The organism is Vibrio sp. D3 (assembly GCF_043995865.1).
GTDB lineage: Bacteria > Pseudomonadota > Gammaproteobacteria > Enterobacterales > Vibrionaceae > Vibrio > Vibrio diabolicus.
In genome coordinates, this window is record NZ_CP171887.1 from 1,153,175 (window position 1) to 1,614,547 (window position 461,373).

The 461,373-nt window shown below is 44.4% G+C and carries 398 protein-coding genes, 3 tRNA genes, 2 pseudogenes, 2 riboswitches and 1 other annotated feature (1 of these 406 running past the window's edge); of the genes and pseudogenes, 217 read left to right on the forward strand and 186 right to left on the reverse strand.

All coding sequences use genetic code 11. The annotated features are described in order from the left end of the window. The 6 genes from ACHFJ9_RS13400 to ACHFJ9_RS13425 form a co-directional block, all read left to right on the forward strand. A protein-coding gene (locus tag ACHFJ9_RS13400; protein WP_047008566.1) for an L-alanine exporter AlaE crosses the window boundary here: on the forward strand, positions 1 to 281 show its 3' portion. It extends 169 nt beyond the left edge of the window; the window shows 281 of its 450 coding nt (coding positions 170–450); its start codon lies off the left edge, out of view; its stop codon occupies positions 279 to 281. 143 nt (positions 282 to 424) lie between these two features. Next, positions 425 to 512, forward strand: a tRNA-Ser gene (locus ACHFJ9_RS13405). Between the two features lie 358 nt (positions 513 to 870). Continuing rightward, positions 871 to 2,508, forward strand: a complete 1,638-nt coding sequence (locus tag ACHFJ9_RS13410) for a methyl-accepting chemotaxis protein (protein ID WP_395357095.1) — start codon at positions 871 to 873, stop codon at positions 2,506 to 2,508. A gap of 463 nt (positions 2,509 to 2,971) precedes the next feature. Next, positions 2,972 to 4,111, forward strand: coding sequence for an efflux RND transporter periplasmic adaptor subunit (locus tag ACHFJ9_RS13415; protein WP_258627679.1), 1,140 nt, complete (start codon positions 2,972 to 2,974; stop codon positions 4,109 to 4,111). A gap of 2 nt (positions 4,112 to 4,113) precedes the next feature. Beyond that, entirely contained in the window at positions 4,114 to 7,275 is a 3,162-nt protein-coding gene (locus tag ACHFJ9_RS13420; RefSeq protein ID WP_395357098.1) for an efflux RND transporter permease subunit, read from the forward strand. Positions 7,276 to 7,467: 192 nt separating this feature from the next. Further along, the gene (locus ACHFJ9_RS13425) at positions 7,468 to 7,923 is read left to right on the forward strand and encodes a MarR family winged helix-turn-helix transcriptional regulator (RefSeq protein WP_012841967.1); all 456 of its coding nucleotides are present in this window, start codon (positions 7,468 to 7,470) and stop codon (positions 7,921 to 7,923) included. A gap of 46 nt (positions 7,924 to 7,969) precedes the next feature. Here the strand turns inward: ACHFJ9_RS13425 and ACHFJ9_RS13430 are convergent, their stop codons facing one another. Further along, positions 7,970 to 8,926 (reverse strand): AEC family transporter, encoded by a 957-nt coding sequence (locus tag ACHFJ9_RS13430; RefSeq protein ID WP_395357100.1) that lies wholly within the window; start codon positions 8,924 to 8,926, stop codon positions 7,970 to 7,972. 599 nt (positions 8,927 to 9,525) lie between these two features. Here ACHFJ9_RS13430 and trpS point away from each other — a divergent pair. After that, positions 9,526 to 10,548 (forward strand): tryptophan--tRNA ligase, encoded by a 1,023-nt coding sequence (gene trpS, locus ACHFJ9_RS13435; protein WP_395357102.1) that lies wholly within the window; start codon positions 9,526 to 9,528, stop codon positions 10,546 to 10,548. A gap of 90 nt (positions 10,549 to 10,638) precedes the next feature. On the opposite strand, the gene ACHFJ9_RS13440 is transcribed toward trpS, so the two are convergent. Together ACHFJ9_RS13440 and ACHFJ9_RS13445 are read right to left on the reverse strand one after the other, a co-directional pair. After that, the gene (locus tag ACHFJ9_RS13440) at positions 10,639 to 11,595 is read right to left on the reverse strand and encodes an ATP-dependent dsDNA exonuclease (protein ID WP_395357104.1); all 957 of its coding nucleotides are present in this window, start codon (positions 11,593 to 11,595) and stop codon (positions 10,639 to 10,641) included. After that, positions 11,592 to 12,920, reverse strand: coding sequence for a sphingomyelin phosphodiesterase (locus ACHFJ9_RS13445; protein ID WP_258685155.1), 1,329 nt, complete (start codon positions 12,918 to 12,920; stop codon positions 11,592 to 11,594). The genes ACHFJ9_RS13440 and ACHFJ9_RS13445 overlap by 4 nt, the downstream gene beginning before the upstream one ends. Positions 12,921 to 13,212: 292 nt before the next feature. Here ACHFJ9_RS13445 and ACHFJ9_RS13450 point away from each other — a divergent pair, with 292 nt between their 5' ends. Together ACHFJ9_RS13450 and ACHFJ9_RS13455 are read left to right on the forward strand one after the other, a co-directional pair. Next, complete coding sequence (locus ACHFJ9_RS13450; RefSeq protein WP_012841963.1) at positions 13,213 to 13,479, forward strand: hypothetical protein; 267 nt, start codon at positions 13,213 to 13,215, stop codon at positions 13,477 to 13,479. 155 nt (positions 13,480 to 13,634) lie between these two features. Then, complete coding sequence (locus tag ACHFJ9_RS13455) at positions 13,635 to 15,263, forward strand: methyl-accepting chemotaxis protein (RefSeq protein ID WP_395357106.1); 1,629 nt, start codon at positions 13,635 to 13,637, stop codon at positions 15,261 to 15,263. A gap of 129 nt (positions 15,264 to 15,392) precedes the next feature. Here ACHFJ9_RS13455 and miaE read toward each other — a convergent pair whose 3' ends face one another. Beyond that, positions 15,393 to 16,163, reverse strand: coding sequence for a tRNA isopentenyl-2-thiomethyl-A-37 hydroxylase MiaE (gene miaE / locus ACHFJ9_RS13460; RefSeq protein ID WP_395357108.1), 771 nt, complete (start codon positions 16,161 to 16,163; stop codon positions 15,393 to 15,395). Between the two features lie 97 nt (positions 16,164 to 16,260). Continuing rightward, on the reverse strand, positions 16,261 to 17,025 hold the full coding sequence (locus tag ACHFJ9_RS13465; RefSeq protein WP_006742886.1) for a hypothetical protein: 765 nt from the start codon (positions 17,023 to 17,025) through the stop codon (positions 16,261 to 16,263). Between the two features lie 313 nt (positions 17,026 to 17,338). On the opposite strand from ACHFJ9_RS13465, the gene cysB reads away from it, so the two are divergent. Then, positions 17,339 to 18,313: an HTH-type transcriptional regulator CysB gene (gene cysB / locus ACHFJ9_RS13470; protein WP_006742885.1), complete on the forward strand. Its 975-nt coding sequence runs from the start codon at positions 17,339 to 17,341 to the stop codon at positions 18,311 to 18,313. Between the two features lie 53 nt (positions 18,314 to 18,366). Further along, positions 18,367 to 19,563, forward strand: a complete 1,197-nt coding sequence (locus tag ACHFJ9_RS13475) for a methyltransferase (protein WP_301582752.1) — start codon at positions 18,367 to 18,369, stop codon at positions 19,561 to 19,563. A 93-nt stretch (positions 19,564 to 19,656) separates the two neighbouring features. On the opposite strand, the gene ald is transcribed toward ACHFJ9_RS13475, so the two are convergent. After that, on the reverse strand, positions 19,657 to 20,781 hold the full coding sequence (ald, locus tag ACHFJ9_RS13480; protein ID WP_005378241.1) for an alanine dehydrogenase: 1,125 nt from the start codon (positions 20,779 to 20,781) through the stop codon (positions 19,657 to 19,659). Positions 20,782 to 20,937: 156 nt separating this feature from the next. Between ald and lrp the strand changes: the two genes are divergently transcribed. From lrp to ACHFJ9_RS13520, 8 genes are all read left to right on the forward strand, one after another. Then, positions 20,938 to 21,432, forward strand: coding sequence for a leucine-responsive transcriptional regulator Lrp (lrp, locus tag ACHFJ9_RS13485; protein WP_005378234.1), 495 nt, complete (start codon positions 20,938 to 20,940; stop codon positions 21,430 to 21,432). 152 nt (positions 21,433 to 21,584) lie between these two features. Then, positions 21,585 to 24,617, forward strand: a complete 3,033-nt coding sequence (locus tag ACHFJ9_RS13490) for a DNA translocase FtsK 4TM domain-containing protein (RefSeq protein WP_301582754.1) — start codon at positions 21,585 to 21,587, stop codon at positions 24,615 to 24,617. Between the two features lie 61 nt (positions 24,618 to 24,678). After that, the gene (lolA, locus tag ACHFJ9_RS13495; RefSeq protein ID WP_005388103.1) at positions 24,679 to 25,305 is read left to right on the forward strand and encodes an outer membrane lipoprotein chaperone LolA; all 627 of its coding nucleotides are present in this window, start codon (positions 24,679 to 24,681) and stop codon (positions 25,303 to 25,305) included. Further along, positions 25,306 to 26,661, forward strand: coding sequence for a replication-associated recombination protein A (locus ACHFJ9_RS13500; RefSeq protein WP_395357113.1), 1,356 nt, complete (start codon positions 25,306 to 25,308; stop codon positions 26,659 to 26,661). A 91-nt stretch (positions 26,662 to 26,752) separates the two neighbouring features. Next, positions 26,753 to 28,060, forward strand: a complete 1,308-nt coding sequence (serS, locus tag ACHFJ9_RS13505) for a serine--tRNA ligase (RefSeq protein WP_167426732.1) — start codon at positions 26,753 to 26,755, stop codon at positions 28,058 to 28,060. Positions 28,061 to 28,266: 206 nt separating this feature from the next. Then, positions 28,267 to 28,998 (forward strand): ATPase, encoded by a 732-nt coding sequence (locus ACHFJ9_RS13510; RefSeq protein WP_395357115.1) that lies wholly within the window; start codon positions 28,267 to 28,269, stop codon positions 28,996 to 28,998. After that, on the forward strand, positions 28,992 to 29,432 hold the full coding sequence (locus tag ACHFJ9_RS13515) for a hypothetical protein (RefSeq protein ID WP_085343596.1): 441 nt from the start codon (positions 28,992 to 28,994) through the stop codon (positions 29,430 to 29,432). Before ACHFJ9_RS13510 ends, ACHFJ9_RS13515 begins: the two co-directional genes overlap by 7 nt. Before the next feature lie 137 nt (positions 29,433 to 29,569). After that, complete coding sequence (locus ACHFJ9_RS13520) at positions 29,570 to 29,836, forward strand: DksA/TraR family C4-type zinc finger protein (RefSeq protein WP_395357117.1); 267 nt, start codon at positions 29,570 to 29,572, stop codon at positions 29,834 to 29,836. A 69-nt stretch (positions 29,837 to 29,905) separates the two neighbouring features. Here the strand turns inward: ACHFJ9_RS13520 and bioA are convergent, their stop codons facing one another. After that, the gene (gene bioA, locus ACHFJ9_RS13525; protein WP_395357119.1) at positions 29,906 to 31,186 is read right to left on the reverse strand and encodes an adenosylmethionine--8-amino-7-oxononanoate transaminase; all 1,281 of its coding nucleotides are present in this window, start codon (positions 31,184 to 31,186) and stop codon (positions 29,906 to 29,908) included. A gap of 130 nt (positions 31,187 to 31,316) precedes the next feature. Here bioA and bioB point away from each other — a divergent pair, with 130 nt between their 5' ends. The 4 genes from bioB to bioD are packed head-to-tail and all read left to right on the forward strand — an operon-like array spanning position 31,317 to position 34,996. Then, positions 31,317 to 32,369: a biotin synthase BioB gene (gene bioB, locus ACHFJ9_RS13530; protein ID WP_167426728.1), complete on the forward strand. Its 1,053-nt coding sequence runs from the start codon at positions 31,317 to 31,319 to the stop codon at positions 32,367 to 32,369. Next, positions 32,356 to 33,507 (forward strand): 8-amino-7-oxononanoate synthase, encoded by a 1,152-nt coding sequence (gene bioF, locus ACHFJ9_RS13535; protein WP_167426727.1) that lies wholly within the window; start codon positions 32,356 to 32,358, stop codon positions 33,505 to 33,507. Before bioB ends, bioF begins: the two co-directional genes overlap by 14 nt. Continuing rightward, positions 33,507 to 34,313 carry a malonyl-ACP O-methyltransferase BioC gene (gene bioC / locus ACHFJ9_RS13540; RefSeq protein WP_258693150.1) on the forward strand — a complete coding sequence of 269 codons (807 nt, stop codon included), beginning with the start codon at positions 33,507 to 33,509 and terminating at the stop codon, positions 34,311 to 34,313. Before bioF ends, bioC begins: the two co-directional genes overlap by 1 nt. Further along, positions 34,310 to 34,996 carry a dethiobiotin synthase gene (gene bioD / locus ACHFJ9_RS13545; RefSeq protein WP_005390831.1) on the forward strand — a complete coding sequence of 229 codons (687 nt, stop codon included), beginning with the start codon at positions 34,310 to 34,312 and terminating at the stop codon, positions 34,994 to 34,996. The genes bioC and bioD overlap by 4 nt, the downstream gene beginning before the upstream one ends. Before the next feature lie 75 nt (positions 34,997 to 35,071). On the opposite strand, the gene ACHFJ9_RS13550 is transcribed toward bioD, so the two are convergent. Next, positions 35,072 to 35,275, reverse strand: coding sequence for a hypothetical protein (locus ACHFJ9_RS13550; RefSeq protein ID WP_162860661.1), 204 nt, complete (start codon positions 35,273 to 35,275; stop codon positions 35,072 to 35,074). A gap of 472 nt (positions 35,276 to 35,747) precedes the next feature. Between ACHFJ9_RS13550 and htpX the strand changes: the two genes are divergently transcribed. The 9 genes from htpX to ACHFJ9_RS13595 all read left to right on the forward strand — a co-directional run bounded on the left by htpX (position 35,748) and on the right by ACHFJ9_RS13595 (position 42,981). Further along, positions 35,748 to 36,617, forward strand: a complete 870-nt coding sequence (htpX, locus tag ACHFJ9_RS13555; RefSeq protein WP_005390832.1) for a protease HtpX — start codon at positions 35,748 to 35,750, stop codon at positions 36,615 to 36,617. A 224-nt stretch (positions 36,618 to 36,841) separates the two neighbouring features. After that, positions 36,842 to 37,261 carry a nuclear transport factor 2 family protein gene (locus ACHFJ9_RS13560; RefSeq protein ID WP_005390833.1) on the forward strand — a complete coding sequence of 140 codons (420 nt, stop codon included), beginning with the start codon at positions 36,842 to 36,844 and terminating at the stop codon, positions 37,259 to 37,261. Beyond that, on the forward strand, positions 37,258 to 37,983 hold the full coding sequence (locus tag ACHFJ9_RS13565) for an SDR family oxidoreductase (protein WP_046874765.1): 726 nt from the start codon (positions 37,258 to 37,260) through the stop codon (positions 37,981 to 37,983). Before ACHFJ9_RS13560 ends, ACHFJ9_RS13565 begins: the two co-directional genes overlap by 4 nt. Positions 37,984 to 37,995: 12 nt before the next feature. After that, on the forward strand, positions 37,996 to 39,306 hold the full coding sequence (locus tag ACHFJ9_RS13570; RefSeq protein ID WP_074191108.1) for an NAD(P)/FAD-dependent oxidoreductase: 1,311 nt from the start codon (positions 37,996 to 37,998) through the stop codon (positions 39,304 to 39,306). A 1-nt stretch (position 39,307) separates the two neighbouring features. Continuing rightward, a complete protein-coding gene (locus ACHFJ9_RS13575; RefSeq protein WP_395357123.1) occupies positions 39,308 to 40,126 on the forward strand; it encodes a DUF1365 domain-containing protein in 819 nt (272 codons plus the stop codon). After that, on the forward strand, positions 40,120 to 41,376 hold the full coding sequence (locus tag ACHFJ9_RS13580) for an SAM-dependent methyltransferase (protein WP_046874768.1): 1,257 nt from the start codon (positions 40,120 to 40,122) through the stop codon (positions 41,374 to 41,376). The genes ACHFJ9_RS13575 and ACHFJ9_RS13580 overlap by 7 nt, the downstream gene beginning before the upstream one ends. Before the next feature lie 6 nt (positions 41,377 to 41,382). Beyond that, positions 41,383 to 41,895: a DUF2878 domain-containing protein gene (locus ACHFJ9_RS13585; RefSeq protein ID WP_395357126.1), complete on the forward strand. Its 513-nt coding sequence runs from the start codon at positions 41,383 to 41,385 to the stop codon at positions 41,893 to 41,895. Continuing rightward, positions 41,855 to 42,448 carry a chalcone isomerase family protein gene (locus ACHFJ9_RS13590; RefSeq protein ID WP_046874770.1) on the forward strand — a complete coding sequence of 198 codons (594 nt, stop codon included), beginning with the start codon at positions 41,855 to 41,857 and terminating at the stop codon, positions 42,446 to 42,448. Before ACHFJ9_RS13585 ends, ACHFJ9_RS13590 begins: the two co-directional genes overlap by 41 nt. Continuing rightward, the gene (locus ACHFJ9_RS13595) at positions 42,448 to 42,981 is read left to right on the forward strand and encodes a DUF3833 domain-containing protein (protein WP_374042708.1); all 534 of its coding nucleotides are present in this window, start codon (positions 42,448 to 42,450) and stop codon (positions 42,979 to 42,981) included. The genes ACHFJ9_RS13590 and ACHFJ9_RS13595 overlap by 1 nt, the downstream gene beginning before the upstream one ends. A gap of 115 nt (positions 42,982 to 43,096) precedes the next feature. Here the strand turns inward: ACHFJ9_RS13595 and purB are convergent, their stop codons facing one another. The 3 genes from purB to mnmA form a co-directional block, all read right to left on the reverse strand. Continuing rightward, positions 43,097 to 44,467 (reverse strand): adenylosuccinate lyase, encoded by a 1,371-nt coding sequence (gene purB / locus ACHFJ9_RS13600; RefSeq protein WP_005390853.1) that lies wholly within the window; start codon positions 44,465 to 44,467, stop codon positions 43,097 to 43,099. Between the two features lie 147 nt (positions 44,468 to 44,614). Beyond that, a complete protein-coding gene (gene hflD / locus ACHFJ9_RS13605) occupies positions 44,615 to 45,232 on the reverse strand; it encodes a high frequency lysogenization protein HflD (protein WP_006743048.1) in 618 nt (205 codons plus the stop codon). Between the two features lie 10 nt (positions 45,233 to 45,242). Next, on the reverse strand, positions 45,243 to 46,367 hold the full coding sequence (gene mnmA, locus ACHFJ9_RS13610; RefSeq protein WP_005390857.1) for a tRNA 2-thiouridine(34) synthase MnmA: 1,125 nt from the start codon (positions 46,365 to 46,367) through the stop codon (positions 45,243 to 45,245). 188 nt (positions 46,368 to 46,555) lie between these two features. Between mnmA and ACHFJ9_RS13615 the strand changes: the two genes are divergently transcribed. Both ACHFJ9_RS13615 and ACHFJ9_RS13620 read left to right on the forward strand, forming a co-directional pair. Then, the gene (locus ACHFJ9_RS13615) at positions 46,556 to 46,825 is read left to right on the forward strand and encodes a hypothetical protein (protein ID WP_258666455.1); all 270 of its coding nucleotides are present in this window, start codon (positions 46,556 to 46,558) and stop codon (positions 46,823 to 46,825) included. A gap of 117 nt (positions 46,826 to 46,942) precedes the next feature. Further along, a complete protein-coding gene (locus ACHFJ9_RS13620; protein ID WP_395357130.1) occupies positions 46,943 to 48,247 on the forward strand; it encodes an inosine/guanosine kinase in 1,305 nt (434 codons plus the stop codon). Positions 48,248 to 48,375: 128 nt separating this feature from the next. Here the strand turns inward: ACHFJ9_RS13620 and ACHFJ9_RS13625 are convergent, their stop codons facing one another. Next, positions 48,376 to 48,783 carry an H-NS family nucleoid-associated regulatory protein gene (locus ACHFJ9_RS13625; protein WP_005390863.1) on the reverse strand — a complete coding sequence of 136 codons (408 nt, stop codon included), beginning with the start codon at positions 48,781 to 48,783 and terminating at the stop codon, positions 48,376 to 48,378. A 582-nt stretch (positions 48,784 to 49,365) separates the two neighbouring features. After that, a riboswitch (Lysine riboswitch) is annotated at positions 49,366 to 49,548 on the forward strand. 109 nt (positions 49,549 to 49,657) lie between these two features. Between ACHFJ9_RS13625 and tet(35) the strand changes: the two genes are divergently transcribed. Next, positions 49,658 to 51,259, forward strand: coding sequence for a tetracycline efflux Na+/H+ antiporter family transporter Tet(35) (gene tet(35) / locus ACHFJ9_RS13630; protein ID WP_005390865.1), 1,602 nt, complete (start codon positions 49,658 to 49,660; stop codon positions 51,257 to 51,259). A 326-nt stretch (positions 51,260 to 51,585) separates the two neighbouring features. Here the strand turns inward: tet(35) and ACHFJ9_RS13635 are convergent, their stop codons facing one another. Beyond that, complete coding sequence (locus ACHFJ9_RS13635) at positions 51,586 to 52,539, reverse strand: sigma-54-dependent Fis family transcriptional regulator (protein WP_237308458.1); 954 nt, start codon at positions 52,537 to 52,539, stop codon at positions 51,586 to 51,588. 365 nt (positions 52,540 to 52,904) lie between these two features. Then, positions 52,905 to 53,042: a sequence feature (His leader region), on the forward strand. A 53-nt stretch (positions 53,043 to 53,095) separates the two neighbouring features. On the opposite strand from ACHFJ9_RS13635, the gene hisG reads away from it, so the two are divergent. The 8 genes from hisG (at position 53,096) to hisIE (ending at position 60,266) form a co-directional block, all read left to right on the forward strand. Then, positions 53,096 to 53,992, forward strand: a complete 897-nt coding sequence (gene hisG, locus ACHFJ9_RS13640) for an ATP phosphoribosyltransferase (protein ID WP_005390869.1) — start codon at positions 53,096 to 53,098, stop codon at positions 53,990 to 53,992. A 5-nt stretch (positions 53,993 to 53,997) separates the two neighbouring features. Next, positions 53,998 to 55,290, forward strand: a complete 1,293-nt coding sequence (hisD, locus tag ACHFJ9_RS13645; RefSeq protein ID WP_005390871.1) for a histidinol dehydrogenase — start codon at positions 53,998 to 54,000, stop codon at positions 55,288 to 55,290. Positions 55,291 to 55,308: 18 nt separating this feature from the next. Continuing rightward, positions 55,309 to 56,349, forward strand: coding sequence for a histidinol-phosphate transaminase (gene hisC / locus ACHFJ9_RS13650; RefSeq protein ID WP_053807212.1), 1,041 nt, complete (start codon positions 55,309 to 55,311; stop codon positions 56,347 to 56,349). A 65-nt stretch (positions 56,350 to 56,414) separates the two neighbouring features. Next, the gene (hisB, locus tag ACHFJ9_RS13655; RefSeq protein WP_395357134.1) at positions 56,415 to 57,488 is read left to right on the forward strand and encodes a bifunctional histidinol-phosphatase/imidazoleglycerol-phosphate dehydratase HisB; all 1,074 of its coding nucleotides are present in this window, start codon (positions 56,415 to 56,417) and stop codon (positions 57,486 to 57,488) included. A gap of 26 nt (positions 57,489 to 57,514) precedes the next feature. Beyond that, positions 57,515 to 58,129, forward strand: coding sequence for an imidazole glycerol phosphate synthase subunit HisH (hisH, locus tag ACHFJ9_RS13660; RefSeq protein ID WP_006743042.1), 615 nt, complete (start codon positions 57,515 to 57,517; stop codon positions 58,127 to 58,129). Between the two features lie 12 nt (positions 58,130 to 58,141). Beyond that, a complete protein-coding gene (gene hisA, locus ACHFJ9_RS13665) occupies positions 58,142 to 58,879 on the forward strand; it encodes a 1-(5-phosphoribosyl)-5-[(5-phosphoribosylamino)methylideneamino]imidazole-4-carboxamide isomerase (RefSeq protein ID WP_005470302.1) in 738 nt (245 codons plus the stop codon). After that, positions 58,861 to 59,634: an imidazole glycerol phosphate synthase subunit HisF gene (gene hisF / locus ACHFJ9_RS13670; RefSeq protein WP_004749837.1), complete on the forward strand. Its 774-nt coding sequence runs from the start codon at positions 58,861 to 58,863 to the stop codon at positions 59,632 to 59,634. The genes hisA and hisF overlap by 19 nt, the downstream gene beginning before the upstream one ends. After that, positions 59,631 to 60,266: a bifunctional phosphoribosyl-AMP cyclohydrolase/phosphoribosyl-ATP diphosphatase HisIE gene (gene hisIE, locus ACHFJ9_RS13675; protein ID WP_005533681.1), complete on the forward strand. Its 636-nt coding sequence runs from the start codon at positions 59,631 to 59,633 to the stop codon at positions 60,264 to 60,266. Before hisF ends, hisIE begins: the two co-directional genes overlap by 4 nt. A 283-nt stretch (positions 60,267 to 60,549) precedes the next feature. Here the strand turns inward: hisIE and ACHFJ9_RS13680 are convergent, their stop codons facing one another. The 4 genes from ACHFJ9_RS13680 to ACHFJ9_RS13695 form a co-directional block, all read right to left on the reverse strand. Continuing rightward, on the reverse strand, positions 60,550 to 61,068 hold the full coding sequence (locus tag ACHFJ9_RS13680) for a YchJ family protein (protein ID WP_317395021.1): 519 nt from the start codon (positions 61,066 to 61,068) through the stop codon (positions 60,550 to 60,552). 80 nt (positions 61,069 to 61,148) lie between these two features. Next, on the reverse strand, positions 61,149 to 62,363 hold the full coding sequence (locus ACHFJ9_RS13685) for an EAL and HDOD domain-containing protein (RefSeq protein WP_005378158.1): 1,215 nt from the start codon (positions 62,361 to 62,363) through the stop codon (positions 61,149 to 61,151). A gap of 98 nt (positions 62,364 to 62,461) precedes the next feature. Further along, positions 62,462 to 63,199 (reverse strand): UDP-2,3-diacylglucosamine diphosphatase, encoded by a 738-nt coding sequence (gene lpxH / locus ACHFJ9_RS13690; RefSeq protein ID WP_006743038.1) that lies wholly within the window; start codon positions 63,197 to 63,199, stop codon positions 62,462 to 62,464. A 60-nt stretch (positions 63,200 to 63,259) separates the two neighbouring features. Beyond that, positions 63,260 to 63,754, reverse strand: coding sequence for a peptidylprolyl isomerase (locus ACHFJ9_RS13695; protein WP_005390900.1), 495 nt, complete (start codon positions 63,752 to 63,754; stop codon positions 63,260 to 63,262). A gap of 203 nt (positions 63,755 to 63,957) precedes the next feature. Between ACHFJ9_RS13695 and cysS the strand changes: the two genes are divergently transcribed. Further along, a complete protein-coding gene (cysS, locus tag ACHFJ9_RS13700) occupies positions 63,958 to 65,340 on the forward strand; it encodes a cysteine--tRNA ligase (protein ID WP_005390902.1) in 1,383 nt (460 codons plus the stop codon). Positions 65,341 to 65,427: 87 nt separating this feature from the next. After that, positions 65,428 to 66,006, forward strand: coding sequence for a thymidine kinase (locus tag ACHFJ9_RS13705; RefSeq protein WP_005378154.1), 579 nt, complete (start codon positions 65,428 to 65,430; stop codon positions 66,004 to 66,006). 62 nt (positions 66,007 to 66,068) lie between these two features. Here the strand turns inward: ACHFJ9_RS13705 and ACHFJ9_RS13710 are convergent, their stop codons facing one another. From ACHFJ9_RS13710 to ACHFJ9_RS13720, 3 genes are read right to left on the reverse strand one after another with little or no spacing between them, the layout of a single operon-like run. Then, positions 66,069 to 66,707 (reverse strand): YdcF family protein, encoded by a 639-nt coding sequence (locus ACHFJ9_RS13710; protein WP_394623293.1) that lies wholly within the window; start codon positions 66,705 to 66,707, stop codon positions 66,069 to 66,071. Continuing rightward, complete coding sequence (locus ACHFJ9_RS13715; protein ID WP_170891304.1) at positions 66,704 to 67,531, reverse strand: NAD-dependent epimerase/dehydratase family protein; 828 nt, start codon at positions 67,529 to 67,531, stop codon at positions 66,704 to 66,706. Before ACHFJ9_RS13715 ends, ACHFJ9_RS13710 begins: the two co-directional genes overlap by 4 nt. A 22-nt stretch (positions 67,532 to 67,553) precedes the next feature. Then, a complete protein-coding gene (locus ACHFJ9_RS13720) occupies positions 67,554 to 68,432 on the reverse strand; it encodes a LysR family transcriptional regulator (RefSeq protein WP_005390908.1) in 879 nt (292 codons plus the stop codon). Between the two features lie 89 nt (positions 68,433 to 68,521). On the opposite strand from ACHFJ9_RS13720, the gene ACHFJ9_RS13725 reads away from it, so the two are divergent. Then, entirely contained in the window at positions 68,522 to 68,980 is a 459-nt protein-coding gene (locus ACHFJ9_RS13725; protein ID WP_074191120.1) for a PACE efflux transporter, read from the forward strand. A gap of 36 nt (positions 68,981 to 69,016) precedes the next feature. Here ACHFJ9_RS13725 and ACHFJ9_RS13730 read toward each other — a convergent pair whose 3' ends face one another. After that, on the reverse strand, positions 69,017 to 69,250 hold the full coding sequence (locus ACHFJ9_RS13730) for a TIGR02647 family protein (RefSeq protein ID WP_005378148.1): 234 nt from the start codon (positions 69,248 to 69,250) through the stop codon (positions 69,017 to 69,019). A gap of 299 nt (positions 69,251 to 69,549) precedes the next feature. Here ACHFJ9_RS13730 and focA point away from each other — a divergent pair, with 299 nt between their 5' ends. Next, entirely contained in the window at positions 69,550 to 70,410 is an 861-nt protein-coding gene (gene focA / locus ACHFJ9_RS13735) for a formate transporter FocA (protein WP_005393324.1), read from the forward strand. An 83-nt stretch (positions 70,411 to 70,493) separates the two neighbouring features. On the opposite strand, the gene ACHFJ9_RS13740 is transcribed toward focA, so the two are convergent. Next, the gene (locus tag ACHFJ9_RS13740) at positions 70,494 to 70,619 is read right to left on the reverse strand and encodes a hypothetical protein (protein WP_254903806.1); all 126 of its coding nucleotides are present in this window, start codon (positions 70,617 to 70,619) and stop codon (positions 70,494 to 70,496) included. Between the two features lie 366 nt (positions 70,620 to 70,985). Next, entirely contained in the window at positions 70,986 to 71,798 is an 813-nt protein-coding gene (locus ACHFJ9_RS13745; RefSeq protein WP_065645351.1) for an ABC transporter permease, read from the reverse strand. 462 nt (positions 71,799 to 72,260) lie between these two features. On the opposite strand from ACHFJ9_RS13745, the gene torE reads away from it, so the two are divergent. The 4 genes from torE to ACHFJ9_RS13765 all read left to right on the forward strand — a co-directional run bounded on the left by torE (position 72,261) and on the right by ACHFJ9_RS13765 (position 78,102). Then, entirely contained in the window at positions 72,261 to 72,440 is a 180-nt protein-coding gene (torE, locus tag ACHFJ9_RS13750) for a trimethylamine N-oxide reductase system protein TorE (RefSeq protein WP_005378141.1), read from the forward strand. Positions 72,441 to 72,490: 50 nt separating this feature from the next. Then, entirely contained in the window at positions 72,491 to 73,675 is a 1,185-nt protein-coding gene (gene torC, locus ACHFJ9_RS13755) for a pentaheme c-type cytochrome TorC (RefSeq protein WP_031780338.1), read from the forward strand. A gap of 25 nt (positions 73,676 to 73,700) precedes the next feature. Next, positions 73,701 to 76,163 (forward strand): trimethylamine-N-oxide reductase TorA, encoded by a 2,463-nt coding sequence (torA, locus tag ACHFJ9_RS13760; RefSeq protein WP_041156583.1) that lies wholly within the window; start codon positions 73,701 to 73,703, stop codon positions 76,161 to 76,163. 199 nt (positions 76,164 to 76,362) lie between these two features. Beyond that, positions 76,363 to 78,102 carry a glycoside hydrolase family 36 protein gene (locus ACHFJ9_RS13765; RefSeq protein WP_395357144.1) on the forward strand — a complete coding sequence of 580 codons (1,740 nt, stop codon included), beginning with the start codon at positions 76,363 to 76,365 and terminating at the stop codon, positions 78,100 to 78,102. 77 nt (positions 78,103 to 78,179) lie between these two features. On the opposite strand, the gene ACHFJ9_RS13770 is transcribed toward ACHFJ9_RS13765, so the two are convergent. Continuing rightward, on the reverse strand, positions 78,180 to 79,394 hold the full coding sequence (locus ACHFJ9_RS13770) for a putative manganese transporter (RefSeq protein ID WP_006742849.1): 1,215 nt from the start codon (positions 79,392 to 79,394) through the stop codon (positions 78,180 to 78,182). Positions 79,395 to 79,580: 186 nt separating this feature from the next. Between ACHFJ9_RS13770 and ACHFJ9_RS13775 the strand changes: the two genes are divergently transcribed. Further along, on the forward strand, positions 79,581 to 80,486 hold the full coding sequence (locus ACHFJ9_RS13775; RefSeq protein ID WP_145532263.1) for a manganese-dependent inorganic pyrophosphatase: 906 nt from the start codon (positions 79,581 to 79,583) through the stop codon (positions 80,484 to 80,486). Between the two features lie 68 nt (positions 80,487 to 80,554). Beyond that, on the forward strand, positions 80,555 to 80,944 hold the full coding sequence (locus tag ACHFJ9_RS13780; protein ID WP_005378129.1) for a DUF2750 domain-containing protein: 390 nt from the start codon (positions 80,555 to 80,557) through the stop codon (positions 80,942 to 80,944). 82 nt (positions 80,945 to 81,026) lie between these two features. Here ACHFJ9_RS13780 and ACHFJ9_RS13785 read toward each other — a convergent pair whose 3' ends face one another. The 6 genes from ACHFJ9_RS13785 to pspF all read right to left on the reverse strand — a co-directional run bounded on the left by ACHFJ9_RS13785 (position 81,027) and on the right by pspF (position 87,481). Continuing rightward, a complete protein-coding gene (locus tag ACHFJ9_RS13785) occupies positions 81,027 to 81,818 on the reverse strand; it encodes an ATP-binding cassette domain-containing protein (protein ID WP_006742848.1) in 792 nt (263 codons plus the stop codon). After that, entirely contained in the window at positions 81,815 to 82,810 is a 996-nt protein-coding gene (locus ACHFJ9_RS13790) for an oligopeptide/dipeptide ABC transporter ATP-binding protein (RefSeq protein ID WP_005378126.1), read from the reverse strand. Before ACHFJ9_RS13790 ends, ACHFJ9_RS13785 begins: the two co-directional genes overlap by 4 nt. Beyond that, a complete protein-coding gene (locus tag ACHFJ9_RS13795; RefSeq protein ID WP_005378123.1) occupies positions 82,810 to 83,697 on the reverse strand; it encodes an ABC transporter permease subunit in 888 nt (295 codons plus the stop codon). The genes ACHFJ9_RS13790 and ACHFJ9_RS13795 overlap by 1 nt, the downstream gene beginning before the upstream one ends. Then, entirely contained in the window at positions 83,684 to 84,646 is a 963-nt protein-coding gene (locus ACHFJ9_RS13800; protein ID WP_046874787.1) for an ABC transporter permease subunit, read from the reverse strand. The genes ACHFJ9_RS13795 and ACHFJ9_RS13800 overlap by 14 nt, the downstream gene beginning before the upstream one ends. Further along, a complete protein-coding gene (gene sapA, locus ACHFJ9_RS13805) occupies positions 84,646 to 86,265 on the reverse strand; it encodes an ABC transporter substrate-binding protein SapA (protein WP_395357148.1) in 1,620 nt (539 codons plus the stop codon). Before sapA ends, ACHFJ9_RS13800 begins: the two co-directional genes overlap by 1 nt. 205 nt (positions 86,266 to 86,470) lie before the next feature. Beyond that, the gene (pspF, locus tag ACHFJ9_RS13810) at positions 86,471 to 87,481 is read right to left on the reverse strand and encodes a phage shock protein operon transcriptional activator (protein ID WP_046874789.1); all 1,011 of its coding nucleotides are present in this window, start codon (positions 87,479 to 87,481) and stop codon (positions 86,471 to 86,473) included. 232 nt (positions 87,482 to 87,713) lie between these two features. Here pspF and pspA point away from each other — a divergent pair, with 232 nt between their 5' ends. The 7 genes from pspA (at position 87,714) to ACHFJ9_RS13845 (ending at position 95,054) form a co-directional block, all read left to right on the forward strand. Continuing rightward, entirely contained in the window at positions 87,714 to 88,385 is a 672-nt protein-coding gene (pspA, locus tag ACHFJ9_RS13815; protein ID WP_005393294.1) for a phage shock protein PspA, read from the forward strand. 14 nt (positions 88,386 to 88,399) lie between these two features. After that, positions 88,400 to 88,633, forward strand: coding sequence for an envelope stress response membrane protein PspB (gene pspB, locus ACHFJ9_RS13820; RefSeq protein WP_005393293.1), 234 nt, complete (start codon positions 88,400 to 88,402; stop codon positions 88,631 to 88,633). Continuing rightward, positions 88,626 to 89,015 (forward strand): envelope stress response membrane protein PspC, encoded by a 390-nt coding sequence (gene pspC / locus ACHFJ9_RS13825; protein ID WP_012841944.1) that lies wholly within the window; start codon positions 88,626 to 88,628, stop codon positions 89,013 to 89,015. Before pspB ends, pspC begins: the two co-directional genes overlap by 8 nt. 162 nt (positions 89,016 to 89,177) lie before the next feature. Beyond that, entirely contained in the window at positions 89,178 to 90,209 is a 1,032-nt protein-coding gene (locus ACHFJ9_RS13830) for an efflux RND transporter periplasmic adaptor subunit (RefSeq protein ID WP_005393290.1), read from the forward strand. Between the two features lies 1 nt (position 90,210). Further along, entirely contained in the window at positions 90,211 to 91,308 is a 1,098-nt protein-coding gene (locus ACHFJ9_RS13835; protein WP_237283778.1) for an efflux RND transporter periplasmic adaptor subunit, read from the forward strand. After that, positions 91,305 to 94,415 carry an efflux RND transporter permease subunit VmeI gene (vmeI, locus tag ACHFJ9_RS13840; RefSeq protein WP_046874793.1) on the forward strand — a complete coding sequence of 1,037 codons (3,111 nt, stop codon included), beginning with the start codon at positions 91,305 to 91,307 and terminating at the stop codon, positions 94,413 to 94,415. The genes ACHFJ9_RS13835 and vmeI overlap by 4 nt, the downstream gene beginning before the upstream one ends. Positions 94,416 to 94,487: 72 nt before the next feature. Further along, positions 94,488 to 95,054, forward strand: a complete 567-nt coding sequence (locus ACHFJ9_RS13845; RefSeq protein WP_053807226.1) for a DNA-3-methyladenine glycosylase I — start codon at positions 94,488 to 94,490, stop codon at positions 95,052 to 95,054. Positions 95,055 to 95,079: 25 nt separating this feature from the next. Here the strand turns inward: ACHFJ9_RS13845 and ACHFJ9_RS13850 are convergent, their stop codons facing one another. From ACHFJ9_RS13850 to cls, 4 genes are all read right to left on the reverse strand, one after another. Continuing rightward, on the reverse strand, positions 95,080 to 95,940 hold the full coding sequence (locus ACHFJ9_RS13850) for a lipase secretion chaperone (protein ID WP_395357153.1): 861 nt from the start codon (positions 95,938 to 95,940) through the stop codon (positions 95,080 to 95,082). 12 nt (positions 95,941 to 95,952) lie between these two features. After that, positions 95,953 to 96,858, reverse strand: a complete 906-nt coding sequence (locus tag ACHFJ9_RS13855; RefSeq protein WP_395357443.1) for an esterase/lipase family protein — start codon at positions 96,856 to 96,858, stop codon at positions 95,953 to 95,955. Positions 96,859 to 97,103: 245 nt separating this feature from the next. Then, positions 97,104 to 98,312, reverse strand: coding sequence for a cystathionine beta-lyase (locus ACHFJ9_RS13860; protein WP_005393279.1), 1,209 nt, complete (start codon positions 98,310 to 98,312; stop codon positions 97,104 to 97,106). Positions 98,313 to 98,524: 212 nt separating this feature from the next. Further along, a complete protein-coding gene (cls, locus tag ACHFJ9_RS13865) occupies positions 98,525 to 99,979 on the reverse strand; it encodes a cardiolipin synthase (RefSeq protein WP_005393277.1) in 1,455 nt (484 codons plus the stop codon). Between the two features lie 430 nt (positions 99,980 to 100,409). Between cls and ACHFJ9_RS13870 the strand changes: the two genes are divergently transcribed. The 3 genes from ACHFJ9_RS13870 (at position 100,410) to ACHFJ9_RS13880 (ending at position 103,524) form a co-directional block, all read left to right on the forward strand. Further along, the gene (locus tag ACHFJ9_RS13870) at positions 100,410 to 101,780 is read left to right on the forward strand and encodes a sodium-dependent transporter (RefSeq protein WP_043884644.1); all 1,371 of its coding nucleotides are present in this window, start codon (positions 100,410 to 100,412) and stop codon (positions 101,778 to 101,780) included. Positions 101,781 to 101,861: 81 nt separating this feature from the next. Then, positions 101,862 to 102,554, forward strand: a complete 693-nt coding sequence (locus tag ACHFJ9_RS13875) for a TIGR01621 family pseudouridine synthase (protein ID WP_069521402.1) — start codon at positions 101,862 to 101,864, stop codon at positions 102,552 to 102,554. Positions 102,555 to 102,585: 31 nt separating this feature from the next. Next, complete coding sequence (locus ACHFJ9_RS13880; protein WP_395357156.1) at positions 102,586 to 103,524, forward strand: class I SAM-dependent methyltransferase; 939 nt, start codon at positions 102,586 to 102,588, stop codon at positions 103,522 to 103,524. A gap of 216 nt (positions 103,525 to 103,740) precedes the next feature. On the opposite strand, the gene ACHFJ9_RS13885 is transcribed toward ACHFJ9_RS13880, so the two are convergent. The 9 genes from ACHFJ9_RS13885 to ACHFJ9_RS13925 all read right to left on the reverse strand — a co-directional run bounded on the left by ACHFJ9_RS13885 (position 103,741) and on the right by ACHFJ9_RS13925 (position 114,067). Next, positions 103,741 to 104,796: an FAD-binding oxidoreductase gene (locus ACHFJ9_RS13885; RefSeq protein WP_395357158.1), complete on the reverse strand. Its 1,056-nt coding sequence runs from the start codon at positions 104,794 to 104,796 to the stop codon at positions 103,741 to 103,743. 81 nt (positions 104,797 to 104,877) lie between these two features. Beyond that, positions 104,878 to 106,539: a hydroxylamine reductase gene (hcp, locus tag ACHFJ9_RS13890; RefSeq protein WP_395357160.1), complete on the reverse strand. Its 1,662-nt coding sequence runs from the start codon at positions 106,537 to 106,539 to the stop codon at positions 104,878 to 104,880. Positions 106,540 to 106,713: 174 nt separating this feature from the next. After that, on the reverse strand, positions 106,714 to 108,243 hold the full coding sequence (norR, locus tag ACHFJ9_RS13895; RefSeq protein WP_237308441.1) for a nitric oxide reductase transcriptional regulator NorR: 1,530 nt from the start codon (positions 108,241 to 108,243) through the stop codon (positions 106,714 to 106,716). Positions 108,244 to 108,455: 212 nt separating this feature from the next. Continuing rightward, a complete protein-coding gene (locus ACHFJ9_RS13900; RefSeq protein WP_395357162.1) occupies positions 108,456 to 108,935 on the reverse strand; it encodes a glycine zipper 2TM domain-containing protein in 480 nt (159 codons plus the stop codon). Positions 108,936 to 109,059: 124 nt separating this feature from the next. After that, positions 109,060 to 109,671, reverse strand: coding sequence for a CDP-alcohol phosphatidyltransferase family protein (locus ACHFJ9_RS13905; RefSeq protein WP_074191131.1), 612 nt, complete (start codon positions 109,669 to 109,671; stop codon positions 109,060 to 109,062). After that, on the reverse strand, positions 109,664 to 110,311 hold the full coding sequence (locus ACHFJ9_RS13910; RefSeq protein ID WP_395357165.1) for an ATP-binding cassette domain-containing protein: 648 nt from the start codon (positions 110,309 to 110,311) through the stop codon (positions 109,664 to 109,666). The genes ACHFJ9_RS13905 and ACHFJ9_RS13910 overlap by 8 nt, the downstream gene beginning before the upstream one ends. Then, positions 110,277 to 111,986: an ABC transporter permease gene (locus ACHFJ9_RS13915; protein WP_395357167.1), complete on the reverse strand. Its 1,710-nt coding sequence runs from the start codon at positions 111,984 to 111,986 to the stop codon at positions 110,277 to 110,279. Before ACHFJ9_RS13915 ends, ACHFJ9_RS13910 begins: the two co-directional genes overlap by 35 nt. Positions 111,987 to 111,995: 9 nt before the next feature. Further along, positions 111,996 to 113,156, reverse strand: a complete 1,161-nt coding sequence (locus tag ACHFJ9_RS13920) for an ABC transporter substrate-binding protein (protein WP_167426705.1) — start codon at positions 113,154 to 113,156, stop codon at positions 111,996 to 111,998. A gap of 464 nt (positions 113,157 to 113,620) precedes the next feature. After that, positions 113,621 to 114,067 (reverse strand): META domain-containing protein, encoded by a 447-nt coding sequence (locus ACHFJ9_RS13925; protein ID WP_005393252.1) that lies wholly within the window; start codon positions 114,065 to 114,067, stop codon positions 113,621 to 113,623. Between the two features lie 210 nt (positions 114,068 to 114,277). Here ACHFJ9_RS13925 and ACHFJ9_RS13930 point away from each other — a divergent pair, with 210 nt between their 5' ends. Then, positions 114,278 to 114,526 carry a DUF1289 domain-containing protein gene (locus tag ACHFJ9_RS13930; RefSeq protein ID WP_048626242.1) on the forward strand — a complete coding sequence of 83 codons (249 nt, stop codon included), beginning with the start codon at positions 114,278 to 114,280 and terminating at the stop codon, positions 114,524 to 114,526. Positions 114,527 to 114,624: 98 nt separating this feature from the next. On the opposite strand, the gene ACHFJ9_RS13935 is transcribed toward ACHFJ9_RS13930, so the two are convergent. Then, positions 114,625 to 114,846 (reverse strand): hypothetical protein, encoded by a 222-nt coding sequence (locus ACHFJ9_RS13935; RefSeq protein ID WP_005393249.1) that lies wholly within the window; start codon positions 114,844 to 114,846, stop codon positions 114,625 to 114,627. Between the two features lie 414 nt (positions 114,847 to 115,260). Further along, positions 115,261 to 116,949 (reverse strand): bifunctional UDP-sugar hydrolase/5'-nucleotidase UshA, encoded by a 1,689-nt coding sequence (gene ushA / locus ACHFJ9_RS13940; protein WP_041852973.1) that lies wholly within the window; start codon positions 116,947 to 116,949, stop codon positions 115,261 to 115,263. 749 nt (positions 116,950 to 117,698) lie between these two features. Between ushA and ACHFJ9_RS13945 the strand changes: the two genes are divergently transcribed. Then, a complete protein-coding gene (locus ACHFJ9_RS13945) occupies positions 117,699 to 118,214 on the forward strand; it encodes a GNAT family N-acetyltransferase (protein WP_317420035.1) in 516 nt (171 codons plus the stop codon). 147 nt (positions 118,215 to 118,361) lie between these two features. On the opposite strand, the gene rplY is transcribed toward ACHFJ9_RS13945, so the two are convergent. The 5 genes from rplY to ACHFJ9_RS13970 form a co-directional block, all read right to left on the reverse strand. Next, the gene (gene rplY / locus ACHFJ9_RS13950) at positions 118,362 to 118,640 is read right to left on the reverse strand and encodes a 50S ribosomal protein L25 (protein ID WP_005393245.1); all 279 of its coding nucleotides are present in this window, start codon (positions 118,638 to 118,640) and stop codon (positions 118,362 to 118,364) included. A gap of 284 nt (positions 118,641 to 118,924) precedes the next feature. Beyond that, positions 118,925 to 120,274, reverse strand: coding sequence for an ATP-binding protein (locus tag ACHFJ9_RS13955; RefSeq protein WP_031780334.1), 1,350 nt, complete (start codon positions 120,272 to 120,274; stop codon positions 118,925 to 118,927). Continuing rightward, positions 120,264 to 120,923 carry a response regulator transcription factor gene (locus ACHFJ9_RS13960; protein WP_005378073.1) on the reverse strand — a complete coding sequence of 220 codons (660 nt, stop codon included), beginning with the start codon at positions 120,921 to 120,923 and terminating at the stop codon, positions 120,264 to 120,266. Before ACHFJ9_RS13960 ends, ACHFJ9_RS13955 begins: the two co-directional genes overlap by 11 nt. 76 nt (positions 120,924 to 120,999) lie before the next feature. After that, a complete protein-coding gene (locus ACHFJ9_RS13965; protein ID WP_012841930.1) occupies positions 121,000 to 121,425 on the reverse strand; it encodes a PepSY domain-containing protein in 426 nt (141 codons plus the stop codon). A gap of 95 nt (positions 121,426 to 121,520) precedes the next feature. Then, positions 121,521 to 123,272, reverse strand: coding sequence for a DEAD/DEAH box helicase family protein (locus ACHFJ9_RS13970; RefSeq protein ID WP_395357172.1), 1,752 nt, complete (start codon positions 123,270 to 123,272; stop codon positions 121,521 to 121,523). Positions 123,273 to 123,393: 121 nt separating this feature from the next. On the opposite strand from ACHFJ9_RS13970, the gene rsuA reads away from it, so the two are divergent. The 3 genes from rsuA to ACHFJ9_RS13985 all read left to right on the forward strand — a co-directional run bounded on the left by rsuA (position 123,394) and on the right by ACHFJ9_RS13985 (position 126,393). Beyond that, positions 123,394 to 124,095, forward strand: a complete 702-nt coding sequence (gene rsuA, locus ACHFJ9_RS13975) for a 16S rRNA pseudouridine(516) synthase RsuA (RefSeq protein WP_145474222.1) — start codon at positions 123,394 to 123,396, stop codon at positions 124,093 to 124,095. A gap of 436 nt (positions 124,096 to 124,531) precedes the next feature. Continuing rightward, entirely contained in the window at positions 124,532 to 125,734 is a 1,203-nt protein-coding gene (locus ACHFJ9_RS13980; RefSeq protein ID WP_182018946.1) for a Bcr/CflA family multidrug efflux MFS transporter, read from the forward strand. Further along, entirely contained in the window at positions 125,734 to 126,393 is a 660-nt protein-coding gene (locus ACHFJ9_RS13985) for a DUF2913 family protein (RefSeq protein WP_301581515.1), read from the forward strand. Before ACHFJ9_RS13980 ends, ACHFJ9_RS13985 begins: the two co-directional genes overlap by 1 nt. 86 nt (positions 126,394 to 126,479) lie before the next feature. Here the strand turns inward: ACHFJ9_RS13985 and ACHFJ9_RS13990 are convergent, their stop codons facing one another. From ACHFJ9_RS13990 to ACHFJ9_RS14000, 3 genes are read right to left on the reverse strand one after another with little or no spacing between them, the layout of a single operon-like run. Then, positions 126,480 to 128,462 carry an MtrB/PioB family decaheme-associated outer membrane protein gene (locus ACHFJ9_RS13990; RefSeq protein ID WP_395357175.1) on the reverse strand — a complete coding sequence of 661 codons (1,983 nt, stop codon included), beginning with the start codon at positions 128,460 to 128,462 and terminating at the stop codon, positions 126,480 to 126,482. A 9-nt stretch (positions 128,463 to 128,471) separates the two neighbouring features. Beyond that, a complete protein-coding gene (locus ACHFJ9_RS13995; protein WP_025540705.1) occupies positions 128,472 to 129,452 on the reverse strand; it encodes a DmsE family decaheme c-type cytochrome in 981 nt (326 codons plus the stop codon). Positions 129,453 to 129,505: 53 nt separating this feature from the next. Further along, entirely contained in the window at positions 129,506 to 131,770 is a 2,265-nt protein-coding gene (locus ACHFJ9_RS14000) for an OmcA/MtrC family decaheme c-type cytochrome (protein WP_395357178.1), read from the reverse strand. A gap of 451 nt (positions 131,771 to 132,221) precedes the next feature. On the opposite strand from ACHFJ9_RS14000, the gene ACHFJ9_RS14005 reads away from it, so the two are divergent. Both ACHFJ9_RS14005 and ACHFJ9_RS14010 read left to right on the forward strand, forming a co-directional pair. After that, complete coding sequence (locus tag ACHFJ9_RS14005; RefSeq protein WP_395357180.1) at positions 132,222 to 132,779, forward strand: c-type cytochrome; 558 nt, start codon at positions 132,222 to 132,224, stop codon at positions 132,777 to 132,779. Between the two features lie 89 nt (positions 132,780 to 132,868). Beyond that, entirely contained in the window at positions 132,869 to 133,453 is a 585-nt protein-coding gene (locus ACHFJ9_RS14010) for a NapC/NirT family cytochrome c (RefSeq protein ID WP_065645324.1), read from the forward strand. Here the strand turns inward: ACHFJ9_RS14010 and ACHFJ9_RS14015 are convergent. Further along, positions 133,410 to 134,888 carry a DUF2867 domain-containing protein gene (locus ACHFJ9_RS14015; protein WP_394623310.1) on the reverse strand — a complete coding sequence of 493 codons (1,479 nt, stop codon included), beginning with the start codon at positions 134,886 to 134,888 and terminating at the stop codon, positions 133,410 to 133,412. The two genes, ACHFJ9_RS14010 and ACHFJ9_RS14015, sit on opposite strands and share 44 nt — an antisense overlap. A gap of 95 nt (positions 134,889 to 134,983) precedes the next feature. Here ACHFJ9_RS14015 and ACHFJ9_RS14020 point away from each other — a divergent pair, with 95 nt between their 5' ends. From ACHFJ9_RS14020 to fabV, 8 genes are all read left to right on the forward strand, one after another. Beyond that, positions 134,984 to 136,360 carry an MATE family efflux transporter gene (locus ACHFJ9_RS14020; protein ID WP_395357182.1) on the forward strand — a complete coding sequence of 459 codons (1,377 nt, stop codon included), beginning with the start codon at positions 134,984 to 134,986 and terminating at the stop codon, positions 136,358 to 136,360. A gap of 187 nt (positions 136,361 to 136,547) precedes the next feature. Next, positions 136,548 to 137,219: an ABC transporter ATP-binding protein gene (locus ACHFJ9_RS14025; protein ID WP_395357184.1), complete on the forward strand. Its 672-nt coding sequence runs from the start codon at positions 136,548 to 136,550 to the stop codon at positions 137,217 to 137,219. Continuing rightward, the gene (locus ACHFJ9_RS14030) at positions 137,200 to 139,653 is read left to right on the forward strand and encodes an FtsX-like permease family protein (protein ID WP_368848875.1); all 2,454 of its coding nucleotides are present in this window, start codon (positions 137,200 to 137,202) and stop codon (positions 139,651 to 139,653) included. The genes ACHFJ9_RS14025 and ACHFJ9_RS14030 overlap by 20 nt, the downstream gene beginning before the upstream one ends. After that, positions 139,653 to 140,777 carry a lipocalin-like domain-containing protein gene (locus ACHFJ9_RS14035; protein WP_258680832.1) on the forward strand — a complete coding sequence of 375 codons (1,125 nt, stop codon included), beginning with the start codon at positions 139,653 to 139,655 and terminating at the stop codon, positions 140,775 to 140,777. The genes ACHFJ9_RS14030 and ACHFJ9_RS14035 overlap by 1 nt, the downstream gene beginning before the upstream one ends. Positions 140,778 to 141,106: 329 nt before the next feature. Then, positions 141,107 to 142,258 carry a Na+/H+ antiporter NhaA gene (gene nhaA, locus ACHFJ9_RS14040; protein WP_395357187.1) on the forward strand — a complete coding sequence of 384 codons (1,152 nt, stop codon included), beginning with the start codon at positions 141,107 to 141,109 and terminating at the stop codon, positions 142,256 to 142,258. 725 nt (positions 142,259 to 142,983) lie between these two features. Next, entirely contained in the window at positions 142,984 to 143,628 is a 645-nt protein-coding gene (locus ACHFJ9_RS14045) for a TetR/AcrR family transcriptional regulator (protein ID WP_005393225.1), read from the forward strand. Positions 143,629 to 143,690: 62 nt separating this feature from the next. After that, the gene (locus ACHFJ9_RS14050; RefSeq protein WP_199803878.1) at positions 143,691 to 145,973 is read left to right on the forward strand and encodes an acyl-CoA dehydrogenase; all 2,283 of its coding nucleotides are present in this window, start codon (positions 143,691 to 143,693) and stop codon (positions 145,971 to 145,973) included. A 174-nt stretch (positions 145,974 to 146,147) separates the two neighbouring features. Continuing rightward, a complete protein-coding gene (gene fabV / locus ACHFJ9_RS14055) occupies positions 146,148 to 147,350 on the forward strand; it encodes an enoyl-ACP reductase FabV (RefSeq protein WP_006742624.1) in 1,203 nt (400 codons plus the stop codon). Positions 147,351 to 147,426: 76 nt separating this feature from the next. On the opposite strand, the gene ACHFJ9_RS14060 is transcribed toward fabV, so the two are convergent. After that, positions 147,427 to 149,109: an aspartate:alanine antiporter gene (locus tag ACHFJ9_RS14060; RefSeq protein WP_006742623.1), complete on the reverse strand. Its 1,683-nt coding sequence runs from the start codon at positions 149,107 to 149,109 to the stop codon at positions 147,427 to 147,429. Positions 149,110 to 149,283: 174 nt separating this feature from the next. Continuing rightward, on the reverse strand, positions 149,284 to 149,550 hold the full coding sequence (locus tag ACHFJ9_RS14065; RefSeq protein ID WP_005378026.1) for a GrxA family glutaredoxin: 267 nt from the start codon (positions 149,548 to 149,550) through the stop codon (positions 149,284 to 149,286). A gap of 377 nt (positions 149,551 to 149,927) precedes the next feature. Between ACHFJ9_RS14065 and ACHFJ9_RS14070 the strand changes: the two genes are divergently transcribed. After that, positions 149,928 to 151,172, forward strand: coding sequence for an iron-containing alcohol dehydrogenase (locus ACHFJ9_RS14070; protein WP_065645318.1), 1,245 nt, complete (start codon positions 149,928 to 149,930; stop codon positions 151,170 to 151,172). Between the two features lie 77 nt (positions 151,173 to 151,249). Here ACHFJ9_RS14070 and ACHFJ9_RS14075 read toward each other — a convergent pair whose 3' ends face one another. The 5 genes from ACHFJ9_RS14075 to ACHFJ9_RS14095 all read right to left on the reverse strand — a co-directional run bounded on the left by ACHFJ9_RS14075 (position 151,250) and on the right by ACHFJ9_RS14095 (position 156,959). Further along, positions 151,250 to 152,104, reverse strand: a complete 855-nt coding sequence (locus tag ACHFJ9_RS14075) for a MurR/RpiR family transcriptional regulator (RefSeq protein ID WP_005378021.1) — start codon at positions 152,102 to 152,104, stop codon at positions 151,250 to 151,252. A 311-nt stretch (positions 152,105 to 152,415) separates the two neighbouring features. Beyond that, complete coding sequence (panP, locus tag ACHFJ9_RS14080; RefSeq protein ID WP_006742621.1) at positions 152,416 to 154,062, reverse strand: pyridoxal-dependent aspartate 1-decarboxylase PanP; 1,647 nt, start codon at positions 154,060 to 154,062, stop codon at positions 152,416 to 152,418. Between the two features lie 199 nt (positions 154,063 to 154,261). After that, positions 154,262 to 154,774: a hypothetical protein gene (locus ACHFJ9_RS14085; RefSeq protein ID WP_012841922.1), complete on the reverse strand. Its 513-nt coding sequence runs from the start codon at positions 154,772 to 154,774 to the stop codon at positions 154,262 to 154,264. Positions 154,775 to 154,980: 206 nt separating this feature from the next. Then, positions 154,981 to 155,886 (reverse strand): lysine exporter LysO family protein, encoded by a 906-nt coding sequence (locus ACHFJ9_RS14090; RefSeq protein ID WP_006742620.1) that lies wholly within the window; start codon positions 155,884 to 155,886, stop codon positions 154,981 to 154,983. Between the two features lie 152 nt (positions 155,887 to 156,038). Then, positions 156,039 to 156,959 (reverse strand): HDOD domain-containing protein, encoded by a 921-nt coding sequence (locus ACHFJ9_RS14095; protein ID WP_005393212.1) that lies wholly within the window; start codon positions 156,957 to 156,959, stop codon positions 156,039 to 156,041. A 369-nt stretch (positions 156,960 to 157,328) separates the two neighbouring features. Here ACHFJ9_RS14095 and ACHFJ9_RS14100 point away from each other — a divergent pair, with 369 nt between their 5' ends. Beyond that, the gene (locus ACHFJ9_RS14100) at positions 157,329 to 157,916 is read left to right on the forward strand and encodes a TfoX/Sxy family DNA transformation protein (RefSeq protein WP_048626254.1); all 588 of its coding nucleotides are present in this window, start codon (positions 157,329 to 157,331) and stop codon (positions 157,914 to 157,916) included. 190 nt (positions 157,917 to 158,106) lie between these two features. Here the strand turns inward: ACHFJ9_RS14100 and ACHFJ9_RS14105 are convergent, their stop codons facing one another. The 3 genes from ACHFJ9_RS14105 to ACHFJ9_RS14115 all read right to left on the reverse strand — a co-directional run bounded on the left by ACHFJ9_RS14105 (position 158,107) and on the right by ACHFJ9_RS14115 (position 161,379). Further along, positions 158,107 to 158,655, reverse strand: a complete 549-nt coding sequence (locus ACHFJ9_RS14105) for a hypothetical protein (RefSeq protein ID WP_395357193.1) — start codon at positions 158,653 to 158,655, stop codon at positions 158,107 to 158,109. Positions 158,656 to 158,944: 289 nt separating this feature from the next. Next, positions 158,945 to 159,442 carry a response regulator gene (locus tag ACHFJ9_RS14110; protein ID WP_012841921.1) on the reverse strand — a complete coding sequence of 166 codons (498 nt, stop codon included), beginning with the start codon at positions 159,440 to 159,442 and terminating at the stop codon, positions 158,945 to 158,947. After that, positions 159,439 to 161,379, reverse strand: a complete 1,941-nt coding sequence (locus ACHFJ9_RS14115; protein ID WP_395357195.1) for an ATP-binding protein — start codon at positions 161,377 to 161,379, stop codon at positions 159,439 to 159,441. Before ACHFJ9_RS14115 ends, ACHFJ9_RS14110 begins: the two co-directional genes overlap by 4 nt. Positions 161,380 to 161,565: 186 nt before the next feature. On the opposite strand from ACHFJ9_RS14115, the gene ACHFJ9_RS14120 reads away from it, so the two are divergent. The 3 genes from ACHFJ9_RS14120 (at position 161,566) to ACHFJ9_RS14130 (ending at position 165,482) form a co-directional block, all read left to right on the forward strand. Further along, positions 161,566 to 162,834, forward strand: coding sequence for a DUF945 family protein (locus ACHFJ9_RS14120; protein ID WP_395357197.1), 1,269 nt, complete (start codon positions 161,566 to 161,568; stop codon positions 162,832 to 162,834). 138 nt (positions 162,835 to 162,972) lie between these two features. Beyond that, on the forward strand, positions 162,973 to 164,067 hold the full coding sequence (serC, locus tag ACHFJ9_RS14125) for a 3-phosphoserine/phosphohydroxythreonine transaminase (RefSeq protein ID WP_074191151.1): 1,095 nt from the start codon (positions 162,973 to 162,975) through the stop codon (positions 164,065 to 164,067). 83 nt (positions 164,068 to 164,150) lie between these two features. Further along, positions 164,151 to 165,482, forward strand: coding sequence for a D-serine ammonia-lyase (locus tag ACHFJ9_RS14130; protein WP_395357199.1), 1,332 nt, complete (start codon positions 164,151 to 164,153; stop codon positions 165,480 to 165,482). Positions 165,483 to 165,579: 97 nt separating this feature from the next. On the opposite strand, the gene cydC is transcribed toward ACHFJ9_RS14130, so the two are convergent. From cydC to trxB, 3 genes are all read right to left on the reverse strand, one after another. Beyond that, positions 165,580 to 167,301, reverse strand: a complete 1,722-nt coding sequence (gene cydC, locus ACHFJ9_RS14135; RefSeq protein WP_395357201.1) for a heme ABC transporter ATP-binding protein/permease CydC — start codon at positions 167,299 to 167,301, stop codon at positions 165,580 to 165,582. Further along, the gene (cydD, locus tag ACHFJ9_RS14140) at positions 167,294 to 169,081 is read right to left on the reverse strand and encodes a heme ABC transporter permease/ATP-binding protein CydD (protein WP_395357203.1); all 1,788 of its coding nucleotides are present in this window, start codon (positions 169,079 to 169,081) and stop codon (positions 167,294 to 167,296) included. Before cydD ends, cydC begins: the two co-directional genes overlap by 8 nt. Before the next feature lie 103 nt (positions 169,082 to 169,184). Beyond that, positions 169,185 to 170,144 carry a thioredoxin-disulfide reductase gene (trxB, locus tag ACHFJ9_RS14145; protein WP_005393195.1) on the reverse strand — a complete coding sequence of 320 codons (960 nt, stop codon included), beginning with the start codon at positions 170,142 to 170,144 and terminating at the stop codon, positions 169,185 to 169,187. A 359-nt stretch (positions 170,145 to 170,503) separates the two neighbouring features. Between trxB and ACHFJ9_RS14150 the strand changes: the two genes are divergently transcribed. Further along, positions 170,504 to 171,160, forward strand: a complete 657-nt coding sequence (locus ACHFJ9_RS14150; RefSeq protein ID WP_074191154.1) for a 2OG-Fe dioxygenase family protein — start codon at positions 170,504 to 170,506, stop codon at positions 171,158 to 171,160. Continuing rightward, the gene (locus ACHFJ9_RS14155; RefSeq protein ID WP_395357206.1) at positions 171,144 to 172,379 is read left to right on the forward strand and encodes a cysteine desulfurase-like protein; all 1,236 of its coding nucleotides are present in this window, start codon (positions 171,144 to 171,146) and stop codon (positions 172,377 to 172,379) included. The genes ACHFJ9_RS14150 and ACHFJ9_RS14155 overlap by 17 nt, the downstream gene beginning before the upstream one ends. Positions 172,380 to 172,468: 89 nt before the next feature. Here the strand turns inward: ACHFJ9_RS14155 and ACHFJ9_RS14160 are convergent, their stop codons facing one another. Next, positions 172,469 to 173,293 carry a DUF2797 domain-containing protein gene (locus ACHFJ9_RS14160; protein WP_005393189.1) on the reverse strand — a complete coding sequence of 275 codons (825 nt, stop codon included), beginning with the start codon at positions 173,291 to 173,293 and terminating at the stop codon, positions 172,469 to 172,471. A 336-nt stretch (positions 173,294 to 173,629) separates the two neighbouring features. Between ACHFJ9_RS14160 and ACHFJ9_RS14165 the strand changes: the two genes are divergently transcribed. Next, entirely contained in the window at positions 173,630 to 174,967 is a 1,338-nt protein-coding gene (locus tag ACHFJ9_RS14165; protein WP_203346439.1) for a GGDEF domain-containing protein, read from the forward strand. A gap of 141 nt (positions 174,968 to 175,108) precedes the next feature. Here the strand turns inward: ACHFJ9_RS14165 and ACHFJ9_RS14170 are convergent, their stop codons facing one another. The 3 genes from ACHFJ9_RS14170 to ACHFJ9_RS14180 form a co-directional block, all read right to left on the reverse strand. Continuing rightward, a complete protein-coding gene (locus ACHFJ9_RS14170) occupies positions 175,109 to 176,479 on the reverse strand; it encodes an SLC13 family permease (protein WP_005395853.1) in 1,371 nt (456 codons plus the stop codon). 219 nt (positions 176,480 to 176,698) lie between these two features. Beyond that, positions 176,699 to 177,433: a vancomycin high temperature exclusion protein gene (locus ACHFJ9_RS14175; RefSeq protein WP_031780501.1), complete on the reverse strand. Its 735-nt coding sequence runs from the start codon at positions 177,431 to 177,433 to the stop codon at positions 176,699 to 176,701. Between the two features lie 154 nt (positions 177,434 to 177,587). Then, positions 177,588 to 179,276 (reverse strand): NAD-dependent malic enzyme, encoded by a 1,689-nt coding sequence (locus tag ACHFJ9_RS14180; protein ID WP_005395857.1) that lies wholly within the window; start codon positions 179,274 to 179,276, stop codon positions 177,588 to 177,590. 213 nt (positions 179,277 to 179,489) lie between these two features. Here ACHFJ9_RS14180 and ACHFJ9_RS14185 point away from each other — a divergent pair, with 213 nt between their 5' ends. From ACHFJ9_RS14185 to ACHFJ9_RS14195, 3 genes are all read left to right on the forward strand, one after another. After that, on the forward strand, positions 179,490 to 181,844 hold the full coding sequence (locus ACHFJ9_RS14185; RefSeq protein WP_395357446.1) for a helicase-related protein: 2,355 nt from the start codon (positions 179,490 to 179,492) through the stop codon (positions 181,842 to 181,844). Between the two features lie 288 nt (positions 181,845 to 182,132). Then, positions 182,133 to 182,510, forward strand: coding sequence for a hypothetical protein (locus ACHFJ9_RS14190; RefSeq protein WP_005377965.1), 378 nt, complete (start codon positions 182,133 to 182,135; stop codon positions 182,508 to 182,510). Between the two features lie 329 nt (positions 182,511 to 182,839). Then, positions 182,840 to 184,513, forward strand: a complete 1,674-nt coding sequence (locus tag ACHFJ9_RS14195) for an alkaline phosphatase D family protein (protein WP_395357210.1) — start codon at positions 182,840 to 182,842, stop codon at positions 184,511 to 184,513. Positions 184,514 to 184,592: 79 nt separating this feature from the next. On the opposite strand, the gene ACHFJ9_RS14200 is transcribed toward ACHFJ9_RS14195, so the two are convergent. The 7 genes from ACHFJ9_RS14200 to ACHFJ9_RS14230 all read right to left on the reverse strand — a co-directional run bounded on the left by ACHFJ9_RS14200 (position 184,593) and on the right by ACHFJ9_RS14230 (position 190,580). Then, complete coding sequence (locus tag ACHFJ9_RS14200; RefSeq protein ID WP_395357212.1) at positions 184,593 to 185,696, reverse strand: phosphoribosylaminoimidazolesuccinocarboxamide synthase; 1,104 nt, start codon at positions 185,694 to 185,696, stop codon at positions 184,593 to 184,595. A gap of 204 nt (positions 185,697 to 185,900) precedes the next feature. Continuing rightward, positions 185,901 to 186,293: a SulA-like leucine-rich domain-containing protein gene (locus ACHFJ9_RS14205; RefSeq protein ID WP_048626264.1), complete on the reverse strand. Its 393-nt coding sequence runs from the start codon at positions 186,291 to 186,293 to the stop codon at positions 185,901 to 185,903. Between the two features lie 413 nt (positions 186,294 to 186,706). Continuing rightward, positions 186,707 to 186,889 carry a hypothetical protein gene (locus tag ACHFJ9_RS14210; RefSeq protein WP_005377960.1) on the reverse strand — a complete coding sequence of 61 codons (183 nt, stop codon included), beginning with the start codon at positions 186,887 to 186,889 and terminating at the stop codon, positions 186,707 to 186,709. A gap of 177 nt (positions 186,890 to 187,066) precedes the next feature. After that, complete coding sequence (locus ACHFJ9_RS14215) at positions 187,067 to 188,041, reverse strand: J domain-containing protein (RefSeq protein ID WP_395357215.1); 975 nt, start codon at positions 188,039 to 188,041, stop codon at positions 187,067 to 187,069. Between the two features lie 76 nt (positions 188,042 to 188,117). Continuing rightward, positions 188,118 to 188,777 carry an OmpA family protein gene (locus ACHFJ9_RS14220; RefSeq protein ID WP_005377956.1) on the reverse strand — a complete coding sequence of 220 codons (660 nt, stop codon included), beginning with the start codon at positions 188,775 to 188,777 and terminating at the stop codon, positions 188,118 to 188,120. Between the two features lie 217 nt (positions 188,778 to 188,994). Then, complete coding sequence (locus ACHFJ9_RS14225; protein WP_005395879.1) at positions 188,995 to 189,690, reverse strand: DUF2786 domain-containing protein; 696 nt, start codon at positions 189,688 to 189,690, stop codon at positions 188,995 to 188,997. Between the two features lie 209 nt (positions 189,691 to 189,899). Beyond that, complete coding sequence (locus tag ACHFJ9_RS14230; protein ID WP_005395880.1) at positions 189,900 to 190,580, reverse strand: DUF3334 family protein; 681 nt, start codon at positions 190,578 to 190,580, stop codon at positions 189,900 to 189,902. A 264-nt stretch (positions 190,581 to 190,844) separates the two neighbouring features. On the opposite strand from ACHFJ9_RS14230, the gene ACHFJ9_RS14235 reads away from it, so the two are divergent. Together ACHFJ9_RS14235 and ACHFJ9_RS14240 are read left to right on the forward strand one after the other, a co-directional pair. Next, positions 190,845 to 193,880: an FAD-binding and (Fe-S)-binding domain-containing protein gene (locus tag ACHFJ9_RS14235; protein ID WP_395357217.1), complete on the forward strand. Its 3,036-nt coding sequence runs from the start codon at positions 190,845 to 190,847 to the stop codon at positions 193,878 to 193,880. 73 nt (positions 193,881 to 193,953) lie between these two features. Next, the gene (locus ACHFJ9_RS14240) at positions 193,954 to 194,415 is read left to right on the forward strand and encodes an isoprenylcysteine carboxylmethyltransferase family protein (RefSeq protein WP_114322445.1); all 462 of its coding nucleotides are present in this window, start codon (positions 193,954 to 193,956) and stop codon (positions 194,413 to 194,415) included. A 110-nt stretch (positions 194,416 to 194,525) separates the two neighbouring features. Here ACHFJ9_RS14240 and ACHFJ9_RS14245 read toward each other — a convergent pair whose 3' ends face one another. The 6 genes from ACHFJ9_RS14245 to hutC form a co-directional block, all read right to left on the reverse strand. Then, positions 194,526 to 195,251 (reverse strand): DUF3581 domain-containing protein, encoded by a 726-nt coding sequence (locus ACHFJ9_RS14245; RefSeq protein ID WP_005395883.1) that lies wholly within the window; start codon positions 195,249 to 195,251, stop codon positions 194,526 to 194,528. Positions 195,252 to 195,588: 337 nt separating this feature from the next. Next, entirely contained in the window at positions 195,589 to 197,124 is a 1,536-nt protein-coding gene (gene hutH / locus ACHFJ9_RS14250) for a histidine ammonia-lyase (protein WP_012841910.1), read from the reverse strand. A gap of 11 nt (positions 197,125 to 197,135) precedes the next feature. Beyond that, on the reverse strand, positions 197,136 to 198,833 hold the full coding sequence (gene hutU / locus ACHFJ9_RS14255; RefSeq protein ID WP_395357220.1) for a urocanate hydratase: 1,698 nt from the start codon (positions 198,831 to 198,833) through the stop codon (positions 197,136 to 197,138). Positions 198,834 to 198,906: 73 nt separating this feature from the next. After that, entirely contained in the window at positions 198,907 to 199,917 is a 1,011-nt protein-coding gene (hutG, locus tag ACHFJ9_RS14260; protein ID WP_253643692.1) for a formimidoylglutamase, read from the reverse strand. Between the two features lies 1 nt (position 199,918). Continuing rightward, positions 199,919 to 201,169, reverse strand: coding sequence for an imidazolonepropionase (gene hutI, locus ACHFJ9_RS14265; protein ID WP_395357222.1), 1,251 nt, complete (start codon positions 201,167 to 201,169; stop codon positions 199,919 to 199,921). 129 nt (positions 201,170 to 201,298) lie between these two features. Beyond that, positions 201,299 to 202,006 (reverse strand): histidine utilization repressor, encoded by a 708-nt coding sequence (hutC, locus tag ACHFJ9_RS14270; RefSeq protein WP_046874833.1) that lies wholly within the window; start codon positions 202,004 to 202,006, stop codon positions 201,299 to 201,301. 247 nt (positions 202,007 to 202,253) lie between these two features. Between hutC and ACHFJ9_RS14275 the strand changes: the two genes are divergently transcribed. Then, a complete protein-coding gene (locus ACHFJ9_RS14275) occupies positions 202,254 to 202,997 on the forward strand; it encodes a sporulation protein (RefSeq protein WP_046874834.1) in 744 nt (247 codons plus the stop codon). A 6-nt stretch (positions 202,998 to 203,003) separates the two neighbouring features. Here the strand turns inward: ACHFJ9_RS14275 and ACHFJ9_RS14280 are convergent, their stop codons facing one another. Further along, the gene (locus tag ACHFJ9_RS14280) at positions 203,004 to 203,981 is read right to left on the reverse strand and encodes a DUF3187 family protein (RefSeq protein WP_256898979.1); all 978 of its coding nucleotides are present in this window, start codon (positions 203,979 to 203,981) and stop codon (positions 203,004 to 203,006) included. A 410-nt stretch (positions 203,982 to 204,391) separates the two neighbouring features. On the opposite strand from ACHFJ9_RS14280, the gene thrS reads away from it, so the two are divergent. The 12 genes and pseudogenes from thrS to pheT all read left to right on the forward strand — a co-directional run bounded on the left by thrS (position 204,392) and on the right by pheT (position 218,767). Continuing rightward, a complete protein-coding gene (gene thrS / locus ACHFJ9_RS14285; protein ID WP_395357225.1) occupies positions 204,392 to 206,320 on the forward strand; it encodes a threonine--tRNA ligase in 1,929 nt (642 codons plus the stop codon). Between the two features lie 54 nt (positions 206,321 to 206,374). Then, positions 206,375 to 206,875 carry a translation initiation factor IF-3 gene (gene infC / locus ACHFJ9_RS14290; protein WP_302470007.1) on the forward strand — a complete coding sequence of 167 codons (501 nt, stop codon included), beginning with the start codon at positions 206,375 to 206,377 and terminating at the stop codon, positions 206,873 to 206,875. 121 nt (positions 206,876 to 206,996) lie between these two features. Next, a complete protein-coding gene (gene rpmI, locus ACHFJ9_RS14295) occupies positions 206,997 to 207,191 on the forward strand; it encodes a 50S ribosomal protein L35 (protein WP_005377932.1) in 195 nt (64 codons plus the stop codon). A 40-nt stretch (positions 207,192 to 207,231) separates the two neighbouring features. Next, the gene (gene rplT / locus ACHFJ9_RS14300) at positions 207,232 to 207,585 is read left to right on the forward strand and encodes a 50S ribosomal protein L20 (protein ID WP_004727974.1); all 354 of its coding nucleotides are present in this window, start codon (positions 207,232 to 207,234) and stop codon (positions 207,583 to 207,585) included. Between the two features lie 190 nt (positions 207,586 to 207,775). Further along, positions 207,776 to 208,093 carry a heavy metal-binding domain-containing protein gene (locus ACHFJ9_RS14305; protein ID WP_005377919.1) on the forward strand — a complete coding sequence of 106 codons (318 nt, stop codon included), beginning with the start codon at positions 207,776 to 207,778 and terminating at the stop codon, positions 208,091 to 208,093. A 366-nt stretch (positions 208,094 to 208,459) separates the two neighbouring features. Beyond that, positions 208,460 to 209,269: a helix-turn-helix domain-containing protein gene (locus tag ACHFJ9_RS14310; RefSeq protein ID WP_006741660.1), complete on the forward strand. Its 810-nt coding sequence runs from the start codon at positions 208,460 to 208,462 to the stop codon at positions 209,267 to 209,269. A gap of 488 nt (positions 209,270 to 209,757) precedes the next feature. After that, positions 209,758 to 210,546 (forward strand): TetR/AcrR family transcriptional regulator, encoded by a 789-nt coding sequence (locus tag ACHFJ9_RS14315; RefSeq protein ID WP_005395898.1) that lies wholly within the window; start codon positions 209,758 to 209,760, stop codon positions 210,544 to 210,546. Positions 210,547 to 210,793: 247 nt separating this feature from the next. Further along, positions 210,794 to 213,172, forward strand: a pseudogene (locus tag ACHFJ9_RS14320) (efflux RND transporter permease subunit). Positions 213,173 to 213,190: 18 nt separating this feature from the next. Further along, on the forward strand, positions 213,191 to 213,982 hold the full coding sequence (locus tag ACHFJ9_RS14325) for an outer membrane lipoprotein-sorting protein (RefSeq protein WP_005395903.1): 792 nt from the start codon (positions 213,191 to 213,193) through the stop codon (positions 213,980 to 213,982). Between the two features lie 10 nt (positions 213,983 to 213,992). After that, positions 213,993 to 215,168 (forward strand): hypothetical protein, encoded by a 1,176-nt coding sequence (locus ACHFJ9_RS14330; RefSeq protein ID WP_152812307.1) that lies wholly within the window; start codon positions 213,993 to 213,995, stop codon positions 215,166 to 215,168. 191 nt (positions 215,169 to 215,359) lie between these two features. Continuing rightward, entirely contained in the window at positions 215,360 to 216,343 is a 984-nt protein-coding gene (gene pheS, locus ACHFJ9_RS14335) for a phenylalanine--tRNA ligase subunit alpha (RefSeq protein ID WP_395357228.1), read from the forward strand. A gap of 18 nt (positions 216,344 to 216,361) precedes the next feature. Beyond that, the gene (pheT, locus tag ACHFJ9_RS14340) at positions 216,362 to 218,767 is read left to right on the forward strand and encodes a phenylalanine--tRNA ligase subunit beta (RefSeq protein WP_395357229.1); all 2,406 of its coding nucleotides are present in this window, start codon (positions 216,362 to 216,364) and stop codon (positions 218,765 to 218,767) included. Positions 218,768 to 218,984: 217 nt separating this feature from the next. On the opposite strand, the gene ACHFJ9_RS14345 is transcribed toward pheT, so the two are convergent. Then, positions 218,985 to 219,866, reverse strand: coding sequence for an AEC family transporter (locus ACHFJ9_RS14345; protein ID WP_006741656.1), 882 nt, complete (start codon positions 219,864 to 219,866; stop codon positions 218,985 to 218,987). Between the two features lie 533 nt (positions 219,867 to 220,399). Between ACHFJ9_RS14345 and ihfA the strand changes: the two genes are divergently transcribed. Beyond that, the gene (gene ihfA, locus ACHFJ9_RS14350; RefSeq protein ID WP_005377899.1) at positions 220,400 to 220,696 is read left to right on the forward strand and encodes an integration host factor subunit alpha; all 297 of its coding nucleotides are present in this window, start codon (positions 220,400 to 220,402) and stop codon (positions 220,694 to 220,696) included. Positions 220,697 to 220,819: 123 nt separating this feature from the next. Here ihfA and ACHFJ9_RS14355 read toward each other — a convergent pair whose 3' ends face one another. Beyond that, complete coding sequence (locus ACHFJ9_RS14355) at positions 220,820 to 221,599, reverse strand: RelA/SpoT domain-containing protein (protein ID WP_006741655.1); 780 nt, start codon at positions 221,597 to 221,599, stop codon at positions 220,820 to 220,822. A 316-nt stretch (positions 221,600 to 221,915) separates the two neighbouring features. On the opposite strand from ACHFJ9_RS14355, the gene ACHFJ9_RS14360 reads away from it, so the two are divergent. Then, entirely contained in the window at positions 221,916 to 222,566 is a 651-nt protein-coding gene (locus ACHFJ9_RS14360) for a thiopurine S-methyltransferase (RefSeq protein WP_046874957.1), read from the forward strand. A 71-nt stretch (positions 222,567 to 222,637) separates the two neighbouring features. On the opposite strand, the gene purT is transcribed toward ACHFJ9_RS14360, so the two are convergent. From purT to ACHFJ9_RS14395, 7 genes are all read right to left on the reverse strand, one after another. Then, positions 222,638 to 223,813, reverse strand: a complete 1,176-nt coding sequence (gene purT, locus ACHFJ9_RS14365; RefSeq protein WP_104974217.1) for a formate-dependent phosphoribosylglycinamide formyltransferase — start codon at positions 223,811 to 223,813, stop codon at positions 222,638 to 222,640. 145 nt (positions 223,814 to 223,958) lie between these two features. Next, positions 223,959 to 224,846: a cytidine deaminase gene (gene cdd / locus ACHFJ9_RS14370; protein ID WP_005397788.1), complete on the reverse strand. Its 888-nt coding sequence runs from the start codon at positions 224,844 to 224,846 to the stop codon at positions 223,959 to 223,961. Between the two features lie 443 nt (positions 224,847 to 225,289). Beyond that, the gene (locus ACHFJ9_RS14375) at positions 225,290 to 225,967 is read right to left on the reverse strand and encodes an LrgB family protein (RefSeq protein WP_330943593.1); all 678 of its coding nucleotides are present in this window, start codon (positions 225,965 to 225,967) and stop codon (positions 225,290 to 225,292) included. Between the two features lies 1 nt (position 225,968). Beyond that, positions 225,969 to 226,343, reverse strand: a complete 375-nt coding sequence (locus tag ACHFJ9_RS14380; RefSeq protein ID WP_395357233.1) for a CidA/LrgA family protein — start codon at positions 226,341 to 226,343, stop codon at positions 225,969 to 225,971. Positions 226,344 to 226,398: 55 nt separating this feature from the next. Beyond that, positions 226,399 to 227,820 carry an exodeoxyribonuclease I gene (sbcB, locus tag ACHFJ9_RS14385; protein ID WP_005397785.1) on the reverse strand — a complete coding sequence of 474 codons (1,422 nt, stop codon included), beginning with the start codon at positions 227,818 to 227,820 and terminating at the stop codon, positions 226,399 to 226,401. Between the two features lie 156 nt (positions 227,821 to 227,976). Continuing rightward, entirely contained in the window at positions 227,977 to 229,350 is a 1,374-nt protein-coding gene (locus ACHFJ9_RS14390; protein ID WP_005377885.1) for an L-cystine transporter, read from the reverse strand. A gap of 200 nt (positions 229,351 to 229,550) precedes the next feature. After that, positions 229,551 to 230,240, reverse strand: coding sequence for an NAD(P)H-binding protein (locus tag ACHFJ9_RS14395; protein ID WP_395357235.1), 690 nt, complete (start codon positions 230,238 to 230,240; stop codon positions 229,551 to 229,553). A gap of 247 nt (positions 230,241 to 230,487) precedes the next feature. Between ACHFJ9_RS14395 and cobT the strand changes: the two genes are divergently transcribed. From cobT to btuD, 8 genes are all read left to right on the forward strand, one after another. Then, positions 230,488 to 231,531, forward strand: a complete 1,044-nt coding sequence (gene cobT / locus ACHFJ9_RS14400; RefSeq protein WP_193447164.1) for a nicotinate-nucleotide--dimethylbenzimidazole phosphoribosyltransferase — start codon at positions 230,488 to 230,490, stop codon at positions 231,529 to 231,531. Further along, positions 231,531 to 232,337 carry an adenosylcobinamide-GDP ribazoletransferase gene (locus ACHFJ9_RS14405; RefSeq protein ID WP_176320413.1) on the forward strand — a complete coding sequence of 269 codons (807 nt, stop codon included), beginning with the start codon at positions 231,531 to 231,533 and terminating at the stop codon, positions 232,335 to 232,337. The genes cobT and ACHFJ9_RS14405 overlap by 1 nt, the downstream gene beginning before the upstream one ends. Next, positions 232,334 to 232,867, forward strand: coding sequence for a bifunctional adenosylcobinamide kinase/adenosylcobinamide-phosphate guanylyltransferase (gene cobU / locus ACHFJ9_RS14410; protein ID WP_258693198.1), 534 nt, complete (start codon positions 232,334 to 232,336; stop codon positions 232,865 to 232,867). The genes ACHFJ9_RS14405 and cobU overlap by 4 nt, the downstream gene beginning before the upstream one ends. Positions 232,868 to 232,877: 10 nt before the next feature. Next, complete coding sequence (gene cobC, locus ACHFJ9_RS14415; RefSeq protein ID WP_074191208.1) at positions 232,878 to 233,492, forward strand: alpha-ribazole phosphatase; 615 nt, start codon at positions 232,878 to 232,880, stop codon at positions 233,490 to 233,492. Positions 233,493 to 233,620: 128 nt separating this feature from the next. Further along, a complete protein-coding gene (locus ACHFJ9_RS14420; RefSeq protein ID WP_395357238.1) occupies positions 233,621 to 235,417 on the forward strand; it encodes a M3 family oligoendopeptidase in 1,797 nt (598 codons plus the stop codon). A gap of 274 nt (positions 235,418 to 235,691) precedes the next feature. Continuing rightward, positions 235,692 to 236,720: a succinylglutamate desuccinylase gene (locus ACHFJ9_RS14425; protein WP_005377878.1), complete on the forward strand. Its 1,029-nt coding sequence runs from the start codon at positions 235,692 to 235,694 to the stop codon at positions 236,718 to 236,720. An 82-nt stretch (positions 236,721 to 236,802) separates the two neighbouring features. Beyond that, positions 236,803 to 237,798, forward strand: coding sequence for a vitamin B12 ABC transporter permease BtuC (gene btuC, locus ACHFJ9_RS14430; RefSeq protein WP_395357240.1), 996 nt, complete (start codon positions 236,803 to 236,805; stop codon positions 237,796 to 237,798). Then, on the forward strand, positions 237,785 to 238,552 hold the full coding sequence (gene btuD / locus ACHFJ9_RS14435; RefSeq protein ID WP_258487575.1) for a vitamin B12 ABC transporter ATP-binding protein BtuD: 768 nt from the start codon (positions 237,785 to 237,787) through the stop codon (positions 238,550 to 238,552). The genes btuC and btuD overlap by 14 nt, the downstream gene beginning before the upstream one ends. A 69-nt stretch (positions 238,553 to 238,621) precedes the next feature. Here the strand turns inward: btuD and ACHFJ9_RS14440 are convergent, their stop codons facing one another. The 3 genes from ACHFJ9_RS14440 to ACHFJ9_RS14450 all read right to left on the reverse strand — a co-directional run bounded on the left by ACHFJ9_RS14440 (position 238,622) and on the right by ACHFJ9_RS14450 (position 241,193). Next, complete coding sequence (locus tag ACHFJ9_RS14440; protein WP_005397767.1) at positions 238,622 to 239,197, reverse strand: nucleoside triphosphate pyrophosphohydrolase family protein; 576 nt, start codon at positions 239,195 to 239,197, stop codon at positions 238,622 to 238,624. Between the two features lie 110 nt (positions 239,198 to 239,307). Next, positions 239,308 to 239,880, reverse strand: a complete 573-nt coding sequence (locus ACHFJ9_RS14445) for a DUF1415 domain-containing protein (protein WP_053807305.1) — start codon at positions 239,878 to 239,880, stop codon at positions 239,308 to 239,310. An 89-nt stretch (positions 239,881 to 239,969) separates the two neighbouring features. Then, a complete protein-coding gene (locus ACHFJ9_RS14450; protein WP_395357243.1) occupies positions 239,970 to 241,193 on the reverse strand; it encodes an MFS transporter in 1,224 nt (407 codons plus the stop codon). 106 nt (positions 241,194 to 241,299) lie between these two features. Here ACHFJ9_RS14450 and ACHFJ9_RS14455 point away from each other — a divergent pair, with 106 nt between their 5' ends. Continuing rightward, a complete protein-coding gene (locus ACHFJ9_RS14455) occupies positions 241,300 to 242,169 on the forward strand; it encodes a LysR family transcriptional regulator (protein WP_395357245.1) in 870 nt (289 codons plus the stop codon). Between the two features lie 27 nt (positions 242,170 to 242,196). On the opposite strand, the gene ACHFJ9_RS14460 is transcribed toward ACHFJ9_RS14455, so the two are convergent. Beyond that, entirely contained in the window at positions 242,197 to 242,427 is a 231-nt protein-coding gene (locus ACHFJ9_RS14460) for a glutaredoxin family protein (protein ID WP_005377871.1), read from the reverse strand. Between the two features lie 138 nt (positions 242,428 to 242,565). Between ACHFJ9_RS14460 and ACHFJ9_RS14465 the strand changes: the two genes are divergently transcribed. Together ACHFJ9_RS14465 and rlmF are read left to right on the forward strand one after the other, a co-directional pair. Next, positions 242,566 to 243,081, forward strand: coding sequence for a M48 family metallopeptidase (locus tag ACHFJ9_RS14465; RefSeq protein WP_394452456.1), 516 nt, complete (start codon positions 242,566 to 242,568; stop codon positions 243,079 to 243,081). Further along, on the forward strand, positions 243,068 to 244,195 hold the full coding sequence (gene rlmF / locus ACHFJ9_RS14470; RefSeq protein ID WP_395357248.1) for a 23S rRNA (adenine(1618)-N(6))-methyltransferase RlmF: 1,128 nt from the start codon (positions 243,068 to 243,070) through the stop codon (positions 244,193 to 244,195). Before ACHFJ9_RS14465 ends, rlmF begins: the two co-directional genes overlap by 14 nt. Positions 244,196 to 244,266: 71 nt before the next feature. Here the strand turns inward: rlmF and ACHFJ9_RS14475 are convergent, their stop codons facing one another. The 6 genes from ACHFJ9_RS14475 to ACHFJ9_RS14500 form a co-directional block, all read right to left on the reverse strand. Continuing rightward, a complete protein-coding gene (locus tag ACHFJ9_RS14475; protein WP_005397755.1) occupies positions 244,267 to 244,587 on the reverse strand; it encodes a hypothetical protein in 321 nt (106 codons plus the stop codon). A gap of 70 nt (positions 244,588 to 244,657) precedes the next feature. Further along, positions 244,658 to 246,250: a S41 family peptidase gene (locus ACHFJ9_RS14480; RefSeq protein ID WP_395357250.1), complete on the reverse strand. Its 1,593-nt coding sequence runs from the start codon at positions 246,248 to 246,250 to the stop codon at positions 244,658 to 244,660. A 363-nt stretch (positions 246,251 to 246,613) separates the two neighbouring features. Next, positions 246,614 to 247,378 (reverse strand): transcriptional regulator, encoded by a 765-nt coding sequence (locus ACHFJ9_RS14485; RefSeq protein WP_395357252.1) that lies wholly within the window; start codon positions 247,376 to 247,378, stop codon positions 246,614 to 246,616. A 30-nt stretch (positions 247,379 to 247,408) separates the two neighbouring features. Further along, complete coding sequence (locus ACHFJ9_RS14490; protein ID WP_258693204.1) at positions 247,409 to 248,083, reverse strand: GntR family transcriptional regulator; 675 nt, start codon at positions 248,081 to 248,083, stop codon at positions 247,409 to 247,411. Positions 248,084 to 248,235: 152 nt separating this feature from the next. Beyond that, positions 248,236 to 249,768, reverse strand: a complete 1,533-nt coding sequence (locus ACHFJ9_RS14495) for an aldehyde dehydrogenase (NADP(+)) (RefSeq protein ID WP_395357449.1) — start codon at positions 249,766 to 249,768, stop codon at positions 248,236 to 248,238. A gap of 21 nt (positions 249,769 to 249,789) precedes the next feature. Beyond that, entirely contained in the window at positions 249,790 to 250,791 is a 1,002-nt protein-coding gene (locus tag ACHFJ9_RS14500) for a 4-hydroxyproline epimerase (RefSeq protein WP_005389764.1), read from the reverse strand. A 109-nt stretch (positions 250,792 to 250,900) separates the two neighbouring features. Here ACHFJ9_RS14500 and ACHFJ9_RS14505 point away from each other — a divergent pair, with 109 nt between their 5' ends. From ACHFJ9_RS14505 to ACHFJ9_RS14535, 7 genes are all read left to right on the forward strand, one after another. After that, a complete protein-coding gene (locus ACHFJ9_RS14505) occupies positions 250,901 to 252,157 on the forward strand; it encodes an NAD(P)/FAD-dependent oxidoreductase (protein WP_395357255.1) in 1,257 nt (418 codons plus the stop codon). A gap of 125 nt (positions 252,158 to 252,282) precedes the next feature. Next, positions 252,283 to 253,356, forward strand: a complete 1,074-nt coding sequence (locus tag ACHFJ9_RS14510; protein ID WP_104974200.1) for a polyamine ABC transporter substrate-binding protein — start codon at positions 252,283 to 252,285, stop codon at positions 253,354 to 253,356. An 87-nt stretch (positions 253,357 to 253,443) separates the two neighbouring features. Then, a complete protein-coding gene (locus tag ACHFJ9_RS14515) occupies positions 253,444 to 254,418 on the forward strand; it encodes an ornithine cyclodeaminase family protein (RefSeq protein WP_395357451.1) in 975 nt (324 codons plus the stop codon). Between the two features lie 56 nt (positions 254,419 to 254,474). Beyond that, positions 254,475 to 255,389, forward strand: coding sequence for a dihydrodipicolinate synthase family protein (locus ACHFJ9_RS14520; RefSeq protein ID WP_047008681.1), 915 nt, complete (start codon positions 254,475 to 254,477; stop codon positions 255,387 to 255,389). Between the two features lie 73 nt (positions 255,390 to 255,462). Further along, positions 255,463 to 256,584, forward strand: coding sequence for an ABC transporter ATP-binding protein (locus tag ACHFJ9_RS14525; protein WP_395357257.1), 1,122 nt, complete (start codon positions 255,463 to 255,465; stop codon positions 256,582 to 256,584). Continuing rightward, positions 256,581 to 257,852, forward strand: a complete 1,272-nt coding sequence (locus ACHFJ9_RS14530) for an ABC transporter permease (protein WP_395357259.1) — start codon at positions 256,581 to 256,583, stop codon at positions 257,850 to 257,852. The genes ACHFJ9_RS14525 and ACHFJ9_RS14530 overlap by 4 nt, the downstream gene beginning before the upstream one ends. A 2-nt stretch (positions 257,853 to 257,854) precedes the next feature. Next, positions 257,855 to 258,703: an ABC transporter permease gene (locus ACHFJ9_RS14535; RefSeq protein ID WP_005393492.1), complete on the forward strand. Its 849-nt coding sequence runs from the start codon at positions 257,855 to 257,857 to the stop codon at positions 258,701 to 258,703. Between the two features lie 120 nt (positions 258,704 to 258,823). Here ACHFJ9_RS14535 and ACHFJ9_RS14540 read toward each other — a convergent pair whose 3' ends face one another. After that, positions 258,824 to 259,258 (reverse strand): hypothetical protein, encoded by a 435-nt coding sequence (locus ACHFJ9_RS14540; RefSeq protein WP_395357261.1) that lies wholly within the window; start codon positions 259,256 to 259,258, stop codon positions 258,824 to 258,826. Positions 259,259 to 259,560: 302 nt separating this feature from the next. On the opposite strand from ACHFJ9_RS14540, the gene ACHFJ9_RS14545 reads away from it, so the two are divergent. Continuing rightward, on the forward strand, positions 259,561 to 262,005 hold the full coding sequence (locus ACHFJ9_RS14545; RefSeq protein ID WP_256949757.1) for a collagenase: 2,445 nt from the start codon (positions 259,561 to 259,563) through the stop codon (positions 262,003 to 262,005). Between the two features lie 160 nt (positions 262,006 to 262,165). Here ACHFJ9_RS14545 and ACHFJ9_RS14550 read toward each other — a convergent pair whose 3' ends face one another. The 7 genes from ACHFJ9_RS14550 to ACHFJ9_RS14580 form a co-directional block, all read right to left on the reverse strand. Next, a complete protein-coding gene (locus tag ACHFJ9_RS14550) occupies positions 262,166 to 263,962 on the reverse strand; it encodes an aminopeptidase P family protein (RefSeq protein ID WP_395357263.1) in 1,797 nt (598 codons plus the stop codon). After that, complete coding sequence (locus ACHFJ9_RS14555; RefSeq protein ID WP_053306923.1) at positions 263,962 to 264,954, reverse strand: ABC transporter ATP-binding protein; 993 nt, start codon at positions 264,952 to 264,954, stop codon at positions 263,962 to 263,964. The genes ACHFJ9_RS14550 and ACHFJ9_RS14555 overlap by 1 nt, the downstream gene beginning before the upstream one ends. 9 nt (positions 264,955 to 264,963) lie before the next feature. Beyond that, the gene (locus tag ACHFJ9_RS14560) at positions 264,964 to 265,947 is read right to left on the reverse strand and encodes an ABC transporter ATP-binding protein (RefSeq protein ID WP_109168417.1); all 984 of its coding nucleotides are present in this window, start codon (positions 265,945 to 265,947) and stop codon (positions 264,964 to 264,966) included. A 10-nt stretch (positions 265,948 to 265,957) separates the two neighbouring features. Then, positions 265,958 to 266,890, reverse strand: coding sequence for an ABC transporter permease subunit (locus ACHFJ9_RS14565; protein WP_005377839.1), 933 nt, complete (start codon positions 266,888 to 266,890; stop codon positions 265,958 to 265,960). Between the two features lie 9 nt (positions 266,891 to 266,899). After that, entirely contained in the window at positions 266,900 to 267,820 is a 921-nt protein-coding gene (gene oppB, locus ACHFJ9_RS14570) for an oligopeptide ABC transporter permease OppB (RefSeq protein WP_005377838.1), read from the reverse strand. A 144-nt stretch (positions 267,821 to 267,964) separates the two neighbouring features. Next, entirely contained in the window at positions 267,965 to 269,575 is a 1,611-nt protein-coding gene (locus tag ACHFJ9_RS14575; RefSeq protein WP_395357267.1) for a peptide ABC transporter substrate-binding protein, read from the reverse strand. Positions 269,576 to 269,835: 260 nt separating this feature from the next. Further along, positions 269,836 to 270,942, reverse strand: coding sequence for a M20/M25/M40 family metallo-hydrolase (locus ACHFJ9_RS14580; protein ID WP_170891377.1), 1,107 nt, complete (start codon positions 270,940 to 270,942; stop codon positions 269,836 to 269,838). Between the two features lie 539 nt (positions 270,943 to 271,481). Between ACHFJ9_RS14580 and hppD the strand changes: the two genes are divergently transcribed. The 8 genes from hppD to ACHFJ9_RS14620 all read left to right on the forward strand — a co-directional run bounded on the left by hppD (position 271,482) and on the right by ACHFJ9_RS14620 (position 277,092). Beyond that, a complete protein-coding gene (gene hppD / locus ACHFJ9_RS14585) occupies positions 271,482 to 272,555 on the forward strand; it encodes a 4-hydroxyphenylpyruvate dioxygenase (RefSeq protein ID WP_005377835.1) in 1,074 nt (357 codons plus the stop codon). Beyond that, complete coding sequence (locus ACHFJ9_RS14590) at positions 272,548 to 273,678, forward strand: homogentisate 1,2-dioxygenase (RefSeq protein ID WP_005388948.1); 1,131 nt, start codon at positions 272,548 to 272,550, stop codon at positions 273,676 to 273,678. Before hppD ends, ACHFJ9_RS14590 begins: the two co-directional genes overlap by 8 nt. Before the next feature lie 9 nt (positions 273,679 to 273,687). Continuing rightward, positions 273,688 to 274,725, forward strand: a complete 1,038-nt coding sequence (locus ACHFJ9_RS14595; RefSeq protein WP_395357270.1) for a fumarylacetoacetate hydrolase family protein — start codon at positions 273,688 to 273,690, stop codon at positions 274,723 to 274,725. A gap of 21 nt (positions 274,726 to 274,746) precedes the next feature. Beyond that, complete coding sequence (gene maiA / locus ACHFJ9_RS14600; RefSeq protein ID WP_395357272.1) at positions 274,747 to 275,415, forward strand: maleylacetoacetate isomerase; 669 nt, start codon at positions 274,747 to 274,749, stop codon at positions 275,413 to 275,415. Between the two features lie 194 nt (positions 275,416 to 275,609). Then, positions 275,610 to 276,269: a DUF2726 domain-containing protein gene (locus ACHFJ9_RS14605; protein WP_256894944.1), complete on the forward strand. Its 660-nt coding sequence runs from the start codon at positions 275,610 to 275,612 to the stop codon at positions 276,267 to 276,269. A 119-nt stretch (positions 276,270 to 276,388) separates the two neighbouring features. Continuing rightward, a complete protein-coding gene (locus ACHFJ9_RS14610; RefSeq protein WP_005377830.1) occupies positions 276,389 to 276,727 on the forward strand; it encodes a hypothetical protein in 339 nt (112 codons plus the stop codon). A gap of 179 nt (positions 276,728 to 276,906) precedes the next feature. Next, positions 276,907 to 276,983 (forward strand) — tRNA-Val (locus tag ACHFJ9_RS14615). Between the two features lie 32 nt (positions 276,984 to 277,015). Then, a tRNA-Val gene (locus ACHFJ9_RS14620) sits at positions 277,016 to 277,092 on the forward strand. A 138-nt stretch (positions 277,093 to 277,230) separates the two neighbouring features. Here the strand turns inward: ACHFJ9_RS14620 and ACHFJ9_RS14625 are convergent. Next, positions 277,231 to 277,527, reverse strand: coding sequence for a YkgJ family cysteine cluster protein (locus ACHFJ9_RS14625; RefSeq protein WP_074191235.1), 297 nt, complete (start codon positions 277,525 to 277,527; stop codon positions 277,231 to 277,233). Positions 277,528 to 277,758: 231 nt separating this feature from the next. After that, positions 277,759 to 278,196: pseudogene (locus tag ACHFJ9_RS14630) on the reverse strand (DUF3291 domain-containing protein); the annotation flags it as partial. 388 nt (positions 278,197 to 278,584) lie between these two features. Here ACHFJ9_RS14630 and ACHFJ9_RS14635 point away from each other — a divergent pair. Next, positions 278,585 to 280,081 carry an EAL domain-containing protein gene (locus ACHFJ9_RS14635; protein WP_395357275.1) on the forward strand — a complete coding sequence of 499 codons (1,497 nt, stop codon included), beginning with the start codon at positions 278,585 to 278,587 and terminating at the stop codon, positions 280,079 to 280,081. A 173-nt stretch (positions 280,082 to 280,254) separates the two neighbouring features. Here the strand turns inward: ACHFJ9_RS14635 and ACHFJ9_RS14640 are convergent, their stop codons facing one another. Continuing rightward, positions 280,255 to 281,142 carry a DMT family transporter gene (locus tag ACHFJ9_RS14640; protein WP_005393452.1) on the reverse strand — a complete coding sequence of 296 codons (888 nt, stop codon included), beginning with the start codon at positions 281,140 to 281,142 and terminating at the stop codon, positions 280,255 to 280,257. 110 nt (positions 281,143 to 281,252) lie between these two features. Here ACHFJ9_RS14640 and ACHFJ9_RS14645 point away from each other — a divergent pair, with 110 nt between their 5' ends. The 5 genes from ACHFJ9_RS14645 (at position 281,253) to ACHFJ9_RS14665 (ending at position 283,966) form a co-directional block, all read left to right on the forward strand. Next, the gene (locus tag ACHFJ9_RS14645) at positions 281,253 to 281,735 is read left to right on the forward strand and encodes a MarR family winged helix-turn-helix transcriptional regulator (protein WP_395357277.1); all 483 of its coding nucleotides are present in this window, start codon (positions 281,253 to 281,255) and stop codon (positions 281,733 to 281,735) included. A gap of 24 nt (positions 281,736 to 281,759) precedes the next feature. Further along, positions 281,760 to 282,113: an MmcQ/YjbR family DNA-binding protein gene (locus ACHFJ9_RS14650; protein ID WP_005393450.1), complete on the forward strand. Its 354-nt coding sequence runs from the start codon at positions 281,760 to 281,762 to the stop codon at positions 282,111 to 282,113. Positions 282,114 to 282,190: 77 nt separating this feature from the next. Further along, positions 282,191 to 282,625 carry a DUF962 domain-containing protein gene (locus tag ACHFJ9_RS14655; protein WP_301656766.1) on the forward strand — a complete coding sequence of 145 codons (435 nt, stop codon included), beginning with the start codon at positions 282,191 to 282,193 and terminating at the stop codon, positions 282,623 to 282,625. 209 nt (positions 282,626 to 282,834) lie between these two features. Next, on the forward strand, positions 282,835 to 283,146 hold the full coding sequence (locus tag ACHFJ9_RS14660; protein WP_046874879.1) for a hypothetical protein: 312 nt from the start codon (positions 282,835 to 282,837) through the stop codon (positions 283,144 to 283,146). 205 nt (positions 283,147 to 283,351) lie between these two features. Beyond that, a complete protein-coding gene (locus ACHFJ9_RS14665) occupies positions 283,352 to 283,966 on the forward strand; it encodes a sugar O-acetyltransferase (RefSeq protein WP_114322405.1) in 615 nt (204 codons plus the stop codon). Between the two features lie 44 nt (positions 283,967 to 284,010). On the opposite strand, the gene ACHFJ9_RS14670 is transcribed toward ACHFJ9_RS14665, so the two are convergent. From ACHFJ9_RS14670 to metA, 7 genes are all read right to left on the reverse strand, one after another. After that, entirely contained in the window at positions 284,011 to 285,102 is a 1,092-nt protein-coding gene (locus ACHFJ9_RS14670; protein WP_395357280.1) for an outer membrane protein, read from the reverse strand. Position 285,103: 1 nt separating this feature from the next. Beyond that, positions 285,104 to 285,580, reverse strand: coding sequence for a hypothetical protein (locus tag ACHFJ9_RS14675; RefSeq protein WP_005393443.1), 477 nt, complete (start codon positions 285,578 to 285,580; stop codon positions 285,104 to 285,106). Positions 285,581 to 285,589: 9 nt separating this feature from the next. Further along, positions 285,590 to 288,757: a response regulator gene (locus ACHFJ9_RS14680; RefSeq protein ID WP_395357281.1), complete on the reverse strand. Its 3,168-nt coding sequence runs from the start codon at positions 288,755 to 288,757 to the stop codon at positions 285,590 to 285,592. A gap of 157 nt (positions 288,758 to 288,914) precedes the next feature. Then, the gene (locus ACHFJ9_RS14685) at positions 288,915 to 291,074 is read right to left on the reverse strand and encodes a GGDEF domain-containing phosphodiesterase (protein ID WP_301948856.1); all 2,160 of its coding nucleotides are present in this window, start codon (positions 291,072 to 291,074) and stop codon (positions 288,915 to 288,917) included. Further along, entirely contained in the window at positions 291,074 to 292,003 is a 930-nt protein-coding gene (locus ACHFJ9_RS14690; protein WP_065646792.1) for a phosphate/phosphite/phosphonate ABC transporter substrate-binding protein, read from the reverse strand. The genes ACHFJ9_RS14685 and ACHFJ9_RS14690 overlap by 1 nt, the downstream gene beginning before the upstream one ends. A 269-nt stretch (positions 292,004 to 292,272) precedes the next feature. Beyond that, positions 292,273 to 292,998: a type IV pilus biogenesis/stability protein PilW gene (gene pilW / locus ACHFJ9_RS14695; RefSeq protein WP_053807335.1), complete on the reverse strand. Its 726-nt coding sequence runs from the start codon at positions 292,996 to 292,998 to the stop codon at positions 292,273 to 292,275. A 178-nt stretch (positions 292,999 to 293,176) separates the two neighbouring features. Then, positions 293,177 to 294,118: a homoserine O-succinyltransferase gene (gene metA / locus ACHFJ9_RS14700; RefSeq protein ID WP_006741610.1), complete on the reverse strand. Its 942-nt coding sequence runs from the start codon at positions 294,116 to 294,118 to the stop codon at positions 293,177 to 293,179. Positions 294,119 to 294,458: 340 nt separating this feature from the next. On the opposite strand from metA, the gene ACHFJ9_RS14705 reads away from it, so the two are divergent. Further along, positions 294,459 to 294,845 (forward strand): hypothetical protein, encoded by a 387-nt coding sequence (locus tag ACHFJ9_RS14705; RefSeq protein ID WP_301948855.1) that lies wholly within the window; start codon positions 294,459 to 294,461, stop codon positions 294,843 to 294,845. Positions 294,846 to 295,018: 173 nt separating this feature from the next. Further along, complete coding sequence (locus ACHFJ9_RS14710; RefSeq protein ID WP_395357453.1) at positions 295,019 to 295,354, forward strand: DMT family transporter; 336 nt, start codon at positions 295,019 to 295,021, stop codon at positions 295,352 to 295,354. A 74-nt stretch (positions 295,355 to 295,428) separates the two neighbouring features. Here ACHFJ9_RS14710 and ACHFJ9_RS14715 read toward each other — a convergent pair whose 3' ends face one another. Continuing rightward, positions 295,429 to 296,856 (reverse strand): APC family permease, encoded by a 1,428-nt coding sequence (locus ACHFJ9_RS14715; protein WP_395357285.1) that lies wholly within the window; start codon positions 296,854 to 296,856, stop codon positions 295,429 to 295,431. Between the two features lie 696 nt (positions 296,857 to 297,552). On the opposite strand from ACHFJ9_RS14715, the gene ACHFJ9_RS14720 reads away from it, so the two are divergent. Next, entirely contained in the window at positions 297,553 to 298,503 is a 951-nt protein-coding gene (locus tag ACHFJ9_RS14720) for an LpxL/LpxP family Kdo(2)-lipid IV(A) lauroyl/palmitoleoyl acyltransferase (RefSeq protein ID WP_041853039.1), read from the forward strand. A gap of 69 nt (positions 298,504 to 298,572) precedes the next feature. Here the strand turns inward: ACHFJ9_RS14720 and ACHFJ9_RS14725 are convergent, their stop codons facing one another. After that, positions 298,573 to 300,045, reverse strand: coding sequence for a carboxypeptidase M32 (locus tag ACHFJ9_RS14725; protein WP_395357287.1), 1,473 nt, complete (start codon positions 300,043 to 300,045; stop codon positions 298,573 to 298,575). Between the two features lie 223 nt (positions 300,046 to 300,268). On the opposite strand from ACHFJ9_RS14725, the gene ACHFJ9_RS14730 reads away from it, so the two are divergent. Together ACHFJ9_RS14730 and ACHFJ9_RS14735 are read left to right on the forward strand one after the other, a co-directional pair. After that, positions 300,269 to 300,904, forward strand: a complete 636-nt coding sequence (locus ACHFJ9_RS14730) for a LysE family translocator (RefSeq protein ID WP_005393419.1) — start codon at positions 300,269 to 300,271, stop codon at positions 300,902 to 300,904. After that, positions 300,904 to 301,470: a hypothetical protein gene (locus ACHFJ9_RS14735; RefSeq protein WP_005393418.1), complete on the forward strand. Its 567-nt coding sequence runs from the start codon at positions 300,904 to 300,906 to the stop codon at positions 301,468 to 301,470. The genes ACHFJ9_RS14730 and ACHFJ9_RS14735 overlap by 1 nt, the downstream gene beginning before the upstream one ends. A gap of 115 nt (positions 301,471 to 301,585) precedes the next feature. Here the strand turns inward: ACHFJ9_RS14735 and ACHFJ9_RS14740 are convergent, their stop codons facing one another. Continuing rightward, positions 301,586 to 302,962, reverse strand: a complete 1,377-nt coding sequence (locus ACHFJ9_RS14740; protein WP_006741605.1) for an alanine/glycine:cation symporter family protein — start codon at positions 302,960 to 302,962, stop codon at positions 301,586 to 301,588. Positions 302,963 to 303,084: 122 nt separating this feature from the next. Next, positions 303,085 to 303,184, reverse strand: a riboswitch (glycine riboswitch). A gap of 528 nt (positions 303,185 to 303,712) precedes the next feature. Between ACHFJ9_RS14740 and ACHFJ9_RS14745 the strand changes: the two genes are divergently transcribed. Next, complete coding sequence (locus ACHFJ9_RS14745) at positions 303,713 to 303,871, forward strand: hypothetical protein (protein WP_005377784.1); 159 nt, start codon at positions 303,713 to 303,715, stop codon at positions 303,869 to 303,871. Positions 303,872 to 303,902: 31 nt separating this feature from the next. Next, the gene (locus tag ACHFJ9_RS14750; RefSeq protein WP_046874891.1) at positions 303,903 to 304,637 is read left to right on the forward strand and encodes a hypothetical protein; all 735 of its coding nucleotides are present in this window, start codon (positions 303,903 to 303,905) and stop codon (positions 304,635 to 304,637) included. Positions 304,638 to 304,728: 91 nt separating this feature from the next. Here the strand turns inward: ACHFJ9_RS14750 and ACHFJ9_RS14755 are convergent, their stop codons facing one another. Beyond that, positions 304,729 to 305,112, reverse strand: coding sequence for a hypothetical protein (locus ACHFJ9_RS14755; RefSeq protein ID WP_005393414.1), 384 nt, complete (start codon positions 305,110 to 305,112; stop codon positions 304,729 to 304,731). 100 nt (positions 305,113 to 305,212) lie between these two features. Then, positions 305,213 to 305,578 (reverse strand): VOC family protein, encoded by a 366-nt coding sequence (locus ACHFJ9_RS14760; RefSeq protein ID WP_258620322.1) that lies wholly within the window; start codon positions 305,576 to 305,578, stop codon positions 305,213 to 305,215. A gap of 219 nt (positions 305,579 to 305,797) precedes the next feature. On the opposite strand from ACHFJ9_RS14760, the gene ACHFJ9_RS14765 reads away from it, so the two are divergent. Beyond that, a complete protein-coding gene (locus ACHFJ9_RS14765; protein WP_258623284.1) occupies positions 305,798 to 307,054 on the forward strand; it encodes an MFS transporter permease in 1,257 nt (418 codons plus the stop codon). A gap of 113 nt (positions 307,055 to 307,167) precedes the next feature. On the opposite strand, the gene ACHFJ9_RS14770 is transcribed toward ACHFJ9_RS14765, so the two are convergent. The 11 genes from ACHFJ9_RS14770 to proV form a co-directional block, all read right to left on the reverse strand. After that, the gene (locus ACHFJ9_RS14770) at positions 307,168 to 309,117 is read right to left on the reverse strand and encodes an LTA synthase family protein (RefSeq protein ID WP_258620318.1); all 1,950 of its coding nucleotides are present in this window, start codon (positions 309,115 to 309,117) and stop codon (positions 307,168 to 307,170) included. 186 nt (positions 309,118 to 309,303) lie between these two features. Then, a complete protein-coding gene (locus ACHFJ9_RS14775) occupies positions 309,304 to 310,716 on the reverse strand; it encodes a HAMP domain-containing sensor histidine kinase (RefSeq protein WP_258620316.1) in 1,413 nt (470 codons plus the stop codon). After that, on the reverse strand, positions 310,706 to 311,362 hold the full coding sequence (locus ACHFJ9_RS14780) for a response regulator (RefSeq protein ID WP_109168399.1): 657 nt from the start codon (positions 311,360 to 311,362) through the stop codon (positions 310,706 to 310,708). The genes ACHFJ9_RS14775 and ACHFJ9_RS14780 overlap by 11 nt, the downstream gene beginning before the upstream one ends. A 3-nt stretch (positions 311,363 to 311,365) precedes the next feature. Then, on the reverse strand, positions 311,366 to 312,001 hold the full coding sequence (locus tag ACHFJ9_RS14785) for a hypothetical protein (protein WP_193447129.1): 636 nt from the start codon (positions 311,999 to 312,001) through the stop codon (positions 311,366 to 311,368). Positions 312,002 to 312,015: 14 nt separating this feature from the next. Continuing rightward, positions 312,016 to 312,810 carry an SDR family oxidoreductase gene (locus tag ACHFJ9_RS14790; protein WP_258623285.1) on the reverse strand — a complete coding sequence of 265 codons (795 nt, stop codon included), beginning with the start codon at positions 312,808 to 312,810 and terminating at the stop codon, positions 312,016 to 312,018. An 8-nt stretch (positions 312,811 to 312,818) separates the two neighbouring features. Next, positions 312,819 to 313,502, reverse strand: a complete 684-nt coding sequence (locus tag ACHFJ9_RS14795) for a TenA family transcriptional regulator (RefSeq protein ID WP_065646781.1) — start codon at positions 313,500 to 313,502, stop codon at positions 312,819 to 312,821. A gap of 25 nt (positions 313,503 to 313,527) precedes the next feature. After that, on the reverse strand, positions 313,528 to 315,087 hold the full coding sequence (locus ACHFJ9_RS14800) for an AMP-binding protein (RefSeq protein WP_256899022.1): 1,560 nt from the start codon (positions 315,085 to 315,087) through the stop codon (positions 313,528 to 313,530). Between the two features lie 62 nt (positions 315,088 to 315,149). Beyond that, positions 315,150 to 315,761: a thermostable hemolysin gene (locus ACHFJ9_RS14805; protein ID WP_124008934.1), complete on the reverse strand. Its 612-nt coding sequence runs from the start codon at positions 315,759 to 315,761 to the stop codon at positions 315,150 to 315,152. Positions 315,762 to 315,977: 216 nt separating this feature from the next. Continuing rightward, positions 315,978 to 316,985, reverse strand: a complete 1,008-nt coding sequence (gene proX, locus ACHFJ9_RS14810; RefSeq protein WP_005393392.1) for a glycine betaine/L-proline ABC transporter substrate-binding protein ProX — start codon at positions 316,983 to 316,985, stop codon at positions 315,978 to 315,980. Next, the gene (proW, locus tag ACHFJ9_RS14815) at positions 316,978 to 318,069 is read right to left on the reverse strand and encodes a glycine betaine/L-proline ABC transporter permease ProW (RefSeq protein ID WP_046874899.1); all 1,092 of its coding nucleotides are present in this window, start codon (positions 318,067 to 318,069) and stop codon (positions 316,978 to 316,980) included. Before proW ends, proX begins: the two co-directional genes overlap by 8 nt. A 4-nt stretch (positions 318,070 to 318,073) precedes the next feature. Further along, complete coding sequence (gene proV / locus ACHFJ9_RS14820) at positions 318,074 to 319,261, reverse strand: glycine betaine/L-proline ABC transporter ATP-binding protein ProV (protein WP_005393388.1); 1,188 nt, start codon at positions 319,259 to 319,261, stop codon at positions 318,074 to 318,076. A 438-nt stretch (positions 319,262 to 319,699) separates the two neighbouring features. Between proV and ACHFJ9_RS14825 the strand changes: the two genes are divergently transcribed. From ACHFJ9_RS14825 to ACHFJ9_RS14855, 7 genes are all read left to right on the forward strand, one after another. Then, the gene (locus ACHFJ9_RS14825) at positions 319,700 to 321,580 is read left to right on the forward strand and encodes a DUF294 nucleotidyltransferase-like domain-containing protein (protein ID WP_006741594.1); all 1,881 of its coding nucleotides are present in this window, start codon (positions 319,700 to 319,702) and stop codon (positions 321,578 to 321,580) included. Beyond that, entirely contained in the window at positions 321,580 to 322,326 is a 747-nt protein-coding gene (locus ACHFJ9_RS14830) for a 3'-5' exonuclease (RefSeq protein ID WP_114322387.1), read from the forward strand. Before ACHFJ9_RS14825 ends, ACHFJ9_RS14830 begins: the two co-directional genes overlap by 1 nt. A 191-nt stretch (positions 322,327 to 322,517) precedes the next feature. Beyond that, positions 322,518 to 324,179: a BCCT family transporter gene (locus tag ACHFJ9_RS14835; RefSeq protein WP_005393381.1), complete on the forward strand. Its 1,662-nt coding sequence runs from the start codon at positions 322,518 to 322,520 to the stop codon at positions 324,177 to 324,179. A gap of 312 nt (positions 324,180 to 324,491) precedes the next feature. Further along, positions 324,492 to 325,025, forward strand: a complete 534-nt coding sequence (gene ectA, locus ACHFJ9_RS14840) for a diaminobutyrate acetyltransferase (RefSeq protein ID WP_005393379.1) — start codon at positions 324,492 to 324,494, stop codon at positions 325,023 to 325,025. Between the two features lie 34 nt (positions 325,026 to 325,059). Continuing rightward, on the forward strand, positions 325,060 to 326,325 hold the full coding sequence (gene ectB, locus ACHFJ9_RS14845) for a diaminobutyrate--2-oxoglutarate transaminase (protein ID WP_005393371.1): 1,266 nt from the start codon (positions 325,060 to 325,062) through the stop codon (positions 326,323 to 326,325). Between the two features lie 15 nt (positions 326,326 to 326,340). Continuing rightward, entirely contained in the window at positions 326,341 to 326,727 is a 387-nt protein-coding gene (locus ACHFJ9_RS14850) for an ectoine synthase (RefSeq protein ID WP_005393369.1), read from the forward strand. Between the two features lie 84 nt (positions 326,728 to 326,811). Beyond that, positions 326,812 to 328,233, forward strand: a complete 1,422-nt coding sequence (locus tag ACHFJ9_RS14855) for an aspartate kinase (protein ID WP_005393366.1) — start codon at positions 326,812 to 326,814, stop codon at positions 328,231 to 328,233. Between the two features lie 184 nt (positions 328,234 to 328,417). Here ACHFJ9_RS14855 and ACHFJ9_RS14860 read toward each other — a convergent pair whose 3' ends face one another. After that, positions 328,418 to 329,983, reverse strand: coding sequence for an arylsulfatase (locus ACHFJ9_RS14860; RefSeq protein ID WP_012841879.1), 1,566 nt, complete (start codon positions 329,981 to 329,983; stop codon positions 328,418 to 328,420). Positions 329,984 to 330,376: 393 nt separating this feature from the next. Here ACHFJ9_RS14860 and ACHFJ9_RS14865 point away from each other — a divergent pair, with 393 nt between their 5' ends. Then, positions 330,377 to 332,698 (forward strand): multiheme c-type cytochrome, encoded by a 2,322-nt coding sequence (locus ACHFJ9_RS14865; protein ID WP_395357298.1) that lies wholly within the window; start codon positions 330,377 to 330,379, stop codon positions 332,696 to 332,698. Between the two features lie 58 nt (positions 332,699 to 332,756). Here ACHFJ9_RS14865 and ACHFJ9_RS14870 read toward each other — a convergent pair whose 3' ends face one another. Then, positions 332,757 to 333,545 carry a formylglycine-generating enzyme family protein gene (locus ACHFJ9_RS14870; RefSeq protein WP_395357302.1) on the reverse strand — a complete coding sequence of 263 codons (789 nt, stop codon included), beginning with the start codon at positions 333,543 to 333,545 and terminating at the stop codon, positions 332,757 to 332,759. 177 nt (positions 333,546 to 333,722) lie between these two features. On the opposite strand from ACHFJ9_RS14870, the gene ACHFJ9_RS14875 reads away from it, so the two are divergent. From ACHFJ9_RS14875 to ACHFJ9_RS14905, 7 genes are all read left to right on the forward strand, one after another. Next, positions 333,723 to 335,045: an anaerobic sulfatase maturase gene (locus ACHFJ9_RS14875; RefSeq protein ID WP_395357304.1), complete on the forward strand. Its 1,323-nt coding sequence runs from the start codon at positions 333,723 to 333,725 to the stop codon at positions 335,043 to 335,045. A 40-nt stretch (positions 335,046 to 335,085) separates the two neighbouring features. Further along, positions 335,086 to 336,168, forward strand: a complete 1,083-nt coding sequence (locus ACHFJ9_RS14880) for a hypothetical protein (RefSeq protein ID WP_395357306.1) — start codon at positions 335,086 to 335,088, stop codon at positions 336,166 to 336,168. 158 nt (positions 336,169 to 336,326) lie between these two features. Continuing rightward, the gene (locus tag ACHFJ9_RS14885) at positions 336,327 to 337,328 is read left to right on the forward strand and encodes an HAD family hydrolase (RefSeq protein WP_395357308.1); all 1,002 of its coding nucleotides are present in this window, start codon (positions 336,327 to 336,329) and stop codon (positions 337,326 to 337,328) included. Between the two features lie 187 nt (positions 337,329 to 337,515). Next, positions 337,516 to 338,289 carry a DeoR/GlpR family DNA-binding transcription regulator gene (locus tag ACHFJ9_RS14890; RefSeq protein ID WP_395357310.1) on the forward strand — a complete coding sequence of 258 codons (774 nt, stop codon included), beginning with the start codon at positions 337,516 to 337,518 and terminating at the stop codon, positions 338,287 to 338,289. An 11-nt stretch (positions 338,290 to 338,300) separates the two neighbouring features. Next, positions 338,301 to 339,341 (forward strand): oxidoreductase, encoded by a 1,041-nt coding sequence (locus tag ACHFJ9_RS14895; protein ID WP_395357312.1) that lies wholly within the window; start codon positions 338,301 to 338,303, stop codon positions 339,339 to 339,341. Beyond that, positions 339,338 to 339,814 (forward strand): heme-degrading domain-containing protein, encoded by a 477-nt coding sequence (locus ACHFJ9_RS14900; protein ID WP_005393342.1) that lies wholly within the window; start codon positions 339,338 to 339,340, stop codon positions 339,812 to 339,814. The genes ACHFJ9_RS14895 and ACHFJ9_RS14900 overlap by 4 nt, the downstream gene beginning before the upstream one ends. A 189-nt stretch (positions 339,815 to 340,003) precedes the next feature. Beyond that, a complete protein-coding gene (locus ACHFJ9_RS14905) occupies positions 340,004 to 341,581 on the forward strand; it encodes a diguanylate cyclase (RefSeq protein WP_395357314.1) in 1,578 nt (525 codons plus the stop codon). 51 nt (positions 341,582 to 341,632) lie between these two features. Here ACHFJ9_RS14905 and ACHFJ9_RS14910 read toward each other — a convergent pair whose 3' ends face one another. Continuing rightward, positions 341,633 to 342,190, reverse strand: a complete 558-nt coding sequence (locus ACHFJ9_RS14910; protein WP_012841873.1) for a DUF3750 domain-containing protein — start codon at positions 342,188 to 342,190, stop codon at positions 341,633 to 341,635. Positions 342,191 to 342,670: 480 nt separating this feature from the next. On the opposite strand from ACHFJ9_RS14910, the gene ACHFJ9_RS14915 reads away from it, so the two are divergent. The 5 genes from ACHFJ9_RS14915 to ACHFJ9_RS14935 all read left to right on the forward strand — a co-directional run bounded on the left by ACHFJ9_RS14915 (position 342,671) and on the right by ACHFJ9_RS14935 (position 347,005). Further along, a complete protein-coding gene (locus ACHFJ9_RS14915) occupies positions 342,671 to 343,033 on the forward strand; it encodes a hypothetical protein (protein ID WP_226421637.1) in 363 nt (120 codons plus the stop codon). 35 nt (positions 343,034 to 343,068) lie between these two features. Then, positions 343,069 to 343,545 (forward strand): GNAT family N-acetyltransferase, encoded by a 477-nt coding sequence (locus ACHFJ9_RS14920; protein ID WP_258586876.1) that lies wholly within the window; start codon positions 343,069 to 343,071, stop codon positions 343,543 to 343,545. 240 nt (positions 343,546 to 343,785) lie between these two features. Further along, positions 343,786 to 345,204, forward strand: coding sequence for an SLC13 family permease (locus ACHFJ9_RS14925; protein ID WP_005394158.1), 1,419 nt, complete (start codon positions 343,786 to 343,788; stop codon positions 345,202 to 345,204). Between the two features lie 3 nt (positions 345,205 to 345,207). Next, entirely contained in the window at positions 345,208 to 346,545 is a 1,338-nt protein-coding gene (locus tag ACHFJ9_RS14930) for a sensor histidine kinase (protein ID WP_395357317.1), read from the forward strand. Further along, positions 346,532 to 347,005 (forward strand): response regulator, encoded by a 474-nt coding sequence (locus ACHFJ9_RS14935; RefSeq protein ID WP_047008729.1) that lies wholly within the window; start codon positions 346,532 to 346,534, stop codon positions 347,003 to 347,005. Before ACHFJ9_RS14930 ends, ACHFJ9_RS14935 begins: the two co-directional genes overlap by 14 nt. A gap of 128 nt (positions 347,006 to 347,133) precedes the next feature. On the opposite strand, the gene ACHFJ9_RS14940 is transcribed toward ACHFJ9_RS14935, so the two are convergent. Beyond that, complete coding sequence (locus ACHFJ9_RS14940) at positions 347,134 to 348,837, reverse strand: putative bifunctional diguanylate cyclase/phosphodiesterase (RefSeq protein WP_006741581.1); 1,704 nt, start codon at positions 348,835 to 348,837, stop codon at positions 347,134 to 347,136. 486 nt (positions 348,838 to 349,323) lie between these two features. Here ACHFJ9_RS14940 and ACHFJ9_RS14945 point away from each other — a divergent pair, with 486 nt between their 5' ends. From ACHFJ9_RS14945 to ACHFJ9_RS14960, 4 genes are all read left to right on the forward strand, one after another. Next, on the forward strand, positions 349,324 to 350,541 hold the full coding sequence (locus ACHFJ9_RS14945; RefSeq protein ID WP_005394162.1) for an HD-GYP domain-containing protein: 1,218 nt from the start codon (positions 349,324 to 349,326) through the stop codon (positions 350,539 to 350,541). 192 nt (positions 350,542 to 350,733) lie between these two features. Further along, positions 350,734 to 351,357 (forward strand): LysE family translocator, encoded by a 624-nt coding sequence (locus ACHFJ9_RS14950; RefSeq protein ID WP_053807364.1) that lies wholly within the window; start codon positions 350,734 to 350,736, stop codon positions 351,355 to 351,357. Between the two features lie 214 nt (positions 351,358 to 351,571). After that, entirely contained in the window at positions 351,572 to 353,116 is a 1,545-nt protein-coding gene (locus ACHFJ9_RS14955) for a YjjI family glycine radical enzyme (RefSeq protein ID WP_203346376.1), read from the forward strand. A gap of 23 nt (positions 353,117 to 353,139) precedes the next feature. Continuing rightward, on the forward strand, positions 353,140 to 354,021 hold the full coding sequence (locus ACHFJ9_RS14960; RefSeq protein WP_395357320.1) for a YjjW family glycine radical enzyme activase: 882 nt from the start codon (positions 353,140 to 353,142) through the stop codon (positions 354,019 to 354,021). Between the two features lie 24 nt (positions 354,022 to 354,045). Here the strand turns inward: ACHFJ9_RS14960 and ACHFJ9_RS14965 are convergent, their stop codons facing one another. Next, positions 354,046 to 354,984, reverse strand: coding sequence for a LysR family transcriptional regulator (locus tag ACHFJ9_RS14965; RefSeq protein WP_048626349.1), 939 nt, complete (start codon positions 354,982 to 354,984; stop codon positions 354,046 to 354,048). Positions 354,985 to 355,398: 414 nt separating this feature from the next. Between ACHFJ9_RS14965 and ACHFJ9_RS14970 the strand changes: the two genes are divergently transcribed. Then, positions 355,399 to 356,169, forward strand: coding sequence for a TerC family protein (locus ACHFJ9_RS14970; RefSeq protein WP_170902060.1), 771 nt, complete (start codon positions 355,399 to 355,401; stop codon positions 356,167 to 356,169). A gap of 160 nt (positions 356,170 to 356,329) precedes the next feature. Next, positions 356,330 to 356,932 carry a 2OG-Fe(II) oxygenase gene (locus ACHFJ9_RS14975; protein ID WP_395357323.1) on the forward strand — a complete coding sequence of 201 codons (603 nt, stop codon included), beginning with the start codon at positions 356,330 to 356,332 and terminating at the stop codon, positions 356,930 to 356,932. A 60-nt stretch (positions 356,933 to 356,992) separates the two neighbouring features. Here the strand turns inward: ACHFJ9_RS14975 and ACHFJ9_RS14980 are convergent, their stop codons facing one another. Next, positions 356,993 to 358,258, reverse strand: a complete 1,266-nt coding sequence (locus tag ACHFJ9_RS14980; RefSeq protein ID WP_053807368.1) for an HD domain-containing phosphohydrolase — start codon at positions 358,256 to 358,258, stop codon at positions 356,993 to 356,995. Positions 358,259 to 358,883: 625 nt separating this feature from the next. Between ACHFJ9_RS14980 and ACHFJ9_RS14985 the strand changes: the two genes are divergently transcribed. The 8 genes from ACHFJ9_RS14985 to ACHFJ9_RS15020 all read left to right on the forward strand — a co-directional run bounded on the left by ACHFJ9_RS14985 (position 358,884) and on the right by ACHFJ9_RS15020 (position 369,534). Continuing rightward, positions 358,884 to 360,077, forward strand: a complete 1,194-nt coding sequence (locus tag ACHFJ9_RS14985) for an iron-containing alcohol dehydrogenase (protein WP_395357325.1) — start codon at positions 358,884 to 358,886, stop codon at positions 360,075 to 360,077. Positions 360,078 to 360,238: 161 nt separating this feature from the next. Then, positions 360,239 to 361,444, forward strand: coding sequence for an aromatic amino acid transport family protein (locus ACHFJ9_RS14990; protein WP_109168378.1), 1,206 nt, complete (start codon positions 360,239 to 360,241; stop codon positions 361,442 to 361,444). Positions 361,445 to 361,718: 274 nt separating this feature from the next. Then, complete coding sequence (locus ACHFJ9_RS14995) at positions 361,719 to 362,843, forward strand: HD-GYP domain-containing protein (RefSeq protein ID WP_104971656.1); 1,125 nt, start codon at positions 361,719 to 361,721, stop codon at positions 362,841 to 362,843. Between the two features lie 87 nt (positions 362,844 to 362,930). Continuing rightward, complete coding sequence (locus ACHFJ9_RS15000; protein ID WP_005377723.1) at positions 362,931 to 363,149, forward strand: hypothetical protein; 219 nt, start codon at positions 362,931 to 362,933, stop codon at positions 363,147 to 363,149. A gap of 325 nt (positions 363,150 to 363,474) precedes the next feature. Further along, on the forward strand, positions 363,475 to 364,239 hold the full coding sequence (locus tag ACHFJ9_RS15005; RefSeq protein WP_005394180.1) for an ABC transporter ATP-binding protein: 765 nt from the start codon (positions 363,475 to 363,477) through the stop codon (positions 364,237 to 364,239). A 10-nt stretch (positions 364,240 to 364,249) separates the two neighbouring features. Further along, positions 364,250 to 365,134: an ABC transporter substrate-binding protein gene (locus tag ACHFJ9_RS15010; protein WP_104969484.1), complete on the forward strand. Its 885-nt coding sequence runs from the start codon at positions 364,250 to 364,252 to the stop codon at positions 365,132 to 365,134. Further along, positions 365,131 to 367,107, forward strand: coding sequence for a Fe(3+)-hydroxamate ABC transporter permease FhuB (gene fhuB, locus ACHFJ9_RS15015; RefSeq protein WP_395357329.1), 1,977 nt, complete (start codon positions 365,131 to 365,133; stop codon positions 367,105 to 367,107). The genes ACHFJ9_RS15010 and fhuB overlap by 4 nt, the downstream gene beginning before the upstream one ends. A gap of 204 nt (positions 367,108 to 367,311) precedes the next feature. Continuing rightward, positions 367,312 to 369,534, forward strand: coding sequence for a TonB-dependent siderophore receptor (locus ACHFJ9_RS15020; protein ID WP_395357331.1), 2,223 nt, complete (start codon positions 367,312 to 367,314; stop codon positions 369,532 to 369,534). A gap of 41 nt (positions 369,535 to 369,575) precedes the next feature. Here the strand turns inward: ACHFJ9_RS15020 and ACHFJ9_RS15025 are convergent, their stop codons facing one another. The 6 genes from ACHFJ9_RS15025 to ACHFJ9_RS15050 all read right to left on the reverse strand — a co-directional run bounded on the left by ACHFJ9_RS15025 (position 369,576) and on the right by ACHFJ9_RS15050 (position 377,480). Then, on the reverse strand, positions 369,576 to 370,124 hold the full coding sequence (locus ACHFJ9_RS15025; protein WP_012841863.1) for a hypothetical protein: 549 nt from the start codon (positions 370,122 to 370,124) through the stop codon (positions 369,576 to 369,578). 251 nt (positions 370,125 to 370,375) lie between these two features. Next, a complete protein-coding gene (locus ACHFJ9_RS15030; protein WP_395357333.1) occupies positions 370,376 to 372,151 on the reverse strand; it encodes an ABC transporter transmembrane domain-containing protein in 1,776 nt (591 codons plus the stop codon). 3 nt (positions 372,152 to 372,154) lie between these two features. After that, positions 372,155 to 373,894 carry an ABC transporter transmembrane domain-containing protein gene (locus ACHFJ9_RS15035; RefSeq protein ID WP_047008746.1) on the reverse strand — a complete coding sequence of 580 codons (1,740 nt, stop codon included), beginning with the start codon at positions 373,892 to 373,894 and terminating at the stop codon, positions 372,155 to 372,157. A 273-nt stretch (positions 373,895 to 374,167) separates the two neighbouring features. Next, positions 374,168 to 374,680, reverse strand: a complete 513-nt coding sequence (locus ACHFJ9_RS15040; RefSeq protein WP_395357336.1) for a type II secretion system protein — start codon at positions 374,678 to 374,680, stop codon at positions 374,168 to 374,170. 193 nt (positions 374,681 to 374,873) lie between these two features. Continuing rightward, on the reverse strand, positions 374,874 to 376,217 hold the full coding sequence (locus ACHFJ9_RS15045) for a sodium/glutamate symporter (RefSeq protein WP_395357455.1): 1,344 nt from the start codon (positions 376,215 to 376,217) through the stop codon (positions 374,874 to 374,876). Between the two features lie 576 nt (positions 376,218 to 376,793). After that, positions 376,794 to 377,480 carry a DNA-3-methyladenine glycosylase I gene (locus ACHFJ9_RS15050; protein WP_395357338.1) on the reverse strand — a complete coding sequence of 229 codons (687 nt, stop codon included), beginning with the start codon at positions 377,478 to 377,480 and terminating at the stop codon, positions 376,794 to 376,796. 86 nt (positions 377,481 to 377,566) lie between these two features. Between ACHFJ9_RS15050 and ACHFJ9_RS15055 the strand changes: the two genes are divergently transcribed. Then, positions 377,567 to 377,761, forward strand: a complete 195-nt coding sequence (locus ACHFJ9_RS15055; protein ID WP_005394200.1) for a hypothetical protein — start codon at positions 377,567 to 377,569, stop codon at positions 377,759 to 377,761. Between the two features lie 98 nt (positions 377,762 to 377,859). Here the strand turns inward: ACHFJ9_RS15055 and ACHFJ9_RS15060 are convergent, their stop codons facing one another. The 3 genes from ACHFJ9_RS15060 to ACHFJ9_RS15070 all read right to left on the reverse strand — a co-directional run bounded on the left by ACHFJ9_RS15060 (position 377,860) and on the right by ACHFJ9_RS15070 (position 383,319). Next, positions 377,860 to 380,670: an Hsp70 family protein gene (locus ACHFJ9_RS15060; protein WP_395357340.1), complete on the reverse strand. Its 2,811-nt coding sequence runs from the start codon at positions 380,668 to 380,670 to the stop codon at positions 377,860 to 377,862. 61 nt (positions 380,671 to 380,731) lie between these two features. Further along, complete coding sequence (locus ACHFJ9_RS15065; RefSeq protein ID WP_046875235.1) at positions 380,732 to 382,687, reverse strand: Hsp70 family protein; 1,956 nt, start codon at positions 382,685 to 382,687, stop codon at positions 380,732 to 380,734. Beyond that, positions 382,687 to 383,319 carry a DUF2760 domain-containing protein gene (locus ACHFJ9_RS15070; protein ID WP_005394205.1) on the reverse strand — a complete coding sequence of 211 codons (633 nt, stop codon included), beginning with the start codon at positions 383,317 to 383,319 and terminating at the stop codon, positions 382,687 to 382,689. The genes ACHFJ9_RS15065 and ACHFJ9_RS15070 overlap by 1 nt, the downstream gene beginning before the upstream one ends. A gap of 289 nt (positions 383,320 to 383,608) precedes the next feature. Between ACHFJ9_RS15070 and ACHFJ9_RS15075 the strand changes: the two genes are divergently transcribed. Then, positions 383,609 to 385,150: a diguanylate cyclase domain-containing protein gene (locus ACHFJ9_RS15075; protein ID WP_395357343.1), complete on the forward strand. Its 1,542-nt coding sequence runs from the start codon at positions 383,609 to 383,611 to the stop codon at positions 385,148 to 385,150. 83 nt (positions 385,151 to 385,233) lie between these two features. Further along, positions 385,234 to 385,764 carry a 3'-5' exonuclease gene (locus ACHFJ9_RS15080; protein ID WP_005394213.1) on the forward strand — a complete coding sequence of 177 codons (531 nt, stop codon included), beginning with the start codon at positions 385,234 to 385,236 and terminating at the stop codon, positions 385,762 to 385,764. A 252-nt stretch (positions 385,765 to 386,016) separates the two neighbouring features. On the opposite strand, the gene ACHFJ9_RS15085 is transcribed toward ACHFJ9_RS15080, so the two are convergent. From ACHFJ9_RS15085 to ACHFJ9_RS15095, 3 genes are all read right to left on the reverse strand, one after another. After that, positions 386,017 to 386,457 carry a TerB family tellurite resistance protein gene (locus tag ACHFJ9_RS15085; RefSeq protein ID WP_053807382.1) on the reverse strand — a complete coding sequence of 147 codons (441 nt, stop codon included), beginning with the start codon at positions 386,455 to 386,457 and terminating at the stop codon, positions 386,017 to 386,019. A 189-nt stretch (positions 386,458 to 386,646) separates the two neighbouring features. Further along, the gene (locus ACHFJ9_RS15090) at positions 386,647 to 388,587 is read right to left on the reverse strand and encodes an alkaline phosphatase D family protein (RefSeq protein ID WP_395357345.1); all 1,941 of its coding nucleotides are present in this window, start codon (positions 388,585 to 388,587) and stop codon (positions 386,647 to 386,649) included. Positions 388,588 to 388,596: 9 nt separating this feature from the next. Next, the gene (locus ACHFJ9_RS15095; RefSeq protein WP_074191431.1) at positions 388,597 to 388,947 is read right to left on the reverse strand and encodes a hypothetical protein; all 351 of its coding nucleotides are present in this window, start codon (positions 388,945 to 388,947) and stop codon (positions 388,597 to 388,599) included. 237 nt (positions 388,948 to 389,184) lie between these two features. Between ACHFJ9_RS15095 and ACHFJ9_RS15100 the strand changes: the two genes are divergently transcribed. After that, positions 389,185 to 390,489 (forward strand): MipA/OmpV family protein, encoded by a 1,305-nt coding sequence (locus ACHFJ9_RS15100; protein WP_109168367.1) that lies wholly within the window; start codon positions 389,185 to 389,187, stop codon positions 390,487 to 390,489. 62 nt (positions 390,490 to 390,551) lie between these two features. Beyond that, entirely contained in the window at positions 390,552 to 390,971 is a 420-nt protein-coding gene (locus ACHFJ9_RS15105; RefSeq protein WP_225480717.1) for a hypothetical protein, read from the forward strand. A 79-nt stretch (positions 390,972 to 391,050) separates the two neighbouring features. Here ACHFJ9_RS15105 and ACHFJ9_RS15110 read toward each other — a convergent pair whose 3' ends face one another. Continuing rightward, the gene (locus tag ACHFJ9_RS15110; protein ID WP_046875241.1) at positions 391,051 to 391,635 is read right to left on the reverse strand and encodes an FMN-dependent NADH-azoreductase; all 585 of its coding nucleotides are present in this window, start codon (positions 391,633 to 391,635) and stop codon (positions 391,051 to 391,053) included. Positions 391,636 to 391,820: 185 nt separating this feature from the next. Here ACHFJ9_RS15110 and hrpA point away from each other — a divergent pair, with 185 nt between their 5' ends. From hrpA to ACHFJ9_RS15135, 5 genes are all read left to right on the forward strand, one after another. Next, the gene (gene hrpA, locus ACHFJ9_RS15115) at positions 391,821 to 395,807 is read left to right on the forward strand and encodes an ATP-dependent RNA helicase HrpA (RefSeq protein WP_395357348.1); all 3,987 of its coding nucleotides are present in this window, start codon (positions 391,821 to 391,823) and stop codon (positions 395,805 to 395,807) included. Positions 395,808 to 395,989: 182 nt separating this feature from the next. After that, positions 395,990 to 396,469, forward strand: a complete 480-nt coding sequence (locus ACHFJ9_RS15120) for an outer membrane beta-barrel protein (protein ID WP_005394221.1) — start codon at positions 395,990 to 395,992, stop codon at positions 396,467 to 396,469. A gap of 199 nt (positions 396,470 to 396,668) precedes the next feature. After that, complete coding sequence (locus ACHFJ9_RS15125) at positions 396,669 to 397,184, forward strand: outer membrane beta-barrel protein (protein WP_395357350.1); 516 nt, start codon at positions 396,669 to 396,671, stop codon at positions 397,182 to 397,184. A 372-nt stretch (positions 397,185 to 397,556) separates the two neighbouring features. Continuing rightward, positions 397,557 to 399,137 (forward strand): BCCT family transporter, encoded by a 1,581-nt coding sequence (locus tag ACHFJ9_RS15130; protein ID WP_005394224.1) that lies wholly within the window; start codon positions 397,557 to 397,559, stop codon positions 399,135 to 399,137. A 121-nt stretch (positions 399,138 to 399,258) separates the two neighbouring features. Beyond that, positions 399,259 to 399,648: an ATP-binding protein gene (locus tag ACHFJ9_RS15135; protein WP_005394226.1), complete on the forward strand. Its 390-nt coding sequence runs from the start codon at positions 399,259 to 399,261 to the stop codon at positions 399,646 to 399,648. A gap of 20 nt (positions 399,649 to 399,668) precedes the next feature. Here the strand turns inward: ACHFJ9_RS15135 and ACHFJ9_RS15140 are convergent, their stop codons facing one another. The 16 genes from ACHFJ9_RS15140 to ACHFJ9_RS15215 all read right to left on the reverse strand — a co-directional run bounded on the left by ACHFJ9_RS15140 (position 399,669) and on the right by ACHFJ9_RS15215 (position 418,050). Further along, the gene (locus ACHFJ9_RS15140; RefSeq protein WP_005394228.1) at positions 399,669 to 400,307 is read right to left on the reverse strand and encodes a sugar transferase; all 639 of its coding nucleotides are present in this window, start codon (positions 400,305 to 400,307) and stop codon (positions 399,669 to 399,671) included. Positions 400,308 to 400,317: 10 nt separating this feature from the next. Continuing rightward, complete coding sequence (locus tag ACHFJ9_RS15145; RefSeq protein ID WP_395357353.1) at positions 400,318 to 401,505, reverse strand: glycosyltransferase family 2 protein; 1,188 nt, start codon at positions 401,503 to 401,505, stop codon at positions 400,318 to 400,320. Further along, complete coding sequence (locus tag ACHFJ9_RS15150) at positions 401,498 to 402,616, reverse strand: glycosyltransferase (protein ID WP_046875244.1); 1,119 nt, start codon at positions 402,614 to 402,616, stop codon at positions 401,498 to 401,500. The genes ACHFJ9_RS15145 and ACHFJ9_RS15150 overlap by 8 nt, the downstream gene beginning before the upstream one ends. Before the next feature lie 220 nt (positions 402,617 to 402,836). Continuing rightward, on the reverse strand, positions 402,837 to 404,270 hold the full coding sequence (locus ACHFJ9_RS15155) for a GumC family protein (protein WP_395357355.1): 1,434 nt from the start codon (positions 404,268 to 404,270) through the stop codon (positions 402,837 to 402,839). Further along, positions 404,267 to 405,391: a glycosyltransferase gene (locus tag ACHFJ9_RS15160; protein ID WP_395357357.1), complete on the reverse strand. Its 1,125-nt coding sequence runs from the start codon at positions 405,389 to 405,391 to the stop codon at positions 404,267 to 404,269. Before ACHFJ9_RS15160 ends, ACHFJ9_RS15155 begins: the two co-directional genes overlap by 4 nt. Positions 405,392 to 405,506: 115 nt before the next feature. Then, the gene (locus tag ACHFJ9_RS15165) at positions 405,507 to 406,871 is read right to left on the reverse strand and encodes an O-antigen ligase family protein (protein ID WP_395357359.1); all 1,365 of its coding nucleotides are present in this window, start codon (positions 406,869 to 406,871) and stop codon (positions 405,507 to 405,509) included. Beyond that, on the reverse strand, positions 406,868 to 408,298 hold the full coding sequence (locus ACHFJ9_RS15170; RefSeq protein ID WP_395357361.1) for a lipopolysaccharide biosynthesis protein: 1,431 nt from the start codon (positions 408,296 to 408,298) through the stop codon (positions 406,868 to 406,870). Before ACHFJ9_RS15170 ends, ACHFJ9_RS15165 begins: the two co-directional genes overlap by 4 nt. Beyond that, complete coding sequence (locus ACHFJ9_RS15175) at positions 408,291 to 409,463, reverse strand: glycosyltransferase family 4 protein (protein ID WP_395357363.1); 1,173 nt, start codon at positions 409,461 to 409,463, stop codon at positions 408,291 to 408,293. The genes ACHFJ9_RS15170 and ACHFJ9_RS15175 overlap by 8 nt, the downstream gene beginning before the upstream one ends. Positions 409,464 to 409,474: 11 nt before the next feature. Continuing rightward, positions 409,475 to 410,659, reverse strand: a complete 1,185-nt coding sequence (locus ACHFJ9_RS15180) for a glycosyltransferase (protein WP_395357365.1) — start codon at positions 410,657 to 410,659, stop codon at positions 409,475 to 409,477. A 155-nt stretch (positions 410,660 to 410,814) separates the two neighbouring features. Beyond that, the gene (locus ACHFJ9_RS15185) at positions 410,815 to 411,885 is read right to left on the reverse strand and encodes a glycosyltransferase family 4 protein (RefSeq protein WP_395357367.1); all 1,071 of its coding nucleotides are present in this window, start codon (positions 411,883 to 411,885) and stop codon (positions 410,815 to 410,817) included. Next, entirely contained in the window at positions 411,860 to 413,383 is a 1,524-nt protein-coding gene (locus tag ACHFJ9_RS15190; RefSeq protein WP_395357369.1) for a sigma-54-dependent transcriptional regulator, read from the reverse strand. Before ACHFJ9_RS15190 ends, ACHFJ9_RS15185 begins: the two co-directional genes overlap by 26 nt. 276 nt (positions 413,384 to 413,659) lie before the next feature. Then, positions 413,660 to 414,040 (reverse strand): Hpt domain-containing protein, encoded by a 381-nt coding sequence (locus tag ACHFJ9_RS15195; RefSeq protein WP_256965217.1) that lies wholly within the window; start codon positions 414,038 to 414,040, stop codon positions 413,660 to 413,662. An 11-nt stretch (positions 414,041 to 414,051) separates the two neighbouring features. Next, positions 414,052 to 414,738: an AAA family ATPase gene (locus tag ACHFJ9_RS15200; RefSeq protein WP_047008761.1), complete on the reverse strand. Its 687-nt coding sequence runs from the start codon at positions 414,736 to 414,738 to the stop codon at positions 414,052 to 414,054. Then, positions 414,738 to 416,840 (reverse strand): SLBB domain-containing protein, encoded by a 2,103-nt coding sequence (locus ACHFJ9_RS15205; protein WP_104974121.1) that lies wholly within the window; start codon positions 416,838 to 416,840, stop codon positions 414,738 to 414,740. Before ACHFJ9_RS15205 ends, ACHFJ9_RS15200 begins: the two co-directional genes overlap by 1 nt. Continuing rightward, positions 416,837 to 417,703, reverse strand: a complete 867-nt coding sequence (locus ACHFJ9_RS15210; RefSeq protein WP_046875254.1) for an OmpA family protein — start codon at positions 417,701 to 417,703, stop codon at positions 416,837 to 416,839. Before ACHFJ9_RS15210 ends, ACHFJ9_RS15205 begins: the two co-directional genes overlap by 4 nt. 26 nt (positions 417,704 to 417,729) lie before the next feature. Next, positions 417,730 to 418,050 (reverse strand): STAS domain-containing protein, encoded by a 321-nt coding sequence (locus ACHFJ9_RS15215; RefSeq protein WP_005394270.1) that lies wholly within the window; start codon positions 418,048 to 418,050, stop codon positions 417,730 to 417,732. A gap of 423 nt (positions 418,051 to 418,473) precedes the next feature. Between ACHFJ9_RS15215 and ACHFJ9_RS15220 the strand changes: the two genes are divergently transcribed. Beyond that, entirely contained in the window at positions 418,474 to 419,319 is an 846-nt protein-coding gene (locus tag ACHFJ9_RS15220) for a DNA ligase (RefSeq protein ID WP_048626372.1), read from the forward strand. Between the two features lie 15 nt (positions 419,320 to 419,334). Here ACHFJ9_RS15220 and ACHFJ9_RS15225 read toward each other — a convergent pair whose 3' ends face one another. Both ACHFJ9_RS15225 and ACHFJ9_RS15230 read right to left on the reverse strand, forming a co-directional pair. Continuing rightward, complete coding sequence (locus tag ACHFJ9_RS15225) at positions 419,335 to 420,333, reverse strand: DUF3080 domain-containing protein (RefSeq protein WP_395357373.1); 999 nt, start codon at positions 420,331 to 420,333, stop codon at positions 419,335 to 419,337. Between the two features lie 133 nt (positions 420,334 to 420,466). Then, positions 420,467 to 421,837, reverse strand: a complete 1,371-nt coding sequence (locus tag ACHFJ9_RS15230) for an MATE family efflux transporter (protein WP_124008853.1) — start codon at positions 421,835 to 421,837, stop codon at positions 420,467 to 420,469. 394 nt (positions 421,838 to 422,231) lie between these two features. Between ACHFJ9_RS15230 and ACHFJ9_RS15235 the strand changes: the two genes are divergently transcribed. Next, positions 422,232 to 422,843: a riboflavin synthase gene (locus ACHFJ9_RS15235; RefSeq protein ID WP_054867079.1), complete on the forward strand. Its 612-nt coding sequence runs from the start codon at positions 422,232 to 422,234 to the stop codon at positions 422,841 to 422,843. A gap of 75 nt (positions 422,844 to 422,918) precedes the next feature. Here ACHFJ9_RS15235 and ACHFJ9_RS15240 read toward each other — a convergent pair whose 3' ends face one another. Then, a complete protein-coding gene (locus ACHFJ9_RS15240) occupies positions 422,919 to 423,113 on the reverse strand; it encodes a CPXCG motif-containing cysteine-rich protein (RefSeq protein WP_005396219.1) in 195 nt (64 codons plus the stop codon). A 253-nt stretch (positions 423,114 to 423,366) separates the two neighbouring features. Continuing rightward, positions 423,367 to 424,233 carry a fructosamine kinase family protein gene (locus ACHFJ9_RS15245; protein WP_005396217.1) on the reverse strand — a complete coding sequence of 289 codons (867 nt, stop codon included), beginning with the start codon at positions 424,231 to 424,233 and terminating at the stop codon, positions 423,367 to 423,369. A gap of 224 nt (positions 424,234 to 424,457) precedes the next feature. Between ACHFJ9_RS15245 and ACHFJ9_RS15250 the strand changes: the two genes are divergently transcribed. From ACHFJ9_RS15250 to ACHFJ9_RS15260, 3 genes are all read left to right on the forward strand, one after another. Then, complete coding sequence (locus ACHFJ9_RS15250; protein ID WP_395357377.1) at positions 424,458 to 425,432, forward strand: response regulator; 975 nt, start codon at positions 424,458 to 424,460, stop codon at positions 425,430 to 425,432. Further along, positions 425,432 to 426,394 (forward strand): GGDEF domain-containing protein, encoded by a 963-nt coding sequence (locus tag ACHFJ9_RS15255; RefSeq protein ID WP_005396213.1) that lies wholly within the window; start codon positions 425,432 to 425,434, stop codon positions 426,392 to 426,394. The genes ACHFJ9_RS15250 and ACHFJ9_RS15255 overlap by 1 nt, the downstream gene beginning before the upstream one ends. 190 nt (positions 426,395 to 426,584) lie before the next feature. Beyond that, a complete protein-coding gene (locus ACHFJ9_RS15260) occupies positions 426,585 to 426,929 on the forward strand; it encodes a DUF3802 family protein (RefSeq protein ID WP_005396212.1) in 345 nt (114 codons plus the stop codon). A gap of 44 nt (positions 426,930 to 426,973) precedes the next feature. Here the strand turns inward: ACHFJ9_RS15260 and ACHFJ9_RS15265 are convergent, their stop codons facing one another. Then, positions 426,974 to 427,468, reverse strand: coding sequence for an NlpC/P60 family protein (locus ACHFJ9_RS15265; protein ID WP_005396208.1), 495 nt, complete (start codon positions 427,466 to 427,468; stop codon positions 426,974 to 426,976). A 134-nt stretch (positions 427,469 to 427,602) separates the two neighbouring features. Between ACHFJ9_RS15265 and ACHFJ9_RS15270 the strand changes: the two genes are divergently transcribed. From ACHFJ9_RS15270 to ACHFJ9_RS15290, 5 genes are all read left to right on the forward strand, one after another. Further along, complete coding sequence (locus tag ACHFJ9_RS15270; RefSeq protein ID WP_395357380.1) at positions 427,603 to 429,621, forward strand: methyl-accepting chemotaxis protein; 2,019 nt, start codon at positions 427,603 to 427,605, stop codon at positions 429,619 to 429,621. 207 nt (positions 429,622 to 429,828) lie between these two features. Next, complete coding sequence (locus tag ACHFJ9_RS15275) at positions 429,829 to 430,248, forward strand: NUDIX domain-containing protein (RefSeq protein WP_395357382.1); 420 nt, start codon at positions 429,829 to 429,831, stop codon at positions 430,246 to 430,248. Beyond that, positions 430,238 to 430,651 carry an NUDIX hydrolase gene (locus tag ACHFJ9_RS15280; protein WP_065646733.1) on the forward strand — a complete coding sequence of 138 codons (414 nt, stop codon included), beginning with the start codon at positions 430,238 to 430,240 and terminating at the stop codon, positions 430,649 to 430,651. Before ACHFJ9_RS15275 ends, ACHFJ9_RS15280 begins: the two co-directional genes overlap by 11 nt. A 201-nt stretch (positions 430,652 to 430,852) precedes the next feature. Then, entirely contained in the window at positions 430,853 to 431,233 is a 381-nt protein-coding gene (locus ACHFJ9_RS15285) for a hypothetical protein (RefSeq protein ID WP_258627417.1), read from the forward strand. A gap of 47 nt (positions 431,234 to 431,280) precedes the next feature. Further along, positions 431,281 to 431,511, forward strand: a complete 231-nt coding sequence (locus tag ACHFJ9_RS15290; protein WP_395357385.1) for a hypothetical protein — start codon at positions 431,281 to 431,283, stop codon at positions 431,509 to 431,511. Positions 431,512 to 431,601: 90 nt separating this feature from the next. On the opposite strand, the gene ACHFJ9_RS15295 is transcribed toward ACHFJ9_RS15290, so the two are convergent. After that, positions 431,602 to 432,423 (reverse strand): sterol desaturase family protein, encoded by an 822-nt coding sequence (locus tag ACHFJ9_RS15295; protein ID WP_012841839.1) that lies wholly within the window; start codon positions 432,421 to 432,423, stop codon positions 431,602 to 431,604. A 149-nt stretch (positions 432,424 to 432,572) separates the two neighbouring features. Here ACHFJ9_RS15295 and ACHFJ9_RS15300 point away from each other — a divergent pair, with 149 nt between their 5' ends. Then, a complete protein-coding gene (locus tag ACHFJ9_RS15300; RefSeq protein ID WP_256951844.1) occupies positions 432,573 to 433,322 on the forward strand; it encodes a tRNA-uridine aminocarboxypropyltransferase in 750 nt (249 codons plus the stop codon). 173 nt (positions 433,323 to 433,495) lie between these two features. Next, positions 433,496 to 434,404: an N-acetylglucosamine kinase gene (gene nagK / locus ACHFJ9_RS15305; protein ID WP_395357387.1), complete on the forward strand. Its 909-nt coding sequence runs from the start codon at positions 433,496 to 433,498 to the stop codon at positions 434,402 to 434,404. Positions 434,405 to 434,608: 204 nt separating this feature from the next. On the opposite strand, the gene ACHFJ9_RS15310 is transcribed toward nagK, so the two are convergent. From ACHFJ9_RS15310 to ACHFJ9_RS15335, 6 genes are all read right to left on the reverse strand, one after another. Continuing rightward, positions 434,609 to 434,875 (reverse strand): DUF2960 domain-containing protein, encoded by a 267-nt coding sequence (locus ACHFJ9_RS15310; protein ID WP_005377584.1) that lies wholly within the window; start codon positions 434,873 to 434,875, stop codon positions 434,609 to 434,611. A gap of 74 nt (positions 434,876 to 434,949) precedes the next feature. Then, entirely contained in the window at positions 434,950 to 436,728 is a 1,779-nt protein-coding gene (locus tag ACHFJ9_RS15315) for a bifunctional molybdopterin-guanine dinucleotide biosynthesis adaptor protein MobB/molybdopterin molybdotransferase MoeA (protein ID WP_104969466.1), read from the reverse strand. Then, positions 436,725 to 437,312, reverse strand: a complete 588-nt coding sequence (gene mobA / locus ACHFJ9_RS15320) for a molybdenum cofactor guanylyltransferase MobA (protein WP_395357390.1) — start codon at positions 437,310 to 437,312, stop codon at positions 436,725 to 436,727. The genes ACHFJ9_RS15315 and mobA overlap by 4 nt, the downstream gene beginning before the upstream one ends. After that, a complete protein-coding gene (locus ACHFJ9_RS15325; RefSeq protein ID WP_025796368.1) occupies positions 437,290 to 438,009 on the reverse strand; it encodes an energy-coupling factor ABC transporter ATP-binding protein in 720 nt (239 codons plus the stop codon). The genes mobA and ACHFJ9_RS15325 overlap by 23 nt, the downstream gene beginning before the upstream one ends. Before the next feature lie 50 nt (positions 438,010 to 438,059). Beyond that, positions 438,060 to 438,758, reverse strand: a complete 699-nt coding sequence (locus ACHFJ9_RS15330) for an ABC transporter permease (protein ID WP_005396188.1) — start codon at positions 438,756 to 438,758, stop codon at positions 438,060 to 438,062. Between the two features lie 6 nt (positions 438,759 to 438,764). Beyond that, on the reverse strand, positions 438,765 to 439,583 hold the full coding sequence (locus ACHFJ9_RS15335) for a substrate-binding domain-containing protein (RefSeq protein ID WP_258640067.1): 819 nt from the start codon (positions 439,581 to 439,583) through the stop codon (positions 438,765 to 438,767). Positions 439,584 to 439,916: 333 nt separating this feature from the next. Between ACHFJ9_RS15335 and ACHFJ9_RS15340 the strand changes: the two genes are divergently transcribed. The 3 genes from ACHFJ9_RS15340 (at position 439,917) to ACHFJ9_RS15350 (ending at position 445,207) form a co-directional block, all read left to right on the forward strand. Next, positions 439,917 to 441,368 carry a sigma-54-dependent transcriptional regulator gene (locus ACHFJ9_RS15340; protein WP_005396186.1) on the forward strand — a complete coding sequence of 484 codons (1,452 nt, stop codon included), beginning with the start codon at positions 439,917 to 439,919 and terminating at the stop codon, positions 441,366 to 441,368. Continuing rightward, positions 441,358 to 443,397: a cache domain-containing protein gene (locus ACHFJ9_RS15345; protein ID WP_269042942.1), complete on the forward strand. Its 2,040-nt coding sequence runs from the start codon at positions 441,358 to 441,360 to the stop codon at positions 443,395 to 443,397. Before ACHFJ9_RS15340 ends, ACHFJ9_RS15345 begins: the two co-directional genes overlap by 11 nt. Before the next feature lie 217 nt (positions 443,398 to 443,614). Continuing rightward, positions 443,615 to 445,207, forward strand: a complete 1,593-nt coding sequence (locus tag ACHFJ9_RS15350) for an ABC-F family ATPase (RefSeq protein WP_012841837.1) — start codon at positions 443,615 to 443,617, stop codon at positions 445,205 to 445,207. A gap of 362 nt (positions 445,208 to 445,569) precedes the next feature. On the opposite strand, the gene ACHFJ9_RS15355 is transcribed toward ACHFJ9_RS15350, so the two are convergent. After that, on the reverse strand, positions 445,570 to 446,403 hold the full coding sequence (locus ACHFJ9_RS15355; RefSeq protein WP_395357394.1) for a formate dehydrogenase accessory sulfurtransferase FdhD: 834 nt from the start codon (positions 446,401 to 446,403) through the stop codon (positions 445,570 to 445,572). Between the two features lie 325 nt (positions 446,404 to 446,728). Here ACHFJ9_RS15355 and ACHFJ9_RS15360 point away from each other — a divergent pair, with 325 nt between their 5' ends. From ACHFJ9_RS15360 to ACHFJ9_RS15410, 11 genes are all read left to right on the forward strand, one after another. Next, positions 446,729 to 447,193, forward strand: coding sequence for a DUF3305 domain-containing protein (locus tag ACHFJ9_RS15360; protein WP_005396177.1), 465 nt, complete (start codon positions 446,729 to 446,731; stop codon positions 447,191 to 447,193). Then, the gene (locus ACHFJ9_RS15365) at positions 447,183 to 447,812 is read left to right on the forward strand and encodes a DUF3306 domain-containing protein (RefSeq protein WP_176319466.1); all 630 of its coding nucleotides are present in this window, start codon (positions 447,183 to 447,185) and stop codon (positions 447,810 to 447,812) included. The genes ACHFJ9_RS15360 and ACHFJ9_RS15365 overlap by 11 nt, the downstream gene beginning before the upstream one ends. A gap of 308 nt (positions 447,813 to 448,120) precedes the next feature. Continuing rightward, entirely contained in the window at positions 448,121 to 449,782 is a 1,662-nt protein-coding gene (locus tag ACHFJ9_RS15370) for a 4Fe-4S dicluster domain-containing protein (protein WP_301639350.1), read from the forward strand. 9 nt (positions 449,783 to 449,791) lie between these two features. Further along, a complete protein-coding gene (locus tag ACHFJ9_RS15375; RefSeq protein ID WP_005495048.1) occupies positions 449,792 to 450,418 on the forward strand; it encodes a molecular chaperone in 627 nt (208 codons plus the stop codon). A 73-nt stretch (positions 450,419 to 450,491) separates the two neighbouring features. After that, a complete protein-coding gene (locus ACHFJ9_RS15380) occupies positions 450,492 to 450,692 on the forward strand; it encodes a twin-arginine translocation signal domain-containing protein (RefSeq protein WP_005396171.1) in 201 nt (66 codons plus the stop codon). A 10-nt stretch (positions 450,693 to 450,702) separates the two neighbouring features. Beyond that, on the forward strand, positions 450,703 to 453,558 hold the full coding sequence (locus tag ACHFJ9_RS15385) for a formate dehydrogenase subunit alpha (protein WP_005453899.1): 2,856 nt from the start codon (positions 450,703 to 450,705) through the stop codon (positions 453,556 to 453,558). Between the two features lie 11 nt (positions 453,559 to 453,569). Further along, a complete protein-coding gene (gene fdh3B / locus ACHFJ9_RS15390) occupies positions 453,570 to 454,178 on the forward strand; it encodes a formate dehydrogenase FDH3 subunit beta (protein WP_005377536.1) in 609 nt (202 codons plus the stop codon). A gap of 14 nt (positions 454,179 to 454,192) precedes the next feature. Further along, positions 454,193 to 455,245: a formate dehydrogenase subunit gamma gene (locus tag ACHFJ9_RS15395; protein WP_395357398.1), complete on the forward strand. Its 1,053-nt coding sequence runs from the start codon at positions 454,193 to 454,195 to the stop codon at positions 455,243 to 455,245. Continuing rightward, positions 455,229 to 455,645, forward strand: a complete 417-nt coding sequence (locus ACHFJ9_RS15400; RefSeq protein ID WP_012841836.1) for a membrane protein — start codon at positions 455,229 to 455,231, stop codon at positions 455,643 to 455,645. Before ACHFJ9_RS15395 ends, ACHFJ9_RS15400 begins: the two co-directional genes overlap by 17 nt. A 423-nt stretch (positions 455,646 to 456,068) precedes the next feature. Then, a complete protein-coding gene (locus tag ACHFJ9_RS15405; protein ID WP_395357400.1) occupies positions 456,069 to 460,445 on the forward strand; it encodes an RHS repeat-associated core domain-containing protein in 4,377 nt (1,458 codons plus the stop codon). Position 460,446: 1 nt separating this feature from the next. After that, entirely contained in the window at positions 460,447 to 461,340 is an 894-nt protein-coding gene (locus tag ACHFJ9_RS15410) for an immunity 49 family protein (protein ID WP_145532124.1), read from the forward strand. Positions 461,341 to 461,373 lie beyond the last annotated feature (33 nt).

Genomic DNA, 461,373 nt, shown 5'->3' on the forward strand with positions numbered 1-461,373 from the left:
CTTGGCCGTATGGCGTTTTTCGTGATTGGGTACTACGTCAGGGTAACAAGGTATCGCCGTCTTCATTTATGAAAAACGTATCTGATCTGGTCGCTTATGTGCTATTTCAGTCTCCAGTTTATGCAGGAATTTTATTCGCAGTTGGTGCGTCTACAGACCAAATAGTGACCGCGGTGACAAGTAACGCCATTATTTCTTGCGGTATGGGTGTGTTGTATGGGTACTTCTTGGACATGTGCCGCCGTTGGTTCCGTGTTCCCGGCTATTCTCAAGGCATCTAAATGACCCAGTTTTGCTCAATTTAGTTACTTAGTGAGCAATCGAGTGGAAAAGGGCGCTTTTTTTTATGTTTAGCCTTGACCATCAGGCACATAATCATTAAATTAGCGCCTCGTTAGCCAATGATGCTAACAAAAATTGATTCGGTGAGTTGTCCGAGTGGCTGAAGGAGCACGCCTGGAAAGTGTGTATACGGCAACGTATCGAGAGTTCGAATCTCTCACTCACCGCCACATTTGAGCCCTAGCAGAAATGCTGGGGCTTTTTCGTATTACGCGACAAGTTCAATCCCAGAGCTGTATATCGTATTGATTCTCAATTACTCATTGAGTCGGCAAGCCCTTCAAAAAGCCTCCTTTTTATTCATCTTTTGTTACACATTTTCCGTACAGGTAGTGCGTTTTTATTCGCATGTTGTGATGAGCGTTCCTTATTAAATTTTCCACAAAATCAATTAATTGTTGAAATTAGAACGCTTGTCAAAAAGTCATCAGATATCATGTTTAATAGAGTCTTTTACCTAATGGGATACTCTATTTGTTTGATATAATTTCTGGCAGTTTGTATACCATAATTAAAGAGAGTCTATTCATGTTCCAGAACTTAACGATCAAGCAGAAGATAGTGATTCCGCTGTCACTGATTATTGGATTGTTTATTGTGAGCTCTGTATTAAACGTTATGACAAGTTGGAAACAATCTGAGTTGAGTGAAACACTTAACGAACAGATAGTGCCAAACTTGTTAACGATTGAGGATGCTTACCGCGATCTTTACCAAGCTACATCTGCAATCCAAGGTGTTGCTCTTTCTGATACTCAAACCGATATTGACCACCACATCGGTGAATACAAAGACAACGCATACAAAGCGCTGCCACGTATGGAGAAAATGATTGAGCTATCGCAAGCTGGCGTGATGTCTTCTTCACACGGTAATGAAGTGAGAAAGCTTGTCTCCCTAGGTGAAAAATGGTTGGCGAGTTATGAAGCGATGTTGCGTTTACCTCAATCACAATGGCTTGGTTACTACAACGAACACAAACACACCTTTGAAAATCAGTTTATCGAGGTAAGAGCGCAACTTAATGTTGTGAAAGATGCGATAGAAGAAAAACAAAGCCTATTGAAAGATGAAATCTCAGCAGCCGCAACAAGAGCTCAGGTAATTCTTGAAGCGGGCATTGTGATTGTTATTCTGGCCGCTATTGCGATGGTGTTTTTGTTGTTGCAAACCGTCGTGAAGCCTATCAACGATATCAAAAATGCGATGACAGAAATTGCTTCTGGTGAAGGTGATTTAAGCCAGCGAATCGATGTGAAAACACAAGACGAAATTGGCAATTTAGCGAACGCGTTTAATCAGTTTGTGTCTAAAATCCAAGCGACAGTTTCTCAAGTAATTAAAAGTTCGAATACCTTGCGTAATGAGATGGAAAATCTTAGCTCGTTGACCACGACCATCGCGAACTCGACCGTTTCACAGCAAAAAGACAGCGAGGCGGTAGCGGCGGCAGTGCATGAAATGCAAGTCACCAGCAGAAATGTCAGCGATAGCGCTAACGAAGCTGCGGTTGCGAGCCAAACAGCGAATGATGAACTTACCAATACCAATGTTATTTTGGATCAAACCGTTAGCTCAATTCGTAGCCTCGCAAGTGAAATCGAAAGTGCAAGCCACGTCATTAACACATTGGACCATGATGTGAGTAACATTGCTTCTGTATTGGATGTCATTCGTGGTATCGCAGATCAAACGAACTTATTGGCGCTTAACGCAGCGATTGAAGCGGCTCGTGCAGGAGAGCAAGGGCGAGGCTTTGCTGTTGTCGCAGATGAGGTCCGCTCGTTAGCCAGTCGCACACAACAGAGTACGGGTGAAATCCAAACCATGATTGAAAAGCTACAATCTGGTGCGGGACAAGCCGTAGAAGTGATGCGTGGTAGCCAAAATAGCAGTGATGAAACAATTCAATCGGCAGGGAGAGCGAGTCAATCCCTTTCTGAAATCTTGAACGCGATTTCACGTATGAACGAGATGAACACACACATTGCAACGGCTGCAAGCCAGCAAAGTACGGTAAGTGACGAAGTAAATAGCAACGTACAAGGCATTGCAGATAGCAGTACATCTATTGTGGAAATCGTCAACCAAGCGCAAGTATCTTTAGCCATGTTATCAGAGCAAACCCAGCGCTTAGATCATCAGGTTAGTCAGTTCAAAGTATAAGCTTGAGAACTGCAGTATCACTGACGAAATAACCCGCTTCTTAGCGGGTTATTTTTTAGATAAGGGTCGAACCTGACTTGTTAAGGCTCGACTATATTTACATTCCTCTTTTACTTAACTTTGTATACCAGAGGTGCAAATAATCCTAGACAGCGGTGACAAACTCTGTACAGCGTGATGATGCTTTTATCATCACTTTTGCTGCTTTTTAACCATTGCAATTGCTCACAGGAAAGTGTGATTTCCAACCCAAAATCTTCAAATTTGAGAACTTCATTACACCTTTACCATAAACGTTTTTCGTAAGCGTATAGAACTGTAAATTTTGTTGTATGTACAACACTGGGTAATTATCATCCTAATTAATTTGTTCTGGATATACATCCGTTAGTCATCATTAAGTCATTCTAGAAGTTTTTAGCAAGGAATCTTGAAGGCTTGTAGGTAAAAGAGAGAAAAATTCATGAGACGTAAAACCACGCTATCTCTGCTGATTGCGTCGAGCCTTTTTGTGGTTGGATGTCAACCTAGCGAAGAAGGATCGAGCCAAGGTAGTGGTCCTGCGCCCGCAACCGAAGTTGAAGTGTTAACGGTGGAACCAACTCGCCAAGCGTTAACTGTCGAGTTGCCAGGTCGTAGCCGTGCATTCAAAGAAGCGGAAGTTCGTCCGCAAGTTACAGGCATTATTTCAGAGCGAAATTTTGTTGAAGGGGGCCTTGTTGAACAAGGACAGTCCTTATATCAAATTGATGATTCATCATTTCAAGCGGATTTGCTGAGCGCTGAAGCGGAATTAATCCGAGCTCAAGCAGCGGCAGAATCGACCCATGCCACAGTGAAGCGTTACAGAACCTTGATCACCAAAAAGTCCATCAGCCAACAAGATTTGGATGAAGCAGAAGCAGCATACAAGGAAGCGCAAGCACAGGTCCTAGTCGCAAAAGCGAAGATCAATACGGCAAAAATCAATTTAGATTACACGCAAGTGAAAGCTCCGATTAGCGGTGTGATCGGTAAATCGAGTGTGACGGCGGGTGCGTTGGTTACGGCTAACCAAGCAGCCAAATTAGCGACCATTCAGCAGCTTGATCCTATCAACGTTGATATTGTGCAATCATCCGTGCAACTGCTGCGTTTAAAAGCGGCTCTTTCCCAAGGTCATATGCAAGAAGATGATTCTGCGCAAGTTACATTGATGCTTGAAGATGGCAGCACGTACGAACATAAAGGCACGATGAAATTTACCGAGGTCAATGTGAACGAAAGCACGGGTAGCGTGACGCTTCGTGCTGAATTCCCAAACCCTGACGGTTTGTTGCTACCAGGAATGTTTGTTCGTGCGACGGTTATTACTGGTGTTGACCCTGACGCGATTCTGATACCACAAAATACCGTTTCTCGCGATGCGACAGGCAAAGCGACAGTGATGATGGTGAATGGTGAGAACAAAGTGGAAGCGAGACCAGTGAAGACAGCCGAAGCGATCAATAATCAATGGCGTATTATTGATGGTTTGAAAGCGGGCGATAAAGTCATTACTGCTGGGTTACAAAAGGTAGGTCCAGGTAGTCCTGTAACTATCCAAAACGGTGAACAGGAGTAATCATGGCACGATTTTTTATCGATCGTCCGGTATTTGCTTGGGTTCTCGCGATTCTAACGATGTTGGCGGGGGTAATGTCATTATTCAATTTACCCGTCTCGCAATACCCAACGATTTCACCGACAACGATCACCATCAGTGCACGTTATCCAGGTGCATCAGCGCAAACCGTTGAAGACTCGGTAACGCAGGTTATCGAGCAAAATATGACGGGATTAGATTATCTTCGCTACCTATCATCGAGCAGTGATGCATTCGGTAATGCGACAATTACCCTGACGTTTGATAGCGAAGCTGATCCTGATATCGCGCAAGTACAGGTGCAGAACAAGCTGCAATTGGCCTTGACGTCATTGCCGATGGAAGTACAAAACCAAGGTATCGTCGTGAATAAATCCAACACGGCGTTTCTCATGGTGGTGGCAGTTTATTCTGAAGATCCTGACTTTACAGAAAACGATATCGGCGACTTTGTTGTAACGAATATTCAAGACCCGATAAGTCGTGTAACTGGCGTAGGACAAGTTCAGGCGTTTGGTGCGCAGTATGCGATGCGAGTTTGGCTGGATCCATTTAAGCTTACGCAGTTCAACTTGACCGCAATCGATGTAGCAAATGCTATCAGTGAACAGAACGCGCAAGTTTCTTCAGGTCAACTTGGTGCAGCACCTGCGCAGGAAGGTCAGCTGTTGAATGCAACGATTTCGTCTGCAAGTCGTTTGAGCAGTGTGGAAGAGTTCCAAAACATCATTCTTAAGTCTGATGCCAATGGTTCGAATGTTTATTTGAAAGATGTAGCTCGTGTTGAACGTGGTGCAGAAAGTTACGATATTCGAGGCCAATATAATGGCTTCCCAGCATCGGGGTTAGGTATTTCATTAGGTACTGGCGCAAACGCGCTTGAGACAGCTAATGCGGTAAAAGAGCGTTTAGACCAACTGAGTGCAACGTTCCCAGAAGGGTTACAGATTGCTTACCCATTTGAAACAACGCCATTCGTCAAAGCCTCGATTCAAGAAGTGGTTAAAACGCTATTAGAAGCCATTCTTCTTGTGTTCTTAATCATGTACCTGTTCTTGCAGAACTTCCGTGCGACGATCATTCCAACGATCGCAGTGCCTGTCGTACTGCTCGGCACCTTCGCTATTTTGTACGCGACTGGATTTAGCGTAAACACGTTAACCATGTTCGCGATGGTTCTGGCTATCGGTTTGCTGGTGGACGATGCCATCGTTGTGGTGGAAAACGTCGAGCGTGTGATGCATGAGGATGGGTTAGAGCCCAAAGAAGCGACCAAAAAATCGATGGGGCAGATCACTGGTGCTCTGATTGGTGTGGGTCTGACGCTTTCTGCGGTATTCGTCCCTATGGCGTTTATGTCTGGTTCTACAGGGGTTATTTACCGTCAGTTCTCGATAACGATTGTGGCGGCGATGACACTTTCAGTTTTGGTAGCGATAATTCTGACTCCAGCATTATGTGCAACATTACTGAAAAAAGGCGATGCTGAGCTTCTAGAAAAGAAAGGCTTCTTTGGCTGGTTTAACCGCAAGTTTGATGCGATGACAGCTGGCTATGAAACCGGCGTTGCTAAACTCCTAAAGCGCACAGGTCGTATGTTGGTTGTATTCTTGGCAATGAGTGTAGGTGCGGGCTGGCTGTTTATGAACCTTCCGACGTCATTCTTGCCGGATGAAGACCAAGGCACGGTATTCTCAATGGCCATTTTGCCGCCTAACTCAACGCAAGAGCAGACGGAAAAAACACTTGAGAAAATGCGCGACTTTTACCTTGTGGATGAGAAAGACAACGTGAAATCCGTCTTCTCCGTTGCGGGCTTTAGTTTTGCAGGCCAAGGCCAAAACATGGGGATGGCATTTATCGGTCTGAAAGATTGGTCAGAGCGTGAAGCGCCGGGTGCTGATGCAGCTTCCATTACGGGTCGAGCGATGGGGTACTTCTCAACCATCAAAGAAGCACTGGTGTTTGCATTTGCACCTCCTGCGATTCAAGAATTGGGTAACTCGACAGGCTTTGATTTCTATCTTCAAGATTCGTTGAACAAAGGTCACGACGCATTAGTCGCTGCGCAAGGTCAACTGCTTGGCATGGCTGCACAAAACCCGAAACTTGTCGGTGTTCGTCCGAACGGCCAAGCAGATGCGCCAATGTACAAAGTGAACATTGACCACGTTAAACTGCGTGCTCTGGATGTTAGCATTAATGACGTCAACCAAATCCTGTCAGCTGCATGGGGCGGGGCGTACATTAACGACTATATTGATCGCGGTCGGGTGAAAAAAGTCATGATGCAAAGTGATGCGGAATACCGTATGCAGCCAAAAGACTTCGATTCGTGGTACGTGCGTAACTCAAAAGGTGAGATGGTGCCTTTCTCTGCATTTGCGAGCGGAGAGTGGACGTATGGTTCACCTCTTTTGCAGCGTTTTGATGGTTTGCCAGCGATGAATATCCAAGGCGGCGCAGCTCCTGGCGTCAGTACTGGTGAAGCTATGGCAGAAATTGAAGCAATGGTAGAAAAGCTACCAGAAGGCTTTACGGTGAACTGGAATGGTATTTCGTATGAAGAGCGCCTTTCCGGAAACCAAGCACCAATGTTATATGCGCTGTCTATCCTCGTCGTATTCTTAGTTCTCGCCGCTTTGTATGAAAGTTGGTCAGTACCTTTCGCCGTGGTGTTAGTTGTGCCTCTTGGTGTGCTTGGTGCTGTGCTCGCGGTAATGACGCGAAGTATGGACAACGATGTGTTCTTCCAGGTGAGTTTATTAACGACGGTCGGCTTGGCAACTAAAAACGCCATTCTGATCGTTGAGTTTGCGAAAGATTACTACGAGAAAGGCGCTGGCCTTATCGAAGCAACCCTGCATGCCGTTCGTGTTCGTCTGCGCCCAATTATTATGACATCGCTTGCCTTTGGTCTGGGTGTCGTACCGCTTGCTATCAGTTCAGGTGTGGGATCAGCCGGTCAAAATGCAGTAGGTACTGGTGTACTTGGGGGCATGATCAGTGCGACGCTCTTAGGTATATTCTTTGTGCCAATTTTCTTTGTGGTGGTTGAGCGATTGTTTGATCGACGTGCGAGAAAAGAATCAGAGGCAGAGTTGTCTGAGACTAATCCTAAACCAGCTCAGCAAAGCGAGTAAGACTTGGTTGCTGTAACTGAGTTATACTGGTGATAATAAACACGATAAAAGGGCGCTTCGGCGCTCTTTATTTTATGTTTTCACTTGGTGGTTACCGTCTTTGACGCAAACTTGAAGGGGGAGCGTTTTGCCTTATGCAGAATCTGTTTATTCCTTCCGACCGAATGAAAGCCTAAAGAAGAACAAACGACGATGAAAGATCAGAAAATCTCCCCAATTTCCGTTTTGGATCAAAGCCCTATGTTTGTCTGCGGTGTGATGCAGCGAATGTATCGCAACCGTGCTCAAGCTGAGCTCTCTCGGCAAAATTTAATGACACTCGAGATGGCAAGTGCACTGGCCGCTTTGGAAGAGTTTCAACCCATGAGTCAGCAAGCGCTGGCTGACGCGGTTCGAACTGAGCGAAGTGTAGCAAAGCGAATGGTGGATAATTTGGAAAAGCGAGGGTTTGTTCAAGTTTCTAAAAGTAAATCGAATCAGCGTCTCAAAATGCTAAGCATGACAAAAGAGGGGGCAAATGCTTTAAAGCAAGTGCATCAAATCATGACGAATTTACAGAAAGAATTTTTTGCTTGTTTGTCTGAATCAGAAGCGAGTGAGTTTTTTCGTCTGGTAAGAAAACTCACTTTTGCGAATCACGACCAGTAGCTTATCTTAATGCTATCTAACGCGCCTTTACTTTATCGGTGATCAATTATATTAAGTCGTAAAACTTAAGAAATAGAATGCCCAACGTACACGTGACGGTAGAAAGTACCGTAGTGAGTGCGATGATATTTGCGGCTAATGTGGCATTGCCTCCCATCGAACGTGCCATGACATAACTGGCGGCTGCCACTGGGGAAGCGTTCATAAAGAAAAGAATACCTAACTCAATTCCTCGAAAACCTACTAAGTAAGCACCAGTAGTGATCATTACGGGTGCCACGATGAGCTTGTAACTGCTTGCAAACCAAGATGGACCTTTCTCTTTTCTCATCAAGCTAAAATCGAGTGAGCCGCCCGTACACAACAGCGCTAAAGGCAGTGTCATTTTGGACAAGTAGTCCCCTGCATCAATAACAACATTCGGTACTGGAATAGAGAGCAAATAGAAAGCCATCCCTAGGACGATTGAGATTATCAGTGGATTCCTCGTCAGTGTTCGGCCCATCATTTTTGCGGCTTGTGGGACAGAAGTTGCGCCTTTGGGAGATAAGCAAATTACCGCTTGGACGTTGTAAATAAACGTGGTGACCGCGACATAAAGCGCTGCTAACGCCACACCTTGAGAACCATACGCATTGGCAACGTACGCGATGCCAATAATACCTGTATTTGCTCGGAACCCACCTTGGATAAGAACACCTTGGTCAGGCGATGCTCTGAACAGAAGCTTGACCGAAAGGTAGGTAAAAATGAAAAACGAAATGCTAGCGATGACGCCGAAATTGACAAAGCCACTCGCCGCGGAAAAATCGTGTTCTGAAGCCACAATACTGACAAATAACATCGCAGGTAGCGTAACTTGAAACACCAGTTTGGAGCCTACTTCGATAAAATTATCGTTGATCAGTCCGATGCGTTTGAACACCACGCCAAGTATTAACATTAAGCAGATAGGGCCGGTTATCGACAAAGAGAATTGCAACTGATGTAGAACAGCTTCCATGTAAGTACCCGCAGCAAAAGAAAAATATTCCTGCTGTCTATTAAGCCATAAACTCTGGGAGACAGGACAGAAAAGTGATGAAATTTTCCTCTTTTGTTGTTTCCAGAACCATTTGCATTCCAAGTTATGGACGAGGTCCCAGTTTAACAAAGTTGCACTGGTTCTATGCGCGATATGTTGGTTTACTACTTATCGTGATGCATCCACATGCGTATTAAATAAAAGAGTTGGTCATTGTGGTTATGGATAGGAGTTCATCGATGAAAAGGAAACACAACAAAACCGTACTTTGTGCATTTGTCTCAGGTTCGGTGTTTGGTGCAGCTTTAGTCATTGCGATGTCTTTACCAATGTAATCGTTTCTGTAGGCTCTTTGAATACTTACGCTAATTCAATACAAAACAGATTGAGTTCAGCTTGATGTACTGTTAGTTTGAAAACATGAAAATACACGTTAGCCCTTCATCAACAACCTTCTTTTGGTGGCGCTCTAAATAGAGCGGCACGGAATACTCACATTCTTAAGCTGCTGGATGGTAGCTAAGAGTGTTTGATCTTTTTATCTCCAGTAGCGATCTATTAAATACTTGGAGATAAATATGAACACCATTCAAAGTACATCACAGCGTGAAATTATCCTGACCGGCGATCGAGCGACAGGTCCGTTACACCTCGGGCACTATGTCGGTTCATTGCAACAACGAGTCAAATTGCAAACGGAGCATGAGCAAACGATCTTAGTCGCAGACATGCAAGGGTTGACGGATAACGCCCACAATCCATCAAAAGTATCCTCCAATATTCTCAATGTCGTTGCGGATTATTTGGCCGTTGGTATCGACCCCACACAAACCACGATCACGTTGCAGTCTCAAATTCCAGCGTTAGCAGAGTTAACGATGTATTACAGCAATCTTGTCTCTATTGCGCGTTTAGAGCGTAATCCCACGGTTAAAAATGAGATACAGAGTAAAGGCTTTGAACGCTCTATTCCTGCTGGCTTTTTAACGTATCCAATTTCTCAAGCTGCCGATATTACGGGGTTCCACGCGACGTTGGTTCCGGTAGGTGATGACCAACTGCCGATGTTGGAGCAAACTAATGAAATCGTAAGAAAAATAAACCACCTGGGCGGAAAAGAGGTTCTTAGAGAATGCCGTCCATTACTTAGTGATGCCCCTCGGTTGGCGAGTACCGACGGTAAAAATAAGATGTCTAAAAGCATGGGGAATGCAATCAACCTAGGGGCGTCTGAAAAGGAGATTTCTGTGGCAGTGAAATCTATGTATACCGATCCCAATCACCTGAAAATTGAGGACCCTGGCCAAGTCGAAGGTAATATCGTATTTACCTACCTCGATGCCTTTCACCCTGATAAAGATTACGTCGAACAGCTAAAAGAGCATTATCGACGAGGTGGGGTAGGTGATGGTTTGACCAAGAAAGTGTTAGAAGAATGCCTACAAGAGATGCTTCGACCTATTCGAGAAAAGCGCACTATGTATTTGAATGATAAAGCACAGCTGATTGATATTTTAAAACAAGGTAGTCAGCGTTCTCGCGAGAAAACCGAAAAAGTGCTATTTGATGTGAAAGATGTATTTGGTTTGAATTTGTTCTGAATTAAAAAACAAGGTTCTGAATAAAAGGCACGGCTGTTTATTCGTAACGTGCCTTTTGGACTTTCAATTCCCATCAATGAAAGCTGACATTTAAGAAGAAAAGAACTCGCGGCGAAAATCCGCTATTTCTTGTTGGTAATAACTGTGCCATTCCGGTTCTGATAAACTAGCATGGCTGGTGGCTCTCTCTTTTCTGAGTCTGGACTCAAGTTGTTGCAATGCTTGTTGGTAATCTCTGACTTGCTCTTTTTGCTGGGCAATTTGTTGCTGACGATCGTGAATCTCTTCGCTTTCGTCCTTCGTTAAGTAAGTTCTTTCCAGCTCTGCGATGATGGTTTGGCGATCTGGAAAGCTCATGCTATTGGGTATTAGGGCGACTGCACGCTCATATTTTGCTTGGTCGTTTGTAAGCCCGATAGCCTCTGCATTTTCTTGCCAGTCTATGATGAGTTGCTCGAAAGCTTGCAAAAAGCTTTCTGGACTTTGCGTGTTGAGCTGTTGGGCCTCTAAATTGAAATCGTATAGGGCGAACTCATCCGCGAAAATAACATCAGCCAACTCGCCCCAAATGCCTCTTGCCTCGGCTTTAAGTTGTGCAATACGTGAGGCTAGTGGTTGTTGCTCATCAAACAACAAATTACCCACACTTTCTTGCCATTGACTGTTGAGTTGATGGTAGCTCGCCAAAAGTTGAAATCGTGCTGAAGATAAATAAGGCTCGAGCAAGGCTAACTGTTCCTCACAGTCGCGGTTCGACATGCACTCATGCCAAAATGACTCAAGCTCTGCGACGAGTTCTCTCCCTTTGAGCAGAGTTAGTCTCTCAGTCGTTATTTGAGTCGCAGAAGGGAGCTCTGCGGTCTGTGGTGAAGCATCTGCACTGGGAGCGATATTGCTTGTTTTTAGTGATGTAATAGGGCCGTTCTTATTTTTTGCCTTTGGAGCAGAAGCGGACACGGCCGCTTCTTGCTGCCCATCTTGACTGAAAGTTAAAAACATCATGCCCGCCATAATGGCGGACATGATTATCAACGCGATTTTCTTCATGGCTTGATTGTTGCGCTAACTGGGAAATGGTCAGAAAGATTGTAGTGTTTCCATAAACTCTCTGCGGTTGTACGCGGCACGTCAACACGGTTGTCATTGAATGATTTCACCCCGTATTCACTACTCACCATAACATAGTCAAGGTATTCCACGTTTTCGCCACCTGATAACGCTTCACCTGCGAAGTTATTGATGCGGGGATCAAAGGTTGACTCCGTGTATCCAGAATACTGAGGTTCGATGGCGCTTAAGTTAGCGATCATTTGTTGGTAGTCACCAGGGAACTTTCTTTTGTTTACGTTAAAGTCGCCGCTGTATACCACAGTTTCGCTTGAAGGAATGTTGAGAGATTTAGCGAGTGCGCGGATTTGTTTGAACTGGCGCTGACGATACTCGCGAGCGGTGTCTGTATCGAAAGATGCGGTATGGGTAGCAAACACATGGTAAGCCTGACCACCTTTAATAATTTCCGCATAATTCACGCCTTTGTCGGCAAAGCAGTCTGTGCCAGAGCAGTCGGGGAAGACATATTGCGCTTCATTCACGATAGGATAGCGACTGACAATGATCACCCCACCATCATGAATATTAACGCCTTCTTTATCTAACATCTTAGTTTGGTACGGATATTCCTTAGCTAACTCACGTAGGAATGCTTCACGACCGCTTGCAAACACTTCTTGCAGCGCTAATACATCATAACCTTTGACGTATTGAGGAATCAGTTCGTAACGATCACCGATGTGCGATGCAATAGCCGTAAGAGCCCAGATGTTGTATGTCATCAACTTAAGGTTTTGTTCTTCGTTATCGACGGATTCATTTACTTTGCTTGGTGTGATGGTGTAATAAAGATCGTCGTATCGAGCGGTACTGTCTGACTTAAATGCCAGTTCGGTTTCTCGGATGCCAAAAGCGTTAGTGTTGGCACGATGAATATTACGATCATCTTTAAGAGATAAATCTACATCGGCCGCCGATAAGCCATATTCAATGGTTGAATTATACCAATGACCTTCCATGACCTGATTGAGTGTTATGCTTTCACCTTTAGGGCTAGAAACCACAGTTTCAAAACGGTAAGTTTGGTTGGATTTCACGCCTTCCCAACGATTGAAGCTCAATACAGGTTTGGTTTCCCACGGACCAAGTACTTGTACATGTTGCTGCCACTCTTCTCCGTATTCAAGTAAATCACTGCCTTCGTGCTTTACTTGAATAGTTAAAGGCTGATCAGAATTATTGGTTAGATAAACATCTGTATCTGCAATGCTTGGCAATGTCACCAAGCCACTTAATAAAAGACCCCACTGCGATAATTTCATCTTATTTTTCCATCATTTGAACTAGAGCAATCATTCTTGTTTATAAATATTACTTGCACGTTAAATATGGATGACATCGAAGCCAGTACTGAAAATTGTTATCAGAATGTGATCTTTATTCAATGGTGAGGAGTCGGGGTAGAGAGTTAATGGCTGCCTAAGCGGCTTTAAATAATAGCGATGGTTAACGAATCGTACTCACTGCAATCAAGTTGTCATCTTTGCTCTATAAGTTGTGCGGCGTCATTCATCCAGCCACATGGCTAGAACTTAAATTGATAGATGGAGCACCATGGCTAGAGCAGTAAATCCAATCGATGAAACCATCATTAAATTACTACAAGACCAAGGTTTGATTAGAAGCGAAGCAGAAGCTCGTTTAAAGAAAGAGGTATACCGCTTACAGCCTAATGAGATTGAAAAAGTCAAAAATTATGCCCAGCACTTTGGCATCAACGCTAAAGAAAAACTCATCGATGAGATCTTAGAGTTGCGCCGGGAAGCGCTCATAAAAAAATGTAGACACAATACGGAGCATGCGAGCCTATCTCTAAAATAGCACGTGATAAAAATATCAATTACTGGTCAAGATTTGATCTCTCAGGCCGATGTATATAAGAGCGCTCAATGATATCGAGCGCAAAAAACAGTGTGTTTTAGAGGTTAAGCTTTCACTTAAGTGAGAGGTTTGGAAAGGCTGCAGGGAGAAAGTGCATGCGTATTAAAGACTTAAGTGTCGTAAAGAAAATATCGGTTAGTTATTTAACCGTTTTTGCCGTGTTTGGTTTAGTGTCAGTAATGTTGGTACAAGGTTTGTTAACACTGAATAAAGACATCTCAGTGCTAACAGATAAAAGCTTACCTTCTGTTGCGATTTTGAAAGGTATCCAAGTTGATATTACTAAAGTGCGCAAAGATGAGTTCTCTTTATTGCCAAACGCAAATCACCCCAAAATTGGTGAGTGGTTAAAAGGCCTCGACCAATGGCGTTCTGATGTGCAGGCTGGTATTGCAGAATACGAAAAGCTCGACCTTAATCAGCGTGAAACGCAGTCTTTTAACGTTTTTAAAGAAACTTGGAATCAATACATCAAAGAAACGAAAACTTACAACACACTGCTAAGCCAAGGTGATGCTGAAAGTGCAAATGATGTGATTTTATCGAGTTTCGATACCTACTCAAAAGCGTTGAGCAGCTTGGATGATACCCTCGCGTTGAACGATGAGTTGGTGAATTTGATTGGCGAAGAAGTACAAAATGAAGCGGCATTTACACAATACAGCGCTGCTGTTGGTGCGCTCGTCGTCGCATTGGTCATGGTAATGTCTGCCATGTTGCTTTCTCGAGTCATTTGCGGGCCTGTTGATCGAGCATTGGAATTCGCTTCTAAAATCGCCAAGGGTCAATTGAATAATCAAATCGACGAAAGTGAATTGAGCAAAGACGAGTTAGGAACGTTGCTCAAAGAGCTTGTCGGTATGCAAACAAACTTACATTCGCTGGTTTCTGAGATTAATGACTCAACGATTCAGCTAACGGCAGCAGTAGAGGAGGTGAGTGCTATTTCTTCTCAGACCGCTTCTGGTATGCAAAATCAACAAATTGAACTTAGCTCGGTGGCTTCTGCGATGACAGAAATGCAAGCTGCTGTAAGTGAAGTGGCACAAAATACCGAAGTTGGCGCGACCTCCGCTTACTCGGCAACGGAAGTGGCAAAGCAAGGAACGGCGACGTTACAACAAACTATTGCAGTAATTGAGCGTGTATCACATACGATCCAAGAGTCAGATGAACTGGCACGTGAGCTTGAATCTAGCTCAAACAATATCAATGTGGTCGTAGATGTGATCCGCGGGATTGCGGAGCAAACAAACTTGTTAGCACTGAACGCCGCAATTGAAGCTGCTCGGGCCGGTGAACAAGGACGTGGGTTTGCTGTTGTGGCAGATGAGGTTCGTTCTCTGGCGCAACGCACTCAAGACTCCACTTCACAAATTGTGGAAATTGTTAATCAACTACAAGAGAGCAGCAGCAAAATAGGGCATTCAAGCCGTGATTGTCAGGAGGGTATTTCTCAGTGTGTTGAGCAAGTCAATGACGCTGATAACCAGATAAAAGAAATTGAACATTCTGTCGATAACATAGCGCAAATGAGCACACAAATCGCAACGGCGTGCAGCGAGCAGAATTCTGTATCCGAAGAACTGAATCGAAGTGTGGAGCATATTAATAGTGCTTCAACAGAGATGGCTGAGGGAGCTTCGCAAACGGCTGTAGCTTGCCAGCAGATCAGTAGCCTAGCGCACAACTTGAAAACTCGAATGGGTTCATTCCAGCTCTAGTTATTTTGTTTCAGCTTTATTCCTAACCTCATTGCTACAAAAAATAAGCCGGACGAAATGTCCGGCTTATTTATTCTCTGTCTATATAAATAAGTTCAGAGCATGCTCAATCTTGGGAGAATATGCTCGCTAGGCTGGAATACCACTATGGAACTTAAAATCTGTATCTGGCGTAGAAATTAAATCCGCCTCAACTCGGCCAAAATAGGTTATGCGTTCGCTGATGTCTTTGCCCGCGATTTGCTCTGCCAATACTAGATAATCTTGATAGTGGCGTGCTTCTGAGCGCAGTAAAGAAACGTAGAATTTTGCGATATCGTCATCCATATGTGGTGCTAGTTTGGCAAAACGCTCACAAGATCGGGCTTCGATGTACGCACCAATGATGAGCTTATCGATCAGTGTTTCCGGTTCATGAGTCTTCATATGCGAAATGAGCCCTTTAGCATAGCGACTTGCTGGAATATTTTTATACTCAATTCCACGACTTTCCATGATCTCTAAAACTTGATAAAAGTGGTGCAATTCCTCTTTAATCAAAAGCACCATTTTATCGATCAAATCTTGGCTGTACGGTGAGTTGGACTTAGCCATGATCGCTTTGGAAATATTGCTCTTACCTTTTAAAGTTTCTAGTGAGCCTACATTGCGATAAGCAAAGTCTTCATAGGGTTTAAACCAGTCAAGCAGAGCATGTGAACTGGATTGGTCAACGGCATACTTACGAATTAAAAACATCGCAGATTGGCCAGCTTTTAGCTCACACATTAGGTGGTCTAATAAAATGGTTTGAAGGTTTTCTGGTTTCTTTGCTTCCTCTACCCATTCATCAGGTGTGCTGCATTGCAGAAATTGGTTAATGGGAGCAAGAAGATCTTGATAGGCGTCTAGATTCATCATTTTAATTTTAGTACTTCACATTCTAATTGGGCATATCCGCTATCTTACGGATAGAAAAAAGGCTGCGATTGCAGCCTTTATTGACCTTAAGTGAATGTTACCACTTTTTCTTCTCGCCGAAGAGTGCTTCCATGTCATTGTCGCGCTCTTTATCGGCGATCTGCTGCATTTCAGCATCACTTTTATCTTGGCGTTTTTTATCTAGGTCGCCCAGCATGTCTTCAAGCTTCTGTTTCGCTTGAATAGAGTAGGGATCGCTCTTTGTACTCAATGCATCGATACCTTTGCGTAGCAGTTGAAGTGCTGTACCAGGTTGACCTCGAGCGATTGAGTCGTTTGCTCTTTTAATGACGTTTTCGATGTTGATACGAATCTGCATCGTTTCTAAACGCGCATTTTCAGCGACATAAGTCTGGGTGTCGATACGGCCTTTATTATGTTCGTTACGGATAGTATCGCGGAGGCGTTTCACCAACTTAAGCATGACGATGGCTTGTTTATCACTGCTCGGCATTTTGAACGTGGTACTCTCGCCAGTGGGACCATTCTCTTTCAGTTGCTCAATCTGTTGCTTCATGTTTTCGATACGTTGAGCAAGCTGCTTATTCTTCGGGTCAAGCTCATGCATGCTTTCTAGCGCGTCAAGAATACGATTGTTTAGACACAGCAACAGCTCCTTGCTAAAAGGGATATGGTGCGCATGACCAATCAACTCTTCAGTGCCATCAATCAAGGCAACATAGCGTGCGGACTCCTGTCTTTTCGCAGTCTCTACCTTGACCTTATACTGCAACATAATGTTATAGCCTAGGATCAACACCAGTAGGATGGCTACCAAAGCGATTATTAAACCAATATTCATATCTTTGCGTCTGCTTTACTTTTCTACGGCTAGCGTTAAAGAATACATGAATCTTATCTTACTCGGCACCCTATTTGTTTGATTATTTTGTCTCTCCCACGTTTTAGCTACTGATAGAAGTCACATCATAGAACTTCAGTCATTTATTGGCTCAACTTTGTGCATATTGTTTCTATGTTGAGGATTATCAGTATGTGATTGAGGTATAAGTTAGAAATTACTGTTCATTTCGATTTGAACGCGTTATAACTAATTATTATATCGCTCGTCCGAGTGGCCAATAAATTATCTCATGAACAAGTAAGGGATTACGATGAAACTGCAGCAGCTGAAGTATATTGTTGAGGTTGTAAACCATAATCTGAATGTATCCGCGACGGCAGAAAGCTTGTATACCTCTCAGCCAGGTATCAGTAAGCAGGTTCGGTTGCTGGAAGATGAGTTAGGCATTCAGATTTTTGAACGTAGCGGTAAGCACTTAACACAGGTGACACCTGCTGGTGAAGAAATTGTACGTATCTCTCAAGAAATTCTCGCTCGTGTAGAAAGTATCAAAGCTGTAGCAGGGGAGCACACCCACCCAGAAATGGGGACGCTGAATATCACCACGACACACACGCAAGCGCGTTATGCTTTGCCGGATGTCATCAAAGGTTTTACTTCTCGCTACCCAAAAGTGTCATTACACATGCATCAAGGTACGCCGTCACAAATGTCTGAGGCGATTGCCAAAGGTACGGCGAACTTTGCGATTGCGACAGAAGCACTTCATTTATATCAAGATGCCATCATGCTGCCTTGTTATCACTGGAACCGTTCAATTGTCGTGCCTAAAGATCATCCATTAGCGAAGAAAGATAAGGTAACGATCAGCGATCTTGCCGCTTATCCATTGGTCACTTATGTGTTTGGTTTTACGGGCCGTTCAGAGTTAGATACCGCATTTAATCGTGAGGGTTTAACCCCGAGAGTGGTGTTCACTGCAACTGATGCGGACGTTATTAAAACGTATGTTCGCATGGGTATTGGTGTTGGTGTGATTGCGAGCATGGCTGTGGATGAAGAGCAGGACAGCGATTTAGTCGCAATAGATGCGAGCCATTTATTCGGGGCTAGTACGACAAGTATTGGCTTCCGTCGCGGCACATTCCTGCGCTCATACATGTTCGATTTTATGGAACGCTTTGCTCCTCATTTAACTCGCCCAGTGGTAGAGCAGGCGATTTCGTTGAAATCTAATGCAGAAATCGAAGAGATGTTTAAAGACATCGAGCTCCCGGTGAGATAACACTTCATTGATGTTTCGATTCCCTCTACAATGCGCTCGTTGTAGGGGGAGTTATGAAAACGCAATTTCAATTTATTAATGACTGCTTATTGGAAAACGAATCGCTATGGCGGTTTGAACCATTTAAAAGTAGCATCCACACCTCATTACCTTGGCAAGAGCAACACCCTCAGTTGTGCAAGTGGTTAGTGTCTCTTTCTCCCTCTCAAATCGAAGAGTATAAAGCGGAACCTGAACTCGCCTTAAAAGCGATAAGCGCGTTCGTGCCTCAACTCGAACAACTCGCTTATCACACGCGTTTAGAGTCTTTAACCTTAAATGGTTTGGCACTCGCTCGTGGTTTAGACAACGGCATTCCCGGACGTAAGCTGGAGCAAATCAGCTCGATGGGTGAAGCTGCAATTCAACAACACTGTGGCGAAGAATGGTTAGAGTGGTGTTCAGGGAAAGGTTATTTAGGACGAATCCTGGCAACACAAACCGATCAGCCTGTGACCAGTTTCGAATATCAACAAGCACTGTGTGATTCAGGGCAACAAGCTGCGAATGAACACCATTGGAAAATGACGTTTATTCAAGGTGACGCGTTTGATAGCAAAGCAAAAGCGGTATTCAAGCCAACGCAACACGCGGTGGCACTGCATGCGTGTGGTGACCTCCATGTTCGTCTAATGCAGTACGGCAGTGAGAATGGGATTGCTGCGATGACCATCTCACCTTGTTGTTATCACTTGATTCAGTCGGAACAATACCAGCCGATGTCGAAACCGGGGAGGGTTTCTTCTCTCTCATTGTCTAAGCAAGAACTGCGTATCCCGTTACAGCAAACGGTGACAGGGGGAGAGCGTGTACGTCGCCATCGTCAGCAGGAAATGGTGTTTCGTCTTGGCTTCGATTTGATTACTCGACGAGCGTTAGGCATGGCAGAATATCAACCTGTCCCCAGTATTCGTAAGTCGCAATTAAGTGAAGGCTTTGAATCTTTGTGTCGCTGGGCGGCGGATCAGAAAGGTATCGTTCTTTCTCAAGAAATCGATTTCGATCATTTTGAAAAGTTAAGCGAACAACGCTTCTGGCAAATGGAGAGAATGAGCTTAGTGCAACTGGTTTTTCAACGTCCATTGGAGATCTGGCTCGCATTGGACAAAGCACTTTATCTTGAAGAACGTGGTTATCGTGTTAGATTGTCAGAGTTTTGCCCTAAATCAGTTACACCTAGAAATATTTTAATTTGCGCATATAAGAATTAGTTATTTTTTATAGCTAAACGCTCTATATAAAAAAGCCCACTTATGCGTGGGCTTTTGTAAACAAAACGTGACAAATTGTGTTTTATTTTGTCATTAATTGAACATAGCGATAGCTTGAGTTGGTTCAACGTATTCCAAGTCAAAGCTTTCTGCTACTTCTTTACATGTTACTTTCCCGTGAATAACGTTTAGACCTTCAAGGAAGCCTTTGTCTTCTAGAAGTGCCTCACGGTAGCCTTTGTTTGCGAGTTTCACAATGTAAGGGAGTGTTGCATTGTTCAATGCGAAAGTTGAAGTACGTGCAACCGCACCAGGCATATTTGCTACGCAGTAGTGAACCACTTCATCAACGATGTAAGTTGGATCTGCGTGGGTTGTTGCGTGAGATGTCTCGAAACAGCCACCTTGGTCAATAGCCACGTCAACCACTGCCGCACCAGGTTTCATCTTAGCAATGTGCTCTTTTGTTACCAGCTTAGGCGCTGCTGCTCCAGGAATTAGAACGGCACCGATAACAAGGTCAGCTTCTAGAACATGCTTCTCGATAGCGTCTTCAGTAGAATAAACCACTTTAGCGCGACCTTGGAATTCTTCGTCAAGCTTACGAAGTGTATCTACGTTACGGTCTAGAATGGTTACGTCAGCGCGAAGACCAACAGCCATACGAGCTGCGTTTGCACCAACAACACCACCACCAACGATGACGACTTTCGCTGGCTCAACACCAGGTACGCCACCTAGTAGCAGACCACGACCGCCGTGTGATTTTTCCAATGTTTGCGCGCCAGCTTGGATAGACATCCGACCTGCCACTTCTGACATTGGTGCTAACAGTGGCAAACGACCCATATTATCTGTTACAGTCTCATAGGCTATACAGACAGCTTTGCTCTTGATTAGCTCATCAGTTTGTGGAAAATCTGGTGCTAGGTGTAAATAAGTAAATAAAATTTGCCCTTCGCGGAGCATTGCTCTCTCTACTGCTTGGGGTTCTTTTACTTTTACAATCATGTCTGCTTGCGCGAATACGTCTGCAGCATGAGGGAGAATGGATGCGCCGACAGCGATGTAATCATCGTCTGAAAAACCAATGCCGGCACCTGCATTGGTCTCAACTAAAACTTGGTGACCATGTGAGATGAGTTCTCTCACGCTTGCTGGGATCATACCAACACGATATTCGTGGTTCTTGATTTCCTTAGGTACGCCAATGATCATCCTGTATCCTCTTTCTATAATGGTTGTATTAACTGTTTGTAGGGTGTTATTGTCGAATTAATAACTAGTATAGTTATAGATTTGTAAAATTTGGCACCAAATATTAAAAAGTTGTAGTATATTTTTTTGCAAGGAAGTAATAAGGTGGAATAAAAAATGGCAGACAACTATAAAAAGCCGTCCAAGGAACTAGACCGTATCGACCGCAACATTCTTAATGAACTGCAGAAAGACGGTCGTATTTCAAACGTTGAGCTTTCAAAACGTGTGGGACTTTCTCCAACGCCATGTTTGGAGCGTGTACGTCGCTTAGAGCGTCAGGGTTACATCACAGGATACACTGCATTATTGAATCCGCAGTTCCTGGATGCGTCACTATTAGTATTCGTTGAGATTACATTAAACCGTGGTGCGCCGGATGTATTTGAGCAGTTTAACTCAGCTGTTCAAAAGCTAGACGACATACAAGAGTGTCATCTTGTATCAGGTGACTTTGACTATCTTCTTAAAACCCGTGTATCAGATATGGGTGCTTACCGCCGACTATTGGGCGATACGTTACTACGCCTACCCGGCGTAAATGACACTCGCACATACGTTGTAATGGAAGAAGTGAAACAATCTAACCAGCTTGTGATCAAAACTCGTTAATTTCTTGCAAAGAAAGCGGTATATGCTTCCGCTTTCGCCAGAGAGTAATTGGGTTTTTCTCTTTGATATGGTTAAATCAATTTACCGAGCGGCTTGATGCCGCTCGGAATGTTTTGCAATTTCCTATTTCATTTCCATATTCAAGTTGATTTATGTTCAAAGAGAACGCAAAGAAAGTCGAAACCATTATCAAAACCAGTGAAGAGCCCCAGTCTTCACGCTTAAATGGCTTCCAACGCTTAAAAGAGTGCTGCTTTATCGTTGGCGTTCTTAGCTCGGTATTGCTTGCGGTTGCACTATTTACCTTCAGTCCGGCCGATCCTTCCTGGTCCCAAACCGCATGGGGAGGGGAGATCGACAATGCTGGTGGCCTTTTCGGCGCTTGGCTTGCGGACACACTATTCTTCACATTTGGCTCTCTCGCTTATCCCATCCCTTTCTTGCTAGCTGCGGCTGCATGGGTGATTTGCCGTAAACGAGGAGAAGATGAGCCAATTGATTTCATGTTATGGGGTACGAGGTTACTCGGCCTTGTCGTCCTTATAATGACTAGCTGTGGTCTAGCCGATATTAATTTTGATGATATTTGGTATTTCTCGTCCGGTGGTGTCGTCGGGGACGTGTTGTCTAGCCTAGCTTTACCTACATTGAATGTACTTGGCACGACATTGGTACTGCTGTTCTTATGGGGAGCGGGTTTTACTCTCTTTACTGGCATCTCATGGCTTAATATTGTGGAGTGGCTTGGTGATCGTGCATTAGCGCTAATTGCGGCGCTTGCAAATAAGATAAGAGGCTCTGAGCAAGAAGTTTTAGAACCTCAGTTAGATGAGTTCGTGGAAGATAAAGTCTCTACGCCTAGACATAACGTAGACCATGACATTGATGATGAACCGCTTCCTCATTTAACGGCGTTCGATGTCGATGAGCCGAAAGAATCGGCGCCTGCGCATGAGTATCCTATTTATATGCCGCAAGCTAAACCTGAGAAACCAGCGGAACAAATGATGGTGGAACCGACGCCACCACAACACAAGGCTACGGTTAATGCTGCGCCAGTTTATGCTCAACCTGAGCACCAAACGCAACCTGTCCATGCGGTGAATACTGATAACGTTGATCCGCTTCTGGAGCGTACCAAGCAGCTGAATGTCACGATAGAAGAGCTTGAAGCTGCAGCGCAACAAGCAGATGACTGGGGAACTGAAGAACAGGTAGCCCCATCATTTGCAGACACTTACTCTTCCTATGTAGAGCAACATACAGCTACAGAAGAACCGAACAGTGTTGAACCAGATTATGCGGAGTACGAACAATTTGAAGCAGAGCAAGTACAGCAGCCAAGTATTGAGCATCCTGTGCATGAAGAGCCTGTAATTGATTCCGCTGCGCTAGATAGCATCACGGAGCAAACAGAATCGAGTCAACACATTGAACCTACGATCTCTGATTTTGACGTGTTAGACGATGAAGACGAAGTGGAGTCACAGTCTGTACAACAACTACAGCCAGCTCCAGCAACACCTTCAACAACATTTGAACCTGCACTTCAAAAAGCGGAGGTTGAAGAGGTTCAAGACGGCGACGAAGATGTAGCGGCATTCCAAGACATGGTTTCTAGTGCGCAAGCCAAAGTAGCAGCGACACAGAACCCATTTTTGGTACAGAAAGAAGAAAACTTGCCTGTTCCGGAAGAACCACTTCCAACGCTCGAGTTGCTTTACCATCCAGAAAAACGCGAAAACTTTATCGACCGTGATGCGCTAGAGCAGGTCGCTCGATTGGTTGAGAGCAAGCTAGCGGACTACAAAATTAAAGCCGACGTGGTGGGGATTTATCCTGGTCCAGTGATCACTCGTTTTGAGCTTGATTTGGCGCCGGGGGTAAAAGTAAGCCGTATTTCTGGTCTTTCAACTGACTTAGCGCGTGCATTGTCTGCAATGGCTGTACGTGTTGTAGAAGTAATCCCTGGCAAGCCTTACATCGGTTTGGAACTGCCAAACATGAGCCGTCAGACGGTCTATTTATCTGATGTAATCAGTAGTCCTCAGTTTGAGCAAGCAACGTCACCCACAACGGTTGTGTTAGGTCAAGACATTGCGGGCGAAGCTGTTGTGGCCGATCTTGCGAAGATGCCTCACGTGCTAGTAGCAGGTACAACTGGTTCTGGTAAGTCGGTGGGTGTGAACGTGATGATTTTGAGCATGCTATATAAAGCTGGCCCAGAAGATGTACGCTTCATCATGATTGACCCGAAAATGCTAGAGCTTTCTATTTACGAAGGTATCCCTCATCTTCTTTCTGAAGTTGTGACTGATATGAAAGACGCATCAAACGCTCTACGTTGGTGTGTGGGTGAGATGGAACGTCGTTACAAGTTGATGTCGGCATTGGGCGTTCGTAATGTGAAAGGCTTTAACGAGAAGTTGAAGATGGCAGCAGAAGCAGGCCACCCAATTCATGACCCATTCTGGCAAGAAGGCGACAGTATGGATACGGAACCGCCATTGCTAGAAAAACTGCCGTATATCGTTGTTGTTGTCGATGAATTTGCTGACCTGATGATGGTGGTGGGTAAGAAGGTAGAAGAACTGATTGCACGCTTGGCACAAAAGGCGCGTGCGGCAGGTATTCATCTAATTCTTGCGACTCAACGTCCATCGGTGGATGTTATCACGGGTCTGATTAAAGCGAATATTCCAACTCGTGTTGCGTTTACGGTATCGACTAAAACAGACTCCCGTACGATTCTAGACCAAGGTGGTGCAGAATCACTGCTTGGTATGGGTGATATGTTGTATCTACCGCCGGGTTCAAGTCATACAACTCGTGTCCACGGTGCATTTGCATCAGATGATGATGTTCATGCTGTTGTAAACAACTGGAAAGCGCGTGGTAAACCGAACTACATTGAAGAGATCATCAGCGGAGATCAAAGTCCAGAAAGCTTATTGCCAGGTGAGCAAATGGAAGCGGATGAAGATGTGGATCCACTCTTTGATCAAGTCGTTGAGCACGTAGTTCAGTCACGTCGAGGTTCGGTTTCCGGTGTTCAGCGCCGATTTAAGATAGGTTACAACCGTGCCGCTCGTATTGTAGAGCAGCTTGAAGCGCAGGGCATCGTAAGTGCTCCGGGTCATAACGGTAACCGTGAAGTACTGGCACCTGCGCCACCAAAAGATTAATGAACTTGTGTTACTCACCTCAGTCCAACTGAGGTGAGTGGTTCTAATAATAGGTATCTGAATGAAAAAACTATTTTCAGCGAAACTTTTCTCCGCGCTTGTTTTAAGCTTTTCCCTCTTCTCTACTGCACACGCAGCGTCTCCTAAAGATGAATTAAACAAACGCCTTTCTATGAATGATGGCTTTAGTGCAGATTTCTCTCAGCAGGTTATCAGCCCTGAAGGCGAAACGGTGATGGAAGGAGAAGGTACGGTTGAAATTGCCCGCCCAAGCCTGTTCCGTTGGAGTACAACATTCCCTGATGAGAACCTATTGGTCTCTGACGGTAAGACATTGTGGTACTACAGCCCATTCATCGAGCAAGTGAGCATCTACTGGCAAGAGCAAGCAACAGAGCAAACGCCATTTGTTTTGCTAACGCGTAACCGAGCAAGTGATTGGAATAACTACAAAATATCTCAAAAAGGTGACCAGTTCACTCTCATTCCTACTGCAGTAGACTCCACACAAGGTCAATTCCAGATTAATATTGATGCCAAAGGTGTGGTGAAAGGCTTCAATGTGGTTGAGCAAGACGGCCAAAAAGGTTTGTTCACCTTTAACAACGTGAAGCTGGGTAAACCGAAAGCAGACAGATTCACATTCACAATTCCAAAAGGTGTGGAAGTGGATGACCAAAGGAATTAATTGGTAGTGAGTAATTACACATTAGATTTCTCGGGGGACGAAGATTTTCGTCCCCTTGCTGCTCGTATGAGACCGGAAACGATCGAACAATACATCGGACAGCAGCACATTTTAGGCCCCGGCAAGCCACTGCGCCGTGCGCTAGAGGCGGGTCACATTCACTCTATGATCCTTTGGGGACCACCAGGCACAGGCAAAACGACATTAGCGGAAGTGGCTGCAAACTATGCCAATGCTGAAGTAGAGCGTGTGTCTGCGGTAACGTCTGGTGTGAAAGAAATCCGTGCTGCGATCGACAAAGCGCGTGAGAACAAAATGGCTGGTCGCCGCACTATCTTATTCGTGGATGAGGTGCATCGCTTTAACAAATCACAGCAAGATGCGTTTTTACCGCATATTGAAGACGGTACGGTTACGTTTATCGGTGCGACCACAGAGAACCCTTCGTTTGAGTTAAACAACGCATTACTCTCGCGTGCTCGCGTTTACAAGTTGACTTCTCTTGCCCAGAGCGAAATATCGCTGGCGCTTGATCAAGCGATTAACGACAAAGAGCGCGGCTTGGGGAATATACCAGCACATTTCGCCGATAACGTACTAGATCGCCTAGCAGAGCTAGTTAACGGTGATGCTCGCATGTCTCTTAACTACCTTGAGCTGCTATACGATATGGCAGAAGACAATGCGCAGGGTGAAAAAGAAATCACGCTTAAGTTGCTTGCGGAAGTGGCGGGAGAAAAGGTCTCTCGCTTCGATAACAAAGGTGATATCTGGTACGACTTAATCTCTGCGGTTCACAAATCCATTCGTGGTTCAAATCCAGACGCCGCTTTGTATTGGGCTGCACGTATGATCGCTGCAGGTTGTGATCCGCTCTATATCGCTCGCCGATTACTTGCGATAGCATCGGAAGATGTTGGCAATGCGGACCCTAGAGCCATGCAAGTTGCACTTTCTGCTTGGGACTGTTTTACCCGTGTTGGTCCGGCAGAAGGTGAACGCGCGATTGCACAGGCGATCGTTTACTTAGCGTGCGCGCCAAAGAGTAATGCGGTGTACGTGGCATGGAAACAAGCGCTCACAGATGCTCATAACTTACCTGAATATGAAGTGCCTCATCACCTTCGAAATGCACCTACCAGTTTGATGAAAGAAATGGGGTATGGGGCAGAGTATCGTTATGCTCACGATGAGCCGGGTGCCTATGCAGCCGGTGAGCAATATTTGCCACCAGAAATGGCAGATCGTAAGTATTACCAGCCAACAAATCGCGGTCTAGAAACCAAAATCGGCGAAAAGTTAGATTACTTGGCTAAATTAGACGCAAATAGCCAACAAAAGCGCTATGAAAAGTAGGCGTTTTTGGATACATTTGTTCAGTAAATTTTTTTAACGCGTACGCTTGGAAAGTGCGCGTGATTTCACAACAAAAAGCATAGGATTAACAATGCTGGATTCTAAATTACTTCGTACAGAGCTGGATGAAACAGCTGCTAAACTGGCGCGTCGTGGCTTTAAGCTAGACGTAGAGACTATTCGTAAACTTGAAGAACAACGTAAGTCCATTCAAGTAGAAGTAGAAAATTTACAATCCACGCGTAACTCCATCTCCAAACAAATCGGCCAAAAAATGGCGGCTGGCGACAAAGAAGGCGCAGAAGAGATCAAGAAACAAATCGGTACTCTAGGTAGCGATCTTGATGCGAAGAAAGTTGAACTTGAGCAAGTAATGGCTCAACTAGACGAATTCACGCTTTCTGTACCAAACATCCCTGCTGATGAAGTGCCAGATGGCAAAGACGAGAACGACAACGTTGAAATCTCTCGTTGGGGTGAGCCTAAGACTTACGACTTCGATTTGAAAGACCATGTTGACCTAGGTGAAATGGGTGGCGGTCTAGACTTCGCAAGCGCAGTTAAGATCACTGGCGCACGTTTCATCGTGATGAAAGGCCAATTTGCTCGTCTACACCGTGCAATTGCTCAGTTCATGCTAGATCTTCACACAGAAGAACATGGCTACACTGAAATGTACGTACCTTACCTAGTGAACTCTGACAGCCTATTCGGTACTGGTCAGCTTCCTAAGTTCGGTAAAGACCTTTTCCACACAGAGCCTCTAGCGGAAAAAGTAAACGACGAAGAGCCACGTAAACTGTCTCTAATCCCTACGGCAGAAGTACCTGTAACGAACCTAGTTCGTGACACGATTTCTGACGAAGCGGATCTACCAATCAAGATGACAGCTCACACGCCATGTTTCCGTTCAGAAGCAGGTTCTTACGGTCGTGACACTCGTGGTCTGATTCGTATGCACCAGTTCGACAAAGTTGAGCTAGTACAAATCACTAAGCCAGAAGATTCAATGAATGCACTAGAAGAGCTAACAGGTCACGCTGAGAAAGTTCTACAACTTCTAGAGCTTCCTTACCGTAAAGTGGTTCTTTGTACAGGTGACATGGGCTTCGGCGCTCGTAAAACTTACGACCTAGAAGTTTGGGTTCCAGCTCAAGAAACTTACCGTGAAATCTCTTCATGTTCTAACATGTGGGACTTCCAAGCTCGTCGTATGCAAGCGCGTTTCCGTCGTAAAGGCGAGAAGAAACCTGAGCTTGTACACACGCTAAACGGTTCTGGTCTAGCTGTAGGTCGTACCATGGTCGCTATCCTAGAAAACAACCAAGAAGCAGACGGTCGCATTGCAATCCCTACAGTACTTCAGAAGTACATGGGCGGCGCAACGCACATCGGTTAATTCATTAACCACTAGAACACCAAAACCCAGCTTCAGTGCTGGGTTTTTTGTTATTTGCGTCGAGTGAAAATACGTTGTTATGTAATTAGCACACGCAATAGTGAAGAGCTCGCCCAGAATCTGGCAGTACGAGACAAATGATATTTTTCTAAACGGTTTTTCACGTGACAAGCTAATGGCATCATTTGCCCTTGTTGTTAAACGTTATGCCAGTAAATCATCTTTCATTGCTTATTATTTTTGCGCTTACTTTGCTCATTAGTAAGAGTGTTATCGCAAGTGAACTTATTCAGCCTCAATACTTAGATAGTGAGCGAACCGATCGCTTTTTCGCGCGCGAAATAGCGCAACCTTCCAAAGAAAATATGCAACTTCGTAACTCACTCGATTGGGGCTATGAACTTGAATTGAAACGTGCATCTGATGAAGAAAAACTAGTATCTAATTGCCAAGACTTAGCTACGGCAAACTCTACGGGCTTTACTGCGGCAAAAGCCTATGAATACGGCGCGTTTAAAGCATATTTAACTCAGTGCCAAACATGGAGTGAGATGGCAAAGTTAGCTGCCTCTAAGCGTTCATTTATATCAGACTTTAAGTTAGACGATACCTTTCCTAATTTCGCTCCAAGTGCACTTGCTTTTGTTATTTCTGACGAAAGTGCAGAGAAAGCAAAGACACTATCAACGTGGGATGAAGAAGACCATATCCAAAGAACTCAGGTCATCAGTGAAGTCAGAGCAGAGTATTACGATTCGACTGATGGCTTTCAGGTTATTACCGTTATCGCAAAAGGTGATTACAACGCTGACGGCATCGAGGATATCGTTATTGAGAAAGAGAATAGTGTACTCAGTGGCTCGTATTCATCTTCACACGGATATGTATTAACCCGTATGTCTGAACAAGCGCTATTTACAGTGTTGGCTGAATGGTAATGAAACGATTGGCAGTCACTTTGGGTTTAAGTGTTGCGATGATGAGCACGTTTGCTGTTGCTAACACCTCGCCCAGAAAAGTCTTTGAATGCTCAGTGAACCAAACTATGAACTTTAGTATTTTTATAGAGCAAGGCAAAGGCGGGATTATCTTTAATGAGTCCATTGAGAATCAAAGCTCTGTTTTACAGCGGATAAAACCTCAAGATTATCGTGTTGAACATTATCATCGAGCGTTGGTAGATGAGAAGTCACTGGAATTTAGTATTGGTGAGCGCGTCATATTAGTCAGTGAGTACTTTAGCGAGGAGTTTGGTGAGGTAGAGAAGATACTCAGTGTTACTTTGAGAGAGCCTGAGCAAACGCAGTACTTTGAATGTGAGGAAGGGAGTATGAGTAACCTTGCATTGCTTTTCCATGAGAGTGCCGAATAATCGATTGCAGAGTAATTATTACCAAAGCGTAATAGTGTTTTCGAATTTACCCTAATTATCTTGTTATTTGTAATCGATATAATCATCCACCTTACCACGGTAAGTAGATTTTCTCATTCAAGTAACGAGGAGGGCTTATGGCCGTAGGGTGGGCAAACGACGATAGCGTCAGCCAACAAATTCAAAACACAATAGGCGACGAAATTTCCCGTGTTCGTGGCAGTATCACAAAAGGTGAGAGCGCCCATTACTGCGATGAGTGTGGTGATGAGATTCCGGAAGCGCGTCGTCTTGCAATGAAAGGCGTTCGTTTGTGTATCGAATGTAAGTCAACTATCGAACTGGTCTCTCAACGCCAAGTATTATTTAATCGACGAGCGAGTAAAGACAGTCAACTTCGATAGCTTTACTGCTCTAATAAATAACGAGACGGTTTGAGTCTCATACTCAAACCGTTTTCATGTTGAATTGAACTATGAAGCGAAGCAGTCTTTGCGTTGTAACGCAGCATCAATCGCATTCACTAACTTTTCAATATCTTCCGGCTTGCTGATGAACGGCGGCATCATATAAATCAGTTTGCCAAATGGACGAATCCAAACACCGTGCTCAACAAAGAGAGCCTGGATGGTTTCCATATTCACAGGGCGATGCGTCTCCACTACGCCAATAGCACCCAACCAACGGGTGTTTTTCACCAAGTCGTATTCTTCAAGTTTTGGTAGTAACTCAGAAAACAGCGTTTCAATTTGTTGGGTTTGTTGCTTCCAATCACCTTGCTCGATCAATTCCAAACTTGCAGTAGCTACAGCACAAGCGAGTGGATTCCCCATAAAGGTTGGACCGTGCATAAAACAACCAGCATCACCACCACAAACAGTGTCTGCTACGTGTTTGCTCGCTAGGGTCGCAGAGAGCGTCATGTAGCCGCCAGTGAGTGCTTTCCCGACACACAGAATGTCTGGTTGAATATCTGCATGTTCGCAGGCAAACAATTTGCCTGTGCGTCCAAAACCGGTAGCGATCTCATCTGCAATCAATAACAAACCGTATTTGTCGCAAAGTCTACGCACGCCTTTGAGAAATTCGGGATGGTAGATACGCATGCCACCTGCGCCTTGAACGATAGGCTCAAGGATCACCGCAGCAAGTTCTTGATGGTGCGTTTCAATCTTGTGCTCGAAGTCGGTAAGGTCTTCTGGCTTCCATTTATCCCAATAACCACAAGTTGGTGACTCCGCAAAGATATGCTCAGGCAGAAAGCCTTTGTAGAGAGAGTGCATGGAGTTATCAGGATCGGTTACCGACATGGCCGCAAAGGTGTCACCGTGATAACCGTGTCGTAAAGTAAGAAACTTCGGTCGGCGTTCACCTTTTGCATGCCAATATTGCAGTGCCATTTTTAAGCTGACTTCTACGGCAACGGAGCCTGAATCGGCAAGGAATACATGTTCAAGATTACTTGGCGCTAGGGGTAGCAACTTCTTACACAAACTGATTGCTGGCTGGTGGGTAATCCCGCCAAACATCACGTGAGAGACTTGATCGATTTGCTGGTGAGCCGCTTGATTTAAGTGCGGATGGTTATAGCCGTGGATCGTCGACCACCAAGAAGACATGCCATCGATAAGCTCAGTACCGTCTTCCAATTTAATGTGAACACCACTTGCTGATTCTACTGGGTAGCAGGTCAGAGGTGTTAATGTCGAAGTGTAAGGATGCCAGATATGCTGGCGGTCGAAGGCGAGATCCATGTGCGATTCCAATAACAAATGAGATTAAAAAACAAACAGATGTAAACTTTGTTGTTTTGTGTTGTGTTGACAGTTTATCGAGACTCAGTAGACTGTCAACACAACAAAAAAAGTGATTAAAGGAATACACGTGGAAGTTCGTCATAACTGGACGCATGCTGAAGTGCGCGATCTCATGGAAAAACCATTCATGGATCTCCTATTCGAAGCGCAGCTTGTTCATCGTCAATACCAACAAACCAACCATGTTCAAGTAAGCACGCTTTTGTCGATTAAGACAGGTGCTTGTCCAGAAGATTGTAAGTACTGTCCTCAGAGTGCTCGTTACACCACAGACATCGAGAAAGAGCGTCTGATGGAAGTAGAACGCGTACTCGATGCTGCGCAAAAAGCCAAAAATGCTGGTTCTACTCGATTCTGTATGGGTGCCGCATGGAAAAACCCCAAAGAGCGTGACATGCCGCATTTGACCGACATGATCAAAGGCGTGAAGGGCATGGGTTTAGAAACGTGTATGACATTGGGCATGTTGACGCCAGATCAAGCAAAGCAATTGGCAACAGCAGGTCTGGACTACTACAACCATAACCTCGATACCTCACCTGAGTTCTACGGCAACATCATTACCACCCGTACTTACCAAGACCGTTTAGATACGCTTTCTCACGTTCGTGATGCTGGTATGAAGATTTGTTCCGGTGGCATAATCGGCATGGGTGAAAGTGCTAACGACCGAGCAGGTTTGTTGGTTGAATTGGCTAACTTGCCGGTACACCCTGAAAGCGTTCCAATCAACATGCTCGTGAAGGTAAAGGGCACACCATTGGAAGAAGTGGACGACGTTGAGCCGTTCGACTTTATTCGTCTGATTGCAATAGCACGAATCATGATGCCTCAATCAGCCGTTCGTTTATCCGCTGGCCGTGAAAACATGAACGAACAAATGCAAGCGCTGTGTTTTATGGCGGGTGCCAACTCCGTCTTCTATGGCTGCAAACTTCTGACCACGCCAAACCCTTCTGAAGACAAAGACATGATGCTGTTTAACAAGCTCGGCATTAACAGCCAAGAGGTGTCTCAAAAACCTGATGAAGTCGAAGAAAACGAGTTGCTAGATCGCGTCGTAGAGCGCGTTGCTGCCCGTCCGACAAAAGACGACCTTTTCTACGATGCCAGCGTTTAAATCTCGTATCGAGTCCGCCCTTGCCGATCGTAAAGCGCAGGGGCTGAATCGTTCTATGAATGTGGTGTTTGCCGGTAACCAGTCCGTTTTGGAACACGAAGGCAGACGCTACATTAATTTCTCAAGTAATGATTATTTGGGATTGGCCAATGACCAAGCGCTTGTTCGGGCTTGGCAGCAAGGTTTAAGCGTATACGGCAGCGGTAGCGGCGCGTCTCCAATGGTCACCGGTTTTAGTGCAGCGCACAGCAATTTAGAAGCAGCACTAACTGAATGGCTGGGTTACGAAAGGGCAGTCCTGTTTGGCTCTGGATTCAGTGCCAATCAAGCTTTGTTATTCACCTTGCTAGAAAAATCAGACTTACTCATTCAAGACCGTTTGAACCATGCCTCGTTGATGGAAGCGGGGGCGTTGTCACCAGCTAAAATGAAGCGCTTCAAGCACAATGACATCGAGCACCTAAAGTCGCTGCTGAATAGCGAAGACAATCACTTAGTCGTGACTGAAGGGGTGTTTAGTATGGACGGGGATTGTGCACCACTTGCTGATATAGCTGACGTCACCAGTAATCATGATGCATGGCTTGCTGTAGACGACGCTCATGGTATCGGTGTTCTAGGGGAATCTGGCGGTGGCTCATGTGAATTAGCGGCGGTTAAGCCTGAGATACTGATCGTTACTTTCGGCAAAGCGTTTGGTATGTCTGGCGCGGCTATTTTATGTGACCACACAACGGGGGACTTTTTAACTCAGTTTGCTCGTCACCATGTGTATTCCACGGCGATGCCTCCTGCACAAGCCTATGCGCTCACGCATGCTGTCTCGATGGTTCAAGAGCAGTCTTGGCGACGTGAAAAGCTCACAGAGTTAAGTGAAGTGTATCGAGATAGCCTCAGCGACGTTGAGGGCTTTGTTGAGACTCAAACTTCGATTAAGCCGTTTGTGATTGGTGAATCTGATTTGGCTTTGCGAGTGGCAGGTGCTTGTCGCCAAAACGGTATTTGGGTTACTGCTATTCGCCCTCCAACAGTACCGAAAGGGACGTCTCGTCTTCGAATCACACTAACTGCTAATCACACTAACGAACAAGTTAAAACGCTTTCAATGGCGTTGAAGCAAGCATTAGGAACGCAGTAATGGATAATGCAGAGCAAATGAAGTTGGATTGCTTACTGCCTAATAAACAAGCGATCGCCGCTTCCTTTAGTAAGGCAGCTAACACGTACGACAAACATGCCGCTTTCCAGCGTGATGTCGGCCATCGCTTACTAGACAAATTTCCGAATGACTTAACTCATAAACGTGTTTTGGATTTAGGATGTGGTACTGGCTATTTTTCTCAACTTCTTCAAGAGCGTGGCGCTGAAGTGTTTTGTGTGGACATCTCTCAAGAGATGTTAAGCAAAGCTATGGTGCGCTGTGGCCATGAACGAATGAATTATGTGCTAGCCGACGCAGAAAACTTGCCTTTCGACGATACAAGCTTCGACTACGTATTCTCTAGCTTGGCTTTGCAATGGTGTGCCGATTTAAGTTATCCCCTGAGAGAAGTTCGTCGTGTACTAAAAGCTAATGGGAAGGCGGCTTTTTCTACCCTAGCTGAAGGGTCACTGTGCGAGTTGCGTGCATCATGGAAAAAAATTGATGCATATCAACACGTCAATAACTTTCTATCGCTCAATCAGGTAAAAATTGCGTTAGCGCAATCTCGATGTGACAACCATCAACTAGACTTGACCACCATCACAGTTTGGTACGACTCAGCATTTTCAGTTATGCGTGACCTCAAAGGTATAGGTGCAAATCACGTAAGCGGGCGCTCACATGGTTTAACCAGTCGAGAGACTTTGTTGCAAGTTGAGCATGAGTACCAAGCGTTTAAAAATGATCAAGGTCTTCTACCTGCAAGTTATCAGGTTTGTTTTGGAGTAATACATCTATGATTGATGCTTTTTTTATTGCTGGTACGGATACTGATGTAGGAAAAACGGTAGCGTCTAAAGCCATTTTGCAAGCGTTGGCAGCAAAAGGACTAAATACTATTGGTTATAAACCAGTGGCAGCAGGGAGTGATAAGACTGAAGCTGGATGGCGTAACTCTGACGCCTTACATTTACAAGCGGCCGCGACACTCGATGTCGCTTATGATGATGTGAATCCATACGCTTTAGAATTGCCTGCTTCTCCTCACATCGCGGCAAAACATGAACATGTCGAAATAAAATACGAACTCCTCAGTGAAAAGTTGGCTCAACACAAGCAGCAAGCTGATGTCGTTCTCGTTGAGGGCGCTGGTGGTTGGCGTGTGCCTGTGTCAGATACCGACTGTTTATCTACTTGGGTACAAGCAGAGCAGTTACCCGTGGTCTTGGTGGTTGGTATTAAATTAGGTTGTTTGAGCCATGCTTTACTCACGGCAGAGAGTATTAAAGCAGATGGCTTGAATCTTGTTGGTTGGGTGGCAAACCGAGTGAACCCTGGCACCGAGCACTATGCTGATATTATCGAGATGCTTGAAGCGCGTATTGGTGCGCCTAAGCTTGGCGAAATCCCATACATTCCAAGTGCTAAGCGCAAAGAGCTAGGCAAGTACATTAATGTCGAGCCTTTGCTAAATACTGACTGATTGTGTTTAAAATACTAAAAACCAAAGGGCTGCGTAATGCAGCCCTTTTTTATTGGTGTAATCTATAACATCAGATTACTTATCTTGGCTAAGCCCCATCAATGCTTGCTGTGTTTCTGCAACACGCTGAGACATATGATGATCGGTTGAAATACCAAGTTGTTGCTTCGCCTCATCCTCTGAGATGCCTAGATGACAACGTAGTAAATCAATAGCCATTTGATAATCGTTAGTTTCTACCATGGTTTTTCCCTCAATACATGGAAGTTTTGAGCTCACCTAATGTACCTTTTTAATGTACTTAGAGTGGCTCTGTTTTGTTCATCTCACCTGAATCTAGCATGTCCATGTCGCCGCACAATAAGACCAAAGTCTATAGCGGGGCTAACATACTGTTTTTGGTCTAGTAAAATATTTCTAGCTAAGTTGCCCAGAGGTGATAGATTTAACATCAAGGTCATCCATTGATAGATGAGGTGCGATTCAAAGTACTTTTCATTACGGAAAGGAATGAATATGAATGGAGGTAATGACTTTTATCAGAACGTGCCTAGAAATCGCTTGAACATAATCTTTCAGTCTCGAAAACAAATGTTGCAATTTATTGCTTAACCTTGTTTTTATCGCGGATAGACTATATCTATAACGCACGGAGCATGAAACTTAGCGGAATTGGCTTTTACAGCGATTACCACCTGTTCCTTATAACAATCCGTTTTAAAAAAACGATAAGCTTCCTCGGAGAAAAGTAATGAAGCGAATTATGTTATTCCTAGCAACTAACCTAGCTGTCGTGCTAGTGCTTAGTGTTGTTCTGAATATTGTTTACGCTACCACTGGAATGCAACCTGGCAGTCTTTCTGGTTTGCTAGTTATGGCCGCCATATTTGGTTTTGGTGGTGCACTTATTTCGTTGATGATGTCAAAGGGCATGGCACTGCGCTCGGTTGGCGGTATGGTCATTGAAAGTCCGCGTAACGAAACTGAGCATTGGTTAGTCGAAACTGTGGGTCGTCAAGCTCAGCAAGCGGGTATTGGTATGCCAACGGTGGCTATTTATGACTCACCAGATATCAATGCATTCGCGACGGGGGCAAAGCGAGATGACTCTCTTGTCGCGGTTTCCACTGGCCTTTTACACAATATGACTCGTGATGAAGCAGAAGCGGTACTGGCCCACGAAGTGAGCCATATTGCAAATGGTGACATGGTCACGATGACATTGATGCAAGGCGTTGTGAACACGTTTGTTATCTTCCTATCCCGTTTTATCGCCAATATTGTGGCATCGAACGATGATGAAGAAGGTCAAGGTACAAACATGATGGTTTACTTCGGTGTATCTATGGTGCTTGAGCTAGTGTTTGGTTTCTTAGCAAGCTTTATTACCATGTGGTACAGCCGTCATCGCGAATTCCATGCCGACGCAGGTGCTGCTCACTTAGTTGGTAAAGAGAAAATGATCGCGGCATTGGAACGTTTGAAGATGAGTCACGAATCTCAACTTGATGGAACAATGATGGCATTCGGTATCAATGGCAAGCAGTCATTGACTGAGCTACTGATGAGCCACCCTCCGCTAGATAAACGTATTGCAGCGTTACGTAGTCAGCAATACTAGTTGTAAAAACTGACAGCGCACGCGAAAGTAATCGTTAATTTCCTGAAAAGGCTTGGTTTTGACCAAGCCTTTTTTTTGATCGATTGATCGCTTGCGAGATCCATCACGTATCTACCTACAGAAACAAAGTTATACAAAATTATTTTTGTACAACTTTTAAAGAATGAACTATCTTGTACATATAATAATTTTGTATAACTTGATGGGCATGTAGGAGTAAACACATGGACATACAGTCTGTTGGCAATATCTATCAAAAGCTGAATAAAGCGAATTTACATCTGCTTAAAGACGTATATCACCAAGATGTCGTCTTTGAAGATGCTGCTCATCGTTTAGAGGGGTGGCCTGCACTTTCAGATTACTTCACATCATTATATGCCAACGTCATAAGCTGTGACTTTGTTATCCACGAACATCAACAAGTCGGAGATACTGGCTTCCTAACGTGGACCATGGATCTTCAGCATCCCAAACTTCAAAAAGGTGCACCTATTCTCGTTAATGGTGTGTCGCATCTTAAGTTCAGCGAAGGCCAAGTTATTTATCACCGAGATTACTTTGATCTCGGAGAAATGCTTTACGAAAACTTACCTTTACTTGGCTCAGTCGTAAAAACCATCAAGCAGAGGTTAGGACAATGAACAATACTATCTTAATCACTGGCGCTACCTCCGGAATAGGAAAGCAATTGGCTTTAGATTACGCGAACTCTGATTGGAGCGTTATTGCTTGTGGGCGAAACAAAGACGTTCTCGCTGAATTGGGGGCTGCTTCTTCTAATATCCATACATTGCAGTTTGACGTGACAAACCATGAACAAACTCAGCAGGCGCTGTCCAGTTTGCCTTTCACGCCGAGTACCTGGGTTTTTAATGCAGGGGATTGTGAGTATATGGACAACGGTGTGGTTGACGCGAAACTCATGGCGCGTGTGATGAATGTAAACGTCGTTGGTGTTGCCAACTGCGTAGAAGGTTGCCAACCACACTTAGATAAAGGGCATCGCATCGTTATCGTGGGTTCTATTGCTTCAGAAGTCGCGTTGCCAAGGGCTGAAGCCTACGGCGCTTCTAAGGCCGCTGTGAGCTACTTTGCTCGCACATTAGCTGTTGATTTGAAGAAGAAGGGCATTCAAGTGGTGACCGTGTTCCCAGGCTTTGTTGAAACCCCGTTAACTGACAAAAATGACTTCGAAATGCCGATGATTATTTCTACGCAGCAAGCCTCGAACTCTATCAGAAAACAGTTGGCTGCCAACAAGACTCACATCTATTTCCCCGCGAGGTTTACCAGTATTTTACGTTTTATCTCGTTACTTCCATACAGTTGGCAAGCTCGCCTAACTGCTAAACTCGTGTCATAAGAAGGAATAAAAATGAAAACAGCAGGAAGAAAGAAGATAGCGATTGTGGGGACCGGAATTTCTGGCCTTACGTGTGGTTACTATCTACATAAAGAGCACGATGTCACCGTATTTGAAGCTAACGATTACATTGGCGGGCACACCGCGACGGTGGATGTAAAACTCGATGGTAAAGAATATGCGATTGATACGGGCTTTATCGTTTACAACGATCGCACTTATCCTAATTTCATCAAAATGATGAACGAGATTGGTGTCGAAGGATTGCCAACCCAGATGAGTTTCAGCGTAAGAAACGACGGCAATGGCTTGGAATATAACGGTCATACCGTGTCGACATTATTTGCTCAAAAGCGCAATTGGGTAAATCCTAAGTTCTATCGTTTTATCTTCGAGATCCTTCGTTTCAACAAACTTGCCAAAAGCGTCGCTAGCAAACAATCGAGTCATTCTCAGACGCTAGGTGAGTTTCTTGATGAGCACAACTTCAGTACTTTCTTTTCAGATAACTACATTTTGCCGATGGGCGCTGCAATTTGGTCTTCGACTTTAGCGGACATGCGCGCATTTCCGCTGATGTTTTTCCTTCGCTTTTTCTTAAATCACGGATTGCTTGATGTCACTAACAGGCCGCAATGGTATGTAATTAAAGGTGGCTCTCGTGAGTACATTCCACCTTTGACTCAAGGTTTTATCGATAAAATTCGACTCAATAGTCCGGTAGAAAAAGTGCTCCGTAGTGAGAATGGTGTGGGTTTAAAAGTTAACGGTGAAATGCACTGGTTTGATGATGTCATCTTTGCTTGTCACAGTGATCAAGCGATGAACATGTTAGGTGACATTAGCCCAGTCGAGCAAGAGGTGCTGGGTAATATGGCTTATCAAGCGAATGAAGTGGTGCTTCACACTGATACGAGTTTACTTCCAAAGCGTAAAGCGGCGTGGGCTTCGTGGAACTACCTACTGGAGGGCAGTGAAGACGAACAGCAACGCCTCCCTTCGCTTACTTACAACATGAATATTCTCCAACATGTTCAATCTGAACACACATTCTGTGTCACGCTAAATAGCACTGAGCAGATCGAACCGAGCAAAGTATTACGGACGTTTACCTATCACCATCCAGTGTTCTCCACCGACTCTATCGCTGCACAGCAACGTAAAGAAGAGGTGCAAGGGCTGAACAATACTTGGTTCTGCGGCGCTTATTGGTACAACGGTTTCCATGAGGATGGCGTTCGCAGTGCGTTGGACGTAGTGAAAGGGCTTGAAGAGAAATATCGCGTTCAAACGGCTGTCAACTTAGAAAAAGGTGCTGCGTGATATGGATAGCCAAATGAACAGCCAGTTGTTTGTTGGCAACGTTCGACATCGCAGGTTCACGCCGATAAAACATGAATTGAACTACTCATTGTTTATGCCAGCTATTGACGTCGATGAGCTAAAAAAACTAGAGGAAAAAGTTTGGGGATTTGGCACTCGTTGGTGGCATTGGGCACGCTTTAAACGCAGTGACTATGTTGGTGAGGGCTGTTTAAAGGTGGCCGTACACGACAAAATTGAAGAGTTAACAGGTGTTCGTTGTACCGGCAAAGTCATCGCTGTTTGTCATTTGCGCTATTTAGGACTTTATTTTAGTCCGGTGAATTTCTACTACGTTTATAACAAAGAAGGGGAATGGAAATACCTCTTAGCTGAAGTCAGCAATACACCTTGGAACGAGCGTCATTACTACGCAGTCGCTGCTGAGCAAAACGATGAAAACTTTGGATGGGAACAAGAGAAAGCCTTTCATGTTTCTCCGTTTAATCCAATTGACCAACAGTATCACTGGAAGATTAAACCACTGACGGACAAGTTAAGGATTCATCTTGAATGCCACAAAAGCGAAAAGCACTTTGATGCGACGATGACAATGAAAGCTCAAGTGTTTTCGAGCAAAAGCTTATCGAAGTGTTTGATCGTTACGCCAATACAGACGGTAAAAGTAATGGTTGGTATTTATTGGCACGCATTAAAACTTTGGGTGAAAGGCGCGCCTTTTTATTCTCATCCTAAATATTCAACACACGACGAAATAGAAGCCGACACTAAAAAAACAGACAAAAAAAATAAAAAGCACAAGGAGAATTCTGCATGTTAAATACCAGTTCTATGACATTGCCGCGCAAATTGACGACAACACAAAAGGCGGCTCGCGGAGTTATTTTTCAATGTCTGCAAAAAATGGAAATCGGCTGCTTAACTGTTATTGAAAGCTTTAAGACGGAAACGAAAGAAAGAAGCGAGCGCTTTAATGCGCCCAACGGTGAATACAGCGGTCAGCCTGTTGTGGCGACGATTGAGGTAAAGCATCCTGGCTTTTACTCGCGAATCTTGCAAGGTGGCAGCATTGCAGCGGGTGAGGCTTATATGGATGGTTGGTGGGACAGCCCAGATCTAACCTCGTTAATGAAACTTATGGCTCTCAATATGCGCGCGCTAGATAAACTTGAAGAGAAAGGAAGTTGGCTGACTAAAATACTGTACAAGTTCAGTCATTGGACCAACCGCAATTCTCAAGAGAACTCTCGTAAAAACATTCATGCGCATTACGACTTGGGCAACAATTTGTACGAGTCATTTTTAGACGACAACATGCTGTACTCATCGGCCTTATATGTGCAAGACAACGATACTTTGGAACAAGCGCAAATCAACAAAATGGATCGTTTGTGCCAGCAACTTGAGCTTCAACCATCCGATCGAGTGATTGAGATCGGTACAGGGTGGGGGGCTATGGCCATTTACATGGCAGAGCAATATGGTTGTCATGTAACGACAACGACGATTTCTGAAGAGCAGCATGCTTACGCTGAACAAAAAATTAGAGAGCGAAATTTGGGTGACAAGATCACTCTATTAAAACAAGACTATCGAGACCTTTCGGGTCACTACGATAAGCTAGTCTCGATAGAAATGATCGAAGCGGTTGGAAAACAATTTTTGCCTTCCTACATCAAGCAATGCCAATCATTACTCAAGCCGGGTGGTTTAATGGCAATTCAAGCCATCACTATCGCTGACCAGCGTTATGATTACTACAGTAACAACGTTGACTTTATCCAGAAATACATCTTTCCAGGTGGTTTTTTACCTTCGGTTACATCTTTAACTCAAGCTGCGACCAAAAACAGTGACTTGGTGGTGAGAGACTTATTTGATATTGGCTTGGACTATGCGAAAACCTTGAGCGAGTGGCACTCTAGATTTAATCAAGCTGAAGAGCACGTACGCTCTCTCGGTTATGACGACCGCTTTGTCCGCATGTGGCGCTATTACCTGAGCTATTGTGAAGGCGGCTTTTTAGCTCGAAGTATCAGTGCCGTTCACATGACATTCCAGCGACCTTAAACCGTTATGAAGTTGCTGATTGCCTCTACATGGTTCCAGCTCTGTTGGTTCTCTGCAGTGCTTGGGACCTATCAATGGCAGTGGCTAACACTGATCTTAACATTTATTACTCTTGTCTATTGTTGGAGGACGGACGCTTCTGCCTTGAAGCACATCGCGAGTATCGTTTTGGCGGGTGTAGTGCTCGATACGCTCAATCAACAGTTTTCTGTTTTTGTGTTTCCAACACAATGGCTACCCATTTGGTTGTTGTGCCTTTGGATTTTGTTCTCTTGGTATGCCTATCAGCTCAAGCCTGTTTTGTACCGTTTCCCAAAAATCTACGTATCAATTGTAGGTGGTGTTGGAGGAACCGTCAGTTACTACGCCGGATACAAGCTCCAAGTCGTTGAATATGGATTTAATACCAGCGTTACGTTGGTCATTCTATTTGCTGAATGGTTTGCCATGACGCTTTTGATACTCAAGGTATACGGATATGAAAAGCTTGAAGAGAGATTTAACCCAGAGGCTGATTAAGGTAGTTGCTTCTCTAGTAGTTATGGGCTCCTTTGCTCTACAAGCTCAGCCAGTTGGAAACAGTGAAAACGCAGATAAGATGTCGAGTTGGGAGGGGTGGAAAACTGTCGGTGAGGCACAACTCACATGGTTCATCTTCGATATATATCAGTCTCGACTAAAAGCACCCGATGGAAAGTTCATTGTAAATGGCGATGTATCACCACACCCTCTGGCATTGGAAATTAACTATCAAAGAGACATCAGCAAGCAGCAGTTGCTTGATGTAACTGATGAGCAATGGGCAAAACTTGGTTTTACTGAATCATATCGAAAAAGTTGGATCAGTGAACTAAACCGTATGTTCCCTGATATAAAAAAAGGGGATGAGCTTACTTACTTAACCGATGGTAAAACTGGTCAGCTTCTTTACCGACAAGCTGGCATTGCACAAATCAAGACAGTCGGCTTCGTTCAAGATGAGCGAATGAACGATGCGTTTTTGTCTATATGGTTGTCACCTAATACAGAGTTCCCAAAACTTCGAAAACAATTAATAGGGCAGGTTAGATAGTGCTTAAACGAATTTTAAAATCAGTCGCCTTGGCTGCTGCGGCCTTACTTTCAGCATGCTCAGCAGGTATCGATAATTATCAATCATCTACACCGACTTTTGATTTATTCGGCTATTTTGAAGGCGAAACAAAGGCGTGGGGGATGGTCCAAGATTACACTGAACAACAAACTCGTCGTTTTGAAGTCGACATCGTGGGTACTGTGGAAGGTAACACGTTGACGCTGGTGGAAGACTTTGTGTTTGATGATGGAGAAGTTGACCAGCGAATTTGGGTTATTACCAAATTAGAAGATGGACGCTATGAAGGTAAAGCAGAGGATATTATTGGTGTAGCAACAGGGGCTGAGCAAGGCAATGCGTTGCAGTGGCGGTATGACTTTGAGTTGCAAATGGATGACTCAACAGTAACGGTCGCTTTTGATGATTGGCTTTATCGTCAGGACGAGAAGCATGTTTTCAACCTCACCAAAATTAAAAAGTTTGGTATAGAGGTCGGGACAATAACCTTATTCTTCCAAAAACAGCCATAATAGTTGAGGGGTTTATCCTCTGCATTACTACCAAATAACCGAAATTATTTCTTCCTAACTAAAAAGGTTGACGCTTTCACGTCAACCTTTTCAATTGCAGATCATCAAGGTGTGATTACAGCTTATCTGTCAGCTCAACCGCTTGACCAATGTAGTTCGCTGGCGTCATCTCTTTCAGACGTGCTTTCTCGTGTTCTGGAAGCTCAAGACCGTCGATGAAGTTGCGCATTGCTTCGCCGTCTACACGCTTACCACGAGTTAGCTCTTTTAGTTTCTCGTATGGCTTCTCGATGCCGTAACGACGCATAACTGTTTGTACTGGCTCAGCTAGTACTTCCCAGTTCTTGTCTAGTTCAGCAAGAAGTGCTTCACGGTTTACTTCTAGCTTGCTGATACCTTTTAGCGTAGAAGTGTAAGCGATGATTGCGTAGCCAACACCAACACCAAGGTTACGTAGAACCGTTGAGTCAGTTAGGTCACGTTGCCAACGAGAGATAGGCAGCTTTTGTGCTAGGTGGCCGAATACTGCGTTCGCAAGACCTAGGTTACCTTCAGAGTTTTCAAAGTCGATTGGGTTAACTTTGTGCGGCATTGTTGAAGAACCGATCTCACCAGCAATGGTTTTTTGCTTAAAGTGGCCTAATGCAATGTAACCCCAAACGTCACGATCGAAGTCAATCAGGATAGTGTTGAAACGAGCGATAGCGTCGAACAGCTCAGCGATGTAATCATGCGGCTCGATTTGTGTTGTGTAAGGGTTCCAAGTTACGCCTAGAGACTCTGTAATGAATTCTTCAGAGAACTTGTGCCAATCTAGCTCTGGGTAAGCAGAAAGGTGTGCGTTGTAGTTACCTACTGCACCGTTGATTTTCGCTAGGATCTCAACGTTTTCGATTTGCTTGAATTGACGCTCCATACGGTACGCCACGTTTGCCATTTCTTTACCCATTGTAGATGGAGAAGCAGGCTGGCCGTGTGTACGAGATAGAAGAGGAATGTCGCGGTATTCAACTGCGAGTGCTTTGATAGCGTCAATTAGGTTACGGATTTCTGGAAGAATCACTTGCTCACGTGCTTCTTTTAGCATTAACGCATGAGAGGTGTTATTGATGTCTTCAGAAGTACATGCAAAGTGGAAGAACTCATTAACAGCGTGCAGTTCAGGAACGTCTGCTACTTTCTCTTTTAAGAAGTACTCAACCGCTTTAACGTCGTGGTTAGTTGTACGCTCGATTTCTTTAATACGGCGTGCATCTTCTTCAGAGAAGTTAGCAGCAAGGTCGTCTAGGAATTGGTTAGCTTCTGCGCTGAATGCTGGCACTTCTGCAATTTCAGCAGTAGCCGCTAGCTTCTGTAGCCAACGAATTTCTACGATAGTACGGTATTTTAGTAGACCGTACTCGCTGAAAATTTCGCGTAACGCAATCGTCTTACTTCCGTAACGGCCGTCTACTGGTGAAACAGCAGTCAATGCTGACAGTTCCATGATGTTCTCCTGAATTGGGTTTCTAAATTTCGTGAGCGTTATACCAATAACTGTGGCAATTGTCACGAATATTGCGCAAACGTTTGCGCGGGATTTGTTTTATTCGAAAAAAAGTAGCTCGCGATAAACGCGAGCTAGCAGAGTATTCTATATTCTGGCTAACAGGATTTGAGCCTGTTCGACCATTTTCTTTCGGCCAAAAATTAGATGACGACGTTTACCGCCTACTTGGCGCCACAGAACGGCACTACGAATACCAGATAGCAGTAGAGCACGGACTTTGTGTTGGCTTGCCGTTTGTTGCAGTACAGAAGGCGTGCCTGTTACTTGAATGCGTGGTCCAATAGGGCTAACAACATCCAAGTAGATGCTTGCTAAATTGCTGATCATTTGATCATCTAGCAGCTCAAAATGCTCTGACTGACGTTTGGCCATTTGGATACGGTCACCAAGCTGGGACATGGCATCGTTGCGAGCGCTTAACTTACGCTCTAGCGCCATTAAGCTAATGATGTAACGAGTGATCTCACTGCCTGATGGGGTGCTATCAATCCCTTTAACCAGACACTCCAGACCGAGCTTTAGATCGGCTTCGCGACCGAATACGCCAACGGTGTTAGCAGGGTTTGTGTTCAAAATAGCGTTAATTGATGTTTCAAAAGCATCTTGATCACAATGCCCGTTTCTCGCAACTTGTTGAACCAAAGCGACAGCTTGGCAAATACCAGCGAAAGCGATAGTACGGTCATAAAGTGTATTCGCCACGTAACGACTCCTAAGCTTGAGAATATTTAATGCGTTGCTCGATGATGCCGCCACCTAGACATACGTCATCTTTATAAAACACTGCTGATTGACCAGGCGTTACTGCAATTTGTGGTTCATCAAAGATCACTTTAATGTTTTCATCATCGATCGGGATGATTGTACAAGGAATATCTTCCTGACGGTAACGAGTTTTCACGGTGCACTTCATAACATCGCGAATTGGCTCACGATCTACCCAGTGAAGTTGTGACGCAAGTAGACCTTCTGATTTTAGCATCGGGTGGTCTTTACCTTGGACTGCGATTAGCACGTTACGCTCTAGGTCTTTTTCACCAACAAACCACGGCTCTTCGTTACCACCGCCGCCTTTACGGCCACCGATGTGTAGACCTTTACGCTGACCTAGTGTGTGGTACATCAAACCTTGGTGTTGACCGATCACTTCGCCTTCTGGCGTTTCGATATTACCAGGCTGAGCAGGAAGGTAACGACCTAGGAAGTCGGTAAATTTACGCTCACCGATGAAACAAATACCTGTCGAGTCTTTCTTCTTCGCTGTTACTAAACCTTGCTCTTCCGCAATACGGCGTACTTCAGGTTTCTCTAAATCACCAACAGGGAAGAGGCTACGGCCAATTTGTTCGTGGCTTAGTGTATATAGAAAGTAGCTCTGGTCTTTGTTGCCATCTAGGCCACGCAACATCGCTGGTTTCTCACCGTTATCCGGGAAAGAGCGACGTACGTAGTGACCCATTGCAATGTAGTCAGCATCAAGCACTTCATCAGCGAATTCTAGGAACGCTTTGAACTTGATTTCTTTGTTACAAAGAATGTCAGGGTTCGGTGTACGACCCGCTTTGTATTCAGCAAGGAAGTACTCAAATACGTTATCCCAGTATTCGGCAGCAAAGTTGATGGTGTGTAGATGAATGCCTAGCTTGTCACATACTGCCTGAGCATCAGCAAGATCTTCTGCTGCTGTACAATATTCTTCGTTGTCATCTTCTTCCCAGTTCTTCATGAACAGGCCTTCTACTTGGTAGCCTTGTTGCTTGAGAAGATACGCAGAAACAGATGAATCAACGCCGCCGGACATACCGACGATGACTTTCTTTTGGCTGTTATCAGACATTACTAAACACCACTTAAATAAACGGGATGCAGATTCTATCAGAATCCACAGACCGGTGACAGATCCGAGATCGAAATCACAATTCGTTTCGCTGCATTTTTCTTCAACAGAAATTCGAACGGGCAATTTCGCAAGTATAGAAGAGGTATATATGGCATAGTTTGCAAAAATCCAAGAGGAAAGTCCAAATGAACGAAGAAAACCAGTTTATGCAAGAAGCCGAGTTGATTGAAATTGTTGAAAACCAACTTGAGGACGGCAATCCATTAAAAGTTAAAGAGACGCTAATGCGCTTAATGATGACAGGGACACCTAGAGAAGAAGCGGTTGCAATGATGGCATGTGCCATGTCGATTGAAATTTTCGATGTGATGAAAAATGAAGGTGAGTTCAACCTAAAGCGTTACTGCGAGCACCTTGAGCAACTGCCAGATCTAAGTTTTATGGAAGGTGAATAAGGAGTCTAGAAGAAAAAAGTGGCTAGCAAACGTTTGCTATAATTGCTTTTATTGCCGCTTTATTATTAGCGGTATAGAATCCGTTCTCCTTTTCATCCCCTTACTCAGACTGACAATATGAAATTTCCTGGACAACGCAAATCGAAGCACTATTTTCCTGTTCATGCTCGTGACCCGCTGGTGAGCCAAGCACAAGAAAGCAAGAAGATGACGCGCACTCACATCATTGGTATTGACCAAACTTTGGTTGATATTGAAGTTAAAGTTACAACGGATGTGATTGAAAAGTACGGTCTGAGTAAAGGTCACTCTTTGGTTATTGATGACGAAAGAGCAGAAGAGTTGTACCAGCAACTTAAAGAAGAGAACTTAATTACCAATGAGTATGCAGGTGGCACAATTGGTAACACGCTACACAACTACTCTGTGCTAGCAGATGATCGCTCTACGCTGCTTGGAGTGATGAGCCAGGATATCAAAATTGGCAGCTATGGCTACCGTTACCTTTGTAATACATCAAGCCGCATGGACTTGAACTACCTACAAGGTGTTGATGGCGCTATCGGTCGTTGTTTCGCTCTTATTACAGAAGATGGTGAACGTACTTTTGCGATCAGTGAAGGGCAAATGAACCAACTGCATCCTGATAGCATTCCAGAAAAAATCTTTAAAAATGCATCGGCGCTTGTACTAACGTCATACTTAGTACGTTGTAAAGAAGGCGACCCAATGCCTGAAGCAACAATGAAAGCGATTGAGTACGCGAAAAAGAATGATGTACCTGTTGTTCTGACTCTTGGGACTAAGTTCGTTATTCAAGATGACCCGAAATATTGGCAAGAATTCATTCGAGATAACGTTTCAGTCGTTGCGATGAATGAAGATGAAGCAGAAGCACTGACGGGTGAGTCAGACCCACTTGCTGCATCTGATAAAACACTGGAGTGGGCAGATCTAGTATTGTGCACCGCGGGGCCTGTAGGCCTATTTATGGCGGGTTATACGGAAGACAGCGCGAAGCGCGAAACTTCTTTACCATTACTTCCGGGGTCAATCGCTGAATTTAATCGCTATGAATTTAGTCGTCCGGCGAAAAAAGATACATGTGAAACACCAATAAAAGTGTACTCACATATCTCGCCATATATGGGTGGTCCAGAAAAAATCAAGAATACCAATGGTGCAGGTGATGCTGCGTTATCTGCTGTTCTTCATGATATGGCGGCAAACAAATACCATAAAGAAAATGTGCCTAATTCAAGCAAGCACAGTAACGAATATTTAACTTACTCTTCTTTTTCTCAAGTATGTAAATACGCAAACCGTGCGAGCTACGAAGTTCTCGTGCAACATTCTCCACGTTTGTCACGTGGGCTTCCTGAGCGAGAAGATAGCCTAGAAGAAGCATACTGGGAACGTTAATACACAGTAGTTTAATTAACCATTCTATAACTAAAGTAAAAGGCGCATTAAAAAATGCGCCTTTTTTATTTGGATCATTACAAATAAAAAAGGCTCCCAATAGGAGCCTTTTAAAAAATAGCGCGAATTTAGATCAGGAAATCATCCAGAGATTTACCTGCATCAAGTTGCTCTTGAATTGCAGAAGGTGTACGACCTTGGCCTGTCCAAGTCTTCTCATTACCGTTTGAGTCTGTGTATTTGTATTTAGCTGGACGAGGTGCACGCTTCGCTTTGCCTTTCGTCTTAGTTTCGCCAGATAGCGCAGTAATAAGCGCTTCTACGTCAATACCGTCTTGAGCAATTTTCTCTGCGATCTCTGCTAGCTTAGCTTCTTGCTCAGCTTGTGCTGCACGTTCTGCTTCTTCTGCTTCACGACGCTCTTCTACGACAGTAGTTAGTTTATCTAGAGCTTCTTCCAATTGTTCTAGAGTCAGCTCACGAGAAAATGCACGAAGGCTACGGATATTTAGAAGGGTTTTAGTCAGCTCTGACATAACGATTCCTATTAAAAGGTTAATGTGTTGGGCACTTTTTATCGTTACGATTAAATAATGCCAATCTATAAATAAACAAAGAGTCCTTATATTTAACTTTATCTTTTCCTTATGTGCAAATACTAAATCAAGATTTTGTTTAAATTTAGCTATTTTTTTAAAGCAATAAATATTATTACACTCGAAATAAATCTTATTAGATGAGAATTGAAATCAACACTCGTTATTGTATAGAGATAGAGCCAGCTTGGTTTTTATAAAAAAAGTTGAGTTATTACTTAAAAATATGAAGCGTCCATCTTTGATGGAGTGTCATATATCCTTAATTTATTGATACAAGATAAACCATGATATTTTTAAGGTAGTAATAATGTTTCATAAATAACAAAATTGATGTGATTTCAGTTGCACAAAACTAACTTGAAGTAGACAAGGTTTATAAATTATCTCAGTCATTATTTATTTGTTTAATTTAGTTTGATGTGTTGCATTGACTCTCATCATAAGTACAATGGCTGCTACCTGATGCAATATTGCAGACAATTTGTTGTTAATTTGTACAGTTAGTGGTTAATTGTTTGTTGTTGCCGTAGAGGCGCGGTCTCGAAGAGTAGCTATTATTGGGGTGATGCCAATGAATAATAGTGGAAGGCGAAGATTGCCGAAGTAAGTAACTCATCAAAGTTACTTGCTGGGGTTGTATCTGAAAGGAACAACACTGCCATAGTATATATTCACATTAAACTATGGAGCGCTACTGTAGGGTTGGGTGGAGTGTTCGCTTCCCTGTCGCTAAGTTCAACATGAGCACGTATCGTATGCTACGTGACTTGTCTGCAGTAGATCTCTAGCCAAACTTTGGTTTTTGAAGATCATGAATTTAATAGATTTTTCTAGTTCTCCTGTTTCATTATTGCCACCTATTGTCGCTTTGACTTTGGCGATTCTGACTCGACGTGTATTAGTTTCCTTAGGTGTAGGTATCGTGCTGGGTGCGGTTCTACTTAATAGCTGGTCTATCGGTGATACCGTTAGTTACGTGAGTTCTCAAGTTTCTTCTGTCTTTATTGAAGATGGCGGAATTAACACTTGGAACATGAGCATTGTTGGTTTCCTAATCTTATTAGGTATGACAACTGCATTATTAACGCTATCTGGTGGTACTCGTGCATTTGCCGAATGGGCACAATCTCGAGTGAAGAGTAAACGCGGCTCCAAACTTCTTGCTGCCTTTTTAGGCGTATTCATTTTTGTCGACGATTACTTTAACAGTCTTGCTGTTGGTGCCATTTCTCGTCCAGTAACCGATCGTTTTTATGTGTCTCGCGCGAAGCTTGCATACATTCTAGACTCAACTGCTGCACCAATGTGTGTGATCATGCCTGCTTCTAGCTGGGGTGCTTACATTATTACGATCATCGGCGGTATCTTAGTCTCACATGGGATCACTGAGTATTCGGCTCTTGGCGCGTACGTTCGTCTTATTCCAATGAACTTCTACGCAGTTTTTGCACTGCTTATGGTGTTTGCTGTGGCGTGGTTTGGCCTCGATATCGGTAAGATGCGTGAGCATGAAATCTCTGCATCTCAAGGCCGCGGCTTTGATAAAGACAAAGAAAACGACTCGCAAGAAGCGCATGATCTAAACGAAGAGCTAGATATCCGTGAAAGCGAAAAGGGTAAAGTGTCAGACTTGGTACTTCCTATCGTGACGCTGATTATTGCGACTATCGCTTCTATGCTTTACACGGGTGGCCAAGCATTGGCGGCTGACGGCAAAGAGTTTGCGCTTCTAGGTGCGTTTGAAAATACAGATGTAGGCACATCACTAATCTACGGTAGCTTGCTTGGCTTAGCTGTCGCATTATTTACTGTTGTGAAGCAAGGTCTTCCAATGGGTGAAATTGCACGCACACTTTGGATTGGTGCTAAGTCTATGTTTGGAGCGATTCTAATCCTAGTATTTGCTTGGACTATCGGTTCGGTTATCGGTGACATGAAGACGGGTTCTTACCTTTCTACAATGGCTCAGGGCAATATCAATCCACATTGGCTACCAGTTATCCTATTCTTGTTGTCTGGTCTAATGGCATTTTCAACAGGTACTTCTTGGGGTACGTTCGGCATTATGCTTCCAATCGCGGGTGATATGGCTGGTGCAACCGATCTTGCGCTAATGCTCCCAATGCTAAGTGCAGTTTTAGCCGGTGCCGTTTTTGGTGACCATTGTTCACCTATCTCCGATACCACTATTCTGTCGTCGACTGGTGCACGTTGTAATCATATTGATCATGTATCGACCCAGTTGCCTTATGCATTGTCCGTGGCGCTAGTTTCCTGTGTTGGCTTCATTACTTTGGGGATGACTGCGTCAATTGCATTCTCATTCATCGCTGCATCAATCACATTTATTATTGTATGTGGAGCACTTTCTTGGTTGTCGAAGTCTAAAATGGCATCGTGCCAAAATGTCTAGTACAGCTCAGTATTTTTAATAAAGAGGAAGCTCCGCTAAATTTAGCGGAGCTTTTTTTTAACGCGATTTAGGTGAGGGGGGCAATCGCGTTTTTGGGGATAATCGTTTCGTGTTAAAAGCGAGCTATTTGTGTTCTGAGCACTCCTTTCTGTGCTGTGATAGAAAATCTATCAACCGACTTCTTCTTAGCTCTAAGCAAAGACTATGCCTAGTTTAAGTTGTTGATTTTAAAGGCGGTAATATCAAGAGGTTTATGATGAGGGGCTAAGTAAATGATATATGATGAGTTGTCTGTTACACAGTGTCACGTTACACCTGTACAGCAACTAAACATTTAAGTTGTATTTCTTTATTAGACGATAAAGCGTTGTTCTTGAAATACCAAGGTGACGTGCAGCCGCACTCATATTGTGCTTATTTTCTTCGATAGCTTGCAGTAGGTAGTCGAGATCAATTTGGTCCACTGAAGGGAGTAATTGCCTTTCATTATTATCAAGGCCCAAATCAGCGACGAGAAGCGTGTGATCTTCACACATGACAATCGCTCGTTGAATTACATTTCGCAGTTCTCTTACGTTACCTGGCCAACGATGCTTGAGGAGCTTGGCTTTCACTTTATCCGACATTTTTTGTACCTGACCATGAGACAAATCTGTTAAGAAGTGTTCTGATAACATAAGGATATCTTTCCCACGCTTTCTCAGTGGAGGAATGGTTAATGGCAAGATATTAAGCCGATAGAATAAATCTTCACGGAATCCACCTTGTACAACCTCATTTTTCAAATCCACGTGGCTCGCAGCAATGACTCTACAGTCCACGTCAATGAATTTATCAGCGCCGACTTTATGGATTTGCTTACTCTCTAAAAAGTGCAGAAGGTGGATTTGTAGATCCGGCGGCATATCACCAATCTCATCTAGGAATAGGGTACCTTTATGCGCTTTTTGAATAAAACCGATACGATCTGAAATCGCTCCTGTAAATGCTCCTTTTTCGTGACCGAAAAGTTCGGACGCAATAAGACCACTTGGAATTGCGCCGCAGTTAACTTCAACAAAAGGTGCCGAGTGTCTGTTCGACAACTGATGAATAAGACGAGCACAGAGACCTTTGCCCACCCCTGTTTCACCCTGAATGAGTACTTCAGCATCACATTGAGCGTACTTTTGGATTGCCGTGCGAAGTTCTTGGATACATGCACTATTGCCGATTAATGGGTATAGTGCTGTATCGCTGAAATCCACAGCTTGTTTGTTACTACCGTTACGCAGTTTCATGGTTAATCACTATTTTTTGCCCCACTAAAATAATAGTTTTGAATGAGTCGTCTCAAACGTGAGTGGATGTCTCTCTATTGAGAATTATGTCAATTACTAAGGGCGGTGAGATCTAAATAGTTGTTTTGATGAAAATTCATACTATTCTTCTTTTTCTTTAAGAATAGGGTTGAATAGAAACCTAATTTCTACCCAGATACTCAACTGAAAGTAAATTTAAATCCTTTAAAATCAAGTAATTATAAAAAATAGTTAGAAAATGCTAAATTCAGTATTGAAAAATATAGAATCCTTGGTTAGTGTGGTTACTAACAAAGCAACTCAATAGAGCCTTAAATAAGTATGCGTAATTTTGTAATGAACATTCATCACCATCATCACCCAATCTAGTCTTTCGGGCGATGTGCGCATACCCGGGAGGCAGGAAACTCCCGGAGGTGAAATCAAAGTAAAAGCAGATTTTAAACCCTCGGGAGACTCCAATCTCTCGAGGGTTTTTTAGTTTTATTAATCCAAAAATTACTTAGATATCAAAATCTTGCACAGGGAAAAAGCAATGCAAACACAACGCTTAAGAATCGCAATTCAGAAAAAAGGTCGCCTTAGCAAAGAGAGCCAAGCTCTGCTAAAACAGTGCGGCGTAAAATTTAATGTAATGGGTGAGCGTTTAGTGGTTCACTCGGAGAACATGCCAATTGATTTGCTTTTGGTTCGTGACGATGACATCCCTGGCTTGATCATGGATGGTGTTGTTGACTTAGGTTTCATTGGTGAAAATGAATTGGAAGAAGTTCGTCTAGATCGTAAAGCTCTGGGTGAACCATGTGAGTTTGTACAACTTCGTCGACTTGACTTTGGCGGTTGTCGCTTGTCTATCGCTATCGACAAGGATGAAGAGTACAACGGTCCACAAGACTTAGCCGGTAAGCGTATTGCCACAACTTACCCTCAACTCCTAAAAGCTTACATGGATGAAGCAGGCGTTCCATTCTCCACATGTATGCTAACTGGCTCTGTAGAAGTTGCACCTCGCGCAGGTCTAGCTGACGCTATTGCTGATTTGGTATCGACTGGCGCAACGTTAGAAGCGAATGGCTTAAAAGAAGCGGAAGTGATCTTTAAATCTAAAGCGACGCTGATTCAACGTATCGGTGAGTTTGATGCAGACAAAACAGCACTGATTGAAAAACTACTGACTCGCATGCAAGGCGTACAACAAGCGAAAGAGTCTAAGTACATCATGCTTCACGCGCCAGCTGAAAAGCTCGATCAAATCAAAGCACTACTTCCTGGTGCTGAGGATCCTACGGTTCTTCCTCTTTCTGCAGATAAGCAGAAAATGGCTGTTCACTTAGTGAGTTCTGAGAACCTGTTCTGGGAAACCATGGAACAGCTAAAAGAGTTAGGTGCTAGCTCAATCCTAGTGCTACCAATTGAAAAAATGATGGAGTAAACATCATGAGAACAGTCGTTTGGCAATCTTTAAGTGAAGAGCAGCAAGATTCGATCTTAGAACGTCCTGCTATTGCAGAAGGTGCAAATATCACTGCAGCAGTGTCTGAGGTTATCGCTAAAGTTAGAAATGAAGGCGACTCTGCTCTCAACGAGCTGACAGAAAAGTTTGATCGCGTTAAACCTGAGTCCATTCGTGTTTCTTCTCAGGAAATTAAAGCCGCTTCAGAGCGCTTGTCTGAATCAATGAAAAACGCATTAGAGCAAGCTTATGCCAATATTTCTAAATTCCACAAAGCGCAAAAGCCACAGCCAATTAAAGTCGAAACTCAACCGGGTGTGCTTTGTGAACAAGTAACACGTCCAATTCAAAAAGTGGGTTTGTACATTCCTGGTGGTAGCGCGCCATTGCCATCGACGGTTTTGATGCTTGGCGTGCCTGCGAAAATTGCTGGCTGTCGTAAAGTTGTGCTTTGCTCTCCGCCTCCAATCGCTGACGAGATCCTTTACGTAGCAAAATTGTGTGGCATTGATGAAGTGTACAACGTCGGTGGTGGTCAAGCTGTTGCTGCAATGGCATATGGTACAGAGACCGTATCAAAAGTTGATAAGATTTTTGGCCCGGGTAACGCTTACGTGACGGAAGCAAAGCGTCAGGTGAGCAATGATTTCCGTGGCGCAGCGATTGATATGCCAGCGGGTCCTTCGGAAGTTCTTGTGATTGCGGATGAAACAGCGGACCCAGATTTTATTGCGGCGGACCTTCTAAGTCAGGCAGAGCATGGACCTGACTCTCAAGTTGTACTTGTGACGCCATCAGCCATTATTGCAGATCAGGTGACAGATGCCGTTCGTCGTCAATTGAAAGAGTTGTCTCGTTCAGAGATTGCAGAAAAAGCGCTCGCATCGAGTTTAATCATTATTGCTGAATCGATCACCCAAGCAATCTCTATTTCTAATTATTATGGTCCTGAGCACTTAATTGTTCAGACTAAGAACCCTCGCGAGCTTCTTCCTCTATTAGATAACGCAGGTTCGATCTTCCTTGGTGATTGGTCGCCTGAATCTGCAGGTGATTACGCATCGGGCACTAACCACGTTCTTCCTACTTACGGTTATACACGGACATATTCAAGCTTAGGTTTGGCTGATTTTTCTAAACGAATGACGGTTCAAGAGCTTTCAGCTGACGGTCTTAAAAATCTTGCGCCAACGGTTGTCACCATGGCTGAAGCAGAAGGTCTGGACGCCCACAAACGTGCTGTTACTATCCGTGTAGAAAAATTAGCAAGTAAGTAAGAATAAGAGAGTAATGAGATGGAAAAGCTAGCGCGTAAACAAGTCCAACAACTAACACCTTATCTTTCGGCTCGCCGAATTGGTGGAACAGGTGACGTATGGCTGAACGCCAACGAATCGCCATTCAACAATGAATACAAAACAGACTTTGCTCGTCTTAATCGTTACAGCGAATGCCAGCCGAAAGAACTGATTTCTGCTTACGCCGCGTATGCTGGAGTGAAGCCAGAACAAACGCTGACTTCTCGCGGAGCAGATGAAGGTATTGAGTTATTGATTCGTGCTTTCTGTGAACCGGGTGAAGACGCGATTTTATACTGCCCACCGACTTACGGTATGTACGCCATCAGTGCAGAAACCATCGGTGTAGAGCGCAAAACGGTGCCGCTAACGTCAGATTGGCAACTAGACCTTGCAGGCATCGAAGCGAATCTAGATAACGTGAAACTGGTTTTCGTATGCTCGCCAAACAACCCAACGGGTAACTTAGTTAAGCGTGACGATATTGTCTCTCTGCTTGAGATGACAAAAGACCGCGCAATCGTGGTCATGGACGAAGCGTACATTGATTTTTGTCCAGAAGCGTCAACAGTAGATTTACTGGCAGAATATCCAAATCTAGCGATTCTGCGTACTCTGTCGAAAGCTTTCGCGCTTGCAGGTCTGCGTTGTGGATTTACGCTTGCGAACGAAGAGCTGATTAATGTACTTCTTAAAGTTATCGCACCTTACCCAGTCCCAGTTCCAGTGGCAGAAATTGCTACTCAAGCGCTCTCAGAAGCAGGATTAGCGCGAGCGAAGTTCCAAGTTCTCGATTTGAACGCGAACCGAGCTTACTTACAAGTTGGTTTGTCGATGATTCCGGGTCTGGAGGTCTTTGAAGGGTGGGGTAACTACTTATTGGTGAAATTCCCAGATGGCGATGCTCTTTTCAAAGCCGCTTGGGATACGGGCATTATCCTGCGTAACTCGCCAATTGAGAACTGCGTGCGTATCAGTGTTGGTAACCGCGACGAGTGTGAAAAGACACTGGGTTTCATTAGAAACTACTATTCATAAATAGAATTCTCAACGTTCTCGGTTTATGCCGAGAACGAAACAAGATTAGTAATAAGGAAGTTCGAGTGAGCAAGCAACAAAAAATCCTATTTATCGACCGAGATGGCACGCTGATTGTTGAGCCACCGATTGATTTCCAAGTTGACTGCTTGGATAAGTTAAAACTAGAGCCATTTGTTATCCCAAGCCTGTTGTCGTTGCAGGATGCTGGATACCGTCTAGTGATGGTCACTAACCAAGATGGTTTGGGTACTGACAGCTACCCACAAGCTGATTTTGATGCACCGCACAACATGATGATGGAGATCTTCGAGTCTCAAGGTGTGAAGTTCGATGACGTGTTGATTTGTCCTCACTTTGAAGAAGATAACTGCTCTTGCCGTAAGCCTAAGCTAGGCATGGTGAAAGAGTACCTTCAAGGTGGCAAAGTTGATTTCCAAAACTCTGTCGTGATTGGCGATCGTCAAACCGATCTTCAACTTGCAGAAAACATGGCAATTCGTGGTATTCAATACAACCCAGAAACCATGGGTTGGAAACAGATCCTGAAAGATCTGACGGTGAAAGCTCGTGTTGCTGAAGTTATTCGTACCACGAAAGAAACGGACATCAAAGTTGCGGTTAATCTTGATGAGCAAGGCGGTAACGATATCTCAACGGGTCTTGGTTTCTTCGACCACATGTTGGATCAAATTGCGACGCACGGTGGATTCCAGATGGTGTGCAAAGTAGAAGGTGATCTACACATTGATGATCACCACACGGTCGAAGATACCGCTCTTGCGTTAGGTCAAGCATTGAAAGAAGCACTGGGTGACAAACGTGGTATTGGTCGCTTTGGCTTTAGCCTGCCAATGGATGAGTGCTTGGCACAATGTGCACTAGATCTATCTGGTCGTCCTTACCTTAAGTTCGACGCGCAGTTTAGTCGTGAGCAAGTGGGGGACCTTTCAACAGAGATGGTAGTTCACTTCTTCCGTTCTTTAACTGACACACTAGCGTGTACACTGCACCTTTCTTCTGCGGGCAACAATGATCACCACATCATTGAGAGCCTATTTAAAGCGTTTGGTCGTACTCTGCGCCAAGCAATCAAAGTAGAAGGCACTGAGCTACCGAGTAGTAAAGGCGTACTTTAAGGCTAACGTTAGCAAGGAGAAAAACAGTGACAGAACAGAAAGTTGTCATTATCGATACTGGCTGTGCCAACGTTTCTTCGGTGAAGTTTGCCATTGAACGCCTAGGCTATGACGTAACGATTTCAAAAGATCCACAAGTTGTATTGTCGGCAGATAAGTTATTCCTACCGGGAGTGGGAACCGCCAGCGAAGCGATGAAAAACCTAGAAGAGCGTGACCTTATCAGCTTGGTAAAACAGGTAGAAAAGCCGCTATTAGGTATCTGTTTAGGCATGCAGCTGTTGGGCAAAGTGTCTCAAGAAAAAGGCCAGAAAGCCGACGAGTTAGTTGAGTGTCTTGGACTTTGCGATGGCGAAGTAAAGCTGCTTCAAACCGGCGATTTGCCACTGCCGCATATGGGTTGGAATACCGTTTCTGCAAAAGCAGGCAATCCGTTGTTCAAAGGCATTGAAGAGGGTGAGTACTTCTATTTTGTGCACAGCTTTGCGATGCCAGTTGGAGACTACACCATTGCTGAATGTGATTACGGAAATCCATTCACTGCTGCGGTTCAAAGCGGTAACTATTATGGTGTGCAATTCCACCCAGAGCGTTCTTCAAAAGCGGGCGCGAAGCTTATTCAAAACTTCTTAGAATTATAAAAGGGATTTAGTGTGATTATTCCAGCTCTTGATTTAATTGAAGGACAGGTGGTTCGCCTTTATCAAGGTGATTACGGCCAAGTAACCGAGTACAAAGTCGACCCAGCAGAGCAGTTCAACTTGTACCACCAAGCAGGTGCCAACTGGCTGCACTTGGTGGATTTAACTGGCGCGAAAGACACGACAGCACGTCAACTTGATTTGATTGCAAAGCTACTCGCAAGCACGCCAGCGAACATCCAAATCGGTGGTGGAGTGCGTACAGAGCAAGACGTGATTGATCTGTTAGAAGCCGGTGCTCAACGTGTTGTGGTTGGTTCTACAGCAGTAAAACAACCAGAGCTTGTGAAAGGTTGGATGGAAAAATACGGCGCAGAGAAAATCGTTCTCGCGCTAGACATCAACATCGATCAAGACGGCACGCGTAAAGTGGCGATCTCTGGTTGGCAAGAAGACTCAGGCGTGACTATCGAAGCTCTAATCAACGATTACCTGACGGTAGGTCTACAACACGTGCTTTGCACGGACATTTCTCGTGACGGTACGTTAGCGGGTTCAAACGTTGAGCTTTACGTCGACCTATGTAAACAGTACCCACAAGTGCAGTTCCAATCTTCAGGCGGCATCGGCTCATTAGCGGATATCGAAGCGCTAAAAGGCAGCGGTGTTGCTGGTGTGATTGTTGGTCGTGCATTGTTAGATGGTAAGTTCACAGCAGAGGAGGCGTTTGCATGTTGGCAAAGCGAATAATTCCATGTCTTGATGTTCGTGATGGACAAGTGGTGAAGGGCGTCCAGTTCCGCAACCACGAAATCATTGGTGACATCGTTCCTCTGGCGCAGCGTTATGCTGAAGAAGGCGCTGACGAGCTTGTGTTCTACGATATTACCGCTTCAAGTGATGGGCGTGTCGTTGATAAAAGTTGGGTCGCTCGCGTTGCAGAAGTGATTGATATTCCGTTCTGTGTGGCTGGTGGCATTAAATCAGCAGAGGACGCGGCGCGCATTCTTGAGTTTGGTGCAGATAAGGTATCTATTAACTCTCCTGCCTTGGCGAACCCTCAGTTGATTACTGACCTTGCTGATAAGTTTGGTGTGCAATGTATCGTCGTTGGTATAGATTCATACTACGACAAAGAGACAGGTAAGTATCAGGTTTACCAGTTTACTGGTGATGAAGAACGCACCAAAGCGACCCAATGGGAAACGCGTGATTGGGTGCAAGAAGTACAAAAACGCGGCGCTGGTGAAATCGTACTTAACATGATGAACCAAGACGGCGTGCGTAACGGCTACGATATTGAACAACTTAATATGGTGCGTGAAGTGTGTAACGTGCCATTGATTGCATCGGGTGGTGCAGGTGCCATGGAGCACTTCGCAGAAGCCTACCAAAAAGCAAATGTGGATGGCGCGCTTGCCGCATCGGTATTCCACAAGCAAGTCATCAATATTGGTGAACTAAAGCAGTATTTGAAACAACAAGGCATTGAGGTACGACTATGAGTGTGAAAGCCGCCGAAGTAAGTTCGCTAGCTGAGCGAATCAACTGGGAAAAGGTGGATGGTCTGGTACCTGCCATCGTACAAGATTTCCAATCAAGCCAAGTGCTGATGATGGGTTACATGAACCAAGATGCGTTGGCAAAAACGGGCGAAACAGGTCAAGTGACGTTTTTTTCTCGTACCAAGCAACGTCTTTGGACGAAAGGTGAGACTTCTGGCAACGTATTGCAATTGGTGAACATGCAGCTCGATTGCGACAACGATACGCTACTGGTGAAAGTGAATCCCATTGGTCCTACGTGTCACTTGGGTAACACAACTTGCTGGGATGTGGACCCTCAAGAGGAGTCACAAATGGTGTGGCTTCATCAACTTGAGCAGCTATTGGCTGCCCGCAAGAGTGCCGACCCAGATTCCTCTTATACTGCCAGTCTTTATGCCCGTGGCACCAAGCGTATTTCGCAAAAAGTTGGCGAAGAAGGCGTTGAAGTCGCGCTTGCGGCGACGTCGGGCGATAAGGCGGAGTTAGTGTGTGAATCTGCAGATTTGATTTATCACTTAATGGTATTGCTTCAAGACCAAGGCTTATCGATGAATGACGTAGTGAACAAACTGAAAGAGCGTCATAAGTAAGCTTGCGATAGATAAGTGAAAGTCCCTATGCTCTCGAGCCTAGGGGCTTTTTTAATTTAGTGTTCTTGATTCGGGGCAAAAACCGGCAACAGTGCTGGTGGCGATTAGATTCCGAATCACACTCGTCCCTCGCTGTTCAGAATGACGGTATATTTTCTAATGGTGCTTGCAGTAGAGTTATTTACTTCAAGCCAGTACATATATTCACGTCACTCCAACGAGCCTAGGCGAGATCAGGAATCTCATTAAAGAGAGCTCAATAAGCTAGGAGTGGATGGGATGCCTACCCACAACACTTTTTAAACTTTTTACCGCTTCCACAGATACACGGGTCGTTGCGACCTACTTTTAGGCTATTCACTGGCTGGCTCAAGCGTGGATCCTGTTCTGGTTCTTCTTCTTCTGGCTCTTCTTCAGGAAATGTGCCGTCAATGTAGTACCAAAGCCCATTTTCTTTTACGAAGCGAGAACGTTCTGTCATACAGTAGCGTTTGCCGTCTTCATCAAAATAAGCGCTAAACTCGACAAAGCCTTCATTGTCATTACTGCCAGCTTCTGTTTTTAATACTTCAAGCTTGCACCAATCGCTGTCGATAGATTGGGCAATGCCTTCTCGTTGTTCTTCTGCATTACAGCTTGGGTGGTACGTGTTTACCACGTAATCTACTAGATCTAACACATGCGCACTGTAACGAGAGCGCATTAACTGCTCCGGAGTGGTAACGTCAGCATGGTTATTGTGGGCAATTTCACAACACTGTTGGTAGGTGCGGTTAGAGCAGCAAGGACAAGAAGAAGCCATAAAATGAAATCTCGATTAATTAAGCGGTAAAAACAAACAACCTCACAATTGCGAGGCTGGAGGTGAGGCATTATAGCGGTTTAGGGCGTTTGAGACAGCAGTTCTTGAGCCCACTCGGTAGATTGATTAAAAGCGTCTGCTAATTGAGGCTCGGTTAATTTAAGAACGGTGCAATACCGCTCAGCTAATTCCCAGTCTGCTTGTTCGTAGGCGATCGTCATTGAAAGTAAGTGGCCAAGTACGCCTTTTCGACTGGTTAATGCGAGTTTTATATCTTCGTCAACGGGGATATCTTCAATGACATCCGAGAGCGGTTGATCGAGCAAAGATCCGAGTAAAGAAAACATGCCTGTCAAAAAAGCCTGCCCAGGGTCATACCTAGTGTTCATTTGACTAAGTAACAGTTCACACATTCTTGCACGCTGAATCGCTAAAGAGTAAAGAGAGTCAGGTTTATCTTCTTGAACGGACGCAATGGCAACTAAGGAAATAAAGCGTCGTAGTCGCTCTTCACCCAGATAAATAAGCGCTTGTCTGAACGACTTAATCTTAGTCGTTAATGTATATCCTGAATTTACGTAAGTAAGCAGCTTGTATGACAGCGTCACATCAATCGAAAACAGACGTTCAACCTCATTGAAGTCGATGGGCTTATCTGCAATCTCTTTACACAGCTGGATGACGGTAAGAAACGCGGGGTTCAACCGTTTTTTCTGGATCATCTCAGGTTTGCTAAAAAAATACCCCTGAAAGTAGTTAAAGCCGGCTTCTAAAGCTTGCTCAAACTCTTCGTAGGTCTCTACTTTTTCCGCAAGAAAGTCGATTTTAAATGGGCTTAATGCCTGAATAAAAATAGCGGCTTTCTTAATCGGTACGAGTCGAATGTCAAACTTGATCATGGAAACGTATGGAAGAAAACGTTTCCAAGCCTTCGTCGGCACAAAATCATCTAAAGCAATTTTGTATCCGCATTCATGAAGGTGCTTGATTGCTTCTAGCAACTCTTCTGTCGGTTCACAATCTTCAAGGACTTCAATGACGAGAGACTCTTTGGGAAACAGAGTTGGGACCAGATTCACCAAGCTTTGATGCGGAAAGTTAACAAAGCCAAGTTTGTTCCCTAATGTGTTGTAATGCGTCGACAAAAAATGATCGGATAGCAGTCGACTAGTAGCCAGCTCTGGTTCTACTTCAGGGAAGGTATTTTTAGGACCGTCTCGAAAGAGAAGTTCGTAACCTATGGTTCGTTTTTCTCTATCCAGAATCGGTTGGCGAGCTACGTAAGAATACTTCAATTAGGTACTTCGTTCTGTTTAACTTAGTATTATGATAATAGCGATTTTTTACAAAATATCTACGACTTGAGCGTGAATCTTCTACACGCTCTACATGCTTAACGCAAATTCTGTATGAATGGTCTCGTTTGTAGGTCAAAGCCATCAGAATTTACTTGTAAAACTGAGCCTTGCGTATACCAATCCCCTAAAACTATCCGGGTCTTTTTAACGCCATCGACGTCAAAAAAATGTGTATTCGGGCGATGAGTGTGACCATGAATCATTAAGTTGACGCAATTCTGAGACATCACTTTCTCGACTTCATTTTGATTGACGTCCATGATGTCTAAAGGCTTGCTCATTTTATCATCGCGAATATCGGATTGAACTTTTGAGACAATTTTCTTCTTAATAAACCAAGGAATGTGATTAAACAGCCACTGCAACCAAGGTTGATGAACAGTCTTACGGAATTTTTGATAATCAATGTCGTCAGTACACAGGGTGTCACCGTGGAGAATAACCGCTTTAGTACCATAAAGGTCTATGAGGCTAACTTCATCCAGTAATGTAATGCCTGTCTCTTTACAGAAGCGTTTTCCCAATAGGAAGTCGCGATTGCCCTGAATGAAATAAACAGGAACGCCAGTCTTTGTTAGTTGCTGGAACTCAGTACGGATTTGATTGGCAAAAGGAGTTTTGTCATCGTCTCCAACCCAAAACTCGAACAGATCGCCTAATACATAAAGTGCATCGGCTTTCGTTGCTTCTGTTCGCATGAACGTCACAAAACATTCCGTAATATCCGGACGCGATGGGGTGAGGTGAAGATCGGAAATAAATAATGTTGTCATAGAAATAAGGGGAAGCGATGCCTCCCCATTAACTTATCTCTTAGAAATAATTCTTACGAATTATTCTTCAATTGTTGTACCAGTGATTACTACGTCCTCTAGAGGTACGTCTTGGTGCATGCCGTAAGAACCAGTGCTAACGCCTTTGATCTTATTTACGATGTCCATGCCTTCTACAACTTCACCGAATACACAGTAACCCCAACCATCTAGGCTTTCGCTACGGAAATCTAGGAATGTGTTGTTGTTTACGTTGATAAAGAACTGAGAGCTTGCTGAATGCGGCTCCATAGTACGCGCCATAGCAAGTGTACCCACTTTGTTGCTTAGGCCGTTGTTTGCTTCGTTCTTGATAGGTGCACGTGATGCTTTTTCACGTAGACCAGGTTCCATGCCACCACCTTGGATCATGAAACCGTCAATAACACGGTGGAAAAGAGTGTTGTCGTAAAAGCCATCGCGGCAGTACTGAAGGAAGTTTGCGCTAGTCTCTGGCGCTTTCTCTTCGTTTAGTTGAATCTTGATGTCACCAAAATTAGTGTGAAGGGTGATCATGCTACTTTCCTTTACTGTGTTGTGTTGAGCCCGAGATTCTAGCCTAAGTTCTAGTGCTTTAAAAACTCAGGAAGAGGAAATTCTTCGTTTTGTGCTTGAAGTTTAGCCGATTATCGTTTTATCGGTTAATTGCTATTACCTAACCAGGTCGGAGTTGATATACTCGACCTTCTTTTATTCATTCACAATCATAGATAGAGATCATGTTAAAGATATATAACACACTCACAAGACAGAAAGAGGAATTCAAACCAATTACAGCTGGCAAAGTCGGCATGTATGTCTGTGGAGTTACCATCTACGATCTCTGTCACATCGGTCACGGTCGCACTTTTGTCTCCTTTGACGTGGTATCACGTTACCTTCGTTACCTAGGTTACGATCTAACGTTTGTACGCAACATCACAGACATCGATGATAAGATCATTAAACGTGCGGCTGAAAATGGCGAGTCTTGTGACTCATTGACCGAGCGCTTGATCGGTGAAATGCACGCAGACTTCGACGCATTAAACATGAAGCGCCCAGATATTGAGCCTCGTGCAACCCAGTTTATTCCAGAAATCATCGAACTTGTTCAAAAACTGATTGAACGTGGCTTTGCTTACGTTGCGGATAATGGCGATGTAATGTTTGAGGTTCGCAAGTTTGACGAATACGGCAAACTGTCTAAACAAGATTTGGATCAGCTGCAAGCGGGCGCGCGCGTTGATGTCGAAACAGCCAAACGCAGCCCACTAGACTTCGTTCTTTGGAAGATGTCTAAACCAGGTGAACCTACGTGGGAATCACCATGGGGCCCTGGTCGTCCAGGCTGGCACATTGAATGTTCTGCTATGAACTCTTCAATCCTAGGTGATCACTTTGATATTCACGGTGGCGGCTCTGATCTTCAGTTCCCACACCACGAAAACGAAATCGCGCAATCATGCTGTGCACACGACACTAAGTACGTAAATACTTGGATGCACAGTGGCATGGTGATGGTAGATCGCGAGAAGATGTCTAAGTCTCTAGGCAACTTCTTTACTATCCGTGACGTACTTGGTCACTACGATGCAGAAACGGTTCGTTATTTCCTTATGTCTGGTCACTACCGTAGCCAGTTAAACTACAGCGAAGAGAACCTAAACCAAGCACGCGCTTCGCTTGAGCGTCTATACACTTCTCTACGTGGTTTGGATCTAAATGCTGCTCCTGCTGGTGGTGAAGAGTATGTATCTCGCTTTACAGCAGCGATGAACGATGACTTCAATACGCCAGAAGCGTACTCAGTTCTGTTCGACATGGCGCGCGAAGTTAACCGTTTGAAAACAGAAAACCTAGAGAAAGCGAGCGAGCTAGGTGCGCTAATGCGTGAACTAGCAGATGTGATCGGTATTCTTCACCAAGATCCAGAAGCCTTCCTAAAAGGTGATGCAGGTAACGATGATGAAGTGGCTGAAATCGAAGCTCTTATCAAGCTGCGTAACGACTCTCGCGCTGCGAAAGATTGGGCGAATGCAGATATGGCTCGTGACAAACTGACCGAAATGGGCATTGTTCTGGAAGATGGTCCAGAAGGCACAACGTGGCGTCGTAAGTAATTGAATTTTCAATTTTAAAGGGCTGATAATTCAGCCCTTTTATTTTCCATTTCCATAAATTAAAACTTTAACTTTAGGTAATGCTCTGTGGCTCAGATGTATTTCTATTACTCAGCAATGAATGCGGGTAAATCAACAACGCTTCTTCAATCCTCTTTCAACTATCAAGAACGCGGCATGACGCCAGTTATTTTTACGGCGGCACTAGATGATCGCTTTGGTGTCGGTAAAGTGAGCTCTCGTATTGGTCTTCAATCTGACGCACACTTGTTTCGTCAGGATACCAATTTATATCAAGAGATAGCAGCTCTGAATGAGGTTGAGAAACGTCACTGTATTCTTGTTGATGAGTGTCAGTTCTTGTCGAAAGAGCAGGTTTACCAACTTACTGAAGTTGTTGATAAACTGCATATTCCAGTATTGTGTTACGGCCTTCGCACCGATTTTCTAGGCGAACTTTTTGAAGGCAGTAAGTACCTGTTATCTTGGGCAGACAAGTTGGTTGAGCTCAAAACGATCTGCCACTGCGGTCGCAAAGCGAATATGGTTATTCGTACTGATGAACATGGCGTGGCGATTAAAGAGGGCGATCAAGTTGCGATCGGCGGTAACGACAAATATGTCTCCGTGTGCCGTCAGCATTACAAAGAAGCACTCGGTAAATAATCCGTATTAATACAGAAAAGCCACCGTAATCGGTGGCTTTTTGTTGTCTGCTAGAAAGGGCTTTAGACTAAGTCAAAACCAAATCTCTCTAGCAAAAACTGATAAGATGATTCTACCTGCGGAGGGATGTTTTGCTCGGTTTGAAACCCTTTCTCTGGATAGCTTTTTACGCGAGAGAAATCTTCCATTAGTGCTTCTAGCACCATCATTAATGGCATGTCTTCATTAATATATTCAAAAAACGGATGAGCCGTAGAGCTTACCTGGAGCTGGGAGTAGGGTGACTGCCACTGTTTTTCAAATGTCGCTATGGCTCTGCGTTCCATAAATGGTTTTTGCACCAGAATAAACGATGAGCAATGTTTTCCTTCTTTTTTCAATCGTTGCTCAGTAAAGCGAACGTTTTCTCCACTATTGGTGGATTCAGTTTCGAGCAAAATTGCTTCACTGGGCACACCTGACATCTTGGCAATCTCGGCAAAAGTTTCCGCTTCGCTTTTTTCAAACAGTCCATCGGTAAAACGGCCTTCTCCCCCTGAAAATACAATCAAAGGCGCTAACTTTTGGTGGTACAGATTTGCTGCATGCTCCGCTACACGCACATCGTTACTGCACATCACAAACAAACAGTCTGCGGGTTTCAGCTCATGTTTGAGTTGCATGTAATCCCAAAGTGTTTCTATGTGTCGATAGAGTTTCATAGCGCGTCCAAAGTTGAGTTGAAATGAAATTGATAGCCAAGTGAGAGTAGTTTGTCTGCGAGAATGCGCTTATCTGTTTGTTCTGTGACTGGTGGAAGAGGTATCTCACTTTCGCTCTTATTTATAGCGGCTTGGTAGAACTCCGCCTTGCTGACGGTATGCGGTGTGGTCACGTTAATGACTTGGTTACTTAAATTATCTAAAGCAAATTTGACCGCCGATACTGCATCATCTTGATGAAGCATATTAGCAGGCGCTTTACGACTGACTTGTTTTAGTCTCAGTGCAAAGCGAGAAGGGTGCCTGTCTGGCCCAATTAGCCCGCTACAACGCATAATGACGAAGCTAATATTAGAGTCGATAACATGCTGCTCGGCTTGCAGCATAATACGTGCATTGTCAGAGAAATAAGGGCTGTCGGCTGCTAAAGAGAGTGACGCATCTGCTTCCTCCATATCAGAAGCCAGGTTGGGATACACCGTTGTAGAGCTAATCATAACGAGCTTTTCAACGTTGTTTTGCTTTGCTGCGTTTGCGAGCATTTGCCATTGTTGGGCGTATTCTTGTCCGCGTCCTTTACGAAAACCAGGGGGAAAAGCACCGACAACGTGAGTAATTTGATGTTGCTTAAGCAACTCATCTAGCCGTTTCGCCGCGTTAAGTTGATTAAAATCGAATAATGCGGAGTGAGTTAATGAAGCGGGTAACTCGTTTAACCGAGCTTGGTTACGACGAGTAACGACAACGTGGTGTCCGTCTTTCATCAAAGTTTCTGCTAGCGGAGTTCCGAGCCAGCCTGCACCTACGATCAATGTATTTGCCATTTGGGTCTTCCTACTTACTTATTTATGTCTGCTCGAATAGATTGAGCAGCTCTGCTTTGGCTTGTTGATGGAGGGGATCTGAATGCCATTTCTGATGTTGAATAAGGTCAACATTGACTTGCCAAGCCAGCTTTGTGAAATCATCCCCAACTCTTTTCAGTGTGTTCGGTGAATACGCGACTAAATGCTCTGGAAGAAAGCACCAACCAAACCCTTTATTCGCTAATTCCAACAAAATATAGTAGTTATCAGCGTACCAGATATCCGGGCTGAATGCTTGATTGAGACCACATGGCTCTGCGTTTTTGGAGCGTATGACCAGTTGACGATGTTGTTTGAGTTGATCAATGTGAGTGACGCGTTGCTGTGCCAGAGCGTGTGTTGAAGAGACATAGACATCGAACGCAATGTTACCAAGATTAGTGAAGTCGATATGTCTTGGCATTTGTAAGTCACTCAAAATAATCCCAGTAGTGGCGCGCTCCGATTTGACCAATTCAATGATATCCGGACTTGAAGCTGTTAAGCATTCAACTTGCAAATGTGGAAAGCGTTGCTCTAAATTTTTTAGCACGTCGGGCAAGCGAGTCAGAGGAATCCCTTCATCAATGGCTAAGACCAATTTATTCGTTGGTGTTGAAAAAAGCTGTGATGCTCTGTTGTTCAATCGGTCTAGTTGGCTGATTGCCGCTTGTGCATAAGGTATGAGCGCGAGGCCACTCTCGGTTAATTTCGGATATCGACCAGAGCGATCAAATAGATCAACACCACAGTCGACCTCCATATTTATGATGTGTTGGCTGACTACGGATTGAGCTCTCCCCAGTTTTCTTGCCGCGCCTGAAAATGATCCGGTTTCTGATGTAGCAATGAAAGCTTGCAGTTGTTCGATGGTAAACATATCGCTTTTGCCGATGGTATCTAACTTTTTGTTATCTGAATAATAGATAAAATTCTAAGCATTGAGTAGAACTATTTGGACAGAGAAATATGACTCGTAACGAACGAATTTTTCATGCAGTACTTTTTGAGTTAATCGCACTCGCGATCATTGTGCCAGCGGCTTCATTGATCACCGGAAAGGGATCGAGTGATCTCGCGTTGGTTGGGATTGGGTTGAGCATGTATACCGTCGTGTGGAATTACATCTACAACTTGTACTTTGATAAGTGTTTTGGCAGCAATCGAACTGAGCGAAGTTTAGCGATGCGTTTTGGGCATACAATTGGATTCGAGGGAGGGTTGATCTTTATCTCTATACCCGTCATTGCTTGGTTCTTAGAAATTACGCTTCTTCAAGCTCTGGTGTTGGAAGCTGGCTTCCTAGTGTTCTTCCTATTTTATGCCACGGGCTTTAATTGGTTGTACGACAAGGTTCAGCCATTTAGCAAAATGAAAAAACGATTAGCACCGCAGGTTTCGGCAGGAACAAAATGCAGGGACCAATAAAAAACGCCACCGAATTCGGTGGCGTTTTTGTTCAAATTACACAGAAAGGACTCTTAAAATCTTATCCGCATGCTCTGCGACTTCAATACCTTCATCTGTTAAATAACCACCATCAGGCTGTGTACAAAGTTGCTTCTCGTATAGACGAGCAACGGCTGCCTGCATTTCTTCTGACGCGTCTGTATGAACTTTAATACCAGTTGCAGCACTACTTAAGTCGAACTGAAGAAGTAGGTTCAATTCGGCGATATGTTCAGCTGAATATTTCATAAATGATTCCTTTACGCTTTTTTTACCAAGCTAGTCTGAAAAGAAGAGTTGAGCAACATTAAACGATAAGAAGTGTTAAGTATGGCGCTATCAGGCTGATATAACGCAGGATCTTTGTTCGAAAGGCAGAATACTTGTTAAGTATCAATGATAGTTACGATTGCGAATGATAGTTGACCTTTATCGGTTGATCTCTCGATAACAACATTTTTAGTAAACATGTCAAATAGCGCTTGAAAAAGTAGGGAAATGGAGCGATTATCCGCGCCTCTTTAATTGTTTCTAAATGTTACACCACAATGAACTTCAATCAGTTTGACTCACTATTACCGCCTCAGGCTGCGGAACGCGCGGCTGAAGTGGGGGTAGGTAAAGCAACTAAAGCACCGATCAAATCTTTTTTATTGGCAATTTCTGCCGGACTTCATATTGGTATTGCGTTCATCTTTTACACCACGGTGACAACAGGTGCAGGCGACCTTCCATGGGGTATTACCAGGCTAATCGGTGGCCTAGCCTTCAGCCTTGGTTTGATTCTTGTTGTCGTTACAGGTGGTGAGCTTTTCACTAGCTCAGTATTAACATTGGTAGCGCGAGCGAGTGGAAAGATCTCGTGGCAAGCGCTCATCAAAAACTGGTTTGTGGTTTATTTTGGCAACATGGTTGGTGCTCTTTTGTTGGTAGCATGCATGTTGGTCACCAAGCAGTATATGTTTGATCACGGCCAAGTTGGCCTCAACGCGATGGCGATCTCTCAACACAAATTGCACCATGGTTTCTTTGCTGCTGTTGCGCTTGGCATCATGTGTAACGTGCTGGTGTGTATTGCTGTTTGGATGACGTTTAGTGGACGTACATTAACTGACAAAATAGCGGTCATGATTCTGCCAGTAGCTATGTTCGTGTCGGCAGGTTTCGAGCACTGTATTGCGAACATGTTCCAAGTACCCATGGCGATTGGAATCAAATATTTTGCACCGGAAGCATTTTGGCAAATGACAGGGGCGGATATTGCAAACTATGCGGACTTAAACATGATGGGGTTCATCGTAAATAACCTTATCCCTGTAACGATAGGGAACATCATTGGTGGCGGTGTATTCGTTGGTATGTGGTATTGGATGATTTATCTACGTGATGAAGACAAGCATTTACGATAAATCTAAAAGAATAAAAGAAAGGCGAGCCAAATGGTTCGCCTTTCTTTTATTCGTGTCGATAAGTTTCACACAAATCGAGTGAGTTAAATCAGCTCTTCATTGATGCCAAAATCGGTTGGGAGCCAATGAGAAGTCACTTCCTTTGGTTCTTGAACGAGCCAGTCCAGAGGTGCATCGGATAGGAGTTCATCGTAATTTTCTTTGATCATTAAGACATCCATGTACGTCTCTCCAAGTTTGTGGTCACTATCTTTACTCTAAAATTAGAATATGTCAGGCAAATGATCAAAGCATGACGATTAGATTGATCACTTATGTTGCTATGTTTCTGGTTGCGTATGGGTTTAGGGTGTTTATCCACATTTTCTGTGGATAACCTGTCTCAAAGGCCGTGCGTATCTAAACTTGCAAAGAAAATTTCATAAAATTAGAGGCTTATACTCGAGAGAATTCTGTCTGACTTTTCTCCAGAAAGCGTCTTGATGAATGTTGAAAGAATGAATGAGTTATTCAGTTAAAAGTGCGTTTGACTTGATAATACAAGCCCTTTCACTGGCTTTGTTCACACGCTTAAACTATCTATGAGTTTTGGTAGGTTCTGGTTGTTGGATTTTTATTTTGATCCGGCCTTCTTTCGTTTGTACCCAGCTCAGTGTCATCTCCAGCGTAATAGCGACGGAGGTACTCAACATGACGAAAATAGCCAGCATAATCACCAACTGATATTTAATTGCAACCATCGGGCTTGCGCCACCTAGAATTTGACCAGTCATCATGCCTGGCAAGGTAACCAGCCCTGTAGTGGCCATAGAGGCTAAAGTTGGAGCAAGTGACTTTCTAAGGGCCTCTTGAATGAAGGGGAATGATGCATAACGAGGAGAGGCACCAAGTGAGATAGCAGCCTCATATTCTGATTGTCTCTGTTCAAAAGCCGTAAATAAATTCTGCAGTGCGATGATGTTACTACTTAAGCTGTTACCCAATAGCATGCCCGCAAGTGGGATCATGTACTGGGCGTTGTAAATAGGGGATGGCTGCACAAGGCCTGCGGTAATCGCTATAAGAAGTGGAATTAGGCCACAGGTCAAGCCTGTAAGAAGAGGAAGCATAAGTGGCTTTTTAGGCAGGCGAGCTTTTCCTGCAATTGAGCTTGCACCAATCAGTAACATGATGGCAAGCCAAAGTATATTGACAAGTAAGCTGTTTAATTGAAAAAGATATTCTAAATACACGCCAATCAATATGAGCTGAAGTGTCATACGAATAACACTAATTATTGTGTCTTTCGCAATCCCTAATTTGTAGCGGGCATTAATAAAGAAGGGAACCAACAAAATCAGACCAAACAATGCCAGTTTGGTCCAACTTATATCCACCACGCTATCCATAATCGCTCCTCGAAAATCCGCGAATAATTGTAACTAAGCTCCTCCTTTACATGAACATCAATGTGCATTTTTTGATGTTCTCAACGTAAACCTTTACCGCTATTCTCGTCATTATTTTGCATCATTTTATTCACAACTGATTATCTTTTGACGGGTTTTTAAGCCAATTTATGACCCGTTAATTACTATCCAAATGTAACTTATGTTTGGTAAATGTTGTTGCTTTAACAATTGATTAAAAGACTTATTTTGTCACATCTGTTCATGTTTTTTAATAAATAACATCAATCAATCACATCTCTGGATGAGCTCAAAAAAGTGTTGAATTACAAGGTCTGAGAGCTCTTATTTGATTGAACCTTACTATTAGTATGGTCTAACATTTTCCATTAGAGATTGTAAAAAACTTAAGCTTGGTTACGCGGGCTTTTCAATAACACTAGATACAAAATAGGCAAATGTATGAGTGATGTTAATAAAATTGAGAGTGGTGAAAAACGCTCCCTGGAGTGGAAGTCGTTCCTCTTCATTGCAGTTGTTCTCTTCCCAATTCTGAGTGTGGCTTTTGTCGGCGGTTACGGGTTCATCGTTTGGATGTTGCAAGTGTTCTTCTTTGGACCTCCAGGCGCGCACGGCATGTAAGCCTGTGAGCTCATAACCACACTTTTGAAAAGATTTTAAGAGAGCAAATAATGAAATCATTAATCATTAAACTGTGGCGTACCATGACGCGCCCAGCTGTACATATCAGCCTAGGTGTGCTGACTATGGGCGGCTTCATTGCTGGTGTTATCTTTTGGGGTGGCTTTAACACCGCTCTAGAAGCAACCAACACAGAAGAATTCTGTATTAGTTGTCACACAATGCGTGACAACGTGTACGTTGAGCTGCAAGAAACGGTTCACTGGAAAAACCATTCAGGCGTTCGTGCTACTTGCCCTGACTGTCACGTTCCTCATAACTGGACAGACAAAATTGCTCGTAAAATGCAGGCATCTAAAGAGGTATTTGCACAGGTATTTGGCAACTACGACGAACCGGGTGTGTTCGAAGAGCGTCGTATCGAACTTGCGAAACACGAATGGGATCGTTTCTCGGCAAACAAATCTTTAGAGTGTAAGAACTGTCACAACTACGAATCGATGGATTTCGAGCAAATGTCTCCAACCGCTCGTATCCAAATGAAGCAAGCAGCAGAGAAAGATCAAAGCTGTGTTGACTGTCATAAAGGTATCGCGCATAACCTGCCAGCAGGTATGGACAGCATCGGCGGTATCGTGGGTGACCTAGAAGGTATGACTTCAAATACAGATTACTCTGTAGGTCAGCAACTAGTGAGTGTTCGTCACCTACCAATTTACTTTGATGCACAAGGCACTAAAGAAGCCGGTCTTCTTAATCCAGCATCGACCGTTAAAGTTCTTGAAGACAAAGGCGAGTTTGTTGAAATCGAAATCGATGGCTGGCGTAAAGCGAAAGGTTTTGGTCGCGTAATTCAAGAAGACTTCGGTAAGAACATTGCGACTGCGTCTCTGATGAAAGAAGCAGCGACAGACAGCAACATTGTGACGACTGGTGAGAAAAAAGTGGATGAGCTAACGGGTCTTCCATGGGAAAAAGTGGCGGCGAAAGTATGGCTTAAGAAAGAGTCTATGCTGAACGACATCAATCCTGTTTGGGAAAAATCTCGTGAAGCGTACAAAACCAACTGTTCTGTATGTCACACGCAACCTGCGGAAGCGCACTTCGACGCGAACACCTGGCCAGGTATGTTCGACGGTATGTTGGCGTTCGTTAACCTAGATACAGACAGTGAAGCCCTGATCTTGAAGTATCTACAGAAACACTCTTCAGATTATGCTGAAGGTCACCACTAATAAGCGTCGGATTGGAGTAATTTAAATGGCTATTACACGAAGAAGTTTTCTTAAAGGTGTAGCAACCACAAGTGCAGCGTCAGTTATTGGTCCTAGCTTATTGGCGTCAGCCTCTGCCAATGCTGTTGAGACGACAGGTACTTGGAAAGTAACAGGTTCTCACTGGGGCGCGTTCCGCGCCCACATCTACGCGGGTAAAGTTCAAGAGATCAAGCCGCTAGAGCTAGACAAAAACCCAACAGAAATGTTGAACGGCATCAAGGGTATTATCTACAGCCCTTCACGTGTGCGTTACCCAATGGTTCGTCTAGATTGGTTGAAGAAACATAAATACAGCGCGGATACTCGCGGTAACAACCGTTTCATCCGCGTGACTTGGGATGAAGCGCTAGATTTGTTCTACCGCGAACTAGAACGTATTCAAAAAGACTACGGTCCATGGGCGCTACACGCAGGTCAAACAGGTTGGAACCAAACAGGTTCATTCAACAACTGTACCGCGCACATGCAACGTGCAGTGGGTATGCACGGCAACTTCATCACGAAAGTAGGTGACTACTCGACGGGTGCAGGTCAAACCATCATGCCTTACGTACTTGGTTCAACCGAAGTTTACGCACAAGGTACGTCTTGGTCTGAAATCCTAGAGAACTCTGACAACATCGTTCTTTGGGCTAACGACCCAGTGAAAAACCTTCAAGTAGGTTGGAACTGTGAAACGCATGAGTCGTTCAAGTACCTAGCACAACTAAAAGAAAAAGTAGCGAAAGGTGAGATCAACGTTCTATCTGTAGATCCAGTGAAGAACAAGACTCAGCGCTACTTAGAGAACGATCACTTGTACATTAACCCGCTGACAGACGTAGCGTTCATGCTTGCTGTGGCGCACGTGCTGTACAACGAAGACTTGTACGATAAGAAGTTCATTGATACTTACTGTCTAGGCTTTGAAGAGTTTATTCAATACGTTCAAGGTAAGACAAAAGACAAAGTAGAGAAAACACCAGAGTGGGCTGCGGCTATCTGTGGCGTGAAAGCGGACAAGATTCGCGAATTCGCGCGTATGCTAGTAAGTGGTCGTACACAGATCCTGATGGGTTGGTGTATCCAGCGTCAAGAGCACGGTGAGCAACCATACTGGGCGGCGGCTGTGGTTGCGGCAATGGTTGGTCAAATCGGTCTACCTGGCGGTGGCATCTCTTACGGTCACCACTACTCAAGTATCGGTGTACCTTCAACTGGTTTCGCGGGCCCTGGTGGTTTCCCTCGTAACCTTGACCAAGGTATGAAGCCGAAGTGGGACAACAACGACTTTAACGGTTACAGCCGTACTATCCCAGTAGCACGTTGGATCGACTGTCTGCTTGAGCCAGGCAAAGAGATCAACTACAACGGCGGTAAAGTGAAACTGCCAGACTTCAAGATGATGGTGATCTCGGGTTGTAACCCATGGCACCACCATCAAGATCGTAACCGCATGAAGAAAGCGTTCCGCAAACTTCAAACGGTTGTAACGATCGAGTTTGCTTGGACTGCAACATGTCGTTTCTCGGATATCGTTCTACCTGCGTGTACGCAATGGGAACGTAACGACATCGACGTATACGGTTCATACTCGAACAAAGGTCTGATTGCAATGCATCGTCTCGTCGATCCATTGTTCCAATCTAAGCCTGACTTCCAAATCATGAGTGAACTAACTCAGCGTTTTGGTCGCCGCGAAGAATACACTCGTGGTATGAGCGAGATGGAATGGATCGAAAGCCTTTACAACGATTGTAAAAAAGCGAACGAAGGTAAGTTTGAAATGCCAGAATTCAACGAGTTCTGGGAGAAGAGCGTACTAGACTTCGGTGAAGGTAAACCTTGGGTTCGTCATGCGGACTTCCGTAAAGACCCTGAGCTTAACCCACTAGGTACGCCGTCTGGTTTCATCGAGATCACGTCTCGTAAGATCGGCCGTTACGGCTACGAACACTGTCAAGAACACCCAATGTGGTTCGAAAAATCAGAGCGTTCACACGGTGGCCCTGGTTCAGATAAATACCCATTCTGGTTGCAGTCTTGTCACCCAGACAAGCGTCTGCACTCTCAAATGTGTGAATCTGAAGAGTTCCGTGCAACTTACGCGGTGCAAGGTCGTGAGCCTGTTTACATCAACCCAGCGGATGCGAAAGCGAAAGGCATCAAAGACGGTGACTTAGTGCGCGTATTCAACGGTCGTGGTCAGCTATTAGCTGGTGCTGTTCTTACTGACAGCTACCCACGTGGCGTTATTCGTATCGAAGAAGGTGCATGGTACGGTCCTCTAAACGAGAAAGAGGGCGCAATCTGTACTTACGGTGACCCTAACACGCTAACGCAAGACATTGGCTCTTCTGAACTTGCGCAGGCGACTTCTGCGAACACATGTATCGTAGACTTCGAGAAGTTCACTGGCAAAGTACCGCCAGTGACTTCATTCGGTGGCCCAATCGAAGTTGCTTAATTAATGCAATTCACATCAATCGAAATACCAGCCTTCGGGCTGGTATTTTTTTAACCAAAATTTCAGTGAGCGTTATCTCAATAATAAATTTGTGACGCTAAACGACAGTAGGATTCGTGACGTTGATAACGAATTGGGTGGGACAAGCAGGGGATAATGAACCAAGCTAAACAATAATAATTAAGTGAGTAGACTCTTTATGGCTCAGAGCATTCAATTGGCAAATCACATTGAGATCACTGTGAATAACAACGACTTCCAAGTTGAAGTTGAGGGTAATCAATTACATTTTTCTTTTGCTGGGCTTCACAATAAAACGTTTACCGACCGTGAAGTGTTGTTCGAGATGTCGTTTTTGTACGAGCACGAGGCCAACGTGATTGGCGATGGCTTCCAAATGCTGGCGCAAACAGCGGGAACGGTTAGCCATCCCGTTGATATTGGTCGCTGTCCAGACAACAACCCTTCTTATCGAATCTATCCCAAAGATGCCCCTAAACGTTACTACAACTATTTAGTGGTGGAAGGCTCGGCTGGCTATACCTTGTTTGGCTTCACATCATGTCATCGCTTTGCGGGCTATTTTGATGTTGTACTGCGTGATGGACACTGGGTTTTATCTGCCGCGATTGATGGTGAGTTTACTCAAGTGGCGGATTGGGAAAGTAATCAACTTGAATCCGTGGCGGTACTCTGCGGCCAATCTCTGTCTGAGCTTTATCAAATCTATGGAGAGATGATTGCAGAGCATCATCCTGTTCGCCAAGGTGTGACACAAGATGCGCCTGTCGGTTGGTGTTCGTGGTATGCCTACTACGCAGACGTGACAGAGCAAAACATCATGCAGAACGTTGATTGCATGCAAGATAAGCTTGAAGACCTAGAGTGGGTACTTCTGGATGATGGCTATCAAGCCTTTATGGGCGATTGGTTAATCCCATCGGATAAGTTTTCTGGTGGTGTGAAAGAGCTCATTCATAGTATCCGTGCAAAAGGCAAAAAGCCGGCGATTTGGATGGCACCCTTTATTGCTCAACCTGAGTCGGAGATCTTCAAACAACACCCAGAGTGGTTTGTTCGTCACAAAGATGGAAGCTTACTTAAAGCAGAAGATGTCACATACGGTGGTTGGCGCTGCACGCCTTGGTACATACTCGATACCTCAAACCCAGAAGTGCAAGACCATCTGACGAATGTAGTCTCTGTCATGAGACAAGAGTGGGGCGTTGAATTGTTCAAGCTAGACGCGAACTATTGGGGCACCTTGAAAGGTGTGCGTAAACAATCTGGTATTACAGGCGTTGAGGCGTATCGCTTAGGAATGGAAGCGATTGCTAAAGGCGCTGGTGATGCGTGGCTTTTAGGTTGCAACGCGCCAATGTGGCCATCTCTAGGGCTTGTGGATGCAATGCGTGTTTCTGATGACGTAGAACGCCATAGTCGTCGTTTCGAGCAGATAGCCAAAGAAACCTTTTATCGTAGTTGGCAGCATCGAAAACTGTGGCAAATTGATCCGGATTGCGCGACATTCACGTCATTAGCTAATCAAGCCGCATCCAGAGAAGAGTATGAATTTCATCGCACGGTGTTATTGGCGTGTGGTGGTTTGCTGCTGTCTGGCGATCCGCTCCCTGAGATTACGCCATTTGCAAAGAAGACATTGGCTAAGCTCATGCTACGTCAACAACGTAACCAAGAGTCAGCAAAGTTCACGGCTTTGAGTTTAAATCATGCGTTTTTAAAACTAACGACGAAGAATGACCTTCACTGCTTGTTTAACTATGCCAGCTACGGGGCGATGGAATTTACGCTGACGTCTGATCAACCGATGGATTGGTATGATTACTGGACAGGAGAAAAGCTAAACCAAGAACCTTGTCAGTTATTAATGGTTAGCGTTGATAAAGGGTTAAATGCGAAAGCGATCGTCACGGCATAACGTGAACCAAATCGTTCGATTATAAAAACAAGAAAGGAGCCTACTGTGGCTCCTTTTTCGTTTTGACGTCCTGAGCGTTAGAACTCGAATAAAAAGTAATACCCGTATCCAACGATAAAAGCAGGAATGGATGAATAAATAGTCGCGACCAAAGCGGCTTTCGGTGCCATAGCAATGGCGGGGAATAGGGCGTCACCATCATTGGAAATCGCATTTGCCAGCTGCGCCGAAAGTGGGGCTGCACCAGAGATGTAAAGGCTGGTGACTAAAATTTGCGGACCACAACCAGGTAGCATACCAATGGCTAAGCCAGCTAATGGCATCCATATCCCCCAATGAGAAAAGGTTTCTACGAGATTGATTCCAGAAAAATAGGTCGTCAGTTCAAACGCCAGAAACGCCACGATCACCCAAGCACTGACGAAATTCGTATCTTGGGCTGCTTTTTGAATCGGGTGTGAGTCCACGATTTTTTCATCTTCAGAGACCGTTGACTGATAATCGCCGAGCTCTTTTGTCATCGCCCACAACGACATTGTGATCACCGCGAAGATAGCGCCCAGCCATTCAATGGTATTGGCCTGCAAAGACAACAGCTGATTAATATCGATTTGGAAAGACATTAACACAGCAACGACACTAGCAGGCACAATAAGCCATTTCCAAAATGCGCCTTGTAGATTGATTGCACGTTGTTCAAGAGGCGTGTGTCGGTCTGTCTGGTGTTGGCAACAAGCATGTGTCTGAAGTGCTTCTTTTGGCTCTGGGCGCAGAAAGTTATCAGCATGAAAAGCATTAACGACCAGCCCTGAAAGAGTACCCACGATTATGCCTAATCCAACCACGCCTAATCCAACACTTGGTTTGGCGGCAAGAAGTAAAAAGGCAGCGTCACCCATTGTTGAAGTAAGTACCGCGACAATCGCACCAAATCCCACTCGGCCACTAATAAATTGCGTTGTCACAACAATAGCGCCACCACAGCCAGGCAAAGCACCCAATAAAGAAGCAAAGAAAACCTGATGATTACGCGAGCGATGGTATAGCTCAGTAATTCGATTGGTTTTCGACATAAAGTTTGAAAGATAATGATAAATAGCCAATGTGGCAGCAACATAGCATGACACCGCCCAGAATGAGTCGGATAACGTCTGTACGGCAACGTCACGTGTATTTTCATTGCCTAGCAAAATGAGCATGACGATAGGGATCAGCAATCGCTTATAAGCTAAACGAAACTGAGTAGGCTGAAACAACTGTTGTGCAGAGTGTAAAAATTGGGTCGCGTTCATCGTTTACTCAAATGCAAATAGGAATAATTATCATTATATGTAAATGAGATTTATTCGCAATAGCATTGTGAACTTTTCTTCGTGTCAAACTCTCTTAAATCAGGTAAAGTATCGGCCTTTGTGAGCAAACACGCCCTAATTAACTGTATTAGGCGGCGTATAAAATTGACTTGAATAGGAAGAAACATGATTCTAGTTGTAGGTCATAAGAACCCAGACAGTGACAGTATTTGTAGTGCACTCGTTGCAACTGAACTTCTAAAAGCGCGTGGCGTTGAAGCTATGCCAATTCGCCAAGGCGAAATCAACCGTGAAACTCAGCACATCCTAGAAGTTGCTGGCGCTGAAGTTCCTGAGCTTCGCACATCAGTTGCGGGTGAGACCGTTTGGCTAGTAGATTACTCAGATCTAGCACAAGCACCAGACGATATCGCAGAAGCTGAAATTGCGGGTATTGTTGACCACCACCGCCTAGGTGACGTGATGACAGTAAACCCAATGGAAGCATGGATCTGGCCTGTTGGTTGTACCAACACTGTTCTATTCAACATGTTCAAGATTGAAGGTCACGCGATTACTCCACAAATCGCTAAGCTAATGATGTCAGCAATTCTATCTGACACAGTAGGCTTCGCTTCTCCAACTTGTACACAAAAAGACAAAGATGCCGTTGCTGAGCTAGCGGTAATCGCAGACGTACAAGATGTTGACGCATTCACTAAAGATCTTCTAATTGCTAAGACAAACATCGAAGGTCTATCTGCGGCTGAGCTTGTTGAGAAAGATCTTAAAGGTTACCCATTCAACGGTCGTGACGTAGTAGTAGGTCAGGTTGAGCTTGCAACACTAGAGCAAGTTGACGGTATGATCGAAGCACTAGAAGCGGATCTAGAAGCGCGTTGCGAAAAAGATAACCTTGCATTTGCTGCTGTAATGCTAACAGACATCACGACTGCTCAAACTCGTCTTCTATACAAAGGTGAGTGGGCTGAGAAGCTTGTTAAGCACGAAAAAAACGGCATGCTAATGATGGAAAACACGCTAAGCCGTAAGAAGCAAGGTTGGCCTTGGCTTCAAACTGAGCTAGCTTAATTTTCTAGCATATACTTTAAATGCCCGCCTAGCTGCGGGCATTTTTCTATGGGAAATAGGAGACGAATATGTCTGAGCAACTGACCCAAGAGCAGATGGATACCATCAATCGTTACAACGAAGAGCAACGTTTAAAGTACTGCGTAAAAGAGATTGTGGCGAATCGTAAAGTTTGGATTCTGAAAGATGAACATGGCTGTGTCATGTTAAATACAGAAGATGATGATTGTGTACCAGTATGGCCAAACGAAGAGTTTGCTTTGCAATGGGCGAATGGTGATTGGGAAGATTGCGAGCCAGAAGCGATCTCTCTAAACAAGTGGCACAGTCGTTGGACCTCTGGTCTAGAGGATGACGAGCTATCGATTGTTGTATTCCCAAATCAAAATGAAGAAGGGGTGGTATTGTTTCCTGACGAGTTTGATTTTGAACTGCGCAAACAAGCGAGCCGCCGTTAGTTTTTTGATTAGTACCCATACAATAAAGAAGCCTGCTTTAACGCAGGCTTCTTTACATTTGCACGATGACATCTTTGATAGGCTATTTTGTTTGGTGGCTTGGCGCCTTATAGAAGTGGCTTTCGACTAGGCGTTGAGTGATCGGATGTTCTGGGCTAGTGAGTACCTGGTTAGTTTCGCCAAACTCGACCACTTCACCTTCATGCATCACCATCACTTTGTCAGTGATGTGCTTAACAATGCCAATGTGTTGAGATACATACACAAATGACAATCCCATCTCTTCTTGCAACTCGAGGAATAAGTTAATGATCTGTGAGCGCATTGCCATATCCAAACCGTTTAACGCCTCGTCAGCGACAATGATGGAAGGTTGAAGAATAAGCGCACGAGCTAAACACACGCGCTGTTTTTGACCTGCTGCTAGCATTTGTGGATAAAAATAGGCGTGTTCAGGCAACAATCCGACGCGGAGTAGGGTGTTCTTCACACGCTGCATGCGTGCATCTGGCGGCATGTTGGTATTTCGCTTTAACGGACCTTCCAAAATACGGCCAATCTGGATACGCGGGTTGAGCGATGTGTTTGGATCTTGGAAAATCATGCGAATGAGCTTACAGCGTGTCGCGTAATCTTTGTGCTCCAACCGTTCGCCATTCACACGGATCTCTCCGGAGCTTGGCTCTACAACGCCTGCAAGCATACGGGCAAGAGTGGATTTTCCTGAACCGTTTTGGCCAATAAAACCGATAGTTTGCCCCGGCTCTAACGTAAAGCTCACCGGTTTGACAGCCTCATTAACCTGACGTTTGAATAGTCGGGAGCGCGTAACAAACTGCTTCGATAAATTATCGACTTCAAGTAACGCACTCATGACTTTTTCTCCGTGTTCAATGGAAAGTGGCAGTTAAATTTATGATTCTTAATTCGTCTGGTGTGTGGAATTTCAACACATTGTTTCTGCGCATACGGACAACGTGGACCGAGTCGACAACCGATTGGCAGATGCTGCAATGGCGGAATCGAGCCCGGTAGGGATTGGAGTTTTTGCTTGTGTGGTACCCAATCATTAAAGTCTGGCATCGCTTTAAGCAAGGCATCTGTATACGGGTGCTTGGGTGCTGCAATGATTTTACTGGTATCGGCAGACTCTACCGACTGACCACAATACATTACCGTAATGCGGCCCGCCCATTGTGTGATGGTCGCTAAGTCGTGACCGATAAGCAGAATGGTCGTGTTATTGAGCTGGTTCATACGGCTCAATAAACGCAATATTTGCGACTGGGTAATCGGGTCCAAGTCGTTCGTTGGTTCATCTGCGATTAGCAACTTTGGTTTGGTCGCTATCGCCATGGCAATCATGACTTTTTGGCACTCACCATCAGTCAGTTCATAAGGGTAGCTACCCATTAAACGCTTGTGATCTTTAATGCCTACTTTATGCAGAAGCGCGATGGCTTGTTTTTTACGCCATTTAAATCGCTCCCACCATTTCCCTTCAAACGCGCGAGATGGGATGGACTCGATCAATTGACGTCCCACTTCTTCTGAAGGATCAAGACAGGTTGATGGCTCTTGGAAGATCATCGCAATATCACGGGCAATGACACGTCGACGCTCTTTTGGCGTAAGCTGAAGCAAGTCAATATTGCCAAGGCGCATACGGTCTGCGGTAATGCGCCAGTTATCTTTACTTACCCCAACAATCGCTTTTGCAACCAAGCTTTTCCCTGAACCAGACTCACCTACAAGACCACGAATTTCGCCTTCATTCAAAGTTAGGCTCATTCGGTCCACGGCTTTGACCAACCCTTGAGGGGTTTCAATCTCAATAGTCAAATGTCGAATATCTAACAACGGCATTATTCGATCCCCGCATTAAGCGCTTGACGTACACCTTCACCTACTAAGTTTAGGGTAATAACGGTAAACATGATGGTTAGGCCGGGTAGGGTTACGGTCCAAGGTGCAATATAAATCAACTCGACAGAGTCACCTAATATCGCTCCCCACTCAGTACTTGGGGCTTGTGCGCCTAAGCCAAGAAAACCCAGCGCAGTAATATCTAAAATCGCAGCAGAGAGCGCGAGCGTGATTTCAGCAGCAATAACCGTCAATATGTTGGGAAGAATTGAACTCCACAGTAAGTAGAAATCATTAGCGCCATCAAGGCGTGCCGCCATGATGTAGTCTTTTTCAACTTCGGTGTGGACTGCGATATAAACAGAACGAATAAAACGCGGAATCAATGCCAAGCAGATCGCGAGTAAAATGTTGAACCCACCAAAACCTAGAAATGCCACAAAAATGATTGCTAATAACAGCGAGGGAATCGACATGACAGTATCGAGCAAGTGATTGAGGGTACTTGAGAGTAAGCCTTTCGTCATGCCTGCTAATACGCCAATCAAACAACCTACGACCGCGGCAATCGCAGTGATGGCAACGGCTGCACCAAATGTAAGTTGAGAGCCCATGATCAAGCGTGACAGAATGTCTCGGCCTAAGTCATCGGTTCCCAAAAAGTAATCAACCGTTCCTGCTGGGGCCCATGATGGCGGCACAAGCAATTCGCCTGACTGTGCTTGGGCATCAAACGGCGCAAGCAGTGGCGCAAAAATGGTAATTAGGACGATAAATACCAAGCACCATAGGCCAAACATGGCTAGCCCGTTGGCGCGGTAACTTCGCCAAAATCGCTCAAACTGAGTTGGAATGCGTTCTTCCTGATAAACGTTATTTGTTAGCATACCATTCCTTTCGAACTAGAGGGTTAATCATCGCGCCAATCAAATCAGAGAGAATATTAGCGGTGAGAACCAAAGTCGCAAGTACCATCACGCCAGCTTGGATTGATGCATAATCTTGGTTTGCCAATGCATCTAACAACCAACGACCAATACCTGGCCAGTTAAAAATAGATTCAGTGATGATAGCCAAGGTAATCATACTGGAAAGCTGAACACCGACTTTGGGGATGATAGGCGGTATCGCATTACGCAGCACATGTTGAGTAACGATCTCGCGGTTAGAGAGACCTTTGATTCTCGCTGCACGAATGTAGTTTTGGCTCATCACTTCCGCCACCGAAGAGCGCATTAGTCCGACAACCTGCGTGGTTGGAGCCAAAGCGAGCACCAAACATGGCAGCACCATATGCTCAATGACGCTTTGCAGTGCGTGAGCGCGGTATTCACCTTTCGCCATGAATGCATCGATAATGGCAAATCCGGTTACATGATCAATTTCATAAAGTAGGTCATACCGTCCTGCCACGGGAAAGAGTTGGTATTCCAATGAAAAAACCATGATAAGTAGCAGAGCCACCCAAAAAATTGGAGCGGAATAACCAGACATCGACATGAATGAAATGCTGGTGTCGAGCCATTTACCTTGCTTCATCCCAGCAACGGTTCCAAGCGGAATGCCGATCAAAAGGGACACCAAAAAGGCAAAAAAGCACAGTTCCAAAGTGGCAGGGAATACGACGGCGAGCTCGTCATAAATCGCGTTGCCGTTTTTACTTATGCCAAAATCAAGCTGAGAAAGGTTGATTAAATAAGTTTGCCAACCTGACCAAAAATCAACGTTTGCCCAGTGCGAGAGGGGGTCGAGGCGAAGCAGAGAAAAGCCCACTAACGTGAGGATCATCAAAGTGATGAAAAATAGGTTAAAGCGTCGAACGGTATACCAAAACATCAGTGAACTCTCTCAACTCTATCAAACGGTTGGGCATTGAAAGGGCTTGATTTGAAGCCTGTCAGTGATTTGTCGTGAACACGGAATTGCACACCATGTGCCAGAGGAATTACCGGGAATTCTTGATTTAAAATGTTCTGCGCTTGGCGATATAGGTTCAGACGGTAACGCGGTTCTTGGGTTTCCAATGCCAAATCGAGCAAGAAATCGAAATCATCGTTACACCACATCGATACGTTGAGGCCAACGCGATCAGACTCACAAGATAATAACGGGCGGAAAAAGTTGTCAGGGTCCCCGGTATCACCAATCCAACCAGTTAAAAGTAAATCGATGTCGTTGATGTTCTCTAAATCCACACGTTCGAATCTATCATCGGTTAGCAACGTTAACTCAACCCCAATATCGGCAAAATTCGCTTGGATTAGCTCCGCGGTCTTGCGAGGACTTGGGTTAAAGGCGCGTGGTTCAAGTGGTACCCACATGGTCAGCTCTAGACCGTCTTCATAGCCAGCATCACGGAGTAGTGCTAATGCATAGTTACGGTCATAACGAATTTTTACGCTGTCCTTTTGATAGGCCCATGAATTAGGCGGTAGCAATGTATAAGCTTGCGAGCCAGTTCCGTAGTAAACCGAATCTAAAATATTCTGACGGTTAATCGCTAAGTTAAGTGCTTGGCGGACGCGAGCATCACTAAGTGCGGTCGTTTCAGTGTTGATCGCAATAAAGGATACGTTGTTGGCTGGCGTAGCAGTTAGCTCAAGATTGTCATTTTCTTGAATAACGGGTATTTGGCTTGAAATAGGCGAAGAGAGCACATCGCACTCGTTTCTTAAAAGTTTCGCCAAGGTACCAGTGCCTCGATGAGAGATATCGAACACCACTTGTTCCATTTTCGCGGGTGACTTCCAGTAGTTAGAGTGACGTTCCAAACGAATCAAGTCGTTCACTTGGTACTCTTTTAGTTGATATGGGCCGGTACCGATAGGAAGTTGGTCGATTTCTTCTTTATGATCTTTTGCTGCCAGTTGCTGTCCGTACTCCGCAGACAATATGACAGCATGGCTGGTGGCAATATTTGCCAAGAAGGAAAAATTTGGCTGAGATAAGGTAAACCTTACCGTATGCTCGTCAATCGCAGTCACGTCTTGCAGCAGGTTTTGAAAATCTAACCCTGCAAACCATGGATAAAAACCACCACCTACTTGGTGAAAAGGATGGTCTACATCAATGATTCGCTTGAAGCTAAATACCACATCCTTTGCATTCAATGGGCGAGTGGGAGTGAACCAGGACGTGGTTTGGAATTGAACATTACGTTTAAGCTTAAATGTGTATTCCGTTCCTGACTCATTCACAGACCAACTCTCAGCGATATTTGCTACTGGCTGATGTGATTTAGGATCGAGCGTGAGCAGCGTATCGTACAACTGCGGGCTCAGTGCCTCTGCGGTAATACCGCTATCAATAAGCTGAGGGTTAAACGTGGTTGGCTTACCTTGTCCGCAAAACACAAAGCCAGCTTTGCGAATGTCATTGTGGTCAATTTCATCACCACAAGCGGTCAGTAGGCTAATCCCAATAAGGCTCAGCGATAATCTTATAAAAGCATTCATAATATGAAATGTTCATTGGATCTTGCTTGTTTCATTTGATCTTACTCTTTCAGAGCTAACAAGCGAAAATGATCTCGCTAATTTATCACCTTTGTGAACTCGCTCCAAACATAAAATCCATACACTGTAAGGTGTTATGCTTGAAAGACATACAAATTAGAGCGCTGTCACTCGCTCGCTAACCGATCAAGCACCTTCGACCAAGCTAGCTTTGCCCGACTAAACCATATTTTCTAACCATCCCTCGTAATTGGTGGTAGCTCAAACCAAGTAACTCGGCTGCTTGTCGTTGATTAAACTTGGCCTCTTCTAATGCGCGATTGAGTAAGTGGATGTCTTGCTCTTCTTGCCACTGTTTATAGTCTAGAGGGAATTGAACTGCGCTGCTTGGTGCTTCCTCTTCTTGCTGCTGTTCGGCTTGCTCGGCATTATGACCAAGCGTGTTATTCCAAACTGTTTCAAAAGGATTGAAAATCAGTTCATCAATTGGATCGGCATTGAGACCATGTTGGTAAATAGCACGTTCAATCACGTTTTTTAGTTCACGGACATTACCTGGCCATTCATATTCAAGAAGCGAATGCTGTGCTTTTGAGGTAAAACCGACAAAATATTCGAGCTGAAGTTCACGGCACATCTTCATCGCGTAGTGCTCTGCTAAAGACAGGATGTCTTCTTTTCGTTCACGAAGAGGAGGCAGCATGATGACGTCAAACGCTAAACGATCGAGTAAGTCGGCACGGAAATCGCCTTGTTCCGCCAATTTTGGTAAGTCCGCATTGGTTGCACAAACAAGTCGAACATCCGCATTGAGAGCGGTATGACCGCCAACTCGTTCATATTCACCATATTCGATGACACGCAACAGCTTTTCTTGAACTAAAAGTGGTGCGGTGGCCAATTCGTCAAGAAACAAAGTGCCGCCTTCGGCGCGTTCGAAACGTCCTTTATGCTTGCCCTTAGAACCTGTAAAAGAACCGGATTCATGGCCAAATAGCTCTGAATCTATTAGTCCTTCGCTTAAGGTCGCACAGTTGAGTGATAGTAGTGGCTTATCCCAACGTCTTGATAAATAATGCAAACGCTGAGCGATGAGTTCTTTACCCGTTCCTCGTTCACCGATAATGAGGACTGGACGCTCAATAGGCGCAAGTTGTGATACTTTATCTAGTACGGCGAGAAAAGCAGGTGATTCACCAATCAGGTTTTGCTTCATAAAGTCCTTCTTATTTAACAGCCGAGCCATGATTTACATATGGAGTTGGTGAATTTCACCAACAGTTGGTGAAAAACATCATAGCATAATAGTGCATAACGACAACAAAATGCATAAACTGCTGATTTTAAATGTAATTTTAAGTTGGCATGCTACTTGTAATGTATTCAGGGAGACGCAAGGTCAATCACCACCTTGTCGAGTTTTAATAGGAAAAAAGAGGAGTTCCGTTATGGGTATTTTTTCTCGATTTGCAGATATCGTTAACTCAAACATCAGTGCATTACTGGACAAGGCGGAAGATCCTGAAAAAATGATCCGTCTTATCATTCAAGAAATGGAAGACACACTTGTTGAAGTGCGTACTAACTCGGCTAAAGCGATTGCAGACAAAAAAGAGTTGGCTCGTAAAGTTGAAACGTTAGAAGAGCAAATTGGCGAATGGAGCCAAAAAGCGAGCCTAGCGTTGGTAAAACAGCGTGAAGATTTGGCTCGTGCAGCATTAATTGAAAAGCAAAAGCTTGAGCAAGTGATTAAAGGCCTTCACACTGAGCAGACGTTAGTAGAAGAAACGATCGACAAGCTTACAGGCGAGATCGGTAAGTTAGAAAGCAAAATTGCAGAAACGCGTGCAAAACAGCAAGCACTAGCAATTCGTAACCAAACCGCCTCTAACCGTCGTGATGTGCAAAAACACCTGCACACTAGCCGTACTAATGAAGCGATGGCGAAGTTTGAGCAGTACTCGCGTAAAGTGGATGAAATGGAAGCAGAAGCAGATTTGTACGCACAAACTGGTAATGCAAAATCGCTAGAGCAAGAGTTTGCAGAGCTTCAAGCTCAAGACGAAATCGAAAAAGAGTTGGCAAAACTGAAAGAACAGATGTCATCGAAAGATAAATAACAAAGGAGCCATTTATGTCGGCATTTTTTATAGCAGGACCAGTGATTGTCTTTTTAATCTTTGTCGCTCCACTATGGCTCTTCTTACACTATCGCAGCAAACGCAAAACAGATAGTGCACTGTCGAGCCAAGATTTAGAGCGCCTTCAGGTACTATCTGAAAAAGCGGAAGCGATGCAGTCCCGAGTTGATACATTGGAGCGCATCTTGGATGCTGAGTCACCAACATGGAGACGCAAGTATGACTAATCGAGAGCTGTATCGTGACCCAGTAAATGGCAAAATCTCCGGTGTTTGCGCCGGAATCGCCAACTACTTTGGTGCAGAGGTTTGGTTGATTCGTATTGTAGTGATTTCTGCAGCGCTGTTGGGCGGTACGTTTTTGGTGTTATTAGCATACGTCGCTATGGCGTTTATGTTAGAAAAGCAACCAGTGACGTATTCTGAAAATATCCGAGCGCAACAAGAACACACACTTAAAAGTAAGCCTTGGCAGAAAGGACAAAGTCCGGACCAATTGCTCAGTGTGTTGGAACGCGATTTTGACCGCCTTGATGGCAAAATCCGTAACATGGAAGCGTATGTTACGTCTGATACATATAGGGTGAATCGGGAGTTCAGCAAGCTCTAAACACTCCGCATCCAAAGAAGATTTAAACGAAGCAGGCGCAAAGCCTGCTTTTTTGTCACAAATTACTAATTTTAAAGCACTATTAATCTTTTCAACTCTGGAAGTTCGCCCAGAATTCATCTACTTTAAAAATAATCCCTTAATTTTTTATGGATGAATGTAATGAGAAGATTGCTCATTCCTGTCGCCATCTCGGCTGTGTTGTCGGGGTGTGGTAAAGAACTTCCCCCTGTTCCAGAACCTGAATCCCGCCCCGCAAAGCTATTTACAGTATCTGTTGGCAATGCCCAATTTGAACGACACTTTCCTGCCACGACGGAAGCTGGTGATAAAGCGGTACTGACGTTTCGAGTTCCTGGACTTCTTCAAACGATTGAGGTGAATGAAGGTCAAGTCGTTAGCAAAGGCGATGTATTGGCTTCATTAAACCCTGATGAATATTCTCTGCTTGAACAGCAAGCTCGGGCAAATTTCGCGCTCGCAGACGTGCAGTACAAGCGATACCAAAAGTTACGTAAAGACCAAGTGGTGTCCGAACAAGACTTTGATGAGGCAAAAGCGAATCATAACTCAGCCAAAGCTCAGTGGAATCAAGCAAAGGCAAATTTAAGGTATACCAAACTTGTCGCGCCATATGATGGTACGATTTCGTATATTCCAGCAGAAAACCATGAGTATGTTGCCGCAAAAGAAGGCGTGATGAATATCCAATCCAACCAACTGCTTAAGGTGATATTCCAAGTCCCTGACTATCTGCTAAACCGTTACACGCAGGGTAGCGATGTCTCTGCCAGAATGGTCTTTGACGCTTTCCCCGAGCAGTCATTTGACTTGACCTTTCAAGAAATAGATACAGAAGCCGATCCTAAAACCGGTAGTTACAAAGTCACTATGGTTATGGAGCGACCATCAGAAATAGGCCTTTTACCGGGCATGTCTGGTAATGCTTACCTCCTATCTAAAAATGCTGGTGCAACAAAAATTCCTAATTCCGCGCTGCTAGAAGAGAACGGCAAAACATACGTTTGGCGTGTTGATGAGCAAGGCATTGTGTCCAAAGCCGCTATTGAGATGAATGACAAAAACCAAGTGTTAGCAGGGCTTAACGATGGCGATCAAATCATTATCTCTGGTGTTAGTGTAATTGAACCCGGAATTAAGGTAAGAGCCTGGATTAAGGAAAGAGGGTTGTAATATGAAAGGAATCATCTCTCTAGCGGCATTATTTTCAACGTTTCTTCTTGTTGGTTGTGGCGATAAGGCACCAGAAAAAGCTCTTGAGACACCGCGTGTAAGAGTTACCTCATTAGCGGGAAACAAGGTGGATGACAACCTATATTTCCCTGCGGTTGCGAATGCAGCGGATCGCTCTCATTTGAGTTTCCGAGTGGCAGGAGAAGTCAGCCGCATCATGGTAAAAGAGGGCGATAAAGTCACGAAGGGTGATGTTATCGCAACGTTGGACCCTACGGACTATGAGTTGGATGTAGATAATGCGAGTGCGCGTTTTTCTGTTGTTGACAGTCAGTATCGCCGTTCACGCCCTTTGGTTGATAAAGGCCTATTAGCTAAGTCTCAGTTTGATGAAATTGCAGCACAACGACAAATCGCTCTGGCTGAGCTTAAGTTAGCGAAACTCCGTTTATCATTTACTGCCTTAAAGGCGCCTGTGGATGGGATCATTTCTCGAGTTAATATCGAGCAATTCGAAAATGTCCAAGTCGGACAGCATATCGTCAATATTCATAGTTTGGAGCGAGTTGAGGTGCTGATTCAACTTCCAGACCGGCTCTATGTTAACCAACCGCCAACGGAAGAAAGGCTTACCGCGATAAAGGCATTGGTGCGCGTGCCTAGTGGTAACGAGTACAACGCGACAGTGAAAGAATTTACGACTGAGCCAGACCCAACAACAGGTACGTTTACCGTCACATTATCGCTTCCTATGCCGGAAGAAGAATACATCCTAGATGGGATGGCCGTTGAGGTGACCTCCAAAGATAAGAACGTTGGCTTGGATCTCAATTTAGGAATTAATGTTCCTATTGAAGCCATTTTTAATGCGGACGGTGACGAGCTGGGGCGCGAAAATAAATTTGTTTGGGTACTGAATGATGACAACACGGTATCGCGCAGGCAGGTGCGAGCAGGTAAAGCATCTAAAACGTCCATTCAAATCCTTGATGGTCTCATGCTCAAAGACAAAGTTGTGATTGCCGGTGTTTCTCGGTTAAGGGATGGCATGAAAGTGGAAGTGATACAGGAAATGGCTACGCAGGAGGCCGGTCTATGAGCGATCTTAATAAATCAGCGCCTCAAAGTGATGATGATGTGACCGGTATTGCTGCATACTTCATCCGAAATCGTGTCATCAGTTGGATGGTCGCACTGATCTTTTTGATTGGTGGTATCGCTGCATTCTTTGGGTTAGGGCGTCTTGAAGACCCTGCTTTTACCATCAAAGATGCCATGGTGGTGACCTCTTATCCTGGTGCGACGCCGCAACAAGTCGAAGAAGAAGTGACTTATCCGATCGAAAAAGCGATTCAGCAGCTTACTTATGTTGATGAAGTGAATTCGATTTCTAGCCGAGGATTATCGCAAATCACAGTCACGATGAAGAACAATTATGGCCCTGATGATCTGCCACAAATCTGGGATGAGTTACGCCGTAAAGTGAATGACCTTAAAGGGACGTTGCCTCCGGGTGTGAATGAACCTCAAGTGATCGATGATTTTGGTGATGTTTACGGGATTTTGTTAGCGGTGACTGGCGACGGTTATAGCTATAAAGAGCTACTGGATTACGTTGATTACTTACGCCGAGAGCTCGAACTGGTTGATGGCGTGAGTAAAGTTTCGGTATCCGGGCAACAGCAAGAGCAAGTTTTCATCGAAGTATCGATGAAAAAGCTTAGCAGTATAGGACTTTCCCCCGATACGGTCTTTAATCTTCTCTCGACGCAAAACGTGGTTTCTGACGCAGGGGCGATCAGAATTGGTGACGAGTACATCAGAATTCAGCCGACTGGCGAATTCCAGAGTGTGGATGAGCTAGGCGATTTGTTGATTACTGAGTCGGGAGCTCAGGGGCTCATCTTCTTGAAAGATGTAGCGGAAATAAAACGTGGTTATGTAGAAGTCCCGAATAATATTATTAATTTTAACGGCAGCCTCGCACTAAACGTGGGTGTTTCTTTTGCTGAAGGCGTCAATGTCGTTGAAGTCGGAAAAGCGTTTGATCATCGCCTTGCAGAGCTAAAGTACCAACAACCTGTTGGTATCGAAATCTCGGAAATTTACAGTCAGCCTAAAGAAGTGGATAAATCGGTTAGCGGTTTTGTTGTCAGCTTGGCTCAAGCCGTTGGTATCGTCATTATCGTACTTCTGTTCTTTATGGGGCTACGTTCAGGTCTGCTTATCGGTTTGATTTTACTGCTGACGGTGTTGGGTACGTTCATTTTCATGAAGTATCTCGCGATAGATTTGCAGCGGATTTCATTAGGTGCCTTGGTTATCGCGTTAGGTATGTTGGTGGATAATGCGATTGTCGTGGTTGAAGGGATTTTGATTGGTACTCAAAAAGGACGAACTCGACTCCAAGCGGCGACTGATATCGTTACCCAAACCAAGTGGCCATTACTTGGGGCAACTGTGATCGCGGTAACTGCATTTGCGCCCATTGGACTGTCTGAAGACTCGACGGGTGAATACTGTGGCACTTTGTTTACGGTTCTTCTGATCTCATTGATGTTGAGTTGGTTTACCGCTATCTCGTTGACACCGTTCTTTGCTGACATCTTCTTTAAAGGCCAGAAGATTAAACAAGGTGAAGGGGAAGAAAATGATCCATATAACGGGGTTATTTTCGTTATTTATAAAAAGTTTCTCCAGTTCTGTATGCGCCGTGCTTGGTTTACCGTTGTGGTGCTGATTGCGGGATTAGCGGCAAGTGTTTATGGGTTCACCTTTGTGAAGCAAGCGTTTTTCCCATCGTCGACAACGCCTATTTTTCAGTTAGATGTATGGATGCCGGAAGGAACTGATATTCGTGCCACCAACACAACGCTTAAAGAGCTAGAAAGTTGGTTAGCTAAGCAAGAGCATGTCGACCATATCACGACGACTGCAGGTAAAGGCTTACAGCGCTTTATGCTAACGTACGCGCCAGAGAAAAGTTATGCGGCTTATGGTGAGATAACCACTCGTATGGAAAATTACGAAGCGTTAAAACCATTAATGGCGAAGTTTCGAGAGTATTTAAAAGCCAACTACCCAGAAATCAATTACAAGCTCAAACAGATTGAGTTAGGTCCAGGTGGTGGTGCAAAAATTGAAGCGCGCATTATCGGCTCTGATCCAACCGTCCTTCGTACGATAGCCGCTCAGGTCAAGGACATCATGTACGCCGATCCTCAGGCAACAAATATCAGGCATGATTGGCGTGAACGAACCCAAGTTCTTGAGCCTCAGTTTAATGAGAGTCAGGCACGTCGCTATGGCATTACCAAATCGGACGTCGATGATTTCTTGTCCATGTCATTCTCTGGAATGACGATAGGCCTCTACCGAGACGGCACGACGCTCATGCCTATCGTGGCTCGCTTACCTGAAGATGAACGTATTGATATTCGTAACATTGAAGGCATGAAAATATGGAGTCCAGCACAGAGTGAGTTTATCCCACTTCAACAAGTCACAATGGGTTACGATATGCGTTGGGAGGATCCTATCATCGTACGTAAGAACCGTAAGCGTATGCTCACTGTGATGGCAGACCCTGATATTCTAGGTGAAGAAACCGCATCGACGTTGCAAAAACGTTTACAGCCCCAAATCGAAGCGATTCAAATGCCTCCTGGCTATTCACTAGAGTGGGGTGGTGAGTACGAATCTTCAGGTGATGCTCAAGAGTCGCTGTTTACTACCATGCCAATGGGGTACTTGTTCATGTTCTTGATCACCGTATTCCTATTTAACTCTATCAAAGAGCCACTCATTGTTTGGCTTACCGTGCCGCTGGCGTTAATTGGTGTCACCACCGGTTTATTAGCACTCAACACGCCGTTTGGTTTTATGGCTTTGCTCGGCTTCTTAAGCTTATCGGGAATGGTGCTCAAAAATGGCATCGTATTACTGGACCAAATTGAAATAGAAATGAAATCGGGTAAAGAGGCTTATGATGCGGTCGTTGATGCTGCGGTAAGCCGTGTTCGTCCTGTGTGTATGGCTGCAATCACGACGATCCTTGGTATGATCCCACTATTACCAGATATTTTCTTCAAACCAATGGCGGTTACGATTATGTTTGGTTTGGGCTTTGCGACAGTCCTGACACTGATTGTCGTGCCAGTGTTGTATCGTTTGTTCCATAAAGTGGCAGTACCGAAACAGGCTTAGTGCTACTGATATAACGATGAAAAATATCGCGCCTCTAGCTCATCAGTTAGAGGCGCTTTTTAAGGAAGAATAATGACAGAACAAAAAACGTGTGCGTGGGCGATGAATCACCCATTAGAGCGCGAATATCATGATTCCGAATGGGGCGTGCCAGTATATGACGACCAAGTCCTGTTTGAATTTATTACGTTGGAAGGTGCGCAAGCTGGGCTTAGTTGGATCACCATTCTTAAAAAGCGCGAAGGATATAGAGAAGCGTTCGAGAACTACGACCTAGATGCGTTGGAACAAAGAAATGAAGAACGCGCTGAATACATCGTGGAAAACTTCGATGTTGTAAGGCATCGCGGAAAGATTAACTCGGTTTTCAGTAATGCCAAAGCGGCCAAAGCGTTAATTGCTGAATACGGGAGTTTATCAGACGCGTTGTGGCAGTTCGTGGACGGCGAACCAATCATTAATCAATGGCAACATATGAGTGACGTACCAGCTTCGACAGAGCAATCCAAAGCCATGAGTAAATTCCTTAAAAAGAAAGGCTTCAAGTTTGTCGGTGAAACCATCTGTTATGCTTTCATGCAAGCCGTCGGCATGGTGGATGACCATATCGTTGGATGTCCTAAAAAGCAGAATAAGTAACGTTTGGCTTGTTCAGTTTATATCGTTAATTCTGGCTATCATGGATACGTTCCAAAGCTTCGATTCGACGCCATTGAGCTGCATCGAAGCTTTGTTTTCTTAAAGCAATGATTTCTGCCTCTTTTTCATCTTGCCCTAGAAAATCCCTATTCAGAATCTCTTGACGCTGTTTTAAGTAAGTGGCGAGTTGAGTCTCAAATGATGCTCTTTGCTCATCAAGCTTTTGCAGCCTTTGCGCTCCAGCGTCTCCCACCAGTGCAACACGGGCGATGTACTTATCTTGTGAATCAAGCTGAGAAGCTTGCTCGAGTTGCTCCGCTAATGCGTTATTGCGTTCACTTTCTCGGATATAATCTGGTTGTTCTGATAACGCTTGATTGAGAAGGTGTGTCTGACTCTCGATATCCGATGCCTGTTTTTTAATCGTCAGCTTTTCCAATGCAAGTTGGCGAAGTCGGTTTTCTTCGTCAAACAATTGAGCTATCTGGACCTCGCTAAAGTATTGAAGTTGTAAATTCAGTATCGCTTCATTCAGCTTGGTTAGCTGTTCAAGCGTTAGTTGGTTATGCTCAAAAGGCTCCAATGCAGAGAGCGCTTGCTTGTAGGAAAGGTAGGTCTGAAAAAGTTTGGCATCAATATTCAGTGTTTGTTTTGCTAAAGTGTCATCATTGACTTCCGCTTTGATCGTATCGAGATCTTCTTCGCCCAGCCGGCTAAGAGAATATTCGAAGAAGTCTTTTGGGGAAGAGACATCGGCGGCTATATCTTGCTGAGATTGCGAATGGTTAGAGGTTGTCTCTTGTTGTTTGTCGCTTTGCAACAGAGAAAGCGCTCCCACGCCAAATATCGAGAGCAGGATAAAAGTGGTGAGAGCGACTTTCTTCATTGTGATGACCTCTTATAAACCTTGAAGTTTGAGACGATTTGCATGTTGGCGATAAAGCGTGACTGGATCGGTTTCAAAAAGATGATGAATACCGAGTAGACCGTTAATTTCATCCAAATGGTTCATTTGATAATCATCACGTATGACTTTGCCTAAATGTGTGCTGCACGCACCAACTAAGCCATCATTCGGCCCATCAAAGGCTAAGCCAAGTACCATCATGGCAGCGTCAGTCGGATCGAAAACGTTTGTAAAAGTGGATGATCCGGTCCATGAGTAGTAATAAACGCCATTTGAAGCTAGCAAGTCGCCATTACCACATTCGCTAGTAGGCACTCCCTCTGGGTAGTGCTGGTTAAACGCCAATGAGCCTTCCGTGGTCAAGGCTGCTAATGAGGCCAAAGGGTCTTGGTCGATATCAGAACCGCCTGATAGAAGATTAATAAGAGTGGTTAAGCCTTGCGCCAGTTTTACCGCGACCTGCTCGCTACCAGAACCCTCAGATACGGTGCCACGAACTAAATCTGCCACTTTAGACCCTTTATTAACGCCACCGATACTCGTAACTGATGCGACTAGGTCAGGACGGACAGAGGCGACGTAGCGCGTTGTTGGACCACCATGACTGTGACCGATGAGATTGACTTTCTCTGCGCCTGTTGCAGCAAGTAAGGTTTCTACTTGAGCAAGCAGTTGCTCCCCTCGAACTTCGCTGCTGTTGGTCGCGGATACCTGCGCTACATAAACTTTAGCGCCGTCTTTCGTTAAGGAATGTGGTATTCCGAAAAAGTAATCTACGCCTGCGAGGGTATCAAAACCAAATAATCCATGAACCAGAACAATCGGATACTTGGTTTGGGTATAACCCGTTGCGGCGTGTACGGTGGTTATTGGGACGGTAATTAAGGTAAAAAGCATTAGCGCTATGAATTTGAGTTTCAAAACTATCTCCTTGTGGTATGACCTCTTATGAATGATAAAAAGTAGGAGAGAAACTCTAAATTTGGAAAGCCTATTTGTGGCACATTATTTCATTCTGTGACTGCTCAATTGAAAAACAACACAAATGATTAACATTAACGAATAGGTGGTGGGAATGTTAGGTAATTCTAATTAAGTCAGCGAGTTATAAAAACGCCCCGCGAAGCAGGGCGATTCAATTACTATTTTAGAGAGACTTCTTTTTCTAAAATTAACGCGTTATAGCGTGCAAAACCAGCCTCTAGATCGGCGAGCAAGTCATCCACGTCTTCTAAGCCAATATGAATACGAACTAAAGTGCCCTCAAAGTGTGGGTGCGCTACGGTTCTCAAGCTGTTAAAGCTCTTTGGTTCGTTAGCTAGAATGAGGCTTTCATACCCGCCCCAAGAATAACCCATACTGAAGTGTTTCATACCGTCAAGCAGAGCCGTCGTCGCTTTTGGATAAGACGTTTTGAGGACAAATGAAAACAAGCCGTTTCCACCAGTGAAGTCACGTTTGAAAAACTCATGGCCAGGGCACGATTCCAATGCTGGGTGGCGGACATGATCAACTTCCGGACGAGAAGCTAGCCACTTGGCGACTTTCAAGCTACTTTCTGCGTGTTGTCTTAGGCGAACATCCAGCGTGCGAATACCACGAAGGCCTAGGTATGCGTCGTCAGGAGAAACGCACTGACCCATCAAGTAGCTTTGTTCACGCAGTTGGGGCCAGTATTTTTCGGAAGCTACGGCTGTACCTAACATTACATCAGAGTGACCAACTATGTATTTGGTGGCGGCTTGAATGGAAATATCGACACCATGTTCAAATGGTGAGAAGTTCACGCCAGCTCCCCATGTGTTATCAAGCATCACAATAATATCGTGCTCGTGAGCAATGCGCGCCAATGTTGGTACATCCTGCACCTCCATTGTGACTGACCCCGGAGATTCTAGGAAAAGGACTTTGGTATTTGGTTGAATCAAATCACGAATACCTTCGCCGATCATCGGATCATAATAGGTAGTTTCGATGCCCATTTTCTTCATGATGGTATTACAAAAATCACGAGTTGGTTCGTAACAAGTGTCCACCATCAGAATGTGATCGCCAGTTTCGACGAAAGAGAGAATCGCATTTGAAATTGCTGCCGTCCCACAAGGGTAGAGAGCACAACCTGCTCCACCTTCAATCTCAACCATTGCATCTTGAAAAGCGAAGTGCGTGTTAGTGCCACGGCGACCATAAAATAATGTTTTATTGGTACGGTTCATGGTGGCTTGGTTCTTCTCTGCAACGGTATTGAATACCACAGTTGAAGCGCGTTGAACGGGTGGGTTTACAACACCATTTGTCCACTTTTTATCGCGGCCAGCGGTAATGAGTTTGGTTTTTTTTCCCTCTGACATAAAAGTTCCCTGTCTTAAATATTGCGGTTTTGAATATTTAAAACATGGACGACGTTGGTTATGCAAGGGAAAAGTCAACTATCAGCCAATAATAGCCAAGATGAACAGGGAATGATGTCGAGAGGTATCGTGTAGATAGGGAGCTAAAAGAACAAACCTCCAGCAGGATGCTTGCAGCGCTGGAGGTTTTTTTAGTCGGTGTATTTGAGGTATTAGAGGAGTGGATTGAAGAGATAGAACACTCGCTCTAAGAATCGAGAAAATAGGCTTCTTTTCTCCCATTCTTCCAATACAACAGTGTGAGATTGCTTAATATAGCTATCTTGTAACCAAGACATTTGCTTCGTGAACTCTTCGTCGTCAACGGCGAGGGTAACTTCGAAGTTCAGCCACAAGCTGCGCATATCCATGTTTACGGTACCAACTAAACAGAATTGGTCGTCAATTACGACGGATTTCGTATGCAGCAAACCACCGTAAAACTCATAGATTTTGACTCCTGCACACAAAAGCTCACTATAAAAAGCGCGTGACGCCCATTGCACCATCATTGAGTCATTTTTATGTGGAATGATCAGTTCAACATCAATGCCTCGTTGTGCTGTCATCTTTAACGTTTCAAGTAAATCAGCATTGGGCACGAAATATGGCGTTGTGATTCGTACTGAGCGATTGGCTTGGTTGATTGCCAATGTTAATACTTGATAGATCAGATATTCCGGCATACCAGGGCCAGAAGGCACAACCTGAATAGGGTGTTGGAATTCACTCTCATCGATCTTGCATTCAGGTAGTCTCGGTAAATGACGTTCGCCAGTTTCGACTTCCCAATCCCAACAGTGGATAGCACTCAATACGTTTACCGTTGGTCCCGTAATGCGAACCATGATGTCCACCCAATGCCCGACGCCACTGTTTTGCTTGAAGTAAGCCGGGTCAACCAAGTTCATTGAACCTGTATAAGCAATTTCATCATCAATTACGATGATCTTGCGATGTTGGCGAAGATCAAGACGACGTAAGAAAATACGCCACATCTTCACTTCTAGCGCTTGAATAACTTCAATTCCAGCATCCTGCATCATTCGATACCAAGGACTTCTGAAAAAACGTGGACTACCTGCTGAATCGAGCAATAGTTTGACATCTACGCCGCGTTTAGCCGCTTGGATAAGTGCAGAAGCGACAGAGTCAGCCAAACCACCTGGATGCCAAATGTAGAATACCATTCGAATACTGCTCTGCGCGTTTTCGATGTCTTCAATAATGGAATGCAAAATCTCATTAGGTGACTGTTGCAGCGACAATGTATTACCGCTCAATGCGGGAAGACCAAGGCGGTTGTTACAAAGTTCATCAATTCGGTAGATGTGCCTTCCCATTGTTTCTGGGTTGTGCGCGTTACAGTCGTTCAACTGACTGAACCACTTCTCGAATGGTGTAAACATCTCTTTCGCACGTTCGGCTCGCTTTCTACCTAAGTTCAGTTCACCGAAGAGGAAATAACATGCGACACCCAGAACGGGAAGGATATAAATGATCATTAGCCAAGCTAAAGACACGCTCACTGCACGGCGCTTTAAAACGACACGAATGGTCACACCTGCGACCAGTAACCAATATAGCCCGATGCCAGCTAAAGTAAGAAAGTGATAAAACTTGTCCATATACGCTCAGAGTAATATGCCCTTCTAGGATATTAAGCATAAAAGTGGGTTGGGGGAATAGATTTCCCATTTAGACGTGGGATTGACCTTATATGAGGAACGAATTTCATAACAGCTGATTCTGTTATTTTAATGTGAAAAATAAGGTCATTCTTTAACTTTTGAACAAAAAAGCAGCATTTAACCTGCGTAACTCGACACTTGTGCGATAAATGTACTTTTTTGGGGTTCCAATTTTAAAGGGGAGCTGCTTTACTTTCTAGACATAGTGCGTCGAACGCTTATTTTATAAGTGTACAATAATTTTTACATAAACTTTTTAGACGCCTATCTCTATGCATACACAACAAACTAATTTTGGAGAAAAAGCGTGGCTACAACTAATACAGCAGCACCACGTGATACGTGGGGGTCTAAACTAGGCTTCGTAATGGCAGCAGCGGGTTCCGCTGTCGGTTTAGGCAATATATGGAAATTCCCTTACACAGCAGGTGAGAGTGGCGGCGGCGCATTCGTTGCTATCTATCTTATCTTTGTAATTTTTATCGGCTTTAGCGTGATGCTGACAGAGTTCGCTATTGGTCGTAAGACAGGTCTTTCTGCCGTAGGTGCATTCAAAACAACTGACCGACGCTGGACGTTCACTGGCGTTATGGGAGTCTTCAGTGGTCTTTTGATCATGGGCTTCTACCCTGTGGTTGGTGGTTGGGCATTGGCCTACATCTTTAAAGTGGGTGGTGGTCTACTCAGCGCGCCAGAAGCAATTGGCGACAGCTTTGGCGGTTTCATCTCAGATCCGATTCAACCTTTAATGTGGATGGGTGTTTACCTGTTCCTTAACGTCATGATTGTGATGAAAGGGATTTCGGGTGGTATTGAGAAAGCCGGTAAGGTTCTGATGCCGCTTCTGTTCTTAATCCTAATCGTTGTTTCTGTTAAGGGCTTAATGCTGCCAGGTGCAATGGCTGGCCTTGAGTTCTTATTCATGCCGGACTTTTCTAAAGTCGATAGCAATGTGGTTCTTGCTGCACTAGGGCAGGCGTTCTTCTCACTTAGCTTAGGTATGGGCTGTATGATGACGTACGGTTCTTACCTGAAGAAGAAAGAGAACCTAGTTCAAACAACCGGTATGGTTACTGCGATGGATACAGGTGTAGCGATTCTTGCTGGTGTTGCTATGTTCCCTGCTATGTTTGCCTTTGGCATGGAGCCTGCGGCAGGCCCAGGTCTTGTATTCGTTGTCGTTCCTCAACTATTTGCTGAAATGGGCGGTGTGATTGGGTTGCTATTCGCGTTGCTATTTTTCATCGGCTTGACGGTGGCGGCATTAACTTCTTCAGTATCACTATTGGAAGTTGTCGTGTCTTACCTAATCGATGAGAAAGGCATGAAGCGCTCTAACGCGGTTCTGTCTGCAAGTGCTGTCATGGCGGCACTATGTATCTTTGCGTCACTATCGTTAGGTGGAATGGGGCCAACGCTGTTCGGTACCGGTGCCTTTGATATCTTCGACTTACTAACGGACAAAATCTTCCTAGCGGTTGGTGGTATGTTGGTTTGTATCTTTGCAGGATGGCGCCTAAGCCGTGCTGAGCTAGAAAAAGAGATCACTAATGACGGCGAAGTATCTTTCCCGCTATTTGGATTGTGGTACAACCTAGTTAAATACTTGATTCCTGTTGCGATCGCTATTGTTGCCTTCATGGGGATTAAGTCTGGCTTTGACAGTGGCAAAGGTGAAATCATGCTGCTGGGTATCGCAATCATTGGTCTTGCTGGTATTTTCTCTAGAAAGCTCTAGCTCAGGCCTTGGGGCAAGCCTCGATAGCTTTGTCCGATAACTTATGTATACTGCTGGCTCCAAACGTGGAGCCAGTTTTTTATGTTCGATATTCTACATACCCATCCCGATTTTCTGATCATCAATAAGCATCCCAACGTCTCTGTTCATAAAGACGATGGCGACACAATGCTGCTGCAAGAAGTGGCTAAGCAGAGTGGTGATGAGCAGCTTTATCTTATCCATCGCTTGGATAAAATGACATCGGGTATTCTGCTCCTCGGACGCAACGCCAAAGCGGCCAGTGCGTTATCGCAAGCTTTTGCTGACCGCCAAGTGGAAAAGTTCTATCTGGCGATTGGCTCTAAAAAGCCGAAAAAGAAACAAGGTTTGGTCATTGGTGATATGGAGCGTTCGCGCCGTTCATCATGGAAGTTGGTCAACAGCAAAAATAACCCAGCCGTCACCCAGTTTTTCTCTCTTGCGGCAGAGCCCGGAGAGCGCCTATTTTTATGTAAGCCGCACACTGGTAAAACGCATCAAATCCGCGTGGCATTAAAATCGGTTGGCTCAGGTATTGTTGGTGACCCGATTTACAATGCAGGCAATGAGGCTGATCGCGGTTATCTGCATGCATTTTCACTTTGCTTCCAATACCGAGATGAGCAATATCGCTTTGTTTGCGACCCACGAGAATACCAAGTGCTAGGTAGCAAATGGCGCAGTGAAACCGTCTCCCAGGGTTTGGATACTTGGCTTTCCCCTTGGGAACTGAACTGGCCTACGATCAAATAACCGTCACAAAGAAAACTAATAAGAGAACTCGATGCAAGCATCACAACTTCCGCTGTTCTTTCAGCATCTAGAAACCGAGCTCGCGCAAGCTCCTAACGAAATTCGTCGACTGTTTCATGGTCGTGGCCGTCGTTTTGAGGGCCTAGAGCAAATCACCTGTGATTGGTTACAAGGTCAGTTGATTATCAACTTGTTTAAAGAAGTCGACGACGCATTTCTCGCTGAGCTGAAAAGCGGTCTCAATGCGGTGGCACAATCACAACTGTGGGCAGATAAGCAAGGTCGCACTATGGTTCTTCAGCACCGTTATGCCGATGGTGCGCCTTCAGAAGTGCTTGTCGGTGAATTAGACGCTCGCCCTGTCGTTGAAGAAAGCGGTTTGAAATACCAATTGGATATTGGCCGCAACCAAAATTTCGGTCTGTTTTTGGACATGCGCTACGGTCGTGATTGGGTACGGGAAAATGCGAAGCATAAAAACGTGCTCAACTTGTTTGCTTACACCTGTGGCTTTTCTGTCGCTGCCATTGCGGGTGGCGCAGATAAAGTGGTTAACGTCGACATGGCGAAAGCGTCGTTGTCTAAAGGTCGTGAGAACCACAAGCTAAATAGTCATAACATCAACCAGGTAAGCTTTATGGGGCACGATATCTTTAAATCGTGGGGTAAGATTAAGAAATCTGGTCAGTATGACTTGATCATTATCGATCCGCCTTCGTTCCAGAAAGGCAGCTTTGCACTAACCAAAGACTACAAAAAGATTCTGCGTCGATTGCCTGATTTGTTGGCAGGCGGTGGTCAAGTGATGGCATGTGTGAACTCGCCATCTGTGACAAGCGACTTCTTGATTGAAAGCATGAAAGAAGAAGCGCCAGAGTTGACATTCCGTGAGCGTCTGGATAACCCACCAGAGTTTATGGACGTAGACAGCGAAGCAGCATTGAAAGTGTTGTTATTTAGCGAGAAGTAATGACGACGAAACGAAAGTTGTACCTATCTATAATACCAGCCGTTTGAGTACGGCTGGCATTTCCGCGATACCCCGTCAATCTGAATAGCGAGACAGGAGTGTGATTCAGAGTCTATTCTCAGAGTGAGCTATTCCTAACACGCTGATATTAGATTCCTGATCTCGCCCAGGCTCGTCGGAATGACGGGAAACAATAAAAGATCGATACCAGCAGCATTAACCGATCTGCACTTCAAGATCCGCTTCGATGGTTGATGAGCAGGCGAGCACATAGCCTTGTTCAATTTCTTCTGGCGTCAATGTTTCTAGGCTGGTGGAAGAGACGCTGCCTTTACGAACCTTGCATTTGCACGAGCCACAAATCCCGCTTCGACAAGCGACGATTAATGGTAAACCTGCGCCTTCAAGCACATCGGCCAATACCTGACCTTTTTGCGCATCGATGCTTTGAGCAAAATCAGGAACAGAAACGTTAACTGTCTCATCGGAGACCGATGTTTCTGCGCCAGTCGCTGGCGTAAAACTCTCTTGGTAGAAGTTCGTCATGTCAAAACCAAGGTCATTCAAATAGCCGTGAACATCTTGCATAAACTGGCTTGGACCACATAGGTAAACGGTGCGTTGCTTGAAATCAGGAACAAGCTCTTTAAGCCAGTCGGCATTCAAACGACCTTGTGGGTGTGACGTTCCTTCGCGGTTTTTCAGCAACAGCTTTAAATGGAAGTTGGGATACACAGCGTCGAACGTTTCTAGCTGATCGTAGTAAATCGTCTCTTCTGGGCTGCGTGCGATATGAAGAAATGCGATGTCCACATCGTTGTCGTTTTCATCGTGATTACTCAGCCAGTGTTTTGCCATCGAAAATACGGGCGTGACGCCGCAACCTGCACTGATAAGCAAGGCTTTTGTTTCGCCATCACGTAAAACGGGTGGGTGGTCAATGCAGTTAAATTCGCCCGCTGGTGGTAATGCTTGAACGGTATCACCGAGCAGCAGCGAGTCAATGATGTAGTTCGATACTTTACCGCCAGACACTCGTTTGATGGTGAGTTGAAGGTGATCGTCTTCATTGATAGAGCTGATTGAATAGGCGCGAAACTCCATTTTTCCATCAATTTCGATGCCCAAGTTAATAAACTGGCCAGGCTTAAACTGAAACAGAAGTGACTCGGTTAGTTCAGCCAACTTGATGCTGACGGTATCGTGTGTTTCGAAGTATTTGTCGATGCAACGGAGTGTGACGGGTTGGTTACCTTGCCATTCAAAAAACATAACAATCTCTTTGGTTGTGGCTATTTTTAGTTCGAAATAGATAGCGCCTCCACGTAAGGAGGCGCGTAACAAGCAAGTTTATTAAGCTGCTAGGATGGCTTTTAGATCATCCTGAACATTGCCAATACTGCGCATATCGAACTTCTCTTGGATGATCGCAATTAGGTTTGGCGTCAGGAATGCCGGTGCAGTAGGGCCTGTGTAAATGCCTCTCACGCCCAATGCAAATAGCGTTAGCAAGATAACGATCGCTTTTTGCTCGAACCAAGAAAGCACAAGCGTGAGTGGCAGTTCATTGATGTCACAGTCAAACTCTTTCGCCAGTGCAAGTGCAAGCTGGATTGCAGAGTAAGCATCGTTACATTGGCCCACATCCAATAGGCGAGGGATGCCGTTGATATCGCCGAACGTATTCTTGTTGAAGCGGAACTTACCACACGCCAACGTCAGGATTAGCGTGTCTTCTGGTGCTTCAGCCGTAAAATCGGTGTAGTAGCTACGTTCCGCTTTATCACCATCACAACCACCGACTAGGAAGAAGTGTTTGATGTTGCCTTGCTTCACTTGGTCGATAACCGCAGGGGCGGCGTTCATCAGTGCATTGCGACCAAAACCAACCGTGATATGGTGTTCGATTTCATCGTGTTGGAAACCGTCTTGCGTTAGAGCACATTCAATCACTTGGCTAAAATCATCGCCTTCGATGTGAGCCACACCAGGCCAGCCAACAATACTACGGGTGAATAAACGGTCTGCGTATTGGCCTACATTTGGATTCAACAAGCAGTTTGACGTCATTACGATTGCGCCAGGGAAGTTTGCGAATTCTTTCTGTTGGTTTTGCCATGCGCTGCCGTAGTTGCCGACAAGATGAGGGTATTTCTTCAGCTCAGGGTAGCCGTGTGCAGGCAGCATTTCACCGTTGGTGTAAACGTTGATGCCTTTGCCTTCAGTCTGTTGCAGGATTTTTTCTAGGTCATGCAAATCATGGCCAGAAACAAGAATACATTTACCTTTTATTGGCTTGACGTTCACCGTGGTTGGTTCTGGATGGCCGAAGGTCGTTGTTTCACCTTGGTCGAGCATTTCCATCACTTTGTAGTTCATCAGGCCAATGCGCATTGAGCAATCAAGTAGTTCGCCGAGATCTTCAGGATCTGTGCCCAACCACGCCATGATTTCATGGTATTCGGCATAGATATCGTTGTTTGTTTGCTCAAGAACACGTGCGTGCTCCATGTACGCTGCGGCACCTTTAAGGCCGTATAGGCAAAGTAGGCGCAGGCCAATAACATCTTCATGTACTTGGTCTTTACCACGGTTAACGGCAACTTGAGGAGCAAAAGCTAAGATTGCTTCTGCACTGTTTGGCAGCTCAAAGTGAGCAACCGCAGGAATGTCAGCAACTTCGGTATCGGCGAGCGTGGCTGCAGACATCACTTGCTCTTTTAGCAATGCTTTGTACGTTGCAGCTTGAGAAGTCAGCTCTAGGACACGTTCAGGGTCGAAGTTTACGTTCGTCAATGTAGAGAAAAATGCTTTTGGTGCCCATTGGTTGATTTCATCGTTAATGATATTGAATTCAAGTGCTTTTGATGCCCAAAAAGAAACCCCTTGCAGTGTGTAAACCAACACGTCTTGTAGGTCTGATACTTCAGAAGTTTTGCCACACATGCCTTGTGCAAAAGAACAACCTTTAACAGCAGGGGTTTGAATTGTCTGTTCACATTGAATACAGAACATATTGGGTTCTCCAGTGATTGTTTTAATAGTCGTGATGTTGACCACTAGAGAGCAGAATACGTGCCAATTGTTATCTTATTGATTTATATTCAATTTTATCGTTTTTAGATGAGTGATTGATGTAATTAAGACAACGCAGTTGATGTCTTAATTACATCAGCTTCTTGTGGTTGGTTATTTATTGATCCCGAGCTTTTTACCCATCCGATATAAGTTCCCGCGATCCATTTGTAAAAACTCCGCTGCTTTTGCCCAAACGCCACCAGTTTGGCTCAAAGCATGTTCAATTAAATCACGCTGATAGCTTTCTATTAGCTCTCGCATTGGTTGGCTTTCTTTGGGTAAATAATGTGATGTGTTTTTTACATCATCGAGAGCCAATGAGGTGTCGAAATGGTTAAGCATGATCGTGCTCGCACCTTGTTGAATGGCGTGTAAAGCCGCGCGAGTTAAAGTGTGTTCGAGCTCGCGTACGTTTCCGTACCAAGGTAAAGACTCCAGTTGAGTCAACACTTTAGGGTGAACGTGCAGATTGGGCGCATTAAATTGTTGGCGTACCTTTTCTAACAGATATCCGGCTAAAACGGGAATATCACCGTCACGGGCACGAAGTGGGGGAACTTGGATTGGGAATACGTTTAAACGGTGGAAAAGGTCTGCTCGAAATGCGCCAGCTTCGACTTCTTTTTCCAGCTGTCGATTGGTCGCGGCGATGATGCGCACATTGACCATCAAATGCTGATCGCTACCCACACGTTGCAGCTCGCCTTGCTGAATTACGCGCAGCAATTTTGCCTGCAAAATCAAAGGCAGTTCGCCCACTTCATCAAGGAAAATCGTTCCACCGTCTGCCAGTTCAAACTTACCGGCACGGTGGCTATTAGCTCCTGTAAATGCGCCTTTGACATGGCCAAACAGTTCACTCTCAGCCAGACCTTCAGGCAGGGCCGCACAGTTGACGTAAATCATCGGCTTATCGCTACGATGAGATTGCGCGTGCACCGAGTGCGCGACCAGTTCTTTACCAGTACCGGTCTCTCCTGTGATAAGTACCGCGTAATCCGATTGAGCAACGGTCGCAATGTTGTTTCGTAACTGGTTGATCTGCGGGCTCAAGCCCACCATTTCGCCATGTTGGGAACGGGCTTGTTGGATAAGGGTTTGAGTGACGCTTTTCTGCTTTTGGTTTTGTGCTTTGAGCGCTTTTAATTGAGCAATGTTACGCAATGTCGCAGCGGTCAAAGCCGCCAAGGTTTCGATAGCGACAGGATCGATATCATCAAACGCGCCCACCGTTAGGGCATCCATGGTTAGTGCGCCAACAAGTTGTCCTTCCACATACAAGCTAAAGCCCATGCAATCGTGAACATCAATGCACTGGTTTTCGGTTAATAGTGTGCCGTCAAAAGGATCAGGCAGTGAACAATCGGCATCGAAACGCACTGGTTCACGGCTATGAATAATGGCATCTAAGCGTGGATGTGCTTTGGGGAAATAGCGACGACCTAAGACCGAGCTGGATAAGCCTTTTACCGCGACAGGAGTCAGAAACCCATCCTCATCGAAGATAAACAGGCAACTAGCATCACATGGGAATACTTGCGCGACCCCATCAATGAGGTTTTGATATTGTTGTTCGTGAGAGCGATTAGAGCTGAGGTTTAGCGCGATATTAAGGAGTACGTGGTCAACAGTCGGAGTCATAACAAGCCCAAAGTTATCTGGAATGGGCTCATGCTAGCAACTTGATGTCATTTGAACATCGAAAGGTGTGGGAGATTGATGTTCCATTGACGACGATCAAACTTGATACAAATAGAATCGCGCAAGCCGATGAGTAAGCAACGTACGCTTGCGCGGATTAAGCTCTTTGAAACAAAACAGCAGACCAATGGAAAGGAGTAACCGCGTTCAAATTAGCGAGGAACAACCCTTGCTTCATTGCCAGACATGTTGATTTGAACCGCTTGGCCTGGCTGAAAAATCATGTTTGGGTTTGCTTCTTGAACGACAGAGATTATTTTTCCATCCTCTAAGCGAATAGTCAGATTCACACCATTTCGTTTCGCGGTTGCTTCAGCGGCTTTACTGCCGGCATAACCACCCAGAAGACCACCACCAATAGCTGCGATATCCGAGCCAGAGCCGCCCCCGACTTTTGAGCCTAATATACCACCCACGGCGGCACCAGCGATTGTGCCTATGGCGTTGGATTGGGTAGAGGCATCAATGGTTACTGGTTCAACTTTTTCAATCGTTCCGTAGTAAACCTGCTGAACTTTGCGCGTGTCTGAAGAGCCGTATGCATCTCCGTACGGGTTAGGTGAGCTACAGCCGCTAAGCATAACAATACAAGACATGATGAGCAGCATACCTAGCTTGACGTATTTTTTCATATAGCCTCCGAATGATTTCTCTCCATCCAAAGAGTATATACCCCAATTTAATATATGCTTTAGTGTTATATAAAACAGTTACTTAGCGGCTGTTCTCTCAAGGAAACGTGAACTTCTCAGTGGTTTAATGGCCTTTAAGCGTATGAAACCCAGAGTAAATACGTGTGAATGTGGTAAACCAACATGCTGCACCAAAGATATAAGCAATGACGGCAAAGTGTTGCGGTAACAAACAAAATAGCACCAAACAACCAATGGTTTCAGTACCTTCGGTTAAACCGCTCATGTAGTAGAGAGATTTGTGTTTATACACTGGATTATCGATGCTTTGTTTGCCTGCCATGATGGCAAAAGCCAAAAAGCTGCTTCCCGTCCCGACAAAGGAAAAAATCAAAAATGCCCCTGCAATGGCATTTTGTTCTGGATTTGCCAACACAAAACCAAAAGGAATCAGGGAATAGAACAGAAAATCCAAGCTGATATCGAGAAAACCACCCGCATCGGTAATGCCTTGAATTCTCGCCAGTGCGCCGTCTAATCCATCACAGATTCTGTTCAGCAAAATAAACAGCAACGCCAACAAGTACTGTTCGGCGATCAAAGCCGGTAGGGCAAAACAGCCAAGCACAAAACCAAATACTGTCGTCTGATTTGCGGTGATGCCACATTTATCGAGGTATGTCGCACTGATGGCCAGCGGTTTGCGGATGAGCTTTATACTCAGGCTATCAAGCATGGTTTGTCTCCCACGGCCAATTTAGGCAGCGGCTGCCATTAGGAATATCATCCTCATCGTGCGTTACCATCAAAGTAGGGATGTTCGCTTGCTGTAATTGTTCGACCACCCAATTGCGAAATTGTACACGCAGGTCTTTATCCAACTTGCTATAGGGTTCATCAAGTAGCGCAACTTTCGGCTTTGCCAGCAGCATACGAGTCAAAGCAATACGGGCACGTTGTCCTCCGGAGATTTGATCTGGGAAGGATTCGGCAAGTTTGGTCAATGCAATGTTCTTCAGTGCTTGCATGGCGTGAGCTTTACGTTCTTCACCTTTGATTGAGTTTGGTAGCGCGAAGGCAAGGTTCTCCCACACCGTCAAGTGGGGGAAGAGCAAATCGTCTTGGAATAGAATACCGACCTGACGCTTATGGGCAGGGAGGGCATCCAAATTTTCGTTATCAAGCGTAATGGATCCAGAGTAGCTGAACTCGGCGGATAGGTGCCCAGCAATAGCATCCAACAAAGTGGATTTACCACAACCACTTGGTCCCATCAGAGTAACAATTTCACCTTTCTCTACGGTCATGTTGAACGCAGAAAAAAGCGTGTCGCCATTGGCTTTACGGATGGCGAGGTTTTCGAGACAAAGACTCATTCAGTAGTAAACCTTTTATAGACAAGCGGCGATACTTCACGTGTAAGCGGCTTAGTAGTATCGCAAAAGAGAAGAACAAGAATGGCAGCAGAGCTTGCCAAATGGCGTAAATCGCGGTAACACGTCGGTCAAAACCACTGGATAGCGCAACGGCTTCGGTTGTGATGGTGCTAATGCGCCCAGCTCCTAGCACCAATGTCGGTAGGTATTGCGCCAGACTTACGCTAATACCGACCGCCCATGCGAATGCAATCGCAGGTAGGAGGATTGGTAGTTTCACTTTTAACCAAGCTTGCATCGGTGTTTTACCCAAGCTGAGTGCGACGCGAGTTAAGCCGTTATCGAAGCTGCGCCACGGTCCGTCTAGCGAGAGGTAAATAAATGGGAATGCGAAGAATACATGCGCCCAGCATACCCAAAAGAAATACGCGTTACTGTTTAAGTACAGCGTCACTACTTGCATACCGAATAGCACCGATAGCTGAGGAATCAGCATTGGGATGGCGATGATGTAACCTGGCACCTGCCAGCGATAACGAAGTCGATACTCATGTGCGATCAAGGCAAGGGCTAGAGCGACGGTCGCGCTGATAACGGCAATCAGCATGCTCTGCTCCAGTGTGCCAAGAATGCTGTGCCACTCGTATTCCCAAAAACGCAGGCTATAAAGGCTCGGTAGTAAATCTGGAAAGCGCCAGCGTTGAGCAAAGCTCCACACCACCATGAGTGGAATCATTAGAAGTGCGAGTAGTGCAATCAGTGAAAACAGGATCTTACCGGGTAAACGAAACCCGTTTCGACCAGAGTACTGCCAGCGTTTGAAGCCTTTGGTAATACACCATTCCATCAAGCGTGCAAATCCAATCAAAAGGCTAGCGATCGCAAACAACACGACCGCGCCTGCGGCAGCTCTTGGTAGTAGCGATAAATCAGGGTCGTTAAACCACTGCCACACTAAAACCGCAAATGTTGGCGGGTTTGTAGGGCCAATAATCAGGGCGACATCAACAACGGACAAACTGTAAGCCAATACCGCCAGCATTGGGAAACGAAGTTTTGCTAACCATTGCGGAAATACGCATTTCCACCACACTTGCGCGGAACTATAGCCCATCGAGTGACTGACTTTTTCAATCTTATCGACTTTCAATTGCTGAAGAATTGGAATACTCATCAACAATAAAAACGGCACTTCTTTAATCGCAAGCATGATGATCATACCGAGTGCATGCGGATCTTTAATCAGCAATGCTAAGTCATTCACCGTTTGCGCATTGGGATCGTAACCAAACAGTTGGTTGAGAACACGAACGCCCATACCAGTTGGGGCAAACAAGAACGCAAAGCCAATCGCGAACGCGACGTGCGGCATGGCAAGAAGTGGCGAGAGGCTTACTTCAATTTTTCGCCAAAACTTGCTGCCCCACGATGCTTGCAAAATCGCAAATGTGATCAAGCAAGCCAAGTAGCTACTGAAAATGGCAGAGTAGAAAGTCAGCCCGATGGATGTCCAAACACCCTCCCAATCAAAAACAGCGTTAAAGCCATCTAAAGAAAAGTGGTGCAAGCCGATAGGAGGCACATAACCGAGCGCAGAGACCACCACTCCGAGTAGTCCCGGAATGGTAGGCAAAATACAAACTGCGATAATGACTAAATATAGCGCTCTTAACATGGGCTCTTATTAATTCCCGTAGCGTTTCAACCATTCTTTTTCTAAGGCAGATTGCCAACTTGGATGCGGCTCAGCGATAGATTTGAATTGTTGAGTATTTTTAGCCGAACCTGTTAGGTATTGGCTGCTTAGCACTGAAGGATCGCCCCAGATGTTAAGGTTACCTTTGCGAGATTGTGCTTCAGGGCTCAATAAAAAGTTTATCGCAACTTGCGCACCAGCACTGGCATTTGCGTTCCAAGGAATCGCTAAGAAGTGAATGTTTGAGAGTGCACCTGCGTCCATCGCATACGCTTTGGTGCTCTCTGCAAGATTACCGCTCGACTGCGCAGAGAAAACCGCGTTCGGGTTAAAGGTAATTGCCAGGTCAGTCTGACCATCATCCAGTAGTTGAAGGGTTTCTGCTGTACCGCCTGGAAACTGTTTACCACCGCGCCAAGCGACTTTATGGAACTCATCTAGGTAAGCCCACAGCGGTTGAGTAACTTGTTCAAACGTGTCATCGGTAACTGGTTTTTGCAGAGCAGGGGCGTTGTTAGACAGTTCAATGAGTAATGCTTTAATAAAGCTTGTGCCATGAAACTCTGGTGGACGAGGGTAAGTTAGGCGATTTGGAAACGCTTTTGCGTAACTCAGCATTTCAGCAAATGATCGAGGAGGGTTATGCAGGGTTTGCTCATCATGGATAAACACTAATTGCCCCACACCCCAAGGTGCTTCCAGACCTTCAGTCGGCTCTGAGAAATCCACATCAATTGGCAATGATTTATCGACGTATTGCCAGCTTGGCAAACCTTCAACAAAAGGACCAAACAGTAATTGGTTATCCTTCATTGATTTGAAGTTCTCGCCATTAATCCAAACCATATCAACACTGCCACCGCTGTTTTTACCTGCGGCTTTTTCTGCGATAAGTCGAGTGGTGGTCTCAGAAATATCGGTGACTTTAACGTGGTTTAGCGTCACGTTATAACGCGATTTTAGCTCTCTACTCGCCCACTGGATGTAGCGATTAATTTCTTGGCTTCCGCCCCAAGCATGAAAGTAGACGGATTGTCCGTCGGCTTGTTGTTCGATTTTTTGCCATTCATTAGCAACCGATGAGTTGGCAAAAGAAGATGTCGCGAAAGTGGTGGCTAAAATGCCAACGGTACTGAGTAGCTTTTTCATATCTATTCCGTGTTATGTCTTTTTATTCTCGTTTCCGGCGTTATTGACGTCTAAACAAGTCGCTCCGCTTTGTTACAAGGATAGTAATCCATCTCTCTCTATTATCAATGCCAATCCCAAACGGAATCACTCATTGATTCAAAGAATTATTCTCAATGTGAAGCAAAACGAAGAAAGGACAATTCTGGTGTCGTTTTAGGTATACAAGAGCGGACCGCTTGTTTGACGATATTCTTTCAAGTAATTGAAAATTATTGTCCTCAAGCAACTTCGATATGTTGATTTGGAAGACTGAACCCGCGTCGTAGACGTGGCGTTGAGGGCGTAAAGAGGGAAAGAGTTTGTCGTTTTAAACGATTTTGCTAATCGAAGCGTGCGAAACAGACATCCAGCCTGCTTTGATATGGATTAGGATGCATAAAAAGCAGCCATTTTATGGCTGCTCTTAGAATATGAAATGGGACTTAGTTTACCCAATCACGCAACTGAAACGTTAGTTCGTGATCGTCATTTTTAAGCATTAGCCCTTCTTTGGTTAGCGTTATATCACTCCATTCAGTAAGAGTTTCAGACATCGCTTGCTCAATTTTCATTTGGTCATCCATACACATCTTCATGGTCATTCCCATTTTTTCGATGCGTAGTTGATTGTTTTTTAGTTCAGCTTGACCAAAAAAGTTGTTACACCCCGCGTTACCATTTGCAGTCAGATTTTCTCCGATTTCTAAGCGAGGCGCTTGCTGACGTTCTTTTAATTCGATGTTTTTACCATCAATCTGAACCAGCTCCCAATTATGGTGCTGTAAATCTTGAGCCGTAATTTCTTTCACATTGTCACCGTTGCTAGCACATGCAGTCATAAGAACAGGAAGAGAGATTGCTGTAACTAACGTTTTTAGGCTAAGCTTCATTTTATAGACTCCGTTTTTAGAAAACGTGGTAAGTATAGGTAATAAAACACTGTTTTTGTCAGCATAAGGTAATAGTTTCGTATTACTGTGACAGAGTCCAGTTTATATACTCAAACGGCTTCAAGGTGCAAGATGTATAGCACTGTTGGGAGCGTATATTGAAGTCGTTATAATATCATTACAGCACAGCGAGCAAAAAACGGTTAGAGCATGGAGCAACTAGAGTTTTTTACCGTCCCAAACCCTTGCGTTGGTATTTGTAGTGTGGACGAAAAAGGGTATTGCAAAGGATGTATGCGTAAAAGAGAAGAGCGATTTAACTGGCTCACTTATACGCCTGCTCAACAGTTGCATGTAATTAAGCTATGCCGTCAGCGCTATAGAAGAAAGGTATTGGCAGGGAAGGGAAAGGCAGAAGAGTCTCAAGAAGAATTATCACCACAGCAAAATCTCTTTTAAATTTCGAATTATCCCGGCTCGGCAATAATCAATGATGAGCCGGGACTGTATTAGCTCTTACTATGCGGTGCGTGTAAGGCAAACTCGTTAAATTAGCGCTACTTCATTGACCAACGGTCGCTGACCCATCCCCCAGCATGTTCGTCAAAGTGGCTTCCTGAAAATCGATGATTGAATTCAACATCTAATTTACTAGTAGGGCGTTCATCCATCAGTTGATGAATGTATCTCGCCATAGGGTCCGTGCAAGCTTCGCGCTCTCTACGGGTAACCACTTCTTTGATCATTTGAAGTCTATAGCTATTGCTGGCTCGTTTCATTTTTGACCTCCTGAACTCGATGGCAGCAGTTTGAACATATTGACGTCCAGATCGCTGCTCATTGGTGAACGCTTGGCGGCGAATCACCTTCGTTTTAGGTCAAAAAGACAAATTGTTTGAGAGCAGTGTTTGTAACGCCATTCACATCTTTCCTAGAATCATCCACTAAGCTACGAAACTTCATAGCGAAAAGTTAGTTGATGAATCTGTATTTTCGAAAGACCTTATCAAACATAGAAGCCCAGCACATGGGCGTCAACAACACAAATGAATAATTTTTGAACACTTTATGAAGGGCGATAATTTTCAGCACTTTAACGAAAATAAAAAAACCGAAGCGTCACGCTTCGGTTTTTAGGGTGGCTCTGACGGAACAACTTCTAAAAGCTCTTCACGTCAGAGTGTAAGGTGTTTTTAGCTATTAGTTGCTGGGCAACCTTTCACAGCTTGACCGTTACTGAAATACTTGATGTTTTCTAAGTTCTTGTTGTAGCTATCCGCAGAGATCTGTGGGTTATTTACGAAGAACTCACGTAAAACGTATGCATCGGTTAGCTGGGTAGATTGAACATCGATGATTGGATAGTTATCGCCACCAGCAGCACTGAAGCTGATTACAGAGAATGTGTACGTTGCGTCTAGATCGAAGCCTTTATTGTTAATGTCGGTAATGGTTACTGAGCCAGCATCACAATTTACATCTAAAGTGATGTTATCTAGTTGAGCGTAAGCACCAGAGCCTGCAGATTTCGTCGCAACCACATCTAGGTATTCTTTAACTTCTTTACCTGTCATAGTTGCTTTAGTCACGAAGTTACCGAACGGCTGGACTGTAAGTACGTCACGGTAAGTGATGTCACCATCTTGGATTGAATCACGCACACCGCCAGAGTTCATCACACCAAAGTCAGCACCTACCGTTTTGTAAGTACGGTATGCCTCGCCCAGTAGGTGACCTAGGTTAGTTTGTTGAGAGCGAACTACGTTACGATCACCTTCTAACTTACCCGTTGTATTAGAAATCTTCTCATCTAATAACTCTTGACCTTGCTGTTGGTATGGCAGTAGTAACGCTTTTACCGTCGCATCTTGTTGAATGCGTTCACCGATCACTTCATCGTTGTCGTCCAAAAGGTTTACAGGAATCAGTGCATAGTTCGCTAAGTGAAGCTTGCCGTCGTAATATTCGAAGTCCGCACGACCCACATATTTACCCCACTCATGCGCTTGCATAATCCAAGTGCCTTTTTGTTGGTCTGGCGCGCAATCATCACCAGGTTTGAAATCAGCATACTCATTGGTACCTGGCTCCATACACACTGGGTTTTGTGAGTGACCACCGATGATAGCGTCTAGTTGTCCCTCTTCGAGAGAGCGAGCGAGCTTCACGTCCCCTGGTGCTTCACTACCATTATTACCATCTTGGTAGTGACCCATGTGCGTCGTTGCAAATACTAGGTCTACTTTTTCGTTTTCTTCGATTTCCTTAAGTACTTTTTTGATTTCAACTTGAGGGTCTTCGAAGTGGATGTTTGATACGTTGTCTGGATTAACTAGCTTCGCCGTGTCCTGGGTGGTTAGACCAATAACAGCGATCTTAAGGCCGTTGATAGTAAATACTTTGTAAGGGTCGAAGTAACGCTCATTGGTATCTTTCTTATAGATATTCGCAGCCAGCATAGGGAAGTCAGCTAGCTCAGCTTGCATATCGAGAATATCTAGTGAGTTATCAAACTCGTGGTTACCGACAGCCATTGCATCGTAACCAAGTAGGTTCATCCCTACGAAGTCTGGAACCGCATCTTGCATGTCTGATTCTGGTACGCCGGTATTAATATCACCGCCAGATAGCAGAATGGTTTCACCGCCTTTTGCTTCGACTTCTGCGCGAATAGATTCGATTAAAGTGTGACGCGCAGCCATGCCATATTCGCCGTCGCTGTTATGCCAAAAGCGACCGTGGTTATCGTTAGTGTGGAGAACGGTGAACTTAGTACAAGAATCTGCAGTCTCGCAGGTTACTGGAGAATTATCGCTGTCTGAGCCGCATCCTGCTAGCGCAGCGCCCACTGCCATTACCAAAAGAGATTTGGAAAACTTCATAAGGGATCCTTTCTTTGTGATTTTGTTATTGTTACGGCGTGAAATATACGGAATTAATGTGAAACTTTAGTGATCTATCTCTTATTTATACTTCTATCGGAGACATGAATTAATAAGCCTGCAAACTACGTCTCCAATTAAACAGAAATAGTTTTTAGTATATTGAAATTAGAGGGAGGGAGTTATTTTGTGAAGTGGCCAATTGAATGAATGTGGTTTGTGTGAATCAATGCGCATTTTTGCGAAGTATAGCGCTGATTTTGGTGATTATTTTGCCAAGTTCATGTTTTTCTTAGCAGCTATGACACAAATCGTTATAAATTTTCGCTCTGATGATGAGGGAAATGTTTTGTATATAAAATGATCACTGTAAAACCCAAACTCGTTTGATCTTGGCTTACTCTGTTTAATACAACCAGAAAGGGTATTTCTCTCTGTACTATAATTGCGACCGTTTAGAAATCTTATGCCTTAGATATCGTTTATTTATTCTTATTCGATACCTTACCGTGTTTATCCCGCTTTCGATACCCGGATGTTAAAACAAATAGATTCAATCTAATGAGCGAAAGTGAAACGTAAATAACGAGGCGTTTTCTTCGGATATTACGATGTGCACTATCATTGAATTAATGAAAATGAAATGGAGTAATGTAAAGCGTTGCATCTGTGGCTGCTCGCTTTGAGCTTCGATTTAAAGAGTAGGGTTGAAAGAATTTGTAAGTGGTGAATTTTAAGAAAGGATAGTAATGAGATACACAGTAAGGAACGCAGTCAGAGAGGAAGCAACTCAAATCGCCAAGATACATGTTGATTCGTGGCAGGTAGCATACAAAGGGTTAATGCCACAGAGCTACATCGATCAGTTTACGATTGAGCGCCGAGAAAGGATGTGGACGCGAGTCATGACTGAGCAACTGGCCCAATTGATCGTCGTTGAGAGACAAGGGGAAATCGTCGGCTTTTTAAGTTACGAACTACCTAACCACACCTGTGAAGATAAAACGGCGTGGGTAACATGTTGCTATGTCTCTCCTTTGCATTATGGGCAAGGGACAGGGAGTGCATTGTTAGATGAACTAGAAACGCGTCTACTCTCTACGCCCGTTATGCAGATAAGTTTGAAAGCACTGGATACCAATAAACAGGGGCTTAACTTTTACAAGAAGTGTGGTTTTGTGCGTACTGGAGAGGAAGAGGCGGAAATCATTGACCGTATGACGCTGACGGATCTCACTTTAGTGAAGTACATTGCCCGTTCGTAAATCAATTGTTATATGCCACATATAGTAAAACCCCGGAGGTGGTAAGACTCCGGGGTTTTGAAATTTTTTAGATGTCTCGGTTGGTAAGTCCGATTATCTTTAATGCAAAAGGTTTGGATTTAATCCGATTAATTCCTTGGTAGGGAATTAGATACGGATGAAGTCCATGTGTTCAACTTTTGGCTTGAACGCGTGACGTTGAACGTCTTGTGGCTTAACTTTAACTTCTTTGCCATCGATAACTAGAACTAGGCCTTCGTAGAATTCAGGCTTGTCCATTTGGTTTACGATGTCGTCGTGGTTAAGAACGATAGCTACTGCTGCTTCTTCACCGCCGTATACAACTGCAGGGAATTTGCCAGCGTGACGTAGGCGGCGGCTCGCACCTTTACCTAGTTCAGTACGTACTACTGCTTCGAATTTCATAGTATTTACTCTCAAATTAGTAAAAATCAAATGTTCACAATCAACAATGCGACCTTGTTGTTCGTGGTAAAGCTTGAAACAGGAACTGTTCAAGCGAGCGCGGATACTATCATTCCACTTATAAATGGGCAACCCAAATCGTATCCAAATCAACAAAAAGGTATGATTTGGCTAGGTGTAAGGCTATCCCTTTTAACGCTTTGCTTGGATTTTGTTCACATCGGCTTCATTTTCATCGGTTTACTAATCATGGTCCGAAGAACAAAGTTTATGCGTTATATGCTTTATGTTCGGCTGAGATGTAAGACTAAAGATGCTTTTAAGCCACCTAAAGCGCTCGCTTCCAGTGTTAATTGACCTCGGTAACTGTGTGCCATTTCACTGACTATATTTAGACCAAGACCTGAACCAGGGGTTGCTTCATCCAATCTAACGCCTCTCTTGATTACTTGACTCAGTTTCTCTTTAGGGATACCTGGTCCGTCATCTTCAATGATGATGTGTATATTGTCTTTATCCTGAGAGGAGTGCACACGAATCATGTTGTTGGCCCACTTATAGGCATTTTCAAGCAAGTTACCCAGCATTTCGTCGAGATCGGTCTGCTCTACCGCTACATTCAGCTCTGAATCAAGTTCATTAATTAAGGAGATATCTCGGCTCGCATACACTTTATCAAACGCCATTGAGATAGCATCCACACGCTCTGCTGGGTTCGATTTCACTGATAAAATATTCATAGACCCCGCCATGCGGGCACGGCCCAGATGGTAATCGATATGATCTTGTATTTGATTGATCGGAGTACGCAGGCGGGATTGCGTATCAGGTTCTAACGTCTGTACTTCATTTTTTAGGACTGAAAGTGGGGTTTTTAGCGCATGTGAGAGATTGCCTGCATGATTCCTAGCTCGTTCTAACAACTCCTGATAATGGAAAAGCAGAGCGTTGAGGTCGAAGATAAGAGGAGAAATCTCTTTCGGATAGGTTTCTTCTAGACTCTTTTTGTTACCAGACTTCAGCTCGGCCAACTCTTTTTGTAACTTCGTAAGCGGACTCAATGACCATGCAATTTGCAGCAAAATGACGGCAAGAACCCCTGCGAATAATAAGCCTAAAATAAGCCAGAGTTGCCCGATTAGCGTTTGCAGGGTGCTTTTGATAGGCTCTTCGTCAATACCAATAATGATATGGATAGGCCCATCGTAATCTGGTAAGTACAGAGCTTTTTCGATGGTAATCAGCCTTTCGCCTCTCGCGCCGTAAGCATCGTTATCCAGACCTTTGTATTCGATTTTTTTGTCCCACAAAGAACGAGAACGCTCGAGACTCGTCTCAGTAGAGGCACTCCAATATAAACCACTGTAAGGTCGGTTAAATCGAGGGTCTGAGAGCAGAGCAGCGAGTGAGAGGTGCCCAGTCTCATCGACTTCTAACTGAGCGGCGATTTCATCCATAAAAATGCTCAGCTGTGAGCGAGTGTCGTCAACCATATAGTTGTACACTTGGGTCGGTATCGTCACACCAGCTGCGAGGATCATTGCCGTCAACCAAACGATCGCCGCTAAAACGAGGCGACTTTTGATACTCAGTCGTTTTATTGCGTTCAACGGTAGCCTGTTCTTATTCGGCATTTAATTGGTATCCCAACCCTCGGACAGTTTTTATGATCTTTGGCGCGATTTTTTTGCGAATTCGGCCGATAAAAACTTCGATTGTGTTGGAGTCACGATCAAAGTCTTGTTTGTAAATGTGCTCGACGAGTTCGGTGCGAGAAATTACTTTTTCTGGGTTATGCATAAAGTAAGCGACCACTTTATATTCCAGCGCCGTTAAGCTTACTGCTTGCCCTTGCCACATTACTTTAGAAGTGCGCGTATCCAAGCTCAAGTCGCCAATTTGCATCACAGGAGAGGCGTTACCTGATGCTCTTCGCAGTTGCGCGCGAATACGAGCGATAAGCTCAACCATTTCAAACGGCTTAGTTAGGTAATCGTCTGCACCTGCGTTTAGACCTTCAACTCGCTGCGTTAGGGTATCGCGAGCACTCAGGATAACGACAGGGGTATTGATGTTTTCATCTCGAATGCCTTTTAGCACAGTGAGGCCATCCAATTTCGGCAGTCCTAGATCAAGAACAATAGCGTCCCATTCTTCCGATGTCGCGCGATACAGAGCGTCTATGCCATCTTGAGATAATTCTGGTACCCAGCCGGTACTTTCTAATGTTTCGATGATTTGCTCGCCTAAACGAGGGTCATCTTCAACGACAAGTATTTTCATATTGGTGATTCTTATTATGTTTGGAGTGTTATCGACGTAAGCTACGCATTGAGTCGGGATTACGCATTAGACCAGTTTAGTTGTTTTGTGGCTTTAACGCTTTGTTAAAGCTGCGACCTTTGATCTCAAGCATTTCCAGCGTGGCGGCGTCATACTCAACTTTCAGGACGCTATTGTTGTACAGGATTTTCAATTCATACACCCAAGCATCATCATCTTCTTCAAGCTCGACCTTGATGATACGGCCGTATAGGTCGTTTTCTACTGCGGCGTAAAGGTCCGAAAATGGTCGTATATATCCTTGCTGAACCGCGCGATAGACCTCATCTTGATCTTCATCGAATTCAATACGTGTTCCAGGCTTTTCGACATCTTGCACGATGGCGTGACCATTTTGTGAGGCATAGTAGTCGTCATGCTTGGCGAAACTTGGTGCACACATCAATGTCGTGATAAGGCCGAAAAGTAACGCAGAATGTTGAGAAGTCGTTGCTTTATACATAGTCAAACCTTTTCTAGAACGTTAGCCGCAGTATATCGGATATAGATGAACAGAGAGTGAATCATCGAGTTCAGTTTTACTAAATGTTGCGGACGTTATTTCAACTCGTCTTCAAAAATTTTGTCTCGCAATTTCCAAAAGCGACCGGATTTCCTTGCAATAACAAACTGAGGCAAACGGAAACGATGTTGATTGGCAACAACACGTGTCGGTGAAGCCTCTTCAAAAGGGCGATGCTTGTCTGCCAAGTGAGGGCGCACAAATTGGTCTTTAAACGTTTGTTTTTGTTTTTTGGTACTCAATGACCAAAACTCATGAACTAACGCATTGCCTTCGCCTTGGTATGGTTCGCCAGAATATGTCACCTTGAGTTGAGATTTACCATCACTGGACTTGAATACTGACAGGTCCATTTCTGTGCATTCAAATATCAATGCATCTTTCAGATTAAGGGCTTCTTTTAATTTTTTATCTGGATCAACAAGCGTTGCGTCACACTCATGACAAATGCGCGCAGCGATATCGTTGTCGGCACCACATTCACCACAGTATTTGGCACGAAAACGGTATCCACAGTGTTCACGTTCGCCTGTGTCTTCATCTTCAAAGTAACCTTGGCAACGTCTGCCAAAGTGTTCAACCAAGAAACCGTTACTATCCAATTTACCCCAGAAGTTGTTATTGAATCCGCAAGCCGGGCAGGGAATCGTGATAATTTCACTGTCAGAGTCTGGTTTGGGATCACCGACTTCAGGTTGGTATAAATCGTAGCTGTTGCCTGCGTAATCAAGCACTAAACATTCTGATTTTCCGTCTGATAAGCGTAATCCTCGCCCTACAATCTGCTGGTATAGACTGACTGACTCTGTTGGTCGCAAAATCGCGATTAAATCGACATGCGGCGCATCAAACCCGGTAGTCAGTACCGAAACATTGACCAAATATTTTATTTGACGATTCTTGAACGCTTGGATGATCGCATCGCGCTCCGGCGTAGGTGTATCACCAATAACGATTTCAGTTTCGCCTTCTGGCAGTAAACTGTGGATCTCTTGTGCGTGTCGGACAGTCGCGGCGAAGATCATGACACCTTGACGTTCTCTCGCATATTGCATGATTTGCTCAACAATTTGCGGAGTGGCGCGTTTGGCTTTATCGATCACCATGTCCATTTCTGCTTCTTTGTAGCGTCCGGTGTTTGCGGGTTTCAGTTGCGAGAAGTCATAAGACAAAACAGGCGCGTCCATCATTCGTGCCGGAGTGAGGAAGTTTTCGTCGAGCAAGTAACGGATCGGCAGTTCGAAAATACAATCGCGGAATAATCGAGGCTCTTCGGTGCGTACTTGACCTCGGGTGTGATACTGATAAATCCAGCCCATTCCTAAACGATAGGGCGTTGCAGTTAGTCCCAGCACCTTAATGCCTGGGTTCAGTTCTCGTAAGTGAGTAATAACTTTTTGGTAGCTGCTGTTTTTGTCATCCGGCACACGATGGCACTCATCAATAACGAGCAGAGAAAACTGGTTTTTGAACGAATCTAAGTTACGTACGACCGATTGAACCGAAGCAAACACGACTTGCTGGTCAGTTTCTTTTCGCCCCAATCCTGCTGAGAAGATGGAACCTTTTAAACCATAACCTTCATACTTCGCGTGGTTTTGCTCGACCAGCTCTTTTACGTGGGCAAGGACTAACACTCGTCCTTTCGCAAGGCGAGCAAGCTCTGCGATCACCAAGCTTTTTCCGGCACCAGTAGGCAGCACGATCACTGCTGGTGTCGAGTGTTTACGAAAGTAATGAATGACGGCTTTAACCGAGTCGGCTTGATAAGGACGAAGTGTGTACATGAAAATATGTGAAATTGCTCAACTATTCGAACGAGGAGCGCTATAATACCTGACTTTTATACCCAAGTGACCTTTAAACCAAGATTTAGAGATCACTTGGGTATAATTCAATGAGGTATTCATGCGTTTAGATAAATATTTGTGTGACGCTCTGGGTGCAACACGCAAACAGGCAACAAAGATCATCAAAAGTGGAGACGTCACCGTTGACGGTGAGATTCAAAAAAGTGGTGCATTTAAAGTACCTGAAGGTGCAGAAGTAATGTGGGAAGACCGTGTTATTGGTGCTCCTGGTCCTCGTTACATTATGTTGTATAAGCCTGCTGACTTTGTTTGTTCACATGAAGATGGCTACAACCAAACTGCATTCGCATTGCTCGATGAGCCTAAAATTGAAAACCTTCACTTTGCAGGCCGATTAGACGTAGACACAACCGGTTTGGTGTTGATTACGGATGACGGTAAGTGGTCTCACCGTATTACCTCACCTAAGCATAAGTGTGAGAAAACGTACCGTGTTTGGCTTGTCGATGCGATTCAGCCTGATTACGCGGAAAAGCTCGAACAAGGCATCATTTTGCGCAATGAATCAGAAGCAACATTACCTGCTCGTTTGGAGATCGTGAACGAGGCAGAGAATGAAGTATTGTTAACTATTGTGGAAGGTAAGTATCACCAAGTGAAACGCATGTTTGCGGCGTTAGGAAATAAAGTTGAGTACTTACATCGTGAGCGTATTGGTTCGATTGAACTCGATGAGGCACTAGAACCTGGTGATTATCGCTACCTCACGCAGGAAGAAATTGATTCTATTTGGAATTAATTATCGGCATGGGAAATTCTTTAGTTCCCAATTGGAACTAGTTTTTTGGTAGGAATTGGCTCAAAATTAATTTTCCTACCAAAATTAGTGCCTAGACAATTCCGGTGTGCTTACTCATCTGAGTGATATGCCTTTGCATTTAGCTGAGCCATGCATACTCTTATTGCAAAGCATTCGGCTGTGGTGAATAAATGGTGGAATCAATTCCATCATTTTTACTGCATTGTGTTTATTTCCCATAAACACACTTCGCTTTCACACGCTTTTCTATGTCGAGTTCGTCAAGGTCACACCTTGGTACATATTTGCCCTTATGATTCTCGAACGTTGATAGAACAGGCCTTTGGCTTCTAGATATCAGCGATATGAGAACCGTCCGTTACGTTCACTTTGCTCTGAAAGTATTGACGAAAGGGCTCCAACAAGAGGTAAAAGAATGACAGAAAAAGCTCAAAGCGCTCCGCAATCCCAAATCAGTTTTCTATTGTTTCTTGTATTAGGAGCGATTGGTGCTTTGACGCCTTTGGCGATCGACATGTATTTGCCTGCTATGCCAACCATCGCGAAAGATTTGGGTGTTGCGCCTGGCGCGGTTCAGATTACGTTGACGGCTTATACGGCAGGTTTTGCGATTGGCCAGTTAATTCATGGGCCGCTTGCCGATAGTTTTGGCCGCAGACCTGTACTGATTTTGGGTGTGCTTTTCTTTGGATTAGCGGCGGTAGTGAGTGCGACCACAAACGGCATCGATGCATTGACTTATGTGCGAACAGCACAAGGTTTTGCTGGCGCGGCAGCGGCGGTCATTATCCAAGCTGTCGTGCGTGACATGTTTGACCGTGAAGACTTTGCCCGTGCAATGTCTTTCGTCACCTTAGTGATCACCATGGCACCCTTGGTCGCGCCTATGATAGGTGGTCACCTAGCGATCTGGTTTGGCTGGCGTTCGATCTTTTGGGTGTTAGCTATTTTCGCTGTGGTGGTAATTCTACTGGTACTTTGGAAAATCCCAGAGACGTTGAAACCAGAAAATCGTCAGCCGCTTCGTTTTCGCACTACGATGAGAAACTACGCCAGATTATGCTCCAACCCTGAAGCGATAGGTTTGATGCTTTCTGGAGCGTTTTCATTTTCCGGAATGTTTGCATTCCTGACTGCGGGCTCGTTTGTTTATATTGATTTATATGGTGTTCGACCAGACCACTTTGGTTATTTATTTGGTTTGAACATTGTTGCGATGATCATCATGACCAGTATTAATGGTCGCTTGGTGAAAAAAGTTGGCTCTCATGCCATGCTTCGTTTTGGGTTGTTCGTGCAACTTTTGGCGGGGATTGGTTTATTCGTAAGTTGGTTAATGGACTTCGGATTATGGGGCATCGTACCTTTTGTTGTGCTGTTTATCGGTACATTGTCGACGATAGGTAGTAACGCGATGGCGCTGCTTTTAAGTGGCTACCCATCAATGGCGGGTACAGCGTCGTCTCTAGCGGGGACGTTAAGATTTGGTATCGGCTCATTGGTTGGCGCGCTGGTGGCATCATTACCCGGTAATGCGGCGTGGCCTATGATCATCGTTATGTTTGCTTGTTCTGTGCTTTCAGCACTGTTTTATTGGACTTTAGGAAGAAAGGCGTAATGTCGAATTACACCAAAGAAATTCAAAACTTAGTTAACTCAGCACTTGAAGAGTTAGATCAAGAGCATCGCTCAGGTAAGTTAGCCAATGCCCCTGTTGCGAATAACCATTATTTAGTGCGCTGGGTTACCAAAGCACTTAAATCTCAGCGTTTCGGTCGAGCCGTAGGCGATGACTTAACACGTTGGCAAAAAGCGGGTCGTTCAAAGGGTAATGACGCTGGTTTGTTGTTTATCTTCAAGCGTATTTCCGTTTTTTATGCTCAGTTTTTTCCTGAAGATGAAGATTCAAAAGTGATCAAAGACTCTGACGTCGAAGCATTTTTAGATGTGATGGAGCAAGCGGGTTGGGAAGTTTCTACCTCTGAACAATTGGTTGGTTGTGGCAAAATCCAAATCTTCACGGAAGGTCAAAACTCTTTGGCGCTATGCGCAGATCAATGCGAAAGCTGCTTCGACGGCGAGCTGCTCGTCAAACCAATGAGCTGGTTTGTGCGTGGCAACCATGCTGAGTTTGTTGAGAAAGCAGCGCAAGCGGGCTTTATGGTGCATAAAGTGACGGATTACAAATCGATGGTGAAATACCACGGCGAGTACCTTATCTTTCCTGCAAACGAAGGTAACCAATTGGCTGAGATTCCGTTGAGCTTCCAAGCTTAATCAACTTATCACAGCAGTAGAATTGAAATACGAAAGCATCAGGCGTTTGAAACGTCTGATGCTTTTTTTGTTACGTCACTCTGTATTTAAAAGCGATATTTCCAATAGACGCCACCATATAGACCTTCATAGCTTTGCAAAACGTCGCCCATCGTTTCGGTTTCGTTATTAAACAAGTAATCCTCTTCTGAGTAGTCTTCATAACGGAGGTTAAGCTGCACGTTTTGATTTTCAGATACTTCATAGTCAGCGATGACTTCAAATCGGTACGAGTTCGCCTCGTTATCAGGATATTGGTAGCCACCAGATGTGGTTGAAGATTTTCCATCAGCTTGGCTGTAGCTGTAATCAAACGAGATAGAAAGTTTGTCGTCTAGTAGCTGCTCTTTACTCACACCAAAGCCAATGGTTGTGATGTCATCTTTGAGTTTGGTGGTGTAGCGATTCCAACCGACAACGTCAGAGTTTGCTTGTTGTTGCTCGGAGCGGATGATCTGTTGATTGTAAAAAACATGCCCGCTTAGTCCGTCGAGTAAATTGAAGTTAAGGCTGAGGTCGTAACTGTAATCTTCCCCTTCACTCAAACCAATATCGGGTTTTGCATAGTCATCGTTGCCGTACCAAAGCTCTGCAAGCAATTGGACATCGTCGGTCATGTCATAACTGCCGTGGCCACGGAGCTCAATCCTCTCTTTGTTGGCTAAATAGTATTGGCGCAAATTAGGCGAGTCGCTGCTGTCGTCCTGCCAATCAGAGCCATCGCGAAAAGAGTAGGAGACTTTACCGCCTAATTGCCACGGTCTATTTGGTCTGTACTGGGCCCCAACAAAAACGCGTTGTTCATCGGTACGTTTCCTATCAGCATAACTTCGCTCATCTTGTCTAAAATGGTAACCCGTATTCACTTTTACATCAGAAGTAACACGATACTTGAGTGTTGCTTCCAGTTTGGTTTTGGTGTGGTCGTATTTTTCTCTCGTCGATCCGATGATGGTGTTTCTATCGGAGTTATCGTCTTTATCTGAATAATCCGCAGAAATGGCGAAAGCAGTGTCTCGCGAAAGTTTGTTGTGGTAATCCGCGCTCATTTGCCAAGTGTTGGTTTCGCCATGGAATGTATTGGAGTTAACAGGGGACTGTGGAAACGGATTTAACCCGCCTTCAGAAGACGTCTGTGACCAAAGTAAGCGGCCACTGAACGTTTGTTGATTCAACCGATAATTCCCCGTGACAGCAAACTGGTGAAAGTCGTTGTCAGGCTCATACGCGAGGTGGTTAGCGTAAGGATTGGTAGTGCTGCCGTAATAAAGTGCGGACTTGTCATTTCTAAAAAACGAGCCGCGATACGCAATATCCACCAGCCAAAAATCTTCCATGTAGCTTACTCCTACTTGAGTATTTAATGTTTCATGGTCGACGGCTTTGGGTATGAATCCCGGCGCGTTGGCGTAACCCGGAATAGTCGGTGAATAAAGCGAAGTTGTGCCTTCTTTACGTTCGTGCTTCATGGATGCATATGGCTTCCATGGCGTATGTGGTGTGTACTTGAGTTCTAACTTAAACGTCTCTCGCGACACTGAGTTTTCATATTTCGATAGGTCACCACTGACGAATGCATCCTCTCTTGGATGATACGCACTGAGTGAGGACTGATTCCAGAAATACGGCGTTTCACTATAACTGCCGAGGACACGTAATCCGTCGTACTGGCCCATTTCCCACTGCAGTAAAAAGCGTTGCAAACCAAGATCTTCGACGACGATTCGATTGTAGAACCCATCGTCTTCATATTGTTCGATATCGGCGTTTAGGCTCGCGTTAAAGTGTTTATTGTCAGAGTTTGTACCGTAAACGGGTGGATTCCAATTATAGAATCGCGAGGAACCATTGTTGTTAAGGTAACCGACGCCAGCGCTGACTTCTCCAATCCACGTGCCGTCGCTGCTGCATTCACTGCACTGCCAGCGGCTAGTGTCGGCCGGTTGAGAACGTTGTAACGAATAATCGTTGGCGTGCGCTTGCACAGCAAAAGCAAGGGAAATAGCGATGCACAGTTGAGATAGTTTCATGCCTCCCTCCTAATAACTTAATGTTTGACCACGTGGGTGGTTAGAGCCATGCACTTGATTGTGGCAGTTCAAACAACTTCCGCCGCGCACTCTCAAGTCGTTTTCAGGAATGGCTACGTTTGCATGTGGCACACGGTGACATTCCTGACATAGCATTGGCAGCCGTTTATTGAGCAGGGCTTTGTTCACTGAACCATGAGGTGTGTGGCAGGATGTGCAATCTTCAGTTACTGGCTCATGCTCCCATAAAAATGGGCCGCGTTTTTCCGCATGACACTCGTAACAAGCGTTATTGACGGTTGACCAGTTCAGGCTCGCTTCATTTAATGTCTGATGTGGATTGTGGCAGCTAGAACAAGTCATGACGCCGTCGATAATAGGGTGACGACTGCGTTTGTGGATATCTGATTTGGTGCGGGAGTGACAATCGGTGCATTTGTCTGCTTGCATTTCGTCAACCATCATCGGATCGTCTTTTTGATGCAGTTGGTGACAGCTTGCACAAGACAGCCCTTCAAAAGCGTGCTCGCTACTATGCCAAGTCGAGCGTTTCGCATCTTGGTGACAAGATAAACACACGCTGTTTTGCTTTTCGGCCGGAACAGGGGAGTTTGGCCCAAAAGTGATCATCGGTTCACGAACTTGTCCCTTTCGTGGATTGCGTTCGTGATTGTTCGCTGGGCCATGGCATGCTTCACACTGTTTATCATTCATTGGCCCATGCAGGTTTGCGGACTTGCCATGAATGTTGTCGAAAATACCCGTAGCAGGTTTGTCTGATGTATCGTCATGGCAACGAAGGCAGCCATCTGGTCCGCGGCGTGAATATTTCCCCTCGGAAAACTTGGTGTCTAATATGGTTTCAATTTCTTCTTGAGTTAACGTCGCCGCCTCGGGTTCTGGCTTGGCGACATCTTCCGAACTGACGGTGAAGATGACGCCTAACCCAAGTATCCCAGCTACCAACCACCGCAGAAACATTGCTTTCATAGCTCTTCCTTTTCTTATCCTTAATTGTCAAAGCATTGTGTTCAATGACGAATTCAACGGTAGTCGTATACCTTGTGAACCTTATCTACCCCTTGTGACTGACCAATAGCATGGCAAGTTGCACATTGCTCGGAGCCCATGGCTTGTGCTGCTGTGTCTGCTCCAAATACCGCGCCGTGATTCAGCATATGGTTCAGAGGCGCATCTCCTGCCACGGTATCCGGGTCAGCATTAGCTAAAGATGACTCTAAGTGACACGCGCCACAGGCGACTAATGCAGGACTAAAGTACTTACCACTTGCCAGAGAAGGGCGCGTATTTTGTTGGCTAGGTAAGTTGTATTGAGCATTGGTATGGCAGGCCTCACAGTTGTTGACTGCGCCAGGGAAAGGCGCTTCACCGCTATGAGCGGAGCCAAAGGCATGGAATGAGTGCACGTGGTACTTTAGATCAGCCGCCATTCCAGGATAAAACGCAGAACGTTCAGAGTTATGGCAATTTTTACATTGTTGGAAGTTGGTTGCGGCATGCGGATGCTCACCAAGCTTATGGATAGTCAGCTCTTTGTGACAATCGTTACACGATGAAATGTCCGCGCCCACTGGCAGTTTGTGTTGCTTGTTGATACCAGACACATCAAACGAGCCGGATGCGTTATTGGCGGCAATGACGAAAGGCGATTTGATAAGATCGATGCCTTCAAACGTGACGCATTCGGCGAGCTCGCCATCTCTACGGTTAGCGCAAAGTGGCATGTCGGCGATGTTAACCGTCAACGTAGAGTTGGCGATTGGCTTAATCGCAGCGTCAGTGAAGTCTTTATGACACAAGAATAGGCCTTCTCCTTGAGCCTCACAGCCGTCACCAAGTGCGCCATCATCGGCGACGTTGAGACTGTTGTTTGCAACCATCGGGCCTTGGCCGTTATCCCAGTTCAGCAACAAATTGAGGTGCCCATGTTCATTAATGAAAGGGGTCAGTTCGTTGATGGATCCAATACCTGTGCCTGCTTGCGACACTCTTAGTTCAACCTCAAACTGGTCATCAATAAATCGCGCGCTTTCAACGTTGATTTCAAGCGAATCACGCGCTTTTGCAAGATTCTCTGAACGCATTACGTGAACCGTTTTAGCACTTCGGCTCGCGTCTTGGCCGATGATTGGATCGCCATTGTCGTCTCGGTCATAAGGTCGGTGACAGCCCGAGCAGGAGTTTTGTGGCTCGCCGTTTCTTACCCAAGCTGTACCGATTTGGTTATCATGCGCGCCTCTGTCTCGGTACAAGTGACAAGTCTCACAGGCAACTTGGCTTGGGTGTTCAAACCAATTGTTGGCGTCTGATGCTTTCGCGACATCGGTTGAATGGCAGGTTGTACAGTTGCGGGCATCTTGCGGGAAAGGGTTGCCTTCAATGACTAAACCATTGATGTCGGTAACGAGCACGTCATTCTCGTCGACAGGCTGTTTGTAAGTCTCGGTGTTATTTCTGTCGCTACCTAATTTGAAAACATTACCGTGGTATTGATGAACAATGGCAGCGAGAGGGCGTCTGGCTGGCGCAGCGCCAGGGTTACTGTCATTGTGGCAAGCGGTACAAACGGCAATGTTGTTATCAATTGAGCGATAACCCGGTCCATGATGAAGCGGTTCGCCCATATGGCAGTTTTCGCAGGTGCCTTTTTCTATTACATTGCGAGAGACAACCGCATCTGAACTTTCTTGCGGCACCCATTCAAACACGTAGGTAAAACCGTTGCCTTGCTCGCCATACGCCATGACGATTCGGTGGAGTTTATCCGCATCCCAAGCGATAAAACCATTGTTGCTAGAAGAGTCGGCAGTATAAGGATCGGACACTTTCAAAACGTCAGGAATGGCAAACGTGTAGCGATACCCCTCGTCTGTTTTTACTAGTGTTCCATCCCAAACACTCTCCATGCTGGCACGGTTATTTGCGGTATTACTTGAGTGATGGAAACTCTTCCAATAAGTGTTGCCATGGCGCCCATTGAAGGCAAAGGCTGGATCGCTCGAGTTTTGTGTATCGACACGAGAAGGCATTGCTTTAAGAAGTGCGATGCGAAAATCTTTCGTTTCGTCTAGCTCATGAGGTCTGCCACTGCCGTCTTTGACGGTAAAATTGACCACCAGTTTGGTTTCTCCGGTTTCTTGAGTGACCAATGATGGCTTGGAAACACTTATCTCGAAATCACCAACTGCAGGTGGCGGTGTATTCTGATCGTTTTTGCTGTCTGGACCACATCCGGTGAGCAGTAAAATAAAAAATATTAATGTAGCGATCGACTTTAAACCGTTCATAGTCCCTCTCGATTCGTCCTAAAGTAAGTGGGAATGCATGGGAATGGTTGAATATTCCAATAAACGATTGATTGAAATATTAATTTTATATTCAAGACAAAAGAAAAATATCCATATTTACATCGCTTGAATAAATCGAAATACATGGCTTGTAAGAGTATAGACGCAATATGAAATATTATTAAAATAAACCGCTATTTTTGTGTGTGAATTTTGGGGTTGAATTTATTATCATTTTAAATCAATTGTTTGGGTTGGATTTTCTGCGATTTAAGAGGTCGGCGCAGAAAAAGTAAGGGTATTGAACTACGCTACTTTAAATAGTTGACGGCTTAATATTTTTATCTTGGATATCGTTGGTTTTAAGTCGCATTTATAAATTGATTTTCTTATCGTTTATTCGTTGTCTGGTTTTGATTAATAAAGATAATTACTACGGAGTCAGTCTAATATGCACCAACTAATTAAATTCTCTCTAAAATTTTCCTCGGTGTTAGTCATTAGCTCAGTTTTGGCCTCCCACAGTTTAGCGTCACCAAGTGAGCTAATTTCAAAATACGAATGTGAAGCTTGTCATGGGCCAAACGGTGTTAGCTCAGACACGAATATTCCTACCATCGCAGGGATTCCCGAGTTCAACTTTTTTGACCAGATGTTGCGTTACCTTGAAGGCAGACCCTCAGCTTCGGTTAATCACGTATACGGAGACACGAGAAAAAAAGGCGACATGGTGTCGATAGTTAAATCTTTATCTGAGGCGCAGATTGAAGAGTTAGCAAAACATTATGCTGGGCTTGAGTTTGTGCCAGCTAAACAGTCTTTTGATCAAGCGTTAGCGATGAAAGGTAAGGCTATCCATGCGAAAAGCTGCGAGAACTGTCATTCGGATGGTGGCAGTAACGCTCTGGATGAAGCTTCGATTTTAGCTGGTCAGCAGAAGGGCTATCTCGCCACTGCGTTGCAACAGTTTAAGCAAGGGAAACGCTCCGTTGATAAAAAAAATGGATGAGGCGTTCAAAGGGCTTAGTGCCGATGATTTAAACGCGCTCGTAGAATACTATGCGAGTTATCGCTAGCGCTGCTTTGGGATGAACACCAATGAGTTTATGGCGTAAACCAAACAGAAAATGGATGCTCGGCATACCAATTGGTGGCTTATTGGCGTTTATCTTTGGTGGGGCGGCCCTCAGTGTTTTTCACTTTGGTATGGATTACACCAATCGCAACGAGTTTTGTTACAGTTGCCATATTGGGATGGATACGATAGTTGAGGAGTACCAAGCATCTCCACACTTCAAAAATGCTCAGGGTGTGGTTGCCGCTACGTGCAGTGATTGCCATGTCCCTAGGGAGTTTTTTGCTAAAATCGCATTGAAAATCGTCGCTACAGCCGACATCTATCACAAACTGACTGGAGAAATTACGTTAGAGAACTTCGAGGCGAAGCATCGTCCGAGGTTGGCTGCTGAAGTCACACAGCAGTTTATCGAGAATAAATCAAAACAGTGTCGATATTGCCATTCCGTTGACAAGATGGATTTCGAAGCGCAAGGACGAACCGTTGCGCGTCGACATCAAATGATGGAAAGTCGAGAGCAATCGTGCATTGATTGCCATGCGGGGATTGCTCATCACCTACCTATTTCTCTAGATTCTCCAGAGACTGTCCCACCTGAGGAGTAATACTGATACTTTCGGCTTCTTTCGCGATGGCTTTGACCATGCCTTTGAATATGAATAGATGGGCTGGCATCATGGCAAACCAGTAAAGCAGCCCGAGAAACCCCTGTGGGTGCCACCAAGCGGTGATATCCAGTTCTCGTTCATCACCATGGTCTTTGATGGTAATTTCTAAACGTCCAAGCCCTGGGCCTTTCATCCCAAAAAACAGTGAGAGGAACTGATTTTCTTCGCAGCGAATCACTTTCCAAGAGTCAATATAATCGCCGACTTTGAGCTCCGGCCCCGGAGGAGAAACGCGAATCGGTTTCCCGCCACCAAAAAAGATGTCGAGCCATTCGCGTGTGCGCCACAAAATGTTGGCAAAGTAATAGCCTTTTTCACGACTCCCGATTTTTTGAGCCACTTTCCATAATGCCGCAGCGGAGGCTTGAGTTTTTATGCTCGCACCGGCTTGTTTAGGGTAGTAGCCATACCCCGGTTGCCATCGACGAAGTGCCGCTGGCTCAAAGCCCCAAACATTACTGCGCACAAACGTGCCTTCATCTTGGATGGTATCGGATACCGCTTGCTCGTAGCTGATCAGCGTTTGCGGAAATCGTGCTTCAATCGCTTTGGAATCGGCAATGTAGTCATGCTCTAACCCCGCGAGTAATGCTTTGCCGATGTTTGCTGGTACAGAGGTGACCAAGCCGAGCCAGTACGATGCCATTTTGGGGGTAAGCAACGGTGTCGACCACAGCCGATAAGGCTTGTTGGTGATTCGGCAAATGACTTTAAACTGCTCGCGGTAGCTGAGTGTATCTGGCCCACCAACTTCATAAATTTGGCTTTCTTCTGGGGGTGATGCTTCGGCCAACTGCAATAAATAGTGATTGAGGTTGGGTAGGGCAATAGGGTTGGCTTTTGAGTCGACCCATTTAGGCGCGATCAAAATAGGTAAGTTGTAGACAAAATCTCGCATGATCTCGAAAGCCGCGGAGCCGGGGCCAATGATGACGCCAGCACGCAATTCAGTTACTGGAACGCCAGACTGTCGGATAATTTTGCCCGTTGCTTTGCGAGCGGCTAAATGGCGCGAGTTTCCGGTTTGCGGTTGGATGGCACTTAAATAAATGACATGTTTGACACGGCTTTGCTCCAATGCGTATTTAAAGTTCAAAGCAAGGTTTAGTTCGTATTCAACAAAGTCATCGCCTTGTGCCATTCCGTGTACTAGGAAAAATACCAAGTCAAAATCGTTCACCACAGCGAGCGTGGCTTCTGCGTCGGCTAGGTCCAGATACCGCAACGTTAAATTAGGATGGGGCCGAGTCCTTGACTCCAAATAATCGATATGTCGCGCTGCGGCCGTGACGGCGTAACCTTTATCTAAGAGTAACGGAAGAAGTTGAGAACCAATGTAACCCGAGGCGCCTAGCACCAACACCTTTTTCATTATCTGTCCTTTTAATCGTTGGTGGAATAAACACCACAGAGTATAATCATGAGACACTTTTCCCATTCTATCAATAAGTTGTCGTTGGAGCGCTTGTGACTTTTCTCTCTCAACTCTCAATACATGCAGATAAAGCATTCTTACGTCGCTTATTCGCGATCGCGCTACCAATTACACTGCAAAGCATGATGTTTTCTAGCCGAAGCCTCGTCGATGTGCTTATGCTCGGCCAACTTGGTGAGGCTGAAATAGCCGCTGTTGGGGTAGCGGCGCGCGCGACGTTTGTTACTACCATCATGTTAGTTGGGGTGACGACGGGTGGTGCATTACTGACCGCACAATATTGGGGGGCAGGCGATAAAGTCGGGGTACGTCGCAGTACCGCTTTAACATGGATGATAGCCATGGTGTTTGCCGCCATTGCCGTTGCTTTGTTTGTTATTTTCCCACAGCCAGTCATGAAACTGACGACAGACTCACAAGAAGTGATTGGGTTAGGGGCCAGCTATCTAATTATTTCATCCGTTAGCATGTTTGCTGTTGCGTGTGTCGCTAGTATGTCGGTGGGGTTGAGAGCGATGCACCAACCGGGGCTGAGCACATTTTTTAGTGGTATAGGCATTCTGTCTAATGTTTTCCTCAACTGGGTGTTAATTTTTGGTCACTTAGGTTTTCCTGCTTTAGGGATTACAGGGGCAGCCATTGCAACGGTTATCAGTGGCGCTATCGAAGTCGGTTGTCTATTTGGCTATTTATGGCTGAAGAAACACATAATTGCATTTGGTTGGGATGATATACGCGCAGGTTTGGTTGTAGACAAAATAACGCGTTTCTTGAGCCTTTCCTTACCGACCACGTTTAACTTTTTGGCATGGGCTGGTGGATTGTTCGCTTACCATGCCATCATGGGGCAAGCGGGTGTGCAAGGTTTGGCAGCGTTGTCGGTGATGACGCCCGTTGAGTCAATCGCTCTCGCTATGATGATTGGCCTATCGAATGCAGCTGCGGTTTTAGTGGGTAACCAACTCGGCGCGAAAAACTTTGAACCTGTGTATTACCAAGCTTGGGCTACGGTCATTTTGAATGTGTTTATCGCATTTGTGGTCGCTGTTGTATTGATAGTGTCCAATCAATGGATCCTTAATGCGTTTAGTGCACTGACAGCGGATACTCGCCAGTTAGCTGAACAGTTTATGGTGATTCTTGCTTTAGGTGTCGTATTACGCTCGGTGCCGATGATGGTCATTGTTGGGGTATTACGTGCGGGTGGTGACGTGAAGTTTTGTTTGTATCAAGACATTCTTGCGCAGTGGGTGATCGGGATTCCACTCGCGGCATTTGCAGCGATTCAGCTCGGTTGGGAGCCACAATGGGTTTACTTACTCTTTTTGACCGAGGAAGTTGTGAAATGGACGATTTGTTTGCCAAGAATGGTGAGCCGAAAATGGATGAAAAACCTTATCGGTCAATAGAGGTAAATAGCGTTTACTGCAGCTGCAAAAATCTGCTCAATACGTCAACAAAATTAGGAACAGAAAGTGAATCGAGTTGCATTTGTACTCTCATAGTGTGATCAAGCATTCAAAATACTTTCTACTAACAGGATTTTAGTGTAGATTCTGATCCCAATTTTTAAATACCATCCGAGCGGCATAATCAATGTTAAAACTGTCAGACCTATGTAAAGGCTATGTAGACGGGGGAGAATTTCACCCTGTATTACAAGGGGCAGAATTAACATTACAGCAAGGTGACCAAGTCGCTCTGATGGGAGAAAGTGGTTCGGGTAAAAGTACTTTGCTGAACTTAATTGCCGGACTGGATACTGCAGACTCTGGTGAAGTTCAGTTTCCAAATTTTGCCATGCATGATGCGCCAGAGCATTTGAGAACCCTTTATCGCCGCAACAATATTGGTAATATCTTCCAACAGTTCAACCTGCTTCCTACGCTCAATATTGCCGACAATATTCGTTTTTGTCGTCAGTTAAAAGGCTTGCCAGAAGATAAAGAGTTGTGGCGTCAAATTCTTTCTGCTCTGGATTTAATGCCTCTGCTAGGCCGCTACCCGGAAGAAGTATCTGGTGGTCAGCAACAACGTGCTGCTATTGCTCGTGCACTCTATATGGAACCTAAAATTCTACTCGCTGATGAGCCAACTGGTAGCCTAGACGAGCGAAACGCAGAAGCGGTAATGCGCTTATTGACGAGTCTCGCTCGCCAACTGGAATGCACTTTATTGTTGGTGACACACAGTGAAAAAGTGGCGGCCCATATGGAAGGTAAGATTCGACTTCAAGGAGGGCAACTGCATGTTATGGCCCGTAGTTAAGGCACTACTCGGTCATTACCGTCGTTACCCACTACAAATTATTCTTGTCTGGCTAGGGTTAACCTTAGGCGTGTCCCTTCTTGTTGGTGTTACTTCTATCAACCAGCATGCAAAACAAAGTTATGCGACAGGAGAAAAGCTTTTCTCCAATCCTTTGCCATACCGAATCCGAACTAAACACTCTGCCAATAAAATCCCTCAAGGTTTCTACATCCAGTTGCGTCGAGCTGGGTTTAACCAATGTGCGCCGTTTGACGTGCTGCATCTAGATGCTAAAACCGATATGAGCTTGATGCTGGTGGGGATTGATCCTGTCGCGATGATTCCATTGCAGCAAGGCAAATCTTTGGGTGAGATGCCCGTTTTATCATTAATGAAACCTCCTTATCCCATTCTAGTCAGTCAAGATTTGGCCGCTTACATGAGTTGGCAGGATGGGGACTTTATTGAGATGAATGACGGAAGTCGTCTCGGACCGATTCAAGTCGATAAAAACAAAATGCTCTCAGGGACTCGGCTGGTTACTGATATATCGTTGTTGCGTATGCTCAAGCGGAGCTCAGGTTTATCTGCGATTTCTTGTGGTGAAATGCCAGAGGAAAAACTAATAGCACTGAAAAACATGCTTCCCAATGGCATGACGCTCGTTAGGAATACGCGTACGGAGCTTGAGTCGTTAACTAACGCATTCCACATGAATCTCACTGCGATGGGGATGCTGTCATTTTTGGTCGGGTTGTTTATTTTTTATCAAGCGATGTCTTTGTCATTTATTCAGCGACAACGTTTGGTGGGTATTTTGAGACAGACGGGGGTCAACGGAACGCAGTTGGCTCAAGCATTGTTGTTAGAGTTATCGTTGCTCGTCTTTATTGCGTGGGCGTGTGGTAACTTTTTTGGTTTGATCTTGGCAAATGAACTGATCCCTGCAGTCTCATCGAGCCTGAGCGATTTATACGATGCCAACGTAGGCTTAACAATAGGATGGTCTTGGCAGTCCAGCTTATATAGTCTGATCATGGCAGCGATGGGCGCATTAATATCGTGTTTGTGGCCATTGATTCGTTTGTTGAAGTCACAGCCAATTCGTCTATCTTCTCGACTGTCATTAATGCGATTTGCAGGGCGTGAGTTCTCTTGGCAGGCTCTTGCTGCGTGTGCGTTTTGTGTCGCGGCAATCGCAGTGTATCAAGCACCGAAAACACAAGAAACTGGCTTTGCCATTATTGCGCTGATGTTGGTTAGTGTGGCCTTGTTTATGCCATTTATTATGTGGCATATGTTCCAGAGCTTTTCTTACACCATGCGTTGGGTACGTGTACGTTGGTTTTTTGCCGATGCGGCTGCAAGCATGAGTTATCGCGGTGTGGCAACAATGGCGTTTATGTTGGCACTGGCGGCAAATATCGGCGTAGAAACGATGGTAGGCAGTTTTAGGGATACAACCGATAAATGGCTCAGCCAGCGATTAGCAGCGGATATTTATATCTATCCGACAAATAACTCAGCAGCTCGGATGAGTGCGTGGCTGCAAAACCAACCAGAAGTCAACTCGGTTTGGTGGCGTTGGGAAAAAGATATGCCAACCGAACATGGTGCTTTGCAAGTGGTGAGTACAGGCTCTTCTGAAGGTGAGCTAGATGCACTGACGGTAAAACTAGGTGTCCCGAATTACTGGTATCAACTGCACGCGACCAAGAGCTTGATGGTGAGTGAATCGATGGCCTTGAAGTTGGATATTCGCCCAGGAGACTTCATTAACTTGCAGGAACCACTGGGTGGAGACTGGCAAGTCGTTGGTGTTTATTACGATTATGGAAACCCGTATAACCAGGTGATGGTGTCGCACCGGAATTGGCTGTATGCATTTGCAGGGACGGGCAATGTTGGCCTTGGTGTAGTGTTAAAAGATAGCGTTAATGGGGAGGGGCTGAAAAATCGCTTAGAAAATGTATTCCGCCTCCCGCAAGACCGTGTGTTTGATAATGGTAATATTTATAGTCAGGCAATGAGGGTATTTGATCATACCTTCGCTATTGCAGGAACCTTGGGCAACATCACACTGATTATTGCTGTGTTTGGTTTATTCTTCGCGACATTGGCGGGCGAGTTGTCGCGGCAGCGGCACTTCTCTTTGCTGAGATGTATGGGGGTATCCGGAAAGGAACTTGTCGCATTAGGTGGTTTGCAGTTGTTTGTCTTCGGGGCCATTTCCGCGATTATTGCGGTGCCACTTGGTCTGGCACTTGCACACTTGATCGTTGATATTATCATTAAGCAATCATTCGGCTGGTCTCTGGAGCTTCAAACGATCCCTTGGGAATACGCTCAAACTATTGCTTGGGCGATGCTTGCCATCATGATTGCTGGCGCATTGCCAGTTATTAGAATGATTAAGAGTACGCCAATGAAGTCATTAAGGGATGCGTTGTAATGAAAAAAGTGGGCTCTAAAAAACGCTTGTTAGTTTCAACGATGATTGTTATTACGTTTGCCTTTTTGACCGGGGCTGCTTTTTACTCAACTTTTTGGTTGGAAGCGACAGCGACACAAGAAAGCGAGCTTAATTCTATTCTAACGCGTGAAAATCAAACGATTTTCGAACCTGTATTACCTGACGAGCATGTCTCTTTACCGTCAGACTTTCGCTTTCATCCCGAGTACCAACATGAATGGTGGCACTACTTTGCGAAACTGAAAGATGAACAAGGGAAAATATACAACGTTCAATGGAGCTACTTCAGGGTCGCGACGGATGAGCGAGAAACCAGCGGATGGCAAAACCCTCAACTATATATTTCACATGTTGTCGTTAGCCATGGTTCGCACGTCTGGAAAGAGCAACGTGTAGCGAGAGGCGGGATAGGCCAAGCTGGCATGACTAATCGTCCTTTCAGGTTATGGATTGATAATTGGACGTGGCGTTCACTTGGTGCAACGCCTTTCCCTGGTAACTTGAATGTGACTACCGATACGTTTGGTTTAGATCTTAATACTATGACAAATGGCCCCTTTGTCGTGAATGGAGACAAAGGTTTTCAGGTTAAACACGCGTTGCAATCTGTTGCCTCTTTCAGTTTTAGTGCGCCATTTTTAAAGGTGAAAGGGAGTTTGAACATTAATGGCAAACGCTTCTCTGTTGCTGGCTCTGCTTGGGCTCAGAAAGAGTGGGGCAGTGGCTTAATTGGTGAAGGGCAACAGGGGTGGGATTGGTTTGTATTCAATTTAGATGATGGTCGAGCACTGACAGTCAGCCGCTACCGCCACCATGGACAAACACCGCATGTGTTTGGCACCTTGTCCACACGCTCAGGTAAAGTCATCAATCTCTCAGACGATGATATCAGTATTAAACCAATGCAAGTGACCAGTTTATCAAATGGAAGAAGGCTGCCTTTGCAGTGGATTATTAATATTCCAAAGCATCAAATTAACTTGACCACTCGTATTATCAAATCAGATATGTGGCTTCCTTTTGTTATACCGTATTGGGAAGGTCCTACCTTAGCTTCTGGCTCCAACGAGGCTTGGGGCTTTATGCAGCTCACTGGTTATTAAATTCTGATAAAAGCCACCCCAATGGGTGGTTTTTTAGTGGATGAAACTTCCTGAATTTTTCTCAAAAGTATGGGGTTATCATGACAGTACATGCCATGTTATGCTGATTTTCTCATAATCTTGATAAACATTTGGCGCGATAACAACAAGTACGCGCTGTGATCAAAATTGAGTGTTATGTTGGAAAATACGATGTATAGTAAACTTCATATCGGAAAAATCGAAGTTTATACTCTGAAGAAGCGATTATTCTAAAGTTTTCGACCGCTATACACTCTTATCATTCTTTGTTAATCGTTTATTAAGATAATAAATATAAGGACGAAACCATGAACGATGTCATTCGTGACTTTTTCAAAATGGAATCAGCTGGTGGTATTCTTCTCGTGATTGCCGCGGCAATTGCGATGACCATTGCTAACTCACCGCTGGGCGAAACTTATCAATCTGTACTGCATACTTATGTATTTGGTATGTCAGTTTCTCACTGGATTAATGACGGCCTAATGGCTGTTTTCTTCTTACTCATTGGCCTTGAAGTTAAGCGAGAGCTGCTTGAAGGTGCGTTAAAATCAAAAGAAACCGCAATTTTCCCTGCGATTGCAGCGGTTGGCGGTATGTTAGCTCCTGCTCTTATTTACGTAGCCTTTAATGCCAACGATCCTGAGGCGATTTCTGGTTGGGCAATTCCAGCGGCGACAGATATCGCTTTTGCTTTAGGTATCATGGCGTTATTAGGTAAGCGTGTACCAGTAAGCCTAAAAGTGTTCTTGCTGGCGCTTGCTATCATCGATGATTTAGGTGTGGTTGTTATTATCGCGCTATTTTACACCGGTGACCTGTCGACCATGGCGTTGCTTGTTGGTTTCATCATGACTGGTGTCCTATTCATGTTGAATGCGAAGGAAGTAACAAAACTTACGCCATACATGATCGTCGGTGCGATCTTATGGTTCGCGGTGCTTAAATCTGGTGTTCACGCAACATTGGCAGGTGTAGTGATTGGTTTTGCTATCCCACTAAAGGGAAAGCAGGGCGAATATTCTCCACTTAAACATATGGAGCACGCGCTTCACCCATACGTGGCATTTGGTATTCTGCCTCTATTCGCATTTGCCAATGCGGGGATTTCGTTAGAAGGCGTATCGATGTCAGGTCTAACTTCAATGCTGCCACTCGGTATTGCTTTGGGTCTACTGGTTGGTAAGCCTCTAGGTATCTTTACCTTTAGCTGGGCAGCGGTAAAAATGGGCGTTGCTAAGTTACCTGAAGGCGTTAACTTCAAGCATATCTTTGCGGTATCTGTGTTGTGTGGTATTGGCTTTACAATGTCTATCTTCATTTCCTCTTTAGCGTTCGGAAATGTAAGTCCTGAATTTGATACCTATGCTCGACTCGGTATCTTAATGGGTTCGACGACAGCAGCATTACTTGGCTATGCCTTGCTGCACTTTTCTTTGCCTAAGAAAGCGCAAGCGTAAGATAAAAATGCGCTATTTTGTAAAGCCTCCCAATCGGGAGGCTTTTTTATACCCATAGTTCAGTACATCAGCGACTTAATAGCGACACTTTCGTATTGAGCGGATGTCTAGACCATGGAGATGAACGGAATCATCGAAAAAGATAGGTTGGTAGATCTGCGGGCGAAAAAAAGCCCAGCCGAAAATTTGACTGGGCGGATACAAACATAGGAGTTAATAAGAAAAAAGCAGCAACGTAACAATTAGATGGAAACAAGTTTGACGGCCAGTGAAACTTAAAATGCCCTAGTTGTTACATTTATTCAGACCGAGCCTTTTCCAAACAGTTCCATTTTTTTTCAAAAAAAATTCGATTTAATTCTTTCTGCCCGCTTGTATCGTAAAGAAGTAAGAGAAGAGGCGAACAGCGTAACCAACTTAATGGCGGTTTGAAACTCGATAGCTCTCTTTTCTATAGTAGCTATAAACTTAAATTGCATTTCAAACCAGCACCTCCTGCTCCGACCGCCTAACGACATTGCTAGCGTTTCAAATACGATGGTTTGCGAAACTTGGTCATTTTCTTCAGGCGAGCATCATTTGCTTATTAGACTTAAATTCAAAAGATTAGATCACACCTTCTAAGTTCTGGTCAGACCAATTGGTGAAAGTGTGATGTTAATCATTTGTTAATCTAAAGTTTCAGGAGTATATTTTCAAACAGTTGTTTAATACGAGTGATTAAAATGGCCCCGAGAACATCAACAAAAGAAAAAATACTCGATGTCGCAGAAGGACTCTTTGCTGAACATGGTTTTAATGATACTTCGCTAAGAACGATAACAGGTAAAGCGAACGTCAACTTAGCATCGGTAAATTATCACTTTGGCGATAAAAAAACGCTAGTTAGAGCGGTTTTAGATAGATACCTAGAAGCGCTCATGCCGAGCATTAAAACCTCACTAATTGAGTTAAATACGCGTGATAGCTACGACATGGACGACGTCTTTGAGTCATTGCGTTTACCTTTGCGTACATTAAATGATGTGCGCCCCAATGGTACTGCATTATTCATGTTGTTAATTGGCCGTGGTTACACAGACGTACAAGGTCATCTGCGTTGGTTCATCACCACTCGATATGAAGAGGTACTTAACCTCTTCACCTTCTCGATAATGAAGGCAAACCCGGAACTATGTGAGGAGCAACTGTTTTGGCGACTGCACTTCACGCTAGGTACCTGCGTATTTACGATGGCTTCAAGCCAGGCTCTTTCGGAGCTTGCTGAAAGTAAATTTGAAAAGGAAGTCGATGTGAAATCTGTCGTCGATTTGCTGATTCCTTATTTGTCAGCAGGAATGTCAGCGAAGCAGTTGGCACAAGACAAATAAGAAAGTTAAACCAATAATAAAATTATGCCCAGAGCGGTTACGTGAACAAAAGGATCTGAACTATGAGCTCTCTACGAAGAAAATGGATTAGTGACCCAGCTTTTAAAGTGTTCAAAAAAGTATTGCCACCTCTCTCTAGCACCGAGAAAGAGGCGATGGAAGCGGGTAGTGTGTGGTGGGATGCCGAACTATTTTCAGGCAAGCCTAACTTCACTACATTGCACCATTATCCAACGCCGACACTGACAGCAGAAGAGCAGTCATTTATGGATAATGAGCTTGAAACCCTGCTAGAAATGCTTGATGACCAGAAGATTGTCAAAGAGGACAGGGATTTACCGCCTGAAGTATGGGAGTACTTACGTAAAGAGCGATTTTTCTCACTGATTATTTCAAAAGCGTATGGTGGTCGTGAATTTTCCGCTTTAGCGAACTCAACCATTGTTTCTCGTATTGCGACTCGTAGCATCAGCACCGCTGTATCGGTAATGGTACCGAACTCTCTTGGTCCAGGTGAGCTTTTATCGCACTATGGCACGCAAGAGCAAAAAGATTACTGGTTGCCTCGTTTAGCTGATGGTACCGACATTCCTTGTTTTGCATTAACAGGGCCTGAAGCGGGATCTGACGCCGGTGGTATACCAGATCAGGGCGTAGTTTGTTATGGCACTCACGAAGGCAAAGAAGTGCTTGGCGTGCGAGTTAGCTGGAATAAACGCTACATCACACTTGCGCCAGTGGCGACAGTGCTCGGATTAGCATTTAAGCTACAGGATCCAGAAGGGCTACTTGGTGATAAGAAAGAGGTTGGAATCACATGTGCGCTGATCCCCGCTGACCATGAAGGTGTCGAGATAGGCGAGCGCCATGATCCTCTGGGTTCTGCATTTATGAATGGTCCGACTCGTGGTGAAGATGTCTTCATCCCTATGGACTGGTTGATCGGTGGCGCTGATTACGCAGGTAAAGGTTGGCGTATGTTGGTTGAGTGTCTTTCTGCTGGTCGTGGTATCTCTCTCCCAGCGCTTGGCACAGCGATTGGTCATCTTACTACACGTACAACCGGTGCTTATGCTTACGTGCGTAAACAGTTTGGTATGTCGATCGGTAAGTTTGAAGGTGTCGCAGAAGCAATGGGGCGCATTGGTGGTCTTACTTACCTACTAGAAGCGACACGTACGCTGACGACGACTTCTCTCGATATGAAAGAAAAACCTGGGATTGTAACCGCGATTGCCAAGTACCACATGACGGAAATTGCGCGTACTATTCTAAATGATTCGTTTGATATTCATGCAGGTCGTGCGATTCAAGATGGCCCAATGAACTATCTTGCTAAACACTACCTCGGTATCCCAGTTGCGATCACTGTTGAAGGCGCGAATATTCTGACTCGTAACCTGATGATATTTGGTCAAGGTGCGACTCGTTGTCACCCATATGTACTGAAAGAAATGGAAGCCGCGGCGAATCCAGATTCTGAACAAGGGGCGAAAGAATTTGACAACTTGCTCTTTAAACACATCAAACATGCGTTAGGCAATACATTTGGTGCATTTGGCGCGGCGCTAACTGGTTCTCGGTTTGTAAAAGCGCACATGAGTGGCCCAACACAGCAGTACTATAAAGAAATCACAAGATTAAGCCGAGCGCTTGCCGTTAGTGCTGACTTCGCGATGTTAACACTAGGCGGTGATTTGAAGCGTAAAGAAATGATTTCCGCACGTCTGGGTGATGGCTTAAGTTATCTATATATGGCGTCTGCCGCACTGAAAAAGTATGAAGATGAAGGACGTCAACAAGGCGATCTAGATTTTGTCCACTACGCCGTGCAACATTGTTTGTATAACGCATCTAAGTCATTAAATGAGGCTTATACCAACTTCCCTGTGAAATACGTTGGCGGTGTGCTGAAAGGGTTATTGTTCCCACTTGGCAATCATTTCAATAAGCCAAGCGATGAACTGTGTGTGAATCTGGCGGAAGCGATGATGACGCCAGGAGCACAACGTGATCGACTCACGCATCTTTGCTACATCGGAAAATCCGACGACGACAGCGTAGGCTTAATGGAGAATGCCTTCCTCGCAATGTACGAAATCAAACCATTAGAGCGTAAGCTTATGAAGGCGGCGAAGGATGGGAAAGTGGCTCGTAAAGGTCTGCTACACGACCGTCTGCAGCAAGCATTTGAAGCAGGCGTGTTAACTGAGCAAGAAATTGACCAAATCATGGCGGCAGACAAATTGCGTTACAAGGCGATTCAAGTTGACCACTTTAGTCATGACTTTTCTGAAGTACGAACCGATTGCCCAAAAAAGTCGCATTTGAACCCGGCGGCATAGTAAACCGTTAATACTACGAAAAGCACCTCAATGAGGTGCTTTTTTGTGTTCTTGCTGAGTGGATGTTGGGATAGTGCTCCAACCACTTGCCTTTTCAGAGTATTTTTACAGAAATTAGATGCGAAATCCCGACGAAACTTTTATCCTAACAAGGTTTTTTAAAGGAAGTTGAATATGATCATCAAACCTAGAATTCGTGGATTTATCTGTACTACAACGCACCCTGTTGGTTGTGAAGCTAACGTAAAAGAACAAATTGCGTACACTAAAGCGCAAGGCCCAATCAAAAACGCACCTAAGCGCGTTCTTGTTGTCGGTGCATCAAGTGGCTACGGTCTATCTTCTCGTATCGCTGCGGCATTTGGTGGCGGTGCATCAACTATCGGTGTTTTCTTCGAAAAAGAAGGTACTGAGAAGAAACCAGGTACGGCAGGCTTCTACAATGCAGCTGCTTTTGAAAAGCTAGCGCGTGAAGAAGGCCTGTACGCAAAAAGCCTAAACGGCGACGCTTTCTCAAATGAAGCGAAACAGAAAACTATCGAACTGATCAAAGAAGATTTAGGTCAGATCGATATGGTGGTTTACTCACTGGCTTCCCCAGTACGTAAAATGCCAGAAACTGGCGAGCTAGTTCGTTCAGCGCTTAAGCCTATTGGTGAAACTTACACATCAACTGCCGTTGATACCAACAAAGATGTGATCATCGAAGCAAGTGTTGAGCCTGCAACAGAAGAAGAAATCAAAGACACAGTAACCGTTATGGGCGGTGAAGACTGGGAACTTTGGATTAATGCACTGTCTGATGCTGGTGTTCTTGCTGAAGGCTGTAAGACAGTCGCGTACAGCTACATTGGTACTGAGCTAACTTGGCCAATCTACTGGGATGGCGCACTAGGTAAAGCGAAAATGGACCTAGATCGTGCGGCGAAAGCGCTAAACGACAAGTTAGCAGCGACAGGCGGCAGTGCAAATGTTGCTGTACTTAAATCTGTTGTAACTCAGGCAAGTTCCGCAATTCCTGTTATGCCACTGTACATTGCAATGGTATTCAAGAAAATGCGCGAAGAAGGCGTACACGAAGGCTGTATGGAACAAATCTACCGTATGTTCAGCCAACGTCTGTACAAAGAAGATGGTAGCGCAGCAGAAGTGGATGAGATGAACCGTCTACGTCTGGATGACTGGGAACTTCGTGACGACATTCAGCAGCACTGTCGTGAGCTATGGCCTCAAATTACGACTGAGAACCTAAAAGAACTGACTGACTACGTAGAGTACAAAGAAGAGTTCTTGAAACTATTTGGTTTCGGTGTTGAAGGCGTAGATTACGAAGCGGATGTAAATCCAGCGGTTGAAGCTGATTTTATCCAAATCTAATCGAATGACTGATTAGACAACCGATATACAAAAGGCGCTCATTGAGCGCCTTTTTTGCTTTCATCAGTCAAAGTTATTAACTTAATATTATCAGGATTGTACCTGCCAACGTCATCAGAATATTGGCAATCGCATAGGTACCCGCATAGCCAAGAGCTGGGATGGTGGATTTAGCGTAGTCGTTGACGACATCCATAGCTGGGGCACAAGTTCGGGCACCAATAATGGCACCGAAGAGCAGGGCACGGTTCATCTTGAGTATGTGTGCGCCCACTAAATAGGCCAATACCACAGGCACAACACTAACAATGAATGCTAAACCAATCACTTTTGGACCAACTTGAGTCAAGTGCTCGAACATCTTTCCGCCTGCACTTAGACCTATTCCCACCATAAAGAACATCAAACCCAAATCTTTGACCATATTCAGCGCCCCCTGCGGGACATAGCCGAAAGTAGGGTGATTTGCTCGTAAGAAACCAAGTGTAATACCAGATAACAAAAGACCTACCGCGTTACCCAAGCTGAACGAAACCTGGCCGAATGTCATCGTGATGAGGCCAAACAGAATACCCAGAATAAAGAAGCTGCAAAAAGCGAGTAAATCGGCCATTTGACTGTGGATCGAGATGAAACCGATTTTTTCCGCGAGTCCATGTACTCGGCTTTTCTCGCCGCTCACCTGAAGGACGTCACCTTTAGCGAGCACAATGTCTAAATCCATCGGCATTTCTATTTGCGCACGTACCACGCGGTTTAAGAAACAGCCAAACTCAGATAAGTTTAAATCAGATAAACGCTTGCCTGCGATAGCGTCACTTTTTACGACAATTTCTTCTTCAACGATGCGCAAATCAAGCAAGTTACGATCAAATACTTCTTTACCGTTGCGGAAGCTAGGATCCAAGCGAGCATGGCTATCAGGGAAGCCAACCAGTGCAATTTCATCACCTTCTTGCAAAATAGCATCACCATCTGGATGGGCGAGAATACCGTTACGGCGGATTCGCTCAATGTAACAGCCAGTTTGACGATAAATGCCTAGTTCACGCAAGTTCTTGCCGTCAGTCCAGTCAATCAATTCTGGACCGACTCGGTAAGCACGAATAATCGGTAAGTACACTTTTCTTTGGCTTGAATTTCCAAGGCCACGTTCTTGAGCAATTTGCTGCGCAGAATCAGACAGGTTCTGCTTCTGTAGTTTTGGCAATAGCTTCGCGAACATGATCATGCTAATTAAGCCGACCAGATAAGCCATCGCGTAACCCACGGATAGATTTTCTAATACCAAAGAAAAATCCATATTGCGCGGTATAGTCGCAAGGCCAGAGTTAAGAGCGTCTTGTGCACCAACCAGTACAGGTGTTGCTGTCAACGCGCCAGCCATCATACCGGCTGACAAGCCAAAATCGAGGCCGAAATAGTGGCTCAAGCCATACGTTAAGCTGACTGCGGACACGAGAACGGTCATACTTAAGATAAAGTAATGCTTACCATCTCTGAAGAATATGCCAAAAAAGTTTGGTCCAGCTTCAATGCCAACGCAATAAATAAACAGCATAAAGCCAATGGTTAATGCTTCTGCATTGAATGAGAAGCCAAGGTGACCCATTACCAACGAGGTAATTAGAACGCCTATGGAGTTGCCTAGTTGTAATTTGCCAAATCGGATTTTTCCGATGGCAAGGCCAATGGCTAATACGACGAAGATTAGAAGGATAGGGTTTTGCTCAAGAAGGTATACGACGTCTATGTTCACTGTGTGGCTCGGTAAAGTGTGTGCCAAAAAGATTAAGAATTGCGAATTGTAACTAAATATAGCAAAAAGATAAGTGAATTTTTTTAGGTTTTACCATTAGTTGACGTAAGGTAATAACCAACTGAAAAATAATAAAAAAGCCGCGTGAAGCGGCTTTCTTAAAAACTGTCTTGATTACTCGTCAAATAGACCTAGGTGCTCTTTCGCGTATGCTTCGAACTCGTCGCAGCCACCGATGTGCTCTTGGTCGATAAAGATTTGAGGAACAGTTTCAACTGGTTTACCAACTGTTTTCTCAAGATCTGCTTTAGAAATGCCTTCAGCATGGATATCAACGTAACGGTAGTTGAAGTCGTCACGCTTCGCTTTTAGCGTTTCTGCGTGTTCTTTTGCACGAACACAGAAAGGACATGCAGGGCGACCAAAGATAACAACGAACATAATCTTATTTCTCCTAAATCTATTCTTTTTTGAAAGCGTACAAAACATAGCGGCTGAGTGCGCTCTCTTTTGTTGCAGTAACTATGCCCGATCCAGATACGGAAATAAAGCGGCAATTACCTCTTGGTTCTATAGGTGAAATCTATCGAATAAAAACTAAACGCGCTCCCTTATTCTATGGCTCTAAAGTATGTGAAGTGACGCATAAAAAACATACATTTTAAGGGGTTAATGATGGCAAGGTGGAATTGGTCAATTTTTTTTATTCAAAAACATAGCAATCTAATCTGGCTATACGCAAATGACTTCAACTCTTACATAAGTGTTAAATCAGAGGGCAAGAGGTTATTTGGGTATATTATTTTGGGAGGATGTGTATGTTTCAGTTTATGACTGCAACAAGGATTATATTTGGTGAAGGTGCACTTCAGTCTTCATTATCCGTTATCAACCAATTTGGCTACAGTGTTTTGCTGGTCACCGGGAAGGACACCCAACGAGCCACGCCCATCATTAACTACCTTAAAGCTCAAAATATGCGTTACCAACACGTAGCAATCAATGGCGAACCTTATATCACAATGGTAGAAGAGACCGCGGTACTCGGTAGAAAATTCCAGCCTGATATGGTGATTGCTATTGGCGGTGGCAGTGTCATCGATATGGGTAAAGCCCTAGCCGCTATTATTCCTAATCAAGGCAATGTTTACGATTACGTCGAAGTGGTAGGAAGAAACGTACCATTAAAGGCAAAACCTCTTCATTTTATTGCAATTCCTACGACAGCAAGCACGGGCTCAGAGGTGACTCGAAATGCGGTGTTGAAGTCTGGACAAGATAAAGTGAAAGTGAGTCTTCGAAGCCCTGATATGCTGGCAGACGTTGCCATTGTGGATCCGACGCTCACTTATGGAACCGATCAATACACATCCGGGCGTGGCGCGATGGATGCGTTCACTCATTTGATGGAAGCGTATGTGTGTGGTGAGCCAAACCCTCTTACAGATATGGTGTGCGAAGAGGGACTTCGTCGTTTAAGCCGTTCAGTGATTGCTGCTTGTAAGCAAGATAATCATAAGGCTCGCTCGGATTTATCATTCGCTGCGTTGCTCGGTGGCATGGCCATTACTAATGCCAAATTAGGTGCTGCGCATGGGCTTGCGTCGGCGTTAGGAGGTAAGTTAGATGCTCCCCACAGCGTGATCACGGCGCGTCTTGCACCGCACGTGATGCAGGAAAATATTAACGCCGCGAAGCTCGCTGGTAGGAATGATGTGATAAATCGTTATCGTAAACTTGCCCAACTGGTTACCGATCGTGCGAACGCGAATGAGCACGATGGGGTTCTTTGGGTAAATATGGTGTTAGATAAGTTAGCGTTGCCGTTACTTGGCCAATTCGGAGTATGCCAAACTTCTTTTGAACAAGTGGCGAACGATGCGCTTAAGTCGATGGCGATCAAAGGCAACCCGCTACCCCTTAATCAGGAACGTTTGATATACATATTGCAGCAAGTCTGTGATTGCAGTGGAGAGTGTGTGGCAGAGAGCACACAACACGTGAGCTCTGTAGAAGTGCTTGAATCAAGAACGGACTTATCGAGTGTGAACGACTTGGGTTGATGTATTGATCTAAAGCACATTGAAAAAAGGGGAGCGTTGAGCTCCCCTTTATTAAATCTTTCACTAAACAGCAGGACTTAGTACTGACTTAGTTTGTCATAGCGACTGTCTTTCAACGCATCTTTTACGCGTTTTAGGTTCTCACGGAAACCTGTACCACGGCGGAGTGTGAAGCCAGTTGCCAGTACATCAATCACCGTCATCTGTACAACTCGACTCGCCATTGGCATATAAACGTCGGTATCTTCAGGAATATCAAGCGTAATAGCGAGTGAACTTGCCTTTTCTAGCGGTGAGTCCTTTGCTGTTATCGCAATGACCGTCGCGCCGTTTTCACGAGCAAGGTTTGCTATTTCGACCTGACTCTTCGTTCGACCTGTGTGAGAAATAAGAACCACAACATCATTATCACTGCAGTTAATACAACTCATGCGCTGCATGACAATGTCTTCAAAACAAGTAATTGGAATGTTAAAGCGAATAAACTTGTTTTGTGCGTCTCGGGCTACAGAAGATGATGCACCAAGGCCAAAGAATGAAATGCGCTTCGCTTGCGTTAGCAAATCGACCGCACGGTTCACTTGCATTGGATCTAGGCTGTTTTTCGCGACATCTAAACACGCCATGGTCGATTCGAAAATCTTATGGGTGTACGCGTCTGGGCCATCGTCTTCTTCCACGTTACGGTTAACGTAAGGGGTACCGTTGGCTAGGCTCTGTGCCAAGTGAAGCTTAAAATCTGGAAAGCCCTTGGTGTCCAGACGACGACAGAAGCGGTTTACAGTGGGCTCACTAACATCAGCCATTTTAGCCAACGTTGCAATGCTTGAATGAATTGCAGTTTGTGGAGACGCCATAATTACTTCCGCAACTTTGCGCTCTGACTTACTGAAATTCTCCAGGTTTTTTTGAATTTTTTCTAATGTATTCATAGTGTTCACGAGGGTATAGAGAACAACTCGCTGGCTCTGTTAACGAAAGGAAACACGAAGATTCCAGAGTAGAGTGGGGCGTTAACGAAAACAACCAGCGCCATAGAATCAGTATAAACCTGATCTTCAATCAGTCTAAACCAATAACGGATACTATTTAGTGAGAATTTGACAGGCCTCAAACAAAATGTTGTAAAAACTACAGAATTGGATGTGTAATCGATGTTTTGTTGCGCCAGTCGCACGAGAATGATGTTTGAGTTACATCAAAACGAAAAAAAATTTCAAATTGATGTAACTCTTTCGGGCCATTAAGACGATTGGATATCAGTGACCACCTGCTGAATTCTTTCCATCAAATTTGGTGCTTGCTTGGCGATTTCACGCTGTTCATCAAGCACAGAACTCAAAATCTCTTTGGTCGTCAGCGGATTAGCCAAAACCACTCGGAACACAATTGTGTTCATGCGCTGCCATTGGTCTGGGTTCAGTCTTGTACGTGAAACAAACGATTTGCCCGTTTCGCGCTGACGCTTTTGAATAAACTGTGTTAATTCATTAATCAGTTCATTCAGTTGTTCTTTTTGTGAACCTTCCGCTTTTGCTAATGCCTCACGGATGAATGGCGGCAAGTAGCGGTACGTGAGGAGACAAAGCTCTGGTTCAGAAACCAATTCGAAATCATCTTGCTGCTTGATTAAATCTGCAAAGTAGCGAGCTTTTTCAATGCTTTGGTCTATCAGCAGCTCATAGCCAGGGCGGCTGATGATGTGCATTGCGGCATAGACTAACATTGCCATGCCCGAACGAGAGCCTTCTAATGTATGGCTGCCTAGGTCTTTTGAGCCTTTACGCAAGATATATTGAGCGTGATGCTCTATGGATTTCATTGCGTCAGGATCTTTGAACAGAACCATACCAGCGCCCATCGGGATGTAGAGTTGCTTGTGCGCATCAATGGTTACTGAGTCTGCCATTTCCACACCGTTAAGAAGGTGACGGTGGTGATTAGACATAAGTGTTGCGCCACCCCATGCGGCATCCACATGGAAATGACAACCGTGAGCTTGGCAGACTTCTGCGATTTCAGGTAGCGGGTCGACATTACCTGTCTCTGTTGTACCAGCTACACCAATAACAGCAATAGGCTTGATGTTTTGTTTCTCTAGTTCAACAATTTTCGCTTTAAGGTCGTCGACAATAATACGGTTGTTGGCATCCGTTTTAACCGCAACCAAGCCTTCTTGACCTAAACCTAGTACATCGGCTGCTTTCTTAAGGGAGTAGTGACCACGTTCAGACACCAATACCGCTAAGCCATCGTAGCCATAATGCTTCATGGCTTTAAATAGTCCTTCTTTCTCAACGCCTTTAAATGAACCATTGGCTCTTAACGCCTTGTTACGTGCTACCCAAAGTGCAGTGATATTGGCAATGGTACCGCCGGAGCAAAATGCGCCCAATGAGTGGTTTGCGCTATGCATCCACTGATCGTAAAACGTATCGCTCTGACCATAGATCAAGCGATGTAGCATGCCCAAAACTTGACGTTCAAGCGGGGTAAAGGCTTTAGAAGTCTCTATCTTTACCAGGTTTTGGTTTAAGGCGATCATGATCTTTGACAGTGGCATCAAGAAATAAGGCAGCGCCGATGTCATATGACCAATAAAGCTTGGTGAAGAAGTGTGAACGGAGTGCGACACCAAAGTGTCGAGTAAGTGTTCTGTATGATCTGACACGAACTCTGGCTGCTCAGGAATCTGAGCAGAAGAAAAGTCTTTTTCGATTTCGCGTAAAGGCTTTTCTTCTGCCACGATGTGTTCACGAAGAAATTGATTTAGATTTCGCGAGAGGCTCTCGTCAATTTTGGTTAACGTTGAGTCAGGACCTTCTGGGACAGTGAAGATCTTTAGCAAGCTCTCAAAGCTAACGTCAGCGGTTTTTTGTTCCTTAACCATAGCAAAGAATCTTTGTAGTTATTTTGGTAATGCGAGCGGCACAATCTAAACTAAAACGGGCGCAAAGTCCCGTTTTAATTGTTGAAACCCATGTTGCTGAAATGAAAATTTTAGGTGAAGGCTACAATCTTCGCATTAAAAAATCGTTGATTTTAATGTGTTAAAACACTCGGCGTTTTCGAGCATCCTCAACGATTAATTAATCACACTTCTGCTTTTCAATCTTCTCTATTGACTGATTGTACTTGTTAAGCGCGGTATCAATTTGTTGTGGATGGCTAAGCAGGTCGGCGAATGCTGAACGGAGTTCGTAGTTTTTTGGATGGTTAGTCGATTGACGGTCACTAAACGTTTGTTTTGCGACTTCACCTAACTTATCACTTCGGCTTGCTAGCTGCTTAACGTCGTGTTGTTCCAATTTTAGCCATGCTTCGATTGGTTGTTCTGTTGCAACACGGCTAGGATCGTTCTCTAGAAAATAGTGAACTGCTTCACGGTTTAATTCAAAGTGATGTTTACGGCCGTCCAAGAACCACTGGCTAACTTCTTTTAGATCTGGATACTGGGTAACCGTCAAATCAACAAGATCTTGATACCACTGTAGTGAGGCATCAACATAGCCGTCGTATTTGCTAGCAAGACATTGTTGATCTGCGGCAAACGTAAAAGTTGAGCTTGTAGCGAGGAGCGCTGCAACGACAAAGCGTTTCATTCTTCTTCCTTCTGGTTGTTATCCCTTTATTAACGCAAGGCACATAAGTTGATGTTTCACCCTTCTTTCTCTTTAGTCGTGATAAATCATTGGGCTAATTGATAAAAAGAAAGCGGATTATTGCCAAAATCTTGATCACTTTGACGTTAACTGGGTATTTGAATTTTTGCCGTATTGTAATGGATGTTAAAGCGAAAACCTGAGATCTAGCTAGCAAGTGATACAAAGAAAAGCATCATAACTGGTACCAGTAAACTCAAAATAAACCCACTAACGATGGCAACTGGGACACAACGCACACCACCTGTAGTCTGAATGACAGGTAGTGTAAAGTCCATCGCTGTTGCACCTGCATAACCAATTGCTGTGCACGGATAGCTGCGAATAAAGAGAGGAATGGCTACCAGCGCGACCAGCTCTCTCATCAATTCGATCAGGAAAGATGCTCCCCCAAACACGGGGCCAAAAGCGTCTCCCATCAAAATTCCTGCGAGTGAATACCAGCCAAAGCCTGAAGCCATCGCGAGGGCTTGATAGAGAGGAAGGTCCAAAAGTATCGCTGCAATAACGCCACCAAGCATACATGTTGCGATCACAACTGCCGCAATGGCCATACCCTGTTTATTTAATAGAATTTGGCGAAGAGTAAGACCACTATTGCGAAGCTGAATACCAATAAAAAATAGGAGCAGGAAGAGTATCCATTCGCTCGCTGTATCCACCCAACTTAAATCGATGGGTAACAGCAGACCAACTACTAGCCCGCCACCAACGACAACAATCAGCTTTACTGATTCTAAAGCCATCGAGGATAGTGGCAGCTTCTTTTGATTCTGATTGGTCTGGAGAGGAATAATCCTATCGATAATAGGCAGCGCTAACAGGTTACAGGTACTTAAACATAAAAAGAAAGTACTCGCATAGAGGAGAATACTCTGTAAGTTGCTACTTAAGTTATCGAGCGCTGCTAGGCTAAGTCCCATCAACGACAAAATGACGTAAATAAGGTAGGACGTTGATTGATTGATCTTCTCCAGTAACGAGGCTCGAGATATAGGAATTAGATACCCCACAACAAGTGGAGCGAAAATAAATAGCATCCCTGAGAACATAAAGCTCTATGATTCCTTTTTTGAGATAATACCAACACACATAAATCAAATTATTTATCGGTTGAAATTAGAGAGATATTTCACCAAATACCAAACGCTGCTCAGCCTTGAGCGAATCGTTTATCGCGAATTAGGTGTGAGAAAACGATAAATTACAAGCCGCTAGCACTTAGCACTGCACGTATTTGGTCATTGAAGTCAGTATCACTCATATTGCTGAGTTCATACAAGACCTCTGCACCTGTTAAGTTGAATTCAACTTCGTGTTCATCAATGCGTTCATCATGATTGCGGAACATCAATAGGTGATGCGCGATTCTTGCAATGTCTAAATAACTTACTTCCGGTCGCGTTTGCTCGTACTTCTCGTTTGAGGAGACCTCTCTAAAGTCATTGTCAAATCCCCAGCGCTCGAGCACCAGTTTGCTTGTTGCTGAACAACGAGTTTGGAAGATTTGCAACGCAATTTCAGGATCTAGGTAATTGCCTCTATCTAAGTAAAGGTGGTACTCGTTAATTAGACAAAACAAACCGATATCGGCTAGCAGACCAACCAGCAATGCTTTTTCTTGCTCCAAGTGCCCATAAGTACCTGGCTCGTGTTTACGAAACGCTTGAACCAATATCACCATGACAGCACCGAGTTCTCGGGATACCGCTGCACTTTTCACCAAGATAGCATTACATTCTTTGGTTAAATTTACTGAATGTTTAAGTTGTTCAATCGCTTGTGCGGTAACAATATCACGCACGCGCAGTATACCAAGGCGAGATACCGCGGTGGTTAAGTCGTTGCAGGTAATGTTTCTACGATTGAAAATTACAGAGTTTGCTACTCGCAGAACGACCGCCGCCAAGCCGGGATCTTCTAACAAACAGTTAGCAACATCTGAAATAGTGGTGTGTTCTTCGACACATAACTGCTGAATTTTAAGCACGACATCAGGAATAGGGGGTAATGAAATCTTACCCGTTGAGATGGACTGTTCTACCAGCTGAGCAAACTCGGATTCCAGTGCGTTTATAAGCTTATCTTTATTATTTGGCAGCCAAAAAAATGATAAATGTTCCATTGTGACGCTGTACTTGAGATCTTTCGTACAGTGTACCCTTACAGCGTATTCTTTATCAATTAAATGCGTATCACGAGCTCGTAATTGCCAGCGAGATCATAATGATGGCGTGTTTTGGGCATGCCGTGCGTCAAAAAAATATCACCACATGAATAATAAGTGTGAAACTAATCACGTATGCTGAATATATACTTTTTTATATGTGACCTATGTCCTAACTTATTTTTCAACGTTAAGTATGATTAAGCAAGTTGGTGAGCACAACTCACAAAAATATCGCCAACAAATCGACATTTATAATTCGCTATAAGCTGCTGTTTATCTGGTGACATCGCTAATCGGGGTAATTTATTCAGATTAAAGAGGTCAATGGACATGACAGACCAAGCTTTTTTTAAATATGTACGCAACTTTAGTGAGTATCAAAAACGTTCTATGTTCGGTGGTATCGGTTTATTCACCGATGATGCTATGTTTTCGCTTGTCAGCAATGATTGCTGCTACTTACGTGGTGGTAATGGATTGGACGAAGTGTTTACTCAACTGAATTGCGAAAAATATAAGCACGTCAAAAAACAGACGACGGCAACCGTAAATTATTATGATGTAACAGATTTGTTTGAATCCGGATATGCAGGACTCGATGAACTGGTACAAAAATCAATTGAATACTCAATTAAGGAACGAAAATATCAAAAGTCTTCTGCCAGTAGACGTTTGAGAGATCTGCCAAATATGCAGTTAACTCTTGAGCGAATGGTCAAGAAAGCAGGTGTTGATGACGTAGAAACCTTTTTAGAACTTGGACCTGTAAAAGTCTTCAACAAAGTTAAAGTGGCTTATGGCAATGACGTTGATGTTAAGTTGCTTTGGAAATTCGCTGGTGCCACTGACGGTGTTCATTGGAAACTGATTCAAGAGCCGCGTAAAAAGCAGTTATTGGCGCTGTGTGAGTAAGTAAGCTGAACGCACGATGATTGACTCGTTTTGATGGAGTTAGCGGGTCGTAAAGGCAAGTGTTGAAAGCGGAAAAAGGACATTGAAGTTTTTGACCACTTCATTGAGTTAGTCATTAGATTAGACAAAAAGCCGAGGCATGGGCCTCGGTTTTTGTTTTTTAATTTGCTCTTTTATTAAAGCAAAAATCTTAAAACTTAAAACGCGTAGTGAACATTACCTGATCACCATAAAAGTCGTTGATACGCGCTTCAGCGCCTAGAGAGAAAAGCTCAGTTGAGTGGAAACGAGCGTATGCTGCACCGGTCCAGTCGTCATCGTTATCAATAGAAACGTAGCCGACTTTGCCGCCTACTTCTAATTGAGGACCTAACCATTGACGAACACCTAAGTTCAGTTCCATACCTACATCAGCGCTGCTATCGCTTGAAGGTTGTACAACGCGCATTAGCATTTCACCTGTAAGGTCAGCCCAGTTGTTTAGTGGCGAATGAAAGCCAAAACCAGCGGCTGAGTCAAAATCACTTTCAAACTCAGAGTCGATACGAGCAATAACATGTGCGTTAGGGTGAATTGATTTGCTGAATCCAGCACCAAATGTCACAGGACTTGCGCCAATACGTGCTTCGAAATAGTCGTAGCTAAAGTTGCTCATAGTTGCTGGCGCATTGCGGTCGTTTGCGGCTAGGGCATGGCTTGATGCCACTAGTAAGGCAGCGGCTAATAGTGTTTTACGCATAACTAACGATAAACCTTGTTCATTATTTCCATGGATTCAAGCAACCACTTGAACCGTAATCTGATTTGTCCGACATCATAATAAAAAGGAAGGTCCACGACCAACAAAAATGTGTCGATGTTTTGTCAATTAACTTAATAGTTAGTTGGTTTAAGCAAAAACTACGCCATATACATAACGTCTAAGAGCATCAATCGGATAAATAGTGATGCTTTTCCATACTCGCGCTATTGCGCGAAATAACGTGGATCAGCTGGCTTTGGTGACATTCAAGCTAGAGCCACGCATATTACTCGCCGAAGCTTGCTCTGCGTTCAGCCATGGCATTGAGGATCGCCTCAGAATCAAGGACTTGAGTCCAAGATAATAAGTTATCATCATTTGCAATCATAAAAGCAGTAAGCTGAGACACGATTGCTTTTCTCAATTCTTCACCTCTCCATGGTTTGGCAATGTAATAGTCCAGACTTGCGTTATTGACGGCCTCAACGGTGTCTTCTAAGCCGGCTTGTCCTGTAAGTAAGACTTTGCGGGCCGCTTTTGTGTCACCATTTTGACTGAGTTCGATTAAGAAGCTAATCCCAGTTTGCTCCGGCATAATGTGGTCGCATAAAATGAGCGCAAGCTGAACTTCCTCTTCCGCCATCTCCTCGATCACTTGCCTTGCTTCAGTGACTGATTCCGCTCCCTCGACAATAAAATGTTCCTCAAAGGGAGCGAGATCCTGGAGTACGCTATCCAAGACTTCTCGTTCGTCATCGACACATAAAATTAAATACTTGGTCATATTTCATCTCCTTTTTCGATGACTGGTAACCAGACTGTCATTCGTGTGAACTTGTCGAGTTCTGATTCGACGTCAATCCATCCTTTATGTGCTGTCACGATTTGCTGGCAGATGGACAGTCCAATGCCTAAACCAAAGTTGCCTTCTTTTTTCGTCGTGAAGTTGAGCTCGAAAATGGCTTCTCTTTGCGATTCAGGAATGCCACACCCATTATCTTCAAATGAGATAACGGCGTAATGTGTATGATCTTTTTCTGCAAGACGTGTTTGTATTTTTAAAACGCCTTTTTCCGGAAATGCATCAATGGCGTTAGAGACCAAATTCGTCCATACCTGTTGGAGCGCGATTGGTTGACAAAGGATAGGAGGTAAATCCGCATAATCAGTGGAAACCTGATGCATTTTTAGTTTGTTTTCGAAGATCACCAAGGTGTCTTCAATACCTTCATGAATATCAGCATAGTGCTGGGTCTCATCATCTGAGCGTGCGTAACCTTTAAGGCTTTTCACCATATCTGCAATTCGCGCAGCACAGACGTTAATCGAGCGAAGAGTGGAACCTGCTTTGTGGTATTGCTCAAGAGTATCGAGAACATGAGAAGACACTTGCTGTTTTTTCGTTAGTTGAGTGAGTAACTCGTGATCTGACTCTAGCCCAAGGTTCACCACTTTCTTAGCCAGTGTTCGGTCTGGAAGGGCATGATTAAGTGCTTTAACGCGTGATCTGAGCTCTGCGGTTGAAGCGGGTTTTGCGGTTTGAGCTTTGCTCAGTAACTCAATGCCTTTGATTTGTATATCGGAACTGGGTACTTCGTTAAGTAATCGTGCAAGCGTATGCGTTAAATTCTCTACGCCCCTCAATATCGCTGCTATCGGATTATTTAGTTCATGCGCCACGCCCGCAACCAACTGGCCGAGCATCGCCATTTTTTCTCTTTCAATGAGTTGCTGGTGGGCAGACTCCAGCGACTCGAGCGTTTTTTGAAGTTGCAACTTGGTGTTGATGCTTCTTTGTAATCGGCGGTTGAAGTGGCGTAAGAGCAAGTTTGTAAAAAGAGGCAGCAAGTTTGAGTCGCTTTGCATCACTTTATTGAATACGTTGCGATCGAGTTTGATGACCTTTGTCTTTGTCAGCGTTAGGGCTGTCGAGAAAGAACATTCCCCAGTAACAAACGACATGCCTCCGACAATATTACCTTTGTTATGGCGTACAACCTCTCGCTGCATGCCTTGCTCATCGCGCTTGTACAGAGCCACTTCACCATCGGTGATAAACCACAAGAAGCTATTTGGCTCGCCTTCTACGGTTAATAGGTGTTCAGTTGAATAGGCACGGCAGGCTCTTGTTTCGTCATTGTCTTTAAAAAACTGTTGGAGAGCGGAGATCACTTGCTCGGCTAACTCAGCATCAGACATCGAGTGGTAGTCGTGTAAAAAGCCCGCTTGATAATGGCTCATCTGATTATTGATGTGCGCTCGCAACAAGCTGTGATGATCCAATATCTGACTGTAACTTAGCAGGTCTTCTTTACCGTTTCGCAATATAAATTGGGTCAGCTCTTTTTGCACTGTGTTAAATAAGACGTGATCTGGCAAAGGTTTAGTGAGGCAGTGGTCGAGCCTGCCCTCATTAACGGCAGTGAGAATTGCCTCTATATCAGACGAGCAGCTAATAAGAATTTTTCTTGCTTGCTCGGTATGCGGCATCCGGTCTAAACCAATAAGAAAATCCACGCCATTAAAATGAGCGTGATGGCTCGCTATGACTAAAGCAACAGTCTGTTCTCTTTCTTCTAGATACTCTAAAGCGCTTTGAGCCTCTTCTATCGACTCGACAGAAAAGATATCAAATTTACTTGAGAAGGCAGACAGCTCCAATCGAAACTGTTCAGCACTGATTGGGTTGTTGTCGAGACATAACACAGCATAACGATTCACAGATGTTTTAGCTCCGGTTAAAACTTCGCCACGCAAACTTTAACAATAAAAGGACATGATGAGTGGGAGCCAAGTATGATTCCTGATTAATGGACTAGAATAAGCATCAATAGTCTGATTTGTCTCAATGTTTTCTCCGCAGGTGGTTTGGGGTAGACTGACCGAAAATACCTAATAAGTGACGTTATGCAAAATCTTAAAAAAATCGGCGCCATTGGTGGTGCTATCTCATTAGCGCTGTGTTGGCCATTGGCTGTCGGACAAATTGGTCAGTCCATCATTGAAGATGGTATTACCAATATGAATGATGAAATGATTAAAGGCGAAGTGGTCGAGTATCAACGTGGCTATTTGTCTTCAGTCGTGCTGACTCGTTATTCAGTTGTTGATCCTGAGCTTAAAACGCAGCTAGAGCGTGATGGTATGCCAACGACGTTTGACGTAACCAGTGATGTAAGCCACGGTCTAACAAGCCTAACAGCAGATTCAAAATTGGTGGACAATGACTTTTTGCCTCTCACGATGCATAGTCAGACTCAACTAAATGGCAATACGGCATTCACCCTTGACCTAGACAGTTGGCATTATCGTAACGAAGCGCAAGGTGTTTCTGTTTCTACAAGCCCTGCAAAAGTGACAGGGGATGTGACGGTATTGGGTGATCTCAATTACCAAGTTTCTGTTCCTTCTGTTCAAGTGGATTTTGAAAACGGTGAAGAGCTTCATCTGAATGCATTGACAGGTCAGGGTAAAGGTAAGCAAGCAAAAGGCTATTGGCTGGGTGAGCAATCTTTTTCTCTAGAGAAGCTGGATGTGGTTGATTCGAACTTAACGCCTGTCTTTTTGATTGAGAATGCGAGTTACCGTGGCAACACTACGATGAATGAGTCTGGTGATAAGCTGAACAGTCAGCTGAACCTAGATGCTAAGAAACTGCGTTTAACTGATGGTACGGATGTCGATAACTTTAAGTTGAATTTCTCAATTGCAGATGTGGATAGCCAGTCATTTGACCAAATTATGTCTATCTATCAAAGCTCTCCAATGTTAGACGAGCAGGAAATTGCGAGCTTATTGCCGCATGTTGACACGCTGTTTAGCAAAGGTTTTGATTTATCCGTGAATGAGCTTTCACTTGCGTTTGGTGACGGTAAGTTCCATAACGAGTGGCAATTATCCATTCCTGAAGGTACTGACCACATTACTCAAGACCCAATGAAGTTGATGACGGCGACTACTGGTGAGCTCAGCACTTACTTCTCTGACGAATTAGTGACGCACTACCCATTTATTCAAGAAGGAATCGATGAGCTGCTCATCATGGAGCTGATCGAGAAAGTTGAGGGCGGTTATCAACTCAAAGCAGAAATCGGTGAAGGCAAATTGAAGTTCGAAAATGGACATGAGTTCCCATTGGTGGCGCTACTTATGCCTGCCTTGATGCAACAACAGTAGCCAAGTATTGTTGCGGAATTAATCCAATTTAACGCTTAGTCTTTAAAAAGAGGTCGTAAGACCTCTTTTCTTGTTTTTATCGCTGCGAAAACGTGATATTAATTTCGTAATATTTACATAGCAGGAGCAATGAGCATCATGGAACAAAATACGGACAACGTATTTAACTTCAGTGCAGGGCCAGCAGGTCTGCCTAAAGCAGTTATGCAGCAAGCACAACAGGAACTAATCGATTGGCAAGGTCTTGGTACTTCGGTCATGGAAATCAGCCACCGAAGCAAAGAGTTCATCAAAGTTGCAGAAGAAGCCGAGCAAGATTTACGTGATCTTCTGAATATTCCGGACAACTATAAAGTGCTGTTCTGCCAAGGTGGTGCTCGTGCTCAGTTTGCTGCTGTTCCTCTAAACTTACTTGGTGATGCCGAGACGGCAACTTACATCGACGGCGGTTATTGGGCTGAAAGTGCGGTAGCTGAAGCGAAGAAATACTGCGAGCCAGACGTATTTGATGCAAAAACAGAAATCAACGGAAAAGTAGCCGTTCTACCTGCAAACGAATGGAAAATTGCTCCAGAAGCGGCTTACGTGCATTTCTGTCCAAATGAAACCATTGACGGTATCGAGATTAACGATCTTCCTGTCACCGACAAACCAATCGTTGCTGACATGTCTTCGACGATTCTTTCTCGTGAGATTGATGTATCGAAATACGGTGTGATTTATGCGGGCGCTCAGAAAAACATTGGTCCTTCAGGCATTGCTATCGCTATCGTGCGCGACGACTTGTTAGGTATGGCGAAGCAGGTACTGCCAAGTATCTTGGATTACACTGTTCTGGCTGAGAAAGAATCAATGTTCAACACGCCACCAACCTTTGCATGGTACCTGTCTGGCCTAGTTTTTAAATGGTTAAAGGCGCAGGGTGGGGTAAAAGCGATCGAGCAAGTGAACCGCGATAAAGCCGCACTACTGTATGATTACATCGATCAGTCTGATTTCTACCGTAATGGCGTGCACTCAGCAAACCGTTCTTTGATGAATGTGCCATTCCAACTTGCGAAACCTGAACTGGATGCGACGTTCCTTGAACTAGCCGATGCCAAAGGGCTGAAATCACTAAAAGGGCACCGAGCCGTTGGTGGTATGCGAGCTTCCATTTATAACGCCATGCCGCTAGAAGGTGTACAAGCGTTAGTCGATTTTATGCAAGAGTTTGAGAAAAACTACGCATAAAATCAAATTCACTGTTATTCATTAAAGCGTCGCAATTGCGGCGCTTTTGTTTATCTCAACTCACATCACTCCAGGAAGGTAAAATGACCAAGGCGAATATTGAAGCGCTGATCAAGCAGTTCCCACTCTTGGCGCCACTTATCGATCTTAAGGAGGTTTGCTGGTTTAACCCAAACATAACCTCTTTAGCAGAAGGTTTGCCCTATGTGGGGCTAGATGAGAAAGATATTCAAGCTGCGAGTGAACGGCTAGCACGATTTGCGCCTTATTTGATGAAAGCGTTTCCCGAAACGGAAGCTTCGCATGGCATCATTGAGTCTTCTGTGGTGGATGTTCCCAAGATGAAAGTGCGTTTGGAGCAGCAATACGACACGCCAATATTGGGTCGTTTAATGCTCAAAAAAGACAGTCATCTGCCAATTTCTGGTTCTATCAAAGCGAGAGGTGGCATTTATGAAGTGCTCACCCATGCCGAAAAGTTGGCGTTTGAAGCTGGCTTACTCTGCGAAACCGATGATTACAGCAAATTGTTCAGCAATGAGTTTCGGCAGTTTTTTAAGCAGTACAGCATTGCTGTTGGGTCAACGGGTAACCTCGGTATGTCCATTGGCATCATGAGTGCAAAGCTTGGTTTTTCAGTCTCGGTTCACATGTCTTCTGATGCGCGGGAGTGGAAGAAAAATAAGCTCCGATCACATGGCGTCAAAGTGGTGGAGTACCAGCAAGACTATGGTGTTGCCGTCGAGCAAGGTCGTAAAGAAGCTGAGCAAGATCCTAGCTGCTTCTTTATTGATGATGAAAACTCGCAGACGTTGTTTCTAGGTTACTCTGTTGCGGGTGAGCGTCTTAAGCAGCAGTTTGATGACTTGGGAATCGTGGTTGATGAGCATCATCCGCTCTTTGTTTATCTACCCTGTGGTGTTGGCGGTGGGCCTGGTGGCGTGGCATTTGGTTTGAAAGTCGCGTTTGGTGATCATGTTCATTGTATTTTCGCAGAGCCAACGCACTCTCCGTGCATGTTATTGGGCGTGCATACCGGCTTGCATGACGAGATTGCGGTACAAGATTTGGGTATCGACAACATGACCGCTGCTGATGGATTAGCAGTAGGGCGTGCGTCGGGATTTGTCGGTAGAGCGATGGAAAGGCTAATTGATGGCTTTTACACCATTGATGATGCTCGTATGTATCACCACTTGGGTGAGTTAAGTGAACTCGAAGGCATTAACCTAGAGCCTTCTGCATTAGCTGGTATGGTTGGGGCAGTGCACGTCTCGAATAATCATGCTTATCAGTCTCGAATGCAATTTGACGAAGAAAAACTCAGAAACGCAACGCATCTTGTTTGGGCAACAGGTGGAGGCCTGGTTCCGGAAGATGAAATGGCGGCTTATCTCAAAAAATCAGGTCGGTAAATGAGCTCTGTATACGTACTTAACTAGGCAATTAACAATACAGGAATAACAAAAGGGCTCATCGTTTGATGAGCCCTTCTCGTCACTGAATATCGAATTATAGAGACTGTAATAGCTGGTAGTAACGACCTTTCTGAGCGAGTAGCGTTGGATGATCGCCTTGCTCGATGATCTCACCTTGTTCCATCAAGCAGATGCTATCCATGCTTTCTAATTCTATAAGTCGGTGTGTAATGAATACCACTGTCTTATTAGCAAAGTGCTCATTGAAAAGCGCCATCACTTTCTGTTCCGTACGCTTATCGAGACCTTCAGTTGGTTCATCCAAGAGTAGGATTGGCGCATCACGTAGCAATGCGCGAGCGATACCGATTCGGCGTTTCTCTCCACCAGATAACTGACGACCACCGTCGCCTAACCAAGCGTCTAACCCTGGAGCTTCAAGAAGGCCACCAAGTTCGACTTTTTGAAGAATCTCAGACAGTCGCTCATCACTTGCTTCTGGAGCTGCCATAAGTAAGTTGTCACGCAGTGTTCCATTCAGTACATCAACGCGCTGACTGACCACTGTCATTGCTTCTCGCAGGTCAGACTCGCTCCAATCTTGCAGTCTTGTACCACCGATTCGAACTTCACCTTGGTTAACATCCCAGTAGCGACAAAGAAGCTGAATTAGTGTTGATTTACCTGAACCTGTTTGACCTACAATTGCTGTTTTAGTGCCCAACGGTAGTGAGAGTGACAAGTCTTTCAGCACCTTTTGCTGACCGTCAGGGTAAGTGAAGTCAATGTTGTCGAATTCAATGTCTAACGTTGTGTCTTTATATTTTGATTGCTCAGGGAAGACAACGTCAGGTTCAGCCAAAATTACTTCATTTAAACGACGAGCAGAAGTCAACGTTTGACCCAGGTACTGGAACGCGCCCGCAATAGGCATCAAAATTTCAAAACTTGCCATCGTTGCAAATGCAAACAACGCAATCCAAGGATCAGGAGCACGACCTCCTACGCCGTCTGCAGCAAACCAAAGCATCACAACCAGTGTAAGACCGTTCACAAGCATAAGCAGGCTTGAAGCCATGCCCGTTAAATTCGCGTTCACAAACTGATTAGACAAAAGCTGCTTTTGCTTTTCTAGAATGAGATTGCGATAACGCTCTTCTGCTCCAAAGATACTCAGTTCGCTGTAGCCTTGAAGCCAGTCCAGAGTCGCCACTCGCAACTGCGCTTTATGATGAGTGAGGTTCTCGCCATTGTTTTTACCCAGTTTATAGAACAGCACCGGCCATACAAACAACATGACGGTAAGAATCGAACCAAGCAGCAGGGCGAGATGCCAGTCAAAAAATGCCAGGACAGCCGTTAAACTTAGTATCCCAAAAATACCAATCACGACAGGGCTGATAAGTCGAAGATAAACGTGATCCATCGCATCTACGTCCGCCACTAGGCGGTTGAGCAGATCAGCATCACGCATCGTAGAGACACGACCCGGAATCAGTGGTGCAAGTTTCTTAAAGAAGAAGATACGTAGATCGGTAAGTAACTTGAACGTTGCATTGTGGCTAACGACACGTTCTCCCCATCGACCTGCGGTTCGAGCCATTGCAGCGCCGCGTACCCCGGCACCTGGTAACATGTAGTTGAAGGTTTCACGAGCAACCGTCAAGCCTGCCACCGCTGCGGCTGAAATAAACCAACCCGATAGCGTTAATAAGCCAATAGATGCAGCTAAGGTCAGAAATGCCAATAGCATACCTAGAGAAAGACCAAACCAATGTTTCTTATAGAGTTTTAGATAAGGGAGTAAATCACGCATCTAAGTTCCCCTTGTCTGTTTCACGTTGTGCGAGGTTCGCTTCCAACATGTCTTTAAATAAGCCATCTTCTGTCGACAGTGTGTCGTAATCACCACGTTGAACAATCTGGCCGTCCTGCATAACAAGAATTTGCGATACGCTTTGTAAAGGTGCCAACTGGTGAGTAATCATCAAATTCGTTGTGGCATGTGCGTACTTGTTAATGCCTTCCATGACGAGTTTTTCACTACGAGCATCTAAGCTTGCGGTCGGTTCATCTAATAACCAAAAACGACCATTTTGTAGCATAGCGCGAGCCAACGCTAAACGCTGGGCTTGGCCGACAGATAAACCACCAGAGCGGTCAGATATCGGGTAATCCAACCCATGCATTTCAACAAATTCAGCAGCATGAGAGTCATTCAAAACAGAATGAACGTCTGCATCTTGAATGTTGTGTTTGCCTAACGTGACGTTATCTCGAATGCTGCCATGTAATAGCATTGGGTTTTGACCAATCCAGCTTACGGCCTCTCGCCATGTGGCTAGATCCAGTTGTGACAATTCACAACCATTAATCTTCAAGCTACCTTGATAAGGCATGAAACCGAGGATGGTGTTTACCAAGCTTGTTTTACCTGCGCCACTTGGTCCAACTAAAGCCGTACTTTTGTTGGCTTCAAGAGAGAAGGATAGGGGACCTGCGAGCTGCTGACCTTCCGGACTAAAAATGGTTAACTGGTCCGCTTCAATATAGATAGGGCTGTTTTTATCTAACGCTTGGGTACCATCTTTGATTTGATCGACTTCCAAATCTAGAAACTCGACAATACTTTCTGCTGCGCCAACCGCTTGCTGTTTCGCATGGTAGAACGTGCCCAAATCACGTAATGGCTGATAAAACTCTGGCGCAAGAATCAGAATGAACAAGCCAGCAAACAGCGTAACACCTGTGCCGTAGTAGCCGAAATCGAGCTCTCCGATATAACTAAAGCCAAAGTAGACGGCGGTAATTGCGATAGAAATGGAAGTGAAAAACTCTAAAACCGCAGAAGATAGAAACGCGATCTTCAGAACGTCCATGGTGCGAGTACGAAAGACTTCCGAAGCACCTTTCAGAGTTTCAGTTTCAGATTTTGTTCTATCGAATAAGCGAATGGTCGTCATTGCTTGCAAGCGGTCATAAAAGTGACCGGACAAACGCTGCATCGCTTTAAAGTTTTTACGGTTTGCTTCTGCGGCTTTCATCCCAACCAGTGCCATGAAAATAGGCACTAGTGGTGCGGTGACGAGGAAGATCAAGCCTGCCGCCCAGTTTACTGGGAATACGACAACCAAAATAATGAAAGGCACTAATACCGATAATGACATCTGAGGCAAGTAGCGAGAGAAGAAATCCTGCATATCTTCTACCTGCTCTAAGATGAGCGTCGCCCAGCTGCCGGCAGGTTTGCCTTTGATGTAAGCTGGCCCAAGTTTATGAACTTTATCTAAAATGAGTTGGCGAATATAAACTCGAATTTGCTCACCGCAACGGTAACCGGCAAGCTCTCGACCCCAGGTACAAGCAGCTCGACCGATAACCGTGCCACCAAGCCCAACAAAATGCCAAATGAGGTCGGCTTTGTCGACTTGGTCAATGATTAACTGGTGCAGAATGGAGGCGAGCAGGGCTGCTTGAGCCAATAAAAACACGCTTGAAAGTACGCCTAGGCCTATCGCAATTATAAGCCAGCGCTTGGCTAACTTACTTTGTTGCTTAAGCCACTTATTCAAGCTGCTTTGCTTTTTCTTATCCATCGTGAAGGCTTAATGATAATTGTTTTAATGAGGCGGTAGTATACAAAAGAAAACCCAGCGGGAATACCGCTGGGCTTTAAGGATATGACACAAATGTGAAAAGTTATTTGTCACCAAGTGAGTCTAAGAAACGCTCAGCATCTAATGCCGCCATACAACCTGTACCTGCAGATGTGATAGCTTGACGGTAGTTATGGTCCATAACGTCGCCAGCTGCAAATACACCTTCAATGCTAGTTTGTGTCGCGTTGCCTTCTAGGCCAGACTTAACGATGATGTAGCCATCTTTCATGTCTACTTGGCCTTCAAAGATTTGTGTGTTTGGCTGGTGGCCGATCGCAATAAACGCGCCCATCACTTCAAGGTCTTCAGTCGCACCTGTGTTGACGTCTTTAATACGAACGCCAGTTACGCCCATGTCGTCGCCAAGTACTTCATCGAGAGTTCGATCGGTATGAAGAACGATATTACCGCTTTCAACTTTATCCATCAGACGTTTCACAAGGATCTTCTCTGCACGGAATGAATCGCGGCGGTGGATCAGGTGAACTTCTGACGCAATGTTAGATAGGTAAAGTGCTTCCTCAACAGCAGTGTTACCACCGCCCACAACTGCAACTTTCTGATTACGGTAGAAGAAACCGTCACAGGTTGCACAAGCAGAAACGCCGCGACCTTTAAATGCTTCTTCAGACTCAAGGCCAAGGTATTTTGCTGATGCACCTGTAGAAATAATCAATGCGTCACATGTGTACTCGCCAGAATCGCCTTTTAAACGAAATGGGCGTTGTGATAGTTCTACTTCGTTGATGTGATCAAACACGATCTCAGTTTCGAAACGCTCGGCGTGCTCTTTCATGCGATCCATCAATGCAGGACCTGTCAGACCTTCAGCGTCGCCGGGCCAGTTTTCAACTTCAGTAGTGGTGGTTAGCTGACCACCTTGTTGCATTCCCGTCACAAGCACAGGGTTTAGGTTGGCACGCGCTGCGTACACGGCAGCTGTGTATCCTGCTGGACCAGAACCAAGAATTAATAGTTTACAATGTTTTACGTCGCTCATTATGGCTCCAAAAAGGGCTGAACATTTCCCTCGATTGTATGGAAATTCTTAGTGCTTTAAAAGCATAAACAACGATTGTGATCGAATAATTGGTTATAGATTAGAACCCACTAAAGATTGATAAAGAACGTTGACTTCTAGCATAAAATTCTATTCGTAGTAGAGAAGTCTAGTTTCAAATATCGCCAAAGCGCAAAAGTGAAACATGGCTCTGTATTTTTGCTTTGAATTGGTTTGTTATGTTGTTTTTGTTATTTTGTTGAAGCTATCAACGTTAAAAGCTGGCAATTGCAGAATATTTGCGTAACCTAGTGTGTAAATTAAATGTTAATTAATGTGCCTCATTAAAGGAGACAATGATGTTACATTCACGTGAGAATACTCTGCATTTAACACAGCTCAGCATGGCAGCAATAGAGCAGCTTTCCCCATCGTTTGAAGAACTGCCTCGTACCGAGCATGCAGATGGTCAGTATCGACTAAGACGTTATTCTGTGGTTGGTTTTGATAATGGCAAAGTCATTGACTTAAACAAAAACAGCTTTGTTCAATCGTCTGATATCAACCGATTCCAAGGTGATGTTGTAAGACAATTTGAGCCGATTGAGAAGGATATTCTCATCAGTGATGGTTTCCGAGAAATGTGCGAATTGTTTGTCAATGCGAATCATCTGCCTAACGGCCAGGAAATAGAAATTCACCAAATCCGAATCACAGCGCTAGAAGAAGAAACTCAAGTGGCACCTGAAGGTGTGCACCAAGACGGTTTTGATCACATTGCAATGGTTGGCGTAGGACGCCATAACATCATTGGTGGTGACATCATGCTGTACAGCAGTCATAACCAAGCCCCATTTTTCCGTAAGGTGTTAGAAACGGGTGAGGTTGCAATATTGGCAGACAGTAAACTGTGGCACAACGCGTGCCCAATCCGTTCTGTCATTGATGATGAAGCGGGTCATATGGATGTGTTTGTACTCACGGCTACGGATAAGCGCAATGAACTTCAATCTTAATCTGATCAGAGAGCAGTTTCCGGCGCTCGCTCAATACCATAACGACAAACCTGTGACGTTTTTTGATGGTCCAGGCGGGTCACAGGTACCTCAATCAGTGCTAGACAGCATGGTGGGATATTTAGGTCGTTTCAACGCCAACTTAGGCGGGCATTATTTTTCTAGCCAAAAGACGGTTGACGTGATGCAAAATGCACGCGAGTCAGCGCAAGCTCTGCTAAACGCGCCGTCATCTGGCAATATCGTCTTCGGTGCGAACATGACATCGTTAACCTTTCAGCTTAGTCGTGCGATTAGCCGAGATTGGCAAGAGGGAGATGAGATCATTGTTTCTGCTTTGGACCACTATTCGAATGTGTCCAGCTGGCAACAAGCGGCAGAAGATCAAGGCGTTACGGTTCATCAGGTTCGTATCAACGAAGATGATTGTACGTTGGACTTGGAGCATTTAAGCAGTCTTCTTTCTGATAAAACGCGCCTTGTAGCGGTGACCTATGCATCGAATACGACTGGTTCTATCGTGGATGTGCAGCGAGTAGTAAGCATGGCGCACAACGTCGGGGCACAAGTTTATGTGGATGCCGTTCATTACGCGCCGCATCACTTGGTTGATGTTCAAGCGTTGGGTTGTGACTTTTTAGCGTGCTCTGCTTACAAGTTTTTCGGCCCGCACGTTGGTATTGCTTACATTGCCGATCAGTGGCTGCACAGTATTCGTCCGTACAAAGTCGAGCCTGCAACCAATATTGGCCCAGGCCGATTTGAAACGGGGACGCAAAGTTTTGAAGGTCTTGCTGGTGTCGTTGCTGCGGTTGAGTATCTGGCTCAATTTGGTGAAGCCGGTTTACCTCTTCGTCAACGATTGGAGCAAAGTTACCAATTGTATGAACAACATGAGCAACGCTTGAGTGAGCGTTTCTTACAGCGTCTGAGTGCACTAGATGGTGTCAATCTATTTGGCATTGCGAAAGAAGATAGCCAACTCCGCACACCAACTTTTGCGCTAACATTCGACCTATATTCTCCAGAATTCATCGCGAAAACGCTGGGTGAACACAACATCTGTGTTTGGAACGGCCACTTTTATGCGCTGGGTTTAGTTTGTCAACTTGGTCTAGAAGAGTCGGGTGGTGTAGTACGAATTGGTTGCATGCATTACAACACAATAGAAGAAGTCGATATGTTGTTCGATGTACTAGAAAACATCCTTGATGCGTAACTGATCATATCTTCCTGATAGAAAAACAAAAGCTCGAGTCAAACTCGAGCTTTTTCGTTTTTATTTCAATAAACCAGCCACATACGAAACTAGGCGCTTACTTCCACTTCATAGGAAGTGAATTTTCTTACGTTGATCACGCCAGTGTCAAAAATGAGGTATTGACCTTTGATGCCTTGCAAAGTGCCAGTAACAACCGGGTTTTTATCGAAATTATGCGAGGTGATCTTAGTTGGGTGCTGTTGCACCGGATAGCTAAGGTCGGTAATGCTTTCGCTTAATATTTCAATTGCATCTTCACCGAATTGCTGTTTTATCTCAGCAATCTTGTCTTCGACTAAAGGTAATAGCTCAGCAAAACGATCTTGCAGTGCCATTGGTTCACCATCGCCTTTCAGCAGTGTGCGCCAATTGGTTTTATCTGCGATGTGTTTCGCCAGTTCAACTTCAATTAATCCGGAGATATGTCGAGTTTTTACCTTAAAAATTGGCAAACCCTGAGTCGCACCTTGATCAATCCAACGAGTTGGGATTTGCGTATGACGAGTGATACCAACTTTTAAGCTGGATGTATTGGATAGGTAGACAAAGTGATCCACCATGCAGTTCTCTTCGCCCCATTGTGGCTCGCGACAAGTCCCTTGGTCGTAGTGGCAAGTCTCTGGCTTCATGATGCACATATCGCAGCTTGCTAGCTTTTTCATACAGACAAAACAATGGCCTTGCGAATAACTCTTTTTCGTTTTCTTACCACATGAGCAACAAAAAATATTGCCCGTGTGAGTCAGTGTGAGCGTTTTACCCAGAAACGGTGATAGATCAATTTCTTCCTCACCAACAGGTAGACGGTAACTGACAGCACCGTCCAGAGATGCACGCATTTTATTTAGCGTACCAGTTGCAATTAATGACATGACATTACTCATTATTGTGTTTTTGCACAGTATATCCGAAGTGGTGATGAGATGCAGGGTTGACAGGCACATTAAAGCGAAATGTATCGCTCTGAAATGTTATGCACTGGCCTTCATGGGTTAGGAAATACGGCTGTGAAATGCTTCGCAAATAACAAGTGAACCGCATTTTTGAGAGATTTAAAAACGTGATAACGGTTCAAAACACGTTACCATGTATCGAAAGTAAGAACGAAAGCTAAAAGTAATTTTGTTTCTTGATAAATGACTTTGTTTGAAGTTCGAAAAATCATTGAGTACATTGTGTTGTATATAAGCTGAGCAGGTCACTCGCCCATGAAGTGGATCCATAAATTTATCTTTGCCCTCTCTATTTGCACTATTAGTTTGGTTGCGCTTTATAGTGTTCTTGGCGATACACGAAAGCTGACCATTACACCAGAACATTTCAATATCTATGCGACTAAAGACGCCAGCGAAGGTGGCTTGAGTGAGGCTGATATTTTTTACGATAAGCAAAGCCTAGTTCTCAGCTGTGACTTAAAGCAAAGCTCGTATGCTTGGCCTTATTGCGGAATCTCTGTTTATACCGATTCCACAACGCCAACACAGGGGATTGACCTTTCCAATTACCATACGATTCGATTGAAAGTGAGATATGAAGAGGCGGGGGTGGGGCCCAATCCGAGCCATGATTTGCGTTTATATCTGCGCAACTATAACCCTGAGTATTCCAAACCAGACGACGAGTACACGATTAAATACAATGGCATGCAGTTTTCTCCGTCCGGTTCAAACGACATCATCGAAATTCCGATTAAAAATTTACAGGTGATGACGTGGTGGTTAGTAGACAACAAAGTCGCGATTGAACACTCTGCACCTGAATTTTCAAACATCACACGTATTGATATCGCGACCGGATCTGGTGCGGCACTTGGCGAGCACAAAATTGTGATTGATAAAATTGAGTTTGAAGGCGCTTACCTTGCACAAGAAACGTTACTGTATGCGCTCTTACTCTCTTGGATGGCGCTTGGACTGGCATTTTCGCTGCACGAATTACGAAAAAATCGAGTCGCTTATGAAAAAGCGAAAAAACGTCATCGTCATTTAGAGAAGGTGAATGGTACGTTGCGAGCTCAAAACTATGAGTTTGCAGAGTTGGCGCATCGCGATGCGTTGACGGGAGCGATGAACCGTCACGCAGTGCAGCACTGGCTTGAGCAGCAATCACGGCAAGTTCGCTGGGGGCATAGTACATTCAGTATCCTCTATATGGATTTGGATAAATTTAAGAAGGTGAATGACAAATTTGGGCACCAAATGGGGGATGACATATTGCGCGAATTTGTCATGGTGGTGGCAAGTTCCATCTACCCAGATGACCGACTTGTTCGCTGGGGGGGAGAAGAGTTTGTTGTATTTTGCCCTGACACCAATATTGAGCAAGCTGTGAAGAAGGCGGAAATGATTCGCAAAAATGTGGAGAGTCATTTGTGGGTACACGGTGAATCATTAACATGCAGCATTGGCGTCGCCCAAATGCAAAATGAACGCGTCTCAGAAACCATGGCGAGAGCAGACGAAGTGCTTTACCAAGCGAAGCGCAATGGTCGCAACCGGGTCGAGGTTCATTATGGTTTGCTTGCCTGCGAAAAGAAGCAAGCCTAACGATTCGTCACTCAAAGGAATTAAAAAAGGTGGCCAACTGGCCACCAAGAGGGAAACTGCTGAACACCACTTAGGGGGAAGTTTGGGTCATCGATACGATTACCGTGAGCAGCAGTGTAGTGCTAATCGGACTTGCTGTTTTTACCAGAACAACCAAGCGAAAAGCGTTAGTGCAGCAATACAGGCAATGTTTAAGACGAAACCAATTCGCATCATTTCTTTTTGCTTGATATGACCCGTACCGAACACAATCGCGTTTGGAGGTGTTGCAACTGGTAACATAAATGCACAAGATGCAGCGACGGCAATCAATGCAGAGAGAATGACCGGAGACATGCCTAAGGCCTCTGCGATGGTTGCAAATACAGGGACCAGCAGTGCAGCACTAGCGGTGTTACTTGCAAACTCAGTCAAGAAGACAACAAAAGCAACCACAGCAAGAATCGTCAGAAGGATACCGGCTTGCTCAAGGAAGCCTGACAAGCTATGAGCCAAAAATACGCTTGTTCCGGTTGCTTTTAGAACGTTGCTCAAACAGATACCACCACCAAATAGGATTAACACACCCCAGTCGGTTGTTTTCTCAATATCTTTCCACTCTACAGCGCGAGAAGCCCCAAGCAGAAGGATCGCACCTATTGCGACAAGGGTATCGAACTTAGCGAAGCCACCTAGCATCGCGTTAATAGGCTTACTGAAAATCCACAACGTGACCGTCAGTAAGAAAATAGCCAGTGTAATCATTTTGCCGTTTGTCCACTCGACAGGCTGATGGTCAAGGTCAAACTTGTGGCTAAGGTCAGGCTTAGTCATGGTGTACAACACGAGAATAGCGATTGGCATTAGTACTAATGAGATAGGCACACCGAGCTTCATCCACTCAGTAAAACTTAGGCCAACTTCAGCTGCTGCAATGGCGTTTGGTGGGCTACCAACCAGCGTTGCAATACCACCAATCGAAGCACTGTAAGCGATGCCGAGCAGAACAAACAAAAAGGTATTGTGATTTTTCTTCGCGTCTAGCTTTGTCATCACACCCAGTACAAGGGGCAGCATCATAGCGGCAGTGGCGGTGTTTGAAATCCACATTGACAGGCCAGCACTCACACCAAATAGCATGAATACAGCGACAGACATTTTGCCTCGTGCGAGTAACAGCACTTTATCTGCAATAGCTTGGTCTAACTTCTGTTTATGCAAAGCTGCAGCAAGTGCAAAACCACCTAAGAATAGAAAGATGATGGAGTTGGAGAAGTTGTTCAGTGCGGTCTGAGTGTTAAACACGCCTAAAAATACCGCAAGTAATGGTATGAGCAGCGCGGTTATGCTGACGTGAATCGCTTCGGTTAGCCAAAGAATAGCAACAAAAACTAAGATGCTCAGGCCGGTTACTACTTGTGGCTCAAAGGGTAGGGTATTAAACAAGATAATGAACAATACGATATTCGCGTTCAAAATCATGCTGTTGCGAGTGAAGAACCAGTTCTTCAATGTCACAGCGAGTGCGGTCATGGGTAGTGCTCCTTTTGCATTGCCTTTTGTCGGTTTTTTTATGGCAAAGTAACTGACTTGTAGTTATTTATTGATTAAATGTTACTTGGAATGCAAAAAAGAGTTTTGCCTGAATCGTAGAGCAAATTAGAAAATGTGATGTTGAGAATTGGAAATGGGTAGAAAACTACCCATTTGTTTTATAGAAATGTTATTAGCCTTGTGAGCTGCGTGATTCCTCTATTCGACGGGAACTTGCAGAGGCTCATTAGAGATTTTTTCAGGCTCTTTTACTGCAACGATAGGCTCTTGAGGACCAAGAAACTTGGGCTGCGTATTAATAATGTAGAGGTCTAAAAAGGCTTTCACACGGGCGAGCAACTCTCGAATACGCATTGATGTTTTTTGTTTGTTTGTCGTAGGTCCTGCTACCGCAAGACACTGCGCATCAATGTTGTAAGCATCGGCAATAAACAGCGCTCGCTCACAATGAAAGCGCTGAGTCACAATCAGAAAGCGCTCCGAAGCAAAAATCTTTTTCGCCCTCACAATCGAATCTAGAGTACGAAAGCCAGCATAATCAAGGTGAATCACTTCCTCAGGCACGCCGGCTTTAAGTAAGTCGCGTTTCATCGTCCACGGTTCGTTGTAGGAGCGATGGGCGTTATCGCCACTCAATAAAAACTGTTTTACTTTGCCTTGGTTGTAAAGCTCAATCGCCGCATTAATGCGATGAGTGTAGTAAGTGTTGAGGATCTTACCGATGTATTTACTGGTACCGAGAACCACAGCAACCTCATGTTGAGGTATTTGTTCGTATTCAGTGAAAATGCTTTCTTTGGCTTGTAAAACCACCCACCGGTCGATGGCAATAACAGAAACAAGCAGACTAAGTACAGAGATCGACAAAATCAAAGCAAGTCGCTTCCAGGAAAATTTCAGCTTCCACTTTGATCTTATGCGAGAAAACAACAAAACGTTTTATATCCTTAACTAAAAATGTAGTTCTCATCATATCTGATAGAAACAAAAAGAGAGAAGCCCATTTATGCCAAAATCTGGTTAGGATGATAAAAAAATAAAAGCCCCTACATGGTAGGGGCTAATTATTAAACGAAATGTCTCAAGCTTAAAACGCAGTGCGTTTGTAGCGACGGTAAACCGGTTGCCAGAACGATTGTTCAATCGCCACGTTTAATGCTTCATCAGTGATTTCTAATGCGACACCTTGTTCGATTGCCTTCTTACCAACAGCAAACGCGATCTTTTTCGATACCGAGTGGATCTCTTCCAACGGTGGAAGTAGCGCACCACGACCGTTGATTGCTAGAGGAGAGCATGTTGCGAGCGCACGGCTTGATTCCATTAGCATCTCGTCGGTGACACGTTTTGCGTTTACAGCAAGTACACCAAGGCCAATGCCAGGGAAGATGTAGCTGTTGTTACATTGGGCAATAGGGTAAGTGCGACCTTCATGAACCACAGGCTCAAATGGGCTACCTGTTGCAACCAGTGCTTCACCATTTGTCCAACGAATGATGTCGTTCGGTGTTGCTTCTACGCGGCTTGTTGGGTTCGACAGTGGGAAGACAATCGGACGCTTACAGTGTTTATGCATTTCTTCGATGACTTCTTGGCTAAATAGGCCAGGAGCACCAGAAACACCAATTAGTACCGTTGGCTTGGCGTTACGCATAACATCGAGTAGTGAGAAGCCATTTCCTTCATTTTCCCACTCTTTCGTATTGGTATGTTTCTGCACCAAGCGTTGTTGGAAATCAAGAAGGTTAGGCATACCTTCTTGTAACAGACCCCAACGGTCAACCATGTAAACTTGTGAGCGAGCTTGCTCGTCAGAAATCCCTTCCGATACCATTTGTGCGATGATCGCTTCTGCGATACCGCAACCAGCAGAGCCAGCGCCCAAGAAGGTGATACGCTGTTTAGACAGCTGAGTGCCTGCTGCTTTACAGGCTGCAAGTAGAGAGCCAACAGTAACGGCCGCCGTGCCTTGAATATCATCATTGAAGCAGCACACGCGATCTTTGTAACGCTCAAGAAGAGGCATCGCATTTTTCTGAGCAAAGTCTTCGAACTGGATCAAGGCATCAGGCCAACGGCGCTGTACTGCTTGAATAAACTCTTCTACAAATGCATCGTATTCTGCACCCGTAATACGAGGGTGACGCCAACCCATGTACATCGGATCAGCTAAACGTTGCGGGTTATTGGTACCCACATCAAGCACGATTGGTAGCGTGTAAGCAGGGCTGATACCACCACACGCGGTATAAAGTGACAGTTTACCAATAGGAATACCCATGCCGCCGATACCTTGGTCACCCAAGCCAAGGATACGTTCGCCATCTGTCACAACAATCACTTTAACGTTGTGGTTTGCTGCATTATTCAGCAAGTCGTCAATACGGTCACGGTTCGGGTATGAAATGAACAGACCACGACCACGACGGTAAATGTTAGAGAAGTTTTCACATGCTGCGCCGACAGTTGGCGTGTAGATGATAGGCATCATCTCAGAAATGTGGTTTTGCACTAGGCGGTAATACAGTGTTTCGTTGGTGTCTTGGATATTACGCAGATAAATGTGCTTATCCATATCGCTTTCGAAACTCTTGTATTGCTGGTAGGCACGTTCCACCTGCTCTTGGATTGTTTCGGTAGACTCTGGAAGCAAGCCTTCTAAGTTGAATGAACTACGTTCTTCAGCAGAGAATGCACTGCCTTTGTTCAAAAGAGGGGTTGCTAAAAGAGCCGGACCCGCATATGGAATATATAGTGGGCGTTTATCGTTGTTCATTGGGTGCCTTATGTAGGGTTGAAGGATGCGCACCAAATTTTAACGGGTTCACCATTTAGTTGTAAACATGCGTTGATGCACATCAATGTAATGTCGCAAAAAAACTCAGATACCGCCGAAAATATCGGCAATATTGGTTGTTTAGAGATACCTAAAGCAGGATTTTTTTACTTGGGTATAATGTTCTGCATCATCAAATCAAATCCAATTTCTATGTTTCAACTACCTATCGACAACCTGCAAGCTGAGTTTGACCAACATGTGAACCAAAACCATCTCGTGGTGGAAGCCGAAACCGGGTCAGGTAAATCTACCCGTTTGCCTATGTGGGCGGCAAAACACGGACGCGTGCTGGTTATTGAACCACGTCGAATTGCTTGTACCTCGTTGGCTGAATATCTTGCGGAGCAATCTGGTGAGCCAATAGGTCGCAAAGTCGGTTACGCGATCAAGCTTCATGCCTACTTTGATGAAAAAACCGAAGTTGTATTTGTGACTCCGGGAGTCGCACTGCGTTGGTTTGCGGAAAACAAGCTAGCAGGCTTCGATATCGTGATAGTGGACGAATTTCACGAGCGACGCTGGGATATTGATCTATTAACCGCAATTTTGAAGCAAGAAAATCAACATCGGTTGATCGTCACTTCCGCTACGCTGGAGGGCGAAAAGCTAGCGCGTTACCTGAATGCGAAGCGTCTGCAATCTGAAGGGCGTTGCTTTCCAGTCACGGTGACACATCGTTCTTTAGACAGCCGTTATTTACCGAATAAGAAGGGATGTGAACAAGAGGTTTTCAGAGCGGTAAAAGAAGCATTGGAAGATGAAGATGGCGATATTCTTGTTTTCCTGCCTGGACGCAAAGAGATCACCCAATGTGCTCAGATGTTACAAAGTTGCGGCGATGTCATGGTGATCAAACTTCATGCCTCGGTTAGTGATGAAGAACGGCACCGCGCGTTAACTACGCAAAAACAACGAAAAGTCGTATTGGCAACCAATGTTGCGGAAACCTCCTTAACGATACCTAACATCCGAGTTGTCATTGATAGCGGCTTAGAGCGTCGAACCATTCAACGTAACGGTCGCACAGCTTTAACGCTGACCCACATTTCTAAGGCCAGCGCCGCGCAGCGAATGGGGCGGGCGGGCCGTGTTGCTGAAGGAGCTTGTATTCGTCTATATGGTGAACACGCGCCTTTAGAATTAGTGACGCCTCCAGAATTGCACAGAGAAGAGCTCGTCGAGCCCATGCTGGCAGCGGCTTGTTGTGGATATCGTCTTTCAACACTCGATTTTCTCGACTCAATTCCTCCAAAGTCGCTAGAGGCATCTCATTCGACGCTGTTATCTATGGAAGCGATTGATGAGGATGGCAATGTCACGCAGCATGGGAGAAAAGTATATCCACTACCCATTGATGCACTGTTTGCCGATCTTGTTACCAGAATTCAAGCGAAGCCAGAGAAGGAAGCAATGATTGATTTGGCTGCCGCCTTATCTGTGCCTGCGCAGCTCTATCAGCGACAAAGTGGCGAAGTCGCTGAGCTTCTATCTCAAGAGGAGCCATACGGATGTGATGCCTCTTTGCTTATCCGTTTGGTTCGGGGGGAGCGACTTCCGGGCATTGTCATTGATGCCAGCGCACTCGAAGAGGCACAAGGTTTAGCGAAACAAATGCGAGAAGTATTTGAATTACCGGAACTTGACGTTGCCTCTCGATATAACCGTGAAGCGCTCTTTTTCTCCATCGCCTCATTACACCCTGAGCTTGTGTTTGTCCGACGAGCTCGTCGAAGAGATGCTCTAGGAAATGGAGTAGTCGAGATGCTGGTTGGGCGTAACAGCCGCTTTCCTGATAAAGAAGAAGCGGCCATCGTGCTAGATAGCCATAGCGTGCCAGGACGAGGCGTTAAGCAAACACTGAACCTCGCATCGGTCATGACGCCTATCCCGCTGACGTTGTTACGCGAACTTGAACTAGGGGAGTGGCAACAAGGCGAGACGAATTATGAAGAGGAGGCCCCAAGAGCAACGATGCATTTGGTCTACGCCGGGCGAACAGTCTGTTCTGAACATCAAGCGTTACAAGGTGATGTTGCTGTTCAGTCTATTGTCGAAATGATAGAAGACGAGACACTGTTACCAGGTTTTGCTTCTCAAAGAAAACAACAAATCCAACACTGGAAACTCTACAACGCATTGGGCCTTAATGTCGAAGGAGAAGAGGTTAACGACTTGGCCTCCTTGACATTTTCTAGCTGGTTAAAGGATCAGTTGGAAACATTAGGCGTTGAAAATGTCGATGATATGGCGTTGTTTGAACCGGAAGACTTAACATTTTACGGTGTTCCAGAATGGGAATACGACGATTTCACGGAGCAGTACCCTTTAGAACTTTCGCTGCCAGAACTCCAACTGGATGTTGAGTATTACGCGTCTCGCAAGCTGGTACAGGTCGTTTATCGAGAGGGAAACCGTAAGGGGGATCCAAAGCGTTGGGAGCTGCCACGCTGGGCTGGTTGGAAGATACAGTATAAAAAGGCCAGTCGAGTGATTGATGTGAAGTAGGTAGGCGGATGACGTTGTGACAAGAATGGATATTTTTTTGGTGAATCTATAATGATTTCATATTGATAGCGTTACTTACGTGTTGTTTTTAGTTTCTTAATTGAAATATTAATCAATTGAATGCTTATATATGGCGAAGCTGTACATCAGTTGTTACAAAGCTGGTTTTAATATTTCCTTTTGCATGTAAATTAGTGCATAAAAGACGAATGTTTTATATCCCATTGCTATATCAAAACAGTTGAACGATATTTGGTATATCTCATTTTCGAGTGTCGGGGGCATAGAATGGATCAACAAGGAAAGACGTGCATTGAATTCGACTACACTAGCTTTTTAGGGGCGACAGGTAGTAAAAAATGGACCTTTTTAGAGGCATTTGCCACCATCGCGCCTATTTTCGGTTTGATGTGGAAACAGAACATTGCGGAATTGAGCAAGCCTGAAGATCGGTTGTGGGATGCCGCATTAAAATCGATGTCTTCTCGTAAAAGTGATGAATCCAATTTGGTCCGCTTAACCCAGTTAGCTAAACATGAAGGGATCAATGAATTGCGAGTCGTTATGCCATATTCGCTCGATGTTCAGCAAATCGAGTACATAGAATCTCGCAGTCAGTTGAAAGTGGACACGTCAGAACAAGATGTTCTTAACATCAAGTTTTAGGCTGAGTATTTCCACTTCATCGATGTACTACTTAACAATAGTGCAATGAAAAGCGACCTCAAAGTAGGTCGCTTTTTTATTTTGAGGTTTTTGTCACAGGTCTTGGAAGTGTGATGAATATAGAGTATTTGCACTTAAATTAACAAAAATGTAACGTTTGGAAATGCAATTGTCATAACTAGCTTCTAACTTTGTGTTTTTAGGACAAATTACCGACTAAGTGGTTGGTACTGTAAGTTCGAATTAACGTCCCTTATTGGCATACAAGGATGATTGAGTCACCACGTCATTTGGGCATAAAAACAAACACAATAAGAAAGGAAGTCAATATGTCTTTGTCTCGTCGAGACTTTATGAAAGCTGCTTCTTCAACGGCGATTGTTACCGGGCTGGTGGGCTGTGGTAGCGATGCTAGTGAATCTGTTGCGGTTACCTTTGAGCACGGAGTGGCGAGTGGAGATCCTACTCAAACACAAGTAGTCATTTGGACTCGTGTTACGACCTCATCGAGCTACGCAGATGTAAGCTGGCAAGTTTCATCTAACGAAAATTTTACTGATATCGTGCAAAGTGGCATTTTTGCCACGGACACGAGCCGAGATTTCACGGTAAAAGTCGATGTTCAAAATCTCAACGCAAATTCTCGCTACTACTATCGATTCATGGTTGGAGATGTCACTAGCGAAGTCGGGCAAACTCAAACATTACCAGAGGATGGTGTAGAAAAGGCATCCATGGCGGTTGTATCTTGTGCAAATTATCCTGCAGGCTATTTCCATGTGTATCGAGAGATCTTAAATCAACATGAACAAGACCCGTTTGATGTGGTGCTTCATCTCGGTGATTACATTTATGAGTATGGTGCTGGTGGCTACGCTAGTGAAGATGCTGAGGCACTAGGGCGAGAGCCAAGCAAAGGCACTGAATGTATTACCTTAGATGATTACCGAAAACGGTATGCGCAATATCGCCAAGATGCTGATCTGCAAGCGTTACATGCGAGCCTACCAATGATTGCTGTCTGGGATGACCATGAGCTTGCAAATGATACTTGGAAAAATGGTGCGGAAAACCATCAAGAAGAGGAAGGCAGTTTTAATGATCGTCGTGCAGCTGCGGCTGCCGCGTGGACAGAATGGTTGCCCGTTCGTGAAAACACTTTCTCAAACATGCTGATTTACCGTCAGTTTTCGTTTGGAAGTTTAGTCAATTTGATGATGCTCGACACGCGACTTGTGGGGCGTGATAAACCGTTGGATTACTTCTCGCTCAGCTCTCCAACGATGGAAGCGATTGGCGGTTTAGTTGCTCAGTCGCGCAGCGAAGACCGAGAGCTGTTAGGCGCTGACCAACTCGCTTGGCTGATGGATGCGTTCAGTACGCACGACGCAACTTGGAATGTGCTAGGGCAACAAGTGTTAATGTCTCGTATGGAGTTGCCAAGTTCGGTTATGACCGCGATGTTTCAATTGTTTACTGCCACTGAAGAACAAAAAACAGAGGCGTTATTAGCAGTAAACTCTGCGATTACGGCTTATCTCTCTGACCCAAGTTCAGATACCATTTCTCTCCCGTATAACCTAGATGCATGGGATGGTTACAACGTTGAGCGAGAGAAAGTTTATCAACTGGCCAAAGCCAACAGTGGTAAATTTGTCTGCTTGGCAGGAGATACGCACAACGCATGGGCAAGTGAGCTTAAAGACGTATCTAAGCATCCTATCGGGATAGAGTTTGCAACTAGCTCGGTGAGTTCCCCTGGGCTAGAGGCCTACCTAGCGTTAGATCCTGTTGCGATCGCTCAAATGGAATACACGTTGCCGCACTTAGTGTCAGAATTACAGTGGGCAGATATCAAGCAGCGTGGCTTTATGCGCGTTACTTTTACGCCCGACAAAGCAGAGTCGACCTGGTATTTCGTATCAACGATTAAAGACAAAACATATCAGGTGACGACCAAGTCAGCCTCCACAACTGATGGTACTACGTTAAATATCGGCTAAACTGAGCCTAATACGAAAAAAGTCCGCAAGCTATTGCGGACTTTTTATTGGAAAGCGTTTAGCTAATCTAGCGACAGTGCTAGTCAATCAATCCGTATTCTTTGCTCAGTACTTCGATGATTTCCGCTTTCGGATTCTCACTCAAATGAATCGGCTTTCCTGTAATCTTCTCGGCAATACCAATGTAGGTGCTCGAAATCGCCATCAAAGATTCGACGGGTAAAGCATTATCACGAGCGAGTGCTTCGCGCTCTGGCATACGTTCTTTGTTTAGCAAGATATCTGGGTCAGGGAAGTGGTTAAGTAGGAACTGGCGGAAACCTTCTTTTGAGTTCTCTACGATGTGACCTGCTTGGTACTCTTTAGCATCCCATATACGAGACGAGTCTGGTGTACCCACTTCATCCATGTAAATCAGCTTTTCATTGCCAGCAGCATCATGAACATAACCAAATTCGAATTTGGTATCGACAAAGATTTGGTCGATTTCTTCTAACGCTTGGCTGATAACGTTAAAGCCTTCTTTCAGCAGTTTTTCGTAGAGTGCGATATCGTCGGCACTTGAGAAGTTAAATGCTTCGTAGTTGTCTAAGATGTTTTGACGAGTAATATTCACGTCGTCCGCTTCTGGCACACCGGGAATACCTTTTAGAATGCCTTTTGTGGATGGGGTCATGAGCAACTTTGGCAGTGCTTTGTCTTTTTCTAACCCTTCAGGAAGTTGGATTCCACAAAACTCGCGCTCGCCATTTGCGTAAGCGCGCCACATCGAACCCGTGATGTATTTGCGGCAGATGGCTTCGATTTTTACCGGTTTGGCTTTTTGTACAATCCAAACAAAAGGGTGAGGAATGTCTAGAATGTGGCTATCTGCTAAGCCATTTTCTTTGAATAGTTTGAACCAGTGATTAGAAATCGCATTAAGCGCAGCCCCTTTACTTGGGACACCATTAAGACCACCTTCAGCATGCCAAATACAATCGAATGCAGAGATTCGGTCGCTAATCACCATGATAGCCAAAGGCGCATCTGGAGCGACATCGTATCCTTTTTCTTTGATCAGTCGGGCGCTGTCTTCTTCAGTTAACCAGTAAACTGAACGAACTTTTCCGCTATGAACGGGTTTATGGGTGCGAATTGGCAGGTCGTCATTGACGGCAAGTACTTGATTAGCAAGGCTCATTGCGACATTCCTATCATCTTAATCAAACGTCAGAAAGAGAAGATATTCAGCAAAGTTTGGGCGCTGAATAAATCGAATGTGGGCATCATACCAGAACTATTTTAACTCGCCAGAGAAAAAGCAAACGTTTGCTTGTTTTCTTTAATACAAAAAAATGCCCCCTTAAAAAGGAGGCGAGATGCAGGATGGATAACGTCGAACTTATTAGTGGTACTTATTAACTCTGCCTTCGACGAAAAAGACTTCACACTGATAGCGCTGCGCCATGTCGCGCAACATAGATTGATTCATAAGTGCAATTTTATTTGATGCAACAACAGCACTGGCATTGCCTGATCGGATGGCTTTGATCACGATCTCGACTTCTGAAAGCTGTTGAGAAGGCTTCATTTGAATCACGTTTCTACAGCAAATATTAGAAGCAGTGAGTTGTTCAAAGTCAGGGCGAGGGCAGTCTGCTGTAAACAAAATCCATTGTTTCTGCTGCGATAAAACAGCCAGCTTAGATAGAAGCTGATCCGAAACGGCCATGGGCTGAGTTGCTTGTGCCAATACGTTGTAACGAGAGTATGTATGAGATTGACTTTGTAACTGCATCTTACTGTTCCTTTATACATGCTGTATGTGCATACAGTAGTTTGTTTTGGCGACCTGATCAACCCGTTTCTCAAAAGCTATTTGCGGTTTTTTGAGAAGAAAATAAAAAGATTATATTTTAAGTGTTTGAATTTATTTGATTATTTTTCATTTCTGATATGTCTAACATCAATTTAAAAATGTGAGATGAGTAGCAAATTGGACGAGATACATACAGGGGGTCACTACTGTATATACAGGTGTTTTTTCACGGGCAGTGGTTTGTATACAGTAGGAGAGGGGCTGATAACCGATGCGACATGCTATGTAGGATAGGAGGGAATACGAGATAGAGATTGGAAATAGGGCTTGGCCGATCAAAAAAGCGCCTTAAAAGGCGCTTTTGAAAATCAGTTCCGTTGATTCCGTCTTGCTTAGCTCGCTCGTTGCAAGCGTTCGCGCATTTGTAATTCGCCTTGGTTAAATAGGCGCACGTCGATTTTTGCCATGTCGTAACAAGCTTTACATGAGTAATGGTGCTTGCCATCTAAATAATCGTGACGAGTTACAAGACTAGGTTTTTTACACCAATCACAGGTGCCTTCTTCAGTGAACATTGATTTTCTCCCCACCTAGATTAATTTGAGTCGTTAGGTGTTATTTTGCGCTGAGCATTATGGCATAAAAGCGAGACTTAAGTTAAATGTCTGTTAATTTGTTTGAGAGGGAGATCGATTGCGGCGCTTGATTATATGGGTCTAAAAGCATGCTAGCCAAAGTGTCTCGACCTGTTTTTACTGTTTTGTAACATTTTGTGAGACAAGCTTAAAGGCATGATTGAGTCGCTTCATTTCTTCTTCACTGCCTCTTGTGTCCGGATGATAAAGCTTTGATAGCTGTCTATAGCGTAGCTTTATTGCTTGTAAATCAGGGATGTGTTGTGGTGTGTAGCCAAACATGGCGCATGCGACGCTTAGCTTATGGTTCTCTGCCTGGGTTTTGGATTTCTTAAATTCTTTGAATACTTTCTCTAGCTGGCGTTTCAGTTGCTTGTTCGTAAACTCTAGCTCTTTAACTTTTGCCGCCATTCGCTGATTTTGGCTTTCCTCTTTGGCTTCACGCGCTTTTCTATTCTGCTTATGTTTCTTGATTACGAAGAAGCTTAAGCCGCTGATGATGAGTATCGCCGCTAGCCAGATCAGCCATAAAAACTGCGAGTATTCTACCTTGGGGTTTGCAACTGTGCTTTTCTCTTCTTGTGTTTGTTCAGCCTTTTTATCGAGCGACTTTATTTGCGAGACTTGTTTAGCTCGCAGTTGGTTGAAGTGCTGCTCTAACAGTTGATTATATGCTTGTTCTGCTGCTGGATTATGCTGAGAAGCCATTTGATACAAGGCTTCAGTCAATTGAGAAGTTGTGACCTTATCTTGATTGCGCTGAATAAAGTTAGCGAGAAGAAAGCCCCGATCGGTTGGGTCATTGAGTGCGATAGAGGTTAGCCAATATAACGCTTGTGTTTCATTTTTTTCGCCATTTATCCCTTTAGCAAAGTCGTTCGCGAGCTGTTTTTGCGCAGGGAGGTAACCTTGGTTGGCGGATTGCTCTAGCCAGTAGCGTGTTTCTGTTGAGGCTTCAGCTTTGTTTGATGCCAATAATTGTTGTGCGTACTCGTATTGTTCTATGGGGTCATTTGGAGCTTGAGAGGCAAGCGAGTAACCAGAAAAGCAGAGGCTAAATAAGCAGAGTAGGGCAGACGTTTTGACAGACATTGATATGTCAGGCCTAACGATTATGGTTAGGCCTGCTCCGGTAATTTTTTATTATTACCGCTATGGTGCAACCAAATTACTTCAGTGGCAAGATCTGGATTTCAACACGACGGTTGCACGCACGACCTTCAGAAGTTTGGTTTGAGCAAATTGGGTTACGTTCGCCGTAGCCACGTGCAATTGCACGACCAGGTGCAACGTTTTGAGATACTAGGAATTGACGTACGGACTCTGCACGACGCTCAGACAACGTTTGGTTGTATGACTCACTGCCCGTGCTATCAGTGTAACCGTCGATAACAAGGCTGGTATCTGGGTATTCAACCAAGATGCGAGCAACACCGCGTAGCGTATTATGAATGCTAGCATCAAGCTGGTAAGAGCTTGAAGAGAAGCCGATACCATTTTCCATACGCAGTAAAAGCTGGTTCTCACCAACACGCTGAACTTGTACACCAGAGTTTAGCAAAGCGCGACGCAATTCTGCTTCTTGTTGGTCAAAGTAGTAACCAACGCCAGCGCCAGTCGCTCCGCCTGCGGCCGCACCAATGAGTGCATGCTGACGACGTTCTTTAGCGTCATCGCCCGTTGCTAGACCGATTGCTGCACCAGCGATAGCACCAATAAGCGCGCCTTGCGTGGTTGAGTTAGTTTCGTATTCACCCGTTGTTGCATTTTGGCGTTGAGTGGCTTGACAGCCAGTAAGAGCTAGCACTAGAGCTAGTGCAATAGGCATCTTTTTCAAGGGAAAATCTCCGTATAAAACTGAGGCGAAACCATGCCTCATAATGGGATGCGAATTATGAATAAGTAAGCATTGATATTTGTTATGAGAAAGTAAGATTGATAAGAGTTTCTGTAAGAAAATTCTTATCGTTACTATCACAACTTCAAAAAGTAGGTCCCAATAACATTAGAATATTGGAACCTACGTCAATCAATTGCTGCTCTGGTTATTTCGATGGATTGCCCAACATTTTACGCGCTTGCTCGCCGCCAACACCACGGTTAACGGAGACTCTTCTACCTTTCTTTAAGCCCACTTCGTAGTCTTCGGTTAGGTTTTTCATCGCTTCTTTCAGTTGCTTCTTGAAGGTTTCGCGGTCAATGTTTTGGAATTCTTTATCAATATAATCATTGATTTTGTTGGCCGACTCTTCGTCTGGGGAAATGACTGGAAGTTTCTCTATCGCGCCCTCTACCCAACCAGATACAAATGAGTTCACGCGGCGAGTCACCTCTTGAGAAGAGGTGCCCGTACCTGCGAAGCTGTTTCGGAATTGTCCGGTACTTTCGTTCATCTCGCGATAAATAATATCGAAAGCAAATGCAGCAAAAATCGCGCGATCTGCTTCACCGATAAACTCGACACGTTTGAGCCCTTTGTGATTCAACAACACCGCTTCAACACCGAATTTAGTGTTAATGCCGCGAATCACTCGCAATATGGTAGAACTGATATTCGCTGGTAGTAGGTGGGAAGACTGTGTTTTCCCCATTCTGATAAACTCAATATCGTCTTTATCCAGACCATATTTGAGCATGAGGCGATGTGCCATTTTGATAGCATTGGCAGCCTCATTAACATTAGCGGAATTGCCCAGTTCTAAGCACTTGGCGATTTTTTTCAGAGCTTTTTGTTTATCCATCGACAACCAGTAACGAAAGCAGAAAATTTATGAAGTCAGACATATTACCTTTTTTGACATAAAAACGAAATACAAGGTGGGAGTGAAGGTGGTTTGTGGGCATAAAAAGAAGCCCCGCAGAAGGCGAGGCTAGGCGTTTTAGTTCGTCATAATCAGCATGAAGTCGTACTTGTGTCTAAGAAGCCATTCTTCATTAAGATTAGCTGGAATTACAATCCGAGCTGGTTGAGCAAGTCATCGGCATCATCGTTTGATCCCGACGATTTAGATTCTTTCTCAGCCATATTTTTACGTGTTGCTTCTAAAATATCGTCTGGATTTTCGTCTTCTGCGATTTCAAACTCTTCTAGTTGGATGAACTCAGTTTTGTCCATCGCCAACTCTAGATAGAAAATGTTGTTGTTTTCGGTGGAGAACGTCACTCGGCGAGCTTGAGGGCGGTCAAGGTTGGTGTCAACTTGTAAGATGACTTGCTTATTCAGCGCCATCATTTTGGGCTGGTTTTGTGTGATGTTCGTTTGCAGCTCTTTACGAATTTTATTGGTGAAATCTCCAACCAGTTGGTTCATTAGCTCACCCAGAACATCTCCCACCTCGTCAGAAGTATGAGATATTGCCAGTTCTTCTTCTGGCATACCCATATTACGCATGTAGTTGGTGTAGATCTCTAATGCGGCTTTTGCCGTAAAATTAATTACGACCAGCCCGGTAAACCCGCCATCAAACAGAACAAAACAGCCAAAATCTGGCTTGAGGCTAGTCTTGTGGATTTTTTGCACCATTGCAGAGTAATTTACTTGAGAAGATGTCGCCGAAGTTAGGACGCCAGAAACAGACTGGCAAAGTTTGAGAAGGATATCTTCAGTGGTCACAATTTTATTTTTTTTCATTCTGAAAACTCATCTAGAAACGCGATTCGTTCCCCAATGTAAGGCATCAAGCGTGAAAAAATAAAGCATAAGTTTAATTATTGTATCGAGATTCTGATTTGCTCGTCTTTTTAAATGTTGTAAAGTGACGAAATTCAAAGAATATTACTTCACTTACTCTTTTGTGGTGTTTTGTTTCGCTGAACGCCAACTTGTATGAGAAGTGAGCAAATAATTACATAACCCGCAGCTGATCGGATTCAGCGTCGTAGGGGCAGGAAGCAAATGTTACCAAGATTACACTCGCAAACTGATGTCGATCCTCTTGTTCTTAGTTTTCTGAAAGAGCTTGAGCACGCCGGATTCACTGGTGATATCGAAAGCCAATATTCAAGCCGACTCGCGGTTGCCACTGACAACAGTGTTTACCAGCAACTTCCTCAGTCTGTCGTTCATCCCAAAACGACAGAAGATGTTTCTCTCCTCGGGAAACTGAGCAATAAAGAAAAGTACGAACGAATCACCTTTTCACCTCGTGGTGGCGGCACAGGGACCAATGGTCAGTCGCTAACCAAAGGTATTGTGGTGGATATGTCTCGTCACATGAACAAAGTGCTTGAGATTAATGAGAAAGAAGGCTGGGTTCGTGTACAAACTGGTGTAGTGAAAGACCAGTTAAATGATGCGGTTCGCCCTTACGGTTACTTCTTCTCTCCGGACTTATCAACTAGTAACCGTGCCACAATTGGCGGTATGGTCAACACTGATGCTTCTGGTCAAGGTTCTCTGAAATACGGAAAAACATCCGATCATGTTTTGTCGCTACAAGCGGTGTTTGCTGATGGCTCAGTTTTAGAATCAGATCTGTCCAACGGCTACCCCGAAGAAGGCGAGTTTGCTGCCAAGGCGCTACGAGTAACGGAATCCGTATGTCGTGAAAAACGCCAGCAGATCGTGGATAAATTTCCTCCGCTCAACCGCTTTTTAACGGGGTACGATTTAAAAAATGCCTTGAATGAAGACGATGACCGTTTCGACATCACACGAGTGCTGTGTGGCGCGGAAGGTTCATTGGCATTTATTACCGAAGCGAAGCTAAATCTGACGCCAATTCCGAAAGCACGTACTTTGGTTAACGTTAAATACAACAGCTTTGACTCTGCGCTCCGTAATGCACCGTTGATGGTCGAAGCGAAAGCGCTATCTGTAGAAACCGTTGACTCGAAAGTACTTAATCTCGCGAAGCGAGATATCGTCTGGCACACCGTGAGTGATTTGCTTACCGATGTTCCAAATAAAGAGATGCTTGGCATCAATATGGTGGAATATGCAGGTCAGGACGAAGAAGAAGTTGCAGCGCAGGTTGCAGCGCTGACCGCCAAGCTCGATACCATGCTGGAAACAGAAGAAGCGGGCATCATCGGTTACCAAGTCTGTAACGATGTAGCGAGTATCGGGCGTATTTACAACATGCGTAAAAAAGCGGTGGGTTTGTTAGGCGCAGCAAAAGGCCGCGCTAAACCGGTCGCATTCGCTGAAGATACCTGTGTACCACCAGAAAACTTGGCTGATTTCATTGTTGAGTTTCGCGAACTATTAGATAGTAAATCGCTGAATTACGGCATGTTTGGTCACGTCGATGCCGGGGTGCTTCACGTACGTCCTGCGTTGGATTTGTGTGACCCGCACCAAGAAGCATTGATGCACGAAGTTTCTGATGAAGTGGTTAAGCTGGTGGCGAAATACGGCGGTTTGATGTGGGGTGAACACGGCAAAGGTTTCCGTTCAGAATATGGCCCTGAGTTTTTCGGTGATGAGTTGTTTACTGAGCTGAGACGTGTGAAGGCGGCATTCGATCCACACAACAAAATGAACCCGGGCAAAATCTGTACGCCGCTTGATAGCGATGCAGAGTTAGTAAAAGTTACCGATACCAAACGTGGTTACTATGACCGTCAGATTGACGTTCAAGTACGTGACAGCTTTAAGCAAGCGATGGAGTGTAACGGTAACGGTTTGTGTTTTAACTACGATACCAGCTCGCCAATGTGTCCATCGATGAAAGTAACAGCCGATCGTCGTCATTCACCGAAAGGTCGTGCGGGTTTGGTTCGCGAGTGGTTGCGTCAGCTCACTGAACAAGGCATTGATATCCTTGACTTAGAAAAGCAAACACTAGAAAACAAAACATCAATCAAAACCATGATTGACCGTGTACGTCATTCTATCAATCGTCGTCACGAATACGATTTCTCCCACGAAGTGTATGAAGCGATGAATGGTTGTTTAGCGTGTAAAGCGTGTGCGAGCCAGTGTCCGATTAAAGTCGACGTTCCGAGCTTCCGCTCACGCTTTTTAAACATTTATCACTCTCGTTACCAACGTCCAGCAAAAGATTATCTGGTTGCGAACATAGAGACTATGCTGCCGATGATGGCGAAAGCGCCAGGTGTCGTAAACGGTGTTTTGAAGCAGTCGTGGGTCAAGAGCTTAACGGCTTCAACAGTTGGGTATGTCGATGCGCCGCTGTTATCAGTACCTACGTTGAAACAACGAGTAGAGTCGCTGACAACGCCTTATGACCTGCAAGCGCTCAGCGGTTTGTCTTCGTCTGAAAAGAGCAAGCATGTTTTAATTGTTCAAGACCCATTCACTAGCTACTACGACGCCGATGTTGTAGAAGACTTCGTTAAATTATTGAAAAAGCTGGGCATGCATCCGGTGCTTCTGCCATTTAAGCCGAACGGTAAAGCACAACACATTAAAGGCTTTCTACGTCAGTTTAAGGATACAGCAGCCGATACAGCGAAGTTTTTGGCGATGGTAGCGGATCTGGATATTCCATTAGTTGGTGTCGACCCTGCATTGGTGCTGTGTTATCGAGATGAATACGCTGAAGTACTTGGCAGTAAGCGAGGTGATTTCGATGTACTAACGGCCCACGAATGGCTTTACCCAAGACTAGAAGAGTTTGAAAGCGGAGAGCATAAGGCGCAGGAATCTTGGTATCTGTTTGCGCACTGTACTGAAAAAACCAAAATGCCGAATGCGGAAAAAGAGTGGGGCGCTATTTTTGCTCACTTTGGTGCGGTTTTAAATACGGTACCGGTTGGTTGTTGTGGTATGGCGGGTACGTTTGGTCACGAGGTCGATAAGTTGTCGATGTCGAAAGACATTTACAATTTAAGCTGGAAGCCAAGCTTAGATAAGTTAGATAACGAGAGATGTTTGATTACTGGCTACTCTTGCCGCAGCCAAGTGAAACGCTTTGAAGGAACAAAGCCCAAACATCCCGTTCAGGCGCTGTTAACTTTGATATAATCACATCAAATTAAGCCCAGTTTTACTGGGCTTTTTTAGAAGTCACATACAACAATTTCAAAGGATATGAATCTTGAGAAAACTTGAACTCAAAGTCCCACCTGTTGCGGTGTTTTTGTTGGTCATACTACTCATGTATGGACTGACAGTTCTGGTGCCGAGCCTGAATATTAGTGTGCCCTTTGTCGAGGTTGTGGTTGGCGGGTTAACTTTGCTCTCTGGTTATATGGGCATTGCTGGTGTGTATGAATTCCATAAAGTAAAAACGACGGTTAACCCTGTAAAGCCTGACACGGCCTCTTCCGTGGTGAGAACTGGCGTATTTTCTTTTTCGCGCAACCCGATGTATATGGCGCTACTGCTTCTAATCATTGCAATTGGTTTGTGGTGGCAGCATTTGAGTGTGGTGCTTTGTGGCGTCGTATTTGTCAGTTATATGAATCGATTTCAAATCAAGCCAGAGGAACGTGTTCTAGAGCGATTGTTTGGTGAAGAGTATGTGGATTATAAAAACCACGTCCGCCGCTGGATCTAAGCATTGCGTTTAGTTTTATTTGGATGAGACATAAAAAGAAAGCCCAACGATCGACGTTGGGCTTTCTTTTAGTAAACACGTTTTTTGAGCGCTTCTGATAGGGCAGTCGATTAGGCTGCCTTAACGAACTTTGCTAGGAATGCATCCTTACGTTCATTGAAACGGCGTACAAGATCGTCAACCGCTTCTTGGTCATATGGCTTCAAGCCGCTTGCAACCATGCGTTTGATGCCTTTGCCAACGACTTCACCGTCTTCTTTGAACGCAAAGTTTAAGGTGACTACCCCACGTTTGCCTTCCACGTCGAACGTTGCGCCAGTGAAATCCACTTCAGGATGCGTAAGGTCTAAGCGTGAAAATTCAACTTCCATGCTTTCATAAATAACTAATGGACGTTGGCAGTTGATCATCATTTGCTTCTCTTCCATAAGAGGAACCATGATGTGAGGGAAGTTCATGCCAGAGAATTGCACGTAATTTGTTACGACATGCTCAATAAATGCGGGATCGTGATTAGTCTCACCTTCACGGGACATGTGTAAGTATTCTTTACCGGCCTCGTCAACAACGGCGCTTTCTTTTTCACACTTATTTTCAATATGAAGTGCTACACCATCGTTTACCATGCCAGAGAAGTTAAAACGCATCTTTTGGCTGACGCCTTCTTTACTAAGAAGCACAGCGAAAAGTAAATCCCCAGGGACACAAAAGCGTTTGTTGTCTTCATCGTGGATTGGGTTGTAGTCACCTGCGACACGTTTTGCAAAGTGGCTTGCTTGTTCGCGAGTGAACTGAAACTGGTGATTAGTGTTTGAAAAATAAGGTGTTAGAAACATAATTTTTACGTAGTAACCAAAACTGTGTGGGATTATATTCGAATATCTGCGTAGCAATGGTCCATCCAGTGAAAACTTCACCGTATCCTAACAATAAGACACTATTTCGGCGGATAAATCGTTAAAAACGCATACTTTAGCAACGCTTTTATTTGTGAAAGCAATAAACAGCGACTTTATTACGTCGGCTATTTTTAAAAGTATAGCAATAACAATATGCAAGTGTTCATAAAGATCGCTGGGAATACGTTTAGTGAGGAGATAAAAAAGCTCCACGCGAAACGTGGAGCCTTCAAATTATCATCCGGTTTTTAGATTAAGTGCTGGTAATGCTGGATTACTGAACACTTGGTAACAGACTCTCTGGCATAAGCGTGTTGTGGATAGCCAGCTTAAGCAGAGTATTCGCCTGTTCAATGTCCGGCGCAAAGTAGCGATCTTTATCGTAGAACGATACTTTTTCACGCAACATTTGTTTGGCAATCTCGATACGCTCAGAAGACTTGTTTGGTGCTCTAAAGTCTAGGCCTTGTGCTGCTGAGAGGTATTCGACCGCCAGAATGCCGCGAGTGTTTTCCCCCATTTCTTTTAATCTGCGAGCCGCGAAGGTTGCCATTGACACGTGATCTTCTTGGTTTGCTGATGTTGGCAAGCTGTCTACTGACGCTGGGTGAGCGAGCGTTTTGTTTTCGCTTGCTAGCGCAGCAGAGGTGACCTGGGCAATCATGAAACCAGAGTTCACACCACCATTATCGACTAAGAACGGTGGTAATTTTGATAATGCGCTATCGATAAGCAATGCCATACGACGTTCAGACAGGCTGCCGATCTCAGCAATCGCCAGTGCTAGGTTGTCAGCTGCCATTGCAACAGGCTCTGCGTGGAAGTTACCGCCAGAGATGATGTCGTCATCTTCAGCAAACACCAACGGGTTATCTGATACGGAGTTTGCTTCTACTTGCAATACTTCTGCAGCGTTGCGGATTTGCTGCAAACACGCCCCCATTACTTGAGGTTGACAGCGCAAAGAATACGGGTCTTGCACTTTTTCACAGTTAGTATGCGAATCACCAATGTCACTTGATGTATCCAATAGATGACGATAGGCCAGTGCAGCGTCCATTTGGCTGCGATGACCACGTACACGATGAATGCGTGGATCGAATGGACGTCGGCTGCCGAGAGCGGCTTCGACAGACATTGCGCCACATACTGTAGCCGAAGCGAAAAGATCTTCCGCGATAAACAGACCTTCTAATGCGAACGCTGTTGATGCCTGGGTACCATTTAGCAGCGCTAAGCCTTCTTTCGGTGCCAGAGTTATGGGTTCTAGACCTGCGATTTTTAATGCTTCTTGCCCAGAAATGATATTACCGTTGTGACGAGCTTGTCCTTCACCTAGTAATACTGTGCTCATGTGGGCCAGAGGAGCTAAGTCTCCTGAGGCGCCAACAGAGCCCTTTTTAGGTACACAAGGGTAAACTTGTGCGTTAACTAGGTCGGTCAGCATATTAATGACTTTTAGGCGAATACCAGAAAAACCACGAGACAGACTATTGATTTTCAATACCATCATCAGACGAACCGTTTCGTCTGACATAAACTCACCGATACCTGCCGCATGAGAAAGAACGATACTGCGTTGCAGTGTTTCTAGATCTTCCGGGGCTATTCGTGTGTTAGCCAATAGCCCAAAACCAGTGTTAATTCCGTAAACCGTTCTATCTTCCGCGATGACTCGGTCTACGACTTGCGTGCTTTCTTCAATGGCCGGAATGGCTTCAGGATCCAAAGTAAGGTTGACTGGTGAACGGCTCACTTGGCGTAGTTCGTTTAAGCTAATATGACCTGGCTTTAGCGTTAAATTTAACATCTCTTTCATCCTTACTTGAGCTTCTTCAGTTCTTCGTTGAGCATTGGCAAATCTAGCCCTTGCTCTGCTGCACATTGTTTAGCAATATCGTATCCCGCATCAGCATGACGCATCACGCCTGTTGCTGGGTCGTTATGCAGCACGCGGGCAATACGTTTTGAGGCATCTTCACTGCCGTCACAGCAGATAACCATACCTGAGTGTTGTGAGAAGCCCATACCTACGCCACCACCGTGGTGCAGTGAAACCCAAGTTGCGCCGCCCGCCGTATTGAGTAGTGCGTTTAATAGTGGCCAGTCTGATACGGCGTCAGAACCGTCCATCATGCCTTCGGTTTCTCGGTTCGGGCTTGCTACGGAGCCAGAGTCTAAGTGGTCACGACCAATGACAACGGGCGCCTTAAGTTCGCCATTTTTCACCATTTCATTGAATGCTTGACCAAGACGCTCACGATCTTTAAGACCAACCCAGCAAATACGTGCAGGTAAACCTTGGAACTGAATGCGCTCGCGCGCCATATCTAGCCAGTTATGTAAGTGCGGATTATCTGGAATTAGCTCTTTTACTTTTTGGTCGGTTTTATAAATGTCCTCAGGATCGCCAGAGAGAGCGGCCCAGCGGAAAGGACCAATACCTTCGCAGAATAGAGGGCGAATGTAGGCTGGAACGAAGCCAGGGAAATCAAATGCGTTTTCTATGCCTTCTTCCAGAGCCATTTGGCGGATGTTGTTACCGTAGTCGAGTGTTGCGGCGCCGCGACTTTGTAGCTCTAACATGGCTTGAACTTGCACTGCCATGGATTTTTTGGCTGCTTTAACGACCATTGCTTCATCTTGCAAACGCATTTCTGCAGCGTGAGACATGCTCCAGCCTTGTGGTAAGTAGCCATTGAGCGGATCGTGTGCAGACGTTTGGTCTGTTACTACATCAGGCGTGATATTACGTTCTACCAACTCAGAGAAAACGTCAGCTGCATTACCCAGTAGACCAACCGATACTGGTGTGTCTGATTCTTTGATGATAGCAAGCGCTTCATCTAAAGATGTCGCTTTCTTATCGACATAGCCTGTACGTAGGCGGTAATCGATACGCGATTCATCACACTCTACCGCAATCATGGAGAAGCCCGCCATCGTACCAGCTAGAGGCTGAGCACCACCCATACCACCAAGACCGCCAGTTAGAATCCATCGGCCTTTTGCTTCGCCGTCAAAGTGCTTTTTCGCAACAGATACGAATGTTTCGTATGTGCCTTGGACGATGCCTTGTGAGCCAATGTATATCCAGCTGCCAGCGGTCATTTGGCCGTACATCATCAAGCCTTGTTTATCGAGCTCGTTGAAGTGTTCCCAGTTTGCCCAATGAGGAACGAGGTTTGAGTTTGCGATAAGCACGCGTGGGGCGTTTTTATGGGTAGGGAAAACACCAACAGGCTTGCCTGATTGAACTAAAAGCGTTTGGTCATCTTCGAGTCTTTCAAGTACTTCAACAATCTTGTCGTAACATTCCCAGTTTCGTGCCGCACGGCCAATGCCGCCATATACAACCAGCGAATGTGGATGTTCTGCAACATCAGGATCGAGGTTGTTCATCAGCATACGAAGAGGGGCTTCGGTTAGCCAAGATTTTGCGCGCAGTTTATCTCCGTGAGGTGCACGAATTGTTCTGCTTGTATCAAGTCGTGGATCTTGTCCCTGGCGCTGTGTCATTTCAGACTCCTTTAGTTTCTCGTGATGACCAAGTACTTGCTTGGTCGTAATAATAAGTGGCATCTAGGATGCGTTATGGTTTGTGTTGCTTTTCCGCCATCGCGTTGGCGATATCCCAACACAAACGGGCAGCTAAGCGTGCAGTTTGACTATCGACGTCATAATTAGGGTTGTATTCGGCGATATCAGCCAGCATGAGCTTATTTTTGTAATGAAGAATTCGATCTAAAAAGGGGGCAATAGTGTCGTAACTAACTCCCCGAGCTGCTGGTGCGCTGACCCCAGGTGCGGTTGCCGCAGGAAATACATCCAGATCAATGGTCAAATAGAGGTAGTCACAGTCGTCAATAAAGTGTTGAAGCTGGGTTAAGTGATAACTGTGGTTTAGGTAGCAAAGCTGATTGTCTTCTACATACCAAACATTTAACGCATCTGCTTTTTCAAATAGCGCTTTAGTGTTGCTACTGCGGCTTACACCGATGCAAGCGTAATGAAAGTCCCAATCGTTACGTTGGCAAAAATGATGAATTTGGTTGAAGGGGGTGCCAGAGCTTGGTCTGATGTCGGCGATGCTGCTCTCGAATGCGCGTAAGTCGAAATGCGCATCGAAATTGATGATACCGATTTTAGGCTTCTTTTCTGGATGGTGCGCTTTAAAATACTCCGCTAAGCCGGAAAACGAGGCCCACGCAATCTCATGCCCGCCACCTAACACGATGACAGGCGTATGAGGTAGTGCGCTTGAAATGGTTGCCGCACATAGAGATTGGCTCTCTTCCAGTAAGTCGTCTTCGCACACCACGGTGCCTAAGTCATATAGTGGGACGTCTTGGTGCCATGCTAAATTAGCGAGTGCTCGTCGGATTAAATCTGGCGCTTTTTTCGCACCAATGCGTCCTTTGTTTCTGGCTACGCCAGCGTCGGTAGCAAAACCCAGTAATGAGACGCCATGCGCAACTGCCCCTAACTCATCTGCTTTCTGGCGTTGAACCACGTGATGAATTCGCTGACCAAGTTTGCCGTCCTCGGCATCATGACGGCCTTGCCAATGAAATAGGGGAGAGTGTAAGTCGAATTGAGACATATTATTGGCCTCCGTGTGAAATGTATTCACCATTTACTATACGACCTACCAGACGTTTTGCTCCGACTTGATAGCTTAAATCTGCAGGACTTTCGATATCCCAGATAGAGAAGTCCGCATCAAACCCTACTTTGATGGTGCCACGTGAGTTTTGATAACCCAGAGCTTTGGCTGCATGTTGCGTTACACCACGCAGTGCTTCTTGCGGCGTAAGGCGAAATAGTGTGCACGCCATATTCAGCATGAGTGTGAGATCAGAAAACGGTGATGTACCTGGGTTGACGTCCGTAGCAATTGCCATCGGCACGTTATGCTCTCTCAACAACTCAATCGGTGGTAACTGAGTTTCTCTTAGAAAATAAAAAGCGCCAGGCAGTAGAGTGGCGACAGTGTTTGAGCGAGCAAGTGCTTTAACACCTTGCTCATCTAAAAACTCGATGTGATCCGCTGACAAACCGTTGTATTGAGCAGTGAGGGCTGTACCACCGAGATTCGAAAGTTGCTCTGTATGCCCTTTAACCTTTAAGCCGTGGCGTTTTGCAGCTACAAACACTTTTTCTGTTTGTTCAAGATTGAAACCAATCGATTCACAAAAAACATCGACACTCGTGGCTAATTCTTCCTTTGCGACAACAGGGATTATGTCCTGACAAATGTGCTCAATATAGTCATCTGCACGGCCTTGGAACTCAGGCGGAATGGCGTGAGCGGCAAGAAGTGTAGTGGTGATTTTAACTTTGCGCTCTTGTTCAAGCATTTTGGCTGCACGGAGCATTTTTACTTCGTCATTCAGTGTCAATCCGTAGCCTGATTTCACTTCAATAGAAGTGACGCCGCTCGCGAGTAGCCCGTCTAAACGTGGTAACGCTAACTCAACTAATTGCGCTTCGGTTGCTGAACGCGTCGCATGCACCGTTGAAAGTATCCCACCGCCTTGTTTGGAAATTTCTTGATATGGCACGCCGTTTAAGCGCATTTCAAATTCGTTGGCACGATTGCCCGCATAAATAAGATGAGTGTGGCAGTCGATCAAACCTGGCAGAACTAACTTGCCTTGAAGGTCGATACTCTGAGCGTAATGTTGGGCAGACAGCAGAGACTCGGTTTGCGGTTCGTCTTCACCAATTGCACAGGTGCTGATCGCAACGATTTTTCCAGATTGAATGCCAATACGAGCAGGAGACGTTGGCAGATAACCGTGCTCTCCCGGTTGCATGGTGACCAGACGTGCGTTTTCAATCAGCAAATCCATGTTTGTGTCCCTGTGTTTATTTGTATCATTAAATGTATATACAAATAAATAGAGCAAAATAAGAACACTGACAAGATTGATGTTGCTAAAATGTGATCAAAACGTAGATCTAGAGGACCAATCTTGTCATTAAATGAGCACTTTTGAGCTCAGCTTATATTTGTTACCAGGGTGATAAAGTAGGGCGGTACTGACTAACTTATCTTGGCTCCACGTTCTGCGATTCAAGAGAAGGCAAGGCTCATTGGCTTGCATTTTTAAGTCTTGCTTAATACGGCCGTCAGGCACAATTGCCTCTACAGTATGTTCAATAGCGTTGAGTGGGCAATTATCTGACAGGTATTGATTCGGAGTGATTTGTGTGAAGTCTTGATTTAAATAACTCGGGGCATATTGGCTGTTCACCCAGCGGAGTTCTAATTGAATAGGCGTTTGGTCTTCATAGTGAATGATTTCACTGTAAAACACCGTTGTGCCAAGCATGACGCCGAGTTTTGTCGCAATGCTGTCATCTGCTTTTATGGCAACTTGTTTGAGCACTTTACTGCTATATTGTCGCCCTCGGTCGCTGACTTCTTCGGCAATGTTTCGAATGTCTAACAGAGGAGATTCTGACTTTTCACCAGGATCACACACAAACGTACCTAAGCGTGGGCGACGTTGTAATCTGCCCTCATTAACTAAGTCCCGAATTGCTTTGTTCACTGTCATTCTACTGACACCAAATTGCTCGGTAAGCTCAATCTCTGTGGCGATACGATGACCGACTATCCACTCTCCAGCATCAATTTTATCGAGGATAAATTGTTTGATTTGAATGTAGAGTGGTGCAGACATAATGATTTCCTTTTATTTGACTATACAAATACTGCTTAATTTAGGTACAAATTGCAAACATTTCTAGACGAACGCCCCACTTAGTGACAGAACAATCCTATTGTGGGGCTGAATGACTCTTGCTGCTGAGTATTATTTGGATTGATGATGGAATTCGAACATTTTCTTGTGGTCTATTGCTTGCAGAGTATAAAACAATTGTGTAAACAAACGATTATTAGAAGAAAAGTCGCTAAAAAGGAAAAACATGTTTAAAAAATTGAAAGCATCACTGGGGATCGGTTCTGCAAAAGTAGATACGATTTTAGACGAAATGAGCGTGTTTCAAGGAGCGACGCTGAAAGGGCATGTTCATATCAAAGGCGGAGACGTCGAACAACAAATTGATGCTATTACTATTAAGTTGAACACAGAGATGAAAGTCGAAGTGGATGATAGCGTAAGTTACCAAACGTTCACTATTGATCAGCTGAAGGCGGTAGACCCCTTTGTGATTCAACCTAATGAAGAGAAGCAGATTCCGTTTGAGCTAAAACTGCATGATGAAACGCCAATTACTGCGGTTAGCGCACTTAAGAATCAATGCCATGTTTGGGTTGAAACGACGTTAGATATTGATTTTGCGATTGACCCGCGTGACCGTGACTATATTGAAGTGAAACCACTACCAGTAGCATCTCGGGTTATTCAAGCGATCGAGCAAGCTGGCTTCACTATGGTTAAAGCCGATGTTGAAAAAGGCTTTTTGCGCGGTGGCTCGTTTGCTTCTCGCTCTGGAATTTATCAAGAGCTAGAGTTCCGAAATAACGGCTTTATCTCATCAAAAGAAATTGAGCTTTCTTTTATTCTGGAAGGGCAGGTCATGCATTGTTTGGCGGAGGTTGACCGTTCGCTCAGCTTGGCTGGGGACCAGTATCGCTCGTTTACGTTGCCGATCAATGCAACTGATGCTCAAGTCGCTGCCGCGGTTGCACCAACGCTAAATCTATAGTTCTCATCAACTTGATGAGAATATGTACCGATATCCTATTGTGAAAGCGATATCGGTACTGTTATCCATGTTTCGTGCGTTCTCTACGGCTAAAAACTCAAGCGCGGAGTTTTCCATTAGATATCGATAGCCTAATACCAGTTCATTAGAGGCATCAGCAAACTCTGCGGGTCCTTCTGTCGAGCCTTGATACCAATGGTATTCAAACATCAGGTGGTGGTTATCTTCCAATGCATAACGGTACCCAGCTGCAACGGCAATCGTATTATGCCGATAGGGTAGATCCAGCAAGGCGCGATCATCTGAGCGAAAAGTCATGCCAACCATCGAGTAAAATGCATGGGCGTCACTCAAATAACTGTAATTTATTTGGAAGCCTTGCTCGAAATTACTGCCTTGAAAAGTCCCGTGAGCAACATCATTAAAATATAAGCTGCCACCAATAGATAGGCCGTGATGTTCATTCTGAAACACTTGATATTGCAAATAAGTAGATAAGTTGTTGGCAAGCGTTTGTCCTTCGAAGTCGTCTTCCAGCACATCATATTGCGGCATTGAAATGTAAAAACGATCTCTGGCTACTTTATCCCGCCCATTCTGTCCGATACCGAAAAGGTTATGGAAGCTTTTAGTCAGTCCATCTAAATGGTTATCAGCGGCAAAAACCCACCGATAATTGAGTTCCCATTGCCAACGGCTATTGATTTGCCACTTGCTGCCTATTTCGATTTGATTGTGGTAATAATCCAGTGCGTATTCATCAGTATGAGCCCAAACACTGGCCACGGTTCCTGAGCCATAGGTCTCGACAAAATCAGAGGGAAGACTATGTCCTGAGCGCAGTATATTGGTATGGCTAACCACTTGCATCGGAGATTGTGCGTAAGAACGTAGCGGCCCATACAGGTCATTTGATGCCATGGCTGGTACACAGCATATCGAAGTGCTTAGAAGCCACATAAAGCGAGATTTGAAATAGATCATGATGAACACCTACATGCAAACTACTCAATAAAACAACTATATACCTAAATTGCACTTTGAGGTGGAACTAGGTGTGCTGGGTCCTGTGTTGGTTAATATGTATCAGGAACTATTATACCAGTTGTGTATTCAAGTTCTATTGGGAGGGGGTAACTCCGTTTGCAAATGATGTGAGCCCTTAAGAATAATCATCAGATTGTCGTGACGGGGCCTGAGGTTAAGTTCTTATGATAAAACAAAATCGCGCTTTGCAATCTAAATGTGAGCTAGGTACAATCCCATTTTCGATAACGGTCCGGTATTCGTGTTACCGAGAGGCCTTTATTGACTCTCAACTATTTTCAACAAATAGCTTCTAATTTGAATAACATGTGTTGCTTGGTGTGCAACACCACTGTAAAGGACATAGCATGCCTATTATTACTCTTCCTGACGGCAGTCAGCGTCAATTTGACAACCCAGTATCTACAATGGAAGTTGCGCTATCGATCGGTCCTGGTCTTGCAAAAGCAACGATCGCTGGTCGTGTAAACGGTAACCGCGTTGATGCGTGTGACCTAATTGAAGAAGACGCAAGCCTTGAAATCATCACCGTAAAAGATGAAGTAGACGGTCTAGAAATCGTTCGTCACTCTTGTGCTCACCTTCTTGGTCACGCTCTTAAGCAGCTTTACCCACAAGCTAAAATGGCGATTGGTCCAACCATCGACAACGGCTTCTACTACGATATCGACCTAGATGAGTCTCTAACGCAAGAAGATCTTGAAAAGATTGAAAAGCGTATGAAAGAGCTAGCGAAAACCAAGTACGAAGTTGTTAAGAAAAAAGTAAGCTGGCAGGAAGCGCGTGATACGTTTGAATCACGTGGCGAACCATACAAAGTGGAAATCCTAGACGAAAACGTATCTCGTGATGATCGTCCAGGTCTTTACCACCATGAAGAATACATCGACATGTGTCGTGGTCCTCACGTTCCTAACATGAGCTTCTGTCAACACTTCACTCTATTGAATGTGGCAGGTGCTTACTGGCGTGGTAACAGCGACAATAAAATGCTTCAACGTATCTACGGTACGGCTTTCCACGATAAGAAAGCACTGAAAGCGCATCTAACTCGCCTAGAAGAAGCGGCGAAGCGTGACCACCGTAAGATTGGTAAGCAACTAGACCTATTCCACATGCAGCAAGAAGCACCGGGCATGGTGTTCTGGCATCACAATGGTTGGTCTATCTTCCGTGATCTAGAAGTATTCATCCGCGCTAAGCTAGATGAGTACGGTTACCAAGAAGTAAAAGGTCCGCTAATGATGGACCGTGTTCTTTGGGAACGCTCTGGCCACTGGGATAAATACGCTGATGCAATGTTCACAACTTCTTCTGAGAACCGTGAATACGCGATTAAGCCAATGAACTGTCCAGGTCACGTACAGATCTTCAACCAAGGTCTAAAATCGTACCGTGATCTACCATTACGTATGGCAGAGTTCGGCTCATGTCACCGTAACGAACCATCTGGTGCACTACACGGCATTATGCGTGTACGTGGCTTTACTCAGGATGATGCTCACATTTTCTGTACTGAGAGCCAAATCCAAGAAGAAGTAACAAACTGCATCAAGATGGTGTACGATACGTACCAAACATTTGGTTTCGACAACATCGTAGTGAAACTGTCTACTCGTCCAGAGAAACGTGTAGGTTCAGATGAAATCTGGGATCAATCTGAAGAAGCATTGAAGCTGTCTCTTGAGTCGATGGATATCCCATACGAAATTCAAGAAGGTGAGGGTGCGTTCTACGGTCCTAAGATTGAATTCACACTATACGATTGTCTAGACCGCGCTTGGCAGTGTGGTACTGTCCAGCTAGACTTCAACCTACCAGGTCGCCTAGGCGCTACTTATGTAGGTGAAAATAACGAACGTCTTGTACCGGTAATGATTCACCGTGCGATTCTAGGTTCACTAGAGCGCTTCATTGGTATCCTTATCGAAGAATATGCTGGTTTCTTCCCAACTTGGTTGGCGCCAGAACAAGCAGTTCTTATGAACATTACTGATAAACAGTCAGGTTATGTTCAAGAAATAGTACAAAAACTACAAAAAAGTGGAATTAGAGCTAAAGCGGACTTGAGAAATGAGAAGATTGGCTTTAAAATCCGCGAACATACTTTGAAGCGTGTACCGTATATGCTTGTTGTTGGTGACCAAGAAATGGAAGCTGGCGAAATTGCAGTACGCACTCGTAAAGGTAAAGATCTTGGTAAATTTAAAGTGGATGATTTTATTGCATACATCCAAGACGAGATCTCTAGCCGTAAGCTCAATCTGGAGGAATAAGCTATTAAAGGCGGAAGACGTGGCCAACAGCCGGTAAAACAAAACCCGCACCGTATCAACGGTGAAATTCGTGGTATTCGTGAAGTTCGACTAACAGGCGCTGACGGTGAATCAGTTGGTGTTGTATCGATTCAAGAAGCCATTGCAGCTGCTGAAGAAGCTGGTATGGATCTCGTTGAGATCAGTCCTAACGCCGAGCCACCTGTTTGTCGTGTGATGGACTATGGTAAGTTCCTCTTCGAGAAGAGCAAAACTGCTAAAGAGCAGAAGAAGAAGCAAAAGCAGGTCCAGATCAAGGAAGTAAAATTCCGTCCTGGAACTGATATTGGAGACTATCAGGTAAAACTACGCAACCTGACGCGTTTCCTTGAAGAAGGCAACAAAGTGAAGGTAACAATTCGCTTCCGTGGCCGAGAGATGGCACACCAAGACATCGGTGTTGACGTTCTAAATCGTCTTAAGGAAGATACTGCAGAACTTGCTGTAGTTGAATCTTTCCCTAAGAAGATTGAAGGTCGCCAGATGATCATGGTGCTAGCCCCTAAAAAGAAGTAATTAACGGCTCATCAAGTAATTAAAACCTAGCCGCTTTCCTTTCGATAAAGGCATAACGGCTGGGTTTTGTTCGCCCTAATTACGTTGTTTATTAAACCTACTCAATGCGGAGTTATTCATCATGCCTAAGATGAAAACCAACAAAGGTGCTGCTAAGCGTTTTAAGAAAACTGCTGGTGGTATTAAGTACAAGCACGCTACAAAACGTCACATCCTGACTAAGCGTACTACTAAGAACAAGCGTCAACTACGTCCGAATGCAATCCTTCCAAAATGTGAAGTGGCTGCAGTAATCCGTATGTTGCCATACGCTTAATTCTTTTTAGTTATCAATCGTTTAGTTTAGGAGAAGCATAATGCCTCGCGTAAAACGTGGTGTACAAGCTCGTGCACGTCATAAGAAAGTTCTAAAACAAGCTAAAGGTTACTACGGTGCGCGTTCACGTGTTTACCGCGTAGCTTTCCAAGCAGTTACTAAAGCTGGTCAATACGCTTACCGTGACCGTCGCGCTAAGAAACGTCAATTCCGTCAACTATGGATTGCACGTATCAATGCGGCATCTCGTCAAAATGGTCTATCTTACAGCCGTTTCATCAACGGTCTTAAGAAAGCATCTATCGAGATCGACCGTAAGATCCTTGCGGACATCGCAGTATTCGACAAAGCTGCATTTGCAGTTCTAGTTGAAAAAGCGAAAGCTGCTCTTTAATTAGCAGTTTAGGATTAAGAGAAGGAGAGCATTAGCTCTCCTTTTTTATTGCTAAAATATATACCCAAATATTTTTCAGTTTTTCCATTCAGAATCTTGTCTATCAGTCTTCCCGATTTGATTAGTGATCGCTGCTCTATTGGTAATAAAATGGCTTGGGTATATATTTTACGTTTATAAGGGACTAAAAATGATCTACACAACGACAGAAAGCATTCCGGGCAAGCAGATCTCTGAAATAAGAGGGGTTGTAACTGGCAATGTTGTTCAATCAAAACACATCGGTCGTGACCTCATGGCGGGTATCAAAAGCATTGTTGGCGGCGAAATTCGAGGTTACACGGAAATGATGACCGACGCGCGTGATATAGCTATACAGCGCATGGTAGCAGACGCTGAATCTAAAGGTGCAGATGCGATTGTAGGGATTCGATTTACCACGAGCTCAATCGTAGATGGTTCTTCGGAAATTTTGGCATTTGGTACTGCAGTGAAACTGGCGGACTAGTCTACTTGAATAGCAGTGCAAAAATGCTAATAGAGAGCGGTGAATTATTATGCATTTACCGTTCTGTTCCTTTTAGGTTAATTATTCTAGATTTTTGCAGAGCGAATAGGTTTATATTCTCAACTCTACGTTACTATTAAAATTAATTGCGATGATTTAGAGTAATTGCTTCACTTTTGTTTTGTGTATCATTTTATATTCATAATGAAATTGAATTCATATTGAATTTTCCATTTATCGTGTGAATTTTGATTTTGATATATTAATTCATATTTTTCTTATAAAAATATGAACTTATACCTTGCCAAGCGGTTCTAAATTGTTACAAATACTATACAGCTGTAACATTGCCAAAAGGAATTGTAGATGAGAGATCTGACTCCCGAATACTTGCTAGCCGCATTACGCCAAGCGATTAAAACAAAAGGGCTAACATATCGAGAGCTATCTGAGAAAATGGGCATGCCGCTGTCCACTTTTAAGAGACACTTAACAAGCACAAATCTCGCTTTGGATAAACTGCTTGAATATTGTAGAGCTGTTGATTGCACGTTAGATGAACTACAAAAGCTTGCGAATCAATTACAAGGCGAAGACGAGGATTACTTTAGCCGTACGCAAGATGAAGTCTTTTTTCAATTTCCCCATCTTTACGATTTTTATCGTGAATTGAGAATGCTGCGAGGCAAAGATGGATATTCCATTTTAAAGAAAAAGTATGATTTGTCTGAGCAGAGCATGTCTGATTACCTAAAAGCTTTGGAGTTATTGGATCTTGTTTACGTTGATGAAGATAAAAATATAACGTTGCACGGGCCGTTATATTACAGCTATGCAGAAAACTCCAAGCTCAATGATAAATATACGGAAATCATAAAAGAACAGACAACAACCCACGATAAATGCGTTCGTGTGGCTTTGGCACGAATGAAAATTACCGAAGAGCAGCTTTTGCAATTGGAAGATCAAGTCGCAAAAACGGTTATCGATTTTCATTCCAAAAATGTTGTGGCAGAGAACTTCAACGTCTCTGATTTTACTAATATTGTTCTACTTGCAGGGCCACATCAACCAGTCACATTCTCTGATGGAATTATCGAGACAGAAGGGCGATTTATTGACGATATTCGTTATGCCATTGCATCTGCAGGTGATAAACCAAGCCTCTCGATTTAGAAATTCAGTCTTTTACTTAAAGAGAATCGCTTTCTCACTATGTTATTGAGTTTTGCAGCTCTAATATTGAAAGGAAGCAGTAAAAGAAAAGCCCAAGACAGAGCACACTTTGTAAATAGAGCATCTATCAGTTGCTGTTTTGAATCCAAACTTTAAGTGTTTTGGGCTTTTTTGAATAACATCATTTCAATATCACTCGTTGTCCAATTTTTAAGGTTCTGATTTTTGGGGTTATGTCCCCGCACTCCACTCTAGCCTTTCCATACAATCAAATCATTCTCGCTGAACCAAGCATCTTGATGTTACTTGGTTATATATAATTAAAGCTTATTTTTCGGTTAGCTATAAATTCACACTTGCAATGTTTGTTTTTTGATCTATTATGACGAAGTGTCATTTATGACGGTTCGTCAAATTTAGTGGCGTTCCTGTATTCAAGAATCGTGTTACAATTATTGGGAGTGTGTTGGTATACGGATCAAAGGATTATGTTTAACTTTCGCTGTAAAAAAGATAGCAAGCAAGACGGATGTCGTACGTCTTCAGGGCTAACTAAAAAACAACAGGCGATTGCTGATCGTGAAATAGAGCTTATTCAATTGGCTAAGTCTCTGGTTCAAGAGCAAGGCTTTGCCAACTTAACGATGGACAAGCTCACAGCGGCAAGCCCTTACTCGAAGGGAACGATCTACAATCATTTTTGCAGCAAAGAAGATGTGATTCTTGCGCTTTGTATTCACTCGCTGAGAAGCGAAGCAATATTTTTCGAACGTACCGCTAAGTTCAATGGCAATACCAGAGAAAAAATCATTGCTATGCATGTAGGTTATCGTATTTACGCTCGTATGGAGCCTGTACTATCAACCTGTGCGATTGTTGCAAAGACGCCTTGGGTCCTAGAGAAAGCTTCGCCTAAGCGTGTGAATGAATTGAACAACTTAGAAGAACAAGTAATAGATGGTGCTGATGCGTTGGTGAATAATGCGGTGGAATGTGGAGACCTTAAGTTCTCTCCCGCAATTGGTTCTGATGCCATCGTATTTGCTAACTGGTCTATTGCCTTCGGTTCAAACGCTCTAGCGCAAAATGCATCGAACAGTCGATGTATTCAGCGAATTCAAGATCCATTCTCAGTACTGCATAACGCGAATATGTTACTTGATGGTTTAGGGTGGTCACCTTTATCGACAGAGTGGGATTACCGTAAAACGTGGCGTCGAGTGGAACAGGAATTGTTCAGCGAAGAGCTTGCTTATTTAGAGTCTGTGAATCGCTAATCGTTATAGAGGCCATCTAATATTTTAGTTGGCTTTTTTATTACACTATTGTGACGAATCGTCAAAAAAATAGAAATTGGTACTCAAGTTACCGATCTCGAGAAGTATAGGAAGTTACTCAAAAACTAACTTATATAACCAAATAAATTCGATCTGATTTTTATATGTTGAAGTTATCTGGTTATCACAGCATTCGCTGTTTTTTTTAGTTTTTAAATTTGACGAAACGTCACAAAAGGAGAGTGTGATGCCACATCACAACGTTCAACAACAAGCCCGAATCGGCTGGGTCAAGCTACCAACGAATTACAGTGTGTTGGTTGTGCTTGCTACCGTTTTATTGATTGTTATAGCAACTATTGGAGGAAAAAATCTTTACTTTAGAGGGGATTACGACATCTTTTTTGATGGAACAAATGAGCAGTTACTTGCGTTTGATGAAATTCAGACTACCTTTGCAAAATCTGACAGTCTTGCTTTGGTCATAGCGCCAAAAAATGGCACTGTTTTTACTCCTAACACCTTATCTCTTATTCAGCAGATCACTGACGAGGCGTGGCAAGTCCCATACTCCACCCGTGTTGATTCCCTTGCTAACTACCAGCATACCGAAGCGTTTGAAGATGATCTTCTTGTCGAAGATTTACTGTATAGCGAATATGAATTGACGCCTCAGCGAATCGAGAAAGTCAAAAGTATTGCGTTGAGTGAGCCGGTTTTGAAAAGTTCACTGATTTCCGAAAAAGGGGATGTCACGGTCGTGAATATTACGGTCCAACTCCCTGAGGTCGATAAAACCGCTGAAGTACAAGAAGTGGTTGCCTACATAAACGGAATGATTGAGCGTTATCAGCAAGTGTACCCGGATACTGATTTCCACAAAGCCGGTATTATTGCAATGAACTACGCGTTTATGACCGCAGCTCAAGATGACAGCGCGACGCTAGTGCCTACTATGTTACTAGTGATATTGGTGTTTTTGACTCTCATGTTGCGCTCATTGCTTAGCGTCATCGCGACACTCATCGTTATTATCGGCTCAGTTATGGTGACAATGGGCTTATCAGGATGGGCTGGTATGTTCTTAAGCACGGCGACAGTTAATGTGCCTACCTTGGTGATGACGCTTGCCGTCGCTGACTGTGTACACATCATAGCGACGATGCGTCAGTCTATGCAAAACGGCTTTAGTAAAGCCCATTCTATTGAACGAAGTATTGCGCTCAATTTCATGCCCATCCTGATTACCTCCATTACCACCGCGATCGGCTTTTTAATGATGAATATGTCGGATTCTCCAATCCTGAGAGATTTCGGCAACCTATCAGCCCTTGGCGTCATGATTGCTTGTTTCCTTTCCATCACATTACTTCCGGCGTTACTTCATATCCTTCCTGTTAGGGTGAAGTCAGACACTGCTGATGAAAGAAAGCACTTTATGGATCACTTAGGGGATTTCGTGGTGTCAAAGCGACATGCGTTATTGCCGTTGTCGGTGCTTGTTATTGTCGCGAGTGCGAGTTTGATTCCGCTGAACAAAGTCAACGATGAATCCGTCGAATATTTTGGTCATAGCAATGAATTTCGTCGAGCGGCTGATTTTATGGAAGAGCGAATCAGTGGCATGGCGAACATCAGTATCGCGATAAAAACTAACGAATCGCAGGGCATTGCGGATCCTAATTTTCTCAATACCGTGGGTAAATTTACTGACTGGCTAAGGTTGCAGCCAGAAACGGACCATGTTGCGACCTTGAGCGATGTTTATAAGCGTCTAAACAAGAACATGCATGGAGATGATCAGGCTTATTACTCGCTCCCTCAAGACAGAGAATTAGCAGCTCAATATCTGCTGCTTTATGAAATGTCACTACCGTATGGCTTAGATTTGAACAACCAAATTAATGTTGATAAGTCGTAAATCAAGATGGTTCTCACCGTGGAGAACTTGGGCAGCGTCGAGCTTGTTGATTTGGAAAATCGTATTTACCAATGGTTTAACGAAAACGCGCCTCAGTATGATGTTGTTGCTTCTAGTCCATCACTGATGTTTGCGCATATTGGCGAAACGAATATGGCTAGCATGCTGTCAACCTTGCCTATCACTCTGGTCTTAATTTCGGCATTACTGATCTTTGCCTTACGCTCGTTCAAGCTCGGTTTAATCAGCCTGGTCCCGAATATCGCCCCTGCGCTTATTGGTTTTGGTATTTGGGCGCTGGTTTCTGGTGAAATTAATTTGGGGTTGTCTGTTGTTGTGACGTTGACGCTTGGCGTTGTGGTTGATGATGCCGTTCATTTTCTCTCTAAATACCAACACGCTCGTAAAGATGGCCATAGCGCGGAACAAGCGGTTCGTTACGCTTTTCGCACCGTGGGGCGCGCGCTTTGGATTACGACTGTCGTGCTTGTTGCTGGTTTCTCCGTTCTGGCGATGTCGAGCTTCCGCTTAAATGCCGATATGGGGCAGTTGAGTGCAATTGTTATCTTCATTGCTCTTGTTGTGGATTTCATCTTTCTACCGACTCTACTGATGTTGTTTGACAAAGGCGTCTACGACGAGGTGGACCGCCGAAACAAGCTTAAATCAACTGACTCTCAAACCACGGCTGTTATTCAGTCATAACGAATCAAAGGATTGAACATGAATTTACTAAAAAATGCCTTAAAAGTATCTGCACTTTCTGTCTCGCTTTTTATGAGTCATGCGGTGTTAGCGGATGAAGCGAAAGGATTAGAAATTGCTCAAGAGCGCAAAGCCCGTGATGAAGGGTGGGGGGATTCTGTTGCTACTATGAAAATGATTCTGCGGAACGCACAAGGAGAAAGCAGCACACGTTTAATGCGCCTTCAATCACTCGAAGTTGAGGACGATGGTGACAAAGGACTCACAATATTTGATGAACCAAGAGATGTGAAAGGCACCGCGTTTCTCAACCACTCTCATACAGTGGGTGCCGATGACCAGTGGCTTTACCTTCCAGCATTGAAGCGTGTGAAACGTATTTCCTCGCGTAACAAATCAGGCCCTTTTATGGGTAGTGAATTTGCGTATGAGGATCTCAGTTCTTTTGAGATCGAAAAATATCGTTTCAATTACTTAAAAGATGACACCATAAATGGGCAAGATGTTTTCGTCATAGAGCAAATCCCTACAGACAAAAATTCAGGTTATACCAAGCAAACGGTGTGGTTAGATAAAGCGCATTATCGCCCACTGAAAGTTGAGTTTTACGATCGCAAAGGGTCGTTGTTAAAAACGCTTTCTTTCTCAGATTACAAGCAGTACCTCAACCAATATTGGCGAGCGCACACCATGGCGATGACAAATCATCAAACAGGAAAAAGCACTGAGCTAACAACAAGTGAAATGCGCTTTAACACTGGGCTCGAAGACAATGATTTTCATAAGAATGTGTTAAAACGAGTGAGGTAGTGGAGGAGAAATGAACCGATCAAATGTTGGGTTGTTGCTTAGCGCAGCAACCTCTCTTTACTCGATGCCTCTTGCCGCCGTTGAGCTTGCAGGACAAGTCAATATTGAGCATCGTCAGTTTTTTGATTCTGGCTCTCAGGGTCAGAGAAAAGCGCAAACGTCATTGGTTTTGCAGCCAGAATTTTACTGGGAGATGCAAAATGGTGATGCGAGCTTTACCCTCACACCTTTCTATCGTTTGGATAGTCTAGACGATGAGCGAAGTCATGGAGACATAAGAGAGGCGCTTTATCTGACTTATTGGGATGATTATGAGCTTCGAGTTGGGATTAGTAAGGTCTTTTGGGGAGTGACGGAATCCGCCCATTTGGTTGATGTAGTAAACCAGACAGACGCCATTGAAGCCGTCGATGGTGAAGATAAGCTCGGTCAGCCGATGTTGCATTTTACCTCATTCAAAGATTGGGGCACCGTCCATGCAATGTTATTACCTTACTTTAGGGAACGAACGTTTGCGGGTACTGACGGGCGCTTGCGAACCGAACCTGTTGTCTCAGATGATGCTATCTATGAATCAAGCAGAGAAGAAAAGCAGGTAGATGTGGCTTTTCGATATTCGAAAATGCTTGGCGATTGGGACGTAGGCCTGAGCTATTTATATGGAACAAACCGGGATCCTTACTTTCGTTTTGAGTACGGGGAATTAAAGCCTTACTACGCTCTGATGAGTCATGTCGGTCTCGATGTACAAGGAATCGTTGGCGATTGGTTATGGAAACTGGAAAGTGTTTATCGAGATAGTGCTGATAATCATGTCGGTCTTGTGACGGGTTTTGAGTATACCTTCGTCGGTGCATTTGACACGGTTTGGGATGTGGGGGTTATTGGTGAGTACCTCTATGACAGTCGTGGGAATAACGCACAAACTATCGGTCAAAATGATGTGTTTGCAGGCATTCGTTGGGCGCTCAACGACGAGGACGGAACGGAATTATTGACGGGAATCACAAAGGATTTAGATAACGCCGATGTTTACAATGCCAAGTTAGAAGCCTCGAGCCGAATATCGAATAACTTTAAGTGGCAAATTGATGCTTGGTTGTTCAAAAATGAAACGCCAAACGATTTGCTCTATTTCGCCCGAGATGACGATTTTATCGAGCTATCTATTCAATACTATTTCTAAAACAAAAGGGCACAACTTAACGTCAGATTAATGAAAGATGACATTTTTGACGTTTTTGTGCTCTTTTTATTCAATAACCTCTTCTTTTCGTAATTCAATTTGGCATTGGTGCCCGGTTTGGCTACTATGTACAGCTATCAAAAAACCAATCACTCCCTTATGGACACTACCAACAGGTAGATGAGGAAACGATGCAACATCTAGAAGAGATCATTGCTAGCGCGAGCACTGCAATTGAAGCTGCCAAATCGCTAGTCGCACTTGATGAAGTGCGTGTTCAGTATCTGGGTAAAAAAGGTGAGCTAACTGCTCAACTTCAAAGCCTAGGTAAACTACCACCAGAAGAACGCCGTGAAGCTGGTCAAGAAATCAACAAAGCGAAAGGCGTCGTTCAGCAAGCTATCGCAGCTCGTAAAGACGCACTACAACGTGCAGAGCTTGAAGCGAAACTAGCAGCAGAAACAATCGACGTAACACTACCAGGTCGTCGTATTGAAAACGGTGGTTTACACCCAGTAACTCGTACTGTAGAGCGTATTGAGAAGTTCTTTGGCGAACTTGGTTTCAACACCGAAGCTGGCCCAGAGATCGAAGATGCATTCCACAACTTTGATGCGCTAAATATTGCCGCTGATCACCCAGCGCGTACTGACCACGATACTTTCTTCTTCAATCCAGATTTGATGCTTCGTACTCATACGTCAGGCGTACAGATCCGTACGATGGAAAATGGTAAACCACCATTCCGTTTCATCGCTCCGGGCCGTGTATACCGTAACGACTACGACCAAACTCATACCCCAATGTTCCACCAAGTGGAAGGTATGCTGGTTGATGAGAACGTAAACTTTGCACAGTTGAAAGGCATCCTGCACGATTTCCTATGTAACTTCTTCGAAGAAGAAGTAGAAGTACGTTTCCGTCCATCTTACTTCCCATTCACTGAACCTTCAGCTGAAGTAGACGTGAAAGGCAAAAACGGTAAATGGTTAGAAGTACTAGGCTGCGGTATGGTTCACCCGAACGTACTACGTAGTGTAGGCATCGATCCTGAAAAATACTCTGGTTTCGCATTCGGTATGGGTGTTGAGCGTCTAACGATGCTTCGTTACGGCGTGAACGATCTACGTGCGTTCTTCGAAAACGATCTTCGTTTCCTAAAACAGTTCAAGTAATCCAGAGGGTTCATCAACATGAAATTCAGCGAATCATGGCTTCGTGAGTGGGTAAACCCAGCGGTTACTACTGACGAACTCACTCATCAAATTACAATGGCCGGCCTAGAGGTAGACGACGTTCTTCCTGTAGCGGGTTCTTTCACTGGCGTTAAAGTGGGTCACGTTGTTGAATGTGGTCAACACCCAGACGCAGACAAACTTCGCGTTACTAAAGTTGACGTGGGTGAAGAAGAGCTTCTAGACATCGTTTGTGGCGCACCTAACTGTCGCCAAGGTCTGAAAGTAGCGGTAGCAACAGTTGGTGCTGTTCTTCCAGGCGATTTCAAAATCAAAAAAGCGAAACTACGTGGCCAGCCATCTCACGGCATGCTTTGTTCGTTCACTGAACTAGGCATTGATGTTGAGTCAGACGGCATCATGGAACTAGCAGAAGACGCAGTAATCGGTACTGATTTCCGTGAATTCCTAGGTCTAGATGACGTAACGGTAGACGTAGATCTAACAGCAAACCGCGCTGACTGTTTCAGCATTCGTGGTCTAGCTCGTGAAGTTGGCGTACTAAACCGTGCTGACGTGACTGAGCCATCAGTAGAAGCAGTTGCCCCTTCAATCGACGATAAAGTGTCTATTGAAGTGAAAGCTCCTGCTGCGTGTCCTCGTTACCTAGGTCGTGTTGTTAAGAACGTAAACGTTCAAGCTGAAACGCCACTATGGATGCAAGAGAAACTGCGTCGTTGTGGTATTCGCTCTATCGACCCTGTTGTAGACATCACTAACTATGTTCTTCTAGAGCAAGGTCAACCAATGCACGCATTCGATCTATCGAAGATCGAAGGTGGCATCGTAGTTCGTATGGCTGAGCAAGGTGAGAAGCTAACACTTCTTGATGGCAGCGAAGCAGAACTAAACGCAGATACACTAGTAGTTGCTGACCACAACAAAGCACTTGCAATCGCAGGTATCTTTGGTGGTGAAGAGTCTGGTGTAACAACTGAGACTAAAGACGTTCTACTAGAGTGTGCATTCTTTGCACCTGACCACATCCGTGGTCGCGCTCGTAGCTATGGTCTTCACACTGATTCTTCAATGCGTTTCGAGCGTGGTGTGGATTACGCACTACAAGTGAGCGCAATGGAGCGTGCAACTCAGCTTCTTGTTGAAATTTGTGGCGGTGAAGTAGCACCTGTTGTTGCAGTAGAGTCTGAAGCAGACCTACCTAAGCCAAACAAAGTTGCTCTACGTCGTACGAAGCTAGACAACCTACTAGGTCACCACATTGCTGATGCTGACGTAGTAGAAATCCTAGAGCGCCTAGGTTTGACTGTTGAAGCTTCAGAAGAAGGTTGGGTGGCAGTAGCGCCAACATGGCGTTTCGATATTGCTATCGAGCAAGACCTGATTGAAGAAGTTGGCCGTATCTACGGTTACGACAACATTCCTAACCAACACCCAGCTGCAGCACTTAAGATGCACAACCACGTTGAAGCGGATCTTCCACTGAAACGCGTTCGTGATCTTCTTGTTGACCGTGGTTACCACGAAGCAATTACATACAGCTTCGTTGAGCCTGAGCAACAAAAGCTAGTTGTACCTGGTGTTGAGCCTCTAGTGCTTCCAAACCCAATTTCAGCAGACATGTCAGCAATGCGTCTTGGTCTTATCCAAGGGCTGTTGAACACGGTTGTTCACAACCAGAAACGTCAACAGCCACGCGTTCGTCTATTCGAATACGGCCTACGTTTCATCCCATGTGAATCTGCAGAAAACGGCATGCGCCAAGAGCCTATGCTTGCAGGTGTTATTGCTGGTACTCGTGGTGAAGAGCACTGGGATATCGAAACTAACACTGTTGATTTCTTCGACCTTAAAGGCGACCTAGAAGCAGTTCTAGAGCTATCTGCGAACGAAAAAGCGTACTCTTTCGCTGCACTGTCACCTGAAAGCAAAAAAGCTAACCCAGCACTTCACCCAGGTCAATCTGCGGCAATCATCGTAGATGGCAAAGAAGTGGGCGTGATCGGTACCGTTCACCCTGAGCTTGAGCGTAAGTTCGGTCTAAACGGTCGTACTATCGTATTCGAAATCGAATGGTCTGCAATCAACAGTAAAGTGATCCCAGAAGCGGTTCAGCTTTCTAAATTCCCATCAAACCGTCGTGATATCGCTGTAGTTGTGGACGAAGCGGTAGCATCTGGTGACATCGTTAATGCTTGTTTAGAGCAAGGTGGCGAGTTCCTTAAAGATGCGAAGCTGTTCGACGTTTACGTAGGTAAAGGCGTTGAAGAAGGTAAGAAGAGCCTAGCAATCGCTCTGACTCTACAGTCAGTTGAGCGTACGCTTGAAGATGCAGATATAGCTGGTGCGGTTGACGCTATCGTTGCTCACGTTTCTGAGAAGTTTGGTGCGTCTCTACGTGACTAAGCGTTAGACGAACTATCTCTCTTAAGAAACTAAAAACCCTGTCAAATCGGCAGGGTTTTTTTATGTTGAGCATTATCTTATTGTGATTCACGTACTAGGCCGTTTACGTCACCTCCAACAACCTCAAAAATCTGAACCAAACTCGAGGTAACGCTTAATCGAGACTTGGCATATATCGTTTTTCCGCCAACAGACGCTAACGCAAGTTTATTGGCAGCTAGGCGGCGAGTGAGAGGGTATAGCTAAGCAGAAGTGGGAGCGTAAGAATACTGAAAAAGTTGCCAAATAGTACCATTGACGCCACTTTCATGGGCTCTATATTCAGCCTTTCCGCAAATAGGTAATTCATGACGGCTGGTGGCAGCATTGTGAAGAGTACCATCATTTGCAATTGCATCGTTGGAAGGGGAATTAACCAATAAATAAGTGCAAATGCAACCGCCCCAGTTGCAAGCGACTGCACGGTACACAATACACCAACCTTTAAACCGTCCACTCTTAAATGACACATTTGCGCCCCTAGGGATAAAAGCATCACGGGTACTGCCGCTTGCCCAAGTAGAGCAGTCGTTTCGTATAAAGGTGCCCATGCCCCTACATTTGACACGTTGAGAAACAGAGCCAACGACGCAGCTAAAAAGATTGGCATCTTGACTATTTGCTTAAAAGGGTTGCCATGACTAAGTAGCATTACACCTAAACTAATGTGCAAGCATGCTGACACGACAAATAGCAGTACTGCTGAGGATAGCGCAATTTCTCCAAACGTATAGGTAAACAAAGGAATAGCAAGGTTTCCGCTATTGCGAAACATATGTGGTGGTGCCCAGGTTTTAAACGACAGTGACGTCAATCGACATACAGGGATCATGAGTATTGCGGGAACCAAAACCGCGACAATTGCTGCAAAAAGGAGTGGTCCCTGATTCGAGTCTAACGGCATGCTAACGAGCGAAGAAAACACCAGCGCAGGTGTGAAAACCTCAATGTTAATGCGGTTGATTGGACGAAAGTCAGGCTTGATGTAACGACCTACCAAATAGCCGACGCCGACAAGAGCAAAAACAGGGAAAAGAATATTTATGATTTGATTAATCATGGTCGCCTAGATGAAGTGTAAGGAGCTAATGTGGAGATACATGAAGAACCACATTATCAACCTTTATATATTGCGTCATCGCTGAACAGTGAGAAGCGTGGGTTTAATCAAGCTTTCTAAGCACAGTTGCAAAGCCAGGTGGTCATACCATTTAGTTCAATTGTTACGTATCGAGTTACATACAAATCACTGAATTTACGACAAGTTCTATGTCAAGTGTCTGTTAAATAACCAATCTCTGATATTTTTATTAAATAGTGATTAATGTTGATATTTTAACTACTTTTAGTTTTATCAGCTGGATGTTTTTCCTATTAAAGAGAAAACAAAAACAAAAATATCAAAATGTTGGCGTTTAACAATAATTTACATAGTGCTATTCCTTTTGTTCGCCAAGAAAAAAGTTGGCGAAAATCATAAGCTTGTCATACACTTCCTGATGTAACCCCGATATGTTGTTGAATTGGTAGGGTAAAACTGCTCTGGCGCTACACTAACGTAGCATTGTTTAACATAGCTTTGAGGAAAGTTTTATGGCGCTCACAAAAGCCGAACTGGCAGAAAACCTGTTTGATAAATTAGGATTTAGTAAGCGGGACGCCAAGGAAACGGTGGAAGTGTTCTTTGAAGAGATTCGTAAGGCACTGGAAAGTGGCGAACAGGTAAAACTGTCAGGTTTTGGTAACTTTGATCTTCGTGACAAGAATGAACGACCTGGTCGTAACCCGAAAACCGGTGAAGATATTCCAATTACTGCTCGACGTGTAGTGACTTTTCGCCCGGGTCAGAAGTTAAAAGCTCGTGTAGAAAACCTGAAGAAAGTACAGTAAGCCGAATAAATGGATCACGCTAAGGCGTGGTCTTTTTTTTGCGTAAAACTTGTGTCGCATATAAACGAAAACCACCGCAATGCGGTGGTTTTTCTGTTTTTGAGTATATCTTAATGATATGGATTACGCTGCTTCTAGGTGCGTTGTTAAGTATGGTTGCCATGCTTGTTGGTACAAGTTTTTAGACTGTGCACGCATGTTGCGAATAGAAGCGAGTTCTAGTTCGCTTAGTTCGCGTTTCTCCATCATCGCTTGGCGTTCTAGTTTCTGGATTTTTTCGTATAGGTCGTGTTCAGGACCGCTTTTCACATCTGCGATGGCTTTTAAGTGCAGTTGAACTTCGGCAACTAGATTTGTCTTTGGTAAACGAACGAGTAAGTTCAAGTCTCTATAGCCTGAAGGACCAGGTTTTTTGAAGCGATTTTTTACTTTAACAATTGTTGTTTCACGCTCTAAGGTTTCATAAATGGAGACTAAGCTCGCGACGTCTTCAGCAACAATCGTGGCACGGGCTAGGTCAGTAATGCGTTCGACTTTTCCATCTAACTCCAAAGCTATTTTTTCTTCTGCTCGTTGTTTGGACTTTACGCCTGCGAAGTATGGCTGAGCATCATTAAGAAGTGCGGTACTTTTACAGATAGTTTCAAGCTCAAATTGTGCTTGGTGAGCTTTGCTGTAAAGAATGTCGAAGTCAGTGTATGGCTGAGTTGGAGTTGCGTCGATTGACTGAATACCATACAAGCCGCTAAGGCTATGTTTAAAGAGTTTCGAACAAACTTCGTTTTGACTTGTTGAACGATTTTGATCGCCACTCGGCGCTGGGGTAATTGGAAGTGCGGCAAATGCCGGTGCACGGCTAAGTACCAAAAGCATCAATGCTGTAGTACGAAGAAATAAGCTCATTCACTCTCCTTAACTTGCTTGTACTTAGAAAATAGGGAACATAAAGGTCGCTAAGTTCGGCAAATCAGGTACTAACTTATTAATGGGGTCATTACGAAAGATTCCAAGGTTTCAGTTTTGTCTTGGAGTGGAATCGTGCGTTAGATCACCATTTCTCTTTTCTTTATTCTGTTTATCAGATAAAGGCGTGGTTCCTATAAGAACGTTTACATCCTATCACCGCTGTATTAACCAAAGATGAACGGCATAGACAAATTGAAAAAAATCGTTAGTCTTACTTCTCAAAATGAAAATCAGCCGACAAGTAGAAAGTAAAATGAGAGACCAAGAGTTTTGGCATAATAAATGGGCCAGTAATCAAATCGGATTTCACTTGGAAGATGTAAACCCGCTATTACCTGCATATTGGCAACACACAAACCCAAAGCGTGAAGACAAAGTGTTAGTGCCTTTATGTGGAAAGTCAGAAGACTTGATTTGGTTAGCGATGAAGCATGATTCAGTTGAAGGTGTTGAGCTGAGCCATATCGCTGTTCGTGCCTTTTTTGCTGAACATTTTTATACGCCAACCGTGACGCCTGTTAATGGTATGCACGAGCTTTATCAATTTGATGAGCTCTCTATTTATACTGGGGACTTTTTCACTGCACCAGTATCTCAAGCCGATATCATTTATGATCGCGCCGCGTTGGTTGCTTTACCGCAAGATATGCGAGAGGAGTATGTAGAGCGTCTCAAGCAACTTTTGAATCCAGGCGGTCGTATTTTGCTTGTTACACTCAACTATCCTCAAGAAGAGATGGCAGGGCCTCCATTTAGTGTGCCAGTCGAAGAGATTGAGCAGTTATTTTCAGGTTACAAAGTTACCTGTTTGAACGTAGATGAAGCTGATGAAAACCATCCTAAAATTGCGAAAAAAGGCTTAAGTCGCTTCTCTGAAGAAGTGTACCTAATCGAGAGTGAATAGGTTTTTTTGGTTTGTAAAACGAAATAGCGCAGCAATTTGAGCTGCGCTATTTTTGTATAAGTGGTTCGTATTTAATAAGTGATATTAACTTTTGAAGCACTTTCAACAGCATCTTGAACGGCTTCTTCGGTGGTTTTTCGTCGCGTAAGGACAACACCTAAACGACGGCGACCATCGATTTCTGGCTTGCCGAATAGACGAACTTGCGTTTGAGGTTGAGCTAAGGCTTTGGTTAGGTTGTCAAAGCGAATGTTTGTAGAAGTCCCTTGACCAAGAATAACGGCCGACGCAGATGGAGCATATTGTACGATATTATTAATCGGCATTCCGGTAAATGCACGTACGTGGAGAGCAAACTCTGACATTTCCTGAGAAATCATAGTGACCATGCCTGTATCGTGTGGGCGAGGAGAGACCTCATTGAAAATGACCTTATCACCTTTAACAAATAACTCTACACCAAAGATGCCGTAGCCACCGAGTGCGTTGACTACTTTCTCTGCCGTGTATTCTGCTGCTTTTACTGCGTTTTCTGACATGGCTTGTGGTTGCCATGATTCGCGGTAGTCGCCATCTTCCTGACGATGGCCAATTGGAGCACAGAAGTGAACACCGTCAACGGCTCTGACGGTCAATAAAGTGATTTCGTAATCGAAGTCGATAAAACCTTCCACGATCACGCGACCTGCCCCCGTACGTCCGCCTTCCTGTGCGTAATCCCATGCTTTTGCTACGTCGTCTTCGGTCTTAATGACACTTTGCCCTTTACCTGAAGAACTCATAACTGGCTTTACTACGCACGGGATGCCTACATGCTCAACCGCGGCTTTGAAGTCTTCAAAAGTATCTGCAAAACGATAAGGTGATGTCGTCAGTTCTAGTTCTTCTGCAGCCAAACGTCGGATACCTTCACGATTCATTGTTAGCTTGGTTGCCTTAGCGGTTGGAACAACATTCAGCCCTTTTTCTTCAAGCTCTACCAGTTTGTCGGTTGCGATAGCTTCGATTTCAGGTACGACGTAAGTAGGTTGTTCCTTTGTAATAACTTCTTCTAAGGCGCTTCCATCTAACATATCGATGACGTAACTACGGTGAGCAACTTGCATCGCTGGAGCATTAGCATAGCGATCACAAGCAATCACTTCTAAACCAAGTCTCTGACATTCAATTGCGACTTCTTTACCGAGTTCGCCAGAGCCTAAAAGTAATACACGGGTAGCATTTGCGCTGGTTGCAGTGCCAAACATAGTGTTCCCTTACAAAATAGAGTGGTGAGACAGAAATTGCAGGAGATCATACTGAAGTTTCATGACAAAGCAAACGTTTGCTTTTGGTTTTTAGGCAATAAAAAAGCTCTACATGCCGTAGAGCTTTTTATACTGAAATTGTCGCTTATACGTTGACAAAACTAAGTGGAATATCTGGATTCAACGCTTCTAACGTTGATTGCGTATCAGCCAAATGACTGATCTTGCCTTCTGAGTTTTCTACCAGAGCAGCGGCTTTGATATTGTCAAAAGTTTCACCCGCAAGTAGTACTTGGATCAGCGCAACTTGTAATGGCGGCAAGCTAGGGTTAAACGCCGCATTTTCCGCATAAGCACCTTGGAATACACGGCCGCTAGCCATTTCTAATGCTAAGCCACTCAAGTTGTTGGTATATGGTGAGTGGCTCATGTTCATCGCTTCAACAGCGCTTTGAATTAGAGTGTCTTCATCATCGCATGAGAACTGATGCTTTACTTCTGCCATTAAGCCGGATTCGATACCGAGATCGTTTGGTCCAAAGGCTTCAGGTAGGTATTCGTGCAGCGACTTTTCTTCGCGTTCTGGGAGCTGAATTTTAAGCTCGTTTGCGGTAGATAACTCGTTCATGAACTGACGGCAGTGACCACATGGGCTGAAGTTAATAGTGATATCTTTAATACCACGTTCACCTTTCATCCAAGCGTGGCTAATTGCAGACTGCTCAGCGTGAACTGTTTGACCTAACTGAACACCAAAGAATTCCATGTTGGCACCGAAGTAAAGGCGACCTGAGAGACCACGAACGATAGCACCGACATAAAATTCAGAAAGAGGAGCATAGGAATATGCTGCGGCAAAAGGAAGTAGAGCAACACGAAGCTCTTTATCTGATAGACCGGTAGCTGAAAGCAACTGCTCAAACTGTTGAACTGAAAGCGTAGCATCAAAATCATCAGCTTGGATGATAGGAGCAAGTTGTTTGGAAAGTGCTTCTGGAGCGCCTGCTAGCGCCTGTTCAATGCGACTTTTCATGTTGAATCCTTGTTATTGCATGGACAGTTATTCTATGTGAAGGATAGAAATGTTCCGTGCGTTAGATCACGATAAATAATGCAATTGATAATTCTGTTACATAATTAGAGTGAGCTCACACATGTATTCGATTGCACTGACGTGAAGCGTTATCTCCGTCTCACAATTAACCATATCAGTATATATTCATATGACCAAGACGCTGGGATATGTTAATTACGATGCCTACATGTCCACACAACGTTATTCCTAGATATCTAAGCAACGTTGAGTCAGTAATATTGCACTGAATGTTGAAGTTATTAGTGTGTATCTCGTCAGAGTGCCTTAACGATCTTACTAGAACGGGTTGTTAGATGAGGTAATACAGAATTTTGGAAGGGATAAGGAAGAAACGGGAAGGCCACGGCCTGCCGGAAGGAGGGCAGACCGAGAGCGCTTAACTATTGATATAGCCAGACAGCCAAAGCAAAAAAGCTTGGTGCCAAAATAGAAGTGATGATGCCGCATAAAACCAATGCGAGTGATGAGAACGCGGCATCAATGGGCTGTTTCTCTGCACATGTCGCGGTGCCTAAGGCATGAGACACGGTACCCATTGTTAGGCCACGTGCAATCGGGTGTTTAATTCCAATTAAGTTGTAAATTGGGTATGCCAAAATCGCGCCCAATAAACCAACAATCAGAACCAAGATCGCCGCAACGGCGGCTTCACCACCGAGGTGACTCGAAATTTCCATTGCTATTGGCGTAGTGACGGATTTACCCACTAGACTTGCGATTAAACTGATATCTGCTTTGAAAGCGACTGCGATCAAGGTGGTTGTCATCATCGACATCACACTGCCTACTGTGCAAGCAAAAGTGATGATTCGCCAGTTTGCTTTAATCTGTGGTAGTTGTTCATATAGCGGGTAAGCCAGAGCAACTACGGCTGGTTGAAGTAAAAAACTGATCCCTTCGTTATCCGCATAATACATTTCAAACGGTACATTTAAGTAAGTAAGCAAAGGAATGAGCACTGCAATACTGATCAGCAAAGGATTTGCTAGAGGATTATTCACTTTGATTGCGATTTGGCGCGCGACAAGAAAAACCGCAATGGTAACAACTAACCACATATCAGTGCTTCTCCTTTAGCAAGTAGTCCAGCAGCCAAGCGAGGCTGACTAGTACAATGAGTGAGCCTCCAACTGCGCTAGCAATGATAGGGAGGGCATTAGCGAGTAGCATATCGAAATGTTGCATTAATCCCACGCTAATAGGAACGAACAACAAAATCATGTAGCGGATAAATAGCGTGGCGCCCGGTTTGACCCAATCGACCTTTACAAGCCCAAGAGTCATGGAGAAAAACAGTATGAGCATACCGATGACACTTCCTGGGACGGAAACGCCAGTGAACTTTTGAATGGTAATTCCGATGCCAAGTGTCCCCATGATGAGGAAGATTGAAATGAGCAGTTGGATCAGTTGTAAGAATCGTTCTTTAATCATTTTGACAGTATATAAACAACAAGCACACCATAAGGTGCGCTTGTATTAGGAGGAGTTAAGAAGCTAAGCTCTCTACATAACGGTACACGGATTTTAATATCGCAATCTTCTTTTCGTCACTTTCATGTTCGTGAACTAAGTTTTCTAAATTCAGCATGTACTCTTCAATTTGGCTTTCAAACACTTCTCGACAGTGTAATGCCCAGCGTCTCTGTTCTTGCTCGTCTAATGTGCCTGGGAAGTTACGCGCACGATAGCGGAACAATAGAGGTTTAATGCGCTTGTCATCAAATTCAATGTCCAATGCGGCAAGATTGTTCGGGTCGGTTTCTCGAATGATATCCATGGCTGCGCGATCGGCCGGAGAGAAGAATCCGTCGTAAAGTTGCGTATCGACGTCATCACTTTTATCGAATTTACGCTCGACTGAAAAGAGGCTAATCAGCTTTTCTCTAATTTCAGGATGTTGGCGCAACAAAGCGAGATTAGCGAGACATTGCTGGCGATCAATGCCAATAGACTCTGCATTTTCAGCCGTTAACGTTTTTGCAGGGGCGAGAATAGGGCATTTGTTCAAATGAACTAGTTTAACTGGCACTGGTAGCAATTCACCAAGATCTTCTCGCTTAGTGTAGAGTCTTTCGTGTAGCTCTTCTGCGGATAGCTCAAGAATAGGTTGAGGGTCTTTCGCTAAATCGATAGTGATAACAGCGTTGTTATTGGTTGGATGCCAAGCAACAGGCACAATCCAGCTAGTATACTGGCATTCGCGCCCTAGCATGCCTGAAACGTGCATCAACGGCGTCATGTTGACGATGTCGACTAATTCATTGAGCTTGCGCTTTTGGCGCATAGAAAAGAAGTAGTCAAACAATTTTGGTTGCGCTGCTTTGACTTTTTTCGCCATTTCGATAGTCGCAATCACGTCTGCCATCGCATCGTGCGCGTTACTATGTTCTATGCCGTTAGCAACAGACAAGTGCTCTAATTTAAAACTAGTGAAGCCATCTTCGTTTTCTGGCCACTCTACGCCTTCTGGGCGAAGGGCATGGCACGCGCGTAATACATCGAGTAAATCCCAACGCGAGTTACCGTTTTGCCAACTCCATGCGTATGGATCGATAAAGTTGCGATAACAAGTATAACGTGTCACTTCGTCATCAAAGCGAATGCTGTTGTAGCCTAAACTGGTGGTATTTGGTTTCGCGAGTTCAGCGTGAATCTTAGCGATAAACTCAGGCTCAGAAAGGCCTTCTTGAACCGTTTTTTGCGGAGTAATACCAGTAATAAGTGCGGCTTCAGGAGACGGAAGATAATCAGCCGGTGGTTGACAGTACATGACTAAAGGCTCGCCGATGATATTGAAGTTTTCATCTGTACGAACACCAGCAAACTGGCTTGGGCGATCTTTCGCGGGGTTTGTTCCCCATGTCTCATAATCAAAGAAGAAAAAAGTGGGCTGATTATCTTGGTGCATTCTGCTTACCGTTTACAAAACCGATGACAGTATTAGACCATTCAACGCTTTGACTAGCAACGAAAGATGCAAGTTGAATTTTTGAAAATGAAAAAACCGATGGCGAACCATCGGCTTGATATTTTACGTTTTATCGCTTTGGAAGGAATGTGAGTTCTATGCTCGTGTTTCTTCCAATGTTGCTTCACTTTCTGGTGACTTCAGCACTCGGCTAGCAATTGTACCCGCAGTCATTGATCCTGAAACGTTCAGTGCGGTACGTGCCATATCGATCAATGGTTCAATAGAGATAAGCAGCGCCGCGATGGTGACAGGCAAGCCCATTGCAGGAAGAACAATCAATGCTGCAAACGTTGCACCGCCGCCTACACCTGCAATACCAAATGAGCTGATGGTGATAATCGCAATCAATGACAGGATAAAGTGTAGATCCAGTGGGTTGATGCCCATTGTCGGAGCTACCATCACTGCCAGCATTGCAGGATAGATACCCGCACAGCCGTTTTGGCCAATAGTGGCACCAAACGATGCTGATAGGTTTGCAATCGCTGGTGGAACGTTAAGCTTCGTGATTTGCGCTTCTACGTTTAGTGGGATCGTTGCTGCTGAGCTACGAGATGTAAACGCGAAGGTCAGTACAGGCCAGATTTTCTTAAAGTATTCCGCAGGGCTAACGCCGACAAAAGAGACTAATACGCCGTGGACAACAAACATCAGAGCGATAGCAACATAAGACGCCACAATAAAGCCAAGTAGGTTTAGGATGTCGCCTGCGCTTGATGTCGCTACCACTTTTGCCATCAGTGCTGCGATGCCGTATGGCGTTAACGCCATGATCATCTTCACTAATCGCATAACGATTGACTGAGCTGCTTCCACGAAAGTACGAATCGGTGATTCTAACTCTGCTTTTTCCATCATCACTTTACGAGCGGCGATACCAGTTAATACACCGAAGATAACAACAGCGATAATTGAGGTCGAGCGAGCACCTGTTAGATCAGCAAATGGGTTGGTTGGAATGAAGCTAACTAGCATTTGAGGAATAGTCAGGTCACTTACTGTACCAGCACGGCTTTCTAAAACGGCGATACGAGCGGTTTCACGAGCGCCTTCAGTTAAACCTTCTGCTGACAGGCCAAAGGTTGTTGTCACCAAGATACCGATAAGTGCAGCAATTGCAGTCGTTACTAGAAGAACAGAGATGGTCAGGCCAGAAATTTTACCTAATGATCCACCTTTCTCCAATTTAACAACTGCAGAGATCATCGATACCAATACTAGTGGCATGATGACCATTTTCAGTAGACCAACGTAGCCACTGCCTACAATGCCTACCCATTCAAGTGTTTGAGCAATTGCGCTGTTGCCTTCACCGTGAATGAGTTGCAAAGCAAGACCAAAAAGAGAACCAGTAACAAGACCGATTAAAACGAGACGAGAGAGAGTGTGTTTCTTTTGTTGTTGGTTAAATAGAAAGAACAATATGCCAACAAAGACGGCTAGAGAGGCTATCACTGCAAAATTCATAATCTGACCTTATCAACCTGCCGAAATGGCGGTTGTTTTTTATACGGGGTTTTATACGGATTTGTTTATGGGGCGTAAGATAACGCTCGCGATATAACTTTAAAAATGACAAACGGGTATTAGCTAGATCTAAAATGAATATAAAAACGAGATCTAAGTCGCGTGAGAGTGTGAATTAGCACGTTAAATGTACAAAATGGTTATTCGTAGTGATGCAGTAAGTCACGCATTTCTTGCCTTTGTAAGTAAACCACCGAGTCTTCTTGATAACTGAAAAGTTGATAAATCATCGCTTTGGCGACATCTTCCGCTCGAATAGGTAAAAAGTTGGACAGTTTGCCAAGCATGAGTGGGCGAATTACCTTAAACAGAATTTGCACTAACTTCTCGTCCGTTCTTGGACTTTGACGTTGACCAACAAGCGGGCCTGGGCGAACAAACACAATTTCCTCAAAACCCATAGCTTCGATTCGTTGTTCCATTTGTCCTTTACAGGCTAGGTAATGGAATGGCGATTTACTATTTGCACCAAGGCTAGAAACAACCGCAAGGCGTTTGACTCCGATCGTTTTCATCTGTTGGGCGACTTTACACACCAGATCAACATCTACTCTACGTAAATTATCCTTACTGCCTGCTTGCTTAAGGGTTGTGCCTAAACAGATAAAGCCGATGGTCGGTGTTGGTTGATTCTCATCCCATTGGTGGATAGAGAGGTCGGCATCAATGAGAGGGACAAGCTTTTTGTCCGCATCTATGACGCCATCGAGTGGGCGACGAGAAAGATAATATAAGGTACCAACACCTGATTGATTTATGAGGTTTGTAATGACTTTTGAACCGACTAAGCCAGTCGCCCCAGCGATGATGGCGCAGGTGTTGTTATCCATGTCCTTTCTCCTATATGGGAATATAGCCTAAGCTATTGTAGCGGATTTCAAGGAGTTACTTATAATCGAATGCTCGAAAGGTGAGACGCTCTGCGAACTCAGTAGACTTTCCTAACAGAAATCTGATTAGCGCTGCCCCAAGCGGATGCAAGGGTATACAATAGTGGACGCTCAAAACTGGGGCTGAGCAAGATTTCTTAATCAATGGAACACCTCTCACCCAGACAACATCAAAGGAACGTAAAAAATGGATGACTCTTTTGCAGTGGAGATACAAGCGCGCATAGATAACAAAACCAAACCCGTCGGTTCTTTAGGCTTATTGGAAAAGGTGGCACTACAGCTAGCTCTTATTCAAAGTCAGGATAAACCTCAGCCAGTTGATTCCATCGCTATCTGTAAACCGAGCATGCTGGTATTTGCTGGAGATCACGGCGTTGCAGAGGAGGGCGTAAGCATTGCGCCAAGCGAAGTCACTCAGCAAATGGTGGCTAACTTTCTAGCCGGCGGCGCAGCCATCAACTGCTTTTGCGACATCAATGGCATCCAACTCAAAGTAATAGATTGCGGCATGTTGGCACCTATTGATGTGCTGGTTCCAGAATTTAAGTTTCATCCAAACTTGGTTGAACAACGGTTGGGTAACGGTACGGCTAATTTCTCTAAACAATCAGCGATGTCCCCAGAACAAGTGGCGCTAGGTTTAGAGTATGGTGCGAAGATTGCTGAGCAAACCATTTTGTCTGGCTCAAATCTATTGATGTTCGGTGAGATGGGCATTGGTAACACCAGTTCGGCTTCCGCACTGTTATCGGCGCTGAGTTCATTAGATATTGATTATTGTGTTGGCGTTGGCACCGGAATCAATCAACAGCAGTTGAGCCGCAAATATAAACTGGTTGCACAGGGAGTAAACCGATGTCGAGGTCTTGATACTAAAGCGATTCTCGCACAGGTTGGAGGCTTTGAAATCGTACAAATGGTAGGCGCTTTTTTAGAAGCCAAGCGGCTTAAAACCCCAGTTTTAGTGGATGGATTTATCGTATCGGTTGCTGCGTATATTGCAACGTTGCTAGACGAAGAAGCACGCGAATACATGTTGTTTGCCCACCGCTCCGAAGAAAATGGACATAAGTTTGTATTAGAGTACCTAAAAGCAGAACCTCTACTCGATCTTGGTTTACGATTAGGGGAGGGAACCGGAGCCGCTCTTGCCTTACCCTTGTTAAAAGCTGCTGCCCAGTTTTACAACAAGATGGCGAGCTTTGAGAGTGCAGGAGTTACAGTATAGTGTCAGTCCCTGATAATTCTGAGAACGTCACGCCGTCATCGTTAAGATACCAGTGGGAGTTGTTTCTATTAGCTATCAGTTTTTTTAGTCGCTTACCCGTACCCCAAGCGTTGCCATACAGTGAAGAACGCATGAATCAGGCCGGACGTTATTTCGCGTTAGTTGGTCTCGTACTTGGAGCGCTTTGTGCTCTGGTATTTTCGCTCACCTCAATTCTTTTCCCAGAATCGGTTGCCATAGTATTAACAATGGTGTTTAGCTTATTGTTAACAGGGGCATTTCACGAAGACGGCTTGACTGATATGGCGGATGGCATTGGCGGTGGCATGACTGTCGAGCGACGCCTCTCTATAATGAAGGACAGCCGCATTGGCACTTATGGTGCAGCCACTCTCATTATGGCGTTATTGGCTAAGTATGTTTTTTGGAGTGAACTGGCTAACTTGCCGCAGTTTTGGTTGGTCATTGTCGTCGCTTATACCGCAAGCCGAGCACTAGCCGCGACGCTTATTTATGACATGCCTTATGTCAGTGACAGTGATACGTCGAAAAGTAAACCGCTGGCAAATAGCCAGTCTTCTTTAGAAGTCTCCATTTTGTTGTTTACTGGTGGCATAACATTGCTTGTGCTTGGTATCACGCAGGCGATCTTTATATCGCTTGTTCTCGTGGTATTTCGTTTGATGTTCAAACGTTGGTTAACCAAGCGAATTGGCGGCTTTACGGGGGATTGTCTTGGCGCAGCGCAGCAGCTATCGGAACTGCTTATTTATCTCACTATGATTGGGTTTTATCACATCTTATGAAGCAATTGATACTCGGTGGCGCGCGCTCTGGGAAGTCGCATTTGGCGGAAAAAACAGCCAAGCAATTATCGACCACTTATCAACACTCATTACATTATGTTGCAACCGCGCTGCCATTTGACCAAGAAATGCGAGAGCGAATAGCGCATCATCAAAAGCAACGAGGGGGCGAGTGGCAAGAGCATGAATGCCCCCTTCATTTATCTGAGTTACTGACAAGTTTCGCTACCACCGATGTTGTATTGGTCGATTGTTTAACCTTGTGGCTCAATAATTGGATATTTGAGTTAGGTGATGAATGTTCCAATGAGAAGCTAGAAGCAGAAATTGAAAAGCTTATACAGGTGGTACGTGGTTCAGATGCGACGTTAATATTCGTCTCTAACGAGGTTGGAATGGGCATTGTGCCTTTGGGGGTGGTTAGTCGTTACTTTGTGGATAATGCAGGACGGATGAATCAAAAACTAGCCAGTGTTTGTCATCGCGTTACCTTTGTCGCTGCTGGCTTGCCGTTGGTTCTTAAAGAGTAGGATGGAAGAAATGAAAACACTCAACATCTATCTTGTGCGTCATGGAAAAGTAGACGCTCCACCAGGACTCCATGGCCAAACAGATGTAAAAGTTACGCCTGCTGACCAAGAAAGCATTGCTCGGGCTTGGATCGAGAGTGGACGAGGTGTGGGTGGAGTGATTTGTTCTCCTCTTTCACGTTGTCAAGAACTGGCAAATATAATTGCTGAACAGCAATTATTACCAGTAATGACGGATGAATCTTTACAAGAGATGGCATTTGGTGATTTTGATGGTATGCCTTTTGATATGCTCACTGAGCAGTGGAAAAAGCTAGATGCTTTTTGGCAATCGCCAGCACAACATACGTTGCCGAACGCTGAGAGCTTAAGCACATTTTCTGAGCGCATATGTCGCGTTTGGTCTCAAATCATCAACGATATCAATGACAATCTACTTATCGTCACGCATGGTGGCGTCATTCGTATGATTCTTGCTCATGTATTGGAGTTAGATTGGCGTAACCCCAAGTGGTATTCGACGTTGTCGATAGGAAACGCTTCTGTCACGCATATAACAATTACCATAGATGAGCAAATTTACGCCTCGGTGCGTTCGATTGGCGTACCTCTTTTAACTCGTTAATTTATAAATATTAAAATGCCCAAAGCGATACTGCTTATGGGCATAGTCACGGAAGATGTCAGTGGAAGCCCATCTGCTAGGTGCAGGAAGCGAAAATTGACTCAGTTACATAAAAAGGAAATATAGAAATGACAACGCCGAGTTGGGATTTGTCCATCGTTTATAACGACCTTTCTGACCCACGAATTCAAGACGATATTGCTCTTGTGGAACAATGTATTGATCTTTTGAGTAAACAATCAGCAGATTGCGGCAACGTAGAGATCATGCAAAATGCGATTTTGACCAATGAAGCCGCGAGTCGTTTAGCGGGCACAGTTGCAAATTTTGCGAGTTGTTATGCTTCTGTTGATGCAACAAACGCCGAAGCGAAATCGTTACTTGGTAAAATGACCCGCATCTTTTCGGAGCTTTCTCAAGCGTTCAGTCCCTTTGATTTGACACTAACGCATGCCGACGAAGAGTTTATCTTACGCGTGTTAGATCATGAGAATCCTGATATCAGTGGGCAAGCATTTTCTATCTTGAACTCCAGAAAGCTGGCGGATACTCGTCTTAGTAACGCCGAAGAACAGTTACTTGCTGCGATGAGTGTGGATGGTAAATCGGCTTGGGGTAACCTATACGATAACCTGACTGGCTCATTGAAAGTGAAGCTTGAGTACGCAGATGGTAAGAGTGAAGAGCTTGGGTTTTCTCAAGCGGCAAGCATCCTTTATGGGTCTGAATTTGAGCGTCAAGAAGCCGCGTGGCGAGGCGTACAAGATGCAATGCAAACGCACCAAGAATCATTCGCTGCAATTTTGAATGCGTTAGCAGGATGGCGTTTAACTGAAAACAAAAAGCGTTCGACGAAGCGTGAAGTTCACTTCCTCGAGCCGAGTTTGCATGGTAGCCGAATCCAAGCTGAAACTTTAAATGCGATGATGACCGTAGCCAAAGACAGTCGAGCTATTGGTCAGAAAGCGGGTTTATTGATGGCGAAAGTACATGGTCTGGATGAGATGAAACCTTGGAATCATCTGGCAGCTATGCCCGCCTTGAGCGGTGAAGCGAAGGTCTACGACTTTGATGAAGCGATTGATGTTATTTGTGAAGCATTTGAAACAGTAAACCCTGAGATGTCGGAGTTTGTCCGTTTGATGGTACAAAATGGTTGGATTGATGCCGCGCCAAATGCCAACAAGCGTCTTGGAGCATACTGCACCAAACTGCCAGCAACGCGAACACCACTTGTGTTTATGACTTGGAGTGGCAGTCGCTCAGACCTTATGACTCTTGCACATGAACTTGGCCATGCGTTCCATAACTGGGTTATTCGTGATTTGCCACTTTGCCAAACTTACTACCCAATGACGTTAGCAGAAACCGCCTCTATCTTTGCAGAAAACATCGTTCGTGATCATTTGATTTCGAAAGCGGAGAACGTCGATGAAAAGCTAGAGATGTTGTGGGAAGAGTTGTCATCTGCGCTAGCTTTAATGATCAACATTCCGGTCCGCTATGAGTTTGAGAAATCGTTCTATGAACGCCGCCAGGATGGAGAGTTAACCGCAGATGAATTCTGTGAGTTGATGTCTGAAACTTGGAAAGAATGGTATGGCGACGTAATGAGCGAGCCGGATCCGTACTTCTGGGCAAGCAAGTTACATTTTTCTATCGATAGTGTGAGCTTTTATAACTACCCATACCTGTTTGGTTTCTTATTCAGCAAGGGTATTTATGCACAGCGAGAAACCAAAGGCGAAGCGTTTTACACCGATTACATCAATTTGCTGCGCGATACCGGCTGCATGATGGCGGAAGATGTTGTCGAAAAGCATCTGTCGATGGATTTAACCCAACCAACGTTTTGGCAGCAGAGCGTTGAGCTAGTGCGTGAAAAAGTCGATGAGTTTGAGCGTTTGCTCGCACAGCGCGGCTAAGTTTTTCGCATTGTTGATGCATAATCTGCTTTATAGCTACAAAAATTTGATCAAATCATAATGATCTTAATCAGGGCTGTGGTAAAGTTCACAGCCCTAACACTTTGTAATTGTTTAAAAATTAAACGCCTCAATGCTTGATTTGAGTGCCTGGCGCGAAAAGGTATCGGATTTTCGAGGGAAATAGTGATTTCTACTCATAAGTGAGATCGCAGCAACAAAAATCCTTTGTACAATTTATTAACATACCCGCCGTGCTATTAAGGAGTAACGCATGACGAAGTCTCTCTTTCGCCAATCGTTTTTAACTGACACGTTAGATGTTCATATCGATGTTGCACCAGCGGAGCAGGTGCTTTCTAACGGTGTAAAACTTAAACTCTATCAGCGTGGTGTATTAGAAGTAATCCCTGCGAATTATACTCAGGATACGAAAAACATCATCATCTCTTGTGGGGTTCACGGAGATGAAACCGCACCGATGGAGCTGGTGGATTCCATTATTCAAGACATAGAATCTGGGTTCCAGACGGTCGATACCCGTTGTCTGTTCATTATCGCTCACCCAGAATCCACTCTGGCGCACACGCGATTCCTTGAAGAAAACCTCAACCGTCTTTTTGACGAAAAAGAACACAAGCAGACAAAAGAGCTTGTCATCGCTGATACACTAAAGTTGCTCGTTCGCGATTTCTATCAGGATACCGACCCGACAACACGCTGGCATCTTGATTTACACTGCGCGATTAGAGGTTCGAAGCACTATACGTTTGCAGTAAGTCCTAAGACTCGTCATCCTGTGCGAAGCAAGGCATTAATCGATTTCTTGGACAGTGCACACATTGAAGCTGTGCTCTTATCAAACTCACCATCGAGTACGTTTAGCTGGTACAGTGCCGAGAACTTTGGTGCGCAAGCTCTCACAATGGAGCTTGGTCGTGTGGCTCGTATTGGTGAAAATGACCTCGATAAATTGACTGCGTTTGATTTGTCTTTACGTAATTTGATTGCGGAAACGAAGCCAGAACACCTACCAAAACCATGCATTAAATATCGCGTAAGTCGCACAATCGTTCGCCTGAACGAAGACTTTGACTTTATGTTCGACGACAATGTTGAAAACTTCACTTCATTTGTTCACGGCGAAGTGTTTGGTCATGATGGCGACAAACCATTAATGGCGAAGAACGAAAACGAAGCGATTGTCTTCCCGAACCGCCATGTCGCAATAGGTCAACGTGCAGCTCTGATGGTTTGTGAAGTGAAAACCCGTTTTGAAGAGGGCGAGTTGGTTTACGATTAATCCAACATTGCTTTGAGAAGTTAATTGCAATTTACCGAGGCTTAACTGTAAGGTTAAGCCTCGTTTGTTTTTATCGGCCGCTATGGATTTTCAACAACTTATCCTGAACAAGGAACGACGCTGGCAACGTAACCTGATGGTTATGTCGATCGTGCTCGCTGTACTCTCTGCCATCCACTTGATGGTCGGAGAAATTTTCCTTTCTCCTTTTCAATCTTTATCTGCATTTGAACATAAGCTACTGGTGGACTTACGTTTACCGAGGTTGGTGTCTGCGGCAATTATTGGTGCTGCGTTAGCGGTATCTGGCGCGACGTTACAAGTGCTGCTTGGGAACGTTTTGGCTGAACCCGGCGTGCTTGGTATATCTGGTGGTGCAAGCTTAGCAATGGTCTTAATCATGTTCGCGTCACCTGTTCTTCCCACCCCGATTGTTTTTATGTTGGCAGCGATTGCAGGCTCGATGGTATTCACGTTTGTTTTGGTGGCGATAGCAAGGGCAATGCATCTGACGACGGCTCGATTGCTTTTGGTTGGTGTCGCATTGGGTGTTTTATCGAGCGCGATTGTGACGTGGGCATTTTACTTCAGTGATGATCTTAGCTTACGCCAACTGATGTATTGGTTAATGGGCAGCATTGGTGGCGCAAGTTGGTATCAACATACCGTTACCTTGGTGATGCTGCCGGTGCTTATCTGGTTGTGTTGTAAAGGCAAGTCGCTTGATAAATTGATGCTGGGTGAGATTCATGCGACCCAATTGGGCGTCGATGTACATCAAATGCGTTGGAAACTGATCCTCGCCATTTCTGTTTTGGTGGGGAGTTCAGTCGCTTTGGGTGGCATCATCAGCTTTGTTGGCTTGGTGGTACCGCACTTATTGCGTTTGGCTTTTGGTACAGAAAACCGTTATTTATTGCCACTTTCTGCAATATCTGGCGCTGCGTTACTTGTATTTGCGGATATCGGCGCAAGGCTGTTATTGGACTCCGCAGAGTTACCTTTAGGTGTCATGACAACATCGATTGGCGCACCTATTTTCATCTGGATGCTGGTGAAGAGTCATGATGCACGTTAAACATATGTCGGTTGGTAGTCGATTATTGCCCCTTTCTTTTGAATGCAAAGCTGGCGAAATCGTACATGTTGTTGGGCCTAATGGTTCCGGTAAGAGCACTTTATTGGCTGCTATTTCTGGTACGTTAAGCCACCGAGACGGTATGAGTGGTGAAGTGTACGTTGGCGACAAAAACTTGCTTACTTTACCGTTGTCAGAGCAAGCTCATGTTCGAGGTTATTTGTGTCAGCAATCACGTCCAGCATTTAATGTCGATGTTTTTCAGTATCTCGCCCTATCTCTGCCAAGTGGTGCTGAGATTGCGGATATCAAAGTGCGTGATGCCGTCAATATGGTGGTGGAGCTGGTACAGCTGCAAGATAAGCTTCATCGCAGTATTCAAACATTATCCGGCGGTGAGTGGCAACGTGTCCGATTAGCAGGTGTATGTTTGCAGGTGTGGCGTACCATTAATCCTTTTTCGCAGTTTTTAATTTTGGATGAGCCAGCAGCACCATTAGATATTGCGCAAGAGGGTCTGCTCTATCAATTGATTAACGTTATGGCGGCGCAGGGAATTGGAGTATTGGTTGCTAATCACGATCTCAACCGCACATTAAAGCACGCAGATAAAGTATTGCTGCTTAACAACGGTGTGCTGCACTCATCAGGGAATTCCGATACTGTGCTAACGGAAGAAGCCCTCGGGGAAGTATTCAATACTCAAGTCAAAAAGGTCATCGTAGATGAGCAACCTTATTTAATCTTTGATTAGTATTTAAGAGACAATAAAAAACGACCTACTTGAGGTCGTTTTTTTAATCGAGATAGCCAAACTCAACGCTTACTGAGTTAGCGGTTTTAGATCTGCTGGGCGGTAGTAAACTGATTTGAGTACTTTGCCTTTACGAATGGTTTTACCTTCCGATACGAAATCTTCGGCGCATTTTGCGATGATGTATTCACCTTTCTGTACCGCCATCAACTTGATGCCTTGTTCCGCGTAGAATGCCTCTGTTTCTGAGTACTCTTGCTCGTTACGGCATACTTTGCTCATGTTGCTTGAATGTACTTCATCCCAGCAAGGAATAAATTCGATACCACGGTTTACCGCAACGTTTAATAGAAGATCAATTAAGTAGCTGATCGCCAGGTTGTCTTCTACTTTGCTGTGGCCAAGATGAACGAGACGGCCCATTAATACATACACGCTGTCTACGATGGCATCTGCTTGCTCAGTTTTACAATCTGCTTCTGCTAGCTCTGTTAGCTCTTCGATCGCCAAAGAGGTGTGTAGTGTGTCTGCTTGCGCATCAAGGCTTGCAGCGTCTGCGACTGGTAAGTCGAACGTACTACGGAACTCGGTGATATCACGGTATAAGTGATCAAAAATCTCTTGGGTTAGCTTTGACAGTTGCATTCTAATTTCCATTGAATCGATTGAAGCGGCAATGATACCAAACCGCACTTTGAACCCCAAGGGCATTGAATCCAATTGGTGATAAATCTGCCTTTGGGTAATGGTAGTGCTTAACGAAATAGGTAAGGAAACAGCTTTTTACGTTCTTCCTCTGAAAGGGCGGAAACACGAGCGATGTTCGTATCGGGAATGGATTCAGGATCAGGATAGTGTTTTAGTACCTTTTCCATACTCTCTTCGCGAATCAAATGGAAGATTGGGTAAGGAGAACGATTGGTCAGGTTTTCGTCGTCTTCAGGTCTTGCGCCGCCAAAACAGTAATCAGGATGGAAAGTCGCCACTTGGAAAATGCCTTCCCAGTTTTGTTGCTTAATTAATCCTTCAACCCAATCGATACAAAAGTTGTAGTCCCAGAAATCTTGTAGCATGTTGGGAACCACAACCAACGTGGTCTCAAGTTGTTCGGGTTCTGTGTTACTCAGCTCAATCAGCTGCAATAAAATATCTTCAAGAAGCGCTTCTTCTTGAGTCGCTTCACTAACAAAGATTTTGATTTGTTTATTACGTTGCGGTTTGGCAGCAAACGGACAAAGGTTGAGTCCTATTACCACATCGTTGAGCCATTGATCGACCTGTTGAGTGATCGCTTCGATATCTGTGTTTTGTGTTGAACGCGTTGACATACGACTTTCTGGTTTTTATTAAAGTAGCGCAAGCATAGCAGGGTTGGTTATCTAAGTAACCAGAGAGGTATTACGCAAATGAGCGCAACTTAGCTACTCTTTAAACTCGCTGCGTCAGGTGTTTGGTCTGTATGCTTTCTTTCGGCAATGTGTTTCAAATACGTAATCGCAGCAAACATCGCTAGGTAGACGGCGCTTCCCCCTATAAGAACACTCGACCAACCACCATGTTGCCAACAATAAAGAAGTAAGAATCCTCCCAAACTACCGCCTACGTAGTAGTGTACTAAGTAGAGCGCTGTCGCGGTGGCTTTGGCACGAGTGGCATTCTGACCGACCCAACCGTAGGCGAGGGTATGAGTAAAGAAGGCACCAAAACTTATCAGCAACAATCCAACTAGCATTGCAGTCAAGCTTTCAATCGCAGCAATCCACATCCCCGTCATGCTCACTATCGCGCCCAAGAACATACCGAGGATTGAGGAATAACGTTTACTCCAGTGGCCTGCACAACGAGAGGAGAAAGTCCCTCCCAAGTAACAAATAAAGATCAGTGAGGCCAACCCGACGGGCACATTGTGAGGTTCACTCACCAGACGGAAACCCATGACGGAGTAAAGGTTTACGAACAAAGCAAAGTTGAGTCCTCCTATCAGCATCGCGAACCACACGCGTTGGTTTTTAAAATGACCAATAAGCGCACGATTTTGATGGCGCAAACTGCTTGATGACGGGGTGAAGTTGCGCTGTGTTGGCAATAAATAGTGAACACCAATGACACCAAGAAGAGTGAACACCATCATAACTTCAATGGCGACATCAACACTGAAATTGTCCGCCAATAAGCCGCCGCTAATACGTCCTGCGATACCGCCTAATGAGTTAGCCGCAATGTACGTTCCAATTGCCATCGAGAAGGCGTGCTTGTCGAGCTCTTCTGCCATGTAAGCCACGGCGACCGCAGCAAAAGCCGCGAGCGCGACGCCGATCAGTGCTCGACATACCACCAAAAACAGGAATGAGTCACCAAACAGCATCAAAGCAGAAAGGGTAGGAATCGAAAACAGGCCGGCCATCATGACTGGCTTTCGTCCCACTGATTCTGACAACACAGCCATTGGAACGAGGCTAAAAGAGAGAGCGAGTGTTGAGGCCGCAAATAGCCAGTTCACTTGTGTTTCTGAGATCGTGAAAATTTGGGCAAAAGTGGGCAGCATTGGCTGTAGTAGGTATAAATTTGAAAAAACCAAGAAGGAACCAAGCGCTAGCGAGAGCGTAATGCGTTTGTATTCCGGTGTGCCAAAACTGACCATGAATCCTGCCTAATGTGAACAAATGGAGAGACTGTGATCAATCTATCAGTTCGTTGTAAATTAAAAAAATATATTAAAAATATGGACACCATATATTTTTGATCTAATGGAATCGAAACAACTTAAACATTTTCTGGCGGTCGCTGAACATGGAAATATTACCCATGCGGCGAAAGCCCTGCATATTGCCCAGCCCGCATTAAGCATTTCTATCAAAAAGTTTGAGCAGTCTTTGGGCGTTACCCTATTTCGCCGTGATGATAAAAAAATCAGCTTAACGAAAGAGGGCGAAACGCTACTTGTACATGCCAAGCGGGTGATTCAACAGTTGCACGACGCGCAGCTCGCGATTGATGAGTTGAAAGGTTTAGCGAAAGGCGAAGTACGACTCGGAACGCCATCAATGATGGGCAGTTATTTCTTTCCACGAATTGTGATGGCGTTTAAAAGCCAGTTCCCGGAGTTAAAATTGACCTTGGTCGAAGCTGGGACTCAATCGATTCGTCGTATGCTGCTCAATGGTCAACTCGATATCGGTGTGATCAGTTGTGATAACGTGCCTGATGACCTAGAAACTGACCATTTGTTTACTAGCCAAATGGTCGCAGTTGTTTCACCTGAGCATGAGTTAGCCCAGCGAGACGTTCTTACTTTTGATGAGTTCTTTGAACACGATTTGGTTATGTTTCAGCATGGCTATTTTCACCGCGAATTTTTGGATCAGGTGAGTGAGGAGCATGGGTTTACCATGAAGTCATCATTCGAGACCAACTTACTGCCTTTGATTTTGAGTATTGTGAAACAAGAGTTTGCGATTACCGCGTTACTGGAATTGGTGACTCAACATGAGTCGGGCGTTGTTGGCCTACCGTTTGAACCACCAGTGACGCTGGATCTGGCACTTGCTTGGCGCAAGCAGGGGTACTTATCAATAGCAGATCGAACGTTTATCGAGTTTATCAAGCGCTACGTTTAAACGCAGCGCAAATTCATCGTTCGAGCGCTAGTCGCCTTTGTACATCTTCTCGAAGTTCTTTGGGTTCCAGCCAATCATTACCCGATCACCAATTTTTAAAACTGGCACTGAACGAGCACCAAGCGCATCAAGTTCTTTGCGACCACGTTGCATCTTAGCATTGCACAAACGATAGTTAATATTTTTCGAATCCAGATAACGTTGAGCATCTTTGCAGTGAGGGCATTTGTCTTTGACGTAAAGGACGACACGTTTCATTGAATTTCTCTCCATTATCATTGGGAGGCGAAGTTTAACGGCCTTTCACCATAAATGAAAGGCGAAAGCTAAGGTGAAACTGTCCTTTATCTCAGGTATATTGAGCGCCTTTATTTTGTCATAACAGACGTTAATTCTATGCATCCGTCACTTCGATACATTCAAGGCTACCCACAAAACATCGTAGAGCAGGTGAGCTCATTGATAGCGAGTGGCAAGTTTGTTCCTTGGTTCGAAAAGCGTTATCCCGATAGGCACCAAATCAAAAGCGAAAGGGCGCTCTATGAGTACGCCATGGCAATCAAAAATCTCTACATGAAGAAAGCCGCGCCAATCAGTAAAGTTGTCTACGATAAGAAAATTCACGCGGTAAACAATGCGCTTGGTTTGCACAGTGTTATCAGTAGAAACCATGGCGGTAAGCTGAAGTCGAAAAACGAGATTCGCATTGCCAATGTATTTAAGGATGCGCCCGAGCCACTATTAAGAATGCTGGTGGTACATGAGTTGGCGCATACTCGTGAGAAAAACCACAACAAGGCGTTCTATCAGCTATGTTGCTATATGGAGCCTGAGTATCACCAACTCGAATTTGATGCTCGTTTGTTTATGATTTACCTCGATTTAAAAGCGAATTTGAATGAAGAACAATAATCACAATGCGAAGCAAGCAAAGCCAAAGACTTCAAAGGCGGCTCAGAATAAAGACGCGAATAAAGCCAAGCCGAAGCGTGTTAAAGACAAAGTTGCGCGCAAATCTCCGCAGCCTGCAGGAAAGAGCGAAGTCGAGTTCATAAAAATAGCGAAGAATGGTTTGCATGAGCGTAATGTTCATCGAGGTCGTTACGATTTTAAAAAACTCGTGGAAAGTGAACCACAGTTAAAGCCATTCGTTATCAAAAATCCGAAAGGGGAAGATTCCATAAACTTCTCTGATCCTAACGCTGTCAAAATGCTCAATAAAGCATTGCTTGCTGCGTATTATGGTATCGAGTTCTGGGACATTCCCGACACCTATCTTTGCCCACCGATTCCGGGCCGAGCTGATTACATTCACCGAGTGGCAGAACTACTTGATGGTGAAGTAAAAGGTCAGTACGCGCACCAAAAAGTGAAAGCGTTGGACATTGGCGTGGGAGCAAACTGTATTTATCCGATTGTTGGTGTAACAAAATACGGTTGGCACTATACGGGCAGCGATGTCGATCCAAAATCCATCCAATCGGCTCAAACGATCGTAGAGCACAATCGTGTTTTGACGGGAAAAATTGCACTGGTACAGCAACACAGTGATGCCAATATTTATCGCGGTATCATTCAACCGAATGACCGTTATGATGTGACGACATGTAATCCGCCATTCCACCGTTCGGCGGAAGATGCCGCTATGGGCAGCCAGCGTAAAATCGATAATCTAAAAGCAAACCAGCGTAAGAAGGGGCTAAAACCTCAAACCGCACAAGTAAAGACAAGTAAACCTGCGTTGAATTTTGGCGGTCAAAACGCTGAATTGTGGTGTGAAGGCGGAGAAGCGGCGTTTATCCGAAAAATGGCGAATGAAAGCCAAGCTTTTGCTGCGCAGGTCTTGTGGTTTACGACACTTATATCCAAAAAAGACAACGTTCGCCCGATGCGCAAGCAGCTTGAAAAATTGGGTGTGAAAGCCATTCGTGTGGTTGAAATGAGTCAAGGGCAGAAAGTGAGCCGCTTTGTAGCTTGGTCATACATGGATAAACAACAGCGTAAAGCATGGATGGAATTAAAGTAACGTTGACCGTTTCACACTGAACAATAAAGTAGGAAGCCCGCTGATATCAGCGGGCTTCTATTTTGGGAGATCTAAAACTTAATGATGGGCTCACAATCTAGTGAACTGAGAGAGACAAAAGTATCTGTTTTGGCATAGTACAAGCCACAGGTTTCACCTCTTATCTGCAACGTATATTGGTCTGGAAGATCCGTATAGCTGCCATCCAACAGTTGATTGTTGTTCCCTTTTACTCGTCCTTTTTCAATCAACAAATGCGGTGAGGATTCAAATACGTTATTTGCGATTCTAGGTGCTGGTGTCCCTTGGATTTCTGCGATCGCGTTTTGAATCTCTATGACTGTTTCCGGAGAGTTCTTTTTACTCAATGCTTCAACGGGTTCTTGTGACATAGCTTGGCATCCTATCAAAGAAATCGAAGTGCCTAAGAAAAGCGCAACCCGAATTAGCATTCGTAAAAAGTTAGTTGATCTCAACATGAATTGCCTCTGTTCGTAGCGGAGAGCGAAGATCGCTTAACTCCGGAGATGAAATGTTACGCGGCATGGCGTTGAAACTAGAAGAGGAGACCGGCGGACAGGTTCCAGTTTCCATGTAGTTTAGTGCCGCAGAAAGCATACCTTCAGACGGATCGCCTAATGGTTTTGTTAGGTCGTCATTGACCCAGCAACCTTCCACTCTATTGTTTAAGCCTAGCTCGGTATTGATTTGACTCTTTGGAGTAGGAATAAAACCATCAGAGAAGTCGCCAAATTTTTTCTCGTTCGCTGACTTGAACTGAATAGTGTAGTACATAGTGCCGCAGTTTTGTTCTGCTGAGAACCCATACGGTTTACCTGTGGTTGTTGAGCCTATTTGGATAACCTCAACATCAATGCCGCGCAAAGCGTTGATCAACAGTTCACTTGAGGAAGCCGTGCCTCCTGAAGTCAGCACATATACGCGCTTTTTGTTCAGTGTCGGCAGCACTTGGTCCGAATACTTTTGTGCTGCCCAGTCTATTGCTAGATTCGTAAAGCGATAGATGTTATCCCCATCTTTAATGGTACGCATCACTTTGTCGTTGTGAATCAACTCACTGAAGACTCGGTTCTGACCAGCACCGCTTAGCATGTAGCCTACTTGCGAGGACTGAAGTACTAAGCCACCGCCGTTGTAACGTAAATCAACGACGATCTCGTCAACATTCTCTGCCGAGAGCGTACTGAACGCTTCAATAAGTGGGGCTTGAGCGCTTGGTTCAAATGAGTTGTATTGTAGATAGCCGATCTGCATACCATTGTGTGCGATCACTTTGGCATTTTTAACTGGAGAAGTCATGACATCAGAGGCGGTAAGCGTCACGGTTTTCTCTAGGCCGTCAACACTCTCAAATGTGAAGGTGTAATCTTGATTGATGTCAGGGTTAAATAGAGTTTTATTAATAAAATCAATGTCGGACTGACTACCGGTGTTAACAACATCAATATTATTGATTTTTAGAAGCTTATCACCGCGAGCAATGCCGTTTCTATCAGCTGGAGAAGCTTCTTCAGTATAGGAGATACGAACGTCTCTAGGTTGTACGCCACGTAGGAATGCCCAGTTAAAACCAAACCCAGCGACTAAACCAGATTGCGATGACTTCATATCATTTTCATAAGGGACGGTAAAGTGGAAGCGATCTTTCGGTTTACCAGTCGTGGTAGTAGCAGAGGTGACCAATGTGTTGAAGTAATCCGTCACGGTTTTGTAGTTTGCTGGATTATTATCAGGAACTTCGTCATACCAAAGGTAAGTTTCGTTAGTAAAAGCTCTTAAAAAGAGTTTTTCGTGTAAAGCAGAACCTAATTCATCTGGATAGGCGGCATAATTGTTATATGGGTCTCGACCCACTCGTGGGGTTTCACATTGGTTGACAAACGAGCTTGATGGTTGGCTAAAATCACCGGCTTTCCATGTTGGTCCGGTTGCGCTGCTAGTTGACGGAGTAGATGAACCATCACCGCCGCCACCGCCACAACCTTGTAATAATGCGAGAGTGACTGCCGTTGCTAAAGAATACTTAAATTTCACTTTTCTATGTCCTTATAAATAATAGAATTATAATTATCTTTTTTGCTTTTGTTTTTATTAGCTAAGTGAATGTATTAATTTAATTCGTTCGTCTGCAAATTTATATTTAAAGAGTGTGAGGTAAATAACGTAAAAATGTTTATCTTTTATTCTTATAAATCCATTAGTTATTCCTTAAGTTCCTTAGTAGTTTCAGCGTAATAATAAGGAAAAAACAAAGATGAAATGGAGGGTTCTCTTAGTCGACTAATTGTTGTTTGCTAAATAGAAAGTAAGTTTCGGGACGGGAAACTCTACTTATTAGAGATTTGGTAGGAATAAATGATGCGTTCTAGGTTTGGGGTAAATTTTTAATCTGATGTTTTAATTTATTTTAGTCAATTGGGCGACGTGCTTTAACAGGCTTCCATCAATATCCGGCAAGTCATCTGCGAAAAATATCTGAGCGCCAGGAGTGCAGCGCATTAATATATTTGTTAGTTCACCTTCGTTGTTGGAAGTGTTAACTGCGTTAAGTTTCGCTAATTTATTACAAAGCTCGTCCTCTATTTGCACTTTTTGCTCTTCGGTGAGCCTAATACGACCCACACACACACCTGCGTTGATGTTATGAGAAAGCGACTCTTGTTGAAATCGCTCTTTGAATAAGGTGTCCAATGCGGTACCTTCTTCCATAATAAATCGACGACCAGAACGGTAAAATAAGCCGTCTCCGAAGTTCTCCACATACCCTAGAATTTCCGCGATACGCAAATAGAATCGTAAGCTTGTATCAGAAATTCCGTAAGTTTGGGCTATCTCTTGCGGTTTAATATCGCGAGAAGTCAGCATATAAATAAAATCGAGTAAATAGGGATGCTTAACGAAAAGGGCGCTCTCTTCATCTGTTAGCATTTGCTCGTTTTGGTGCTGAAGCTCGTTGGCTAAGGTTGCGAGTTCGATGAGATCGGTATTTAGGTAGTTCAGATAAATAAGTACTTTATCCAAACCTAAGGCCGGATTATGTAGGTGGCGTTTAATACTAGATAGAGGGATGCCACTTTTCTCTGACAAGGAATTGTAGCAAAGCCCTTCTTCTTTAATCTTTTGTCGTAGCGCTGCGAGTAAAAACTTTGGTCCAACATTCATCCTTGAATATCACCTTATTCGTTATTCCGTTTACTGGCTGATATTTTGCCTTTCAAGCAGCAGGTTTCGAATCGCTGTGCCCGCTTCTAGAATGTGTTTTTTCAGCAGGTACTTGGCGCCTTCTATATCGCGATTCTGGCACATTTCAAACAAGCTTAAGTGCTCTTCTTCTGCCTTTTTAATGCCTGTTGTAAACAATAGCTGCATGCGTATGTATCGGTCACACTTTGTGTTCAGGTTGTAAATGATGTCCATAGTTTCAGGCATGTTAGCTGGCGCATATAGGGCTTTATGGAATTCGTAGTTGTAGTTGCTCCATTCTTCTACTTCGTCGCCACTGTTCACTACAGACTCGAAACGTTCGCGAACTTCTCGCGCCCGTTCAAGGTCAGCGTCTGTCATATTTTGAATCGCACGCTCTAAAATGTGACATTCCACGACAGCGCGCAGTTCAAATAGCTCATTGATTTTCTCTGGAGATAGCTCAGTGACCGTCGCACCTTTGTGAGGTTCAAAGCTAACGAGTCCTTGTGCTTCCAATTGAACTAACGCTTCACGCACAGGAATTCGGCTAACATTAAACTCTTTTGCTAACGCATCTTGACGTAAAGGTTGACCAGTTTTTAACTCGCCCTTCAAGATCTGAGTTCGAATTGCTTCCTCAACGAGCTGAGTGCGCGTTTTAAAAACAGGTTTCTGTGACATTGAAGTCTCCCGTGAAATTAATATTGTATCCAATCCATTTTACTTTAGTAGTTTATTGTTTTTCTGGCACAAACCAACTAGGAAAGAAGGTTTTGAGAAGTAGAGTGAAATAAAAGGCATCAGTTGATGCCTTTTTGAGCCATTTGGTGAGCTTATTGGGACACTCTGCCATCTATGGCGCGTTGAATACCCAGTGGGTTCGACGCTTTTAATGAATCCGGCAATAAAGATTCTGGTAAAGCTTGATAAGCGACGGGACGCAACCAACGATGAATAGCCTCTGCCCCGACAGATGTTGAGGCAGAATTGGTTGAAGCCGGATATGGTCCACCATGAACCATAGCGTAACCAACCTCGACGCCAGTTGGCCAACCGTTGAATACAAGGCGTCCGGCGATTTCTTCCAAACTTGGAAGCAGTTGCTTGGCTTGTTCTTCGTCTTCAGCGGTAGCGTGAAGGGTTGCGGTGAGCGAGCCAGTCAGTGAATCACTCAGTTTCAACATGTCATCGAAATCTTCACAGATTACGATTAACGATTGAGGACCAAATATTTCTTCCTCCCATTGCGGGTTTTCACGCCAGTTTTTACTGTCCGTCACGAACAGTGCTGGTGAGACATTGGTCGCTTCTGCTTGTTCAGAACGAGTGACGTTAATGCCTGTTTCGGAAGTTCGCTTATCCACTTCGGATTCATACGTTTCTCGGATTCCTTGCGTTAGCAAAGTGGCCGTTGATTGTTGTCGAATTAACCCTTGAGCGGTTTCGATAAAGGCTTGCGTTTCTGGGCCATTCAAGACAAATACAACGCCGGGTTTTGTACAAAATTGTCCACAGCCCAAGGTCATAGAAGCCACAAACTCTTCAGCCAATGATGCGTTTGCTCGTATGGCTGAAGGGAGAATAAATGTTGGGTTAATCGCCCCTAGTTCGCCATAGAAGGGGATTGGCTCTGGTCTTTGCTGAGCTAGATTAAACAGCGCACGGCCACCACCGACTGAGCCTGTAAACCCGACCCCTTTAATTTTTGGATGGGTAACGAGTGCCTGGCCAAGTGCGCGTTTGTTGCCTTGCAATAGCGTGAAGATGGCTTGCGGTAAGCACTCTTTCTCAAGTGCAGCCTCAATACACTCAGCAACAAGTTGACTGGTGCCAGGGTGGGCGGTATGGCCTTTTACAATCACAGGACAGCCAGCTGCCAGTGCCGAAGCCGTATCACCACCTGCAGTAGAAAATGCGAGCGGAAAATTAGACGCACCAAACACGGCGACAGGGCCAATTGCGATTTGCTGACGACGAATATCTGGTTTCGGCAGTGGTTGACGGTCTGGGTTTGGCGTATCGAAAATTGCTTGATGGTGATTGCCCGATCTCACGACCTCGGCAAATAGTCGTAATTGGTTCGCGGTACGTCCTATTTCACCGCTTAAACGTGCTTCGGGAAGGGCAGTTTCCAAATGAGCACGAGCAACGATTTCTTCACTCTTCACTTCCAATTCAGAGGCGATAGAGCAAAGTAAGCTCGCTCGCTTTGCATTGCTTAGTTGGCGAAACTCACGCGCAACGCTTTGGGCGGCTGAGGCGGCTTGATTAACTTCTTGCTCTTCATGCACCGGAAACGCTGTGGGTAGAGGCTCACCAGTAAAGGCGTTGACTGCGTAAAAAGTGGTTGGTTCTTGTGGGTTCATCATTCTTCCTTACTATCCTTATTACTTCACTTCAAATCCGTACGCATATGGGTCTTCATCGTCTACCCATATCGTGTTGTGACCGTATACTTGTGCCCATCCTTCAATACTTGGCAAAATAGCGGCTTTGCCATTCACTTCGGTAATGCCTTCTATACGTCCTTGAAATAGGCTGCCGATGATACTTTCGTGAACAAAGTCTTCCCCTTGATTGAGTTTGCCCCTTGCATGCCATTGCGCCATGCGTGCACTTGTTCCCGTACCACATGGCGAGCGATCCAACGCTTTGTCACCGTAAAACACAGCATTTCGAGCGGTGGCGTTTTCTTGAGTAGGCTCTCCGGTCCATAGCACGTGAGAAACACCGCACACTGTTGGATCTTCTGGATGTACGCACTCAACCGCTCGAGATACCGCTTCGCGAACTTTTGGAGAAAGCATCAAAATTTCATCTGGAGAGTAGTGTTCAAGTCCGGCGTAGTTTTCTTGAGGGTCGACGATTACGTAATAGTTTCCGCCATAAGCAACATCGACAGTGAGCTCACCTAAGCCCTCTATGTCCACGGTTACGTCTTGGTGGGCAAGGTAAGCCGGTACGTTAAATATCTTTACCGACGTGACCTTGTCACCTTTTGTTTGGTAGTGCACTTCGATTTGTCCTGCTGGGACATCAAGTATCAAACGACCTTCTTTTTTGGGAGTGATAAGGCGATTTTCGATAGCGGTGGTGACGGTTCCAATGGTGCCGTGGCCACACATTGGTAAGCAGCCACTGGTTTCAATAAACAGAATAGAAGCGTCTGCGTTATCACTGCAAGGAGGCAAGACAACTGACCCCGACATCATTGAGTGTCCGCGAGGCTCAAACATGAGTGCCTGACGAATCCAATCATAATGCTCAAGAAAGTATTGGCGCTTTTCGCTCATGGTATTGCCTTCGAGTGGAGGCACACCGCCTGCTACCAGCCTAACTGGGTTGCCGCAGGTGTGGGCATCAATACAGAAAAAAGTTCCTTGTCTCATTTTTCGCTCCTTGCTGAAAAAATGGTTGAATTAAACAATAGTAATGTTAACGTAATGTAAAATATATTGTATACAATCTACGTTTCCAAGTGTGACTCGGAGCATATTTATGTTGGTCAAGGATGAAACTAAAAAGGAAAGGATCGCTGTGATAGGTGCGGGGATTATTGGCTTATCAATTGGCTTGAAATTGCAGCAGCAAGGTTATCAAGTCACGATTTTTGATCCCAATGGCGTGGGGAATGGATGCTCTAAGGGAAATGCAGGCCATATCGCGACTGAGCAAATCTTCCCTCTTGCAACGCCAGCGCTGCTTCCACAATTACCTAAAATGCTGCTAGATCCCAAAAGTCCGGTTTCGATCCGTTGGCAAGATATTCCAAACACAATCGGGTGGATGATTCGTTTTCTATTACAAACAAAGCCATCAGCCGCGGAGCGGGCAAAAAACGCGATTAAGAGTCTTAACGAGCGGTCAGTGGCAAGTTGGCGTGGCGTGCTTGATTCAATCGGAAAAGCGCATCTAATAAAAATGAATGGTTCATTGCTCACTTTTGAAAACGAGAAACTGTTTCAGAATTATCAAAGCACGCTTAACTCACTGGCTAAAAACGGTGTGACGCATCAAGTTTGGACACAAGAGGAGATTCGAGAGCGGATACCTGATCTCAGCCATAAGGTTCGTATCGGAGTCTTTTTTCCCGAAACCGGTCATACGCTAGACCCTTATCAGCTCTGTGCTGAGCTAAGTGAAGCCTTTGAAGAGCTTGGCGGTAAGGTTTTACAAAAAGGTGTATCTGCGTTGGCGAAAAATGGCGATGTGCTGGTTGAGTCTCAAACACATTCATTTGACCGAATCATTGTTGCCGCTGGTGTACATTCTAAGCCTTTGATACGGCAACTAACCGGAGTTAAAGTGCCTATTCAAGCCGAGCGTGGTTATCACCTAATGGTGGATGACAAGCGTGATGTACTGCCATTTCCTATTAGCTCTGCCGATAGAAAATTCATCATGACTCCTATGTCTGGTGGGCTACGCTTGGCAGGCACTGTTGAGTATGCCGATGTAGAGTCACCACCCAATATGAAACGTTCAGAAATGCTTTTTCAGTTAGGTGATGAGATGTTTGAATCGGGGTTACATCCACTCAGGCAAGGAGAAAAGTGGATGGGGAATCGGCCTTCAACAGTCGACTCGTTACCGGTTATTGATAGCATTTGGGATGGAAATGTATTACTGGCATTTGGCCACCAACACCTTGGATTAACTCAAGCGGCGATTACGGCAGATCTCCTTTTAGAGCTTATCGAAGGAAAGCCGACATCGATTGATCTTTCACCTTTTTCACTACAACGATTTGCCTGAAAAAATTTAATATTAAATATTGTATAAAATATATTAAATGCTAATGTTAACTTAATTTTAACAAAAACTGGTGTCCAACAGCCGTACTCGGATGCCTCCAGAAAAACAACCAAAAGGAGTAATACATGTCACGAATGACCAAAGCACCATTGGCACTGTTGATTTCAGGAATGCTGTTGGGGACTTCTGCTTATGCTGAAGACAAATTGACGGTCGTATCTTGGGGTGGTGCATTCACCAAGAGCCAAGTGGAGGCATATCACAAGCCTTTCATTAAAAAAACAGGTGTTGAGATCGTATCCGAGGATTTCAGCGGCGGATTAGCCGAAATTAAAGCGCAGGTGGAAGCGAACAACGTGCGCTGGGATTTGGTTTCTCTCGACAAGCCGGACATTGTTCGTGGTTGTGCAGAAGGGCTATTAGAACCAGTGAACCCAAGTATTTTGCCTCCGGGCGCAGATGGAACACCAGCACAAGAGGATTTCATTGATGGTGCGATTCACGAGTGCGCAATCAATACCATCGTTGTGTCCACAGTATTAGCGGTGAACGAAGACGCGTTTAAAGGTAAGGTTTTGCCTAGCAAGTTGACCGATCTTTTTGACCTAAAAACTTTTCCAGGTCGACGTGCATTGCAAAAACAACCTCAGGGCAATCTTGAGTGGGCACTATTGGCTGATGGTGTAAAGCCAGAAGAGGTCTACAGCCTGCTCGAAACCGAAGCGGGGCGCGAGCGTGCTTTTGCTAAGTTGGATACGATCAAATCAGAAGTACTGTGGTGGACAACCGGTGCCCAACCACCTCAAATGCTTGCAGACAAAGAAGTGGTGATCGCCTCGGCGTTTAACGGCCGAATTCACAATGCCCGTAAAGATGAAGGTCAACCATTTCGGATTATATGGGACCGTCAAATGGGTTACATGAATGGATGGGCAATACCTAAAGGTAGTGAGAACACAAAGCTTGCATTGGACTTCATCGCTTTTTCTTCAGGAACAAAACCATTAGCTGATCAAGCTAAGTACGTTGCCTATGGGCCTACGCGTAAATCGTCTTCGGCGGAGGTGAACCCAGACATTTTAGCGAACCTTCCTACCGCACCTCAAAACTTCCAAACCGCCTTCCTGATTAACGATGAATGGTGGTCAGACTACGCGGATGAACTAAATGAAGAGTTCAATACCTGGCTGCTTAACTAGGCGTTAATTTATGTGTGGGGCCGAGTTTTCATCCATAAGCGAGGTTCCATACTTTTCCTCAACTGTATTTATGTTTTCGGAGAAATGATGAAAGTCATCGAAGCACAGCAAGTCGCGCAATGTTTAACAATGAAGTCTCTTATTGAAACGATGCGTGAAATGTACTCGCGGCCAGCGACAATACCTCAACGCCGAGTCATGCCCTTAGAAGAGGGAGAATACGAGGCGTTTGCGCTACTTCCAGCTTGGAACCAGGAGTTGATTGCGGTGAAAGCCTTTACGTATTTCCCGCATAACCCTGAGCACGGCAAAGATACGCTTGCATCTAAGCTGCTTGTTTTCAGACGAAACGATGGTGAGCCGCTCGCACTCGTGGACGGTAAAGTTTTAACGTTTTGGCGCACCGCCGCAGCTTCTGCGTTGGCAGCGGACTATTTAGCGCGTCCCGATGCTGATCGTCTGTTGATCTGCGGAACGGGCAATCTTGCGCCTTATTTTGCGTGGGCATACGCTGCGGTTCGCCCACTTAAGCAGGTTTATATTTGGGGGCGTAACTCAGACAAAGCCGAGGCGACGGTAGATGCCATTGTGTCATCTTCAGAGTATCAGTCGCTTCCTGATGAGCGTCGGTTTCGCGTTTCAGTCGTAGAAAAAGTGGACCACGTTATCAAACACGTTGACATCATCAGCTGTATTACTGCATCAGCAGAGCCTTTGTTTAATGGCGCGGACGTGCATCCGGGCACCCATATTGATTTGGTCGGTAATCATGATTTGGATAAGCGTGAATGCGACTCCGAAGCAGTGCAACGAGCACAGGTGTATGTTGATAGCCGCATTAACGTATTAGCCGAAGCGGGCGATCTTCTCATTCCAATTCAAGAGGGCGTATTCACGTCAGACGATATCAAAGGGGAATTACCGCAGCTTTGCGCCCAACAAATCTCAGGACGTCAAAACGATGAGGTCATTACTTTATACAAATCAGTTGGCAGTGCTTTGGCTGATTTGGCCGCTGTAAAGGCGGTGTTGTTAGAAAATGGCATAGATAGCCATGTCTGAGCATTTTCGCTCGTTCATTTAAATTGCATACAATATACATATAAGGAAAGTAGTTCATGAAAATTGATTGGAAAGGTGTTTATCCGGCGGTCAGTACGCAATTTCGTCAAGATCAGTCAATCGACTTAGACGCAACGCAAACCGTTATAGACAACCAGATTAAAGATGGTGTGAATGGTATTATCTGCTTGGGTACCGTCGGTGAGAACTGTGCGTTGTACCCGGAGGAGAAACGCCAGGTCTTGCAAGCGGCAAAAGAAGTCGTAAATGGCCGTGTGCCTTTGATTGCTGGTACAGCAGAGTCTATTACCACAGCAGCTGTTGATTACATGCAGGATGCGTACAAAATTGGTATCGATGGTTGTATGGTGATGCCTGCCATGGTTTACCGCACGTCTGAGAGCGAAACGTTCGAATATTACCGCACGCTAGCAGAAGCAACGCCAGAAATGCCAATCATGATTTACAACAACCCGGTTGCTTATGGTGTCGATGTAAACCTCGATATCATGGCGCAACTGGCTGAGTTTGAAAGCATTGTAGCTATCAAAGAGTCGACCACTGATACTCGTCGTATCACTGAGCTTTACAATAAATTTGATGACCGCTTTACCGTGTTCAGTGGTGTTGATGACATCGCTCTTGAATCATTGATGCTAGGTGCGACTGGCTGGATTTCTGGTTTAACCAACGCATTCCCTGAAGAGTCCGTCGCGATTTATAAACTGGCAAGCCAAGGTCGTTATGCTGAAGCGTTAGAAATCTACCGTTGGTTCTTACCGCTGCTGCGTTTAGACACCATTCCTACGCTGGTTCAGTGCATTAAACTGGCCGAGCAAGTCTGCGGGCGTGGATCTGAACAAGTTCGTGCGCCACGCCAACTTTTACAAGGTGAAGAGCGTCAACAAGTCATTCAAATGGTTGAACATGCGTTAGAAACCCGCTTAGACCTATCCAAATACAATCTGTAATTGTGCTGTTTAGTAGAGCGTTAACTGACGCTCTACTCATTCGTAATATTCAAAAAATGAGAAGAGGGAAGTCATGAGCACGGAAAACAAGGACTATGTCAGCTTTCAACACGTTAAGAAAACCTACGATGGCACGAATTTGGTGGTGAAAGACTTCAACTTAGATATTGCTCCTGGAGAGTTCGTTACTATGTTGGGGCCGTCAGGATCGGGCAAGACCACTTGCTTAATGATGCTAGCGGGCTTTGAAACCGCGACCGGTGGAGACATTTATATCGATGGCATTCCCGTTAATCATCTCGCGCCGCACAAGCGCGATATCGGTATGGTGTTTCAAAACTATGCGTTGTTTCCACATATGACCATTGCCGAGAATCTTGCGTTTCCTTTAAAGGTGCGAAAACTCGACAGTGACACGATTCAAAGCAAAGTTCAGAGTGTATTAGAAATGGTCGAGCTTGAGCATGTTGCGACTCGATACCCAAAGCAGTTATCAGGTGGTCAACAACAACGTGTTGCGCTAGCGCGAGCATTAGTGTTTGAGCCTAAACTTGTGTTGATGGATGAACCGCTCGGCGCATTAGATAAGCAGCTGCGTGAGCAAATGCAGATGGAAATTAAACATTTGCATGAAAAGCTTGGCATCACCATTTTGTATGTGACGCACGATCAAGACGAAGCTCTCACTATGTCCGACCGTATTGCGGTTTTTAATCACGGCGAAGTGCAACAACTCGCGACACCAACCGAGCTTTATGAATCTCCGAGTAATACGTTTGTGGCGCAGTTTATCGGAGAAAACAACCAACTCTCAGGTTTAGTCAAAGAGTGGAACGGAAAGTATTGCCAAGTGCTCGTTGGGAAAGAGTTATTTACTGCGAAACCTGTCAGAGTATCTGAGCAAGGACAGAGAACAACACTTTCCATTCGGCCAGAAAAGATTGTTATTCAACCAGAGAAAGCGTCTTGTGAGAACCAAGTCTCAGGCGTCCTACGAGAATTGATTTATCACGGTGATCATTACCGTCTGGTCGTCGAAGTAGAGAGCGTTGGTCACTTCATCGTTAAAGTACCTAACGATAATCGTAAACACTTGCAGTTAACGCCTGGCTCAATTTGTCGTATTGGTTGGCAAAGTGAGGATTGCCATGCTCTTGATGGGACACAAACTCAAAGTAGCGAGGTAGCAGCATGAGTCGAGAGCTAACCGCATTAGATTCTGTATTGGAAATCGAACGTCAAGTTCATCAACAAGAAACCAATCTGAAAGCGCAGTTGCAAAAGGCAGAGCGCCGAAAAAAGCTTCGCTCCATTATGCTCACAACGCCATTGGTGTGTTTTATTCTGCTTACGTTTGCTTTTCCTATCCTCGACATGCTTTATCGAAGCGTGGATAACCGAGAAATATCCCAGTCACTACCACAAACTATTCAAGCCTTAGAAAGTTGGGATTATCAAGGTCAGCCTCATCAAGAAGTCATTGAGGCATTCTCTGTTGAAGTACTTGCGCTTTATCAAAGCAAAGAGCTACCGAAAATAGCCAGCCGAATGAATATTGAAGTGTCTGGTATGCGCAGCTTATTGATGAAAACAGGTAGAAAGTTGTCTCGTTTGGCGTCGCTGCCGAGCTCGGTGACACAGCTGGATAAGCGATGGGCTAATCCTAAATATTGGGCGGCGTTTAAGAATCTTAGTGGCGCATTAACATTCAGTCATTATCTTGCTGCGCTAGACTTGCAAGTGAATGAGTTTGGAGACATTGAGCTCCAACCAGAAAAACGCCAAATATACGTCGACCTTTTCTTTAAAACTTTTTGGATGTCTATTTCAATCACCTTAATTTGTTTGGTGATGGCGTACCCCGTTGCGTACCTGCTTGCCAATTTACCTGATAAGCGCGCGAACTTACTTTTAATCATTGTGCTGCTGCCATTTTGGACGTCATTATTAGTCAGAACCACGTCTTGGATTGTTCTGCTGCAAAACCAAGGGGTCATTAATGATCTCCTTATTTGGTCGGGTTTTACTTCTGAGCGAGTTCAGATGATTCACAATACCTTCGGAACGGTGGTGTCTATGGTTCACATTCTGTTGCCGTTTATGATCCTGCCTCTGTATAGCGTAATGAAAGGAATTAGCCCAACTTATTTCCGTGCTGCTCGTTCTCTAGGCGCGACGCCTTTCATTGCGTTCATGAAAGTTTATATGCCGCTTACGTTACCTGGGATAGGTGCGGGGGCCTTGCTCACTTTCATTCTTTCTATTGGTTTCTACATTACGCCCGCTTTGGTTGGTGGAAGAAGCGGACAGATGATATCCAATATGATTGCCTATCATATGCAGACATCACTGAACTGGGGGATGGCTGGCGCATTGGGTGGACTGCTTTTATTCGTTGTACTGGTTCTGTTTTATATGTTCAACCGTGTGGTTGGCATTAACAACCTTAAGGTAGGGGGATAACCATGGCATTACCAAACTATGCATCAAAAGTAGAGCGAGTCGCTTACGCAGGTTACTTAGTTTTTTGTGGGTTGGTGCTGTTCTTTTTAATCGCTCCAATTCTGACCATCATCCCGTTATCGTTTAATGCAACGCCTTACTTTACTTTTACCGAGGGGATGCTAAACCTTGATTCGGCAGCGTATTCTACTCGCTGGTATCAAGAAATGTTTACTAGTGATCAGTGGCTGTTGGCGCTGAAAAACAGCACGTTCATTGCTTTTATGGCGACACTCGTTGCAACAGGGCTGGGAACTCTGGCGGCGTTGGGTTTAGCCAGTAGTAATTTGCCTTTTCGTAATACCATTATGGCGCTGTTGATCTCACCCATGATCGTACCAGTCATTATATCTGCTGCTGCGATGTACTTTTTCTACACTCGCCTTGGCTTATCACAAACTTATCTAGGCGTCATTTTGGCACACGCTGCGTTAGGTACGCCTTTTGTCGTCATTACCGTTACTGCGACGTTAAGCGGCTTTGACCATAGCTTGGTAAAAGCGGCGGCTAGCTTAGGAGCAAACCCTGTTTATACTTTCAGACACATTACCTTTCCGCTGATTCGTCCGGGGATGATTTCTGGCGGCTTATTTGCCTTTGGCACATCGTTCGACGAGGTTGTGGTGGCGTTATTCCTGACTGGGGCAGAACAAAAAACCGTTCCGAGGCAGATGTGGTCAGGAATTCGAGAGCAAATTAGTCCGACCATATTGGCGGTCGCTACGTTGTTGATTTTTATGTCGGTGTGTTTGCTCGTGACATTAGAAGTTTTACGTAGACGTAATGTACGCATTCGAGGCATTCAAGAATAACCAGACTTTTTCTTTGTTGGTCACTTTGCACTTTTGCTTAGGGGCACCTCAATTTTTGATCAAATGCGCCTCATTGTAGGCGCTTTTCTTTTGTGTTTGTCGTCAGCGATGACTGACATATCACTCTTGTAGCTTAATGCCAGCTTGCTCGAAACGTGCCAAAGGCGACTTGTTCGATTGCTGATACCAACTAGCTGGCATGTTTGATTTAAGTTGCGCTTTTTCTTCCTTGCTAATCACAACATAGTGCAAAAACGTATTAAGTGTGGTTACCATCACGTCAAACGTCATTTCCCCATCTTTGCTGATGGCTTTCAATAACCCAACGACGGTTTCCTCAGAGACTAACGGTTCAACCACCGCGTTTTTTCGCTCTTTTATTGATGTTGAAGCGGGTAGTCTTGCACGTGCCGTCTCCCAGCAAGCTTTGTTGGTTTTACTGACAAGGTTGTGCTTGTAGCAGTAGTAACTGAATAAAAAGCGTGGCAGGTTTTGCCAGCGTTCGGTTTGGACTTCTAACCAAAGGTGTTGTAGCTCAATATCAGCGTCGGTCATAGGAGTTGTTTAGCAAAAAGAAAAGAAACCATTTTATAGCTTTTGTGAGGAGCAATAAAAGATATTTGAATGGAAAGATAAACAACTAGTTGATCAATATTACTAAAGCAAATCGATTTCTGGCAAGCTCGTGCAACGGCAACTCGAGTACCAAAAACTGATACCGCCACATTCGGTTGTTAACAAAATGTTTCTTCTTGTCTTGCGAGTAGATTATATGGAGATGCTCTTGCAGTAATAAGGGCAGTGGCGATGCAAAAGACGTAATGCATCTAAGGAAAACTCAATATAGAAGAAATTAGATGGAACTGAAGATTTTGAGTGTCGCGATTGCGACAACGTTAACCAGCACTGGCGTATTTGCGTTAAGCGAGCCAGTTTCTCAAGTTACAGAGCAACATGCACATTCGGCTCATACACACGGTGTTGAATCCAATCGAGTTGAATACCAACCAACCGCAACTCTCCCTATTCAGCCCTCCAAGGTAACTCGAGTACAGTCACTCGAAAGCCTTGATGAGTCGAGCACAGCTTGTGATTTGGAGGCATTGGTTACCGAAAGCAGTAACCAATTGATCAGCGAAATTTTAAGTCAGGGCGCGACGTGTGTGAACCAGTTATTCTCTGCTGAAAGTCGGATTCAAGAGTCGGTATTTAGCTCCGATCATATGTACAACATCGCTAAGCACACTACGACATTGGCGAAGGGGTATACGGGTGGCGGGAGCGATGAACTAGAAACGTTGTTCTTATACTTACGCGCGGGTTATTACGCCGAGTTTTACAATGACAACATCTCATTTATTGAATGGGTCACACCAGCGGTGAAAGAATCAGTGGATGCGTTTGTTAATAACGCAAACTTCTACGAGAACAGCGACCGTCACGGCAAAGTGCTTAGTGAGGTCATCATCACTATGGATAGTGCCGGCTTGCAGCACGCGTACTTACCGCAAGTGACCCAGTGGCTTACACGTTGGAATGATCAATACGCCCAGCACTGGTATATGCGCAATGCGGTTAATGGTGTTTTCACTATTTTGTTTGGTGGGCAGTGGAACGAGCAATTTGTGCAAGTAATTGGTAACCAAACAGACCTTGCCAAAGCTTTAGGCGATTTTGCTCTAAGGGCGTCATCAATCGGTGCTGAAGATGAGTTTATGGCCGCGAATGCGGGGCGAGAGCTCGGGCGTCTGACCAAGTATACGGGTAACGCGAGTTCTGTTGTGAAGAGTCAGCTGAGTCGAATCTTTGAACAGTATGAAATGTATGGTCGGGGTGACGCGGTTTGGCTTGCGGCGGCGGACACCGCCTCATATTACGCAGATTGTAGTGAGTTCGGAATTTGTAATTTCGAAACTGAGCTAAAAGGCTTGGTGCTATCGCAAACTTATACTTGTAGCCCGACAATCCGAATTTTGTCTCAGAATATGACGCAAGAGCAACACGCGGCCGCATGTTCTAAAATGGGTTACGAAGAGGGTTACTTTCATCAGTCATTAGAAACTGGTGAACAGCCAGTAAAAGATGACCACAATACTCAGCTCCAAGTTAATATCTTCGATTCAAGCACCGATTATGGTAAGTACGCAGGGCCAATTTTCGATATTAGTACTGACAATGGCGGTATGTACTTGGAGGGTGATCCTTCCCAGCCGGGGAATATTCCCAACTTTATTGCTTATGAAGCCTCTTATGCGAACGCGGATCACTTTGTCTGGAACTTAGAGCACGAATACGTGCATTACTTAGATGGTCGATTTGATCTCTATGGAGGGTTTAGTCATCCAACTGAAAAAATAGTGTGGTGGAGTGAAGGCATTGCAGAGTATGTCGCTCAAGAAAATGACAACCAAGCAGCACTTGAGACGATTTTAGACGGTTCGACATATACCTTAAGTGAGATTTTCGAGACTACTTATGATGGGTTTGATGTCGATCGAATTTATCGTTGGGGGTACTTAGCTGTACGTTTTATGTTTGAAAATCATAAAGATGACGTAAACCAAATGCTGGTGGAAACACGCCAAGGGAATTGGAGCAATTACAAGGCCACGATCACCCAATGGGCGAATTTGTATCAAAGTGAGTTTGAGCAGTGGCAGCAAGCCCTTGTCTCAAATGGTGCACCTAATGCAGTCATAACCGCAAACAGTAAGGGGAAAGTCGGTGAAAGCATTACATTTAGCAGTGAAAACAGTACAGACCCAAACGGGAAGATCGTCAGCGTCTTATGGGACTTCGGTGATGGCTCGACAAGTACACAAACCAAGCCGACGCACCAATATGGGAGTGAAGGGGAGTATTCGGTCAGCCTAAGTGTGACAGACAGTGAAGGCTTGACGGCAACCGCCACTCATAGTGTTGTTATCTCAACGTTGGGCGGTAATGACACATTGCCACAAGACTGCGCGGTGCAAAGTAAAGTAAGCGGTGGGCGCCTAACAGCAGGAGAGCCCGTTTGCTTGGCAAATCAACAAACCATTTGGCTGAGCGTGCCAGCGGTGAATGAGAGCTCAAATCTGGCGATAACGACGGGGAACGGTACGGGCAACCTAAAGCTTGAATACAGTAACTCTGGTTGGCCGGATGGTACTAATCTTCACGGGTGGTCAGATAATATTGGTAATGGAGAGTGTATTACGTTGTCAAATCAGAGTAACTACTGGGGCTACGTTAAAGTCTCTGGTGACTTTGAGAATGCCGCCATCGTCGTTGATTTTGATGCTCAGAAGTGTCGTCAGTAGGGCATTTTAACTGCATCACTTTAATTTAATTGATCGCCTCGCTAACATTGCGGGGCGTTTTTGTTTTTCACGCCGTTATCTCTATAAAAAAACCAGCCCGAAGGCTGGCAAACAAGGAGTTTGAGATGAAAATGAAAACGTTATAAAACTTGCTGATATCCTATTTCTCAATAAGTTGGGTTGTGCTTTGAAGCCAGTTTTTATCTTGCGCATCAAGAAAAGGGCTAAGCGCTTGATAGACTTGTGAATGGTAATGATTGAGCCAGTCTAGCTCTGCTTGATCTAGCATTGATAAGTCAAGGGCGTTGGTCGCAATTGGAGCAAGAGTGATGGTCTCAAAACCGTAAAACGTGCCGAACTCATTTTGTTCTACTTCTACAACTTTAAGAATGTTCTCTATTCTTACTCCGTACTCACCTTCGCGATACACGCCTGGTTCATTAGTAATGACCATACCCGGTTTTAGCTCAACCTCGCGGTGGCTTTGCGAGAAATTTTGTGGGCCTTCATGAACATTCAAGCAAATGCCTACGCCGTGTCCAGTGCCGCACTTGTAATCAATACCATGTTGCCATAAGACGCCGCGCGCCATGATATCAAGATTGGCACCCGTAGAGCCTTTCATGAATCGAGTCTGAGTCAGTCGGATGACCGCTTTGAGCACCAAGGTATAATCTTTGCGCTGCTTAATGGTCGGTGACCCGAAGTGGAAAGTACGGGTGATGTCTGTTGTCCCGCCAAGGTATTGGCCACCAGAATCGACGAGAAAGAAGTTGCTTTCATTGACTGCCGCATTGCTTTCTTCATCGGCGGCATAATGCATTTTTGCCCCGTGAGCTGCGAAGCCTGCGATAGTGCGGAAACTGTCACTCACATAATGTCGGGTTTGACGGCGATAGTGGTTCAGTTGTGCCTCAGCAGACAATTCTGTAACGAATCCGCTTGGAACTTGCTCTTCTAGCCAGTTCATAAACCTTACGATTGCCACACCATCATCTGTTAATGCCTGCTCTAGGCTGGTTAGTTCGGTCTCATTTTTTATGGCCTTCATTGCCGTTACAGGGCAAGCCATTGGTTTTAGATTCACATTCCGTTCAATCGAACTCACCAATAAGCTGTCTGTGTGGGTAGGGCTAAAAGCGAGCGATAATCCCTCACATTGCTGATTCAAATACTGACTTACGTAGTTGTAATGGCGAATGTGTACACTCTGCTCGGTCAGCGCTCTTTCAACGTCTTGAGGCAGTTTGGCTTTATCAATAAACAGTGTCGCAAGTGATTGCTCTACGACTAGATAGGCTTCAGAAACTGGGCAGTAATTCGTATCACCACCTCGAATATTCATTGTCCACATGACATCATCTAGCGTTGACACTAATAAGCTATCTACTTGGTTCTCGGTTAACCAAGAACGGATTCTCGCTAACTTATTTTCAGTGTCAACGCCAGCAAAAGCGGTGGGGTGCTCGAATACGGGTGCACTTGGGCGAGGTGGTCTTTCAAGCCAAATCGGTGTGAGTAAATCCAGGTCGACAATGATCTTAATGTTTTTCGTTTCAAAGGCTTGTTTGAGGCCTTGATAAAAAGCGTAACTGATGGCGCGCCCGTCAACCGCGACAATACTGTTTTCTGGGAGCGTGGTAGCCAGCCATTTGGCAATTGTCGGTGTTTCTGGTTGTTTGGCTTTAAACAGTTCAAGTCCTGTGCCGTGTAACTGTTCTTCAGCTTGAATATAGTAACGACCATCAGTCCACAGGCCACCACCTTGTTGGGTAATGACGACATCGCCTGCAGAACCGGTAAAACCTGAAATCCAGCTTCGCGCTAACCAATGATCCGCTGAGTATTCACTGTTATGTGGGTCATTGTTGGTCACGATATATGCAGACACGTTGTGAAAGGACATTGCCTCACGCAATAACGTAAGGCGTTGGTTTACTGAGTTAGTATTGTTCATTAAATGGTTCCTAAAGTCATATTTGAGCAATAGATATGATGCTGCTCCGAGCCTGTTTTTATTGGGTTCTGTTGCCCGCATACTTCTGTTGCTTCTGGGCATCGAGTACGAAAAACGCAACCGCTAGGTGGGTTAAGTGGAGAAGGAAGGTCGCCGGGCAATAGTTGTATTTCACGGTCACGTGCTAATTGCGGATTAGCTATCGGGACAGCAGATAACAGTGCTTTGGTGTAGGGGTGTTGTGCATCATCAAATACTTTATCGTAACGTCCTACTTCCATAGGTTTACCAAGATACATCACCATAACGCGGTCGCTGATATGGCGCACCACGCTTAAGTCATGCGCAATCATCACCAGTGTTAACCCCATTTCTTGTTTAAGATCGTCTAGAAGATTGATGACCTGAGCTTGTATGGAGACGTCTAGCGCACTAACGGGTTCATCACACACGACCAAATCTGGATTGAGAATTAATGCTCTGGCAATGCCCACACGCTGGCATTGACCTCCGGAAAATTCATGTGGATAGCGGTTTCGCTGGCTCGCCAAGAGACCCACTTTATCCATCATAGCGATGACACGCTTTTCTACCTCTGCCCGTTTAAGTTGTGGCTCGTGGGTGAGCAGTGGTTCGGCGATGCATTCTGAGATGGTTAATCTCGGATTCAAACAAGCGGATGGGTCCTGAAACACCATCTGAAATTCTCTGCGTCGAGAGGAAAGCTCTTTTTTACTAAACCCGAGCATGTCTTGACCTTTCCAAGTCAACTCGCCATGTGTAGGTTCAATTAAGCGAAGTAAGGCGCGTGCAAGTGTTGATTTTCCGCAGCCTGATTCCCCCACAATGCCAAGTGTCTCACCTCGGTAAACATCTAAGTCGATACCATTGACCGCTTTCACGATTTTACGTCGACTTGGAATAAGATGACGTGAAACAGGAAAGTGGACGTTTAAATCACGAGCAGACATGAGGACTTCTTTTTTATTCATAACGCCTCCTTAAGCTTTTATTTGAATAGGAGTGATAACACTGGGTGCGTTAACGTGACAGGCAATGGACTGGCTCGTGTTTAATGGAGAAAACCGTGGGGTTTCGTATTGGCAACGCGTCTCTCGATGCTCGCACCGCTCTCTAAACGGACACCCTTGATGGTTAATCAACGCACTTGGTGGGTTACCTGGGATGGTTGGTAAACGTGGCATATCTTCAGTGATAGAAGGAATTGCCTTTAGCAAGCCTTGAGTGTAGGGGTGCGCAGGTTGAGCGAACAATGTCTCGGTATCGGATTGCTCCATTTTTTGACCACCATACATGACCAATACGCGATCACACATCTCGGCAACGACGCCCATATCGTGAGTGATCAGTAAAATGGCCGTATTGAACTCTTGTTGTAAGTCTCGTAATAGCGTCAAAATTTGAGCCTGAACGGTTACATCTAATGCGGTGGTTGGTTCGTCTGCAATTAACAACTCGGGCTTACACAACAACGCCATCGCTATCATGATTCGCTGACGCATTCCGCCAGATAATTCGTGAGGGTATTGATTCATCCGAGTTTCGGGAGAGGGAATACGCACCGCATCCAACATGTGAATCGATTCAATTTTTGCTTGTTTTCGGCTCATTCCTTTATGAATCATGAGAACTTCACAAAGCTGCTTGCCAATTTTCATGAATGGATTAAGTGACGTCATCGGATCTTGAAAGATCATTCCGATTTTCTCTGCACGGATGCGGTTGAGCTGCTTTTTCGACATCGCGAGTAAATCATCACCGTGGAACATTGCGCTTCCAGACACGGCGCCGTTGTCCGCGGTTAACCCCATTAATGCGAAAACAGATTGGCTTTTTCCCGAACCTGATTCCCCAACAATCCCAAGAGTTTCGCCTGCTTTAATCGAGTAGGAGAGATTACTGACCGCTTGCACTTGCCCATCTGGCGTATCGAAGCGCACGTTCATGTTTTCAATAGATAGCATGGGTTTGTCCTTATCGGTCTTTCGGGTCAAGAGCATCACGCAAGCCATCGCCGATGAAGTTAAAACAAAAGAGGGTGGCAACTAAAAACAGAGAGGGAAAAAGCAGCATCCACAATGCCACGTCAATCGTTTTTGCGCCTTCGGAGATTAGGATTCCCCAGCTCGTGTCTGGTGGTTGAACACCAAGCCCTAAGAAGCTTAAAAACGATTCGAACATAATGAATCCTGGTACCATTAAGGAGGAATAAACCATCACGATCCCAAGAACATTAGGCAGAACATGGCGTCGGACAATTGTCAATTTAGAAACCCCAATAGAGTGTGCGGCTTCGATGAACTCTCGCTTTTTTAGACCGAAGGTGACACCACGTACAACACGGGCAATGCCCAGCCAAGATACCATTCCGATCACGATAAAAATCAGGTAGATGTTGTTGCCAAAAAGGGTAACAAACAGGATAACCATAAACATAAATGGCACCGAATCGAGCACCTCAATAATGCGCATCATTACGCTATCGACAACGCCGCCAAGATAGCCGGAAATACTTCCCCAAATCGTACCAATAACAACGGCGACTAAGGCGCCAACAAAACCTACCAAAATAGAGAGCCTGCCACCTTGCATCGTGCGAGCAAAGACATCTTGCCCGAGGTCATCAGTACCAAAGTAATGGCCACTGCTCAGTGAAGGTTTCCCTAGCTCGTATGGATCGATGAGCACTTCCCAGTCAATTTCATCATGGCCAAAAGCGGCAAGAGAGGGGCCGAAAGTGATGCATAAGGTAATGAACGCCAAAACATACACTGATGTCATCGCGGCTCTGTTTTTACGAAATCGAGTCCATGCATCCTGCCAAAGACTACGACCTTCGACGGCTTCAATATTGTCGACGACTTGATCTTGAAGAGCTTGTGTATCCAGTTTTTTGATCGTTAACATGCCGGACTCCTAAACGCGTATACGAGGGTCGATAATCGTATATAGCAAGTCGACCACAAGGTTAAAGAAGATAGTGAGTGAAGCGACAATCAGAGTAATGCCCATTACTAGGCCGTAGTCGCGGTTGAGAGCCCCAGACACAAAGTGTTGTCCCATGCCACCTGTACCAAAGAAAATGTCGATAATTACCGAGCCTGTCACGACAGACACAAACGCAGGGCCGAGCATCGCAACAACGGGAATCAGGGATGGTCGCAAAGCGTGATGGAATAAAATGTAGGTTGTGGACAAACCTTTGGCTTTTGCCGTTCGAATGTATGGTTGGTTGAGCGTTTCAATCATTGCGCCACGCATGACGCGTGCAATACTCGCAATGGAGCCAATCGCCAGGCTGAGCACGGGAAGAACAAGAAAAGCCAGCTTTCCTCCTTCCCAACCACCAGCAGGGAACCAGCCGAGCTGAATAGCGAAGATCATGACTAAAACTGGAGCAAGCACGAAAGCCGGAACCACAACTCCAGTCATCGAAAGTGTCATCAGGCCGTAATCTAGGCGGCTATTTCGGTTCAATGCCGCAATGGTGCCAAGTAGCATGCCAAGTGGAACGGAGATACAAAAAGAGAGTACGCCTAATACTGCTGAAACAGGCCATGATTGTGCGACGAGCTGTGTAACACTGAAGTCTTGATAAACGAAGCTCGGACCAAGATCCCCTTGTATGAAATTACCAATGTAAATCCAAAACTGAGTAAGGAAGGGCTGGTCCAAATGGAATTTTGCTTCGATATTCGCACGTACCACTTCTGGCATAGGCCGTTCCATATCAAATGGCCCCCCTGGTGCAATGTGCATCAGCCAAAATGATACGAGTGCGATGAATAGAAGCGTGGGGATAGCGATAGCTAATCGCTTAACAATGTACCAAATCATGATCCATCATCCTTTGGTCATCCGAAATCACTTCGAACGGTTATGAATAAAAAATGGTCTGAGCTCAGGTTGCCTTCTCCACCGAGAGATATGAGGAACGGCAAGTAAACATTGAACTTGCCGACTCAGACCGAAAACATGCTTTTAGTGGGCTTTTACATAGACATTCTTGCGGTAGTACGACGACTCAGGGTTTGTCAGTTCGTAGCCGCCCACGTAAGGCTTGATGAGGTATTGATCGTTACCCGGACGATAAATAGGAATAATGGCCATGTCTTCAATCAGCATGCTTTCTGCTTGTAGATACAGTTCTGATGGATTGCTCATGGTCTTTGAGCGAGCCATTAACTCGTCGTATTGCGGGTTGTTATAACGAGAATCGTTGTACTCGCCATTAGAAACAAAGATATCTAACCACGTAGAGGCTTCATTGTAGTCGGCCGTCCAGCCGCCGCGAGTAATGTCGGTCGGCTCTTTAAGTGCGTAGAACACTTTCGGTTCTAGCTGTTTTATTGTGACTTGCGCACCCAAACGGCTTTTCCACATACCTGCCATGGTCGTTGCCATTTTTACGTCCATCGAGAAAGTTGGCACGGTAAACGTTAACTTAAGCGGATTGCTTTTATCGTATCCAGCTTCTGACAGTAATTGTTGCGCTTTTTCGATACGTTTATGACGGTTCCAAGTTGCGAACTCAGGAGTGTGAGATTTAAAACCATCTGTTTGAGGTGGCACAAGGGTATACATTGGAACCCCACCGTTTCTCAAGATAGCACTCGTTAACAGTTGACGGTCAATGGCATATGATAGGGCTTTACGGACCCGTACGTCTTTTGTTGGTCCTTGTTGAGTGTTGAGGTAATAGAATGTGGAGCCAAGAGACGCACTGGTGTTTGCCACTTCTTGTGGGCGTTGTTGAATTAACTTTTTCTTCTGAGCGGCAGGAATGGAAACCGCTTGGTCTATCTCACCGGCTAGGTAGCGGTTTAGCACTACGTTTGCATCACCAATTGGTAGCCAGGTGACTTTTTCCAGCACTACATTGCTTGCGTCCCAGTAATGTGGGTTTTTAACCATCACCATTTTTTCGTTAACTTTCCATTCAGAGACAGTAAACGCCCCATTTGTAACGATATGCTCAGGCTGGGTCCAACGGTTGCCATGTTTTTCAACGGTCGCTTTATGAACGGGTGCAAGCACTGGATGACTTAATAGTTTCGTAAAGAAGGGAATCGGCTCTTCGAGTGTTACCTGGAACGTTGTTTCATCCAGCGCCTTCACGCCCAAAGACTCGGGTTCTGCTTCGCCCTTCATAATGGCTTGTGAGTTTGTGATATTTGGAATGGCCGCAAACCAAGCGTACGGTGAAGCAGTGCTCGGATTCAGTAAGCGTTGCCAGCTGTAGACAAAATCTTGCGCAGTGACCGTTTCGCCATTTGACCATTTTGCATCACGTAAGTGGAAGGTATAAACCGTATTGTTGTCATTGACTGACCAAGACTCAGCAACACCAGGAATGGTTTTACCTTGCTTATCTTGAATTACCAGGCCTTCAAATAGGTCTCGACCGAGATTAAAAGCGGGCTCTGCGGCTTGCTTGGCTGGGTCAATAGAAGTAACTTCAGCCCCATTGTTTAGCGTAATTTCTTGTGTCTCATCGAGGGTCACACCTGCGGGATACGGCGCGGCATAGCTTGATGTTGCCAGTATTGGGCTCATCATCGATGCTAACAGAAGCAACTTAGGTAATTTCATCCTTGTCTCACTCTTTTCATCCTGAAAGATGCTAGAAATGTATATTGTATAAATTATCTACACAATCGAGTTTTAACAATGTTGTAACAGGGTGCCAAATGTTGGGCTATTTGGTATCAAAAAGTGAGCTGGGGGATTGATATGGAGCTGGTGCTAAGTCTGCATTACGGGGTAGGCTTTGTTTCGCGCAAATAAAAAATCCCCTTCAAGCGCGCGCTAAAAGGGGAGGGTAGTTCGTCTGCTCTTCAAAAGGTACGACGTTAACTGACTAGGAAATGTTTTACGAACTCAGTGATTTTGACCATATCACTTACCGCGATAAACTCTTCTGTCGTGTGTACTTTTGCCATGCCAGTTGAAAGATTGACCGTTGTGAGACCTTTCTTGTTAAAGTTGTTAGCATCGCTACCGCCGCCAGTGCCTTTTGTGAAAGCCTCAATTCCCAACTCTGCAAACGCCGCTTTTATAGCGCTAACGTGTGGGTGGTTTTCTTCAATAACAAAAGCGTCGTAGGCTCGGCTAGATTCAATGTCGACTTCTGCACCGTGTTTTTCACAGACAGACTCTAATGTTGAGATCATATGATTGACCTGAGCATCTAGTTTATCGCCATTCAGGGAGCGTGCTTCTGCGACGATTTTTAATTCAGGCATAACAATGTTTGTGGCCTGACCGCCGTTAACCATACCGATGTTGGCTGTCGTTTCTTCGTCGATGCGCAGCAGCTTCATTTGGTTGATAGCATCAGCCGCCACCATGATCGCACTGATGCCTTCTTCTGGCGCAAGCCCTGCGTGTGCTGGTCGACCTTTGATTTTTGCCATGATCTTTTGCTGGCCTGGGGCTGCGGTCACAATGGTGCCAATAGGGCCGCCCGTGTCTAACACGATTGCTTCCGTTGAATTGACATGTGACATATCGAAGTATTGTGAGCCGAATAAGCCGCCTTCTTCATACACGGTGAAAGCAAGCTCTAACGTTTTGTGCTCAAGGTTTTCCGCTTGAATACAACGAACGGCTTCCATGATGGCAGCAATACCAGATTTATCATCGCCACCAAGAATCGTATTGCCTTTTGAACGGATAACGCCGTCTTCGATGATTGGCTCAATGCCAATGCCCGGTGTGACCGTATCCATATGACAGCTCATTAGGATAGAGCCGTCTTTTTTGCCGTCTAAACGGGCGTACAGGTTAAAGCCGTTAGAAATGTGCTCAGGCACTGGAAGTTTGTGCACGGTAAAGCCTAGCTCGCCTAGCTGTTCTGCCAGTGTTTCTGCAATTTGTTTTTCGTTTTTTGATTCGCTGTCGATACGTACTAGTTGGCAAAAGTGTTCAACTAGGCGTTCTTGATTGATGTGTGTCATTAGATGTCTCTTTTTCTGATCGAGCGTGAAGCACTGTGGCTAGGGCTCGATAGGGAACAGAGCACCACTTATGGCACAGTTACTTTTGAATAAAACTGAGGTGAATCAATAAAGGAGTATCCATGACACGATTCTGACCGATGAGCCTTTCGAACTGTATGAAGCGTCACGAAACATTACTTTTGATGTTTTGCAGGATCAAATGAATAAATCGGATAGAGATAGGGTGCAATAGACTTTCCATCCCCTTTTACTTTTTGAGCTACGTTGCCAAGATAAAATGCCAAAGTAACAACTTGTTTACATTTTGTGTGTTGGCGTAAAGCCGAAAATATCAATCTAATATATTGAAAATAAGCAGTTTGTTTAATGTTTACGAAAGTGGGTTCGATGTGCCTACTGTGTGTAACATATATTTTACAATTGTGCGTAAAAATCGCCAAGGTAAAGATTTCTCCCCACGTATTCCAATTTCTCAAGACCTGCGCCAAGTTAGAAAAATAAGTCCAAACAAAAGCTACTGAGACAAGGAGAAAGTCATGGTTGATGCATATAATCCACTAGGAACAGACGGATTTGAGTTTGTTGAATATACCGCTGCAGACAACAAAGGCATTCAACAGCTTAAAGATCTGTTTATATCGTTAGGTTTTGCGGAAATCGCAAAGCATCGCTCAAAAGAAGCGTGGTTATATCGACAAGGTGACATTAGCTTTATTGTGAATGCGCAGCCGCATAGCCAAGCTGAGGGATTCGCCAAAGTTCACGGTCCGTCGGTTTGTGGCATGGCATTTCGCGTGAAAGACGCCACCGTTGCTCTGGCGCATGCGTTAGAGAATGGCGGTAAAGAATATAAAACGGAAATTGGGCCGATGGAGCTTAGCATTCCTGCTATTTATGGCATCGGTGAAAGCTTGCTTTATTTTGTCGATCGTTATGGAAAGCAGAGCATTTATGATGTCGATTTTCGTTTTTATGATGATGCTGATGAGCGTTTATCAAAAGCGAATGTTGGTCTTTACGAAATCGACCACTTAACGCACAACGTCAAGCAAGGCAACATGGATGTCTGGTCTGGTTTCTATGAGCGCATTGGTAACTTCCGCGAAATTCGTTATTTCGATATCGAAGGTAAGCTGACTGGTCTTGTCAGCCGTGCGATGACCGCACCTTGCGGCAAAATCCGAATTCCTATCAATGAGTCGTCAGATGATAAATCACAGATTGAAGAGTTTATCCGTGAATACAATGGCGAAGGTATTCAACACATCGCATTGACCACAGACGACATCTACGAAACGGTCAAAACCTTGCGTGAGCGAGGCATGGACTTTATGCCAACGCCAGATACTTATTACGAGAAAGTCGATCAGCGTGTTGAAGGCCATGGTGAAGATGTAAGCAAGCTTCGTGATTTGCAGATTCTTATTGATGGTGCGCCAACGAAAGATGGCATCTTGCTACAAATCTTTACTCAAACCGTTATCGGCCCTGTGTTCTTCGAAATCATCCAACGTAAAGGCAATGAAGGCTTTGGCGAGGGTAACTTCAAAGCGTTGTTTGAATCGATAGAAGAAGACCAAATTCGCCGAGGAGTATTGAGCGATGCATAAATGGATCACATTCCCTCACCGGGAGGGAGTGTGCTCTAAACAAGCGCATGCTGACTTCCCGGAAGAGGCAATTTATGAACGTGAGGCAGGTCGAAGTGGTTTCTTCGGCCCCGCAACACACTTTCATCATCAACATGCCCCAACGGGATGGTCTGAGTGGGAGGGCGAGCTACGTCCACGAGCGTTCGATTTTAATCTAGTCGAGAAAGCCAGCCATATTACCCCATGGGCAGTCCCGCATCTATTACACAACGCGAATTGTAAAGTTCGTGTTTGGCGTATGGATGAAAAAATGGACTTCTTGGTTAGAAACGCGGATGGCGACGAACTGCTATTCATCCACCAAGGTACGGCAGATCTCTACTGTGATTATGGTCATTTGAAAGTGAGCGAAGGGGATTATGTCATGATCCCACGCTCAACGAGCTGGCGTTTAGAGCCAAGCGAGCCGATGTTCATTCTGATGATCGAAAACACCGATGCGGCTTATACATTGCCCGAAAAAGGCATGGTTGGAAACCACGCGGTGTTTGATCCAGCGGTTTTGGAAACGCCGTCGATCAACGATCAGTTCCGTGCTCAATATTCTGAGAATCAAACACAGGTTCAGGTGAAACGCCACGATAAAGTCAGTGTTATCACTTACCCATTCAACCCGTTGGATGCGATTGGCTGGCATGGTGATTTGGCGGTGGTAAAAGTGAATTGGCGTGATATTCGTCCACTTATGTCACATCGTTACCACTTACCGCCTTCTGCACATACTACATTTGTAGGAGCAGGATTTGTGGTGTGTACCTTCGTCCCTCGTCCAATTGAAAGTGATCCTGGAGCGCTCAAGGTACCGTTCTATCACAACAATGACGATTATGACGAAGTCTTGTTCTACCATGCAGGTGATTTCTTCAGCCGTGACAACATTGAAGCAGGCATGGTGACATTCCATCCAGCAGGATTTACACATGGCCCTCACCCGAAAGCTTTCAAAGCAGGGCGAGAGCATAAGAAGACTTTTACCGACGAAGTCGCGGTCATGATTGATACGCGTCACGCACTTCAGTTTTCGGATGAGCTGGAAAAAGTAGAAAACAAAGAATACGTCTATAGCTGGCAAGAGAAGTAAGAGGCAAGGATGAAATTAGCAACCAAGAAAAATGGCACTCGTGACGGTTTGTTGATGGTCGTGAGTAAAGACTTAACGCGCTGCGTACCTGCGACAGAAATTTTCCACCCAATGAATTTGGCAGCGACGATGCAGGTTGCGCTTGATAACTGGGATATGCTAGCACCGCAACTGGAAGAGCTATATGTTGCACTGAACAATGGCACAGTTGCAGGGTATGAAGAGTTTGAAGCGCACTACTGTGAGTCGCCGCTTCCTCGCGCTTATCAGTGGGCTGATGGCAGTGCTTACGTAAACCACGTTGAGTTGGTTCGAAAAGCTCGCGGCGCTGAAATGCCAGAGAGTTTTTGGACGGATCCGCTGATGTACCAAGGAGGCTCTGATGCCTTTATTGGACCTTGTGACAACATCGAGTTTGCGAGTGATGAATGGGGTATTGATTTCGAAGGTGAAGTTGCTGTGGTAACTGGTGACGTACCAATGGGCGCGAGTGTTGCAGAGGCTCAGGAGTCGATTCGTTTGATCATGCTGGTGAATGATGTCTCACTGCGTGGCCTAATTCCCGCAGAATTAGCTAAAGGGTTTGGTTTTTTCCAATCTAAACCTTCTTCTGCGTTTTCTCCTGTGGCAGTAACACCTGACGAACTAGGCGAAGCGTGGTACGAAAACAAAGTGCATTTACCATTGGTCTCGACATACAACCACAAGCCGTTTGGTCGCCCAAATGCGGGTATCGATATGACGTTTGATTTTGCAGACTTAATTGTTCATGCGACTAAAACGCGCCCGCTATCTGCTGGGGCGATTATTGGTTCTGGCACGGTATCTAATAAGCAAGGCACCGAACATGGCACTTCGATTGAGGAGGGTGGCGTTGGCTATTCATGTATCGCGGAAGTTCGTATGATTGAAACCATTCGTGATGGTAAACCGTCGACTAACTTCATGTCGTTTGGCGACTCAATCAAACTGGAAATGTTCGATGCGGATGGCAACAACATCTTTGGTTCGATTGACCAACAAGTTAGCCAATATCTCAAGCATTAAGAGCGCCAGTTGGGAGACGATATGAGCGATAGCATGGTTTTGTACGGATATTGGCGATCATCGGCGGCGTATCGTGTGCGTATTTGTTTGAATCTTAAAGAGTTATCGTATGATTCAAAATCGGTACACTTGGTGCGCAATGGTGGCGAACAACACAGTGACGAGTACCATGAGTTAAACGCTTCTGAACTGGTTCCTGTGCTGGTGGATGGGGAGGTTCAGTTAACCCAGTCACTGACCATCATTCAATACTTAGAAGAACACTATCCGGATGTCACTGTGATCCCCGAGCAAACGCCGCTTCGATACCAAGCGCTAGCTTTGGCTCAGGATATTGCAATGGAGATTCATCCCCTGAATAACTTAAGAGTTCTACAGTATTTAGAGGGGGAGTTAGCTTGCGAGCCAGAGCGCAAAGTCGCTTGGATTCATCACTGGATCCACAAAGGTTTTACGGCATTAGAAGAGAAACTTCAGAAGCATCGTAAACTAAATGGTGATTGTAAGTTTAGCCTGACAAGCTCGCCATCTATTGTCGATATTTGTCTGGTACCACAATTTTATAACGCACAACGCTTTGGTGTAGATACTTCTCTTTACCCAACCATTAACGCTGTTGTGCAAGCATGTAATCAATTGCCTGCTTTTATTGATTCGATGCCAGAGAATCAGCCAGACGCTAATAGTTGATTCTTAGCATCATAATGTACTAACAAAATTTAAACGAGCCAATCAGAGTGTGTGATTGGCTCTTTTTTATTGGGGAGCAAAATTTTCTGTTTCTCGCTATCGTCGTGGCTCCTCAAAATTGCGAGGTTTTGTTGCTCTGCATAGCATTTCCATTTACGCTTTGAGCAACGAGTTGTTTTGGATGCACTTTATTTATGACCAACATTTTTATCATTGTTGTTCTTCTGGTTTTATTCTTCTTTGTTATTCAAAAGTACGTGATTAAGCACGACGACACGCGTGATTATCCTTATCGCTCGAAAGGTCCTCTGCTCAGAGGTCAAGAGGGTGCGTTCTATAATGCGTTAAGAGCGGCGGTAGGGGAGCATGCCGTAGTATTCGCGAAAGTAAACATGTCCAGTTTGGTTACGCCAAAAGAAATCAAAAATAAGAAGCAGTTTTTTGTCGCGAACAATCGCATATCTCGAAGTTATTTTGATTACGTTATTTGTGATCCTAGGACGCTAGAGCCGCGTGTGATCGTTGAATTGGATAACGGGCAAGAGTTAAGCAAGGGCAAGGTAGAAAGACAAAAGTTACTGATCCATGTTTGTAAGACGGCAAACCTACCTTTAATCGGCGCTTCGATAAAGCACAGTTATCAAGTTGGGCGATTACGTCGTTTGCTTGCGGCACACATTGATTTGATTGAGCCCGATAAAGAAGTGCGTTTTTGTAAAAAATGCGGCAGTCCGATGATCATTAAAACCGCAAGCCAAGGTGAGTTCAAAGGGAGACGTTTCTTTACTTGTAGCCGTCAGCCGAATTGTACATACACCGAAAATTATAATGTTGTGTTTGAGGCGGACGACTAAACACGATAATTAACCTGCAGAAATAAGGGGCTTTGATTAGAGATGATCAAAGCCTTTTTTGTATCTGTCCTCAAGGCAAGACCTATACTTTGAAAAAGAGTGCAGAATAGGGCAGCCATATGCGATACGGATGGATTTTATCGGCGTTGTTCATCGCATCGAATGTTAGTGCGATACCTAATTTGAAACCACTGGAGTGTGAATTGACAGAGACACCCCAAGATCATTTCTTGTTTTACCGAGAGCAAATGGTTTACCACAGTGAGCAGTTTGTCATATTTCAAAACTTCAAAGGCAGGGTGAGCACTCAAGTGGACGTCAAAACAGGAGAGTTGATTCGTACAACCTATATCGGCGAACCATTTAAACCTAAATATCAGATTTTGTTCGGCACTTGCCCTAAGGTATCGCAAACCTTACAGATTTGGATGCTCAGTGAAGTGCCTTACGACAATTAAGTGAGATAATAAAAGTTATATAGATCACACTTTTAAACCCTGCAGGCTCAGTCCTTGTCGATAAAATCATCTGAAAACGCGTGTTGAGTTTACATTTTCGCCAAACGGTTCAAAGTTGGTAAATTTGTGCTTGCACCGTCGTTCGCTTATAGCTAATATCCTCGTCGTTCCAGAGAAATGCGTCCGTAGCTCAGCTGGTTAGAGTATCGCCTTGACATGGCGGGGGTCGGTGGTTCGAGTCCACTCGGACGCACCATTCTGAATTGAATGGTTAGGAACACAAAATTTGGGTCCGTAGCTCAGTTGGTTAGAGTACTACCTTGACATGGTAGGGGTCGGCGATTCGAGTTCGCCCGGACCCACCAAATTTTAGAAAAAGCCCACCAAACGGTGGGCTTTTTTGTATCCATAATTTGTTGATACTCAGATTTAAACACCTTACTTTTCCTTTGCACACTTTCTACAAATACTCCGCATTGCCATCAGTGTAAATTTGAGTGGTTTTACAAGAATTTAACTCGTTCATCTAAACATTCATTGGAGCCCATTTCGAATTCGCGGCAAATCCAAGGCCTATTTTCATAAATCGTACACATTAATGTGTCTCTGTCTAAAGCTGCACACCAACCATCATTTAGCCGCATCATGGTTTCGCCTCCATACTGGTCACGTGCAATAAACTCTTCAGGTACGCCAGTATCTGAAATAATCATAACCTCGAGACGGCAACAACAAGCCTTACAGTTAGAGCAAGATACATCAGAGGGCAGGGGAGAGGGAGTTTTAGTTGGTATAATCATGAATAACTACAATTTGGTCAATTGTGCATGGTACCGTAAATTTAACACGAATGAACTTTATTTCTAAAATAGAACACCCTATGAATGATAAACCTAGTGAACGCATTTTATGCGTTCACTTGCGCGCCTTTCCGAGTAAGTCGGTAGAACTGACAGTGATTCACACCAATTAACCTTATAGTCAGTATAAATTTGAACGCGATTTTTTGTTATACACGTACTTTGCACAAGATCTGCTTCTGTAAAGTTTGTTTTAAATGTGAAAGCAAATGGCGTATCTCCGTTTTCGCGCAAATGCTGAAGGCGTAACAAGGCTTCTTGTGGTGTTGGTATATAACCGTCTTCTACCCACCACAGAACATAGCTATCCTCCGCTAAACGATGAAACCATTCGCTTTTTCGGCGCATGAAATCTCTATGACCGGTACGAAACATAAAGTTTTTAAGTGAGTCAGTACTTTCCCAAATAGACATGTTTACAATCATGTTCGGGTCATCAAATAATTTAATGCTTGTTGCATCGCCGGAGTCGTCTTTTAGACGCCAGATAAAGCCTTCACTTTCTTCAGCTATACCATTAATTAAGTCCAAATTGTCTACGAACTCTTTAATTTCTGGTGCATCCAAAGGGTATTTAGCAAGCGCAATATTTAATTGAGCTAATTTCATTTCATGACCCTCCCTGGTCGATAAGCCTGTAATGCTGGTAAAAAGCTCTAAGTAGCTTTTCCTATTTTATCATGCAGTGTGTTGCTAGTGCCTTCAAAGGTCAATTAGAAAGCTAGTGACTGTGGCGAGTCATTGGATGGCAAAAAAGTCGTTTTATACATTGGTTATGTTGAGCATAAGCCCCTCTTTTCTCGCGATTATCGTCGGTAAGTCTCACTCAAGAGAGTTGCTATCTTGGATATGCAGCAGTACTCTCATTTTCTGTGGCAAGCCTTGCGCTTCTATACTTCTTATTGAGATTCGATCCTCACTTTTTGGTGTGTGAACGTGAGATAGTGTTCATGTCACTCTTTAATTTAAGTTGTTTGGCTGAACGTTAGGAGGAACTTTGATTACAAAGATAACAAGAAATGCCATTTTGCTTGGCCTAGTTCCCATTGCAGTTTTTGTTGTGGCTTTTAATTCAATAGCCAATTTTTACATCAGCTATATCAAAGAGACTAAAATAGACACCTATGTCGATTATTTACACCAACGATCCATGTATTTGGATGAGGCGATTGTAAAGCAGGTTTCGCAGTTAGATTTCACGTGCAGTAATAGTGATGTGAGAACATTACGCGACCCACGTTTTTATAATCGTTACATCCGTTTTATTGCGATGGAAACGAATGACGGTAAAACATGCTCCACGATTGGTCGCGAAGTATCTCATTTATCCAATGCGCAACGATTTCAGCTTGGCGAAAACTTTTTTGTATCACTTATTTTACCGGAACACCAAGATCAAGTTGAGTGGATGGTCATTTATGAAAATGAACATGTCGAAGTTATCTGGGTTCTCGATAATAGTTGGGTTAAAGAAGTGATCAAAACGCCTTGTGAAGACTGTTTGTTCGTCGAGTTTATATATGATGAGCCTGTATTTGGAGATTTAACAATAAGTCGAGGAAAACCAGCCATTGCAGCAGAAGAAGCGGCAGTTTCAAAGGAGTTATTCTTCTCGGCTGATTCTCAAGCCAATATGCTCATCAAAATACACAGTGGCGAGAAACTGAAGAGCTATGCTCAGGAAAGAGTCTTTCTATGGGGAGGCCTAGTCAGTGTGCTTATGGGGCTGGCTTTTGCGTTTGTATATGTGTCCAGTAAGAGCTTGAGAAAGTCTATCAAAGGCTTGATCCAGAATGGGATTAATAATGCGGAATTTGTCCCTTATTACCAAGCGATTGTCGATAGCCGTGATGGTGCGACAGTGGGGTATGAAGCACTGATTCGGTGGTCTCGTCGTGAGGGTATGGTGTCGCCAAACATGTTCATTGGCGCTGCAGAAGAAAGTGGTCTGATTGTCCCAATGACGAATCAGCTTATTCGTAAAATCATACAAGATCTTAGTGTATTACCTGAGCATGTGTGGGTCAGTATCAATATTGTTTCTTCCCATTTAGAATCAGGTGAACTCACTAAGTTACTGTCAGAACTGAATTGGCCATGTCCGAAGAGAGTGCATTTTGAGTTGACCGAGCGAATTCCTGTAAAAGATACAGAGGCAGCGAAAAAAGAGATTTTGTATCTGGCGAATAAAGGCTACAAGTTCAAAATTGACGATTTTGGGACTGGGTATGGCGGCTTTTCTTATTTGCAAGATCTGGGTATCCGATGCTTAAAAGTGGATAAGATGTTCATCGATCCAATAGGCTCTGATGACCAAAAATTGAAAGTGTTAGATTCTATTGTCTCGGCAGCAAAGAAAGCGGAATGTGAGATGATTGCAGAAGGTGTAGAGAGCGAGGCTCAAGTCGCGTATTTGGCTCAGCATTCTATTTACCTTATTCAAGGGTATGTCTACGCTAAACCAGAGCCTATTAACAACCTTGCGATGACTTAAAGCAAGGCACAATGGGGCGTATTCATTATTAAAGGTGTCTTTCGGCACCTTTTTTATTGCTGAACCTTTTTGGGTTCACTGTTCCATAAAAAACCTGTTGAAGTCTTAGAATTCAAACAGAGTTTACAGAGAATATGAACGCCCGATTTTAGCATCGGGCGTTAGGATTTTACTTAGGAAGAAAGGGCGGCTTTTTTAGTTTTTAATGAAGCGATCAATTGAGGGAGCAATGACATAACAATCATCCCTAGCATCAAGCTGTATTGGAGAGGGGTGAAAGTCTCACCTAATAGCAGCAAACCTGACACAATGCCAGCAACGGGGTTGGCAATACCACCAAAAGTAAAGTCAACGACCGACATACGCTGCAATAGCCAAACATACATGCCGTAGCCTAATGCAGTGTTCAGAATGATCACCCACAGCAGCCCAAGGGTGTTCGTCATTGATAAGTTTTGAATGGCTGTAACGTATGGCTCTGGATTGTTTATTGCCAGCACGCTTGTTGCGACAGACATAATCACACCACCCAAAATGAGCTGCCATGTTAATACTGTCCACCAATGCATTTTCGTTCCTAGTGACTTCGTTACGCTACTGCCTACCACAATACACATGATGGCGGAGATCATCGCCAGCAAGCCCATAGGGTTGAGCGAAATAGAACTAGGATCAAATAAGAACCAAGCCAAAGCAATCAAAGTCGCTCCACTTATTGCCTGTATTGCGCTTGGCTGGCGCTTATAGACTGCCCAGCCAAACAGCATCGCAAAAACGGGCACTGATACCATACCGACACCTGAGATCGCAGAAGGAAGCGTCAACGCCATGACAAAAATGAGACCAAAGAAGCAAGCGATGTTGATAGTTCCTAAAACAAGCAGCACTTTCCATTCACTCTTTTTCGGGAAAGATGGCTTTATTGCGAGGAGCAAAAGACCCGCAGGCAATGCTCTTAGCGCACCAAGTAAAACGGGAGGCCAGTCCGGAAGCGTAAACTGAGTAACAGCATAAGTTGTCCCCCAAAAAAAAGCCGGGATCATTGCAAGCAAAATGTTCATGTTAAATATCTTTACGTTGAGATAATTAATTGTAAAGATATCGGTAAGGTTACTTTTTGTAAAGTATCTTTATGTTAAAATAAAAATTAAATGACGTTTGGAGAGAAACCATGGACGCAATTGATAGAGTGGTAGAGCAGTGGGCTAAGGAGAAGGCAGAGCTCGACACTGAACCGATGGCAATTATGGGTCGGCTAATGCGAATTGCTAAGCACATGGAGTGTCGGGTCGCAGACCTACATAAGAAGTACGATCTTAAGATGGGTGAATTTGATGTGTTGGCGACACTTCGCCGAGCAGGTTCACCATACTGCCTTACTCCCTCGGCGCTAATTGATTCGATGATGCTCACTTCGGGCGCGATGACGAACCGATTAGATAAACTCGAGAAGAAAGGCTTTATTACCAGAACACACAGTAAAGAAGATAGACGCAGTGTCACCGTTGAGTTAACCGAAAAGGGCTTAACCTTAATTGACAAGTTGATCTTAGAGCATGTGGACGTTCAGCAATCGCTGCTACATGGTTTAGAAGGTAGTGAGAAAGCGCAGGTTAACCAGGCGTTAAGGCTACTATTGCCTTTGTTTGAGTAAAAGATACAGGAAGGGTGGGACGGAATGAGAAGCAAAGAGTTAGAAGGTTATTTAAGTACCTTTATGTGTGCAGAGAGTGATTTCCCATTTGGGCCAGAAGCGCTTGTATACAAAATCAAAGGTAAAATGTTTGCGATTATTGCAGAGAGAAACGGTCGGGAGTATGTCAGCGTAAAAGTAAAGCCAGAAGATGGAGAAGTCTTAACATCGCAGTTTACGGACATCACTCCTGGTTATCACCTAAATAAGCGTCACTGGATAACGGTTTATTTTAATGGTGATGTGGAAGATGGATTGATCCAGGATTTATGTGAACGCTCTTATACTCTCGTCGTTGCCAAACTACCAAAAGTGCAACGAGCATTGCTTGGTCAGTAATAGCTATTACAGAAAAATTCGCACCTTTTCCATCCTCAAGCTATATAAGAATAAGTAGGCGGAAAAGTAGGAATGATATGCGAGCATTATCTGAATGGCTAAAAGAATATGGGGAGAGCCATCAAAACCCCATCAACCAAAAGATTCACACAATCGCAGTTCCGGGTATTTACCTATCTGTGGTCGGTCTAATTTGGTCAATTCCTCAAATCCCCATCTTGGGTTTCGAGTTTAACTGGGTCTGGATTGCTGTCATACCTGTATGGGTTTTCTATTTTCGTTTGTCTCTCAGCGTCTTTATGATGATGTTAGGGTATACATTAGCGTGCATCGGCCTGATATGGTCTTTGGAGGTATTGGCGCTGCCCGTACTGCATATTTCGATGCTCCTATTCGGTGTACTGTGGATATTGCAGTTCATTGGTCACAAAATAGAAGGGAAGAAACCGTCTTTTTTCGAAGATTTGCAGTTTCTTCTTATTGGTCCAATTTGGGTGTTCCGAAAACATTAACTCACTCCTTAATTAACAAGCTGATATCTCCCTGTATTGCACGATCATGCTAGCGTCCATAAGGTCGTAAAATGTGCAGCATGATGTGCCGCTTTCTCATTGCCATGACAAGCATTCGCTTCTGATTCACACTATCATTAGAGTGCAGCTAAAGCCGTTACTTTGCCTGAATGTTTGTGGCTAGTGACATTGTCACTTTGGGGGGATGAATGTACGACCGACAACATAAATATGCCTATTGGCGAGAAGAGCGTAAAAAAGGCAAATGGCATTACATCATGAAGTCTTTTTTTATGATTTGTTGCGCACTATTGCTTGGTAAAGTCATTGGTTTATTCATTTTTGGTGAGCTGCACTCCCTGAGTGATATTTTGGAGCAACTGCCCGCGGATCTTTTTATCATGATGCTAGTGGGCTTCCCGGTTAGTGTTATCGGCTGGTATCACGAGGAGTCGAAGTTTTTCCGAGCGTTACGACGTAAAGAAAAGCGCTTGAAAATGAAACGAGATAAACAAAGCTAACTCTGCATCGAGCTTTGTGTTATTTACTCGTCTGATTCACATATTTCTTTCTAGTTATTCGGTATTTTGCGTTAGGCCTCGCAAGCATGTCATTAAACTTATTGCAAAAAACGACATCATGCATTCTGTTAGCCAATCTTGACAGGAACTCGTATTGCGAGGTGTTCCAGCAGCCTGAAGCTACTGAGATAGAACGGAGGATATTATGGATAGTGAATCAATGCTTCATAGTCAGAAAATATATTTTTGTAATGATGAAGCGTTAGTCGAGCAGCAAACACAGTGTTTAGAAGTTCTTTACGATTACAATCAAACTCGGCCTTCTGAATCTGAAAAGCGTACAGAAATATTACGACGTTTGCTCGGCGCTGTTGGTGACAACTGCTATTTTGAGCCGCCGCTTCGAGCGAATTGGGGGAGGCATACATACGTTGGTGATAACGTGTATGCAAACTTTAACTTAACCCTAGTCGATGATACGTATATCTATATTGGCAATAGCGTCATGATTGGACCCAATGTGACACTAGCAACGGCAGGCCACCCGATTGAACCGGAGCTCAGAAGAGAAGTTGCGCAATTCAATATCCCTATTCATATTGGTGATAATGTATGGATCGGCGCTAACTCAGTGGTATTGCCTGGCGTCAAGATTGGAGAAAACAGCGTAATTGGTGCTGGTAGCGTGGTAACAAAAGATATTCCAAGTAATGTTGTTGCGGTAGGGAACCCGTGTCGTGTATTGCGAGAGATAGGCGAACATGACAAAGAATTCTATTACAAAGAGCGTCAAATCACGCACAACATGTATCAACGATAACAAAGGTAAATGCCCACGGTTTATACGGTGTCAGTATAGAAAAGTTAAAAAACGAAATTTAACATCAGGGTGTAAAGATTGGCGCTGTTATCTTCTGGTATCGATGAAAACGCGCCAGTATCGTTATTGTGGGCGTTAAACTTTTGCCATTCAGCATTCAGTGACACGTTATAATCTAGGTCGTATCTCACCCCAAACAGATAGCTGTCCCCATTTTTTGTATCATTGTTATTAAACTGTTGGCCGTAAACTATATAGGGCGTCAATTTATTCACGTTGTAACCCGTTGTTGCGTACCAAGAGGAGGAAATGTTGCTGGTTTGTCCTTCAGCCATTATCACAAGGTTATCGAGCTCATACCTTACTCCTAGAGAAAACTGGTCAATCGTATTGCCTTTTTCTTTTAGAACCAAACGGTCAATTAACATGGCTCCCCCTTCAGGTGTGGATTGTTTGGTATTGGAGAGAACCGTAGTTTGGTCATAATCGCCATGTAGATAAGAAAAGTTCAAACGGTAGGCATTTCCGCTGAGTGTTAAGTTTATTCCGGCTGTGTTGTCTGATTCGATCTTCAGTTTAGTATCTTCGTTGAGGGTGACATCACTGCTGTCTTTAAACCCTATAAACGGCATTGTAGTAAGCATGATTTGCTCATTGAGGTCGTGATTCCAGCGAATGGATAAACCATTGTAAGCGGTGATGCCTAATATGCTGTCATACACTTCATTTGGTGGTCGAGCTTGGGTAAAAGCGTGACCGACATAATTATACTCAGACATCAAAAACAGCGGCAGCCTCAATCGTCCCCCACGTATCTCTATATTTTTATGGGTATAAGCTAAATATGCCCACTCTAATTGGGGCGAGCTCCAATGATCTTGCGGACGCTTGACTACTTGTGCGGATGCTCGAAATGCCTTGTAAAAGTAATCAAGCTGCAAGCCGAAGGTTGTGTCACAATCGTAGCAGGCTTCATCATGAATAAAGCGGTTGACGAGAACCGTTGTAGAGTTATCGGACTTAGACCAAGATGTCGAACCAAAACCACTCAAAGACAGGTGATCTGATAACTCAATGGTGGCTAAGCTCGGAAAGGCGACAACACTCAGTGATAACATGGTCAAATATTTTTTCATATTAATCCTCCGAGCTCACCACACACAAAATACGAGCATTTCCAGGCACGCTCGAAGCAGGGGCATAACCAATCCGATTGGGCTTTTCTTGCATCCAAGTGATCAGCGCATCAATGCTAGAGTTTGCAATCACTTTGGGTGGTCTCGCTTTGCCTGAAAAAGACAAGCTCGCCCAGTGCGCGTTCATTTGCGCCAAGTTTTTATTGAGAAGGTAGCGATAGAACTCCGCTCTCTCCGCTGATGTCGCTGGCCAGTCAGATAGCTCAATTCTCTGCCCTTGTAAGAGTTGCGTTTTTCCTCTGTACAACTTTCGCGCTTTATTGATGGTTAGGGGCGAGAACTCACTATTAAACGAGAAAACGGCGTAGCTCTCTGCAGCAAGTACTTGACTATCTATGGGTAGAAGGAAAACAACAATGAATAGGTAGCGTTTTATGCAGCGCAAAAGAAAACAGAGGAGAGAAATGTCGCCGCTCATCATCGCTACCTATATCGCATTTTCAATCTGGTACAACAGCTTTTCTCTACGAACAGGCTTGGGTACATAAGCGTCCATGCCTGAATCGAAGCAGCGTTGAATGTCATCATCCACAACACTTGCCGTTAGCGCGATGATGGGAGTCTTAGGAAGACCTTTACTTGCTTCATAGGCGCGTATTTGTCGTGAGGCTTCGAACCCATCCATGATCGGCATCATGCAGTCCATCAAAATGATGTCGAACCCGCCGTCTTTTTGGAACATTTCGACCGCAACCTGTCCGTTTTCGGCCACTTCAAATTGATAACCAGCTTTGGATAAAAGCAGCGAAGCGACTTTTTGATTTACTCTGTTATCTTCGACGAGCAAAATCCGTTCTGAGCGAATAGGCGTCACGGTCGCTTCTGATTGTTCAGCATGCAAGGTTTTTTCATGAGTGTGAGTGGTGTTTGTTGCCAGTCGCTTTTCATCAGAAACAATATTGGAAATGCGTAGTCCAATGGCTTTATCTAATTTCTCTTTCAACAAACCCGCTTTAAAAGGTTTGGGCACATAATCATCCATTCCAACATCAAAACACTTTTGAATGTCATCATCGACTACACTTGCTGTTAGCGCGATAATTGGGATTCTGATCGTCCGTTTTTCTTTTGCTTCAATTTGACGGATCATTTTGGTTGCTTCAAACCCATCCATCACCGGCATCATGCAATCCATTAGGATTAAGCAGTATTGATTCTGTTGAAACATATCTACGGCTTCTTCTCCGTTTACGGCGATATCAAAGTCGAAGCCCGCTTTTGTGACGTGTAATCCAGCGATTTTTTGATTGACGGTGTTGTCGTCGACCACCAAGATTTTTGGGAGAGCCTTAGCATTGAGTGTTGTCGTGTTCTCTTTGTTTGCTTGAGGGAAGTTTGCAGCACAAGTTTCAAGTGCTTTTACTAAGCGCTGTCCTAAGAGGGGTTGAGTGACCAATGCACTAATGCTGTTACCAAAATCACGCTGGGCACTATGAAGGTGTTTAATAAGACAAACTCGAACATTTTGCATGCAAAGTCTTTTCATTTCACCTAGATGCTTGGCTGCGGTATTTGGAGAAGTTTCTACGTTGATAACAATGATGCGCTCGTTATCAATACACGTTGGCAGAGCATCCAGTGTATTTACTGATTGCTGAACATTGATGTGGAAAAAGCTCAACTCGTCACGCAGCTTTTGCTCCAAAGTAGGGTTGTTGCAAACTATCCATATATCGTTGTGATTAAGGGAGTGATAGCCATTGAACTCTTGAGTCACAATTGGAGCCGTAAGTTCGAAGAAAAATCGGCTACCTTTTCCTTTCTCGGATTCAAGCTGAATCTCACCGCCCATCAACTCTACCAGCTGCGTGCTAATTGCAAGCCCGAGCCCTGTCCCTCCAAACTGTCGGGTGGTGGAGTTATCTTCTTGGGCGAAAGGAGCAAATATCTTTTTTTGTTGCTGCTCATCAATACCGATCCCTGAGTCTTTGACTGAAAACTCGATGCTCGCTTCACCATTTTTGATTTCTCTAGTGATGACAGAGAGTTCAACGCAGCCTTGTTCGGTGAACTTTACGGCATTGGACATGAAGTTCATGATAATTTGGCGTATACGGTGATCATCCAACATAACGTGATAGGGCGTATTGCGGCTGATGCTGACTTGAACATCGATGCCTTTTTCTTTCGCTTTCGGGGAAATAATAGAAGCAATATCGTAGATGGATTCACGAACACAGGTTGAATGAGGGCTGATAAGCAACATACCAGATTCAATTTTAGAGAAGTCCAGAACGTCATTTATTAGGCTCAACAGTAATTGCGAGGAGGTTTCTATCGTGTCGACATAATCACGCTGTGTCGCCGTTAGCGGCGTGTCTGACAAAACTTCTGAAATGCCAATAACGCCGTTTAAAGGGGTTCGAATCTCATGAGACATATTTGCCAGAAAGCTACTTTTGGCTTTGCTTGCCTCGATGGCATCATCTTTCGCCTTTTCAGCATCTTCTTTGGCTTGAGTTAACTTTTGTCTTGACTGCTCACGTTCATAACTCAGTTTCTTTACCTCTTTAGCAAACTTACTGAGCTCATCTTTCCCTTTGGTCAACTCTGTCAGTGGTGAGTTTTCATTGTTGTCCTCTTCGTAAGTGTCTCGACTTAAGAATTCGAGGACTAAATTCAAGTTGCCAGTGACCTTACGCACTAACCTCAGTGTCAAACTCACAACCAGCAATGTCACGAGGCTCATTAGCGCAATGAAGCCAATGCGGTGCTGTGTTGTTTCACTGATCGTCTTGGTTATATCCTCAATAAGTTGTCGTTCCATCTGGTCATCAACGTTACGTAATAAACTTAAGCGTTTATAAAGCGCAGACAACCCGTCATCTATTTGAGCGGGGGTCAACACGCTAAGGTTTGATGGCTGCAACAAATTGGCTCGAAATGCTTGGCTTTTAACAAACACATTATCGGTAAAGGTTTCGATGAGGAGGTTGACTTGCTGCTTATTCGCATTAAGTGTGACAAAGCGTTCGAATAGCAGTTGTTGGTTCTGGATTAATGATTGAATACTGGCTTGGATAGCTGGATCGTAAATCTGCCCCTGCTCTGTAGATTCCACCAAGTATTTGCTGAGTCTATGCTCTTCTGTTGACCAAAACATTAACCACTCAAGCTGCATCAATGAGGAGAGGTGAGTGTTGGTTTCATAACTTACATGGCTGAAATAGACTCTATCCAAACTCAAAAGAATCTCTTTGAATGTGTCGGCACGCCACTCAGCTGCATCTAACTTATCTTCTGTATTATTGGACGAGAGCATTGACAGTGTTGCTTCTTCGAAATTCGTGAGCTGATTTAATATATCGGCATTGTCACCAAAAACAGGTGAAGCTGTCTCTTGTAAAGTGTGAACGAGTTGGCGGGTTTCTTGAGCGTTATTCGCGACCTTTGGATCGCTCGTCAAATAATACAATGAGGAAACACGATCTATATATTGGGAGAAGAGTTGTGCTTTTTGAAGTTCTTGAGCTTGGATAGAGAGGTTTTGTACATGTTTGCCCGCCAGAAGCAATAACAATAATATTGGTAGTAGGACCAATCCAAAAAGTTTCTGCTTTACAGACAGGTTGTTCCAAGCAAATATCCCGACCACACGCGTTTCCATATCCAAAGAGTTGATATGAAAAGTGTAGTTTACCTATCTCAAATGTTAGATTTTAAGAGGAAATTCATACTGGCGAGACGGCGAAGTGTGACCAATATTGCAGAACGAATCCCCTTTAATTCAATGAACGCGATAAATTATTCAGTTAAGCATAGTTGCTGGCGGTTGAGTCATCTATTGCTTGGCGTTGTTGCTCAAACTCTATGATTTCTTCTGCCGGCACCGGTCTACCCAAGAAAAAGCCTTGAACAACGTCGCAGTGAAGCGATTCCATCCTTGTTAGTTGGGTCTGGGTTTCTATGCCTTCAGCTACCACTCTCATTCTTAGGTTATGAGCCATGGATATAATCGCACGGACTAATGAATCATCTTGTTCATTGTTTTGGATTTGAGCGATAAATGAACGGTCAATTTTAAGCCCATCAAACGACATTTGTTGTAGGTAGGCGAGGGCTGAGTACCCAGTTCCAAAATCATCTAGCCACACTTCTACGCCGTTAGCTTGTAATTTTCTGAGCACGTACTGCGCTTTCTCAATATCATCAATAAACAGAGACTCTGTCACTTCAACATGAATGGTTTGAGGGGGGACTTGATATTGTTGTAAATATTTCGAAAAGAGCTGACTTAAATCTTGGCGGTAGATCTGCCTAGGAGACAAATTTAATGCGATATGAAAATCAGCAGTGAAATGACCCGCCCATTGTGCTCGCTGGCTAATTGCTGTCTCGATGAGGTATTCACCAAGCTCTAAAATTAAGTCACTTTGTTCTGCAATCGGGATAAATAATTCTGGGCTGATATAACCCTTCTCTGGGTGATTCCACCTAACCAATGCTTCGACACCAATCAACTGGTAGGTGTTGAGGTCGAACTGGGGTTGATACCAAAGCTCGAACTGAGATAAATCACGTATTGAGCGGCGCAGTTCCTTTTCTATGTATAAGCGCTGCTTCACGGTCTCATCAAACGCGGAATCGTATATCGTCATGATATCTTTGCCGCGTCGTTTAGATTCTTGCGCCGCCAGTGAGGAGAGTTGTAAAAGAGACTCTGCGTTTGAGCCAAATTCCGGATACACCGCGACTCCAAGGCTTGCCGTAATTTGAATATCGTTCTCTTCCAAATTAAAAGGAGAAAGCAATTGGCGATGAATATCGTCCGCTTTTTCTCTAGCGTGGAGGCTGTCTTTGCATGGAAAGACCAGCACAAATTCGTCAGCGCCGACTCGGCTTACGATGGTTGAAAGACGGTAAAGAGGCTGGAAGTAACTCGGCAAACGACCTTGAAGTTCTGAGGCGAGATGACCTAGCAATTTATCTCCGATGCTATGCCCGTAGTTATCGTTAATATGTTTAAAGTCATCCAGATCAATAAAAACAACCGCGAGTGAGGGAGATCTGCGGTTCGTTATTTGCTTTTGGATATCAATGAGCAACTTTTCTCGGTTAGGCAGGGAGGTAAGAATGTCGTGATACGCCATGAACTCCACCCGGCTTGTGTATCTGTTCACTTTGTTCGACATTTTGTTATACGCCGAAATAAGATCACCCACTTCATCTTTACTTTTTATATCAGTGATTGGTAGTGCTTGAGTATTTGACTCTGTAAATTGTTCTTTAAGTTGTTTGAGTGGTTTTATTAATGAGCGACCCAAAGCATACGCGATGGCACTTCCGAGCAGAACGGATATCGCACTGATCGTGAGCAGCAAGTTAAACATCTTTTGCTTATCGTTTGAGGTAAGCGCTTGTACTTGATCAATGTTTTGTTCTTTCTCTTCTAATAGATGTGCTAGGTTGAGTTCAAGATACACCGCGCCCAGTGTGATATTCGATTGCTGAATCGGTGCCGCAATTTCTAATTGATGTTTAGAAAAAGAAATGAGAATTCTAGACTCTTCTATTGCTTTTAAAATAAAGCGAGAACGGTAATGAGGCTGGGCAAACATACTCAGCTGAGTCGTACCGTCGTGAAAGATTAGCCCTTCATTATCAACAACGTGTATCTTCGAGACATCTGGTTGGCTTAATGTTGCTTTAATCTGCTCGTATGCTTGGCTGATATTATCCGTATAGAGTGGGTCAAAAAGTTGCTTTGATAATAACTCTGCGTAAACCAATCCTTTTTGCTTGACGTAAGACTCTGTTTTTTCTTGTGAGTTCTCGGTGATTTGGCGGGTTAAGTTATTTGAGTACGTATCGTAACCATGCATATATAGTGCGAGGTTTATCACTACGACAAACAGGACAACAAAAATGGTCGAGCAAATGTATTTAGTTTCGAGTGAGAGTTTGTGGAACATCAATCCACCTTCGGTAACAAGTGAATAGATGTTCGAACGGTATTTAAGGACGCGGACATTTCTGGCGTTAGAGCGGTGATCTTTTTCGTGTTTTGGAACTGTTTAAGTGCTAGGGCACCTTGCTGAGATGCCTCCATACCGAGCAATATTGACGTGATTTTATGTTGCTGATCTTGGCTTAAGGTCGGAGAGGCGAGAATTAAGTCTCTAGGTATTTCTACCGAGCGAGCGAAAATCGTTAGTTTGCCTTTCATGCTTTCTGGAAGATCTTTAGGGTTGCTCCAATTGAAATTGCTGAACGCTCCTGCTGCGACTCTCTGCTTATACACCCATACTGAAAGGTTGATTTCATTCGATTGAGCCAAGTGCTCGTCAAGGAATAAATATCCAATACTGTCTTTGGCTGGTTTGTCATCGGAGGAGGGGAGGTATTCTAATTTCTCCCCTTGATTAAGCAGTGTAATAGCGGGTAAGTAATAGCTGCTGGTGGATGTACGCTTTTCAAAAACAAGTGTTTTTCCGCGCAGGTCAGAAATCGACTCGATACCACTCTCTTTGTGGGTAAAGAATACCGTATGATATTTTTGTAAACCTTTTTTCCAGCGTATGGCAATGGCTTGGCTACCAGACTCTGCCTCGAGGGTCATTGCATTGAAGGGGGTGGCTGTTGCAATTTGAACGGTGCCATTTTCAAGTGCCACCGCGAGCTGGCGATAATTTTTAAATACTTTTACAGCACCCTTGGTGTATCCGTATTCAGCCAAACCATTGGTCACGTACTGCGTGAAAGGCGTCGACTTTTTGATTTTGCTTTGAGCTTTATTGGAAACAATGCCAAACGTGAATGTTTTTTCAATATTTTCTTGTGCACTGACGACAAAAGGCGAACTCAGCAAAGTGAGTGATAACAGAGTGCAGGCAGGTTTCATCCGGCTTCAACTTCCTTCTGGTGCATGTCAGTAATATTTAGCATTTATCAATGCGCCCCAAATCAATAGTAGAAACAGTATGATGTACAAATTTCGTTTTACTAGCGCACTTTTATAACGTGACTTGGTCACTTATTCCGTTCAAATAGTACCGAATTTGAAGTTTATGTACAGGATGAATGTTTCACCGTGGGTTTTAATTCACTGGATTCTTAGTCAAGTTCAGTAGTGTCTGTGAGCGAGTACACCTTCTTTATCATGATGTCGTGTTAAGAAAACCTCTCCAATTGCTTTTGATATTTTTTCTCGAGTGCTTCATTACCTGCTGCACGTTCAAGTTGAATCATGAGCTGTAAAGAGGGTTTCTTAACGCCATACATTTGATTAAATCTCATTAATCGAATTCTGGCTTCAGTGTAATTGCCGCTATCAATTTCTAGCTTGGCCAGCTGCAAAATAGATTTTGGCCTATGAGGGTCATGATCAATAGCTCGGGCGAAGTAGTATTTCGCTTTGTCTTTATCTTGTGACTTCAACGCGCAAAATGCGGCGTTTTCATAACTGGCCGGAATGAGATAGTAATAAGGTTGCTCAATGGCTCGATTAAACATTTGATCGGCTTTCTCGAAGTCACCCCGCTTGCAAAGAAAGGTGCCGTAGTTATTGAGCACGTTACCGTTTTTGGTGTGTTGGCGTAGAGAGCGTTTATACATTTGCTCGGCTTTAGCATCTTCACCAACCGTTTCATAGTAGTGAGCCATCGATAACTGAGCACGATAGTATTGAGGTGCGTGGGTTAAGGCTTGTTGCAAGTTATCATGCGCGCGAATCATATTGCCGCCTTCTAAATAACCTAGGCCAAGTGCGATACGTGATTCTGCCATTGCTACAGGATCGGCTTTAACGACAGGGCTACCATCTTCTTTCACCGTCACGCAGCCCACAAGTGCAAACTGAGAGATTAATAGTAGTGCACCGAGCTTTGTTGTTTTCATTCTTTGTCCCTACATCCCTGAATCTCCCAGCATGATATGAATTACGTAGCAAAAGCCTATTGAGGAAAAAACACTATGCGATCAGGTTTGCAAACTGGTATGAAAAAGCCGCCATATGGCGGCTTGGTTCACATATTACATTTAGGCATCATAAGCGCTTTGTTTGCGTGCTTTGAGGTTAATCGTCTTTAGTAAAAGCGTCTTCACTGAAGTGATCAAGATCATAAGGTGTTTGCTGGTAAACGCAGTAGTTCAGCCAGTTTAAAAAGAGGAGATGTCCATGACTTCTCCAACTGGCAATTGGTGGATTATCAGGATTGTTGTTTGGATAGTAGTTGACGGGAATGGCTGGTTCCATGCCTTCGCTTAAATCGCGGATATATTCGTTATGTAAGGTATGCGAATCGTATTCAGGATGCCCAGTAACAAACACATTTCTCTTGTCTTTTGTTGTCGCTAAGTAAACACCTGCAACATCCGATGTGGCTAGGATGTCTAAGTCGGTATGTTCTTCTAAAAAGTGAGGTGAAAAGTCGGCATAGCGTGAATGAGGCGCTAAAAATGTGTCATCAAACCCACGTAACATAGGATGGAATTGATGATGAATCTGGTGATGGTACACGCCTGAAAGTTTCTCTTTACGCGTTTTTTTAGGTAGATCGTAGAGCAACTTCAGCCCTGCTTGTGCTGCCCAGCAGACATAAAGAGTCGATGTCACATGATCTTTTGCCCATTCCATGATGGTTTTTAGGTGGTCCCAATAAATGACATCTTCAAATTGAACCAAACCTAGTGGGGCACCAGTAATGATCATGCCATCGAAATTTTTATCTCTCACCATTTCAAATTGACGATAAAAAGTATCCAAATGTTCGGTTGGCGTATTTTTGCTTGGGCGGTTATCAATGCGCAATAACTCGACATTGACTTGTAATGGGCTGTTTGAGAGTAGACGCAAAAACTGAGTTTCAGTTTCTATTTTTTTGGGCATCAGATTCAGGATCAGCACTCGTAAAGGACGTATTTCCTGACTCGCAGCACGCGTTTCACTCATTACGAAGATGTTCTCTGTCCTTAGCACATCGGTGGCTGGTAATTGATCTGGAATTCTAATTGGCACGACTTTCTCTCCCTAAGTATAGTCAATCTAGACGTCTATACTTCTAAAGCTAACTTAATTAAGTTTAGATGTCGATACGAAATATGACTTTTCAATCTACTCTTTACATTATGGTAAACCGAGCTCGAAGCTGTCACACAATTGTGACTAGAGCGGAGTTTCTGATGAGATATGTTTGAAACGCTGTTCGTACTATTTGCTGGTAATTATGTGATCACGTTAATATGCGAAAGTGACTTCGTTGTAAGGAAGTCTCAGATTAATGAGCCATACTAAAAACAATCAGCTCACCAATATGCATTAAAGTGTGTATTTGGAAACATCGTCAGTGGAGGACATTATGTTCGGTATTTTTAAAAGAAAGACAAAAATTCAGAGCATCGCTCAAGAGGTTCCTAGCGTACTATTGCGCTTGTTTGGCGATAAAGACACTTATACGCCGAAAGAAATTGATCAAGCCCTTCAAGAGCTTGGTTATGATAAGAGCAAGGATCTAAGTCATTATCAGTATGCCTATGGAATGTTTGCCAATGAACCTTCTTACGAGCAGTTAGGGTTGACGGATGAGTTAGGTAATTATGGTCACTTTCAACGAGAAGTGGGCAAGATGCTGCTCAATACACCAGAGCCAATTGATATGCACATCTACTTTGAAATTGCTCGGCAGCACCAAAAAGCAGGCCTGTCGCTTACTCATCAACAAGTGAGTGAAAGCGATGGCGTGTGAATGTCTCTATATTCAAGTGATCACGCTGTGAATCCTGCATTTTGAAGCCGCTTGAGTAAGAGGTATTCCATCGAGAGATGAGTTGGGTATAATGCGCGACCTAATTATCCGGACGTGTTGTCGGTTACATTTCTGTTGAGCGTTAATGCCTTATGTTCAAAATGCTTGTCTCTATGCCGCCAATGTTGGCGCTGTCGATCGCGATTGTATGTGAAGTGATTGCCACTTCCTATATTCCCAAAACAGAGCAATTTACGAAAATGATGCCTAGCACAGTCGTTCTGATTGGTTACGGCATTGCTTTCTTCTTGCTTTCCGTCACGGTAAAAACGATGCCTGTTGGGGTTGTTTACGCCATATGGAGTGGAGTGGGTATTGTTTTAGTTGCTACGGTTGGCTACTTTGTTTATGGACAGCGGCTAGATTTGCCGGCGCTTGTTGGCATTGGGTTTATCCTCACTGGTGTGATGATTGTTAACCTGTTATCCAAGACTGTAGGACACGGATAACTAACACAACTAGTGATGCCAAATAAAAAGCCGTAGCGAGAAATTGCTGCGGCTTTTTAATGTCAATCCAATAGTTAACTTACTAGTACCTCAAGCATTTTGCTTTGTTGACGATGTTTTCGATTGCGATACATCACGGCGGCGAACGCTGGGAGGCTAAATGCGATAAATCCTAATATCAGTGCATATGCACCAGTTTTTGCGCTAATTCCTGCTGGCACGTCAAAAGATACAACAATCGTCACCAAGCAACTCATCAAGCCTAATCCTGCCACTAAGCACATTCCTATTTTTCCGCCCGCAACTCGAAATGGGCGCTCAATATCTGCGTGTTTGTAGCGTGAGACCAAAAAGCTAACAAAAATACAGATGTACATCACCATATAGAGCTGAGTCATCAGGATATTCAATAACCACATGCCTTGATTGACGTTAGGAGCAAAAATGAAAACCAAAGAGAGCACGCTAACAATCGTGCCTTGCAAGAGCAACAATGAGACGGGGGCTTGGTTGCGGTTTTCTTTGGCGAGCGACATCGGCATGAAACTATCTTTTGCGGCAACATGCAGACTTTTAGTTGGGGCGATTATCCAGTTATTCAGGCTTGCAAGCGTGCCAAAAACAATAGCAAGGGCAATGACAGGCAGCAGGAATGAGAGGTGCAGATCATCAAAAAAAGCTTTGAAGGCAAGTATCACTCCTTCACTCAAACTAGAATGATCACTTGAGACGACCGAAGAAATAGACAGTGAGCACGCCGTCAGAGAAACCAAGATTAAGGTTGTGGAGATCAGCAGAGCTTTGGGATAGGCTTTTTGCGGATTTTCGACTTCGCTTGCATAAGAGGTCGTGATTTCAAGGCCTGTAAGTGACAGAACTACCGCAGTAAAACCAGCTCCGATCCCATCTTGAGAAAGGTCCGGCAACCAGTCAGATACGTGGCGAAGCGAGATATGAGACTCACCAGAGTGGGTATACGCCCAGTACCCGCCTAATCCGATAATCAATAGAATCGGAAATATCAAACCTAGGGTGCCGAATACATTTGTAATCAGGGAAGAGAGGCGCAAGCCAAAGATATTAACTAAAGTTAACGCCCAAAAAATCACATTAATCATCAACAACATAAACATGTTGTTTTGCGCCAGATCTGGGAAAAAAGGGTAGGCTCCCGTTGCAACAATGAATGAAATTAACGGTGGATAGTAAACAATATTTTCAGCGTATTGATACCACACGGTGGCAAAGCCAAAGTTTGGCCCTAGTGTTTCTTTGCCCCAAAGATATACACCACCTTGCTCTGGATAAGTGGTACTTAGCTCAGCACACACTAGCGCTGTAGGGACAAAAAAACAGAGTCCGGCAAGTAAGAAGAAAGAAATGGCATGGCTACCAAACAAAGCCGCCCCAGGAATGTTCCTTATGCTGTCGACCGAAGTTACGGTAATCATGATGATAGAGAAAACACTCAATTTAACGGCGGATTTAACGATATTGCTCATTCGATACCTTTAATGGATGAGCGCACAACTTCTAGGTTGTAAAAGTAGCGTGCTACAAGTAAGACTCGCGTATTGTAGATTCCTCATAAATAGTGGGTATATAGCGAAAAACGGTATGTATTTATCCGAAAATGAGCTGAAAACAACGCGCTTTATTTCCATGGGATATAAACGAGTGATATGTCGGATAAATAAACACTTATAGCGATAAATTAGAACCTTTAGGTAAAGGTTTGACTTTCCCCTAAGGTCAAGGAGTACATTAACGCCATATCGAAATGAAACGATGGAGAAACACAATGGGATGCTGTAACCAAGCGCCAAAAGGTGGCACCGGAAAGTTGTCCTACTTGTTCAGGGTAATGGTTATCATGTTTATTGTTATTTTCATTATAGATGCATTATGGGGTTAAAAAAACACCATTATCTAGCGCATTGAAAACACAAAGTTATGTTTGTCCAAACTTTATGAAAGTGCGGTAGATTAATCACTCCAATCGATGTTAACGTGGTGATTCATCTTTGCTGCTTTTTCATCCCCCTACATATTTCTGCAAAGTTCTTATTGTGTAGTGTGTCGAAGAACCATAGAATCCGCGCGCTTTAATTTATGTTATTAGCGCTATCAATGATAAAAGTGCAGTCCATTATCATTGTTTTTATCACTTATAGATGGGCACATCTGACAATACTCACATGAATAAATACCAAAAGCCTGAATTCAAGGCTGAATTTCTTTTGCCTCGTTACTGGGGAACCTTAATTATCATCAGCGTGATGTACTTACTCAGTCTCCTTCCTTTCAAAGTTCAATTAGCATTAGGACGTGGCATTGGCCGTTTAGCTATGCGAATCATGAAAAAACGTCAAGTTACGATTAGGCGCAATCTTGAGCTTTGCTTTCCTCAGATGGAAGAATGCCAACGCGAAGCAATTTTAAAAGACAATATCGACAATACAGGTATTGCGCTATTTGAGACCGCGATGGCATGGTTTTGGTCTGATAAACGGGTAAACAAACACGTTACGATAAAAGGAATGGAGCACCTCGAGGCTTTAGAAAAATCAGGCAAGGGGGCATTAATGTTGGCCGTACACTCGATGAACTTAGAGTTAGGTGCTCGTGCTTTTGGCATTAAAAAGTCTGGAACTGGTGTTTATCGCCCAAACAACAATCCGTGTTTTGATTACTTTCAATACAAGGGGCGTTCTCGCTCTAATCGTACGCTTATTGATCGCAAGAACGTTAAAGCCATGCTTGAAGCGCTTAGAACGGGTGAGCGGGTCTGGTATGCACCGGATCATGATTATGGAAACCGACGCTCAACGTTTGCGCCATTATTTGCCGTTAAAAATGCTTGCACGACGACAGGTACAAGTCTGCTGGTTGATTCGACAGATTGTGCCATCGTGCCTTTTACGATGGTAAGAGGAAAGGACGGACACTATACCTTGACGATTAGTGCGCCAGTCGACGGTTTCCCGAAAGAAGATCCTCAAGGTGCGGCAGTTTTCGTGAATAAGATAGTTGAAACGTCAATCATGGCAAGTCCGAGCCAATATATGTGGCTTCACCGTCGGTTTAAAACCAGACCTGAAGGCGAGGATTGTTTGTACAAGCCCAGACTTATCCCTAGCTTGGCATAGCATAGAAAGAGCTTAAAAAAGCCCAAGGAACATACGAACCTTGGGCTTTACGTTCTATTCTTTTTCTATTTACAAGTAGCGGCCTTTTAGGTGCGCTTGGAAGTGCTTAGCATTTAGTGTTTCACCCGTTGCTTCTCTTACGAGATCATCTGTTGTTAATAAGCTGCCTTTACTCCAGATGTTCTTCGACAGCCAATGGAATATCGGCGTCAGATCGCCAGAGCGAATAACCGCGTCCACATCTACTGTTTGCTTCATTGCGGCCATGAACTGGGCTGCGTACATCGCACCGAGAGTGTAGGACGGGAAATATCCAAAACTTCCATCCGTCCAATGAATGTCCTGCATACAACCGTTTTTGAAATTGCCTTCCGTTGAGAGTCCCAAATACGCTTTCATTTTTTCGTTCCAGAGCTCTGGTACGTCTGTATGCTTGATGGCACCGTTAATAAGATCACGTTCAATTTCATATCGAAGAATAACGTGGGCAGGGTATGTTAATTCGTCGGCATCTACGCGAATAAAGCCTTTCTCTACGCGAGTGTAGATTTTGGCTAGATTGTCTTTTTCAAATTCATCCCCAGAAAAATGCTTGGAAGCTATGTGAGCAAGGTGGTCGATAAATGCGTTGTTTCGTCCTATTTGCATTTCAAAGAAGAGCGACTGTGACTCATGAATTCCCATAGAGCGGGCTTGACCAGCTGGGGTTCCTGCTAAATCTTTTGGTAGCCCTTGCTCGTATCTGGCATGGCCAGTTTCGTGGACGATCCCCATCAATGATTGGACAAACTCGCTTTCATCATAACGTGTTGTAATACGCACATCTGTTGGCACACCGCCACAAAATGGGTGGACACTTTCATCAAGCCGACCGTGTTCAAAATCGAATTGAAGTAGCTTCATGACTTCCAGTCCCAGCGCTTTTTGTTTTTCCGCAGGGTAGTGCGCAGTTGGCAATAAGATGTTGTCTGATTGCTGTTTTTCAAGCGCTTCGTCTATCAAGGAAGGTAGCCACGTTTTTACGTCAGCAAAAAGCGTGTCTAACGATGCAGACGTTGTGCCTGGTTCATAAATATCAAGCATGGCATCGTAAGGCGTTGTGCCGTTTGCTTCGGCTCTAATTTGCGCTTCTTCTTGCGATAGTTTGACGACTTCTGCCCAGTTCTTTTCAAAGCCAGACCAGTCATTTTCTCCGCGTTGCGTACGCCATGCATGTTCACATTTGGAGCCAGCAAGAGATTGAGCTTGAACTAATGATTCTGGTAGCAAGTTAGCTTGTTGCCATTCACGTTTCATTTCTCGTAGGATGGACTTTTCACTTGCAGATAGCGTCTCTTTTTCTGCCTGAGCGAAAAGCTCGCCCAAGTGTGGCTGAGTCATCAATGAGTGGATGTGTACATCAAGTTCTGCCATAGCATTGGAGCGCGCTTCAGCGCCACCAGATGGCATGACCGCTGCTTGGTCCCAACCTATGATGGAAGAGAGGTGCTCAAAGTTTGCCACTTTTTTGGAATGTTCAATGAGTTTTGTAAATGCTTTCATGTGACTACTCTTATTCTTTTGTTCTTTCCCTAAACACCCGATAACGGGTCCTTTACGTCGAGTTGCACGAAACAACCTGCGTTAATTTACTAATAATTAACAATTAATCTTCACTCATTGTCCATAAATTCACTCAGTTGTATAGCTCTCTTAAAAAAGAAGCTTGCGAATCTCGTGGATTGACGGTATTGATGACGGATTAACAATTAATTATCACGATAATATGGATATCTTGAATTTTGAGGCATTTATTATTGCCATCACTATTTTAACGCTAACGCCGGGTTTAGATACGGCCCTTGTTATCCGTAATACCAGTCGCGCGGGTTTAAAAGACGGATGTACAACCAGTTTAGGGATTTGCTTTGGCTTATTTGTGCATGCTTTCTTTTCAGCGGTTGGTATTTCGGCCATTCTGGCGCAATCTGCAGAGTTGTTCCAAATCGTAAAAATGATTGGTGCAGCTTATCTTATTTGGCTTGGTCTGAGCAGTTTAAAAGCCCTGATGTCGTCGAAGAATGGTTTGTCAGTGACTGAGCAGGTTCATGAAGTGTTTAATGGCAAACGCTCTTTTAGAGAGGGCTTTCTTTCTAACGTCTTGAACCCAAAAACGGCAGTTTTCTACTTGGCGTTCTTGCCACAGTTTGTGAATCCAGAAGGTTCTCCTTTGCTTCAATCAATGATGATGGCATCCGTGCACTTTATTATTGCGATGGTTTGGCAGTGTGGTTTGGCTGGCGCACTTAACTCAGCTAAGAGCCTGTTAAAGAATGCAAGCTTTATGAAGTGGATGGAAGGGGCGACGGGCGCTGTCTTAGTCGCACTTGGCGTAAAGTTATTGATTGAAAAGCCCGTGTAATGCGCAATATTTACCACCTTTTGATATTGCTCGTTGTGTTTATTACTGGCGTGGTTGGTGCCATTGTTTGGCAGACATGGCCACAGGTACAGTTTGCGCAACGTGGCATGACCTGGTCTTGGCACTGGGGCTATTTCGAGCCATTTTCCAATGGAATACAACAGACGCGAACTCAAGACACGAAACAGCTATTACTTCGACGTGTGTATATGAATGACGGTATTGTCGTTTTTGTCTCGACAACAATGGACAATAAATTTGAAGTTGATGTTGTAAAAGAGCAAAGCTGCGAACCTAAAACGACAACTTGGGCTTCAGTATCCGTCAACCATCAACGCATGAGACATGTGCCGATGGTTTGTGATGCACTGGGGCAGAGCTACTTTTATCGCTACATCGGGAAGCATCTTGAATCGATTGAAGTTGGGGTTGGAGATTCGTTCGTAACAGAGGCGTTTTCAGACTGGCCTCTATCAGAGCTGAAGTCGGATCAATTCAAGCAAAAAAATGCGAAGTTTTTTCAAGAACGTGGAGAAAAGGTTGAGCATCAATGGTTGAGAGATTAACCGCCTAGCTTAAGATAAAATAAAGCCCGCTGAATACCAGCGGGCTTTATGTTTTTTACCATTTCCAATTTACTTTCAGCGATTGACGGTTCATTACTGAACACTTGTCATGTCACTAAGCTTTTACTGCTTCAATTTCATCAGATTGCGATGCTGAGCTAAAGAACAGCTTGGTTTCTGCCAGTACGACGTGACGCAGTGCGATCAAACCGATTAGGTTAGGAATCGCCATCAGACCATTTACGATATCGGCGAGTAGCCAAATCATGTCTAGATGGAGGAACGCGCCTGATGCCACCAAACCAACGAAAATCAGCTTATAAGGAAGCACCGCTTTTGTACCAAAGAGGAACACAACGCAACGCTCACCGTAGTAGTTCCATCCAAGAATGGTTGTGAATGCAAAAAACATCAAACCAATTGACACCAGCATTGGGCCAAATGTATCCGCATTCAAACCTACCGCAAAGGCATGAGTCGTCATTGCTGCACCAGAAAAGTCGCTTTGCCATGCGCCAGTAAGGATCAACGCTAGGCCCGTCATGGTACAAATAATGATGGTATCAAAGAAGGTACCTGTCATTGAAATCAGGCCTTGTTTCACACAAGAGTCTGTTTTCGCTGCCGCTGCTGCCATAGGCGCGCTACCCAAACCAGATTCGTTTGAGAATACGCCACGAGCGATACCTGATTGGATCGCCAACATGATACTTGCACCTAAGAAACCGCCGGTCGCTGCTGTTGATGTAAATGCTGAAACCAGCACTAATTCAACGGCATTGAACAATTGGTCTGCATTCATGATGATCACGCTTAAACACGCCAACACATAAAATACAGCCATAGTAGGAACCACTTTTCCTGCAACGTTAGCAATGGATTTGATACCACCCAAAGTCACGAAAGCAACCAAAAGAGTCAGTACAAAGGCAGAGAGCTCACGGTCAACACCGAGAGATATCTCACTTGCATCCAGAATCGCGTTTACTTGTGGAAACGTACCAATACCAAAACAAGCAACACCCAAAGCAAACACTGCAAACATTATCGCGAGGGCTTTTGAGCCAACACCGTATTGCAGATAGTACATCGGGCCACCAATCATTTGGCCTTTATCATCGACTCTTCGGTATTTCACCGCTAACAAACATTCGGCGTATTTAGTCGCCATTCCGAAAAGGGCGGCGAGCCACATCCAGAATAGGGCACCTGGTCCACCAAGTTTGATCGCGGTTGCAACACCAACAATGTTACCAGTACCAATCGTTGCTGAGAGCGCAGTACAAAGTGCTGCAAAGCTAGAAACGTCACCTTGTTTATCAGATGACTTATCTTTACTGAATACCATCGCTAGCGCTGTTGGGAGATGTTTAAACTGGATCAAGCCGAGGCTAAAAGTGAAGTAAACACCGGTACCCACTAGCAAAATAAGCAATGGTGGACCCCAGACAAAATTATCGATGGTTTGTAGTAAAGATTGTAGGTCGTTCATGATTTCCCCTTAATAAAACAACTAATAAGGAGAAGAGGGAAAGGACGAGATCAACGATCTCTAAAAGAACTAAGCTATTGGTTGTAGGCGGGAAGGCCAAGCAAAATAGTTAGGTTGTAACTTTCCACTCCTCTGTCCTTTTGCCTGAGAGTTTCACCTTGCGTGAGTGCAAGACTTGCTCCTTCGGCGACCGATTTAACGGTTCTCTCCAGAGGTTCCTCCAACTACAGTCCCCGCTACCTAGGTAGCACCTGAAATAGTTAATTCTTCGGCGAGTTATGCTAATCAAATGTTAAAATTTGATTAATAACCACTCTCCTGCAGTCTTCATCGGAACAATTACTCAATTAAATGAGTAAAGGTTAGTTAATGATGCTGGTCATCATTAACGTGTGAACTCTATCATGTTTTTGGTCCATTTCAACACCCTATATCAATTTATTTTCAACGAAATAACCCCACTTATTTTCACGAAGCTATGTTTACCAAGTTTTTTGTGTGAGCAACTGCATAAACAAAACTCATTGGGCTAGGGAATAGAACCAAGAACACACTTCAGAACGATAAATATGTTTTGATTATTACGGCATAAGTTATTCAATTTAGAACACAAATTTGATTAAAATCGAAGCACTTATTTTAAAATCTACGCTAAGTTGACCTTATGGGGCGTATAAATGAGTTACAATAAATCTTTGTGAAACCGTCTATGGACCTAGGCAGTTTTTCATAAGTGGACAAGGAGGCGGTATGACCAGATTATTAGCCATTGCGGTGTTGATTGCAGTAGCATTTGTGCTGTTTCGTTATCGAACCAATGAAAAAGTCCAAAAAGCGACCGTTATAACATTAATTGGCGCCTTTCTGATTTATACAGCATCGATTATGTTTGCGGAATTGATCCGCTAGCAAAGTAAAAGAGTCCTTGGAGTAGTATACGGTGAGTTCTCAGAACAAGATGGAAGAACAAGACGACGTTGTTGTCATTGAAGAGCGTGACAAACGTACTCATATCTATATCGCGATTGCTGCGGTATTAGGCTTAGCATTTGGTGGCCTTGTTGGTTCGATTGTCACTGCGAACAAGTGGGAATCGACTTATCATGTGCTAGAAGAAAAATACCAAGCGTTGACGCAAGATAAAACGCAGTTGGTGTCTCAAGTAAAAGTGCGCGAAGAAGCGCTCGACCAAGAAATACAAGATAAAGTCACTGAACTGCTCGCTGCGAAAGATGAAGCGCACGAGAAAGCGCTTAAGAAGTTACAAAAGCAATTGACTGAGGTCGAGAAAGTTAACCTGTCGCTAGAGTCTCAATTGAAACAACAGGCAGATAAGATCAATACGACGAAGTCGGAAAATGAGAAGTTGAGTCGTCAAGCGGATATGCAAGCGACTATCTTTGAACGATCGCGCGAGGTGTTTCAAAAAGAGCTGAAAATTTCGCAAGAATTGGAGTCTCTAGAGAAAGAAAGGGCGAAATTATTGCCTAAGATCGAAAAACTAAAAAAAGAGTGTGATGTGTTTTTAGAAGGTAAATCTTGGGACGTGAAATCGGACGCGTGTGATAAACACGATGAAGCCAATTCACGACTAAGTCAGGTCGATCAAATGATTGAAGTTTATAAAATGGATCTCAAGCAAATCAAAGCAATAACTGAAGATATCGGCCTCTAGATCTTTTATACCTGATTTTGGAAAGTAAAAGGAGCTCTTTAAGAGCTCCTTTTTCGTAGCTAGCGTTAAACTTGGGAGCTAGCGTTTATTCTTAGATACGCGAGGCGTCATAGCCTGAAGCAAGCAGCAATTCTCGCTCATGTTTAATCAGTTGGGCGCGATCTTCAATCAGTTCATTGAGAGCTAGTGAGGGTTTGCCTGCTAAAGCCTTGAACGACTCAAAAGATTCCGCGGTGTCGATTTTATCAATCATCTGACTGATGACATTACGAGCCTCACACGGGTTACTCGTAGTGGTAAAGTATTCCACTTGCTTTGCTGCCGATTTCATCTCTGTCAACAGCTCAAGTGGGCTGCTCTCTTTTGCTACCGCCATGTAGTTATCCAGCACGCGCTTTGCATAAAGCAGTTCTTTGAGGGGGATATCTCTTCCACTCTCGATTAGAGATTCGCTAAGGATCATACTTGAGCTCATGGGCATTCCTTCTTATATACTACGCAGCTTTTGATGTTTCCCTGAGTCTAATTTATTGAAGTCACATTGGGAATGGGTAAAAAGCATTTTTAACGCATTTTTATTCACTAATAAAAACGCGAATGCGATGTTTATCCGGATCGGTAGCCACAAAATTTAAGCCATACACCGAAGTCATTGGTGGTTGAGCAAACTCAACGCCCATGTTTTTCCAACTGTTGTAAACGTGCTCTAACGTATGGCGGTTGCGCACTGCAAATGATAACTCGGTGCCACCACCTTTGATGTCGCTGGAAGGGGAAAGAATATCACTTTGCTTGAGTGTCAGTTTTAAGCCATTTGCGAGTGGCATAGAAGCAAATGTTGGAGACAAAAACGTGACCTCACAATCAAACAGTTTCGAGTAAAAAGCTTGGCTTACGTGGATGTCCTCAACATAGAGGACGAATGAATTGATAGTTAGCATGGTCTGTTTCTCAATTTACTAGAAGTATGAGGTTGAATCTAACGGAAGGGTAAGACAGGCTTTGTCAGTAGACCAAGTTAAAGTACCTTGTTTGAAATAGTGATAAGTATCACTTTCAATTTTATTGGCTCAGGATCGAGCATATGAACATATCGTTTGCTTTGTATTTGATTCCATTTATCTTCTCGACATTTCCTTGTCAAAAGCAATCCCGTTCATATGTGTAAAACGATTAGTTCACTGTTAATTATTATTTTTTGTGTTACATGTTCATTAAGTATTTCAGCAAAAAATATAGAAAAGAAAGAAAGTCAAATTTTAACTATCAATGAAATTAATAATAAAGAAAAAATTCGTGATCTTACAGAAATAGAAAGAGTGAGCCTTTCAACTATCTATCTTCTTTACAAAAATGGAGTGATAACGGAGAGTGAAGCAAACCAAGAGTTTGGACACTTTCTCGAAAATGAAGACAGAAAAAATGCCTTATTGAAACTCGCTCACATTGATGACGCTCAAAAAGAGCTGAAGCAAGCCGAAGAAAGCAGTGACTGGGTGAAACTATTTAACTTAGTTAACCTGATGAAACTATGTGGAGTGTTGCTTCTTATCGCTGCTGTTGCTTATTTTATCGCTCAAACCTACGAACTTCTTCAAGATATCGGTAGGGTATTTTGGCGACTTATTTGCACATTACCCGCGATTTGTTACCAGATTCTATTTGTTATCATTGGCTTAACCCTAGCCTTAGTTCCAATGATTATCAGTATCTCAGAAGCGCAATATGTTGTCATTTTTGGTGTGTTGCTCGCTTATGTCGCACTAGTATGGTGGACTATTCATTACGAAGAGCAGTCAGAAATTCTCCTAGAAAAACTCTCCTTGGGTTTACCAATTGGTATGGTTTGGTCTTTTTATCATGCTATTTACTTTGGCTTTTTTGCCATCCGCGAAGAGATCGCATTTTTACAGCTAGTGACATTTGCATGGGTTGTTCTTGGTATTGCAGTGGGAATTTCTAAGTTATTTAACTTTGAAGACAAACCTTACAAAGGAACAAAGTGTTTTTCTTTAGCATTATCATCGACCATTGTTACTTGCATAATACTATTCTTAAACCAGAGTTCAGATTGGATTACGCCATATTACAAATTTACTTATTATGGGTTAGTGCCATTGCTGTTGTTGTCCTTTTCTATTTCGGGTTTTTATCTACAAAAACTAAGTTGGGTTAAAAAATTTTCAAATATTATGATGTTTTCACTCCTATTTATTAGCGCACCCTTACCAAGTTTTGGTCTGGATAATTTGTACGCTATGATTAATAGTGGTGTATTTGCCTATGGTTTTATCACGATAACAACGATGGTATTTCGGGTCAGTTTTCTGTTTGGCTTGATATCAACAAGCCTCGTTGTTTACGTGTTGGCCTTAGTCATCGAACACAATCCTGAAAAGTTCATGCTCTACATATGACTATGATTTTCTAGATACAAAGTGTGCGTTCCTCCATGTACTCTAAGAGTGAAGAGTCTTACAGAATAAAGAAAAGGAGCCATTTGGCTCCTTTTTAACTGAATCAGCAGATATTAGTTGGTACATTTCGAAGCGTACCAGTTGTTTTGATACGCCTTAGATGCAAACAATGCGTTTGCTTTTGCGCGTTCAATAACGGATTCATCGACTTCTAGCGGTTTCATGGTTTGGCTTTCAAAGTCGTATTCCATGGTCGATACTTTTTCACCAGGAGAAAGCACAACTAGGTTGTCACGCGTTAAATAACCAAAGTTTTTGTCGTATTGCATCATTGCGCGTTCATCTTCGCGAGCCAGTGGTTTCGTTAAATCACGACCAATCATCGGCGTTTTGGCGTCTACGCCAATAAGAGACAACAGCGTAGGCGGCATATCTATGTTGTTTGCGATACGGTCATCTTTACGTGGTTGAATGTCTTTACCAATGATCAATGCAGGAATATGGAAGTGCTTAACTGGAACCAAGTTAGCACCAGACACGCGGGCATCGTGGTCTGCAATGACAATGAAAATAGTATCATCCCAGTAGGATGAGTTTTTCGCTTTGTCAAAGAACGTACCCAAAGCGTAATCTGAATATTTTACCGCGTTATTACGCGTCATGTGTTCGGAATCGTATGGCTCAATTTTACCTTTCGGATACTCATAAGGACTGTGATTGCTTGACGTAAAAACTAAGCTGAAAAAAGGTTTGTCGCTTTTTGAAAGACGTTCAAACTCTTCGTCTGCTTTGTTGTATAAATCTTCATCACTGACCCCCCAAGAGCCAACAAAGCTTGGGTTATTGTAATCATCTTCTTCGACGATTTGATCAAAACCATTACCGAAGAAGAAGGTTTTCATGTTATCGAAGTTTGCTTCACCGCCATAAATAAATTGCGTGTGATAGCCTTGTGCTTTGAGTAAGTCTGCGATGGTAAAGAAGCCTGTTTGGCTTTTGCTTAGTTTCACCACTGCGCGAGAAGGGGATGGTGGAAAACCCGTGGTTACGGCTTCGATACCACGAACAGAACGAGTACCCGTTGCGTACATTTGCGTGAACTGCCAACCTTCAGCCATGAGTTCATCCAGGTTTGGCGTAAGAGGCAGACCACCCAAAGAACCCACAAATTGCGCTCCTAAGCTCTCTTGTAGCAAGATCACTAAGTTCTTACGTTTACCATGGTAAGTCGCGGGGTTACTGTTCATGGTTGGAAGCAATGTTGGATCAAAGTCGGACTTTTTTGACGAAGCGCGAACTAGCTCCAGCATCTTTTGATTATCCATCTTGCCGTAGAACTGCTCTGCGCTTTTTTCTGACTTCATGCTGTTGACAGCAAACAGCAGTGAGTAAGATGAGTTTAATGCTAAGTCGTTAAGCAGTGGATCGTTAGAAAACGCCACCATGGCTGGGTTTAGTGGGCGGTGGCCTAAAGACGAGCGTGCGCCTGCAACACCAAGAAGCACAACAAAAATGGCTAATAGTGGGCGCCACTTCCAGTTGATCTGCTGTGCATTGTCGGTCAGTTTTTTGCTCCACTTCCAACCCAAAACTAGAGTTAATGCCGTGCCTAACGCGCCAATAAACAGCTCTAGCTTATAGCCAGTCCAAAGCATGCCCATGACCTCTTTCGGATAGATAAGGTATTCCACAAACAGACGGTTTGGGCGTAGGTCATATTCTTGAATGAATGGTGCCGTTGCCAGTTCCATGTACACGAGAATCCAAAGCCCTAAAACCATCCATATGCGCAATATCCATTTCCAGCATTGCCCAATCTTGCCGTTTAATGGCATTAGGGCTGAAAGTAGTGCAGGGAGGATGAATAACCAGCACAGTGTTGCAATGTCTACGCGTAAGCCTTGGCCTAGGATATAAATTAAGTCGTTGAAAGAGTCAATTCGATCAAGTTGCCAAAAGGCGAGCAAAACGCGTGAGATAGACAAAAATATAAGTGAAAACAAAGTAAAAGCAGCAATTGGCTGCAAAGGCCCCCACACAGAGCCCTTGGATAAGTTTTTCATATTTATTCGAATAGTTTAATTGTTATGTTGTGTTGTTTTTAACAAAGCAAGCGTGAAATAAACGTGAATTATAATGTGGGCTTATGGTCGAGTAGTGTAAGTGTTGGTATGTCTATGTAAGTGTGGAATGAAGCTCATGTTCGGCTGGAACATAAATTAAACAGGTTATGGTCTGTATCGCTTTTGTTAGCACTTTGGGAAAGTGACGACAAACGTATTCCTACTATTTTCTCTGGGAATGAGCTCAAGTGTTGCACGGTGTAGTGCTGTAATGTCTTTGCAAATTGACATCCCTAAACCCGCACCGTCGCCATGTTCGGAATGACCCCGATAAAACTGTTCGAAGATTCTTTCACGAGTTTCTTTCGGGATTTCTGGACCAGTATCGGAAATTAAGACTTTGATTGTATTATTGTTCTCTGTGACGCTGACTTTTATGTCACTGTGCTCGCCGGAGTAACGAATCGCATTATCGACGAGGTTACGAAATAACACCTCTAACAACATTCGATCACCGGATATAGCGATGTTGGAAGATGATAAACTGATGTCTTGCTTATGCTTCAATGCTAACGGTGCCAAATCAGCAACAACGGTTTGCAACAAAGGGGTTAGCTCAACGGTGTCGAATACACGTTCTGATAAGCTATCTACTTTAGCTAAAGTCAGTAGCTGATGGATAAGGCGGTCAGTGCGTTCAATGCCTTGCAGAATGTTGTGTAAATCTCCTCTCAGTTGCTCCGGATCATTACTTTCAAGTGCATTTTCTACGTTAAGACGAAGGATTGTTAGTGGGGTTTTTAGTTCATGCGCTGCAGCACGTGTAAAGCGTTTCTCTCTTTGCCAGGCTAACTCTAGTTCAGAGAGGAGAGAGTTGAGCGAATCGACAAGTGGTGCGAGTTCAACGGTGTTGTCTTTTACATGAATGCGATCTAATCGGTGTACGTTTCTTTGTGTGATGGCGGTGCGCAGGTCGTTAATCGGTCGGAAATGTTTATCGATCAACCAAAACAGCAAAAGCAACAAAGTTGGTAGTATCAGCAATTGTTCTATTGATGTGGATAGGGCTATTTCGTGGATGATCTCTTTACGTATCTTGTATTTTTCTGCAACCACGACGTATTCATTATCATGTTTTGTTTGTGGCAGTGAAATCTGAAATGTACGCCATTGTGTACCGTCTTTTACGATATCAGCGTAGCCGTTATTATCAAAGGACGTAGAGAGTGCGTGCAAGGTTTGATCAGAGCTCCAGAGCAGTGTGTTGTCTCGATAGAATTGAAAAACCAAGTTTTGTTCATAAGGGTGGCCGAACGTTGTCACATTGTCATCGTCAGACTTTGACATTGACTCAATGTTTTCCATCCACTCATTAAATAATTCTCGATGGTTAGCGAGAGTCCTCTCTTCCGTTGAAATTGAGAGCGTCAGCAACATTAATTTTGCGGATTGTCCAAGCCTAGCGTCATAAACTTCTTCGACCTCGTGCTTCGCAGATTGGAAACTGAAATAAAGTGAGATGAGTAAGAGAACACTTACCAACACGCCTACTGATAGAGTTAACTGACGTTTGATCGAGTACGATTTCTTATCTTTCAAGAATGTACCCCACACCGCGAATATTTTTAATGACCACTTTGGGCGCTTTTTTACGCAAATTGTGAATATGAACTTCGATAGCGTTGTCGCTTGAACCTTCATCCCAGCCGTGCAGTGATTGTTGCAATTGCTCCTTACTTTGCACGCGTCCGGCGTTCGTCATCAAACTGGTGAGGATTTTAAATTCATTGCGTGTGAGTTTAAGCGGCTCGTCATCGTAGCGAATGCTTTGTTCCGATAAGGATAAAGATAACTGTCCAACTTGAATGATTTCTTCTGCACTACCGGATTGACGGCGAATCAACACACGCAAGCGAGCGAGCAACTCTTCGAGTGCAAACGGTTTTCCGAGGTAGTCATCTGCGCCGCCGTCGAGGCCTTGAACGCGATCGCGAATGTCGTCTCGTGCGGTAAGTATCATCACTGGGAGCTTAAATCCGCCTTTGCGAATATTACGCAGAACTTCCAATCCATCGATATCGGGGAGAGTGAGATCCAAAATTACTGCAGTGAACGCTTCTGTTTTGAGTGCGCTAGTCACGCCAGAGCCTTTTTCCACCCAATCCACGGTGTACCCATGGCGACTTAATGAAGTCACCATGGATTGACCGAGTAGTTTGTCATCTTCTACGAGTAATAAGCGCATGGTTTATTTCAATCTCCCAAGAGTCGCTTCAATTTCCAGTTTTCGACCTTTATCAGCCAAAGGTCGGTCAGGGCGAGGTGACGCCTGCATTGCGCGAGTCAAATACACTTTCGCTTCCTTGTCTCGACCTTCTTCTGCAAGGAAGTCTCCATAAAAATAGTTCGGATCGATGCCTTTGGGATTGATCTCTAACGCTTTTTTCAACATTTCTTCGGCTTTACCGTCATCACCAAAGCCAATTGGCCACCCCGGAACTTTGTAATACAGAGAACCTAAACTGGTGTATGCAGATCCATCAAGCGCTTGCGGTGAAGTTGCGATTACCCCTTCGAGTAAAGATTTGGCTTCTTTGGCGAGTGATAGTGCACCCAAGCCACCTTGAGCACCAGCCAGCGATGCTTTATTGATTGCCAGCCAAACAGTGAGTTCGGGATTACCGGGTTCTCTGTCGAGATAAATACTGGTTTTGGCAATCGCACGATGGAAGCATTGTTCCTTTTCGTCACCATCGGGCGTGCTGTACTGACATTCCGCCCATTTCTTTTGAACCTGTTGCAGTGGAGCATTACCTGCCAACGCAGCGGTCGAAGCTAACGTTGAACAAACCGTCAAAGCGCAAAGTAGTTGTTTGGTATTCATCGTCCATGTCCTCTTCAATGACTGACCCGGTTTACGTATTGGTGAATGGTTTCTTGTTGCTTACGAATCGCAGAAGAAACCACGCTTGGAAGCAGTTGATTGATGCGTGCAAAAAGCTTTTCTGGCCAACCAATCCATTTCGCGGAAATTTCTTTTTCCAACATGGTGACAACGTGATTGGCAACAACTTGCGGCGAGTCCGTTTTGTTACCCAGTTGTCGATTCATCTCATTTACGGCATCGCTATTGAGTGAGGTTTCTGTCGCTCTTGGTGCCAAATACAGCGCACGGATTCCGGTTGCGAACAGTTCTCTGTCGAGCGATTCGGTAAAACGGTGCAATCCCGCTTTTGCCGCGCAATAGGAGGTATAGCCAGGGTAGCCAATTGAGCCGAATGTGGAACCTATATTGAGAATCACCCCAGGCTGCTTTAACCACGTTAACGCCGATTGGCACAGCAGCATCGGCGCAACGAGATTGAGTTGGATTTCGTCTGTAATCTGCGTTGATCGTTTGTGGCTTAACAACGAGAAATCGTTGCTGCCCGCATTGTTAATCAGTGCGTCCACTCTTTGATGTCGGCGCGCTCGAGCTTTAATCGCAGTTAATCCTTCTGATGAGGTGATGTCTGCAACGACTAGGTTATGGCGCTCTGGATTCGACAGTTCACGCTGTAGTGTTTGCAAGCTCTCTTCGTTTCGCCCAACAAGAATGAGGCTGGCACCGCGTTTTGCTAACTCTTGCGCGATGGCTTGCCCAATTCCGCCCGTTGCGCCTGTCAAGAGAATGGTGCTGTTGTTAATGATCATGCTTCACCTCACGCCGCTTGTTGGGTTGAGAAAGAAGGCAAAGAACGCAGCATTTGTCCGTACAATGCGAACACCATTTTTGCGGAGTCGATGATGACTTGTTGATCTTCCACTTTGGTGATTTTGTTCATCAGTGATTCAAAAAATTGCAGATGATCTTGGTCTAACACGCTGTGTGAAACTAGGTAAGTCATTGCCGAAGGCGGTAGGCTTAGCGTTGACTGGATTTTTTCAGCCATTTGGCCACCAATGCCGACGCTGGTGCCTTCTAATACCCACACCATGCCAAACAGCGCGAGTGGGTTGTGGCGGTCAATGTTGTGGTAAAGGTAGGAAACCATCAGTTCAATCGGTGCACCTACTTGACCTACATCTTTGTTATTGCGCACTGCTTCGGCATCGCCGCCGCACGCTTTGATGTCATTTAAAATCCATTCTTGATGGCCTTTCTCTTCCTCGATGTACTCGGCAATGGCATCTCGTACCCATTCGTATTCGCCAGATAGTCGACCTCCACACGCCATCAGCAAGGGAACAGTGTGCTTAACGTGATGGTAAGCTTGGGTTAGAAAGGCGATATACATATCTTTGGAAATGTTGCCTTGTTGAACGTCTGCGATGACTGGCGCAGTTAACATTGCTTGTTGAGCAGCGGTAGTGCTTTGTTTGAGTTGTTCGAAAAATAAAGTCATAACCTTCTCCTTAAGAAGCCGTTAACTAAGATGCAGTTTGGAAAGACGTAATGTGTTGCTGGAAGGGCAAATCGATGCGTTGGATCTTTTGCGCTTGCAGCGTTAATTCAGGCGTTGTGCTCGCTAATAACTGAGCCACATCATGTTCGATTTGATTTCGTTTGAGCTTGCCGTTATCCGTGTACCAACCAGAGATGGCTCGTGGGTTGTCCAGCAGCAATAAGGTTCGGATTTGAGCGTAATCGGGTAGGGTTTGGTTTAATGTATGAACCTTTGCTTCGACGTCTTCGCTATTGGCAATGACAGCGCATAATGTTTGTTGGCTATCGCCCGTAACGATCAGTGGCGTCATCGGCAAAAACGCCAACGCTTCTGATTCAATCCACTCCGGTGAGATATTTCTGCCATACGCGGTGACGATAAGGTTTTTCTTGCGCCCCGAGAGAGTGACAAAACCTTGTGCGTCAATTTGGGCTAAGTCGCCAGTCGCTAACCATTCTTGAGTAAACGGTTCATTCAAATAACCAAGAGCAACGTTGCCTTTGACGAGCAGTTCACCATCTTCCGCGATACGAATCTGAGCGTGGGGAAGCGGTTTGCCACACGTTCCTGCTTTAAATGTGGCTGGTGTATTCAAACAAACGACGGAGCCACATTCAGACAAGCCATAACCTTCAAACGCAGGGATGTTCAGCGCATGCGCGGTGTTAATCAGTTGCGACGACACTCTTGCGCCGCCAACGGCGACAAATTTTAGAGAATCCACAAGAGAGGGCTGCTGTTTCGCGATGTGAATGAGCGCAAGCAATAAAGCTGGTGTTAGCACTAAGCTTTCTGGTTTGATGGTCACTAATGCTTGTGCAAACAAACGCGGTTCGAATTGGCTTGAACCGAGTAGGCCGGTTTGCTCTCCGGGTAAAATATATGACGTCACGCCCAACATGAGTGGTACATAAACACCGGTTATGTTTTCGAGAAGCGTCGATAACGGAAGCAGCACTAAGTGCGAGTGCGCCGCGCTGTTTACTGCATCGGCGAGCGACTTCGCCACCAAACACAAATGATCATTGCTTAAACACACGCCTTTAGGCTGACCAGTCGAGCCAGACGTAAATGTGATTTTTCCGGTTTCTGGTAGAGAAGCTACCTGTGTACCTTCATCTCCCAACTGGTTACGACGCAGCAAAGGCAAATTTGCAATGGAAAACGGATGGTCTTGCTGGTTAAAGCTTTGCTTAGGATGAGAAGCCAACCATGCTTGCCAGTCGCCAACTAAAGCATCGACGCCTGATTGCTCTAACGTATGTTCAACCTGCGCATCAGAGAAAAAAGTCGGAATAGGTACGACGACTATGTCTGCCGCCATCGCCGCCAAATCAACAATGGCCCAATCGATGCTGTTTTCTGCGCGTAGCGCGAGTGCTTTGATGTTCTGTGCAATAAGCTCGGCGGCAACGAGTTCGATCTTGTTTAACAATTCAGAGTAAGTCAGTTCAACGGTTTGATTCGCATCGTAGCCGACAAGTGCTACTCGGTCTGGTGTCGTTTTTGCCCATTTTGTAATGGCATCGAGGAGAATATTCATACGTCACCTATATTCTGGCGTTGTGTTTAACCAAGTTGTTCTGGTTGTGTTTGCTTTTCTATCTAGGCTTGTTTGCGTTTTCTTTCTTGGACTAATCGAAGACGTTCGAGTCCTTTTTGCAAATTGCCAGCTAACACACGCGGTTGATGTTCGTAGTACGAACCCCAAGTGGACTTGGCATAGGGGACTTTATTTTGATCGGCCTGCGCGATGATATGAGGCTCCAATCCTAGACGCGCCATCATGGCGTGAAGAGGGTCTGTCGCGGTGAAGATGCACCATTCAAAACCGAGATTGACCAGCATTTCTGCGATCAGGTAGAAGTGCAGAGATGACATGCCCTTAGCGAAAGATGCCAAGTGACCAAACTCCACTAAGTTCGAACGTTTTACGTCGCAGTTAAATACGTTAGAAACCAGCTTTTGGGCGTCGTCTTCTAAATACTGTTCAAGGAACAAAGGTTCATCTTCGGCGATGCGAAAGCCGCATACGGAAATAATTTGACCGCCGTCAATGAGGGTTAAATACGCCGGCATAAACTGTTTGAGCTCGGCAAAGAATGCTTCTTGATAACGCTGAGAAACATGCTCGATAACTTGGCTCCAAAGCGGATGCATTGGATAGACGATGTCTAAAGTAAAGCCATCTGCAGAAATTTGTGCATGGTGTTTCATGAGCGCTTCCTTTGTTTGATTGGTTATCAACAAAATAAAACGCGAAACTTAAGAAACTCTTAAGGAATGAAATTAAGTAGAAACTTTAAGAAAATACTGAGGAGCAAGGCTCAGTATTGTTGCAATCCTTTTTACTACTGTGAATAAAATAAGAGCCAACCGATGTGAACGGTTGGCTCTAAAGTTAGGTGTCACGTATTTTAATGGTCGTGTCGGTTACATGGCTGCTTTTTTAGCTTCGTCTACCCATGCGTCGAACTTTTTCTGGTTCGCTTTGATCCAGCCATTTACATGAGACTCGATGTCTGCTGAGCTGTTCTTACCTTGGCTCATCATCATATTCTGCGCACTAACATCATTGATGTTTAGCTTGATGATTTCAAACAGCTTCGCTGCTGCAGGGTTCTTTTCAGTAAACTCTTTGTTCGCAACGATGCGCATAGAGTTCATCTCGAAGCCGTAGTTCTTACCGTTCTCTAGTGTGGTGTCGATGTCCTTACGCTCACCAGGAAGTGAAGAGAATGGCACTTCTAACCAAACAACATCTTTACCCGGAACTAAGACGCCACTTACCCAGTAAGGTGTCCAAGTGTAGTAAAGAATCGGATCGCCTTTTTTGTAACGAGAAATCGTGTCAGCGATAATCGCAGCGTAGTTACCTTGGTTGTGCGTTACTGTGTCACGAAGCTTGAACGCATCCAACTGATGCTCAACGACCATTTCACAACCCCAACCTGGGTTACAACCTGTTAAGTCCGCTTTACCGTCACCGTTGGCATCGAAAAGCTTCGCCAGTTTTGGATCTTTTAATTGACCAATATTTGTGATGCCATATTTTTCAGCGGTTTTTTTATCGATCAAGTAACCTTGCGCAGCACCACTTACATATTGACCTTTGCGGAAAAACTTATCATCACCGCCAGACATTGTGTACTTATCGGCGTGAAGAGGGAACCAACCTACTGCTAAGAAAGTAGCGTCGCCTTTAGCAATAGAGGTATAGCCTACGTTGTAATCCACTTCTTTAGTTGGTTTTACATCGTAACCAAGCTCTTCAAGTGCACGGTTTACGATCAATGTTTGAAACGTTTCCTCTGCAACGGTTGATTGAACTGGCTGAACAGTCACACCTTCACCCGGTAGTTCGCTTGCCACACCATAAGTTGAAAATGCGATAGTACTTAGAGCTCCAACAGAGAGCGCTTTCTTCCATGAATTATTCATTGATGTTTCTCCTAAGTTTTAGATCGTCTTGGTTCGTCTTTGTTTTCAGTTTTAATAGGTATGAAACAGGACCTGTGTGATACCAGCGAAGCTTGGTGTTACCCGCATTAACCCCTAATACTTGGGTAATACGGTCTAATAAAATGGCAAGAATTACGATGCCTAAGCCACCGACGGCAGCAAGACCCATATCAAGTCGGCCGATACCACGAAGTACCATTTGGCCCAAGCCGCCAACCGCAATCATTGAAGCGATCACTACCATAGAAAGTGAAAGCATCAAGGTTTGGTTTACCCCTGCCATAATCGTTGGTAACGCCAATGGCAATTGGATGCGGTAAAGCATCTGTTTTTTGTTTGCCCCGAAAGAGTGGCCCGCTTCGATCAGCTCTTCAGGTACTTGCTGAATCCCTAAAATAGTCAGGCGTACAACGGGAGGCAGTGCGAAAATGATGGTTACTACAACGCCAGGAACGTTACCAATACCGAATAGCATAACGATTGGCACTAGATAAACGAACGCGGGGGTCGTTTGCATTGCATCGAGTATTGGTCTAACAAATTTGGCTGCGGTTTGGCTTCTCGCCAACCATATCCCCATCGGTAGCCCGATAAGCAAACAGAAGAAGACGGCGGTTAAAACCAGTGCGAGCGTTGTCATCGCCTGTGACCACGCACCAATTAGGCCGATAAAAACAAGGGATACAAGCGTTGAAAAACCGAGTTTTACATTGGAAAACTGCCACGCCAGCAAAAATAAAATGAGCACCATGATGGGCGCAGGTGTGGACACCAAAGCAGTTTCAAACGAGGTAAGAATAAAGTCGATTGGAACTCGAATTGCTTGGAAAACAGGGCGACCATGTTCCACCAACCAGTTCAATCCCGATTCTACCCAGCTATCAAGTGGTAGAACCGCATCTTGGAATGGGTTCATAATGTCGAATGGCGCTTGCTCTACAGTTTCTGAGCTTAACCAGTCATTACTTGGGGCAGCGTCAGCACCTGCACCTTGTGACCAAGGATCATCTTGTGCAGGAGCGGTATTCGACCAGGGATCATTGTTAGTTTGCTCTGAAGACATCGTGTTAATCCTTATCTAGTGTTTGTAGAAGACGTGATTTAGTCACGACACCAAAGTAAGTACCTTGCTCATCAACGACAGGTACGGCATAAGGAACGCCTGCAACTAGCCCCAAAATGTCATTGATTGACTGTTCTGGCTGAAGAGTGACTTCATCCGTCAATTGAGCACTGGCTAGAGAGCGGTTTTCTTTGTGAGCCAAACGTAGTGAGTCAAGAGACACGATGCCGGAATATCGGCTAGATTTATCCACGACAATGCCGTAATCACGGTCATGATCCATCAGAATCTGCATCGCAGAGCCTGGGCCATCATTTTCCGATTTCTTAAAGACGGCGGCTGGCTTCTTGCGAGCGATATCTTTTGCTGTCAAGACACTTGCGATGTTTACGCCGCGGAAAAACGCTTCGACATAATCATTTGCTGGGCTGTGCAATATTTCATCAGGTGTGCCAACCTGAACAACCTCACCGTTTTGCATGATGGCGATACGATCACCAATACGCATTGCTTCGTCCAAATCATGAGATATGAAGACAATTGTGCGTTTGTCATCGTTTTGTAGACGAATAAGCTCATCCTGCATCTCAGAACGGATTAATGGGTCTAAAGCGGAAAACGCCTCGTCCATTAATAGAATGTCTGGGTCACAAGCCAATGCCCTTGCTAGACCCACGCGCTGTTTCATACCACCGGATAACTCGTCAGGGAAAGATTCTGCATAAGGGTCTAAGCCAACTCTTTCCAAGGCGGAAAGGGCACTTTTCTGACGTTCATTAACATCAATGCCAGCAAGTTCTAAACCGAATGCAGCGTTTTCGATCACCGTCATGTGAGGCATAAGTGCGAAACTTTGAAACACCATTGAGATATTGTTGCGACGAACTTCTCGAAGTTCGTCTTCAGAGATATGGGCAATATCTTTCCCTTTTAGATAAACACTGCCTTTCGTTGGCTCAATGAGTCGGTTTAGGAGTCGAACGAGAGTAGATTTTCCCGAACCAGAAAGCCCCATGATCACGAAAATTTCACCTTCGTTAATGGTTAGAGATACATCGTTTACGCCGACTGTTAAACCTGTCTGTTCAAAAATACCGTCCTTATCGATACCTTTTTCGATAAGCGAGAAGGCTCTTTCTGGGTCTTCTCCAAACACTTTATACAGTCCCTTAACTTCCAGTATGGGATCCATGTTATCTGTCCTTTTTTGTGTGTTTATAACTGTTTAACGATTTGTACTCTAATTAATTTTAGTTCAACTTTCAACGAATGGGGTTCGGTTAACAGGATTTTATGTGCATACAATAAACAATGAAGGTGGTGTGGTTAAATAGTGTTTTTATTAACAAAAATAGATATTTACGGTTAGTTTTGTCTTCGCTTAACTTTTCCATGACATTGGTTTGAATTTATTTTGAAGTTTTTAGTACATTTCAACTCAGCCCATCTGCATAGCTATAAGGAGAAATAGATTAGAGGTCTATATTTAAAAACATTAGATCTCTAATTTTTGGTTGGAGTTTTATTCTGCGAACTAGGTTAGGTGTTGTTATTCTTAGATTTATTCATTGATTGATTTCAATCTTGGTGATATTTATCGCTGTAGTTTAGGCAACGTATGGAATAAAAGATGGAAGCCGAACAGTTAGAAGTGCTCAACTTCATTAGCCAGTACCCACCTTTCGATGATCTACCCGAAGAGCAGTTAAAAAAGATCGCTCTAAATGCCGAGGTTGCATACTTTCGGCAAGGCACAGAGATACTCAATTTTGGAGACACGATCCGCGACTTATATATGGTGAGAAGCGGCGCTGTGGAGATCTACCGACGTAAAGGCGAACTCTATAACAGGATTGACGCTGGTGGACTGTTTGGACAGATGGGGTTGTTAATGAACAACCGTGTGCGTATGCCTGCCAAAGCGATAGAAGACACCTTGGTTTACTGTATTCCGGAGGATATTTTCAACGAGCTTTGTGACGAGTTTGAAAACTTTGCTGACTACATGGAACTGGAAGACAGCGCGCGTTTGCGAAGCGCAATATCCAGCCGCTCAGAAAGCAATGACTTTACCACTGCCAAGGCACGTAAGATCTTAGCGAGAGATCCGGTAACGTTGGAAGCGACGGCATCGATTCAAGAAGCCGCGATACTGATGGCGGAGGAAAATGTCACCTCTTTGCTTATTGTTCGCCCAGCAGAAGAACTCACAGAAGAAGATGATGAACAACTACTTGGAATATTGACTGATCGCGATCTATGCATTCGCGTATTAGCTCAGGGCATTGATACCAATATCCCCGTGAGTGAGGTCATGAGTTATGACGTGGTGTCTCTGGATTACAACGCTTATGTCTTTGAAGCCATGTTAACCATGTTGCGCTACAACGTGCACCATCTCCCAATTTTAAAAGATAAAAAGCCGATAGGAATTATTGGCATGACGGATATTGTCCGTTATGAATCTCAAAACAGCTTGCTGCTCGTTAGCTCTATCTTCCAACAAACCAGCGTTGAAGATCTCAAGCAAGTTTCTGAACAAGTGAAAGACTGCTTTGTACGAATGGTGAATGAAGATGCCAACGCTCATATGATTGGTCGAGCCATGTCGGTCATTGGTAGTAGCTTTAAACAGCGTTTGGCTGAATTAGCAGAGCAAGAGCTTGGCCCTGCGCCAATTCCGTATTGTTTGGTCGCTATGGGATCGATGGCCAGGGATGAGCAGTTAATTGTAACGGACCAAGACAACGCCCTTATTCTCGACAACAGTTATGATGTTGAGATGCACGGGGAGTACTTTGAAAAGTTTGCCAAATTTGTTTGTGATGGTTTAGCAGCATGCGGCTATGCTTACTGTACTGGCGACATTATGGCAACCAATCCAGAGTGGCGAAAAACCCGAGCGGAGTGGGAGGAGTGCTTTGGCAACTGGATAGATAACCCAACTCCTGAAAGGTTGTTAAACAGTAATATCTTTTTTGATTTATTAGGTGTTCATGGGCGAGTGAAGTGGGCGGAACAATTAAGCAGCTTTATTGTTAGGCGAGCGAAAAGAAACAACCGCTTCCTTGCATGTATGGCTTACAACGCGATACGTCGTACACCGCCATTGGGCTTCTTCAAAGATTTTGTTATGGAAAAAGATGGTCGTCATCGCAATTCTATTAACTTGAAAAGAAGAGGTACTGCGCCATTGGCAGATTTGATTCGAGTACATTCATTGGCAATTGGTTCCCGTTCGCAAAACTCGTTTGACCGTTTAGACGATATCAATGATGCGGGCATTTTACCTAAAGGTCGAGGAATGGACTTGAGGGATGCAATGGAATTGATCTACATGGTTCGAATTCGTCATCAAGCACTCGATATCGAAAATGGAGATGAACCAGATAACAACATTGAGCCAGAGAACATGTCAGAGTTTGAGCGCCGAAACTTAAAAGCTGCTTTCCAAATCCTTAGTAATGCACAGAACTTCATCAAGTTCCGATACCAGAGAAGTAGCAAATAATGTGGTTCTCAAAAAAGGCAGCAAAAGATCAGCCGTTGTTGGATACGTCTCGGACGCCAGAGTGGTCAACGTTATTTAAACAGCTCGCGACCGAAGCAAGAGACGAGAGACTCAAACGTTATTACTCGACACCGATGGTTAATGGGGAAACCCCAGTTGAGGAAGTGCCATTTGTCTCGGTAGATTTTGAAACGACAGGTTTGAATGCGGAAGAGGATGCAATTCTCACGATTGGACTTGTGCCGTTTACTATTGATCGTGTTCAATGTAGTGGCTCTGCGCATTGGGTTGTTAACCCTAATCGTGAGTTAAACGAAGAGTCAGTTGTGATTCATGGCATCACTGATTCTGAAGTCAAAAACGCGCCCCAATTAACCCACATTTTAGGGGAAATATTGGATGCGCTGTCAGGCAAAGTTGTGCTTGTTCATTATAAAAATATCGAAAGGCAGTTTTTTAATAACGCGTTGCTAAATAGCATTGGGGAGGGGATACAGTTTCCCGTTGTCGATACGCTAGACATTGAACACGCGATACAGCGCCGTGAATGCAGTGGCCTATTCAATAAGTTAAAAGGTAAGAAGCCAGGCTCTGTCAGGCTGGGGCATGCTCGTGAAAGGTATCGCCTTCCTGCTTATCAACCTCATCATGCTTTGACCGATGCGCTGGCAACTGCTGAACTGTTTCAAGCACAGTTGCAATATCATTTTAATCGAAGCATGCCAATCTCTTCGATTTGGCAATAAGCGTTGTTTATGATGAAGACAATAAAATGCAATGAAAGGTAGGGGGCTTTGCGATTATGATGGCGGACTGAGTAACCGCTTATAAGAACTATGTTTTTTGAACATGTGCTTGGTAGTGATGGGAGGTTTCATCACTCAAACTCCGACGAAAGTAATTTAAATTTGGTCACGTATTTTTAAGGAGATTATCCGTGAGCACCGATAATAACGGTGGCATTCAACGCCCCGATGGAAAGGTAAACGCGATAGACACTGACTATCAAATTGGTCAGGATAACGTCGCGTTAAAAGTAGGCCCGTTTGGCCTTGATATTCATAACCGTGTTTTTGCAATTTCTGGTTTAGCAATCATCCTATTTGTTGTAGTAACACTATTATTTCGAGAACAGGTAGAGCCGTTTTTCGCAGATTTAAGAGCGGGTTTGTTACACCATTTGGATTGGTTCTTTCTCGCATCTGGTAATATTTTTGTCATTGTCTGTGTTGGGTTGATTTTTACACCGCTAGGTCGTGTACGAATCGGCGGTACAGAAGCGACGCCAGATTATTCCTATGCGGGTTGGCTGGCAATGCTCTTTGCAGCAGGTATGGGTATCGGTCTGGTGTTCTTTGGTGTATCAGAACCTATGTCTCATTTTAGTTCTGCTATTGGTGGCGTGAACGTTGAGAACGGTGTACGTACTGACTGGGCCCCTCTAGGTGGTGCAGAAGGCGATGCAAGTGCTGCATCTGCACTAGGCATGGCGGCGACGATTTACCACTGGGCGCTTCATCCGTGGTCAATCTATGCGCTATTGGCCCTTGGTTTGGCGATTTTCTCGTTTAACAAAGGTTTACCACTTACCATGCGATCCATTTTTTACCCACTGTTTGGTGAGCGTGTATGGGGTTGGACTGGTCACATTATCGACATTCTTGCCGTTGTAGCGACAGTTTTTGGTCTGGCAACTTCTCTAGGTTACGGTGCGTCTCAAGCCGCAACGGGTTTGAACTTCCTATTTGATGTTCCAATGACGAATACTACGCAGGTACTATTGATTATTGGCATCACCGCACTCGCTTTAATCTCAGTTGTTGCGGGACTAGACAAAGGCGTGAAAATCTTATCTGAGATCAACATGGGTCTCGCTGCGCTTTTACTGCTTTTCGTTATTGTTGTCGGCCCGACGATCGCGATTTTAACGGGTTTCTTCGAAAATATAGTGTCATATGTGGCTAATATTCCTGCCCTATCAATGCCATTTGGACGAGAAGACGTAAACTATTCTCAAGGTTGGACAGCATTCTACTGGGCTTGGTGGATTTCTTGGTCACCATTTGTCGGTATGTTCATTGCGCGTGTATCTCGTGGTCGTTCCGTTCGTGAGTTCATTATTTGCGTTATCCTTATCCCTTCCTCTGTTTGTGTGTTATGGATGACCGCTTTTGGTGGTAACGCTATAAGCCAATACGTGAGCGATGGTTATGAAGCCGTGTTCAACGCGGAATTACCGTTAAAACTATTTGCCATGTTAGATGTGATGCCTCTAGCTGAAATTACATCTTTCGTCGGTATTATTTTGGTGGTGGTATTCTTCATTACCTCTTCAGACTCTGGTTCACTGGTTATTGATACTATTGCTGCGGGCGGTAAGGTCGATGCGCCAACGCCTCAACGCGTGTTCTGGTGTACGTTTGAAGGCTTAGTTGCGATTGCATTGATGCTTGGTGGTGGCCTAGCGGCAGCTCAAGCAATGGCCGTGACCACAGGCCTACCATTTACGATTGTTCTGCTTGTTGCAACGGTTTCCCTAGTAAAAGGCCTGATGGATGAACCTCGTCCAAAAGCGGTTTCTAAGAAGAAATCGAAATAACCAACATCAGCAGTTAAATATTTGAATAAAGCGGCATGCGAAAGCATGCCGCTTTTTTTTATTTTTGAATTTTTGCTGAGAAATGAAGACCATGGAGGACTGTTTTTTCTGTTCGTTTTTTATACTTATTCTTTAAGTGATTTTTTAATAAATTAGACCTCGAACTATTTTAAGATTTGGTTAAATGGCATATTATTGTGATCTATGTCACAAAAATATCGATAAAAAGGCGGATTATTTGATTTTTAGTCGCGAGGAATGCCCATAATAAAAAGGAAATTTAATTAGACCTCAAAGGATATGTATTTCCACATGATCACATCAGCACCTTGGGTTCTTTATCCAGAGATTGGAGAAGACTCAAGTAAAAAATGGATTTTTCGTGAGCCTAAAATCTCTGATGGTGACGACATTTACAGCTTAATTGCAGACTGTCCTCCATTGGACATGAACTCATCTTATTGCAATTTCCTACAGTCTACGCATTTCAGCAAAACCAGTATTTTGGTTGAGCAAAAAGGCGAAATCGCAGGTTTCATTTCCGGTTATCAGAAACCAGACGAGCAAGACGTTTTATTTGTCTGGCAAGTTGCAGTCTCACCTCGCTTTAGAGGTCACGGTTTAGCATTCCGCATGTTGAAAGAACTTCTCACCCGAGAGGAATTGGGCGGTGTTAAATCGGTAGAAACTACCATCACGGAAGATAATAAAGCCTCTTGGGCATTGTTCAAAAAGTTAGATGCGATGAACGGCAACTCTGGCCAAGTAAGCACATTTTTGGATGAAGAAGCCCACTTTAAAGGCAAACACGATACAGAATATTTGTATCGCATTCCTCTCAAATAATCCTCAAACAATAGGAATTAAAAACGGTCTCATCATGGATATTTTCAAAAAGCAGGAATCCAACGTACGCTCATATTCAAACAATTTCCCAGTGGTTTTTCGTAAAGCGAAAGGCTGCTGGCTGGAAACAGAACAAGGTGAACGATACTTAGACTTCCTTGCTGGAGCGGGATCTCTAAATTACGGCCATAACAACCCAGTACTTAAGCAAGCACTGCTTGAGTACATTGAGATGGACGGTATTACTCACGGTTTGGATATGCACTCAGAAGCGAAAGCATCGTTTCTTGAAGCGTTGGATACTTACATCCTTAAACCAAGAAACTTGGACTACAAAGTTCAGTTTACTGGCCCAACTGGTACTAACGCCGTTGAGGCAGCACTTAAGTTAGCGAAAAAAGTAAAAGGTCGCGACAGCGTCGTTGCATTTACCAACGGTTTCCACGGTTGTACAGCTGGCGCACTGGCTGCAACGGGTAACCAGCATCACAGACAAGGTAACGGTTCTAGCTTAAGTAACGTCACTCGTATTCCATTTGAAGGTTACGCTGGCGTTGATGGTCTAGCATTGTTCGAAACCATGCTAAACGACAACTCTGCAGGTATGGATAAACCAGCCGCTGTACTTCTTGAAACTGTGCAGGGCGAGGGTGGTTTAAATGCTGCTTCAAACGAGTGGTTACAACGTTTGAGCAAAATCTGTAAAGCCAACGACATTCTTGTGATTGTCGATGACATTCAGGCTGGCTGTGGACGTACAGGTACTTTCTTTAGCTTTGAGCCGTCAGGTATTCAACCAGATATCGTGACGCTATCGAAATCGATCGGTGGTTACGGTTTACCAATGGCCGTCGTTCTACTCAAACCAGAGCTAGACCAGTGGAAGCCAGGTGAGCATAACGGCACGTTCCGTGGCAACAACCATGCATTTATTACCGCGGCGAAAGCATTAGAAATTTATTGGGCAAATGATGATTTTGAAACACACATCAAGCAGTGTTCAGACAAAGTAAGTGCTGTTATTGATCGCTGCGTTCGTCGCTTCCCACAAATGTTTGTACAGAAAAAAGGTCGCGGCATGATGGTTGGTATTGAGTGTATCAACGGTGATATGGCATCTGAAATCGCGAAAAACTGTTTCGAAAACGGAATGGTAATTGAGACAGCTGGCCCTGACGACGAAGTCGTTAAGTTCTTCTGCCCACTTACGATTAGCGAGTCAGAACTAGACCAAGGACTAAGCATCTTTGAAAGTGCAGTGGAAACCATTGCTGCGAAACATTTCAAACAAGCATCTTAATAAGGATTATTAATTATGATCGTCAGAACACTCGATGAGTGTCGCAACAGTGAGCGACGTGTGGTTTCAGATAACTGGGAAAGTGTCCGTATGTTGTTGAAAGATGACAACATGGGGTTTTCTTTCCACATCACTACGATTTATGAAGGTACTGAAACACACATTCACTATCAAAATCACCTAGAATCGGTTTTTTGTATGAGCGGTGAAGGTGAAATTGAAGTCGTTGGTGGAGAAACTTACCCGATTAAACCGGGTACGTTATACATCCTTGATAAACACGATGAGCACTACTTGAGAGCTTATAAGAACAAAGAAATGGTAATGGCGTGTGTATTCAACCCACCAATTACCGGCGCTGAAGTGCACGATGAAAATGGTGTTTATCCTCTCGTTGACTAAAAGATAGAGGTGGGGTGCTTGTCGCCCCACGATCAACTATCTCTTCTTTTTTCTTTTAAAGTTACCAATCAAAAAAGGCTTATCATGACATTTACCGTAGAAAAAATCGGCGGTACATCAATGACAGCATTTGATGCTGTTCTCGACAACATTATTCTTCGTCCTAAATCGCCATACAATCGTATCTTTGTCGTCTCTGCATACGGCGGTATGACCGACGCGCTACTCGAATGTAAAAAAACCAGTAAGCCAGGTGTTTATCAGCTTATCGCGAAACGTGATGACAAATGGGAAGAAGCGCTAGCATATGTAGAAAGCCGTATGCTGCTCACAAATGAAAATATTTTCGCGGACCCAATGAATCGTATCCGTGCAGATAAATTCATTCGCTCACGTATTGCTGAAGCGAAAAACTGTATTGCGAACATTTTGGAAACTTGCCAGTACGGTCAGTTTTCGCTACGTCAGTATTTGCCTCAAATTCGAGAGTTTCTGTCGTCTATCGGTGAGGCGCACAGTGCTTACAACACGGCACTGAAACTAAAAAATATGGGTATTAACGCTAAGTTCGTTGACCTGTCCGGTTGGGACAATCAAGCGCCAAGAAGCCTTGATGAATCGATCAGTGATGCGTTTGCTGATATTGATGTGTCAAAAGAACTGCCAATCGTTACAGGTTATGCTTACTGTAAGGAAGGCCTAATGCACACTTATGACCGAGGTTATAGTGAAATGACATTTAGCCGAATTGCAGCGATAACAAAAGCGGATTTAGCGGTAATTCACAAAGAATATCACTTGAGCTCTGCAGACCCGCGTGTTGTTGGTCCTGAAAAAGTTTTGCCAATTGGTAGTACAAACTATGACGTAGCAGACCAGCTTGCTAACCTTGGCATGGAAGCGATTCACCCAAATGCAGCCGCAGGTTTACGTGAGAGTGGTATTGAGCTACAGATTAAAAATACATTTGAACCTGAACACGAAGGCACTTTGATCTCTTCAAGCTACCGCCCAGAAGAAGACAAAGTCGAAATTATCGCAGGTAAAGAAAAAGTGTTTGCACTGCATTTGTTTGACCAAGCGATGGTGGGAAAAGCCGATAACGTTAGCTACGAATTAATGGAAATTATCTCTGATGCTCGCGTAAGTTTAGTTGGTAAAGAGATGAACGCGAACTCTATTACTTACTATCTAGGTGGCAGTACTGATAGCTTGAACAAAGTATTGTATAAAGCTGAAAAACGCTATCCGAATGCGTCGATTAAAGGCCGTATGGTCGCGCTGATTTCAGCCATCGGTTCTCAAATTGACACTAACAAGACACTAGCGAAAGGTGTACTTTCTTTGATGAACAATGGCGTAACGCCAGTTGCACTTCACTCATCAATGAGAAATGTAAACGTTCAGTTCGTCGTGGGTGATAAAGAATATCAGCGTGCGATTTGCGCATTACATGATGAATTCTTTCAGAGCAATAGTTTAACTAAATCGGTTAATGTGGCTTAGTTTATTCACGGTTAAAATACAAAGGAGAGCAGGTTTGCTCTCCTTTTTTTTTTGTTTTTCTGTGTTCTCAATATGGGCCCGTTTTGCATGGAGTAAACTACTGAGCTAAGTGTGTCCGTAGAGATACACATAAGCCAGCAGAGCTCTGCTGGCTCAGTAACGCAATCTAGAGTGATTAATTAGATTACTTAACTTTATTCACTTCCTGTTTAAGCATTTCTAACTGCTGCATCTTTTCTTGCATCTGCAAAGAGTCGTAATTTAAAGAAGCAGGGTTCATAGTTGTACCGCGTTGCATTGGGTATTCAGGTAACGTTTTAAAGAAGTCGCCAACAACGTCTTGAATTGGTACAAACAACCACATGTTGTCTGCCATCCAACGTAGGTACATTTGTGACTCGCTAGGACCTTTTTCAAATGGGTCAGCACGTAAGTGAATGATCTTAGGCCAGTTTGGTACAGATCGCACGGCGTCGCTTAGGTTTCCTTCTAGAGTTGCAAAGTGAAGTTTCCAGTCATTCCAGCGTACTGCGTTTAGTTCACCATTTGAGGTGAAGTAGAGCAGAGACTCACGTGGTCCTTTCTCTTCTTTGCCCTCGAAGTATGGCATGAAGTTGTAGCCGTCTATATGGACACGCCAGTCTTTACCATTTGCTTTGTAACCTTCAGCAAGCTTTTCTTTCACGTCAGGAACGCCAGCTGCCGCCAACAATGTTGGCAACCAGTCTTGATGAGCCATCATTTCGTTGATTTTCGTTCCTGGCTTAATGACACCAGGCCAACGCACAAGTTGAGGCACACGCATACCGCCTTCCCAAGTCGTGCCTTTCTCACCGTGGAATGGGGTTGCGCCCCCATCAGGCCAAGTCATGGTCTCTGCGCCGTTATCTGTTGTATAAATAACGATGGTGTTGTCAGCAACGCCTAACTCATCGAGTTTGTCGAGCAATACGCCGACTTGATCGTCATGCTCTAACATGCCATCAGCGTAAATGCTAACACCGGATTTGCCTCGGTACTTCTCTTGTAATCGAGTCCAAACGTGCATGCGCGTAGAGTTATGCCAGATGAAGAAAGGCTTATCTGCTTTAACAGCTTTCTCCATAAACGATAAAGTGCTTTCGAGGAACTCTTCGTCCGCGTGTTCCATGCGTTTACGCGTCATTGGGCCAGTATCTTCAATCTTACCGTCGGCATAAGATTTAATTACACCACGAGGACCATAGTTTTTACGGAACTCTGGGTCTTTAGGGTAATAGTAGGTTTCGGGCTCTTCTTCTGCATTAAGGTGGTACAAGTTACCAAAGAATTCATCAAAACCATGATTGGTAGGTAGGTGCTTATCTTGATCGCCCAAGTGGTTTTTACCGAACTGAGCTGTCATATAACCTTGGTCTTTTAGTAAGTCAGCAATAGTTGGTGCCCAATCTGGAATCCCATGGTCGGAACCCGGCATACCAATCGTCAGCAAGCCAGTGCGAAATGGTTCTTCGCCAGTAATGAATGCTGCTCGACCGGCAGTACAAGATTGTTGGCCGTAATGGTCTGTAAACAAAGCCCCTTCGTTCGCGATACGATCGATGTTCGGGGTTTTGTAACGCATCATACCTTGGTTATATGCGCTGATGTTCCAGTAACCGACATCGTCACCGAAAATTGCAAGTATGTTGGGTTTGTCTGCCGCCATCGCTGCGCTGGACGTTGCTAACAGCCCGACGCCTACTGCGATTTTTCTCAATTGGTTTGCCATAAAAAACTCCAGGAGGTTGAGAGTAACGAGAATCACAAGTAAACCTTGTGTTTAAGTGCTGCATAAGTTAATGATGTGTATAGAAAAATCCTCTTATACTCTTTATAACCATAAGTTATCGAGGGTATTTAACTATTTGTTTCTAAATAAAAATACTTGTCATTGTGATGATTTGGGGAGGTTTTAAAAATAGAGATGGGTCACTAATGAACACCAGTGCCGATTGCTGGTGAGACGAATAAAGTTTCAGCAAAAACACCGAGCTACTCCCTAATCGGGGGACGAAGAATGGAGCACTCATTTTGAAGGCCTTTCACTTCTAATTATTTGTATAACCAAGGGGTTAGCGACTATATTAATTCAAGTTGCACCATCTAAATACTAAGGATAGTTATGAGTCAGTGGGCAGGTCGGTTTCGGTGTCTATTTCTGGGTATCGTCATGGTGAGTGGTTCGTTTTTTTCCCAGGCATCAGTGATAGAGAGTCCCCAAAATACCACGAAGCTTGGGTTGGAATATGTTGGCACGCAAACGTGCGCGGAATGTCACCAACAAGAGGTGGAGGCTTGGAAGGGCTCTCATCACGATATGGCAATGAAACATGCAAACTCAGAATCTGTTCAAGGTGATTTTGATAACCGCACAGTGACGCATGATGGGCAACCCAACCGTTTTTTTAGACAAGGCGAGGAGTATTGGGTCAATATTCAAGGCCCTGATGGTCAATGGCATGATTATAAAATTAGCTACACATTTGGCTGGGAACCGTTACAGCAATATATGGTGGAGTTTGAAGACGGTCGTGTACAGCTCATTCCTTTTGCATGGGATTCAAGGACGAAATCGGAAGGTGGTCAGCGCTGGTTTCACCTCTATCCAGAGACAACAACGACAGATGAGTTTTACTGGACTAACACTGGGCAAAATTGGAATTTCATGTGTGCAGACTGTCATTCGACCAATGTAAAGAAGAACTATGACGCAATCAAAAATACCTACAACACGTCTTGGTCCGAGATCAATGTTGGTTGTGAAGCGTGTCATGGCCCTGCAAGTGGACACATCGAGTTGGCGAAAAAGTCCGCATCTACAGTAGGCTCTTTCGATACAGATAGTCACTATGGTTTTGACCGAAATTTATCTAAAGCGGTAACCGATTGGGTATTTGAGAAGGGCCACAGAACGTTACAACCAAAAGCAATCGCAGAAACAAACCAAGTTCAGACGTGCGCACAATGTCACAGTCGTCGAACGCAGTTAAATGAGACAGGTGATCACATTCAAGGCTCATTTTTCGATAAATACCGGTTAAGCCTGATCACTCCAGAACTCTACTACCACGATGGCCAAATTTACGATGAAGACTATGTTTACGGTTCATTTCTTCAGTCTGAAATGGCTGAAAAAGGCGTAACATGCACCAATTGCCACGATCCTCATTCGGCAAAGCTAAACATCCCAGAAGAGGCGGTATGTTCACAATGTCATATTGCGTCAGAATATACCCCGGAAAACCACACCTTCCATGAAGCGGGATCCAAAGCGTCACAATGTACGACTTGTCACATGCCAGAAACGACTTATATGCAAGTCGATCCTCGTAGAGACCACAGTTGGCACGTACCTAGACCTGACTTGAGTAAACACATCGACACGCCTAATGTATGTACGTCTTGTCATGAGGATAAGAATAACCAGTGGGCGGATGCGCAGATAGCCGAATGGTTTCCTCACTCTCAATACCGCAATCAACAACACTTTGCTGTCGCGTTTTATGCCGATGCAATTGGGCACAAAGGGGCGGCAAATGCTCTGGCTTACTCTGCTCAGGATTCATCATTAAAAGACATCATACGAGCTTCTGCATTAGAGCGAATGGGCGGCAATACTGACCAAAATTCGACTGTTTCGCTCGCAAGGGCCGTTAAAAATGAGAATGAAATGATTAGACTCGGCGCAGTCGCGGGCTCGTCTGGTTATGAGTTTCATGATCGATGGCGAATTTTAGAACCACTGCTGGATGATCCCGTACTTTCAGTGAGGGCGGAGGCGGCTTCGGTATTAGTGACCAGCTATACGCAAATGACGCCGTTACAAAAAGATAGGATTCAACCACCGCTTGAAGAGTACATGGACATTCAAAAGTTTAACGCCGATCGTGGTTTCGGCAGAACCAATTTGGCAAATGTATACCGCAGCTTAGGCGAAATCGATAAGGCAATTGCGTTATACCAAGAAGCGATAAGTATCGAGCCTTATTTCGAAAATAGTTACGTGAATTTATCGGACCTGTATCGGCGCCTTGGGAAAGAAAAAGCTGCGCTCTCGGTGTTACAACAAGGGATGAAAGCTCAGCCTAAATCCAGTTCATTACCTTACAGTGCCGGTCTTTCTTTGTTACGCCAAGGCAAGGAAGATGAGGCCAAAGCTCTACTTAAACATGCCGCAGAACTAGGAAAGACTAACGCTCACTACTGGTATGTTTATGGTCTAGCTTTGGAAAACAGTGACGTTCTGGAAGCCAGTAAGGCATTGCAGACTGCGTTTAAAGTCGGTGGGAACCCTCAACATTTATATGCTCAATGCGAAGTTCTAGCGAGAAATCATAAAAAAGGCACTGTCGCTTTTGCTTTCGATAGGTGTCTAAAAGAGCTGGGTAATTATGCTCCTAAGCAGGCTATTGATCAGCTGAAAGCATCTATTGCGAATCTGTAGAGATTAAACACCAATAGTAAAAAGTGGAGCCTTTATCGCGCCACTTTCTCTACTTAGTTTAGTTTACGTCTTTCGCTAGTCTAAGGCCCATGTCAGACATAATGACGGATTGGCTGGCAAAATCGCGGCGATAGTTTTCAGATTCGTCTGCGTCATAAGCAAAGCTGCCGCCACGTACAGACTTGTGTGCAAGGCTTTCTTTTTCCTCTTTTGCGTTTACCGGATTATCACTGGGCGCTGTTTTGTAATAACCTTCGTCAAAAGCATCAATCACAAACTCGCCTACGTTACCTGTCATATCGTACAACCCGAGCTCGTTTGGTTGTTTTTGACCTACCTTATGAGCCTTATTGTGCGAGTTATTCACATACCAAGCCACATCGTCAATATTGTTTGACCCAGAAAAAGTGAAGCCTTTAGTTAAAATTCCGCCTTTAGCGGCAAACTCCCATTCTGCTTCTGTTGGTAGACGGTAATGCTCTCCCGTTTTTTCATTCAATTTCTTAATGAAATAATTGGCTTGTTGCCAACTAATATTATTGACGGGTGTATTTGGATCTCGAAAGTAGCTCAGAGAGGAGCCAGTGACAGCTTCAAAGAGCGATTGAGTTACCTCAAATTTTGACAAATAGAATCCATCAACGTTAACAGTGCGAGCTGGGCGCTCTGACTTTTTGGCTGATGGATTATCTGCGCCCATCGTAAACTGCCCACCTTCGACAAGAACCATATCTTGATCGATTTTCTGAGCGAGAGAGTGTGGTGGGGGTGTTGCACACCCATTAATTATCAGCGTGACCGATATAGCTGAGACAAGGGAAATAATCTTACTTTTGGGATGTTTCATTCGGCGACTCCGTCAACGACTTTGGTCAGAAAGTCTAGCAAGCAAAACCATAACAAACGGTTATACACACTATAACAAGCGCCGAGAATAATTGAACATTATCATCACCCTAGGCGATTAACTCGATGATTAGGTTTGACATCATTGGGGACAGGTTAGCAACTAAGAAGGTGATGAATGCACATAACTCAAGGGCCTCAGTTCAACGGAAAAGCATCTAAGCGTTTACATGTGATGGCAAAGCCCATTGGTGCTGCTTGCAACATCGATTGCACTTATTGTTATTACTTAAGCAAACAAGATTTGTTGGAATATAAGCAAGGGTGCTCGCCAATAATGGATGACGAAACCTTAGAGAGCTATATCCGCCAATACATCGAAGGGCAGAACACACCTGAAATTATCTTCTCTTGGCAAGGTGGAGAGCCAACCATGCTTGGGTTGGATTACTTCAAAAGAATTGTTGAATTACAAGATAAATACCGCCCTCATGGTATTACGATCTCTAATGATCTTCAGACTAATGGCACGCTTCTTAATGATGAGTGGTGCGAGTTTCTAAAAGCGAACCACTTTCTCGTCGGTTTAAGCATCGATGGCCCTGAGATGATGCACAACGCTTACCGAACAAACCGAGCGGGAAGAGGTACATTTAAACAAGTAATGAACGCCGTTGAGCTATTGCATAAGCATGAAGTGAAGTTTGCAACGCTCACGTGTGTGAACAACTTGACCAGTCGTAACCCTTTGGAAGTGTATCGCTTCTTACGAGATGCAGTATGTTCGCCTCAAATGCAGTTTATTCCAATTGTTGAGCAGAAAACTTTCAGAACAACAGCGCCACAAACTTGGAAGCCCAATGAGCAACTAATGCAAGGTGATAAACGTCTGATTCCCGGCCATAAGGATTCGGTTGTCGAGCCATTTTGTGTGGCGGATGAAGCATGGGGTAACTTCCTTATCGCGATATTCAATGAGTGGGTCGTGCATGATATTGGTAACGTTTTTGTACAGTATTTTGAAGCAAGTTTGGAAACATGGATGGGAAGAAAAAACCCACTATGCACGCTAGGTGAAATCTGTGGCAAAGGTTTAGCAATGGAACCAAACGGTGATGTCTTTGCGTGTGACCACTATGTTTACCCGGAATACAAGATCGGAAATATTCACCGCGAAAAACTCGATACTCTCGCTTATAGCCCTGACCAGCAGAAATTCGGATTTGCTAAAAGTCGCACACTGCCTCAGCAGTGTGTTAATTGCGATTATCAGTTTGCATGCTTTGGAGAATGCCCTAAAACCCGCTTTATTCGCACCAGAGAAGGTGAGCCCGGCCTTAACTATCTATGTGCAGGTTGGAAGAAGTTTTTTGCGCATGTCGACAAATCAATGGCGTACATTTTACGAGCGATGGGCAACCCTGTGGTACACGGCAAATACAGTGATAAGGCTTTGCACCTGAAAGCGTCTAATCGACCTGTTTTTGACACTAAGTTCTAAGATTCAACTGGTCCAGTTTTATAAAAATAAGGTCTCATCAATGCAAAAGATAACGCGTTTTACGAAGTCACTTTTAACGTTCACGATGAGTGTAGCGTTAAGCCAAGGTGCTTGGGCTCAGGATAAACCTCTGCTCAATTCAGATAAAGTTTCATCCGTTGAGATAGCATCTCAAGAAGAACCTATGACGCCAGCACAGCAAGTCGAAAAATTGTCTTATGATGCACAAAACAAGAAGTTGTCTTCAGAAAAGCGTATTGATGCTTTACGTGAACTAGCCAACTACCCCAGCCAAAACGCTTTGGTTGCCGTCGCTCGTGGTTTGAAAGATGCAGATGCTGGAATTCGTGAAGCAGCAATTGTAGGAGCTCAACCCTATATGATAGAGCATCGCTGGCGTCTGGTTTCCCCGTTGCTAAGTGATGACGATGCAATGGTTCGAATTACCGCAGCGATAAACTTGGTTCGAGATTACGCCAGTTTAAGTTCGGAGCAGCAACAGTCACTTGAAGGCGCGGTGACTGATTTAACATCCTACTTGTCGCAGAAAACTGACAACGTTTCTAGATTACTCCTTGCCGATGTATATCGTTGGCATCGAGAGTGGGACAAAGCGGCATTGATTTATCCAGAGCTAACCAAGCTGATGCCAAGTAACCCGCAAGTCTGGTTAAGCTATGCGGACAATTTTCGAGCGCAACAAAAAGATCGACAAGCTATCCAAGTACTTGATGAAGCAATCACACTTTTTCCTGATAACGCTGCTTTGCATTACTCGAAGTCATTAGCGCTAGTAAGACTTGGTGAGAAGCATGATGCCGCTAGCGAAATTGAAAAGGCCGCTAATATGGCGAAGAACAACAGTTATTTTTGGTACTTAAATGGTGTTCTGCAAGAAGAGTTAGATCTTAAAAAATCTGTGGACGCTTTTGAAAAAGCTTATTTGATCTCTGGCGCGCCGGAGCAGCTTTATGCAGTGTGTGATATCTACATTCGGTACGATAACCCCAAGTCTGAACAGTGTTTAGCGGAACTTAAGAAAGTGGCTCCGGATTACGTGATTGATGAGCTTAATCAGAAAAAGGGGCGTCAAAATACTTCAGAGCAGGTTGACGCCAGTTAACTCAACACTTTATCGGTAATCTTCTTTAATTGAAGTGTGTTTTGGTTACGGTGTCACTTTGTGGTGTTGTTGCATATGTTGCTCTGAATTGCGCTTGTTAATCGTGAACTATACTTTCATTTGGATTTGCATCCCGTACCTCAATATAAGGAATTAAAATGGCTATAAAGTTAAAGGTGATTGTCCTTGCGACAAGTTTTGCTCTGTCTAGCTATAGCATTGCTGCTGATGTGCAAGATCCTCTGCCGTCATGGAACAACACCGGTGCGAAGCAAGCTATTATGGCGTTTGTTACTAAAACGACGACTCAAGGCTCGGACGCTTATATTCCTGAAAGCCAAAGGATCGCTACGTTTGATAATGACGGGACGCTGTGGGCAGAAAAACCCGTTTATCTACAGCTGTTTTTTGCGATCGATAAAGTGAAAGAGATGGCCTCTGAGCATCCTGATTGGAAAACAACAGAACCTTTTGCTTCGGCAATAAAAGGTGACTTGGAGGGGGTTGGCAAGCAAGGCCTTGAAGGTGTGATGAAGCTTGTTATGGCGACTCACTCCGGAATGTCGACTGATCAGTTCCATCAAGAAGTGAAGGAGTGGATGAAAACGGCCGTGCATCCTACGACGGGAAAGCCATACACTGAAATGGTTTATCAACCGATGCTTGAGTTACTCGACTACTTGAGAGTAAATGACTACCAGACCTATATAATTTCTGGAGGTGGCATTGATTTCATGCGTGTTTGGGCACCAGAAGTGTACGGGATCCCAACGCAAAATATCGTTGGGACGACATTAAAAGCGGAGTATCAGGTTGTTGATGGAAAGCCAACGATTCAACGCTTGCCAGAAATTGATTTTGTGAATGATAAAGCGGTGAAGCCTGTCACGATTCAGAACTTCATTGGTAAGCGCCCGGTGATGGCATTTGGTAATTCTGACGGTGACTTACAAATGTTAGAGTGGACTAAAGCGGGGTCTGGCCCACGATTTTCAGCGGTTATCCATCACACGGATGACAAGCGTGAATGGGCGTATGATAAAGACTCTCACGTGGGGAAATTAGACAAATCATTTAAAGTGGGTGAAGAGCAAGGTTGGTTGTTTGTCGATATGAAACAAGATTGGAATCAAGTTTTTAAAGAAGCCATGAAAAAGTAGCGACCCAGCCAACGCAAACATTACACCAAAAATTTTTTGATAGGGGGTGATGAGCAAAACGCTCTTCATCTCCTCAACTTAACAATTCTGTTTGGTATCAGCATAAGCAAATATTGCGTGCGTCCATATTGGTTATTTGATTGCTGTGTGGCATTATTGCTTAAAATCACTTAAGTGAATTTAAGTAATGACGCAAGAAGAGCGATTGATAGAACTCAGAGCCAAGCTAGAGCTACAAAACAAAATAACGTTATCGGAAGTTTGCGAGTATTTTGGCATTTCGCGAGATTCAGCGCGTCGAGACTTAGTCAAGTTGAGCCAACTACCGGGATTACAAAGAATCCGAGGTGGCGTCATGCTTGCCCCGATATCTTCCTCTACAGAGGCGTACTCCAGTCGAGCAATTAGTGACACTAAGCATCGCCTCGCTCAAGCGGCCGCTAAGCTTTTGGATGAGCGTGACCACCTTGTTATTGATACCAGTACTATCTTATCTTTGCTTCCACTTTACGTAGAAAAAGCACGCTGTGAAGAAGATAAGCTCAACGCGGTCACCAACAGTATTGACGTACTAATCGCTGCTGAAAAAAATGAATCAATGGACGTCCATTTCTTAGGTGGACACTTTGACCCCTACGCCAGAGCGATCTTGGGTGCACAAGCAGAACAGCAAATGAAGCAATATCATGTGAATAAGGCGTTTATTGGTGTGTGCGCGTTGTCATCCCGAGGGTTGACGACAAATAATGAGCTAGAAGCAACCATGAAACAAACTATGATAGAGCAAGCTCAGCAAGTCATTGTCGTTTGTGAATCCCGCAAAATTGGAAGCGACAATTTTCACCATGTATGTGATTTGTCAAAGATCGACATCATTATTACCGATCATGCCCCTCAATCAGATTTTCAACAACTTCTCGACCACAATGATATTGAATGTATTATTGTTTCACCGAAATAAGGAATCTTAGTATGGCTTACGATCCCGTAAAGACCGCCGTGATTGGTTACGGATATTCAGCAAAAACTTTCCACTTACCCTTCATTAAAGCACTGCCAAACTTGACGTTGAGCGCAATAAGTTCTCGTCAACAGGAAGCGGTCCAAAATGATTGGCCAGATACTCAGTGGTTTGCTGATGCCAATACTTTACTCGATGACAGTGACGCTGAGCTTGTGATCATCACTGCGCCAAATGATGTGCACTACGAGCTCGCAAAGCGCGCGTTGAACAATGGGAAACATGTCATTGTCGAAAAACCGTTTGTAACGCGCATAGAAGATGGGAATGAGTTGATCGCCTTAGCAGAAGAAAAAGGATTGGTTCTGAGCGTTTTTCATAATAGGCGTTGGGATGGCGATTTTCTCACTGTTAAATCGCTTATCGAACAAGGTAAGTTAGGTGATGTGAGGCTGTTTGAGTCGCACTTTGATCGCTACCGTCCTGAAGTTCGTCAACGCTGGCGAGAGCAGGCTCAAGATGGCGGTGGTATTTTATTCGATCTTGCTCCCCATCTTCTCGATCAGGCCTTGGTGTTATTTGGTTTGCCAGATGCGATAGACGCACAGTGTCGAATGATGCGTCCGGGCGCGACGACGATTGATTACTACAACTTAGTGCTTCATTACCCAGACCATATTGTGCATTTACATTCAAACTTATACAGCCCAGAACCAAACCTGCGTTATAAAGTATTGGGTACCGAAGCTAAATATGAAAAGTTCGGATTAGATCCTCAAGAAGGCTACTTAAAAGAAGGCCGATTACCGGAAAACGATGCTTGGTCAGAAGAGGACGAGGCGTTATACGGTGTCCGCTACGACGAAGACGGTGCGCAAACCATCAAAACGGAGAGAGGTGCATATCAAGCTTATTTTGTTGGTGTAGCAGATGCCATTCGTTTGGGGACTGATAACCCGGTTCCTGCCGTTCAAGCAGTACAGAATATCGCTCTGATTGAGATGGCATTGGAAAGCAGTAAAACGGGTAAAACGATTCAGGTGAAATCATGAGCTTAACGCTTGAGCTCGTCGCTCAACAAGAGCATGAGCTTCAATTGAAAGAGTTTAACCACCAAGTAGCGTGGTCTATTGGTTTGGCTCTAAAAGAAGCGGCGGAAGCCTGTGACGCGGCTGTGGCTATTGAGGTCTACGGTTTTGGACAAACGCTATTTCAATACGCGATGACAGGAACGTGCGCTGACCATTTGGATTGGGTTCGTAGAAAGCGAAACTCAGTATTGAGATATGGTCGCAGCTCTTACTACCTCTCGCTATACAATAAGCAAAAGCAGCGTGATTTTGAAAATCAGCCACATCTCGATGCGCGTGAGTATTGTGCTCATGGTGGCGCGTTCCCAATTCGAATCATGGGTTCTGGTTTAATTGGGGTTGTGACGGTATCGGGTTTACCGCAGTTAGATGATCATCAGCTTGTTGTCGATGTATTAAAGACAATGGTAATGACCAGCACAGAGCTTGCTTAAAGTTGTGCGATATTACAGTGGCACGGCATTTATTTTGTGTCACTGAATTCTCTTATTAGCTCATTTTGCGTCCTATTATGTGAGAAAATATTTAATATTGCTCCCAACTTCCTACCTGAAAATTAAATCGATTTCATATAACCTATACGCTCATTCATACAAAAAGCCATCGAAGCTGGCAGTTGGCAAATGTCCTTTAGAAGAAAAGAAAAACTTAATCTTAGAAACCTTATTGTAATCCTGTGTGTTTTCAGTGTGCTTGTCACTTTGATCAATGCGTTTTATTCGATCTATCGAGTGCAACGAGATCTCATCATCAATAACACGTTAGAGTCCAACCGCGTTTATGCGCAAAAAATGTCAGAAATGACGGACTCTTTCATAGAAAGCTCAATGTCGCAGCTAAAATACAGTGCGAACTTGCTACAAGATAAGATGCACGATGCTCAGTTTCTGGACGAAGAGGCGGAGAGGCTGAGAAAGCAAACCAAATCATTCAACTCTGTGGTTGTCGTTAATGCGAAAGGCGTCATTATTTCTGTATCACCAGAGACACTTCAGGTTAAAGGTGTAAAGCTCGTTGGTGAAAGAAAACGTCAATCTTTAAATGCTCAAGCGCCCGTTGTCACTGAGCCATTCATCTCACCCGCAGGTAATTATCTGTTAACGATCTCATACCCTATATTTTCTCAGTCCAATGAATATTTAGGCTATATCGGCGGTACTATTTATTTAGAGAAGGACAATATTCTTGCTGAATTACTTAGCCAGCATGCTTACAAAGATGGCTCTTTCCTTTACGTTGTGGACGAAAGCAATACGCTGATCTACCACCCAGATAAATCGCGGGTTGGTGAAGTGATCAACGATAATATTGCAATTAACGCCGTGACAATGGGTCAGCGTGGTAACAAAGAAATAGTGAACTCTCGTGGTGTTGAAATGCTAGCAGGGTATGCACCAGTTGAATCATCAGGGTGGGGAATTGTCGCTCAGCGCCCGAAATCAATGACGTTAATGGTGCTAGATGAGCAGATGTGGAGTGTATTTTTCAAATCGATTCCAATTGGTTTATTAACTCTGCTGTTGATCTGGTTCTTCTCTCTACTTATTTCAAGACCATTATGGCAACTGGCTGGCGCTGTTCGGGGAGTGGAAGAACACTCTTCATCTATCGATGATTTGAAGCTGGTTAAGTCTTGGTATTTTGAGGCTTCACATTTGAAGCTCAGTTTCCTCAAAGCGTTTGGTATCGTTTCAAAAACCATTGATAAGCTGCAACTGGATACGCTAACAGACGCGATGACTGGGTTGTTAAATCGACGCGGCTTAGACAAAGTTCTAGGCTTGTTTAAGCAAGAAAACACCGCTTTTTCTATTTTAGCTTTGGATATTGATCATTTTAAGAGCGTCAATGATAACTATGGTCATGATGTGGGTGACAATCTACTCAAAGAATTCGCTCAGTTGATGAAAGAGCAAGCCCGAGCGAATGATCATCTTTGCCGTTCCGGTGGGGAAGAGTTCATGATGTTCCTTGAAGCGACGGATGTTCATCACGCGGTTGATGTCGCTGAGCGGATTAGGCATAACGTAGAAAAACACGATTTCCTGGTCGTTGGTAAGGTGACGGTATCACTTGGTGTTTCTCACTGGAAAGGCAACGATATGCCAATTGAAGCGGTAATGAAAGACGCTGACAACGCTCTGTATAAAGCAAAGCGCAACGGAAGAAATAGAACCGAGTTAGGTGAAGACGCACAATAGGTATAGTGCTATGCGCTGAACGTAAAACGCGCCAGTTACCAAGTTTTTGTTTTACTCGTTGGCGTAGCCGCTACCAATTGCTCTAAATGGCAAGTCGAGTTCTAACTCCGGAATTTGCTTGCCCACCCAAGCTGGGAACGTGTTGCTATTTGGCCCTGGAAACAACGTGTATTCTTCAGCCCAAGGGTATTGGTTGATAACGCTTTGTATTTTTGGGATAAGTTTATCGGCTTTTTCACCTTGTATTGAGAGTATTTTTTCTGGCTTAGCACCGTACCAGTAGCGATCTGGTGTGCCCGTTTGGTATTGATACAGAGCGGGTTGTCCACGATTCACGCGCCACCCGACCACTTCATACACGGTATATTCGTTCGCATTTTCAGGCTTTATCGCAAACCAAGTGTGCACCGCAAACCAGCCTCGCCAACCAAATGCATCTGCGGCATAAAACTCAATTACGGCATGTTTCACATTGGAAGGGTCAGGCGCGATACCGGCAGGTTCTCTGCTTGCGGTACGCCAATCTCCTTGAGTGCATCCACCCATCAAAGCTGCGATTGATATCAAGCCAACTTTTAATAGATGAGTAAAACTGAGAGAGTTTTTCATTGATCGCTCCTAGACCAACCGATGTTAGAAATACTCTATTGATTTTAGCTATAAAATAGGTGCAAGCCTTATTGTTAAATCTTCCCTTCGTTAAAAAGAAGGGAAGGCTAGCGCCACAATATAGGATCATACGTAATAATGAGGTAAGCAGATTTGTAACATGTGGCATAGACAATATTGTCTCTCTCTATTAACTTGCTTAGTTGCGTATGAAAAAGTAAGAGCTTGTACGTATATTGCTTACACTATTTATTACCTTTAAATTCAATAAAAACAATTGCTTGGGTGTTGTTGGGGGCGATTAAATAGGCTGTTTTATCCTCAGCTGCATTGTGATTTCCCCATTTTTAGCGGAATTTCATCGTACATCCTTTTACTGTATTTAGAGACTTGCGTACACCTGTGGCACAATAGGCGATTATTGAGGAGTGCTGTTTGGTAATGCAAATGGCAGAAAAATAACTAGAAATTGAATAACCAATGTTTAAATCAAAAAGTATACTTGCATTATGCATGTTCGCATTTGGCTGTTTTGCCAATCAAGATAGTGAACCAACGTCCGTTGTACTGAACTATGGTGACTCTTCACTCAGTGCTGATATTCAAGCAAATCGAAAATTTCATGTGGTCCAAGATAATGAAAGTGAGCATGTGGAGTTTTCTGGAGGAGTCACGAAGGAATATTCCGATTACATTGTTAATATACATATCATCAGAAAAAGCAAAATACGCAGATCAAGTCGAGAGCTGAATACCACCGTATTGATGAACAGCGATCAGCTTGAAAAGCCTTTAGTGGTTGGTATTGAAAATGATGAGTTCACCAGTATTACTTTGCGTTAATACTTGGTATTTACCGAATAGGAATGGTTGAACCGATGCTCTCAATACGTCGCTATCGCACAGAGGATGCTCCAATATTGTGGACACTTTTTTACCACACTGTACGAGTCATTAATCGTCGCGATTATACCGAATCACAAGTTTCAGCTTGGGCCCCATCAGATTTTGATCTCAATTCATGGCAACGCACAATGGATGTTATTCAACCCTATATTGCGGAAATAGAAGGGCAGGTCGTTGGCTATTGTGATTTGCAAAGTGACGGCTTGATTGACCATTTCTTTTGTCACCATGAATATCAAGGCCAAGGTATTGGTCGTGATTTGATGTCTTTTCTATTTTCACAGGCGAAAGTAAAGGGGATAGAGCGACTGTACTCTGAAGTGAGTATCACTGCCCGGCCTTTCTACGAGAAAATGGGGTTCACAGTTAAGGTTCAGCAACGTGCTGAAGTTAGGGGAGAAACCTTAACTAACTTTATGATGGAAAAGTATATTTCATTGAAATCGTGAGCATTTAGTGAGCTTGAACACAGATATAAAATGTTTTCCAATGTGAAAACAAGTTCATTGATCTCGCACCAAAGTTTTGTTTGAAAACAGTGTGCATAATCTTCTCTGGAACAAGCCATTACTGCATTTTTCGTCTCTGAAGGCTTAGTCAGAGCCTAAAAGCTTCGGTATTGCGGTGGGTAATGGCGTTCCAAACGCCAAACGTGTCTGGCTAACCATCTCAGGAAGAGAAGTAGTACTATGCGCCCTTATCTCAAATACATTATTCCAACATTGATACCATTGCTTATTTGGTTAATGCCCCTCTCTGCATTCCCATTTGATGGCATTACTATCGTCCAGCAGAGAGTGATCGCAATCTTCTTGCTTGCTGCACTCTGTTGGGTGTTTGAACCCATTCCAATCTACGCCACTTCGGTCGTTATCATTGTGCTCGAACTATTGCTTGTTTCGAATAAAAGCATCGTGCTTTTTCGCTTGCAAGAAGGGCAGCCACATTTTGGTGAGCTGTTGCAATATAACGAGATAATGGCGACTTTCGCTAGCCCGATTATTATGCTGTTCCTCGGCGGGTTCTTCTTAGCTATGGCGGCGACAAAGTACAGGCTGGATGTCAACTTAGCGCGCGTGTTGCTAAAACCATTTGGGCAAAACCCAAAGTTCGTTATGTTGGGTTTGATGTTGATCACCGCTGTCTTTTCCATGTTTATGTCAAACACCGCAACAACAGCGATGATGTTGTCGATTCTAACCCCTGTGATTGCGGTATTTGGACCTAAAGACCCCGGTCGAATTGCGTTTGCCTTGTGTATTCCTGTTGCCGCCAACATTGGTGGTATTGGTACACCAATCGGCACGCCCCCGAATGCTATCGCGCTGAAATATTTGGTTGGTGATAACTTAATTACGTTTGGTGAATGGATGGTCTTTGGCGTGCCATTCGTCATTGTGATGATGGCGCTAGCGTGGTTTCTGATTGGCTTTTTGTATAAAGCCGAGCAAACCACCATTGATCTGAATATTAAGAGCAAGTTTTTGAAAACACCAAAAGCGATGATTGTCTATGTCACCTTCGCAGGTACGATTATTCTCTGGTTGATGGGGTCAGCACATGGGATGAACTCTTACACAGTGGCATTAATTCCGGTCGCGGTATTCTCATTGACGGGCATTATCAACAAGGAAGATTTGAAGAAAATTTCTTGGGACGTGCTTTGGTTGGTGTCAGGTGGTATCGCTCTGGGTCTTGCTCTGGATAAAACAGGGCTTGCGAAGCTGGTGGTACACAGTATTCCGTTTGATCAGTTCTCGCCATATGTGGTCTTGTTTGGTGCGGCTTTCTTGTGCTTGTTAATGGCAAACTTTATGTCGCATACGGCCACTGCAAACTTACTTATGCCGATTATGGCTGCGCTAGGTACCTCGATGACTTCGTTAACGCCATTGGGTGGAGAAGTGACGCTGATCTTAGTCGTGACATTTGCCGCGTCACTCGGTATGTCGTTACCAATCAGTACGCCACCAAACGCGTTAGCTCATGCTACTGGGCATGTCGAAAGCAGCCAAATGGCTCGTATCGGTGCAGTACTGGGCGTGATTGGTGTATTACTTAGTTTTGTTATGGTTTGGATTTTACATACCGTTGGGCATATTGGGTAACCCATGTACGAAACGAAACTAGATGCGTTAGTACAACGCTATTTTAACCATCTTGAACGCCGATTAACGGTTTTATCCGGATCGGTGCTGATCGAGCAAGCTGGCTACAACGATCGGTTGTACTACGTGCTTTCAGGAGAGTTGGCTGGCTATTATGCGGAAGACGACAAGAAGCCAATTCAGGTATTTTCTGCGTCTCAAGGTGCGTTTATTGGCGTACATAGTTTCTTTTCTGGTACATGGACGGCCTCTTCGACAGTTATTGCTCAAACCGACGTTGAACTGGCTTGGATACAGCGTGATACGCCCGCGGTGGAAGAGGTGACATACGGACCATTGACGACACAATTTATGCCTGTGATGGTGAACGAGTTATCTCGGCGTCAACGGCGTGCAATGCAAGAGGCCTTGGCTAAAGAAAAAGCGTTACAAAAGCTGCATACCGCAGAGCAAATGACAACGTTAGGACAGCTTGCTGCGGGTATTGCTCATGAGTTGAACAATGCTATTGGTGTGGTAAGCAGTAAATCAGAGCGACTCGAGTCGGTCATCATGGAATTGCTTGAAGAAGTTCATCCGGAAGCTAGTCAGTTTTTTGATTTTGGTTTGATGCAAGGACAGAAAGTCTCTTCCAGCGAAGCGAGAAAGCGGGGGCGTCATTTCGAAAAATATTACGGCTTACCCAAGGATCTCGCGCGTGATCTCGCACGTGCCGTTCCAAATAATTTCCTGTCGGAGCATTGGTTAAAAAGACCCGAAGAAGCGATACGTTTCTGGCAAATGGGGCGAGACCTTCATGATTTGCGTATTGCCTCTAAACATACTGTTGGCATTGTACGTTCAGTGAAACAATTGGGGCGTACGGATATCGATTTGGATGAAGCGTTTAATATTAATGACTCAATCAATCGAGCGCTGGCCCTATTGCAAAGTGACTTAAGACGCGTGAGCGTACGTTTTAGCCCAGCGGAGTTGCCGGACTTTGTCGGCTCTCAAACCGAACTCGTCCAAGTTTGGGTCAATATTTTAAAGAATGCGTGTGATGCACTTGGTCAAACCGAAGAGCCGGGGATCGAAATACATACTCGAGAGAGTAAGGGGAAAATTTTGGTCACGATTGCTAACAACGGACCAGAAATCGATGAAGCGACACGCAGAAAAATTTTCCGGCCAAACTTCACCACTAAAAAGGGTGGGTTGTCGTTTGGTTTAGGATTAGGGCTGTCGATTGTGAAACGCATTATCGCCGGATATAACGGCTCTATTGTGGTAAAGAGCGACAGTGAAAAAACAATTTTTAGAATCAAGTTACCAGTAGAGGGTGAACATGGAGAAGCTTAATGTAATTTGCGTTGATGACCAACGAGAGGTATTAAGCGCGGTTCTACAAGATTTAGAGCCGTTACATCAGTGGTTGAATATCGAAGACTGCGAATCCGCAGGTGAGGTTCTAGAACTGATGGATGAGCTTGATGCAGAAGGCGAGATGATCGCATTAATAATTTCCGATCATGTCATGCCAGGTAAAACAGGAGTGGAACTACTGACAGAGGTATCACAAGACAGTCGTTTTGTTCGCACACGTAAAGTGCTTCTGACGGGGCAGGCGACGCACACGGATACCATTAATGCGATTAACTCCGCAGGTATTGATCGCTATTTTGAGAAGCCATGGCAAGCGAGCCAATTGATTGAGTGCGTTAGAAACTTGGTGACTCAATATATCTTTGATATGGGCTTAGATTACACTCAATATCACGAACACTTAGATCAGAGTGTTGTTTTTGAGCGCCTACGTTAATCAAGGCTCTCTAAGGTTGTTTTCGTCACGGCCAGTTAGTGTCTGAAATTTACTGTGAGTAGTTCAGCATGCTTAACGTGGCCGTGCGGAATAGCATTAATTCTGGGATTATTTCGCCGAAGAACGGTTTAGCTCAATGAATAGCGACTGGCACTGGCAACAGAGAGTGGTTTAGAGAACCAATAACCTTGCAAATAATCGACGCCCATCTCGGAAAAGAAGTCACACATTTTTGCGTCTTCGATGCCTTCTATCACCACTTCAATATTGTTTTCCTGACACATAGTGATAAGAAACTTCAAATACTCTTGAGAAGAGCGATTGGTCAGTGTCTTCCATGCCATCGACTTATCAATTTTGATTTGTGTCATCGGCAAGTCGAAGAAGCTATTTAATGAACTGTAACCAGAGCCAAAGTCATCGAGCGAGAGTGCAAAACCTAACTCCCTGAGCGTGCTTAGGGGGGCAATAGCCGTCTGGTTATTATCTAAAATAAACGTTTCTGTCAGTTCCAAAACAATAGACTCGGGGTCAACGCCTGCTTCATCCGCCATGGCTTTAATTCGCGTAGGGAATTCGCTGTTCATCAACTGAAGTACAGAAACGTTCACGTTAACACGAACTTGGTTTTGGTAACGTTCACGGTAGTTTTTGATGAATTCACACGCTTTGGCAAATACTTGATATCCTAGTTCGACGATCAATCCTTTGTTCTCTGCGACGGGGATGAATTCGTCAGGATAAATTTCGCCAAACTCTTTGCTACGCCAGCGCACTAGTGATTCGAAGCTCACCACTTTTGAGCTTTTGGCGTCAATAATTGGCTGGAACTTAACACTTAATGTCTGTTTTTCTAGCGCACTTTTAAGACCTTGCTCAATAAAGAAGTAGCGATCAACGGCATGCTGCGTCTTCTCACTGTAGACCGCGACGCGGTCTCTATTTTGTTCGCTCGCGTACTGACAAGTTCTTGCCGCTTTACGTAAAATTTCCTCTGCGGAGTGACTAGGATCAATACAAGGATACAAACCAATGCTAATGTTGCTACCTAGGTATTGGCCTTCTTCAATCACCGCTTCATGGTAGGTTTGTTTTAAACTTTCGGCGTAACTCTGTAGCGCTTCTATTGAGCACTCATCGTGAATCAAAATCGCAAAGTCATCATCATGCACGCGATACACCGAGCTGTTTGGAGAGGGCAAGTGACTGAGAGTTTGTAGCAACTTCTCTACTAACCCATCGACCAGTTCGCTTCCATATTGATTCAAGTAAGATTTGATGTCTTCGATCTGAATATAACAAATAGACGCGCAAGAATCGGTGGTACGTACACTGTCTTCGATATCCAGCAAGAGATGGGCGCGGTTAGCCATGCCTGACGCGTTGTCATGAAATGCAACTTGATGGATGTAACTTTCCATCAGCTTACGCTCAGAAATATCGCGATGGCTGCCAACCATGTAATGGCCATGTTCTGTTTCTTTGGTCATGGCTACGCCTTCTATCCAGACGTATTGTCCATTGGGTTTACGAACTCGGTAAGTGGTTGTAACCCTCGTATTGTTGGTCGTGATGTGCGCATCGACCCTTGTGGACAGCCTTTCTCGATCAAGAGGATGAACAAGTTCTAGCCACTGCTCTAAACTGATTCGGCCAGCGTTAATACCGAGCTGTTCATAGAAGCCTTTGTTGTAAAATACCATGGTACCAAACTCATCCATGTAGAAGAGGCCTTCGTTAAATACGTCGAAGATATGAATGAATCGTTCTTCAACGATTTTCAGGAACTCTCGGTCACTATCTGAGGCTTGTTGGTCAAATATGGTGGTCAAGATATTTCCTCCTCGAGCGTGTTAGCATCAGAGATGAGTGTGGGGGTTTGATAACATAGAGTTGATCTGTTGGCGTACATTACAATCACAAAAGTATCAGTTCAAATTGTTTGGCTATCATTTTATGCGCTACTAGGTTAATAACATACTAAGATTAGGCGGCTAATCATCGACATTTATAAAAAATAGTCAACAGTAAAAATCATTTATAAAATACAGTTATTGATGCTGTCCGCAATCTATAAATATTTATGAATAATTATCCTCAAGTTATTTTAAGACGTGTCGGTTAGAGGTTCTGTTCTTGAGTGTCATATCTGTATATTTGCTAGGCTAAAGACCATATTAACAAAAAGGGCTTAGTGATCGCGATGGGTTATTAATTGACAGGATGCTCATTAATAGTAATCAATTCTAATTTATTATCACGCCAATTAATCAAATCTCTTATAATACTGCCGTTAATATCGAGTAAGCTTTCTTTTTATGCAGTACGATCCAAAAAATTCAATCAAAATTGCGCTCGCTGATGTCGGCGTTGGTATGTTTGTTACCGCGATAGAGCACAACAAGCGCGTAAATTTAGCCAATGCAGGGCGGATATCTAGCCCAGAGGGCATTAAGAAGCTTACCGCGAGCGGCGTGAAGTATGTTTGGGTAGATCAAACATTATCTTCTCAGAAATGTGTCTTTAAGCCTGTGGATGAATCCATTGTTGCCGTAGAAGAGGAGCGAGAGCCCAAGTCCTCTGACTTTTCGAAGGTTCAACGCGCTTATCGCTCGAGAGATGTTCAACATAAACGAGCCAAAAAGCTAATTGCGGAAGCAAAAGATCTGGCGCAGAAACTATTGAATCAAACTTTTGAAGGCAAAATCATTGAAGTTGATGAGGTAGAAGCTTGGGCCGATGATGTCATTGAAAGCGTTTTTATCGACTCAGATGCGTTGCAATGTGTTTCTGCACTCCGAAAAAAAGACTCCTACTTGCTGGAACACTCCGTCAATGTGGCTTGCCTTTTAGTATCATTTGGTAAGTACTTGGGGTTAGATAAGCAGACACTTAAGCAGCTCGCTATTGGTGGCATCATTCATGATGTAGGTAAAATTAAAGTTGATGACAAGATTTTGCATAAACCAGCAAAGCTAACACCTGAAGAGTTTGAACACATGAAGCTACATCAAGTGTTCGCTGGTGAGATTATTCTCCATGTAAAGGGCCTTAGTGATGTGAGTCGCGATGTTTGTTTGATGCATCATGAGAAGTTAGATGGCAATGGTTACCCTAGAGGCTTGAAAGGCGATGAGATTCCGATTCACGGCCGCATGAGTTGTATTGTTGATATTTACGATGCATTGACGGCCGATCGCTGCTACAAAAAAGGCATGAGCTCAGCAGAGGCGTTTAAAATCTTGTTGAGTTTAACGCCATTTCATTTAGATGCAGACCTAGTCTACAAGTTCATTAATTGCGTTGGGATGTACCCAGTGGGCTCTATTGTTGAGTTGAGTGATGGGCGTGTTGGTATTGTTTGGTCCTCAAATGACTCTCAAGCTTTAAAGCCAGAAGTGAAGTGTTTTTACTCACGCAAATATCAGCGTTATATCGATGTGGCGATGGTCGATTTGAAAAATAGTCTACACAAAATAGAAAGAGCAGTCGCTCCGTCATCGTTAGAAATCGATCCCAAGCCTTTTTATGATTAAGAAAAATAAACATGCTTTACAACCTTGCATGCAGAGCGTATTTTGATTGCATAACTATCTATTAATGGTTTCTAAATTATGTAGGGATTAGGTGGTTATTAAAGAATCGAGTTTCATGGATGGAAACTGAGCTAGGAATATCTCAATAAAGATTGAGATACAACCCTCTACTTTTTGCGGGAAGGGATGCCAATGCAAATTGATACATGGATTTTTTACACTCTGGCCGTTTTGGTGCTTACTGCATCGCCTGGGCCAAGCTCGTTGCTGTGTTTAAGTAAAGGTGTGAGCAGTGGGTTTCGTATTGCCCTCATGACTGCGCTAGGCAGTTTATCAGCGATCACTATTATACTAACGCTTTCTTTTACCGGGTTAGGGGTTGTGATTGCCTCATCTGAGCTGGTCTTCAATATCATCAAATGGTGTGGTGCCGCTTATTTAATCTGGTTAGGCATTCAAGCGCTGCGCTCTTCTCAAACGGATTTTGACAAAACGGCAGCCGTCCAAAGCTCCTCGAATGCGCTCAGTGCGTTCACCAGTGGTTTTATTGTTGGCGCTAGTAACCCGAAAGCGATTGTCTTTTTTACCGCTTTGTTTCCTCAGTTCATTGATCCCTCTGCGCCTTTGTTGGCTCAATACGCGATTTTTGCATCTACATTTGTGGTGTTTGAGCTAAGTTGGCTAACATTTTATGCATTATTAGGTGTAAAAGCTTCAGACTGGCTGTTTGTCGCTGGAAGAGCCAAGTTGTTCAATCGCCTGACTGGCGGAGTATTTATTAGCGCGGGCGTCATGTTGTCGACGGCAAACCGATGAGAAAGCGCGTGTTCGGTGCATGGTTGGGTTATTTCAATAGCGTAAGTTGCAATAACCTAATTTAGCGTTAGCTTATTTCCATTATGGAAATAGACGTTTTGTTTATTTTCATTAGTGGCAACAGGTAAGCCGGAGTAAAATCACGTTACTCTTTAGGGGTAGAATCCATGTTTTATCTTGTGGGTTTGTGGTTACTTTTTCAGGGACATCTCAGATGAAAAGCCTTTCTGAACTACAACAACGTTTTCTAGACATTGCGACTGATGTTCGTCTTTCTCCAAAACAAAAGTCGAACTTTTTGGCCTTGGAGGCGGAAGCATGTATTCCTTACATGTCGATTTCCCCATCGCTAAGACAAGCAATGGATGAAGGAATCATCTGTGATATGTTTGAAGGCCATGCACCTTTCAAACCACGCTATGTGCTGCCTGATTACGCTAAGTTCCTATCGCAAGGCTCTGAGTATCTAGAGTTGCTTCCAGCTGCCGATTTCGATGATGCGCTGAATATGCTCACCATCATTTACCATCATGTTCCATCGGTAACGAATATTCCGGTGTATTTAGGTCAGTTGGATGATGTCTTGCTGCCTTACATAGGCGACCTAACAGAGAATCAAATTTACAAAAAGTTAAAACATTTTTGGATCATGTTGGATCGCACATTGCCAGATGCGTTTATGCACGTGAATGTCGGACCGACAGACAACATTATTTGTCGCACTATTTTAAAAGTGGACGCCGAGCTCAAGCAGATTGCGCCAAATCTTACGTTCATGTACGACGAGTCGGTCACGCCTGATGATTTACTTCGTCAAGCGACGCAGAATATTTGCGAGTGTAGTAAGCCTCATATTGCCAATTACCCTGTGCACTCGAAAGCCTACAGCGGTTCACGTTTTGGTATTGTAAGTTGCTACAATTCACTGCCACTGGCTGGTGGTTCAAACACGCTGGTGCGAATGAACCTAAAAGGAGTCGCAGAACGAGCATCGGATTGTAACGACTTCTTAAACAGTGTTTTACCTCTATACCATCAATTAATGGTTGAGTTGATGGACGCTAGAAGTACGCACTTGCATGAAAAGTCCAATTTCTTTCAAGGATTTTTGACGCAAGAAGGGTTGATTGAAGAGTCCCGTTTCGCACCAATGTATGGCATTTATGGTATGGCAGAAGCGGTGAATCTTCTGTTCGAAAAAGAAGGCCAAACGGGGCAGTACGGAAAAGATGAACGTGCGAATGCCTTTGCTCATGATGTTTCAGCCACACTGGCGAAACTAGTGGAGTCAACCCCAGTGAAATATGGTTTGGATGGCAAAGCGCTCTTACATGCTCAAGGTGGTATTAGCTTAGATCTTGGCGTTACGCCAGGTGTGCGTCTTCCTTATGGCACGGAGCCAGACCCTGTCACTTATGTACAAGCAACAGCTGAGCATCACCAGTATTATCGTGCAGGTATCAGCGATATTTTGACGATTGATGAAACGGTGAAATCAAACCCAGAAGCGATGTTCAATTTGTGCAAAGGGGCATTAAATGCTGGTTATCGTGAGTTTACCGCGAATGTGGCCTCAAATGATTTGATTCGCGTTACGGGATACATGGTCAAACTTTCTGATATCGCAAAATATGATGCAGAAGGTTCGAGAACCAATACGACGTTTCTGGGAGTAGAGGCGGCAAAAAATACTGGGATTTTAGACCGCTCACCACGTGTGGTGAGTCATGAAATGACACCGACCTACACGCAGGCGTAAAGGTCGGTTTAGGAAAGAACAAGATGTCTAGACGAAGTGGAAGCCTTTTGGCAAAAGTCACTCGTATCCTTCCTTTCTCTTGTGTTGATGGGCCAGGAAATCGTCTAGTCATCTTTCTACAGGGTTGTAACTATCAGTGTTTGAACTGTCATAACCCTCATACAATAAACCATTGTAATCACTGTGGTGATTGTGTGAGTGAGTGCCCGGCAGACGCACTGAAGTTCGACGAAAACAACAACGTTGTTTGGCTTAAAGAGGAGTGCACCCACTGCGATCATTGTATAGAGATATGTCAGAACCAATCTAATCCAAAAATTGCTGACTACTCTGTGGTAACAATGCTCGATTTGATACGCAAGCATCGCTTTTTCATCAGTGGTGTTACAGTATCCGGTGGGGAATCTACCTTACAACTTCCTTTCATTATTGAGCTGTTTAAAGGGATGAAGCAAGATCCTGAGTTACAGCACCTTTCTTGTTTCATCGACAGCAATGGCTCTTTATCAGTGACAGGTTGGCAGCGTGTGCTTCCTTTTCTGGACGGTGCGATGATCGATTTGAAATCGTGGCAGACAGAGACGCACCAGTGGCTAACTGGGCGTGATAATCATCGTGTATTCAAAACGCTTCAGTACCTTGCAAAGCATGAAAAATTGTATGAAGTTCGGTTACTGCATATTCCAGGGAAAAGTGATTTAGATATAGAAATCGTAGCGATTGGGCGCTATTTGAGTACTTTACCTAAATCGGTGCTTATCCGTTTAAATGCATTTCAACATCACGGAGTCATGGGGGAGGCGCTAACCTGGGATGCGTGCTCTCGCCATGATATCGAACGCTTAAAATCAGAACTTTTACGTTACGTGAGTAACCCCATCGCAGTGCCGACTGTACTCACGTAATGCAGTTTTGATTCGTTATCTTACTCACGCATCGCACGCGTCTAGCATGGCACAGGCATCGAGCAATTGTTTTTGTAGCCATTTTAAAGCCGGATCGTTCAAGCTCGCTTTGTTCCAAACGAGGCTGTAGGCTACCTGTCCATAATCGAATGGAAGGGATTGTTCAACCAAGCCTTTTGCTTGCATGGCCGCCCTTGCCCAAAGTTTGGAACAGGTGAACAAGTAATCTGAGTGCTGACACATCACTGCAGCTGAACCAAAATCCGCTACACGCATAGCCATATTTCGCTTCGAGTGCCTTTGTGTGAGGTTCTGCTCGAAATAAGGTTGTGAGAGATCTTTATCATGAATCCCAATGTGTCTTGCACAGAGGTAGCTTTCAACAGACAAAGGCTGTTTAGAGAGTGGATTTGATGATCCCATTAAACAAACCATTTCGTCTTTCAGAATGGTTTGCCATACCAAGTCTTTGTTTTGCGTGGGCGGCTGACTAAGATCGTGTGGAAGCAGCAAAAAGTCCACTTGGCCTCTTACCAACGCATCGAAACTCATTTCCTCTTTTGCATGCACATTCAAATGTGCATGATTGCCGAGTTGCTGAGATAAATGCTGTAGAACTGGCGCAAAAAGCTCAAACGAACTTTCGCGCATAGCTAATGAGAAACTGCCCTGATAGTAAGCTGGATTAAATGAGCCCTGATGTAATAATCCATTCATGCTAGAGAGTATGCCATGGATCGAGGGGCCAATGTGCAGCGCAAATGCCGTTGGTACCAAGCGAGTACCATCGCGATAGAAAAGGTCATCTTTCAGCGTTTCACGTAATTGCCCAAGTGTTTTACTGACGCTCGAAGGTGTTACACACAGGCGCTCTGCGGCAAGCGTAACACTGTGAGTGGTTAACAACATATGCAATACAGTGAGATGTTTTAGGCTAATGCGTGAAAGAGCAATGTAGTCCATAAATATCATGGTTTCTTATGATTTTTGGCAGTATATCAGGATGAAACAAATTTTTACTATTGTTTATCTCGTAAATGAGCATCTTTCGCTTTGAGCTCAATGTATTTAACGTGTTGCGTAAAAATAATTTGAGCTTTGTAAGAGTAAAGAACTCTCTTGGATTTGTTAGGTCTTTGGCGTTTTTCTTTCTTCAATTTTAGAATTTCTATTTTATTTATCTTTCTAGTGCGAGGGCTGAATAGTTTGTGTACGAATGAAAGCCGTCATTACCTATTAAAAATAGCCATTGTGTTGTTGATTGTTTGGTGATTTACTCAAGATCCTTAAGTAACAGAGGTATAAATAATTAATGGACGACCCCTTTAGTCGACAGAACCCTTCACCGTATGTCTTCCCATCACTGGAGGCGTACTCATGTTAGAACTTTTCATGCAACCAGAGGCTTGGGCGATTTTTGCCACTTTGTTTGCGCTTGAAGTTGTCTTAGGCGTTGATAACGTCGTTTTTATCTCCGTCCTATGTGAAAGATTGCCACTGCATCAACGTAAACTGGCAAGAAACCTTGGCATCGGCCTTGCCGTTATTGCTCGTATTGCATTGGTTTTTTCTATCTCTTGGATTATGCAGTTGACTCAACCACTGTTTTCCGTCGTAAACCAAGCGTTTACCGGAAGAGACGTGATCATGATCGCGGGTGGTGCATTCCTATTGGCAAAAAGCCTGAAAGAGTTGTGGAGCTGGTTAAATCACAATGAATCTGGCCACTCGACTCATGCTCGTACTGGATTAGCGGTAGTGCTGCTGCAGATTGTTGCTGTGGATGCGGTATTCTCAATGGACTCGGTGATAACCGCCGTCGGTTTGACAAGTGATGTCCCGCTTATGGTCGCGGCGATTGTCTCGTCTGCAATCGTGATGGTAATGACTGCTGAAAAAATCAATAATCTGGTGACGCGCTATCCCGGCTTTAAAACGTTGGCACTGCTGTTCCTCGTTTTATTGGGTGGCTTATTGATGGCAGAAGGCTTCGCAATTCATATCAATAAAGGTTATGTGTACTTTGCGATGGCATTTGGTTTGATTCTGGAACTTTGTCATATCCAGCTAAAAAACAAACAGCGTCCTAGCATTAAGCGTCTTCGTCCGTTGCGAATTCGAGCAACGAGATTAGACGTTCGTCAATAATAAACGACATTGCCGCTCACATGAGCGGCATTTTTGTATCTTGTATCGTCTATTTTAATTCTCGTTTTGCTTCGTTGTCGTCTCGATAAAAAATCGCATTTGTTGTTGTGTCGCAGATTTTTTATATAGAGCGCCCAACTAACACGAGTGAACGAAAATAATGAATAAAATGATCGATGCGTTAGCAACCAATGGCTATTACATCTGGGATGATTTTCTTTCTGAACAAGAGGTGGCTCAACTGCGAGATTGCATTCCAAGCAACTGGAAAAAAGCACGTATTGGTCGTAACGATGATGTTACTCGTATTGAATCTATTCGTAGTGACAAGATTCAATGGTTATCGCCAAATATGGGGCATGCTGTTACTTCTTACTTGGATAAAATGGAAGAGATCCGCCAAGAAGTGAACCGTCACTTGTTTCTTGGACTTTTTGAGTACGAAGCTCATTTTGCCAAGTACGAGAAAGGGGACTTCTACCAAAAACATTTAGATTGCTTCAAAGGTAACGAAAACCGTCGATTGACGACCGTTTTTTATATGAACGAATCCTGGACGGAAGAAGACGCGGGTGAATTAGTAGTATACGATTTGAATGACAATAAAATTGCAACCATTCCCCCATGCTCAGGGCGTTTGTTCGTATTCTTATCAGAGCAGTTCCCACATGAGGTGTTACCAACCAATGCCGAGCGTTTTAGTATCGCTGGTTGGTTCAGAATCAATGGTGTGCGAGATAATTTACTTGATATTGCTAGGTAGCTATTTGTCGGCCTAGTCTTATCATCCTAAAAAGGGGGCGTGTGTTCGCCCCTGTTTTGATTAAACGTCGGTTGAGAGTTCGTAACACTCTGTCATGTTTCGTTCTAATACCGCATAAACGTTAGAGCAGAGCTCCTCTTTGGCTATTTGCTCACCCATAATGTCGGCGATCTGTGTTTGAGTCATTCGTCCTCGATAGGGGCGATCTTGAGACAGGGCTTGGAAGACATCCGCGACAGCAATGATACGCGATGGAACATCGAGCTCGTCGCCTGTTTTGTGATAGGGATAGCCCGAGCCGTCTAAACGTTCATGATGATTGGAAGCCCACTCCGCTATTTTCGCGTTAGGGAAGACCTTATGCAATGCGAGCTGAGTATCAATGGTATGGCGTTTAATGCGTGTGTACTCTTGTTTGTTTAGAGAGCCTTCTTTGTGAAGGATTTCATCTGGTGTTTTTAACTTTCCAATATCATGCACCAGCCCCGCAATATATAACATTTCTTGGTCGTGCTCGTTTAGCCCAAGCTTAATTGCTAGATAACGAGATAATTCCGCTACTTTTTGTGAATGTTGATAAGTGAACGGGCTCTTTGCATCGACAATTTGAGCGATAAACATTCCCAAACTGTTCATATCTTGGATGGTTAATTGTTTTTGAAGCCAATCAATGCTTTTAAAATTTAGGCCTATGGTTTCAATATTTTCCGACTCCATCGCGAACCAAAACGCGTCGGTCATGACGAGTTTAACCATTGCTTCGGCCATGCTTGGATTAAACAAGGTTCCAACGTTTGCCATGATGCACTCAGCAATCAATTCCTCATGAAGCGTGACAATGTCACAGTGGCAGTTCATGACGTATTTTGAGCGCATAAAATCAAGGCGGTCTGATAAGTAGAGCAGGGCGGCCACCTCTTTTTCAAAAGGCGGTAAATCGAGCTCTTTTAGTTCGCTCCAATGTGTATGGTGGTAAAGAACTGGTGTCGCAAATTGGCGCAACAAACGACACTGCTTGAGGCTTCGGTACCCTCTTAAGCAGTGTGTTTTCACGTCTTGTGGCACCAGCTCTCCAAGTAACATTTTATGTTCTTGTGTTTCGGAGACTCCACAGTCGTGGATCATACCCGCGAAGTAACAAAACTCCGCTTTTTCTGGCTCCCAACCCATGACGCGAGCACATTGGTAAGCGATATAAGCGACACGATGGCTGTGGTGAGTATCGTCAACACCGACATAATCGAGTGCTCGAGCAACCCAGATAAGTGCTTGTTTTAGATCGACTTCAAAGCCCGTGTCCGTATGGGAATGGCAAGAATGATTCATGGTTTATACCGACATTGCTAATTAGCCCACGCGAAACCCAAATCAGAAGGTGATAGGAAAATTGGGTACGACAGCGAATAGACCCCAAAAAGGTGGGCGTTTAGACGTAGTTTTAATTATGGGGCGGATAATAATCCTAGTTGCATAACAATATCACCTGAAGCTCATGATTAAGAGTCAGTTATTTGAACTAAGTATTAGTTTTGAAAGATTATTGTTGCTTTTATTGACTTATTTGAAAACGACAATAAATCATGATGTAACGCATTCTTATTTGTATTTTTATAAGTGATGTTCGGATTAGATTACTGATATACCGTACAGTTATGTGATTAAGCAGAATCCATATTTTTGAGTTTGTATGAATGATAAGGCACCTTCAATAACCACTTTATGATCGGCAAAGCCGAAGGGGGGTGAGTTATTAAGGTAACGCTAATGGAAAGTCATAAAAAATAATTTTCTCTACAGCTCACATGGTGTGGGGAGATCAAGATAACGGTATTGCTCCCTCAGCAGCATTTATGTGTTGATGAAATGACTTAATTAAAAAATGTGTGATTGCAAAGTAAGCATAGGTGATAAAAGTAGCTAGAATGATAGCTCTAAATGAAAAGGATTTCGTATGTTGAAGCATCGCTTATATCGGACTTACACCGCAGGGCTAAAAATAGCGGCTCTTATCCTTCCTATGCCGAGACCAACCTTGTTTTCCGGGCCCGGTTCGGTGAATGAGCTATTAGAATCGATGACCGAACTGGGATTTAAACGCGTCTTATTAGTTACCGACGAAGGGTTAGTCCAAGTCGGTATTGTCGATAAGGTGCTCAAGGCGGCAGCACAACTCGATTTACAGTTAGATGTTTTCTCGAAAGTGCAGCCCGATCCTACCTATGATCAGGTAGAAAGCGGTCTAGAGGCTTACCATCGTTTTCATTGTGAGGGCATATTAGCTTTGGGTGGTGGCTCGGCAATGGACTGCGCAAAGGTCATTGCTGCGAAAGTTACCAATAAACGGCCAATAAAAAAGTTAGCTGGGCTATTGAAAGTATGGCGAATGCCAGCGCCTCTGTTTGCTATTCCAACGACCGCAGGAACAGGAAGTGAGGTCACCATCGCCGCGGTCGTATCAGATCCCTCCTCACACATTAAAACCCCTTTGATGGATCCAAAGTTGGTGCCACTAATGGCAGCTTTAGATGCGAACTTAATGATTGGTTTACCTCCTAAGATCACGGCTGATACTGGCGTTGATGCATTAACTCACGCTATTGAGGCGTATGTGTCGAGAAATGCTACTCAAGAAACTAGGGCTTATTCTGTTGCCGCCATTAAGTTAATTTTTAAGCATCTTCCTCGGGTCGTAGCACAAGGGGATGATGTTGAAGCTCGACATAAAATGGCCATGGCATCCTACTACGCAGGTTTAGCATTTACGAAAGCGAGTTTGGGTTATGTTCATGCGTTTGCTCACACATTCGGTGCGAAATATGGAATACCTCATGGCATGGCAAACGGATTAGCCTTGTTACCTGTGCTGCGCTTTTCATTATCAGAGATAGAGCCTCAACTAAGAAAACTCGATGCGTTGACGGCCGAAGGGCAGTCAGGTGAGGCGAGTGCTCAACACTTTTTGACGCATGTGGAGTCTTTGTTTGCAAGCATTGATATTAAGCAGACAAGTGCACTCATTCAGCGCGAAGATGCTGATGCGCTTGTAGATTTAATTCTGAAAGAGGCGCACTGGAATTACCCTGTCCCTAAGTTCATGAGCAGGGAAGAATGTACTCAGCTATTGTTGGATATTAGTGGTGTGTAAGTTTTTATTTACACTTGTGGTTTTTTATCCTTACACTTTGCTTGATCTTCTGCTGAAGATCCTACAATATCGACAGCATTACAAATATGGTATTGGTTTCGGTACGCCGTTACCCGATTTAATACCGATACTTCCTAATAAAGTGTAAAGATAAATATACAATGAGTCGTTCTAAAGTATTCGGTAGTACTCTAATTATCGCGGGAACTACAATAGGTGCTGGCATGCTAGCCCTTCCACTTGCCTCTGCCGGCATTGGTTTTTCAACTTCAATCATCATCATGCTCAGTTTATGGGCTCTGATGGCTTTCACTGCCTTACTCATGCTAGAGCTTCATCAGCATGCAGAAAGTAGTGCAACTCTTCATACTTTAGCGAAACAGATCTTGGGCCAAAAAGGCAAGTGGGTGGCAAGTTTTGCGATGTTGTTTCTGTTCTACTCATTGTGTGCAGCGTACATCGCTGGCGGTGGTGCTCAGTTCGGAGACCGCCTTGCACAATGGTTTGACCTTGATATTTCAGGGCCTACATCAACGATAATCTTTACCTTGATTGTGACTGTAGTTGTGACAGTTGGTACAGGTACGGTCGATAAAGTTAACCGAGTGTTGTTCGCGATGAAACTTGTTGCGATGGTTGCTGTGCTTTCTTTTCTTGCTCCAAACGTTACGGAATCTTACTTATTGAGTATGCCGATTGAGCAAGGTCTTATTGTAGCGGCGATTCCTGTTATCTTTACTTCGTTTGGTTTTCACGGAAGCATTCCGGCAATTGTGAATTACTTAGATGGCGATACTTCTTCTTTGCGCAAAGCCGTTATTATTGGCTCGACGATCCCGCTCGTGATTTACATCTTTTGGCAGATCGTGACATTGGGTGTGGTTAGCCAAAGTACGCTTATTGAAAACGGCGGGTTGAGCGCGCTTATTGGTCAACTATCGCAGACGGTGCACCAATCAAACTTAGGCAACATTGTCGGTGTATTTGCTGATTTGGCACTGTTAACGTCATTTCTTGGTGTGAGTTTGGGCCTATTCGAATTTTTGGGTGATACCATCAAAGGGAGCAACGATAAGCCTAATCGCTTGGTTGCGGCACTCGTGACGTTTACCCCACCGCTGGGCTTCGCACTTTTTTACCCTCAAGGCTTTATTATGGCTTTGGGTTATGCAGCGATTGCATTAGCGATTTTAGCCATCTTTTTACCTCTGGTTATGGTGATCAAGGTTCGTAAATCGGATGATTTTACAGGAGAGTACCGAGTAGCTGGTGGCCAAGGCGCATTAGTGATAACGGGTATCGCTGGCACAGGTATCGTATTAGCTCAGCTGTTAATTACGCTGGGTGTGCTTCCTGCTCTGGGCTAGTTGTTTAGAACGTTCTCTGAATAACCTCTAGTTACTGAATCCATCGTAATCAATCAGTATTGTTAAGCCAACGAGTTTCGCTCGTTGGCTTTTTTAATCTGGATCAAATTACCGTAAGATATTCGGTGAAAAAATTGGTAGAAATGTGCTTTTATTTCGTACACTTAAGTTGTGGTATATCGATAATTTAAGTGGAGAAAACCGCTCAAAATACCATTGAATTTACAACACAATGAGCTTCTCTTGTTTCTCTGCTTGGGTGTGGAGGTGAAGTATGGCGCACCGGAGTTTTTACCCGTTTGCAAAACCGCTTAATGAGCAACTGCAAACGCTAAAGGGCAGGATGCAGGCGCACTTGCCGTGTATTGATAGGGTGTCATTTGCTAAATATCACCCAGACCAAGATGTGCTCAAATCATTTGCAGAAAGTGAGTTCGACACTTGGTGTTTAGCCCACCATGAGTCAGCATTCCGTAAACTCCACCACCTCAATATTGCCTCCAAAAACGCGATTCCTCGCATCGTCGAAGATCTTCACGATATTAATCACTGTCCTCGGGTTCAAACCTTACTCAAACACGGATACCAGTCGTCGGTTGCGATTCCTTGTTACGACAATAAAGCATTTACTGGCTTTGTGTTCTTAAATTCCACTCAGCCCAATGCATTTAGCTTAGAAGCGTTGAATAGTCTTAAACCTTATTTCGAAATGATTCAATTTGCGGTTGAATCAGAAGACCACGTCGTTAGCGCGATAGAAACGTTGGCGAACCGAATGCAATGTATGATGCCAGGCTACTCCCCTGAGTTTTACGCGCATACCAAACGAATGAAGTACTACAGCCAAGTCATCGCAACGCAGTTAGCGGATCGTTATCACCTGAATGATGAAATGGTCGAAGATATTGGTATTTTTGCTCAATTCCATGCGCTCAGTGATATTCAGCTGCCAGTTGAAATTGCTAGTCGCCGAACAAATTATACTCAAGAACAAGAGGCGATATTGATTCAACATATTGAGCGTTGCATCGACTCGGCCGATGACATAGTGGCTCGTATCGGAAATCCGGTTCACCCGAGTGTGACTTTGTTTTTGCAGATGGTTACTTATCAATACGAAAACTTAAATGGTACTGGTTATCCGTATGGTTTAACCAGTGGCGATATACCAATAGCCGCGCAAATTACGGCTGTCGCGAATGCCTTTGATTTTATGACGACGCACCATCCGTACAGACAAGCGTGGTCCATCCCATACGCATTGTTAGAACTTGAAAAATGGGTATATCAGGGATGGTTATCTCGAGAATGTGTTAATGCTCTGCGAGAGCATCAAGGTTATATAAAGCAAATCATCCACAAATATCCGGAGCACTATACAGGCTTGGGGTTAATGTGAAGAGCAGTAACGAAGTTGAAATGTTGACGAGGAGGAATATTTAAACAATACTGTTTTTATATACAGTGATAAGTTTGGAGGTGAAGTATGTTGTGGGAAACCCTTGAAAGAGTAAACCGCTTACGCCAACAAGCACTTGCAAATCCTGAGTTTGTTGAGTCAGCAAAAGAGCACGAACAAGCACTTCAGGAGCAAGAATACCATTATCAAACGAAGAAAAAGCGTTCAGCCAAAGACAAACAAGGTAAAAAGTCGCTGGCCGATATCTATAAAGAAGTAGAGTTTGGCGCTGACGCTCGTCATTAATTTATTCACTGCGGCATTTCTCATTTCTTCATGCGCCGCAGTATTCATTCAAATTTATGCGAGGGCAGTGGTAGACCGCTGCTCTCGTTGACCTGCCGACAATCCACTAATGAAGTCATCCGCAACAAATAATCATTAACGCTTAGTAATTCTCTCAATGATTTTGTTGATGTAATGATAATGACAACGGTTTGCATTTGTATCTTTGTTGTTATATAAAACCTCCCTTATTAATCGTTCTGTTGAATAAGAACGGCAAACGTGATGAACGAATGAAAGCGATTGATTAGCTTTCATTTGTGAATGGCTATTAGGTGAAGTAGGGATGTTGGAAGCTAAAGCACTCCAGTTTGAGATTGAAGGCAAGTCATTGCTAAAAGCGTTTGATGTGACATTTGAACCTGGGAAAACATACGCTCTTGTTGGGCACAATGGTTCAGGAAAATCCACATTGTTAAAGTTGCTGGCACAGCAACAGCCATACACCGCTGGTGACGTGGTTCTGCATGGAACGAGCATTAACGATCTCTCAGCGAAAAAATTCGCCCAACACATTGCCTACTTGCCTCAGCATCTTCCGGTGACCGACAGTATTTTAGGTCGAGATTTAGTCGGTTTTGGTCGTTACCCATGGCATGGTTTACTTGGTCGTTTGAGCAAGAAAGATCATGACATTGTTGAAGAATCAATGGCGATGACAGGAACACTAAAATACGCAGATCGCTTAGTTGATACTCTATCTGGAGGGGAGCGCCAACGAGTGTGGCTAGCCATGCTATTAGCGCAAAAAACTGAGTATTTGCTTCTTGATGAGCCTTTGTCTGCGTTAGATATTAGCCATCAAGTCGATATGTTGAAGCTCATCTCTAAACTCAGTAAAGAGTTGGGTTTGGGCGTTATTATCGTATTGCACGACATCAACTTAGCGGCGCGCTTTTGCGATCATATCGTTGCATTACATCAAGGTGATTTGATTGCACAAGGCAATGTTGAACAGGTGTTTACTGAACCTAAGCTAAGGGACATATACGGGATAGAGATGAAGATCTCTGACCACCCTGCGGGTTATCCGGTGGCGATGCCAAGCTAGAGGTTGAATAATGAGCAGTACAAACACTCGACTTAAGCATTTCTCTTTCGCTCTCTCACTTAGTGCGCTTTTGGTCAGTTCCTTTCAAGCAGTAGCTGAGGCGTCACCTCGGGTGATGTCGGTTGATTGGACACAAACTGAAACGATGTTGGCGTTAGGGGTCGTGCCCGTAGGCGTCGCTCAAGGGCAAGATTACGATGCTTGGGTAAAATCGCCACCGTTACCACCTCAAACTAAGGATGTAGGGTTAAGAACTCAACCCAATATAGAGCGTATTTACGAGCTCAGACCTGACCGTATTTTTATTGCCCCGTATTTCTCCTCAATGAAGCATCGCTTAGTCGATATTGCCCCCGTTACCACGATTGACTTATATGAAAGCGGGATTACAGATTGGTCGGTACTTACTCGTTTCACTCGGAGGTTTGGTGAAGAGCTAGGAAGAGAAGCGGAGGCTGAGGCACTTATCCAACAATATGAAGAACGTTTCTCTTTACTAAAACAGCGCATAAACAAAGGCCAGCCGCCGCTTTTAATGATTCAGTTTATGGATACGAAGCACGTTCGTGTTTTTGGTCAGAATAGTCTTTACTCTCAGGCTATCGAAAAGATTGGGCTGAGTAATGCGTGGAACGAAGAGACGAATAGCTGGGGCTTCAGCTTGGTCGGCATCGATAAGTTAGCAGGTATAAGAGCCCAAATTGTTATCGTTGAGCCATTGCCTCACGGTGGCGAAAAGCGGCTCTCTCAAGATCCGTTTTGGCAATACGTTGTTCAACAGTCTGGTGAGAAGGTCATGCAAGTCGCGCCTGTTTGGAGTTTTGGTTCTATGCCTTCAGCGCTTCGGTTCGCGGAGTTAGTTACGGCGAGTAAGGTCGAGGAGTTAGAACAATGAAAGCCATGCCTTTAAGCCTTGTGGTGTTACTTTCGGCATTTACCTTTTCTATTGGTGCTTTCCAATTGTATCAAGCAAGTTCATTCTCACTGGCTCTTAGCAGTTTATGGAAACCTAACTTTCAATCTATCGATTCCGTCTTACTTCACTTTAGCTGGTGGCCTCGAGTCTTCACCACGATTATATCTGGTGCTGGATTAGCGGTTGCTGGGGTATTGATGCAGCAAGTTCTGCGTAACCCTCTCGCTTCACCCACGACACTTGGTGTGGCGAGCGGTTCAAGTTTTGCTTTGATGTTAGCTACGCTATTTGCACCTTGGATGTTGGATATTGCGCCTAATTTGGTTGCTCTCATCGGCGGTGTGATATCGATGGGGTTGGTGATACTGTTGTCATGGCGACGAGCGTTATCTCCAACGGTTGTCGTCGTTTCTGGGTTAGTGATAAACCTGTACTTTGCATCATTAAGTACGGTTATTCTGATGATGAATACCGAAAAGCTGAATGGATTAATGATATGGGGAGCGGGCTCGCTTGTTCAAAGCGGATGGGGAGATTTCTCGTATCTTGCACCTCGAATCGCACTTGCCACGGTTATCGCATTTGTGTTTGCAAAGCCGTTAAGTCTGTTAGAACTCTCCGAGCAAGGTGCCAAGAGTTTAGGTGTCTCGCTAGCCAAACTGCGCTTTGTCTGTATTGGGCTTGCGGTACTAATCACTTCTTGGGTCGTTTCTGCAGTAGGAATTATCGGTTTCATCGGGTTAGCAGCGCCTGCGATTACTCGATTGATAGGTATCAATAAAATCCAGCATAAGCTTTGGGTATCAATGCTGATTGGTGCCATGTTATTGACTTTAACCGATTTGGTTATTCAGCAACTGCCGGGGCTAATGGCGAGTTTTATACCAACGGGAGCAGCAACGGCTGCATTGGGCGCTCCGCTACTGTTATGGTTGTTACCTCGCTTATCACAAAAGACGCAGGGCCATACTCAAACAGTGTTAACTCGACACCGTCAACATGTTTACAAGCTAAACCCTAAAGCGATCTCATTGGCGTTGATCGGCACGTTAATTTCCGTTGTTCTTTTTGCCACGGTTGCTGTGCAAAATGAAGGGTGGACAAACTTATTTTCTAGCCAAAATTGGATTTTTTTGGAATGGCGCGCACCTAGATTATTTGCAGCAGCAATTGCGGGGGCAATGTTGGCGATTGCTGGGACCATGATTCAACGCCTAAGTGGAAACCCAATGGCCAGTCCTGAAGTGATCGGTATCAGTTCAGGGACAGCGATGGGATTGATCATCGCGATGTTTACTGGGTTTGGTTCGTCAATTTTCACTCTTTCTCTAGGCGGGCTCGTAGGCGCATTAGCGACGGTATTGGTCATTGTGCTGCTAAACCGTAAATCAGGTTTTCAGCCGGAGCGCATTTTGTTGACTGGTATTGCTATTACCGCACTGATGAATGCGATACAGAGCTTTATTCTAGCCACTGGTGACCCAAGAAGTTATCAAGCATTGGCTTGGTTGTCTGGGTCTACCTACTATGTTTCGGTTGAAACGTTACTCCCATTGTCTTTATCTGCGCTTGTCTTTATAGGGTTGAGTTTTCTCTGCGTAAGATGGCTAGATATTCTTCCTGTTGGCGCCGCTTCCTCTAAAGCACTTGGGATTCGCGTTGATCGTTCGCGCGCGATACTGCTGCTTTTAGTTGCTTGTCTCACGGTCAGTGCGACATTGGTTGTTGGTCCTATTAGCTTTGTTGGGTTACTGGCTCCGCATTTAGCTCGCTTATTTGGCTTTAACAAAGCGTCACAACACATGTTATGCGCCGCGATATTGGGTTCCGGCGTGATGTTGTTGGCCGATTGGTTGGGACGACAAGTTCTTTACCCACAAGAAATACCAACAGGGCTGATGGCGTCTCTCATTGGCGGTTTGTATTTAATGTGGGGTTTACGCCGTTTATAGATACGAGCTAAGCATCAACGAAGAAAGTACTTATACAACAAACAAGCACTCGCAGTGGTAACCTATGCCACTGCGAGTGCCTTATGCAAAAAACTCTGGTTTGTCTTTATGGAAACAACTGGCGATGCCGTAACTCGCTTTTCTTTCAGCGTTCGCTGAAGTCATGAAGGCTTAGTTTGGCTGCCGACAAAAAAGGAGAATAATATGACTCGGCAGTTTATGCTGACACCAACGTCAATGGCGGTTTTATTAGCTTTATCAACGCCAAGTGTCTTGGCTCAGGAAGATGAAAATATAGTCGTGATTGGACAGCAGCAAGACAGTGCAGTTGGTCCTGATTTTAGTTATCTTGGAGCGAAGAGTCGGGCAGCGACAAAAACTGATATTGCCATCAATGAAACCCCAAGAGCGGTATCTGTTGTTACGCGAGAACAAATGGATGATCGTGCCTCTATTAGCATTTCTGACGCGCTACAGTACACACCAAGTATTCAAACTAATTATTTCGGCGAAGATAACAAGCAAGATTGGTTTATTATTCGTGGTTTTAAACAGGCGAACAGCGGGCTGTATCAAGATGGTACCCGTTTATATTCTTCTGGTTTTTATAGTTGGCAAATAGATCCGTTTGCTTTGGAAAGGGTTGACGTTTTACGTGGTGCCGCTTCTGTTCTTTATGGGCAAAATCCTCCAGGTGGGGTCATTAATGTCGTCAGTAAGCGACCTCAATTTGATGGGGGCTCAGGGCTTGTATCTTTGGAGTACGGATCTGAAGACCGTAAACAACTTTCTCTTGACGTAAACTCTGAGGTGAGTGAGCAGTTGGCTTTCCGCTTTCAAGGGTTAGCGAGAAAAAATGGGACGAGAATTAGTGGGGTGGAAGCAGAGCGCATTCTTTTCTCTCCATCAATGACTTACAAATTTACTGAGACGTCTGAAATTACCTTTTTAATGAGCTATCAAAAAGACGACTCAGATCCTTATCTGCAATTTTTGCCAGTTGAAGGAACGTTAACGCCAAACAAAAATGGAAAGATCAGTGATAGTTTAGCGATAGGCAATCCCAACTGGGAGACGTTTGAGCGTGATCAGGTGTCTTTAGGCTATGAGTTTTCTCATGCATTTAATGATACCACTTCGTTTGTTCAAGCTGCTCGTTACAGTGAAATGGATGTTAAGTTGAGACAAATGTATTCGTACGTTTACTCGGCTGATGTACCTGGGTTGGGGCCGATTTTAGATCCATCAAATGAACGCAAGACCATACTTCGGGGCGCTTCAACAGAAGATGGATCATCCGATGCTTTTAATATTGATAATCGTTTGATGCACCAAGTAAATTGGGGAAGCGTTGAGCATAACTTGATGTTGGGTTTAGATTTTCAAATGATCAGTATCGATGGTAAGGACTTTGCGAATGATCCTATCGTTGCTGATGGTAATGCGCTCTTAAACACACCAATGGGAGCTTTGCCTGACCCTAGATTTAATGTATTTAATCCCACTTATTCGGATAATATAACGTTACTCGATCCGAATACGCTACAGCCATTGAGCGAAACCGATAAGCAAAGAACGAAAGTTGAGAACCGACAGCTCGGTGTCTATTTTCAAGATCATATGCTGATTAACGATAAATGGACAATGTTATTGGGTGCGCGTTACGACGATACAAGTAATGAAGTACATAATGTTACCACGGGTGCTCGCACGAAAGTCGATAATGGAGAGTGGACGTTTAGCGTGGGAACGGCTTATATTTCTGATTCTGGCTTCACGCCATATTTTAGTTACTCTCAGTACTTTGATCCAATTATTCAAGAAGACAGCAATGGTAAGCCAGCGAAGCCGGAAAGCGGTGATCAATTTGAAATCGGTGTAAAATACCAACCGGATTCATTCGATGGCTATTTCAATATCGCAACGTATCGGGCAACAAAAGAAAACTTGGCTCGTATCTACTTGAGTGAATTGACGCAAATAGGAAAAATAGAAAATAACGGCGTTGAGTTTGAAGCTGTAGCCAATGTGACACCTTCTTTAACATTAATCGGAAACATAGCCTATGTTGATGCAGAGATAAAAGAAGACGTCAATAAGACATGGGTTGGCAAAACACCTTCTCAAGTCGCGAATACCGTATCATCAGCTTGGGCACATTATCGTTTCTTTGATGGACCTCTTGATGGCTTTGCTGTTGGCTTAGGTGCGCGCTATACAGGTGAGTCATACGGAGATAATGAAGAGAGACTAAAAGTACCAAGTTACTTTTTAATGGATGCGACGGTCAGCTATCGCATTGGAGATTACAAGCTACAAGTCGCAGCCAAAAATATCACTGATAAAGAGTACATAGCGACATGTGATGGTTTTTGTTGGTATGGCGATCGACAAAATATTATTGCCAGTTTAACTTACGATTGGTGATTTAACGGATAAATAAACACCCCTAGTGTAGGGGTGTTTATTTAGAAATCGGCTTTGCGGACAAAGTGTGGGTTTTTATACTTTTTCTGCGGACCAAACGATGATACGACGAGCTTGTTCCATAACGTTTTGTCAAACTCACCCTTTGGAATCGAAGGGTAGAGGGTTTCCTCTTCTTCTCTTGCAAAGTTCATGTACTGTTTCTTCTTAATTTGATTGTACTTTTTGGCGATCTGGTTATGTTTCCTTACCCACTCCAGTTTGTAATTGTGGAGCACTTTTTCACCTTCTTCCGCACTCATTCGAGATAGGAATAATCGCTTGTACGAGACCTTTCTGTCCAACATTGTGCGCATGACGGTTTGGATATATTTACCGTGGTGCGTGACAGTAATATCTTTTTCGTCAATAGGAGTGACGCACCAGCCTTTAGGTAAAAAGTCTGGCTTCTTAAACTGCTTATTACGCTCCATTAGCGCCTGATGTAAAATCAAATCAGAGGTACCGCGGAACGTTTTTTGCCATTTACCGATACGAATTTGAATCGAACCAGGCAAGCGATAGATGTTAGTAAACTTATCTTTGTCCATGGACTTGTGTCATGAGATTAATATGCATTATTAGAAAGTGAAAACAGTCTAGTGCAAAGGGCGCCAGACTGAAGTACCGTACGATTTTACAACGACCTTGCGTGATATAGCGAGGGGTTATGTCAATAATAGGTAAGAAATAGAAAATTAGTTCACATTATGAAGAAATTGGAAGCTAATCAGGCTAACTTTTGAAGTTGGGCCGATTATGCCCATGCCTACCAAATAAAAAGAAGGCATGGGTATAAACATCACACCGCTTCTTCGAGTTGCTTGGTTTCTTCTTCAATCTGCTGTAAATGTCGGTTTGCTTGCTGTAACTGATACATTTGGGCATAACGACCATTTTGTTTCAACAGTGTTTTGTGTGTGCCTTTCTCTACTAACTCCCCATGATGAAGAACAATGATTTGGTCCGCATCCAAAATAGTTGAAAGTCGATGAGCGATAACGACTAGTGTCATGTCTTGTCTGAGTACTGCCAAGCTCTTTTGTATTAAAACTTCTGTTCCTGAGTCAATATTGGCCGTTGCTTCATCTAATATCAATATTTTAGGTTTTACCACAAGCACACGCGCTAACGCTAAGAGCTGTTTTTGTCCAGCAGATAGATTGGTTTCACCTTGACCTAACTGCGTGTCTAGCCCATTAGGATAACGGTGAATTTGCTCTGCCAAACCTACCTTGTCTAACGCATCCCATATTTGAGTATCGTCAACCGCTCGACTAAGAGAGATGTTTTCTCTGACTGAAGCAGGGAGAATATGTGGATCTTGTTGAACCATTGCCACATCTTTGCGAAGTACGTCTTTCCCTAATGTTTTAAGTGGACGACCATCGATGAGCAGTTCACCATATTGCGTTGGATAAAAGCCCATTAACAGTGACGCTAATGTGCTTTTACCGCTTCCTGTATGCCCGACAAGCGCGATAAAGTCTTGGTGGTTGGCCTTCAACGACATGTCTTTTAGGACGTCCTGTTTACCATCGTAGCTAAATGTGAGGTCTTTAAGTTCGATAGCACCCGACCTTAATGGCTGATGATCGTCCCCATAAGTTTGTTCTTTCGCATCAATCAATTCAAACACACGTTCGCTTGATACTAACGCTTGCTGAAGTAGAGCAAGCTGCTGAGTCATTTCAATTAATGGCTCAGTAACGCGCGCAAGATAACTGATAAACGCATACAGTACCCCCACACCAATCAACTCAATACCGTTAAAGCCAAAGATCGCAACCAAGCAAAGTAACGCGAGGCCAGCGAGCAAGTCCATCAATGGTCTTAGCAGATAGCCGTTTAGCCGAATCACTCGTTTAGATGCCACCAAATGCTCTGCGGTTAGCTCGTTGAACTGTTTATTAAAACGCTCTTCTTGTTGCATTAATTGAATGACACTCATCCCTTGAATGGATTCACTCAGATTCGCATTTATGTCAGTCAATAGGTCGCGCATCCTTCGGTAGCTTTCTGTACTTAGCTGCTTAAACAAGTACATAAAGCCGATGACGATCGGTAGTAATACGAGTACAACAAGTGTGAGCTTCCAACTCATGAAAAACATAACGCCAAGCATCACCACAATCATGACCACGTTTTTCACCACGGTCGCGATCAAGAGCTCATAAAATTGCTGTAGAGATTCCGTATCGTTGGTGATTCGCGATACCAATTTTCCCGCAGGAGTGTAATCAAACGCAGATAACGGCTGCTTAATCACACCAGAAAATACTTGCTTACGAATCGTTTTGATCGTGTTTGCCGCGACAATGCTAAATTGCAATGACTGAAAATACTGGAATGTTGCCGATACAATCTGAAGAGCGATATAACCTACTGCTAGCGAAATCAGAACATTCTGTGAATAGTCACCTTTAGCGATGTGCTCATCAATGAAATATTGAATCAACCAAGGGCCGCCAGCGCTGGCTAACGCTGCGATAAACAGCAAAGCAAGTCCTTTAATCATTGGCTTTGGTTGAGATAATGGGTAAGACATCAACCGTTTAAACGTACTGGTCTGGTTCATTCATTATTCCTCCATCGCCTGCTCTAGTTTCTGATACTCGAACATTTCGGCGTACCATCCCTGATGCGCTAATAAAGCGCTATGTTGCCCACGTTCAGTAATGTGGCCGTGATTCAAGACAATGATCTCGTCTGCTGCTTCCAATGCGGTGAGGCGGTGTGCAATAACGATTAGGGCTTGATCACGGTAGTGTGTTTCCAAATTCTTAAGGATTTGATGTTCGGTCCGGCCATCAACAGCCGAAAGCGCATCATCCAATACCAAGACTTGTGCATTTAGTAACATAGCGCGTGCTATCGCAATTCGTTGTTTTTGTCCTCCAGAGAGAGTAATGCCTTTCTCGCCAACTTCAGTTTGATAGCCTTCAGGAAACTTCTCTATATCATCATGGATACAGGCTAACTTTGCTGCTCTATAGACTTCTTCTTTCTCTGCATTAGGGTTACCTAAGGCAATATTATCGAAGATAGATTTTGAAAATAGAAACGGGCTTTGATTAACCACGGCAAAGCGGTTGCGCCACTGAGGAAGTAGGGCATCTTTAATCTCAACATCCCCGAATGTAATTGAACCGTTTGTTAGGTCGTGCTGACGCAAAAGCAGCGTTAGCAGGGTTGATTTTCCGCTTCCGACAGGGCCAGCTACTCCCAACATTTTACCGGGTTCAAGTTCGATTTTTATTTCGGCCAGAGCTGGTGGTAAATCACTGGACCAGTGGAAAGCATCGATATCAATTTTTAATGGCAGTGGTTTATCTTCTAATGGTTTATTACCACTGACAATCTCTGGTGTTTCATCAAAGATCTCTTGTAGGCGATTCCATGCTGCGGAGCCTCGCTCTAAAATATTAAATAAGAAAGCGAAGGCCAGCATAGGCCATATCATCAACCCTAAATACATCGTAAAGGCTGTTAGATCACCAAGCGTGATCTCTCCCTTATCGACAAGGTAAGCACCAGCAGCGACACTGAGAAGGAAAGAGAGACCGATGGTGAGTTGGATAGCTGGATCAAATCTCGCGTCGACTCTAGCGACGGCGATATTTTTCTGACCGGTATCATCGACTACATCTTCAAAGCGCTGTTGTTCTTGATTCTCTAACCCAAAAGCTCGCAACATTCGCACGCCGTTAAGTGACTCTTGCGTCATGTCTGACATGGTAGAAAAGGCTTCCTGAGCAATGCGGAAACGTTGATGCAGTATACGGACAATAAAAAAGATGATGATTGCAAGAAACGGCATTGGAAGAAGTGCCATAACGGTGAGCTTCCAGCTAACTTGCGTTACCATGATGATTAAAACTGCAATACCCGTGATCAAGGAATCGGCTGCCGTTAAAACCCCTTCGCCGGCTGTCATTACGATGTTACGTACATCATTAGTACCACGCGCCATCAGATCACCGGTCTTATAACGTTCGAAAAATCGGGGTGGTTGTGTCGATAAGTGCCTATAGAGGCGATTACGTAGAATGGTTCCGAGTTCCCAGCTTGCGCCGAAAAGCCAAATTCGCCATAAGATACGGCATCCATAAATGGCAAAGATCAGTGCAGTGAGTCCCAAGAGCCACAGAATCAGCGTATTTGTATCTAACGTGTTATCTACGACCCCATCAACGATGATACCGACCGCTTTAGGAGGAACAAGTTGTAGAGTTGATATCACAGCGAAAAGCAAAATCGATCCGACATAATGCTTCCACTTTTGTTGGAAATACCAACGTAACTGCCAGAATATTCTCATCACGCCTCCCGCTTTAAATTATTGAATTTGTTATAGAACTATTATTGAGCGAAATGATGAGTTTACAAGCACAAATTATTGGCGGTCGGAAAAACGATAGATTGTTTCGATTACGGGCGCGTGCGGTCGCTAATTACTTGTTTTCTCGCTGCAAGCTAACTATGAAACAACATTATGTGAAATAGTTGTTAATAATGGGTTTTGGGGCCAGTATTCTGCTAAAAGCGATGAAAGCACCAAAAGTGCAACTGTTACTTTCACTCACTAGGGGAACTAGCAGTCGTCAGTTTGTATTTTGTAGCTGACTTGGCCTCCTGGAGTTTCTGGGTAGTAAACTTCGACATAACACATATGGTCTGGACCAACAGGTTTGTTTGCAAAGCCGATAAGGAAATAGGGTTCGTCCGGGCTGTCTACCCCGTACCAAGTATTGATAGTGAGTTGAGGGTCGAAACCTGCCAGCTCTTTTGCGGGAATGACATTCTTAATGAATCCAAAGTAACCAATTAGGTCGTTATTGCCGTCATTATCTAGATCAATGTTATATTGTTTGTCGCCATCTACCGTCTCTTGAGATTGAATAACGGCTTTGGTGTACACAAAGTTGTTTGCAGTCATGAGCGCTTCCCTCGCGCCATATAGAACCGCCACTCGAGCATCTTTTTGCAGACCAAGAAATTTAGGAAGGGCAATAGCACTAACGACACCAAGGATAATGATGCACACAATGAGTTCAATGAGGGTAAATCCTTGAGAGCGATGCACTGCCTTTTCTCCATGAGTCATGAATAGTTTGGCGGCTATTTTGATATAAAAATGCGCAGGTCAAGTATTAAAAAAGGATGGGAAGGAGTGACCAAGCTTGCAGATCTTAAATATAAAACAAGTTGCTTATTTGTTACATGCTGGTGGGAGGCGGCTATCGAATAAGGGGAGAGAGTTAAATTCGGGAGGATAAAATACCTCCCGAAATGATCAATTAAGACTCGTTTGCGACGGCTTGACCGCTGCGCTTAAATACAAATCGCCAAATGAATAAGACAACGGCAATATAGGTTAGACCAACACCTAACGCTTGCCAGTGCATGCCGTTATACATTGCGATTGGCATAAGCGAGATGATGAAAATGTCCGTAATTGAGCCTGGAATATAAGCGATAGCATAGTCATCTAACACTTTACTGCGCATTTTGGGGTCGACAATGCGTAATAACGCGATACCCATAGCGACTGTACCTGTTAACCATCCCCAAGAGAAAATGCCTTTCTCAAACCAGTCATCTCCCATGATGCGAGGTGCAACCCAAAAGATAAGCCATAGCGTGAACGCGATACCACCAATTGCGAGCACTACCATTGGCATTAAATACTGTGCTAGAACCGTGATCTTAATCGCTGAGATACCAAAGATGATCAGGTAATCCGTACTAATACCCGCTGCGTGTTTGAATGCGCCGTCACATAGGTAATGAGATGCCTTGGTTTGCTTAGCGATGATTCGAACTAACATACCGCCCAGAAAGCCAGTAACGAAAGTCGGAATTTGTACCTTATCGTGGAAAGAAGATAAGTAGTTGGCTGCTACATAAGAGAAAGCGGTTACCACTACAACCAGCGCCGCGTGAATCGCGAAAGAATCGACTGACAACGATGACATCGTATCTTTCATCACAGGTTCTTGATCGTCAGGTTTCACTAAGCCTTTGCGTTCGTGTTCGTCCATGCTGTCGAATGTCGTAAAGCTACGAATCCAGCCCATTTTCAACGCAAACTGAAGCATTAACATGCCCACCGAGATTGAAATAAAGATCCCAACCGTGGCGAACGTTAAACCAAGTGTAAAGCCATCTTCCCAACCAAGTCCCGTGAAGATTTCACCGACTACAGATGCTGAACCATGTCCGCCCATGAATCCCGCGGACATGGTTACGCCAAATCCAGGATTAATGTCAGGCCAAAAGAAGGTGGTAAGTACTAAACCAAACATTGCTGCAAACAGCCATTGCGACACGGATGCAATTTGGTTAAACGCCCACAATGAGCCTGCTCGTTGAGCAACCACTTTTGGTGACGGGACATCTGTTGCTAAACCCAACGCAGAAAAAAGTGCAGCAGTTAAGAGGCTTGCGTTTGCGGTAAAGGTATCTGTCCAAGGTAATACGTTAAGCAGAGCTGGGCCAAAAATAAGACCAAATAACCCAGCCAATACAGCAGATGGAATGTACATGCGTTGTAGTAAAGGCATATGTACACGAATTACTTTTGCTGCAATTAATAGTAAGCCAGCGATGGCTAAGTCAGTCAGCATTAGACCTTTTGGCATTTCTTGTCCTCCAGTAAATGCGTTCAAGGGGCTCATCCTTTTAACCAGCCTTGATGTAATAAATAACTTCCAGCACAAAACCACGAAAATAGTCACTCATGTGACATCGCGTCATGGTTGTTCTAGTCAGCACTCTATTGCGCTGTCGAATTTGTATTAACGGATCTGTTGATCCTTAAATCTATAAAGTGAGTGCAATTGTTGTGAGTGCTCACGAAGTGTTGAGAAATTTGAATAAATTCCTCGATCAAGTTTCTGATAGTTCACTCAGGAAGGGCGTGTATCCTAGTCAGTTTGTCAGCGCAATGCAATTGAGCGTCATCAATATTTAGTGCCTAAAAACTGGGCACTTGTAATTAAATATTTGATAAATAAAAATATTGAACAAGAAAAATAATTTGTCGATATGATAACTTTTTGTGATTTGAAGGGGGGTTTTGCCACTTTAAGGAGGGATTTTTTGGAGGAATCGAGAAAGTAGTAATATCAGTAAGAGCTAAAGTAGAGTGATTCGCGCAAATATCATGCGTTATAGGGGGGGCTGGAATTTGGCCCCCAGAGCTACAAAGTGCTTGTTTAAATTCGGTTGTCACCAGTACTAAACGCGATAATTTGACTGATTTCGGTCAAGCTTCTTCCACTTTCTTGCTGCCACTGAATAAAGGCTTTATTAGCAGAGTCCAAGGATTTTTTCGTGTCTTTGCCGCCTTCAATGATCTTGCAGTTGCGTAAATAAGCTTCGACATCCTTAGACAGAATAAAAGTGTCCACGCCCATTTGGCGTAAAGTGTAAGGGCCTGTATTTCCACCCAAACGACTACCATGCTTCTTCAAGTAGCCCCATAGATCCGTGATCTTTTCCCGAGGCCATTCAGCAATCATGTTACTGAACGAGCCATATTCGATTCTTGCTTCATGGATCATGCGAGCGTTGGCCGGAATCGACATGACTTTAGTGAGGTGGCGAATGATGCGTTTGTCGGTCGCTTTGGTTTCCCATTGTTCGTCTGACAGCATCAACAACGGCTCAATCTTAAATCCGAAGAACACTTCTTCGAAGTTCGGCCACTTGTTGCGAACCACGTTCCACGAAATCCCACTTTGGAATACCTTCATCGAAAAAGCGGCCAGCCAACGGTCATCGGGAATCGCTGCTAATTCCTCTTTACTTAATGGGTGAGACAATAGCGCTTCAAGCTGATCTTCTCCGCCTTTTCGCTTAGCAGCACGTTGATAAATCGCGTCAAATTTTTCGATACTCATAAAAGAAGTTAGTCCTAGTTTATGTCGATATTTGCGAAACATACTACGCTTAAGTGGCTGAATCGTAAATTGATGGAGTGTCACAAATGAAGAAGGTCACATTAACGTTTGTCGGGGAAGGTTCGGAGCGTATCGCGGATAAATTTTATACTTGGCTGGCTGATGGCGGATTAGAAGACAGCTTAATTGAAACTCTATCGGACAGAGAAGTGTCGGTGGTCGGTATTAGCGATATGGATAACGAAACGCGCGATGTAGTGATTACGACAGAAATGAATTAGCGCGTTGTACACGATCAAAACCAAAAGAATGCGATACAACAAAGCCCTTCGTCGGAAGGGCTTTGTACGTCTAACTCGTCTTCTTGTGTAGAGTGGATTTAATGATGAACTAGCGTTAAACCGCTTGGTAAAGCATCACCGAAGACGCGTTTTGATTCGCTTTCTGAAAGCTCTTTCACTTCTTTAACTAGTGATACCCAAGATTCGGGCACTTTACTTTGTTTCAGCTTCGTTAGAACTTGCTCTCGGTAGTCGTCAGAGATATCGAATAGTCGGTCGCCCGTCTTACGACAAATCATTACGGCTGCGAAAGCGATCATTGGTTCTTTCTGCCAGTTTTGTTCCAGTAATTTAGGTAGCCACTGTTCCGCTTGTTCACGAGGAATGACGTTGTGCTGGCTGCCATAAAGTGGCGTTCGCGATGCCAAGCGTCCCAATGCCCACCAGTGCGCTTGTTCAAACTGGTTTTGGTTGATGGCTTTGCTCAAGAACCACGTTGCCAATAGAACTTTGTCTTCGACTTCTAGGTGTTCAAGCGACGCCGCCAATCGAACCATGGATTCATAACCCATGTCTTGTGCCGCTTTAGCTGACTGTGGGTTTTTCATCGCGCCAGGGTGTAGGTATTTCGCGATGTCCGCCAAGATGGTCTCTTGCTGCTCTTGGCTTAAACCACCGGCAATACGACGCCAGAATACCCACCAGTCAGTCCAACCTTGATGGTTTTTAAACTGAATGTTTTGTTGGTAGAGGCCCCAAACTTGCTCAATGCGCCAAGAGTCTGTTGGATCGCCAAAGCCCGGACGCAGTGCAAAGCCCGCCAAACGAAGCCAGTTTTTCTCGTGTTGTTCAGAGCGACGGCGACGTTTACGACCTTGTGCAAAGGTATCAAACAGTTGACGTAGGGTAGTGAAATCCCACTCGTCACGTTTACCGAGCTTCTTCTCAAGATCTTTGGCTAAGGTTTTGATCTCTTTGCCTTCTGCGCTTTTTTTGTTACCGCTGTATAGGCGAGCGATCAGCTCCTTACATTCGTTCAGTTTAGGGTGAAGCTTAACTTGTTCACTGTCGTCGGTTTGCTTGTTACGGACTTCGAATTCCAGCTCCCAACGTTTGTTGTCGTCTTCTGCGCTGACACATTCCATCTTAAGTGTGCCGACTTCAGTCAACTGACACGCCAGTTGTACTTCGACACGTTCTTTCTGGTTGGCTTGCAGTTCGGCACCTTCACCTTCAAGGGTGGTGATATAAGGCGGTAGTGGAGCAAACAAGTCTGGGTCAACATCAACCATCACGCCATTTTGAATAGCGGTGTTATTGGTTAAGGTATCGTGGGTAGAAGTCAGCAGGTTAAAGCGGACTGGCTCTCCAAGAGTGAGCGAGAAACGACGACCGCTTAAACGGATCTCGTGACCTTCTTCTGTACCTTTTGCAAGCAAACAGAGCGCTTTGCCCATTTTGTTCTTTTCTTGAAGATGCAAGAAGTAAGAACGCGCTGCACCACCACCAATTTTCAGTTGTGCGCCACGACGTGCTTTACCAAATGCTACAGCACCTAATGCAACAGACCAATCTGGATGTGGGTTATCTAATACCGTAACTGGTGCGCCGCGCCAGTCAGAAAGTAGGGCGGTGACACGTTCAGTCACCAGATCACTGTTAAACACGCCTCCGTTCAACAACACGCCAACTGGAATCGCGTTTTGTTTATCGTCTTCAATGCCAAGAGCGGCACGAGCGACTTGCTGGTGCTGAGTTAAGAACTCGGCAACGTGCTTGCTCACCGCTGGGTCAGCAACGTATGGAAGGCCAAACTCGACAACCGCGCTACGACGTTTGTCTGGTACGTCACTGAAATCAGAAAGCGGGAAGAAGCCATCTAATGCGATTTGGTGCACTTCTTGTTTGCTTAGAGCAATACTCTTTGTGCCCCCAAGTAGCTTAGAGCCGCTACCTAACATGGTGATCTTCACTTCGTCAGGTGCGCTCGCTGAAAGCAGGTTCTCTTTCGCTTTACGCGTTTGCTGAATCAGCTTAGTCAGGCTTGCTGCAGTGAGTTTCTTACTTTGATTGAAGCGGCTCTCTGCAAGGTGTGCTAATGCTAAGTCGAGGTTATCACCACCCAGCATCAAGTGTTCGCCAACGCCAATACGATCAAGGGCTAGCTCATCTTGAGAAGAGAAACTTGCTTCAATCAAGCTCAAGTCGGTGGTACCACCGCCCACATCGCACACAAGAATCAGCGGTAACTCTTTGAGTTCATCAGCTGCGGTTTTCTGATGGCGTGCGTACCAGTCGTAACATACGGCTTGTGGCTCTTCGAGCAGGACGATTTTCTTTAAACCTGCCAACTCAGCGGCTTCAAGCGTGAGTTTACGAGCGGTTTCATCGAACGATGCTGGAACGGTCACAACCACATCTTGGTCTTCTAGCTTGTTGCTAGGATGACGGTAGTTCCATGCTTGACGAATGTGGTTGAGGTAGCTTGCGCTGGCAATGACGGGCGAGACTTTATCTACGTCTTGCGCGCCAGCCCAAGGGAGAATGTCTGAGTTACGATCTACCGCTTGGTGCGATAGCCAGCTTTTTGCACTGGATACCTGACGGCCTTCTACCTTCGCGCCTAATTCACGAGCCCATTCACCAACGATGACATTGTTAATGTCGCCAGCAACAGGTTCGTTGTCCCAAGGAAGAGTGAGGTCAGAAGGGGAGATTTGACCTACAGCTGGATGATAGCGGAAAGAGGGCAGAAGTGGTTTACGAACGACTTCGCCCGGACCAATCAGTTGGTCGATGTCAAATAGGGATACTTCGGATTGTTCAAGGTTGTCGGTGATTTCACAGTAGGCCACCACAGTGTTTGTGGTGCCGAGGTCAATACCAACAAGGAAACGAGGAGATGCCATACAAAACCAAACCTTCGTGTATTTAAAAACGGCACCCGATTGGATGCCGTTTGACTTCTAATTATTGTTCTTCGTTTGAGTCACTTTTCGCGTCTTCGCGCACATCGAACTCAACATGCCATTTTTGCCCGTTATCAGCGGCAATGGCTTCTAAGTAAAGCGTACCAAGCTCTGTGACGCGAGAGGCTAGGGTAACTGGAACCACTTCACCTTCACGACGACCTTCAGATACAGGCAGCGTTACTTGAATTTCTGGAAGCTCTTCAAGCTCTTCTGGTGCCCAGTAGTCAAGGTGAGTACCTGCTAGGTCGTCACGACGAACGGTTGAGCCGAAGAATTGGAAGTTAACTGGCTGGCCGATGATCAAACCAAACTCTTGGCTTGGTACGTCAACGCTTGAGCCTTCTTCCATACCAAATGGTGCTACACACAGTGCTTCCATTGGAGGCGCCATACCCGGAATCGCAGGCATCGCACTTTCGATACCCACGTAGTACGCCGAAGCAATACCGCCGCGGATACGAACGCCTTGACCACGACGCACAGAGCCGTAGTAAGCCGCACCGCTAGCAACTGCAAGGTCTAGATCCACACCTGTTAGGCGTTTCGCCATTTCTGCGTCTGCTTCAATTAGCCATTCGTTGATCGTGTCTTCTAGACGAGTGGCTAGAAGTTTTGATTTCAGCACACCACCGTTGAATAGGATTGCCGTTGGTTTGATGAAATCAGCCGATTGCGCTGCATCCGCGCCAGGCATACCTGGCATGTTTGCAAATGGGTTGAAATCTTGAGCTTGCGCTGATTCACCACCGCTTTGCGCGTGTGCTTGCTTAGACAAGAACGCTGCAATGTGGCGAGTAATACCCGCATCTTGTGCGTAAGGCAGACCCATTTGCGTTAGTGCACCACGGTTACGTTGAACAGGGTGGTCGGTAATCGCAACTTGAGGGAAGAAACCGTCAACTAATGTCTGTTGTACTTCTTCTTGAGTCAGTTCAGTTTTCAGCGTTGCCCCTAGCAGTTTAGAACCGCGGCTTGGTACAACGATTGGCACTGACTGAAGCTCGCTGTCGTTCAATAGCGCTTCTTTAGCATCACGACATGCGTGCGTCATCGCCTGAACTTGCCACGGCTGTAGCTCTTTGCCTTCTTGCGCGAGCTTCATCTTCAAGCGGTACGCAAGTGCAAGGTCCATGTTGTCACCGCCAAGTAGGATGTGTTCACCTACCGCGATACGGTTCAAAGTTAGGTTGCCGTCGTCTTCAGTTACTTCAACCAAAGAAAGGTCAGTTGTACCACCACCGATATCGACCACAAGCACAATGTCGCCAACTTCAACTTCGTCGCGCCATTTGTCGTTGCTGTTATCAATCCAGTTGTAAAGCGCAGCTTGAGGCTCTTCTAGAAGCGTTAGGTGCACAAAACCAACGTTGCGTGCTGCTTCTGCAGTTAGATCACGGGCAGCAGGATCAAAAGAAGCAGGAACCGTAATGGTAACGTCTTGATCGGCAAGATTGTGATTTGGGTTTGCGTGATTCCAAGCATCTTTTAAGTGCTCAAGGTATAGCTCGGTTGCGCGAAGAGGGGATACTTTTTCCACTTCTTCTGGGCTACCCGCTGGTAGGAATGCGTCACGACGGTTTACACCACCGTGGCAAAGCCAAGATTTCGCACTTGCAACAAGACGAATTGGTGTTTTTGAACCTAGGTTACGCGCGATAGCACCAACCAGAGCTTTTGGCTCGCTTGACCACGGAAGAACGCGTGATTGCGGGTTCATTTCGTGTTCGTGTGGTTGGTATAGGAAAGAGCCTAATTGGCTACGAGTCTCTACCGTACCCGGCGCAGTCAGCTGCGGGATAGGCATTACTTCTACGCGAGCGTCTTCGTCGTGCGTATCAACAAAAGACATGACACAGTGTGTTGTACCTAAGTCGATACCAACACTGAATTTAGGCGTCTGTTGAGTTTCAACAGACGCTTCTTGAGAATGGTTTTCTTGGTTCATGTGTTCCATTACAGCTCAACCTCGGCTGGAGCAATCACAGATGCATCGTAGTTTTCTGCCAGCTTAGGAAGGTTCATCGATGTTGCCTTCCAGCCTTTGTGCACTAACGTGCCTTGGAATGGCGCGCTGCCTGTCACGTTGCCAGTAAGGCGGATTTCTTGTGGGTTGAAGCCTTCTTCAACCGTAATACGAGTTTCTTCGTCTTCGTTGCGAACGTGCGCAAGTGTTACGTAATCGTTCAATACTTTCTGGCCACCAGTATGAATTACGCGAGCTGCTGCGCCTACTTCTTCATCAGAGAATGACGTTAGGTCTTCTTGTAGGAAGTCGATCAGACGAGCTTCTTGCTGCATGATAGAAAGCAGCTGCATTGCAGAGTCTGTTGATGCTGTTGCAAGTTTCGATTCAACTTCAACCACTTTTTCAACGACTTTCTCAACTTCAACGACTTTTTCTACTTCGACGATCTTCTCAACTGGCTTCTCAACTTCGACGATTTTCTCGACCGGTTTTTCTACGACTTTCTCAACCACTTTTGATTTGCGAGAGACCGCGACTAAAAGAAGCAAAACGCTCGATGCGGTTAGGCCAGCGTGAAGCATATCGAACGTTTGAGGAATTAGGTTCAAATCAATGTTCATGACGTTTTTTCTCTTTCTATTGATTATTGGTGCTCAGTATTGGCTCATATGTGTTCACTAAAACGATCGTCTTTGCGATCTTGCACCAAGTTTAGACATTAAAATGATGACGGATGGTAGCATATTCAAGGCTTAAGGCTGTAATAATTCGTGACTATACCGTACGAACAGCGTGAAAAATCGACGATCGGACTGCCCAGCATAGGTTGTTGCTTGATGTTTGTGCGTTGCTAACGCAGTATTTCAATAGATCCCGAAGTTTAACTTACGGAAGTATCAAAATTACGATATGACACAAAGCACCGCTCACAAGAGCGTTATCAAACGACATTCAGACTCTATTCTAGCTTTTGCAGCGACGTTGTGTGTCACTGCTGGTGTGGTCGGTGCTGCTTATACGATGCAGCAACGGTATACGCAGACGACGTTTGATACTTTAGCTGACCGACAAGCAGAATCACTGAAAGCGAACGTCGAAAATGATTTAAAGTTCATTGGTGCAGGTGCAAACTTTTTTCATTCGATTGAACGCACCTATTGGTCTTCGTTCCCAATGTATGCGGAACAAGTAATCAATAGCTCGCGAAGTCTAATTGGACTTCAATGGATGCAAAAAGTCGAATTCGAAGACCTTGATGAGCATATTTTAAAGACCCGTCAAACATTTCCTGATTTCCAACCGTTTACCGTTCCTAAAGATGGCCCTAAAACCTACGGATACATTTTTGAACACAAAGAGCCAATTTTTATCGCATCGGATATTTATCCAAGAACACCAGAAAACCTTTCTCTATTAGGTTTCTATTTTTCACGTAAACGCTTCGATCTCATCTTGGATGATATATCCACAAATGGGCGAGCGAATGTCTCGGATAAAGTTCGCTTACTGCAAGATGGGTATGACAAGTCCATTCCTAAAACTGGGCTGCTAGTGTTCCATCCAGTGTTTGACTTCGAGAACCAACATTTATTAGGTGTAGTGACAGGGGTGATTCGAAGTACAGTTTACTTTGAGGATTTGATCACGAAAACCGCGACTGAGCTAGATATGTCGGTGCACGTAGAAGATTTAGGCTTTGACGCAGCAGATGACCCCGTTCTCTTCCAAAGTTCAAACTGGGATAACATTCGAGGAACGGTTATAAGCCGTACCATTCAACTGCCTAATCGTGAGTGGCGGATTGATTTTAAACTTTCTGATGCCGTCTCTGCTTGGGAGCGTTCTATTTTAGCGGGCACGACATTAGCCGGGTTGGTAATCGCCTTTTTGATTAGTTGGATTGTGAATTTGCAGTCACGAGAAAAAGAGCGCTTGGCGGTCATGTTAGAGCTTAAAACCGTCGAATTAAAAAGGATGGCTGAGCGTGACCCTCTAACTCAGTTACTTAATCGCCGAGCGTTTAACGATCATTTGCTTAGCCAGATAAACAACGGTGTTAGCTTCGCATTGGTTGGTTTTGATATCGACCACTTCAAAGTTATCAATGACAAGCACGGTCATTTAGGGGGCGATGAAGCATTGCAGCATGTGACTAAGCTAGTTAGTGCGAATCTAAAGCCTGGAGACCGATTTTATCGTGCTGGTGGTGATGAGTTCTGTATTATTTCTAAAGTCATTGATAAAGAAGCACTGGAAGCTTATCTGGAAAAGTTGCGGAGCATCGTGGCAAGTACGGCTTTTGACTATGGCGATGCTTCAATCATTTGCACGTTAAGTATTGGCGCGGCTGTCCATAAAGATGAAGATCCTGAAAGCTTGTATCACAAAATGGATAATCAACTTTATTTGAGTAAAAAAAACGGTCGTAATAATGTGTCGATTGGCGATTAAATGGGCGCGCAAATTCGAGTTTTACACCGTGTTACGGTAGAATCGCACGCTTTAAAATTTTATGTTAGGAATCAAGACAAACTATGAACCATAACCGTATTGTATGCTTCGATTTAGAAATGTGTTGCTGGAACGAAAATGGTGTCGGCAGCACGGGTGAAATTATCGAAGTTGGGTTGGCTGAAATAGATTTGTCTAGAGGCGAGATAGTCAAGCGAGCTCAATACTACGTAAAACCTGAACATGATGAAGTTTCGCTGTTTTGTGCCGAGCTAACAGGTATTACGCCGCGTAAAATTGAAAAACAAGGGCGCCCATTAGAAGAAGTGCTTAAATCCATGGTTAAGAACTTTGGTGGTCGAAACAAGATTTATGCATCATGGGGCCGAGATGACCTCATCCTGCTTGAAGAGTGTAAGCAAAAAGGTATTGAAGCGCCATTTACGGAATTCATCAACTTAGCGACGCTTTATCGCATTCAAAATCGTCTTAAGGATAAGCGTATTGGTCACCGAGCAGCTCAAGAAGCAAAAGGCATTGATTGGGAAGGGCGCCAACATTCTGGTTATGTGGATGCCTACAATTTAGCGAAGCTTGCTCTGACTATGCTTTAATGGTCCGATATAGATAGGCAAACTTGTAATCAAATCGTCATTCAACCATTGTTGTTTTGTCATGGAATCTGTTTAGTGTAGAGCTCGTCAAACATATTCATATCTTGACCAGTATTTTAATAACAATGTCGTTGGCTTATCGAAAAAACGCGCGTAATGCGCGTTTTTTTATGGCTATAGAATTCAATCTTCGCCATCATTTCACGGTAGACTTGAAATAGCTTGCGCGACTTACATGTTTACCTTGTTTCTTTACTGAGATTGCAACTTTGCTCGAATGAACTCACTGTGATCAACGTAGAGTAGTTCTGCTGTTTTGCGGATCACTGCATCTTCTAGTGGATCAATTTCGCCATCGGCATACGCCACTTCCCACATGCTTTTGATTAAGTTGTAACGAGTTTCTTGAGTCAGCTCTCTTAGTTGAGAGGTAAAGTCGTACAGCGAAGCGGAATCTTTTATTTTCTGTTGCGCTTGCTCTAACAAAGTATTTGATTCTTCTTCATTTAACGAAAGCAGTTTCATCAATAAAGAGCGCTTTGTTTCTTGCTCTTTATCATCGACGTTATGGTCTGCGCCAGATACTTCACACAGCAAGCACGCGATAGCCATATTCGGAGAGAGTGTGTTGGTTTGGCTTAAATCAGAGCCTTCAATGAGCTGTTTAAATAATGAGGTAAGAGAGTTAAACATATTGAACACCGAGCTATTGTTTATTTGGTTAACATGGTCATAAATACGGTAGATCTCAAGGTGTGGTATCAAATTTAGCACGCCGTTGACAGTCAAGAGCTTTGCTCTTCTACCCAAATCCCTCGAACTTTTAAGTTCAGTCAAAATGACTTGCCTTCAAGAAAGGGCAAGTCATTTTGGGAGCGAGATTTAGCCTTCTGCACGAGTTGGTGGAAAATGTACCTCTTCACCATCGCTCGTTAGAATGCTAATTTGGCTCGGCTTTCCTTCGTCATCAAGACGCAGCTCACCAATGGCGCTGTGGTTAACTAAGCGATAAAAATTGTGCGAACTTGGTGCGCGTTTGTAGATCTTTAGCCGCTTACGTTTTGTGAACCAGTTTAAAGGCGAACGAGGGCTATATAGAAGCCTATCTAGACCATCACAAATATTGAGCAATTGGGTTGGGAACTGATTTTTAATCCCGCTACAGGTGATTTGATAGATATTCGGACTATTTTTTCGGTAGCGAAGTTTAATGTCGTATGCAAAAGAGTAGTGCACGTCGCCAGAGAGAATAACGAAATTGGTCGGCGTCTTAGTATGTGTAAAAATACTAATAAGCGTATTCGCACTTCCGGGGTGCGCCATCCAGTTTTCAGCATCGACCATTAATGGTTTACCAAGCATCGTTACTACTCGCTGCAGTGCTTCGATAAATTTCACTCCGAACATCGGCGCGGCAGAAACAATGATAACTTTGTCTTGATGAACAAGTTCTTGGTGGAACTCAATCATTGCTTCCCAGTCCATTAACCCAGAGGGCTTGTTCATTTTAGACTCAGAACGCCAGCGTCTGGTTCGCGTATCTAGCACGACAACTTTTGGCGTCGTCGGAATGGTGTAATGCCAATTCTCAAAGCGATACAAATATTGAATAAATGCATCTTGAGTTTGTGAGGAACGCTCGTTGAAAAAGCGTTGAGCGATACTCATAAACTCATCATTGAATTTTTCTGGCGCGTTTCCCCACCCTTGGCAGAGCCAGTAGGCAATCAGGCTGTTCCCGATAATACGTTTCGCAAAGGCGTTGCTGTACGCGGCTTGTTCCCAGCCTATGGTAAGGTTCCAATCGTCGGTGACATCGTGATCATCAAAGATCATGTAGGTTGGAATGTGAGCAAGTAAGCGTTGAACCTTATCCAGACCTGAGACGAATTTATCTATTTGAGCTTTTTCTTCGCGCCATTGCTGTTGCCATTTGGGTTCGAGAGTTGCTCCGCCGACAGTAAACTCATTTTCTAATAAGCGATCTGTCCGAATAAGCTTCCATAAGGTCGGAGACCAAACCAATAAGTACATTGCAAAGCATTCGGCAAAGCTTATTAGATGGTTTTCACACTCTTTGGCGCTGAATATTGGCGTCCCTCTGTGCGGGAAAAACGTACTCAGTAAACTGCCATCATTCACATAATGAGGCAACAATTTGTCCCGACCATAATAACAAGCTGAGTGCTGGTAGAGGGCATTGGTATTTTTTATCGGCGCTTGCTCGAATTCTTCGCCCGGTAAACCGAGTAGGGCAATGACTTGTTCGATGGCGTCCAGAGTAGGGCCTGCAACATGGTCTGCGTAGATTTGGTCACCACTCATGATGAGCATATCTGGTCTTTCTTCGATGGTTTGAGATGCGATTTTATGATCCGCAGCGACCAATGTATCTTTACTGAAGTGGTGGGGATTCCGGCACGAGCCATGCAGAACATAATCTGCTTTTTCGCTGATTAGGAACTCAACGCCCAAATTTGGACTGTTATCTCGTTCATAAGTCAGATGAGGAAGCATTTCCGTTACTGAGCCGTGTTGCGTTTGTATTTGATAGCGTAACGTTTGATGGGTCGGAAACTCGCCCTTTAATTGCAACAAACAGCACCACGCATTGAGACCGATTTGAAGCTGTTCTTTTTGCTCACTTAAGGGGGCTTGATGAAGGACGGAGGCGTTTTCATCCGTAATTTGCACCATACCCTCCAAGCGTTGGGTGGTGACTAGCCAAATATTGATTTCAGTTGCGGTCACTTTGCGCAAAATCGGACCTGCAACGATAAGAGGAAGTGAAGATGTTTCAGTCGTATTCATCAATGCTGGCAAAACGGCTCCTTATGTGTCAGCTTCTTCTTCTAATATTTCGATAACTTGTGAACTGCTAAGTTCATGTCCCATAAGGAATAAACCTAGCATGGCATCGGCTTTTGACGCGTTATCACTGTCTTCATCCAAAATCTGCTGAAGTCGCGTTCTGATTAGATCTATTTCGTGCTCGACGAAGCCGCGTCCCTCTTCGTCTCCCTGACCATCTTCTGGAGCATTATCAAAGTGCAAAAATAACATGTCACCTTCAAGTTGAGTCCCTATCAACCTTTCAGGCAGCCATGCTTCTCCCATCACAATGTCTGGGTCCGTGTCTGCGGGTAAATGATTCAAGGTAGAGATAAGTTCTGATGCTTTCACTTTTTACTTCATTATGTTTGATTTAGAACTAAGCTAGAGTTTTAAGAGCTTGTTACGATAGTAAAAATATTCACAAATAAGCTCATCTAGTCGTGCAATATTAATATAATCTTGGGACTCAAACTGTCACGAGGATGACAACATTTGTCATTGTAACGGCTATCATCAGAAGAACATAAGCTTTAAATGGCAAATCATTGATGTTTGCCTGCTTCTCAACCAACATTTTTCGAACTCATGAAGAGATTAATTCTAACAACACTCACTTTGCCTTTAGCTGCGATGGCTTCTTCTGCGTATGGTGTAGAAGAGCAAACGTGGGGAATTGCAGCGATGTATCGCACCGCATCGATCCCGTTTTATACCGCCGATAATGACTCGACGGTGAGTACATTTGTACCAATGATGTTCTTTGAAAACGAGCATTTGTATATCAATGGCATTGAAGGCGGCGTTTTTCTGTATGACGAGAGTGATTCTGACTGGCGCGCGAGTGCGATCATGCGATTGAGATTTGTTGATATTCCCATGTCGCTACAAAATGCCAATGAAGGGGACAGAGTCGACTTTGGTGGTCAAGTTCGTTATAGCATTAACGACAACTGGCGCGCAGAGTTAGAATTAATGACGGACGATGAACTCCAGTTTCACTCTAATTATCGCCTTGCCGCTAATTATGCGTTTGGTGATTGGGAGTTAGAGCCATCTATCACGATTCGATACAAAGACGCTGACTTCAACAGTGAATATTATGCGTTTAAAGATGTTACTGGGGAAAGAATTGGAGCAGGACTTGACGCCAACCTCGGCATCAAAGCGCGTTATCATGTGACTTCCAACTTGTATTTATTGGGGGAGACGAGTGTCACTCGCTTAGATGATAATGCCTACAACAGCCAGCTTGTAGAAGACCGATATCAGGGAGAAGTGTTTGTCGGTTTTGGTTTTTTCAACGATAAAGGCAAAGCTCCGAAATCAACACTGAGCAATAAACCATACCTACGTATCGCGCATGGTTGGGCGACGCCTTCAAATATTGGTGAAATATTTAGCTTTGAGAGAGAAAAAGACCCATACGACAATCAACTTACTTCATTGTTTTATGGGCACCCGCTAACGGACGAGTTGTTTGGTTTTCCTCTTGATATTTATTTAACGCCAGGTTTGGTTCATCACTGGTCGTCCAGTGTTCAGTCCGCGAGCACAGAATACGTGATGGCGATTAAGGCTTATTATACCGTTAATTGGCCAACGACTTGGCGATTTGGTGTTGCGGAAGGTATGTCATACGTCGACAACATTACCTACATCGAAGGAACCGAAATGGAAGACAAGGGTTATACACCAAGTAAGCTACTGAACTACTTAGACTTCTCGTTTGATGTAAATATAGGTGACTTATTCAACCAAAAAAACTGGGAAAATATGTGGGTGGGTTATTCATTGCATCACCGCTCAGCAATTTTCGAAAGTGCGTCCCAGTTTGGGCGCATTAAAGGCGGGAGCAACTACAATACCATTTACTTCCAGTTCGAGTTTTAGAGCATCGTAAGATGCATATAGGTCGGATTTGCAACTGACTTCTTTATCGCCCATTATGAGTAATGATGAATAATACAATGCTGCTTTCAACGCGAACCTTCGTGTATCGTGCCAAAGTTAAGGCTGTTTGTGATGCATCTGATGAATCGGATGGCATGAGCACCATGAGTATCGACTCCTCATTCAATATTCAAATTGAGGCGATAAACTGTACCAACGATGAATTTGCCAAGCGCTTTTTTGTCGTCCACGGGGAAGGACATTTAGAGAGTGATGAATGGTTAGTGTTGTACGTCAATTCTCTTGAGGTTGACGTTGGAGACGATCTCGAAATTCCGAGTGATGTCGCGTTTGATGCGATGATTGAGAATATGATAAACGAAGCTGAGCAGTCTTTGGAAAAGCTCTATCACGAAGCGCTACACAACTTAGAGAAAGTGAATCGCTCTGGGAGAAATAAGATAACTTCTAAACACGATTAGGGTATTTTGATCGACAAGGGATTGGCGCGAACCAATCCCTTGTTATTTGTATTCTACTTGTTCTTGAACTTAGGCCAATTTACGCTATCGCTGCAAGTTGGCTCTGCGCTTCAGAAATGCCTTTCGCAGCGAAATCTTCACCCATGTTTAGCGCTTCCGCATAAACAAATTCCACATCAGTGATACCAACGAAACCTAGCACGGTACGCAGGTATGGTGTGACGTTGTCTGTTGGTGAATCTTTATGGATACCACCGCGAGTCGTGATGACAATCGCTTTCTTACCTTCGATCAGGCCTTGAACGCCGTTTTCAGTGTATTTGAATGTCACGCCAGCACGAGCAATCAAATCAATCCAGTTTTTAAGCTGAGTTGGAATTGTAAAGTTATACATTGGTGCGGCAATAACCAAAGTGTCTGCGGCTTTTACTTCTTCAATAAGGGTATCCGACAGTTCGACAACCGCTTGTTGTTCTTGTGAAAGATCTTCCGTTGCGCGAAGTGCAGTGGCAACGGCGAAGTCCAAAACTGGTAATGGGTTGGCAGCCAAATCACGAACAGTTAGCTTGTCTTGGTCTACATTTTTGATGAAGTCTTCAACCAGTTTGTTTGATTGAGAGTAATCGCCAAGGATGCTTGATTTTAGAGCTAGTACACGAGACATAATGGTTATTCCTTAAATAAGTGCTTTTGACTATGGGAGCCATTATAAGCGAGGCACGTTGGTTAAAAAGTATAGGGATTCGCTGAACATGTTCGAAAAATTTGAATGTGGTTTCGGTTATCTTGTTGCAGATCTTGTGTGATACAATCCGCGCAGTTTTTGTAATGAAAAGAATAGGAAACGCTTTGACTTCGTCACAGCCCCCAAAAAAGAATCCCGCTGAAGAGCAAGCGACACCGTCAAATGGTGTGCAAAAGGCGACAGCGAAACAAGATAAAGCACCTCAGGCTCAAGTGAATAGCGCGGCGTCTCTACGTAAAGCGTTAAGCCAGTGCATGATGCGTGACCGCTTCCGTTTAAGTAAACGCATTTCTGGTGCGAGCAAAATTAAGAAAGATGCAGCACGTAATGCTGTGTTTGATGAAATTGCACTCGACATTGCTAAATCGATGATGGTTGCGGAACAACGCAGCAACTACAAACCAACGATTGAATACCCAGAAATTCTGCCCGTCAGCCAAAAGCGTGACGACATCGCTAAAGCTATTGAAGAAAACCAAGTGGTTATCGTCGCGGGTGAAACCGGTTCTGGTAAAACCACTCAGCTGCCAAAAATCTGCGCTGAGCTTGGTCGCGGTAAGTTCGGTCTGATTGGTCATACTCAGCCTCGTCGTCTTGCAGCGCGTTCGGTTGCTAACCGTATTGCCGAAGAGATGGAAACCAAGCTTGGTGAGTTTGTTGGTTACAAGGTTCGATTCAACGATCAGATCTCTGAAAATACCCAAATCAAATTGATGACGGACGGTATCTTGCTGGCTGAAATTCAGCATGACCGTTTCTTGAATCAATACGACACCATTATTATCGATGAAGCGCACGAGCGCAGTCTTAACATCGATTTCATCTTGGGTTACTTGAAAGAGTTGCTACCACGTCGTCCTGATTTGAAAGTGATCATCACGTCGGCAACCATTGACCCAGAGCGCTTCTCAAAACACTTCAACAATGCACCAATTATTGAAGTGTCAGGTCGTACTTACCCAGTAGAAACGCGTTACCGCCCATTAAGCGGTGATGACGACAATGATCGTGACCAACTTGAAGGCATCTTCGAAGCGGTAGACGAATTGTGCGATGAAGGTTTAGGTGACATCCTGATCTTCATGAACGGTGAGCGTGAAATTCGTGATACCGCAGATGCACTGTCTAAACGCAATCTGAAGAGCACCGAAATTGTGCCGCTTTACGCGCGTTTGTCGGCGGGCGAGCAGAACAAGATTTTCCAACCTCATACTGGTCGCCGAATTGTACTGGCAACCAACGTGGCAGAAACCTCGCTAACCGTTCCGGGCATCAAGTATGTTATCGATCCGGGCACGGCGCGCATTAGCCGCTACAGTTACCGAACTAAGGTTCAGCGTCTTCCTATTGAGCCGGTTTCTCAGGCGAGTGCGAACCAACGTAAAGGTCGTTGTGGTCGTGTGGAAGAGGGGATCTGTATCCGTCTGTACTCAGAAGAAGATTTTGAGTCGCGCCCAGAGTTTACCGATCCCGAGATCCTGCGTACCAACCTAGCATCGGTTATCTTACAGATGACGGCACTTGGCTTGGGCGATATTCAAGCTTTCCCATTTGTGGAAGCGCCGGACAAACGTAACATCCAAGATGGTGTTCGTTTGCTGGAAGAGCTTGGCGCGATTAATTCTGAGGTAAAAGACCCGAAAAAACGCCTGACTTCCATCGGTCGCCAATTAGCTCGTTTGCCAATCGACCCACGCTTGGCGCGTATGGTTTTGGAAGCGCCAAAATATGGTGCGCTTAAAGAAGTGATGATCATCGCAGCTGCCCTGTCGATTCAAGACCCACGCGAGCGTCCTTCAGACAAACAACAATCATCAGATGATAAGCACCGTCGTTTCTTCCATGAAGAGTCGGACTTCCTGACATTTGTGAATTTGTGGGAATACATCCAAAAGCAGCAAAAAGCCTTGTCTAGCAATCAGTTCCGCAAGCAATGTAAGCAAGACTATTTGAACTACTTGCGCGTGCGTGAGTGGCAAGATGTGTACTTCCAAATTCATCAATCGATGCGTGAAATGGAATTCAAACTTAACGATGAGCCTGCTTCTTACCATGGTGTACACAGTGCGATCTTGGTTGGTTTGTTGTCGCACATCGGTATGAAAGACCAAGAGAAGAATGAATACCAAGGCGCGCGTAACGCTCGTTTCCATATCTTCCCTGCATCGGGTCTATTTAAGAAACAACCTAAGTGGATAATGTCAGCCGAGTTGGTGGAAACCTCGAAACTTTGGGGTCGCATCATTGCCAAGATTCAGCCGGAGTGGATTGAGCCATTAGCCAAACACCTTATCAAGCGCAGTTACAGCGAACCGCATTGGTCGAAGAAACGCGCGGCGGTGATGGCGCATGAAAAAGTCATGCTTTACGGCGTACCAATCGTACCGAAGCGTTTGGTCAACTACGGCAGTATCGATCCGACCGTTAGCCGCGAAATCTTTATTCGTAGTGCATTGGTTGAAGGTGAGTGGGAAACCAAACACGCGTTCTTTAAGCAAAACCGTAAGCTTCTGCAGGAAGTGGAAGAGCTTGAACACAAATCTCGTCGTCGTGACATCTTGGTGGATGATGATGAGCTGTTTGATTTCTATGACCAACGTGTTGGTACCGAAGTGGTGTCTGGTAAACATTTCGATACGTGGTGGAAAAAAGCATCGAAAGAAGATCCTGAACTGCTGAACTTTGAAAAAGAGATGCTGTTCAAGGGCGATGCTAGTCATGTCACCGATTTGGATTACCCGAACTTCTGGCATCAAAATGGTTTGAAGCTCAAGTTGAGTTACCAATTTGAACCGGGCGATGATAGTGACGGTGTCACAGTGCATTTGCCGTTGCCGATTTTAAACCAAGTTGAACCAGCGGGCTTTGATTGGCAGATCCCAGGTTTACGTCATGAGCTTGTGGTTAGCTTGATTAAATCGCTGCCGAAGACGATTCGTAAGAACTTTGTGCCTGCGCCAAACTATGTCGATGCATTCTTAGCTCGCGTCACGCCAATGGAAGCGCCGCTGCTAGATTCATTGGAGAAAGAGTTGCGCCGTATGACGGGTGTAGAAGTATTGCGTGAAGACTGGAACTTGGAACAGGTGCCTGAGCACTTGAAAGTCACGTTCCGAGCGGTTGATCATCGAAATCGCAAACTGAAGGAACATAAAGACCTTCACGAATTGAAAGAGAGCTTGAAAGACAAAGTTCAAGAAACGCTTTCCAAAGTGGCAGATGACGATATTGAGCAGCAAGGTCTGCATACGTGGAGCTTCGGTGAATTGCCGAAAGTGTATCAACAAAAACGTGGTGGCTACGATGTAAAAGCCTATCCAGCACTTGTTGATAGCAAAGACAGCGTTGAAATCAAACTCTACGAAACGGAGTACGAGCAGATAACGGCAATGCGTGCTGGTCAGCGTCGTTTGATTTTGTTGAATGTGCCGTCTCCAATTAAATATCTGCACGCTAACTTACCGAACAAATCGAAGTTGGGTTTGTATTTTAACCCTTACGGCAAAGTGCTTGATCTGATTGATGACTGTATCGCCTGTGGTGTCGATAAGCTTATTGAAGAGCAGGGTGGCTTAGTTTGGGAGCCAGAGAAGTTCGAAGCGTTGAAAGAACACGTTCGTGCTGAACTGGGTGATACCGTCGTAGAGATCGCGAAACAGGTTGAGACTATTCTGACAACGGCGTTCAGCATCAATAAGAAGCTAAAAGGCAAAATCGACTTCACTATGGCGTTTGCTCTGTCCGATATCAAAGCACAAATTGAAGGCTTGATCTTCAAAGGCTTTGCGACGGAATGTGGCTGGAAACGCTTGCCGGATATTCTTCGCTACATGCGTGCGATAGAGCGTCGTATGGAGAAGTTGCCAATCGATCCAAACAAAGATCGTTTACACATGCTGAAGATTGAATCTGTGACTCAAGACTATAAAGAGTTGCTGAATAAGATCCCGAAAGGCGTGGCCATTCCTGAAAACGTAAAAGAAGTGCGTTGGATGATTGAAGAGCTTCGCGTGAGTTACTTTGCTCAACAATTAGGCACTCCTTATCCTGTTTCTGATAAACGAGTCAAAAACGCGATTGATGCTTGCTAATCAACCAGTAAAATAGCGTCAGATTTGCAATTATCGCGTATGAGGTTACTGGTACACTAATTGCTAGTAACTCAATAAGCGTTATTTTTTAGTTCTGGGAGGCAATGGTTCGCCTCCCTTTATTTGTAGTACCAACGACTGAGTTATGCAGACGTGGGAATAATAAAGAGTAAAGGTAGATGATGAAAAAAACTCTATTAGCAGTGGCGCTACTTGGCGCATCTTCTGCGGCAATGGCAGATTCTTGGATTTACGGTGGTGCAACAGTAGGTCAGTCTGACTACAAAGGTGAGACGGATACATCATACTCTGTTCACGTTGGTACAGGCATTCTACCTATCATTGGTATTGAAGCTGGTGTAACGCAACACGGTGAATTTAATGTAAATGGTCAAGACACTAAGCTAACGTCTTACTACGCAGCACTTAAGCCAAGCATCGACTTTGGTCCACTGCATGTGTATGCAAAAGGTGGCTTCCACCAGTGGGACAAAGAAGTGAAAGGCGGCAAAGACGATGACGATTTGGATCTAATGTATGGTGTAGGTGCTGAGTACTTCATTTTTGGTCCGATGTCTGTTGGTGCTAGCTACATGAACTACACGGCGGGTAAAGACGATATCGGCACGTTCTCTGTTAACGCAACACTGCATTTCCTATAAGCGTCTAGCTTTCTAACACCCATATGAAAAACACCGACTTTATGTCGGTGTTTTTTTGTCTGGAAGTCACAAAACAAAAGTTGAACATAAATTATTCACTTTTGGATCTTAAAATGCTCATGCTTTCCAATATATAGTGGCGATTAAATGCGCATATTTGCGTAATGTTTCGCTTAGAAATCGCTCAGGAAGGGATAGTATGAAAAAAACACTCTCGTTATTAGCTCTAACGTTGTGCTCAACATCAGCAATGGCTGACTCATGGATTTACGCTGGCGGTCAAATTGGTCAATCTGATATCGATAGCGAAAACGATACAACCTACGGCATTCATGTAGGTACTGGTATTTTGCCATTCATTGGCATTGAGGTAGGTTACTTTAACCACGGCAAAGTGGATTTATCACTGAGTGGCAGCAGGGGTAGTGCTGATTTTGATTCATTCTATTTAGCAGCGAAACCAAGCATCGACTTTGGGCCGCTTCATGTCTATGCCAAAGGTGGCATCAATGCATTCAATGTTGATTATGACGGCGGACTGAGAAATTTAGATAAAGATGATGGTGTCTCCTACATGTATGGTGTCGGTGCCGAATACTTCTTGCTCGATAATGTTTCTATTGGGGCAAGCTATCAAGCGTTTGGCGTGGATATTGACAGCGATAGTGACACCGTGAGCAGTGTGACGGGGAATATTACCTTCCATTTCCTATAATACTCAATCTATATGAAAACTTTACTGACATGGTTTCATCGCTAGCTTTGAAACCAAGTCAGTGTTACTTATCTCAATTTACGCGTCCATCAATGATAAAGCCACAGAGCGCAAGTATTTCCAGTGCTTTTCGAACGATCAAATTACGATAAAATCAATCGTTAGACCTCATAATTTTTGTGTTGATATTACTTTGTTCTCATCTGCCTTTAACTGAGCCAAAAATGCAATAAATGGCGATTTTTTGCAAAAATATGTGATTACTGCTAAACTTCGCCCCGCTTTAAAACTTTAGAGTTCAAATTAATGGAGGGCGGTATTGGAGTTCTTCTCACCTGAGGGGCGTTTCAAATTCACGTTAAATTTGTATTTATGGATAATGCATTTAAAAAATATAGTATCGACACAACAGACTATCAGGTTGGACAGGACAACGTTCAAAAGTGGGGATTCGACATACATAACCCCGTTTTTGGCATCAGTGCGGGTCTCGTTGTTTTCTGTCTAATTTCACTTCTTCTTGTTGAGCCAACCACTGCTCGTGATGTATTAAACGGTCTGAAAAACGGAATTATCGAACAGTTTGATGCGTTCTTTATGTGGTCGACAAACTTCTTCTTATTATTCGCTGTTGCTCTTCTTTTTTCTCCGCTGGGTAAAATCCGCTTAGGTGGCAAAGAAGCAACGCCGGATCACTCAACCGTTTCTTGGTTGTCGATGCTCTTTGCTGCTGGTATGGGTATTGGCCTTCTGTTCTGGAGTGTGGCGGAGCCGACCGCGTACTTCACTGATTGGTGGGGAATGCCACTGAACGCAGTGCCATACACAGAAGAAGCGAAATCTCTCGCGATGGGTGCCACCATGTTCCACTGGGGTGTGCATGGTTGGAGTATTTACGCACTCGTTGCACTAGCACTTGCGTTTTTTGCTTTTAACAAGGGTTTACCGCTTTCATTGCGCGCGGCGTTTTATCCAATTTTTGGTGACCGAGCATGGGGTTGGTTAGGACATGTTATCGACATTCTTGCCGTTTTATCCACGCTGTTTGGTCTTGCAACGTCGCTGGGTCTCGGTGCTCAGCAGGCGACCAGTGGTATTAACCATGTCTTTGGTCTAGAAGGCGGCATTGGTACACAAATGATTGTGATCACCTTTGTTACCTTTATCGCGGTGCTATCAGTAATTCGTGGTATTGATGGTGGTGTTAAGCTACTGAGTAACGTCAATATGGTGGTTGCGTTTGCTCTGCTTATTTTCATTACCTTTATCACGTTTGATACGGCGTGGGGTTCGCTACGCGACACAACAATGGCTTACATTGAAAATATTATCCCGTTGAGCAACCCTCACGGTCGTGAAGATGAAACTTGGATGCACGGCTGGACCGTATTCTACTGGGCTTGGTGGGTATCTTGGTCACCGTTTGTTGGTATGTTTATCGCGCGTGTGTCTAAAGGTCGTACGGTTCGAGAATTCCTGTTCGCAGTGATCGTTATTCCTACTGTCGTTACCTTGATTTGGATGTCTGTATTCGGTGGTATCGCGCTTGACCAAGTGGTGAATAAAGTTGGTGAGCTAGGTGCAAATGGTCTAACTGATATTTCACTGACTCTGTTCCATGTTTACGATGCGCTTCCGTATAGCTCAGTGATTTCAATGCTTTCTATCGTGCTGATTCTGGTGTTCTTTATTACATCATCAGACTCTGGCTCACTGGTTATCGATAGTATCACTGCGGGTGGTAAGATTGATGCACCAATTCCACAGCGTATTTTCTGGGCTTGTATTGAAGGTGCGATTGCAGCTGTTATGCTTTGGGTTGGTGGTAAAGAAGCCTTGCAAGCATTGCAGTCCGGTGTGGTTGCAACGGGATTACCGTTTACCTTTGTTCTGTTGTTGATGTGTGTAAGCTTGGTTAAAGGGTTAAGAACCGAACTGTCAGCTTACAAATAAACACTATCCACTATTGAATTTAAATGCCGAGCCTAATGCGCTCGGCATTTTTTATTTCTACTTTTCTTTTTCAATAATTCCGTTACAGTTTGGGCTTATTTCCACCTCATTTAACAGCATTATGTCACTGGCTAAACTCATTCTTATTCGTGGACTTCCAGGTTCAGGTAAAACAACCTTAGCAAAGCAATTGGCGATAGAGCTTGGTGCTAAGCATTTTGAAGCTGACATGTATTTTGAAAATGATGAAGGTGATTATCACTTTAACCCAACTGAATTACCCCAAGCGCATGAATGGTGTTTTCAGCAAACTCGAAAGTGGTTGAACAAAGGGAAAGTCGTGATTGTGAGTAATACGTTTGTTCGGCACTGGGAGATGAAGCGTTACTTGGACTACTGCGTGAAGAAGCGCATTGAGGTGGAAGTTAAAGTGTGTCGCGGAGCGTATCAAAGCATTCATGATGTGCCACCAGCGACCATCGAAAAGATGCGACGCCAGTGGCAAGAGTGACCGTTACCAGAATCGAGAAACTACTGGCCTCGTCCATCAATCATTACAACGAATGTTTTACTCATGATTGAAAGGTCCATTGAAATCCAAGAGTAGAACGAACCTAAGCTTAGTGCGTAACTGTGGTCAAAACCAACTTTACGTCGCACATCTTCAATGCAAGCATCATAGCCTTGGTTAACTTGTGCTAGGCCTGTAATTCCTGGTAATACGCCATATGTGCGTTCTACAAAATAAGGGATTTCATCTTCCAACTTTTGGTAGAAAGCAGGGCGCTCTGGACGTGGCCCGATCATCGACATTTCACCTCTCAATACATTAAACAGCTGTGGTAACTCATCTAAACGCGTCTTACGTAAAAAACGTCCTACTGGTGTGATTCGAGGATCATTCTCGGTTGCCCAAACTGCACCGGAGCGTTGCTCCGCATCAATATACATGGTGCGAAACTTCATGATTTGAAAAAGATCCATTTTTTCTGGTGTACAGCGCCCAACACGCAGTTGACGATAGATCACTGGGCCTTTCGATGTGATTTTTATAGCTAGCGCGATAAATGGGAATAGTGGTGCAGTGACGAGCAAAATAAACATTGCAACCAGTACATCAAACGTTCTTTTCGCGTGGCATACATTTGAATCGTAGCGTGAGTTTTTCATGATGCTTTCCTTATTGGTTGACGCGTTTCCAACGCCCATTTTCCATTCCTAGCAAATACTTCATTCCGCCGATGAAATTGGCGAGATGACCAATGACGATGTAGCTAATCAGTTTAAAAGGCTTGACCGTGTTAAGTGCAGGCACCAAATAAGTGACAAGTGCGATACCATAAACACAGGCTTGAGCGAGCAGCATTATTTGAAACAGCGGGTTGTGTGCCAGTAGCAGTGAACAAACCAAGCAAACAATCATCAAATAGGGTGTTGCTAAGCGCAGAACCTTTCCCGATAGAAATGCAAAGGCAGTGCCACGATAGCGAGGTAGCAGTAATTTCTTTAATTGCATGAGCTGCTGCATGTTACCCGCTGAAATTCTTAGGCGTCGCTTGAAGTCTGCGTCGTCTGAGCTTTGTTCGAGTTCAAGAGCTAGCATGTTAGGTTCGTAGATAGCGTTATAGCCTCGCAAAACGATTCTCATAGGGAGAATAAAATCGTCATTGATGGTGCTGACTTCAAGTGGTTCAAATAGGTGGGTTCTGAATGTATAAAACGCACCGTGAGAACCAATCGTTGAACCCAGCAAGGATTCTTGGTGCTTCACTCGAGACTGGTATTGCCAGTACGCTGCTTCACCTTGGTTATCGGTACTCATTATTTGATATGTCGCGTTAACCACTCCAACCTTCTCATTTTGATAATGCTGACTAGCTAGCAACAGAGAATCGCAAGAAATCAATGCCGATGTATCACTCAGTGCGGTAATGTCCGAGCTAACATGACGCATTTCTTCGTTGAGTAGGGCAACTTTACCGCGATTGACTTGGTGGTCATTAATGATGAACAGTGTATCGGAGCAGATTGCTTCTTGAATCGTCGCTTGAGCAATCTCGGTTGTGTTATCTGTGCAGCCATCACATGCGATCACCACTTTCAATTTATCTCTTGGGTAATCTAAGCTCGCAAGGTTGCGGATCTTTTCTGCTATCCATTGTTCTTCATTGTAGGCGGGCACGATGACAGTAATAGATGGTAACTGACTGTCTGTTTGAGAGGCTTTGTAAGCTCGCTCTACAAATGGTGCTGTGGTTTTTTGCTGTTTTAAAGGAAGCCATTTAAGTAGCAATGGATAACCAACATGATGATAGACAATCAAAAATGCGGATAAACCAAAACCTGTAATCCAAAGTAAATCATTCATAGCTAGCCTCTTTGGCCAAACGTGAGTAGCGACTCACCATGTCTCTGATATCAAAATGTTTGAGAATAAAAGTTCGAGGAGAACCATGGGTTGATTTCAATTGCAGCGACAAAGCTTCCGCCAAAGAGAACACTCGGTTGGCTTCAACCAATGTGCTGTTAATCGGGCAGAGCGTCTCTTTCACGCCACCAACATCGGTTGCGACACAAGGAATGTCACATGCTTGAGCTTCTAGTGTTGAGAGGGGGAAACCCTCTTGAAGCGACGGTAAACAAAATAAATCGAGGCTTTGGTAAAAGCTGGGCATATCATCGACCAAGCCTAAAAAGGTAACGCGATCCTCAAGTTTTAACGTTCTAACTTGTGCTTCCAATTGAGCTCTCTGAGAACCATCTCCAGCAATGGCTAGGTGTGTGTTTGGCGTAAGATGAGAGAAGGCTTCGATAAGCACTTTATGGCCTTTAACTGCTTCTAAACGTCCAGCCACTCCAATCACGGTTTTGTTGGCTGGAAGCCCAAACAAGTTTCTCTTGGTTGCTTGATTACCGCTTTGAAATTTCTGGCAATCGATTCCATTGTGAATGGTGCAGACTTTGCGGTAATTCAGTTTTGTCTGGATTTGTTCGGCGACAAAGTTCGCATCGGCAACCACATGTGGACGAATCATTTTTAGCAGTAGGGACTGCAATCGAGCTGACTTTCTGTTATTCAGATGCCAGGCGTCGTGCTCAGTATGGATAATTACTGGCACCTGCGCTAAGCGTGCCGCAATCCCACCATATAAGAGTGGTCCGATATGGTGAGTGTGGACCACATCAGGCTTAAGTCCTTTGAGCATGGAAGTCAGCGTACTGATGGTTTTTCCGCTGAATCCAGGTTTCTTATTGAGAAAGTGCAGCTGGCCTTGGTAGGCCGAGAGTTTTGACCAGCATTGCAGTGTTTGCTCTTTGCTTCCCTCTAAACTTACGACAAAGACGGAATGATTCGGTTGCGCAAAACGAAGCATCTCTAATACGAGCGTTTCCAAACCGCCAGGAGCTAAGTGCTGCACGACGTGTAATATCACTTTTTTATTGCGTTGACTGCTATTTTGTTTTTGTCTGAATTCCATTCTCAAACCCTCGTTGAGTTCTTTGTTTATTTAGGAATAGCAGACTGTGTGCCAATAAATTAAGCCTTTAAAAACAATGATCTAATGGCGATACATATGAAGAGCGATGTTTATTCTCAATTTGAGATTCATATTAGTGGAAACCTTATGCGGAGTTAGAATAAGCACAAAAAGAAAAGCACTCGCTGAACGAGTGCTTGTAATGGAGTGTTAACGGCTGTTAGCTTCCGTATACCACTTTAGGTAGAGTGGTGATCACAGGAACGCCAAGGTGCTTTTCTAATGCTCTTTTAGAGCGGATAGAGTTATCTGCTAACTCAAGTATCGTCGCTAATCCAATGCCCAAACCCGCGCCACCGATAAACCCTAAAATGACAAACACAAAACTAGGTAAGTTAGACGGAATGGTTGGTGTGAAAGGTTCATCAATGATTTTCACGCGTTTATTCTCTTCAAATACGCCAAGTGAACCAGTTAATTGAGCCATTTCATAACGCTCCACAAGGTCATCATACATTTCTCTTTTTACCGCGACATCACGAGCTAGGCGGTTGATTTCTGTTGCTGTGCTACCAAATCGATGCGCATTACTTTCTAACTCTTGAATCATTGTTCGTAAGCTATTTGTTTCTTCTGTGAGGGCTTCAAAGCGTCCGCGCATAATTTGCAGTTGGTGAAGCTGAGAGACCAGAAGAGGCTGAGCTTCTCCAAGGCTGTTTACGGTGGTATTGCTTGCGATATCCCAAAGTTGGGCGCTGTTTAATTCCGGTTGTTTAGAGTTCAATAGTACTGAGCGCTCTTGCTCCAAGCGGTTTAACTCTCGTAGCTTGCCTTGAACCATGCTATGCGCCTCAGTGTACTTGGCGCGAAGCAAAGTGAGCTCACTACGAATGTCGATGATTTGTTCTTCAAGCTTACCGATAACCGGGTTGGTTTTAGAAAGCTGTTGGTCCAAACTACCTAGGCTTCGGGTAACACCAGCAAGTTCCGCTTCTTTTTCTGCCAAGGTTTGTTTAAGGCTTGCCAGACGAGTTAGGCTTTGTGCTTGCATTTCAGGCGTCGCGTGAGAGTAAGTATTCTTGTATTCCGCGAACGCTTGCTCTGCTTTATCCAACTCTTCTCTGCGTTTATTAATATGGATGGTTAAAAAGTGACTTGAATCTTTAATTGAAGATCGTTCAGGAGCTAAAAGCTGTTCGACAAAATGTTCGCTGACGGAGAGTAACATCGACTCCATGCCATTCGGTTTACCACTTCGTAGTTGGATTTGAATGAAGTCCTTACCGAGCTGCTGAACAGACAAACGCGACGCGAGATCTTTAATGATGAACTCTTGCTCTTTGGCACTCATTTCGTCACTAATCAGCGCTTGTTCTTTGGCAACTGAGTACAAAACATGTCGGCTTTTTAGCAAGGTACTGAGTGCGCTCAATCGATCTTTCAGCATGGTTGAGACGGCAAGGTCTTGAAGGAATGGGTTCATTTTCGCTGTCTCTTGGATAAGCATACTTGTATGAGCGACATAAGTCGTCGGAACCAGTTTACTTACGATGAAACCCAGCACAGGCAATACAAGCATAGGAATAACGATTATGTAGCGACGTCTCCAAGCACCATGTAACAGTACTCTGAGGTTTTCTCTTAAATCGTTCATAGCGCCCTCACTAATTTATCAACTTGGTTGGCTCTTGCTTCCCAGCGTTGCTGTTGAACAAATGACTTTGAATCTGTCGGTGGCGGTAGGAGGTGATCGAGACTGGCACGCACGTCTTCGACATCTTGAACCACATGGAGCATATGTTTGTAGGGCATTAATGCGGGAAAGGGTGTGCTGATAACAGGGGTTCCTGTTGCCAAGTACTCAAGAAGTTTAAGCGGATTACATGCCTTGATTTGAGCGTTATCAACAAAGGGCAACCAACTGGCATCCCAGTGTTGAGAGTAACGTGGCAGAGTGTGATGCGCTCTCGGGCCCAGGTAGTATATGTTGCTTCTTTGTGGAAGTGGATTGTCACTGAACTCGTTGGGGCCGATGAACACGAGATCCCAGTCAGGCGCTTGGTCTGCGACTTGGGCAATTAAGTCGTAGTCTAACCATTCAGACAAACTGCCATAAAAGCCCAGCACTTTGCGACCATTATTAGGAAAATCTTCAGCCTTAGGTGCTGGCTCAGAAAACAGACTAAAGTCGACACCGTGAGGCAAAGTGACGGTTTTACCAGATGGAAATTGAGTGGCGAGTTTGTCACTTGCTGTAAAAATCACATCAGCCGCGTTAACCAGTGTACGTTCATGCTTGGCAACCGTGTCGTGGTCAACACCAGCTAAAGCGCTAAAGTCATCGCCACAATAGTAAATTAGCCCACGTGAATTCATTTCCGCACAAACATCTGCGGCCGTCGGGAGCGATGTCCAAAATATAGGCTTATCAAAACCAAGAGCGTGTAACTGTTTATTGAGCTGGTATTTCATCATCTTAGCCGCTACTTTTCTTGCCAGCGCAGAACTTGGAGCAGGAATAGTGAGTAGGTTAATGGTGTGAATATTTGGGTTTATTGCAGACTCTAACGTTGGCTTATGCGATCCAGCGTTATCAAACACACGAGTGAGCTTGTTTAACGCACGTTGCATGTCTTTAGCGGTCAGCCTAGGTTGACGCAGACCGATTGAGTTAACCCAAAGGATGCGGTGGCTCGTTGCTAGTCGTTTGACAATGTGTTGAGTGGAGGAGGGTAGCCCGCCAAAATCTTCTCCAAATACTACGATGTCTGTCATGTGGCTCTCCTTGAGTCTTCGTTATTTGATTACTAATCAAGAGAGTAATCACAATACGTGCCAAGGATTTATTTTTTATAAAACAGGTAATTAGACTTTCTATTGGTATTTGAAATTAGGGTTTCTCATTTTGACAATCACTTTGAACGATTCGGCTAACGACAACCGTTAATGCTGCCAGAATGTAAATTGGCCAAGTGAAACCTTGAGTGAGGAAAGTACCTGATACGATGGTCCCGATCAGCCCACTTAAGACTGCATTTGCTCCAACAGATAGGGTGTAATCCGATGTTGGCGTCAGTAGTGAAATAGAATGCAAAGAGGTTCGAATCAATGACACAATCAATGTAATGAACACGGCGAGTCCAACAAACCCCGTTTCTGCTAATACGCCAAACCAAGTACTGTGTACGGCGTGATTGATGCCATCCCAGTGAGGGCTATAGAAATAGTAATTAAAGTAGAAATTATCAAGCCCAACCCCAGTTAACGGATAGTGGAGAGCCATTTTAAATGCGGCTTCCCACGCGTAAAGTCGCCCCATCGCAGAGGCATCTATACCATCCTCGGCTGCGCCACCCGATTCTCGCCCTGAGATACCAGCAAATGCGTAGAGTACGATGGCTGCTACGGCGCCTAGTACTAAGACTAACGTTTTGCTTTTGATGTGCTTAAAGGCAAAGTACGCAAATACCGATAAAGAGCCTAACAAGCCTCCGCGGCTTTGTGTCTCAATAATCGCAAAAAACAATACCAAACAGGTAACAAGTGCAAAGAGCCGGAGATGCTTAGGTGAACGTTTCTCCATTAACTGACTAACGGTAAAGGCGAGGGGAAACATTAATACCAGCGCCAAGTCGTTCGGATCGCCGAGTACTGAACCTATGGAGCGTCCAATCGATACGCGCGTCCCTTCGACTAAATCAATGCCATTCGCTGCGTTTTGTAATGCGACTAAACCAATCAACAATCCGGCGAAAATTATCGCTTTCGACATTTGTGCTAACTGAGCAGGCTTGGTAATAAGCCAGGTGATCGCCAATGTCATAATGATGATTTTCCAATAGGTATTTTTGAAAACTGTAATGGCAATGTCACGACTGGAGGCGAAGACGATACCGATGATCACCAGCCCCCAAAATATGCACAGCCATTTTAATGAAGGGTGCCAAAAAGCCGTAAGCTGGCGACTTATCAAAAGGTGGAAAGCAAGTGCGGCCAGTGCCCCCAATGATAGTAGCAATGGGATTTTAAAGTTATAGATAATGGGAAACGCTTCATGAATACGAAAGAATGAAAAAATAACGAACAGCGTGACAAGCCAAAACGTTTGGTTGAGAACGAATAGTAAAGCAAGTGGGGCGAAACATAGTGCGACAATCAAAATAGGGTGAGGCATAACAATCCAAAGCAGGCCGATACAGACGGTAATCGTCAGCGCTGCGATGGACTGCTTTCTTCTCACCTTGGTTTCAGTCATAACGAGTATCTCTTCACCTGTCCACGCCACTTCACCATGTATCGAGTGAGCGCATTTAGCGTCTCTTTACTCATATAGCGAGTGGCTATCCCTGCCAGCAAAGTGCATGTCAAAATGCAAATTGCGATGGCGATTCCTATTGATTGTGAAGAGTGAAGCAGGAACAGTGCCACACCGGAGATAATCTGCAATAAAACCATCAGACTTAGGTGAAAAGGCAACGGCATGCATTGTTGGCCTACCACATAAGTAAGGCCAAGCTTACACAGTTGAGCGTAATAAAGCGCAATGAAAACTCCATAGATACCCAGGGACGATAGGCCAAACAGCAAAGCAATTGCAACGCATGCTGAGACGACATTAATACTCAGTAACCAGCGAGTACGACGCTTGTACAAAATGGAAATATTAATGAGCTCGCTCCACTCTTTTAGCATAGCGATAGGCAGTAAGAACAAGCTGAACAGTACCGCCTCATGATAGGTTTCTGGTAACAGGTAAGTGATCATCACCATTGCTAATGTGCCGACTGCAACACTTAAACCTGCAATGTAAATCATGCCTAGATGAGTGATGCGCACAGCTTCTGTACTCTTACGCGCTTCTAGGTAATTAAATCGACGTGGCATCCACCACATGCCAAATGGCTGAACTAAAATACACATGCCAACCGCAAATTTTACGGCTATCGCGTAAATCCCTAATGTCGCAAGTGAGGCGTTCGCGCCGATGAACCAGCGTTCAGCGCCATTGAGACAAAACGCAACCAATCCAGCCATCATCATTGGCAGACAGTAATTTAGGTATTGTTTCGCCACTGTCAGATTTGGCAGAGTCATGCTGTAGCGGTTAATGATGTGCAGCCAGACAAACTGAGTAATAGCCGCCAACAAGCCACCCCATAAAACAGAAATAACATGTGGGTGAATAGACAGTGCCGTGATGATGAAAATGACCTGAAAAACAGTGGTAGTCACCATGACGTTAAGTAAGGTTCTTGCTTTGTCGTCCTGTGTTCTTAACCAAGCTGTACCGATTGCGATACTGCCTTCTAGAACGATAGCAAACATAACAATAGCAAACTCGACTCGCGTAAAAGGAGCAGGAATAGGCGCGAGCATAATGATAGTGAGTAGGCATAAAGCCACGATGCCAGCGATGAACAAAGCAAGTGAGTACAGCTGGTTTAGTAGGCTTGTGCGCGTATTTTGATCCTTTTCAACCCCTACGAATCGATACAGCGCTTCATGCAAAGCGAAACTGACGAATAAGGTTGTGACAACGCCAAAGGTGGTAAGCAGTTCAAGCTTGCCCATTTGTTCTGGTGAGAGAAAGTGGGGCAATACAGGCAGCATGATTAAGCTGATGCTTTTGTTTATCACTAACGCGATAGCGAACAGCGACATATTGGTCATTGCTTTAGACATGGTCATATCCTTTGATGTATCGCGGTGTTTTGAGTTTACAATCGCCATTCGGTGCGGATTCTGCTGCAAGGTGCTGAGCGATTGGCAGATAACAACGTTCGGCCGTATAAAGTTGAGAAACGTTGAGTGCTTCGATACCCATTGTCACTTTCATCCATGGAGACTCATTCAAAAGGCGAATTGCGTTATGTAACGACGCCACATTGTTTGGTGTGTACTTGATGCAATTGCGGCCGTGCGTTAATACGCGATCCCAGTAGCTATCATCATGTGGGATGACGATGCACATGCCTGCTGCGAGAGCTTCTAAAATGGATAATCCAAAAGGTTCGTTAATACTGGTGGAAACAAACACACCACACTGAGAACGTAGGTCATCTAGGTTATCTGGGCATTCATGCCATTCAACACCTTTTGTGGTGAAATCTGGTGTTGAATATTCCACACCTGCCACATTTGGTTTGATGTAACACACGGTAGATTTGATCTCTTTTGTCTTATCAAGTGTTAAAGCATCAAGAAAAAGATCGATGTTCTTCCATTTTAGTAAGCTAGCTGCCCAGAAGACGCGGTTTGAAATCGGATTTGCTTGTTTTGGCCAGCGGTCTCTCGATAGTCCGTTAACAAACGTAGACGCATTCAAACCACACCAATAGCGTTCAGTTGCTGGCTTCTCTGTTTTGAGGTAGACCTGTAAGGCCTCTAGCATCGATTCTCGGGTGTTTGCCAAGTAATAAATTGCGGATGCTTTTACCAAGCAGTAGCCGGAAGATCTTGAACGACCAATTGGACCATGAACCATTTGTACCACAGGCTTTTTGCTGATTAATCTCAGTAGGTACAAAGGCATATCATTACTCGGGCAAGATAGACCTAAAAAGCTATCTATCTTTGGTAGTTTCATGCACGCAAAAATCAGTTGGATAAAGTAATACGCGTTCATTAACCAGTAAGTGAGGCCATGAGTGGAGCTCAGTGGTGATGGTTTGATTTTGATAATCTGCACACGAGGCGTATCACTAAGCAGTGACTCCCAATGCTCTGGATTCGTGGTCAGCAGATAACCAATTACGTTCAGTTTATCGCACTGTTTGAGGAGCTCTGCATTCGCAATCTTAGAACCACCTTGCATTGGGATGGCGTCGAACATTAATACACGTCTCATGACTGGGCTCCTCAATTGATACTCAACCAGCGTGAAAGAGGCTTCATGCAGTGAGTCATTGGCATTGGTGTAATACTGTTGTTCTCAAGCTCACCTTCATAAATACGTTCAATGGCGTTTATGGATGCTGCAGTCGTGAGGTTTTGGCTAGCATGAAGATAGGCGTTTTCAGCTAGCTTGTTTCTTAGCGCTGCATCTTGCATGACTTGTTGGATTGCGTTTAATAAGCTTGCCATTCCGCGATTTTGGTACAGCAGTGCAGAGTGATTATGCTCGAACAACTCAGGAATGCCTCCCGTTTTAGGAGCCACGATAGGCAGTTGAGCTAAAGCCGCTTCCCCGAGCACGAGACCAAAGGCCTCTTCATAGGCGCCGCTAATAAAAGCGTCTGCATTCCCAGACATCCATGCACCTGCATTGCTTTTTTCCCCGACAAAGTGGACTCTGTCTTGGATACCAAGATCCGAAGCAAGTTGTTGCAATGTTTCTCTTTCCTCGCCATCGCCAACGATAATAAGATGAGGATTATCGTGATGGTAATTGTGCATGCGCATAGCGCGAATAAGGCGGTCGAATCCTTTTCTTTTAATCAATGAACCTACCGAGAGAAAGGTAAACGCTTGTGGAGGTATTCCGAGGTGAGCCTTGATATCAATGGGCGTATCAGAGTCCAGAAGCGATACACCGTTGTGCACAACATAAAGTTGGTCTTCTGGGTAACCGTCCTGAATAATTTCACGACCGACATCTTTACTAACGCAAATCAATTTTGGGGAGAGGTGTAGCCCAAGAGAGAAGCGATCTCGCAATGTATAGTGACAATGAAGTTGAGTGACAAGTGGGATGTGATTCATGCGTGCAGCCAAACACATCCATTGACAAGGACCACCGCTATTAACGTGTACCAAGTCGATATTGTGTTTTTCGATCAGTGCAGAGCCCTGTTTGATAAGGCTATTCCATCCGCTAATATCCCAGCGAGGCGCACTCCAGCCACCAACGAGATTGAAAACAGAATGTTCCGCTTCAATTCCGAGCGATTGACACTTATCGATTAGTGGCTGGCAGTTTGACCACACGAATGGCTCAAACTTATCACGGTCAATCCCTGAGATGAGATCCAGAAGTACCACTTCACTGCCGCGAATCCAGTTATCACCATAATGAACATATAGAATGCGTTTTGGAGTAGTCATAAGTCACCTCTGTCTCATCATTAACTTGTGTTAACTGCTGAGTTGCAACAGAGATGCCAAAATATGCCATTAGTTTATGTGTTTGAATATTATTAGATATTTGTGCTTGGACTCAAGGGGAGAAGCAATATTCTCATATTGAGAACCAATATGGCTTATTGCTCCGTTTCAATTTGATATTTTCGTAGCAATACAGGAATAACGCTTTGTGCCGAGAAATCATCAATAATGGTCTGCCGAGCGTTTTGACGAATGAGAGATTGCTGCGCTTCATCAAGAGACATCCAATGTTTAAGGCATTGAGCGAGAGATGGGACGCCATCGACAATAAAGCCATTTTCGCCAGTTTGGATAATATCGGGCAAGCGACCCACGCGTAGGCTCATCACGACTATTCCTCTAGCCATTGCTTCAAGCGCCGCCATAGGCAGACCTTCATAGCGAGAAGAAATTACCAGCACGCCAATGTTTTTCCAAACGGTCTCCATTTCAGTTTGATGACCGAAAAATGTCACATTTGAAGGGGCAATTTGGGCCAGTGATTCTCTTTCTGGTCCATCACCGAAAACACTAAAATGCAGTGTTGGGCAGAGCTTAGCTACTTCGATAAATTGGTCGGCACCTTTTTCTTGGCTCAATCGGCCGACGAAAGCGATTTCTTGATAGTTGAGATTACGATCGGGAATCGAAACAAAGTTATTCAGCAGTTCCGAAGGGAAAATGACTTTGCGCTGAATGCTTGGGCTGACGGAAAAGCAGTGGTTAGAGAGGTAGCCTGAACTTCTATCAAGCCAATCATAGAGCCACAGTTTGCCCGAGGATGATTCACCTGCATGATAAGTTGAAATCAAGCGAGGAAATGTGCGCGTGAGTAGCTTGGCACAGCGCGCTAAGATTGACGCTTTGTAACCGTGGGAGTGAATGACCGATGGTTGGTGATTGGCGACTGCGCTTGTTAGGTGTTTGATCTTTAATGCCTTATGTGGCTCACCAGACAAATGGTTCAAGTAACTCACAGGGATGGTGGATTCTTCTGCTTTTTCTACAATCTGTGCTGGTGGCGAGTACTCAGTCGTTAAGACAACACGTGCTTTGTGCCCAAATGTCATTAATCCACGAGCAAGCTCTATGACGTGACTTTCGATACCGCCAAACAGGCGGCTATCAAGAAAAATCCAAATTTCACCAACGTCAGGTTTCTCAAGATTGTTCGAGATTAATTTCATCCGCTTCCCATGCTTGTTTTTTTCGGTAAACCGTAGATGGGCTTAGCTCCAGCATTACGGCGGCATTGAGAACGTTGCCATCACAGTATGCGATTGCGTTTTGAATCGCCTCACGTTCCACTTGCCACATAGGGCGAATGGTTCCTTCAGAGTTAAAGTACGGCGAGGCAGCCGCTGAGGATTGTATGTTAGGTTCCGGTGTCGGTATTGACGGTTCTCTAGCGGGGGCCGACTGTTCCTCAACATACACAGGTTGGGATGTTATTGTTGTAGGGTTTGCTGGCTCTTGAGTTACATGTGCGGGAGTGGATGTTCTCACCGTTTTAGACTTTCTAGTCAGTTGAGCGGGTAGGTGATTCACCGTGACTTTTTCGTCATTATTAAGCACCACAATGTTACGTATGATGTTTTGTAATTGCCTTACATTACCCGGCCATTCGTAGTGCTTGATGATATGTTGAGCTTCGCTGTCGATTGTTGAGAATTTCTTTTTGTCCTGTTTGGCATAAGTGGTCAAAAAGTGCTTGGCTAGCGTGACAATGTCACTTCCTCGCTCGCGCAGAGGGGGCATATCGATAGGTATTACGTGTACGCGGTAATACAAATCTTCACGAAAACGACCTTCTTCCACTTCTGTTAATGGATCTCGGTTGGTGGCACAAATGATTCGGACATCCACCTTCATCTCTCGAGTGCCACCAAGCGGTGTGTAGGTTCCTGTTTGAAGAAAACGGAGCAACTTCTTTTGCATCTCAAGTTCCATTTCACACAGTTCATCGAGAAAAAGCGTCCCACCGTGAGCCAGCGTCGCAGCACCTTTTCGGTCTGTTGTGGCCCCGGTAAATGCGCCTTTGACGTGGCCAAAAATCTCACTTTCCATTAAATCTCGTGGGATAGCCCCGCAGTTAATAGCAATAAAAGGCTTGTCTTTACGGTTGCTCTGACGGTGCACGGCTTCAGCACAGACTTCTTTACCTGTGCCGCTTTCACCCACAATAAAGACACTGGCAGATGTTGGAGCAACGGCATCAATAGTTTTATATACCGCCTGCATTGGGAGACTTGAACCGATAAATCCGTGATAGTTATGGCGATCAAACTTGGACTGAATATTTTCTACTAAATCTTCCAATTTGGCGCGTTTGAGGTGTAATGCAACAGAAGTTTTTAGGCGATCAGCGTTAATAGGTTTTTCTAAGAAATCTTCCGCACCTTTTTGAATTAGGTTAACGGCTAAGTCTACGCTGCCATGCGCTGTAGCAATAATAACGGAGGTAGGAATGTCATTTTGGTTTATCCAATCCAATACGTCTTCACCAGACATATCGGGCAGTTTCAAATCGAGAATGATGAGTTGAGGTTTGCTTCTTTCAATAAATTGAATTGCTTCGCGACCTGTTTCGACATGAAAAATGTCATAAGGTTCGTCTTTGACGTACTGCTTATAAAGTATGGCTAGTGAAGTAGAGTCTTCTACCAGTAACACCCTTGGTCTCATAGTCCTATCCCAACGTAGTTCGTTTCACTTTTATGATTTTTGTCAGCACTATTATTTGTATTTGGCGTGATGAGCGAGTTATATGACTTAGTGCTCTCTAGTGCTGAATATTCTCAATTTGAGAAAAGCGTTATCTAAGTATTAGCACAAGGTGGGAAATTTGCGAAAAATCCATACTTTTTAATTGATTAAGTTAAATTGTAAATGTCTTAGATGATATCGGCATCGCACTTTAATAAGTGCGATGATTCATAAGGTAATTTATCATTGAAACTGTTACTCGAACCCTTGATCTTTTCGCTTTTCTAGCGCGTCAAACGATTCATTGGCCAGCTGGGAGAGGGACTCACAGAGAGCCAATGCTTCTAGTGTTTTCCCTTCCACACAATATTTCTCAATCATTCTTGCTTGTCTGGAAAGCGTTCGGTTACCTAAAGCAAGGGCAGAGCTGCCGAGTGTATGAACTTCGAACTCTAATGTTTGGATGTCTCTCGCGCTTAATGCTTGCTCTATTTTCTCCATGCGCTCTCGTGACTCTTCAATATAGTGTTCAATCAGCGTAGGGATGATTTCGGCGCACGTATCTTTGATCATTTGCTGGAGAATGTGTTCATCCACCAATTCTTGTTCGATAGTCGGTGTGTTATTTGCAGTCATATTGGCGCTCCCTATAACATAAACAGTTCACTTTTCTTAATTTGTTGAGATATCTTTTCTTTCCACTTTTTGGGTAAAAAGCGTAGCTTGGAAACTTGGCGGATCAACTCATCTTTCAGGCTAGGTGTATGCTTCATATTCAGCACAGAACCAATCAAATTCGCATCGCTAGCATCAAGTAGTTTTTTGGCTTGTTCGAGTTGGGTTGCCGTCGTAGAGCCATAATGTGCGACTAATAAGGTGGCATCACATACGCCCGCAATCACTTGAGGGGCAATATTGCTTCGGTTGACACTCAGAAGTGGAGATGTGTCTATCACGACGCGCTCGTACTGCGTTAACCACTCTGCAATATTGCGCTTCAGCATTGTCGGATCTCGGTACGCCAATTGAGTGCTGGCGAGAGATGGAGCAGGGAGACCGACTAAGGTTTGATGCGTATTTTCTCTTGTGATCAGGTGGCCAACTTTTTCTGTATCATCAAACTCGTGAATGGTGCGATACGCGGGCTTGAACAGGTTAAGATCCACATACAAAGTATTGTGCCCAGCTAAAACCAGACGCTCTGCTAGAGATGAAGCCACGGAAGTGACGCCGTCTTCAGACTTACAACCTACAACACAAATCGTTTTGTGGCCTTTTTGTTCACTCTGAAGATAAATTTGCTCAATCTCAGCGTGAGTGGCAGGAATAGTCATTACAACGCTCCTATTAACACGATGGTTGTGGTGATTTGTAAAATATCTCTTAATCCGGCTCTTGCTTTTTCAGCAAAGCTTTCGTCTTTATGTGGAATATAAATGGTGTCGCCTGCACGGATGACTGGTAAATCATAAATGTTGGCGGTTTTGCTAAAGTTCACCAAATCAAATGTTCGAGCTTGGCCCTGACAGCAAGACATGTTGACCACACTGATTTTTTCAAGATACGCATTGTTTGTCGGGCCTCCTGCTTCGGCCAGCAAGTCAAGTACCGTCATGTTGTCATTAAATACATAGCGCCCAGGGTCTCTTACTTCACCTAATACACGCACGGTGGATTCTTTGGAGCGATCCAACCAGTTTTTGTTTTTTTCCGGAATATAAATGGTATCGCCAGGACGAACGTGGGGCAGAATAGACTCATCGCCCGTTTCAAAGTACATCGACAAATTCAATTTACTCACTTTGGCATAGCCTAGGCCTCGGTGCGTCACACGAATATTGTGAATATCGGCATCCATTGTTGGTCCATCGGCGGCAGATAAAATATCCAGAAAGTGCATCTCTTCAGTAAAGCGATAGCGGCCAGGGGCATTGATTTGACCGAAAACATATATCGAGGCATCAGAGCTCTGGCTTACCCATTGCGATTTGTTGTCTGATGGATCGTCAGGTAATGCATGGACTCTTACGACCGTACCAGCAGCAACTCGGGGCAGATTCGATGTTGGTGAGCCATCTAAAATGTATTGATCTAAATCGAACTGTGTCATTTGACCATTATTGGCGACTTCAATTTTGGTGGTGTCAGCTCGACGTGTTGGGCCGCCAACATGCGCAAGCAGATCAATTAAATCCATTTCGTCTGACCATTCAATACGTCCCGGGCGCACGACTTCTCCCATCACAGCGACCGCTCGACTTGGCGCCACTTTTAGCCATGACTTCTCGTTGAAATCGGTTTTCTCAGGGACGAAAATCGCGTCTCCAGGTCCGACATTCGGTGGTCTAACCGAAGACAGCCCCTCGGTATGCGCGGTTAGGTCGAATTTGATGACCTTACCATCGGCTTTTATGACACGAATTTGGCGAGATTCTGCATAGCGAGTAGGCCCGCCTGCATTGGCGAGAATATCCATGAAGCTAGCGTCTTGCTTTCCTTCATACGCGCCAGGGTGAGCAACTTCACCCATGACATAAACCACATTTGCACCCGCTTTGATTTCTTCTTCCTGTTTTGGAACAAAAATGGTGGCACCCGGTAGGATTTCTGGTAGTAAGCTTTGATCACCCGTATCCAGATACTTTTTTAGATTAAACATGGTTGGGTTGTTATTTGTGATCACGCGAATTTGCTCAACACTGGCATATCGTGTTACGCCGCCAGCTCTCATCACGACATCAACGAGCGTGGTGTTCGGTTTGTAAGAGAATGAGCCGGGAGCATTAACTTCACCAAAGACTTTGATGGCACGAGCGGAGTCTGCGCTGTCGCCTGAGTTCGCGAGTTTTGCTGCATCAAATTCCTGCTCAATATTCCCAACGAGTGGAGATGCTGGAACAAACAGTACGTCCAGCGATTCCAATTTCGGGAGCTGGCTATTGTCACCAGTATCAAGGAAACGTTTGTAGTCAAACTCGATGTTTTTGTCGCCGCGTTTAACGATCATTTTATCGAGCTGAGCACCAGCGCGAAGGCCGCCAGCTTCGTATACAAACATTTGAATGTTGGAACCTGAAGGTAAGGTATATTCCCCGGGTTTGACCACGTAGCCTTGGACTGACACTAATAACTGTTGTTGTTTGATAAAGACTCGAGCGTTGTTTACGTCACGATATACGGTTTTTAGCGTTTCGATAATCACGTCTTGGAGTTGTTGCTCATTATATCCAGCAACAAATACAGGGCCGACTTCTGGTAAGTTAATACGCCCACGGCGATCGACTTGAAACCCTTTATTTAAAGAAGCTTCTCCAGGTAGGTTAATCTGAATTAAATCGCCGACCTTAACAGTATTGTTTTCATCAGCTGACGAAGTAGGTACCCAAGCGACCAAGCACAAAAGAACTAAGGTGATAAATGGTTTCATCGTGTTCATAGCGCACCTCCTACAGATAGATTGCGATTTACTGAGGTATCGCTATCTGAATTAGGGCTAATAACCTCGATGCTTACGCGGCGATTGGTTAAACGCACGGCAGGTGTTTCACCCTCATAAAGCGGCAGGCTATCTCCCACAGATTTGGTGGTTACGCGTTCTGAAGTGATGCCAAATACAGTCAGGTAACGCTTCACTTGTTCTGCACGCGCTTGAGCGAGTTTCTGGTTGTAATCTGGTGAGCCAGTGACATCGGCATGCCCAGTCACCACAAGAGTTAGGTTAGGGTGGTCACGTAAAATGTAGGCAGCTTCTGCCAAATGTCCCATGTACTTTGGATTAATTTCTGCTGAATCGACAGCAAATTGGTTATCAATATTGAGGAGTGCATAAATTTCAGCGACGACGTTCAAATCGCTACGCAATGCTTCAATATCATCGGGTGGCGTACAAGTGGTTTGGCTTAATACATAGTCGAGTTGCTGTTCAAGTTGGTTTAAACGTCGACGTTGAATCACCAGATCGTTAGCAGCATCGAGTAGAAGTCCGCCTTCTAGCTCACGTGCGATTCTGTTTTGCTTCTCAAGCGCTTGCACTACTGCTGCAGGAAAGCACCAGCGTGCGCCTTCTTGAATCAACGCGTCTAGGTGTAGCTTGGTGAGTTGCCAATCAAACCTCAACCCATGCTCTGGACCTAACGGTTCATCGGGCATGACTGGGGAAAACTGATAATTTTCAATTGAGATATCTTGATAGTTTTCCGCCAAGCCACCTTTTCCGTGGTCTGGGTAGTCAAACGACGAACAACCAAACATGCCGACAACAAGACCGCTTACTACATATCGTCGTATAAGATTTACCATGCCAACCTCCGTTTAAACCGGTATTTTTAGTGTCCTTTTGAGTTAACGGGAATAGCATGGTTAATACGAAGCAAGCTCATGATTTCTAAAGGTTGGCCTGATACGTTTTCAATACTCATGCTTCTTTCACGTTCAACTAGACGCTTATATAAGTAAACAATGGCACCAATCCCTGAAGAATCAAGAAATTGGACGTGCTGTAGGTTAATTTCGACTTCTTTGTGATGATTGTCGTGAATTACTTCATCAATGTGATGTTGTGCTTGTCGACAGCCACTTGCGTCTAAGTCACCAAAAAACTCAATGGCTAATTTGTCTTGATTAATTTCTAGTTTGCGTAATTCCATGACTCTATCTCCGTTTGTTTTCTCTACTTGGATATAGAGCAGGTAACGTGCCAGATTTAAATGCAAATAAAATCAAATGGTTATGATTTTTTGTTGATGTCATTCAAATTGAGAAGGAATAGGTTCTCAATTTGAGAATCAAAAACGCATAGACAAACGGCTTGCTCAGGAGAGGTGTCGAATTAAGATCGTTCGCTAAAGCAAGAGTCTCATCGAGATTAGGTTGCGACTTGATTTGAGACTCACCCATCTTATTGTGAACAATGTGTAAATATTAAATGCAAAATCTGTCTAAAGTTTATGATTGTCCTTGCAAATCATTACTTAAGTTGATTGTTCTGAGTCGAAGAATGACTAGTAACAAATAGGTCATCGAGAGGAGTTACGGTTCAATAAAGGCGCTTTTTTGTACAAGGTCTTCTTATGCCATTAAAAATGACATTAATCGCGCTGGCTGTTATGACAGCGTCTTCTCAGCTTCAAGCTGATACTTCTCTCACGCCTCCAGTTTCTCTTGCGCAAAGCTATCAAGATGGTATCGATGTATCTGAATACTGGTATAGCGAAAAACTCGACGGCATTCGCGCCTATTGGACAGGACAACATCTCGTGACGAGAAATGGTAACCGAATCTACGCTCCAGATTGGTTTATAGATTCACTACCTGACTATCCGTTAGATGGTGAGCTATGGGCGGGACGAGGCAATTTTCATCTCGTACAACAAACGGTTTTGGATAAAACGCCTGTGGAGTCAGCTTGGCGAAACATTGATTTTATGATCTTTGATATGCCGTATTCTGCTGGTGATTACCGGAAGCGTTATTACAACATCAAAGACTTAGTGCTCGAAGTAGACCAACCTCATATCAAATATGTCGAACACCGAGCGATCCAAAATGAAGCCCACCTGTTTACGCAATTGGATAAGATTTCAATATCCGATGGTGAAGGGGTGATGCTACGTAAGGTATCAAGCCGTTATCAAGCTGGACGTGGAAGTGATTTACTTAAACTGAAACGATACGCGGATGATGAAGCGCTAGTCGTGGGCTATAAGCCAGGCACGGGGCGTTTATTGGGTATGATGGGGGCGATGTTAGTTCGCTTGCCAGATGGTACAGAGTTTTACATCGGTAGTGGGTTTACCGATGAAGTACGCCGTCAGCCCCCAAAAATAGGTTCAACCGTCACGTTCAGGTACAACGGTTTTACTCATACCGGTAAACCACGTTTTGCCCGATTCTTGCGTGAGAGGCTGAAGGAATAGAACGCTCTGCACTTACTAGTTGCCAACGGTTACGCCGCATCGCTTGAAGAGACCCTGCCAAAACTGAACGTGGTTTAGGGTTTCTTGTCTAAAGGTTTTGTGTGCTTCTTTTAGGCCATATTGATGACCATGAAGTTGCATACGCTTTTCTATCAAGGTGGCGCCATCATGAAGTTGCTGATAGGTACTGTCTAAATAGGCTAAGTAAGGTTGCACTTCTTCAACGTAAATGGATTGAAAGACATTTCTTAGGTAGCGGAACTGGGTTACGTCTCGGTTTGGCCCGCACAATACATTGCTCTGATTCTGCTCAAGTAGCTGAGTTGTCACTTTTAACCAAAGGGATGTGTTTACCATCGAATAGTAAAGTCGTCCGATTAAACGAGATTTCTCTAGCTCTTCTTGATATTGCACAATCTCAATATCGGGCAGACGTGAAATGGCGCGATGAGGCAAGCCGTACATCTCACTGAAAAGACGATAGACGTCGTTAATACGTGCAATATCATTCGTCGTTTCTTGAGATAGCCAATCCGACGCCGTTAGCTGCTTTTGCATTGCATCACTCGCGAGTAGTAAGTTGTCGAGATGAATGTCTAAATGTTGCCACTTAGTCGAATAAAGCTCTGTCAATGTAGCGCGTTCTTCATCGCTAAGCGGAAATTCGGATAGACATCGATTCATGACTCGTAACAGTGAAGTTTGGTAATCAAAATCATGAAATGCATCCTGCACCTTACCAAGTTGCGAGTTTTTCTCGGCAAGTAGATTGAATAATCCACACTGGCGTAATTGGTAGCTTTCTAGTAAACCAATCGATAGCCTGGGAAGTGGCTCGAATAAGTCGCGTTTTGCAGGTATGGTCACCGTAGGTTGCGATTCGATTGGAAGAGTAGGAGCGTCCAACACATTGGCGACACGTTGGTGATACTTGTCAAACATGGCGTTTTCTGGGTTGAACCAGTTATCGCAACCGTTAAGAAACAAGACTAAAAACAATAAAATAGACCGCACAAATATCCTTTTTATAACTTCGTATTCGTCACCAAAAGAGCAGGCTGAACTGACTCACAAGCTTGCTATAAGTATACTCAACAGCGTTATTATTCGATCAAAAAAGCCAGCGTGTGCTGGCTTTTTCTTATTATCACTGAACTGAAAAGTTCAATTGCACCTCTGGTTCTTGGCGGTGCATCCAGCGCATTCTTACCCCTAACATAAGTGCGGCAGAAGAAAGGCCGATGATAAAGCCTAGCCAGAAACCTTGCGCTCCCATTGGCTCGACGATCCAGTCTGTGCGGCCAAGTACGTAACCCATTGGTAAACCAAGAATCCAGTAGGCGATAAACGTACGGTTGAAGATGGCTCGCATATCTTTATAGCCACGCAGTGCACCTGCCGCGATTACCTGAACTGCGTCCGTACATTGATAAACAGCAGCAAATACGAGCAGTTGCATCGCTAGAGTGATGACCTCAGGGTTGCTAGTGTAAAGTTCGGCGATCCATTCACGAGACAATACGGTTAATATCGCTGTAAGAACAGATAAACCTAGACCAACCATTATGCCCACTCGTGAAGCAACGCGAGCGCCATCAACGTTTTCTTCGCCAAGTCGGTGTCCGACACGAATACTCACTGCGGCACCGATACTCATTGGAAGCATAAATACTAGCGACGAGAAGTTAATCGCAACCTGGTGCGCCGCAACGATGATTGGTCCTAGTGGTGAAACCAATAGTGCAACGACAGCAAATAGTGTCACTTCAAAGAACAGCGCTGCTGCAACAGGAAAGCCGAGCTTGAACAGACGAACTTGCGCTTTCCATTGTGGTCGATGCCATTCACCAAATAAGTTGATGCTTTTAAGTCGATCTGATGTCATTACATAAAGCAATAGTAGGGCAAACATGACCCAGTAAACAATCGTGGTTGCAACACCACAGCCAACACCGCCTAATTCAGGTGCACCAAACTTGCCATACACGAAAATCCAGTTTAGAGGAATGTTGAGCAGTAAACCGATAAAGCCAATGACCATTGCTGGTTTCGTCAATGACATACCATCCGTAAAGCTTCTAAGCGTTTGAAAAAGCAAGAAGGCAGGGACTGCTAAGATAACAGCATGAATGTACCCCACTGTTTTTTCTGCCATCAGCGTTTCAACATCCATAAATCCGAGAATAAATTGGGTTTGAAGCAGCACTGCAATAATCGGCACACTGATCAACAATGCCAAAACGACGCCTTGTTGAATTTCAAACGGGATTTTTACTCGACGACCAGAGCCATTTAACTGTGCGACAACAGGGACTAACGCCATTAACAAACCCACACCAAATAAAATGGATGGAAGCCAAATACTTGAAGCGACAGAAACCGCAGCCATGTCGGTGGCACTAACGCCTCCGGCCATAACGGTATCAACAAACCCCATACCAGTTTGAGCAACAGATGCGATCAATACCGGGGTCGCCAATTTGATGAGACTTGATGCTTCTTCTTTATAGCGATGCACGAAAAATACTCCAGAGCGGAACAATAAGTTGAAAGAATGAGAGCGCTCGAGGACAAAAGATGTGGTGAACTGATCTGATGGTTGATTTTAGTCACGATAAGGTGAAAAAATGCCTCGGAGAAACTCCGCGCAAATGATAAACAATTGTATGTTTATATTCCATAGTTAGGTTGCGAATAGTGGATAACACTAACTTAATGCTCGCTAAGCTCAGGATACGCTAATACTGAGAGCTGTAATAAATCATGTTAATGTAAGAAGCATGTATGAGAACAAGGCTCCATTTTTCAATAGGTCGTTGCTCTATAATCTACAGGTTTTATCTCGATACACAGTGCTGTGCTTCAGGCTCTGTCATCGATTGCAGCTTGTATGAAATCAATAGGTAAAAAGAATGTTTACAGGAATAGTTCAGGGTACGGCTAAGGTCGTTAAAATTGATAAAAAAGAACGCTTTCAAACGCATGTTGTCGAGTTAAGCGATGAGCTTTGTAAAGGATTAGAAATAGGGGCATCTGTCGCTCACAATGGCTGCTGCCTGACCGTGACCAATATAAATGGCAACCTTATCAGCTTTGATTTAATGCAAGCGACATTGGCTCTCACCAACTTAGGCGAGCTAGTTGAAGGTGACAGCGTAAACATTGAGCGAGCTGCCAAGTTTGGTGATGAAATTGGCGGACATAGCATGTCTGGCCATATTAGTTTGATGGCTGATATTGTCGAGATCATCGATACGCCTAATAACCGCACTATTTGGTTCCAACTGCCGCAAGAATCAATGAAATATGTGTTAGCGAAAGGCTATATCGGCTTGGATGGTTGTTCTTTGACGATTGGTGAGGTTGAAGCGTGTCGTTTTTCAGTACATCTAATTCCAGAAACCTTGCAACGAACACTCTTTGGAGTAAGACAAGTAGGGGACCGCGTTAATATTGAGTTTGACCCTCAGACTCAGGCCATAGTTGATACTGTTGAGCGAGTTCTCGCAGCAAAACAGCTTTAGAATGATAAAAAGGAGCCAAGCGCTCCTTTTTAATTCAAGTGACTTTGTGTTTCCAACGCTTACATGCTCGAGTTGTTATTCGTAATTGTCATCGATAAACAGTTCGACTTTATCTTGCAGCTCATCTACTCGCATATTTAAGTGAATGGCATGGCAACAAGCTGGACAATCATCATAAAACTCTTGGTCACCATTACTTGCATCTAGTGTAATGCCGATTGAATGTCCACAATGGGGGCATTTGACATGCCTTTCGGTATAATTTTTCATACAACAACTCCTAATATCGCAGGGCTTTTAAACACTCTATTCTTTAAGGAAGTACAGCCCTTCACTTACTTTGCCTACAAGGAAAATAGGCACAATCCAAAGTTAAGTCTCCTTTGATATTAGGTGGAGTTGTTGCTAATTGAGTCGAAATAAGTATAAAACTTGACCCCAAACTCAACCTTGAGCTTAGGGTCATTTTCTGTAGTGATGTGCCTCGAGGTTTTACATCTTGAAATATGCAGTGGCTTCCAAATTAATAAGAAATAATTTTATTAATAACTTGTTGAGCCTGCTCCAAGTAATGGCCGCCAAATAAATTGCAATGGTTGAGAACATGGTAAAGGTTATAGATATCTTTACGCTCTTGATAACCAGCAGAAAGTGGCATAACAGATTCATAACCTTGATAAAATTCCGGCTGAAATCCACCAAAAAGCTCAGTCATCGCAATATCACACTCCCTGTCACCCCAGTAGCAGGCGGGGTCGTAACAGATAGGGCCACATGCCGTGAGAGCCGCATTCCCATTCCATAAATCGCCATGCAGCAAGGAAGGCTCTGGAGCATGGTTTGCTAGCAGTTGTTTTACGACATCTATAAAGTCGTCGATATCAACTAAAGTGACGCCTTTTTCTTTAAGGAGCTGTAATTGCCATCCTATGCGTTGTTCAGCAAAGAAGACACACCACTTCTTGTGCCACTTATTGGGTTGTAGAGTGGATCCGAGATAGTTATCCGTATCAAAACCAAATTCCTTTTGCTCGCCCCATTGATGAAGGTGAGCTAATTGCTGTCCTAATTTAAAGCTGTTTGGGCCATCTTCTAATGGCTTTGTTGGAAGGTAGTTAAGAATTAGGAATGAGGCGTTTTTGGTTTTACCAACCAACACAACCTCTGGAACAAATAGGGTAGATGTCTCGCGCAAAAGATGCAGACTTTCTGCCTCAACTTCAAACTTAGACAAAAACTCGCGATCGTTAATTTTCACGAAATAGCGCTGTTCGCCGTCATTGATCATGTAGCTTTCACTGATATCCCCACCAGACAGTCTTACTTTTTCCGTGATCTGGTACTCGAATAATAAAGTATCAGAAAGCTGTTGCGATATTGCTTGCCACATACAAAACCTCGCGAATCTATTTGACCACCAACAGTTTAGGATAAAAAGCAAGGTGTTGGCGCTACGTTGAGCATACTTCGTAAAGAAACCTTCCTCTCAGTGTAGTCAATTTGTATAAATGTGAATCAAATCGCTTATAAGCCTCTGATTTGTCGGCATAGCATATGGAGATGAACGTATACAACAGGTATTATTATTTTTTTGACGTTAGTTCCATTGGTGACATGAAAATACTGATATGTGATGACTCAGCGGTTGCAAGAAAGCTCATTGCGCGCTCCATCGTACAAGATACATCATTGCACCTGATCGAAGCTCAAGATGGGTATGAGGCGCTAAATATTCTTGCGGAGCAAAATATCGATATTTTGTTTCTCGATTTAACGATGCCGATCATGGACGGTTTTGAAGTCCTCGAGTCATTACCTGTTAGTCACTACCAGACTGAAATCGTCATTATTTCTGGAGATGTTCAACAAGAGGCAAAACAGCGCTGCATAGAGCTAGGTGCTCAAGCTTTTATCGCTAAGCCTCTGACAGAAGAGCAGGTGATACCGCTCTATGAACAATTGGGGCTGCACTATGCGTTCAAGCCTAGCCATTCGATTGATCCTAAAATCCAGATTTGCGAGGAGTTCTCCTCATTAGCCAAATTCCGCGAGATTGCAAACATTGCCCTTGGTAAAGGGGCTGCGATTATGGCAGACCATTTACACGAGTTCATCCAACTTCCTGTTCCACATGTTGGTCCGTTATCCTATGGCGAACTTCATATGACGCTTGTCGACGTTGTTGGGCGTGATGGCTCCGTCGCGGTTGCGCAGAGGTTTGTTGGTGGCGGTATTCATGGTGAAGCTCTGGTGTGTTTACGTGGTAGAGACATCAATCAAATTGGTGAGAAGTTAGGCTATCTGCTTGAGTTTACACCTCATAATGAAATCATTTTGAATATCTCGAACTTACTGGTTTCTTCATTTCTCACATCGTTAGGGGATCAGCTCGACAAGCAATTCTCACTTCGTCAGCCAGGCATTGTGGATACGTTAACGCCTTACTGTGAAGAGCAGGGTGAATTAGGTGAGCTGTTTACTATCGAATACACCTACATGGCAGAAGCGCTCGATTTTGAGTGTGAGGTACTGTTTTTAATTGATAAACCATCCGTAGAAATTATTTATGAAATCATGGAGCTAATCTAATGTCCGATATTACGCTGGACATAGCAGACTTTCATTGGGTCACACAAATTCTCGATACGATGGATTCAGGGCTTATCGTGTTGGATCAAGAGTATAAGGTCTGTGTGTGGAACAGTTTTATGCAGTCATACAGTGGCGTTCTGTCACAAGAAATCCTTGGCCAATGTTTATTTGATCATTTTGAAGAGCTGCCAAAAACTTGGCTAGAAACCAAGATAAAAACCGCCGCCGATCTGGAAACTCGTTCCTTCTCTAGCTGGGAAAACCGACCGTACCTTTTTAAATTCAACAATTTTTCTCCGGTTTCAAACAGCAGTGATTTCATGTATCAAGACATCGTAATCACCCCGTTAATCGGGCTCTCAGGAGAGGTCAGCCACATTGCTATTCAAGTGAATGATGTCTCTGAAACGGCAAGAAATCGCATTCATTTGAAAGAAACAAATCAACATTTGTCTGAAATCAGTCGCAAAGATGGTTTAACAGGTTTATTTAATCGTGCTTATTGGGAGCAATCGCTGAAAGAAGAGTTTGCTCACCTAAAAGTTATCGACGGACCATGCTCATTAGTAATATTTGATATCGACCACTTTAAAAAAGTGAATGATACCTATGGTCACCCGACGGGAGATGAAGTCATTCGTCGTACTTCTTCGTTATTAAGAAAGACAGCAAGAAGCAGTGATGTGTGCGGTCGTTTTGGCGGAGAAGAGTTTACGGTATTGCTTCCTCATACGAATCAAGAACAAGCTTGCTATTTCGCGGAGCGTTTACGTAAAAGAATTGAGCAAGAGATCGTGAAAGTGGAAGATTTTTTGATTAATTACACGATAAGTATTGGTGTTTGCGAGTATAAACCTTATTTTGAAACTCACACTCAATGGTTAAAGAGTGCCGATGCTGCGTTGTATCGTGCAAAAGAAAACGGTCGTAACCAAACTTGTTTGCATGAAAATGACTGAAATACAAAAAGGTTTGAAGAAACCCTGTATCCGAACGCAGTGAGGCAAAGCGCAATTGTTTGAAAAACATCCAGTTGGTTCGTGAATGTTTGTTAATATGAAATAAGTTAATGAAATTTTCTCGGCATGTCTTACTATTGAAACTATTCCGCTTTCAGCTTCGAAGGCTTGCAATAAACGGAGAAAAACAGTGGTTTTAGAAACCGATGGATATCTCGCTCTTATCGAGCACTTGTCGCTAAATCTAGATATTTTCACGACTGAAATTGGCGACACTGGATCCGAAAGCATCGAAGATGTCGTCACCGATATGGTGGCTTCAAACATCATGGCGATCTTTGAGCAAAACCCAGAGCTTCACTCAAGCGTACGCTTCAAATTACTAAAAGAAGCGGATGCGGTTGTTGAAGATCTTGGTGAGATATTGGCTGGTGTATGGCATAAAAAAGCGACTAATGAACAGATCACGTTCCTTGATGAATACATCGCTTTGGTTAAAAACCTATTCGATACTGCCGTTGCTACTTACGATTGATATTGTTTGATACCAGTCATCTCCAATTCTAAAAGTAAGAAGAGTTACATTGTAACTCTTCTTACTTGCCAAAACTTAGATGCCCAGTATGGGTTGTCGATTCTTGAAATGATCACACCTTTAGACGTTGACGCATGCATGAACTGCTTGTTACCCAAGTAAATCCCTACATGATAGGTCGTCCGTCTTGTCTTAAAAAACACCAAATCTCCTTGTTTGGCGTCCGTCCAATTTAATTCCACACCTTGTTTCGATTGTTGTCTCGTTGTCCTGGGTAACGATAGCTGATAAGCCTCGACAAAGGCTTTTTGCACAAATGCCGAGCAATCAATACCAGATTTTTGTGTGCCGCCTAAGCGATAAGGTGTGCCATGCCATTCTGTATAAAACTGGAACAAGTCAGGGTTATTGTCCAATAACTGATTTGTAGGTGTTGTCACTTGCACTTGCTCGCTAGGTTCAGGCCCAGAAGAGCAGGCGCTTAGTAGCACACTGATTATCAAAGGAAAATATACTCGACGCAAATCACCACCTGTCATCTCTACGACTCACAACTGAAATATTAGTGTCATAACCAATCCATAGTATGGGCTGCAAATCACGGTTTTGTCTCACAAATGTGACGGAATCACTGCAAAACCGATTCAACCTTAAGAAAGAATAAAAATTGATTATGGCAAAGCGAAAACGCTCACGCACATCACTTTCACTGATTCAGGCTGTTAGTGCAACATTTTTAACTATCATAGCTCTTGTTATAGCCCTTTCTGTCTCAAGTTTCAAAGGAATGGAACAGGTAGGAGAGCAATTTGAAGACTTGTCGCAAAAAGCGTTACCAATCGCGATGGCGAACGCAAAGTTAACCAGGAATGTATTGGAGATGGTTAAGCTACTCAACCATGGTATGCAAATTACTGAGCCAAAAGAGTTGCCTCTAATAAAAGAGCAAATCGATTCACTTGCGACTCAAAGTAAAAGTTTGGTTGGAGAAGCTTCTGGTGTTGCTGAGCAACTCTCTGAGGAGTTAGATACAAATTTAGCGCGTTTACATAACATCACGCAGTCCATTTTACTGAAGCAATCTTCAGTGATAAAAATTCAAATGGATATTGATGCAGGAGTTGGCGGGTTCCGCTATGGACTCAGCTCTATCGGCCCGGAAATGAATCGAATTAGCTCGTTTCTTAGTGCCGAAAATCCTGAATCGAGTGATGCCGCCAACCGATTTATTGCCTCAGCGAGCTCAATGGAAAGCACGTTCTTAGTAATGATGATGCATTCTGAGCTGAGCAAAGCCGAAAAAGAATACCGAGAAATGCGTAACCGTATTGCAGGTATTAATCTCGCCTATGAAGATTTCCAGTCTTTACATCCAGAAGTAAGCGAATACGCAAGCCTAACGGCACCGTACGAGATGGTGAAGCAAGGCTTTAGTGAAAAGGGCGTGCTGCGTTTGATCCTCGCCAAACTAGAACAAGGGGAACTGCAACGTTCAGAGTTTAAACAGGCTTCGATTCTTGCGGATGAAACCATGCGGTTGCTTGATCAAATATCACAAGCTGCTGGTGAGTTGATTGCGGATAAAGAGAGTGTGGTCAATGACACTATTCAGTCAGTGAGTGTTATGATCGTTTTTGCAGCGTGTGTGATTTCTTTCATTATTCTGATCACTTGGTTCAGTCTGAAGTCATGGACAAACCGAGGGTTAAGGAATGTACTAACGCGTCTTTCAGCACTTACCGAGCATGACTTTCGTGACAATGCAGATGAGGTCGGCCCTTATGAGCTGAAAGAAGTAGCACGAAAGTTGAATCAAGTGATCGATTCCACACACGATTCCATTCAAACGGTGACGCGCAATTGTGAAATGCTTTATCAGACGGCTGAAGTAAGCCACAGTGCAGCTGAACAAACGAGCGATGGGCTGACGACACAAAATGAAGCATTGGCGAGTATGATCACGACCATTACGCAACTTGAAGCCTCCATTCGTGAAATCGCAACAGTGACAAATGCCTCGTCACAGGACTCGATGCTTGCTACCCAGCACACTGAAAAAGGCGTTCACGTTGTGGAACAAAACCGTGAACGTTTGGAATCACTTGAAAGCTCTTTGGATATGAATGAGCGATCTATGTTAGAACTAGACCAGCGTGTTAAGCAGATTCGTGAAATGGTCGATATGATCAGTGGTATTGCTGACAACACAAACTTGCTTGCTCTCAACGCAGCAATAGAAGCCGCTCGAGCTGGTGAACAAGGGCGTGGGTTTGCAGTTGTCGCGGATGAAGTCCGCAAACTAGCAAGTGATACTTCTCAACAAACAACGAACATCCGAGCAATGATGATTGAGCTTATTACCGCAGCAGAGCGTTCTCGCCAAGCGGTAAGTGATTCAAGAGAAGAAATGGCCCATGCGCTGCAGTCCAGCAATGAAGTGAAATCAACATTCTCGGATATCAACCTTGCGGTTAAACACATTCAAGAACGTGTTGAGCAAATCTCAGTTGCTACAGAAGAACAAGAACGTGCGACGGCGGACGTGTCTCAATCCATCAATAATATTTCCGAGCTTGGAGAGCGTACAAAGTTACAACTTGAATCCATGGTAGAGAGCTCTGAACAAGTGGCAGAAATTGCAGGGCATCAACAAGCGATGTTGCATAAATACGAGCTACATCAGTCCGCATAAGTGACATGTTTTCATCTTCTAAAAGCAGAACTTCGGTTCTGCTTTTTTGTTGCTTCTACTCATCCTCTCATTGCTATTCAAATCGCAAAAGTGAGTTATATCGCATCTTGCTCATTTCTTAAGGGCTGAGTTATCACTACGTGGTGTTAATGGTATCTCGGTGAAACAAGATGACTAGAATGTTGTCCGAATTCAAAGGAATGAATCATGCAATTATTACAAAGAGCTAGGCTTATACTGGTTAATCATCAGCAAGAACTTTTGCTTATTCAGCGTTTTCAAAACGATAGACACTATTGGGTTTTCCCCGGTGGCAGTGTTGAGGTAGGAGAGCAGCCTGTTGAAGCCGCGAAAAGAGAAGCGCTGGAAGAAACCTCATTGAAACTCAATTGGGTTGAGAAGGCTTTTGAACTCGAAAATCAAGGGCGCTTAGAAACCTATTTTCTCTCTTATGTCGGGAACTCAAAAGTGAAACTGGGGGCTGGGCCAGAGCAAATCAGAAAATCAGATGTTAATCAGTACCATTTAAAGTGGGTGCGTGTAGAGCAACTTCATGCGATTCCTTTATATCCAGAACAAGCCAAAGCTTTCTGCTTAAACAACGAGGAGTGGTTTTGTGATCGATAAAGTTTGTCCCGTCGTTCTGCGTAAGCAAAACCAAGAGCTCCTACTTTTTAAACATCCGTTGGCGGGTATTCAGCTCGTCAAGGGCACTATTGAGACGTTTGATGAAAGTTACATCACGGCTGCAAAGCGGGAGCTTGCTGAAGAATCTGGAATTACGCACGTTATCTCCGCTCGGTATTTATGCTCATGGGACAGTGGCTTTCAAAATCAAGTATGGCACTTTGTTTCGTGCGAGTGTGCTGACCTAGCGGATTCATGGACGTTTCATACGCAAGACGATGGCGGACATGATTTTGCGTTCTTTTGGCACGATATAGGGAGCGATATTTCCTCACAAGCGCATACCGTTTTTCAGAACGCACTGGAAAAAGTTCGAAAACTGATAGACCAAGGAGCGGTTTGAATGAGACTTCTGTTCTAACATTGGTGTATTTGAGCGAAATGCCAAAGCTAACACTATGCTTCTATCAGGAGCGAATAAATTTCTTTCGCACGCCTCTCGTACTGTTTAAAGGCACTGTCGATCTCAAAAATGGCTATGAGATTACAAATGTTTAACTGACTTCTATATGCTTTGCGCATTCATTCAGATAAGGAAACGATAATGGATAAATTCGTCGTGTTTCTCTTATGCCTTTTTATGACAGTTGGCGGTGTGGTTCATCTTTATGACAACATTGCTAACGGTTTTTTGCCTTATGATTTTGCGCCACGCTGGTTGAATATTTATTGGAGCTCGTTGGGGCTGTTAGACTTACTAGCGGTGTATCTGTTGGTGAAGCACCTTCGTTCCGGATTAGTACTTATGCTATTGATTCTGACGACCAATGTTATTTTTAGCTCGCACGCTCACTATACATTAGAAATATTGGACAACAATGCCGCACTTCAAATGAAAACACTCTTTTTAGGTTTTTCATTCGGCGTATCTATCTGGTTATGGAACGCGCGTAAACATCGACAATCACGCCAGATATTTCGTTAACTTTCACTTTTCATCACTCAATTAAGGATAGTAAACAGGGATTCGTTATGAACGATTTTAAAGACTTGGCCAGTTTCGCTGGTTTCAGCGTATTGACAGGTTTAAGCTTTGGTACCACTTTCTTCAGTCTGGCTTTTCTATACAGCTCAATAGAAGTACAACAAGCAATGAATACTAATGCTTTGGTGTGCACGGTGCTTGGTGTGGTTGGTTTATTTGTTGGTATTACTCAGTTAAACAAAAAACGTCAACTAACGGAGAGTGAATCCACTAGCTAGCATCGCAAGGATGAAGTGGTGTTTAACTGGTTGGTGTTTAGGTTTAGTCTATTCGCTTTGTTTACGCACTTCATCCACAAAAACTTTTCTTCAACTGTTGCGCCTTCTTCGGTTATAGCGAAAAGGTTGAGTTAACAGCTTGTCTAATCGTTGTTCTGCTTCATTCCTAATTTCCGGTATACCAATTACGACATCATCATGGCCAAGTTCAGGCTGAGCTCGATATGTCCCAAAAAGTCGGTCCCAAACAGAAAGGAAGAAACCGAAATTCGAGTTGGTTTCTTTTGCTATCACGGAATGATGAACGCGATGCATGTCTGGCGTCACTATGACGTTTCGCAGTTTCTGATCCGCTGATAAAGCCAGTTTTGCATTACTGTGATTAAACATCGCACTGGCATTGAGCACTATTTCGAATACCACGATAGCGATAGGAGAAACGCCTAAGATAAATACAGTGGCAATTTTGACACCCATCGAGATGATGATTTCGATGGGATGAAAACGTGCGCCAGTAGTGACATCAATGTCGAGATCGGCATGGTGCATTCGATGAAGCTTCCACAGTGGCTTTACATAGTGAAAGACCACATGCTGAACGTAAATGACGAAATCAAGCAGAATAACCGCTAGAAGCACGTTTAACCAAGCGGGCAGGGAGAGCAAATTAAATAGTCCCCATTGTTGCTCCTGAGCGATAATTGCAGCTTGAAAGGCGGCGATAGGCATGACTAACGCAACAATCAAGCTATTCACAGCAACCAGTGATAAGTTATTGACCCAGCGAAACCCGCGTGAAGCGGTAAGTGTTTTTCTCGGCAGTTTGTTTTCCCAAAGGGCACAAAGTAATAATACGCCGAGAAAAAAGCCTAATCTTATCCACGAGGGATCTTGAAACGTCGTTTCTGTCACTGTCATTTCCTTATTTATTACTTTATCTATGACCGAGATAAGGGTGAAATTATTTCAACAAACAGTAAGGTGCGTTGAAGGGCTTATCTTGAGGCGAAACCATAATGTCAGTAGAATCGCGCTCTAATTTTTACTTGGCATTACTTACCATGAGAATTCACGCTTTCCACCGTTTATATCAGTACCGACAATCTATCTCAACCAAGCCTTTCAACGCGCGTGGATGTAAAGTGGTCCGTTGTCAATATTGCCAGGTTTCTGAGCAACACTGTTTGTGCGATCTTCAGCCAAACATCAAGGCTAATATTGCATGTATGTTGATTGTTTCTGAAAACGAAGTATTTAAGCCAAGTAATACCGGTCGTCTAATAGCTGATACGATTCAAGAGACTTACGTGTATCAATGGAATCGAACAGAGCCGTCTGAGGAGATGCTGGATCTATTACAGGATGACAACTACCAACCAGTGATTGTATTTCCTGCAGACTATGTGGATGACCCATCTCGTTTAATTGAAGATCTGGAGCCTGCGCGATTAATAAACGAAGAGGCTCAGAACAAAAAATGGTTGCTGATCTTTATTGATGGTAGCTGGCGTGAGGCACGAAAAATTTTCCGTCGCTCTGAGTTTTTACAGTCTCTACCAGTTTTATCTATCGAGCCGGAGTGTTTATCAGAATACATCATGCGCCGTTCTGAGAACGAGCAGCATCTTTCGACCGCCGAAGTTGCGACTTTAGTTTTGAAACAAGCCGGTGAGAACAAAGCATCGGAATGCCTTCAATTGTGGTTTGAAGCCTTTAGAGAAACCTACATGTTGACCAAGACCCGAGTCAAAAACGATCCCAACCGACCGCATTTAAAACGTTTCAAAGAGTGGGTGAAAACCGAGAGCTGACTCTAAGGAATGAACTTTTGTTGATGGCATGTTGTTCAACTGGCTGCGGTGAGGGTATAAATCTGCATTCGGTCACGGTTTGCAGGCGTACAGATATGGATAATGCCACTAGTTTATACTTTTGACTCCAGCCATTTTTGGAGTCGTTTAAGCATTTTTTAGGAGAGAAATACATGTATTACGGCTTTGATGTCGGTGGCACTAAAATTGAATTTGGTGCATTTAACGAGAAGCTTGAGCGTGTAGCGACGGAACGTGTACCTACACCAACAGACAACTACGAGCTGCTGGTTGATACCATTGCGGTATTGGTTAACAAATACGATGCAGAGTTTGGTTGCGAAGGCACAATTGGTCTTGGCCTACCAGGCATGGAAGACGCAGACGATGCAACGGTATTAACAGTTAACGTTCCTGCGGCGAAAGGCAAACCACTGCGCGCGGATCTTGAAGCGAAAATAGGTCGCAGCGTAAAGATTGAAAACGATGCGAACTGTTTTGCGCTATCAGAAGCATGGGACGAAGAGCTTCAAGATGAGCCTTCTGTACTTGGTTTGATCCTAGGCACTGGTTTTGGAGGCGGTTTTATCTACGATGGTAAAGTTTTCTCTGGTCGTAACCACGTAGCAGGTGAGGTGGGCCATACTCGTTTACCTATCGATGCTTGGTTCCACTTAGGCGAAAACGCACCTCTATTGGGCTGTGGCTGTGACAAGAAGGGGTGTTTAGACAGTTACCTTTCTGGTCGAGGCTTCGAGCTGCTCTACGCCCATTACTACGGTGAAGAGAAGAAAGCGATCGACATCATTAAAGCGCACGCAGAAGGTGAGGCGAAAGCTGTTGAGCACGTTGAGCGTTTTATGGAGTTGCTGGCTATCTGTTTTGCAAACATCTTTACAGCGACTGACCCACATGTTGTTGTGCTGGGTGGTGGTCTTTCCAACTTCGAATTGATTTACGAAGAGATGCCAAAACGTATTCCTAAGTACCTGCTTTCTGTCGCGAAGTGTCCGAAGATCATCAAAGCAAAACACGGTGATTCAGGTGGTGTACGTGGCGCTGCGTTCCTAAACATCAAGTAGTGACTGAAACCTTACTCGATATAAAGTAAGAAGAAATTTAAAGCCCCGTTTAGACCATCAAGGTAAAACGGGGCTTTTTATTTATATATCGAAGTAACTCATATTCCTAAGTAATTTCGGTATGCTCGGGTATAGAGCACGAACAAAAGTAGCATGCATAAAAAAACTCGCGACGAATCGCGAGTTTTCTGTTTACAGCTAAGCTTATTTGTTCTTTTTGCCTACGCCCAGGTTTTCTTTTTGAGCTAGGGTGATTTTGCTAAAGCCTAATTTTCTGAAGTAGTTATCGCGGTAGTTTCGTACCGCTTTAGTGTCAGACACTGCTTCGATTTGTTGCTCCATCTTTAGGAACTCAGTGATATCGATACCTTCTGCTTCTGCAACCGCTTCTTGAATGTTGCGGTGCTGCTGGTATGAGAACGTCAGTTCTTTGTCTTGGTCTTTGTAAGTGTAAAGAATGGTGCGAGCCATAGCTGTCTCTCTGAAAAGGTTTCTGTATTAAATAAAAAGGCCAGACTCGCTGACCTTTGAATTTCTAGTTTGGGCTAGATTCTGCCTTGAAGTGGGATAATTGTCACGCTTTCTCCCGCTTTTACTGTATCAATAGCTGGGGAGATTTCGATCAAACAGTTCGCCTCACTCATTGAGCGCAAAATGCCAGAGCCTTGCTTGCCTGTTGTACGAACGGTTAAACGGCCAGTGTCATCCAGTTCATAGATTCCTCGACTAAACTCGGTACGACCTTGTCGAGAGCGAAGATTCTCAGTTGCGATGGCATTCACTTTCAGAGGCTTCCAGCCTTGTTCGCCTTGCATCTTACGCAGTGCAGGCTCAACAAAATTAATGAAAGAGACCATCACGGCAACAGGGTTGCCCGGCAGACCAAAGAACGGCTTGTTGTTGATTTGACCAAACGCGAGTGGACGTCCCGGACGCATGTTGATTCGCCAAAAATCGATTTGACCAAGTTTATCTAAGGCAAGTTTGATGTAATCCGCATCACCAACGGATACGCCACCAGAAGTCATAACCACGTCCGCTTGCGCCGATGCGTTTTCCAACGCTTCAATCATTAACTGTTCGTTGTCTTCCAGAATACCGAAATCCAAGATCTCGCAGCCGAGCTTTTCAAGCATGCCCATGATGGTAAAACGGTTGGAATCGTAGATAGAATTCGCTTTTTGCTCTGTTCCCGGCGCTTGTACTTCGTCACCGGTGGAGAACACGGCAACTTTCAATTTGCGGAACACATTCGCTTCACCAAAACCGAGAGAAGCGATCATGCCCATTTCTGGAGAGGCTAGGCGAGTGCCTGCGGTAAAGACGTCACTGCCGATAACGAGATCTTCACCTGCTTGACGAACGTTTTGGCCTGCTTTGATATTCGCACCGTTAAAGGTGACCTTGTCACCTTCTTGAGAGGCTTGCTCACGCATGACCACTGTGTCGCCGTTAAGTGGTGTCGGTGCGCCGGTCATGATCTTCACCGCTTGACCAACTTCCAGAGGCTGATCGTAAGCATGGCCCGCCATCACTTCAGCAATCACTTGGTAGCTATCGCGGTCAACATCATCACTGCGGATGGCATAACCGTCCATCGCAGAGTTGGTGTACTGCGGCACGTTTACTGGTGAAATGATATGTTCCGCGAGAACGCGGCCATAGGCGTTTTCAATCTTGCATGCTTCTATTTCCGAAACCGTGTTCACCAAAGAAAGGATTTTTTCTTGGCCTTGAACCACAGAAAGGAAAGCCGGAGAAAGTGTGTCGCAACATGCGGCGTCTTTCTCTTTAGATTTTGGTGCTTTTGCATCTTGAACGTATTGAAGAACAAATTGAGCGATGGCATCCAAATCATTGATGTTCATTTGAGGGAGCTCAGAATCTAACTCCGCACTGTCGGAAGCGATAGCAATGATGTTTTCATCGTGAGGGTAAAGCCAAGGTTTACCCACTTCTTCACGGTGCAATTCAATTTTAGGAAACGCGATGTTTTTACAGCCTTCGACCAAAACTACATCGAGCTTGTCTTCATCAAAACGTGTTAATAGGTATTCAAACTCTGCTTCGGCTTCTGGCGTTTCTGTCATTAACGCAAAACGGTTGCGAGAAGCAATCAGCATTTGAGACGCGCCGGCTTTGCGTAAACGGTAGCTGTCTTTACCCGGCTTATCGACATCGAAGTTGTGATGAGCATGTTTTAGCATGCCAATGCGTAAACCTGCTTCAGTCAGCTTTGGCAATAGCGCTTCAAGTAGCGTGGTTTTGCCTGTGCCTGAATAAGCTGCAAAACCAAGAATAGGGATGTTTAGCGTGTGTTTCATGATTCTAATTGTCCAAATTGCGCCAGTTCTTCCGGAGTGTTCAAGTTGACGAAACAGTTTGGTGAGTCGCTAAAGTCAACGTAACTGGTGTTGCACTCTTTGTAGAGCAGAATGATTTTGCGGTCGCCACGTTCTAAAAATGCGGTGAGTTTTGGCAGTACGCGTTTGTGGTAGAGCGTGAAAACAGGTTGCTGATGGTCACCATCATGAGCGACCAAAATATCGCTGTCTTCTTTGGCGGCTTGGCAGAAACGCTCGACAAGGTCGGTGTTAATTTGTGGGCTATCGCAAGGTACAAATCCAACCCAGTCAGTTTCAGCATGCATCAAACCCGCGTGAATACCGCCCATAGGTCCAGGGAAATCTTTGAATTTATCACTAAATACGAAACCAAATTTGCTGTACGCATCTTGGTTTCGGTTGGCATTAATTAAAATGCGTGGTGTTTGTGGAGATAAACGTTCAATAACGTGTTCGATGAGTGGCTTCTGATTTAATTCAATCAGACCTTTATCTTTTCCACCCATACGGCTGGCTTGGCCACCAGCCAAAATGACCCAACTAGTTTGTGTTGGTTGAAGCATATGCATTCTCTTGGGATGTTTCTTTTGGTATGACATACAACAGAGGAGACTCTATCAAAGTCTTGTCTTTAATCCACCACTGTTTTTTACACAAGTCGGTCAGTGCGTTGGTTTGATGGCTTGTCACCACAATACTGGAACCACGATCCAAAAGATCTTTCGCCATCACCACCAATCGTTCAATGGATTCTTGGTCTAAAGACGCACTTGGCTCATCCATCAATAAAATCGACGGTTTTAAGATCCAAGCCCTTGCCATGGCAACGCGCTGTTTTTCACCGCCGGACAACACGGAAATATGTTCGTCCGCTAAGGTTTCTAAACCTACCATGCGCAGCGCGTGAATAACTTGAGCTCGCTTATCTTTTGGTGTGTCTTGTTGATATTTCAATCCATAAACTACGTTCTCATATACAGTGCCGTCAAAAAGGTAAGGAGACTGATGGAGATAAATCACATCGACACGACCATTGCGACGCGTCAGTCTTTTCAGCCACGTATCTTTTGGCGCAACAACATCGCCAGTAGAAGGTTTGAGCAAGCCGGCAAGGATTTTGAGTAGGGTAGTTTTGCCCACACCATTGTCCCCCTTGAGATAAATGGCATCATTTGGGCCGATGGCTAACTCAGGGATGTGGAAAAGCACACGCTCTTTAAAGCGCATGGATAACTGCTCGGCGGTGATTTTTATAGTCATAATGCGCCTCTACATGGGGTTAATGGTGAGTCGTTTGTTTGCTTCATGTTCTATGTTCTGAGGTAGCCTTTGCCTCTCATGCTTGATAAGAAGAAGTTTAGTGCCAACGCTAAAGATAGTAATACAATTCCTAATGCAACTCCTTGCGCAAAAGCACCTTTGCTGCTTTCCATTGCGATAGCAGTGGGAATATTGCGCGTCACGCCCATAATGTTTCCGCCTACCATCATTGAGCAGCCCACCTCGGTTACGATACGTGAGAACCCTGCAATGATAGCTGCGAGTAGAGGAAAGCGGGTTTCCCAAATCATCGTAGCGGCCACGCGCGGAATGGAGACGCCTAGCGTGATGGCAGTTTCCACAGCGCGACGGTCGCTAGATTGCAATGCACCATGCATCATCGATACCAAAACAGGGAAACAGATCACCATTTGGCCGAAGATCATCGCCTTCTGAGTGAACAGCATTTGCCAGTCTCCCCAAGGGCCAGCGCGCGACAGCAACATGTACAGCAACAGGCCAATCACGACGGTAGGGACCGCTTGCAGCGTATTCACGATCGACAACAAAAACCATTTACCGCGAAAGTCGGTATACGCCAGTACAAAGGACATCAAAATAGCCGGCAATACCACTAAAGATATTGCCGTGATAGAAACACTAAAGGAGACCGCAACGATCTCCCATAGGTCTGCATCAAAATTCACCAGTAAGCGAAGCGCTTCCAGTGTTGTATCAGCAAGATTCATATTGCGTTATTTGCTCTCAGCATTCGCAACAAACAGTTGTTTACCGTTTAGGCGGAAACCATTGATAAGTTCCTGTCCGCGAGGGTTCACCAACCAATCACTGAATGCTTTCGCGCCTTGGTAGTTGATTGTTGGGTAACGCTCAGGATTAACAAGAATAACTTGGTACGGATTAAACAGTTTTTCATCGCCTTGGAACAGAATTTCTAGATCCAATTTGTTTTGATAAGCCAACCATGTGCCGCGGTCTGTCATGGTGTAGCCTTGCATTTCAGACGCCATGTTCAGAGTTGGGCCCATACCTTGACCTACGCTGCGGTAACCGCCAAAGTTTGGTTCGATTTTAGTTTGAGCCCAGAAGCCCATTTCTTTTTTGTGCGTACCAGAATCATCGCCGCGAGAGATGAACGTTGCGTTTTTGTTTGCGATCTCTTTGAATACATCTAACACGCTTTCGTCATTTTTGATTTTTGCTGGGTCAGCTTTCGGGCCAACAATTACAAAGTCGTTATACATCAGTTTACGAGGTAGAACGCCGTAGCCTTTCTCAACGAATGTGCCTTCGGCTTTTGGTGCGTGTGTCATCACCAAATCTACGTCACCGTTTTCGCCCATTTTTAAGGCCTTGCCAGTACCCGCAGCGATAACATCGACTTTGTAGCCCGTATCTTTCTCAAATTGTGGAAGCAGGTAATCAAGTAACCCTGAATGGTAAGTACTGGTAGTGGTTGCTAGGCGAACGTGCTCGCCATCTTGAGCGGAAAACGCAGAGTAACTTACAAGCGTGATTGACGTCGCAGCCAGAGTTAGCGCAATTTTTTTCATTTTTATGTGTTCCTTTCCAATGATTCTTTGGCTTTTCTCCCGATGTATTGGGAGAGGCCTCTTGGGCGAGAGCGATTAGTTCAAAGTGCAAGTTGTCTTAGGGTGTTGGAATAACAAACACCAACATCCTGAGATCACTTAAATACGCCCTGTAGCCACCTTATAGCAAACAAGATGCCAACCTTTTACAAGCTAAAATTGCTCGATTTATGCACTAAATCATGGGGTTATTTGCACAAAAGTTTGCGTTGGTACAAAATGTCGCACTTTTTGTAGGGTATCTCTGTTTAAACTTGGTACACTCTGTCCCATCCGAAGCCATCTGGGGTAAATATGTCTACTCAATCCCATATTAGTACAAACCAACAATATAACGCCTTTTCCGTACTGGTCGTTGATGATGAATTGGGCATGCAAGCCATTTTGAAAAAGGCATTGGGGAAGCTTTTCTCACATGTCGACACTGCTGGCAGCATCGAAGAAGCAGAGCAACTGCGTAATTCTCGACATTATGATCTGATTTTACTGGATATTAATCTGCCGGGGCGCTCTGGGATTGAGTGGGAAGAAGCGTTTGAAGATGACGACAAACGTGCCGATGTGATCTTCATGACGGGCTATGCGGATTTAGAGATTGCTATTCGCGCACTTCAACTTGGTGCTTCTGACTTTATCCTAAAGCCCTTCAACCTAGAACAAATGCTAAAAGCGGTCAGCCGCTGTATGGATCGCCGTTTGAACGAGCGCATGCAGTACGCCATGAAGCGCGATTACCAACGTCACAATACCTCCGAGATCATCGGTGGTTCAGAAAAAACGCGTCAGCTTAAGCAGCTTATTAACCAGTTTGCACCGTCGCGTGCTTCTGTTTTGGTCGAAGGTGAGTCGGGTACGGGTAAAGAGCTGGTTGCGCGAGGTATTCACCAAGCGAGTGGGCGAACGGGCCCATTTGTGCCAATCAACTGTGGCGCCATTGCGCCAGAACTACTTGAAAGTGAGTTATTTGGTCATACATCGGGCGCGTTTACCGGTGCGAAAAAATCTCGTGAAGGTTTGTTCCGCGTAGCAAATGGCGGCACCTTGTTCCTCGATGAAATTGGGGAAATGCCACTTGCAATGCAAGCCTCGCTGTTACGCGTTTTGGAGCAGCGTACTATCCGCCCTGTTGGTTCAGAAAAAGAAATCAGCATTGATGTCCGTATCGTTGCTGCCACCAACCGAAACCTGCAAGAAGAGGTCAACCAAGGCAACTTCCGCAGTGACCTGTATTACCGTTTGAATGTGCTCAAAATCGAAGTGTGTCCGCTGCGAGAGCGCAAAACCGACTTATTTGAGTTAGTGCCATTTTTCAGCAACATGCTGACGCGGGAGCTTGGTATGCCTGCGCCAAAATGGGCGCACGAAGATATGGAAGCGATGAGCGAGTACGATTGGCCAGGCAATATTCGTGAACTGAAAAACTTGATTGAGCGATGCATTTTGCTTGGCAAACCGCCTGCGCATTATTGGCGGGAGCTAAATGGTGGACACTCATTGCCTAATGTGTCGATTACTGTTTCTCATTCTGCTGAACTACCGACGTTTAAAGAAGGTAGAGAGTTCACAGGTGAGGGGTATCCAAACAACTGGACACTGAAAGAAGTCGAAAAAGCGCATATAAAACAGGTTGTTAACTTGCACGAAGGCAACAAGTCAGCCGCTGCTCGTGATTTAGGCGTGGCACGTAAGACCTTAGAACGTAAGTATAAAGAATGGGATTCTGAGGATGAGGAATATGCCGACTAACGGCCCACAGCACAAAGGATTGTCGAAATGGACGCACCGTTTTAAAACCATGGTGCGTTATCGCTTATTATTTTTAACTTCCGCACCTATCTTTCTGACTTTGATAGCCCTGATCGGGATTACCATTTATTGGTCCATCCATTATACGTGGCAAAATGCACTGCTGGATGTTTCTGAACGTCTTGGTGTTGCGAATAACAGCGTAACGTTGTTACAGCAAAAGCAATCGAATTACGTACGTGCGTTTGCTGACTCATACGATTTTCGTATTCGCATCAATCAAGGGATACCGCAAGATGAGCTGCAAAAGTGGGTCACTGAGCAGAAGAAAAGATATGCTTTAGATTTTCTCTCTTTCCAACGCGTCAACTCGATGGAAAACAAATTCCGCTTTATGGATCTCACTAAGCGAGAATCGTTTTTTGATGTACTCAATAAAGAAGAACTCGAACGCCTCGATCCTGAACTCGCTAAACGAGCGGAAGTGCCTATTCTTGCCGATGGGGGCATGGAAGCACGTGGGCTAGTCAGTCGAACAGTGATTCCTGTGCATAGCCAAACGAATGATTTGATCGGCTTTCTTGATGGTGGTTTGCTTCTCAATAACAGCACTGTATTGGTAGATCAAATTCGCGACTTAATCTATCTCAGCGATAATGATCGCCTTCGTCCCGTTGGCACATTGACCGTATTTCTTGATGATTTGCGTGTAAGCACCAATGTTCCTCTAGACAGCGAGCATAGGCTAGGGCGCGCCATAGGCACTCGCGTGAGCGCAGAAGTGTATAACCAAGTACTTTCAAAAGGTGAGCAGTGGGTTGACCGAGCCTATGTGTATGACGCTTGGTATATTACGGCGTATCAACCGATCAAAGACCAATACGACAACGTCATTGGTATGCTTTATACCGGTTACCTCATGTGGCCATTCGTTAAAGCCTACATGACCAACATTGCAGAAATTAGCTTGATTACCATTATGTTATTGCTGGTTTCCGGCGTGATGGTATATCGCGGTTCTTATGATCTGTTTCGACCGATCGAACGCATCCATAAAGTGGTGAAGCAGGTCCAACAAGGTAAAGAAAAACGGATTGGTCCGTTGGGATTGGATGCCGATCATGAACTTGCGCAGTTAGCCAGACAGTTTGATGATATGTTAGACGCGCTAGAGGAGCGCAAAATTGAACTGAAGAACTCCGCAGCGCAACTTGAATGCAAAGTTCAAGAGCGTACGGCAAGCCTTAGAGAAAAAACCCAAGATCTAGAGCTGCATATTCAATTGCTTAACCAAACTCGCGACAAACTCGTTGTTCATGAAAAACTGGCAGCACTGGGAGAACTCACCGCGGGGATTGCTCACGAAATCAATAACCCAACCGCCGTGATCCTTGGCAACGTGGAGTTGATCCACTTTGAGTTGGGTGACGATGCAAGTCGAGTACAAGAAGAGATTGATGCGATTCACGCGCAAATCGACCGTATTCGCAATATCACGCGCAGTTTATTGCAATACAGTCGCCAGGGCGGTGTTCAAGATGAAATCACTTGGCAACATGTCAATCCTATCATTGATGAAAGCATCACCTTGGTTAAAACGGGCACCAAGAAACGCGACGTCGAGTTTGTGACTGACCTACAAGCACATACGTCCGTTGAGATAAACCGCCATCATTTGCTACAAATCTTAGTTAACCTGCAAATGAACGCCATTCACGCAATGAACGGCAAAGGCACTTTAACCGTAGTCAGTGAAGACTGGATTGACGAGGGAGAAGTGAAAGGAGCCGCGATTCATGTTATTGACGAGGGTTGCGGTATTAAGCCAGAAAACTTGAATCGAATCTTCTCACCATTTTACACGACGAAGCGAGAGGGTACTGGATTGGGACTGTCGGTCTCCCAAAGTATTCTTAGCCAAACGGGTGGTGAGCTAAAAGCCGAGTCGGAATGGGGAAAGGGCAGTAAATTCAGTATTTATTTACCTAAAAAAGCCGAGCTGATCCTAGAGGTGACGAACATAGCTTAGTCACTTTTGGGAAGTATTAATGAAAAAAGAGCCAGTGATGATGCTGGCTCTTTTTTGTATTCAATGACGCATTTGTGCTTAAGCTTTTTTCTTTGAAGAAGCACTGCGATGGTTTCACTAGCGATGAATTAATAAAAACAACACTTGCAGTATGTAGCATGAACAAGTACCGTTGCCCGGTTTTTCTAAATACACCCCAATTGCTAAGGTAAAGGTTTTGATCTCCACAGCGAATATTACTCAACAATTCGGCGCTAAGCCGCTATTCGAAAACATTTCAGTTAAGTTCGGCGAAGGTAATCGCTACGGCTTAATTGGAGCTAACGGTTGTGGTAAATCAACCTTTATGAAGATCCTCAGCGGCGAGCTTGAGCAAACCAGCGGTAACGTGAGTTACGATCCAAACGAGCGCGTTGCAAAACTAAACCAGGACCAGTTCGCTTACGAAGAATTTACGGTAATCGATACCGTTATCATGGGTCATAAAGAGCTATGGGAAGTGAAGAAAGAGCGTGACCGTATCTACTCACTTGCTGAAATGAGTGAAGAAGACGGCATGAAAGTGGCTGACCTAGAAGTTCAGTTTGCGGAAATGGACGGCTACATGGCAGAAGCAAAAGCGGGCGAGCTTCTTCTTGCGGTGGGTATTCCAATGGAGCAGCACTTCGGCCTAATGAGTGAAGTGGCGCCGGGCTGGAAACTTCGTGTGCTTCTAGCGCAAGTTCTATTCGCAGACCCAGACGTTATGCTGCTTGACGAACCTACCAACAACTTGGACATGGATACGATCCGTTGGTTGGAAGACACGCTAAATGCGCGTAACTGCACCATGATCATCATCTCGCACGACCGCCACTTCCTAAACTCAGTATGTACGCACATGGCGGACTTGGATTACGGTGAACTGCGCATTTACCCAGGTAACTATGATGAGTACATGACAGCAGCTTCTCAAGCTCGTGAACGTCTATTAAACGACAACGCGAAGAAGAAAGCACAAATTGCTGAGCTACAAACGTTCGTTGCACGTTTCTCAGCAAACGCATCGAAAGCAAAACAAGCGACATCTCGTGCTAAGCAAATCGACAAGATCAAACTGGATGAAGTTAAAGCGTCTAGCCGTCAAAACCCATTCATTCGTTTCGAACAGTCGAAAGAGCTGTTCCGTAACGCTCTGATTGTTGAAAACCTAAGCCAAGGTTTCGAAGAGGACTTGTTCTCAGACTTCAATGCAATTTTTGAAGTGGGTGAGCGCGTTGCGATCATCGGTGAGAACGGTGTGGGTAAAACAACACTTCTAAACACGCTTGCTGGTGTGCTTGAACCGCGTGCGGGTGAGTACAAATGGTCTGAAAACTCAAACATCGGTTACTACGCGCAAGACCACGCGCATGACTTTGCAGAAGACATGAACCTAACGGATTGGATGGGTCAATGGCGTCAAGAAGGTGATGACGAGCAAGTCGTTCGTGGTTTCCTTGGTCGTATGCTGTTTGGTCAAGACGACATTAAAAAGTCAGTAAAAGTACTGTCTGGTGGTGAGCAAGGTCGTATGCTGCTTGGTAAGCTGATGATGCACAAGCCAAACATGCTGCTAATGGACGAACCTACCAACCACATGGATATGGAATCGATTGAATCTTTGAACACCGCGCTTGAGCAATACAAAGGCACGTTGTTCTTCGTATCTCACGACCGTGTATTCGTAGACTCGCTAGCAACGCGTATTATCGAAATCCGCGATGGCAAGATCACGGACTTCAAAGGCACGTACTCTGAGTTCCTAAAATCTCGTGGCGTTGACGCGTAATTACTCGCAAAGCGTTTAAAAAGCAAAAGCCTCGCTATTTAGCGAGGCTTTTTATATTGGTCTTAATCCTTAAACTGACCGGTTATATACGCATATATGCCGACGACACCAAATGTAATGATCATTGAGAGCATGATGCCACTGGGCGTGAGCAAAAAATTCCACAGTTGGTCATTGTCCATAGTTCACATCCTTTGTGAATGAGCTGTAGTTAGCATCAATTAAAGCAAGCGTTGTTATTGCTACAACACATGTTGCTATTTCTGACTTATATCGTTTAATTAAGCCTTCATAACGTGATGATTTACTTATCCCAATTGTTATAAGTTTACACGAATCGACGGTTTTGTATTATTTTCTCGTTAACGAGATGCACTTTCGCCTTTCACATCAAACTCAATCTTGTCGGCTCCGGTAAATACTTGGAAGCGTAAACCTTTTGCTCGCGCAATCGTCGTAATGCCAAATTGTTTCGCAAGATCTAACCCCATTTGAGTAACGCCAGAGCGAGAAAGTAGAACAGGAATGCCCATTTGGGCCACTTTAATCACCATCTCTGAAGTAAGGCGACCAGTTGTGTAGAAAATTTTATCTTCACCTGTTTCTTCTTTGAGCCACATCTCACCTGCAAGCGTATCCACAGCATTGTGGCGGCCGACATCTTCCACAAATGACAACACCTCATTGCCTTTGCAAACCGCACAGCCGTGTACTGCGCCCGCTTTTTTGTAGGTGTCGTTGTAATGAGTTAACGCTTCCAGCGCAGAATAAATTTCTGATTGTTTAAGCGGAACTTGAGGCACTTGGTAGTTCTCAAGTTGTTTCATCACATTGCCATACATGGTGCCTTGACCACAGCCAGATGTGACGGTTTTCTTTTTCAGAGCGCCTTCTAAATGTTCGGTATTTTCTTTAGTAATCACCGCTGCGGAATGCGTTTCCCAGTCAATAATGACGGATTCAATCGCTGCTGGATCAGACAGGAAGCTTTGGTTTTTTAAATAACCCAGTACCAGCGCTTCAGGACGCGAACCTAGCGTCATGAGCGTGACCACTTCTTTCCAGTTCAGCATGACCGTAAGAGGGCGCTCGCACGCGATTTGCTTTGTCAGTTTTTCGCCGTACTCGTCGTACACGTCGACTTCAATGGTTTGCAGGGGATTTTCACTGGTTTTAATAATATTTGATTTCAGCACAGTCGTGTCCTAGTGATTAAGAGCGTTAGGTTGCTAAGCATTTAGCTTGCTAAGTGGTTAGCAAAGCAAATCTCGTTCCAAAATAGCGGTTCCCACAATAATTGCGAGGTTTTATGCCAACAACGCATTAAAACTGCGAGTTCGCAGTAATGACACATCAGTACATTTGAGTTTCGGCTAGTTTGGTACTTATAGCCAGAGGACATGAATAGGCTAAACTTTATCAGTGTGGCTCGTTTATTGCTTATAAGTCAATAAAATGGTCGAAAGTAAGGTCAAAGTGTCCTGCTTGCTTTCAGACCAAAATAGAAAAACTGGGTGAGTTATGTCGGATAAGAAAGATTTCGAGAACAATTACGAGAAGACCGAAGACGCATGGCCAATTGGCGTAGAGCTTGTTGAGCATGAGATCAGTACAGGGATTTGGGTAACAACCCAATGGCAGTTGACGGGGTTTGCGCTAAATCCGACGGAAGAGACTCCCGATGTTTGTCTGTTGCAATTACATAAAGACGAGCGTACAGATTACCGCTTTAACTTAAGCTCTCAGCAACCTAAACTTTTTTTAGTGATGGATAACGTCGAGTCTGGTGAAAAACCAGCGATACAGTTACTAACGGCTTCACAATCTGTCGCGGCGCAATATATGGATGGCGACAACCTTGTACTATCCAACGATATGCCGTTAGCCGTTCAGGCTTGGATGGAAGCCTTTATTGGTCGCCACGGTGAGTTGTTAGAAGTAAGACGTAAGAAACGCAAAGGAGCGGGTAGAGCAAATGGCAACTAGTTTTTTAAGCCGTTGGTCGAAACGTAAATTAGAAGAATCTTCCCAACATGACGAAGAGATCACTCCGATAGCAGAGACGGAGCAATCCGAAGATAGTGTCACAGCGCTTTCAAACGCTGACGAAAGCTCAGACGCTTTGAACGTCAATGAGGTTAGTCAGGCTCCAGACATTACCGCGAGTGTAGAGGCTGAAAAGCCCGAAGAAATGTCTGTGGCGCAACTGCTGGTTTCTGAAGCTTCAGAAAGCGTTAAGAAAGCCGCGCTGCGCAAAATGTTCTTGTCCGAAGAATTTAACGTGCGTGATGGCCTAGACGATTACGATGATGATTACAGTAACTTAAAGTCACTTTCTAAAGACGTCGCAGAGACGCTGCGTGATTGGGTTAAAGAAAAAGTGGAAGAAGAACCAGACGTTGAAACGGCGCAAGGATCTGAGCTCAACGCTGACGATATCGCATCTGAGGTGGTTGAAGACGCAGAACCAAACGCCGAAAAAAGTGCCGGAATTACCCAAGATGAAAGCGAACTGTATATAAACACAGCACCTGGTGAAAGTGATACTTTTTCTGAGGAATCACCGCCTAACGAGGTGAGACAAAATATACCACACAAAGAATAGGTACATTTTGACTAAATACTCAATGAACCGGCTGGGACAAAATGTCTCAACCGGTTTTTTTATCCCTACTATTTGTCGGTAAAATATCTAAGTAATTGAATTTTAGTTGATATTTTATTGGCATGACATTTGCTATTTGTTGCTCAATACCAATCTGGTTGAAGTTAGTCCGGACGCACTGCGTAGTATTCATCGCCTATAGACGGCGGAACAAGAATGCTCATTGATAAGTTAATCAGCAGAATCTCCGGCGCTAACTACACTAAGAGATGGAAAAGACTATCCATGTTCATAAATGGAATTGAGCAATGCTGAAACAATTATTAGAACAAGCAACTTCCAATAACGGTAAAGCGAGGCTGTACGCTTTCGAAAATACCGTAGAGTTGACCAATCTTATTCCACCAACCGTAAGCTATGAAAGCGGCGGTAATACTTTGATTGTGGGTCCAACGGCAATCATCGAAAGTGCGGCAGCGCAATTGTCGCAAATGAACAGCCTAACGCTGCTTTCTACCGATGGCGAAAAGGGAACAAATCCCGAGCTTTACTACGCCAATTCGGTTCAGGTTTCAGGGTTCTTAGGTACGTTTGAAGTTCTCATTGAAAATCATGGTTCGACCAACAATCTTGCCAAGGTCGCGATCAATAGCGATTGTTTCGATATCGTACTCGATCTTTGCCTAAACAGCTGCATGTCGGAAGAAGTACCAGTACCGGGCTACTACCCAGTTGGTCGTGGCTATCCGAAACTGGCTGAAGCGTTGGAAGAAATTCCAACCTTGATGGGGACGTTCGATAAACCGAAATTCTTCCGTTTAGATACCGATCTATGTGCACACAGCTCTCGTGGCGTAAAAGGTTGCGAACGTTGTGTGGATGCTTGTCCGGCAGGGGCACTATCGAGTGAAGGCAGCGACAAAACGGGCCATCGCATCGAGATCAACCCATACCTATGTCAAGGTGTGGGTACTTGTGCTACAGCGTGTCCGACAGAAGCTATTCATTACGCATTGCCAAACCCCGAAGATACGCAAAAGTTTATTGAACGTACGCTAGCCAACTATGAGCAAGCGGGTGGTTTAGATCCTATCGTATTGATTTGTAGTTCTCGCCACGAGAGTTACAACGTGATGGCACTAAAAGCACTGCCAGATAATGTGATTCCAATTGTGGTGGAAGAACTGCCTTCGGTTGGTATAGATACTTGGTTCGCCGCGCTTGTGAACGGTGCTACTCAGGTGCTATTTGCGGCTTCGCGTTTTATGCCTCAAACCATTATTCGTGTGCTGAATAGCGAAGTAGGTATTGCTCAAGAGCTGCTCGACCAGCTTGGTATCGCCAAAGAAACCATCGACATTCTGTATCTAGAATCACTACGTGAAGGTGCTCCGACACTTTGTACCGAGTCTTTTGATTTGGCATTAGGTGATTTGCAAGGTAACAAACGTCAGCGTCTATTTACGGCGTTGGATGCGTTGTCAGCATCACGTATTCCAGTTGAGAACATTGTTGAACTGCCAGCGAACGCACCTTACGGCACGGTTTCTTGTGAAAGTAAAGATTGTACGTTGTGCATGAGCTGTGTGGCGGTGTGTCCAACGCGTGCATTGCATACGGGCGGCCAATCTCCGTCGCTTAAATTCGTCGAGCAAGACTGCATTCAATGTGGGCTGTGCGAGAAAGCGTGTCCAGAGAAAGTGCTGACGCTTACTCCTCGTATGAACTGGGTGAAAGAAGAACGCCAGAAAGCGGTTGTGATTCATGAAGAAAAGGCAGCCGAGTGCATTCGCTGTCACAAGCCTTTTGCTCCGCAATCGATGATCGACATGCTGCAAAACAAGCTTCGTGGTCATTCTCATTTCTCTGATGAAGCTGCCATTAATCGCATCGCCATGTGTGAAGACTGTCGTGTGATCGACATGTTTGAATCGATGGCTGCTGATCCAATGAATCAATTGAAATACTAGGAGCTCGCAGTGGATACACAACAAGAACAAACACTGAGAACGGACATTTATCTCGTTCTATCCGCACTTTTTCGTAGTGCGCCAAGTGATGAAATGCTGGCGTTCCTGAAATCGCTAGAAATTGAACCGTCTGAGAGCGCGATGCAAAAAGCTTGGCTCGCACTGCAACAAGCCGCGAACGAAGCGCAGCGAGAAGCGTTAGAAGAAGAATATCAAGATCTGTTTATTGGCATCGGCCGTGGTGAAGTCGTGCCATTCGGATCTTGGCATCGTACGGGCTCGATGATGGAAAAACCATTAGCGGAAATTCGTCGCGATTTGGATCTTTTAGGCATCGAACGAGAAGAGAACGTGAAAGAGCCTGAAGACCATATTTCTGCACTGTGCGAAGTGATGGCAATGCTGACGGGTGAAGAGGAAGAACTTCAACAAGCGGTGTTTAACAAACACATCGCCCCTTGGTTCCAATCTTTTACGCGCCAACTAGAGAACGCAGAAAGCGTGAACTTCTACAAGCCGGCTGCACAGCTTTGCGATGCATTTTTAACGTTAGAGCAAGTGCGCTTTAGCGTGAACACCAAAAGCAGTAAGAGCAAATTAAAAATTGATGTGAAAAACGTCACTGATTACGAGTAATCGAGCAGTACTTGGTCATATCGATAGAGAGGCATGAGTCTCCAAAGATCTACCGTAAGGTAAGGAAGCAATGATGAAAGATAATAAAGAAATAAACACAAGCCGTAGGGATCTCCTAAAAGGCTTCACAACCGCTGCCGTTGCTGGTGCTGTTGTTGCGGGAACCACAAAAGTGGCCGTTGCTTCAGAAACGGTTGAGCCTTCTGAAAAAGACGTGAAGAAGAAAGGGTATCGTGAAACTCAACACATTCGCGATTACTACGACACACTTTAGGAGATAACGGATGAAACTTGTCAAACGCTCCGACAGTGTGAGCAAAGAAACGAACCAGCTTGGCGTATCTCGTCGTGCATTCATGAAAAACACTTCGCTTGCCGCTGGTGGCGCAGTGGTTGGTGCTAGTCTATTCGCACCGGGAATGATGAAAAAAGCGCAAGCAAAATCAGTCGATCCAGAAGCGAAAACAGAAGTAAAACGTACTATCTGTTCTCACTGTTCAGTGGGTTGTGGTATTTACGCAGAAGTTCAAAATGGTGTTTGGACGGGTCAAGAGCCTGCATTCGACCACCCATTTAACGCCGGTGGTCACTGTGCAAAAGGCGCCGCACTGCGTGAACATGGTCACGGTGAGCGCCGCCTTAAATACCCAATGAAGCTTGAAAACGGTAAGTGGAAAAAGCTTTCTTGGGATCAAGCGATCGAAGAAATCGGTAACAAGGTGATGGACATCCGCAAAGAGTCTGGCCCTGATTCGGTTTACTTCTTGGGAAGCGCAAAGCACAGCAACGAACAAGCGTACTTGTTCCGCAAAATGGCATCACTTTGGGGTACTAACAACGTTGACCACCAAGCGCGTATCTGTCACTCAACAACAGTGGCGGGTGTAGCGAACACTTGGGGTTACGGTGCGATGACCAACTCTTTCAATGACATGCACAACTGTAAGTCGATGTTGTTCATTGGTTCAAACCCAGCTGAAGCTCACCCAGTAGCGATGCAGCACATTCTGATCGCGAAAGAGAAGAACAACTGTAAGATTGTCGTAGCGGATCCTCGTCGTACTCGTACGGCGGCGAAATCTGATCACTATGTATCACTTCGTCCTGGTTCTGACGTAGCATTCATTTGGGGTGTGTTGTGGCACATCTTCGAAAACCAATGGGAAGATAAAGAGTTCATCCGTCAACGTGTATTCGGTATGGATGAAATCCGTGCTGAAGTAGCGAAGTGGACGCCAGCAGAAGTTGAGCGCGTAACAGGCGTAAGCGAAGAAGACGTTTACCAAACAGCAAAACTGCTTTCTGAAAATCGCCCGGGCTGTATTGTTTGGTGTATGGGTGGTACTCAGCATACTACTGGTAACAACAACACACGTGCTTATTGTGTGCTTGAGCTAGCGCTTGGTAACATTGGTAAATCAGGCGGCGGCGCAAACATCTTCCGTGGTCACGATAACGTACAAGGCGCAACCGACCTTGGCGTACTTTCTGACACGCTACCGGGCTACTACGGCCTTTCTGAAGGTGCTTGGCGTCATTGGTCAAAAGTGTGGGAAATCGATTACGAATGGATTAAAGGTCGTTTCGATGACAATGCTTACGGTGGTCAAAAACCAATGAACAGTGCGGGTATTCCTGTATCTCGTTGGGTGGATGGCGTACTGGAAAACAAAGACAACATTCGTCAACGCGAAAACATCCGTGCAATGTTCTACTGGGGTCACGCAGTGAACTCTCAAACACGTGGTGTTGAGATGAAAAAAGCGATGCAGAAGTTGGACATGATGGTGATTGTGGACCCATACCCAACTGTTGCTGCGGTAATGAACGACCGTACCGACGGCGTTTACCTGCTTCCTGCAACAACGCAGTTTGAAACATACGGCAGTGTTACCGCTTCTAACCGCTCTCTGCAATGGCGTGATCAGGTGATTGAACCTTTGTTTGAATCAAAACCTGACCATGAAATCATGTACCTGCTTTCGAAGAAACTGGGCTATTCAGATCTTCTGTTCAAAAACATCCGTGTTGAAAACAACCAGCCGGTGATTGAAGACCTAACGCGTGAATTCAACAAAGGCATGTGGACGATTGGTTACACAGGCCAAAGCCCAGAGCGTTTGAAAGCGCACCAACAAAACTGGCATACGTTCCACAAAACCACATTGGAAGCGGAAGGTGGCCCTGTCAACGGTGAAACCTACGGTCTACCTTGGCCATGTTGGGGTACACCGGAAATGAAACACCCAGGCACCCACATTCTGTACGATACGTCTAAGACGGTTGCAGAAGGTGGTGGTAACTTCCGTACGCGCTTTGGTGTGGAATTCGAAGGCAAGAGTCTTCTTGCAGAAGACAGCTACTCGAAAGGCTGTGAAATCAAAGATGGTTACCCAGAATTCACTGACAAGTTGTTGAAACAACTTGGTTGGTGGGACGACCTAACGGCTGAAGAGAAAGCGGCAGCAGAGGGTAAAAACTGGAAGACTGACCTTTCTGGCGGTATTCAGCGTGTCGCGATCAAGCACGGTTGTATCCCATTTGGTAACGCGAAAGCGCGTGCGATTGTTTGGACGTTCCCAGACCGCGTACCACTGCATCGTGAACCACTGTACACACCACGTCGTGACCTTGTAACGGATTACCCAACTTGGGACGACAAAGATGCGATCTTCCGTGTTCCTACGTTGTATAAATCCATTCAAGAGCAAGACAAATCTGGCGAGTACCCAATCGTTCTGACTTCTGGTCGTCTGGTTGAATACGAAGGTGGTGGTGAAGAGACGCGTTCAAATCCATGGCTTGCCGAGCTTCAACAAGAAATGTTTGTTGAAGTGAATCCGAAAGACGCGAACGACCTTGGTTTCAGAGATGGTGATGATGTTTGGGTTGAAGGTGCAGAGAAGGGACGAATCAAGGTGAAAGCGATGGTAACACGTCGTGTGAAACCTGGCTTGGCGTTCATTCCGTTCCACTTTGGCGGTAAGTTCGAAGGTGAAGACCTACGTCCTAAATACCCAGAAGGCACACAACCTTATGTTGTTGGCGAAGCTGCCAACACGGCAACCACTTACGGTTACGACCCTGTTACTTTGATGCAGGAAACTAAAGTAACCCTATGTAACATTCGTAAAGCGTAAGGAGTCTGACAATGGCACGAATGAAATTCCTATGTGACACCAAGCGCTGTATCGAGTGTAACGGCTGTGTTACTGCATGTAAGAACGAAAACGACGATGCGCTTGAATGGGGCATTCAACGTCGCCGCGTGGTAACACTAAACGATGGTGAAGCCGGTGAAAACTCCATCTCTGTTGCTTGTATGCACTGTACCGATGCGCCTTGTATGGCAGTTTGTCCAGCAGACTGTTTCGAACATACCGAAGACGGCATCGTTCTTCACAATAAAGATCTGTGTATCGGTTGTGGTTACTGTTTGTTTGCTTGTCCGTTTGGCGCACCTCAGTTCCCTAAACAAGAAGCGTTTGGTGAACGTGGCAAAATGGATAAATGTACTTTCTGTGCGGGTGGCCCAGAAACAGAGCCTGGCTCTGAGGAAGAGCGCCAAAAATACGGTGCGAACCGTATCGCAGAAGGCAAGTTACCAATGTGTGCATCGCTTTGTTCAACCAAAGCGCTGCTTGCGGGTGACGCAGAGAAAGTCTCTGACATTTTCCGTCAACGTGTGGTAGAACGCGGCGCGAAAAACGCAGGTTGGACAGACGGAAACGATCTTTCTTACGATGCGACGAAAAGCTAAGTAAGGAGAGGCACATGTTAAACACGCTTAAACGTGCGTCTCTAGCAATGCTGTCAATGATGACGGCATTGCTGCTGACTTTCGCAATGCCTGCTTCAGCAGAGGAACAATCTTCTAAAGTTATTCAACAGGAGATCACGCAAATCGCCGGGGCAGACTATTGGCGCGAGGTCAGAGAGGGGCAAGAAGGCTACACCACGTCTCAATCGCCAGAACATGGCGTATTGATCAGTAAACCTGGTGAGACTTGGTACATTCTAAAAGAGAAATGGATGTCTCCAGCTGGTGCTGTCGCGATTTTCGGCAGTATTGCAATGGTAATCATGGCTTACGTACTCGTTGGTCCTTTAATGCTTAGCAAGCCGCGTACTGGCAGAAAGATGAAACGTTGGTCTCGTTTAGACCGCGCGCTTCACTGGAGTATGGCGTTTACATTCTTAACGTTGGCATTCAGTGGTTTGATGCTGGTTTACGGTAAGCACTTCTTAAAACCGTACGTTCCTACTGAGTTCTGGGGCTTTATCGTCATGTTGGCGAAGCAGTACCACAATTACATGGGACCATTGTTCTTCATTTTGCTGATGCTCGTGCTCTTTAAATGGTGGCGCAAGTCGATTCCAAACATGACAGATGTTCGTTGGTTTATGAAAATGGGCGGCATGGTTGGTAAACACAAAGGCACACATCCGTCAGCTGGTTTCTCAAACGGTGGTGAGAAGGCAATCTATTGGTTGTTGATCTTCTTTGGTGCTATCGCGGCAGTGAGTGGCTTAGTTCTGGACTTTCCTATCTTTGGCCAAACTCGCCGTGATATGGAGCTTTCTAACTTAGTTCACGCGATTTCGGCACTGATTCTAATCTGTGGCTTTATCTTCCACATCTATATTGGTCTATTCGGTATGGAAGGTGCGCTAGAAGGCATGGTGACAGGTGAAGTTGATGAAACATGGGCGAAAGAGCATCACGATCTTTGGTATGAAGAAGTGAAATCCAAAGAAGCGATGGGCGAAACAGATACGGCACAAACGGAATCAAAAGGAGCGAAAGCGAATGAACAAACCTCATAACGGGATTTGGGTTGCGTACATCCTGAGCTGTCTGACCCCGTTTACGTTTCTGATCTCAGGCGTTATCGCAATTATCTATGCGGGTTACCGATTAGATAAGGGAGAAGACAGCGACGTAGTGATTTCTCATTACTACGGTTTAATTCGCACCTTCTTCCTCTACCTGACGTTTTTTGTTGTGTTGATCGTCACCGTCGCGACTTCTAACGGTGTACTCGTTGGCGTGAGTGATTATTGGTTGCATAGTACTTTGCTTGAAACCATCGCTTACTTTATTCCTTGGGTAGGGATGGTGTTTGCTGCATTAGCCATCTTGGTGTGGTTTATGCGAATGTTTCAAGGGATGCAGCAACTGCGCAATAACCAACCACACAGACCATCGACAGGTCCAAACCTTTAATCAGTATTCTTTAAGCAAAACCGCCGTAATAGGCGGTTTTTTTGTTGCTGTCATGTCTCAAATATGAAGCGCTGAGTCCCACAGGTGATACTTGATGCAACTTATTGAGTGAATTTACGTAACTGGGCAGAAAATCATAGTTAAGTAAGAAACATGTAAAAAAATCGCGTCGCGATGAGACATTAGTCTCACTCACGCTATTGTTCATTTACTCAGGATTCATCGTCCCGTTAAAGTACGCTGCGCTCAGAAACTCAAAGAGTTGCATACGTGAAAATTGCCATCAATACATTCAGTCTACGCATACAGAGGAATCTCTATCGGAGGATGTTTGATTAAGGCATCTTGCTCTCACAAATAAAAAGAGCGAAACGAGCATTAACTGATGCGGCAAGGTAAGAAAAGGACAAACACGTTACGGCTATGATCCCTCAATTCGTCATTCCTATCACGAATCGCTTTGGCGAAAGCTATCACTTCTCAGGTCAGTTACTTACTAGCGGCGAACCTAAAACATTCGTGACCAAACAAGAGGCAATAGAGTTTCTTGAGAGCTTTGGTGAGCTTGACCTTCGCTCTGTCGAAGACTTGTTCTATGCGATTGGTCAATTCAAGCCAAACATACCTGACGGTGAGCTTACTTCCCAACACTATAATTCAACGTTTGCCAATGCTTTGGTGAACGGTGACTTGCATGTCGCTCGAATTGTACCGACCGGAGAAAACTACGCACTCTCGTCAGCGGTTACGCCTCCACCGACCCAAAATACCGTCAATGCAAAACCATCGAAGGGAAAGGGGAAGTCGAATAAAAAGAGTGGCAGAAGTGCCGCATCCGCCAAGCCTCAGCAACAAAGCAGCGAAAAACATGAGAAAGCCGGTGATCCTGTATCACTTGTGACGGGTGAAGAAATTCTCGAACTCTATGATATCGAGCTACAACAAGGTACTACTTGGCTGCGTACTTACCGCTCATCGCAGTCGGATGTAAATCATGGAATGGGCTTTGGTTGGCGACATGCATTTCAGTTTGAATTGCACGAGAAGACCGACGAGAAAGACAATGTTATCGCTTGGAAGTTTGTTGACGATAAGGCAGATATCACAGAATTTGAGCCAGTAGATATTGGAGCGACAAGTTACCAGGTATACGCTGGTGCGAGCTGTTATTTCCTAAATTCAGCAACTCGGATCGTGACGCTCGCTAATGGGCATCAATATCGATTTGAACAGAAAGATGATCGTTGGCTTGTTAAACAAGTCAGAAATGGCACGTTTTCAACGTTTCAACTGCAGTATTCTCGAAACCATCGATTGATCGAGATTGCATATAACAAGCGTCCGGTTCTTGAATGTCAATATGATAAGCAAGGACGCCTTGTAGAGCTGCTTAATGCAAAGTCCCAAAAAGTTCTGACAACTTATACCTATGATGAGCACGATGATTTGGTCAGTGCAACCAATCATTTGGGCTTGAAGGAACAGTATCAATACCGCGGCCATTTAATTGTTAAGCGTGTACGACCAACTGGCTTTACTCATTATTTTGAATGGGATGGCGAAGGTGCTAACGCGAAATGCATCAGGAACGTTGGGGACGCAGGAATTTATGACTATCGCTTCCATTATCAGGGAAATCATTCTTCTTATTCTGACTCGTTAGATCATCAATGGTCTTTCTTGCATGACGAGCAGGGTAACTTGCTCGAGAAAATAAGCCCCACAGGTAAAACCTGGCGATGGCAATATGATGAATTAGGACGAAAAGCACAAGCTATCTATCCTGATCAGTCAACGGTCAATTATCAATATAATCAGCATGGTCAATTAGTTTCTAAGTTTCATTCCTCTGGCAAAGAAGTTCAATATGGTTATGACGGCTTAGGTAAGTTAGTTAAAACGGTTTCACCTGACGGGGATATCGAGAAGGCTTACTACAATAGCCTCGGTCAAAGAGTTTGGGATACCGATCAGTTCGGCTGTGTCACGGAATATGATTACGATAAACACGGTCAAGTCGTAAAAAAAGAGTCTGAAGATGGTAAGAAAAGTCAGTGGTGGTGGGATGAACAACAAAGACTTATCGCGAATGAAATAGACGGTACATTACTTCGTTACAGCTACAACGAAGAAGATCTAGTGAATGGCGTCGCTTATCCCGACGGGTGTATTGCTCAACTCGCTTATGATCAATTTGGCAGGCGTACATCAGTTCGTTATTTTAACGACGAAGACAAAGTCGGTTATAGCGAAGAATATTCTTACGATGAGCACAGCCGTGTTGCTCAGATTCGAACGCCAGCAGGCATTACCTCGTATCAGTGGGGAGTACTCGCGCAACAAGAAGCAGTCATCTTCCCCGATGGCAGCCATATTTCTTATGAATACGATCAACAACGTAACCTGACTAAATTAGTTCGGAGTGACGGCTTAGAATTCGAATTCCTGTATGACGATGAAGGCCAGCTATCAGGAACAGTTGGGTTTGATAATCTACAAAGCCAATTTGATTATGACGATATGGGGCGCATCCATCGTAAGCAAGTCGCCGATAGGACCGTGCTATACCGCTATGATGCTGCGGGTTATCTCAAGCACGTCAAAGCAGGAAATGGTAGCAGTATTGTAGAGAACCACTTCAATTATACGCTTGGTGGGCGACTTACTTTCGCATCCAATCGCCATCAAACATTGCAATACCAATACTCTTCATTCGGGCATTTAACAAAGCGCATTCAAGGTCAGTTTGAGATAGCGCAGGAGTTTAACAGAGTTGGCCAACGCGTATCTCAGGTACTGCCAGATAATACGGAACTGAACTTCTCTTATGATCGATATGGGCGTTTTTCAGCGATTCGGTTTGGAAACCTAGATTTACCTCAAATCAAATTTCATTACGATGAAATGGGACGAGTTTCCCAAATTGAAACGGCATATTTTAATGAGCGCATCATTTATGATGGTGTTGGTCGTTTGGTTGAACAACATTGGCCAGATAGAGAGAAAAAGTACGTTTACAATGCGCAAAACCGTATTTCATCAATCATTGATAATACGGCAGGAGCAACGCACTATCAGTACGATGCCTTAGGGCAACTTAAACGAGTCAATGCTTCCGGAGAAGTGACTAAGTTTGAATACGATAGTTTTGGCAATCCTACTTTGCCATCTTCAGAGGTATTCGCTGATCGTATTGAAGTACACGATAATGTCCGGTTCAAATATGACGCGCAAGGAAATCAGACAAAACGTGAGGGGCAAGGACACGTTCAGACTCGCGTATTTGATGCGTTAAATCAGCTCATTGAAGTTCACACCGACGATGGTATCAGTCAATATGAATATGATGCATTAGGGCGCAGAACGAAGAAAATTACACAACAAGGCGTTACGGAGTTCCTGTGGGAAGGTGAACGTTTAATTGGTGAACGCTCTTCAGGTGCTTTCCGTTGGTACCTATATCAACCAGAAACCTACACGCCAGTGGCACTGCTAGAAAATGACGTTATTTATTGGTACCAGTGCGATCAAGTTGGTAAACCAGAGCGACTGATCGATTGCGAGGGGAATGTTGTATGGAGTGCCAGTTACGATGCTCACGGCTTTGCTCATGTACATATTGAAAATGTCGCAAATCCATTGCGTTTTCAAGGGCAGTATTTCGATCAAGAAACCGACTTACACTACAACCTCGCTCGGTATTACGACCCTAAGCTAGGACGTTTCATCCAACAAGATCCGATATCTATTGCTGGTGGTATTAATCATTACCAATATGCAGTCAACCCTATCCAGTGGATTGACCCAACAGGTTTCCTTTGTGAAGAAGGGCTAAAACGCTTGGGTCAAATGTTGGCAGAGTATCAGGCGCAAAGCGATGTCCCCCAAGAGGTTTGCGATCAGATTTTAGAGGCAGCAAAAGAATCATCCGTCGGAGAAGATGGCGTTCGCTCGCAAGTCAAAATCCGCAAACCCAAAGGTAAAAATCATATTCGATATGAATACGATTTAGACCATATTGATTGCGAGAGAAACGAGATTACTTTTTATCGTCATATTAATCACTCAGATGGCAGCAGGCACGAAGTGCAGTATGTTGTTGGGATTGAGGAGTTTGTCAATGCGCATGTTTTTGACTCAGAGAAAGTCGGTGGAGAGGAAGGTTGCACGATCTTTACTGAAGATCTTGTGCTGAATAAAGCAGAGTATAAAGAAAACTCTGAACTCAATACGAGTGATTATGAGCTAACAGAAAGAAACAAAGCAAAAATTGATGAATGCTTGAAAGAGCGTCAAGAGGCAATGGACGCTCGATCTGGCGAAGAGGGATATAACGCTCAAATTGGTAATATTAACCAACAGTCTGCAAAAATAGGTGAGTTGGCCGCGGATGACTTTGTCCGGAGTAAACGTCCTAATGCTAAGCTGCTTCATCCCAAAGATATTGGAACCTCAATTTCGAAGCCGGGCGACTTTGATATGGTTTATGAGGTGGAAGAGCCACCACCAGGTGAAATTATAATTGTTGAGGCCAAAGGGGGGAGCAGTCCTTTGGGTAGTAGAAAAATAGGAAACGAAGCATGTCAGCAAGGAACGGCTAAATATGCAGCGGCAATAGTTGGTAAGATGTCTAGGAATGGGCGAAATACAACAGAGTGGGAAGCAGCTAAATCAATAAGAAACGCTTCGAGGAGTGGACGCCCAATTAGATATATACATACTAAAACCCCAATCTCTGAATCAGGGAGAGTTTCAAAGGTTAAAGTAAAAGAATTTAATGTAGATTTAGGGAAGTTTTAAAATGTCTGACAAAATTAAAATAGAAAGAAATGCTGATCCAAAGCTGACCTCGGAGTTAATCAAAGGCTATAGTTCTGATATTGATGAAGACCTTGATACGCGCAAAGAGGTAATCAGTATTCGTAGAGAAAACTTAGTTGCTTTAAGTGATGAATCGTTTTATCTAGTGAGATGGTACTCGTGGTTCCCACACTCCATAGAAAATGAACAAATCGGAACACTTTGCCTGTATGAAGCGTCATTAATGCGCGCGTTTTATCATCAGTTAGCGATGAGGCCTGACGAACCTCAAAGTATTCAATTACCTAGATACCCAGAAGTGACCTGGAAAGGCGAAGGTATTTTAAAAACAGGCTTCATTTGTCCTTCAATGTGGCTAGATGCCTATTTTACCTCTGTCATCGTCCGTGACAAAGCTAGCATGGATGTGTTGGCGAACTTTCCGATTTCTTTGATGAGACAGAGCTCTACCAAAGCGGGTGAGCTGTCTTATATGTTAGTAGACGTCATACAGTCGTTCCATCAACGTACAGCAGACTACCCTGATAAACTGGTGGCCGCGATGGACGCGGCAGTTGCTCAGGGTGATGATTGGGCGTTAGAAATCGCCATGGGTATTCTGGAAACTTTTGCTGCCCTGACAACTGACATCGGTTATGACTTTGAAGAGGTACTCATTAAGAACTTACAGTTCCAAGAGCAATACCAAATGAGGCTCGATAAGCCAGAGGACTTGATTTCTATAGAAACTTTCATATCTTTCCCTCTTCTTGGCATGGCTTGTATGTGGTACGACAAAGGCAACCGTTTATCAGTTGAAACTGGTTGGCTTCCTCCCTATCTCGTTGAAGGACGTTGGCTAGAAGAAGTAAAAGCCGGGAAGATCTCTCGATAAACTCCTTTAGTTAGCAATTCAGCATATAAGCCA

Coding starts and splice junctions, on each gene's coding strand:
- cydD (WP_395357203.1), bottom strand. CDS start 169,081: ATGGATAAGAAAAAGCAAAGCAGCTTGAATAAGTGGCTTAAGCAACAA.
- ACHFJ9_RS13845 (WP_053807226.1), top strand. CDS start 94,488: ATGACAGAACAAAAAACGTGTGCGTGGGCGATGAATCACCCATTAGAG.
- ACHFJ9_RS14525 (WP_395357257.1), top strand. CDS start 255,463: ATGAGCACGGAAAACAAGGACTATGTCAGCTTTCAACACGTTAAGAAA.
- ACHFJ9_RS15275 (WP_395357382.1), top strand. CDS start 429,829: ATGCAATTATTACAAAGAGCTAGGCTTATACTGGTTAATCATCAGCAA.
- fhuB (WP_395357329.1), top strand. CDS start 365,131: ATGAAAGCCATGCCTTTAAGCCTTGTGGTGTTACTTTCGGCATTTACC.
- ACHFJ9_RS13790 (WP_005378126.1), bottom strand. CDS start 82,810: ATGCCGTTGTTAGATATTCGACATTTGACTATTGAGATTGAAACCCCT.
- ACHFJ9_RS15385 (WP_005453899.1), top strand. CDS start 450,703: ATGAAACTTGTCAAACGCTCCGACAGTGTGAGCAAAGAAACGAACCAG.
- ACHFJ9_RS14450 (WP_395357243.1), bottom strand. CDS start 241,193: ATGGTCAGTTTTGGCACACCGGAATACAAACGCATTACGCTCTCGCTA.
- ACHFJ9_RS13490 (WP_301582754.1), top strand. CDS start 21,585: ATGTTCAAAGAGAACGCAAAGAAAGTCGAAACCATTATCAAAACCAGT.
- ACHFJ9_RS13415 (WP_258627679.1), top strand. CDS start 2,972: ATGAGACGTAAAACCACGCTATCTCTGCTGATTGCGTCGAGCCTTTTT.
- fdh3B (WP_005377536.1), top strand. CDS start 453,570: ATGGCACGAATGAAATTCCTATGTGACACCAAGCGCTGTATCGAGTGT.
- ACHFJ9_RS14160 (WP_005393189.1), bottom strand. CDS start 173,293: ATGTCATTAATTGCAACTGGTACGCTAAATAAAATGCGTGCATCTCTG.
- ACHFJ9_RS15130 (WP_005394224.1), top strand. CDS start 397,557: ATGGATAATGCATTTAAAAAATATAGTATCGACACAACAGACTATCAG.
- focA (WP_005393324.1), top strand. CDS start 69,550: ATGAACTTCAATCAGTTTGACTCACTATTACCGCCTCAGGCTGCGGAA.
- ACHFJ9_RS14095 (WP_005393212.1), bottom strand. CDS start 156,959: ATGGAACATTTATCATTTTTTTGGCTGCCAAATAATAAAGATAAGCTT.
- ACHFJ9_RS14200 (WP_395357212.1), bottom strand. CDS start 185,696: ATGAGCCTTGCTAATCAAGTACTTGCCGTCAATGACGACCTGCCAATT.
- ACHFJ9_RS14180 (WP_005395857.1), bottom strand. CDS start 179,276: ATGAACAACGATAAACGCCCACTATATATTCCATATGCGGGTCCGGCT.
- ACHFJ9_RS14920 (WP_258586876.1), top strand. CDS start 343,069: ATGCTCTCAATACGTCGCTATCGCACAGAGGATGCTCCAATATTGTGG.
- maiA (WP_395357272.1), top strand. CDS start 274,747: ATGAGCGATAGCATGGTTTTGTACGGATATTGGCGATCATCGGCGGCG.
- ACHFJ9_RS15180 (WP_395357365.1), bottom strand. CDS start 410,659: ATGACTACTCCAAAACGCATTCTATATGTTCATTATGGTGATAACTGG.
- ACHFJ9_RS14870 (WP_395357302.1), bottom strand. CDS start 333,545: ATGAAACATCCCAAAAGTAAGATTATTTCCCTTGTCTCAGCTATATCG.
- ACHFJ9_RS14780 (WP_109168399.1), bottom strand. CDS start 311,362: ATGCGCTTATTACTCGTAGAAGATGACAAACTACTCGGTCAATCCATG.
- ACHFJ9_RS15265 (WP_005396208.1), bottom strand. CDS start 427,468: ATGACAGGTGGTGATTTGCGTCGAGTATATTTTCCTTTGATAATCAGT.
- ACHFJ9_RS14935 (WP_047008729.1), top strand. CDS start 346,532: ATGGAGAAGCTTAATGTAATTTGCGTTGATGACCAACGAGAGGTATTA.
- ACHFJ9_RS13875 (WP_069521402.1), top strand. CDS start 101,862: ATGTTCGATATTCTACATACCCATCCCGATTTTCTGATCATCAATAAG.
- rsuA (WP_145474222.1), top strand. CDS start 123,394: ATGCGTTTAGATAAATATTTGTGTGACGCTCTGGGTGCAACACGCAAA.
- ACHFJ9_RS14885 (WP_395357308.1), top strand. CDS start 336,327: ATGGCTATAAAGTTAAAGGTGATTGTCCTTGCGACAAGTTTTGCTCTG.
- ACHFJ9_RS15065 (WP_046875235.1), bottom strand. CDS start 382,687: ATGGAACACATGAACCAAGAAAACCATTCTCAAGAAGCGTCTGTTGAA.
- ACHFJ9_RS15340 (WP_005396186.1), top strand. CDS start 439,917: ATGTCTACTCAATCCCATATTAGTACAAACCAACAATATAACGCCTTT.
- ACHFJ9_RS14975 (WP_395357323.1), top strand. CDS start 356,330: ATGAATAAAATGATCGATGCGTTAGCAACCAATGGCTATTACATCTGG.
- ACHFJ9_RS14555 (WP_053306923.1), bottom strand. CDS start 264,954: ATGAATAAAAAAGAAGTCCTCATGTCTGCTCGTGATTTAAACGTCCAC.
- ACHFJ9_RS14995 (WP_104971656.1), top strand. CDS start 361,719: ATGGCGCACCGGAGTTTTTACCCGTTTGCAAAACCGCTTAATGAGCAA.
- ACHFJ9_RS13945 (WP_317420035.1), top strand. CDS start 117,699: ATGAGATACACAGTAAGGAACGCAGTCAGAGAGGAAGCAACTCAAATC.
- ACHFJ9_RS15105 (WP_225480717.1), top strand. CDS start 390,552: ATGATGAATAATACAATGCTGCTTTCAACGCGAACCTTCGTGTATCGT.
- ACHFJ9_RS15210 (WP_046875254.1), bottom strand. CDS start 417,703: ATGGTAAATCTTATACGACGATATGTAGTAAGCGGTCTTGTTGTCGGC.
- ACHFJ9_RS13580 (WP_046874768.1), top strand. CDS start 40,120: ATGTTAAATACCAGTTCTATGACATTGCCGCGCAAATTGACGACAACA.
- ACHFJ9_RS13870 (WP_043884644.1), top strand. CDS start 100,410: ATGGCAGCAGCGGGTTCCGCTGTCGGTTTAGGCAATATATGGAAATTC.
- ACHFJ9_RS15135 (WP_005394226.1), top strand. CDS start 399,259: ATGTCACTGGCTAAACTCATTCTTATTCGTGGACTTCCAGGTTCAGGT.
- cobT (WP_193447164.1), top strand. CDS start 230,488: ATGGATGACTCTTTTGCAGTGGAGATACAAGCGCGCATAGATAACAAA.
- ACHFJ9_RS14910 (WP_012841873.1), bottom strand. CDS start 342,190: ATGAAAAACTCTCTCAGTTTTACTCATCTATTAAAAGTTGGCTTGATA.
- ACHFJ9_RS13770 (WP_006742849.1), bottom strand. CDS start 79,394: ATGAACGCGACCCAATTTTTACACTCTGCACAACAGTTGTTTCAGCCT.
- ACHFJ9_RS15380 (WP_005396171.1), top strand. CDS start 450,492: ATGAAAGATAATAAAGAAATAAACACAAGCCGTAGGGATCTCCTAAAA.
- ACHFJ9_RS15330 (WP_005396188.1), bottom strand. CDS start 438,758: ATGAATCTTGCTGATACAACACTGGAAGCGCTTCGCTTACTGGTGAAT.
- ACHFJ9_RS13715 (WP_170891304.1), bottom strand. CDS start 67,531: ATGGCAAATACATTGATCGTAGGTGCAGGCTGGCTCGGAACTCCGCTA.
- cysS (WP_005390902.1), top strand. CDS start 63,958: ATGTTAAAGATATATAACACACTCACAAGACAGAAAGAGGAATTCAAA.
- ACHFJ9_RS15345 (WP_269042942.1), top strand. CDS start 441,358: ATGCCGACTAACGGCCCACAGCACAAAGGATTGTCGAAATGGACGCAC.
- ACHFJ9_RS14770 (WP_258620318.1), bottom strand. CDS start 309,117: ATGAAAAACTTATCCAAGGGCTCTGTGTGGGGGCCTTTGCAGCCAATT.
- ACHFJ9_RS15040 (WP_395357336.1), bottom strand. CDS start 374,680: ATGACTCATGGAGAAAAGGCAGTGCATCGCTCTCAAGGATTTACCCTC.
- oppB (WP_005377838.1), bottom strand. CDS start 267,820: ATGATTTGGTACATTGTTAAGCGATTAGCTATCGCTATCCCCACGCTT.
- hisD (WP_005390871.1), top strand. CDS start 53,998: ATGAGAACAGTCGTTTGGCAATCTTTAAGTGAAGAGCAGCAAGATTCG.
- ACHFJ9_RS13780 (WP_005378129.1), top strand. CDS start 80,555: ATGTCTGAGCAACTGACCCAAGAGCAGATGGATACCATCAATCGTTAC.
- ACHFJ9_RS14860 (WP_012841879.1), bottom strand. CDS start 329,983: ATGGCAAACCAATTGAGAAAAATCGCAGTAGGCGTCGGGCTGTTAGCA.
- ACHFJ9_RS13745 (WP_065645351.1), bottom strand. CDS start 71,798: ATGGATAGCGTGGTGGATATAAGTTGGACCAAACTGGCATTGTTTGGT.
- hutH (WP_012841910.1), bottom strand. CDS start 197,124: ATGTTAAATTTAACGCTAAAGCCAGGTCATATTAGCTTAAACGAACTA.
- ACHFJ9_RS14130 (WP_395357199.1), top strand. CDS start 164,151: ATGACCAAGGCGAATATTGAAGCGCTGATCAAGCAGTTCCCACTCTTG.
- ACHFJ9_RS15270 (WP_395357380.1), top strand. CDS start 427,603: ATGGCAAAGCGAAAACGCTCACGCACATCACTTTCACTGATTCAGGCT.
- ACHFJ9_RS13905 (WP_074191131.1), bottom strand. CDS start 109,671: ATGCTTGATAGCCTGAGTATAAAGCTCATCCGCAAACCGCTGGCCATC.
- panP (WP_006742621.1), bottom strand. CDS start 154,062: ATGGTTAAGGAACAAAAAACCGCTGACGTTAGCTTTGAGAGCTTGCTA.
- ACHFJ9_RS13965 (WP_012841930.1), bottom strand. CDS start 121,425: ATGTATAAAGCAACGACTTCTCAACATTCTGCGTTACTTTTCGGCCTT.
- ectB (WP_005393371.1), top strand. CDS start 325,060: ATGGATATTTTCAAAAAGCAGGAATCCAACGTACGCTCATATTCAAAC.
- hutG (WP_253643692.1), bottom strand. CDS start 199,917: ATGTCTCAATTCGACTTACACTCTCCCCTATTTCATTGGCAAGGCCGT.
- ACHFJ9_RS14960 (WP_395357320.1), top strand. CDS start 353,140: ATGTCTAGACGAAGTGGAAGCCTTTTGGCAAAAGTCACTCGTATCCTT.
- ACHFJ9_RS14985 (WP_395357325.1), top strand. CDS start 358,884: ATGTTGAAGCATCGCTTATATCGGACTTACACCGCAGGGCTAAAAATA.
- ACHFJ9_RS14475 (WP_005397755.1), bottom strand. CDS start 244,587: ATGTCACAAGAACCCGTTGAAGCATTGAGTAAAAAGAACTCTCCGGAA.
- ACHFJ9_RS14625 (WP_074191235.1), bottom strand. CDS start 277,527: ATGATTATACCAACTAAAACTCCCTCTCCCCTGCCCTCTGATGTATCT.
- ACHFJ9_RS14010 (WP_065645324.1), top strand. CDS start 132,869: ATGAGTTTATGGCGTAAACCAAACAGAAAATGGATGCTCGGCATACCA.
- ACHFJ9_RS14730 (WP_005393419.1), top strand. CDS start 300,269: ATGGATATCTTGAATTTTGAGGCATTTATTATTGCCATCACTATTTTA.
- ACHFJ9_RS14590 (WP_005388948.1), top strand. CDS start 272,548: ATGCATAAATGGATCACATTCCCTCACCGGGAGGGAGTGTGCTCTAAA.
- ACHFJ9_RS14185 (WP_395357446.1), top strand. CDS start 179,490: ATGTTTCAACTACCTATCGACAACCTGCAAGCTGAGTTTGACCAACAT.
- ACHFJ9_RS15030 (WP_395357333.1), bottom strand. CDS start 372,151: ATGAACCAGACCAGTACGTTTAAACGGTTGATGTCTTACCCATTATCT.
- ACHFJ9_RS13740 (WP_254903806.1), bottom strand. CDS start 70,619: ATGATCAAAGAAAATTACGATGAACTCCTATCCGATGCACCTCTGGAC.
- ACHFJ9_RS14305 (WP_005377919.1), top strand. CDS start 207,776: ATGATCTACACAACGACAGAAAGCATTCCGGGCAAGCAGATCTCTGAA.
- pilW (WP_053807335.1), bottom strand. CDS start 292,998: ATGAAAACAACAAAGCTCGGTGCACTACTATTAATCTCTCAGTTTGCA.
- ACHFJ9_RS14490 (WP_258693204.1), bottom strand. CDS start 248,083: ATGTCACAGAAACCTGTTTTTAAAACGCGCACTCAGCTCGTTGAGGAA.
- ACHFJ9_RS14825 (WP_006741594.1), top strand. CDS start 319,700: ATGGAAGCCGAACAGTTAGAAGTGCTCAACTTCATTAGCCAGTACCCA.
- ACHFJ9_RS15395 (WP_395357398.1), top strand. CDS start 454,193: ATGTTAAACACGCTTAAACGTGCGTCTCTAGCAATGCTGTCAATGATG.
- ACHFJ9_RS14530 (WP_395357259.1), top strand. CDS start 256,581: ATGAGTCGAGAGCTAACCGCATTAGATTCTGTATTGGAAATCGAACGT.
- ACHFJ9_RS15250 (WP_395357377.1), top strand. CDS start 424,458: ATGAAAATACTGATATGTGATGACTCAGCGGTTGCAAGAAAGCTCATT.
- ACHFJ9_RS14725 (WP_395357287.1), bottom strand. CDS start 300,045: ATGAAAGCATTTACAAAACTCATTGAACATTCCAAAAAAGTGGCAAAC.
- ACHFJ9_RS14575 (WP_395357267.1), bottom strand. CDS start 269,575: ATGAAATTACCTAAGTTGCTTCTGTTAGCATCGATGATGAGCCCAATA.
- ACHFJ9_RS14990 (WP_109168378.1), top strand. CDS start 360,239: ATGAGTCGTTCTAAAGTATTCGGTAGTACTCTAATTATCGCGGGAACT.
- ACHFJ9_RS14445 (WP_053807305.1), bottom strand. CDS start 239,880: ATGTCAACGCGTTCAACACAAAACACAGATATCGAAGCGATCACTCAA.
- ACHFJ9_RS14670 (WP_395357280.1), bottom strand. CDS start 285,102: ATGAAAAAATATTTGACCATGTTATCACTGAGTGTTGTCGCCTTTCCG.
- ACHFJ9_RS13565 (WP_046874765.1), top strand. CDS start 37,258: ATGAACAATACTATCTTAATCACTGGCGCTACCTCCGGAATAGGAAAG.
- ACHFJ9_RS14220 (WP_005377956.1), bottom strand. CDS start 188,777: ATGCCTATTGCACTAGCTCTAGTGCTAGCTCTTACTGGCTGTCAAGCC.
- bioA (WP_395357119.1), bottom strand. CDS start 31,186: ATGGATCTCGCCTTCGACCGCCAGCATATCTGGCATCCTTACACTTCG.
- ACHFJ9_RS14015 (WP_394623310.1), bottom strand. CDS start 134,888: ATGAAAAAGGTGTTGGTGCTAGGCGCCTCGGGTTACATTGGTTCTCAA.
- ACHFJ9_RS15070 (WP_005394205.1), bottom strand. CDS start 383,319: ATGAACATTGATTTGAACCTAATTCCTCAAACGTTCGATATGCTTCAC.
- hisC (WP_053807212.1), top strand. CDS start 55,309: ATGGAAAAGCTAGCGCGTAAACAAGTCCAACAACTAACACCTTATCTT.
- ACHFJ9_RS14755 (WP_005393414.1), bottom strand. CDS start 305,112: ATGAGCTCAAGTATGATCCTTAGCGAATCTCTAATCGAGAGTGGAAGA.
- ACHFJ9_RS13475 (WP_301582752.1), top strand. CDS start 18,367: ATGAAAACGCAATTTCAATTTATTAATGACTGCTTATTGGAAAACGAA.
- ACHFJ9_RS13430 (WP_395357100.1), bottom strand. CDS start 8,926: ATGGAAGCTGTTCTACATCAGTTGCAATTCTCTTTGTCGATAACCGGC.
- ACHFJ9_RS13445 (WP_258685155.1), bottom strand. CDS start 12,920: ATGAAATTATCGCAGTGGGGTCTTTTATTAAGTGGCTTGGTGACATTG.
- ACHFJ9_RS14955 (WP_203346376.1), top strand. CDS start 351,572: ATGAAAAGCCTTTCTGAACTACAACAACGTTTTCTAGACATTGCGACT.
- nhaA (WP_395357187.1), top strand. CDS start 141,107: ATGAACGATGTCATTCGTGACTTTTTCAAAATGGAATCAGCTGGTGGT.
- ACHFJ9_RS14855 (WP_005393366.1), top strand. CDS start 326,812: ATGACATTTACCGTAGAAAAAATCGGCGGTACATCAATGACAGCATTT.
- ACHFJ9_RS15155 (WP_395357355.1), bottom strand. CDS start 404,270: ATGAACGATTTAAGAGAAAACCTCAGAGTACTGTTACATGGTGCTTGG.
- ACHFJ9_RS13465 (WP_006742886.1), bottom strand. CDS start 17,025: ATGAATATTGGTTTAATAATCGCTTTGGTAGCCATCCTACTGGTGTTG.
- ACHFJ9_RS14535 (WP_005393492.1), top strand. CDS start 257,855: ATGGCATTACCAAACTATGCATCAAAAGTAGAGCGAGTCGCTTACGCA.
- ACHFJ9_RS14665 (WP_114322405.1), top strand. CDS start 283,352: ATGGATAGTGAATCAATGCTTCATAGTCAGAAAATATATTTTTGTAAT.
- cdd (WP_005397788.1), bottom strand. CDS start 224,846: ATGAAAAGTCGCATTGAACAGGCGCTAGCAGGCGCTCCAGAAGCACTT.
- ACHFJ9_RS14355 (WP_006741655.1), bottom strand. CDS start 221,599: ATGAGCTTATTTCTTCGTACTACAGCATTGATGCTTTTGGTACTTAGC.
- ACHFJ9_RS15035 (WP_047008746.1), bottom strand. CDS start 373,894: ATGAGAATATTCTGGCAGTTACGTTGGTATTTCCAACAAAAGTGGAAG.
- ACHFJ9_RS14720 (WP_041853039.1), top strand. CDS start 297,553: ATGAATAAATACCAAAAGCCTGAATTCAAGGCTGAATTTCTTTTGCCT.
- ACHFJ9_RS14505 (WP_395357255.1), top strand. CDS start 250,901: ATGTTGGTCAAGGATGAAACTAAAAAGGAAAGGATCGCTGTGATAGGT.
- ACHFJ9_RS15120 (WP_005394221.1), top strand. CDS start 395,990: ATGAAAAAAACTCTATTAGCAGTGGCGCTACTTGGCGCATCTTCTGCG.
- ACHFJ9_RS14550 (WP_395357263.1), bottom strand. CDS start 263,962: ATGAACAATACTAACTCAGTAAACCAACGCCTTACGTTATTGCGTGAG.
- ACHFJ9_RS14360 (WP_046874957.1), top strand. CDS start 221,916: ATGAGAGACCAAGAGTTTTGGCATAATAAATGGGCCAGTAATCAAATC.
- ACHFJ9_RS14280 (WP_256898979.1), bottom strand. CDS start 203,981: ATGATCTATTTCAAATCTCGCTTTATGTGGCTTCTAAGCACTTCGATA.
- ACHFJ9_RS14610 (WP_005377830.1), top strand. CDS start 276,389: ATGCGATACGGATGGATTTTATCGGCGTTGTTCATCGCATCGAATGTT.
- ACHFJ9_RS15335 (WP_258640067.1), bottom strand. CDS start 439,583: ATGAAAAAAATTGCGCTAACTCTGGCTGCGACGTCAATCACGCTTGTA.
- serC (WP_074191151.1), top strand. CDS start 162,973: ATGGAACAAAATACGGACAACGTATTTAACTTCAGTGCAGGGCCAGCA.
- pspA (WP_005393294.1), top strand. CDS start 87,714: ATGGGTATTTTTTCTCGATTTGCAGATATCGTTAACTCAAACATCAGT.
- bioF (WP_167426727.1), top strand. CDS start 32,356: ATGCCAGCGTTTAAATCTCGTATCGAGTCCGCCCTTGCCGATCGTAAA.
- ACHFJ9_RS14805 (WP_124008934.1), bottom strand. CDS start 315,761: ATGAAACACCATGCACAAATTTCTGCAGATGGCTTTACTTTAGACATC.
- ACHFJ9_RS15410 (WP_145532124.1), top strand. CDS start 460,447: ATGTCTGACAAAATTAAAATAGAAAGAAATGCTGATCCAAAGCTGACC.
- ACHFJ9_RS13900 (WP_395357162.1), bottom strand. CDS start 108,935: ATGAAAAAATACGTCAAGCTAGGTATGCTGCTCATCATGTCTTGTATT.
- ACHFJ9_RS15360 (WP_005396177.1), top strand. CDS start 446,729: ATGTCGGATAAGAAAGATTTCGAGAACAATTACGAGAAGACCGAAGAC.
- ACHFJ9_RS14685 (WP_301948856.1), bottom strand. CDS start 291,074: ATGTTCCACAAACTCTCACTCGAAACTAAATACATTTGCTCGACCATT.
- ACHFJ9_RS14205 (WP_048626264.1), bottom strand. CDS start 186,293: ATGCAGTTACAAAGTCAATCTCATACATACTCTCGTTACAACGTATTG.
- ACHFJ9_RS14950 (WP_053807364.1), top strand. CDS start 350,734: ATGCAAATTGATACATGGATTTTTTACACTCTGGCCGTTTTGGTGCTT.
- ACHFJ9_RS14785 (WP_193447129.1), bottom strand. CDS start 312,001: ATGAATACCAAACAACTACTTTGCGCTTTGACGGTTTGTTCAACGTTA.
- ACHFJ9_RS13830 (WP_005393290.1), top strand. CDS start 89,178: ATGAGAAGATTGCTCATTCCTGTCGCCATCTCGGCTGTGTTGTCGGGG.
- purT (WP_104974217.1), bottom strand. CDS start 223,813: ATGTTTGGCACTGCAACCAGCGCAAATGCTACCCGTGTATTACTTTTA.
- ACHFJ9_RS13765 (WP_395357144.1), top strand. CDS start 76,363: ATGGCTCAGAGCATTCAATTGGCAAATCACATTGAGATCACTGTGAAT.
- ACHFJ9_RS15405 (WP_395357400.1), top strand. CDS start 456,069: ATGATCCCTCAATTCGTCATTCCTATCACGAATCGCTTTGGCGAAAGC.
- ACHFJ9_RS13880 (WP_395357156.1), top strand. CDS start 102,586: ATGCAAGCATCACAACTTCCGCTGTTCTTTCAGCATCTAGAAACCGAG.
- ACHFJ9_RS14465 (WP_394452456.1), top strand. CDS start 242,566: ATGCATCCGTCACTTCGATACATTCAAGGCTACCCACAAAACATCGTA.
- ACHFJ9_RS15205 (WP_104974121.1), bottom strand. CDS start 416,840: ATGAACACGATGAAACCATTTATCACCTTAGTTCTTTTGTGCTTGGTC.
- ACHFJ9_RS14440 (WP_005397767.1), bottom strand. CDS start 239,197: ATGCAACTGTCAAAGCTAACCCAAGAGATTTTTGATCACTTATACCGT.
- ACHFJ9_RS15010 (WP_104969484.1), top strand. CDS start 364,250: ATGAGCAGTACAAACACTCGACTTAAGCATTTCTCTTTCGCTCTCTCA.
- ACHFJ9_RS15125 (WP_395357350.1), top strand. CDS start 396,669: ATGAAAAAAACACTCTCGTTATTAGCTCTAACGTTGTGCTCAACATCA.
- ACHFJ9_RS15195 (WP_256965217.1), bottom strand. CDS start 414,040: ATGACTGCAAATAACACACCGACTATCGAACAAGAATTGGTGGATGAA.
- ACHFJ9_RS14425 (WP_005377878.1), top strand. CDS start 235,692: ATGACGAAGTCTCTCTTTCGCCAATCGTTTTTAACTGACACGTTAGAT.
- ACHFJ9_RS15190 (WP_395357369.1), bottom strand. CDS start 413,383: ATGAGACCAAGGGTGTTACTGGTAGAAGACTCTACTTCACTAGCCATA.
- ACHFJ9_RS13995 (WP_025540705.1), bottom strand. CDS start 129,452: ATGAAAGCAATGTTTCTGCGGTGGTTGGTAGCTGGGATACTTGGGTTA.
- ACHFJ9_RS14455 (WP_395357245.1), top strand. CDS start 241,300: ATGGAATCGAAACAACTTAAACATTTTCTGGCGGTCGCTGAACATGGA.
- ACHFJ9_RS13930 (WP_048626242.1), top strand. CDS start 114,278: ATGGAGCAACTAGAGTTTTTTACCGTCCCAAACCCTTGCGTTGGTATT.
- ACHFJ9_RS14045 (WP_005393225.1), top strand. CDS start 142,984: ATGGCCCCGAGAACATCAACAAAAGAAAAAATACTCGATGTCGCAGAA.
- ACHFJ9_RS13620 (WP_395357130.1), top strand. CDS start 46,943: ATGAAATTTCCTGGACAACGCAAATCGAAGCACTATTTTCCTGTTCAT.
- thrS (WP_395357225.1), top strand. CDS start 204,392: ATGCCTATTATTACTCTTCCTGACGGCAGTCAGCGTCAATTTGACAAC.
- ACHFJ9_RS13860 (WP_005393279.1), bottom strand. CDS start 98,312: ATGTCAGAGGGAAAAAAAACCAAACTCATTACCGCTGGCCGCGATAAA.
- ACHFJ9_RS13915 (WP_395357167.1), bottom strand. CDS start 111,986: ATGTTAAGAGCGCTATATTTAGTCATTATCGCAGTTTGTATTTTGCCT.
- ACHFJ9_RS14690 (WP_065646792.1), bottom strand. CDS start 292,003: ATGAAACCTGCCTGCACTCTGTTATCACTCACTTTGCTGAGTTCGCCT.
- ACHFJ9_RS14875 (WP_395357304.1), top strand. CDS start 333,723: ATGCACATAACTCAAGGGCCTCAGTTCAACGGAAAAGCATCTAAGCGT.
- ACHFJ9_RS15005 (WP_005394180.1), top strand. CDS start 363,475: ATGTTGGAAGCTAAAGCACTCCAGTTTGAGATTGAAGGCAAGTCATTG.
- ACHFJ9_RS13990 (WP_395357175.1), bottom strand. CDS start 128,462: ATGAAACTATCTCAACTGTGCATCGCTATTTCCCTTGCTTTTGCTGTG.
- ACHFJ9_RS14120 (WP_395357197.1), top strand. CDS start 161,566: ATGCAAAATCTTAAAAAAATCGGCGCCATTGGTGGTGCTATCTCATTA.
- miaE (WP_395357108.1), bottom strand. CDS start 16,163: ATGATGAATCTAGACGCCTATCAAGATCTTCTTGCTCCCATTAACCAA.
- purB (WP_005390853.1), bottom strand. CDS start 44,467: ATGGAACTGTCAGCATTGACTGCTGTTTCACCAGTAGACGGCCGTTAC.
- hisF (WP_004749837.1), top strand. CDS start 58,861: ATGTTGGCAAAGCGAATAATTCCATGTCTTGATGTTCGTGATGGACAA.
- ACHFJ9_RS14390 (WP_005377885.1), bottom strand. CDS start 229,350: ATGAATTTTGCAGTGATAGCCTCTCTAGCCGTCTTTGTTGGCATATTG.
- hutC (WP_046874833.1), bottom strand. CDS start 202,006: ATGTCTGCACCACTCTACATTCAAATCAAACAATTTATCCTCGATAAA.
- cysB (WP_006742885.1), top strand. CDS start 17,339: ATGAAACTGCAGCAGCTGAAGTATATTGTTGAGGTTGTAAACCATAAT.
- ACHFJ9_RS13980 (WP_182018946.1), top strand. CDS start 124,532: ATGACAGAAAAAGCTCAAAGCGCTCCGCAATCCCAAATCAGTTTTCTA.
- ACHFJ9_RS13420 (WP_395357098.1), top strand. CDS start 4,114: ATGGCACGATTTTTTATCGATCGTCCGGTATTTGCTTGGGTTCTCGCG.
- ACHFJ9_RS13425 (WP_012841967.1), top strand. CDS start 7,468: ATGAAAGATCAGAAAATCTCCCCAATTTCCGTTTTGGATCAAAGCCCT.
- mobA (WP_395357390.1), bottom strand. CDS start 437,312: ATGCTTCAACCAACACAAACTAGTTGGGTCATTTTGGCTGGTGGCCAA.
- ACHFJ9_RS13920 (WP_167426705.1), bottom strand. CDS start 113,156: ATGAAAAAGCTACTCAGTACCGTTGGCATTTTAGCCACCACTTTCGCG.
- ACHFJ9_RS14930 (WP_395357317.1), top strand. CDS start 345,208: ATGTACGAAACGAAACTAGATGCGTTAGTACAACGCTATTTTAACCAT.
- ACHFJ9_RS13855 (WP_395357443.1), bottom strand. CDS start 96,858: ATGCTTTTTACCTTAATTACCGTCCCAATAACCACCGTACACGCCGCA.
- torE (WP_005378141.1), top strand. CDS start 72,261: ATGAGTGATGTTAATAAAATTGAGAGTGGTGAAAAACGCTCCCTGGAG.
- ACHFJ9_RS14325 (WP_005395903.1), top strand. CDS start 213,191: ATGAATTTACTAAAAAATGCCTTAAAAGTATCTGCACTTTCTGTCTCG.
- vmeI (WP_046874793.1), top strand. CDS start 91,305: ATGAGCGATCTTAATAAATCAGCGCCTCAAAGTGATGATGATGTGACC.
- ACHFJ9_RS15200 (WP_047008761.1), bottom strand. CDS start 414,738: ATGACTATTCCTGCCACTCACGCTGAGATTGAGCAAATTTATCTTCAG.
- ACHFJ9_RS13795 (WP_005378123.1), bottom strand. CDS start 83,697: ATGCTAACAAATAACGTTTATCAGGAAGAACGCATTCCAACTCAGTTT.
- ACHFJ9_RS14565 (WP_005377839.1), bottom strand. CDS start 266,890: ATGTTAACGATCAAAAAACTGGATACACAAGCTCTTCAAGATCAAGTC.
- ACHFJ9_RS14000 (WP_395357178.1), bottom strand. CDS start 131,770: ATGAACGGTTTAAAGTCGATCGCTACATTAATATTTTTTATTTTACTG.
- ACHFJ9_RS14070 (WP_065645318.1), top strand. CDS start 149,928: ATGTTTCAGTTTATGACTGCAACAAGGATTATATTTGGTGAAGGTGCA.
- ACHFJ9_RS14485 (WP_395357252.1), bottom strand. CDS start 247,378: ATGAATGTTGGACCAAAGTTTTTACTCGCAGCGCTACGACAAAAGATT.
- ACHFJ9_RS15285 (WP_258627417.1), top strand. CDS start 430,853: ATGGATAAATTCGTCGTGTTTCTCTTATGCCTTTTTATGACAGTTGGC.
- pheT (WP_395357229.1), top strand. CDS start 216,362: ATGAAATTCAGCGAATCATGGCTTCGTGAGTGGGTAAACCCAGCGGTT.
- ACHFJ9_RS14090 (WP_006742620.1), bottom strand. CDS start 155,886: ATGTTCTCAGGGATGCTATTTATTTTCGCTCCACTTGTTGTGGGGTAT.
- cydC (WP_395357201.1), bottom strand. CDS start 167,301: ATGCGTGATTTACTCCCTTATCTAAAACTCTATAAGAAACATTGGTTT.
- trpS (WP_395357102.1), top strand. CDS start 9,526: ATGAACACCATTCAAAGTACATCACAGCGTGAAATTATCCTGACCGGC.
- ACHFJ9_RS14905 (WP_395357314.1), top strand. CDS start 340,004: ATGTCCTTTAGAAGAAAAGAAAAACTTAATCTTAGAAACCTTATTGTA.
- ACHFJ9_RS14915 (WP_226421637.1), top strand. CDS start 342,671: ATGTTTAAATCAAAAAGTATACTTGCATTATGCATGTTCGCATTTGGC.
- ACHFJ9_RS14945 (WP_005394162.1), top strand. CDS start 349,324: ATGCAGTACGATCCAAAAAATTCAATCAAAATTGCGCTCGCTGATGTC.
- sbcB (WP_005397785.1), bottom strand. CDS start 227,820: ATGCACCAAGATAATCAGCCCACTTTTTTCTTCTTTGATTATGAGACA.
- ACHFJ9_RS15170 (WP_395357361.1), bottom strand. CDS start 408,298: ATGTCTAAAGCAATGACCAATATGTCGCTGTTCGCTATCGCGTTAGTG.
- ACHFJ9_RS14110 (WP_012841921.1), bottom strand. CDS start 159,442: ATGACCAAGTATTTAATTTTATGTGTCGATGACGAACGAGAAGTCTTG.
- ACHFJ9_RS14375 (WP_330943593.1), bottom strand. CDS start 225,967: ATGTGGTTAGTTGTTACCATTGCGGTTTTTCTTGTCGCGCGCCAAATC.
- ACHFJ9_RS14050 (WP_199803878.1), top strand. CDS start 143,691: ATGAGCTCTCTACGAAGAAAATGGATTAGTGACCCAGCTTTTAAAGTG.
- ACHFJ9_RS15240 (WP_005396219.1), bottom strand. CDS start 423,113: ATGAAAAATTATACCGAAAGGCATGTCAAATGCCCCCATTGTGGACAT.
- ACHFJ9_RS13720 (WP_005390908.1), bottom strand. CDS start 68,432: ATGTTTACCATCGAACAACTGCAAGCTTTCATTGCTACATCAGAAACC.
- ACHFJ9_RS14075 (WP_005378021.1), bottom strand. CDS start 152,104: ATGAATACATTAGAAAAAATTCAAAAAAACCTGGAGAATTTCAGTAAG.
- ACHFJ9_RS13510 (WP_395357115.1), top strand. CDS start 28,267: ATGCCAGTAAATCATCTTTCATTGCTTATTATTTTTGCGCTTACTTTG.
- norR (WP_237308441.1), bottom strand. CDS start 108,243: ATGACTCCGACTGTTGACCACGTACTCCTTAATATCGCGCTAAACCTC.
- htpX (WP_005390832.1), top strand. CDS start 35,748: ATGAAGCGAATTATGTTATTCCTAGCAACTAACCTAGCTGTCGTGCTA.
- ACHFJ9_RS15075 (WP_395357343.1), top strand. CDS start 383,609: ATGACACAAAGCACCGCTCACAAGAGCGTTATCAAACGACATTCAGAC.
- ACHFJ9_RS14800 (WP_256899022.1), bottom strand. CDS start 315,087: ATGAATATTCTCCTCGATGCCATTACAAAATGGGCAAAAACGACACCA.
- torC (WP_031780338.1), top strand. CDS start 72,491: ATGAAATCATTAATCATTAAACTGTGGCGTACCATGACGCGCCCAGCT.
- ACHFJ9_RS14030 (WP_368848875.1), top strand. CDS start 137,200: ATGTTATGGCCCGTAGTTAAGGCACTACTCGGTCATTACCGTCGTTAC.
- ACHFJ9_RS14980 (WP_053807368.1), bottom strand. CDS start 358,258: ATGAATCATTCTTGCCATTCCCATACGGACACGGGCTTTGAAGTCGAT.
- ACHFJ9_RS14195 (WP_395357210.1), top strand. CDS start 182,840: ATGTCTTTGTCTCGTCGAGACTTTATGAAAGCTGCTTCTTCAACGGCG.
- sapA (WP_395357148.1), bottom strand. CDS start 86,265: ATGAATGCTTTTATAAGATTATCGCTGAGCCTTATTGGGATTAGCCTA.
- ACHFJ9_RS15235 (WP_054867079.1), top strand. CDS start 422,232: ATGTTTACAGGAATAGTTCAGGGTACGGCTAAGGTCGTTAAAATTGAT.
- ectA (WP_005393379.1), top strand. CDS start 324,492: ATGATCACATCAGCACCTTGGGTTCTTTATCCAGAGATTGGAGAAGAC.
- ACHFJ9_RS14580 (WP_170891377.1), bottom strand. CDS start 270,942: ATGACACACATCAATCAAGAACGCCTAGTTGAACACTTTTGCCAACTA.
- ACHFJ9_RS15045 (WP_395357455.1), bottom strand. CDS start 376,217: ATGCCAAAAGGTCTAATGCTGACTGACTTAGCCATCGCTGGCTTACTA.
- lolA (WP_005388103.1), top strand. CDS start 24,679: ATGAAAAAACTATTTTCAGCGAAACTTTTCTCCGCGCTTGTTTTAAGC.
- ACHFJ9_RS13925 (WP_005393252.1), bottom strand. CDS start 114,067: ATGAAGCTTAGCCTAAAAACGTTAGTTACAGCAATCTCTCTTCCTGTT.
- ACHFJ9_RS15290 (WP_395357385.1), top strand. CDS start 431,281: ATGAACGATTTTAAAGACTTGGCCAGTTTCGCTGGTTTCAGCGTATTG.
- fabV (WP_006742624.1), top strand. CDS start 146,148: ATGATCATCAAACCTAGAATTCGTGGATTTATCTGTACTACAACGCAC.
- ACHFJ9_RS14540 (WP_395357261.1), bottom strand. CDS start 259,258: ATGACCGACGCTGATATTGAGCTACAACACCTTTGGTTAGAAGTCCAA.
- ACHFJ9_RS15150 (WP_046875244.1), bottom strand. CDS start 402,616: ATGGAATTCAGACAAAAACAAAATAGCAGTCAACGCAATAAAAAAGTG.
- ACHFJ9_RS14520 (WP_047008681.1), top strand. CDS start 254,475: ATGAAAATTGATTGGAAAGGTGTTTATCCGGCGGTCAGTACGCAATTT.
- ACHFJ9_RS14345 (WP_006741656.1), bottom strand. CDS start 219,866: ATGATTAATCAAATCATAAATATTCTTTTCCCTGTTTTTGCTCTTGTC.
- ACHFJ9_RS13570 (WP_074191108.1), top strand. CDS start 37,996: ATGAAAACAGCAGGAAGAAAGAAGATAGCGATTGTGGGGACCGGAATT.
- ACHFJ9_RS14650 (WP_005393450.1), top strand. CDS start 281,760: ATGAGAAGCAAAGAGTTAGAAGGTTATTTAAGTACCTTTATGTGTGCA.
- ACHFJ9_RS14560 (WP_109168417.1), bottom strand. CDS start 265,947: ATGCTATCTATTGAAAACATGAACGTGCGCTTCGATACGCCAGATGGG.
- ACHFJ9_RS14850 (WP_005393369.1), top strand. CDS start 326,341: ATGATCGTCAGAACACTCGATGAGTGTCGCAACAGTGAGCGACGTGTG.
- ACHFJ9_RS15160 (WP_395357357.1), bottom strand. CDS start 405,391: ATGACAGACATCGTAGTATTTGGAGAAGATTTTGGCGGGCTACCCTCC.
- ACHFJ9_RS13970 (WP_395357172.1), bottom strand. CDS start 123,272: ATGTACACACTTCGTCCTTATCAAGCCGACTCGGTTAAAGCCGTCATT.
- ACHFJ9_RS14460 (WP_005377871.1), bottom strand. CDS start 242,427: ATGAAACGTGTCGTCCTTTACGTCAAAGACAAATGCCCTCACTGCAAA.
- lpxH (WP_006743038.1), bottom strand. CDS start 63,199: ATGACAACATTATTTATTTCCGATCTTCACCTCACCCCATCGCGTCCG.
- rlmF (WP_395357248.1), top strand. CDS start 243,068: ATGAAGAACAATAATCACAATGCGAAGCAAGCAAAGCCAAAGACTTCA.
- proW (WP_046874899.1), bottom strand. CDS start 318,069: ATGTCTTCAGAGCAAACTAACAATGATCCCTGGTCGAATACCGCTCCT.
- ACHFJ9_RS14830 (WP_114322387.1), top strand. CDS start 321,580: ATGTGGTTCTCAAAAAAGGCAGCAAAAGATCAGCCGTTGTTGGATACG.
- serS (WP_167426732.1), top strand. CDS start 26,753: ATGCTGGATTCTAAATTACTTCGTACAGAGCTGGATGAAACAGCTGCT.
- ACHFJ9_RS14420 (WP_395357238.1), top strand. CDS start 233,621: ATGACAACGCCGAGTTGGGATTTGTCCATCGTTTATAACGACCTTTCT.
- ACHFJ9_RS13960 (WP_005378073.1), bottom strand. CDS start 120,923: ATGAAAATACTTGTCGTTGAAGATGACCCTCGTTTAGGCGAGCAAATC.
- lrp (WP_005378234.1), top strand. CDS start 20,938: ATGGCAGACAACTATAAAAAGCCGTCCAAGGAACTAGACCGTATCGAC.
- ACHFJ9_RS13615 (WP_258666455.1), top strand. CDS start 46,556: ATGAACGAAGAAAACCAGTTTATGCAAGAAGCCGAGTTGATTGAAATT.
- ACHFJ9_RS14925 (WP_005394158.1), top strand. CDS start 343,786: ATGCGCCCTTATCTCAAATACATTATTCCAACATTGATACCATTGCTT.
- ACHFJ9_RS14230 (WP_005395880.1), bottom strand. CDS start 190,580: ATGAAAAAAAATAAAATTGTGACCACTGAAGATATCCTTCTCAAACTT.
- ACHFJ9_RS14710 (WP_395357453.1), top strand. CDS start 295,019: ATGCCGCCAATGTTGGCGCTGTCGATCGCGATTGTATGTGAAGTGATT.
- rplY (WP_005393245.1), bottom strand. CDS start 118,640: ATGAAATTCGAAGCAGTAGTACGTACTGAACTAGGTAAAGGTGCGAGC.
- ACHFJ9_RS15215 (WP_005394270.1), bottom strand. CDS start 418,050: ATGGAATTACGCAAACTAGAAATTAATCAAGACAAATTAGCCATTGAG.
- ACHFJ9_RS14705 (WP_301948855.1), top strand. CDS start 294,459: ATGTTCGGTATTTTTAAAAGAAAGACAAAAATTCAGAGCATCGCTCAA.
- ACHFJ9_RS15300 (WP_256951844.1), top strand. CDS start 432,573: ATGAGAATTCACGCTTTCCACCGTTTATATCAGTACCGACAATCTATC.
- ACHFJ9_RS14275 (WP_046874834.1), top strand. CDS start 202,254: ATGTTTAAAAAATTGAAAGCATCACTGGGGATCGGTTCTGCAAAAGTA.
- ACHFJ9_RS15145 (WP_395357353.1), bottom strand. CDS start 401,505: ATGAATGATTTACTTTGGATTACAGGTTTTGGTTTATCCGCATTTTTG.
- ACHFJ9_RS15310 (WP_005377584.1), bottom strand. CDS start 434,875: ATGGCTCGCACCATTCTTTACACTTACAAAGACCAAGACAAAGAACTG.
- ACHFJ9_RS14210 (WP_005377960.1), bottom strand. CDS start 186,889: ATGTTCACTGAAGAAGGCACCTGTGATTGGTGTAAAAAACCTAGTCTT.
- hutU (WP_395357220.1), bottom strand. CDS start 198,833: ATGACACAGCGCCAGGGACAAGATCCACGACTTGATACAAGCAGAACA.
- ACHFJ9_RS13730 (WP_005378148.1), bottom strand. CDS start 69,250: ATGAAATATTCAGCTGAACATATCGCCGAATTGAACCTACTTCTTCAG.
- ACHFJ9_RS14760 (WP_258620322.1), bottom strand. CDS start 305,578: ATGCTAACTATCAATTCATTCGTCCTCTATGTTGAGGACATCCACGTA.
- ACHFJ9_RS14100 (WP_048626254.1), top strand. CDS start 157,329: ATGGACATGACAGACCAAGCTTTTTTTAAATATGTACGCAACTTTAGT.
- torA (WP_041156583.1), top strand. CDS start 73,701: ATGGCTATTACACGAAGAAGTTTTCTTAAAGGTGTAGCAACCACAAGT.
- ACHFJ9_RS14315 (WP_005395898.1), top strand. CDS start 209,758: ATGTTTAACTTTCGCTGTAAAAAAGATAGCAAGCAAGACGGATGTCGT.
- ACHFJ9_RS14640 (WP_005393452.1), bottom strand. CDS start 281,142: ATGAACATTTTGCTTGCAATGATCCCGGCTTTTTTTTGGGGGACAACT.
- ACHFJ9_RS14225 (WP_005395879.1), bottom strand. CDS start 189,690: ATGGATAAACAAAAAGCTCTGAAAAAAATCGCCAAGTGCTTAGAACTG.
- ACHFJ9_RS14035 (WP_258680832.1), top strand. CDS start 139,653: ATGAAAAAAGTGGGCTCTAAAAAACGCTTGTTAGTTTCAACGATGATT.
- ACHFJ9_RS14795 (WP_065646781.1), bottom strand. CDS start 313,502: ATGACTTTATTTTTCGAACAACTCAAACAAAGCACTACCGCTGCTCAA.
- ACHFJ9_RS14675 (WP_005393443.1), bottom strand. CDS start 285,580: ATGAGCGGCGACATTTCTCTCCTCTGTTTTCTTTTGCGCTGCATAAAA.
- ACHFJ9_RS14970 (WP_170902060.1), top strand. CDS start 355,399: ATGTTAGAACTTTTCATGCAACCAGAGGCTTGGGCGATTTTTGCCACT.
- proV (WP_005393388.1), bottom strand. CDS start 319,261: ATGGATCCCATACTGGAAGTTAAGGGACTGTATAAAGTGTTTGGAGAA.
- ACHFJ9_RS15055 (WP_005394200.1), top strand. CDS start 377,567: ATGAAGAAGGTCACATTAACGTTTGTCGGGGAAGGTTCGGAGCGTATC.
- rplT (WP_004727974.1), top strand. CDS start 207,232: ATGCCTCGCGTAAAACGTGGTGTACAAGCTCGTGCACGTCATAAGAAA.
- ACHFJ9_RS13785 (WP_006742848.1), bottom strand. CDS start 81,818: ATGAGTGCGTTACTTGAAGTCGATAATTTATCGAAGCAGTTTGTTACG.
- ACHFJ9_RS14595 (WP_395357270.1), top strand. CDS start 273,688: ATGAAATTAGCAACCAAGAAAAATGGCACTCGTGACGGTTTGTTGATG.
- ACHFJ9_RS13625 (WP_005390863.1), bottom strand. CDS start 48,783: ATGTCAGAGCTGACTAAAACCCTTCTAAATATCCGTAGCCTTCGTGCA.
- ACHFJ9_RS15025 (WP_012841863.1), bottom strand. CDS start 370,124: ATGGACAAAGATAAGTTTACTAACATCTATCGCTTGCCTGGTTCGATT.
- ACHFJ9_RS14605 (WP_256894944.1), top strand. CDS start 275,610: ATGACCAACATTTTTATCATTGTTGTTCTTCTGGTTTTATTCTTCTTT.
- ACHFJ9_RS14495 (WP_395357449.1), bottom strand. CDS start 249,768: ATGAACCCACAAGAACCAACCACTTTTTACGCAGTCAACGCCTTTACT.
- ACHFJ9_RS14740 (WP_006741605.1), bottom strand. CDS start 302,962: ATGAACGACCTACAATCTTTACTACAAACCATCGATAATTTTGTCTGG.
- ACHFJ9_RS13885 (WP_395357158.1), bottom strand. CDS start 104,796: ATGTTTTTTGAATGGCAAGGTAACCAACCCGTCACACTCCGTTGCATC.
- ACHFJ9_RS13955 (WP_031780334.1), bottom strand. CDS start 120,274: ATGCCGAATAAGAACAGGCTACCGTTGAACGCAATAAAACGACTGAGT.
- ACHFJ9_RS13410 (WP_395357095.1), top strand. CDS start 871: ATGTTCCAGAACTTAACGATCAAGCAGAAGATAGTGATTCCGCTGTCA.
- ACHFJ9_RS14235 (WP_395357217.1), top strand. CDS start 190,845: ATGTTACCAAGATTACACTCGCAAACTGATGTCGATCCTCTTGTTCTT.
- ACHFJ9_RS14310 (WP_006741660.1), top strand. CDS start 208,460: ATGAGAGATCTGACTCCCGAATACTTGCTAGCCGCATTACGCCAAGCG.
- ACHFJ9_RS14155 (WP_395357206.1), top strand. CDS start 171,144: ATGAACTTCAATCTTAATCTGATCAGAGAGCAGTTTCCGGCGCTCGCT.
- ACHFJ9_RS13695 (WP_005390900.1), bottom strand. CDS start 63,754: ATGATCACCCTTCACACTAATTTTGGTGACATCAAGATTCAACTAAAC.
- ACHFJ9_RS15020 (WP_395357331.1), top strand. CDS start 367,312: ATGACTCGGCAGTTTATGCTGACACCAACGTCAATGGCGGTTTTATTA.
- hppD (WP_005377835.1), top strand. CDS start 271,482: ATGGTTGATGCATATAATCCACTAGGAACAGACGGATTTGAGTTTGTT.
- bioD (WP_005390831.1), top strand. CDS start 34,310: ATGATTGATGCTTTTTTTATTGCTGGTACGGATACTGATGTAGGAAAA.
- ACHFJ9_RS13710 (WP_394623293.1), bottom strand. CDS start 66,707: ATGAAACTCTATCGACACATAGAAACACTTTGGGATTACATGCAACTC.
- ACHFJ9_RS13575 (WP_395357123.1), top strand. CDS start 39,308: ATGGATAGCCAAATGAACAGCCAGTTGTTTGTTGGCAACGTTCGACAT.
- ACHFJ9_RS14215 (WP_395357215.1), bottom strand. CDS start 188,041: ATGTCTGTCAAAACGTCTGCCCTACTCTGCTTATTTAGCCTCTGCTTT.
- ACHFJ9_RS14165 (WP_203346439.1), top strand. CDS start 173,630: ATGAAGTGGATCCATAAATTTATCTTTGCCCTCTCTATTTGCACTATT.
- ACHFJ9_RS14005 (WP_395357180.1), top strand. CDS start 132,222: ATGCACCAACTAATTAAATTCTCTCTAAAATTTTCCTCGGTGTTAGTC.
- ACHFJ9_RS14025 (WP_395357184.1), top strand. CDS start 136,548: ATGTTAAAACTGTCAGACCTATGTAAAGGCTATGTAGACGGGGGAGAA.
- ACHFJ9_RS14890 (WP_395357310.1), top strand. CDS start 337,516: ATGACGCAAGAAGAGCGATTGATAGAACTCAGAGCCAAGCTAGAGCTA.
- ACHFJ9_RS14895 (WP_395357312.1), top strand. CDS start 338,301: ATGGCTTACGATCCCGTAAAGACCGCCGTGATTGGTTACGGATATTCA.
- ACHFJ9_RS14645 (WP_395357277.1), top strand. CDS start 281,253: ATGGACGCAATTGATAGAGTGGTAGAGCAGTGGGCTAAGGAGAAGGCA.
- ACHFJ9_RS13910 (WP_395357165.1), bottom strand. CDS start 110,311: ATGAGTCTTTGTCTCGAAAACCTCGCCATCCGTAAAGCCAATGGCGAC.
- ACHFJ9_RS13835 (WP_237283778.1), top strand. CDS start 90,211: ATGAAAGGAATCATCTCTCTAGCGGCATTATTTTCAACGTTTCTTCTT.
- ald (WP_005378241.1), bottom strand. CDS start 20,781: ATGATCATTGGCGTACCTAAGGAAATCAAGAACCACGAATATCGTGTT.
- ACHFJ9_RS13440 (WP_395357104.1), bottom strand. CDS start 11,595: ATGAAGAAAATCGCGTTGATAATCATGTCCGCCATTATGGCGGGCATG.
- pspC (WP_012841944.1), top strand. CDS start 88,626: ATGACTAATCGAGAGCTGTATCGTGACCCAGTAAATGGCAAAATCTCC.
- ACHFJ9_RS14655 (WP_301656766.1), top strand. CDS start 282,191: ATGCGAGCATTATCTGAATGGCTAAAAGAATATGGGGAGAGCCATCAA.
- ACHFJ9_RS13800 (WP_046874787.1), bottom strand. CDS start 84,646: ATGTTTTGGTATACCGTTCGACGCTTTAACCTATTTTTCATCACTTTG.
- ACHFJ9_RS15245 (WP_005396217.1), bottom strand. CDS start 424,233: ATGTGGCAAGCAATATCGCAACAGCTTTCTGATACTTTATTATTCGAG.
- hisIE (WP_005533681.1), top strand. CDS start 59,631: ATGAGTGTGAAAGCCGCCGAAGTAAGTTCGCTAGCTGAGCGAATCAAC.
- ACHFJ9_RS14510 (WP_104974200.1), top strand. CDS start 252,283: ATGTCACGAATGACCAAAGCACCATTGGCACTGTTGATTTCAGGAATG.
- ACHFJ9_RS14790 (WP_258623285.1), bottom strand. CDS start 312,810: ATGATCATTAACAACAGCACCATTCTCTTGACAGGCGCAACGGGCGGA.
- ihfA (WP_005377899.1), top strand. CDS start 220,400: ATGGCGCTCACAAAAGCCGAACTGGCAGAAAACCTGTTTGATAAATTA.
- ACHFJ9_RS14065 (WP_005378026.1), bottom strand. CDS start 149,550: ATGTTCGTTGTTATCTTTGGTCGCCCTGCATGTCCTTTCTGTGTTCGT.
- ushA (WP_041852973.1), bottom strand. CDS start 116,949: ATGAAGTTTTCCAAATCTCTTTTGGTAATGGCAGTGGGCGCTGCGCTA.
- ACHFJ9_RS13590 (WP_046874770.1), top strand. CDS start 41,855: ATGAAAAGCTTGAAGAGAGATTTAACCCAGAGGCTGATTAAGGTAGTT.
- ACHFJ9_RS14715 (WP_395357285.1), bottom strand. CDS start 296,856: ATGAGCAATATCGTTAAATCCGCCGTTAAATTGAGTGTTTTCTCTATC.
- ACHFJ9_RS14105 (WP_395357193.1), bottom strand. CDS start 158,655: ATGCGTAAAACACTATTAGCCGCTGCCTTACTAGTGGCATCAAGCCAT.
- ACHFJ9_RS15220 (WP_048626372.1), top strand. CDS start 418,474: ATGCCATTAAAAATGACATTAATCGCGCTGGCTGTTATGACAGCGTCT.
- ACHFJ9_RS15050 (WP_395357338.1), bottom strand. CDS start 377,480: ATGAGTATCGAAAAATTTGACGCGATTTATCAACGTGCTGCTAAGCGA.
- rpmI (WP_005377932.1), top strand. CDS start 206,997: ATGCCTAAGATGAAAACCAACAAAGGTGCTGCTAAGCGTTTTAAGAAA.
- ACHFJ9_RS14515 (WP_395357451.1), top strand. CDS start 253,444: ATGAAAGTCATCGAAGCACAGCAAGTCGCGCAATGTTTAACAATGAAG.
- ACHFJ9_RS14190 (WP_005377965.1), top strand. CDS start 182,133: ATGGATCAACAAGGAAAGACGTGCATTGAATTCGACTACACTAGCTTT.
- ACHFJ9_RS13455 (WP_395357106.1), top strand. CDS start 13,635: ATGCGTATTAAAGACTTAAGTGTCGTAAAGAAAATATCGGTTAGTTAT.
- ACHFJ9_RS14545 (WP_256949757.1), top strand. CDS start 259,561: ATGGAACTGAAGATTTTGAGTGTCGCGATTGCGACAACGTTAACCAGC.
- ACHFJ9_RS13450 (WP_012841963.1), top strand. CDS start 13,213: ATGGCTAGAGCAGTAAATCCAATCGATGAAACCATCATTAAATTACTA.
- ACHFJ9_RS14330 (WP_152812307.1), top strand. CDS start 213,993: ATGAACCGATCAAATGTTGGGTTGTTGCTTAGCGCAGCAACCTCTCTT.
- ACHFJ9_RS15165 (WP_395357359.1), bottom strand. CDS start 406,871: ATGACTGAAACCAAGGTGAGAAGAAAGCAGTCCATCGCAGCGCTGACG.
- ACHFJ9_RS14395 (WP_395357235.1), bottom strand. CDS start 230,240: ATGGATAACAACACCTGCGCCATCATCGCTGGGGCGACTGGCTTAGTC.
- ACHFJ9_RS13680 (WP_317395021.1), bottom strand. CDS start 61,068: ATGGCTTCTTCTTGTCCTTGCTGCTCTAACCGCACCTACCAACAGTGT.
- hutI (WP_395357222.1), bottom strand. CDS start 201,169: ATGGATTTGCTGATTGAAAACGCACGTCTGGTCACCATGCAACCGGGA.
- ACHFJ9_RS14865 (WP_395357298.1), top strand. CDS start 330,377: ATGAGTCAGTGGGCAGGTCGGTTTCGGTGTCTATTTCTGGGTATCGTC.
- ACHFJ9_RS14245 (WP_005395883.1), bottom strand. CDS start 195,251: ATGTTTCTAACACCTTATTTTTCAAACACTAATCACCAGTTTCAGTTC.
- ACHFJ9_RS14660 (WP_046874879.1), top strand. CDS start 282,835: ATGTACGACCGACAACATAAATATGCCTATTGGCGAGAAGAGCGTAAA.
- btuC (WP_395357240.1), top strand. CDS start 236,803: ATGGATTTTCAACAACTTATCCTGAACAAGGAACGACGCTGGCAACGT.
- ACHFJ9_RS14380 (WP_395357233.1), bottom strand. CDS start 226,343: ATGATTAAAGAACGATTCTTACAACTGATCCAACTGCTCATTTCAATC.
- ACHFJ9_RS13725 (WP_074191120.1), top strand. CDS start 68,522: ATGACTCGTAACGAACGAATTTTTCATGCAGTACTTTTTGAGTTAATC.
- trxB (WP_005393195.1), bottom strand. CDS start 170,144: ATGAGCGACGTAAAACATTGTAAACTATTAATTCTTGGTTCTGGTCCA.
- ACHFJ9_RS15400 (WP_012841836.1), top strand. CDS start 455,229: ATGAACAAACCTCATAACGGGATTTGGGTTGCGTACATCCTGAGCTGT.
- ACHFJ9_RS15060 (WP_395357340.1), bottom strand. CDS start 380,670: ATGGCATCTCCTCGTTTCCTTGTTGGTATTGACCTCGGCACCACAAAC.
- btuD (WP_258487575.1), top strand. CDS start 237,785: ATGATGCACGTTAAACATATGTCGGTTGGTAGTCGATTATTGCCCCTT.
- pspF (WP_046874789.1), bottom strand. CDS start 87,481: ATGAAGCAAAACCTGATTGGTGAATCACCTGCTTTTCTCGCCGTACTA.
- hisG (WP_005390869.1), top strand. CDS start 53,096: ATGCAAACACAACGCTTAAGAATCGCAATTCAGAAAAAAGGTCGCCTT.
- ACHFJ9_RS15000 (WP_005377723.1), top strand. CDS start 362,931: ATGTTGTGGGAAACCCTTGAAAGAGTAAACCGCTTACGCCAACAAGCA.
- cobC (WP_074191208.1), top strand. CDS start 232,878: ATGAAAACACTCAACATCTATCTTGTGCGTCATGGAAAAGTAGACGCT.
- ACHFJ9_RS14085 (WP_012841922.1), bottom strand. CDS start 154,774: ATGAAACGCTTTGTCGTTGCAGCGCTCCTCGCTACAAGCTCAACTTTT.
- ACHFJ9_RS14500 (WP_005389764.1), bottom strand. CDS start 250,791: ATGAGACAAGGAACTTTTTTCTGTATTGATGCCCACACCTGCGGCAAC.
- pspB (WP_005393293.1), top strand. CDS start 88,400: ATGTCGGCATTTTTTATAGCAGGACCAGTGATTGTCTTTTTAATCTTT.
- ACHFJ9_RS13515 (WP_085343596.1), top strand. CDS start 28,992: ATGGTAATGAAACGATTGGCAGTCACTTTGGGTTTAAGTGTTGCGATG.
- nagK (WP_395357387.1), top strand. CDS start 433,496: ATGTATTACGGCTTTGATGTCGGTGGCACTAAAATTGAATTTGGTGCA.
- pheS (WP_395357228.1), top strand. CDS start 215,360: ATGCAACATCTAGAAGAGATCATTGCTAGCGCGAGCACTGCAATTGAA.
- ACHFJ9_RS15185 (WP_395357367.1), bottom strand. CDS start 411,885: ATGAAATTAATCTCGAACAATCTTGAGAAACCTGACGTTGGTGAAATT.
- ACHFJ9_RS15085 (WP_053807382.1), bottom strand. CDS start 386,457: ATGTTTAACTCTCTTACCTCATTATTTAAACAGCTCATTGAAGGCTCT.
- proX (WP_005393392.1), bottom strand. CDS start 316,985: ATGAATAATTCATGGAAGAAAGCGCTCTCTGTTGGAGCTCTAAGTACT.
- ACHFJ9_RS14765 (WP_258623284.1), top strand. CDS start 305,798: ATGTGTAAAACGATTAGTTCACTGTTAATTATTATTTTTTGTGTTACA.
- ACHFJ9_RS15255 (WP_005396213.1), top strand. CDS start 425,432: ATGTCCGATATTACGCTGGACATAGCAGACTTTCATTGGGTCACACAA.
- ACHFJ9_RS13520 (WP_395357117.1), top strand. CDS start 29,570: ATGGCCGTAGGGTGGGCAAACGACGATAGCGTCAGCCAACAAATTCAA.
- ACHFJ9_RS15110 (WP_046875241.1), bottom strand. CDS start 391,635: ATGTCTCGTGTACTAGCTCTAAAATCAAGCATCCTTGGCGATTACTCT.
- ACHFJ9_RS15365 (WP_176319466.1), top strand. CDS start 447,183: ATGGCAACTAGTTTTTTAAGCCGTTGGTCGAAACGTAAATTAGAAGAA.
- ACHFJ9_RS13585 (WP_395357126.1), top strand. CDS start 41,383: ATGAAGTTGCTGATTGCCTCTACATGGTTCCAGCTCTGTTGGTTCTCT.
- ACHFJ9_RS15175 (WP_395357363.1), bottom strand. CDS start 409,463: ATGAGACGTGTATTAATGTTCGACGCCATCCCAATGCAAGGTGGTTCT.
- ACHFJ9_RS15325 (WP_025796368.1), bottom strand. CDS start 438,009: ATGACTATAAAAATCACCGCCGAGCAGTTATCCATGCGCTTTAAAGAG.
- ACHFJ9_RS14150 (WP_074191154.1), top strand. CDS start 170,504: ATGTTACATTCACGTGAGAATACTCTGCATTTAACACAGCTCAGCATG.
- ACHFJ9_RS15140 (WP_005394228.1), bottom strand. CDS start 400,307: ATGAAAAACTCACGCTACGATTCAAATGTATGCCACGCGAAAAGAACG.
- ACHFJ9_RS14745 (WP_005377784.1), top strand. CDS start 303,713: ATGACCAGATTATTAGCCATTGCGGTGTTGATTGCAGTAGCATTTGTG.
- cls (WP_005393277.1), bottom strand. CDS start 99,979: ATGGACAAGTTTTATCACTTTCTTACTTTAGCTGGCATCGGGCTATAT.
- bioC (WP_258693150.1), top strand. CDS start 33,507: ATGGATAATGCAGAGCAAATGAAGTTGGATTGCTTACTGCCTAATAAA.
- ACHFJ9_RS15370 (WP_301639350.1), top strand. CDS start 448,121: ATGCTGAAACAATTATTAGAACAAGCAACTTCCAATAACGGTAAAGCG.
- cobU (WP_258693198.1), top strand. CDS start 232,334: ATGAAGCAATTGATACTCGGTGGCGCGCGCTCTGGGAAGTCGCATTTG.
- ACHFJ9_RS14965 (WP_048626349.1), bottom strand. CDS start 354,984: ATGGACTACATTGCTCTTTCACGCATTAGCCTAAAACATCTCACTGTA.
- ACHFJ9_RS13635 (WP_237308458.1), bottom strand. CDS start 52,539: ATGAAACTGCGTAACGGTAGTAACAAACAAGCTGTGGATTTCAGCGAT.
- mnmA (WP_005390857.1), bottom strand. CDS start 46,367: ATGTCTGATAACAGCCAAAAGAAAGTCATCGTCGGTATGTCCGGCGGC.
- ACHFJ9_RS14735 (WP_005393418.1), top strand. CDS start 300,904: ATGCGCAATATTTACCACCTTTTGATATTGCTCGTTGTGTTTATTACT.
- ACHFJ9_RS13850 (WP_395357153.1), bottom strand. CDS start 95,940: ATGAAGAAAGTCGCTCTCACCACTTTTATCCTGCTCTCGATATTTGGC.
- ACHFJ9_RS15080 (WP_005394213.1), top strand. CDS start 385,234: ATGAACCATAACCGTATTGTATGCTTCGATTTAGAAATGTGTTGCTGG.
- ACHFJ9_RS14900 (WP_005393342.1), top strand. CDS start 339,338: ATGAGCTTAACGCTTGAGCTCGTCGCTCAACAAGAGCATGAGCTTCAA.
- ACHFJ9_RS14170 (WP_005395853.1), bottom strand. CDS start 176,479: ATGACCGCACTCGCTGTGACATTGAAGAACTGGTTCTTCACTCGCAAC.
- ACHFJ9_RS13775 (WP_145532263.1), top strand. CDS start 79,581: ATGATTCTAGTTGTAGGTCATAAGAACCCAGACAGTGACAGTATTTGT.
- ACHFJ9_RS15100 (WP_109168367.1), top strand. CDS start 389,185: ATGAAGAGATTAATTCTAACAACACTCACTTTGCCTTTAGCTGCGATG.
- ACHFJ9_RS14880 (WP_395357306.1), top strand. CDS start 335,086: ATGCAAAAGATAACGCGTTTTACGAAGTCACTTTTAACGTTCACGATG.
- ACHFJ9_RS13935 (WP_005393249.1), bottom strand. CDS start 114,846: ATGAAACGAGCCAGCAATAGCTATAGACTTCAAATGATCAAAGAAGTG.
- ACHFJ9_RS15315 (WP_104969466.1), bottom strand. CDS start 436,728: ATGAAACACACGCTAAACATCCCTATTCTTGGTTTTGCAGCTTATTCA.
- ACHFJ9_RS13985 (WP_301581515.1), top strand. CDS start 125,734: ATGTCGAATTACACCAAAGAAATTCAAAACTTAGTTAACTCAGCACTT.
- ACHFJ9_RS13560 (WP_005390833.1), top strand. CDS start 36,842: ATGGACATACAGTCTGTTGGCAATATCTATCAAAAGCTGAATAAAGCG.
- hcp (WP_395357160.1), bottom strand. CDS start 106,539: ATGTTCTGTATTCAATGTGAACAGACAATTCAAACCCCTGCTGTTAAA.